Origin of the sequence: Sorangium sp. So ce406 (assembly GCF_051474675.1) — a bacterium.
Taxonomy (GTDB): Bacteria; Myxococcota_A; Polyangia; order Polyangiales; family Polyangiaceae; genus Sorangium; species Sorangium cellulosum_G.
This window is the reverse complement of the sequence record NZ_CP150340.1, coordinates 6,376,808-6,838,180: the sequence shown is the minus strand read 5'-3', so window position 1 is coordinate 6,838,180 and position 461,373 is coordinate 6,376,808. Positions and strand designations below refer to the sequence as shown.

At 72.5% G+C, this 461,373-nt stretch carries 360 protein-coding genes and 1 pseudogene (1 of these 361 running past the window's edge); 181 read left to right on the top strand and 180 right to left on the bottom strand.

All coding sequences use genetic code 11. The annotated features are described in order from the left end of the window. The 4 genes from WME96_RS25265 to WME96_RS25250 all read left to right on the top strand — a co-directional run. Positions 1-4,354, top strand: the 3' portion of a protein-coding gene (locus tag WME96_RS25265; RefSeq protein WP_437284151.1) for an SDR family NAD(P)-dependent oxidoreductase. It extends 2,462 nt beyond the left edge of the window; the window shows 4,354 of its 6,816 coding nt (coding positions 2,463-6,816); its start codon lies beyond the left edge, outside the window; its stop codon occupies positions 4,352-4,354. Continuing rightward, positions 4,351-5,085: a 4'-phosphopantetheinyl transferase superfamily protein gene (locus WME96_RS25260; protein WP_437284150.1), complete on the top strand. Its 735-nt coding sequence runs from the start codon at positions 4,351-4,353 to the stop codon at positions 5,083-5,085. The genes WME96_RS25265 and WME96_RS25260 overlap by 4 nt, the downstream gene beginning before the upstream one ends. A gap of 30 nt (positions 5,086-5,115) precedes the next feature. Further along, a complete protein-coding gene (locus WME96_RS25255; RefSeq protein WP_437284149.1) occupies positions 5,116-6,471 on the top strand; it encodes an SDR family oxidoreductase in 1,356 nt (451 codons plus the stop codon). 94 nt (positions 6,472-6,565) lie between these two features. Then, positions 6,566-8,071, top strand: a complete 1,506-nt coding sequence (locus tag WME96_RS25250) for a cytochrome P450 (protein WP_437284148.1) — start codon at positions 6,566-6,568, stop codon at positions 8,069-8,071. Between the two features lie 87 nt (positions 8,072-8,158). On the opposite strand, the gene ggt is transcribed toward WME96_RS25250, so the two are convergent. From ggt to WME96_RS25230, 4 genes are all read right to left on the bottom strand, one after another. Next, complete coding sequence (gene ggt / locus WME96_RS25245; protein ID WP_437284147.1) at positions 8,159-10,075, bottom strand: gamma-glutamyltransferase; 1,917 nt, start codon at positions 10,073-10,075, stop codon at positions 8,159-8,161. Positions 10,076-10,282: 207 nt separating this feature from the next. After that, entirely contained in the window at positions 10,283-10,735 is a 453-nt protein-coding gene (locus WME96_RS25240) for a hypothetical protein (RefSeq protein WP_437284146.1), read from the bottom strand. Between the two features lie 369 nt (positions 10,736-11,104). After that, positions 11,105-11,833, bottom strand: a complete 729-nt coding sequence (locus WME96_RS25235; protein ID WP_437284145.1) for a 2OG-Fe dioxygenase family protein — start codon at positions 11,831-11,833, stop codon at positions 11,105-11,107. Between the two features lie 67 nt (positions 11,834-11,900). Next, positions 11,901-12,182 (bottom strand): DUF427 domain-containing protein, encoded by a 282-nt coding sequence (locus WME96_RS25230; protein WP_437284144.1) that lies wholly within the window; start codon positions 12,180-12,182, stop codon positions 11,901-11,903. 226 nt (positions 12,183-12,408) lie between these two features. On the opposite strand from WME96_RS25230, the gene WME96_RS25225 reads away from it, so the two are divergent. The 3 genes from WME96_RS25225 (at position 12,409) to WME96_RS25215 (ending at position 17,107) form a co-directional block, all read left to right on the top strand. Continuing rightward, complete coding sequence (locus WME96_RS25225) at positions 12,409-13,263, top strand: hypothetical protein (protein ID WP_437284143.1); 855 nt, start codon at positions 12,409-12,411, stop codon at positions 13,261-13,263. Between the two features lie 96 nt (positions 13,264-13,359). After that, complete coding sequence (locus WME96_RS25220; RefSeq protein WP_437284142.1) at positions 13,360-15,093, top strand: hypothetical protein; 1,734 nt, start codon at positions 13,360-13,362, stop codon at positions 15,091-15,093. 169 nt (positions 15,094-15,262) lie between these two features. Further along, a complete protein-coding gene (locus WME96_RS25215) occupies positions 15,263-17,107 on the top strand; it encodes an ATP-binding protein (protein ID WP_437284141.1) in 1,845 nt (614 codons plus the stop codon). A 44-nt stretch (positions 17,108-17,151) separates the two neighbouring features. Here WME96_RS25215 and WME96_RS25210 read toward each other — a convergent pair whose 3' ends face one another. Beyond that, positions 17,152-18,699 (bottom strand): ATP-binding protein, encoded by a 1,548-nt coding sequence (locus WME96_RS25210; RefSeq protein WP_437284140.1) that lies wholly within the window; start codon positions 18,697-18,699, stop codon positions 17,152-17,154. 112 nt (positions 18,700-18,811) lie between these two features. Between WME96_RS25210 and WME96_RS25205 the strand changes: the two genes are divergently transcribed. Continuing rightward, on the top strand, positions 18,812-19,831 hold the full coding sequence (locus tag WME96_RS25205; protein ID WP_437284139.1) for a LamG-like jellyroll fold domain-containing protein: 1,020 nt from the start codon (positions 18,812-18,814) through the stop codon (positions 19,829-19,831). 110 nt (positions 19,832-19,941) lie between these two features. On the opposite strand, the gene leuA is transcribed toward WME96_RS25205, so the two are convergent. Beyond that, positions 19,942-21,633, bottom strand: a complete 1,692-nt coding sequence (gene leuA, locus WME96_RS25200; RefSeq protein WP_437284138.1) for a 2-isopropylmalate synthase — start codon at positions 21,631-21,633, stop codon at positions 19,942-19,944. Between the two features lie 591 nt (positions 21,634-22,224). Here leuA and WME96_RS25195 point away from each other — a divergent pair. Next, positions 22,225-22,842 carry a hypothetical protein gene (locus WME96_RS25195; protein WP_437284137.1) on the top strand — a complete coding sequence of 206 codons (618 nt, stop codon included), beginning with the start codon at positions 22,225-22,227 and terminating at the stop codon, positions 22,840-22,842. A gap of 284 nt (positions 22,843-23,126) precedes the next feature. On the opposite strand, the gene WME96_RS25190 is transcribed toward WME96_RS25195, so the two are convergent. Continuing rightward, positions 23,127-25,115: an RICIN domain-containing protein gene (locus tag WME96_RS25190; protein WP_437284136.1), complete on the bottom strand. Its 1,989-nt coding sequence runs from the start codon at positions 25,113-25,115 to the stop codon at positions 23,127-23,129. 1,155 nt (positions 25,116-26,270) lie between these two features. On the opposite strand from WME96_RS25190, the gene WME96_RS25185 reads away from it, so the two are divergent. Beyond that, on the top strand, positions 26,271-28,529 hold the full coding sequence (locus WME96_RS25185; protein WP_437284135.1) for a hypothetical protein: 2,259 nt from the start codon (positions 26,271-26,273) through the stop codon (positions 28,527-28,529). 293 nt (positions 28,530-28,822) lie between these two features. Here WME96_RS25185 and WME96_RS25180 read toward each other — a convergent pair whose 3' ends face one another. Continuing rightward, on the bottom strand, positions 28,823-28,966 hold the full coding sequence (locus WME96_RS25180) for a hypothetical protein (RefSeq protein ID WP_437284134.1): 144 nt from the start codon (positions 28,964-28,966) through the stop codon (positions 28,823-28,825). Between WME96_RS25180 and WME96_RS25175 the strand changes: the two genes are divergently transcribed. From WME96_RS25175 to WME96_RS25155, 5 genes are all read left to right on the top strand, one after another. Beyond that, the gene (locus WME96_RS25175) at positions 28,965-30,602 is read left to right on the top strand and encodes an IgGFc-binding protein (RefSeq protein WP_437284133.1); all 1,638 of its coding nucleotides are present in this window, start codon (positions 28,965-28,967) and stop codon (positions 30,600-30,602) included. The genes WME96_RS25180 and WME96_RS25175 overlap by 2 nt on opposite strands. Before the next feature lie 626 nt (positions 30,603-31,228). Next, complete coding sequence (locus WME96_RS25170; protein WP_437284132.1) at positions 31,229-32,452, top strand: sugar ABC transporter substrate-binding protein; 1,224 nt, start codon at positions 31,229-31,231, stop codon at positions 32,450-32,452. A 47-nt stretch (positions 32,453-32,499) separates the two neighbouring features. Continuing rightward, positions 32,500-34,080 (top strand): sugar ABC transporter ATP-binding protein, encoded by a 1,581-nt coding sequence (locus WME96_RS25165; RefSeq protein ID WP_437284131.1) that lies wholly within the window; start codon positions 32,500-32,502, stop codon positions 34,078-34,080. Continuing rightward, positions 34,077-35,132: an ABC transporter permease gene (locus tag WME96_RS25160; protein WP_437284130.1), complete on the top strand. Its 1,056-nt coding sequence runs from the start codon at positions 34,077-34,079 to the stop codon at positions 35,130-35,132. The genes WME96_RS25165 and WME96_RS25160 overlap by 4 nt, the downstream gene beginning before the upstream one ends. 5 nt (positions 35,133-35,137) lie before the next feature. Then, positions 35,138-36,106 (top strand): ABC transporter permease, encoded by a 969-nt coding sequence (locus WME96_RS25155; RefSeq protein WP_437284129.1) that lies wholly within the window; start codon positions 35,138-35,140, stop codon positions 36,104-36,106. A gap of 185 nt (positions 36,107-36,291) precedes the next feature. Here WME96_RS25155 and WME96_RS25150 read toward each other — a convergent pair whose 3' ends face one another. The 3 genes from WME96_RS25150 to WME96_RS25140 form a co-directional block, all read right to left on the bottom strand. Beyond that, on the bottom strand, positions 36,292-37,728 hold the full coding sequence (locus WME96_RS25150) for a DUF1552 domain-containing protein (RefSeq protein ID WP_437284128.1): 1,437 nt from the start codon (positions 37,726-37,728) through the stop codon (positions 36,292-36,294). Then, positions 37,725-39,356 (bottom strand): DUF1592 domain-containing protein, encoded by a 1,632-nt coding sequence (locus WME96_RS25145; protein WP_437284127.1) that lies wholly within the window; start codon positions 39,354-39,356, stop codon positions 37,725-37,727. Before WME96_RS25145 ends, WME96_RS25150 begins: the two co-directional genes overlap by 4 nt. 746 nt (positions 39,357-40,102) lie before the next feature. After that, complete coding sequence (locus WME96_RS25140) at positions 40,103-43,411, bottom strand: protein kinase domain-containing protein (protein ID WP_437284126.1); 3,309 nt, start codon at positions 43,409-43,411, stop codon at positions 40,103-40,105. A 539-nt stretch (positions 43,412-43,950) separates the two neighbouring features. On the opposite strand from WME96_RS25140, the gene WME96_RS25135 reads away from it, so the two are divergent. Genes WME96_RS25135 through WME96_RS25115 form a run of 5 tightly spaced genes read left to right on the top strand, consistent with a single transcriptional unit; the run spans position 43,951 to position 48,283 of the window. Continuing rightward, the gene (locus WME96_RS25135; protein ID WP_437284125.1) at positions 43,951-44,553 is read left to right on the top strand and encodes a hypothetical protein; all 603 of its coding nucleotides are present in this window, start codon (positions 43,951-43,953) and stop codon (positions 44,551-44,553) included. Then, the gene (locus WME96_RS25130; protein ID WP_437284124.1) at positions 44,550-45,308 is read left to right on the top strand and encodes a hypothetical protein; all 759 of its coding nucleotides are present in this window, start codon (positions 44,550-44,552) and stop codon (positions 45,306-45,308) included. The genes WME96_RS25135 and WME96_RS25130 overlap by 4 nt, the downstream gene beginning before the upstream one ends. After that, complete coding sequence (locus WME96_RS25125) at positions 45,305-45,988, top strand: hypothetical protein (protein ID WP_437284123.1); 684 nt, start codon at positions 45,305-45,307, stop codon at positions 45,986-45,988. Before WME96_RS25130 ends, WME96_RS25125 begins: the two co-directional genes overlap by 4 nt. Then, positions 45,985-46,677 carry a response regulator gene (locus WME96_RS25120; RefSeq protein WP_437284122.1) on the top strand — a complete coding sequence of 231 codons (693 nt, stop codon included), beginning with the start codon at positions 45,985-45,987 and terminating at the stop codon, positions 46,675-46,677. Before WME96_RS25125 ends, WME96_RS25120 begins: the two co-directional genes overlap by 4 nt. 52 nt (positions 46,678-46,729) lie before the next feature. Next, positions 46,730-48,283: a sensor histidine kinase gene (locus tag WME96_RS25115; RefSeq protein ID WP_437284121.1), complete on the top strand. Its 1,554-nt coding sequence runs from the start codon at positions 46,730-46,732 to the stop codon at positions 48,281-48,283. A 30-nt stretch (positions 48,284-48,313) separates the two neighbouring features. On the opposite strand, the gene WME96_RS25110 is transcribed toward WME96_RS25115, so the two are convergent. From WME96_RS25110 to WME96_RS25100, 3 genes are all read right to left on the bottom strand, one after another. Continuing rightward, positions 48,314-48,790 carry a nucleotidyltransferase domain-containing protein gene (locus tag WME96_RS25110; protein WP_437284120.1) on the bottom strand — a complete coding sequence of 159 codons (477 nt, stop codon included), beginning with the start codon at positions 48,788-48,790 and terminating at the stop codon, positions 48,314-48,316. Then, on the bottom strand, positions 48,777-48,959 hold the full coding sequence (locus tag WME96_RS25105; protein WP_437284119.1) for a hypothetical protein: 183 nt from the start codon (positions 48,957-48,959) through the stop codon (positions 48,777-48,779). The genes WME96_RS25110 and WME96_RS25105 overlap by 14 nt, the downstream gene beginning before the upstream one ends. 164 nt (positions 48,960-49,123) lie before the next feature. Then, the gene (locus WME96_RS25100; RefSeq protein WP_437284118.1) at positions 49,124-49,774 is read right to left on the bottom strand and encodes a TetR/AcrR family transcriptional regulator; all 651 of its coding nucleotides are present in this window, start codon (positions 49,772-49,774) and stop codon (positions 49,124-49,126) included. Positions 49,775-49,900: 126 nt separating this feature from the next. On the opposite strand from WME96_RS25100, the gene WME96_RS25095 reads away from it, so the two are divergent. Together WME96_RS25095 and WME96_RS25090 are read left to right on the top strand one after the other, a co-directional pair. Next, positions 49,901-51,136 (top strand): HlyD family secretion protein, encoded by a 1,236-nt coding sequence (locus WME96_RS25095; RefSeq protein WP_437284117.1) that lies wholly within the window; start codon positions 49,901-49,903, stop codon positions 51,134-51,136. A gap of 12 nt (positions 51,137-51,148) precedes the next feature. Then, positions 51,149-52,732: a DHA2 family efflux MFS transporter permease subunit gene (locus tag WME96_RS25090; protein ID WP_437284116.1), complete on the top strand. Its 1,584-nt coding sequence runs from the start codon at positions 51,149-51,151 to the stop codon at positions 52,730-52,732. Between the two features lie 117 nt (positions 52,733-52,849). Here the strand turns inward: WME96_RS25090 and WME96_RS25085 are convergent, their stop codons facing one another. Together WME96_RS25085 and WME96_RS25080 are read right to left on the bottom strand one after the other, a co-directional pair. Continuing rightward, on the bottom strand, positions 52,850-54,067 hold the full coding sequence (locus WME96_RS25085) for a cytochrome P450 (protein WP_437284115.1): 1,218 nt from the start codon (positions 54,065-54,067) through the stop codon (positions 52,850-52,852). A 66-nt stretch (positions 54,068-54,133) separates the two neighbouring features. Beyond that, entirely contained in the window at positions 54,134-55,261 is a 1,128-nt protein-coding gene (locus WME96_RS25080; RefSeq protein ID WP_437284114.1) for an aromatic ring-hydroxylating oxygenase subunit alpha, read from the bottom strand. Positions 55,262-55,558: 297 nt separating this feature from the next. Between WME96_RS25080 and WME96_RS25075 the strand changes: the two genes are divergently transcribed. Then, positions 55,559-56,029, top strand: coding sequence for a nucleoside deaminase (locus tag WME96_RS25075; protein ID WP_437284113.1), 471 nt, complete (start codon positions 55,559-55,561; stop codon positions 56,027-56,029). Positions 56,030-56,120: 91 nt separating this feature from the next. On the opposite strand, the gene WME96_RS25070 is transcribed toward WME96_RS25075, so the two are convergent. After that, entirely contained in the window at positions 56,121-56,729 is a 609-nt protein-coding gene (locus WME96_RS25070) for a DUF2267 domain-containing protein (protein ID WP_437284112.1), read from the bottom strand. 238 nt (positions 56,730-56,967) lie between these two features. Here WME96_RS25070 and WME96_RS25065 point away from each other — a divergent pair, with 238 nt between their 5' ends. Next, positions 56,968-57,804 (top strand): hypothetical protein, encoded by an 837-nt coding sequence (locus WME96_RS25065; protein WP_437284111.1) that lies wholly within the window; start codon positions 56,968-56,970, stop codon positions 57,802-57,804. A 288-nt stretch (positions 57,805-58,092) separates the two neighbouring features. On the opposite strand, the gene WME96_RS25060 is transcribed toward WME96_RS25065, so the two are convergent. Continuing rightward, positions 58,093-60,522 (bottom strand): hypothetical protein, encoded by a 2,430-nt coding sequence (locus tag WME96_RS25060; RefSeq protein WP_437284110.1) that lies wholly within the window; start codon positions 60,520-60,522, stop codon positions 58,093-58,095. Positions 60,523-60,688: 166 nt separating this feature from the next. Between WME96_RS25060 and WME96_RS25055 the strand changes: the two genes are divergently transcribed. Continuing rightward, positions 60,689-61,708: a hypothetical protein gene (locus tag WME96_RS25055; protein ID WP_437284109.1), complete on the top strand. Its 1,020-nt coding sequence runs from the start codon at positions 60,689-60,691 to the stop codon at positions 61,706-61,708. A 257-nt stretch (positions 61,709-61,965) separates the two neighbouring features. Then, complete coding sequence (locus WME96_RS25050) at positions 61,966-63,480, top strand: dockerin (RefSeq protein WP_437284108.1); 1,515 nt, start codon at positions 61,966-61,968, stop codon at positions 63,478-63,480. A gap of 43 nt (positions 63,481-63,523) precedes the next feature. Here WME96_RS25050 and WME96_RS25045 read toward each other — a convergent pair whose 3' ends face one another. Together WME96_RS25045 and WME96_RS25040 are read right to left on the bottom strand one after the other, a co-directional pair. Beyond that, positions 63,524-64,459: a DUF2935 domain-containing protein gene (locus WME96_RS25045; protein ID WP_437284107.1), complete on the bottom strand. Its 936-nt coding sequence runs from the start codon at positions 64,457-64,459 to the stop codon at positions 63,524-63,526. A gap of 531 nt (positions 64,460-64,990) precedes the next feature. Next, positions 64,991-66,328 (bottom strand): serine/threonine-protein kinase, encoded by a 1,338-nt coding sequence (locus WME96_RS25040; RefSeq protein WP_437284106.1) that lies wholly within the window; start codon positions 66,326-66,328, stop codon positions 64,991-64,993. Between the two features lie 477 nt (positions 66,329-66,805). Here WME96_RS25040 and WME96_RS25035 point away from each other — a divergent pair, with 477 nt between their 5' ends. From WME96_RS25035 to WME96_RS25025, 3 genes are all read left to right on the top strand, one after another. Next, the gene (locus tag WME96_RS25035) at positions 66,806-68,308 is read left to right on the top strand and encodes a serine hydrolase domain-containing protein (RefSeq protein ID WP_437284105.1); all 1,503 of its coding nucleotides are present in this window, start codon (positions 66,806-66,808) and stop codon (positions 68,306-68,308) included. A gap of 309 nt (positions 68,309-68,617) precedes the next feature. Beyond that, entirely contained in the window at positions 68,618-69,193 is a 576-nt protein-coding gene (locus WME96_RS25030) for a TetR/AcrR family transcriptional regulator (protein WP_433926370.1), read from the top strand. Between the two features lie 26 nt (positions 69,194-69,219). After that, the gene (locus WME96_RS25025) at positions 69,220-70,242 is read left to right on the top strand and encodes an MBL fold metallo-hydrolase (RefSeq protein ID WP_437284104.1); all 1,023 of its coding nucleotides are present in this window, start codon (positions 69,220-69,222) and stop codon (positions 70,240-70,242) included. A gap of 106 nt (positions 70,243-70,348) precedes the next feature. Here WME96_RS25025 and WME96_RS25020 read toward each other — a convergent pair whose 3' ends face one another. Further along, complete coding sequence (locus WME96_RS25020) at positions 70,349-70,729, bottom strand: hypothetical protein (protein WP_437284103.1); 381 nt, start codon at positions 70,727-70,729, stop codon at positions 70,349-70,351. Between the two features lie 240 nt (positions 70,730-70,969). Between WME96_RS25020 and WME96_RS25015 the strand changes: the two genes are divergently transcribed. The 4 genes from WME96_RS25015 to WME96_RS25000 all read left to right on the top strand — a co-directional run bounded on the left by WME96_RS25015 (position 70,970) and on the right by WME96_RS25000 (position 73,436). Further along, positions 70,970-71,452 (top strand): DUF1348 family protein, encoded by a 483-nt coding sequence (locus WME96_RS25015; protein WP_433926366.1) that lies wholly within the window; start codon positions 70,970-70,972, stop codon positions 71,450-71,452. Between the two features lie 84 nt (positions 71,453-71,536). Further along, positions 71,537-72,190 (top strand): class I SAM-dependent methyltransferase, encoded by a 654-nt coding sequence (locus WME96_RS25010; protein WP_437284102.1) that lies wholly within the window; start codon positions 71,537-71,539, stop codon positions 72,188-72,190. Between the two features lie 50 nt (positions 72,191-72,240). Beyond that, positions 72,241-72,816: a glutathione S-transferase family protein gene (locus WME96_RS25005; protein WP_437284101.1), complete on the top strand. Its 576-nt coding sequence runs from the start codon at positions 72,241-72,243 to the stop codon at positions 72,814-72,816. Positions 72,817-72,923: 107 nt separating this feature from the next. Further along, entirely contained in the window at positions 72,924-73,436 is a 513-nt protein-coding gene (locus WME96_RS25000) for a hypothetical protein (protein WP_437284100.1), read from the top strand. 18 nt (positions 73,437-73,454) lie between these two features. On the opposite strand, the gene WME96_RS24995 is transcribed toward WME96_RS25000, so the two are convergent. Beyond that, entirely contained in the window at positions 73,455-74,660 is a 1,206-nt protein-coding gene (locus WME96_RS24995; RefSeq protein ID WP_437284099.1) for an acyl-CoA dehydrogenase family protein, read from the bottom strand. A 300-nt stretch (positions 74,661-74,960) separates the two neighbouring features. On the opposite strand from WME96_RS24995, the gene WME96_RS24990 reads away from it, so the two are divergent. The 3 genes from WME96_RS24990 to WME96_RS24980 all read left to right on the top strand — a co-directional run bounded on the left by WME96_RS24990 (position 74,961) and on the right by WME96_RS24980 (position 77,241). Then, positions 74,961-75,545 carry a TetR/AcrR family transcriptional regulator gene (locus WME96_RS24990; RefSeq protein ID WP_437284098.1) on the top strand — a complete coding sequence of 195 codons (585 nt, stop codon included), beginning with the start codon at positions 74,961-74,963 and terminating at the stop codon, positions 75,543-75,545. 67 nt (positions 75,546-75,612) lie between these two features. Further along, the gene (locus WME96_RS24985; protein WP_437284097.1) at positions 75,613-76,470 is read left to right on the top strand and encodes a phosphatase PAP2 family protein; all 858 of its coding nucleotides are present in this window, start codon (positions 75,613-75,615) and stop codon (positions 76,468-76,470) included. Positions 76,471-76,746: 276 nt separating this feature from the next. Beyond that, positions 76,747-77,241 (top strand): hypothetical protein, encoded by a 495-nt coding sequence (locus WME96_RS24980; RefSeq protein ID WP_437284096.1) that lies wholly within the window; start codon positions 76,747-76,749, stop codon positions 77,239-77,241. A 63-nt stretch (positions 77,242-77,304) separates the two neighbouring features. Here the strand turns inward: WME96_RS24980 and ribA are convergent, their stop codons facing one another. Beyond that, positions 77,305-78,063 (bottom strand): GTP cyclohydrolase II, encoded by a 759-nt coding sequence (ribA, locus tag WME96_RS24975; RefSeq protein WP_433926357.1) that lies wholly within the window; start codon positions 78,061-78,063, stop codon positions 77,305-77,307. Between the two features lie 155 nt (positions 78,064-78,218). Continuing rightward, positions 78,219-79,670 carry an FAD-dependent oxidoreductase gene (locus WME96_RS24970; protein WP_437284095.1) on the bottom strand — a complete coding sequence of 484 codons (1,452 nt, stop codon included), beginning with the start codon at positions 79,668-79,670 and terminating at the stop codon, positions 78,219-78,221. Positions 79,671-80,172: 502 nt separating this feature from the next. Between WME96_RS24970 and WME96_RS24965 the strand changes: the two genes are divergently transcribed. Then, a complete protein-coding gene (locus tag WME96_RS24965; RefSeq protein ID WP_437284094.1) occupies positions 80,173-80,346 on the top strand; it encodes a hypothetical protein in 174 nt (57 codons plus the stop codon). Between the two features lie 98 nt (positions 80,347-80,444). On the opposite strand, the gene WME96_RS24960 is transcribed toward WME96_RS24965, so the two are convergent. Both WME96_RS24960 and WME96_RS24955 read right to left on the bottom strand, forming a co-directional pair. Then, on the bottom strand, positions 80,445-80,651 hold the full coding sequence (locus WME96_RS24960) for a hypothetical protein (RefSeq protein WP_437284093.1): 207 nt from the start codon (positions 80,649-80,651) through the stop codon (positions 80,445-80,447). Positions 80,652-81,075: 424 nt separating this feature from the next. Next, complete coding sequence (locus WME96_RS24955; protein ID WP_437284092.1) at positions 81,076-83,016, bottom strand: type VI secretion system contractile sheath domain-containing protein; 1,941 nt, start codon at positions 83,014-83,016, stop codon at positions 81,076-81,078. A 56-nt stretch (positions 83,017-83,072) separates the two neighbouring features. On the opposite strand from WME96_RS24955, the gene WME96_RS24950 reads away from it, so the two are divergent. The 5 genes from WME96_RS24950 to WME96_RS24930 all read left to right on the top strand — a co-directional run bounded on the left by WME96_RS24950 (position 83,073) and on the right by WME96_RS24930 (position 89,065). Beyond that, positions 83,073-84,488, top strand: a complete 1,416-nt coding sequence (locus WME96_RS24950; RefSeq protein WP_437284091.1) for a homoserine dehydrogenase — start codon at positions 83,073-83,075, stop codon at positions 84,486-84,488. Further along, entirely contained in the window at positions 84,485-85,423 is a 939-nt protein-coding gene (gene murI / locus WME96_RS24945; RefSeq protein WP_437284090.1) for a glutamate racemase, read from the top strand. The genes WME96_RS24950 and murI overlap by 4 nt, the downstream gene beginning before the upstream one ends. Positions 85,424-85,475: 52 nt before the next feature. After that, positions 85,476-86,660, top strand: coding sequence for a chorismate synthase (gene aroC, locus WME96_RS24940; RefSeq protein ID WP_437284089.1), 1,185 nt, complete (start codon positions 85,476-85,478; stop codon positions 86,658-86,660). Positions 86,661-86,665: 5 nt separating this feature from the next. Beyond that, the gene (gene aroB, locus WME96_RS24935; RefSeq protein WP_437284088.1) at positions 86,666-88,276 is read left to right on the top strand and encodes a 3-dehydroquinate synthase; all 1,611 of its coding nucleotides are present in this window, start codon (positions 86,666-86,668) and stop codon (positions 88,274-88,276) included. Positions 88,277-88,711: 435 nt separating this feature from the next. Continuing rightward, entirely contained in the window at positions 88,712-89,065 is a 354-nt protein-coding gene (locus tag WME96_RS24930; RefSeq protein ID WP_061607907.1) for a response regulator transcription factor, read from the top strand. A 124-nt stretch (positions 89,066-89,189) separates the two neighbouring features. On the opposite strand, the gene WME96_RS24925 is transcribed toward WME96_RS24930, so the two are convergent. Beyond that, positions 89,190-89,936 (bottom strand): TenA family transcriptional regulator, encoded by a 747-nt coding sequence (locus WME96_RS24925; RefSeq protein WP_437284087.1) that lies wholly within the window; start codon positions 89,934-89,936, stop codon positions 89,190-89,192. A 267-nt stretch (positions 89,937-90,203) separates the two neighbouring features. Further along, positions 90,204-90,809 (bottom strand): hypothetical protein, encoded by a 606-nt coding sequence (locus WME96_RS24920; protein ID WP_061607905.1) that lies wholly within the window; start codon positions 90,807-90,809, stop codon positions 90,204-90,206. A 494-nt stretch (positions 90,810-91,303) separates the two neighbouring features. Between WME96_RS24920 and WME96_RS24915 the strand changes: the two genes are divergently transcribed. Beyond that, positions 91,304-92,080, top strand: a complete 777-nt coding sequence (locus WME96_RS24915) for a chlorite dismutase family protein (protein ID WP_434040959.1) — start codon at positions 91,304-91,306, stop codon at positions 92,078-92,080. A gap of 9 nt (positions 92,081-92,089) precedes the next feature. Here the strand turns inward: WME96_RS24915 and WME96_RS24910 are convergent, their stop codons facing one another. From WME96_RS24910 to WME96_RS24890, 5 genes are all read right to left on the bottom strand, one after another. Next, a complete protein-coding gene (locus tag WME96_RS24910) occupies positions 92,090-93,874 on the bottom strand; it encodes a phospho-sugar mutase (RefSeq protein ID WP_437284086.1) in 1,785 nt (594 codons plus the stop codon). Positions 93,875-93,945: 71 nt separating this feature from the next. Beyond that, on the bottom strand, positions 93,946-95,346 hold the full coding sequence (locus tag WME96_RS24905) for an acetyl-CoA carboxylase biotin carboxylase subunit (protein ID WP_437284085.1): 1,401 nt from the start codon (positions 95,344-95,346) through the stop codon (positions 93,946-93,948). Between the two features lie 137 nt (positions 95,347-95,483). Then, positions 95,484-96,617 (bottom strand): 23S rRNA (adenine(2503)-C(2))-methyltransferase RlmN, encoded by a 1,134-nt coding sequence (gene rlmN, locus WME96_RS24900; RefSeq protein WP_437284084.1) that lies wholly within the window; start codon positions 96,615-96,617, stop codon positions 95,484-95,486. 137 nt (positions 96,618-96,754) lie between these two features. Then, a complete protein-coding gene (locus WME96_RS24895; RefSeq protein WP_437284083.1) occupies positions 96,755-97,906 on the bottom strand; it encodes a CgeB family protein in 1,152 nt (383 codons plus the stop codon). A gap of 876 nt (positions 97,907-98,782) precedes the next feature. Continuing rightward, the gene (locus WME96_RS24890) at positions 98,783-99,673 is read right to left on the bottom strand and encodes a serine/threonine-protein kinase (RefSeq protein WP_437292350.1); all 891 of its coding nucleotides are present in this window, start codon (positions 99,671-99,673) and stop codon (positions 98,783-98,785) included. A gap of 636 nt (positions 99,674-100,309) precedes the next feature. Between WME96_RS24890 and WME96_RS24885 the strand changes: the two genes are divergently transcribed. Both WME96_RS24885 and WME96_RS24880 read left to right on the top strand, forming a co-directional pair. Continuing rightward, positions 100,310-104,173 (top strand): serine/threonine-protein kinase, encoded by a 3,864-nt coding sequence (locus tag WME96_RS24885; protein WP_437284082.1) that lies wholly within the window; start codon positions 100,310-100,312, stop codon positions 104,171-104,173. Positions 104,174-104,497: 324 nt separating this feature from the next. After that, positions 104,498-105,175, top strand: coding sequence for a haloacid dehalogenase type II (locus WME96_RS24880; protein WP_437284081.1), 678 nt, complete (start codon positions 104,498-104,500; stop codon positions 105,173-105,175). A gap of 104 nt (positions 105,176-105,279) precedes the next feature. On the opposite strand, the gene WME96_RS24875 is transcribed toward WME96_RS24880, so the two are convergent. The 4 genes from WME96_RS24875 to WME96_RS24860 form a co-directional block, all read right to left on the bottom strand. Continuing rightward, complete coding sequence (locus WME96_RS24875; protein ID WP_437284080.1) at positions 105,280-105,561, bottom strand: pyrimidine/purine nucleoside phosphorylase; 282 nt, start codon at positions 105,559-105,561, stop codon at positions 105,280-105,282. 52 nt (positions 105,562-105,613) lie between these two features. Then, a complete protein-coding gene (locus tag WME96_RS24870; RefSeq protein ID WP_437284079.1) occupies positions 105,614-106,474 on the bottom strand; it encodes a hypothetical protein in 861 nt (286 codons plus the stop codon). A 544-nt stretch (positions 106,475-107,018) separates the two neighbouring features. Further along, positions 107,019-108,371: a sensor histidine kinase gene (locus WME96_RS24865; RefSeq protein WP_437284078.1), complete on the bottom strand. Its 1,353-nt coding sequence runs from the start codon at positions 108,369-108,371 to the stop codon at positions 107,019-107,021. After that, the gene (locus WME96_RS24860; RefSeq protein WP_437284077.1) at positions 108,368-109,102 is read right to left on the bottom strand and encodes a response regulator transcription factor; all 735 of its coding nucleotides are present in this window, start codon (positions 109,100-109,102) and stop codon (positions 108,368-108,370) included. The genes WME96_RS24865 and WME96_RS24860 overlap by 4 nt, the downstream gene beginning before the upstream one ends. 116 nt (positions 109,103-109,218) lie before the next feature. Between WME96_RS24860 and WME96_RS24855 the strand changes: the two genes are divergently transcribed. The 4 genes from WME96_RS24855 to WME96_RS24840 are packed head-to-tail and all read left to right on the top strand — an operon-like array spanning position 109,219 to position 113,903. Next, positions 109,219-110,730, top strand: a complete 1,512-nt coding sequence (locus WME96_RS24855; RefSeq protein ID WP_437284076.1) for a TolC family protein — start codon at positions 109,219-109,221, stop codon at positions 110,728-110,730. Then, positions 110,727-111,974, top strand: coding sequence for an efflux RND transporter periplasmic adaptor subunit (locus WME96_RS24850; protein ID WP_437284075.1), 1,248 nt, complete (start codon positions 110,727-110,729; stop codon positions 111,972-111,974). The genes WME96_RS24855 and WME96_RS24850 overlap by 4 nt, the downstream gene beginning before the upstream one ends. A 1-nt stretch (position 111,975) precedes the next feature. Beyond that, positions 111,976-112,707 (top strand): ABC transporter ATP-binding protein, encoded by a 732-nt coding sequence (locus WME96_RS24845; RefSeq protein WP_437284074.1) that lies wholly within the window; start codon positions 111,976-111,978, stop codon positions 112,705-112,707. Next, positions 112,701-113,903, top strand: coding sequence for an ABC transporter permease (locus tag WME96_RS24840; RefSeq protein WP_437284073.1), 1,203 nt, complete (start codon positions 112,701-112,703; stop codon positions 113,901-113,903). Before WME96_RS24845 ends, WME96_RS24840 begins: the two co-directional genes overlap by 7 nt. Before the next feature lie 46 nt (positions 113,904-113,949). On the opposite strand, the gene WME96_RS24835 is transcribed toward WME96_RS24840, so the two are convergent. Continuing rightward, entirely contained in the window at positions 113,950-114,714 is a 765-nt protein-coding gene (locus WME96_RS24835) for a hypothetical protein (protein WP_437284072.1), read from the bottom strand. Further along, the gene (locus WME96_RS24830) at positions 114,711-116,036 is read right to left on the bottom strand and encodes an AAA family ATPase (protein WP_437284071.1); all 1,326 of its coding nucleotides are present in this window, start codon (positions 116,034-116,036) and stop codon (positions 114,711-114,713) included. The genes WME96_RS24835 and WME96_RS24830 overlap by 4 nt, the downstream gene beginning before the upstream one ends. A 185-nt stretch (positions 116,037-116,221) precedes the next feature. On the opposite strand from WME96_RS24830, the gene WME96_RS24825 reads away from it, so the two are divergent. The 5 genes from WME96_RS24825 to WME96_RS24805 all read left to right on the top strand — a co-directional run bounded on the left by WME96_RS24825 (position 116,222) and on the right by WME96_RS24805 (position 121,732). Next, complete coding sequence (locus WME96_RS24825) at positions 116,222-116,704, top strand: hypothetical protein (RefSeq protein WP_437284070.1); 483 nt, start codon at positions 116,222-116,224, stop codon at positions 116,702-116,704. A 112-nt stretch (positions 116,705-116,816) separates the two neighbouring features. Then, positions 116,817-117,530, top strand: a complete 714-nt coding sequence (locus WME96_RS24820; protein WP_437284069.1) for a zf-TFIIB domain-containing protein — start codon at positions 116,817-116,819, stop codon at positions 117,528-117,530. 339 nt (positions 117,531-117,869) lie between these two features. Continuing rightward, a complete protein-coding gene (locus WME96_RS24815) occupies positions 117,870-119,444 on the top strand; it encodes a glycoside hydrolase family 26 protein (protein ID WP_437284068.1) in 1,575 nt (524 codons plus the stop codon). Between the two features lie 60 nt (positions 119,445-119,504). Next, on the top strand, positions 119,505-120,653 hold the full coding sequence (locus WME96_RS24810) for an STAS domain-containing protein (RefSeq protein WP_437284067.1): 1,149 nt from the start codon (positions 119,505-119,507) through the stop codon (positions 120,651-120,653). A gap of 29 nt (positions 120,654-120,682) precedes the next feature. Continuing rightward, on the top strand, positions 120,683-121,732 hold the full coding sequence (locus WME96_RS24805) for an iron-containing alcohol dehydrogenase family protein (RefSeq protein WP_437284066.1): 1,050 nt from the start codon (positions 120,683-120,685) through the stop codon (positions 121,730-121,732). 92 nt (positions 121,733-121,824) lie between these two features. Here WME96_RS24805 and WME96_RS24800 read toward each other — a convergent pair whose 3' ends face one another. From WME96_RS24800 to WME96_RS24790, 3 genes are read right to left on the bottom strand one after another with little or no spacing between them, the layout of a single operon-like run. Beyond that, entirely contained in the window at positions 121,825-122,643 is an 819-nt protein-coding gene (locus tag WME96_RS24800; protein WP_437284065.1) for an ABC transporter ATP-binding protein, read from the bottom strand. 2 nt (positions 122,644-122,645) lie between these two features. Continuing rightward, positions 122,646-123,440, bottom strand: a complete 795-nt coding sequence (locus tag WME96_RS24795) for an ABC transporter permease subunit (protein ID WP_437284064.1) — start codon at positions 123,438-123,440, stop codon at positions 122,646-122,648. Beyond that, positions 123,437-124,477 (bottom strand): sulfonate ABC transporter substrate-binding protein, encoded by a 1,041-nt coding sequence (locus WME96_RS24790; protein WP_437284063.1) that lies wholly within the window; start codon positions 124,475-124,477, stop codon positions 123,437-123,439. The genes WME96_RS24795 and WME96_RS24790 overlap by 4 nt, the downstream gene beginning before the upstream one ends. A gap of 275 nt (positions 124,478-124,752) precedes the next feature. Here WME96_RS24790 and WME96_RS24785 point away from each other — a divergent pair, with 275 nt between their 5' ends. The 3 genes from WME96_RS24785 to WME96_RS24775 all read left to right on the top strand — a co-directional run bounded on the left by WME96_RS24785 (position 124,753) and on the right by WME96_RS24775 (position 127,994). Further along, positions 124,753-125,460 (top strand): SDR family NAD(P)-dependent oxidoreductase, encoded by a 708-nt coding sequence (locus tag WME96_RS24785; protein ID WP_437284062.1) that lies wholly within the window; start codon positions 124,753-124,755, stop codon positions 125,458-125,460. A gap of 208 nt (positions 125,461-125,668) precedes the next feature. Then, positions 125,669-126,433: a hypothetical protein gene (locus tag WME96_RS24780; RefSeq protein WP_437284061.1), complete on the top strand. Its 765-nt coding sequence runs from the start codon at positions 125,669-125,671 to the stop codon at positions 126,431-126,433. A 328-nt stretch (positions 126,434-126,761) separates the two neighbouring features. Beyond that, a complete protein-coding gene (locus WME96_RS24775) occupies positions 126,762-127,994 on the top strand; it encodes a pectate lyase family protein (protein WP_437284060.1) in 1,233 nt (410 codons plus the stop codon). A gap of 100 nt (positions 127,995-128,094) precedes the next feature. Here the strand turns inward: WME96_RS24775 and WME96_RS24770 are convergent, their stop codons facing one another. The 3 genes from WME96_RS24770 to WME96_RS24760 all read right to left on the bottom strand — a co-directional run bounded on the left by WME96_RS24770 (position 128,095) and on the right by WME96_RS24760 (position 134,241). Then, positions 128,095-130,836 carry a glycoside hydrolase family 3 protein gene (locus WME96_RS24770; protein ID WP_437284059.1) on the bottom strand — a complete coding sequence of 914 codons (2,742 nt, stop codon included), beginning with the start codon at positions 130,834-130,836 and terminating at the stop codon, positions 128,095-128,097. A 247-nt stretch (positions 130,837-131,083) separates the two neighbouring features. Continuing rightward, positions 131,084-132,121: an NAD-dependent epimerase/dehydratase family protein gene (locus WME96_RS24765; RefSeq protein ID WP_437284058.1), complete on the bottom strand. Its 1,038-nt coding sequence runs from the start codon at positions 132,119-132,121 to the stop codon at positions 131,084-131,086. Next, complete coding sequence (locus WME96_RS24760; RefSeq protein ID WP_437284057.1) at positions 132,118-134,241, bottom strand: glycoside hydrolase family 52 protein; 2,124 nt, start codon at positions 134,239-134,241, stop codon at positions 132,118-132,120. Before WME96_RS24760 ends, WME96_RS24765 begins: the two co-directional genes overlap by 4 nt. Before the next feature lie 497 nt (positions 134,242-134,738). On the opposite strand from WME96_RS24760, the gene WME96_RS24755 reads away from it, so the two are divergent. Continuing rightward, complete coding sequence (locus tag WME96_RS24755) at positions 134,739-135,227, top strand: FHA domain-containing protein (protein WP_437284056.1); 489 nt, start codon at positions 134,739-134,741, stop codon at positions 135,225-135,227. A 54-nt stretch (positions 135,228-135,281) separates the two neighbouring features. Here WME96_RS24755 and WME96_RS24750 read toward each other — a convergent pair whose 3' ends face one another. Further along, positions 135,282-136,346: a hypothetical protein gene (locus tag WME96_RS24750; protein ID WP_437284055.1), complete on the bottom strand. Its 1,065-nt coding sequence runs from the start codon at positions 136,344-136,346 to the stop codon at positions 135,282-135,284. Positions 136,347-136,598: 252 nt separating this feature from the next. Between WME96_RS24750 and WME96_RS24745 the strand changes: the two genes are divergently transcribed. Further along, positions 136,599-137,690 carry a hypothetical protein gene (locus tag WME96_RS24745; protein ID WP_437284054.1) on the top strand — a complete coding sequence of 364 codons (1,092 nt, stop codon included), beginning with the start codon at positions 136,599-136,601 and terminating at the stop codon, positions 137,688-137,690. Beyond that, the gene (locus WME96_RS24740) at positions 137,690-139,174 is read left to right on the top strand and encodes a hypothetical protein (protein WP_437284053.1); all 1,485 of its coding nucleotides are present in this window, start codon (positions 137,690-137,692) and stop codon (positions 139,172-139,174) included. Before WME96_RS24745 ends, WME96_RS24740 begins: the two co-directional genes overlap by 1 nt. On the opposite strand, the gene WME96_RS24735 is transcribed toward WME96_RS24740, so the two are convergent. Continuing rightward, the gene (locus WME96_RS24735) at positions 139,143-140,717 is read right to left on the bottom strand and encodes a ferritin-like domain-containing protein (RefSeq protein ID WP_437284052.1); all 1,575 of its coding nucleotides are present in this window, start codon (positions 140,715-140,717) and stop codon (positions 139,143-139,145) included. The genes WME96_RS24740 and WME96_RS24735 overlap by 32 nt on opposite strands. A 522-nt stretch (positions 140,718-141,239) precedes the next feature. Here WME96_RS24735 and WME96_RS24730 point away from each other — a divergent pair. The 3 genes from WME96_RS24730 (at position 141,240) to WME96_RS24720 (ending at position 144,690) form a co-directional block, all read left to right on the top strand. Then, on the top strand, positions 141,240-142,580 hold the full coding sequence (locus WME96_RS24730; RefSeq protein WP_437284051.1) for a sigma-70 family RNA polymerase sigma factor: 1,341 nt from the start codon (positions 141,240-141,242) through the stop codon (positions 142,578-142,580). A gap of 121 nt (positions 142,581-142,701) precedes the next feature. Further along, complete coding sequence (locus WME96_RS24725) at positions 142,702-143,436, top strand: TetR/AcrR family transcriptional regulator (RefSeq protein ID WP_437284050.1); 735 nt, start codon at positions 142,702-142,704, stop codon at positions 143,434-143,436. Positions 143,437-143,442: 6 nt separating this feature from the next. Continuing rightward, positions 143,443-144,690 (top strand): cytochrome P450, encoded by a 1,248-nt coding sequence (locus WME96_RS24720; RefSeq protein ID WP_437284049.1) that lies wholly within the window; start codon positions 143,443-143,445, stop codon positions 144,688-144,690. A gap of 182 nt (positions 144,691-144,872) precedes the next feature. Here the strand turns inward: WME96_RS24720 and WME96_RS24715 are convergent, their stop codons facing one another. The 3 genes from WME96_RS24715 to WME96_RS24705 all read right to left on the bottom strand — a co-directional run bounded on the left by WME96_RS24715 (position 144,873) and on the right by WME96_RS24705 (position 147,485). Further along, positions 144,873-145,730: a 3'(2'),5'-bisphosphate nucleotidase CysQ family protein gene (locus WME96_RS24715; RefSeq protein ID WP_437284048.1), complete on the bottom strand. Its 858-nt coding sequence runs from the start codon at positions 145,728-145,730 to the stop codon at positions 144,873-144,875. Positions 145,731-145,830: 100 nt separating this feature from the next. Then, entirely contained in the window at positions 145,831-147,093 is a 1,263-nt protein-coding gene (locus WME96_RS24710; RefSeq protein ID WP_437284047.1) for an RNA polymerase sigma factor, read from the bottom strand. Continuing rightward, positions 147,090-147,485: a YciI family protein gene (locus WME96_RS24705; RefSeq protein ID WP_433926302.1), complete on the bottom strand. Its 396-nt coding sequence runs from the start codon at positions 147,483-147,485 to the stop codon at positions 147,090-147,092. The genes WME96_RS24710 and WME96_RS24705 overlap by 4 nt, the downstream gene beginning before the upstream one ends. A 282-nt stretch (positions 147,486-147,767) precedes the next feature. On the opposite strand from WME96_RS24705, the gene WME96_RS24700 reads away from it, so the two are divergent. Then, positions 147,768-148,349: a DUF3089 domain-containing protein gene (locus WME96_RS24700; RefSeq protein WP_437284046.1), complete on the top strand. Its 582-nt coding sequence runs from the start codon at positions 147,768-147,770 to the stop codon at positions 148,347-148,349. 76 nt (positions 148,350-148,425) lie between these two features. On the opposite strand, the gene WME96_RS24695 is transcribed toward WME96_RS24700, so the two are convergent. After that, positions 148,426-149,940 (bottom strand): flavin-containing monooxygenase, encoded by a 1,515-nt coding sequence (locus WME96_RS24695; RefSeq protein WP_437284045.1) that lies wholly within the window; start codon positions 149,938-149,940, stop codon positions 148,426-148,428. Positions 149,941-150,233: 293 nt separating this feature from the next. Between WME96_RS24695 and WME96_RS24690 the strand changes: the two genes are divergently transcribed. After that, positions 150,234-151,199, top strand: a complete 966-nt coding sequence (locus WME96_RS24690; RefSeq protein ID WP_437284044.1) for an AraC family transcriptional regulator — start codon at positions 150,234-150,236, stop codon at positions 151,197-151,199. Positions 151,200-151,202: 3 nt separating this feature from the next. On the opposite strand, the gene WME96_RS24685 is transcribed toward WME96_RS24690, so the two are convergent. Next, the gene (locus tag WME96_RS24685; protein WP_437292349.1) at positions 151,203-151,793 is read right to left on the bottom strand and encodes an ATP-dependent Clp protease proteolytic subunit; all 591 of its coding nucleotides are present in this window, start codon (positions 151,791-151,793) and stop codon (positions 151,203-151,205) included. 126 nt (positions 151,794-151,919) lie between these two features. On the opposite strand from WME96_RS24685, the gene WME96_RS24680 reads away from it, so the two are divergent. Together WME96_RS24680 and WME96_RS24675 are read left to right on the top strand one after the other, a co-directional pair. Then, a complete protein-coding gene (locus tag WME96_RS24680) occupies positions 151,920-152,804 on the top strand; it encodes an AraC family transcriptional regulator (protein ID WP_437284043.1) in 885 nt (294 codons plus the stop codon). A gap of 401 nt (positions 152,805-153,205) precedes the next feature. Then, positions 153,206-154,159, top strand: a complete 954-nt coding sequence (locus WME96_RS24675) for a transposase (protein ID WP_437292348.1) — start codon at positions 153,206-153,208, stop codon at positions 154,157-154,159. 511 nt (positions 154,160-154,670) lie between these two features. Here WME96_RS24675 and WME96_RS24670 read toward each other — a convergent pair. Then, positions 154,671-155,897, bottom strand: coding sequence for a hypothetical protein (locus WME96_RS24670; RefSeq protein WP_437284042.1), 1,227 nt, complete (start codon positions 155,895-155,897; stop codon positions 154,671-154,673). A 191-nt stretch (positions 155,898-156,088) separates the two neighbouring features. On the opposite strand from WME96_RS24670, the gene mazG reads away from it, so the two are divergent. After that, positions 156,089-156,943, top strand: a complete 855-nt coding sequence (mazG, locus tag WME96_RS24665; protein ID WP_437284041.1) for a nucleoside triphosphate pyrophosphohydrolase — start codon at positions 156,089-156,091, stop codon at positions 156,941-156,943. A gap of 34 nt (positions 156,944-156,977) precedes the next feature. Here mazG and WME96_RS24660 read toward each other — a convergent pair whose 3' ends face one another. After that, the gene (locus tag WME96_RS24660) at positions 156,978-157,577 is read right to left on the bottom strand and encodes a hypothetical protein (RefSeq protein ID WP_437284040.1); all 600 of its coding nucleotides are present in this window, start codon (positions 157,575-157,577) and stop codon (positions 156,978-156,980) included. After that, complete coding sequence (locus WME96_RS24655; protein WP_437284039.1) at positions 157,574-158,161, bottom strand: RNA polymerase sigma factor; 588 nt, start codon at positions 158,159-158,161, stop codon at positions 157,574-157,576. The genes WME96_RS24660 and WME96_RS24655 overlap by 4 nt, the downstream gene beginning before the upstream one ends. A 290-nt stretch (positions 158,162-158,451) precedes the next feature. Between WME96_RS24655 and WME96_RS24650 the strand changes: the two genes are divergently transcribed. The 4 genes from WME96_RS24650 to WME96_RS24635 all read left to right on the top strand — a co-directional run bounded on the left by WME96_RS24650 (position 158,452) and on the right by WME96_RS24635 (position 166,230). Then, complete coding sequence (locus WME96_RS24650; RefSeq protein WP_437284038.1) at positions 158,452-160,086, top strand: SulP family inorganic anion transporter; 1,635 nt, start codon at positions 158,452-158,454, stop codon at positions 160,084-160,086. Positions 160,087-160,191: 105 nt separating this feature from the next. Then, positions 160,192-163,263: a YbcC family protein gene (locus tag WME96_RS24645; RefSeq protein WP_437284037.1), complete on the top strand. Its 3,072-nt coding sequence runs from the start codon at positions 160,192-160,194 to the stop codon at positions 163,261-163,263. Next, on the top strand, positions 163,253-164,686 hold the full coding sequence (locus tag WME96_RS24640) for a proton-conducting transporter transmembrane domain-containing protein (protein ID WP_437284036.1): 1,434 nt from the start codon (positions 163,253-163,255) through the stop codon (positions 164,684-164,686). Before WME96_RS24645 ends, WME96_RS24640 begins: the two co-directional genes overlap by 11 nt. After that, entirely contained in the window at positions 164,683-166,230 is a 1,548-nt protein-coding gene (locus WME96_RS24635; protein WP_437284035.1) for a complex I subunit 4 family protein, read from the top strand. The genes WME96_RS24640 and WME96_RS24635 overlap by 4 nt, the downstream gene beginning before the upstream one ends. 49 nt (positions 166,231-166,279) lie before the next feature. On the opposite strand, the gene cysK is transcribed toward WME96_RS24635, so the two are convergent. Next, positions 166,280-167,278, bottom strand: a complete 999-nt coding sequence (gene cysK / locus WME96_RS24630) for a cysteine synthase A (protein ID WP_437284034.1) — start codon at positions 167,276-167,278, stop codon at positions 166,280-166,282. Between the two features lie 107 nt (positions 167,279-167,385). Further along, entirely contained in the window at positions 167,386-168,246 is an 861-nt protein-coding gene (locus WME96_RS24625; RefSeq protein WP_437284033.1) for an endonuclease/exonuclease/phosphatase family protein, read from the bottom strand. Between the two features lie 112 nt (positions 168,247-168,358). Between WME96_RS24625 and WME96_RS24620 the strand changes: the two genes are divergently transcribed. From WME96_RS24620 to WME96_RS24610, 3 genes are all read left to right on the top strand, one after another. Beyond that, entirely contained in the window at positions 168,359-168,790 is a 432-nt protein-coding gene (locus WME96_RS24620; protein ID WP_437284032.1) for a hypothetical protein, read from the top strand. A 169-nt stretch (positions 168,791-168,959) separates the two neighbouring features. Then, positions 168,960-169,958, top strand: coding sequence for an SDR family NAD(P)-dependent oxidoreductase (locus WME96_RS24615; protein WP_437284031.1), 999 nt, complete (start codon positions 168,960-168,962; stop codon positions 169,956-169,958). Between the two features lie 91 nt (positions 169,959-170,049). After that, entirely contained in the window at positions 170,050-171,195 is a 1,146-nt protein-coding gene (locus tag WME96_RS24610; RefSeq protein ID WP_437284030.1) for a DegT/DnrJ/EryC1/StrS family aminotransferase, read from the top strand. Here WME96_RS24610 and WME96_RS24605 read toward each other — a convergent pair. Then, positions 171,184-171,894, bottom strand: coding sequence for a nucleotidyltransferase family protein (locus WME96_RS24605; protein ID WP_437284029.1), 711 nt, complete (start codon positions 171,892-171,894; stop codon positions 171,184-171,186). The two genes, WME96_RS24610 and WME96_RS24605, sit on opposite strands and share 12 nt — an antisense overlap. Positions 171,895-172,088: 194 nt before the next feature. Between WME96_RS24605 and WME96_RS24600 the strand changes: the two genes are divergently transcribed. Beyond that, a complete protein-coding gene (locus tag WME96_RS24600; protein WP_437284028.1) occupies positions 172,089-172,436 on the top strand; it encodes a hypothetical protein in 348 nt (115 codons plus the stop codon). A gap of 11 nt (positions 172,437-172,447) precedes the next feature. Next, positions 172,448-172,816 carry a hypothetical protein gene (locus WME96_RS24595; RefSeq protein WP_433926283.1) on the top strand — a complete coding sequence of 123 codons (369 nt, stop codon included), beginning with the start codon at positions 172,448-172,450 and terminating at the stop codon, positions 172,814-172,816. A gap of 8 nt (positions 172,817-172,824) precedes the next feature. Here the strand turns inward: WME96_RS24595 and WME96_RS24590 are convergent, their stop codons facing one another. Further along, positions 172,825-173,568 (bottom strand): tetratricopeptide repeat protein, encoded by a 744-nt coding sequence (locus WME96_RS24590; protein WP_437284027.1) that lies wholly within the window; start codon positions 173,566-173,568, stop codon positions 172,825-172,827. Positions 173,569-173,689: 121 nt separating this feature from the next. Between WME96_RS24590 and WME96_RS24585 the strand changes: the two genes are divergently transcribed. The 3 genes from WME96_RS24585 (at position 173,690) to WME96_RS24575 (ending at position 176,297) form a co-directional block, all read left to right on the top strand. Then, entirely contained in the window at positions 173,690-174,115 is a 426-nt protein-coding gene (locus WME96_RS24585; protein ID WP_437284026.1) for a tellurite resistance TerB family protein, read from the top strand. Positions 174,116-174,275: 160 nt separating this feature from the next. After that, positions 174,276-175,133, top strand: coding sequence for a serine/threonine protein kinase (locus tag WME96_RS24580; RefSeq protein ID WP_437284025.1), 858 nt, complete (start codon positions 174,276-174,278; stop codon positions 175,131-175,133). 48 nt (positions 175,134-175,181) lie between these two features. Then, positions 175,182-176,297, top strand: a complete 1,116-nt coding sequence (locus tag WME96_RS24575) for a pyridoxal-phosphate-dependent aminotransferase family protein (protein ID WP_437284024.1) — start codon at positions 175,182-175,184, stop codon at positions 176,295-176,297. Positions 176,298-176,364: 67 nt separating this feature from the next. On the opposite strand, the gene WME96_RS24570 is transcribed toward WME96_RS24575, so the two are convergent. Further along, positions 176,365-176,997, bottom strand: a complete 633-nt coding sequence (locus tag WME96_RS24570) for an FKBP-type peptidyl-prolyl cis-trans isomerase (protein WP_437284023.1) — start codon at positions 176,995-176,997, stop codon at positions 176,365-176,367. A 121-nt stretch (positions 176,998-177,118) separates the two neighbouring features. Between WME96_RS24570 and WME96_RS24565 the strand changes: the two genes are divergently transcribed. The 9 genes from WME96_RS24565 to WME96_RS24525 all read left to right on the top strand — a co-directional run bounded on the left by WME96_RS24565 (position 177,119) and on the right by WME96_RS24525 (position 186,992). After that, positions 177,119-178,993, top strand: coding sequence for a hypothetical protein (locus WME96_RS24565; protein WP_437284022.1), 1,875 nt, complete (start codon positions 177,119-177,121; stop codon positions 178,991-178,993). 15 nt (positions 178,994-179,008) lie between these two features. After that, on the top strand, positions 179,009-179,905 hold the full coding sequence (locus WME96_RS24560; RefSeq protein ID WP_437284021.1) for a matrixin family metalloprotease: 897 nt from the start codon (positions 179,009-179,011) through the stop codon (positions 179,903-179,905). Between the two features lie 266 nt (positions 179,906-180,171). Further along, complete coding sequence (locus WME96_RS24555; protein WP_437284020.1) at positions 180,172-181,485, top strand: hypothetical protein; 1,314 nt, start codon at positions 180,172-180,174, stop codon at positions 181,483-181,485. 143 nt (positions 181,486-181,628) lie between these two features. Continuing rightward, a complete protein-coding gene (locus WME96_RS24550) occupies positions 181,629-181,970 on the top strand; it encodes a YciI family protein (RefSeq protein WP_437284019.1) in 342 nt (113 codons plus the stop codon). Continuing rightward, on the top strand, positions 181,970-183,226 hold the full coding sequence (locus WME96_RS24545; protein WP_437284018.1) for an RNA polymerase sigma factor: 1,257 nt from the start codon (positions 181,970-181,972) through the stop codon (positions 183,224-183,226). The genes WME96_RS24550 and WME96_RS24545 overlap by 1 nt, the downstream gene beginning before the upstream one ends. Before the next feature lie 312 nt (positions 183,227-183,538). Then, positions 183,539-184,012, top strand: a complete 474-nt coding sequence (locus WME96_RS24540) for a hypothetical protein (RefSeq protein ID WP_437284017.1) — start codon at positions 183,539-183,541, stop codon at positions 184,010-184,012. A 4-nt stretch (positions 184,013-184,016) separates the two neighbouring features. Continuing rightward, positions 184,017-185,300: a radical SAM protein gene (locus WME96_RS24535; protein WP_437284016.1), complete on the top strand. Its 1,284-nt coding sequence runs from the start codon at positions 184,017-184,019 to the stop codon at positions 185,298-185,300. 103 nt (positions 185,301-185,403) lie between these two features. Beyond that, positions 185,404-186,036, top strand: a complete 633-nt coding sequence (locus WME96_RS24530) for a TetR/AcrR family transcriptional regulator (RefSeq protein ID WP_437284015.1) — start codon at positions 185,404-185,406, stop codon at positions 186,034-186,036. Continuing rightward, the gene (locus WME96_RS24525; protein ID WP_437284014.1) at positions 186,033-186,992 is read left to right on the top strand and encodes an alpha/beta fold hydrolase; all 960 of its coding nucleotides are present in this window, start codon (positions 186,033-186,035) and stop codon (positions 186,990-186,992) included. The genes WME96_RS24530 and WME96_RS24525 overlap by 4 nt, the downstream gene beginning before the upstream one ends. A 43-nt stretch (positions 186,993-187,035) precedes the next feature. On the opposite strand, the gene WME96_RS24520 is transcribed toward WME96_RS24525, so the two are convergent. The 3 genes from WME96_RS24520 to WME96_RS24510 form a co-directional block, all read right to left on the bottom strand. After that, positions 187,036-187,965, bottom strand: a complete 930-nt coding sequence (locus tag WME96_RS24520) for an aldo/keto reductase (protein ID WP_437284013.1) — start codon at positions 187,963-187,965, stop codon at positions 187,036-187,038. Between the two features lie 94 nt (positions 187,966-188,059). Continuing rightward, on the bottom strand, positions 188,060-188,893 hold the full coding sequence (locus WME96_RS24515; RefSeq protein ID WP_437284012.1) for an ABC transporter permease: 834 nt from the start codon (positions 188,891-188,893) through the stop codon (positions 188,060-188,062). Then, a complete protein-coding gene (locus WME96_RS24510) occupies positions 188,886-189,755 on the bottom strand; it encodes an ABC transporter ATP-binding protein (RefSeq protein WP_437284011.1) in 870 nt (289 codons plus the stop codon). The genes WME96_RS24515 and WME96_RS24510 overlap by 8 nt, the downstream gene beginning before the upstream one ends. Positions 189,756-190,118: 363 nt before the next feature. Here WME96_RS24510 and WME96_RS24505 point away from each other — a divergent pair, with 363 nt between their 5' ends. After that, positions 190,119-191,324 carry a PAS domain S-box protein gene (locus WME96_RS24505; protein WP_437284010.1) on the top strand — a complete coding sequence of 402 codons (1,206 nt, stop codon included), beginning with the start codon at positions 190,119-190,121 and terminating at the stop codon, positions 191,322-191,324. Positions 191,325-191,380: 56 nt separating this feature from the next. Here the strand turns inward: WME96_RS24505 and WME96_RS24500 are convergent, their stop codons facing one another. Further along, on the bottom strand, positions 191,381-192,289 hold the full coding sequence (locus WME96_RS24500; RefSeq protein WP_437284009.1) for a LysR substrate-binding domain-containing protein: 909 nt from the start codon (positions 192,287-192,289) through the stop codon (positions 191,381-191,383). Positions 192,290-192,408: 119 nt separating this feature from the next. On the opposite strand from WME96_RS24500, the gene WME96_RS24495 reads away from it, so the two are divergent. Beyond that, the gene (locus WME96_RS24495; protein ID WP_437284008.1) at positions 192,409-192,612 is read left to right on the top strand and encodes a hypothetical protein; all 204 of its coding nucleotides are present in this window, start codon (positions 192,409-192,411) and stop codon (positions 192,610-192,612) included. Here the strand turns inward: WME96_RS24495 and WME96_RS24490 are convergent. The 4 genes from WME96_RS24490 to WME96_RS24475 all read right to left on the bottom strand — a co-directional run bounded on the left by WME96_RS24490 (position 192,585) and on the right by WME96_RS24475 (position 196,326). Continuing rightward, a complete protein-coding gene (locus WME96_RS24490; RefSeq protein WP_437284007.1) occupies positions 192,585-192,821 on the bottom strand; it encodes a hypothetical protein in 237 nt (78 codons plus the stop codon). The genes WME96_RS24495 and WME96_RS24490 overlap by 28 nt on opposite strands. A 28-nt stretch (positions 192,822-192,849) precedes the next feature. Then, positions 192,850-193,119 (bottom strand): hypothetical protein, encoded by a 270-nt coding sequence (locus WME96_RS24485; protein WP_155798462.1) that lies wholly within the window; start codon positions 193,117-193,119, stop codon positions 192,850-192,852. Between the two features lie 293 nt (positions 193,120-193,412). After that, on the bottom strand, positions 193,413-195,467 hold the full coding sequence (locus WME96_RS24480; RefSeq protein WP_437284006.1) for an OPT family oligopeptide transporter: 2,055 nt from the start codon (positions 195,465-195,467) through the stop codon (positions 193,413-193,415). 193 nt (positions 195,468-195,660) lie between these two features. Next, positions 195,661-196,326 carry a hypothetical protein gene (locus WME96_RS24475; RefSeq protein ID WP_437284005.1) on the bottom strand — a complete coding sequence of 222 codons (666 nt, stop codon included), beginning with the start codon at positions 196,324-196,326 and terminating at the stop codon, positions 195,661-195,663. A 323-nt stretch (positions 196,327-196,649) separates the two neighbouring features. Between WME96_RS24475 and WME96_RS24470 the strand changes: the two genes are divergently transcribed. After that, positions 196,650-198,107, top strand: coding sequence for a thioredoxin family protein (locus WME96_RS24470; RefSeq protein WP_437284004.1), 1,458 nt, complete (start codon positions 196,650-196,652; stop codon positions 198,105-198,107). 20 nt (positions 198,108-198,127) lie between these two features. Here the strand turns inward: WME96_RS24470 and WME96_RS24465 are convergent, their stop codons facing one another. From WME96_RS24465 to WME96_RS24445, 5 genes and pseudogenes are all read right to left on the bottom strand, one after another. Next, the gene (locus WME96_RS24465) at positions 198,128-198,901 is read right to left on the bottom strand and encodes a hypothetical protein (RefSeq protein ID WP_437284003.1); all 774 of its coding nucleotides are present in this window, start codon (positions 198,899-198,901) and stop codon (positions 198,128-198,130) included. Positions 198,902-199,049: 148 nt separating this feature from the next. After that, on the bottom strand, positions 199,050-199,241 hold the full coding sequence (locus tag WME96_RS24460; RefSeq protein ID WP_433937795.1) for a YgiT-type zinc finger protein: 192 nt from the start codon (positions 199,239-199,241) through the stop codon (positions 199,050-199,052). 12 nt (positions 199,242-199,253) lie between these two features. Further along, positions 199,254-199,474: pseudogene (locus WME96_RS24455) on the bottom strand (DUF4258 domain-containing protein). A 309-nt stretch (positions 199,475-199,783) separates the two neighbouring features. Further along, positions 199,784-200,629 (bottom strand): aldo/keto reductase, encoded by an 846-nt coding sequence (locus tag WME96_RS24450; protein ID WP_437284002.1) that lies wholly within the window; start codon positions 200,627-200,629, stop codon positions 199,784-199,786. A 290-nt stretch (positions 200,630-200,919) separates the two neighbouring features. Continuing rightward, entirely contained in the window at positions 200,920-201,825 is a 906-nt protein-coding gene (locus WME96_RS24445) for a PP2C family protein-serine/threonine phosphatase (RefSeq protein ID WP_437284001.1), read from the bottom strand. Between the two features lie 57 nt (positions 201,826-201,882). Between WME96_RS24445 and WME96_RS24440 the strand changes: the two genes are divergently transcribed. From WME96_RS24440 to WME96_RS24420, 5 genes are all read left to right on the top strand, one after another. Next, on the top strand, positions 201,883-202,779 hold the full coding sequence (locus WME96_RS24440) for a phosphotransferase family protein (protein ID WP_437284000.1): 897 nt from the start codon (positions 201,883-201,885) through the stop codon (positions 202,777-202,779). A 227-nt stretch (positions 202,780-203,006) separates the two neighbouring features. After that, positions 203,007-204,818 carry a protein kinase domain-containing protein gene (locus WME96_RS24435; RefSeq protein ID WP_437283999.1) on the top strand — a complete coding sequence of 604 codons (1,812 nt, stop codon included), beginning with the start codon at positions 203,007-203,009 and terminating at the stop codon, positions 204,816-204,818. Further along, a complete protein-coding gene (locus tag WME96_RS24430; protein WP_437283998.1) occupies positions 204,815-206,191 on the top strand; it encodes a sigma 54-interacting transcriptional regulator in 1,377 nt (458 codons plus the stop codon). Before WME96_RS24435 ends, WME96_RS24430 begins: the two co-directional genes overlap by 4 nt. Before the next feature lie 309 nt (positions 206,192-206,500). Then, complete coding sequence (locus WME96_RS24425; protein ID WP_437283997.1) at positions 206,501-207,367, top strand: hypothetical protein; 867 nt, start codon at positions 206,501-206,503, stop codon at positions 207,365-207,367. A gap of 228 nt (positions 207,368-207,595) precedes the next feature. Then, positions 207,596-208,567 (top strand): glycoside hydrolase family 43 protein, encoded by a 972-nt coding sequence (locus WME96_RS24420; RefSeq protein ID WP_437283996.1) that lies wholly within the window; start codon positions 207,596-207,598, stop codon positions 208,565-208,567. Between the two features lie 212 nt (positions 208,568-208,779). Here the strand turns inward: WME96_RS24420 and WME96_RS24415 are convergent, their stop codons facing one another. The 5 genes from WME96_RS24415 to WME96_RS24395 all read right to left on the bottom strand — a co-directional run bounded on the left by WME96_RS24415 (position 208,780) and on the right by WME96_RS24395 (position 212,809). Further along, entirely contained in the window at positions 208,780-209,397 is a 618-nt protein-coding gene (locus tag WME96_RS24415) for a glutathione S-transferase family protein (protein WP_437283995.1), read from the bottom strand. 138 nt (positions 209,398-209,535) lie between these two features. Then, positions 209,536-210,306 (bottom strand): YkgJ family cysteine cluster protein, encoded by a 771-nt coding sequence (locus tag WME96_RS24410; RefSeq protein ID WP_437283994.1) that lies wholly within the window; start codon positions 210,304-210,306, stop codon positions 209,536-209,538. A gap of 6 nt (positions 210,307-210,312) precedes the next feature. Then, complete coding sequence (gene ung, locus WME96_RS24405; protein ID WP_437283993.1) at positions 210,313-210,996, bottom strand: uracil-DNA glycosylase; 684 nt, start codon at positions 210,994-210,996, stop codon at positions 210,313-210,315. A 7-nt stretch (positions 210,997-211,003) separates the two neighbouring features. Further along, positions 211,004-211,636, bottom strand: a complete 633-nt coding sequence (gene nth, locus WME96_RS24400) for an endonuclease III (RefSeq protein ID WP_437283992.1) — start codon at positions 211,634-211,636, stop codon at positions 211,004-211,006. Between the two features lie 36 nt (positions 211,637-211,672). Next, entirely contained in the window at positions 211,673-212,809 is a 1,137-nt protein-coding gene (locus tag WME96_RS24395; protein WP_437283991.1) for a penicillin-binding transpeptidase domain-containing protein, read from the bottom strand. Between the two features lie 764 nt (positions 212,810-213,573). Here WME96_RS24395 and WME96_RS24390 point away from each other — a divergent pair. After that, positions 213,574-215,916, top strand: coding sequence for an SdrD B-like domain-containing protein (locus WME96_RS24390; RefSeq protein WP_437283990.1), 2,343 nt, complete (start codon positions 213,574-213,576; stop codon positions 215,914-215,916). Positions 215,917-216,060: 144 nt separating this feature from the next. After that, on the top strand, positions 216,061-216,564 hold the full coding sequence (locus WME96_RS24385) for a hypothetical protein (RefSeq protein WP_437283989.1): 504 nt from the start codon (positions 216,061-216,063) through the stop codon (positions 216,562-216,564). Between the two features lie 34 nt (positions 216,565-216,598). Here WME96_RS24385 and WME96_RS24380 read toward each other — a convergent pair whose 3' ends face one another. Next, entirely contained in the window at positions 216,599-217,144 is a 546-nt protein-coding gene (locus WME96_RS24380) for an EF-hand domain-containing protein (RefSeq protein ID WP_437283988.1), read from the bottom strand. Positions 217,145-217,361: 217 nt separating this feature from the next. Here WME96_RS24380 and WME96_RS24375 point away from each other — a divergent pair, with 217 nt between their 5' ends. Then, positions 217,362-218,345, top strand: a complete 984-nt coding sequence (locus tag WME96_RS24375) for an aldo/keto reductase (RefSeq protein ID WP_437283987.1) — start codon at positions 217,362-217,364, stop codon at positions 218,343-218,345. A 67-nt stretch (positions 218,346-218,412) separates the two neighbouring features. Here the strand turns inward: WME96_RS24375 and WME96_RS24370 are convergent, their stop codons facing one another. After that, the gene (locus WME96_RS24370) at positions 218,413-219,162 is read right to left on the bottom strand and encodes a hypothetical protein (protein WP_437283986.1); all 750 of its coding nucleotides are present in this window, start codon (positions 219,160-219,162) and stop codon (positions 218,413-218,415) included. A gap of 234 nt (positions 219,163-219,396) precedes the next feature. On the opposite strand from WME96_RS24370, the gene WME96_RS24365 reads away from it, so the two are divergent. From WME96_RS24365 to WME96_RS24350, 4 genes are all read left to right on the top strand, one after another. After that, positions 219,397-219,888, top strand: coding sequence for a hypothetical protein (locus tag WME96_RS24365; RefSeq protein WP_437283985.1), 492 nt, complete (start codon positions 219,397-219,399; stop codon positions 219,886-219,888). Between the two features lie 98 nt (positions 219,889-219,986). Beyond that, entirely contained in the window at positions 219,987-220,868 is an 882-nt protein-coding gene (locus WME96_RS24360; RefSeq protein WP_437283984.1) for a DUF2391 family protein, read from the top strand. Beyond that, positions 220,865-221,296: a hypothetical protein gene (locus WME96_RS24355; protein ID WP_437283983.1), complete on the top strand. Its 432-nt coding sequence runs from the start codon at positions 220,865-220,867 to the stop codon at positions 221,294-221,296. The genes WME96_RS24360 and WME96_RS24355 overlap by 4 nt, the downstream gene beginning before the upstream one ends. Before the next feature lie 12 nt (positions 221,297-221,308). Further along, positions 221,309-222,145, top strand: a complete 837-nt coding sequence (locus WME96_RS24350; RefSeq protein ID WP_437283982.1) for a class I SAM-dependent methyltransferase — start codon at positions 221,309-221,311, stop codon at positions 222,143-222,145. Between the two features lie 100 nt (positions 222,146-222,245). Here the strand turns inward: WME96_RS24350 and WME96_RS24345 are convergent, their stop codons facing one another. From WME96_RS24345 to WME96_RS24335, 3 genes are all read right to left on the bottom strand, one after another. Next, the gene (locus WME96_RS24345; protein WP_437283981.1) at positions 222,246-223,451 is read right to left on the bottom strand and encodes a vWA domain-containing protein; all 1,206 of its coding nucleotides are present in this window, start codon (positions 223,449-223,451) and stop codon (positions 222,246-222,248) included. A 305-nt stretch (positions 223,452-223,756) separates the two neighbouring features. After that, a complete protein-coding gene (locus WME96_RS24340) occupies positions 223,757-225,115 on the bottom strand; it encodes an AAA family ATPase (protein WP_437283980.1) in 1,359 nt (452 codons plus the stop codon). A gap of 262 nt (positions 225,116-225,377) precedes the next feature. After that, positions 225,378-225,965, bottom strand: a complete 588-nt coding sequence (locus WME96_RS24335) for a hypothetical protein (protein WP_437283979.1) — start codon at positions 225,963-225,965, stop codon at positions 225,378-225,380. A gap of 348 nt (positions 225,966-226,313) precedes the next feature. Here WME96_RS24335 and WME96_RS24330 point away from each other — a divergent pair, with 348 nt between their 5' ends. Then, positions 226,314-226,907, top strand: a complete 594-nt coding sequence (locus WME96_RS24330) for a Uma2 family endonuclease (protein ID WP_437283978.1) — start codon at positions 226,314-226,316, stop codon at positions 226,905-226,907. Between the two features lie 57 nt (positions 226,908-226,964). Here WME96_RS24330 and WME96_RS24325 read toward each other — a convergent pair whose 3' ends face one another. The 4 genes from WME96_RS24325 to WME96_RS24310 all read right to left on the bottom strand — a co-directional run bounded on the left by WME96_RS24325 (position 226,965) and on the right by WME96_RS24310 (position 231,531). After that, entirely contained in the window at positions 226,965-227,960 is a 996-nt protein-coding gene (locus WME96_RS24325) for a hypothetical protein (RefSeq protein ID WP_437283977.1), read from the bottom strand. A gap of 158 nt (positions 227,961-228,118) precedes the next feature. Then, the gene (locus WME96_RS24320; protein ID WP_437283976.1) at positions 228,119-229,162 is read right to left on the bottom strand and encodes a hypothetical protein; all 1,044 of its coding nucleotides are present in this window, start codon (positions 229,160-229,162) and stop codon (positions 228,119-228,121) included. Between the two features lie 407 nt (positions 229,163-229,569). Beyond that, entirely contained in the window at positions 229,570-230,271 is a 702-nt protein-coding gene (locus WME96_RS24315; protein ID WP_437283975.1) for a hypothetical protein, read from the bottom strand. A gap of 51 nt (positions 230,272-230,322) precedes the next feature. Beyond that, complete coding sequence (locus tag WME96_RS24310; RefSeq protein ID WP_437283974.1) at positions 230,323-231,531, bottom strand: epoxide hydrolase family protein; 1,209 nt, start codon at positions 231,529-231,531, stop codon at positions 230,323-230,325. Between the two features lie 1,004 nt (positions 231,532-232,535). Between WME96_RS24310 and WME96_RS24305 the strand changes: the two genes are divergently transcribed. Continuing rightward, on the top strand, positions 232,536-234,629 hold the full coding sequence (locus WME96_RS24305; RefSeq protein WP_437283973.1) for a TonB-dependent receptor plug domain-containing protein: 2,094 nt from the start codon (positions 232,536-232,538) through the stop codon (positions 234,627-234,629). Positions 234,630-234,650: 21 nt separating this feature from the next. Here WME96_RS24305 and WME96_RS24300 read toward each other — a convergent pair whose 3' ends face one another. The 4 genes from WME96_RS24300 to WME96_RS24285 all read right to left on the bottom strand — a co-directional run bounded on the left by WME96_RS24300 (position 234,651) and on the right by WME96_RS24285 (position 241,824). Then, positions 234,651-235,637 carry an aldo/keto reductase gene (locus tag WME96_RS24300; protein ID WP_437283972.1) on the bottom strand — a complete coding sequence of 329 codons (987 nt, stop codon included), beginning with the start codon at positions 235,635-235,637 and terminating at the stop codon, positions 234,651-234,653. A 377-nt stretch (positions 235,638-236,014) separates the two neighbouring features. After that, positions 236,015-236,647 (bottom strand): NUDIX hydrolase, encoded by a 633-nt coding sequence (locus tag WME96_RS24295; RefSeq protein ID WP_437283971.1) that lies wholly within the window; start codon positions 236,645-236,647, stop codon positions 236,015-236,017. Between the two features lie 137 nt (positions 236,648-236,784). Beyond that, positions 236,785-238,473, bottom strand: coding sequence for a carboxylesterase/lipase family protein (locus WME96_RS24290; protein ID WP_437283970.1), 1,689 nt, complete (start codon positions 238,471-238,473; stop codon positions 236,785-236,787). 282 nt (positions 238,474-238,755) lie between these two features. Continuing rightward, the gene (locus tag WME96_RS24285; RefSeq protein ID WP_437283969.1) at positions 238,756-241,824 is read right to left on the bottom strand and encodes an ATP-binding protein; all 3,069 of its coding nucleotides are present in this window, start codon (positions 241,822-241,824) and stop codon (positions 238,756-238,758) included. 341 nt (positions 241,825-242,165) lie between these two features. On the opposite strand from WME96_RS24285, the gene WME96_RS24280 reads away from it, so the two are divergent. The 3 genes from WME96_RS24280 (at position 242,166) to WME96_RS24270 (ending at position 246,393) form a co-directional block, all read left to right on the top strand. Beyond that, positions 242,166-242,573, top strand: a complete 408-nt coding sequence (locus WME96_RS24280) for a hypothetical protein (protein WP_437283968.1) — start codon at positions 242,166-242,168, stop codon at positions 242,571-242,573. A 137-nt stretch (positions 242,574-242,710) separates the two neighbouring features. Beyond that, a complete protein-coding gene (locus WME96_RS24275) occupies positions 242,711-244,069 on the top strand; it encodes a hypothetical protein (RefSeq protein ID WP_437283967.1) in 1,359 nt (452 codons plus the stop codon). Then, positions 244,006-246,393 (top strand): tetratricopeptide repeat protein, encoded by a 2,388-nt coding sequence (locus WME96_RS24270; protein ID WP_437283966.1) that lies wholly within the window; start codon positions 244,006-244,008, stop codon positions 246,391-246,393. The genes WME96_RS24275 and WME96_RS24270 overlap by 64 nt, the downstream gene beginning before the upstream one ends. A gap of 106 nt (positions 246,394-246,499) precedes the next feature. On the opposite strand, the gene WME96_RS24265 is transcribed toward WME96_RS24270, so the two are convergent. Continuing rightward, positions 246,500-246,988, bottom strand: coding sequence for a GNAT family N-acetyltransferase (locus WME96_RS24265; protein ID WP_437283965.1), 489 nt, complete (start codon positions 246,986-246,988; stop codon positions 246,500-246,502). 108 nt (positions 246,989-247,096) lie between these two features. On the opposite strand from WME96_RS24265, the gene WME96_RS24260 reads away from it, so the two are divergent. Continuing rightward, positions 247,097-248,956 carry a hypothetical protein gene (locus tag WME96_RS24260; protein WP_437283964.1) on the top strand — a complete coding sequence of 620 codons (1,860 nt, stop codon included), beginning with the start codon at positions 247,097-247,099 and terminating at the stop codon, positions 248,954-248,956. Here WME96_RS24260 and dsrP read toward each other — a convergent pair. From dsrP to WME96_RS24245, 3 genes are read right to left on the bottom strand one after another with little or no spacing between them, the layout of a single operon-like run. After that, on the bottom strand, positions 248,863-250,176 hold the full coding sequence (gene dsrP / locus WME96_RS24255; protein WP_437283963.1) for a sulfate reduction electron transfer complex DsrMKJOP subunit DsrP: 1,314 nt from the start codon (positions 250,174-250,176) through the stop codon (positions 248,863-248,865). The two genes, WME96_RS24260 and dsrP, sit on opposite strands and share 94 nt — an antisense overlap. Before the next feature lie 15 nt (positions 250,177-250,191). Beyond that, positions 250,192-251,094, bottom strand: a complete 903-nt coding sequence (locus tag WME96_RS24250) for a 4Fe-4S dicluster domain-containing protein (protein ID WP_437283962.1) — start codon at positions 251,092-251,094, stop codon at positions 250,192-250,194. Then, the gene (locus tag WME96_RS24245) at positions 251,091-251,741 is read right to left on the bottom strand and encodes a hypothetical protein (RefSeq protein WP_437283961.1); all 651 of its coding nucleotides are present in this window, start codon (positions 251,739-251,741) and stop codon (positions 251,091-251,093) included. Before WME96_RS24245 ends, WME96_RS24250 begins: the two co-directional genes overlap by 4 nt. A 203-nt stretch (positions 251,742-251,944) precedes the next feature. On the opposite strand from WME96_RS24245, the gene WME96_RS24240 reads away from it, so the two are divergent. From WME96_RS24240 to WME96_RS24220, 5 genes are read left to right on the top strand one after another with little or no spacing between them, the layout of a single operon-like run. After that, a complete protein-coding gene (locus WME96_RS24240; protein ID WP_437283960.1) occupies positions 251,945-252,187 on the top strand; it encodes a hypothetical protein in 243 nt (80 codons plus the stop codon). After that, on the top strand, positions 252,187-254,607 hold the full coding sequence (locus WME96_RS24235) for a molybdopterin-dependent oxidoreductase (RefSeq protein ID WP_437283959.1): 2,421 nt from the start codon (positions 252,187-252,189) through the stop codon (positions 254,605-254,607). Before WME96_RS24240 ends, WME96_RS24235 begins: the two co-directional genes overlap by 1 nt. Next, on the top strand, positions 254,604-255,377 hold the full coding sequence (locus WME96_RS24230) for a diheme cytochrome c precursor (RefSeq protein ID WP_437283958.1): 774 nt from the start codon (positions 254,604-254,606) through the stop codon (positions 255,375-255,377). The genes WME96_RS24235 and WME96_RS24230 overlap by 4 nt, the downstream gene beginning before the upstream one ends. Next, a complete protein-coding gene (locus WME96_RS24225; RefSeq protein ID WP_437283957.1) occupies positions 255,374-255,871 on the top strand; it encodes a 4Fe-4S dicluster domain-containing protein in 498 nt (165 codons plus the stop codon). The genes WME96_RS24230 and WME96_RS24225 overlap by 4 nt, the downstream gene beginning before the upstream one ends. Further along, positions 255,864-256,205 (top strand): hypothetical protein, encoded by a 342-nt coding sequence (locus tag WME96_RS24220; protein ID WP_437283956.1) that lies wholly within the window; start codon positions 255,864-255,866, stop codon positions 256,203-256,205. The genes WME96_RS24225 and WME96_RS24220 overlap by 8 nt, the downstream gene beginning before the upstream one ends. A gap of 172 nt (positions 256,206-256,377) precedes the next feature. Here WME96_RS24220 and manA read toward each other — a convergent pair whose 3' ends face one another. Both manA and WME96_RS24210 read right to left on the bottom strand, forming a co-directional pair. Then, entirely contained in the window at positions 256,378-257,577 is a 1,200-nt protein-coding gene (gene manA / locus WME96_RS24215; RefSeq protein WP_437283955.1) for a mannose-6-phosphate isomerase, class I, read from the bottom strand. A gap of 45 nt (positions 257,578-257,622) precedes the next feature. Beyond that, entirely contained in the window at positions 257,623-258,606 is a 984-nt protein-coding gene (locus tag WME96_RS24210) for a PAS domain-containing protein (RefSeq protein WP_437283954.1), read from the bottom strand. Between the two features lie 219 nt (positions 258,607-258,825). On the opposite strand from WME96_RS24210, the gene WME96_RS24205 reads away from it, so the two are divergent. The 5 genes from WME96_RS24205 (at position 258,826) to WME96_RS24185 (ending at position 263,582) form a co-directional block, all read left to right on the top strand. Continuing rightward, positions 258,826-258,978 carry a hypothetical protein gene (locus tag WME96_RS24205; protein ID WP_437283953.1) on the top strand — a complete coding sequence of 51 codons (153 nt, stop codon included), beginning with the start codon at positions 258,826-258,828 and terminating at the stop codon, positions 258,976-258,978. A 56-nt stretch (positions 258,979-259,034) separates the two neighbouring features. Continuing rightward, positions 259,035-259,160, top strand: coding sequence for a hypothetical protein (locus WME96_RS24200; protein ID WP_437283952.1), 126 nt, complete (start codon positions 259,035-259,037; stop codon positions 259,158-259,160). A gap of 9 nt (positions 259,161-259,169) precedes the next feature. Next, positions 259,170-260,171 carry an MmcQ/YjbR family DNA-binding protein gene (locus tag WME96_RS24195; protein ID WP_437283951.1) on the top strand — a complete coding sequence of 334 codons (1,002 nt, stop codon included), beginning with the start codon at positions 259,170-259,172 and terminating at the stop codon, positions 260,169-260,171. Positions 260,172-260,315: 144 nt separating this feature from the next. After that, on the top strand, positions 260,316-261,416 hold the full coding sequence (locus WME96_RS24190; protein WP_437283950.1) for an endonuclease/exonuclease/phosphatase family protein: 1,101 nt from the start codon (positions 260,316-260,318) through the stop codon (positions 261,414-261,416). A 720-nt stretch (positions 261,417-262,136) separates the two neighbouring features. Beyond that, positions 262,137-263,582, top strand: a complete 1,446-nt coding sequence (locus tag WME96_RS24185; protein WP_437283949.1) for a glycoside hydrolase family 5 protein — start codon at positions 262,137-262,139, stop codon at positions 263,580-263,582. A gap of 257 nt (positions 263,583-263,839) precedes the next feature. On the opposite strand, the gene WME96_RS24180 is transcribed toward WME96_RS24185, so the two are convergent. The 4 genes from WME96_RS24180 to WME96_RS24165 are packed head-to-tail and all read right to left on the bottom strand — an operon-like array spanning position 263,840 to position 268,786. Further along, entirely contained in the window at positions 263,840-265,234 is a 1,395-nt protein-coding gene (locus WME96_RS24180; protein ID WP_437283948.1) for a TolC family protein, read from the bottom strand. After that, positions 265,222-267,321 (bottom strand): HlyD family secretion protein, encoded by a 2,100-nt coding sequence (locus tag WME96_RS24175; RefSeq protein WP_437283947.1) that lies wholly within the window; start codon positions 267,319-267,321, stop codon positions 265,222-265,224. Before WME96_RS24175 ends, WME96_RS24180 begins: the two co-directional genes overlap by 13 nt. Beyond that, positions 267,321-268,013, bottom strand: a complete 693-nt coding sequence (locus WME96_RS24170; protein ID WP_437283946.1) for a DUF4956 domain-containing protein — start codon at positions 268,011-268,013, stop codon at positions 267,321-267,323. The genes WME96_RS24175 and WME96_RS24170 overlap by 1 nt, the downstream gene beginning before the upstream one ends. Next, on the bottom strand, positions 268,010-268,786 hold the full coding sequence (locus WME96_RS24165) for a VTC domain-containing protein (RefSeq protein ID WP_437283945.1): 777 nt from the start codon (positions 268,784-268,786) through the stop codon (positions 268,010-268,012). Before WME96_RS24165 ends, WME96_RS24170 begins: the two co-directional genes overlap by 4 nt. Before the next feature lie 274 nt (positions 268,787-269,060). Between WME96_RS24165 and WME96_RS24160 the strand changes: the two genes are divergently transcribed. The 3 genes from WME96_RS24160 to WME96_RS24150 all read left to right on the top strand — a co-directional run bounded on the left by WME96_RS24160 (position 269,061) and on the right by WME96_RS24150 (position 273,871). Further along, the gene (locus WME96_RS24160; protein ID WP_437283944.1) at positions 269,061-269,927 is read left to right on the top strand and encodes a hypothetical protein; all 867 of its coding nucleotides are present in this window, start codon (positions 269,061-269,063) and stop codon (positions 269,925-269,927) included. A 279-nt stretch (positions 269,928-270,206) separates the two neighbouring features. Next, positions 270,207-271,271 carry a hypothetical protein gene (locus WME96_RS24155; RefSeq protein WP_437283943.1) on the top strand — a complete coding sequence of 355 codons (1,065 nt, stop codon included), beginning with the start codon at positions 270,207-270,209 and terminating at the stop codon, positions 271,269-271,271. Positions 271,272-271,450: 179 nt separating this feature from the next. Continuing rightward, complete coding sequence (locus tag WME96_RS24150) at positions 271,451-273,871, top strand: substrate-binding domain-containing protein (RefSeq protein WP_437283942.1); 2,421 nt, start codon at positions 271,451-271,453, stop codon at positions 273,869-273,871. A 31-nt stretch (positions 273,872-273,902) separates the two neighbouring features. Here WME96_RS24150 and WME96_RS24145 read toward each other — a convergent pair whose 3' ends face one another. The 4 genes from WME96_RS24145 to WME96_RS24130 form a co-directional block, all read right to left on the bottom strand. Further along, the gene (locus WME96_RS24145) at positions 273,903-274,976 is read right to left on the bottom strand and encodes an ABC transporter permease (RefSeq protein WP_437283941.1); all 1,074 of its coding nucleotides are present in this window, start codon (positions 274,974-274,976) and stop codon (positions 273,903-273,905) included. Further along, positions 274,973-276,547 (bottom strand): sugar ABC transporter ATP-binding protein, encoded by a 1,575-nt coding sequence (locus WME96_RS24140; protein ID WP_437283940.1) that lies wholly within the window; start codon positions 276,545-276,547, stop codon positions 274,973-274,975. The genes WME96_RS24145 and WME96_RS24140 overlap by 4 nt, the downstream gene beginning before the upstream one ends. A 62-nt stretch (positions 276,548-276,609) precedes the next feature. Continuing rightward, complete coding sequence (locus WME96_RS24135) at positions 276,610-277,632, bottom strand: sugar-binding protein (protein WP_437283939.1); 1,023 nt, start codon at positions 277,630-277,632, stop codon at positions 276,610-276,612. Between the two features lie 699 nt (positions 277,633-278,331). Beyond that, positions 278,332-278,817, bottom strand: coding sequence for a hypothetical protein (locus tag WME96_RS24130; RefSeq protein WP_437283938.1), 486 nt, complete (start codon positions 278,815-278,817; stop codon positions 278,332-278,334). 381 nt (positions 278,818-279,198) lie between these two features. On the opposite strand from WME96_RS24130, the gene WME96_RS24125 reads away from it, so the two are divergent. Both WME96_RS24125 and WME96_RS24120 read left to right on the top strand, forming a co-directional pair. Continuing rightward, positions 279,199-280,233, top strand: a complete 1,035-nt coding sequence (locus tag WME96_RS24125) for a hypothetical protein (RefSeq protein ID WP_437283937.1) — start codon at positions 279,199-279,201, stop codon at positions 280,231-280,233. Positions 280,234-280,402: 169 nt separating this feature from the next. After that, positions 280,403-281,713, top strand: a complete 1,311-nt coding sequence (locus WME96_RS24120; protein WP_437283936.1) for a hypothetical protein — start codon at positions 280,403-280,405, stop codon at positions 281,711-281,713. Between the two features lie 46 nt (positions 281,714-281,759). Here WME96_RS24120 and WME96_RS24115 read toward each other — a convergent pair whose 3' ends face one another. The 4 genes from WME96_RS24115 to WME96_RS24100 all read right to left on the bottom strand — a co-directional run bounded on the left by WME96_RS24115 (position 281,760) and on the right by WME96_RS24100 (position 283,771). Then, entirely contained in the window at positions 281,760-282,380 is a 621-nt protein-coding gene (locus WME96_RS24115) for a universal stress protein (protein WP_437283935.1), read from the bottom strand. 77 nt (positions 282,381-282,457) lie between these two features. Continuing rightward, a complete protein-coding gene (locus tag WME96_RS24110) occupies positions 282,458-283,282 on the bottom strand; it encodes an SDR family oxidoreductase (protein WP_437283934.1) in 825 nt (274 codons plus the stop codon). Positions 283,283-283,364: 82 nt separating this feature from the next. Then, complete coding sequence (locus tag WME96_RS24105; RefSeq protein WP_433926183.1) at positions 283,365-283,508, bottom strand: hypothetical protein; 144 nt, start codon at positions 283,506-283,508, stop codon at positions 283,365-283,367. Then, positions 283,505-283,771, bottom strand: coding sequence for a hypothetical protein (locus tag WME96_RS24100; RefSeq protein ID WP_437283933.1), 267 nt, complete (start codon positions 283,769-283,771; stop codon positions 283,505-283,507). The genes WME96_RS24105 and WME96_RS24100 overlap by 4 nt, the downstream gene beginning before the upstream one ends. A gap of 464 nt (positions 283,772-284,235) precedes the next feature. On the opposite strand from WME96_RS24100, the gene WME96_RS24095 reads away from it, so the two are divergent. Next, positions 284,236-288,123, top strand: coding sequence for a serine/threonine-protein kinase (locus WME96_RS24095; RefSeq protein ID WP_437283932.1), 3,888 nt, complete (start codon positions 284,236-284,238; stop codon positions 288,121-288,123). Between the two features lie 139 nt (positions 288,124-288,262). On the opposite strand, the gene WME96_RS24090 is transcribed toward WME96_RS24095, so the two are convergent. Next, positions 288,263-289,204, bottom strand: coding sequence for a hypothetical protein (locus tag WME96_RS24090; protein WP_437283931.1), 942 nt, complete (start codon positions 289,202-289,204; stop codon positions 288,263-288,265). 164 nt (positions 289,205-289,368) lie between these two features. Beyond that, positions 289,369-289,875 (bottom strand): Hint domain-containing protein, encoded by a 507-nt coding sequence (locus tag WME96_RS24085; RefSeq protein ID WP_437283930.1) that lies wholly within the window; start codon positions 289,873-289,875, stop codon positions 289,369-289,371. A gap of 329 nt (positions 289,876-290,204) precedes the next feature. Here WME96_RS24085 and WME96_RS24080 point away from each other — a divergent pair, with 329 nt between their 5' ends. The 5 genes from WME96_RS24080 (at position 290,205) to WME96_RS24060 (ending at position 293,827) form a co-directional block, all read left to right on the top strand. Then, positions 290,205-290,993: an SDR family NAD(P)-dependent oxidoreductase gene (locus WME96_RS24080; RefSeq protein WP_437283929.1), complete on the top strand. Its 789-nt coding sequence runs from the start codon at positions 290,205-290,207 to the stop codon at positions 290,991-290,993. Between the two features lie 85 nt (positions 290,994-291,078). Then, positions 291,079-292,467: an MFS transporter gene (locus WME96_RS24075; protein ID WP_437283928.1), complete on the top strand. Its 1,389-nt coding sequence runs from the start codon at positions 291,079-291,081 to the stop codon at positions 292,465-292,467. A 111-nt stretch (positions 292,468-292,578) separates the two neighbouring features. Further along, positions 292,579-292,938, top strand: a complete 360-nt coding sequence (locus tag WME96_RS24070; protein ID WP_437283927.1) for a hypothetical protein — start codon at positions 292,579-292,581, stop codon at positions 292,936-292,938. A gap of 71 nt (positions 292,939-293,009) precedes the next feature. After that, positions 293,010-293,393 carry a hypothetical protein gene (locus WME96_RS24065; RefSeq protein ID WP_437283926.1) on the top strand — a complete coding sequence of 128 codons (384 nt, stop codon included), beginning with the start codon at positions 293,010-293,012 and terminating at the stop codon, positions 293,391-293,393. After that, positions 293,390-293,827, top strand: coding sequence for an HNH endonuclease (locus WME96_RS24060; RefSeq protein WP_437283925.1), 438 nt, complete (start codon positions 293,390-293,392; stop codon positions 293,825-293,827). Before WME96_RS24065 ends, WME96_RS24060 begins: the two co-directional genes overlap by 4 nt. A gap of 58 nt (positions 293,828-293,885) precedes the next feature. Here WME96_RS24060 and WME96_RS24055 read toward each other — a convergent pair whose 3' ends face one another. Further along, positions 293,886-294,650 carry a hypothetical protein gene (locus tag WME96_RS24055; RefSeq protein WP_437283924.1) on the bottom strand — a complete coding sequence of 255 codons (765 nt, stop codon included), beginning with the start codon at positions 294,648-294,650 and terminating at the stop codon, positions 293,886-293,888. 248 nt (positions 294,651-294,898) lie between these two features. Here WME96_RS24055 and WME96_RS24050 point away from each other — a divergent pair, with 248 nt between their 5' ends. Then, complete coding sequence (locus tag WME96_RS24050; protein ID WP_437283923.1) at positions 294,899-295,420, top strand: DUF2243 domain-containing protein; 522 nt, start codon at positions 294,899-294,901, stop codon at positions 295,418-295,420. A gap of 146 nt (positions 295,421-295,566) precedes the next feature. On the opposite strand, the gene WME96_RS24045 is transcribed toward WME96_RS24050, so the two are convergent. Continuing rightward, on the bottom strand, positions 295,567-296,391 hold the full coding sequence (locus WME96_RS24045; protein ID WP_437283922.1) for a hypothetical protein: 825 nt from the start codon (positions 296,389-296,391) through the stop codon (positions 295,567-295,569). A gap of 77 nt (positions 296,392-296,468) precedes the next feature. Continuing rightward, positions 296,469-296,954 (bottom strand): Cys-tRNA(Pro) deacylase, encoded by a 486-nt coding sequence (gene ybaK, locus WME96_RS24040; protein WP_437283921.1) that lies wholly within the window; start codon positions 296,952-296,954, stop codon positions 296,469-296,471. A gap of 35 nt (positions 296,955-296,989) precedes the next feature. On the opposite strand from ybaK, the gene WME96_RS24035 reads away from it, so the two are divergent. Beyond that, the gene (locus tag WME96_RS24035) at positions 296,990-298,282 is read left to right on the top strand and encodes an ABC1 kinase family protein (protein WP_437283920.1); all 1,293 of its coding nucleotides are present in this window, start codon (positions 296,990-296,992) and stop codon (positions 298,280-298,282) included. An 80-nt stretch (positions 298,283-298,362) separates the two neighbouring features. Here the strand turns inward: WME96_RS24035 and WME96_RS24030 are convergent, their stop codons facing one another. After that, positions 298,363-299,277 (bottom strand): hypothetical protein, encoded by a 915-nt coding sequence (locus WME96_RS24030; protein WP_437283919.1) that lies wholly within the window; start codon positions 299,275-299,277, stop codon positions 298,363-298,365. 476 nt (positions 299,278-299,753) lie between these two features. On the opposite strand from WME96_RS24030, the gene WME96_RS24025 reads away from it, so the two are divergent. Both WME96_RS24025 and WME96_RS24020 read left to right on the top strand, forming a co-directional pair. Beyond that, entirely contained in the window at positions 299,754-301,397 is a 1,644-nt protein-coding gene (locus WME96_RS24025) for a di-heme-cytochrome C peroxidase (RefSeq protein WP_437283918.1), read from the top strand. A 174-nt stretch (positions 301,398-301,571) separates the two neighbouring features. Further along, positions 301,572-302,096 carry a hypothetical protein gene (locus WME96_RS24020; RefSeq protein WP_437283917.1) on the top strand — a complete coding sequence of 175 codons (525 nt, stop codon included), beginning with the start codon at positions 301,572-301,574 and terminating at the stop codon, positions 302,094-302,096. A gap of 118 nt (positions 302,097-302,214) precedes the next feature. On the opposite strand, the gene WME96_RS24015 is transcribed toward WME96_RS24020, so the two are convergent. The 5 genes from WME96_RS24015 to WME96_RS23995 all read right to left on the bottom strand — a co-directional run bounded on the left by WME96_RS24015 (position 302,215) and on the right by WME96_RS23995 (position 310,590). Next, positions 302,215-302,460, bottom strand: a complete 246-nt coding sequence (locus tag WME96_RS24015; protein ID WP_437283916.1) for a hypothetical protein — start codon at positions 302,458-302,460, stop codon at positions 302,215-302,217. Between the two features lie 123 nt (positions 302,461-302,583). Further along, positions 302,584-304,455 carry a DUF885 domain-containing protein gene (locus tag WME96_RS24010; RefSeq protein ID WP_437283915.1) on the bottom strand — a complete coding sequence of 624 codons (1,872 nt, stop codon included), beginning with the start codon at positions 304,453-304,455 and terminating at the stop codon, positions 302,584-302,586. Positions 304,456-304,547: 92 nt separating this feature from the next. Beyond that, a complete protein-coding gene (locus WME96_RS24005; protein WP_437283914.1) occupies positions 304,548-305,441 on the bottom strand; it encodes an SCE4755 family polysaccharide monooxygenase-like protein in 894 nt (297 codons plus the stop codon). 308 nt (positions 305,442-305,749) lie between these two features. Beyond that, positions 305,750-306,373 carry a carbonic anhydrase gene (locus WME96_RS24000; RefSeq protein ID WP_437283913.1) on the bottom strand — a complete coding sequence of 208 codons (624 nt, stop codon included), beginning with the start codon at positions 306,371-306,373 and terminating at the stop codon, positions 305,750-305,752. Positions 306,374-306,636: 263 nt separating this feature from the next. Continuing rightward, positions 306,637-310,590, bottom strand: coding sequence for a M36 family metallopeptidase (locus WME96_RS23995; protein ID WP_437283912.1), 3,954 nt, complete (start codon positions 310,588-310,590; stop codon positions 306,637-306,639). Between the two features lie 550 nt (positions 310,591-311,140). On the opposite strand from WME96_RS23995, the gene WME96_RS23990 reads away from it, so the two are divergent. Continuing rightward, positions 311,141-312,100 carry a diacylglycerol/polyprenol kinase family protein gene (locus WME96_RS23990; protein ID WP_437283911.1) on the top strand — a complete coding sequence of 320 codons (960 nt, stop codon included), beginning with the start codon at positions 311,141-311,143 and terminating at the stop codon, positions 312,098-312,100. A gap of 101 nt (positions 312,101-312,201) precedes the next feature. Here the strand turns inward: WME96_RS23990 and WME96_RS23985 are convergent, their stop codons facing one another. The 7 genes from WME96_RS23985 to WME96_RS23955 all read right to left on the bottom strand — a co-directional run bounded on the left by WME96_RS23985 (position 312,202) and on the right by WME96_RS23955 (position 318,845). Next, a complete protein-coding gene (locus tag WME96_RS23985) occupies positions 312,202-312,621 on the bottom strand; it encodes an HNH endonuclease (RefSeq protein ID WP_437283910.1) in 420 nt (139 codons plus the stop codon). Continuing rightward, positions 312,618-312,974 carry a hypothetical protein gene (locus WME96_RS23980; RefSeq protein WP_061620903.1) on the bottom strand — a complete coding sequence of 119 codons (357 nt, stop codon included), beginning with the start codon at positions 312,972-312,974 and terminating at the stop codon, positions 312,618-312,620. The genes WME96_RS23985 and WME96_RS23980 overlap by 4 nt, the downstream gene beginning before the upstream one ends. Positions 312,975-313,287: 313 nt before the next feature. Then, positions 313,288-313,929: an HD domain-containing protein gene (locus WME96_RS23975; protein WP_437283909.1), complete on the bottom strand. Its 642-nt coding sequence runs from the start codon at positions 313,927-313,929 to the stop codon at positions 313,288-313,290. 258 nt (positions 313,930-314,187) lie between these two features. Then, a complete protein-coding gene (locus tag WME96_RS23970) occupies positions 314,188-315,000 on the bottom strand; it encodes a mechanosensitive ion channel family protein (protein ID WP_437283908.1) in 813 nt (270 codons plus the stop codon). Between the two features lie 150 nt (positions 315,001-315,150). Next, positions 315,151-316,014 (bottom strand): mechanosensitive ion channel family protein, encoded by an 864-nt coding sequence (locus tag WME96_RS23965; protein WP_437283907.1) that lies wholly within the window; start codon positions 316,012-316,014, stop codon positions 315,151-315,153. A gap of 232 nt (positions 316,015-316,246) precedes the next feature. Then, positions 316,247-318,244: a DUF4139 domain-containing protein gene (locus WME96_RS23960; RefSeq protein WP_437283906.1), complete on the bottom strand. Its 1,998-nt coding sequence runs from the start codon at positions 318,242-318,244 to the stop codon at positions 316,247-316,249. Between the two features lie 118 nt (positions 318,245-318,362). After that, complete coding sequence (locus WME96_RS23955) at positions 318,363-318,845, bottom strand: peroxiredoxin (RefSeq protein ID WP_437283905.1); 483 nt, start codon at positions 318,843-318,845, stop codon at positions 318,363-318,365. A 193-nt stretch (positions 318,846-319,038) separates the two neighbouring features. Here WME96_RS23955 and WME96_RS23950 point away from each other — a divergent pair, with 193 nt between their 5' ends. After that, positions 319,039-320,196, top strand: a complete 1,158-nt coding sequence (locus WME96_RS23950; RefSeq protein ID WP_437283904.1) for a hypothetical protein — start codon at positions 319,039-319,041, stop codon at positions 320,194-320,196. A gap of 49 nt (positions 320,197-320,245) precedes the next feature. Here the strand turns inward: WME96_RS23950 and WME96_RS23945 are convergent, their stop codons facing one another. Next, complete coding sequence (locus tag WME96_RS23945) at positions 320,246-320,899, bottom strand: TetR/AcrR family transcriptional regulator (protein ID WP_437283903.1); 654 nt, start codon at positions 320,897-320,899, stop codon at positions 320,246-320,248. 319 nt (positions 320,900-321,218) lie between these two features. Between WME96_RS23945 and WME96_RS23940 the strand changes: the two genes are divergently transcribed. Next, positions 321,219-321,824 (top strand): ABC transporter permease, encoded by a 606-nt coding sequence (locus WME96_RS23940; protein WP_437283902.1) that lies wholly within the window; start codon positions 321,219-321,221, stop codon positions 321,822-321,824. A 45-nt stretch (positions 321,825-321,869) separates the two neighbouring features. On the opposite strand, the gene WME96_RS23935 is transcribed toward WME96_RS23940, so the two are convergent. Both WME96_RS23935 and WME96_RS23930 read right to left on the bottom strand, forming a co-directional pair. Continuing rightward, positions 321,870-322,355, bottom strand: a complete 486-nt coding sequence (locus WME96_RS23935; protein WP_437283901.1) for a hypothetical protein — start codon at positions 322,353-322,355, stop codon at positions 321,870-321,872. Between the two features lie 336 nt (positions 322,356-322,691). Then, complete coding sequence (locus tag WME96_RS23930) at positions 322,692-324,335, bottom strand: serine/threonine-protein kinase (RefSeq protein WP_437283900.1); 1,644 nt, start codon at positions 324,333-324,335, stop codon at positions 322,692-322,694. A 181-nt stretch (positions 324,336-324,516) separates the two neighbouring features. Between WME96_RS23930 and WME96_RS23925 the strand changes: the two genes are divergently transcribed. The 4 genes from WME96_RS23925 (at position 324,517) to WME96_RS23910 (ending at position 332,108) form a co-directional block, all read left to right on the top strand. Next, positions 324,517-327,165, top strand: coding sequence for a protein kinase domain-containing protein (locus WME96_RS23925; RefSeq protein WP_437283899.1), 2,649 nt, complete (start codon positions 324,517-324,519; stop codon positions 327,163-327,165). Between the two features lie 88 nt (positions 327,166-327,253). Next, complete coding sequence (locus WME96_RS23920) at positions 327,254-328,441, top strand: serine/threonine-protein kinase (protein ID WP_437283898.1); 1,188 nt, start codon at positions 327,254-327,256, stop codon at positions 328,439-328,441. Positions 328,442-329,058: 617 nt separating this feature from the next. Beyond that, positions 329,059-330,726 carry a DUF1592 domain-containing protein gene (locus WME96_RS23915; protein WP_437283897.1) on the top strand — a complete coding sequence of 556 codons (1,668 nt, stop codon included), beginning with the start codon at positions 329,059-329,061 and terminating at the stop codon, positions 330,724-330,726. After that, positions 330,726-332,108: a DUF1552 domain-containing protein gene (locus WME96_RS23910; RefSeq protein ID WP_437283896.1), complete on the top strand. Its 1,383-nt coding sequence runs from the start codon at positions 330,726-330,728 to the stop codon at positions 332,106-332,108. Before WME96_RS23915 ends, WME96_RS23910 begins: the two co-directional genes overlap by 1 nt. Positions 332,109-332,278: 170 nt before the next feature. On the opposite strand, the gene WME96_RS23905 is transcribed toward WME96_RS23910, so the two are convergent. The 3 genes from WME96_RS23905 to WME96_RS23895 form a co-directional block, all read right to left on the bottom strand. Beyond that, positions 332,279-333,322 (bottom strand): SGNH/GDSL hydrolase family protein, encoded by a 1,044-nt coding sequence (locus WME96_RS23905; RefSeq protein WP_437283895.1) that lies wholly within the window; start codon positions 333,320-333,322, stop codon positions 332,279-332,281. Between the two features lie 531 nt (positions 333,323-333,853). Beyond that, the gene (locus WME96_RS23900) at positions 333,854-335,173 is read right to left on the bottom strand and encodes a PAS domain-containing protein (RefSeq protein ID WP_437283894.1); all 1,320 of its coding nucleotides are present in this window, start codon (positions 335,171-335,173) and stop codon (positions 333,854-333,856) included. Between the two features lie 956 nt (positions 335,174-336,129). Then, positions 336,130-336,528, bottom strand: a complete 399-nt coding sequence (locus WME96_RS23895; protein WP_437283893.1) for a hypothetical protein — start codon at positions 336,526-336,528, stop codon at positions 336,130-336,132. On the opposite strand from WME96_RS23895, the gene WME96_RS23890 reads away from it, so the two are divergent. Continuing rightward, on the top strand, positions 336,521-337,342 hold the full coding sequence (locus tag WME96_RS23890; protein WP_437283892.1) for an endo-1,4-beta-xylanase: 822 nt from the start codon (positions 336,521-336,523) through the stop codon (positions 337,340-337,342). The two genes, WME96_RS23895 and WME96_RS23890, sit on opposite strands and share 8 nt — an antisense overlap. Before the next feature lie 351 nt (positions 337,343-337,693). On the opposite strand, the gene WME96_RS23885 is transcribed toward WME96_RS23890, so the two are convergent. Continuing rightward, positions 337,694-338,470, bottom strand: a complete 777-nt coding sequence (locus WME96_RS23885) for a hypothetical protein (RefSeq protein WP_437283891.1) — start codon at positions 338,468-338,470, stop codon at positions 337,694-337,696. Positions 338,471-339,327: 857 nt separating this feature from the next. Here WME96_RS23885 and WME96_RS23880 point away from each other — a divergent pair. Further along, positions 339,328-341,052, top strand: a complete 1,725-nt coding sequence (locus WME96_RS23880; RefSeq protein ID WP_437283890.1) for a glycoside hydrolase family 43 protein — start codon at positions 339,328-339,330, stop codon at positions 341,050-341,052. 175 nt (positions 341,053-341,227) lie between these two features. Further along, complete coding sequence (locus tag WME96_RS23875; protein WP_437283889.1) at positions 341,228-342,370, top strand: family 16 glycosylhydrolase; 1,143 nt, start codon at positions 341,228-341,230, stop codon at positions 342,368-342,370. An 82-nt stretch (positions 342,371-342,452) separates the two neighbouring features. Here WME96_RS23875 and WME96_RS23870 read toward each other — a convergent pair whose 3' ends face one another. Beyond that, on the bottom strand, positions 342,453-343,493 hold the full coding sequence (locus WME96_RS23870; protein ID WP_437283888.1) for a Gfo/Idh/MocA family protein: 1,041 nt from the start codon (positions 343,491-343,493) through the stop codon (positions 342,453-342,455). A 44-nt stretch (positions 343,494-343,537) separates the two neighbouring features. Then, complete coding sequence (locus WME96_RS23865; RefSeq protein WP_437283887.1) at positions 343,538-343,741, bottom strand: hypothetical protein; 204 nt, start codon at positions 343,739-343,741, stop codon at positions 343,538-343,540. Between the two features lie 702 nt (positions 343,742-344,443). Here WME96_RS23865 and WME96_RS23860 point away from each other — a divergent pair. From WME96_RS23860 to WME96_RS23850, 3 genes are all read left to right on the top strand, one after another. After that, positions 344,444-345,934, top strand: a complete 1,491-nt coding sequence (locus WME96_RS23860; protein ID WP_437283886.1) for a DUF1592 domain-containing protein — start codon at positions 344,444-344,446, stop codon at positions 345,932-345,934. Positions 345,935-345,992: 58 nt separating this feature from the next. Further along, the gene (locus tag WME96_RS23855; RefSeq protein WP_437283885.1) at positions 345,993-347,327 is read left to right on the top strand and encodes a DUF1552 domain-containing protein; all 1,335 of its coding nucleotides are present in this window, start codon (positions 345,993-345,995) and stop codon (positions 347,325-347,327) included. Between the two features lie 472 nt (positions 347,328-347,799). Beyond that, on the top strand, positions 347,800-348,606 hold the full coding sequence (locus WME96_RS23850; RefSeq protein ID WP_437283884.1) for a hypothetical protein: 807 nt from the start codon (positions 347,800-347,802) through the stop codon (positions 348,604-348,606). Positions 348,607-349,064: 458 nt separating this feature from the next. On the opposite strand, the gene WME96_RS23845 is transcribed toward WME96_RS23850, so the two are convergent. Beyond that, complete coding sequence (locus tag WME96_RS23845; protein ID WP_437283883.1) at positions 349,065-350,681, bottom strand: non-reducing end alpha-L-arabinofuranosidase family hydrolase; 1,617 nt, start codon at positions 350,679-350,681, stop codon at positions 349,065-349,067. Between the two features lie 184 nt (positions 350,682-350,865). Beyond that, positions 350,866-352,365, bottom strand: a complete 1,500-nt coding sequence (locus tag WME96_RS23840) for an endo-1,4-beta-xylanase (RefSeq protein ID WP_437283882.1) — start codon at positions 352,363-352,365, stop codon at positions 350,866-350,868. 1,058 nt (positions 352,366-353,423) lie between these two features. On the opposite strand from WME96_RS23840, the gene WME96_RS23835 reads away from it, so the two are divergent. The 3 genes from WME96_RS23835 to WME96_RS23825 all read left to right on the top strand — a co-directional run bounded on the left by WME96_RS23835 (position 353,424) and on the right by WME96_RS23825 (position 357,125). Beyond that, on the top strand, positions 353,424-354,215 hold the full coding sequence (locus tag WME96_RS23835) for a hypothetical protein (RefSeq protein ID WP_437283881.1): 792 nt from the start codon (positions 353,424-353,426) through the stop codon (positions 354,213-354,215). A 133-nt stretch (positions 354,216-354,348) separates the two neighbouring features. Beyond that, positions 354,349-355,470: a hypothetical protein gene (locus WME96_RS23830; protein ID WP_437283880.1), complete on the top strand. Its 1,122-nt coding sequence runs from the start codon at positions 354,349-354,351 to the stop codon at positions 355,468-355,470. A gap of 203 nt (positions 355,471-355,673) precedes the next feature. Continuing rightward, complete coding sequence (locus WME96_RS23825; RefSeq protein ID WP_437283879.1) at positions 355,674-357,125, top strand: sigma 54-interacting transcriptional regulator; 1,452 nt, start codon at positions 355,674-355,676, stop codon at positions 357,123-357,125. A gap of 27 nt (positions 357,126-357,152) precedes the next feature. Here the strand turns inward: WME96_RS23825 and WME96_RS23820 are convergent, their stop codons facing one another. Further along, on the bottom strand, positions 357,153-358,862 hold the full coding sequence (locus WME96_RS23820) for a hypothetical protein (protein WP_437283878.1): 1,710 nt from the start codon (positions 358,860-358,862) through the stop codon (positions 357,153-357,155). A 46-nt stretch (positions 358,863-358,908) separates the two neighbouring features. After that, complete coding sequence (locus tag WME96_RS23815; RefSeq protein WP_437283877.1) at positions 358,909-362,994, bottom strand: protein kinase domain-containing protein; 4,086 nt, start codon at positions 362,992-362,994, stop codon at positions 358,909-358,911. A 29-nt stretch (positions 362,995-363,023) separates the two neighbouring features. Between WME96_RS23815 and WME96_RS23810 the strand changes: the two genes are divergently transcribed. Further along, on the top strand, positions 363,024-364,454 hold the full coding sequence (locus WME96_RS23810) for a serine/threonine-protein kinase (RefSeq protein ID WP_437283876.1): 1,431 nt from the start codon (positions 363,024-363,026) through the stop codon (positions 364,452-364,454). On the opposite strand, the gene WME96_RS23805 is transcribed toward WME96_RS23810, so the two are convergent. After that, complete coding sequence (locus WME96_RS23805; RefSeq protein ID WP_437283875.1) at positions 364,446-364,811, bottom strand: helix-turn-helix domain-containing protein; 366 nt, start codon at positions 364,809-364,811, stop codon at positions 364,446-364,448. The two genes, WME96_RS23810 and WME96_RS23805, sit on opposite strands and share 9 nt — an antisense overlap. Before the next feature lie 300 nt (positions 364,812-365,111). Here WME96_RS23805 and WME96_RS23800 point away from each other — a divergent pair, with 300 nt between their 5' ends. The 3 genes from WME96_RS23800 (at position 365,112) to WME96_RS23790 (ending at position 369,102) form a co-directional block, all read left to right on the top strand. Further along, complete coding sequence (locus WME96_RS23800; protein WP_437283874.1) at positions 365,112-366,797, top strand: glycoside hydrolase family 43 protein; 1,686 nt, start codon at positions 365,112-365,114, stop codon at positions 366,795-366,797. A gap of 194 nt (positions 366,798-366,991) precedes the next feature. Then, complete coding sequence (locus WME96_RS23795) at positions 366,992-367,936, top strand: hypothetical protein (RefSeq protein WP_437283873.1); 945 nt, start codon at positions 366,992-366,994, stop codon at positions 367,934-367,936. 497 nt (positions 367,937-368,433) lie between these two features. After that, on the top strand, positions 368,434-369,102 hold the full coding sequence (locus tag WME96_RS23790) for a hypothetical protein (protein WP_437283872.1): 669 nt from the start codon (positions 368,434-368,436) through the stop codon (positions 369,100-369,102). A gap of 61 nt (positions 369,103-369,163) precedes the next feature. Here the strand turns inward: WME96_RS23790 and WME96_RS23785 are convergent, their stop codons facing one another. Further along, on the bottom strand, positions 369,164-370,255 hold the full coding sequence (locus WME96_RS23785; RefSeq protein ID WP_437283871.1) for a serine/threonine-protein kinase: 1,092 nt from the start codon (positions 370,253-370,255) through the stop codon (positions 369,164-369,166). Positions 370,256-370,846: 591 nt separating this feature from the next. Here WME96_RS23785 and WME96_RS23780 point away from each other — a divergent pair. Together WME96_RS23780 and WME96_RS23775 are read left to right on the top strand one after the other, a co-directional pair. Next, positions 370,847-371,872 (top strand): zinc-dependent alcohol dehydrogenase family protein, encoded by a 1,026-nt coding sequence (locus tag WME96_RS23780; RefSeq protein WP_437283870.1) that lies wholly within the window; start codon positions 370,847-370,849, stop codon positions 371,870-371,872. A gap of 140 nt (positions 371,873-372,012) precedes the next feature. Next, on the top strand, positions 372,013-375,624 hold the full coding sequence (locus WME96_RS23775) for an SNF2-related protein (RefSeq protein WP_437283869.1): 3,612 nt from the start codon (positions 372,013-372,015) through the stop codon (positions 375,622-375,624). 5 nt (positions 375,625-375,629) lie between these two features. Here WME96_RS23775 and WME96_RS23770 read toward each other — a convergent pair whose 3' ends face one another. After that, on the bottom strand, positions 375,630-376,220 hold the full coding sequence (locus WME96_RS23770) for a Uma2 family endonuclease (protein ID WP_437283868.1): 591 nt from the start codon (positions 376,218-376,220) through the stop codon (positions 375,630-375,632). A gap of 132 nt (positions 376,221-376,352) precedes the next feature. Then, on the bottom strand, positions 376,353-377,783 hold the full coding sequence (locus WME96_RS23765) for an MATE family efflux transporter (RefSeq protein WP_437283867.1): 1,431 nt from the start codon (positions 377,781-377,783) through the stop codon (positions 376,353-376,355). A 166-nt stretch (positions 377,784-377,949) separates the two neighbouring features. Between WME96_RS23765 and WME96_RS23760 the strand changes: the two genes are divergently transcribed. Then, positions 377,950-378,828, top strand: coding sequence for a hypothetical protein (locus WME96_RS23760; protein ID WP_437283866.1), 879 nt, complete (start codon positions 377,950-377,952; stop codon positions 378,826-378,828). Positions 378,829-379,099: 271 nt separating this feature from the next. Here WME96_RS23760 and WME96_RS23755 read toward each other — a convergent pair whose 3' ends face one another. Beyond that, entirely contained in the window at positions 379,100-380,353 is a 1,254-nt protein-coding gene (locus WME96_RS23755; protein WP_437283865.1) for an MFS transporter, read from the bottom strand. A 231-nt stretch (positions 380,354-380,584) separates the two neighbouring features. Here WME96_RS23755 and WME96_RS23750 point away from each other — a divergent pair, with 231 nt between their 5' ends. Both WME96_RS23750 and WME96_RS23745 read left to right on the top strand, forming a co-directional pair. Then, positions 380,585-382,975 (top strand): hypothetical protein, encoded by a 2,391-nt coding sequence (locus tag WME96_RS23750; protein WP_437283864.1) that lies wholly within the window; start codon positions 380,585-380,587, stop codon positions 382,973-382,975. A 47-nt stretch (positions 382,976-383,022) separates the two neighbouring features. Then, on the top strand, positions 383,023-385,224 hold the full coding sequence (locus WME96_RS23745) for a hybrid sensor histidine kinase/response regulator (RefSeq protein WP_437292347.1): 2,202 nt from the start codon (positions 383,023-383,025) through the stop codon (positions 385,222-385,224). A 9-nt stretch (positions 385,225-385,233) separates the two neighbouring features. Here the strand turns inward: WME96_RS23745 and WME96_RS23740 are convergent, their stop codons facing one another. From WME96_RS23740 to hisS, 3 genes are read right to left on the bottom strand one after another with little or no spacing between them, the layout of a single operon-like run. Continuing rightward, positions 385,234-385,866: a COMM domain-containing protein gene (locus WME96_RS23740; protein ID WP_437283863.1), complete on the bottom strand. Its 633-nt coding sequence runs from the start codon at positions 385,864-385,866 to the stop codon at positions 385,234-385,236. Positions 385,867-385,890: 24 nt separating this feature from the next. Continuing rightward, the gene (locus tag WME96_RS23735) at positions 385,891-387,648 is read right to left on the bottom strand and encodes a hypothetical protein (protein ID WP_437283862.1); all 1,758 of its coding nucleotides are present in this window, start codon (positions 387,646-387,648) and stop codon (positions 385,891-385,893) included. A gap of 53 nt (positions 387,649-387,701) precedes the next feature. Beyond that, entirely contained in the window at positions 387,702-388,991 is a 1,290-nt protein-coding gene (gene hisS / locus WME96_RS23730; RefSeq protein ID WP_437283861.1) for a histidine--tRNA ligase, read from the bottom strand. 112 nt (positions 388,992-389,103) lie between these two features. Here hisS and ruvX point away from each other — a divergent pair, with 112 nt between their 5' ends. After that, the gene (ruvX, locus tag WME96_RS23725) at positions 389,104-389,532 is read left to right on the top strand and encodes a Holliday junction resolvase RuvX (RefSeq protein ID WP_437283860.1); all 429 of its coding nucleotides are present in this window, start codon (positions 389,104-389,106) and stop codon (positions 389,530-389,532) included. Positions 389,533-389,546: 14 nt separating this feature from the next. Here the strand turns inward: ruvX and WME96_RS23720 are convergent, their stop codons facing one another. After that, the gene (locus WME96_RS23720) at positions 389,547-391,109 is read right to left on the bottom strand and encodes a serine/threonine-protein kinase (RefSeq protein ID WP_437283859.1); all 1,563 of its coding nucleotides are present in this window, start codon (positions 391,107-391,109) and stop codon (positions 389,547-389,549) included. Positions 391,110-391,460: 351 nt separating this feature from the next. On the opposite strand from WME96_RS23720, the gene rpsO reads away from it, so the two are divergent. The 5 genes from rpsO (at position 391,461) to WME96_RS23695 (ending at position 399,270) form a co-directional block, all read left to right on the top strand. After that, positions 391,461-391,727, top strand: a complete 267-nt coding sequence (gene rpsO, locus WME96_RS23715; protein WP_061619654.1) for a 30S ribosomal protein S15 — start codon at positions 391,461-391,463, stop codon at positions 391,725-391,727. Between the two features lie 491 nt (positions 391,728-392,218). Further along, positions 392,219-394,483: a polyribonucleotide nucleotidyltransferase gene (gene pnp / locus WME96_RS23710; RefSeq protein WP_437283858.1), complete on the top strand. Its 2,265-nt coding sequence runs from the start codon at positions 392,219-392,221 to the stop codon at positions 394,481-394,483. A 296-nt stretch (positions 394,484-394,779) separates the two neighbouring features. Further along, positions 394,780-396,207: a pyruvate kinase gene (gene pyk, locus WME96_RS23705; protein WP_061617973.1), complete on the top strand. Its 1,428-nt coding sequence runs from the start codon at positions 394,780-394,782 to the stop codon at positions 396,205-396,207. Next, positions 396,204-398,114 (top strand): protein kinase domain-containing protein, encoded by a 1,911-nt coding sequence (locus WME96_RS23700; RefSeq protein WP_437283857.1) that lies wholly within the window; start codon positions 396,204-396,206, stop codon positions 398,112-398,114. The genes pyk and WME96_RS23700 overlap by 4 nt, the downstream gene beginning before the upstream one ends. 94 nt (positions 398,115-398,208) lie before the next feature. Further along, the gene (locus tag WME96_RS23695) at positions 398,209-399,270 is read left to right on the top strand and encodes a hypothetical protein (protein WP_437283856.1); all 1,062 of its coding nucleotides are present in this window, start codon (positions 398,209-398,211) and stop codon (positions 399,268-399,270) included. 25 nt (positions 399,271-399,295) lie between these two features. Here WME96_RS23695 and WME96_RS23690 read toward each other — a convergent pair whose 3' ends face one another. After that, complete coding sequence (locus tag WME96_RS23690; protein ID WP_061618469.1) at positions 399,296-400,054, bottom strand: class I SAM-dependent methyltransferase; 759 nt, start codon at positions 400,052-400,054, stop codon at positions 399,296-399,298. Positions 400,055-400,132: 78 nt separating this feature from the next. Here WME96_RS23690 and WME96_RS23685 point away from each other — a divergent pair, with 78 nt between their 5' ends. Further along, positions 400,133-400,633 carry a hypothetical protein gene (locus tag WME96_RS23685; protein WP_437283855.1) on the top strand — a complete coding sequence of 167 codons (501 nt, stop codon included), beginning with the start codon at positions 400,133-400,135 and terminating at the stop codon, positions 400,631-400,633. On the opposite strand, the gene WME96_RS23680 is transcribed toward WME96_RS23685, so the two are convergent. Then, on the bottom strand, positions 400,627-405,699 hold the full coding sequence (locus WME96_RS23680; protein WP_437283854.1) for a translocation/assembly module TamB domain-containing protein: 5,073 nt from the start codon (positions 405,697-405,699) through the stop codon (positions 400,627-400,629). The genes WME96_RS23685 and WME96_RS23680 overlap by 7 nt on opposite strands. Positions 405,700-405,927: 228 nt before the next feature. Next, a complete protein-coding gene (locus WME96_RS23675; protein ID WP_437283853.1) occupies positions 405,928-407,634 on the bottom strand; it encodes a protein kinase domain-containing protein in 1,707 nt (568 codons plus the stop codon). Positions 407,635-407,874: 240 nt separating this feature from the next. Between WME96_RS23675 and WME96_RS23670 the strand changes: the two genes are divergently transcribed. Continuing rightward, the gene (locus WME96_RS23670; protein WP_437283852.1) at positions 407,875-409,365 is read left to right on the top strand and encodes an FAD-dependent oxidoreductase; all 1,491 of its coding nucleotides are present in this window, start codon (positions 407,875-407,877) and stop codon (positions 409,363-409,365) included. A gap of 16 nt (positions 409,366-409,381) precedes the next feature. On the opposite strand, the gene WME96_RS23665 is transcribed toward WME96_RS23670, so the two are convergent. Both WME96_RS23665 and WME96_RS23660 read right to left on the bottom strand, forming a co-directional pair. Continuing rightward, positions 409,382-410,653 carry a hypothetical protein gene (locus tag WME96_RS23665; RefSeq protein WP_437283851.1) on the bottom strand — a complete coding sequence of 424 codons (1,272 nt, stop codon included), beginning with the start codon at positions 410,651-410,653 and terminating at the stop codon, positions 409,382-409,384. A 494-nt stretch (positions 410,654-411,147) separates the two neighbouring features. Then, positions 411,148-411,741: a hypothetical protein gene (locus WME96_RS23660; RefSeq protein WP_061615524.1), complete on the bottom strand. Its 594-nt coding sequence runs from the start codon at positions 411,739-411,741 to the stop codon at positions 411,148-411,150. 526 nt (positions 411,742-412,267) lie between these two features. Between WME96_RS23660 and WME96_RS23655 the strand changes: the two genes are divergently transcribed. The 3 genes from WME96_RS23655 (at position 412,268) to WME96_RS23645 (ending at position 414,572) form a co-directional block, all read left to right on the top strand. Continuing rightward, complete coding sequence (locus WME96_RS23655) at positions 412,268-412,777, top strand: GNAT family N-acetyltransferase (RefSeq protein ID WP_437283850.1); 510 nt, start codon at positions 412,268-412,270, stop codon at positions 412,775-412,777. 91 nt (positions 412,778-412,868) lie between these two features. Continuing rightward, on the top strand, positions 412,869-413,477 hold the full coding sequence (locus tag WME96_RS23650; protein WP_437283849.1) for a TetR family transcriptional regulator: 609 nt from the start codon (positions 412,869-412,871) through the stop codon (positions 413,475-413,477). Between the two features lie 87 nt (positions 413,478-413,564). Beyond that, positions 413,565-414,572 (top strand): Rieske 2Fe-2S domain-containing protein, encoded by a 1,008-nt coding sequence (locus tag WME96_RS23645; RefSeq protein ID WP_437283848.1) that lies wholly within the window; start codon positions 413,565-413,567, stop codon positions 414,570-414,572. Positions 414,573-414,593: 21 nt separating this feature from the next. Here the strand turns inward: WME96_RS23645 and WME96_RS23640 are convergent, their stop codons facing one another. From WME96_RS23640 to WME96_RS23560, 17 genes are all read right to left on the bottom strand, one after another. Next, positions 414,594-415,388 (bottom strand): ferritin-like domain-containing protein, encoded by a 795-nt coding sequence (locus tag WME96_RS23640; RefSeq protein WP_437283847.1) that lies wholly within the window; start codon positions 415,386-415,388, stop codon positions 414,594-414,596. A 64-nt stretch (positions 415,389-415,452) separates the two neighbouring features. Next, a complete protein-coding gene (locus tag WME96_RS23635) occupies positions 415,453-416,397 on the bottom strand; it encodes a hypothetical protein (protein WP_437283846.1) in 945 nt (314 codons plus the stop codon). A 117-nt stretch (positions 416,398-416,514) separates the two neighbouring features. Further along, positions 416,515-417,222, bottom strand: a complete 708-nt coding sequence (locus WME96_RS23630; protein ID WP_437283845.1) for a hypothetical protein — start codon at positions 417,220-417,222, stop codon at positions 416,515-416,517. A gap of 239 nt (positions 417,223-417,461) precedes the next feature. Continuing rightward, entirely contained in the window at positions 417,462-417,800 is a 339-nt protein-coding gene (locus WME96_RS23625; protein ID WP_437283844.1) for a cytochrome C oxidase subunit IV family protein, read from the bottom strand. Positions 417,801-417,815: 15 nt separating this feature from the next. Beyond that, positions 417,816-418,496 (bottom strand): cytochrome c oxidase subunit 3 family protein, encoded by a 681-nt coding sequence (locus WME96_RS23620; RefSeq protein WP_437283843.1) that lies wholly within the window; start codon positions 418,494-418,496, stop codon positions 417,816-417,818. Continuing rightward, positions 418,468-420,129: a cytochrome c oxidase subunit I gene (locus WME96_RS23615; RefSeq protein WP_437283842.1), complete on the bottom strand. Its 1,662-nt coding sequence runs from the start codon at positions 420,127-420,129 to the stop codon at positions 418,468-418,470. The genes WME96_RS23620 and WME96_RS23615 overlap by 29 nt, the downstream gene beginning before the upstream one ends. Further along, a complete protein-coding gene (gene coxB, locus WME96_RS23610; RefSeq protein ID WP_437283841.1) occupies positions 420,126-421,217 on the bottom strand; it encodes a cytochrome c oxidase subunit II in 1,092 nt (363 codons plus the stop codon). The genes WME96_RS23615 and coxB overlap by 4 nt, the downstream gene beginning before the upstream one ends. Further along, positions 421,214-422,050, bottom strand: coding sequence for an SCO family protein (locus WME96_RS23605; protein WP_437283840.1), 837 nt, complete (start codon positions 422,048-422,050; stop codon positions 421,214-421,216). Before WME96_RS23605 ends, coxB begins: the two co-directional genes overlap by 4 nt. After that, positions 422,047-422,439, bottom strand: coding sequence for a hypothetical protein (locus WME96_RS23600; RefSeq protein WP_437283839.1), 393 nt, complete (start codon positions 422,437-422,439; stop codon positions 422,047-422,049). Before WME96_RS23600 ends, WME96_RS23605 begins: the two co-directional genes overlap by 4 nt. Beyond that, on the bottom strand, positions 422,436-423,632 hold the full coding sequence (locus WME96_RS23595; RefSeq protein WP_437283838.1) for a hypothetical protein: 1,197 nt from the start codon (positions 423,630-423,632) through the stop codon (positions 422,436-422,438). Before WME96_RS23595 ends, WME96_RS23600 begins: the two co-directional genes overlap by 4 nt. After that, the gene (locus WME96_RS23590) at positions 423,629-424,270 is read right to left on the bottom strand and encodes a c-type cytochrome (RefSeq protein ID WP_437283837.1); all 642 of its coding nucleotides are present in this window, start codon (positions 424,268-424,270) and stop codon (positions 423,629-423,631) included. Before WME96_RS23590 ends, WME96_RS23595 begins: the two co-directional genes overlap by 4 nt. Further along, positions 424,267-424,800, bottom strand: a complete 534-nt coding sequence (locus WME96_RS23585; protein ID WP_437283836.1) for a DUF3341 domain-containing protein — start codon at positions 424,798-424,800, stop codon at positions 424,267-424,269. Before WME96_RS23585 ends, WME96_RS23590 begins: the two co-directional genes overlap by 4 nt. Before the next feature lies 1 nt (position 424,801). Continuing rightward, on the bottom strand, positions 424,802-426,145 hold the full coding sequence (gene nrfD, locus WME96_RS23580) for an NrfD/PsrC family molybdoenzyme membrane anchor subunit (protein ID WP_437283835.1): 1,344 nt from the start codon (positions 426,143-426,145) through the stop codon (positions 424,802-424,804). Beyond that, the gene (locus tag WME96_RS23575) at positions 426,142-429,177 is read right to left on the bottom strand and encodes a TAT-variant-translocated molybdopterin oxidoreductase (protein ID WP_437283834.1); all 3,036 of its coding nucleotides are present in this window, start codon (positions 429,175-429,177) and stop codon (positions 426,142-426,144) included. Before WME96_RS23575 ends, nrfD begins: the two co-directional genes overlap by 4 nt. Before the next feature lie 91 nt (positions 429,178-429,268). Then, positions 429,269-429,919 (bottom strand): cytochrome c3 family protein, encoded by a 651-nt coding sequence (locus WME96_RS23570; RefSeq protein ID WP_437283833.1) that lies wholly within the window; start codon positions 429,917-429,919, stop codon positions 429,269-429,271. A gap of 434 nt (positions 429,920-430,353) precedes the next feature. Further along, entirely contained in the window at positions 430,354-431,427 is a 1,074-nt protein-coding gene (locus WME96_RS23565) for a hypothetical protein (protein ID WP_437283832.1), read from the bottom strand. Positions 431,428-431,438: 11 nt separating this feature from the next. Beyond that, the gene (locus tag WME96_RS23560; RefSeq protein ID WP_437283831.1) at positions 431,439-432,995 is read right to left on the bottom strand and encodes a serine/threonine-protein kinase; all 1,557 of its coding nucleotides are present in this window, start codon (positions 432,993-432,995) and stop codon (positions 431,439-431,441) included. Positions 432,996-433,227: 232 nt separating this feature from the next. Here WME96_RS23560 and WME96_RS23555 point away from each other — a divergent pair, with 232 nt between their 5' ends. The 3 genes from WME96_RS23555 to WME96_RS23545 all read left to right on the top strand — a co-directional run bounded on the left by WME96_RS23555 (position 433,228) and on the right by WME96_RS23545 (position 440,558). Continuing rightward, on the top strand, positions 433,228-433,848 hold the full coding sequence (locus tag WME96_RS23555; RefSeq protein WP_437283830.1) for a TetR/AcrR family transcriptional regulator: 621 nt from the start codon (positions 433,228-433,230) through the stop codon (positions 433,846-433,848). A 357-nt stretch (positions 433,849-434,205) separates the two neighbouring features. Next, on the top strand, positions 434,206-439,560 hold the full coding sequence (locus tag WME96_RS23550) for an AAA family ATPase (RefSeq protein WP_437283829.1): 5,355 nt from the start codon (positions 434,206-434,208) through the stop codon (positions 439,558-439,560). Positions 439,561-439,652: 92 nt separating this feature from the next. Then, positions 439,653-440,558, top strand: coding sequence for a response regulator (locus tag WME96_RS23545; protein WP_437283828.1), 906 nt, complete (start codon positions 439,653-439,655; stop codon positions 440,556-440,558). 197 nt (positions 440,559-440,755) lie between these two features. On the opposite strand, the gene WME96_RS23540 is transcribed toward WME96_RS23545, so the two are convergent. Beyond that, positions 440,756-441,259: a hypothetical protein gene (locus WME96_RS23540; protein ID WP_437283827.1), complete on the bottom strand. Its 504-nt coding sequence runs from the start codon at positions 441,257-441,259 to the stop codon at positions 440,756-440,758. Positions 441,260-441,648: 389 nt separating this feature from the next. On the opposite strand from WME96_RS23540, the gene WME96_RS23535 reads away from it, so the two are divergent. The 5 genes from WME96_RS23535 to WME96_RS23515 all read left to right on the top strand — a co-directional run bounded on the left by WME96_RS23535 (position 441,649) and on the right by WME96_RS23515 (position 449,195). Beyond that, entirely contained in the window at positions 441,649-442,356 is a 708-nt protein-coding gene (locus WME96_RS23535; protein ID WP_433926070.1) for an RNA polymerase sigma factor, read from the top strand. Continuing rightward, on the top strand, positions 442,353-443,222 hold the full coding sequence (locus WME96_RS23530) for a tetratricopeptide repeat protein (protein WP_437283826.1): 870 nt from the start codon (positions 442,353-442,355) through the stop codon (positions 443,220-443,222). Before WME96_RS23535 ends, WME96_RS23530 begins: the two co-directional genes overlap by 4 nt. Before the next feature lie 55 nt (positions 443,223-443,277). Further along, entirely contained in the window at positions 443,278-445,047 is a 1,770-nt protein-coding gene (locus WME96_RS23525; RefSeq protein WP_437283825.1) for an LA_2272 family surface repeat-containing protein, read from the top strand. A 266-nt stretch (positions 445,048-445,313) separates the two neighbouring features. Beyond that, positions 445,314-447,710 (top strand): endopeptidase La, encoded by a 2,397-nt coding sequence (lon, locus tag WME96_RS23520; RefSeq protein ID WP_437283824.1) that lies wholly within the window; start codon positions 445,314-445,316, stop codon positions 447,708-447,710. Positions 447,711-448,193: 483 nt separating this feature from the next. Next, positions 448,194-449,195 (top strand): DUF2167 domain-containing protein, encoded by a 1,002-nt coding sequence (locus tag WME96_RS23515; RefSeq protein ID WP_437283823.1) that lies wholly within the window; start codon positions 448,194-448,196, stop codon positions 449,193-449,195. A 165-nt stretch (positions 449,196-449,360) separates the two neighbouring features. Here WME96_RS23515 and WME96_RS23510 read toward each other — a convergent pair whose 3' ends face one another. Next, positions 449,361-449,564 (bottom strand): hypothetical protein, encoded by a 204-nt coding sequence (locus WME96_RS23510; RefSeq protein ID WP_437283822.1) that lies wholly within the window; start codon positions 449,562-449,564, stop codon positions 449,361-449,363. A gap of 125 nt (positions 449,565-449,689) precedes the next feature. Further along, positions 449,690-451,270: an aldehyde dehydrogenase family protein gene (locus WME96_RS23505; protein ID WP_437283821.1), complete on the bottom strand. Its 1,581-nt coding sequence runs from the start codon at positions 451,268-451,270 to the stop codon at positions 449,690-449,692. A gap of 315 nt (positions 451,271-451,585) precedes the next feature. Between WME96_RS23505 and glgB the strand changes: the two genes are divergently transcribed. Next, positions 451,586-453,826, top strand: a complete 2,241-nt coding sequence (gene glgB, locus WME96_RS23500; RefSeq protein ID WP_437283820.1) for a 1,4-alpha-glucan branching protein GlgB — start codon at positions 451,586-451,588, stop codon at positions 453,824-453,826. 507 nt (positions 453,827-454,333) lie between these two features. Beyond that, positions 454,334-454,954 carry a response regulator transcription factor gene (locus WME96_RS23495; protein ID WP_437283819.1) on the top strand — a complete coding sequence of 207 codons (621 nt, stop codon included), beginning with the start codon at positions 454,334-454,336 and terminating at the stop codon, positions 454,952-454,954. Positions 454,955-455,098: 144 nt separating this feature from the next. On the opposite strand, the gene WME96_RS23490 is transcribed toward WME96_RS23495, so the two are convergent. The 6 genes from WME96_RS23490 to WME96_RS23465 all read right to left on the bottom strand — a co-directional run bounded on the left by WME96_RS23490 (position 455,099) and on the right by WME96_RS23465 (position 461,300). Beyond that, positions 455,099-455,722 (bottom strand): hypothetical protein, encoded by a 624-nt coding sequence (locus tag WME96_RS23490; RefSeq protein WP_437283818.1) that lies wholly within the window; start codon positions 455,720-455,722, stop codon positions 455,099-455,101. After that, the gene (locus WME96_RS23485; RefSeq protein WP_437283817.1) at positions 455,719-456,276 is read right to left on the bottom strand and encodes an FMN-binding protein; all 558 of its coding nucleotides are present in this window, start codon (positions 456,274-456,276) and stop codon (positions 455,719-455,721) included. Before WME96_RS23485 ends, WME96_RS23490 begins: the two co-directional genes overlap by 4 nt. Positions 456,277-456,363: 87 nt before the next feature. After that, positions 456,364-457,731, bottom strand: a complete 1,368-nt coding sequence (locus tag WME96_RS23480) for a protoporphyrinogen/coproporphyrinogen oxidase (RefSeq protein ID WP_437283816.1) — start codon at positions 457,729-457,731, stop codon at positions 456,364-456,366. A gap of 22 nt (positions 457,732-457,753) precedes the next feature. After that, complete coding sequence (locus WME96_RS23475; RefSeq protein ID WP_437283815.1) at positions 457,754-458,818, bottom strand: hypothetical protein; 1,065 nt, start codon at positions 458,816-458,818, stop codon at positions 457,754-457,756. Positions 458,819-459,384: 566 nt separating this feature from the next. Further along, the gene (locus tag WME96_RS23470) at positions 459,385-461,031 is read right to left on the bottom strand and encodes a hypothetical protein (RefSeq protein WP_437283814.1); all 1,647 of its coding nucleotides are present in this window, start codon (positions 461,029-461,031) and stop codon (positions 459,385-459,387) included. After that, positions 461,028-461,300: a hypothetical protein gene (locus tag WME96_RS23465; RefSeq protein WP_437283813.1), complete on the bottom strand. Its 273-nt coding sequence runs from the start codon at positions 461,298-461,300 to the stop codon at positions 461,028-461,030. The genes WME96_RS23470 and WME96_RS23465 overlap by 4 nt, the downstream gene beginning before the upstream one ends. Positions 461,301-461,373: the final 73 nt, after the last annotated feature.

The window sequence follows — 461,373 nt, the reverse complement described above, 5'->3', positions numbered from 1 at the left end:
GCCGACGAACGCGTGCCAGTTCTCGCAGTTCGGCGGCCTCTCCGCGACCGGCAGCCGCCCGTTCGACGCCTCCGCCGACGGCGTCGTGTTCGGCGAGGGCGCCGCCGTCGTCGTCCTCGAGCGGCTCGACGACGCTGCGGCGCGCGGCGACCGGATCGACGCCGTGCTCCTCGGCAGCGGCCTGTCGAGCGACGGCCCGAGCCCGTCGGTCACGGTGCCGCAGAGCCGCGGACAGAGCCTCGCGATGCGCCGCGCCTACGCGCGGGCGGGCGTCGCGCCGCGCTCGGTGCAGTACGTCGAGGCGCACGCCACGGCGACGCCGGTCGGCGACGCCACCGAGTTCAAGGCGCTCGCCGAGGTGTTCGCCGGCGACGCGGGCGCGCCGCGCATCGCCCTCGGCAGCGTCAAGTCGCTGCTCGGCCACACCGGCTGGACCGCCGGCGTCGCGTCGCTCATCAAGGTCGTGCTCGCGATGCGGGAGCGCACGCTCTTCCCGCAGCACGGGTTCCAGGCGTCGAGCGCGCGCATCGACCTCGAGGGCTCGCCGTTCGCCATCGCCACGGCGGCCGCGCCGTGGACGACGGAGGGGACCGCCGGGGAGGGCGCCCCCCTGCGCGCCGCGCTCGACAGCTTCGGCTTCGGCGGCACCAACGCCCACCTCATCGTCGGGGAGCACCGGCCCGGGCACGCCGCCCAGCGATCTCCGGCGCGCTCCGCCGCGCGCCGCGCGCTGTGCGTCGTCGGGCTCGGGGCCGTGTTCCCCGGCGCGGGCGGCGCGCCCGCGGACGCGCCCTCGGAGGTCCTCGCGTTCGACGAGCGCGCGCTGCGGCTCCCGGCCGGGGCGCGGGTGCTGCCGGACGCCCTCGAGGCCATGGACCCGGCGCAGCTCCTCGCGGTGATGGCCGCCGAGAAGGCGCTCGCGGCGCTGCCCGCGCGCGACCTGGCCGAGCGCGTCGGCGTCGTCGTCGGCCACGAGGGCAAGACCCGCCGCGGCGCGCGCGCGAACGAGCGGATCTTCGGCGACCGCGTGGCCCGGGCGCTCCGCGCGCGCGGCGTGAGCCCGGCGCTCGCGGGCCGCGTTGTGGAGGCGCTCCGCGCGGGCTCGCCCGCGACCGGGCCGTACACGCAGCCGGGCAACATGCCCAACATCATCTCCGGGCGCGTCGCGAACGTCTTCGGCCTGCGCGGGCCGAACTTCGTGGTCGACACCTCCGCGACCTCGCTGCTCGACGCGCTCGCGGCCGCGGATCTCGTGCTCGACGACGACTGCGAGGTCGTGCTCGCGGGGGCCGTCAACGCGTTCAGCGACGACGTCGCGCGCGGCGCGTCCGCGACCGACGACCCGCGGCCGGTGGGCGAGGCGGCGTTGCTCGTCGCGCTCTGCACCGAGGACACCGCCGCGCGCCACGCCTGGCCGGTCCTCGCGCGTCTCCAGGTCGCCGCCGATGCGGCCGAGGGCGGCCTCCCGGGCCGCGCGCTCGCGGCCGGCGGCGCGCTGCGCCCGGGCGCGCGGCTGCGCGGGGCCGAGGGCGTGGTCGAGCTCCACGCGGCGATCCAGGGCGCGCGCGCGCACGGCGCCGCGGTCGTGCGCTGGCCGTCGGACGCCCGCGCGGTCGAGGTCGCGCCTCCGGGCGACGTCCGGGTCTCGCCTTCGAGCGACGTCCAGGCGGCGCCGCCCCGCGAGACCCCCGCCGCGCCCCCCGCGGCCGCTCCGTTCGCGCCGGCGGCCGCGCCCGCGGGCTTCACGACGGGCACGCCCATCCAGGTCTTCGTCCCCCGGATCGCGCCCGCGCCGGCGGCCGGGCCCGCGGCGCGCGTCCCGTCGCGCGTCGTCCACGTCTGCACCGACGCGGCCCTCGCGGCGGACGTGCGGCGCGCCGCGCCCGCCGGATCGCGCGTCCTCGCGCTCGCCGTCGAGGAGGCCCCGGCGGCCGGGCCCGACGGCGCCGGGATCCCGTCGCTCGACGGCCGCGACGAGGCGCGGCTCGGCGCGTCGTTCGCGGCCCTCTCCCCGGACGACGTCGACGCGGTCGTCGTGGTCACCCGCGCCGCGGACGCGCGCGCGTTCGTCGACGGCGCGCCCGGCGCGTACCGGCCTGCCCTGCGCGCGCTGTTCGGCGCGGCGCGCCGCTACCACGACGCCATCGCGCGCGGCGAGGTGTCCTTCGCCGCCGTCGTCGTCGGGGCCGTGGACGCGGCCGCGCGGCTCGCGCCGCTCACCGGCGCGGTCGGCGGCTTCGTGAAGTCGCTGGCGCGCGAGCTGCCGGGCGGCGACGTGCGGGTCGTCCACACCGACGCGCGGGACGCCGCCGCGGCGCTCCGCGCGCTCTCCGACGAGTGGCGGCGCGCCCGGCCGGCCGTGCCCGAGGAGGTGGTCGATCTCGGCGGCGCGCGGCACTCGGTCCAGCTCGCCCGCGCCTCGTCGGCGTCTCCCGCCGCGACGCCCCCCGAGCGCGCGCTCCCGCCTCTCGGCGCCGATTCGGTCGCGCTCGTGACGGGCGGCGCGCGCGGGATCACGGCGCAGTTCGTCGAGGGCCTGCTCGAGCGCTTCGGCTGCCGCGCCGTGCTCCTCGGCCGCTCGCGGCTCGAGGACGCCCCGCCGCGCACGCTCGCGATGACCGACGCCGAGTTCGACGCGTACGAGCGGGATTTCTACGCCGAGTCGCTGCGCGCCGAGCGGGGCGTGAAGATGGCCGCGCTGCGCGAGCGCTACGGGCGCATCCGGGCGGCGCGCGAGGCGCACCGCGTCCTCTCGCACCTGCGCGGGCGGGGCGGGAGCGTGGACTACCACGCCGTCGACGTGACGCGCGGCGAGGACGTGGACCGCGCCGTCGCCGCCGTCGCGGCGGCGTACGGCCGGGTCGACCTGGTCGTGCACGGCGCCGGCATCCAGGTGTCGAGCCGGCTCACGTCGAAGTCGCTCGAGCTGTTCGAGCGGATCGTCGACACGAAGCTCGCCGGCCTCTCCCACCTCCGCCGCGCCCTCGCGCGCCACCTGCCCGACGCCCGCCCGCACGTCCACCTCGTCACGTCGGCGTTCAGCGCGCTCGGCAACGACGGGCAGCCCGACTACGGCGCCGCCAACGAGGCGATGAACCGCGCCGCCGCGTGCCTCGCGGCCGAGCCGGACGCCGGCCCGTGGTCCACCATCGCGTGGCTCGGCTGGAACGGCGTCGGCATGACCGCCGGATCCGAGTACAGCGCGCTCGGCGCGGCGCGCGGGCTCCGGGGCATCGAGGCGGAGGAGGGCCGGCGCCTCTTCCTCGAGCTCGCGGCCGAGCGCCCCGTGGGCGCGGCCCAGGTCCTGCTCACCGACAGCGAGATCGAGCGCTTCGCCCCGCGCATCGCGGCGGCGGGCGCCGCGGTCATCGCCCCGGCGGGCGCGCCCCCGCGCACCGCGGCGGCGAGCGCCGCGACGGGCTCGCCCGAGGTCGCGCCGAGCCGCACGTGGACGCTCGATCCGCGCGTCGACCCGTGGCTCTCCGACCACCGGGCGCGCTCGAGCGCGGTCGCGGCCGGCGCCTTCCTCGTCGAGCTGGCCGTCCGGCACGCGCTCGCGACGGCCGCGGAGGGCGCCGCGGTCGTCCGCGAGGTCCGCGACGTGCGCTTCCGCGAGTTCCTGCGCCTGCCCGACGACGCCGCGCGCGACGTGCGCACGGTGACCGCGCGCCGCGAGCGGCTCCCGGGCGGCCGCGTCGCGTGCGCCGTCGAGGTGCGCGGCGACTTCGTCCACCGGTCGGGCGTCGTCCTGCGCCCCGACATCGTCTTCGCGACCTGCGTCGTCGAGCTCGGCGCGATCCACGTCCGCCGCGACGGCCTCGCGCCGAGGCACGCCGGGCGCGTCGAGGGTCCCTCGGTCCGCGACCCGTACGCGAGCCTCGGCGCGCCGGTCCGGCACGCGGGCTGGTTCGACCACGTCGGCTCCTTCGTGCTCGGGACGGCGCTCAAGTCCGGTTGGCTCCGCCTCCCGGCCGACCGCGCCCTCGAGCGGCAGCGCGCGGCCGCGACGCCGTTCCTCCTGCTCGACGCGCTCCTGACGCTGGGCACCCTGCGCCGCGACGAGGCGGGCGCGTTCCCTGTATGCGCCGCGGCCGGCGTCGACCGGATCCGCTTCGGATCGGCCGCGAACGACCTCGCGCTCCGTGACGCGGGCGGCCCGGTCCGGCTCCTCGCCGCGGCCCCTGCGGCGGTGGACGACCGCGTCCTCGGCGCGTGGGCGCAGGCGATCGACCCGGCGGGCGGCGTGCTGCTCGACGTGGAGGGGCTCGAGGGGCGCGTCATCGGGCGCGTGGCCGCGGACGTGCGCGCGTTCGTCGACGGCGCGCCGGCCTCGCTGTCGCTGGGGGCGCCGTGACGCCGCCGCTCGCGATCGCCGTGGTGCGGGCGGACGCCGGCGCGGCGGAGCGCCTCGAGCCCTACCTGACGGCCGGCGAGCGCCGCGCGTGCGCCGCCCTGCGCGTCGCCGCCCGGCGGGCGCAGTCCGCGTGCGCGCGGGTCGCCGCGAAATGGCTCCGCCTGGAGCTCGCCGCCGGCCGGAGCGCGCCCCTCGTGGCGCTGGACGCGGCCTCGGTGGAGGCGCACCCGCGCGCGGACTACCTGGCCTGCGCGATCTCCGGCCCTGGCGGCGGTCCGCCGCGCTTCGAGGACGGGGCGCTCGCGCTGTCGCTCTCCCACGCGGGCGACCTCGCTGCGGCCGCGGTCACCGCGGCGGGCGCCGTCGGCGTGGATGTCGAGCGGGTCGAGGCGCGCGCGGCGGCGTTCGCCGACGAGCACTTCACGCCGCGCGAGCGCGAGGCCCTCGCGCGCGGCGCCGCGGCGGGTCTGGATCGCGCCGCCCTCGAGACGCTGCTCTGGAGCGCGAAGGAGGCGCTCTACAAGACGGGGGCGCTCGCGCTGCCGGCGCGGTTCTCGTTCCGGGACATCGACGTCCCGTTCCCGCCGGGGGGCGCGCGCCTCGCGCAGCCCTCGGTCCGCTCGTTCTCGCTGCGCGCGCGCGGCGGGCAGTTCTTCGGCCGGGCCGTGCTGACCGGTGCGTTCGCGCTCGTCGCGACCGTCCCGGTCCCGCCGGTCGCCGCTCTTGGATGAATGGCACTCAACGAACACGAGGTATCGACGATGCAAGCTCATGATCTTCTCGAACAGGTCCGCTCCGTCTTCGTGCGCATGACGCGCTATCCCGACGAGGTCGTCGTCGCCGACGCCGACCTGGAGCAGGACCTCGGCATCGACTCGGTGAAGCGCGGCGAGATCCTCGCGACGCTGCGCGCGGATTTCGGCCTCCCGGAGGCGCTCAAGGCGACGCCCGACGAGCTGCGCACGGTGGCCAGCGTCAGCGCCTTCCTGGCGCGAACCATCGCGGCCCGCGCGGACGTCGGCAGGCACACGAACGGCCATGCGGAGCCCGCCGGGTACGCCAATGGCCACGCGCAGCCCGCCGGGTACGCCAATGGCCACGCGCAGCCCGCCGGGTACGCCAATGGCTACGCGGAGCCCGCCGGGTACGCCAACGGCCACGCGGAGCCCGCCGGGTACGCCAACGGCCACGCGGAGCCCGCCGGGTACACCAACGGCCACGCGGAGCCCGCGAGGTACACCAACGGCCACGCGGAGCCCGCCGGGTACGCCAACGGCCACGCGGAGCCCGCGAGGTACACCAACGGCCACGCGGTCGCCCCGGCGGCGCTCGCCGTGCAGCGCCCGACGCCGGCCCCTGCGGCCGCGCTCGCGGGCAAGACGGTCCTCGTCACCGGATCGAGCCGCGGGCTGGGCCGCGCCATCGCGACGAAGCTCGGGCAGGCAGGCGCGCGGGTCGTGGTCAACAGCTTCCACTCGCGGGACGACGGCGAGGCCGTCGCCGACGAGATCCGCGGCGCCGGCGGCGACGCGGTGCACGTCTGGGGCTCGGTCGCCAACCCCGCGCACATCGACCGGCTCTTCGAGGAGATCGCGCGCGACGTGGGCGAGCTGCATCACTTCGTCAGCAACGCGTCGAACGGCCGGTTCGGCCCGCTCGAGCAGACGACCCCGGAGCACTGGGAGCTGGCGTTCCGCACGAACGTCATCGGCTACCACCTGTGCGCCCTCCGCGCGGCGCGCCTGATGGAGCGGCACGGCGGCGGGCGGATCGTCGCGCTGTCGTCGAACGGCTCGTCGCGGTACCTCGAGCACTTCGGCGCCATGGGCGCCGTGAAGGCCGCTGTCGAGTCGCTCACGCGCGCGCTCGCCGTCGAGCTCGCCCCGCGCAACGTGCAGGTCAACTGCGTCTCCGCCGGGCCGATCTACGGCCACGTGACCAGCAATTACCCGGATCACGAGCGGATCCTCCCGTACTGGGAGTCGCGCACGCCGGGCGGCCGGCTCTGCACCGAGGAGGACGTCGCCGACGCCGTCCTGCTGCTCCTGTCGGACGGCGCGCGCAGGATCACCGGCGCGACCCTCACGGTCGACGGCGGGGGCTCGCTGTGCATCTGACGGCGGCGACGGTCGGCGCCGGCGTGCGTTCGCCCTGCGCCAGCGTGGCTTCAGCTCGCGTGTGCCTGGGTCAGCTTGCGGAGAAGGAGGAATCATGAGTGCCAATGATCATCGGCAGCCCCCGGGCCCCGGCCCGCTCGCCAGCCTGCGGTACCTGGCGAATTTCAGGACCGGCGACATGCGTCATTACGAGGACCTGTTCGCGCGGTACGGCGACGTCGTGCGCCTGCGGGCGCCTGGCGCCGAGGACTTCGTCATGGCGTTTCACCCGAACGACATCGCGCACGTGCTCCGCACGAACGTCCGGAACTACCCCAAGGGCAAGCGGTATCACGAGCTCGCCCACGTGCTCGGCTGGGGCCTCGTGAACAGCGAGGGTGAGCTCTGGCGGCGCCAGCGCCGGCACGTGCAACCGCAGTTCAACCACGCCAACACGCTCAAGTTCGTCCCCATCATCGTGGACCACATGGAGGCGGTGCTGCGGCGCTGGGACGCCCAGCCGGCCGAGTTCGAGCGCGACATCAACGACGACATGATGGACGTGACGTTCGGCATCGCGGGCGAGGCGTTCTTCGGCGCTGCGCTGCAAGAGCACACGGACACCGTCCGTGAGGCGTTCAAGTATGCGCTCTCGATCGCGCTCAAGCGCATGTACTCCCTGGTCAACCCGCCCCTGTCCTGGCCGCTGCCCAGCCACGTGCGCTTTCGCCGGGCCATGGAGCGCGTGCACACCGTGATCGACGGCATCATCGACGGATACCAGCGCGGCGCGGGCGACGCGGACAACGTGCTCGTGCGCCTCATGGGCTCGGTCGACCCCGAGACCGGCGCCAGGATGGACCGCGCGCAGCTCCGGGACGAGATCAAGACCATCCTGATGGTCGGGCACGAGACGTCGAGCGTCACCGCCTCCTGGGCGCTGTACCTGATCGCGCAGCACCCCGAGGTCCATGCCCGGCTCACCGACGAGATCGACCGTGTCCTCGGCGGCCGGGCCCCGACGGCGAAGGACTTCGAGTCGATGCCTTACCTCGCCATGGTCTTCAACGAGTGCCTCCGCCTCCTGCCGTCGGTGCCGTTCATCCTCCGCAGCCCGCTGGAGGACGACGTCCTCGGCGAATACCACGTCGCCGCGGGGTCGACGGTGGCCATCGTCCCGTGGGTCACGCACCGGCACCCGGAGTTCTGGCGCGATCCGCTGCGGTTCGATCCCGAGCGCTTCGCGAATCATCGGCGGACCGCGGACGACAAGCTCGCCTTCATCCCCTTCGGCGCCGGACAGCGCATCTGCCTTGGCGAGTTCATGGGGCAGCTCGAGGGCAAGATCATGGTGGCGATGGCGCTCCAGCGGTATCAGCTCCGGCTGGTGCCTGGCTTCGACCCGCGCTGCCGCGGCTTCATCTCGCTGCAGCCGGTGAACGGGATGCGCATGATCCTGAAGCGGCGCGAGCCGGTGAGGGCGGCGCGCGCGGCGCCGGCGACGCGGGGCGAGCCCGCGGCCGCGGAGTCCGCGGCGGCGGCACCCGCGGCGCCCGTGGCGGCGGCGCCCGCGGCGGCCGCCATGAGGTCCGGCGGCTGCCCGTTCAGCGCCCGGGCCTGACGGCCGCGCTTCGGCCGCAGGACCGGAGTCCTGGTCAGGCCCTCTCGTTCTCCAGGAGGCTTCTGGGGCGCGTGCGCCCCCGGGGCTTCACTTCGCCCGCTCGACCATCGCGCTCCCACCCTGGCGGCGGACCGGCTCGGCGACCGCGGTCACGGTGCCATCGTCGTGGAAGCGCAGCGCGGTGGCCGCGCCGATCTCGCCTCCTGACGTGTTCTTGTCAGAGAAGACGTGTCCTAAGGCGGCGAGCCCCTCGGCCTCCGGCGTGCCGAGGAACGCCGTCTCTGCGTCGCTCGAGCCGCTGCCCGCGTTGCGCTGCGAGATGCGCGGCGCCGCGAGCGCCTTGTCGATCGGCAGACCCAGGTCGATATGACCGACGAGGATCTGCAGCACCGTCGTGATGATGGTGGACCCGCCAGGCGAGGCGAGCGCGAGCTCGGGCTTGCCGTCCTTCATCACGAGCGTCGGGCTCATGCTGCTGCGCGGCCGCTTGCCCGGCTCGGCCACGTTTGGGTGCGGCGCGGTCGGGTCGTCCGGGATGTTGAAGTCGGTGAGCTGGTTGTTCAGCAGGAAGCCGTGACCGGGGACGACGATGCCATTGCCGCCCTCGGCCTCGATGGTGCACGTATACGACACGATATTTCCGGCCGCGTCGCTGATCGTGATGTGCGTCGTCTCGTTGTCGTGCGCGTCGTTCGGGCCGGCGCTCCGGCCCCGCGCCCCTTGGCCACGGCCCGGCGAGGGGCTCGGGTCGGTCTGGAACGCGAACGGGTCGCCGGGCGCGGCCGCCTCGGTGGGGGCCTTGATCAGGTCGATCAGGTCCCGCCGTGCATCGGCGTAGTCCTTCGAGAGCAGCCCTGCGACGGGGGCCTCCACGAACTCGGGATCGCCGAGGAAGGCGCCCCGGTCGGCGAACGCCAGGCGCGAGGCGCCGAGGTACCGGTGCAGCACCTCGACGGGCGTGAGAAGCTCGGGATCGAACCCCTCGAGCAGGTTGAGCGCCAGCGCGAGCGTGATCCCGCCGCTGCTCGGCAGGCCCATGCCGTGGATCGTGTAGTCCCTGTACGTCGTCGAGACCGCCGGGCGGATGCGGACCTCGTAGTCTTGCAGATCGGAAGCCGCGATCACCCCGGGTCGGATGGTGAGCGTGCTCCCGGGCTCGACCGGGGGATCGCGGACCGCCGCGACGATGGCCTCGGCGACCTCGCCCTCGTAGAAGGCCTTCTCTCCTCCCCTGGCGATGAGGCGATATGTCCTCGCGAGGTCCGGGTTCTTGAAGGTGGCGCCGACCGGCCACGGCGCGCCGTCGGGCCCGAGGAAGAGCGCCTTGCTGCTCGTGATCGCCTGGAAGCGCGCCAGGTTCCGGCCTGTCTGCTCGAAGAAGGTCCTGTCGACCTCGAACCCCGTCTCGGCGACCCGGATGGCGCGCTGGAGCACGTCGTCGAGCCCGAGGGTCCCGTAGCGGCGGAGCGCCTCGCTCCATCCCCGCACCGTGCCGGGCACGCCGACCGACAGGCCGCTTGTCACGAGCTCATCGAAGTCGATCGGCGCGCCGTTCTCGTAGAAGGCGCTCGCCGCGAGCCCTGCCGGCGCCGTCTCGCGGTGATCGATCGCGACCACCTTGTTGTCGGCGGCGAGGTAGACGAGCATGAAGCCTCCGCCGCCGACGCCGCAGGAGAACGGGTCGGTCGCGCCGAGCACGCTCGCCGCGGCGACCGCGGCGTCCACGGCGTTACCGCCCTTCTTCAGGATCTCGATCGCCGCCAGGGTGCCGCGGAGATCGACCGTCGCCGCCGCGCCGCCGCGCCCGGTGGCGGTCGGCGCGATCTCCGGGAGCGTGGCGAAGAGGTCGTCGTCGTTGCCCGTCCCGCCGCCGTCCGGCTCCGCGCCCGCGTCGCCCGGAGCGGGCTCGACCTGGCTCACCGGGTCGAGCTTCTCGTTCGGGCTGCACGAGGCGCAGAGGACGAGGAGGCCGAGTAGGGGGAGGTGACGGTTGCGCTGGGCCATGGGCAAGGACGGTAGCAGCGCAACCATGAGCCGGCAGGGAGGCACCCTCTGGCAGCGCATGATTGCTGCCCAGCGCGCAGTCGCTGCGCGCTGGGCAGCGCTGCCCGCGCGAGACGACTCCGTCCGGCAGTGCCCTGCAGGCCTGCGCGCCACGCGCTCACCGCTGAGCCCGCATGCGCTCTGCAGCTCCAGGAGAGCCCGATGCGCTCAGGGGATCTCGGCATCCGCGGAGCCGATCTTCACCGGATCGTTCGGCTCGTTCATGTTGTCCCAGCGGCGGTACAGATCGACGGCGACAGTTCCCTTGCCGAGGCCCTTGATCGTCATGCCGATGTCGTAGCGGCAGTCGCATCCGGCGACGGCGCTCGGGTCCATGTCCACCGGCTGCACGAGCACGTCCACCTTGCCTCCGGACCGCCGCACGAACCCTTCCACCGCCTGCTCGCAGCGGAAATGCGCTGCGCCGTAGTCGAGGTGAACGGCCCCGCGCTCCGGCGTCGCCGCGAGCGTCTCCTTCACCGTCGCGTCGTACGCGCTCGCCGTGCACTCGCTCTGGGTGAGGCCCTCGATCGCCTCCGCGTCCTCCCAGCCCTCGGGCAGGTCCGCCCCGCCGCACCCGACCGCGAGGAGCATGCCGACTCCCACCATCATGTTCCGCATCTCGTCCCTCCAGCCAGCGCTCAACGCAACGCGCGTACCAGCGTGTGCAGTACCATCGTGTGCAGAGGAGACCTCGCGCTGCGACGGCCGGCGTGGCGCGACACCGACGTCGCGGGTGTGCCACGCCGGGCGCCCGCGATGACCGAAGGATCAGCGGCGCTGCATCCGGCGGTTTCGTCCCTCGCATCCGCCGCGCCCGTCCCTCCCCGCGGGCCTCTCCGGCTTCGGCGTCGCGCTGGGCGGCGCGACCGCCGCGGCGGGCCGGGACATCCCGGTGACCTCGACGCTCTCCCTCCGCGGCTTCGTCAGCGATGCGGTCTCTTGATCCGTTCTCCCGCGCCGCCGTCGCCCCGGAGAGAGCCCGCCGCGTCAGCCGCCCTGGAAGCCGCCCGCGCGGTACGTCAGCACCAGCGTGTCGCGATGGCCGCGCTCGCCGGCGGGCTGGATCGGCGTCGTCTCGTGGATCACGCGCTCGTCGTCCAGCAGCAGCAGGCTCCACGGCTCGGTGAGCGTGAATCGCTGGCCCGCGGGCCCGTCGGCCTGGAACACGCGCGTCTCGCCGCCCTTGATGCCTTCACGCCCGACGAGGAACACCGCCACGAGATCCACGCCGTCGCGGTGCGCGCCTTCCGGCGTGGGGCGGCCGATCCCGCCTTGCGTATCGATGCGGAACTGGTGCGCCTCGACGAACCAGGGCTGCTCGCCCTTGATGCCGGAAGCGACCTGCCCGAGCGCGCGCAGCAGGCACGCCCAGGCGGGCTGGTCCGCCACCTCTGGCACCATCGGCTCGAACCACCGGTGCATGCCGCCGTGCAGCGCGTTGTACTCGACGGGCTGCCAGTGCGCGCGGCGCGGCGCCGTTCGCACCGCGCCGCCCTCGACCACGAAGCACGCATGCCGCCGGCTGCGGTAGCGCCCGCCGTCCTTGAGGTAGCGGTCCGGCGGCAGGTCGTTCCAGGAGGGCCGCAGCGCATGCAGCTCGCGCAGGTCGCACCCCGTGAGCTCGGCGACGCCCTGCGGGCTGAGCACCGCATAGCCCTGCTGGCGCAGCAGCACGGGCACCTGCGCGGGGTAGGTGAAGGCGGGCGTGAGTTCCATCGCCTGCGAGCTTAACCCGCGGCTGGCGGCGCCGCCGTCCTGACCGCGACCAGCGCGCGCTGCGGTGTCAGTCGATGACCTTCACGCCCTTCCAGAACGCGACGCGGTCGCGCACCATCGCGGCTTCGGGCCTGGGGTCGGGGTAGTACCAGACCGCGTCGGGGTTGAGCTCACCGTCCACGAGCAGCGAATAGTAGCTGGCCGTGCCCTTCCACGAGCAGACGGTGTGATGATCGCTGGGGATCACGTGGTCGCGCGCGAGCGAGCTCGCGGGGAAGTAGTGGTTGCCCTCCACCAGCACGGTGTCGTCGCTCTCGGCGATGACCTTGTCCTTCCAGACGGCTTTCATCGGTTCCTCCTCCGGGTCCCTGCAGCCAGGCACGTTGAGCCTCGCCGCCACGTCGGTCCATGCAGGCCGCGCCCGGAAGCTGGCGCGCTGCGTGAGGCCCCGCAACCCTCGACCGCGCAAGCGGACGAGGGGGCGTGGCGTGGCGTCCAGCGCCGCGCCGGGATCCAGCTCGACGCGCAGCAGGCGCGCCCGATGGTGTATCCACGCCGCAGCCTGGAGGATGCTCATGCGGATTTTCTTCGTTGCGCTTCTCGTGCTCGTCACCGGCTGTGCGGGACAGGGCAAGACGGCGCAGCAGCGGCTCGCCGAGATCAAGACCTACCGCCGTCACCAGGAGATCGAACAGCAGAAGGCCGCCCAGCCTCCGGCGAAGGCCGCCGTCGCGCCGGCGCCGGTCGCCCCGCCCGCGGGCCCGGGGGCGCTGCAGGCCGTGGCGCCCTCGACCCCCGGCGCGCCCGCCGCGCAGCCGAGCGCCTCCGCTGCCCGGCCGAGCGCCCCCGCTGCCGCGACGGCCGCCCCGGCAGGCCGCCCTGGCGCGCCCGCCCCGACGACCGCGGCGGCCGCGCAGGAGCGGCGTGGACCTCGCGCGGGCCTCACCGGCTTCGGCGTCACGCTGGGCGGCGCGACCGCCCCGGCGGGCCGGGGCATCCCGGTGACCTCGACGCTCTCCCTCCGCGGCTTCGTCAGCGACACGGTGTCTCTGGCCGGCGTGGTCGGCGCGGGCATCGGCGTGGCGGGCGACGACACGGAGCTACGCCTGACCGTGGGCGGCGAGGTGGTCGCCTTCTTCGGCGATCTGGGCGAGAACATGCACGCCTTCTTCGTGGGCGAGGCCGCGTACAACCGCCTCTCCCTCTCCACGTCGCGCGAGGACGATGATCCGTTCACCGGCGGGACCGCCGCGAGCGACGTCTCCGCGGTGTCGCTCGGCGCCGGCGGCGGGCTGGAGTACTGGCTCGCGCCGCGGCTCTCCGTGAACGCGCGCATGATGGTGGGCGGCGTCCTCGGCGTGGAAGGGGGCCAGGGCGTCTTCTTCGGGACGTTCAGGCCCGGCCTCGGCGTGACGCTGTTCGCCAACTGAGCGAGGCTCGCCCTGCGCGCGCAGGCCGCCGCGCGCAGGGCGCCGCGCGCAGGCCGCCGCGCCCAGGTCGGCCTCGCTGCTGGTACAAGAAGCGGCGTGAGACGCCTCGCCGCCGTCGCCGCCCTCGCCTTCTCGCTGTGCGCCTGCGCGAGCAGCACCACCGCCAGCGCCCCCCGCTGCCTCACCGGGGCCACGCCGAGCGTGGGCCGGCCGGCGCCGGACGAGATGTTCGCGCTGATGCGGCGCGAGCGGGAGCGCGCCGACCGGGCGTCCTCTCCGCTCGTCCGCGCCCGGATCCTCGAGGCCCTCCCGGGGCTCTTCCCGGACGTGAGCGACCTCGCCCACGAGCCCCGCTGCCGCGACGAGCTCGCCGCCGAGAACGCCGCGGCGCTCCGCGCCGATCCGCTCGTGTTCTCGCGCCTCCTCGTCGCGCGGCTCCGCACCGTGCACGACCCGCGGCTCCTCCTGCCGCTCGCCACGCGGGCCGAGGCGCGCGTCACCGCCTACCAGCTCGGCCCGGACGAGCCCGGGCCTCCGCCCCCGAGATCGCTCGTCAGTCACCTCGCCCTGGCGAGCCTCCCGCCGTCCTGGATCGTGAACGACCCGGAGGGCCGGCGGCTCGCGCTCGACCGTCTCCGCGCGGGCGGCGACGCCCGCGAGCTCCTCGTCCTGCACGGCGCCGCGACCGCGCTGTTCCAGGAGGCGCTCCGGGGCCACCCCGAGCGCGCGCAGGGCGACGCGGGCCCGTCGCTGCTGCGCGCCTGGCTGCCCGACCTCGCGCGGCGGCTGGACGGCCCGGCGGACCGCGTCGCGCTGGAGCTCGCGATCCGCCGGCTCGCCGACGTGGGCACGTACGCCGCGCGCTTCGGCGTGGGGCCCGAGGCCCGCGCCCTCGTGGAGCGGGTCCTCGCGGCGCGGGGCGAGCTCCCCCTCACCCAGGGGATCGCCGGGGGCGCGCGGGACCTGGCCGAGGTGGCGCGCGGGGCGCTCCACGATCTCGAGGTCCCGCAGCGATCGCTCGCGGGCGCCGACCTCCCGCCGCCGCGGCGCGACCGCTTTCGCGTGTGGCGGGACTGGCTCGACGCCGAGCCCGCGGGAGGCGAGGTCCCGGCGGCCGACGCGCTCGCGCGCATCCGCGACCTCGACGCGGAGCTCGCGGCGCTGCGCTTCGATGCGCCGCGCTGCCGCGTGATCGAGGAGCTCGGGCAGTGGCTCCCGCCGGACGAGGCGTCCCGGCGCTTCGACGCGCTCGTCGCCCCCGTGTTCGACGGCGAGCGCATCCGGCCGAGCGCCGAGGCGCTCTGCCGGACGCGCGTGGCGCTCCGGCTCGCCGGCGTCGACGAGGCGCGGCGGGTGAAGCTCCTGCTCCGGCTGCTGTCCGCGACGCCCCTCGACGCGGACTCTGTCGGCACGGTCGCCGCCCGCGCGCTCGCGGAGCACCTCGGCTGGATCGACCGCCACGCGGACCTGCGCGCGTGGCTCGAGGCGCAGGCCCTCGCGCCCATCCCGCTCGACCTGGAGGCCGCCCGGCGGTGGAGCCTCCTCCAGCCAGCCTTCGAGCGCGCGCTGGCGCTGCGCGCGCCCGGGGGTCCGAGCGCGCGGCCGGAGACGGCGGCCGCGATCGTGCGCGCCTGGATGGAATCGATCCGCGCGGCCGAGGCGCAGCAGGGCGCGACCCACCTCGTCGTCGGCGAGGTGGTGAGGGCGCGCCTCCGGGCGCTCGCCGACCATGGACGGGACGCCGGCCTCGCCGAGGAGGTCGGCGCGTTCCTCGGCGAGCGCAAGGACCAGCGAGCGGCGGTGATCGCCTCCTACCTGCTGACGCTCTAGCCAGCGCTCGCCGCCGGGCCGACATGGACACGAGACGACCAGGCCACGATCCGCCTGCGCCGCGAAAAATAACCGGGCGCGTATCGATACGTTTTCCTGGGTGATCTCCACGCGATCGGCATGCTCGCGCGCCGGTCTGCGCTACGCTCGTCGGCGGCCCGGAGCCTCTATGCGATCACTCGATGGGCAGCCCACCTTTGCACGGTCCGTCTTCGAAGGGGCCGCGCCCCGTCTCGAGCGGGTGGTCGAGCGGCTCCAGCGCCTGCAGGCGATCACCGCGGCGCTCGCGGGCGCCCGCACCCTGGCCGAGATCGCGGGCACCGTCATCGATCAGGGGATGCCCGCGCTCGACGCCGAGGTGGGCGTCGTCGCGCTGCTGTCGACCGACGGCGCCACGCTCCGCAACCTCGGCTTCAAGGGGGTCCCCGTCGAGACCGAGGGGGACTGGGTCGAGTATCCGGTCGACTCGCCCGTGCCCGTCGCCGAGGCGGCGCGGCTCGGCGCGCCCGTCATCGTGCCGACGCGCGAGGAGCGCAACGCGCGCTATCCGGTCCTCGCCAGCGTCCACGGCGTGGAGCACGGGGGCGCCGTCGTCGCGTTCCCGCTCATCGTCGAGGCCCGGATCGTCGGCTCGCTCGGCTTCTGCTTCCCTGCTTCGCGCGCGTTCGACGCGGACGACCACGCGTTCGTCGTCTCCATCGCCCAGCAATGCGCGCTCGCGATCGAGCGGGTGCGCTGGCACGAGGTGGCGGAGCAGGAGATCGCGCACCGCCGGGCGTCCGAGGAGGCGCTGCGCGCCCGCGAGCGGGAGCTCACCGCGCTCGTCACCGAGCTCCATCAGACCCAGGACGCCCTGCGGGAGGCCGATCGGCGCAAGGACGAGTTCCTGGCGATGCTCGCCCACGAGCTGCGCAACCCGCTCGCGCCCCTGCTCAACGCCGTGGAGCTGCTCAGGATCGCGGGCCCGGCCACGCCGGTGGTCGAGCGCGCGCGCGCCATCATGGATCGCCAGATCGGGCACATGACCCGGCTCGTCGACGATCTGCTCGACATCTCGCGCATCTCCCGCGGCAAGATCGCGCTCTCCGCCGAGCGCCTCGACCTCGTCGAGCTCGCCCGCGCCGCGGCGCTCGACTACCGACCGCTGCTCGACGCGCGCGGCGTGCGCTTCGAGCTCGCGCTGCCGGCCGAGCCGGTTTGGCTCCGCGCGGACGCGACGCGGCTCACCCAGGCGATCGGCAACCTGCTCCAGAACGCCAGCAAGTTCACCGACGGCGGCGGCTTGGTCCGGCTCTCGGTGGTGCCCGATCGCGGCCGCGGCGTCGTCTCCGTCGAGGTCGCGGACACCGGCATCGGCATCGATCCGGCCATCCTGGAGCGCATCTTCGAGCCGTTCACGCAGGCCGACCGGAGCCTCGCCCGCAGCCGCGGCGGCCTGGGCCTCGGGCTCGCGCTGGTCAAGGGGGTCGTCGAGCTCCACGGCGGCGCCGTGCGCGCGGCGAGCGCCGGCGTCGGCCGCGGCGCGCAGATCGCGATCACGCTGCCGCTCGCCGACGTCGCCGCGCCGCGCGCCGCGGAGGCGCGGCGCCCCGGGGTCGCGGCGGCGAGCGCGGGCCGCGCGCGGCGCATCCTGATCATCGAGGACAACCACGACGCGGCCGACAGCCTGCGCATGCTGCTCGAGCGCCGCGGCCACGCCGTGTCCGTGGCCCACAGCGGCGCGGACGGCGTGGCTGCCGCGCGCGACGCGCCGCCCGACGTGATCCTCTGCGACATCGGCCTTCCGGGGGACATGAACGGCTATGGTGTGGCCCGGGCGCTGCGCGGCGAGAGCGCCACGAGGGCGACGCTGATGGTCGCGCTCACCGGCTATGGCCAGGACGACGACCGGCGGCTCGCCCACGCCGCCGGGTTCGACGCCCACCTCACCAAGCCGGTGACCCAGGCGATGCTGGAGCGGCTCCTCGCCGACATCGCCTCGCTCCCCGGGGACGCGCGGGGCGCGCGCGGCTGAGGCGCTCCGGGGCGCGCGTGGCTGAGGCGCTCCGGGGCGCGCGGTCAGGCCCGGATCACCGTCACCTGCCGCCCTCCCGGGGTCATGGCAGGCGCGGCCGAGAGGCGCTGAGCGAGCGGCGGCGCGTCCGGCCGGCGATCGAAGATCACGAGCCATCCGGTCGTGAGGCCGAGGCCGGCCAGGTAGCCGTCGATCTGCTCAAGGCCCTCCTTGAGCGGGTCCGTCTCCGCCGGTCGCCACACCTTGATCTCGATGCCCAGCGTCTCACCCCGATACCGCACGATGAGGTCCATCCGCCCGCGCCCGATGGCGTATTCGCGCTCGATGGATCCCCCGTTCACGACCCGGTGCAGGAAGGCCATGAGGACGAGGTGCGGCGCGATCTCGTGATAAGGCGCCGTGGCGAGCAGGGGTTCCCCGTGCTGCCGCCAGAAGTCGAGGAACGCGCGCAGGAGGGCCTCGCGGTCGAGGCGGCCCTCCGGCGTGAGCCATGTCGCCGGGATCTGCGGCAGGACATCGCGCGTCGAGCCGGCGAGCGCCCGCACGATGATCTCCCTGTAGATCGGGTTCGCCACCGTCAGCCCCCCGATCTCGGAGCGCCGCAGCAACCCGAGATCCACGACGAAGCGGCGATCGTCCTCCGGCACGTTGCCGGGCGTGCCGCCGGCGAGCATGGGCTCGACGATCGCGCGCACCCGCGGCTCCTGCAGCCTGTCCATGAGGCTGTCGAGGTGCGTATCCTGCCGTCGAATCAGGATCTCCTTGGCCTGCTCGACGTGCTCGGCCGTGATCGGCTGGGCCGGATCCTGCACCAGCACCTCGGTGAGCTGCTGCCCCAGCGCGTTGACGAGCCACGGCTGACCCTGCGTCAGGTGAAAGGCGCGGTCCACGGCCTCGGGGAGGAACACCTGGCCTGTCTCGCTGGTGTGCTGGCGATAGAGCTCCGCCACCTCGTCGCTCGTGAAGTTGCGCATCGTGAGCGACTCGGCCTTGATGTTGAAGGGGCTCGCCGTGCCCAGGCGCCCGGTGCCGCCGGACGCGACCTTGTAATCGCGCACGTCGCGCAGGCCGATGAGCGCGAGAGACCAGGGGAAGTGCCCGGGACGCGTGGGGTACCCGGCGCGGATCTGCCGCAGGGCCGAGATGAGCGCGTTGTCCTGGAGGGCGTCGATCTCGTCGAGGAAGACGACGAGCGGCCGGGGCGCCGTCTCGGCCCAGGCGCGCAGCGCGGCGCTGATACGGCTGCCGGGGGGCGCGTCCGGCCAGGGAGGCGGCTGGAGCTCCGGTGGGAGCCAGGCGGCCGTCCACCCCCGCCACGACTCGAGGATGGCCAGCTCCGCGGCGCCGAGATCGTCGGGGAAGGGGGCGCCCTGCTCCATCGGGAGCAGGACCGACACGTACCGGCCCTCGGCCGTCAGCTCACGCCCCAGGCTGAGCAGGGTCGTCGTCTTGCCGACCTGCCGCGGCGCGTGCAGGACGAAATATCGCTTCTTCGCGATCAGCCTCCGCACGTCCGGCAGGCGAGCCATCACGGGCAGGGTGTAGTGGTCGGCGGGATCGTTGGGGCCGGCCGTGTTGAAGGAGCGCGCCACGGGCGAAGCTTTCGGCCGGAGGGCGCGGGCGGTCAAGCCACGCCAGGGCGCGCCGCCTTCTCCAGGGTGCGTCGCCTTCTCGTGGTGAGCGCGCGACGATAGGATGAGGCAGATGACGGTGCGCCTGCTGATGATCTCGCTCCAGCTCCTCGCGGCGTGCGCCCCCGAGTTGCGGCTGGGCGAGCTCCCCGGCTCCGGCGGAGGCAGCAGCGCAGGGGGCGGTGGCGCCGGCGGCGCCGGTCCCGAGGCCGCCGGCACGTCGAGCAGCGGCGCAGGTGGCGAGACCGCCGGCTCCGACGCGGGAGCCGGCGGCGGCGGCGAGGGCAGCGCGGAGGCCAGCGGCGCCGGAGGCGCCGATTGCACCCGCGATGCCTCCTGCCTGACCGACGACGGCCTCGTCGCGCGGTATTTCCTCGACGAGGCGAGGGCCGGGAGCGCGCCGACGCAGGTCGAGGACGCCGCGGCGGCGCCGCTGCCGCTCGCGCTGACGCACGGGCCGGAGATGAGCTTCGCGGCGGACGGCGCCGGGCACACCGGGCTCTCCTGGACGACGGCCGGCGCCGACGGCCGGGCCTCCGTCCTGATCGACGGCACCAAGATCCAGAGCGCGCTGCAGGGGGCCGTCGCCGGGACGATCGAGGTCGTGGTCCGCATCGCGGAGGTCGTCGAGGGGGGCTCGCGCATCGTTCATATCGGCACGGGCGCGGAGGGGGGCCGCCTCACGCTCCGCTCGGAGGCGCCGGGTCAGATCGTCTTCTGGTGGAACGGCGATTACTGCGGCGGCGCCTGGGACGCCGAGCTCCCGGAGCGCGCGGTGGTGCACGGCGTGTTCGATTCGACCGTCCAGGAGCCCGCGGCGGATCGGCTCCGGCTCTACGTCAACGGCGCGCCGGCCCGGCGGCGCAGCTCGGTCGGCGGCTATTGCGGGATGCACCTGAGCGTGCCCCCGCTCGGCGCGACGCTGGACTTCCCTGACGGACGGCACCTCGTCCTCGGCAACCGCGAGCTCGGCGGGCGGACCTTCTCGGGCGCGATGTACTACGCGGCGCTCTATGCCAGGGCGCTCACGGCCGCGGAGATCGAGCGACACGCGGCGGCGCTGCTGGCCAGCGACGACCGCCCGGGGCCGTGAGCGGCGATCCAGCGCGGCCTCGCCCGATCGCCAGGCGGGGCCGCGCCGGCTCGCCTGGCCGCGCGCGCGAGCCAGCCGCTCGCCTCGCGGCGCCGGCGGGCCGCGCCCGGTCACTCGGGCGAGAGCGCCATCCGCGCCGGCTCGGCCGGCCGCGCGCGGTTCCACGCGGACGCGACCGCCGCGAGCGACGCCATGACGGCGCTCGGGTGCGTCCCCGCCCCGAAGCAGCGCTTGCGCCCGATCGAGAGGCCCACATACGCCACGGACTCGGCGCCTGCGGTCCGCCCTATCGTGTGCTCCGCGTGCTCCTCCACCGCGATCGCGATCCCCGCGTGGCGCGCGAGCGCGCTCGCGAACGCCTCGACGGGGCTCTGGCCGGCGGCGCTCAGCACGTGGGGTACGCCGCGTATCTGCACGTGGAACTCGTGTCGTTCCCCCGCGCCCTGGCCGGTCCTCCGGTGCTCGGTGACGCGCAGCGGCCCGCCGCGGTTCACGTACTCGCGCTCGAAGATCGCGAGGATCTCGGCCTTCTGCACCTCGCCTTCGGTCCGCTCCGCCCGGCGCTGCACGGCCTGGCTCAGCTCGATCGCGAGCCCCTTCGGCACCGCGTAGCCGTGATCGTGCTCGAGCACGTAGGCCACGCCGCTCTTGCCCGACTGGCTGTTCACGCGGATCACCGCTTCGTAGCTGCGCCCGACGTCCTGCGGATCGATGGGCAGGTACGGCACCTCCCACAGCGCGCTCCCGCCCTCGCGCAGCGCCTTGAAGCCCTTCTTGATCGCGTCCTGGTGCGAGCCCGAGAACGCGGTGTACACGAGCTCGCCGACGTAGGGGTGGCGCGGGTGGACGGGCAGGCGATTGCAGTGCTCGGCGGTCTCCTTGATCGCCTGGACGTCATGGATCTCGAGCTCCGGATCCACGCCCTGGGAGAACAGGTTGAGCGCCAGCGTCACGACATCGACGTTCCCCGTGCGCTCGCCGTTCCCGAACAGCGTGCCCTCGACGCGGTCGGCGCCGGCCATCAGGGCGAGCTCGGCCGCCGCGACCGCCGTGCCGCGGTCGTTGTGCGGGTGGACGCTCAGCACGATGCTGTCGCGCTGCTTCAGGTTCCTGTCCATCCACTCGATCTGATCCGCGTACACGTTGGGCGTGGACATCTCGACGGTGGCGGGCAGGTTCAGGATGATCTTCCGTGACGGGCTGGGCTGCCACACGTCCATCACCGCCTCGCAGATCTCCTTCGCGAAATCGAGCTCTGTCCCCGTGAAGCTCTCGGGCGAGTACTCGAGCACGACCTCGGTCTCCGGCATGCGCGCCGCGAGCTCCTTCACGAGCCTCGCCCCGCGCACGGCGATATCGACGATGCCCGCGCGATCCAGGCCGAACACCACGCGTCGCTGGAGCGTCGAGGTGGAGTTGTAGAGGTGCACGACCGCGCGGCGCGCCCCGCGGATCGCCTCGAACGTGCGCTCGATCAGCTCGGCGCGCGCCTGGGTGAGCACCTGGATGGTCACGTCGTCCGGGATGAGCCGTTCGTCGATGATCCGTCGCACGAAGTCGAAGTCGGGCTGCGACGCGCTGGGGAAGCCCACCTCGATCTCCTTGAACCCCATGCGCAGGAGCTCGTTCCACATGCGGAGCTTGCGCTCGGGCCCCATGGGCTCGACGAGGGCCTGGTTGCCGTCGCGCAGGTCCACGCTGCACCAGCGCGGCGCCCTCTCGATCACGCGGCCGGGCCAGCGCCGGTCGGACAGGTGGATGGGCTGATAAGGCTTGTATTTGTGGACAGGCATCGTGGACATGACAGGACTCCCAGAAAGCTGAGGATGGGAGCCGTCGCGACGACGACGCGAGAACCCCCACCGGGCCAAGGAACGGGCGGGGGCCGAGCTGCGAAGATGGACGTCGTCAGCAGCGCGCGGACAGCCCCCGAGGCCGTAGGCCTAGGCAGGGGCGAAGCGAGGGCGCGCAGTGGATCGACATCGGGGGTGCAATCTAGCGAACGTCCTCTGGCTTGTCCAGCGGCGCGTCGCGGGCGACGGCGGCCGGCCACGTTGCCCCCTTGCCGGCGCGGTGCTCGCGGGGGCTGCAGCCCGCCGCGAGGGCGCGGCGGCGACGCCCGGCGCGCCCGCGGCGCGGTCGAGCCGGGCGACGCATCGCCGGCGCCGGCCAGCGGCCTGCTGTCAGACATCCTCTTCGCGCCACAGGGCGATCCGCAGGTCGGAGCACGACGCCTGACATGGGGCCTTCGGCGTGCGGCGATGTCAGGGAAAAACGCGCCGGCGCTCTGCGCATCGCGCCGCGAGATGAGGGCGATGGATATACGATCGCTCGCTGGGCACTCCCGGCGCGAGGTGACGAACATGCGAGGACGCGAGCGCGAACGAGCTGACGTGGGGAATCGACGATCGCATCGACGCGGGTCGCTCGCTGTCGCGATCGGACTCCTCGTCTCCCTCTTCCTCTCCGGGCAGGCGCGCGCGGACGACGCCCCTCCGCCTGCTCCGCCGCCCGTGCAGGCGCAGCCCCTGCCAGCGCCCCCGGCTCCTCCGCCGCCGGGCTACTACGCCGCCCCCGGCGTCCCGCCCGCGGGCCCGAAGGTGCTTCCCTGGAGGGAGGGTGAGCCGGTGCCTCCCGGCTATCATCCGGAGGAGCGCGTCCGGAAGGGGCTCGTGATCAGCGGCGCGATCGTCTTCGGGACGGTCTACCTGTTCACGGCGATCGGCGGCGCTGATGCTGTGTACCGCGGCTCGTCGGGCTACGCGGCGCTGTTCGTGCCGGTCGCGGGCCCGTTCCTCACCCTGGCCACGACCCGGCAGGACGACCTCGAGACCATGGCGCTCGTCCTCGACGGGCTCGTCCAGGTCACGGGCGCCGCCTTGCTCCTGCCCGGCCTCCTCGTGCCGAAGACGGTGCTGGTCCGCGACGACGTCAGCAAGGCCTTCGTGGTCCCGGCGCCCATGTCGTTCGGTCCGAGCAGCGCCGGTCTCGGCCTCGTCGGCCGCTTCTGACCGTCGACCGACCCGTCCAGCATGCCGGGAGGTATCCCCGACAGGTCGTCGACCCGTCCAGCAGGCCGGGAGGTATCCCCGACAGGTCGCCGACCTGCCGGGGAGGCTCCGGGGGTCGCTCGAGGGGTCGCCGACCCGCCCCGGCATGCCCCAGGGCTTCCGGAAACGGGTCGGCGTGGTGTTGCGCAGGCCGATCGGCCTCTTTCCAGGGGTCGCTCACCTGCCGGACAGGCCGGGAGGCCTCCGGAACCGAGGCGTCGACCTGTCCTGCGACCCTCCGGGCGTCACCCGCCGCTCGGGCGCTCGTAGGCGCCGATGTCCGTCGCCGAGCCCTGGGGTCGCGCGACCGGGCGGAAGCAGCCCTCGATGCCGCCCACGCTGGCGATGTACGTGTAGTCGGGCGCGTACTGCCACCACGAGACCGGCTGCCCCGACTGCTGCTTCAGGCACCTCGGATCGAACCCGATGTCGTTCGTGGGGGCCGAGGCGCTCGTGCCGGCGTCGATGAGCTGCGTCGCGCCGTCGGCCACGTGGAAGTCGAGGAGGCCCGACGTGCTCGTGAAGAAGGGCGCCGCGGCCCCGCCGTTCAGGAGCAGGTTGTTCGACTGCGTGACGCCCGTCGCGCCGAAGAGGGCCTGGTTGCCGCTCGACGCGACCGCGACGTTGTTGCGCACCACGGCGCCTGTGCGCGAGCCAGCGTCCGAGAAGAAGATCTCGTGATGATACTGGACGTTTGGGTCGATGCCGTTGCCGAAGCAGGTGTTGTTCGTGATCACGGCGTTCGGGCTCCTCGTCAGGCGAATGCACGACCCGCCGTTGCGGAAGCCGATGTTGTTCTCGAACGTGGCGCCCGTGCTGTTCTCGTCCAGGATGAACCCGCTGCCGTCCGACCGGTTGCTGGAGATGTCGATGTTCTCGAACGACACGTTGCCCCGCACCACGTTGTCGAGGGCCGTCCCGCCGACCTGGAACAGGTTGACCCCGCTCGACCACGACGGGAGCTTGTTGCCGTTGTGCGCGACGATGCTGTTCTCGATGCGCACGCCGGTCGCCTTGTAGAAGGCGATGCCGTTGATGCCGTTGTTCTCCGCGATCGTGTGCCTGAGCTCGATGTTGCTGGAGGGGTGGTTCCAGCCGTTCGAGAAGCCGCTCGACGTGTAGTTGCGCGCGGCGATGCCCATCACCCGGATGTACCGGACCGCCGTGCTGACCGGCTCGAACGCCGAGCTGTCGCTGCCGCCGCCGTCGAGGATCGGGAGCTCGCCCGGATAGGCGCGGAACGTGATCCAGGCGGTCGGCGTCCCGGACTTCGTGGGGTGGATGCCGTTGTTCCACCCGGTGTAGGTGCCGCCGCGGATGTAGACGGTATCGCCCGGGTTGGCGGCGTTCACCCCCTTGCTCACGGTCTTGAACGGCCGATCGAGGGTGCCGGGGTTGCTGTCGCTCCCGTTCGTCGCGACGTAGTACTGCGCGCCGCTCGTGCTGCCCCCACCGCCCGCGCCGCCGCCTCCTCCGGCGCCGCCCGCGCCGCCGGCACCGCCCGCGCCGCCGGCACCGCCCGCGCCGCCGGCCCCTCCAGCGCCGCCTGCGCCGCCCGCGCCGCCTGCGCCGCCCGCACCGCCCGCGCCCGAGCTGCTGCTGGAGCTGCTCGTGGACGTGGTGCTGGAGCTGCTGGAGCTGCTCGCGGACGTGGTGCTGGAGCTGCTGGTCGAGCTGCCCTCCACAGCCCTGAGCGAGAACTTCTGGTTCTCGCCGTTCGCCCAGCTCCACACCTGGAGGCCGGCGCCGTCCGCCGTCGAACGCCCCATGACGTCCAGCGCCTGACCGCTGTTGTGGACGGTGATCCGCTGGACGCCGGTGGTGATGTCGGTGATCGAGAATTGCTGGCTCGCGGCGTCGCCGCAGGCAGACTGGACGATGGTGGCGCCGTTCGCTGTCGAGCCGCCGTTCGTCCCGAGGCAGAGGCCGCTGTTCACGTTCTTGAGCCGGTAGTACCCACTGTCGGCAGGCTCGGCGCGGAACTGCTGTCGCGTCTCGCCGTTGCACGCGGCGATCTGCGCGGCCGCCGAGGTCGCGGTGCTCCCGCCCCGGATCTCCACGCACTTGGCGCTCTGCGCGCCGACGATCGTGTAGACCGCGCCCGGGTCGATCGCGACGGCGCCCTCGAGCCAGCCGCCCTCCTCGCCGTCGATCGCCTCCGGGCCGACGACGCACGACACGGCGATGACGCCCGTCGCGGCGGCAAGCAGCGCGTGCTTGGATGCGAATCTCATATCGTTCTCCTCAGATAAGTAAGTGAAACGTGAATCTCTCGACGGCTCGACGGGCGCTGGCGTCGGCCACTGTCGCTCGCTGCGCGGTGACCGCTCCCGAGGGACGGCCGCGTCGGGCCACCTTCGTGCTGATCCCCCTCGAGCCCGACGTCCGCGGAGCGGATAAGTTCGTGTTGCGTGCGCCAGAATCTATGTGCGCCAGAAGACGCAGGGGGACTTCTTAGTTCCTGACCGGCATAGGTCAAGCAGATTGCTTGTCACCCAGGCTGGATCTGTCGCGTGAGGTGGGATATTCGCGCCGTCGGAGTGACAGGCGAAGAGGGCGCAGAGGTATCCGTCGTGGATGCGCTCTGCGCCCTCTTGCTCATCCCTTCATGACGTGATCGCTGCGTGACGTCATCGCAGGCCCGGCGCTCGGCGCGCCGCCGGGCTCGGGCCGCGGCCGGCCCCGTGGGGCCGTCAGCGGAGGCTCCCGGAGGGGCGGCCGCGGTGGCCATTGCCGCTGCTGATGAATTTTGAACGAGATGCGCGCGGAGCGGATAAGTTCGTTCTGTGTGTGCAAGGTAATGCGGCAAGGATGCTTATTGTTCAGAGATGGCATGTCCGTCAAGGCGATTGTTCGTCGCGCGCTGACCTGGCTCTCCTGAGCAGCACGGGATCCATCCCCTCGAATTCCCAGAAAATTCACAGGGAGGCGGGGAGGCGGGGAGAGAGAGCTCAAAAATACTCCCCGTTTCCCCGCCTCCCTGTTCAATTTTTCTGCTGAAGAACGCTGCGAATGAGGGGAATCCTTGGGATCTACCCAGCTCCGGGAGCGGTCCTGGTCAAACCAGGATCCATCCATGTCCGGGATGGGGACTGGGTCATGCGGGATCCACCTCCGCCATTGACGCGCAGCATCTCGCCGGGGTTCATGTGGGATAGGTTCGGACATCGCCCTTGGTCGAACACGCCTGGTTTCTTGAAAGCAACAAACTCGCACGCAATGCGTGATCAGGGGCGTGGCAGGCGGGCATTCATTACATCCGAGGAGGGGGCGGTTCGGCCTCCGCCAGCACTGTAGAAATCGCGTCCGCAGAGAGTACGGGCCGCACGGCGGTGACGGCCTTCGCCAACAGCCGAGAACCGCGACGAGAGTCGCCGAGAGGTTCGCCGATGCGCAACGTGGCTTATTGGATGGCGCTCACGTCGGCATTCGCGGTCGCGGGCGCGACCGGATGCGTTGCCCAGATCGGGGAGGGGAGCTCCGATTCGGGCGGAAACTCGCCCAGCACCGGCGTCCCGGGCTCGCCCTCGAACCCGAGCACGGGGACCCCCGGAAACCCCGCCAACCCCAGCAACCCGACCGACCCGAGCAACCCGACCGACCCGAGCAACCCGAGCAACCCGAGCAATCCGAGCAACCCGAGCAACCCCGGGGAGCCCGCCGAGCCCGGCGTGGTGGCGGGGTGTGAGGCCGGCTATAGCCGGCTGCCGGACGGCAAGGGCGGGTTCAACGTCGAGGCCGTCTGCATCCCGGACACGATGGGCTTCGACAAGGCGAGGTCGCTCGAGGCGTTCAAGACGACGGTCTACCCGCTCCTCACCACCAACTGCTCGGGCTGCCACAGCACGACGAGCAGGGCCCAGTCGCCCATCCACGCCGACGTCGATCCGGCGCTGGCCCACGAGTACGCGCTCACGCGCGTCAACCTCAGGAAGCCGGTGGACTCGAAGCTCGTCGTCCGCATGGGCATCGACCGGCACAACTGCTTCGGACGGGACTGCAAGGACGCGAACGCGCAGATGCTCGCCGCCGTCGAGGCGTGGGCGGCCGCGGTCGTGCCAGGCCTGCCGGAGACCCCGCGCCCCGTGCCGGCGAGCGAGAAGGTCACCGAGGCGCAGGTCAAGGCGTGGATCGCGGCGGACAAGGCGAACGTCGCCGCCGCCGACGCGGAGTTCATCAAGTACACCTCCCTGCACGAGATCCACAACGCGGGCGTCTCCGCGGAGGAGATGAACGTGGCCCGCGTGGGCCTGGCGAAGGCGCTGAACTCGACCGCGCGCTGGGCGCCCGCGATCGTCAACCCGGTGGACATCAACGGCAAGGGCATCGTCTACCGCTTCGATACCCGCGATTACTGGGGCTACAACAAGGGCGTCACCAAGCTCCACTTCGGCGGGTCGGACGACGACGTCTTCTTCGGGAGGACCAGCGTCAACTACCTGGGTGAGACGGTCGGCTCCGACGTCACCACGAAGGAGAAGTACCGGTATACCGCCGAGGTCCAGGAGGACCCGAGCTTCGCCAGGCTCGTCTGGGGGCGCATCGAGGCCGGCAACGTGGAGGGCGCCACGGACAGCAAGGTGCTGCCGCCCTACGTCGACGGCTTCAAGGACGAGTACATCGAGGGGAGCCAGCTCGTCTACACGGTGACGCGCCCGGACGTGTACAACGCCATCATGGCGATCCCCTGGTACGCCCAGGACCTCGAGAACGAGCTCGGCGTCATCAAGGACCAGGGGATGAAGTCGTACGAGTACATGGTGACCAAGCAGGCGATCACCATCGACTCCCGCATGTACTGGCGCGCCCGGACGAAGAGCGGCGGGTACTACTGGAAGACGTGGGACGTCTTCACAGGCCAGCTCGAGGGCAATGTGCAGACGATCGAGCAGGCCTACGAGCAGGGCCAGATCCGGTTCCCCTTCTGGGCGCACCCGATCCCGAAGTTCATCGCCGGGACCGGCGGCGGCGTCACGGCGGCCAGCCTCAGCTTCGTCGCGACCCTGGCCCAGCCGTTCAACTCGGAGCCCGCGGGGTGCGACGGGCAGCCGAACTACGGCGGCTCGCAGTTCCTGAACTGCCGCTACTACACGGGGACCGAGGGGCTCCAGCAATCGGCCGAGGAGGTCATCTGGGATCTGCCGAACGGCCTGCAGGGGTACTCGCTGTGGGGCGGCTTCAACCAGCGCCGCGTCGACGCGTTCGTGAACATCGTGCGCGACCCGCGCATCACCCGCGAGGACGCGGACGCCGTGATCACGAGCCGGATCGGCTTCGCCAGCACCGACCGCCGCCTGAACACCGGCAGCGCCTGCATCGGCTGCCACGCGGACGGCATGAACCGCGGGGACAACGACCTGCGCGACTGGCTCGACGAGGGAGGCGCGCGCCTCCCGAAGGGCGAGCACGGCGTCGACAGCTGGATCGACGACGAGGCGACCGTCGCCCAGGTCAAGGAGCTGTACCCGCCCTCGACCGTGATGCGCGAGCGGATGGAGAGCGACCGCAAGGTGTTCCTGGCCGCGATGGCGAAGATCAAGCGGGAGATGATCCTCGGCACGGACAAGAACGTCTACGTCGAGCCGACGATCTGGACGATCGAGTGGGCGCAGAAGTTCTACAAGTACGCGCCGACCCGGTCGAACTGAGGCGAGCCTCACGCGCCTGCGCCGCCTGTACCCGGCGCCGCGAAGGCAGGCGCGGCGCGTCGCTCCGTCGGGGACACGGACTCCGTCGAGGACACGAGAAGATGAAATTGAAGGAGCCTGACGAGGCCATCGAACACGTCACCCGATAAGAGCCGCGCGACGCTTGACAGGCCCCCCGCGACACGATGACTTCAGAGGATGAGGTCGCCCCACATCCACCCGCTTGTTGCGCTGCTGCCCTCAGCCCTCCTCGCCGCCGGCTGCTCCGCCACGTCGGACCTGAACAACGGCCCTCAAGGGAAGCCGTCCACGTCCTCGGACGCGGGCGGCGTGGGGGGCTCGCCGGGGCCGGGCAGCTCGGGGATCGGAGGCCCGGATATCGGCAGCGACAGCAGCGGCAGCGGCGGCGCGACGCCGAGCGGCTGCTCCGCGGACATGAGAGACATCGTGGACGCCGAGGGGAACGTCCTCGAGGTGTGCCCGCCCGAGCTGGGGTGTTACCAGGGGAGGTGCATCCCCGCGTGCGAGGCCGCGGAGAAGGCGGGCGGATCGATCGGCTGCGATTACCTCGCGCCGTCGCCGCCGTTCTTCGAGAACGAGCGCACCCGCTCCCGTTACAGCGGCGCGTGCCACGCGGTCTTCCTCTCGAACACCTGGGCCCGCCACGCCAAGATCCGCGTCGAGCGCGGCGGCGAGGCGCTCGACCCGACCAGGTTCGCGTACCTCCCGAGCGGCATCGGCCCGAGCACGACGTACACGCCGCTGCCCGCGGAGGGGATCCCGCCCGGGGAGGTGGCGGTGCTGTTCCTCTCTCACCTGCCGGGGACCTCGACCGCGTACGGTACCCTCGAGTGTCCGCGGCGCCCCGCCGTGCTCGATGACGTGGCGGTCCACAAGAGCGGCGTGGGCACCGCGTTCCAGGTGGCGTCGGATACGCCCGTATCCGCGTACGACATCATGCCGTACGGCGGGGCGATCAGCTTCCTCCCGAGCGCGTCGCTCCTCTTGCCGCGCAGCACGTGGGGCACCAACTACTACGCCCTGGCGCCGCACGCGCTGGGCACCGGCATGCTGTGGATGATGCTGGTCGCCGCCGAGGACGACACCACGGTGGAGCTCGTGCCCCGCGCGTCCCTGCCCGGGGGCGACGGGGTGCCGGCCGCGCCGGCCAACGTCGCCACGCAGGTCACGCTCGGCGCCGGCGAGGTCGTGCAGTGGGTGGGCGCGGACCCGAGCGGCGCGGTGCTGCAGTCGAGCAAGCCGATCGGGGTGTGGACCGGCAACACCTACCTGCAGGTGCCTTCCGACACGTCGCCGAGCGGGGGCGGGCAGGACGCCGCCCACCAGCAGATCGCGCCGATCCGGGCCCTCGGCAGCGAGTACGTCGGCGCCGGGGTGGTGTCGCGCCTGTACGATCAGCAGCCCGAGAGCGTCGTGTACCGCCTGCTCGGCGTGACCGACGGCACGACGCTCGCCTGGGATCCGGCGCCGCCCGCGGACGCGCCGACGACCCTGGACGCTGGCGAGGTCAGCGAGTTCGAGACGACATCGCTGTTCTCGGTGCGCTCGCAGGACGACGAACACCCGTTCATGCTCACGCACTACATGCCGGGCGCTCCGTCGTCCACGCGGCCGGGCTGCGTGGACGAGATCCCGCTCCCCGGGCAGTCGTGCGCGCTCGGGGACGAGGAGTGGGTCATCCAGCTCCCGCCCAAGCAGTTCCTGAAGCGCTATGCGTTCTTCACCGATCCGACCTACGGCACGACCAACCTGGTGATCACCCGGGTGAAGGGGCCGAACGGCTTCTCGGGGGTGGACCTGAGCTGCCTCGGCGAGGTGACCGGGTGGCAGCCGGTCGGGGCCGGGGGGCGGTTCGAGGTGGCGCACGTCGATCTGAGCCGCGGGTTCGTGGGAACGAAGGCGGCGTGCGAGACGAGCCAGCACGAGGCGAGCAGCGCGGGGGCGTTCGGGGTCACCGTCTGGGGGACGGACTTCTTCGCTTCGTACGGGTATCCGGCGGGCGGGAACGTGGAGAGCATCAACGACGTGGTGGCGCCGCCGATACCGCAGTAGGCCGTGGCCCTGAGTTGCTGCCTCGCGCAGCCGCTCGCGGCGGAGGAGCTCCGCCTCGTCCTCCCGCGGGCTCGAGGGGGCCCGCGCTCCCGCGGACGAGCGTTGACATCGATCGTGTGAGCGTTCACAATTGTTCCCCAGGGCGCGCGACTTCTCTACCGAGCCGAACCACGGCCAGGCGATGATGACGCCGGTCGAAGGCTACACGGACGACCTCTCGAATGGCGTCATGTACCAGGGCTGTGACGTGGCGTTTCCTGGATCAACCAGCGCGTGCAGCGTGGCTGTATGATGGGACGGCCACTTCCAGGATCTTGACTTTCGGATCGCGTTTGGATTTCCTAGCCGCCAGAAGCTCTCAAGCGGTAGGCGCCACGCGCCTCGCCGATCACGTCATTCGAATTCGACAGCGTTCGCGGAACCCGCGTGGCGCCCCGGGAATTGACGCGCGATGCCGTCGCATCGGCAGATGCTGATGGTTTGCGCCCCAGCGCTTCGACCATGAGCAACGCGGCGGCACGCGGACATAGCCCTCGTGGCTCGTGAGGGTGAGGACGTGACGACACGCGACGGGCAGTAGAGATCTCCATCCGACCATGTCTCTTTTCTCGAAAGGTAGCGGCACGATGTCGATTGGCCAGCTGAAGTCTCGTGGACCGGCGCGGCGCGCAGCGGCGGTGTTGGGCTGCGCGCTGGGGCTCTGGGGCCTCTCTGCCTGCAAAGGGAATCCCGACAGCACGCAGGCCGCGGTGGGCTCCGCCAGCCCCGCGGCAGAGCAGGCGCCGAGCGGGCAGGGGCCCAAGGTCGTGCCAGGGCCCGGCCATAGCCCCGAGTGCTTCGCGCCGTGGAAGAAGGACACCAAATTTTTGCAGTGGACCGCGCGAAAGCCGCCGTTCCGCCTCGCGCTCGTCAACGGCTACGTCGGTAACGCCTGGCGCATCCAGATGGTCAAGACGGCCAAGGCCTTCGCCAAGGACCCGGCCATCGCGCCGCTCATCAAGGAGTTCAAGGTGGTGTCGACCGGCACCGACGTCGCGGCCCAGCTCGGCGCGATCGAGGACTTCATCAACCAGGGCTTCGACGGCATCGTCACGCTCGCCGTCAGCCCCGACGGCTTCGATCGCGTGATCCGCCTCGCTGACAAGAAGGACGTCGTCCTGGTCCCGTTCGACAACGTGCTCGACACGGACAAGGTGATGCAGGTCAACGAGGACCAGCTCGCGATGGGACGCCAGTGGGGCGAGTTCCTCGACAAGCAGCTCGGCGGGAAGGGCAAGGTGCTCGAGGTCCGCGGCCTGCAGGGCAACTCCGTCGATCGCGACCGCCACGTCGGCTTCCGCGAGGTCATGGAAGCGCCGGGAAAGAGCTACACCATCGTGGAGGTGGTCGGCAGCTGGGACGACGGCAAGGCTCAGAAGGCGGTGGCGGACGCGCTGGCCGTGCACCGCCAGTTCGACGCGCTCTTCGCGCAGGGCGGCTCGACGGGCGCCGTCCGCGCGCTGCTCGACGCCGGCCACAAGCCGATCCCGGTCGCCACGGAGGCCGAGAACGGCGTGCGCAAGCTGATCGCGAAGCACCACGAGCAGGGCATGAAGGGCCTGTCGCTCGGCCAGTCGCCGGGGCTCGCGGCCATCGCGATGAAGGCGGCGCTCGAGGGCCTGCAAGGCAAGGTCATGCCGCAGATGATCTCCGTGCCGATCCCCGCCGCCGATCACAGCACGCTGAAGGACGGCGAGAACTTCTTCTCGCAGCTCTCCGACAACTTCTTCACGCCCAACGAGTTCCCGCCCTGCGGGGTCAACATCTCGGGCGTGAAGATCATGAACGAGTCGGAATCCGACGTAAAGTAGACGTAGAGTGGACCTGAAGGAGCGTCCCCCGCGGGCGCCCCAGCACCATGACCGAACCGGTGAGCCCTCCGCTTCTCGAGCTCCGGGCCGTCTCCAAGCACTACGGCGGAGTCACCGCCCTGAGCGGCGTCGACTTCGCCTGCGAGGCGGGGAAGGTGCACGCGATCCTGGGCGAGAACGGCGCTGGCAAGAGCACCCTGATCAAGATCATCGGCGGCGTGGTCAAGCCGAGCGCCGGGGAGCTCCTGGTCCGCGGCGAGCCGGTCCGGTTCGATCACCCGCTCGACGCGAACGCCGCCGGCATCGCCTGCGTCTTTCAGGAGCTGTCCCTGATGCCGACGCTGACCGTGGCCGAGAACATCGGCATCACCATGCCGACCAACCGCCTCGGGCTCTTCGATCGCAAGGCGCAGGTCCGCAGGGCCGAGGAGCTCCTGGCGCGCGTCGGCTGCGAGGGCGTGAACCCGAACGCCTGGGTGAGCGACCTGCCGCTCTCGCGCCGCCAGATGGTCGAGATCGCGAAGGCGCTCGGCCAGAACCCGCGGCTGCTGATCCTGGACGAGGCCACCTCCGCGCTGACGAGCAGCGACGTCAAGAAGGTCTACCAGCTCCTGGCCGATCTCAAGGCTCAGGGCGTCGGCATGCTCTACATCTCGCACCGCATGCACGAGATCAAGGAGCTCGCGGACGTCATGTCGGTCTTCCGCAACGGTCGGCACATCGAGACCTTCGCCAGGGGCCGGCGCAGCGACGATCAGATCGTGGAGCTCATGATCGGCCGTGACATGGGCCACGTCTTCCCGCCGAAGCCGGCGGCGCGCAGCTCCCCGGCGACGCTGCTCGAGGTGCGCGGCCTGAGCTGGGAGCGGCAGCTCGAGGACGTGTCGTTCAAGCTCGGCAAGGGCGAGATCCTCGGCATCGGCGGGCTCGACGGCCAGGGCCAGCGCGAGCTGCTGCTCGGCCTGTTCGGTGTGCTCAAGGATGTGCGCGGCGAGATCGAGATCGACGGCAAGCCCATCAAGCTGACGAGCCCGCGCCAGGCCAAGGACCGCGCGCACGGCATCGCCCTCGTGCCCGAAGACAGGAAGACCGAAGGCCTGATGCTGCCGATGGCCATCGCCGCGAACATGTCGCTGGCCTCGCTCGACAGGTTCACGAGCGGCGTGGTGATCGACCGCCAGCGCGAGGCCGCGCGCGTCGATGAGATGGTGCGCCGCATCCAGATCAAGGTCGGCTCCCTCGACCACCCGGTGTCGTCGCTGTCCGGGGGCAACCAGCAGAAGGTCGTGCTGGCCAAGTGGCTGATGACGGAGCCGCGGCTGCTGATGCTCAATGACCCCACCCGCGGCATCGACGTCGGCACGAAGCAGGAGATTTACCAGCTGCTCCGCGAGCTCGCGGACGCTGGCACATCCATCCTCTTCTACAGCACGGACTACGACGAGCTGATCGGGTGCTGTGACCGCGTGCTCGTCTTCTACCAGAACCGCGTGCAGGGCGAGCTCGTGGGGCCCGACATCACCGAGAAGAACATCCTGGACCTGGCCCTCGGTCTGCGCGGCGGGCCCGAGCGCCCGAAGCCCGAAGCCGAGCGCGCGCAATCAGAGGCACGATCAGAGGCACGATGAAGGACTGGAGGCTCCGCCTACGCCAGAACCAGGGCCTGCTCGTGGCCGTCGGTCTGTGCATCTTCTTCTACGGGCTCTACTCGCTGTCCCATCCGAAGGGGTTCAGCGCGTCGCTGGTCGGGCAGAACGCCAACGAGTCGTTCGTGCTGGTGGCGGCGGCCATGGCCCAGACGATCCCCGTGCTGACCGGCGGCCTGGATCTGTCCGTGGGCGCGGTGATCACGCTCGTCAACTGCGTGGCCTCGCACGTCCTCGCCGGCAGCGCGCTAGAGAATTTCCTTGGCATCCTGCTGTGCCTGGCCGTGGGCATGTCGGCGGGCCTGCTCAACGGCTGCCTCGTCGTGTACGGCCGCCTGCAACCGATCATCGCGACCCTGGCCTCGGGCACGATCTTCATCGGCATCGCGCTGTTCCTGAGACCGACGCCCGGCGGCCAGGTCGATGGCGATCTGGCGTTCGCGGCCACCTTCGATCTCAACGAGCTGCTGCAGGCCGCGGGCTCCACGCCCCTCGACGGCGCGCTGGGCTTCATCGGTAAGGTCCCGACGCCCGCCATCTGGATGGCGCTGCTCGCGCTGCTCTGGACCTACTACCGCCGCACCCGCTACGGCCTCGGCGCTTACGCCGTCGGCGCGTCGCAGGAGGCGGCGTACATGTCGGGCGTCCGCATCAAGCGCGTCAAGCTGGCCGCGTACACGCTGTCGGGGTTCTTCGCCAGCGTCGGCGGCCTCTACCTCGCGCTGCAGACGACGTCGGGCAACGCCGACATCCCACAGGCCGGCTCTTACACGCTGAACTCCATCGCCAGCGTCGTGATCGGGGGCACCTCGCTGTACGGGGGGATCGGCGGCGCCGTGGGATCGCTCTTCGGCGCGCTGGTGCTCCGCTCCGTCGCCTTCAACTTCCGCGTCTTCAACGAGGGCTCGGCGCTGGGCTTCCTCGCCAACCCGCTCTACCAGCCGCTGTTCGAGGGCCTCATCCTGTTAGCCGCCGTCTGCCTCGGCGCGCTCTGGGTCGTCCGCGTCAAGAACCGGCTGCACGTCTTCAGGTGAGCTCGATGCAACAGCTCCCCGCGCTCAAGCGCCGTCTCGGCGAGATCGACAGGCCGACCTGGTACGCGCTGCTGTCGATCGGCGTCGTCCTCGTGATCGGCTCGATCGGCACGCTGATCACCCAGGGCACGCTGAGCTTCCTGAGCCCGTACTACATCCTGCAACAGCTGCAGATCGCCGCCTTCCTGGGCGTGGCCGCCACGGGCATGATGATCGTGATCCTGCTCGGTCACATCGATCTCTCGCTGCCGTGGGTGCTCACCTCGAGCGCCATGCTGGCCGCAGGGCTCGGCGGCTGGGCCGCGCTGCCCTACGGCCTGGCCGTCGGCGCCGCCGCGGGTCTGGTCAACGGGCTCGGCGTCGCAACCCTGCGCGTGCCCTCGATGATCTTCACGCTGGGCACGAACACCGTGCTTCAGGGGCTGATGGTGCTCTACACCGGCGGCTTCGCGCCGCGCAGCGAGGCGCCGGCGTGGATGGAGGTCCTGGCCGTGGGCAAGACGCTCTCCATCCCGAACTCGCTGTTCGTCTGGATCCTCGTCGGCGGCGTCGCCACCTTCGTGCTGAAGAAGACCGCGCTCGGCCGCTACATCTATGCCGTGGGCAACCAGGAGCAGGCCGTTTATTTATCGGGCATCAGGACTCACCTGGTGCTGATCGGCGCCTTCGTGATGTGCGGCGTGTGCTCCGCCATCACCGGCATGCTGCTGGCGGGTTTTTCGCACAAGGCCTACCAGGCCATGGGCAACGACTACCTCATGCCGGCCATCGCCGCCGTGGTGATCGGCGGAACCAACATCATGGGCGGCCGCGGGACGTACCTCGGCACCGTCCTCGGCACGATCCTGATCGTGCTGCTCCAGAGCATGCTCAGCGTGCTGCAGATGCCCGAGGCCGGCCGCCAGATCATCTACGGCGCCGTGATCATCGCCATGCTGCTGGTCTACGGCCGACAGCACCAGGAGGGACGATGAACCCAGCCGAGCGCCGTGCCCCGAGCCGACGCTGCCGGTAGCGAGGTTCACCGCCCGCCGGTGGCGCACAGGCGCCGAGGAATCGAGAAAATTGAACAGGGAGGCGAGGAGACAGGGAGTGTTTCTTCCTCCCCGTCTCCCCGCCTCCCTGTGAATTTCTGAAGAATCTGAGCGATGCCTCAGGCTCAGGCGAGCATGCCGTCGATGGGCCCGGAGCCGTCGCCCTCACCGAAGTTCTCCGTCCACTCGGTCTTGTCCCGAACGGCGGCGGCGATGAGGCCGTTGAAGAGGCGGTTGTTCGTCACGCCTCCGGCGTCGATGTACTCCCCCTGTTTCAGGTAGCCGCCGCCGTTCCCGGCGATGATCGTCGGCACGTTGCGGAAGCTGTGCGACGGGCCGTCCGCGACGTGGTTCGTCCACATGATGATGGACTTGTCGAACAGGTCGCGCGCCTTGAACTGATCGAGCCCGTGGAGCAGCGTCTGCATGCGGAGCACGTCGATCTCGGCGTGCGCTTGCTCGGCCGTCGGGTTGTTGCCCGAGGACGCGTCCGATTGCACGCGGTGGCTGAGGTGGTGGAAGGGCCAGCCGAGCGACGCGTTCGACGGCACCGCATACTTCGTCTGATCCGTGCCGTCGCCGTGCTGCAGCGTCGCCACGCGGTTGAAGTTGCAGGCGAACGCCAGCGCCACCAGCTCGAGGTGGAGCTTCGCGACGTCCTCGATCATGCCGTCCGTCTTGAACGCGAGGCCGCCCTTGAGCGCCTCGAGCTCCGACGTCGCGAGGCCCGCCTTGGTGCAGGTCCCGCCCATCTCGCCCATCGTGACCTCGGCGTCGCGGATGGAGTCGAAATGCTGCTGGAGGCGCTGCTTGTCCGCGGAGCTCAGCGCCGACATGCGCATCAGGCTGTTCAGCTCCTCCCTCACGAAGTCGTTCGCGCTCTTGCGGCTGCGGATGAGCTCCTCCGCGACCTGCGAGCCGCTACCACCACCGCTGCTGCTGTCCGCCAGGCCGACGAGCTTGGCATAGAGCGTGTACGGGTTGTCGTCCGCCGAGCGCACCTGCCCGGAGCCACCACCCTTGAAGGAGATGCGCTCGGCGATGTACCCGTTCCTTCGGTTGCCGGCGTAGAGCGTGAGCGGCTCGGCGCCGCCCTCGTTCACCAGCTCGGCGATCACCACATCCGCGGACACCCCGGTCGAGGATGCCGTCCTGCCGCCGCCTGACGCCGGGCGCGCGGTGAGCGCCTGACACAGTCCCTGCGCGTGGCCGCAGTTGGTGGGGCCCCCCATGGGGAAGTTGATCCCGCGGATGAACAGCAGGTTCGCGGCGTGAGGCGCGAGCACGTGCGTCGCCTTCTCCGTCATGGCGCCGAGCCCGCTGGTCGTGAGCGCGCCAGTCTTCTCCGGGAAGAACTTGCTACCCACCACGCCGCACGCCGCCACGATGTAGAGGCTGAACACGGGCGCGTTGTCCGCGGCCCAGGCGGAGCGCGACGGCAGGCCCTCGAGGAACGGAAGGGCGATGGCGACGCCGCCGGCGCGCAGGAACGCGCGCCGGTTGATGCCGCGCCGGGGCGCCACGCTCGGATGATTGAGGTTCGTCACGATCTTGGAGTTCACAGCGGGCCTCCCACGCGAGTCCGGAATGCTTCGTTCTTCACGAGCTCGAGCATCATCTCCTTCACCGAGCCGCTGGCGCCGCGGCTCACCTTGGCGAGCGTCTCGACGAGCGGCAAGTCCGCCGGCACGACGTCGCGCTGAAGCGCGAAGCTCGCCAGCTTCTTGGCGTAGCAGAGGTGAGCCTGCTCGCCCTCCGCCATGTGGTGCATCAGCTCGCCGGCATCGGCGAACGGCTTCGCTCCTTCGGAGAAGGAGTAGACACCGCTGCTGTCGATCGGCAAGCCTCCGTTCTCCTCGTCCCTGTATTGCCCCATGCCGTCGAAGTGCTCGAAGGCGAAGCCGACGGGGTTGATGAGCTCGTTGTGGCACGAGCCGCCGCAGGCGGAGGTGAGCCGCGTGATGCGTTGGCGGTTCGTCTGCCCGGGCTCGAGCGGCGGGACCGGCGGAATGTTGGGGGCCGGCGCGCCGAGCGGCGTACACAGCACGTCGAGGTTGATGCTGACGCCGCGGTGGATCGAGTCCGACTCGTCGTTCAGGGCGTTCAGCGTCAGGTAAGGGAGCTGCGAGAAGAAGCCGACGCGATCGGGACCGAGGTCCCGCTCCACCATGTCGCGGCCGCTCGGCTGAAGGCCGTAGAGGCTCGCCATCCCCGGCCCCACGAAGCCCGTGGTCGACGTCAGGATCTCTTTGACACCGAGGCGCTCGGTGAAGATCTTCTCGAAGAACAGGTACGCGCTCTCCTCGTACTCCGCGTTCAACGATTCGTTGTAGCTCGGCACGCCGAGCTTGCTGATCGTGGCGTAGCGGTCGAAGTGGAGCAGCTCGCGATGGAAGTACCGCATGGACTTGGCCGCAGCGGGCTCCTCCAGCATGGACTCGGCGACCTTGGCGATCGCCTCCGGCGTCGTGAGCGTGGACGCCTTGTCGAGCAGCTCGTCGTCCGGCGCGGCGTTGCGCAGCCAGAGCGAGAGCTTCGCCGCGATCTCGTAGCCGTCGAGCGGCTTGCGAGCCTCGCCGAGCTCCGTGCGGTAGAGGAAGTGCGGCGACTGGAGCATCGTCCGGATCACGAGCTGCGCGCCCTTGGCGAAGGTGCTCTTCGTGCCGGACATCGCCGCGCCGGTCTCGAAGAGCGCCGTGTACCCGGCGACCTCGGCGTCCGTCAGCGGACGGCGGTACGCGCGGCGCCCCACGGTCTCGATGAAGCCGGCCGCGTCCGTACCCGGGTAAACGTCGGCGAGCGCCTCATCCGAGGCCGTCACCTCCTCGGCGAGCTCCTCCGCGGCCGACTGGTAGTCGCCCCACGAGCGCTGGTTGATGCTCAGCAGGTGCTCGTTGTTCGTGAAGTCCGTCGTGCCGGCGACGGGCTTCTCGAACCCGTCCGACAGCGCCGAAGGAGCGGCGAGGTTCAGCACCACCTGCACGCTGCTCGCCCACTGCGAGTTCGTGAGGCGCACGAGCCGGTGGTATTGCGGCGCGCCCGGCATGTCGATGCCGCGCGCCACGCCGCCGCTCGGCGCAGGGCTGCCGCTGTCCTCCTCCTCCTCGTGGCCCAGGGAGCCCGTGCACCCCGCGAGCAGGAGCGCCGTGACGCAGAGCCCCGCGCCGAGCGCCCGCTTGCGGCGTGTCATGCTGGTTATCGAAAAAGACGGTGGGGTCATCATTGTCTCCTGACTGACCTCTGGTGACTGGGCAGTTCCCTTCGGGTGACCTGCGCTGCAACGACCATCGTGCTCGCCGGAGCGGGGCGCGTGGTCCCCTTCGATGGCACGACGCCTTCACTCCACAGCCTGCGGTTGCCATCCGGACGCTTCTCCGGAGCATGGAGCGATCGTCCTCGGTGACCGATGGGACCGATGGGACCGATGTGACCGATGTCCGGAGCTCACGACAGACGCCGAACAGGCGAGGCCGGTCGTGTTCTCCCGCGGAAAACCCCTCTCAAGACGCCGAGTACCATCGATCGGCGATCGCTTCCGCGAGGACAGAGCGAACGCAATTGCTGCCGAAATCGTTCAGATGACGAGGGTCTCGATGGACACGACGAGACCCCGAAAGCGAAGCAGAAGGATAGCCTACGGTCCAAATGTGAGCGATCACATTTGAGGTGTCAATTCCAATCGGCCGGGCCGCGGATCTCGTCGAGCCCGCGGAAGGACTAGCTGGCGGCGGTGCGCCGCGTCAAGAGAGGCAGACGCTGGGCCCAGTCGTGTGAACGCCCACATGCTTGTCATCAGCATTGGATTTTTGAACGAGATGAGGCCTGGCGACGGAGGAGAAGAGTCAGGCCCGTTTGGGCAGCGCGGGGAGGCCGCGAGTCCTGTCCTCCTCTGTATGTCCCTATCCCGCTGGCCGTCTGTCCCGCTGGCCGGTCCGCTCAGGGCAGGCGCTGGTCCCAGCCGAGCATCACGCGCATGTGGGTCACCTGCGTCCTCGGCGGCGAGGGCGCGACGAGCAAGATCCTCCCGTCGGGCGCCACGGTGTAGCTCTGGAGATCCGGATCGGCCTGTCCGAACGGCCTGTCGTGGATCACGACAGGCGGCCCGACAGGGCGGGCGTCGACGGGGGAGACGGGCGCCGCGTACAGCTTTCCCTCGGCACGGTAATAGATTCGCGTGCCGTCGGGGGCCCAGGCGGGCTCGGTGCCCTCGCGGGGCGAGATCTGCCGCTTCACCTTGCCGTCAGGGAACGAGACAACGTACACCTGACGCACGCCGGCCTCGTCGGACGTGTACGCGAGCCAGCGGCCGTCGCGCGAGAAGCGGGGATAACGATCGTCGGACGGGCCGACGATGAGCTCACGCGGCCGCGCGGGGTCGTCGAGCGAGAAGACACGGATGTCGCGGGGGGAGCGGCCGTCGGGCGACATCGACAGGGCGACGTGCCGGCCGTCGGGGGACCAGTCGACCGCAAGGGCGAAGTTGGCCAGGCCGTCGGCGAGGCGGCGCTCCTCGCCCGTGGCGAGCGACTTCACCCACGCGCCGAAGCGCCCGTCGCGCATGCCGCTGAACGCAAGCCAGGCGCCGTCGGGCGAGATCGCGGCCGACTCGACCTCGTTGTCGAACACGACACGATCGAAGATGCCGCGGCCCTCCTCGCGCACGTAGGCCGTGTACGTGTCCTCCTTGAGGATCACCGAGAGCTTCTTGCCGTCCGCGGAGAAGCGCGGCTCGGCGAAGGGCAGGGGATCGTCGATGAACGGCGCCGCCTTCCCGTCGTCGCCCAGCCACGCGAGCTGGCTCTCCTCGTGGAAGACCGCGCCGGGCACCCAGACGAGCGTGCCCTCGTCGGAGACATCGAAGAACGAGGCGTAATCGGTGCCGTCGGTGAGCACGCCGTCCACGATGGCGTGCTCGGGGCCGGCGAGCCGCGAGGCGCCCACGTCGAACCGGGCCGCGTAGATCGTCCCCTTGCGCTCCCAGAGGAGGTGATCGCCGCGCGAGGTGCGGGCGAAGCGCGGGGTGGAGCCGCTCTGGACCACGGTGGCGCGGGCGCCTGTCGAGAGGTCGACCGCCTCGATCCGGGTGTCCTTCTTGCCGCCCCAGGAGGTGAACAGGACAGCCCGGCTGCCGGGGAGCACGCACGGGAGCACCTGCGCGAAGTCGCCGAGGTCCGGGCGAACCTCGGTGACGAACCGGACATCGCCGCCCTGCGCGGGGATGCGCGCCAGCCCGCGGCCCCACTCCGGGAAGAACGACACGGACCCGTCCGTCCCCCACGCGGCGCCCGCCGACCACGCGGCGCTGGAGAGCCGCTCGCTGTTGCCGCCGAGGAGCCGGCGCTTCCAGAGCTCGCCGCCGCGGTAGAAGGCGACCCACTCGCCGTCGGGAGAGAGGGTCGGATCCCAGCCCTCCTCGGTGCCGCGGAGCAGCGACGCGCTGCCTTCCTCGAGGTTCCGGTACCAGAGACCGAAGACGCCGTCCGCGCCCGCGGCGCCGAAGACGACGCGGCCGCCGTCGTCGGAGACGGCGAGGCGCAGCCGCGTCAGCGGCGCCTGAGGGGCCGGGTACAGGAGGTCGAACTGGCGCGCGGGCGCGGCGGGCGCGGGGGCGTCGAGGGCGCGCAGGAGCCCGGCCGAGGCCGCGGCGCCGGCGCCGACGAGCGCGGCGCCGGCCGCGGCGAGCGCGAGGCGCCTGCGGCCGGCAGCGGGCGCGGCGCGCGCGGGGGCGGGCTGGGGTGGAACCGCCGAGGGACGGCCGGCGGGCGCGGGGGCGGCGGAGGGGCGGCCGGCGGCGCGGCTGGCCGGCGGGGGCGGGACGGAGGAGGGGCGGCCGGCGGCGAGGGCGGCGGCGGCGCGGCTGGCCGGCGGGGGCGGGACCGAGGAAGGGCGGCCGGCGGGCGGGGGCGCCGCGGCAGAAGGACGGCCGGCAGGAACGGCCGGCGCGGGGGCGGCGGCGCGGGCGGCAGGGGCGCGGGTCGAGGCGGCGGGAGCGGCCGCGGCGGCGGGCGCGGGAGCCTTCGCGGCGGCGCCGGCGGGCGACGGGAGGCGCGGCGCGGCGGCGCCGGCAGGCGCGGGAGCCACCGCAGCGGCGCCGCCGGCGCGCGCGGGGTGCGCCGGCGACGACGGCAGCGTGGCGCGGGTCTGACGCAGCTCGAGCTGCGCCTCCTCGAGCTCCAGGCAGGCGTGGCCGATGTCCGGCAGCCGCCGGGCCGGATCCTTCGCGAGGCAGCGCCGCAGCAGGTCGAGGACGCGCGGGGGGACCTCGGGCGGCACGAGGGCCATGTCGGGCTCGCGCTCGAGCGTGGTCGCGAGCCGATCCGCCACGGTCTCGCCCGGGAAGGCGACCTCGCCGGTCAGGCACTCGTACAGGAGCACCCCGAACGCGAAGATGTCCGCGCGCCGATCGACGCTGCGACCCCGGATCTGCTCGGGGCTCATGTACCCCGGCGTGCCGAGGATGATGAACGGCAGCGTGAGCGTCGTGGACGACATCGGCGGTGCGGCGTCGTCGGCGTCCGGCTTCACCGCGCGCGCGATGCCGAAGTCGACCAGCTTGGCCTTGCCGTCGCGCGTGAGCAGGACGTTGCTGGGCTTGAGATCCCGGTGGATGAGCGCCGCCTCGTGCGCCGCCTCGACGCCCCGGCCGATCTGGAGCGCGAGCGACAGCGCCTCCATGGCCGGGAGCGGGCCGCGGGAGAGCCGCTCCGAGAGCGTGGAGCCGACGACGAGCTCCATGACGAGGTAGTCGGCGTCGTCCTGCTCCAGGCCGTAGACGGTCGCGATGTTGGGGTGGGAGATCGAGGCGAGCAGCTTGGCCTCGCGCCGCAGCCGCGCGCGCTGCCCGGGATCGTCCGTGACCGCCCGCGGGAGCGCCTTGATCGCGACGGGCCGCTGGAGGCGCGTGTCGCGCCCGGAGAAGACGATCCCCATGCCGCCCCGCGCGAGCAGCCCGGTGATCTCGTACGCGCCGATCCGCCGCCCCACCATGGCCGCGAGATCGGCGTCCTCCCGCGTCGGCTGGTCGAACGCGCGCCCGCGCCCCTCGGTCGCGTCGCCCTCCGCGCCCTCCAGCGGGTCCGGCGCGACAGACGTCGTGGTGCGAGGCGGCTCCGCGGCGCCCCGCGCCCCGGCGCTGACCGCCCCCGACGCATGCAGCTCGGAGCTGCCAGCGCGCTCCAGCGTTCGGCCTTGCTCTCCGCCCGGTACGCCGGCGTCGCCGACGTGCGCGTCGCTGTTGGCCTTCACACCACGTCTCCTGGGGGTGGCCCAGGATAGCTCGGGCCACGCGCGACGCGCTTTCAGAAGATCGCGCCGAGGTCGGCGCGTGGCGTGGTCCAGCTCACGCGTGCTGGGCACGTGGAGGTGTGCTGGGCAGTCGGCGGAGAGCTCGCGCGGCGCTACGCGGCCTCGTCCCCGAAGAGCGCTCCGGGCGCTGCGGGCGACCCGCCATAACTTTGCCACAACCTCTCCGCGCCTGTTCCTCGTCGAGGGCGCGGGCGCGCCTCGTGCGGGGGGTACTCCCATCGATGCCTGCGGCGGCACCCGAGAGTGCCCCGCAGCGCTCACCCCACGGAGGTCCTGTGCAGGCGCAAGCTCCCTGTCTCCTCATCCCATCCTCGCCGCAGTCCGGCATGGACTCCGGCATGCCGGATCCGTCAGAGCCTCACGGCGACGCTGCCGCGGCGCCCGCGTCTCGCCGCGACGTTCCGGCGGCGCCCGCGTCTCGCGGCGGCGCTCCGGCAGCGCCCGCGTCTCGCGGCGACGCTCCGGCGACGCGCGCGACCGTGACCGACGAGCCCGCGGCGCACGGCGGACACCCCGGCTGGACAGCCGCGCTCCTCGCCGAGCGGTCGCCCTCGCTGCTCCGCGACGACCTGACCCGGTTCGGGATCGGCGTCGGCCTCGCCTCGCTCTATGGCCTGGCGCTCGGCGCGCGGCAGGGCGGCGCGTCGCTCGTCCAGCACGCCGCCGGCGTGCCCGCCGCCGTGGTCGCCGTCGCGGGCCTCGGCGTGCCGGCGCTCCTCATCGTCCTCACGCTCTTCAACGCGCCGCTCGACCCGCCGCGCGCCCTCTCGGCCACGGCGCGCGCCGCGGCGGCGACGGGCCTCGTGCTCGGCGGCCTCGCGCCGGCCGCCGCGCTGTTCGTCGTCACGAGCGGGTCGGATCTGACCGCCGCGCTCATGGGGCTGCTCGGCCTCGCGGTGGGCGGCATCCTCGGCGTCCATGTCCTGCTGCGCGACCTCCGGGCCGCCCTCCGGGGCAACGGCAGCCTCGCCCTCCTGGCCGGGCACGGCGCCGCGCTCCTCGGGTTCGCGGGGTTCGCCGTCGCGCTCGCCCTGCGCGTCTGGTGGGCGACGCTCCCGATCCTGAAGGCAGGTGTCCTGTGAGCGCCGCCGTCATCAGCCGCCTCCTCCGGGCGCCCTCCGACATCGCCGCGAGCTGCCGCGAGGACCGGGACACCCGCGCCATCGCGCTCGCGTCGCTCGGCGCCATCGCCCTCGGCTCCGCCGTGTTCGGCGGCGTGATCGGCAGCTTCCGCGGCGGGGAGCAGATCCTCTACGCAGCCATCAAGGTGCCGCTCGCGATGCTGATCACGCTCGCGCTCAGCGCCCCCGCGCTCCACGCGCTCGCGGCCGTCCTCGGCCGCCCCCGGCCGATGCGGTCGGTCATCGCCCTCGCCCTCGCGTCGGCGGGCCGCTCCTCGCTCGTGCTGCTCGCCTTCGCGCCGGTGCTCTGGCTGCTCATCGACCTGGGGCTCGGCTACCACGCCTCCTCGGTCGTCGCCTGGCTCGCCTACGCCGTCGCGGGCCTCGCCGCGCTCGGCGTGCTCGTGCGCGGGATCGGCGCGGGTCCGGGCCGCCTGCTCACCGCGGTCGCCTTCATGGCCGTGTTCTTCGCGGTCGGCGGTCAGGCCGCGTGGATCCTCCGGCCCTACCTCGGGCGGCCGAGCGAGAAGACGGTCCCCTTCCTGCGCGCCCGCGAGGGGAGCTTCTCCGACGCGCTCGTCCGGAGCTTCCGCTCCGCGCTCGGGATCTATGACGATCACGGGCACCCGCCCGATCCGAGCGACTACCCGTACGGCTACCCTTACCCGTACGAGGACGGCGCCGCGCCCGACGGCCTGACGGAGGGCTCGCGATGAGCCTGCGCGACCTCTCGGTCCTGTACCTCATCGCGGGGCTCGCGTGCGCCGTGGCGGTCTACCGCGCGTCGCCCGGGGATCGCCGCCGCGCCGCCCTTTCCGCGGCGCTCTGCGTGCCGCTCTGGCCCATCTGGGCGCCCGTCGCGCTCACCGCGCGCCGCGCGGAGCCCGGCGGCACCCCGGGCACCTCCGCGGCCGCCGCGCGCGTGCAGGGGGCGCTGCGCGAGGGGGTCAGCGCGTGCGCGGGCACCTCGTTCGAGGCGCTCCTGTCGCGCGAGGCCGCCTCGCGCATCGAGGCCGAGGTGGCGCGCGCCGCCGCCCGCCACGCCGAGCTCGACGCGCTGCTCCGCCAGAGCGGCTTCGACGAAGCCGCCGCGGCGGCGCGCGTCGCCGAGATCGAGCGCGGCAGCGCGCCGGGGCGCGCGCTGGCGACGGCGCACCTGCACCTCGAGAACATCCGGCGCCTGCGGGCGATGCGCGACCGCGACGCTCGCGCGCTCGAGGAGCTCGCCGACCTCGTGCAGGCGCTCCGCACGCAGCTCGTCCTGGCGCGCTTCGCCGGATCCTCGGTCGAGGGCGTCGGTGGTATCGTGTCCGAGGTCTGGGCGCGCGTGGAGGGCCTCGGCGCGGCCATCGACGCGCACGGCGGCGTTTCATCCGAGGAGCCGATCGAGACGTGAGCAAGCACATCCTGGTCGTCGACGACGAGGCGCGCATCCGCGAGGTCCTGCTCTACGCCCTGCAGAAGGAGGGCTACACCGTCACGGCGGTGGCGGACGGGCGCGCCGCGATCGAGGCGGCGGCGCCCGGGAAGGTCGACCTCGTGGTGCTGGACGTGATGCTGCCCGAGCTCGACGGCCTCGAGGTGTGCCGGCGCCTGCGCGCCGGGAGCAGGACGCCGATCCTCTTCCTGTCGGCGCGCGCCGACGAGGTCGACCGCATCGTCGGCCTGGAGCTCGGCGGCGACGACTACCTCACGAAGCCGTTCTCGCCGCGCGAGCTCGTCGCGCGCGTGCGCGCGCTCTTGCGGCGGGCCGAGGCGCCGCCGCCCGCGCCGGCGGAGGCGCGCGCGGCGGTCCTCTGCCACGGGCCGATCGAGGTGGACACGGACCGCCACGAGGCGCGCTACCTCGGGCAGCCCGTGTCGCTCACCGCGACGGAGCTCGGCGTGCTCGGCGCGCTGCTCGAGCGGCCCGGGGTGGTGCTGTCGCGCGGTCAGCTCATGCAGCGCGCTTACCGGTACGACAACCTGATCACGGAGCGCACCATCGACACCCACGTTCGCCGGATTCGCGCGAAGTTCCGGGTAGTTGGCGGTGATCCGATCGCGACGGTCCACGGCGTCGGCTACAAGGTGAATGGGGCGTAGCCCGGGCCGCGGGGCGCCGGGGCGTACGATGTCGGAGCGTACGAAGCGTACGATGAGCGAGCGCCTGCGCCGGGAGCTCGGCCGGATCCGCGTCCGGCTGCTCGTCGTCAACCTGGTGGTGCTGCTCGTGCCGGTGGCGGGCCTCGAGTTCGCGCGCCTCTACGAGCGGCAGCTCCTCGGCTCGCTGGAGCGCGACATGGCGAACCAGGCGGCCCTGGTGGCGGCGATGCTCGCGTCGGGGCTCGACCGGGGCTTCGAGCTCGACGCGCCGGAGCACGGCGACGTGCTGACCCAGGCCGCGCGGCTCACGCGCACGCGCGTGCGGATCCTCGACGGGGCGGGCGCGGTCGTGGCCGACTCGCACGCGAACGGCCCGCCCGAGGGGCCCGAGCCGGCGCGCCCCGTGCTCATCCCGTCGCGCGGCTATAGCGGCCATGGTCCGAGCTCGGCCGACCTCATCGAGCTGGCCGAGCGGGTGCAGCCGATCGGCAAGGGCGCGCGCGAGGGCTGGTCCGAGATCCCGGATCGCCCGGAGGTCCGCGAGGCGCTCGCCGGGCGGCGCGGCGCGCGGACGCGCGTGCGGGAGGAGCCGCCGGCGGTCTTCCTGTTCCTGGCCGAGCCGATCCGGCGCGGCGGCGAGGTGCTCGGCGCCGTCTACGTGGTCCGCTCGACGCAGCCGGTGCTCGTGGAGCTGCACCGGATCCGTTCGGGCCTCATCCGGGTGCTCGTGGTCGCGAGCCTGTTCACGGGCCTCGTGACGCTGGCGCTCGCGTGGACGATCTCGAGGCCGCTCGGCAGGCTCTCGCGCGCGGCCAAGCGCATCGCCGCCGGCGAGCGCGACATCGAGGTGCCCGTCTCGGGGAGCGGCGAGATCCGGGAGCTCGGCGCGTCGTTCGCGGCGATGAACGAGCGGCTCGGGGCGCGGCTACGGTACATCTCGGACTTCGCGGCGGACGTGGCGCACGAGTTCAAGTCGCCGCTGACATCGATCCGGGGGGCCGCCGAGCTGCTCGACGAGGGCGCGGCGGACGATCCCGAGGCGCGGCGGCGCTTCTTGCGGAACATCGAGCTCGACGTCGAGCGGCTCGACCGGCTCGTGTCGAGGCTCCTGGAGCTCAGCCGGATCGAGGCCTCGAGCGAGGCGATGACGGTGCTCGACCTGGAGGCGCTCGCGGCGCGCGTGGTGGAGCGGTGTACGAGTCGCGAGAAGCCGGTGGTGCTGCGGTACGAGATGCCGAGGCGGCTGATGCGGGCGCGGCAGACGGACCTGGAGACGGCGCTGCTCAACCTGGTGGACAACGCGGTGAAGTTCTCGCCGGCCGGGGAGGCGGTGGTGGTGACCGTGGAGGGCGGGGAGGGCGGCGGAGGTGGGGAAGGGGGGAAGACGGCGAGGATCTCGGTGCGCGACCGGGGGCCGGGGATACCGGCGCAGCATCTGGCGCGCGTCTTCGACAGGTTCTTCACGACCGACGAGAGCCGCAACGGGACGGGGCTCGGGCTCGCGATCGTGAAGAGCGTCGTCGAGGCGCACGGCGGGGTGGTGACCGTGGAGAGCGCGCCGGGGGAGGGGGCGAGGTTCGTGGTGGAGCTGCCGGTGCGGCAGTAGGGAGGAGGCGGGCGAGCCGCTCGATGTGGGTCAGCGCGCTCGACGCTTCTCGTCGAGGGTCGCCTGGAGCACGAGGAGCATCGCCCGATCCTTGGGCCTGGTCAGCTTCGCCTTGACCTCGATCAACCGTTCCAGCGACAGAACGCGGACGAGCGCGCCGGCTATCTCGAGCACCGTCGTGTCGGGCAGAAGATCGTCATACGACGTCGACTCCTCGATCGTCGCCAGCACGTCGAGAAGTCCATGCTTCGTCTGGAGCAGCTTGTGCCCCGTTGACCGCAGATGCGATTCATTGGGGATGAGCCGTCGTGGGTCGGTGCGGAACACGGCTTCCAGGTCCGTCAGGGCCGTCATGAGTCGGCCAATGTTCTGCTCGGATCGCGAGTACACAATATCTATGTCGAGGGTATTCACCGGGGCACCCTGCAACGCTGCAGCCATGCCTCCTACAACGATGAACTCGACACCATGGTGTACCAGGGCGTGCAGGATGTCAGCGAGCGCCATCGGATGGCTCGCGCACGCTCATGATCAGATCGATCGAGCTCTGCACCTGCGCCAGCCGTTCCGTGGGGGACAGGCTGAGCATCCAGCGGACGAGGGAGCGGTCCACGCCGTTCTCATCGTAGGGGCTGTCGTCCCGATCCTCGGTGGGAGGGGCCAGAGGTTCGACCATGATCCGAGTCTAGCACGAGGCCTCGAGCGCCTCCCCAGGTGCCGCGGCAGCGCGCCGCTCTGGTCGACCTGCCGGAAGATCTGCTCGGAGACATCGACATCTGCCCGCGCGCCAGCACGAGAGCCTCTCCGGCCGCTCGCGGCGCGCGCCCGCGGGCGGCCCCGTTACGGGCGCCGTGGCGCTTCCGGCAGGCGCGCCGCCCCTGCGCGGGCGCCTGCGAGCACGGTGTCGATCGCCGCGGCGGCGTAGTCCTCGCTCACGTCCTCGCCGCGGTGGACGAGGCGCGCGTAGATCGCGCCGAAGATCAGGTCGAGGACGAGCTCCGTGTCCACGTCCGCGGGCAGCTCGCCGCGCGCGACGCCTCGCTCGACAAGCGCCCTGCGCACCTGCCGACTCCGATCGCGCAGGGCCCTCGAGATGGCCTCGACCTCCGGGTCCGCGCGCTCCGTCTGGAGCATCCGCACGATGCCCCGGCCCGTCGGCGTCTGGCTCATCCGCACGGCCCCCATCACCACGGCCAGCAGATCCCCGCGCAGCGTGCCCGTGTCCGGCGGCGCCTGCTCCTCGTTCGCCGCGCGCAGGGACGCCGCGACGAGCTCCGCCTTGGTCGGCCAGCGCCTGTAGATGGTCGTCTTCGCGACCCCCGAGCGCGCGGCGACGTCCTCCACGCGCAGCGCGCCGTAGCCCACGCGCCCGAGCTCCTCGTGCGTCGCGGACAGCACGGCCGACACCACGCGCTCCGCGCGCCCTCCGACGCGGGTGCCCTCGGTGCGGCGGCTCCGACGGGCAGACGGGGCAGTGCTCTCGCGATCCATGGGCAGACCTCTTACCGAACAAATCCCGGCGGATCTTGGCTCGCTCACCCGTAAAGGCAACTTCTCGTTGCCTCAACAGGTCCGGGTGGGTACTATGGCAAAAGTTTGTAGCCTTTAGGATCCCGCATGAGCACTGCAGCCTCTCCCTCCGATGCCACCCTCGTCGCCGAAGCCCCCGCCGCGCAGGGAAGCGCCTCCGCGAAGCGGAAGAGCAAGGCGCCCGCGCTCGTGGTCGCCCTGCTGCTCGTCGCCGTCGTGGGCGGCGGGTACTGGTGGACGCACCGCTTCCTGGAGAGCACGGACAACGCGCAGGTGGACGGCGAGGTGATCGCGGTCCCGTCGCGGGCGGGCGGGACCATCGCCGAGGTGCTCTTCACGGAGAACCAGCCGGTGAAGGCCGGCGACACGCTGGCCGTGCTCGATGACGCGAGCGCCAGGGCGAAGCTCGCGCAGGCCGAGGCCAACGTGGAGGCCGCCGAGGCGGCGGCCGAGGCGGCCGAGGCGGACGCGCGCGTGGCCGAGATCAACGCCCTCGGCAACAGGTCCATCGCCGAGGCGTCGCTGCAGACGGCGCAGGGCGGCGTGACGTCGGCGGCCGATCAGCTCAAGGAGGCGGAGGCCTCGGTCCGATCCGCGGAGACGGCGCTCAGGCAGGCCGAGACCGAGCGCGACAGGAGCCGCTCGCTGCTCGCGCAGGGCGCGCTCCCGCAGGCCTCGTTCGATCAGGCGGAGGCGAGCTTCGACGTGGCGCAGGCCAGCCTGGAGGCGGCGCGCGCGCGGCTCTCCACGCTGCGGGCGAACATCGCGGTGGCGCGAAGCCGCACGATCGAGGCCTCGGCCAAGGTGAAGCAGACGAGCAGCGTGGACGTCGTGGTGGCGCAGGCGCAGGCCCGCGCCAGGTCGGCGCGCGCGCAGGTGGCCATCGCGATGGCGGCGCGCGATCTCGCGCAGCTCGAGCTGTCGTACACGCGCGTCGTGGCCCCCGCCGACGGCGTGGCCTCCAAGAAGACCATCGCCGTCGGGCAGCAGGTCGCGGCGGGGCAGGCGATCGCGCAGCTCGTGACGCCGCTCGTGTGGGTGACGGCGAACTTCAAGGAGACCCAGGTCGCGCACATGCACCCGGGCCAGCCCGCGGACCTCGAGGTCGACGCCCTGCCCGGCGTCACCCTGCACGGCGAGATCGAGAGCCTGTCCGGCGCCACCGGCTCGCGCTTCACGCTGCTGCCGCCGGACAACGCCAGCGGCAACTTCACCAAGGTGGTGCAGCGCGTCCCCGTGCGCGTGAAGGTCCGCGACGTGCCGCACGGCGTCGTGCTGAAGCCGGGCATGAGCGTCGAGCTGTCCATCGATACGCGCGGCTAGGAGGAGGGGCTCATGGCTCACGTCGCTTCGTCGCCGGCCGCGCTCGAGCTCGACGCCGCGCCGGCCAACAAGTGGGCCGTGGCCGTCGCCGTGGCCATCGGCGCGCTGCTCGAGGTCGTCGACGCGAGCATCGTCAACGTCGCGCTCAAGGAGATGCAGACATCGCTGGGCGCGACGATGAGCCAGGCGAGCTGGATCGTCTCGAGCTACGCCGTCGCCAACGTCATCGTCCTGCCGCTCGCCGCGTGGCTCGGGCATCGGTTCGGCAAGAAGAGCTATTTCATCTTCTCGCTGGTGGGCTTCACGGCGGCCTCGGTCCTGTGCGGGCTCTCGACGACCCTGCCGATGCTGGTTGTCGCGCGCGTCCTGCAGGGGCTCACGGGCGGCGGCCTGCTGGCCAAGGCGCAGTCGATCCTCTTCGAGACGTTCCCCAAGGAGGAGCAGCCCACGGCGCAGGCGTTCTTCGGGGCCATCGTCATCGCGGGCCCCACCATCGGCCCCACGCTGGGCGGGTACATCGTCACCAACGTCGGATGGCGGTGGATCTTCTTCATCAACCTGCCGCTCGGCGTGCTCGCGGTGGTGCTCTGCCTCGCGGCGCTCCCGGCGGACGGGCCGCTCGCCGCGGCCCGGAAGGGCATCGACTGGCTCGCCATCGGCCTCCTGGCCGTGGGCCTCGGCTGCATGCAGACGTTCCTCGAGGAGGGGAACTCGCATGACTGGTTCGATGATTCGCTGATCGTCGCCCTGTTCGCCGCGTCGCTCGTGTCCCTCGTGCTCTTCGTGCGCCGCGAGCTCCGCGCGGAGGAGCCCGTCGTCGACCTGCGCGTGCTCGGCCACCGCTCTCTGTGGGCTGGCAGCATCCTCTCGGTGGTCATGGGCATGGCCCTGTACGGCGGGCTCTTCGCCGTGCCGATCTTCGCGCAGACCGTCCTGCATTACACGTCACAGCAGACCGGCCTCTTGATGCTGCCGGGCGCCCTGGCGACGGCCTTGTTGATGCCCGTCGCGGGGAGGCTGTCGCGCCGGATGGACCCGCGGCTCACGCTGGTGATGGGGGCGCTCCTGCTGGCGGCCTCGCTGACGATGCTGGCCTCGATGAACCCGCAGACGAGCGGCGACGACCTGTTCTGGCCGCTCATCGTCCGCTCCGTGGGCACGACCTTCATGTTCCTGCCGCTCTCCCTGGCCGCGCTCGGCCCGATTCCGCGCAAGGACATCGCCGCCGCGACGGGCTTCTACAACCTGACGCGGCAGCTCGGGGGCAGCATCGGCGTCGCGCTGCTCTCGACGCTGCTCGTGCGAAGGCAGGCATTCCACGAGGCCGTCCTCGCGGAGAAGCTCGTGTCGAACGACCCGATGACGATCGAGCGCGTCGACCTGCTGACGCGCGCGATGATGGCCAGCGGCGCGTCCGCGGCGGAGGCCAAGCAGCGCGCGCTCTGGCTGCTCTCCGGGTCGGTGGCGCAGCAGGGCTCGGTCATGTCATTCGCGGACACGTTCTGGCTGGCCGGCGTGATCATCGTGCTGTTCCTGCCCCTGGTGATGCTGCTGGGGAAGCCGCAGCGAGGGGCCAAGGTGGAGGCGGGGCATTAGCTCCGCCCGCGCCCTTGCGCGCTGTGCTCACGCCCCGATGGGGGAGAGGCATCGGGGCGAGCTTGCCACCTTCCCGTCGCGCTGATCCCGCCGGTCGCCGGCGGCCAGGTAGGCGCTCTAGAAGCGGACGTGGAGCGCCGTCATCCCGCGGAGCTTGGTGTTGGGCTCCCATGTCGGCTGGGGGGTCGCGAGCCCGAGCCGCGGCAGTCGGCGCAGCAGCACCGAGAAGGCGATCTCGAGCTCGGTGATGGCAAGGAAGGCGCCCATGCACGCGTGCGTCCCCCGGGCGAACACCAGGTGCGGGTTGTGCTTGCGCGTGAGGTCCAGCCGGTCGGGCTCCGGAAACACCTCGGGGTCGCGGTTGGCGGCGCCCAGCACGATGGAGAGCCGATCCCCCTTGCGGATCAGCTTGCCCCCGAGCTCGAGATCCTCCAGCGCCCAGCGCTCCATCCCTCGCTGTCCAGGCGACGCGTAGCGCAGCAGCTCCTCGACGGCGGTCTGCGTCAGCTCCGGGTGGCCTCGAAGCAGCATCAACTGATCGGGATGCGAGAGCAAGGCGTACACGCCAGCCGAGATCATCCGGGCCGTCGTCTCGAACCCGGCCTGGAGGAACAACAAGAGGTTCGACAAGAGCTCCGGAAACGCGAGCCGCTCGCCGTGGTCCTCGGCGGAGATCAGCGCGCTGATCAGATCGGCGCGTGGGCGCACCTGCCGCTCGGAGATCCATCGGCTCAGGTACTCTCGCGCGGCGTCATCGGCGGCTTCGCCCTGCTGTCGCACCGCCGGCGGTTGAGCCTGATCGAACTTCAGATGAATCCGGGTCGTCCACGCGCGAAGTTGCTCTCGCTCCAACGCCGGCAAGCCCATCAGCTCACAGAGCACGTACGTCGGCAGGGGGTACGCGTAGTCGGCCACGACGTCCATGCGCCCGTCCCCCTCGACGCGGTCCACGAGCCCGTGCGCGACCTGCTCGATCCTTGGCCGGAGGCGCTGCACCACACCGCGCGTGAACACCTTGCCGACGAGGGAACGCACCCGGTCATGCGCGGGCGGATCCTGCTCCATCATGTTCGGGGTCCACGGGCATGATCCGGAGGTGTGGCGCGGGGGAACGGCCATGACCTTTTCACGTTGTGTGGTCAGGCGCTTGTCGGCCAGGACGAGCTTCGCGTAGCAATATTTCGTGATCCACCATTCCCCTGCCGAGGCGACGAAATGGACCGGCGCTTCCGCACGGAGGCGTGCATAGAACGGGTAGGGATCCGCCACGAAGGCAGGATCCAGCGCGTCGAAGCTGTCCGCTGACCATTCCTTGTACGTGACCGCGGATGCCATCTCTTTGTCTCCTGCTCCACCGACGAACGAGCTCCGGAGCCGTCGCGCCCCGGTGAACACGCGCGTTCACCCCGCGAGGAAGTCGTCGAGCGCGCGGTGAAAACGGATAGGCCCGAGCTCGAACCGGCCGAACGTGAACACCTGGTTCGCGCCGGAACGCAGCCCGCTCTGGATCAACGACACCGACCTGAAGTCTTCTTCCAGTGTCGTCTCGAAGCTCTCTCTATCTGCTCTGGTATGGCGCACCTCGTCCTCGGTCTGAGGGGCGCGGGCGGTGCTCGCCCACGTGTGCCAGAGCGTCCGATCCAGGCTGCTCGGAAAGATGGTTTGAAGAATGGTCGGACCTTCTCGTAGCATGAGAACCGTGTTTGGAAATATCAGATAGACGACGTTGGCGACGGAGAGGAGATCCCAGTCTGCTGGATCGCGATCCAGGTACTCGTTTATCTTGTTTTTGGGGACGATGATGCGCTGGTGGGGATAGAGGTCGTCGTGTAAGGCGACGTTGTCGGGCACCCAGGGGGCGACCGTCTGCGAGTGCGTCTTCCGGAAGTGATACACCTCGAACGCCACTTCCATGAGGAGCTTCCAGTTCGCGTTCGGTGAGAAGGCGAGCTGATATGCCGGATGGAGGCGCGAGAGATTCCAGCCGGCGAGCTCTCGCGCGAGGGGACCCAGAAAGGTGTCCAGATCCGGTCCAGGATCGGTCCATACCATGCCGAATTTGACCTGGACAGGGAACGGGGTGAGCGCAGTGCGTTCGCAATGCCCCTCGGCAAAGCCGTAGGCGTGTGGGATGTGCAGCAGCTTGCCGTCGAGCCCATAGGTCCATGCATGGAAAGGGCACGTGAAGGAGCTCCGGGCGACGCTCGTCGGACCGGCCACCAGCCGCGTACCTCGGTGGCGACAGGCGTTCAAGAAACCCCGGATCTGACCCTCTTTGTCGACGGAGAGCAGGATCGGCACGCCCAGCCCGTCGTGGGTGACGCAGTCGCCCGGCCTTTGCAGGAACGCCGTGCTCGTCAGGACGATGGGGTAGCGCTGGAAGAGCTGCCCTCGCTCGCGCTCGAACCGCGCCGGTGACGTATAGATGTCCACCGGCCGCTGCTCCGGCTCTGCGACCATGTCCGTGGTCCGCCGCTTGATCAGATCGAGCGCACGCCGTAGCAACGTCACCTGCTCTCGTTGCTTCATGGGTACCTGGAGTTCCAAGACCTCCCGCTGCGCGCCGCTCAGGTCGGCAGGGTAGGGTCTCCCCCTTGAGGCTCCGTGCCCCGGAACCTTGTGCAATTTCTCGGCTAAGCAAGCTCGGAGGGGGTCGTGCTGGTGGTCCTCTGCCTGGCCCAGCGATTGCTGAATGCTGAATGCTGAAGCCGTGTCTCGCGACGAAGCGAGACCTGGGATCGGTCCGGAGACCTTGGAGAGCTGCATGTCCTCGTTCAGCCGCGAGACCATCGAGCCCTTGCTCACCGGGGCCATCGGAGACGTTTCATGACGATCCCGGAGCGCCACCTACCCGTCCTGCGCCGTTGCATCGAGCTCTCCTGGGAGGCCCGGCGACGAGGCGACGGCCCATTCGGCGCGGTGCTGGTACACGATGGACGGGTGATTCTCGAGGCGACGAACGTCTCCCGCACGCAGTCCGATCCTCTCGGACACGCGGAAATGACGCTGCTGCGCGCGGCTGTCGGCCAGGTCCCGCGCGAGGTCCTGTCGCAGGTAATTCTGTATGCCAGCACCGAGCCCTGCGTGATGTGCTCGGGGGCTCTGTATCTCGCGGGCATCCGGCACGTCGTCTATGCGGCGAGCGCCGAGGCCATCGCGCGCTTTCTGCACGACGACATCGCTCTATCCTGTCGCGAGGTGCTGCGTTCGGCCCGCGAGCCGGCCACTATCGAGGGGCCGTTTCTGGAGGAAAAGGCTCTCGAGCCCCATCGTGGATTCTGGCCCGCGGGCGAATAGATGAAGGCCGTCTTGTTCTTCACCTCGGTCTTCCGGGCTGGCTCATCCCGCCAGACCGTCCAGCTCCCCGGATCGTCTCCCCGTTCCGCCGTCAGCTCGCGCGCTTCACGGCGGGGCCATCGCCGGACGAGTCCGCCGCCGTGCGATCCGCGCCCGCGTCGCCCCGGAGCTGGTCCGGCGCCGGCGTCTCCACGCCCGCCCGCGCGGGAGGCTCTGCCTGCGACGTGTCCGCCGGCCGTGTCGCGTGGGAGCTGCCCGCGACGCGGTGGCGCCCCCAGAGGTCCTTCAGATCGGCGGGCAGCTGGCTCTCGATGTCCGTGACCTCCTTCGTGGGGATCTCGCGCTCCACGGCCGCGAAGACCGCGTGGGACACCGCCCTCGCCTGGTCGGTGTCGATGTGCAGGTGCTCCGCGAGCGTCTCCAGGAACTCTCGACGACTGAAGACCTCGGGATCCTCGTCGCGGTGCGTGGCGCACGGCTGGACGATGGCCTGGATCGTCGAGGGCAGGGCCGCGGCGAGGTCCCGCGCCTCTCCACCGCTCAGCCGGCGCGACAGCGTGCACAGCGCCGCGCCGACGGCCTCGGGCGCCCCCAGGTGCGGCGGCAGCGCGCCGCTCTGCTCGACCTGCCGGAAGATGTGTTCGGATGCATCATCGATCGACCGAGCGACCGCGGTCGTCGTGTTCACCTTGCTGCCCATTCGATTGCTCCTCTCGTGTCGTGCGGGAATCGTGCGAGACCGCGTGCACAGCCAACACAGAAGGCAAGCGCGGTGCCGCCCCGCGCGCAGCAAGAATCCAACGTCACCTCGTCTTCTATAAATCACCTCTCCCTCGAAATCTCCCTGGACTCCTCTCTTCACATCATGAATAGAGGACGCTTGCCCGTCTGGCATTCCAGCGCAATCCCGCGCTCCTGCCACGGACGAGGGTGATCTCATGAGCAAATACACCGCTTCGGAAGTGATCCAGCTCCCCCGCTTCACCGCGGTCGGGGCGATGGCGCTCGGCGAGCAGCTCCTCAGCGCGGCGAAGCCCGTGAAGAAGCAGCTCGCGAAGGGCATCGCGCGCGTGCTCGCGGCGCTGGCTTCGCGCCATAGCGAGCTCGCGTCGGCGCTGCGCGATCAGGTGTCGCTGTCCGAGGGAGGGGAGGCGAGCGAGGATGCGGTCCAGTGCGACCGCGTCCTCGACGGGTGCTGGAGCGGCCTCAACGACTTCCTGACCGCGTTCACCAAGCTGCCGCCCGGCGCGCCCGAGGTCGCGGAGGCGGCCTCGCTGAAGGCGGCCATCTTCACGGGAGGGCTCAAGTTCCTCCAGCTCACGTACGTCCTGCAATGGTCCGAGAGCGAGCTCCGGATCCAGCGCATTCGCAAGAACGGCCTCGACGCGCGCATCGAGGCGCTCGGCGGCAAGCGCTTCCTCGTCGCCCTCGAGGCCGCGCACACCGCGTACGGCAAGGCGCTCGGCGTCACGGCGCCTGCGGCCACGGCCGCGGGGGCGCCGCCGAGCGTGCGCGAGGCGCTCGACGCGTTCACCGAGGCGCTGCGCGCGTACGTGATCAAGGTGATGGGCGCGGTCGAGCCCGACGAGCCGGAGACGCAGGAGCTCGCCGACACGCTGCTCGCGCCCCTCGCGAGCTGGAGCGTAGGGCCGAGCGGCCGCGGCGCGGCCCGGAAGAACGGCAAGCCCGAGGGCGAGCCCGCAGCGCCCCCTACGCCCGGCGTGGCGCTCCCGCCCGACGTGCAGGGCACCGAGCCGGCGCCGGCCGACCTCTGAGCCCCCTCGCGTGATGCACGCCCGCTGTTAAGCTCGCGCTTCGACGCGGAATTCTGTGCCAGGGACCCCGCGAATGCCCTCGATCTTGTGCCAGATGGGGGGTCCGGACCCCTCCGGACCGCAAAGCAGAGCGCTCGCGAGGGGTCCGGGCCCCCTCCGGACCGCAAAGCAGAGCGCCTGCCGAGGCTCGGGAACGCCTCTCGGCGGATCGCGGAGCACTCGAGCGCTCGCTGCGTCCGCGTACCCGCCGGATTGCCCATGACGAGCGCGCCATGACGAGCGCGGCGCTCACGGGAACCACGCCGCGACCTGCACCACCTCGCGCGCCGCGCCGGCCAGGCCCTCGTCGCCCGCGAGCGCCGCGATGAGCGGCGCGAGCCGCACGAGGCTCACGCCGTCGCCCGCGAGCGCGGCAGAGCGGAAGTCTCCGGCCAGCGCGTCGAGCAGGAGGCCGAACGCCGCGGCGGCCCCCTCGGGCGGGAGATAGCGGGCCAGCGGGACCAGATCGAGCAGGCGATCCGGCTCATCGGCGCCGAGGCGCAGGGCCAGCGGAAGGGCTCGGCGCGCCAGCTCGGGCGCGTGCGCGGGATCGTGGCGCGCCAGAAAGCCGAGGGCGTTCAGGTGGTGGGCGTCGCTGAGCGGCGCGATCAAGGCGAGCAACGCGTCGCTCTCGCCCGCAGCGCCGAGCCAAGGGCCCACGTCGAACAGCAGCCCGTAGCGATCGAGCGGCTCGGCCCGGCGCAGCGCCGCGTCGATTCGTGCCCAGAGCGGCCCCGGCTCGGTGGCGAAGGGGAGGCTTCGGGCCAGCGCCCGCACGCGCGACGCTTCCGGCAGCACCTCGAGCAGGTCCGCAGCGGGATCGCCCAGCGCCCGGAGGCGCGGGATCAGGCCCTCGAGGAGCTCGGCGGCGCGCTCGCCGAACCGGGGAGCCAGCGCCGCGGCGCGACGGGCCTCCGGGACGGCGAGGAGCGGCACGAGCCGCGCGAGCGTCCGGTGCGCGAGCGGGTCGTAGGGGTCGGCGTGCTGCTCCACGGCGGCGAACGCGGCGCGCACGCGGTCGGGATCGCCGAGGACCTCCGCGAGCGCGGCGAGCGCTCGCGCCCGCGCGGGCCCAGGCAGCGCCTCCGCGTCGGCCCAGAGCGCCTCGGCGACCGCGCGCGGGAAGCGGTCGGCAAACAGGTCGAGATCGCCAGGATCTCCGCCGCCGTCGCGGAGGCTGGCGAGCGCCTCGCGCGCGACCGCGACCCCTTCCTCCGGAGGCAACGCCCTCGTCGCGACGAGCAGCAGCTGTGCTCGATCCTCCGCGTCCTCCACGGTCCGCAACGCAGCGAGCGCTTCGCGCGCGACCGCGTACCCCGCCTCGCCCTCGACGACTTTGGCGAGGTCAAGGAGGACGTCTCCGCGGAGCTCGGCCTCCGGGATGCGCCGTGCGGCGTCCGCGGCCCACGCGAGCACCTCGGCGCGCGCGGGCCCGGCCGCCATCGCCGCGCCGAGCGCGATGAGCGCCTTCGCCTGCTTTCGCTCGTCCGCGATCGGCGTCTCCCGATCGAGGGGCTCGACGCCGACGGGAGCATCGTCATCCTCGCGGCGGGCGCACCAGTTCATGCTCGCCTCGACAAGGGCTGCGCGCACCGCGAGCGCCGCGGCCTCGTGGCCCGACGCGAGCGCCTCGACGGCGCGACGGCGCACGCGCTCGAGGTCGGCGACGAAGCCGAGATAGCCCTCGGGCCGAGCCACCCAGCGGGCGAGGTGCTCCTCGGTGACCAGCGCGGCGAATGCCTGGAGCGGCGCGGCGGCCTGCTCGAGGTGCGCCCGCGTGTAGGCGCAGGGATAGCCGTCCGGCGCGAGCGACAGCAGGCGGCGGATCGATGTTTCCCGCGCGCTGCGGTCGAGGCGCTCCTCCACCTCGCGACGGGCCGCGTTCCAGCGGAGCGCATAGGTGCCATCGACGGCCGTGACGAGCGGCTCGATCCCCGCGAGGGCGCCCTCGATCGGGGCTCCGAGGGCGGTCGTGATCTCGTCCTCGGGAAGCCGGCCGTAGGCGACCGAGAGCAGGCCGAGGAGCCGGGCCGGCACCGCGCCGGCGGCCGCGAGGAGCTCGGCGGGATCGCCCGGCGCGGGCCAGGGCCGCGACGGCAGCGGATGGATCCGCGTGCGCGCCGGATCGAAGCCGAGGCGCGGGATCCACGCGCGGGCCGCGGCTTCGTCGCCCTCGACGGTGGCGAGCACCTTGACGCGAGGGCCAACGGCGGAGAACAGCGCTGGCCAGCCAACGAGCGGTTCCGCCTCCTCTACGTCGGTGATCGTGAGCAGCAGCGATGGATCTTCCTGCGTCGGCCCCTCGCGCAGATGCTCGTCCGCGATCTGCGCGCGTAGACGCCGAGGAGGACCGCCCCCGTAATCGGCCAGCAGCCGAGAAACCAGCAGCGCGATGAGGTCGCGCTCGAGCCTGAGATCAGGCCCGAGCGGCACGAGCTGCGCAGCGTAGGCGGTACCTTCGAGCTGTGAACGGACCAGGTGGGCGGCCACGACCGAGCGCCGGCCTGGGCGCGGGCCATGCAAGATCGCATAGGGCAGCCCTGGTTCGTCGAGCCATTGGCTGAGCGCGGCCAGCGCGGCTTGCTCCGCCGGGTCGAGCGTGGCGCTCGACGCTTCATCCCAGGCGCAGCGGCAGGCGCGCTCGACGGGCGCGGGGGCGAGGAGTCGGGGCGGGGACATCGTCATTGCGCAGGTCATGTGTCAGTGAACGGCGGCGCCGGGCCGGGCGGCGCTCCAGGGACGCCGTCGGATGACGTGGCCCGCGTCCTGTAATATGCACGATACTGGGCGTCGTGATTTCGGGCCGCGTCGGCCCTACACCCGGCCCCCTTGACACCGAGGTTTGATGCCGCCCGTCAGCGCGACCCTGTCGACGCCGCTCTCGTCCCCCGGAGAGGATCTCGTGTTCTGCGCCGCGTTCGCGCTCGCCTGGGAGAAGCTGCGCGAGAGGTTCGGCCCGATCCGCATGGACCCCCAGCCGCCCCTGGCCGACGCGCTGAACGCGGCGGCGCTCGGGGCCGAGGTGGTGGATCCGGCGTGGAGCGTGTCGGGCGCCGGGCTCGGCGGCGCTGGCGTCGTGGAGGCGCTCTGGGCCGAGCTCTCCTCGAAGTTCCCCGATGCGAAGCCGGAGTACCTGCCGCGGGCGGTGCCGGCCGACGCCCTGCTCGCATATGGCTACCTGAGCAAGACGCTGAAGTTCGAGACGACGTTCGCGGTGCGGGAAGGGACGTTCAAGGACTCGAGGGTCCGCGCCTTCGGGCTGGACGGCAACCCGTTCGGCGCGGACCCGGCGCGCCGATCGCAGGTTGTCGTGCACGACTGGGCTGCGCCGAAGGACTTCGTGATCGAGCTCGTCGCCGACGATCCGGACAGCCGCGTCCTCGTCGCGCAGATCGCGCCCGCGGAGACGCTGGCCGCGACGGTGGCCAGCGCGCTCGGCCGGCTCGATCGGCTCGGCGGGGAGGCGCGGCGGATCGCGCCGGACGAGGCGCTCGCGATCCCGCGGCTGACGCTCGATGTGGAGGGGCGTTTCGGCGAGCTCATGGGTCGACCTCTGCTCGGCGACGCATTGCGAGGGAGGCGCCTCGACGAGGCGAAGCAGCGGGTGCAGTTCCACCTGAACGAGGGCGGCGCGGGCGCGACGGCGGAGGCCGTCGTGGGCTCGTACGGTCTGCCGCCGCCCCGGTCCTTCCTGGTGACGGCGCCGTTCCTGGTGCTGCTCCAGCGGCGCGGGGCGCGCGCGCCCTACCTGGCGGCGTGGGTGGAGAGCACGGCCTGGATGGAGGTGCTCGGCCCGGTGGCGTCGCCGATGGCGCCTCCGGCAGGCTGGGGACCGCCGGCAGGTTGGGGACCGCCGCCTGGGTGAGGATCGCCGGCAGGTTGGGGACCGCCGCCGGGGTGGCACCGCCGCCTGGGTGAGGATCGCCGCGCTCCGTCCGGCACGACGCGAGGGCGCCGGCCGTCCGGGCAACGCGCGGTGGTCGCACGACGAGCACCCGCGTGCCACGCGCGGCCCAGGACGGAAGAACTGAACCGGTTCATCTTCCCCCGCGAGGGCTGATGATCCAAGCTTCGCGCCGCGGGGATCCCCGGGGTCCCCTCGTGCTTCAGCAAGGAGCCATCATGCGAAGATCATCGTTCTTGAGCTTGAGCTCATCAGGTTCTCTCGTCCTCCTCCTCATGGCGATCGGGTGCAGCTCGTCGAACGAGTCGTCCTCCGGCGCTGGCGGCGAAGGAGGCGCTGGCGGCCAGAGCGCGACCAGCAGCGCGAGCGGCACCGACCCGGCCGGCGGCACCGGCGGCACCGGCGGCGACGCGGCGGGGTCCGGCGGCGCCGGCGGCGAGGCTGCGGGCACCGGCGGCACCGGCGGCACCGGCGGCGGGGCGCCTGCGGGGCCGGGCTGGGACTGGACAGGGATCGTCGGCACGGGACAGAGCCTCTCGGTCGGCGCCGAGGGCACGCCGCCGCGCGGGACGGAGCAGCGCTTCAACAACCTCAAGCTGTCCCTCGGGGGCACCTCCGTGCCTCCGTTCGATCCGGCGAACAGCGCCCTCTCCCTCGTGCCGCTCACCGAGCCCATCCGCGGGTTCGCGACGACCTACCCCAGCGCGTACCCGAAGAACATCTACGGCGAGACGCCCCACACGGCCATGGCCGACCAGATATCGACCCTGGCGCAGGCGGCAGGCGGCGATCACATCACCGTGCACACCGTCGTCGGCGAGAGCGGTCAGCCCATGAGCGTCCTCCGGAAAGGCGCCAACGCGACGACCGATGGCGACACGTCGATGGGCCGCGCCTACGCGGCGACGCTGTTCGAGGCGGAGGCGATCGCGCGCCTCGCGAGGGACGCGGGCAAGACCTACGGTATCGGCGCCATCATCATCACGCACGGCGAGTCCGACGCCGGCAGCGCGACCTACGAGGACGATCTGGTCAAGCTCTGGTCCGACTACAACGCGGATCTCCTGCCCATCACCGGGCAGTCGCGGAGCATTCCCCTGCTGGTGTCCCAGCAGCACTCGGTGCACACCGAGGTGGGCTCGCGCTCGACGTCGACGCAGGCGCAGTGGCACGTGGGCGTGGGCCATTCGGGCGACATCGTCTGCTCGGGCCCGAAGTACCAGTATCCGTACGCGGAGGATCACATCCACCTCACCGCGCACGGATACCAGCTCCTCGGCGAGAAGTACGGCCAGGTCTACTTCGAGAAGGTCGTCCTCGGAAAGGACTGGCAGCCTCTCCAGCCGACGGGCGTCGAGCGCGCCGGCAAGGTGATCACCGTGCAGTTCCACGTCCCGGTGCCGCCGCTCGTCTGGGACAGCGCGCTGCCGTCTCCCCACCAGACGGCCTTCACGGAGTGGTCGAAGGGCCGCGGCTTCCAGGTCTGGAGCGGCAACACCCGGATCGAGATCAGCGGCGTCGAGATCTCCGGCGGTTCGGTGAAGATCACGACCGCCTCGGATCTGCCCGCGTCCGGCGTGATGGTCGGCTACGCGGCGACGACCGACGGGACCACGATGCCCGGCGGCACGACGCGGTGGGGGCAGCTCCGCGACTCCGATCCGTTCGTCGGGTCGGTCACGGGCGAGGCCCAGCCGAACTACAGCGTCGCGTTCGAGATGAGCGTCCCCTGAGCCCCCGCGCGCGCGGCCTCCCCGCGCGCGGCCTCGCCCCTGCTCACCGCGCGCGCCGGACCTCGTCGGAGAACCTCACCGCCTCGCGGAGCACGTGATCGGCGAGCGAGGGATCGATGATGCTCTTGATCTGCCCCGTCTCGATGCCCTGCTCGGCGGCCGTCTTGAAGTCGATGACATCGTCGGCCATCATCGCGAGCTGCCCGCTGCCGACGAGCTGGATGTTCGCCTGGTACATCGCGTCGGCGCGCGCGTTGGCCTGCCCGACGAGCGCGCGCTCCTGCGGGTCGAGCAGGTGCGCGATGAACTCGAGGTGCTCGGCCATGATCCGGGTCCAGAACGCCCCGACCTCGTCGCGCTGGAACCCGGCGCCGCCGCTCGCGAACAGATCGAGCCGGCCGGCGAACCGCTCGGCCTCGCGCGCGATGTGGTCGAAGAAGAGCGGCCAGACGAGGCTCTTCAGCGTGCCGGCCTCCTGCTGGCGCTGCATGCGGCGCTTGTACTCGATGAACTGAAGCACGCTCGAGCGCGTGTCGGAGAGGAGCGGATAGAGCTCGTCGTCGCGGTAGGCGCGGTCGCGGGCCGAGACGAAGTGCTGGGCGAAGAGGACCTGGAACTGCCGCGCCTCGGCCCGGGGCGCGCGGAGGGCGTCGCCCGGCATGAGCAGCGCCATGAACATCGCATGTTCCATCATGATGTCCGTCCAGAAGAGGACCTCGGAGAGGGCCTGCGCCGCGTGCCCGGCGTGCATTCCGGGCAGGTAGATCGGCTTCGTCGCGCGCTGATCGACGAGGATACCGGGCGTCTGGGGGAGCCCTTCCGGGAGGGACAGGGGCCCGACCGACTCGCAGCTCACGGCGCCCTTCTCGACCGCCAGCGCGAGGCCCGTCGGGGCGAGCAGCGAGACACCGACGGTGGCCGCCGCTCTGCCGGCGAATCGCCTGCGTCCAAATTTGCCTTGTGAAACACGCTTCTCCATCGACGCTCCTCCAGGTTTCGTACAGCCGTGAGAGACCGAGCGAAGGTGCATGTCCCGCGCCCGGTCTCACGAGAGGAGTCGAGGGGCGGTCCGCCGCTCCGCGCCTCGCCGGCTCCGCCGACCGGCGGCGTCGAGGATCGCCGCGCGAAGCGCTTCGCTCGCAGCGGCGTCGCGAGGGGCGCGCCGCGCGTCGAGCGGCCGCGGAATCCGCCCGTGATGCGCGGTCCGCCGACCGGCGGTCTGCGAAGCCCGAGCACAGGGTCGCCGGTCGGCGGGCGGCCTGCGACTGCCGAGCACATGGTCCCCCGGCGGACCACAGGAGCTCGACCCCAGGTGGACGGTGTCGGTGCAGGCGGGGCAGAGATGGGCGCGTGGGTGGGCTTGGGCGGGCTCACCCGCCCGGGCGGGGCTCGCTCTCGCAGCGGCGCTCCTCGACGCCTCGCCTGCTCGAGAGCGGCGCTCCTCGACGTCTCGCCTGCTCGAGACCGCGCCCGGGCGACGCCGTCGACGCGCTCGGCGACGACGACCTGCTCAGAAGCCGATCCGGTCCGTGCGGACGCGCGCGTTCGTCCTTGCGGTGGGCGTGGGCCTCGGCTGCTGGCGCGCGTTCGAGGCGGCTCGCGTCGCCCTGGGAGCCGCCGGCAGGGCGGGGGACGGCGAGGCCGCGCGCTGCGGGGGCGGCGTCGTCGTGGACGCCGCCGGGAGCGCGGCCGCCCGGGCCTCCTCGGCGGGCGGCGCGGGCGGCGGCTCGGGCGGCAATTCCTGGTCGGGCGCGCCGCGCGCGGCCGGGCTGTCCGCGGCGGGCGCGCCGTGCTCCGGCGGATCGCGGTGCATCCAGGGGATGCCCAGGCCGAGCGCCGCCGCCCCTGCGAGCGCGACCCCCGCGATCAGGACGCCGGCGCTGCCCCGACGGGCGCCCGCGCCCGGCATGACGAGCCCGTTGAACGTGCGCGCCTGGCCGCCGCTGTGGGGCGACCCCGCGCCGCCGGGCCCGTGCGCCGGCGCTCCCGCTCCGTCCGTCGAGCACGGCGGCGGCGGTCCTGGCCGGGGGTCGCGCGCGCTGGCCGGAAGCGTCGGCGCGTGCTCGAGGCCGAGCACCGCCTCGTCGAGCGCGCTGGCCATCTCCTTGACCGATCCGAACCGCGCCGCGGGATCGCGCTGGAGGGCCCTCGCCACCCAGGCGTCCACGCCGCGCGGCACGCCTGGCCTCACGGCGCTCGGGAGCGTGAACACGCCGGCGTTGACGGCCACGGAGAGCGCGCCCAGGGTCTCTCCGGTGAACGGCGCCCGGCCCGTCAAGGCGTAATACCCGACGACGCCGAGCGCCCACAGATCCGCGCGGAAGTCGACGTGCTTGGCGCTGAGGAGCTGCTCGGGGCTCATGTACATCGGGGTCCCGAACGAGCTGCCCGTCGACGTCATGGCCTGATCGCGGCTCACAGGCTGCTTGGCCACGCCGAAGTCCAGCACCTTGACGAAGAAGGCCTGGCCCTCGGCGTCGGCGAGGAAGATGTTGTCCGGCTTGATGTCGCGGTGGACGATGCCGAGCTGGTGCGCGCGCCCGAGCGCCCTCGCGACCTGCCGCACGACGCGCGCGAGCTCGTGCAGCGACAGGGGGCCAAGGCGGGTGATCCTGCGCTTCAGATCTTCCCCCTCGAGCAGCTCCATGAGGATGTACGGGACCCCCGCGTCAGTGATCCCGTGATCGAACACCTGGGCGACATGGGGGCTCTTGATCTGCGCCGCGGCCACCGCCTCGCGCCGGAACCGCTCGATGAACCCGGGGCACCGCGCGATCTCCGGGGCCATGAGCTTCACGGCGACCTGCGATCCGAGCGAGAGGTGGTCGGCTACCCAGACGGTCCCCATGCCTCCTTGTCCGAGCGGCCTCACCAGCCGAAGCTTGGGCGTAACCAGATGTCCGGAGTTCACGAGCCACCTCTTGGTCGGGCCACGCTCCGCGCTCGATGGTCGTCGACGGGTGGCGCAGATTACGGCGGAGCGACCGATAGTCAAGTTGTTCAGCCTGTCTGCGAATGCAGGGCAGCGCAGCGCTGCCCGCGGCAGAGCGGGCGTGATCTATGTCTTTGTTGGATCGTCGGTGTCGATTCTCGAGCTGTCGTGTCCTGCGCCGACGACCGCCGCCCGTCGCGGCATGTCTGCGCCTGAGACGTACCGGCTGTCGCGCTCGGTGATCTCGCGCGGGCGGCTGAGGCGGCTCATCGCGACTGTTGTGTCTGCCATCGACAGGTAGGAATCGACGCGGCTCGATGCTGCGCCCTTGTGCTCGCGCGCCGGTTCAGTACTGTCGCGCCCACCCACCCGGATTCTTGCCCTGGAGATCGCATGCGAACCTCGAACCGAGTCTCTCGACATCATGGCTTCCTCCTCGCCCTGCTGGCGTCGAGCGCGCTCACGCTCGGCGCTGGCTGCAACGGCGATGAGACCGTGGACTCGTCGAGCGCGTCGCCGACGACCAGCTCCGGTGGCGCGGGCGGCGAAGGCGGCGCGAACGAGGGCGGGGGCGCGAACGAGGGCGGCGGCGGCGCGGGCGGCGCGAACGAGGGCGGCGGCGGCGCGGGCGGCGGGAACGAGGGCGGCGGTGGCGCGGGCGGCGCGAACGAGGGCGGGGGCGGCGCGAACGAGGGCGGAGGCGGCGGCGCGGGCGGCGCGAACGAGGGCGGCGGTGGCGCGGGCGGCGCGAACGAGGGCGGGGGCGGCGCGAACGAGGGCGGAGGCGGCGGCGCGGGCGGCGCGAGCGAGGGCGGGGGCGGCGCAGACAGCGCCGGTACCGGCGGCGGCACGGGAGGCGAGGGGGGCGGCAGCGTGGACGCCTGCGCCGAACTCGCGGGGGCCCTTCAGGTGCGCCTCGACGGGGCGCGGGAGGCCCTCGGCACCTCGGGCGCCGTCCTCGCGGTCAGCACGCCGGGCTGCGGCATCCAGGACTTCGCGAGCGGCGAGTCCGCGCCCGGCGACCCGATGCGCGCGGATCACGTGCTCCGCATCGGCAGCGTGACCAAGACCTACGTCGCGGCCGCGGTGCTCCAGCTCGCGCGCGACGGCGCGCTCGACCTGGATGATCCGCTCTCGACGTGGATCGCGACGTTCCCCGGCGCGGACGGCATCACCGTGCGACAGCTCCTGAACCACTCGAGCGGCATCTTCGACTACACGGAGGACGAGGAGCTCGCGCCGACCGTCATCGCCGATCCGGGCCATGTCTGGAGCCCCGGGGAGATCGTCGCCATCGCCGCCGAGCACGATCCCTATTTCGCGCCCGGCGAGGGGTGGCATTACTCGAACACGAACTACATCCTCCTCGGGATGATCATCGAGGCCGCGACAGGCGAGGGCGTCGCCGAGGTGATCCGCGATCGGCTGCTCGATCCAAACGCGCTCTCGAGCACCTCGTTCGACGGAGAGGAGCCGATCGCAGGTGAGCTCGCCCGCGGCTACACCGCCGAGGGGCTCGACATCACGTCGCTCATCCACCCCTCGTTGCCGTGGTCAGCCGGCGCCCTGGTGGCGAGCGCGGGGGACCTCGCCCGCTGGGCGGTCGCGCTCTACGACGGCGCGGCGCTCGATCCGGTATCGCGGGCAGAGATGCTCGCGGATCCCGTGCCCACCGGCGTCGCGGGCCAGGGCTACGGGCTCGGGACGCTCGTCATCGGGCGCGAGGTCCTGGGAGTCCCCGCGCTCGGGCACGACGGCGGCATTCCGGGCTTCGCCACGATCGTGCTGTATTACCCCGAGCAGCAGGCCGCCGTGGCCGCCATCGTGAACACCGATGCCGCGGATCCCTCGCTCATCGCGCTCTCGGCGAGCGGGCTCCTGCTCGAATCGGATTGAGCCCTGTCGAGCCATGAAGGCGCCCCCCACCGGCGCCGCGGGCCCGCCGGGGCGCCGCCGCGTCCGCGGCGCAGGCCGCGCCCGCTGCCTCGCGGCGCCGGCGCGCTGCCCTCGCAGCATGGCGCTGTGACGACCTCCGCTGCGCTTCGACGTTGCGCTGCGACCCCCTCCTGCGCACTGCGGCGCATTGTCGTGCGCCACGATGAGAATTTTGCGTTGTGACGAGACGATAGCGTGGCCCTTGCGGGCGCGTGCTCCGGCCCGTCGTGCCCTTGACAAGACAGACCTGTCTGTCTTATTCACGAGGTAGTGAGCGACATCCGGCGCCACATCCTCGAGGTCGCGGAGCGCCTCTTCTACGCCGAGGGGTATCGCGCCGTCGGCGTCGATCGCCTGATCGCCGAGGCGGACGTCGCGAAGGCCACCTTCTACCGTCACTTCCGGACCAAGGACGACCTGCTCGTGGCGGTGCTCGACGCGCGCGACGCGCGCTTTCGCGAGTGGCTGGCCGGGCGCGTCGAGGCCCTCGCGAGCGACCCGCGGGACCGGCCGCTCGCGGTCTTCGACGCGCTCGCCGAGCGGTTCGCCGACAACGACTTTCGCGGCTGCGCGTTTCTCAACACGATGGTCGAGGTGGCGAGCCGGAGCCACCCCGCGCACGAGGCCTCGCAGCGCCACAAGCAGCGGCTCATCGACTATCTGGCGGGGCTCTTGCGCGAGGCCGGCGCGCCGGACGCCGGGGCCCTGGCGCCGCAGCTCATGCTGCTGATCGACGGCGCGACGGTGACCGCCGTCCGCGAAGGGGGACCGGGCGCCGCCGCGCGCGCGCGTTCTCTCGCCGAGCTGCTCCTCACCCCAGCGCGGCCAGGGAGGCGACGACGATGAACGAGAGCACGAGTGTCCCAGGTGGCTTGAACGGACGAGTCGAGGCGCGCCCGCTGCGCACCACGGCGGAGATCGTCCGTGCCGAGCGCGCGGCGCGCCTTCCGCGGCGGTGGTCGGCGCGAGGGCGATCGATCGCCGCTCCGCTGGTCGCGCTCCTCCTGACCAGCTGCGCGCCGGCGACGCGCGTCGAGCCCAGCGCGCCGCCGGCGGCCGCGCCTTCGACCACGCCGGCCGAGGCGTCGGGCGGGCGCCTCCAGTGGCGCGGCGGTCCGACGGCGATCCTCGAGCGGGACGGCCTCCGGCTGCTCACCGATCCCGTCCTCGGACCGCGCGGCCCTGCGGCGTTCGTCCTCCCCCGGCACCCGTCGACCGGCGTCGAGAACGCGCCGGTGGCCCGCTACACCGATCCTCCCGCGGAGCCCATCGGGCGCCTCGACCTCATCCTCCTCAGCCACAACCACGCTGACCATTTCGATGCGGTCGCGAGACAGGTGCTCCCGAAGGACATCGTCTTCGTCCTCCCTCCCGACGCGGTCGAGGCGGCGCGCGCCGCGGGGTTCACCAGGCTGACCCCGCTCGACTGGGACGGCGAGACGGTGATACCGACCCGCTCTGGCCGCCTCCGGATCCTCGCGGTGCCGGCGAACCACACCCACGATGCGGCGCTCGACGCGACGCTCGGAAAGGGCAACGGCTATGTGCTTCGCTGGGAGGGCGCGGCACCCTATTCGGTCTACTGGACCGGCGATTCGGTCTTCACCGATCGCATGCGCGCGGTGGCGGCCCGCTTCGCGCCCATCGACCTCTGGCTGCCGCACCTCGGCGCCGTCGGCGTCGACGGCGCGCGCGGCCTCCGCACCATGGACGCCGAGGAAGCGGTCGCCGCCGCGGCGCTCCTCCGCGCCCGCCACGTGATCCCGATCCACCACACCACGTTCGGCCATTACCGCGAGCCGGTCACCGCCTTCGTCCAGCGCGCCGCCGCGCAGCGCCTGCCCGCGCGCATCCACGTCCCGACGGACGGCGCGTGGGTTCCCCTGCCGCGCTGAGCCAGGCTGCTTGCCTGTCGTGCGCGGCGGCTCCGGCCGCTCGAGGTCTGTGGGCCCACGACAGGAGTAGCCCCACACCGAGGCTCTCGGCGAGTCGACGCCGCCGTCACGAGGAGCGCGCGCTCGGGCCCGCGCCGCGCGCCTGCTCCCGGGAGGTCGCGTCTGTCTCAAGGCGATCGAGGTGCTGCTCCCCTTCGCGGAGATCTGCGCGCATGGCCGCCACGTTCCTGGGGAGCTGGTCCAGCGGGGCCGGGACCTGGTCGACGGGGCCGAGCCGGCGCAGCCGCTCCTCGGTCTCGTCGAGGAAGGCGCTGGCGCGCCGGTGCGCCGCGCGCGCGGCGCCGAGGAACTGGAAGCGCCAGGGCGACGAGGCGGCGCGCTCGGCGCTGCTGAGCCACGTCTTCATCGCCGCGAGCTGGCTGGCGCCCCCGCGGATCGCCGCGAAGATCGCGTCCAGGTAGCCGGCGCCCTCCGGGTCGTCGCTCACGGCGCCGGCCCCCGCGCGCGGGAGCCGCTGCGTGGGCCCGTCGCGGGCGCGGCGCGGTTCAGACCAGCCATGGGGAGCGCGCGATTCTAACGAGCTCTCCCCGGTGGCGCGAGGGCCAAGGCTCGCCGCCGCGCCCCGCCGTCTGCGCCGCGCGGCCCCGGGAGCTCCCGCCCCGGGAGCTGCGCTCGAAAAGGGGTTGCCTGGGATGGGCGATTCGAGGAAGGTTCGCGCAGGTGCACCGTGAGCCAGGAACCCGCCGAGTCGCGCCCTCCGCTTCCGCCCTTCACCGCAGAGACCGCCGCCCGGAAAGCGCGGCTGGCGGAGGACGCCTGGAACAGCCGTGATCCCGCGCGCGTCGCCCAGGCGTACACCGTCGACAGCCGCTGGCGGAACCGGGCCGAGTTCTTTCAGGGCCGGGAGGCGATCGAGGCGTTCCTGCACCGCAAGTGGCAGCGGGAGCTGGACTACCGCCTGATCAAGGAGGTGTGGGCGTTCACCGGCGATCGCATCGCGGTGCGCTTCGCCTACGAGTGGCGCGACGACAGCGGGAACTGGTACCGTTCCCACGGCAACGAGCAGTGGGAGTTCGACGCTCATGGATTGATGCGGCGGCGCGAGGCGAGCATCAATGACGTGCGGATCGCGGCGTCGGACCGGAAGTTCCACTGGCCGCTCGGGCGGCGGCCGGACGATCATCCCGGGCTGAGCGAGCTCGGGTTGTAGAGGCGGTCCCCGCGCCGGGCGCGATCCCGCGCCGACCACGGGGCCTTCAGGTTGGCGACCGACAACACCCTTCCGGTTCGACCCATGTCCACCCCTTCGAGCAAGCCTGAGATCGCCACGGCCTACGATCGCTGGGCCGAGACGTACGACGAAGACGACAACCGGACCCGCGAGCTGGCGGCCGCGGTCCTCCGGCAGCGCGACCTGGATCTGACCGGCCGCGACGTGATCGAGATCGGGTGCGGCACCGGGCGCAACACGCCGTGGCTCGCCGAGCGCGCCGCCAGCGTGCTCGCGCTCGATTTCTCCGAGGGGATGTTGCGGCATGCGCGGGCCCGCGTGCAGTCTCCCCGCGTCCGGTTCGTGCAGCACGACATCCGCGCTGCCTGGCCGGCCGCGGACGGCTCGGCCGACGTCGTGATTGCCCTGCTCGTGCTGGAGCACATCGAGCACCTCGAGGCGCTCTTCGCCGAGGCTGCCCGGGCCTCGCGCGCGGGCGGCGAGCTCTTCCTGTGCGAGCTGCACCCGATGCGGCAGATGCGCGGCGGCCAGGCCAACTTCGTCAACCGGGCCACCGGCGAGCCCGAGCGGGTGCCCGCGTTCCTGCACGACGTCTCCGAGTACGTGAATGCGGGGCTTTCGTGCGGATACGAGCTCGTTCACCTGGGCGAGTGGCGCGACGCCGGGGCCCTCCGGAACGACCCTCCGCGGCTCCTGTCCGTGCATCTCCGGCGGTGATCTGGCATGCTCGCGGCCGTTCCGTCGGAAACCTCACACGGGAGATTGCGATGAAGCTCTACTTCAACCAGCAGAGTCGCGCTGTGATCACCAAGTGGATGCTGGACGAGTGCGGCGCCACGTACGAGCTCGTGCCCATCAGCTTCGAGAAGCGGGAGCACAAGTCGCCCGAGTTCTTGAAGATCAACCCAGCTGGCAAGCTGCCCGCGCTGGTGGACGGCGATGTCCGGCTCTTCGAGAACGCGGCGATCTGTCTGTACCTGGCGGAGAAGTTCCCCGAGGCCAGGCTGGCGCCTCCGGTCGGCGCGCCGGAGCGGGGGCGCTATCTGTCGCTGATGGTCTATTCGACGTCGCAGCTCGAGCCGGCGATGGGCGACCGCCTGCTGAAGGTCGAGACGCCACCGCAGCGGGGGTGGACGGATTTCGACACGGCCATGAACGTCGTCGAGGGCGAGCTCGGGGAGGGGCCTTATCTGTTCGGCGACTGGTTCACCGCGGCCGACGTGATGGTCGGCTCGATGTTCATCTGGATGCGCCTGTGGGCCGGCCCGACGGGCCGGCCCAGGCTGGATGCCTATGTGGACCGCCTGATGGCGCGCCCGCACGGGGTGAAGATGCAAAAGTGAGCCGCTCGCCTGATGGCGTGCCCGCCGGACGGCGGCGAGCCTTGACGCGCGCCGTCGCCGCTCGGAGCCTCGCGACGATGTGACCGAGCTCGCGTAGGATGGTTGCGATGAAGCCTTCGTCGCGCCATCGCCGCCGCGTGCTCGCGTCCTCGTTCCTCGTCACGGTGGCCGGCGGCCCGGCCGCCTGTGGCTCGACCCAGCCGCCGCCCGATCCGCCGGACGCGACGTCCAACCCGCCGCCCCCGGAGGTCCCGCCGACCGGCGCGCCCGGCGTGGGAGATGCGGCCGCCTCCGAGGCGCTCCCGGACGGCGGCGCGACGGCGGCGCAGGACGCGGCGGCGTCGGGGCCGCCGCAGGACGGCGGAGCGACGGCGCAGGGCGCAGCCACCATCGAGGCGCACCAGGTGGCCGGCGTGACGGCAGCGCAGGACGGGCCGCTGCCGCAGCCCGTGCCCGGGGGGAGGGTGGTCCGGGACGCGGACGGCACCTGCAGGGAGTTCTTGCCCAGCCCGTGCCCGCGGGCTCTTCCGTCGCAGGACGGAGGCCCTCCCGTGGTCATCATGTGCAACCCCCCGCCGCCCCGGCAGGTCGCGTGCCCGCCGGGCGGCGGCCAGCGCTGACCGCGCGGCCGCCCCGGGTCAGCGCGCGCCGCCCGCCGCCGGCCGCGGGGCGAGCATCGGGTGCAGCTCGGCGATCCCGAGCCGCGCGCGCCCCGCGAACTCGTACGCGTCGTCGGTCGCGGCGATGTGCTGCGTCGCCGCGTGGATGTCCCGGAAGCACCGCTGCAGCGGGCTCTCCGCGAACAGGGCGCCCCCGCCGCCGGCGCGGTACGCGAAGCCCGCGACCTCCGCGGCCACGTCGGTCACGTACGTCTGGACGAGCCGGATCGCGCTCCAGTCCTCGATCGAGAGCGCCTCCCCGGCGCGCGCCCGGTCCCACATCCGCCCGAGCGCGTCGAACGCGTAGGCGCGCGCCGCGGCGAGCTTCGCCTCCGCGCGCCCGAGATCCATGTGGAAGGCCGCGTGGCTGCCCAGCGCGAGCTGCGGCCAGACCTTGATGCGCCGCGGAGCGACCGCCGCGATCTCGTCGAGCGCGCGCCGCCCGACGCCGAGCGCGAAGCCGACGTGCGCCGCCGCGACCAGGGCGATGAAGGGCAGCGAATACAGCGCGCCGCCGCGCCGCTGCGGGGCCGCCGGGAACGGGCACGTCAGCGCCTCGGGCACGAACGCGCCCTCGATCCGGTAGTGCTCGCTCCCGGTGCCGCGCAGCCCGGCGACGTCCCACGTGTCCTCGACCACCACGCGCTCGCGCGGGACGGCGAGGCTGATCATCTCGGGCGGCCCCGCCGGCGGAGCCCCGCCCTCCGGCGCCACGACGGCGCAGGTGAACACCCAGGCCGCGTGCCGCACGCCGCTGCCGAACGCCCAGCGCCCCTCGACCGCGTAGCCGCCCGCGACCCGCCGCGCGAGGCCGGTCGGCACCTGGAGCCCCGCGAACGTGGGGAACGGCCCCGCGAACACCTCCCGCGCCCCCGCGTCGGGCAGCGTGCCCCCGGCGGCCGCGGCGAGCAGCGCGCTGATCATCAGCGACCACCCCGCCGAGGCGTCCGCGCGCGCCATCGCCTCGAAGACCTCGACCTGCGTCAGCGGATCGCACTCGGCGCCGCCCAGCGCGCGCGGCGCGGCCAGCGCGAAGAGGCCGCTCGATCGCAGCGCGTCGACGACCGCCGGCGCGAGCGTGCGCAGCCGCTCGGACGCCTCGGCGTGGGCAGCAGCGACGCCGCGCACGCGCTCCACGGCGGCGAGGAGGCGTTCACGATCGGGAGATCGACGGGGCTCGGACATACGGGGCTCCTTTCCTGATCCAGGGTGGGTCGGCGCGCCGGCCCCCTCCGGGCCGCCCGCGCGCCCGATGATGACAGCGGCAACATGCCGAAGTTTCCACCGTCTACATTTTCTTCGACGCCGCCCTCCCGCCCTGCGGCGCGGGGCCTTCGTGGTATCGTGCGCGCCTGCGCTGTGGCTTCCTCCCCGAGACGCCGCCGTGCGCGCGCGCGCACCCCGCCTGCCCCCGCGTCGCGCCCGCCCGCGTCGCCGCCCACATCGACCGACCGGCCCTACCACCACGGCGACCTCCGGCGCGCCGTGCTGGAGGAGGCGCTCGCCCTCATCGAGGAGCAGGGCAACGCGGGCTTCACGCTGCGCGAGGTGGCGCGGCGCATCGGCGTCTCCCACGCCGCGCCCTACCGCCACTTCCCGGACAAGCGCGCGCTGATGACGGAGCTCGCCGTCCAGGCGAGCACGGCGCTCGCCGCGCAGATCTCGGCCGCGCTCGAGGCGGCCGGGAGCGCCGGGGGCGACCTCCGGGCGCGCTTCCTGGCCGCCGGCTTCGCCTACGTCCGCTTCGCGCTGGAGCACCCGGCGCCGTTCCACGTGATGTACTCGAGCGAGGTCGACCCCGGCGACCCGCGGGTCGCTGCGGCCACGTCGAGGAGCCTGGGGCTGCTCCTCGGGTTCATCGAGGAGGCGCAGCGCGCCGGGGCGTTCCCGCCCGGCGATCCGATGGCGCTCGCGGTCCCGATCTGGGCGATGCACCACGGGGTCGCGACCCTCGCGGCGTCGGGCGCGCTGTCCAAGGCCGGCCCCGCGGAGCTCCGGCGCGTGAGCGACGACGCCCATGCGCGCCTGCTCGACGGTCTGCTCGCCGCGCCGGGGCCGCCGCGCGCCTGATCCTCGCCCGATCGCCGCCGCGCGGCGGTTCCCGTGCTCCGGCGCCCGGGCTACGCTCGCCCGCCTCGTGCGCGCCGCCCTCGTTGCGACAACGGTCTCCGCCCTCCTCCTCGCCCTCTCACCCGCCGCCGCCGCCGGGCCTTCCCCCGAGCTCACGTACGTGCCGGAGGTCGATCTGCCCGTCACCGTGGTCGGCGGGGCCGCGTGGATCGCCTCGGAGCTCGCCAAGAAGGGCCTCGCGCCCGACGCGTGCCGCTGGTGCGCGGTCGGCCCGCTCGACACCTCGGTCCGCGACGCGCTGCTCTGGAGCGGCAACCCCGGCGCCGCCCACCAGGTCAGCAACGTGACGGTCCTCGCCGTCGCGCCCGCCTCCGCGCTGGGCCTCACCGCGCTCGCCGCGTGGCAGGACGGCCGGACCGAGAACATCGCCGCCGACCTCGTGATCGTCACCGAGGCGACGGTGCTGGCGATGAACCTGAACCAGCTCACCAAGTACATCGTCGGCCGCCAGCGGCCCTATGCCCGTTTCGAGAACGCCGACGTGCTGTATTGCGAGGGCGCGGGCTGCTCGCGCCCGCTCGAGCACGACGACGATCTCTCCTTTTTTTCGGGCCACTCCACCGCGGCCTTCTCCCTCGCCGCGGCGAGCGGCACCGTGGCGTCGATGCGCGGCTATCGCGCGGCGCCGTGGGTCTGGGCCCAGGGAATGGCGATCGCCGCGCTTTCCGGATACCTGCGCATTGCCTCCGACCGCCATTACTTCTCCGACGTGCTCACGGGCGCCGCCATCGGCTCCGCGGCCGGCGTGCTGATTCCGTATCTGTTTCACGGCCCCCGCGCGCGTGTTGCGGGCCCGGACACGCGGAGTTTCCGCCTCTCGCTCGCGCCGGCTGGCGTGGGTGTAGGCGTCGCCGGCGCGTTCTGAGTGGGGCAGTCGCGGCGATAGACAAGGGGCCGCAATGCGCCGCTCGGCGTATGTAAATAGTATTGACAAAGCGGATTCCAGTTTTAGACTACGCCTGTCAGCCAGAGATGCTGGCGCCCGGGCGACCGTTGCTGGTGCCCGAGTTGACGATGTCGAACACGCCGAGCCGCCTGAGCGGCGACGGCAGCGAGCTGCGATCCGCGAAAGGGCGTGCGCGCTGAGCGAGCCCGTTTCAGCGAGGTTCCGGCGGCTCGACCATGTAAGGAGTCCGGCGACATGAACGTCGTTGTTGATCATTCGTCACACAATCGATGGATCGCGGGCGGCCTCGCCGCCGCGTTCCTCGTCCACCTCGCGGGCTGCAGCGATCAAGCGCTCGGGGCGCCGCTTCCGGGCGCCGAGCCGCAGCGCCAGGCCTCGACCGCCGCGCGCGGAGAGCGGTCCCCGGCGAGCGCCGCCCCGGCCGCGCCCCCTCCTGCGCAGGCCGCGGCGCTCGCGCGCGACGAGCTGCTCCGGGAAGCCCGGCGGCTCGCGGAGATCCGGGCGGCGCTCGCGCGATCGCCGGAGGCGTCGCTCTCGCTGCTCGACGAGCACCGGGCCGAGTTCCCGGAGGGCCGGCTCGCGCCGGAGCGGGAGATCATCGCGATCGACGCGCTGGTGCGCCGCGGGCGCGCCGACCAGGCGCGCGCCCGCGCCGAGGCGTTCCTCGCGCATTTCCCGGCGAGCCCCCACGCCGAGCGGGTACGCCGCCTGACCGGCGCCGCGCCGTGAGGCGAGCGCGGCGCCGCGGCCTGAGGCGAGCGCAACGCCGCCGCGCGGCGCCGCGCGCTCGCCTCAGCTCGCGGGCGTCCGATCGGACTCGGGGGGCGCCATCCCGTCGACCACGACCGGATCGCTCTGCTCGACGAGGTGCGGCTTGCCCCACGTGTCGATGAAATGGCCCGATCGCTTCGCCTTGGTCTCCAGGTAAAAGCGGTTGTGCTCGTTCGGCGGAATCACGTGCGGAATGCGCCCTGCCACGGACACCCCATATTGCGTGAGCTGCTGGACCTTGTTCGGATTGTTGGTGATGAGCTTCACCGACTTCACGTTGAGGCTATGCAGCATGTGCGCCGCGACGGCGTAATCGCGCTCGTCGTCCCGGAAGCCGAGCGCGAGGTTCGCCTCGACCGTGTCGAGCCCCTGATCTTGCAGCGCGTACGCCCGGATCTTGTTGATGAGCCCGATCCCGCGGCCCTCCTGGCGCAGATAGAGCAGGATGCCGCGCTCCATGCTCTTGATCTTCTTCAGCCCTTCGAGGAGCTGATCGCGGCAGTCGCAGCGCAGCGAGCCCATGACATCGCCGGTCAGGCACTCGGAGTGCAGCCTCGTCGGCACGTTGGAGGCGCCGACGACATCGCCGTGCACCATCGCGATGTGCTCCTTGGCGTCGCGGTTGTTCCAGAACGCGACGATGCGGAAGTGGCCGGCGCGCGTCGGCAGCTCGGCGACGCCGACCACTCGCACACACACGTTCTCGTGGCCATACCCCTCGCAGTCGTGCTCTTGATCGCGAGCGACGAGCTCCAGCAGCGGATTCATCGGGTCGGTCATCGTCCTGTCTCCGCGAGGAGCCGCCTCGCGCGCCCTTCTTACCAGAACACGACCGGCAGGCAACAACGTGTCAGTCGTCGCCTCGATGAACAACGTGGCAATCGCGGCCGTGAGCGGCGCGGCCCTGCGCCGATCGCCGCCCCGCCCGGGGCCGCTCAGGTGTCGGCGGGCTGGCGCGCGTAGGCCGGGCCGGCCGCGTTCATCCGGGGGAGCGACGCCGAGAGCCCGGCGCGCAGCGCGCGCAGGAGCAGGCGCGGGCTCACGAGCGCCTCGCGCCCATCGAGCATGTGCAGCGCGCGCACGAAGCGCACGTAGACCTCGCGGTCGACCTGCGCGGCGCGGTGCAGCACGCCGGTGTACCAGCGCAGCACCGGCTGGAGGAGGGGCCGCTTCCCCTCGGTCTCGGGGTAGGCGAGGTCTTCCCCCGTCGACATCTGCCACGGCAGGTCGACCGCCCTCGCCGCGGCCGCGTGGTAGCGGCGGGTGAGCCCCGCGATCGCGCCCTGGCCCGCGCGGCGGCGCTGCTCGGCGAGCGCGGCGTCGAGGGCGAGCGCCTGGAGGCAGGCCGACGTCATCCCCTGCCCGTAGACCGGGTTGAAGCTCGCGAGCGCGTCGCCCAGCACCGCGAGCCCCTCGGGCATGCGCGCCATGCGCTCGTAGTGCCGCCGGAGGTGCGCCGGGAACTTGTAGACGGCGATCTCCGTCTCGGGCTCGGCCCCGAGCAGCGCCCGGTACAGCGCGTCGTGCGGCAGGCCCCGCGCGAACTCGAGGAAGCCCTCGGGGTCGACGGGCGGGTGCTCGCCGAACAGGCCCGCGAGCACGACCATCCAGCGCCCGCCCTCGACGGGCACGATACAGCCGAGCCGCCGGCTGTCGGACGGCGAGCCGAGGATGTACAGCGAGGTCCACGGCACCTGCGCCGGATCGCGCGGCCGGTACTGCCGGCTCGCGTACCCGACGCGCACCTTGATCGTCGACTCGAGGGGGCGCGGGTACCCGAGCGCCTCGAGCCACGCCGGCGCGCGGGAGCCGCGCCCGCTGGCGTCCACCACGAGCTCCGCCGGCAGCGCCTCGACCTGGCCCGGCGCGTCGCGCCGCCGGACCACGACGCCCGTGAGCCGGGAGCGGTCGGGCGACGCCGAGAGCTCGACCACCTCGCGCCCGTCCAGACGCCGCACCCCGGGCAGCGCGAAGGTCCGGCGGCGCACGTGCGCCTCGAGCAGCGGCCGGGTCATGCACAGGGTCTGCACCCCCGTCGCGCAGCGCGGCTTCCACGCGCCGAGGTGGTGCCAGGCGAGGCCGAGCCCGAAGTCGTACGCGACCGCCCCGTCCTGGATCAGGTCCTCGGTGAAGCCGGGGAAGAGATCGTTCAGGATGCGCTCTCCCCGGGCGAGCAGGCCGTGGACCTGGCGCGCCTGCGGCACGCCCCTGCGGGGCTCGCGGAGATCGTCCGGGATACCGTCGCGCTCGATGACGGCCACCTCGTCGAAGTGATCGGCGAGCACCCGGGCCGCGACGAGGCCGGCGATGCTCCCGCCGATCACCACGGCCCTGCGGCCGCCGAACCGGTGATCGGGGCGGAGGTTCTGCTGGGTGGAGCGGTTCATGGAGCCGCGGAGACTGCAAACCACGGGCCGATCCTGATGGAGGCAAGGCGGACGCATCAGGCGCCGTCCCGATGCGACGGTATTCCCGCGCCGCGCCGGGCGCGCGAGCCGCGTGACGCCGCTCACCCGCGCGATTGCGTAGCTACGCAATCGGCTGCTCTCCGTCGCCATGAAACAGGCCATCAGGCGCGCGCTTTCGTCGTCACCGAAGAGCGGCCCTGGCCGAGGCCGGCGCGGAGCGGGCGTGTCGGGAATTTGACGCCTGACGCCTGACGGCCGGCGGCGCGGTGCATGGGAGATCGCGGAGTGCGCCGCCTTCATCCGAGCTCCTGCGAGGTGGATTGAACGATCTCGGACCGTCCGGGAACCCATGACAGGAAATCAGGTCTGCTCGGGCAGCGTGGAGCGCGGGGACGCGCTTCGCGCATGTCTGTGCGCGACTCGTGCGCGCTCTTGCGCTTCCTGCGCCGAGCCCGACCAGAAAGGCTGGAGGTCCCACGTCATGCGTAGCTTCGTCCTCACCGCTCTGCTCTGCGCCCCGCTCTTCGCCGGGTGCTCCTCCGAAGAGTCCGGCGCTCCGGGGTCCGACAGCGCCTCTCTCGAGCCCCCTGCGGCCGGGGACGGCCTCCAGTACCGCATGGTCTCCACCGTGGCGCCAGGGCAGGAGATCGAGTGATGCAAGCTCTTCGTCGCGCCCCCCGAGGGGCTCACCATCCGCGGCGACGAGGTCCGGTTCTCGCCCGGGAGCCACCATGTCGTGCTCTACAAGACGGCCTACAAGGAGATCCCGGCGGAGACGCGCGACGGCGTCCGCGTGGACGCGGCCGAGGTCCACGACTGCAACCGCGGCGCGACCGCCGCGTGGGAGATCACCGGCGTGGTCGCCGGCTCGCAGTCCTTCGGCGGCGACTCGTTCCTCGGCGACCTGCCGGACGGGGTGGCCCTCAAGGTCGAGCCGGGCACCGTGCTCGTGATGAACACCCATTACCTGAACGCCACACCGGAGCCGATCGTCGCGGACGCGCGCGTGAACCTCTCGAGGCGCTGCGCTGCCAGCTCACCGCGGGCCGCGGCGCCTGCGAGGGAGCGTGCGGCGCGGACGGCGACAGCTGCGCCGCGTGCCTGGACGAGGCGTGCGCGGCGGACGTCACGGCCTGCGAGGCCGCCGCCTGCGGCGGCGAGTAGCGCCCGCGAAGCGCCGCCTCAGCGGCGCGGCCCGGAAGACGGGCGCGGCGGCCGCGGCTACTTCTTGCGGCAGCCGCACGAGGCCGCCGGCGCTTGCGGGGCCGGCCGCTGGCACGTGGTCACCAGGGTGCTCAGGACACAGAGGAGGATCGCGACGCGGAGCCGCATGGCGGCCATTCTTCCCTCGCGCGACGGGCGGCGTCAATCGTACCGAGCGGGCTCAGCCGAGCGGCACCTCGAGCGACACCTCGTCGAGCCCGACGCCGAGGAAGCGGCGCGGGCGCACCGCGACGGCGACCAGGGCCCCGCCCTCGGCGCGGGCCGCCTTCACCGAGAGCTCGATGGTGGCGGGCGGCGCGTTCTCGAACAGCGTCCACAGCGCCCCCTCGACGACGGGCTGGACCTCCGCCGGGTCGCTGTCCGGGGGCAGCTTCGCGCAGAGGGCGCGCAGGAACTGGACGACGCGCGCCACGAAGAGCTGATCGACCAGCGAGACCCGGTCGAGGCGCGCGTCCGGCTCGGCGGTGGCGCTGTCGTACGTGAGCTTCTCCGGCGGGACGTAGGCCGTCGGCGCGGTGAGGACGTACACCGCGTCGCTGTTCGGGGCCGACGCGAGCAGGAGCACGCCGCTCTTCGCGAGATCGCGCTGGGTGTCCGTCGACACGAACGCCTCGGTCGGGATCGCGACGCCCTCGTCCCCCTCGTACGCGCCCTTCACCTCTTGCACCGGCAGGTCCCCGATCACGCCGCCGCCCTTCGCGCCCGCGATGCGGCACGGCCACGCCGTCTCGCGGAAGCTCGCCGCGATCAGCGCGCCGACCAGGTACGCCGGCGGGATCCAGACCCGGCCGCCCTCGTCGCCCGGCTGCTCGACGATCGCCGCCTCCCGGACGCGCGAGGTCGACCTGTCGTAGGGCATCCGGCCGAGCGCGCGGTTCATGGCGATCGCGACCCAGCGCATGCAGTGCCGCGCCGCGGCGGAGCGCCACGGCGCCCGGTGCGGCGCCTGGAACAGCGCGGCCTTGTTGTCGAGGCGCTCGACGCCGCCGAGGTCGTCGACCCCGAGCAGCCCCGCGGCGCCGTTCACCACGGCGGGCAGCGCGTGCGCCTCGGCGACGCGCGCGATCTCCTCGAGCCGCGCGAGCGAGGCGGCGGTGCCGTCGATCGCGACGTCCACGATCGCGACCGACGCCGGCGGCTCGGTGCTCGCCGTCTGCGCGAGCACCCGCGCGAGCGCGCCGGCCGCCTCGTCCGGCCGCGCGCTGACGACCTCGATCCGGACGCCCTCGGCCGCCTTCACGCGGTCGACGAGCAGGCTCAGCCCCCGCCACGCCTCCTCGAGGCGCCGCACCTCCGGGTGCTGCAGGATCGCGCCGAGCTGCGCGCCGATCGCGCGCTCGAGCTGCGCGATCGCCTCGGCCGGGCGGGCGGGCTGCCCCGCGCGCGGGCGCGCGCTCGCCGCCACGGTCGCGATGAGCTCCGAGAACCGCCCCCCGTCCGAGGGCTTCGGGCCGGCGTTGTCCGGCGTCGCCGGCGCCGCGGCGGCCTCCCCGCCGCCGCCCCCGCCGAGATCGACCATCGAGAGCAGCGCGTCGATGTCGCCGCCCGCCGCGGGCGCGGGCGCGGGCGCGGCGGGCCGCTCTGCCGCGGGCGCCGCCGGCCGCGCGGCCGAGGCGCCTCCGCGCTCCGGGAGCAGCCCGAGGATGTCGCGCCCGAGCGGGGCGCCGCCCCAGAGCCGATCGAGCTCGGCGCGCGCCTGATCGAGCGTGGTCGAGCCGTCGCGCAGCCGCTCGAGGACGCGCCGGGCGTCGAGCAGCGACCGCAGGAGCGGCACCTCGGCGCAGAGGGCGTCGGGCCGGAAGCTCTTCAGGCCGGTGGGTGACAGGTCGACGCGCGCCGTCCGGCCCTCCGCGAGCACGCTCGGCACCTCGATCGCGATCCGCGGCCGGAGCATCGCGAAGAGGTTATCGAACCGGCCCGCGTCGACCCGGATCGCGCCCGCGGGCGGGCTCGCCCCGGCGTTGTGCGGATCGCGGGGGACGAGATCGGCGACGACGAGCACGCGCAGCGGGAGCAGCGGCCCTCGCGCCGCGACGCCCCCGTCCTCGCCCACGTGGAACCTGAACTCCTCGCCCAGAACGCCCTTGATCGTTTCCGCCATGGCCCGCGCAGCATAGGCGTCACCTCTCGGCGCGAGAAGCGCTAAGCTCCGCGCGCATGAAGACGGAAGGCGGTTCGCCCTTGAACTTCAACCCTGAACCCCACGCCGCCAGCGATCGCAGGCGCCTGCGCGGCGGCGCCCCGATCCAGATCGGGCTCCTCGGCTGCGGGACGGTCGGCGGCGGCGTCCTCCGCCTGCTCGCCGAGAACTCCGGCTACCTCGCGGAGCGCGCCGGCGTGCCCCTCGTGGTCAAGCGCGTGGCCGTGCGCGATCTCGAGAAGGAGCGCGTCTCGGCCCTGGATCGCGGCCTGCTCACCACGAACGCGGAGGAGGTGGTCGACGACCCCACGATCGACCTGGTCGTCGAGGTGATGGGCGGCGAGACGCCCGCCCGCGCGCTGATCGAGCGCGCCATCGACCGCGGCAAGGGCGTGGTCACCGCGAACAAGCTGCTGCTCGCCGCCCACGGCCCCGCGCTCCTCGCGCGGGCCGCGGCGCGCCAGGTCGACCTCGCGTTCGAGGGGGCGGTCGGCGGCGGCATCCCGATCATCCGCACGCTCCGGGACGCCTTCGCGAGCGACTGGGTCGAGCGCGTCACCGCGATCGTGAACGGCACCTGCAACTACATCCTCACGCGCATGCGCGACACGGGCGCGTCGTTCGAGGCCGCGCTGCGCGAGGCGCAGGATCTAGGCTACGCCGAGAAGCCCGATCCGTCGCTCGACGTCGACGGCCATGACGCCGCGCACAAGCTGATCGTGCTCGCGATGCTCGCCTTCGGGGCGCAGGTCGACAGCAACGACGTCCACACCTCCGGCATCCGCACCATCGAGGAGGCCGACCACCGCTACGCCGACCGCTTCGGCTACACGATCAAGCACCTCGCGATCGGCCGCGATCTCGGCGACTCCATCGAGCTGCGCGTCCACCCCACGCTGATCCCGAAGCAGAGCGTGCTCGCCAACGTCTCCGGCGTGCTCAACGCCGTGCTCCTCGAGGGGCGCGCCGTCGGGCCGTCGCTGGTCTACGGCCGCGGCGCCGGCGACCTGCCGACCGCGGTCAGCGTCGTCTCCGACGTCCTCGACGTCGCGCGCTCGATCGCCTCGGGCGTCGCGGGCATGCAGGGCCGCGGCATGTCGATCAAGCCCCGCCGGGTCCGCCCGCTCAGCGACATCGTCTCGCGGTACTACCTGCGCTTCGCGGTCGAGGACCGCCCGGGCGTCATGGGGCGGCTCGCCGGCGCGCTCGGCGACGCGGGCGTGAGCATCGAGCAGATCGTGCAGCAGGGGCCGAGCAAGGCGAGCCCGGGCTCGGCGCCCGCGGGCGCCGCGGCGGCCCGCGAGCCCGGCGTGGACGTGGTGCTCATCACGCACGACGCGCGCGAGGGGCTCGTGCGGAGCGCGCTCGACGCGATCGCGCGCGAGCAGTTCCTGCGCGAGCCGCCGCACCTGTTCCGCATCGAGGAGCCGTGACGTCGCACGGGGACGCGCCGCTCGGGGTGTTCGACTCGGGCCTCGGCGGCCTCACGGTCGTGCGCGCGCTGCGCAGGCGCTGCCCGGCCGAGGACATCGTCTACCTGGGCGACACCGCGCGCGTCCCGTACGGCACCCGGTCTCCGGAGACGGTGGTCCGCTACGCGCTCGGCTGCGCGCGCGTGCTGATCGAGCGCGGGGTCAAGGCGATCGTCGTCGCGTGCAACACGGTGAGCGCCGTCGCGCTCGACATGCTCCGCGTCGAGCTCGACCTGCCCGTACTCGGGGTCATCCTGCCGGGCGCGCGCGCCGCGGTGGCCGCGTCGCGCGGCGCGACGATCGGCGTGCTCGGGACGGCGGGGACGATCGCGTCCGGCGCCTACCCCCGCGCCGTGGCGTCGCTCAGCACCCGCACCGAGGTCGCCGGCCAGGCGGCCCCGCTGCTCGTCTCGCTGGCGGAGGAGGGGTGGGTCGAGGGCGAGGTCCCGCGCCTCGTCGCGCGGCGCTACCTGGAGCCGCTCATCGGCGCGGGCGCCCGCTCGATCGTGCTCGGTTGCACGCATTTCCCGCTGCTCCGCGCCGCGATCGAGGCCGAGACGGCGGCGCTCGCCGGCGGCCCCCTCCCGATCGTGGACAGCGCGTCCGCGACCGCGGAGGAGGTGGCGTCGTTCCTCGCCGAGCGGGGGCTCGCGACGTCCCGGAGCGCGCCGGGCAGCCTCGCGCTGCTCGTCACCGATCTGCCGAAGAGCTTCGCCTCGGTGGCGGCCCGGTTCCTCGGGGAGCCGGTCGTCGGAGGGGACGGCGCCAGCCGATCCCCGACCCATGTCGCGGACGGCGCAGGGAACGGCGCAGGGCGGCCCCCGATCCGCCCCGAGACGGACGGCGCCGGCCGATCCGGGGCCCAGGGCGTCGACGTCGAGCAGATCGACCTGTAATAGGCAGCAAGCTTGGCCCGGAGCCCCGGGCGCAGAGGAGGTTTTCCAGACGATGACGCAGCTCAGGTGGCTTTCGGCCGGCGAGTCGCACGGGCCGGAGCTCGTGGCGACCGTCGAGGGTATTCCGGCGGGCATGCCGCTCCTCGCGGAGGACATCGACGAGGATCTGGCGCGGCGCCAGCGCGGCTACGGGCGCGGCGGGCGGATGAAGATCGAGACCGATCGCGTCCGCCTCGTCGCCGGCGTGCGCGGCGGCGAGACGCTCGGCGGCCCCATCGCCATGGTGATCGAGAACCGCGATCACGCGAGCTGGGCCGGGCGCATGGGCCCGGAGCCGTTCCCCGAGCCGCCCGAGGCGCTCACCCGCCCGCGCCCCGGCCACGCGGATCTCGCCGGCGGCCTGAAGTACGCCCGGCGGGACCTGCGCGACGTGCTCGAGCGGGCGAGCGCGCGCGAGACCGCGGCGCGCGTCGCGGTGGGCGGCGTCTGCCGCAAGCTCCTCCGGTCGGTCGGCGTCGAGGTCTTCGCCCACGTCCTCTCGATCGGCCCGGTGCAGTCGCAGATCTCCGCGGCCTCGGGCCTCGGCGACCTCCCGCTCACCGAGCTCCGCGAGCGCGCCCGCGCCTCCGACCTCGCGTGCGTCGACGCCGCCGCGGCGCAGGCGATGCGCGACGCCATCCGCGAGGCCGCGCACCGGGGCGACACGCTCGGCGGCGTCTTCGAGGTGATCGCCACCGGCCTGCCGCCCGGGCTCGGCAGCCACGTGCAGTGGGACCGCAAGCTCGACGGCCGGCTCGCGCAGGCGCTGATGAGCATCCAGGCGATCAAGGGCGTCGAGATCGGCATCGGCTTCGAGGCCGCGCGCATCTCGGGCTCCGCGGTGCACGACCCGATCGGGTACGACCCGGCGTCGAGCGCCTTCACCCGCCCGTCGAACCGCGCCGGCGGCCTCGAGGGCGGCATCACCAACGGCATGCCGCTCATCTGCCGCGCCGCCATGAAGCCGATAGCGACGCTGAAGCGCGCGCTCCCCTCGGTCGACGTGCGCACCAAGGAGCAGTTCGACGCCGCCTTCGAGCGGAGCGACGTCTGCGCCGTCGCGGCCGCCTCCGTCGTCGGCGAGGCGATGGTGGCGATCTCGCTCGCCGCTGCCCTGCTCGAGAAGTTCGGCGGCGACAGCCTCACCGAGCTCTCGCGCAACGTCGACACGTACCTCCAGCAGGTCCGCTCTTACTGAACGCCATGCAACTCCTCCCCGACGCACCTCCGCTCCTGCTCACCGGCTTCATGGGGGCCGGAAAGACGACCGTGGGCCGCATCGCCGCCGCGCGCGCCGGCCTCCCGTTCATCGACCTCGACGACGCCATCACGTCGGAGGCCGGCGAGAGCGTCCCGTCGCTCTTCGCCTCGCGCGGCGAGGCCGGCTTCCGCGCGCTGGAGGCGGCGACCCTGCGCCGGCTCCTCGCGACGCGCGGCCCGCGCGTCATCGCCCTCGGCGGCGGCGCCCTGGTCGACCCCGCGCTCCGCGCCGAGGCGCTCGAGCGCGGCTGCGTCGTCGCGCTCAGCGCGAGCCCGCGCACGATCGCCGCGCGCACGCCGAGCGGCGCGCGCCCGCTCCTCGACGGCGCGCCGGACCGGGAGGCGCGCATCCGCGAGCTCCTGGCCGCGCGCGCGCCCGTGTACGCCGAGGCCCACGCGCGCGTCGTGACCGACGGCGTCGCGCCCGAGGAGGTCGCCGCGCGGGTCCTGCGCGCCTACGCGGATCGCCCCCTCTTCGTGCCGATCGGCGACAAGAGCTACGCTGTGCGCATCGCCTCCGACGCGGCGGCGTCCGCGGCCGACGCCGTCGTCGCGCTCGCGCCGTCGTCGGTCTTCGTGGTCACCGACGAGAACGTGAGCCGCCTCTGGGGCGCGCCGCTGCTCGACGCGCTCGCGGCGCGGGGCAAGCCGGCCGCCGCGGTCACGGTGCTCCGGCCCGGCGAGGAGCACAAGCGGCTCTCGGCCGTCGAGGCGGCGCTCTCCGCGATGATCGAGGCGGGCGCCGATCGCGACGCGGTGGTGCTGGCGCACGGCGGGGGCGTGGTGACCGACATCGGCGGCTTCGCCGCCTCGACGCTCCTGCGCGGCGTCCGCTGGGTCGGGGCGCCGACCACGCTCCTCTCGATGGTCGACGCGTCGGTCGGCGGCAAGACCGGGGTCGACCTCGGCCCCGCGAAGAACGCCGTCGGCACCTTCCACCAGCCGTCCGCGGTCATCGCGAGCCCGGCGGCGATCGCGACCGAGACCGACCGCGCCTACCGGAGCGGGCTCGCCGAGGTGGTGAAGACGGCCTGCATCGGCGACCCGGATCTGCACGTGCTGCTCGAGCGCGAGGCCGATCGCGTCCTCGCGCGCGATCCCGGCCTGCTCGCCGAGATCATCCGGCGCTCGATCGCCGTGAAGGCGGCCATCGTGGCCCGCGACGAGCGCGAGTCGGGCGACCGCGCCCTGCTCAACTTCGGCCACACGCTCGGGCACGCCCTCGAGGCGGAGGGCGGGTTCGTCCGGCTGGCGCACGGCGAGGCGGTGTCGCTCGGCATGGTGGCGATGCTCCGGGTCGGGTGCTCGCTCGGCGTGACCGACCGCGCGTCGGCCGACCGGGTGATCCGCCTGCTCGCCCGGCTCGAGCTGCCCACCCGGATCGAGGACGAGCCGGTCTCCGCGGCGCTGCGCTTCCTGTCGCTCGACAAGAAGCGGCGCGGCTCGACGGTCCGCACGGTGCTGATGCGCGACATCGGCAGCACGTTCGTCGAGCCCATGCAGCTCGACCGCCTCGCGTCGCTGCTCGAGCGCGCCGCGTCCGGCGCCGCCTGAGCCGTCCGGCTCGGTCCATCTCCGAAGAGGTGATTGCGCTCACGCCCGGGCGCTCTCGGCCCGGTGCGGCCGGCGCCTGGGTGAGCGCGCTCCGAGCGGGCAGAGCCGGTCTTTGCCCCGTTTTCCCGCGAGCGGCTCGGGAGATGGCGAATGCCGCCGGCGCGGCGGGCTCACAAGGCATCGCGCGGTGTGCCTGAGACAGCCCTGCTCCGCGCGGGGGCGCCGCGTTTCACGCGACGCGCGCCGTCGTTGTTGTCGGCTCGCCAGCTCGCCGGCTCGCCGTCCTCCGGTGGAAGCGGTCGATTGCGGTGAGGGTGAAGAAAATCAGCGCGGTTCCAACATCCTCGAAAAAGTGCCCCGCGCGCGGCCCGCGTCGTTCGCTTCGCGCTATCCTTCCGGGCGCAGATGGTGACCCTGACAAAAAAGAGAGTTCTGGTGGTCGAGGACGAGGAGGACACGGCGGCGATGATTGCCCGGTTCCTCAGCGACGAGTTCGACACCGTGGTCGCCACGAACGGGGTCGAGGGTCTGGCGCTGGCGCAGCAGGAGCCGCATCCGGATCTCGTTATCGTGGACATCATGATGCCGAAGCTCGACGGGGTGAGCATGACGAAGCGACTCCGCGAGAACGACCAGATGCGCCGGGTGCCCGTCATCTTCCTGACCGCCAAGTCGGATCCGATGGACGTCATCGCCGGCATCCAGGCCGGCGCACGTCACTACATCACGAAGCCTTTCGTCCTCGACGACCTCAAGAAGAAGGTCCGTAAAGCCGTCTACGGCCGCTAGCGTCCTGCGCTGAAGGATGGGTGAAACGTCGAGGACATCAGAAGACGGAAGAGGGGCAATCAGAGCGCCTGGCGCGCTTGGTGTCTTCGATGTTTCGTCGTGGGGGGCGCGGCGCGAGGGGGCTTTAGCTGCGGCTGCGGGGCGCGTTGCTGCAGGCCTTGAAGGCGCGCTCGAAGAGCTCGAGGGAACGCCCGATGCTCGAATGCACCCGGCGGATCTCCTCGGCGGAGGTGGTCGCGAGCTTCACGATCTCCAGCGCCTCGCGCGGGTGGGCGTCATCGTAGTTCGCGTGGGCAGCGAGCCACGTCAGCGCCTTGCTCCCCTCGCCGTAGTGCTTCGTGAAGGCCGGTAGCACCACGCGCGACCACTCGCCGGTGACGCCCTCGATCGCATAGTTGACCGCGCCGACCGCCTCGGCCAGAGAGCCGCGGTACGATACCGACCAGAGCCAGTCGAAGAGCGAGGCGACCTCCGTGGTCGGACGATGGCTCGTGATCTCCGAGGCGCTGATGCCGTGCCCCGCCGCCCAGTCGAGGTACCAGCGCACATGCAGCGCCTCGACCCGGATGTTGCCGATGAGCCAGTCGCGCACCAGGAAGTCGCGCGGCGTCTGGCCGTACGTCGTCTTCGCCAGGCTGAGCCCCATGTACTTCGGGAACGCCTCGACGACGCAGAAGAACTCCCGGATCATCAGGCCCCAGGTCTCCTGATCGATCGGCTCCGTCATCGTCCGCGCGATCGGCGGCGTGTAGACCGCGGCCTTCCACTGGTCGGCCAGGGATTCGAGCATGTCCTCGACCCAGACCGGATGCGGCGTCGCCTTGAGGCTGTCCTTGACTTCCTTGTGCCGCTGCGAGCGAGGTGACAGCATGAATTTACCTGGTGGGTTGCTGGGTCAATCTCCCTCGTGCCTGCCCGCCGGTCTCCGCTCCACCAAACCCCTCAGGCTGACCGGCCTGCGGTCGTCAGGAGACAATGCGCGGCGCGGGCACGATGCTGACCCCCAGACGCTGAGGATGAAAGGGCCAGCACGATGACCTCACCATGAGAGGCTTCGCGTACATGTGTCCCGCCTGCATCCAGTTTGGATCGGGGCGAAGGAACAAGTCAACAAGCAAATGGCTGGTCGTTCAGCCGCTCACCATACGACCTCGGAGAGGCACTCGGTCGCGCCGCGGAACCGGCACCGCTGGTGGGTCACCTTGGGGGTCGACGCGCCGCACAGGAGCAGCGCCTGCTCCACCCACCCGCATACGCCATCGCCGCAGTTCATCGCGGACGGCCCCTCGTCGTCCCCGGTCGGGCCGGTGATGGTCAGCACCCACTCCCGTGGCTTCACCATCCGCGGGAAGACCTTCCCGGAATCGAAGTAGCGCGACCAGAACATTCCAGTGCGGGCCACGATCGTGTCGGGCATCGCGATCGAGAGCGCGAACTTCATCACCGTATTGAGGTCGCGATCCGCGACGTAACGGGCAAATCGCTTGATCTCCGCGGCCTGGTCGCTCGCAGAGCGCACGTGCGTTCGCAACGCCCGGTTCCAGACGCCGATCGGATACCAGCTGCTCGGCAGCAGCGGCTGATACAGTACGTCCCGGTCTGACTTGGGGAGCGAGGTCACCAGCCGCTCCCAGGCCCCGGCGTCGCGGTTCGTCGTGACGAACGACCGGAGGTTGACCAGCAACGTTCCTTTGCATCGACCGGCGGGGATCGAGGATTTGCTCTTCGTTTCGTGCGTCTTCATCGCGGCGAACCTACGGCGGGAACGCCCTGACGACGCCGGCCCAGGTCGTGGGCGCAGCGGGGGCGGTCTCGGGCGGGAAGCCCTGCTCGAGAGCACATCGTCGGGGTGACTCCAGGAGTCGTGGTTGTACCTTGCAGGGGAGCGTGAGTTTGCCTGGATGGCAAGAGATGATTACGCGAGAGCAGGCGCGCGACATGGAATGAAGCGGCGCTGGAAGAGCCTTCGCCGGTTGTCCAGCTCTCGTTTCGACCCGATGGCGAGATCGCACGAAGGCAACATCGACCCCGACGCGGGGTGGTTGTGTAACCGCCATTACCCATCTCCGTGGTTGGGCGGATGACGCGGAGCGCGACGCGCTGCGGGCGGCGCGCGGTCAGGCGGGCGGAGCGCGGGCCAGGGGGCGCCCGGCGCGGTAGGCCGGCGAACGGCGGCGGCCCGCGGCGGTGCGGCGCCTCGCTGTTGCCCTCCTGCGCGAACCTCGGTACCCCTACGCCATGAGCGAATCCACCACGGGCCGGCCGGCCGCCGGCCACGCGGAGCCCGAGCTGCCGCACATCGATGTGGCCGAGCGGGGGGCGCCGCGCGACGGGCGACCGCAGGTCATCGACCGCAGGCTGTTCATGCAGCTCCTCGTCTTCCGCTGTCCGAGCGCCGGCGATCCGGCGGAGCTGACCCGCGCGGTGGGCCAGGCCCTGGAGGCCCAGCGCGTCGGCGCGGTCGTCTACGAGGACGTCAGTGATCCGCGCGGGATCGCGGTGCTCACCTGGGCGGAAGACCCGGCCCTCTTCGTCGAGAAGGTCCGGCCCGCGCTCAACCGGGGCGACCTCCGGGGGCTGGAGCTCCGCCCCGACTTCACCATGCTGGGGCGCACCTACTCGACAGGCTACGAGCAGGACCTCGAGTACTGGATGCTCCGGCGCCCGGCCGAGACCGTGCTCAACCCCGCCTGGTCGTGGGCGGTGTGGTACCCGCTCCGCCGCAGCGGCGCCTTCTCCAAGCTCGAGCCGCGCGAGCAGGGGAGCATCCTGCGCGAGCACGGCACCATCGGCCGGGCGTACGGCGCGCAGGACCTCGCGCACGACATCCGCCTCGCGTCCCACGGGCTCGACGCCCGCGACAACGAGTTCGTGATCGGGCTGGTCGGCAAGGAGCTCCACCCGCTCTCGCACATCGTCCAGTCGATGCGGAAGACCCGCCAGACATCGGAGTTCATCAGCCAGATGGGCCCGTTCTTCGTCGGCCGCGCCGCCTTCCGCAGCGCCGGCGGCTGAAGCGGCCCGTCAGCCGATGCCGGCCAGGGCCGAGAACGCCCTGGCCAGCGCGTCGAGCCGCGCCGCCGCGCGGGCCTCGGCGTCGGCCAGCGGCTCGTCCTCGGTGACCTGCTCGCGCACGTCGAAGTAGAACTTGATCTTCGGCTCGGTGCCGCTCGGGCGCGCGATGATCCGGCTGCCGCCGTCGAGCTCGTACACGAGCACGTTGCTCGGGGGCAGGACGAGCGGCTCGGTCGTGCCGTCGCTCGATGTGCGCGTGCGCGCCTCGAAGTCGCGCCACGCCACCACCGGGACGCCGCCGATCTCCGCCGGCGGGCTCTTTCGCAACGCGGACATGATGGCGGCGATCTTCTCGACGCCGTCCACGCCGCGCAGGGTGTAGGAGCGCTGCCCGCTCATGTAGAGGCCGTAGGTGCGGGTGAGCGCCTGGAGCGCGTCGAGCAGCGTCTTGCCCTCGGCCCTGCGCACCGCGGCGAGCTCGGCGAGCACCACCGCGGCGCCGATGCCGTCCTTGTCGCGCACGACCGGGCCGATCGTGTAGCCGAGCGCCTCCTCGAAGCCGAACACGAAGCGGGCGCCGGTCGAGCGCTCGATGTCCATCGCCCGGTTGGCGATCCACTTGAACCCGGTCAGGGTCTCCTCGTAATGCACCCCGAGCGCTGCGGCGATCGCGCCGAGCATCGGGGACGAGACGCAGGAGGCCAGCACGAGGCGGCGCTCGGTCGCGCTGCCGCCGCTCGCGGCGCGCCCCTCGGTGAGCAGGTAGTGGCCGAGGAGCACGCCGACCTGGTTGCCCGTGAGCTGCGCATACTCGCCGTCCGGGCGCCGCACCGCCACGGCGAGCCGGTCGACGTCCGGATCGTTGGCGAGGACGATATCGGCGCCCTCCTTCTTGGCGAGGGCGAACGCCAGGTCCATGGCGCCCTTCTCCTCGGGGTTCGGGAACGCGACCGTGGGGAACGCGCCGTCCGGCTCGGCCTGCTCGGGCACGCTCGTCACGCGCGTGAAGCCGGCCTGCGCGAGCGCCTCGCGGACGAGGCGGTTGCCCACGCCGTGCAGCGGCGTGTAGACGATGCGCAGGCCGCGATCGCCGTCGCTCCGCACGGCGAGGCCGCGGATCGCGCGGAGGTACGCCGGCTCGAGATCCGCGGGGAAGTCGCGCACGAGGCCCCGCTGCCGCGCCTCGTCGAGGGGGACGCGGGGGACCTGATCCGCCGGCGGCGAGGCGTCGATCGCCGTCGCGATGCCGGTGTCGTGCGGCGGGACGATCTGCGCGGCGTTGTCCCAGTAGACCTTGTAGCCGTTGTACTCGGGCGGGTTGTGGCTCGCCGTGACCATCACGCCCGCGGCCGCGGTGAGGTGGCCGACCGCGAACGCGGCGATCGGGGTGGGGCAGGGGCCCGGCGAGAGGTGACTCGGGATGCCCGCGGCGGCGAGGGCGCACGCGGCGTCCTCCGCGAACTCGCGGCTCATCCGGCGGGCGTCGTGGCCGACGACGACCCCGGCGCTGCGCGCCTTGTCGCCGAGCGTGGCGAGGAGGTAGCGGGCGAGGCCGGCGGTCGTGCGGAGGATGACGGCGCGGTTCATCCGGCTCTCGCCGGCGCCGAGCACGCCGCGGATGCCGGCGGTGCCGAACTCGAGGGGGCCGGCGAAGCGCTCGGCGAGCTCGGCGCGGACGCCCTCCTCGCCCGCACGGGCCGCGTCGATGAGCCCGCGCAGCTCGCTCTGGGTCTCCGGATCGGGGTCGTGGGCAAGCCAGCGTTCGGCAGGCTCGAGGACGAAGTCGTGGCTCACGACTCCATCTTTAGTTCAAGCTGGCCGCCGTGTGCAGCAGGCGCACGCGCGATTCCGCGCGGACGGGCGGGCTAGCCGGCCTTCTTGCCGGCGGCGAGCGCCTCGGCGAAGCGCGTGTCGTACTGGCCGCGCCGGAAGTCGTCGTCCGCCAGGATCTGGCGCAGGAACGCGAGGTTCGTCGCGGCGGGACCGGCCGGGCCGGCGAGCTCGATCGTCGTCTCGGCGAGCGCCCGGTCGAGGCGGGCGATCGCCTCGTCGCGCGTCGGCCCGTGGGCGACGATCTTGGCGAGCAGCGGATCGTAGAACGGCGTCACCTCGAGCCCCTCGGCGACGCCTGTCTCGATCCGCAGGTCGTCGCCCGCGGCGGGCCAGCGGAGCGCGGCGATGCGGCCGGGCTGCGGGGCGAACTTCTTCGCCGGATCCTCGGCGTAGAGGCGCGCCTCGATGGAATGGCCGCGGTAGGCGTGGTCGCGGACCTCCGGCGCGAGCGGCTCGCCCGAGGCGATGCGGATCTGGTGCTCGACCAGGTCGAGCCCGGTGCACATCTCGGTGACGCAGTGCTCGACCTGGAGCCGCGCGTTGACCTCGAGGAAGAAGAGCTCGCCGCTCTCCGCCGCGACGAACTCGACCGTGCCGGCCCCGACGTAGCCGGCGCCGGTCACGACCCGGAGGGCGCTCTCGTGCAGCGTCCTCCGGCGGGACTCGCCCGCGTCTCCCTGGAAGAACGCGGCGGGCGACGGGCTCTCCTCGATGATCTTCTGGTGCCTGCGCTGCGCGCTGCACTCGCGCTCGCCGATCGCGACGGCGCCGCCCTGGCCGTCGCAGAGCACCTGCACCTCGATGTGGCGCGGGCGCTCGATGTACCGCTCCATGTAGACGCGCGGGTCGCCGAACGCGGAGCGGCCGCGGTCGGAGCACGCGGTGAGGGCCCGCGCGAGCTTGACCGGCTCGGTGACGACCTGCATGCCGATGCCGCCGCCGCCGCCCGCGGCCTTGACGAGCAGCGGGAAGCCGATGCTCTCGGCGGCGCGCTGGGCGGCCTCGAGGTCGGCGGGGTCGACAGGGCCGCCCGTGCCCGGCGGCGGGAAGACGTCGGCCGCGCGCGCGTGGTCGCGCGCGAGGATCTTGTCGCCGAAGGCGTGGAGCACCGCGGGAGGCGGGCCGATGAACGTGACGCCGGCCGCGAGGACGGCCTCGGCGAAGGCCTCGTTCTCGCTGAGGAGGCCATACCCCGGGTGGATGCCGTCGGCGCCCGTCGCCCGGGCCGCCTCCACGATCGCGTGGATGACGAGGTAGCTGTCCCGGACCGGCGGCGGACCGATGCGCACGGCCTCGTCGGCCATCGCGACGTGGGGCGCGCCCGCGTCGGCGTCCGAGTAGACGGCGACCGTGGCGATCCCGAGCCGTTTGCAGGTCCGGAGGACGCGGCAGGCGATCTCTCCACGGTTGGCGACGAGGATCTTTTTCAGCACGGTTGACAGCTACGCCCCCGCGCGGCGGGGCGTCAAGGCGGTCCGGCGCGCTCGGAGCGCCCGCGGACAGGCCTCATCGGGCGGCCTCCGGTGCAGCGCTCTCGCCTGCCCAGCGGGCTGAGCCGCGCCGGTCGGGCTCAGCCCACCGCGCGCCGCACCTTGGGCTTGGCCCCGAGCAGCACGAGCTGCCCGCACGCCGCCGAGACGTCGTCCCCGCGCCGGCGCCGCACGAAGCACGAATATCCAGCCTGGGTGAGCACCTCCTGGAACGCGGCCACGCGCTCCAGGCCGGGCGGACCCAGCGAGGACGCCTCGATCGGGTTCATCGGGATGAGGTTGATCTTCACCGGGAGCCCCCTCAGGAGCTTCACCAGCCGGCGCGCCTCGGCCGGATCGTCGTTCTGCCCGGCCACGAGCGTGTACTCGATGGTGATGCGCCGGCGCCGCGGCAGCGGGTAGGCGCGCAGCGCCGCGAGCAGCTCGTCGAGCGGGTACTTTCGGTTGATCGGCATCAGCGCCGAGCGGGTCGCGTCGTCCGCGGCGTGCAGCGAGATCGCCAGCGCGATCTGCCCGCCGAAATCCGCGCCGAGCCGCGCGATCTCCGGGACGAGGCCCGACGTCGACACCGTGACCCGCCGCGTCGAGAGGTTGATCCCCTCCGGGTGCGTGAGCAGGCGCAGCGAGCGCGCGGTGGCCTCGTAGTTGTGGAGCGGCTCGCCCATGCCCATGTAAACGACGTTGCGGAGCTCCTCGCCCTCCTCGAGCATCGCCCGCCCGAGGAGCACCTGGCCCGCGATCTCCTCGGCACCGAGGTGGCGCTTGAGCCCGGCCACGCCGCTCGCGCAGAAGCCGCACCCCATGGCGCAGCCGACCTGCGTGGAGATGCACTGGGTGACGCGGACGCGCGGCGCCGAGCCCGCGTCCGAGCCAGCGTCGTCGTCGTCCTCGTCGTCGCCCGCGGCCGCGTCGGCGTCGAGCTGCGCTTGCGAGCCGGGGCCCGACACCGACGGGAGCAGGACCGTCTCGATGGTCGCGCCGTCGCGCAGGCGGAGGAGCAGCTTGCGCGTGCCGTCCTCGGATCGATGAACCCGCTCGGGCGTCATCACCTCACCGAGCCCCTCTGCGGTGAGGTGCTCGCGCAGCCGCGCCGGGAGGTTCGTCATCGCCGCTGGATCCAGGACGCCGCGGCGGTGGATCCAGTGGAATACCTGCTTCGCCGTGAACGACCGCTCTCCGCGGGCGGCCAGCGAGGCCGACCACTCTTCAGGCAAGCGAGCGACAGGGTGAAGCGGGGTGGAGCGCACCTCCGTGGCGTACTGCGCGCCGACCCGAGCGGCAAGGGAGCAGGAGCGCGGCGCGGCCGCCCGCGCCCGGCCGATGCGTCGGCCGCGCTGGCGCTCCCGGGTCGTCAGCCGCTCTGGGTCTCGATGTGCGCCGCGGGGATCTGCCCGTCGCGGTCGCGGCGCGCCCGCGCGCGGCTCCCGGCGTCGAGCACCTCGCGGGTGTAGCGCTCGAACGCCTCGGCCCGGTGCATCGCCGTGTGCTCGGCGAACACGCGCTGCCGCGCCCGCTGGCCCACGGTGAGGCGCTTGTCCTCCTTCATCTCCCTGAGCTTCCGGAGCACGTCCTCCGGCGTGCGGACGAGGAGGATCTCGTCGCCGGGCTGGAAGAACGTCTCGATCCCCGGCCAGGTGTCGCTCAGGACCGGGGTCCCGCATGCGGCCGCCTCGAACAGGCGCGCGCTCGGCGACCACCCGGACTCGACCATCGCCCGGCGGGTCAGGTTCAGCGTGAAGCGCTGGGAATTGTAGAAGATGCGGTGCTCGTCCGGCGGGAGGTGCTCCGTGCGGCTGATGTTGTCGGGCCACACGAGCGACGCCGGGTACTGCGCGCCCGCCACCGCGAAGCGCCCGCGGCGCATGCGCCGCGCCGGCTCGAGCAGGAGCCGCTCGACCGCCGCCTGCCGGTCGTCGCTGTACGTGCCGAGGTAGCCCAGATCCCAGCGCATCGGCGCCGGCTGGGGATGGTAGACGTCGGTGTCGGCCGAGCAGTAGAGCGCCCGCGCGCGCACCGCCCCGTGGCTGCGCTCGAGCCGCTCCAGCGTCGGGCCCCCCGTCGCCGACAGATAGAGGTCGTAGCGCGGGATCAGCGCCGGCGTGAGGTACGCGTGATCCCCGTGCGCCAGCCGGCCCAGCGTCACCGGCGTGTCGAGATCGTAGAACGCGGTCTTGCCGCGTGCCTCCTCGGTGATCCACGCCCCGACGGTGGCTCCCTCCGGGACGAAGGAGCCGACGATCACGAGATCGGCTTCGCGCACCGCGCGTGAGAATCGATCACGGAGCTCGGGAATGCTCGAGTACTGCTCGGTGGTGCCGTAAGGCGGGTTGGGCAGGTCGCGGTGCTGGTCATAGATGGAGAGGTTCCGCTCCAGAAAGAGCACGTGGTGGCCGCGCGACGCGAGCGCCCGGAGGAGCGCTCTGTACGTCGTGGCGTGGCCGTTGCCCCACGACGACGTGATGGAGAGTCCCAGGAAGACATAACGGTAGGTAGATGTCGTCATAACGTGGTGGCAGCAAGGGTTGAGAGATCCAAGGAGACGTGCCGGCCCGGAATGAGCCGGTCCCGAGGTGCACCTCGGCGACGACGGAGACGCTGAGAGCGCCCTCGCGCGCGGCCAGGCAGGCGGACAGACAGGGGAGCTGCACGTCGCTCCGGTTGCCCTGGCGCCGCGCAAGAGGGCGCGGCGACGAGCGAACGACCCCGGATTAACATGCGTGCTCACGCTCTGCAATCCTGCGAGAGGCGGTTTCTGGACTGAAGATGCGTATTCGTCGTCAGGACCCCAGGTGATTAGGCCCGGACTGATCTCGTGATCAAGAAGGGAGCAGGATCGTAACTCGCTATGGAACAGGGCGGGCCGTTGGCGCAAAGCACCCCATCGCGCCCGCCGCCGCGCCATCGAGCCGACCGGCCTGCGCGGCGACGAAGGATGGCAGCGTCGATGAGAAAATAAGAGGCGATGTCGTAATGGTCAGGCACGGGCGCCGATCGAACGGAGTCGCGGCGGCGGAGCCCGACGAGGAACGCCGGGGCAACGCTCGTCAGACGCCGCGGACCGGGCTCGTCAGGAACGCGGGAGCGGGCGGCGGCGCGGAGCTGCGGCGCTGGCGGGGCCTCGCGCGAGGCGCCCTCGCGCGCGGCTCCCGCTGGCATTCCGGTGTCCCGTCACGATCGCCGGTTCGACCGCGGCCTCCAGCCGATCGCGGGCCTCTCTTGTTGACGAGAAAACGAGCGGGGAGTCAGCAAGACACGGAGAGCGGGAGAGGACGGCGCGCCGGCGCCGCCTTCCTGTCCGCGCGGGCGCGTTGCCGTGAGGCGGGGGCCCTGGGTGTCCACCCTTCAGCGGCGGGGCGCCGCGCGAGGGCGGCCGCGACGTTCAGGGGGCGGGTCGCAGCGCCCGCCAGCCGTCGATCACCTCGGCGATGTTCGCGAAGCGGCGGTCCGGGCTGTGGGCGAGACCGCGGTTGACGAACACCTCGAGTTGCCGGTCGACCGGCGGGGGCATCATGTTCCCGAGGCGCCGCGGCGCCGTCCTCGTCTTGAGATCGGCGAGCATCATCAGGTTGCGCGCGGCGTAGGGGAGCTCGCCGGTGAGCGCCTGAAAGACCACCGTCATCGCCGCATAGATGTCGGCCCGGTGATCCACCGTCTTGCCCTTGGTGAGCTGCTCCGGGGGCGCGTACCTGGGATCGCCGAGGCACCGCCCCGCCACGGTCGTCTCCTCGTCGCAGAGCGCGGGCGGGAGCTTGCACGAGCCGAGATCGAGGAGCGCCAGCCGGTCGCCGTCAGGGCCGCGATCGAGGAGCACGTTCGCGGAGCTGATGTCGCGGTGGATGATGCCAATCTCGTGGAGCTCGGCGATCGCCAGCCAGAGCTGCTCGATGAGCGGGTGGAGGGCGTCGAACGGGAGCGCCCCGCTCCGGGCGATGCGCTCGGCGAGGAGCTCCCCCTCGCGCAGCTCGAAGACGATGAGCGGGCCGTGCTTCGGGTCCGCGCCGCCGCCGATCGACGGGAGCGTGTGCGGGCCCCGCAGCCGCTCGCACGCCGCGGCCTCGCGCCGGAAGCGCGCCTCGGCCTCGGCCAGGGGCATGCGCTCCGGCGCGCTGAACACGCTCCCCGGATCCACGCGCGACGGAGGCTCGCCGAGCACCTTCACCGCGACGCGGCGGCCGGTGCTCGCGTCCTCGGCGCTGAACACTTCGCCGAGGCCCTCGCGGCGGAGGTGACGCACGACGCCGTAGCGCTGGAGCAGGACGGTTCCGGGCACGATTGACAAGAGCGGCCTCCTTCGCTTGACAAAAAGGGGTCGAGCGCGTTCCGGTCGCCTCCCCCCAGTCCCCAGACAAGCTCATTTATCACGCGGGCGCGACAGCGGAAGCGCCGCGCGCCCGTCGACGCGAAGAAGGGGCCGCCGCCTACACCGGCCACGCCGCGTCGGCCGGCCGCTCCACGCTCGAGGTCGTCTGGACGAAAAGCGGCCCGGCGCCGCGATCGAAAGCGCGACGAGCGCGCCGTCGAGGCCCGCGGCGCCGGTGGGACCAGCACCGGAGCGCCGCGGCGGCTGCTCCGGTATCGCGCGCGCGGGGCTCCGGGCGCGCCGGAAAGGCCGCTCGGCGCACGCTGGACGACAGCGGAGGAGAACCGACACGACCCGCGGCCGGACGTGACGGCAGGGGCCGCGCCGGCGCTTCGTCGCTCTGGAGTTGCCCCGGACCGCGCTCTCTGGTGACGATGCGGACCGAAGCGCGGTAATCGGCGGTGATTGTACGAGGGGACGCGGAGGCCTCGCGGCGCCGCGCCCGGTGACACGCCTGCTACCCCGAACCGCTGGCCATCCACATGAACTTCGCATGCTCCCACACAGAGGACGGACGTCGGTCTGCGGGGAGCGGCGGCTAGGGCAATGCGCGCGGGAAACGTCATCGACGGCCGGTTCGAGATCGTGGAGCTCGCGGGCGCCGGCGGCATGGGCCATGTCTTTCGCGCGCACGACCTCACGACGGGCGACACCGTCGCCCTGAAGGTCCTCCAGAACGCCGCCTCCCAGGACTCCAGCCGCCTCTCGCGCGAGGCGCAGGCGCTCGCCAGCCTGCGCGTGCCGGGGGTGGTCCGGTACATCGCGCACGGCCTCACGGACACCGGGCACCCCTACCTCGCCATGGAGTGGCTCACCGGCGAGACCCTCTCCCAGCGCCTCGCCCGGCAGTCGTTCACCCTGGACGAGAGCCTCAAGCTCGCCCGGCGCGTCGCGATCACCCTCGGGTCCGTGCACCGGCTCGGCGTCGTCCACCGCGACCTCAAGCCGAGCAACCTGCTCCTCGTCGACGGCGCCATCGACCGCATCACGCTCATCGACTTCGGCGTGGTCCGCATGTCCGGCATCGACCAGCAGCTCACCATGCCGGGCGCCATCCTCGGCACCCCCGGCTACATGGCCCCCGAGCAGGCCCGCGGCGAGGCGCAGGTCGACGCGCGCGCCGACGTCTTCGCGCTCGGCTGCCTGCTCTACAAGTGCGTCTCGGGGCGCGCGCCCTTCCGCGGCGCGCGCGGGCTCGCCGTGCTGGTCAAGGTGCTCATCGAGGAGCCGCCGTCGCTCCGGTGGCTCCGCGACGACGTGCCCGAGGCGCTCGACGACCTGGTCACGCGGATGCTGTCGAAGTCGCCCGAGGGGCGGCCGAGCGACGGCAACGCGGTCGCGGTCGAGCTCGCCGCGCTCATGGATCCCGCGGCGCTCTCCGTGCGTCCGCCGGCGCCGTCCATGCGCCCGCCGGAGCTGACGACCGGCGAGCGCAAGGTGATGTGCCTCGTCCTCGCGCGCGACGGGCTCGCGACCGCCGCGGCCGATCCGGCCGCGCCCGAGGCCGACGAGCAGGCGCGCGCGCACGCGCTCTCGGCCACGGCGGCGCGCTACCGGGGCCAGCTCGAGCTCGTCGAGGCGCGGCTGCCGCTGGTCGTGCTCTCCGGCGCCGGCGCGACGACCGACCTCGCGGCCCGGGCGGCGCGCTGCGCGCTCGCCGTGCAGGCCCTCCTCGGCGGGGCGCCGGTCGCGCTCGTCACGGGCCGGGCCGAGATCGCCTCGCGCATGCCGATCGGCGATCTCATCGATCGCGTGGTCCAGCTCCTCCCCGAGAGCGGCGCCCCGTCGCGCGCGCCGGCGATCCGCATCGACGAGGTGACGGCGGGGCTGCTCGGGCCGCGGTTCGAGATCTCCGGCGACGAGGCGGACCGCTGGCTCCACGGCGCGCGCGAGGAGCCGGACGCGGCGCCCCACCTGCTCGGCAAGGTGACGTCGTGCGTCGGGCGCGAGCGCGAGCTGGCGCTGATCCGCGACGAGCTCGCGCGCTGCGTCGAGGAGTCGACCCCGAGCGTCGTGCTCGTGACGGGGCCGGCGGGCATCGGCAAGTCGCGGCTCCGCCACGAGATCGTCCGCGGCCTCGGGGAGGAAGGCGCGCCGGTCGAGGTGTGGCTCGGGCAGGTGGACGCCATGAGCGCCGGCTCGGCGTTCGGCCTGCTCGCGCACGCGCTCCGGCGGGCGATCGGCCTGTCGGACGCCGACTCCATCGAGGAGCGGCGGCGCAAGGTGCGGGCGCGGGTCGAGCGGCACGCGGCGCTCGACGCGGCGCGCGTGGCGACGTTCCTCGGCGAGCTGGTCGGCGCGCCGTTCCCGGACGACGACGTCCAGCTCCGGGCGGCGCGGCGGAACCCGATGCTCATGGGCGACCAGCTCCGCCTCGCGTGGGAGGACTTCCTGCGCGCCGAGTGCGCGGAGCACCCGGTGCTGCTCGTGCTCGAGGACCTGCACTGGGGCGACCTGCCCACGGTCACGATGGTCGACGCCGCGCTCCGGAACCTGAAGGACCGGCCGTTCATGGTGATGGCGCTCGGCCGCCCCGAGGTGCACGAGCTCTTCCCGAAGCTGTGGGACGAGCGGCGCGGGCACAAGCTCCGGCTCGCGGGGATCTCGCGCCGGTCGAGCGAGCGGCTCGTGCGCCAGGTGCTCGGCGAGGGCGAGAGCCAGGCGCTCGTGGCGACGCTCGTGGAGCGCGCGGACGGCAACGCCTTCTATCTGGAGGAGCAGATCCGCGCGGCGGCGGCCGGCAAGGGGGCCGACCTGCCGGAGACGGTGCTGGCGATGGTGCAGGCGGAGCTCGACGCGCTCGACGTCGGGGCGCGCCGCGTGCTGCGCGCCGGGGCGATCTTCGGCGAGCGCTTCCCGCGGGGCGGGGTCGCCGCGCTGGTCGGCCGGGCGGAGGTCGACCCGCTGCTCGCCGAGCTCGAGGCGCGGGAGCTCGTCGTGCGGTGCGCGGCGGAGGGCGCGTCGGAGGCGGTCGAGTACCGGTTCCGGCACGCGCTCGTGCGCGAGGCGGCGTACGGGATGCTGACCGATCACGACCGCCGCCTCGGCCACCGGCTCGCGGGCGAGTGGCTGGAGCGCGCGGGAGCGGCGGAGCCGATGGCGCTGGCCGAGCACTTCGAGCGCGGCGGCGAGCCGGCGCGGGCGGCGACGTGGACGCTGCGCGCGGCCGAGCAGGCGCTGCTCGGGAGCGATCTCGCCGCGGCGATCGAGCGCGTGGAGCGCGGCATCGCGCGCGGGGCCTCGAAGACGACGGCCGGGGCGCTGCGGCTCTGCCAGGCGGAGGCGCACCTCTGGCGCGGCGAGTTCGCGCTGGCGGAGCGCCGGGGGATGGAGGCGCTGGAGCGGCTCTCGCCCGGGTCGGCGTCGTGGTTCTCGGCGCTCACGCAGATGATCCTGGCGGCCTCGAAGCGGGGCAACCACGACCAGGTCGAGCGCCTCGTGGGCGTGGCGCAGAGCACCGAGCCGCGGCGGTCGGCGCGGCCCGCGCGCAGCGTCTGCCTGTGCGCGGGGGCCGGGCGCCTCGTCTTCGGCGGGCGGTACCGGCTCGCTGACGAGCTGCTCGACGCGATCGAGCAGGACGCCGAGGAGACGCAGCAGGAGGTCGAGGTGCTGGCGCGGCTGCACGAGGCGCGCGCGTACCGGGCGATGGCTGACGGCGACCCCGGCGCGAGCCTCGCGGGCTTCGAGGCGGCGCTCGCGGCGTTCGAGCAGGCCGGGGATCGGCGCAACGCCTGCTGGGCGCGGAACAACCTGGGCTCCTGCACCGCGGAGCTCGGCGAGTTCGAGGGCGCCGAGGCGGCGCTGCGCGCGTCGCTGGCGGACGCCGAGCGGATGGGGCTCCTGGACGCGCGGCTCGGGGCGCTGCTCAACCTGGGTCCGGTGCTCGCGCGGCAGGGCCTCATCGAGGAGGCGCGGCGGACGGAGGAGGAGGCGATCGCGACGTCGCAGCGCCTCGGCGACGTGCGCATGGAGGGCGCGGCGCGGACCTGCCTCGCGAGGATCCTGATCCTGTCGGGCGACCTCGCGGGCGCCGAGCGCGAGGCGCGCGCCGCGGTCGCGATCCTGTACGGCGCGCCGCCGCTCCGCGCCTTCGCCTACGCGGTCCTCGGGCGGACGCTGCTCGACGCGGGGCAGGCGGTGGACGCGCTCGCCGCGACGACCGAGGCGTACTGCCTGCTCGAGTCGGTGGGCGCCGAGATGGGCGAGTCGCTGGTGCGCCTCGCGCACGCCGAGGCGCTCTCCGCGTGCGGCCACCGGCGGGAGGCGACCATGGCGATCGCCTCGGCGCGGGAGCGCCTGCTCGACCGGGCGAGGAAGATCGGCGACCCGGTGTGGCGCGGGAAGTTCCTTGGCAACGTGCCGGACAACGTGGCGACGCTCGAGCTCGAGCGGCGGTGGCTGGGAGCCTAGGCCGGCGCCCGGCGCGGCGGGACCGGAGCGGCGGGATCGGGCATGCTAGTACCGCGGGGCAGAGACCCTGCCAGGGCGCTGCCTCGCGAGCGGAGGGAGAGCTCAACGCAAAGGCGCAAAGGCGCAAAGGCGCAAAGACGCAAAAATGCAAGAGTGCAGGAATGCACAACGTTGTTCTTTTCTTTTTTTTTTTGCGCCTTTGCGCCTTTGCGCCTTTGCGTTGAACTCTCTCTCTGCGCCTTTGCGTTGAACTCTCTCTGTGGATCTCTGGCGGTTCTCGCTTTCTCCTGACACCGTTCCAGAAGCCAGGAAGGTCACCAGGACATGTCGGACATCCGAGCCGCCATCTTCGACGCCTATGGCACGTTGCTCGACGTGCACGCCCCCGTCATGGCGCAGTCCGAGCGCATCGGTCCGCACTGGCGCCGGTTCTCGGTGGACTGGCGGGCGAAGCAGCTCGAGTACACCTGGGTGCGCAGCCTGACGGGGCCTCCCCATCACCGCGACTTCTGGCGGTGCACGGAGGACGCGCTCGACTGGGTCTCTGCGAGGCACGGCCTCTCCGATCTCGGCCTCCGCGCGGCGCTGCTCGACGCGTACCGGGTCTGCCCCGCGTATGGGGAGGTGCCGGCCGTGCTGGGCGCGCTGCGCGCCCGCGGCCTCGCGACCGCGATCCTGTCCAACGGCGAGCCCGGCATGCTGGCAGCCGCGGTCGCCGCCGCGGGCATCGCGGATCTGCTCGACGACGTGCTGAGCGTGGAGGCGATCGGCGTCTTCAAGCCGCACCCGCTCGTCTACCGCTTGCCCGAGCGCCGGTTCGGGTACGCCGCTGCTTCGATGGCCTTCATCTCCGCCAACGCGTGGGATACGCAGGGAGCGCTCGCCTGCGGATACCGCGCCATCCGCGTGAACCGTGCGGGCGATCCGGACGAGTACGGGCTGCGAGGCCGCGCGCCGGAGCTCGACGACCTCGCGAAGCTACCTGCGCTGTTGATCGGGTGATGCAGGCCGCCTGGAGCCGTCAGGGCGCGAGGCGGGGGGAGGGCGGGGCGCCGGGGAGGCGGATAGAAGCGCCGCGGGAGGCGCGCGGCGCCGCGCGGGCCGGCTCAGAGGAACTCGCAGAAATACCCGGCAGGCTGCGTGGCCTTGACGTCGAAGCCGCTCTTGCCCGCCACCTCGAACGACGTCCCCGCCGGGTAGACGCGCCACTCCTGCGTGCCGTCGAAGCGGATCGCGAGCTCGCCTGCGACGACGGTCATCCGCTCCGGCGATTCGGTCGAGAAGTGGAACTCGCCGGTGTCGATGACACCCATCGTCTGCCGGCGCCCGTGGCGCTCGAAGCCGAGGCTCTGGACGCCGCCGTTGAAGTAGCTGTTGTGCTTGAGCATGGCGCCCTCCTACCGCGGTTCGCCCCGCGAGGCCAGGGTTCCGGGGAGGCGCTCAGGACACGTCGGTCTCGTCGTCCTCCTCGCTGGGCTCGGCTTCACCCGGCCCGGAAGCGGGGCTGTCCGCCTCTTCCTCCGGCGTATCCTCCTCTGCCGGAGCCTCCTCGGGCTTGCTGCTCACGTAGCGCTTGCCCGCGCGACCCGAGGCGCGGAGCACGGGCCCGCGGATGATCTCGACGTCGCGCGCCGGGGCGCGGGACATCTCGAGGTTGGAGAGCACGAGCGACACGATCTTGAACCACTGGCTGCGCGCGGACTGGATGGTTGTCTTGCTGACGGGCGTGGTTGTCTCGGTCGCCTCGAGCTCCGTGCGGGCCCGCTCGATCGCCTGGAGCTCCCGGCCCGTGGTGAGCCACCGCTTCACGACGTCGAGCAGCGACGCCTTGCCGCGGGCGGGGACGGATCGGAGAAAGCCGGCGATCTCGGGCTCCTCCTCGAGGAGGCGCGCGATGCGCGTGGTGTTGCCCGCCTCGGCGAGCGGCGAGGCGTTGAGGATGGAGAGGCCGCCCGGGAAGAGCTTCTTCTGGACGAGCTCGCACCGCGCGGCGCCGGCGGCGTCCGCCGGCTCCTCGGCGAGGCAGAGCTCGCGGTGCGCGTCGATACCGTACGAGACGGCCCGGGCGAGGTGATCGTGACACCGGTCGACCTCGTTGCTCTTGGCGATGAGCGCGCGCATCTTCGACGATGCCCCGCCGCTGCTCGGCTGAACCGCGAGCACCGCCTCATGGGCCTCCACGACCCTCGGGTGGAGCGCCGCGATCTCATGGATCGACAGGAATACCTTGCGCTGCTTCGGATCCTCGACCCACGGGGAGAGGAGCGCGACCATCTCGTCGAGATTCAGATGCTTCAACATGAGAGACACCTCCGGATGGGGTGATGCGGGCAATGCCAGAGGAGGCATTGCGGGTGAGCGGGTAAGGGAAGTCCTGTTTTGCTTTGCGTCAACCCTGGTGCGGTGTGGGTTTCGTGCGGCACCGGCGCGTGAGTTGAACTCTTGCAGGCGTGGTGGAGCGTTCATGAACAGCGGCGTCGGTGTCGAGGGCGGGCACGGAGAGGTCGTGACGTGCCGGAACGGCCTCGGGAGGGGGTGCAGGTCGATCCGAGATCGAGACGGGCGGCCTGGAGGCTGGCGCGGCGAGGTCCCGACGTGGCGGAGCTGCCTCGGGAAGGGGGCGGGATGGATCAGGGACCGAGGAGGGCGACCTCGAGAGGGGGCACGGAGAGGTCGCGACGTGACGGGGGCGGCCCGGGAGGGGGGCGGGGCGATGCGGGACCGAGATGTGCGGCCTCGAGAGGCGGCGCGGAGAGGTCGCGACGTGGCGGAGACGGCCCGGGAGGGGGGCGGGTCGATTGGAGATCGAGACCGACGGCCTCGGAACGGAAGCCCCGCGTTCGGCTCAGCCCCCCGCCACCACCGGCAGCTTCAGCGCCACGACGAGCCCGCCGTCCTCCGCGTTCCTCGCCTCGATCTCGCCGCCGTGCAGCAGCACCGCGCGCTGCGTGATCGCCAGCCCGATCCCCGTGCCGCCGGCGCCGCGCGCCCGGTGGTCGTCGACCCGGTAGAACGGCCTGAAGATGTCCCCGAGCGCCGCCTCCGGGACGCCCGGCCCGCGGTCGCGCACGCGCAGCTCGGCGAGGCCGCCGGCGCACTCGAGGTCGACCCGGACCGCGGTGCCCGCCTCGGTGAACCGCACCGCGTTGCGCACCACGTTCTCGATCGCGCGCCGGAGCAGCTCGCCGTTGCCGTCCAGCGAGCACGCGTCGCGCGCGCCCAGCTCGACCGAGCACCCCTGCCGCTCGGCCTCGAACGCGGCGTCCTCCACGAGCTGCTCCACCAGCGCCGTCAGGTCGACCCGCTCGGTGCGCTCCATGCCCCGGCCCGACTCCAGCCGGCTCAGCGTGAGCAGCTCGCCGATCATGCCGTTGAGCCGCTCCGTCTCGCGCTCGATCCGGTCGAACGCCGGCTCCACGTCCGGCGGCGAGCGGCGGCGGACGAGCTCGAGCGCGATGTTGAGCCGCGCGAGCGGCGACCGGAGCTCGTGCGAGACGTCGCGGAGCAGCCGGCGCTGCGTCTCGAGCAGCTCGTCGATGCGCTCCGCCATCCGGTCCATGTCGCGACCGAGCGCCACCGTCTCGCCGTCGGCGCCCGCGAGCTGCTGCGAGACCCGGACCGAGAGATCGCCCGCCGCCATCCGCTGCGTGGCGCCCCGCAGGACGCGGACCGGCCGCGACAGGTACCGCGCGAGGACCACCGCGACGAGCCCGGTGACGACGACGATCGCGAGCAGCCGGAGCGGCAACGTCTCCGGCACGATGAAGAACATCCACGGCGACCGGACCGGGCCCGTCGCGACGGCGACGAGCGCCGGGTCGCGGCGCAGCACGACAGCGACGAGCTCCCGGTCGTCGATCTCGACGGCGATGCCCTCGGCCGAGCGCCGCGCCCGCTCCTCGACGCCCGCCGCGCCCTCGACCGGCTCGCCGGCCACGAGCGCGCCGGAGCGGTAGACCGCGACGCGCGGATCGCGCGGATCGAGCGGCGCGAGGCGCTGCTCGCAGCCGGGGAGCCCGTCCCGCGCGCAGACGATCGCGCTCTCGGCCCGGAGCTCGATCGAGCGCGTGCTCAGGCGGCGGCGCAGCGAGCTCGACTCGGCGGAGAACGCCCAGCCATGGATCACCGCGAACAGGCCGACGAGGAGCGCCATCGCGATCCACAGCGAGACAAGCAGCCGCAGGAAGAGGCTCTTCACGCGCGCTCCCGGGCCAGGATGTAGCCCGCGTTGCGGACCGTCTTGATGCGCTCGACGCCGCCCGGGCCGGGGCCGAGCTTGCGCCGGAGGTTCGAGACGTGCATGTCGATGCCGCGGTCGTACGCCGCGAGGCGGCGGCCGAGGACCCGCCGCGCGAGCTCCTCGCGCGAGACCACCGTCCCCGCCTGCCGGACCAGGACCTCGAGCAGGTCGTACTCGGCCGTCGTGAGCTTGATCTCCTCGCCGCGGACGCGGACGCGCCGCGCCGCAGGCGCCACCTCGAGGTCGTCGACCGTGAGGAGCTGCTGCGCCTCCGCGGGGCCCGGCGCCGCCGCGCCCGGCGCGCCAGCGTGGCCCACGTGGGATGCCCGCCGGTGGAGCGCGCGCACCCGGGCGACGAGCTCGCGCGGGTTGAACGGCTTCGGCAGGTAGTCGTCGGCCCCCATCTCGAGGCCGACGATGCGGTCGACGTCCTCGCCCCGCGCGGTGAGCATCAGCACAGGGACCCTGGAGCTCTGCCGCAGGCGCGTGAGGACCTCGAAGCCGTTGAGCCCGGGCAGCATCACGTCGAGCACCACCAGCGTGAACGCCTTCTCCTGCGCGCGCGCTAGGCCGGAGATCGCGTCGCGCGCGCTCTCGACCGAATAGCCCTCCTGACCGAGGAGCTCGGCCAGGAGCTCGCAGAGCTCAGCGTCGTCGTCGATGACCAGGATCTGGGGCGGATCGGCCATGTCGGGGACTGTAGCGCGGCCCGCGCGGCGCCGTGTAAGGCCTGGTCAAAAGGCTCTTGACGAATCTTTACACGAACCGGACACCTCTTGAGACACTGGCCTCTAGCTTTCGGCGCATGACGCTCTCTCGCTCCGTTCCCCGGCCGTGGCTGGCGTCCCTCGCCGTGATCGCCGCGTGCTCGCTGAGCAGCGCGGCGCGCGCCGAGACGCTCACCGCCGAACAGGCGGTCGGCCGCGCGGCCTCCCAGAACCCGAGCCTCCGCGCGGCCCTGCTCGAGGCCACCGCCGCGCGCCAGGCCGTGGCCGCCGAGCAAGGCGCCCGCAGGCCCACGCTCTCCGCCTCGGTGACAGGACAGTACACCGAGGCCTTCCGGGGCGGCGGCGCCGGCCTCGCGCGCTCGGACAGCACGTCCGTCGCGGCGAACGCGGCGCTCCGGTACACGACCGACATCGGCACGGGCCTCGAGGTGGGCGCGTCGGCGGACTCGGGGTGGCAGAGCGACGACAGGAGGGCGCTCGACGGCGCGATCGCCGGGCCGACCTACAGGGCGGAGGCGTACGTGTCCGCGCGGCAGCCGCTCCTCCGCGGCGCCGGGACCGACGCCGTCCTCGCGCCGATCGTGCAGGCGGAGGCGTCGGCGGTCGCCGTGGAGCGGGAGCGCGAGCTCGCGGCGAGCCAGACGGCGCTCGACGTGCTCGATGCGTACTGGGAGCTCTGGTACGCGGAGCAGGCGATCGGCGTGCAGGAGCAGGCGCTCGCCGCCGCGCAGCGGCAGCTCGCCGACGCGAGGGCCCGCGCCGAGACGCTCGGCACCGGCACGCGCGTCGACGTCCTGCAGTTCTCGACGTCGGCCGGGTCGATCGCCGACGCGCTGTCGCAGGCCCGCGCGGCGCGCTCGGCGCGGGCGATCGCGCTCGGGCGCGCGCTCGGCATGGATCCGGCGCGCGCGGCGTCGCTCGCCGCGACCGGCGCGCCGCCGTCGCTCGGGGCGCTCCCGCCCGCCGCCGCGCTCGTGAAGGCGGCCAGCGAGCGGTCCCAGGAGCTCGCCGCGATGCGCGCCGACCTCGAGGCGCTGCGCGCGCGCGTGGGCGCCGCGGAGGACGCGGACCAGGTCCGCCTCGACGTGTTCACGACCGCGTCGGTGGGCACCCTGTGGGCCGACGACGGCCTGTCGGGGCTCGCGCTCCCGGGCGGGCGGCCGGCGTTCAGCGTGCTGGGCGGGCTCGACCTCGAGCTGCCGTTCGGCGGGGGGCGGGCGTCGGCCGACGCGGCGCGCGCGCGCACGCAGCTCGCCGCCGCGGAGGCCCGCTACAGGGCGCGCGCCGACGCGATCACGGCCGAGATCACCTCGCTGCGGGTGAGCCTCGAGGCCGCCGCCGATCAGGTCGCGATCGCGACGGAGACGGCCCGCCTCGCCAACGAGCTGGCCGAGGCGGAGCGGCAGCGGCTCAAGCTCGGGACGTCGACGTCGGCGGACGTGGTGAAGGCGGAGCAGACGCTGCGCGAGGCGGAGCTCCGCAAGCTGCGGGCCGCGGTGACAGAGCTCACGTCGCGGTTCCAGCTCGAGCACGCCACGGGCGCGCTCCTCGATCGCTTCGCTTCGGTGCTCTCCAGGAGGTCGTCATGAACAGGAACAAGAAGCGCTACCTGATGTCCGGCGTGGCCGCGGCGGCCATCGCGACGTTCGCGATCGGCGGGTATGCCTGGTACCAGACCCCCTCGCAGGCGCCGGCCGGCCCCACCGTCGAGATCCGCAAGGGGAGCCTGACCGAGACCGCCGCGGCGTCCGGGAAGATCGAGCCCGACGTCCAGGTCGAGGTGAAGTCGCGCGCCGCGGGCCAGGTCATCGAGGTGCTCGTGAAGGAGGGCGACCACGTCGAGGTCGGCCAGCTCCTCGTCAAGCTCGACCCGACGGACGCGGAGCGCGACCTCTCCGCGGCGCGCGTGGCGCGCGACCGCGTGAAGGCCGACCTCGCCGCGGCGCAGGCGTCGCTCGCGGTCGCCGATCTCGAGCGCAAGAACAACGAGGTGAGCCAGGGGATCGCCGAGAAGAGCGCCGAGATGGGCCTCGGGTCGACCGACGCCGCCCGCTCGGCGGCGCACTCGACGAAGGTCGCGGGCGCGAACATGACGCTGCGGCGCGCGCAGGTGAACGCGGCCCAGGCGCAGCTCAAGACGGCCGAGATCGCGGTGCAGGACGCCGAGACGCGCCTGAAGGAGATGCAGATCTACGCGCCGATCGCCGGCACGGTGCTCGACGTGGCCGTGGAGGTGGGGACGCTCGTCTCGTCGGCGCTCACGAACGTGAGCGGCGGCAGCGCCGTGATGACGCTCGCCGATCTGTCGAACCTGCGCATCGTCGGCGCGATCGACGAGGCGCAGATCGGCCGCGTGGCCCCGGGGCAGCGCGTCGAGATCCGCGTCGACGCCTACGGGGACCGGGTGTTCCAGGGCGTCGTCGACCGCGTGAGCCCGCTCGGCAAGGAGACCTCGAGCGTGGTGACGTTCGACGTCGAGATCGTCGTCAACGACAAGGAGGCGTCGCTGCTCCGGTCGGGGATGAGCGCGGACGTGGAGATCGTGACAGCGGAGCAGAAGGACGTGCTGCTGGTGCCGCTCCTGGCCGTGCAGTCGGCGGGCAAGCGGCGGTTCGTGCGGCTCGCGAACGGCGAGGAGCGGCCGATCAAGACCGGGGCGACGGACGGCACGCAGATGGTCGTCGTCGAGGGGCTGAGCGAGGGCGACGACGTCCTCGCGAGCGCGCCCGCCGCGGCCCCCCCGCAGGGGCAGGGGCAGGGGCAGCGGCAGGGCGGCGGGCAGAACCCGATGCGCGGGATGGGCATGGGCATGGGCCGCTCGGGAGGCCGTTGAGATGGACGTCCCGGTCTTCGTCGAGGGTCTCTCCAAGGTGTACCACGCCGACCGCGCGGACCTCGCGGTGCGGGCGGTCGACCGGATCGGCTTCGCGGTGCGCCGCGGCGAGTCGGTGGCGATCATCGGGCCGTCGGGGTGCGGGAAGTCGAGCCTCCTGAACATCCTCGGCTGCCTCGATCGGCCGACGGAGGGCACGTACCGGCTCGGGGGGCGCGACGTCGCGGAGCTCGACGACGACGAGCTCGCGGGGCTCAGGAACAAGCACATCGGGTTCGTGTTCCAGAGCTTCAACCTGCTGCCGCGGATGACGGCGGCGGAGAACGTCGAGCTGCCGCTCCTCTACGGGGCGGTGAAGGACAGCCGCGCCCTGGCCGAGAGCGCGCTCGCGCGCGTGGGGCTCGCGGCGCGCGCGCGGCACCTGCCGTCCGAGCTCTCGGGCGGGCAGCGGCAGCGCGTCGCGATCGCGCGGGCGATCGTGACGCGGCCGTCGATCCTCCTGTGCGACGAGCCCACGGGCGCGCTCGACAGCCGGACGGGGCGCGACGTGCTGGAGCTGCTGCTGTCGCTGAACGCGGACGGGACGACGCTCGTGATGGTGACCCACGATCTCGGCGTGGCGCGGTCGCTCGCGCGCGCCATCCACATGAAGGACGGGCGCATCGTGGCCGACGGCCCGGCGGGCGCCGTTGTGGCGGCGTTCCACGCGAGCGAGATGGAGGGCGCATGCTGATCAAGGAGACCGCGAAGAGCGCGTGGCGCTCGCTCGCCTCGAACCGACTGCGCACGCTGCTCACGATGCTCGGGATGATCATCGGGACGGCCGCGGTCGTCGCGGTGCTCGGCATCGGGGAGGGCGCGCGCAGCAGCGTCGAGGGGCGGATCCGGTCGCTCGGCGCGAACCTGCTGATGGTGCGCCCGGGATCGGCGTCGGCGAGCGGGGTCCGCTCCGGCACCGTCAAGACGCTGACCGAGGACGACGCCGAGGCGCTGCGGGGGCTCGACGGCGTGGCCGCCGTCGCGCCGGAGCGGAGCGGCAGCGCGCAGCTCCGGTACATGGCGAGCAACCTGAACGCCTCGGTCACCGGGATCACGCCGGCGTACCTGGAGGTCCGCTCGCTCGCGATGGGGAGCGGCGTCCCGTTCTCCGACCTCGACGAGCAGCAGCGCTCGCGCGTGGTCATCCTCGGCGCGAACGTCGCGCGGCAGCTCTACCCCGGCGCCTCGCCGCTCGGCACGCGGCTCCAGATCAACGGGAGCGCGTTCCGGGTGGTCGGGGTGCTCGCGGAGAAGGGCTCCGGCATGGGCTCGCCGGACGACGGGGTGTTCGTGCCGCTGTCGACGCACCGGTCGGTGCTGTTCGGGCAGGACCACCTGTCGACGATCTCGCTCCAGCTCGCGAGCGAGGATCGGTCCGACGTGGTGATCGCGCAGCTCGAGCAGCTCCTGCGCCTGCGGCACCGGCTGCGGCCGGATCAGGCGAGCGACTTCGAGGTGCGGTCTCAGGCCGAGATGCTCGCGACGATGGGGCAGATCACGGGCACCTTCACGACGCTGCTCGGCAGCGTGGCGGCGGTGTCGCTGATCGTCGGTGGCATCGGGATCATGAACATCATGCTGGTGTCGGTCCGGGAGCGAACCCGCGAGATCGGCGTGCGCATGGCGGTGGGGGCGCGCCGCCGGGACATCCTGCGGCAGTTCCTTGTCGAGGCCGTGGTCGTGTCGCTCGCGGGCGGCGTGGCCGGCGTGGGCCTCGGGTATGGGGCGGCGGTGCTGCTGTCGCGGTTCGGGGAGTGGGCGACCATCGTGCCGCCGTACGCCGTCGGGCTGGCGCTCGGGGTGTCGATCCTCATCGGGATCACGTTCGGCGTGGGCCCGGCGCGGCGCGCGGCGCGGCTCGATCCGGTGGAGGCGCTGCGGTTCGAGTGAGGTGGGCGGCCCGGGGGGCCGGGGGGGCCGGGGGCGCGCGGCCGCGTCAGGCTGGCGGGCGGGTGGCGGCGAGGGCGGCGAGGAGCGCGGCGTTCTGGTGGAGCGACTCCACCGCGTGGTGGAGGGATTTTCCGGCGTAGTAGACGGCCTCAACGTCGAGGCCCTCGGCGAGCTGGCGGTTGTGGCTGCCCTTGAAGCAGACCTGGTTCTTGGGCTTCACGACCTCATCCAGCGCTCCTCGGTCGTTCGCCCACGCCTGGAACAGGGGGACGTGCTTGCCCCGGCACGCCGCGTTCTCCGCGCAGAACCGAGCTCCGGCGCGCGTGTTCTGGAAGAGCCAGGCTTCGATGCTGTAGTAGGGCACGAGGAGGAGGAGCTGCGACAGCGCCAGTTCGCCGGCTGAGGCGCGACCGCCCTGTAGGCGACGATGCTCGACGAACTGGCGCACATCGGTCTCGATGAAGCTGCGGAACTTCGCGACGTTCTCGCTCGCCTCGCGCTCCGTCCAGGGGCGGTCGCCGTCGATGTGGTAGAGCACGAAGGCGCGGTCGCCCTCGAGGAGCTTCGTGGCGATGTACCCGATCAAATCGAGGCGAGCGCGGTAGTCCCGCGGCTCCCGGCTCTTCCAGAGATTACCGCGGAGGGCCTTGCGCACGCCCTCGCCCTCGGGTGGCTCGAATCGGACCCGTTGCCAGTCGTAGCTGCTGTCGACGAGGCGGAAGATGTTCTTCGCCAGCGCGACCAGCGTCTCGTGCGCGCCCTCGGCTGAATCCTCGCTGAGCACCAGGAGCGAGCACCGGGCGACGCTCACCAGAGCCCTCGCGTCCGCAGGATCTCGCCGACGTGTTCAATGCCGACCTGGTAGGCGCGGTAGAACATGTCGGCCTCGTCGTCGGTCATGTTCCGCCAGATCATCCGCTCGCGGTCGCCATCGGCTTGGTTGCGGCAGAGGATGAAGCTCTCCTTGACCTGCTCGGCGGACTCGAAGGACAGATAGTCGAGCAGGAGCGGGTTCTGGCTGGTGAGGAACGCCTGTCGATCGCCGATGGCGTTCATGCACTCCTCGATCCACGCATGGTGGAGGCCGTTCACGAGCTCGTCGGCGATGACGAAGCTGGGGTTCGCGTCGAGGTAGTAGAGGAACGCGAGCAGGCGCTTCTGGCCGTAGCTCAGCTGCTGGTCCTGGAAGATCGATCCGTCGCGGCGGGTGAACCAGAACTTGAGGTTGCCAAAGTCGAAGTGCTCTGCCGGCGGGTCTCCTCCTGCCACGACCTTGTCGATGAGCTCGATTTTTGCGATGGCGGAACGCAGGCCGAGTAGGCGTACCACCTCCGAGAGAAAAGTGATGTCGTTGTCATCCATGGAATAGTCGGTTGCTCCCTCGGGCAATCCGAGCTTCATGATGTCTAGGATTCCTTTCGGGACGATTCCATGGTCAGGGTTGATGGCTGAAATTGGTGCGGATTGTAGTCTGTCTCTGAATCGATAGAGGCGAATGCGCGGCCGAAGGCCATCCTTCGAGATGTCGGCGTCATCTGATCTTGCTGTGAGTGCGCGAAACGTATCTAGCGATTCGTCAAAGCGGCAGGCGCTCCTGAGGTCGGCCCAAAGGTTGATGTGGACGCGCATCTTGGATGCCACGGTCACAAGGGTCGAAATTGTGTGGAGAAGTCCCATGGGGCCTTCTGCAACGCGTACCGGCCATTCTTTGTCAAGATCTGCCCCCTCGATAGCAATCTGATCTTTCAAGCGGCGGATCGATACTGTCGTCTGAAGGTCCGATATATACAGATCAAGATGAAAATCCGGTATCTCGAGGGCTGCATACGCCCCCTCGCGTCCCGCGCGAGCCATCGGCGGCAGCTGCAAGAGCTCCGCCGGCCTGGCCTCTGGCTCCCGGCTCGCGATCGTCCCGCTCAGCGATCCCTGCGGGAACGTCAGCTCGAGCTCGATCGAGAACGGGTCGCCAGGGTCGGTCAGGCTCGTCCGGAGGATCTTCGAGATCAGCGAGAGCAGCGTCGTCTTGCCCGCGCCGTTCGGGCCGAGCAGGACGTTACGGCGGTCGCTAAAGATGAGCTCGCATGGCTCCACATTGCGGTAGCGGTGGATCTTGAGGCGCTTCAGCTTGACCACGGTGTGGCAGCGTAGTCCCCGACACCGCCGGCGGGCAACGAGAACGCCTCGCAGCCGGCTATCGGCCCGTCGGGGATCGCCGGGGGCCGCTCCGGTCACTCCCGACGCGACAACGCCGCCACGTCTTCGAAATCGCAGCGCTTTTCAGTGCCAGCTCGCCGCCGGCTCGCTATCCTGTTCTGGGCATGTCGGTCCTGCTTCAGAACGAGCACCTGACGGTCATCCTGCAGGAGGACCTCGCGCTCGTCCGGAGCACGCGTTCCGAGGTCCCGTATCCGTCGCCCGACGATTTCATCCGGGTCCACACCGAGGCGCTCACGATCTACGAGTCGCTCGACCGCGCGAGCCTCGGCCACCTGATCGACCTCCGCCAGCCCCCGATGAACAACGACCCGGCCTTCGAGGCCGCGACGATGCGCACCCGCAGCATGCTCGTCCAGGAGTTCGCCTGCGTCGCCATCCTGGTGCGGACCGCTGTCGGCGCCCTGCAGGTGAACCGGCTCCTGCGTGAGGAGAACAACGACAACGTGTTCGTGTTCCACGACGAGGAGGTCGCGATGGGCTATCTCCGCGGCGAGCTGCGCAAGCTCGGGCGCCGCTCCAGCACGCCGCCGGCCGTCCGCCCCCGGAGCTCCAACCCCGCGGCGCGCCCCGCGCGAGTGCGCTGACGCTGCGCTGACGCCGCGCCGCGCCAACGACCCGAAGGCCACGCCGGCGCCCTGCCCGAGCGCGCCCGCCGCGCCGCTTCTCGGACGCGCGGCGTTCTTCTAGAATCACGGGATGGACGCCGGCCGCACCACGTGTCCGCGCTGCGGTCTCTTCGTCGACGCGCAGGGGCGCTGTTATCCCGGGTGCGCTGGCCCGCTCGCCACCCTGCGCTGCGGCGGCTGCTACCAGCTCAACGTGCCTGACGCGGAGCGCTGCGACGGCTGCGGGCACGAGCTCGGCCTGGAGCCGATCGCGGAGCCCGACGCGCTCCGCTGCTCCAGCTGCGATGAGCCCTTTTCAGCCTTCCACGCCGCGACTGGCCTGCTGCGCGACTGCGGCCGATGCGGCGGCCAGCTCGTCGACCACGCGCTCCTGCGCGACCTCCTGGAGCGACGTGAGAGCTACGGCAGCAGCGCGCCGAGGCCGCCGCGGCGCCCGGAGCACGTCGACGTCCGCGTGCGCTACGTCCGCTGCCCGGCCTGCCGCCAGCCGATGAACCGCAAGAACTTCGCCGGCAAGAGCGGCATCATCGTCGACATCTGCAGGGAACACGGCACCTGGTTCGACCGGGGCGAGCTCCCGCAGCTCCTCTCCTTCGTCGCGTCGGGCGGCGCCGCGAGGGCGCGACAGCAGCAGACCGAGGAGGCGGAGCGCGCGCGCCGCCAGGCAGAGCTCACAAGGGACGCGGCGAGGCGCGCGAGCGCCGTGGCGCCCGCGTCGACCTGGGAGAACCGGCGCCTCGTCGTGGAAGAGCTGCTCGAGCTGCTCTGGCAGATCACCCGCTGATCGGGCGATCACGACGCCCGGCGACGGACCGCGGGCGGTGGGCGAGGAGAGGCCCTGTGCGCCCGCCGGGGGCAGGCGGCGGCGCGTTACAACTCTTCTCCAGGACATCACATTACTTAACAGTCCAGTGCGCGTGTTGCGCGGCGCGCTCCGTGGAATCCCCGGTTTGCGCGGCGGATGCGCGGTGATCGACGCTGAACGCGACGTCTCACAAGGTGTCATGTCGAGGCGCGCGCGTGCAGCGTCGCTGAAGAAGCTGCGAAATTCGCTCAATATCTTGATCTTCGATTCACACGTGCTTTTTATCATCCCATGATGACTTCTCGTTCTCGCTTCACCTTGACCGGTCAACGAATCCTCCTGTGCGCCGTCCCCGTGCTTCTCGCCGCCTGCGGCTCCGGAGAGCTCGCCGGCTCGGAACCGATGGATCAGCAGGCGTCCGCCGCCGCGGCCGCGGTGAGCCTGAAGCCGACGAGCGACGTCGCGCTCACGAAGATCTGGGGTGGCGGCGGCACGGCGCCCATCTACGCGCTGGTCGACGACGGCACCTCGTTCGTGGAGAGCGACGGCGGCAGCACGTTCGCGCGGAGCTCACCCGGGTCCGCGAAGGCGTCGCTGACGCTCGGCTACTCGGGCGCTCCGGCGGGCGGCACGACCCAGGTCGTCGTCAACTACCAGGCCTGGACGATCGACGGCGGCGCCGGGACCGTGCGCGTCAACCTCTACGACGGCGATACCCTGGTCGGCTCCGGCCCGGCGCGCGCGCTCCGCGCGATGCAGCAGAACCTGAGGGACACGTTCAGCGGCCTCAAGGTGAGGAACGGCGACCAGCTCCGGACCGAGCTCGTCTTCGAGAACTCGGCAGGCCAGGGGTCGCTCGTGTCCTCCATCGTGTGGATCGACGTCACGCCCGCGGACGCCGGCACGATCGCGGACGGCGGCACGCCGACCGCGGACGGCGGCTCATCCACCGACGGCGAGCCCGTCGTGTCAGACAAGCTCGTGCCTCGGAACGGCGCCTGGTGGGGCGCGTACAACTCGGCGAAGAACTACGGCTGGGACTGGGGCGCCGCGATCAAGGACTTCGAGGGAAAGGCCGGCCGCAAGCTCGACATCGTGTACCGCTACCACGACTGGGGCACCGCCGATAACGGCGTCTTCCCGGACAGGTACGAGACGGCGCAGATGAGGGAAGGATACATCCTCCACCTGTCGTGGGAGTCGCGCCGCTACTCGGGGGGCACGAACGTCACGTGGACCGAGATCGCGAACGGCTCGCAAGACGCCGTGATCCGGGCGGCCGCGGAGCGCGCCAGGAACGCGCCCGGCAAGCTCATGATCTCGTTCGATCACGAGATGGACAACGTCGATGTCCACGCGGCGGACGGCCCGGACGCCGACTACGTCCGCGCCTACCGGCGCATCGTCGACATGTTCCGCGAGGCGGGCGCGACCAACGTCGTGTGGGTATGGACCCCGATGGGCTGGAGCGGCACGCGCGCCCGGCTCCCCGCCCTCTACCCCGGAGACAGCTACATCGACTGGCTCGGATACGACCCCTACAATTTCTACGTATGCAACGGCGGGGGATGGAAGGACCCCGCGACCACCTTCGGGAGTCACTACGCGTGGATGCACGAGCCCGCGCAGCGGGCATGGCACGGCGAAAAACCGTACATCATCAGCGAGTTCTCCAGCCACGAGGACCCGGCAGACCCGGACCGCAAGGGCGCGTGGATGCGCGGCGTCGTCGACGCCCTGAAGCAGTATCCCGACATCAAGGCGGTGCAGTTCTACAACTCGAACGTGACCCTCAGGAGCGCTTGCAAGCTGGCCGTCGACTCGAGCCCCGAGTCCGTGGCGGGCTACGCGGAGGCGGGGAGCGACCCCTACGTGAACCAGCCGCACCAGTGACGCAGCGCAGATAGTTGCGTGCAGGGCGGTCGAGGGCGTCGTATGACGTGCCGCTCCGAAATGACGTCCCTCGACCAGCGCCTGTCGGCCCTCGAGCTGTCGATCCTGCCGACCTGGGTCTACGACCACGACCGCTACCGCTTCCCCTGGGCCAACGCCAAGGCCGTCCCGTTCTGGCGCGCGACGGAGCGCGCCGAGCTGCTCGCCCGCGACCTCTCGGACCTGTCCCCGGCCGTCCGCGCGCGGCTCGACGGCTACGTCCGCGTGCTCGCGGACGGCGGCACGGTCGTGGAGGACTGGACCCTCTACCCGCGCGGGACGCCCGAGACCGTCACCCTCCACGGCCAGGGGATCCGCCTCGACGACGGGCGGCTCGCCATCCTGTTCCAGGCGCTCCCGCGGCGGCCCGGCGCCGACGCCTCGATGGTGCGCGGCGTGGAGGCGGTCCGCCACTCGACGGTGCTGGTCAGCGTCGTCGATCGCGAAGGCACGGTGCTCTTCCACAACCCCGCGGCCCTGCGCGCCCTCGGCGACGCGCCGCAGATCGACGCGGCGTTCCCGGACGAGGGCGTGGGCGCCGCCATCCGCGGCGCGATCGACGCCGACGCGCCCTGGGCAGGGGAGGTGCGGGTCCTGACGACCGACGGCGAGCGGTGGCACCAGGTGGAGGCGCGCCGCACGACCGACCCCGTGACCGGCGCGCCCGCGGTGCTCATCCAGCAGCTCGACGTCACCGCGCAGCGCCGCGCCGAGGGGCAGATCGAGGAGCAGGGCCGGCTAATCGACCAGCTCAACCGCTCGCTCGCCCTCGTGGAGGAGCAGCGGCGGCAGATCCTGAAGCTCTCGGCGCCGATCCTCGACGTCGGCCGGGGCACGCTCGCCGTGCCGCTCATCGGGCGCCTCGACGCCGAGCGCGGCGGCGAGCTCGGCGAGCGGCTCCTGCCCGCCATCGTCGCGCAGCGGGCGTCCCACGTCGTCCTCGACGTGACCGGCGCGGACGCGCTCGATCCGGACGGCGCCGCCGCCCTGGAGCAGCTCGCGCGCGCGATCCAGCTCCTCGGCTCCCGGCCGATCCTCACCGGCGTCCGCCCCGAGGTCGCCCCCGCGCTTGTCGACGTCGACCTCGGCGAGGACCTGCTCGTCCTGCGCAGCCTGGGCCGCGGCCTGGAGGTCAGCCGGAGGCGGGCCGCGGCGCGGCGGCGGGTGTGATCCGGTGTGATCCAGCGTAAGAACACCGCATGCTCGGCCCGACCCAGGTAGGCATCCCCACGCTGGTGCGCATCAAGCCCGGGGCGCTCGCGCGCAGCGGGCTCTACCTCGCGCGCGCGGCGCGCCGGCACGTCCTGCTGCTCTCCAGCGCGGGCATACCCGCGGCCATCGAGGCGGCGATGCTCGAGGGCCTCGCGGGGCAGGCGATCGAGGTCGTGGCGCGGCGCGAGGTCGCCACGGCCAGCTTCGAGGAGGCCGCCGCGCTGCTGCCCACGCTGCCCGCGCGCTGCGACGCCATCGTCGGGCTCGGCGGCGGCCGCGCCCTCGACACGGCGAAGTACCTCGCGTTCCTCGCCCGGCTGCCGTTCCTGGCCGTGCCCACGTCGCTCTCGAACGACGGCTTCTGCAGCCCGGGGGCCAGCCTGACGGTCAGCGGCAGGCGCCGCTCGCTCCCGTGCGCGATCCCGTTCGGCGTGGTCGTGGACACCGAGGTCTGCCTGCGCGCGCCCGAGGTCCTGTGGCTCTCCGGCGTGGGCGATCTCGTGGCCAAGGTGACGGCGGTGCACGACTGGAAGCTCGCGTTCCACGCGCGCGGCGAGCCGGTCAACGACTTCGCCGCCCTGCTCTCGGACGCGACCGTGTTCCAGTTCATGGCCCGCCCCGAGCGCGACCTCGAGGGCATGCGCCTGCTCGCGACGGCGCTGATGCTGAACGGCATCGCCATGGAGATCGCGGGCTCGTCCCGGCCGGCGAGCGGCAGCGAGCACCTCCTCTCGCACGCGCTCGACCTGACCTCCGCGCGGCCGCGGCTCCACGGCCTGCAGGTCGGCACGGCCGCGTACGTCGTGAGCCGGCTCCAGGGGCGAGACACGGACCCCATCGCCGCCGTCCTCGACGCGACGCGCTTCTGGGACGCGATCCGCGCGGACCCGTTCTCGCTCGGCGAGTGGCGCGAGGCGGTCCGCGTCGCGCCGGAGATCAAGCCCGGCTACTACACGGTGCTCTCCGCGCGCGACTGCGCGCCGGAGGTCGAGGCGATCCTCCGGACCGATCCGCGCCTCGAGGGGTGCTTCGTCTGAAGCCGCGGGCCGCGCTGTCGCGAGCGGACCGGAGCGATCACGCGGACGCGCGACGGAAGGCTGGAGACGAGGGGCGGGGAGGAGGCTTCAGCTCACTCCGCGCCGGCCAGGAGGGGCTCCGCCAGCCGCGGAGGGAGGCTCGCGCGCGACGGGGGCGGCGTCGGCGGGCCGTCGCCGGACGCGAGGATCGTCCGCAGCAAGGCGCCGGTGAGGCGACCGACCTCCGGGAGCTCCCGCGCGCGAGGCCGCGGCAGATCCACCGTGACGCTCTCCACGATGCGCCCCTCGTCGAACACGAGCACGCGATCGCCGAGGAGGACCGCCTCCTCCACGTCGTGCGTCACCAGGATGGCCGTGAAGCCGTGCTGGACCCACAGCGACTCGACGAGGCGCTGCGCTCCGATGCGGGTGAGGGCGTCGAGGGCGCCGAACGGCTCGTCCAGGAGCAGGACCTTGGGGTCGTGGACGAGCGCGCGCGCGAGGGCGACCCGCTGCCGCTGGCCGCCCGAGAGCACGCCGGGGTAGTCGTCCTGGCGGTCGAGCAGGCCGACCCGGGCGAGGACGTCGCGCGCGCGCTCGCGGCGCTCCTTCGGCAGCCCGATGCAGACGTTCTGGAGGACCGTGCGCCACGGCATCAGCCGGGGCTCCTGGAAGACGACGCGCACGGCGGCGCCGCCCGTGACGCCCTCGCGCGTCACGACGCGCGCCGCGCCGCCCGTGGGCTCCTCGAGGCCGCACAGGATGCGGAGCAGGGTGCTCTTGCCCGATCCGCTCCGCCCGACGATGGTGAGGAGCTCGCCAGGGCGGACGTCGAGCTCGATGCCCGAGAGGACAGGCTTGTCGCCGAACCGCTTCTCGAGCCGATCGAGGAGGACCCGTGCGCCGCGGCGAGGAGTGACCGGCACGCTCATGTTCACCCCGCGTCCATTCGCTGCAATCGAGGCTGCCAGGGCAGGAGCTGGCGCTCGGCCCACCGCGCCAGCGAGTCGGCCAGCTTGCCGAGGATCGCCCAGAGCACGATCGTGAGCACGAGCAGGTCCATCTGCATGAACTCCCGCGCGTTCATCGCGACGTAGCCGAGGCCCTGCGTGGCGCCGATCGTCTCGGCGACGATCAGCACGAGCCACGAGAGCCCGAGCGCGAAGCGGAGGCCGACCAGGATCGACGGGAGGGCGCCGGGGAGGATGACCTCGCGGTAGAGCGCGAGCCCGCGGACGTCGTAGACGCGCGCCATCTCGATGATGTGCGGGTCGACGCTGCGCACGCCGTGGAAGGTGTTCAGGTAGACGGGGAAGAGCACCGTCACCGCGACGATGAAGAGCTTGGCCGTCTCGCCCAGCCCGAACCACAGGATGACGAGCGGCACGAGCGCCAGCGCGGGGATGGCGCGGAGCATCTGGAGGGGCCCGTCCACGACGAGCTGGAGCGGGCGCGAGAGGCCGGTGGCGAGGCCGAGCACGAGCCCGATGCCGGCGCCGATCGCGAGCCCACCGAGCGCGCGCAGCGCGCTGACGCCGAGGTGCGCCGGCAGGTCGCCGCGCGTCGTGGCGTGGACCGCGGCCAGCACCACCTCCGAGGGCGACGGGAGCAGGGTCTTCGGGAGGATCTGCAGGCGGGACAGGGCCTCCCAGACGAGCACCAGCGCGAGCGGGGCGACCCACGGGGCGAGGCTCCGGCCGAGCGCGCCGGGCGCGCGGCCGGCCGTCATCGGACGCCCCCGTACGCGGCCGCCGACAGGAAGGCGTCCTCGACGCGGACGTCGCGCGGGATGATCGCGAGCTCGTGGAGCGTGTCGGCGATGTCCTGCTGCTTCTTCAGGATCTCGGGCGTGATCGGCAGGAGGCCGAACGCGCGCCGGCGGTAGGACGTGAGGAACGCCTCGTAGGCGACGCCCGACGACCTCGCGAGGATCTGCGAGGTCTCCTCCGTGTGCTCGCGCTCCCAGCCGCTGAGGGTCTGGTACTCGTCGAGCACCGTCCGCAGGAGCTCCGGGTGCTGCTCGGCGAACTCGCGCCGGGCGACGTAGAAGAGGTGGTTGTCGACCAGCCCCTCGCCGCTCTGGAGGACGCGCGCACCGGCGAGCTCCGCCGCGGCCAGGAACGGGTCCCAGATCACCCAGGCGTCGACCTTGCCGCTCTCGAACGCGCTCCGCGCGTCCGCCGGCGCGAGGAACGAGATCTGGAGATCGTCGAGCGTCAGCTTCGCGCTCTCGACGGCCCGGATCAGCAGGTAATGCACGTTGGAGCCGCGGTTGACGGCGACGCGCTTGCCCTTCAGGTCCGCGACGCTGGTGATCGGCGAGCCCTTCGGCACGATGATCGCCTCGGCCTTCGGGGCCGGAGGATCGGTGGCGACGTAGACGAACGGCACGCCGCCCGCCTGCGCGAAGACAGGGGGCGTCTCGCCGACGTGGCCGACGTCCACGGCGCCGGCGCGCATCGCCTCGAGCAGCGGAGGCCCGGCGGGGAACTCGACCCACTCGGCGCGGGCGTTCCTCGCCTCGAGCGCCTTCTTGAGGTTGTCCGCGCGGTCCTTGAGCAGGTAGGGCGTGCCGATCTTCTGGTAGCCGAGGCGCACGACCGCCGCCTCGCGCGTGTCCTGCGCCCGCGCCGGAGCGCGTGCGTCGCTCCCGGCCGCGGCGCCCGGCTCACCGCCGCCGCGATCGCAGCCGAGCAGGGCGCACGCCAGCGCGGCGCATGCAAGCAGCCCGGAACGGATGGTCGCGAAGGAGGTGTGCCTGATCATGGGGTTCTTCTGGATGCCTTCCGGCTCGCCAAGGACGGTACGGGTAGATTCCAGTTGCATGCGATCCGGCGAGACGATCGCACCTGGATGCAAACGCGGGCATCAGGCAGCCGCCGTGCCACGCAGGAACCCTGAGATTTCGAGCGGTTGCCGGGGCGTCCCCCGGCGGAGCCCGGGGCGCGCTGCTGCTCCAGCAGCACCCGAACAGCAATCGGTGCTGCTGGGGAGGCTTTCAGGTGCCAGCGGGGACGGACATCTGTCATAACGGCGCTGCCATGACGGTGGAAATCCAAGGGAAATGGGCGCTGGTCACCGGCGCGAGCCGGGGTATCGGGACGCAGATCGCGCGCGGCCTCGCGGGGCTCGGCTGCAATGTCGTCCTGCACAGCCGCGACGCGGCGCACACGCGGGAGCTCGAGCGGGAGCTCGCCGGCAAGGGCGTCCGGGTGAGCGCCGTCTCGGGCGAGCTGTCGGACCAGGGGGCTGTCGATCGCCTGGTGGACGACGCCATCGCCGCGTCGGGCGGGATCGACATCCTGTACAACAACGCCGCGCTCATGACGCCGTTCCGCGACACCTACACGGAGACGCCGGCGGAGGACTACCGGCTGAGCTTCGAGGTGAACGTGATCAGCCCGATCCGGATCACGTACCGGCTGCTGCCGACGATGCTGAAGCGCGGCTGGGGGCGCATCGTCCAGGTGACGTCCGGGATCCAGGACCAGCCCGAGCTGATGGCGTATGCGGCGTCGAAGGCGGCGCTCGACAAGTTCGTTCGCGACACCGTCCCTTCGCTGCGCGGCACCGGGGTGCTCATGAACCTGCTCGACCCGGGCTGGCTGCGGACCGACCTCGGCGGGCCGAAGGCGCCGAACGACGTCGAGTCCGTCCTGCCGGGCGCGCTGGTGCCGGCGCTTGTCGACGGCGAGGTCCACGGGGTGTTCTTCCGCGCGCAGGACTACGCGCGTCCCGCGGCGCGCTGAAGCTCCCGGTCGGCGCGGCGCCGCCGGGGCGCCGCTCGGGTGGCAATTCCGAGCGGACTGCGGGGGAGCCGTGTCGACCTATTGTATCGCGGCGGTGGTCCGCGGGTTGCTATGATGGCGGGAGGTGAAAGCGATCTCGGGACCCGGGGCGGAGACGCGATGTCGCGCGGCAGGCGGTGCAGGGCGAGCCTCCCCGGAGCGCGCGACCGTGGTTGACGCGCGCCCGCCGCGGCGGGCGCGCTGGGGGGCGTTGCTGCCCCTCCTGGCCTGTGCCGCCTGCTCGCTCGAGGGGCTGTCCACGGCGTGGGACACGTCGTCGGCCTCCGCGGGGGGGGAAGGGGCGACGAGCGGCGGAGGCGGGGGCGTGTCCAGCGGCGGAGGCGGGGGCGTGTCCAGCGGCGGAGGCGGGGACGCGTCCGGCGGCGGAGGCGGGGACGCGTCCGGCGGCGGAGGCGGGGACGCGTCCGGCGGCGGAGGCGGGGGCGCGTCCGGCGGCGGAGGCGGGGGCGCGTCCGGCGGCGGAGGCGGGGGCGCGTCCGGCGGCGGAGGTGACATGCGAGAGGCCGAGGGGTGCCTCCTCTACGGCAGGTTCACGCGGACGGCCCACCCGGAGGCGAGCGGCGGGCGCTACGTGGTCGTCCCCGAGGACGCGGGTTGCAATGCCGACCGGGTCGACTGCTCGTTCGAGGTGAGCGAGGCCGGCACATACCAGATCACGGCCACGGTCGCCGAGGGACCCGACGACGGCAAGGACAACTCGTTCCTGGTCCGCATGGATTACGAGCCGACGCTGGGCTACCAGTACGACTTCACCGGCGCCGAGTTCCACGACGACATCGTCAGCGACGCGAAGGCGACCGACACAGCGCTGCTCACCTTCGCGCTCGATCCCGGGAAGCACATCGTCTCGTTCGAGTGCCGCGAGGACGGGTCCATGCTCGACCGGGTCGGGCTCGTACGCATCGGCCCTTGAGCCTCGCCGCGGTTCGCGGCGGTGAGCCCGGCGACACCGGGGTTGGAAACACCGCAGCAGGTTGAGCGGGCGAGGCCGCGCTGCGGTGACTGCGCGTGTCCACCGTGTCAACCCCGGGTTGACGCCGCGCGGCCGTCACGGCGGGAGATGCCGTGAGCGATGCGCGGATCCGGGCGGCCCCTGTCCGTTCGGAGCTTCTGGCATGTGCGTTGCTGATTCAAGGGCGCGTGCGTCGCCATGGAGTCGCCGGGAACGGCCCGCGCGCTGTCCGGCTCCTCTCTCTGCGCCGCGCGATCCGCTTGGCTCATCACGGAAAGGTCGCTTGCTCATGAAGTGCGAAACTCAGGTTGTCCTCGCTGCGCTGTTCGCGATCGGGTTCTCGACGGTCGGCTGCGGCACGGAAGCGTCAGGGCCGTCAGACGACGACGAGGGCCAGCCGACCAGCAGCGCGAGCGTCAGCTCCAGCAGCAGCGCTGGCACGGGCGGGAGCATCGCGGGCAGCAGCGGCTCCGGGAGCGCGACCGCCGGCACCGGCGGCGGCGGTGAAGGCGGCGGCGCCAGCGGCACGGGCGGCAGCACGGGCGGCACCGGCGGCGGCGGCGACGGCGGCTCGGACAGCTCCGGCGGCATCGGCGGCGGCAGCCCCGGCGGCGCGGACTTCCGGCTCTACGGCTATGCCACGACCGGCGACGGCACCACCGGCGGCAAGGGCGGCGAGGTCGTGTCCGTGAGCTCGCTCGACGACCTGAGGGAAGAGGCCGCGAGGCCGGGCGCCCGGATCATCCAGATCACCGGCAAGATCAGCGGCAGCGGCGACGACGTGGACGTCGCCTCGGACAAGACCATCGTGGGGGTCGGGACGAGCGGAGAGCTCGAGGGGATCGGGCTCAACCTGAGGAGGTCGTCCAACATCATCGTTCGCAACCTGAAGATCCATCACGTGCTCGCCAGCAGCGGCAACGGCGACGGCATCCACATGGACGAGAGCCACAACGTCTGGATCGACCACTGCGAGCTCTGGGCCGACTCTCCCGCCGTGAACTCCGACAAGGACAAGTACGACGGCCTCATCGACGCCACCCACGAGTCCTCGGACATCACGATCTCGTGGACCTACCTGCACGACCACTACAAAGGCATGCTGGTCGGCTCGTCGGACAACGACGACAGCGATCGCCGCATCACCTTCCATCACAACCGCATCAACAACGTGAACTCGCGCCTCCCGAGCTACCGCGGCGGCAACGGCCACGTCTTCAACAACTACTTCGAGAACGTCCCCACGTCGGGGGTGAACTCGCGCGTCGGCGCCTGCCTCCGGGTCGAGGGGAACCACTTCTTCAAGGTCAAGAACCCGATCACCACGCTCGACAGCCCGGCCGGCGGCACGCACCGCATCGACAACTTGTTCGAGGAGACCAGCGGGACGCAGGAGTCCGGCGAGGACTGCACCTGGACCGCCCCGTACGACTACCCGCTCGACAGCTCGGCGGCCGTCAAGGCGCTCGTGCTGGAGCACGCGGGCGTGGGCAAGACCGATCCTCTCGAGAACCTGCCCTGATCGCGCGCTCTGCCGAGCTCGCCGGCGCGCGGTGATCGCGTGCCGGCGCGTCGCTGGAGCTCGCGATGGACCTGCCCCTCGATATCAGGGATCCAGAGGCTCAGAACGTGCAGGTCGGCGTGGGGCCGGCGGTGAAGGGCTCCCAGCGGACGTCCTCGATCGCCACGTCCATCGGCGAATCCGAGTAGATGAGGAAGGGCGTGTTGACGTTGGTGATGTCGAGCCCGCTGTCCGTCAGGCACTTCAGCGGGACGGAGACCTCGTGCCACTGCCCGTCCGCGATGGAGGTCAGCGTACCGGCGATGTTGATGTCGCCGGAGCAGGGATACTCGCAGTGGGCCGCCAGCGTGACCAGCGTGCCCTCGGGCGGAGCATCGACGCGCGCCCGGAAGACGATCGAGGTCTCCGAGTTGTAGTAGGGCGACAGGTCGACCCCGGGCGCCCCCGCCGAGACCTGCGCGTAGATCTGGCCCGTCGCGCTCCAGGTCACCTGCATGGCGCTGCCCTGGATCTCGCCGTCGACCGTGCTCACGCTGACCTCGCCGTCGGGCAGGGTGGCCCCCATGCCCACCTCCATGCCGCCCCAGTTCGAGGGGCCGCCGATGCGCAGCACGTAATCGCCCTTCTCGTCGCCATCCACGAAGATCTCGAGCGGCTCGTTCGTGGTGCCCGCCATCCCCGGGTCCGGGGCCGCGCAGCCGTGGCCGGTGGAGACCTCGGGCAGGTCGTCGCCGAGCACGTCGGCGTCGGTGGTCGTGAGGCCAAATCCATACGGGAAGAGCGGCTCTTCGCCGTCTCCCTTGTTGATGGGCGTCTGGCAGTCGGCCGAGGGCCACGAGAACGACAGCTTGCCCTGGAACTCGTGATCGCCGAAGAGCACGTCGGCGACGCCGCCGCCCTCGCTGCCCGGCAGCCAGGCCGCCACGAACGCGTCCGAACGGTTGATCTCCTTGTTGGTGTGGAGCGGGCGGCCCGACACGAACACCGTGACGATGGGCACACCCGGCGCCTGGGCGCGGATGGTGTCGATGACGGCGAGGTCCTCGGGGTGGACATTGGCGTGCTCGAGCGTCTCGAACTTGCCAATGTCGCCCTGGCCCTCGGCGTAGGGCGTCTCGCCGATGACCACGATCGCGGCGTCGAAGGTGTCGGCCGCGGCGGTGCCGTCGGGGCTCAGGGTCGCGGTGCCGTTCATCCCGGCGCCCGTGATCGCCTCGTCGATGCCGGCGTAGATGGACTGCGCGTTCGGGAAATCGGCGTTGGTGTTGCCGGTGCCCTGCCAGGTCAGCGTCCAGCCGCCGGACTGGTTCTGGATGTTGTCCGCGGTCTTGCCGGCCACGAGGACGTTCATCGACTTGCTGAGCGGCAGGACGCCGCCCTTGTTCTTGAGCAGGACGAGCGACTTGCGCACGGCCTCGCGCGCGACGGCCCGGTGCTCCGGCGCGGCGAGGAGCGTGGCGTCGCCGGCGGCCGGCCGGGTCGAGGGCGCGCCCTTGCTCGCCCTGGGGCCGAGGAGGCCGGCCCGCATCTTCACGCGCAGGATCCGGGTCACCGCGTCGTCGATGCGGGCCGTCGGGATCTCGCCGCTCTGCACCTGGGCGATGGTGTTCTCGATGAACGCCATCCAGTCGTTGGGCACCATGATCATGTCCACCCCGGCGTTGATCGCCGCGGCGCACTGCGAGTTGTTGCAACCCGGGAGCTGGCCGTGCCCGTTCCAGTCGCCGACGACGAAGCCGGTGAAGCCGAGCTGGCCCTTGAGGATGTCGGTGAGCAGGTACTGATGGCCGTGCATCTTGTCGCCGTTCCAGCTGCTGAACGACGCCATCACGGTCTGCGCGCCCGCCGCGAGCGCGGAGAAGTAGCCCTGGGCGTGGATGTCGCGCAGATCCTCCTCGGAGCAGACGGTGTTGCCCTGGTCCTTGCCCTGCTCGGTCCCGCCGTCGCCCATGAAGTGCTTGGCGGTCGCGACCACGCGCGTGCCGCTGAACAGGTCCGCGCTGTCCGCCGGCCGGCCCTGCAGGCCCCGGATCATCCGGCCCGCGTAGCTCTTCACGATCTCCGGATCCTCGGAGTAGCCCTCGTAGGAGCGGCCCCACCGGTCGTCCCGCACCACGGCGAGCGTGGGGGCGAAGGCCCAGTCGAGCCCGGTGACGGCGACCTCGGTGGCGGTGATGGCGCCGATCTCCTCGATGAGATCGGGATCGTTCATGGCGCCGAGCCCGATGTTCTGCGGGAACAGCGTCGCGCCGATCACGTTGTTGTGGCCGTGCACCGCGTCCACGCCCCAGAGGACGGGGATGCCGAGGTGCTCGCCGGGCGCGCCGGTCGTGTCGGTGGAGGCCGCGTGATAGGCGTCCGCGAGGGCGACCCAGTCGGCCACGGTCGCGTGCTTGGAGCCGCCCGGCCAGGAGCCGCCGCCGTTCAGCACCGAACCGATGTGGTACTCGCGGACCTGGTCCGGCGTGATCGCCTGGATCTCGGCCTGGACCATCTGACCGACCTTCTGCGCCACGCTCATCTGCGCGAGCAGCTCGGTGACGGCGTCCTCGATCTCGGGGTCGAGCGGGATCTCGCTCGTCACCATCGGCCATTCGACCGACGCTGTCTCGCCGCCCGCGCCGCCGCCACCGCCGGTGCCGGTGCCGGTGCCGCTGGTCGTGCCCGCGCCGGAGCCGCCCGCGCCGCCGCCGCCGCCGGTCCCGGTCGTGGCGCCGCCGGCCGACCCGCCCGACCCTGTCGGGTCAGCCGGGGGATCTGTGGAGTCGTCCCCGCAGGCGGGGACAGGGATGGTCAGGGCCGCGAGCAGCAGCCAGTTGGCGTATCGGTTCCAATGCTTCATGCGAGGGCCGGAGCATCGTCCCGGCGCCGTGGGGCGTCAACCTATAGCCCCGCAGGCTGCGGGGTGAAGGCGGCCCCTTTCATGCATGGATGACGGGAGTCGGCAGCGCACCTGGTAAAGATTCAACTCACCCAGGTGCATCCCGGGGGGGCGCCGGCGAGGGTGGTTGGCGGAAGGTTCTCGTGGGGAGGCGTCGAGAGATGGTGAAGCCACCCCGCTCATCCCCTGATCCGCGCGGCGGCGCGGATCAGGACTCGGGCTCGTTGCCCCAGGGATTGTAATCGTGCACCTGCCCCGGCGCGGGCTTCTTGCCCTTCGTGAACGCGTCGATCAGGGCATCCTGAAGGGGCTCTTCCTCGGCGCGCCGGTAGGTCCCGGCGCGCTCCGACCAGGCGATCTGGCGGCGGAAGGTCTCGACCAGCGGCACGGTGGTCCGGAAGTCGAGATCGCGCGCCGCCTTGCTGTTGTCGAAGATCGACCCGTATTGATAGATGAACTTGACGCCGACCATGCGGCGCGGGGCGACGTCGTAGAGCCAGTCGGTCGGGATCGGAACCACGGGGGATTTGCCGCCGGCGGCCTCTTGCAGCGCGGCGAAGATGCCGCCCCAGGTGGTGTGCTCGTCGCTCGTGAGGTGGTAGGCCTGCCCGTAGGCCTTCTCGTTGCCGAGCGCGTTCACGAACCCCCGGGCCACATCGGAGACGTGCGCGATGGCCCACGGCGTCGCGCCGTCGTCGTGGACGACGAGCGGGAGGCCGCGGCGCGCGCGGTCGGCCATCGAGTCGTCGAAGTAGAGCGCGCCGAGGGCGGTGTGCCCCTCACCGGTCGTGAACGACGGCCGCAGGATCGTTGTCTTCAACCCGCCCTGGCCGTTCGCCGCGAGCAGCGTCGACTCGATGCGCGACTTGTTGTGGCCATACTTCGTCACGGGGCGGTGCGGCTCGTCGTCGGTCGCCGGCGAGCGCGTGAGGGGACCGCCGTAGACGCACACCGTCGAGCAGACGACGAGGTGGCCGGCGCGGCCCGAGAACGCCCTCAGCAGCGAGTCGGCGTTCTCCGGCCCGAAGGCGACCATGTCGATCACGGCGTCGAACGTGCGCTGCTGCATCTCGCGCTCGAACTCGGCGTACTTCCAGCGATCACCGACGATGACGTCGACGTCGCCCTCGAACCGCCGCGCCGTCACGCCCCGGTTGAAGAGCGTGACCCGATCGCCCCGCGCGAGGAGCTGCTCCACGATGGCCGTCGAGATGAGCCCCGTCCCGCCGATGACGAGGACCCTCATGAACGCACCTGCTTCTGCCCCGAGGGGGCCTCGTCGAGCCAGAGGATGGCAGTCACGCCGCGGGGGTAGTAGCGGCTGCCCACGGGCACGCCGCGCTGCATCTGGTCGGAGTAGGCCCAGTAGCCGGAGCCCTCGATCTGCCAGCGGACGTGGGCCTCCTCGTGGCGGTCGGGGTCGGGGAGGTCGACCTTCAGCACCGCGCGCGCGATGTGCTGGCAGAGGGCGATCTTGCTCGCCCACGAGTTGTCGCTGCTGCTCGAGAGCTTCCAGCCGCCCTCGGGGAACAGGCACAGCCCGGGCTTGAGCACCGCGTTCAGGTGACGGCGGAGCACCTGGACGAGCTCGCCGTGCTCGCCGGCGGCGGCGCGCTCGTCGAGCAGGCCCATGACGTGCGGGTAGAGCAGCCCCTCGATCGCGGGGATGATCGCGCTCGGCGAGCCCCCGTCGAGCAGCGCGGGGATGTAGCCCGATCGCTCGTCGAAGGCCGCCGCGATCGCGCGCGCCGCCTTGCGGGCCGCCGCCTTCGCCTCCGCGGCGCGCTGGGCGTCGCCGCGGCGCTCGAGCAGGTGCGCGAGGATCACGTACGACGCCCACCCCTTGCCGGCGAGGTAGAGGTTGCCGCGCGCGCGCCCGAGCGAGTGGTCGAGCGAGTCGTAGGTCGTGATCTCGGCGCCGGTCCCGCAGCGATCGCTGTCGAGCGCCATCACGCCGGTGCGCGCGCCGGGCTCCGGCGCGTCGCGGTGGAGCAGGCTCGCGAGCAGCTCGGCGAAGAGGCCCCCGTGGCGCTCGAGGAACTGCTCGTCGCCGGTGCGCGCGACGTACACGCCGGCGCAGCAGATCCAGTTCGTGAGCTGCTCATACGTCATGTAGCTGAAGCAGGCGGCGTCGAGGTTCGGCCGCTCGTAGCTGGAGTTGCCCGCGGGCGAGAAATGGTTGCTCATGCCCATGTCGTGCGTGAACGACACGCCGCCGGGCAGGAGCTCGCCGGCCGCGCCGGGGCGCTTCACCCTGTCGCGGTAGCTGTAGCGGTCGACGTAGAGGTCGAGGACATTGCGCACGGCCCAGGGCGCGTAGCGCAGCTCGAAGAAGAGGTGATCGATCGTGAGATCGAAGGTGTTCATCATCTCGTACTCGCCCTCGTTCACGACCCACAGCGGCGCGGGCGGCGAGGCGTCGTCGAGCGCGGTGTCCAGCCACTCGGTCGAGCCGAAGTAGCCGTGCGTCGCCTGGGCGAGCAGCCACTTCTGGGCGGGGCTGAGCGCCGCGCGCGAGAGCTCCTCGTCCCGCTGCGCCGCCTCGGCGACGAGCGCCTCGCGGCGGTCGAGGGCGAAGGAGAGGACGTCCTCGAGCCCCTTGAAGTAGCGGGTGTAGGCGTAGCGCGCCTCGATGCCGGTCGTGATCGCGCCGGCGTCGTGGAACCCGAGGGCGATCCAGACCTCGCGCTTCTGGCCCGGGGGGACCTCGATGAGCAGGCCGCCGGTCTTGCCGAGGCGGAACAGGCGATCGGCGCTGCCGTCGAACGCGTGCTCGGGCGAGAAGGCCTGGAAGGCGCGGACGCCGGCCTCGGGGCGGACCGCGAAGCCCCAGCGCCGGCCGTGGGCGACCCCGACGAGGCGGCCGTCGCTCGCCGTCTCGAGGTCGCGCAGGCTCGGCGCCTCGAGCGCGAACACGCCCGTCAGCGGCTCGGAGCGGCCGGTGTTGTCGAGCTCGATGCGCGCGATGAGCGCCGGGCAGGACCGCGCGGCGACCTCGGCGGGCGGCGCCGTGCGCGGGTCGGGGATCGGGCCGAACGGCGAGTAGATGGCGAGCGTGAGCCTGCCGGCGCGGATCGTGTCGCTGGCCCAGCCGAGCTCGCGGCGGATGTCCTGCTCGCCGAAGACGCGGCGCATGTGCGTGTCGCGCGACAACGTGACGCCGAACGGGACGTCCGGGCCGCGGGTCGTCTCGAAGTAGGGGAGGAGGAAGAGATCCCCGTCGCCCTCGCGGTAGCCGATGTAGAGGTTCGAGTCTCCCGGGCGGCCCACCTGGGAGGCGAAGCCGCCCCGGCGGTCGAAGCTGCCGAGCGTGAAGGAGGCAAAGGCGCCGACCGGCGCGTGCTGGACATTGTAGGAGGAGGTCACCGCGGCAACATACCGTGATCGCCCCGCGAAGCGATCCCGCGAGTCGCCGCGGGGGCGTGATTTCAATCCGCTCTTCCGGCCTCTCTCCTCGCTCCCATCCGGGCGTGGAGTGCGTCGTCCGGGGCCGCGCGTCCGGCGGCGTTGCAGCCGGCCCTCGCCCCGTGGAGGTACCTGGGAGTGCACGTGGGTGCGCCGCGCGTGACCTCCACGTGGGCCGCATGGGCGTCGCGCGTGTCAGGCCTGTGAGCCGCGCGTCAGCCGGGTATGGCGAGTACCGACTTGTGGTCCGCGCGGCGCATGATTTTCGAGCCCAGGGCGCGGCGTGGCCCCCGGTGATCCCGTCGTGGACTGATGTATAAGGGCCTTATCAGGCCCTGCCGGACCGGCCGCGCGCCGCCCGGGCGGGCCCCGTCGCTCGAACAGCACGGAACCTGGGGGAAGATCCGCTCATGTTGACCTTCGCGACCCTTTGTGCCCAGAGCCGCGCGCTCTCACGGATGGCCTTCGATCGAAGGTACCCTCACGCCTGGTTGCTCCGGGAGCTCGGCCCCGAGGACCAGCCTCCCCCGTCGTTCAAGACCCTCTTCGCCGGCACCTCGCCCGGCTCGGCCGGCCAACCGGCGCTGTGCCGCCACCGGATCTCGTCGGGCATGTCGGTGGCGTCCCACGGCTGCGAGCTCCTCGCCGTGACCAAGCGGCCGGAGAGCCCCTGGCAGGATCGCATCCTCATCGGGCGCGCCTTGAACAGCGATATCGTGCTCCGCGACCAGTCGGTCTCCAAGGTCCACGCGCACATCTCGGTCCTTGTCGCAGACACCCCGCTGCTCCACGCGAGGAAGAGCACCAACGGGACCTACCTGAACGACCGGCTCCTCGCGCCGGCCGGCGACGGCGTGCCCCTCCGGAGCGGCGACATCCTCCAGTTCGGCAACGTCATCTGCGAGTTCATCCTGAACGCCGATCTCTACCGGCTCATGAACCGCTGAGTCGACGCCCGCCGCTCGCCCGCCGCTCGCCCGCCGCGCGCGCCCGCCGTCGGATCAGCGCCGCGCCGGGTGCGGCGCGCCGAACAGCACCTCCACCGGGCCCGCCTGCGTCTCCACCACGAAGGTCGCGTCCACCGGGGCGCCGCCGCGGAACGCCCTCAGGACCTCCTTGCGCCGCTTCATCAGCTCGGCCAGGCCGAGCGCGAGCGCCTCGGAGGCGGTGAGCTCCTTGGGCGTCGGCTTGCGGCCGATGAGATCCTCGTCGACCATCGCGAGCATCGGATACGCGTCGGGATCGGCGAGCTCCCAGCGCTGCTCGGCGACCTCGGCGCGCAGCGCCGGGTGCAGGTCGCCGGCGCGGTCGAAGCTCAGCGAGAAGAAGCTCGCCGGCAGCGAGGCGGGCGGCGCGTCCGGGAGCTTCGCGGTCTCGGCGAGGTAGAGCTCGAACCCCTGCGCGCTCTCGAAGAGCAGCACGCCGTGGCTCTGGCCGGCCTGCCCGACGACGCACAGCGCGAGGTCGCGCGCGCCGAGCGACGGGATCGACAGCGCCATGATGTCGGCGTCGCTGGGCACGGCCTTCCAGGGCGCCGCGCGGTAGAGCGCGGCCGCCGCGCGGAAGAACGACGCCATCGCCGGCGCCTCGATGCCGCCCCCGAGGAAGCTCGGCGCCAGCCGGCCGTCGCGCGCGCCGAGGTGCTCCTCCAGGTCCTCGGCGACGACGTCGATCTCCGGCGTCGGCGCGACGCGGACCTCGACCGTCGCGCCGAGCCGCGCGCGCAGCGCGTCCGCGAGCGCGGGCGACGCCACGCGCACGCGCGCGGGCAGGCGCGCCTCGCCGTCCAGCGGCTCCCTGGCGGCGGCCTCGAAGCTGTCGACCGCGCCCGCCACGACGTCGCCGGGGCGCAGCGCGGCGCAGCTCAGCACGAGGCCGCGCTCGGTCATCCAGACGACCGCCTCGGGGCGGTACGCCTCGTCGCCCTCGTGCACGAACGCGCGCAGGGAGAAGAAGCCGCCGATCCACGCCTCGTCGCGGCGAGGCAGCGGGGCCGCGGTCTTCTTCGCGGCCTTCTTGACGATCTTCTTGGGCCGCTTCTTCTTCGGGGCTGGCACGGAGGACATCAGGGCACCTGTTCGCGAGAGCGCTCCAGCCGGTACGCTCGATGACGGGGGACGAGGGCGGGACCGGAAGCGGACGCGCAACGCTAGCGCAATGGCCGCGCGCCCGACCAGGGTACCGGCGGGCGGGGCGCCCAGGGCGCCTTTCGTCCTGGCGCTCCTCGCGGTGCCCTGTTATCGGTCGTCGCGGTCCAGCGCGCCGCTCCGGAGCGGGTGCTGCGCGCCGACCTTCCTGGGGACTCGATGCCTGAAGAGATGTGCAGAAGGTCCCGCCGCCGGGCGCGTGGCGCAGCGGGCGGCGCGCGTCGCGCGGCGCGGGGGGGCCTCGGCCGCCTCGCGATCGGGCTCGCCGTGGCGCTGGCCGCCGCGGCGCCGGCGGCCCCGGCCGGCGCCGAGCCGACGACGATCGGAGAGCGCGCGCGGGCCGACCAGCTCCGCCGGGAGGCTGGGGAGCTCATGGCGAGCGGCCGGCCCGAGTCGGCCTGTCCGAAGCTCGAGGAGAGCGACCGGCTGAGCCCGTCGGCCGGGACGAAGCTCGAGCTCGCGAGGTGCCATGAGGCCACGGGGCGCCTCGCGAGCGCGTGGGCCCTCTACACCGAGGTCGCGGCGGCGCCGGAGGGAGCGGGCGGCGACCCGCGGCAGGCGGCGGAGGCCCGCGGGCGCGCGGCGGCGGTGGAGCAGCGGCTCCCGAAGCTCGCGATCGTCGCATCGCCCGAGGTGCAGGCGCTGCCGGGGCTCGTGGTGAGGCTCGACGGCGTGGACGCGCGCGGCCTGGTCGGCGCGGCCCGCCCCGTCGAGCCGGGCAAGCACCGGGTGACCGCGATCGCGCCGGGCACGCAGTCCTTCTCGCGCGAGGTCGAGGCGAGCCAGCCAGGACAGCTCGTCGAGGTCCAGATCCCGGCGCTCGAGCCCGAGCTCGCGGCAGAGGACGCGCCGCCCGCGCCCCGCGTGATCGAGCGGCGCGCGCAGGCGCCGTACGGCGCGCGGCCCGATCCGATCCACCGGAACCTGATGTGGGTGACTGGCGGGCTCGCGCTGGCGGGCATCGCGCTCGGAAGCACGTTTGGCGCTCTCGCGATCTCCACGTGGGACAAGGTCGAGAACGCCGCCGGGACGGCGTGCAGGGATCCGGCGCGTTACCGGGACTGTGCGCAGCCGGTGCCCGATCTGTCGAGCAGGGCGATGTCGTACGCGACCGTCTCCGATTTCTCGTTCATCGCCGCGGGCGCGGCGCTCGCCGGCACGGCCGTCCTCTGGTGGACGCTGCCCCCGGACGGCCCGCGCGCGAGCGCCCGCGTGCACATCGCGCCCGGCGTCCTCGGCGGCGCCGTCGTCGGGGTGTTCTGATGACGAGGGCGCTCGAACGGCGCGCCCTGCTCTGGCTGGCGAGCGCCCTCTTCGCGGCGAACGCCGCGGGGTGCGCGGATATCGCGGGCATCGAGCGCATCGGCGAGCAGGGCGTCGGGGGAGGCACGTCCAGCGAGCCCGGGTACACGTGCCAGTGGGCGATGCCCTTCGGCGACGCCGACACGACGCTCGGCGGGATCGCGGCCGACAGGGACGGCACCTTGTGGGTCGCGGGCGGCTTCCAGGGGACCCTCGCTGTCGCGGGCGGCGCGGCGCTCCGGGCCGGCAGCGGGGGCAAGGACGTCTTCGTGGCGCACCTCGCGGCGGACGGGAACCACCTCTGGAGCGGGCGCTTCGGGAACGCGGAGAACGACGTCGCGACCAGCGTCCATCAGGCGACCGCGATCGCCCTCGGCGACGGCGGCGTCTACGTGGCGGGCGACTTCACCGGCAGCCTCGCGTTCGGCGCGGACTGCGCGCTCCCGGAGGGCGCGGGCGACGGCGACGTGTTCGTGGCGCGGCTCGACAAGGGCGATCCAGGCGGGCCCGCGGCCTGCGCGACCCACGGCTCCAGCCGCCTCGACGAGGCGAAGGCGGTCGCCGTGGACGGCGATCGCGTCCTCGTCCTGACGTCGCTCAACGGCGGGGCGGACATGGGCTTCGCCAGCCACGACGGACAGACGCTCTCGAGCGCGTGCAACGGCGTCTTCTCGGGCCGCGAGGGGGCGAGCTACCGGCCCCGCGCGCTCCGCGTGGACGCCGGCGAGGCGTTCGTGGTCGCCGATTTCGAGGGCCGCGTGAACCTCGGCTTTCCCGGCGCCGAGCGCGGGCTGCCGTCCGCCGACGAGGCCGCCGACGGCGTCGACGCCCTGCTCGCGTCGTTCCCCACGGCGTGGATCTGCGACCCGCCGAGCGCCGGCGCCGCGGGCCTCTGGTACCGGCATTACTCGTCGCGCCCCGGCGATCAGCGCGCCAGCGCCGTCGCGGTGCACAAGGAGGGCGTCGTCCTGGCCGGCTCGTTCACGGGGGGGATCGACCTCGCCGGCGAGCCTGACGGCGGGTTCGTCTCCACCGACGAGGACGGCTTCGTCGCGCACCTCGATCGGCGCGGCGTCTCCCGGTGGGCCAAGCACCTCGGGGGCAGCCTGGCCCAGTCGGCGCAGGCGGTCGGGACCGACACGTCCGGGAAGATCGTCGTGGCCGGGCATTTCCAGCAGCAGATGAAGACCGACGACGCGGAGGTCACCGGCGACGGCGTCGAGGGCGACATCTTCCTCGCGCGGCTCAACGCCACGACCGGCGAGGTCGAGTGGAGCGGCGCGCTCGCCGGCGCCGGGATCCAGCAGATCCAGGCGCTCGCCGTCTCCGGGACGGACATCTTCCTGGCGGGCACCTTCAGCGACGACTTCAGGCTCCTGAACTGCGCGCCCGAGGTCGCGGACGGTCAGCTCTTCATCGCGAAGCTCTCGGTCTCCTCGCGCTGAGCGCCGGCCGTGGCGCGCGGCGCTCGTCGCGCCCGCGCGCGAGCAGCGCCTGCGCGCAGGGCGCGATGACCTGCGCGAGCGCGCGCTCCCGGATCGCGCGCCGGTGCTGCGCCGAGAGCACGCCGAAGCCGAGCAGCGGCCCGCCGCCGTCGGCCTCGCGCGGGGCGGGGGGCTCCGCGCGCGCGGCGGCGAGCTCGTCGAGGACGGCGCTCGCCAGGGAGGGGTCGCGCTCGAGGGCCCAGGCGGTGAACCGGAAGGCGAGCTCGGCGTGCCGCGTCTCGTCCTCGGCGATCTTCTCGAGCGCGCGCCGGATCGCGGGGTCCGTCGCGTGGAGGGCGGCCTCGGCTGCCTCGATGGCGGCGACGGTCTCGCCGACGCACCCCTCGCGGAAGGTGGTCACCAGGATCTCGCGGGCGCCGTCGCCGCCGAGGGCGCCGTCGATGGCGAGGGGCCCCGGGCCGACGCCGCGCCCGGCGAAGGCGCTCGCGAGCTCGAAGCACATGCGCGCGTGCTCGGCCTCGTCGCCCATGGCCGCCTGCGCCGCGTGGACGAGCTCGGGCGGCGCGCCGAGCGAGAGGAGCTGCAGCGAGAAGCGCGCGAACGCCGCGATCGACGCGTGCTCGAGCAGGGCGGAGCGGGTCCAGTGCGCGGCGAGCGCCGCCTGCTGCTCGGGCGAGAGCGCCTCGCGGCGGGGCGGCGCTCCCGGGGCTGCGGCCCGCCAGTCGTCGCGCGCGGCGGGGTCGGCGGTGCGCGCGACCCCCTCGACGAGGAACGGCCGGCCGATCACGCAGATCTGCGGCGTGCAGGCGTGGCGCCCGGCCTCGAGAGAGCACTGTTCTTCCCCGACGCAGTCGTCGTCGCCGGCGCACTCGTCGGCGGACGTCTGGCAGGCGAAGCCGGTCCCGCCGCAGCCGGGGTTCAGGACGTAGGTGGAGCAGAGCAGGCCGCCGCAGTCGTCGTCGCTCGTGCACTGTGCGAGCACGCACTGCCCGACCGGATCGCCACAGAGGCAGATCTGCCCATCGCCGCAGTCGGCGTCGGTCGTGCACCCATAGTTGCAGTAGCACCCTGGCAGCACGTCGCCTCCGGTCGCGGCGTTGCAGTAGCCGTGCGGCTGGTCGGTGCAGTCAGCGTCGGTCTTGCAGCTCCCCGCGGCGCCGCTCGGGTCCGAGCACGCCTCCTCGCGCGGGAGCGCGCTGGGGCAGGCGACGACCTTGGCGCGGTGCATCCAGCCGCCGGCGCAGCGCACGTACCCGGTGTCCACGCCCGCGACGACGACGGGCTCGGGATCGTCGCACGCGAACGGCGGACCTTCCGGCGTCACGCTCCCCGTGCTCCCGGCGGGGCCATCGACCGAGCTCCCGCCCGAGCCCACGGCCGGGCTCCCGCCGGAGCCCGCGGCCGGGCTTCCGCCCGAGCCTTCCGCCGAGCTCCCGCCCGAGCCTCCTCCGGTCGTGACGCCACCGCAGCTCAGGGCGGGCGCGATCGCCAGCACCGAGAGCAACCTCGCACCCCACGAGTCGATAGAGACGAGCAATCGCATGGAATTTCCCTCTTGCGAGGAGTTTACCCGGGCGCTGCGCCGCCGTCGTCACGAGCTCGCGGCGGCCTGCCCGGCGGGGTGATGGCCAGTTCTCGACATCCCGGGGGGAGACCCTCGGTGAACGCCGCACAGCCACGGAGCTCAGCCGGCATGACCGGAGAGTCGGGCGCTCTCCGCGTCGAGCACGCCGGTCGCCCCCGGTCGAGCGCGCCCGGCCCGCGCGGGCTCGACCGGCCGCGCAACGGGCTGAGCCGACGCCGCCGATCCCGGAGGACGCCCTCCGGCGCGCGCTCCTCCGCGCCGAGAACCCCGCGCGCGCGCCGGCGCCGCCGGGGAGATGCAACGACGCGCGCGGAGCGGTGGAACAACCACGAAAAATGCCGTAAAAGGGCGGCAGTAGGCTAGCCCTTCGATTTTCTGTTTACGTCCATAGCGGATAGAGTATCGAGGCGCCTCGCTGCTCGTATCTCCCTGCACCTCCGGGGGCAGGCACGACGCAGCGGCAACACTGGAGCGCACTGAATGAGGTTCCGTCCCTCGCTCTCTGCGAGCGAGCCCGAATCGAGTCGTCCCGTTGTCATCGATTCCGCGGAGGAGCAGGCGGGCGAGCGCGCCCCTGCGCGCCGCGGCCGGGCTGCGGCCGGGCACGTCGCGCCGGGCGCGACCGAGCTCTACTTCCGCTCGCTCGCCGGCAGCCAGCCGCTGACGCGCGAGGGTGAGGTCGCGATCGGCCGCCGCATCGAGGCGGGCGCGCTCGCGTGCGTCGAGGCCTGGGTCCGCTCGCCGATCGCCCTGCGCGAGCTCGCCTGGACGGCGGAGGACGTGCATGTGGGGGCGCTCGGCATCCGGGATCTGCTGTGCGAGTCCGACGCCAGCGATGTCGACGCGGAAGCGTGCCTGAAGCGGCTCGCGGGGCTGCTCGATCTGGCGCGCTCGCTCCATGCCGGGGAGCGGAGCGGCGAGGACCAGGAGATCGCGCTCGCGGGCCTCGCCGCGGGCCTCGCGGAGCTGCGCCTCGATCCCGCCTTCGAGGAGCGCATCGAGCGGAGCCTGCGCACGGCGGCGGCCGAGGCGACGGGGGCCGAGCGCGCGCCGATCCAGGCCACGATCGCGGCGATCGCCCGGGCGCGCCGCGCCGTGGCCCAGGCGAAGTCCGAGCTCGTCCAGGCGAACCTGCGCCTCGCGGTCGCGATCGCGCGGGAGCACCAGCGCTTCGGCGTCCCGCTGCTCGACCTCGTGCAGGAGGGGAACCTCGGCCTGATCCGCGCCGCCGACAAGTTCGAGTACCGCCGCGGCCACCGGTTCGGCACCTACGCCGCGTGGTGGATCAAGCAGGCGATCAAGCGGGCGGTCCTCAACCAGGGCAAGGCCGTGCGCATGCCGGTGCACCTCACCGCGATCCGGAGCCAGGTGGTGCGCGCTCGGCGGGATCTGGTGCAGGAGCGCGGCCGCGAGCCCTCGGTCGAGGAGGTCGCGGAGCGCAGCGGCCTCTCGGTGGAGAAGGTGCGCATGATCGGCGAGCTCGCGCTCGACCCGCTCAGCCTCGACGCCCCCATCGGCGAGGAGGGGGACACCCGGTACGGCGATCTGCTGGCCGGCGAGGAGCCCACGCCCGCCGACATGCTGGCCCGGCGCCGCCTGATCGAGCAGACGCGCGAGCTGCTCGACTCGCTGCAGCCGCGCGAGCGCGAGCTCCTGCGGCGCCGCTTCGGCCTCGACGGCAACGAGGACGAGACGCTCGAGGAGATCGGGCAGTCCTTCTCGCTGACGCGCGAGCGCATCCGCCAGATCGAGGCGAAGCTGCTCGAGAAGCTCCGGATGCGCTCGCGGCAGCGAGAGCTCGGCTCCTACCTCGAAGGCTGACGGCGCCCCCTGCGGCGAGCGGCGCCCGCCGGGTTGACCCGCCCGGAGGGAGCGCTACATTGACGTCGCGACGTTTGACCAATTTAGAAAATTGGTCAAACGTCCACGATGGAGCAGGCGCTTGATTGAAGGGGAGATCTCGAAGCACCGGCAGCGGGCCGAGCGGATTCTGGATGCTGCGGCGGAGCTGGTGCTCCGCTGGGGGTACAAGCGCGTCACGATCGATGAGGTCGCCAAGCGGGCTGGTATCGGCAAGGGGACGGTCTACCTGCACTGGAGGACGCGAGAGGCGCTCTTCCTCGCCGTGCTCGCGCGCGACTCGGTGAAGCTGTATGCCGGCCTCATCGAGGCGATCCGCGAGGATCCCGCGGAGATCCTGCTGCACCGCCTGCTGCGGAGGACGCTCCTTTTGCTGAAGGAGTTTCCGCTGCTGCAAGCGATGTTCACCGGGGACACGGAGGTGCTCGGTGGCCTTCTCGAGGAGAGCACGGTGCGGCCGCTCCGGGGCCGCAAGTTCGCGTCGTTTCGCGGCCACTTCGCGCTCCTCCGGTCGCACGGCCTGCTGCGCACCGACATGGCCGCGGACGACCAGTTCTATGCGATCAACGCCTCGATGTTCGGTTTCTACCTGCTCGATCCCATGTTGCCGCCCGAGGAGCGGCGGTCGCTGGACGAGAGGGCCGAGATCGTCGCGGCGATGGTGCGCAACGCCTTCGAGCCCCCGGATCCCCCCGATCCCGAGGTCCTCCGCGCGCTCGCGCCCGGGATCATCGACATGTTCGTGCGGTTGCGCGCTGATTACGTGCAGTTCGTACAAGGGAATTCGACCTCAACGCGGGAGAGCCCCGAGGAGTGATCCACCATGAGCACGACCGACGCGATCGCCCATCCGAACCAGCCCGCGCTGGACCCGCTCCTGGCCTGGCTGCGCCATGCGCGGGAGTCCAGCCCGATACATCATGACGAGACGCAGCGGATCTGGCAGCTCTTCGGTCACGCGGACATCTTCCGCGTGCTGTCCGATCCGGCGACGTTCTCGTCGGACATGTCCAGGTTCATCCCGCCGCAGGCGGACTTCGAGCTGTTCTCCCGGGGGAATTTCGTCCGGATGGACCCTCCGATGCACCGGAAGCTCCGCGATCTGGTGAGCCAGGCGTTCACGCCGCGCATGGTGTCCGGGCTCGCGCCGCGGATCGCGGCGCTCACGAGCGAGCTGCTCGACGGCGTCGGCGACGCCGAGCGCTTCGATCTGGTGGGGTCCCTGGCGTATCCGCTGCCGGTGATCGTGATCGCCGAGCTGCTCGGGATCCCGGTCGCCGACCGGGAGTCGTTCCGGCGGTGGGCCGACTCGCTGCTGTCGAGGGAGGACACGGGCGCCCTGCCGGACGAGGCGATGATGAACCGGATGGCCCCGACGCTGCGGGAGATGAACGACTACCTGCTTTCGCACATCAGGCAGCGTCGCGCCCGGCCGACCGACGATCTGATCGGCAAGCTGGTGTGCGCCGAGGTCGACGGCCACCGCCTCGAGGACGAGGAGATCGTCGGCTTCGTCGGCCTGCTGCTGATCGCCGGGCACATCACGACGACAGCGCTCGTCGGCAATGCGATCCTGTGCCTCGACGAGAACCCCGCCGCCGCGGACGAGCTCCGGGCCGACCCCTCGGCGATCCCGGCGGCCATCGAGGAGGTGCTCCGCTATCGCCCGCCGTTCCCGCGGCTCGCCCGGCGGACCACCACCGAGGTGGAGCTCGGTGGGAAGCGGATCCCGGCGGATCAGATCCTGATTCTGTGGCTCGTCTCGGCCAACCGCGACAGCGCGCAGTTCGAGGACCCCGACCGGTTCAATATCCACCGCAAGCCCAACCCGCACCTGAGCTTCGGGTACAGCATCCATTTCTGTCTCGGCGCCCCGCTGGCCAGGCTGGAGGCGAAGATCGCGCTGGAGATCCTGCTCGATCGGTACAAGGCCATCGCGGTGGCGCGCGACGATCAGCGCGAGTTCTTCAGCCCGACGGCGATGCTCAGCGCCAGGCGACTGCCGGTGGACGTGCAGGCCGCGCGGCCGAAGGCGAAGGGGGAGGTGCGGCGGGGGCTGGTGTCCGCGTAGCGCCGCCTGGCGTTTCTGGCAGTTCATCTGCTCTCCTCGCCGTCTGCGCCTGAGAGCGGCGCTCCAGCGCGCTCTCGCACCCGCGTTGTTCACCGCGCGGATGCAGGCGATGAGCGCGCGCTCCAGCGGCGCTCTGCGTGGAAGGCGGTCTACAGGCGTGCGCCATGCGGTCCTCGCGGACCTCACGGCTCCTGGGCGAGGGCCGAGAGGAGCTGCTCGTGAAGGACGGGAGATCGGCTGATGAGCAGCCCGTCATCGAGGCGCGGCGTGGGCCGGTTGTAGCGGAGCGGGTTGCCGGCGAGGTCGGTGGCGGCGCCGCCCGCCTCCCGGACGATCAGGTCGACCGCGGCGATGTCCCATTCCCAGGCGCCGAGGCGGCGACCGGCGGGGACCCCGGCGATCGCGTCGACCGAGCCCTCGCCCGGCAGCAGCGCGCGGGCGCAGAGGCTCCGCGTCGTCTCGACGACGTCCGCAGCCCCCAGCCGCCGCGCGACGCGCTGCAGGCGAGGGAGGTTGTCCGGAGCGCCGAGCCAGCCCTTGGTGGCGATCGCGGGTCGCCCGCCGCCGAAGGAGAGGCGGAGCGGCCGGCGCGCTTCGCCGGGGCGCTCGATCCAGGCGCCGCTCCCGGCGACGGCGCTCAGGAGGAGCCCGGTCGTTGGCTGATACGACAGCGCGACGACCGGCGCGCCATGGACGACAAGCGCGATGAACACGTCGAAATCGCCCGTGCGCGCGACGAACTGCGCTGTCCCGTCGATCGGGTCGACGATCCAGCAACGGTCTCTGGCGAGCCGCGCAGCGTCGTCCGCTCCTTCCTCGGTCAGGAGGGCGTCGCCGGGGAACGCCGACGAGAGCGCGGCGCGGATCGCGGCATCCGAGGCGTGGTCTGCCTCTGTCACCACGGACCCGTCGGGCTTCTCCGAGACCGCGGCGCGCCCGTAGAGCGCCAGGATCACCTCGCCGGCGGCCCGCGCGGCGGCCGTCGCGACCTCGATCTCCCGGGCGTAGCGCGCCATGGACGCGTCGCTTGCGCTGGACATGGGCGACCGGTTAGGCGCGCGCGTCGTCCGGGTCAACGGTCGCTCCTCGACAGCGAAGCCGGTCGGGTCGGTCGCGGTGACGCGCGCCGGCGCATGCCGCTCACCTCCGGGCGTCGCTCAGCCGCGCCGCCTGCGTCGCCAGGTACGCCTGCTCCGGGAGGCTCGTCGTGCGGCTGGCCGCTCGTCTGTAGTGCGCGATCGCGGCCTCGTGATCGCCGGCGCGCTCCAGCAGGTGCGCGCGGACGGCGTCGAGGCGGTAATGCCCCGTGAGCCGCGGGTCGGCGTCGAGGGCGTTCAGCAGAGCGAGCCCCGCGCGAGGGCCGTGCACCATGGCCGTCGCGACCGCGTGGCTGAGCGCGACCATCGGATTGTCGGACATCCGCATCAGCACGCCATAGAGCGCCAGGATCTGCGGCCAGTCGGTGTCCTCGGCGCGCGCCGCCTCGTCGTGCACCGCCGCGATGGCGGCCTGCAGCGGATAGGCGCCGATGGCTCCCCTCGACAGCGCCGCGGTGACGAGCGCGACGCCCTCGGCGATGGCGCGCTGATCCCACAGGCTCCGATCCTGCTCGTGGAGGGGGATCAGCTCGCCCGCCGGCCCGGTGCGCGCCGCGCGACGCGCGTCGGTCAGCAGCATCAGCGCGAGCAGGCCCGCGACCTCGCCGTCGTCCGGGAGGAGCGCGTGCACGGCGCGCATCAGCCGGATCGCCTCGCTCGACAGGTCGGTGCGGTGCAGCTCGGGGCCGGAGCTCGTGGTGTAGCCCTCGTTGAAGATCAGGTAGAGCACGTGCAGCACGGCGCCGAGGCGCTGCGCGCGCTCCTCGGGCGTGGGCATCTGGAACGGCACGCCGGAGGCCTTGATGCTCTGCTTGGCCCGGCTGATCCGTTGCGCCATGGTGGCCTCGGGGACGAGGAAGGCCCTGGCGATCTCGGCGGTGGTCAGGCCGCCGACGGCGCGGAGCGTGAGCGCGATGGCGGAGGACGGCGACAGGGCGGGGTGACAGCACATGAAGAGCAGGGCGAGCGTGTCGTCCTGCTCGGAGGTCTCGTCGCTGTCGGGGGCGAGGGCGATCTGCTGCTCCGGCGGCACGAGGCTGATCACGAACGCCTCGCGGCGGCGGCGGGCGGCCTCGCTCCGGACGTGATCGGTGATCCGGCGCGACGCCACCTGGATGAGCCAGGCGCGCGGCTCGTCGGGCACGCCGTCGCGCGGCCACTGGGTGGCCGCGGCGAGCAACGCTTCCTGGACGGCGTCCTCGGAGGCGGCGAAGTCGCGGAATCGCCGGAGGACGGCGCCGAGCACCTGCGGCGCGAGGTCGCGCAGCAGGCGCTCGGCCCGGGCGTCGCGTGACGGAGGGGTCACAGCAGATCGTTGGGGGGCGCGCTCATCACCTCGCGGACCTCGATCCCCATGTTGAGCGGCGCGCCGCCGGGGCCGGGCGCGGCGGAGGCCTCGGCGGCGATCTGGTAGGCGCGCTCGGGGGTGTCGACCTCGACGATCCAGTACCCGGCGAGGAACTCCTTGGTCTCCGGGAACACGCCGTCGGTGATCGGCTTGCCGTCGTTGCCGGCGCGCACGAGCCTGGCCTGGTCGGGCCCGGAGAGGCCTTCGGCGGCCACGAGCTCGCCCGAGTCGCTGAGCTTCTTGTGGAAGCTCTTCATGAAGGCGATGTGCGCGTGGAGGTCCTTCTGCGGCCAGCTTGCAACCTGGTACGGGCCGCCGTGCGGGGTGTTCATCATCAGCATGTATTTCATGGTGGGCTCCCTCTCATCGCTGACGCCCCGGGCGCGGGGCGCGTTCACAGGCAGGTCGGAGCTGCGGGCGGAGTCTCGACATGCCGGGTGCCGAATGGCGAAGAAATTTGATGGGCGATGTGAGGTAATGTGGGTGTAGGTGTGTGGTGATTGCCAGGGGGAGAGGGAGCCAAGCCGACCGGGGTTGGGGAGCTGGGCCAAGCCGACCGAGGTTGGGGGGCAACCCGACCCAGGTTGAGCCCGGCAACCCGACCCAGGTTGAGCCCGGCAACCCGACCCAGGTTGGGCAATCCGACGCACGGGCTGATCCAGGGGACGGTCATGGCGGAGCGGCTGCTGTACGACGCGATCTCGGGCACCCCGTTCCGGGACCAGCTCGTGGCGGCGTACCTGATCGGCAGCGCGATCACCGTCGATGGGCTGCGCGAGCGCGCGCCCGACATCCCGGCGTGTCGAGTGCCTGATGACCTTCACTGTGTGGTTGCGTGGAACGCGCGCGGAACGCTGTATGCGCCGAGCGATTTCGAGATGCACCGGTCGGACCCGCGCGAGCGGATCTGCACCAACCCCCTGTCCTGGCGGACGGACGGAGCCCTCGCTCCCGCGGCCCTGAACCTCGGCGCTGTGTTCCTCGAGAGCGACGACAGGGCGCCGCGCCGCGGGCTCGTGGGCGACGCCCAGTGCGTGGACGGCACGCTCGTCCTCCACCACGTGGGCGCGGTTCCCAGGGATCTACCGAGCCGCATCCTCGATCGCGTGCTCGGCGACGGGAATGATCACGCGATCGAGTACCAGATCTTCTTCATGAACATTCGAGAGAACGCCGATGCGCGGTTAGCCGCGCTCCTCTCGTCATCGAGGTGAGCGACCCGGGGCGGGGGTGCGTTGTCGCGGAGCGATCCCGGCCCCGTGATCGGACGGAGCGCGCCTCCCGTGTGCTTCAGGTCTCCGCGTGCGGAGGACGCGCTGCGCTGGCGACATCGCGGCGCGTCGGCTGACCGCCTCTGGAAAAGACCATGGTCCCGTCGTCCACCGGACCGAGCTTCATGGCGAGCAAATCGAGCACGTAGTTCTGGCGGAAGGACCACGGCGCCTTCGAGCCCTGCTTGGGCAGGTGGTCCACGGCGCGCTGCACGTAGCCCGATGTCAGGCCGAGCAGCGGACGACCCTCGAGGATGGACTCGTCGGGGCGCGGCAGGCATTGCCGGTAGCCGTGGCGATCCATGTGGTTGAGCAGCCGACAGACGTACGTCGACGCCAGCTCCGCGCGGAGCGTCCACGAGGCGTTGGTGTATCCGAGGCAGAGCGCGAAGTTCGGGACGCCGCCCAGCATCAAACCCTTGTAGACGAAGGTCCTGCCGGGCTCGAGGACGCCACCGTCGACGGCGATGCGAATGCCGCCGCAGAGCAGGAGCTGAAGGCCAGTCGCCGTCACGATGATGTCCGCCTGGAGCTCCTTGCCCGACTCGAGCAGGATGCCGTCCTTCGTGAAGGTCCGGATCCGGTCGGTGACCACCGAGGCGCGCCCCGCCTTGACCGCGCGGAAAAGATCGGCGTCGGGAACGAGGCAGAGGCGCTGATCCCACGGGTCGTAGCGCGGGTTGAAGTGCGTATCGACGTCGAAGTCGGGCGGCAGACGCCGCGCGACGCCGCTGCGGAGCAGCCGCCTCGCCAGCGCCGGCGCGCGCTGACAGATCTGGTAGACAAGAAGGCTGATCCCGACGTTCTTCCAGCGGGCGACGCGGTGGGCGATCCGCTCCGGCAAGCGCGCGCGGAGCGCGTTCGCGATCGGGTCCTCGGCGGGCAACGAGGCGATGTACGACGGCGAGCGCTGGAGCATCGTCACGTGCGCCGCGTCAGCGGCCATCGCAGGCACCAGCGTCACCGCCGTGGCGCCGCTGCCGATGATCACGACGCGCCTGCCCCGGTAGTCGAGATCTTGAGGCCAGTCCTGAGGGTGCACCAGCCGACCCTGGAAGTCCTCGCGGCCCGGGAAGCTCGGTGTATAGCCGCTCTCGTAACTGTAGTAGCCGCTGCAGACGTACAGGAAGCTGCAGGAGATGCGGACGCGCTCCTCGCTCGGGCCGACGTCCACCTCGACGGTCCAGCGCGAGTGCTCGGAGGACCACGATACGGACCGGACCCGGTGATTGAACCGGATGTGCCGGTCGATGCCGAACTCCCGGGCTGTATCGCGCACGTAGTCGCGGATCGACGGTCCGTCGGCGATCGCCTTGGCCTCCTTCCAGGGGCGGAACGAGTAACCGAGCGTGAACATGTCGGAGTCCGAGCGGATCCCGGGGTAGCGGAACAGGTCCCACGTCCCGCCGATGGCGCTGCGTGCCTCGAGGATCGCGTACCGCTTGCCGGGGCAGCGCGCCTGGAGGTGGTAGCCGGCCCCGATGCCGGAGAGGCCGGCGCCGATGATCAGGACGTCGAAGTGCTCGATGGACATGCTGGGCTCCTCGGGGGCGAGCGCCATGGCGCTCCACGGCCGAGGATAGCGTGGTGGGCCGCGCCCGCGCTCGCGACCAGCGAATTTCGTGGCTGTGGGGGCTGACGGGGTTGAGGCGCGTCGGTGGCCTGGCCGAGATCGAGGCCTGTGCCGCTGGCGTCGGGGGCGATGCGGACGGGCTGGCGCGGCGGCCGCCGGCGCCGGGGGGCGAGGGCGGGGGGCCTGGAAGCGGCGCGCGGTGCCGTGGCCCGTTCGGCCCGGCCGGCGCAGCCCCGATCAGCTAACCTGCGCGCGTGGCGAGCAGCGACAGGAGCCGAGCCGAGTACCAGAAGCGGGTCAACCGCGTGATCGACTACGTCCAGGCCCACCGCGCGGAGGAGCTGTCCCTCGAGACGCTGGCGGCGGTGGCGGCGTTCTCGCCGTTTCACTTCCATCGCGTGTTCAAGTCGATGACCGGCGAGAACCTGCGCGAGTTCATCCAGCGGACGCGCCTCGAGAACGCCGCCAGCCACCTGACGCAGCGGCCGCGCGCCGACATCCTCGAGATCGCGCTCGAGAACGGCTTCAGCTCGGCGAGCGCCTTCGCGCGCGCGTTCAAGGAGCGCTTCGGCATGAGCGCTTCGGCCTGGCGCAGCGGCGGGGCCGCGGAGGCATGCAAGGCGCGTCAAGCGGAGAGCAAGCCGGGTGAAGTCGTGCGCAATCCTGGCAAAGCAGCGGCGCGCGCGGCCGACCAAGATGGCTCCTCGTCGGGCGCTGAAGCCCGCAAGGACGAGGAGATGATCATGAACGTGACGGTGAAGACGCTGCCGAGCTACCGCGTGGCCTATATCCGGAACATCGGCCCGTACGGCCCGGAAGGCGGCGTCCGCGAGACCTGGCAGCGCCTCGCGCGCTGGGCGGCGGCGCGCGACCTGTGGACCGCGGACCGCCTCTGCCTCGGCATCGCGCACGACAATCCCAAGGTGACAGCGCCGGCCAGGTGCCGCCACGATGCGGCGATCGTGATCCCGGATGGCCTCAAGGCCGATGGCGACGTCAACGTGACCGACGTGGCCGGCGGCAAGTACGCCGCGGGCCTGTTCGTCGGCGGCGGCAGCGAGATCGGCGCCGCCTGGGACCACCTCTTTGGGCGGTGGCTCCCGGAGAGCGGTTATCAGCCCGACCACCGGCCCTGCTTCGAGCTCTACCAGGGCGAGTTCCACGATCCCAAGACGAACACGTTCCGCTGCGAGCTCTGCTTGCCGGTGCGGCCGCTCTAGCGATTAGACCTCCAGCGCGCTCTCGATCACGCGGTGCACGAGGCCGTATTCCTTGGCCTCGCGCGCCGTCATCCACAGGTTGCGCTCGGTCTCCTGCGCGATCTTCGCGGGCTCCTGGCCGGTCGCCTCGGCGAAGATGCGGTTGAGCCGCGCGCGCACGGCCATGATCTGGGCCGCCTCGATCTCGATCTCCGACGCGGGGCCGCGCACGCCGCCGAGCGGCTGGTGCAGGAGGAAGCGCGTGTTGGGGAGCGCGAACCGGTTCTCCCTCCGCGCGGCAACGTAGATGAGGGCGCCCGCGCTGGCGACCCATCCGGAGCCGATCATCTTGACCTCGGGCCGGATGAAGCGGAGCACGTCGTGGATCGTGTCCCCCGACTCGACGTGCCCTCCCGGCGAGTGGATGAGGACCCGGATCGGCTCCTCGCTCTCGCTCGCGAGCGCGAGGAGCTGCGCGGTCGTGGTCTGCGCCAGCTCGCTCGTGATCTCCCCGAAGATCAGGACTGTCCGGTTCCTGAGGAGCCTGTGGCGGATCTCCTCAGGCAGCGCGCGGGGGAGCGGCTGCTCCTCGCTGGGGGGCGCCTCGAAACGCATCATGGGAAGGATGTTGCGGCCGCTCCCGCCCGCGCGCCATGACCGGGAAGCGCGGAGTCATGCCCGCGCGTCTCGACCTGCGAACGAGCGCTGGACGAGCGGGCTCGGGGCGGGCAACCATGCGCCATGGCGGACGAGATGGAGCGGCAGCTTCCTCGCGGCGTGGTGGTCTCGCGGCGCCATGGGGCGCCGCCGTGGGGCGTGAGCGCGGGCGAGCCGCCGAGCCTTCACGTCGTCGTGCAAGGCTCGTTTTTCCTCGCGCAGGACGGGGCGCGCGTCGTCGGGCTCGAGCCCGGCGACGTCGTGCTCCTCGGGGCCGGCCAGCGTGGCGCCGCGCCTCGTGAGCACAGCCTCCGCTGCGTCGCGCCGCCGTCGGGCGCTGTGGGCGCGCCGGCGGAGCTGCTCTCGGCGACGTACGCGGCCGAGCCCGACGGGGCGCTCGCCGGCCTCGCGCCGGTGGTGCACCTGCCCGCAGGCGAGGTGCGGCGCGCGCAGGGGCTCTCGGCCGTCGTGAGCCTGCTGCGCGCCGCGCTCGCGGAGCCGTCCGTGGAGCAGGAGCGGCTGGCGCGCTCGCTCCTCGATCCGCTGCTCGCCTACACGCTGCACTGCCACGGGCGCGCGCGCGACGGGAGCGCGGCGCGCGCGTTCGATCGGCGCGTCGCGCGCGCCCTCCAGCTCATCCAGGAGAAGCCGGCGGCGCGGTGGACCATCGAGGCGCTCGCGAGGGCGGCGGGCCTCTCCCGGGCGGCATTCGCGCGGCGCTTCGTCGCCGAGCTCGGCGTCCCGCCGCTCCGCTACGTCGCGGAGCTCCGTATGCAGCGCGCGGCCGAGCTGCTCGCCGAGGGCGACCGCTCGCTGGCTTCGGTCGCGGCGGAGGTCGGGTACGACTCGGAGTTCGCGTTCAGCCGCGCGTTCAAGCGTCACACCGGAGAGGCGCCGGGCGCGTTCCGCCGGCGCAGCCGCTCTCAGGGCGCGCCGTCCCGCGTGCCGCCGGTTCGCGCGGTGGCATGAGCGCCTCTCGCGGGGGGCGACCCGACCCAGGTTGGGCGACCCGACCCAGGTTGGGCGACCCGACCCAGGTTGGGCGACCCGACCCAGGTTGGGCGACCCGACCCAGGTTGGGCGACCCGACCCAGGTTGGGCGACCCGACCCAGGTTGGGCGACCCGACCCAGGTTGAGCAACCCGGAGCAACCCGACCGTAGCAACCCGTTGAGCGACCTGACCGAGATCGAAGCGACCCGGTGACCGACCTCGGGCTCGCATAACCTGGGGCGCAGCAGCCCAGGTTGGGCCAGGAGCCAGCAGCACAGGGTGGCGGACCGCCAGGCGGCCGCCACCTACGGCAATCCGCAAGTCATTGAATTCATTGACCGCGATCCCCGGCACGGCATTTGTCAATGTACGCCAGCCATGAGCCAGCCCCGTGAGATCGCTGCCGGCGCCACCTACCTGATCACCCGTCGTGTCCTGCGACGCCACCTTCTCCTCCGCCCCGACGCGGCCATCACCCAGCTCCTGGTCTACGCCCTCGCAGTTTCGAGCCGCCGCTACGGCATTGAGGTTCACGCGTTCTGCGCAATGTCATCGCATGTGCATCTCGTCGTGACCGATACGGAGGGCGTCCTGCCGCGTTTCTTGCAATTCTTCCACCGCATCGTCGCGCTCGGCACGAAGGTGCTGCGCAAGTGGGAAGGACCCGTCTGGGACCACGAGGCGACGAGCGTGGTGCGGCTGCTGACGCGCGCGGCGGTGGTGGAGAAGATCGCCTACGTCCTCGCGAATCCTGTTGCCGCTGGCCTGGTCCGGCATGCGCACGAGTGGCCGGGCGCCAACGTGGATGTGGGCGAGCTCGGCCGCGGCGTGCTACGCGCGGCGCGTCCCGCTGCGTATCTCGATCCACAGAATCCGCAGTGGCCGGATGAAGTAACGCTCCCGCTCGCGCTGCCGTCCGTCATCGAGCAGGACGGCGCAGAGGGCTTTCGCTGCCAGGTAGCGGCCGAGATCGAGCGACAGGAGGCGCAGGCTCATGCGGAGCTGCAGAAGCAAGGGCTCCGCTTTCTGGGCGCCGATCGCGTCACCAGGATCTCCCCTTACGAGCGAGCCACGAGCTTCGAGGTTCTGCGAGAGCGCAACCCGACATTCGCAGTCGGCCGCGAGCAGGGGGGCGCATGGCAAGCCGCAGCTGCTGCGGTGCGGGCATTTCGTGCATCGTATCGCGCGGCGCTCGAACGGTGGCGTGAAGGTGTACGCAGCGCTGTATTCCCGGCGGGGACCTGGTGGATGCGCATCTTTCACGGCGCCAGCGTCACCGGGATGCGCGGGTTTCATGACGGCATTCTGAACGACGTCGTGCTCCCGGCATAGGCACTGAGCGAGTGCGCCACCGCACATGGGCAAGAACGGGCCGTGGTTTGACGCCTCATCGTGATTGCGTACGCCTGGGCAGACGAACAGAGCGGCTGAAAGTTCGCGCGCTGGAGGGCACGGATGCATATGTGATGTACCGCCTTGCGTGCGAACGCAGCGGCTTCAGGGCCGGCTTGGTACAGGCTCGGCTTGAGCGCTTCTGCTCGTGCCCGTAGACGTGTCCAGGCCGATCTGGGTCAACTCACCCGACCGGGGTCACCCACCCTCAACCACCCCAACCTGGACCACCCCAACCTGGGTCGGGCCGTGAACCCGCACTCACTCACCCCAACCTCGGTTGGTCAACCACCCCAACCTGGGTCGGGCCGTGAACCCGCACTCACTCACCCCAACCTTGGTCGGTCCGAGAGCCCGCCAACCTTGGTCGGTCCGAGAGCCCGCCAACCTTGGTCGGTCCGAGAGCCCGGGTCGGATCATCCCGGATCGGGTCACCCCGTCGCGGGTCGTGTCATCGGGCCAACCCGGGTCCGTCACTCCCCGCCTGGCCTTTGCCCGTCGCGAGCCCCGCAAAGGCTACCGCGAAGCGCCGCCGGTACTCCGCATCTTCGATCAGCTTGTCGCGCAGCGTCCGCGACATCTCGACATGGTAGAACGGCGCGCCCATCTGCCGCGACCAGCGTGCCTGCACGTTCGTGGCGCCGCCGAGCTTGTTGATATCGGCGGGGTAGGCGAGGACCTTCCCGTCGCTCACGACCGCCCGCAGCGGGGCGAGCAGCCGCTCCAGGTCGGCGCCGGGCCCCACGGCGCTGGCGATGGCGGCGGCGTCTGCCGCCGAGCTATCCTGAAAACCGTGTAGCTGTACCGCCGGAATGCCGGGGAAGCTCTGGAGCAGCGCCCGGTGCGCCGACAGGAAGAACGACCGCTCGGCGTGCGCCACATCCGCGAAGGCGAGCGACGCAACCAGCCGCTCGCGGGCGGCGCGTTTCTCCCCCCGGGCGCCGCCGCCCGCCCCCAGATCGCCGCCGCCCCCGCCGTGGTCCCGCCCGCCGGCCGTCCTGGCGCCGCCGCCCGTCGTCTCGCCGCCCGCGCCCTCCTCTCCGGCGCCCTCGCCGCCGGCGCCCTCTCCTTCCGCGCCCTCGTCGTCCCCGGCGGCGTCACCCGGCTTGGGGCCCCCGCCGTACCGGTGCGACGTGTTGACGACCAGCGCCCGCGCCCGTTGCGCGTCGAACACGGCGAGCGCGACGGGCAGCGTCCCTCGGTCGAAGAAGGTGTGTGGCGCCTCGACGATCAGCGGCGCCGCCGCCCCTGTGCGCAGCACGACCGCGGCCGCGCCCCGGCGGCGCTTCTTTTCCTTCGGCTCCTCGGAGAGCACCCAGAGGTCGCGCCCCGGGACCGCCCGCAGCGCGAACCCCGGTGGGGCTGCCGGCGGCGGCAGCTTGTTCTGCGCGGCGAGCCCCGCGGCCGCGACCCACGCCACATACGCCGTGTCCTCCGCGTCGTCCGGCGGCTCCGCGATGAGCCGGCGCCCCCCCTTGCGCAGCGGGGCGATCTGCTCCCCCAGGGCCTCCTGCTCGCCGCTGTCCGGCTGGGCCGCGATCACGGGCTCCGCCGCGGAGTGACCCGGGTTGGGTGCAACGGGGTTCGGCGCCGCGCCCGGCGCGCTCCCGATGCTCCGACACACCCCCTGCGAGCACCCGGCGATCGTGAACAGCACCACATAGACTGCGCTCTTCATGGGCGTCCTCGCCGCCGGACTCCGACCACCTCTGCACTTTTCGCATGCCACGGCCCGTGAATCCAGGCTGACCGCTCGGCGGCCGGACCTCCCGTCCCTGCGGCCGCCCCGCCCCCGGCCGGCTCGCCCGTCCCCCTCGGCTGGGCCGCCTCGCCTCCTCAGCGGGGACGGTTTGCGCTAGTAGCTTCCGCATGCCGCGTCCCTTCGAGCCCGTGGAGGCGCCGCCGCTCGCTGAGCAGGCGGGCCGCACGTTCCCGCGCCTGATCGAGCTGATGCAGCGTCTCCTGGCGCCCGACGGGTGTCCGTGGGACCGCGAGCAGAGCTTCGCGACGCTCCGGCGCTACGTCCTCGAGGAGGCCTGCGAGGTCATCGACGCGATCGACGGCGGCGACCGCAAGGAGCTGTGCGCCGAGCTCGGTGACCTCCTGCTCCAGGTCGTCTTCCAGGCCGAGCTCGCCCGGGCCGAGGGGGCGTTCGGCCCGGACGATGTGGTCGCGGCCATCTGCGAGAAGCTCGTGCGGCGCCACCCCCACGTGTTCGCCGACGAGAGCGCCGAGAACGCCGACGAGGTGCTCCAGAACTGGGAGCGCATCAAGGCCGCGGAGCGGGCCCGCCAGGGCAAGGACCGCGGCGTGCTCGGCGGCGTTCCCCGCAGCCTGCCGGCGCTCACGCGGGCGCAGCGGGTGGGCGAGAAGGTCGCGCGCGTCGGCTTCGACTGGCCGGACGCGCGGGGCTCGCGCGCGAAGGTGGAAGAGGAGCTCGGGGAGCTCGACCGGGCGTTCGAGAGCGGCGATGCCGGCGCGATCGAGGAGGAGCTCGGCGACGTGCTCTTCGCGCTCGGGAACCTGGCGCGCCACGCCGGCGTCGACGCCGAGGGGGCGCTGCGCCGGACGACCGACAAGTTCACCCGGCGCTTCGAGCACGTCGAGCGGCGGGTCGTCGAGCGCCACGGCGGCTGGCCCGCCAGGGCGTCGGACGACACGCTCACGCTGGAGGAGCTCGACGGCTACTGGGACGAGGCCAAGCGCGGCGAGCAGCGGACCTGACCGCCGCGCGCAGGTCCCCCGGGCGCGCTCCCGCTCAGTCGCGCACCGCGGTCAGCACGAAGCGCTCGCGCACGCGCGCCTCGTTCGACTCGTGACGCACGTGGATCTCGTAGCGGCCCGGCTGGGCGACCGCCACGCTGAGCGGGGCCTCGCCGCGGTAGCGCGTCAGCCTGTGCGAGCAGCGCTCCTGCTGACAGTGCCGCTCCAGCGCGCCGCCCTCGCCGTCCGGCAGCCGCACGCGCACGTCCTCGGGCACCTCGAGGTGAACCACCGCCGGCTCGTCGGCGTGGCGATCCGTCCACAGATCGAGGTGCATCCACGCTTGCCCGTCGTCAGGCAAGGCGAGGGCGCGCTCCTCGGAGCGCTCGATCGGCGGCGAGCTCACGCTCCCGTGCACCGCCACGACGATCCCGAGCGCGATGGCGGCGAGCGCCGGCGCTGCGATGAGCGCGCTCCACCCCCATCGGCCGCTCGCCCGCTGGGGGGCCGGCGCGACAGGGCGCTCCGGCGGCTCGGGGAGCCTGCTCAGCGCGCGCTCGACGAGCGCCTCCGACGGGCTCACCGAGCGCAGCGCTCGCATGCTCGCCGTCAGATCCGGCGGAATCGGAGGCAGATCCTGGTCGTGTTCGCTCACGTCGAGCCCTCCCGCACCGCGACGACCCGTTGCGCCGCCAGACGCTCGTAGGCGTCGCGTAGCCGCGCGCGCCCGCGGGCATGGCGGCTCTTCACCGTCCCCTTGGGGATCCCGAGCACCTCGGCCACGTTGTCATAGCCAAGATCCTCGATATCGCACAGCACCACCACGGTGCGAAACTCCTCCGGTATCTCTTGAAGGCAGGCGAGGAGCACCCCCGTGTCCTGGCTCAGGATCGCGATCTCCTCGGGGCTCTGGACCTCGGCGTGGGGCACCACGCCGAGCACCTCGGTGCACGCCTCGATGAGCCGATCGAGCAGGCCGCGGCGCCGCGCCTCGGTCCGGTACGCCTCCAGGTACTCGTGACGCGCGATCCCGCACAGCCAGACCCCGAGGTCGGCGCGCCCCTCGAACGACGCCGCGTTCAGGTAGGCCTTGAGCAGCGCGTTCTGGAATAGATCGTCCGCCTGATCCCGAGCCCCGCACAGCGAGATGCAGAATCGATAGAGGCGCGGGAGCGCCGGGCGCACCGCCGACTCGAACTGCGCGCGCGATTCACCGAGGAGGGGTCGCGATTCGGTCATGAGGGCCGTTCGAGCATCGGGAGCGTCGACGGCCTGGACTCTAGCGTGGAATGGACGGCGGGGTAGCGCTCGCTTGTCGCGCCGCGGCGGCGTGACGAGCGGCGCCTCGATCGGGGCAGCGCTGTGCATCGGCGCTCCTGGGACGGAACGGACCCGCGGGGAGGTTCCGACGCATTGCGCGAAATTTCGTCACCCGAGCGGGAACCTCGGACCGGGTGGTCCCGTCCTGGGGCGTGTCCTGACGAACAGCGGGCCCACACCATCCCCGTAACTCCGAGGCCGAGCACCGCATGCCTACGTCGAGCATCTCGAGCACACCTGTGTCTTCAACCTGGAAGGACGACCTGGTCTCCGGGTTCCTCGTCTTTCTGATCGCCCTGCCGCTCTGCCTCGGCATCGCGATGGCGAGCGGATTTCCCCCCATCGCAGGCGTGTTGACCGCCGTCGTGGGCGGCATGGTCGCCACCTGGCTCGGCAGCGCGCCGCTGACCATCAAGGGGCCGGCCGCGGGCCTCATCGTCATCGCGCTGGGCGCCGTCCAGGAGCTCGGCGGCGGGGACAACGCGGTCGGCTACCGCCGCGCGCTCGCCTGCATCGTCGTCGCCGCGGTCACGCAGATCGCCTTCGCGCTCGCGCGCGCCGGCAAGCTGGGCGACTTCTTCCCTTCCTCGGTGGTGCACGGGATGCTCGCGGCCATCGGGATCATCATCTGCTCGAAGCAGATCCACACGCTCCTCGGCGTCACGCCCGCGGCGAAGTCGCCGGTGGGCCTGCTCCTGGAGATCCCGCGCAGCGTGGCCCGGCTGAACCCCGAGATCGCCGCGATCGGCGTCCTCTCGCTCCTCCTCCTGTTCGGCTATCCGCTGGTGGCCGGGAAGGCGCGGTGGGCCCAGAAGATCCCCGCGCCGATGCTGGTGCTGGCGATCTCCGTGCCGCTCGCCTACGCGTTCGATCTCGAGCACGAGCATACGTACACGCTCGCGGCGACCCACACGACGTACGCGATCGGGCCGAGCTTCCTGGTCAACCTGCCGGGCAACCTGCTCCAGGCGGTCGTGTTCCCGGACTTCAGCCACGTCGGCACGCCCGCGTCGATCAAGTACATCATCATGTTCTCGCTGGTGGGGAGCATCGAGTCGTTGCTCTCCGCCAAGGCCGTCGATTCGCTCGATCCCGAGAAGCGCCGCTCCGACCTCGACAAGGATCTGCTCGCCACGGGCGCCGGCAACCTCATCGCGGGCCTGCTCGGCGGACTGCCGATGATCTCCGAGATCGTCCGCAGCTCCGCGAACATCGGGTACGGCGCGAAGAGCCGCCTGTCGAACTTCTTCCACGGCGCCTTCCTCCTGCTCTTCGTCGCCTTCGCGCCGGGGCTCATCCACCGGATCCCCCTCGCCGCGCTCGCCGCCATGCTCACCTTCACGGGCGTCCGCCTCGGCTCCCCGAAAGAGTTCGTGAAGACGCTCCGGATCGGCAAGGAGCAGCTCGTCATCTTCGCCACCACGGCCGCGCTGTGCATCGCCGCGGATCTGCTCGTCGGGGTCGCGGCCGGCATCCTCGTGAAGATGCTCATCCACCTGATCAACGGCGCCCCGCTGCGGATCCTCTTCCGGCCCGACGTGGAGGAGCGCGTCGAGGGAGGGCGGGTCGTGCTGCGCGTCAAGCACGCGGCGGTGTTCAGCAACTACCTCGGCATCCGGCGGAGGCTCGCGAAATACGCGGACGCCTCGAGCATCGAGATCAATTTCGCGGACGCCCGCCTGGTCGATCACACGACCATGTCCAACCTCCATGAGCTGGAGAGCTCGATGGCGCGCCAGGGCCGGACGTTGACCCTCGCGGGCCTCGGCGATCATTTCCAGATGTCGTCACACCCGCTCTCCGCGCGGAAGAGGGTCCTTGTCAGCCCCGTCGCGGGGCGCTGAGTCGAGGCGCCGCCCGACGTCGACCGCCGCGAGAGGGGCGCACACGGGCGAGGCTCTCCAGGAACACCCCTCCTCCGGCATGAACAACCCTCCTCCGGGAACGCCATGAGCAGCGAGCTTTCTCACGATCTCCCCGCGAGCGCCGCCCGCGAGGAGCGCCTGTGCGCCGCGGTGGATCGCGCGGGGCACTTCCTGCCAGCGCAGGGGCCCATCGGCGTGTTCGTCCACCACAACACGCTGCACGCGTTCCAGCACCTGCCGTTCCACGACGCGCTGGCCGCGGCGAGCGCCGTCTTCGACGCCGAGCCGTACCTCCCCGAGGCGGAGTACCGCGCCCACATCGCGGCAGGCCGCATCGACGACGAGGACCTCGAGGCGGCGCTCGCCGAGCGCTTCGCCGCGCACCCGGACGAGCGGTCTCCGGAATGTAAAATGCCGTTGTCACGGCACGAGATCGAGCGGATCGCCTTGCGCCACCCGATCGAGGAGGAGAGCGCGGCGGGCCTGCTGTGGCGCATCTCCGAGGCGGGGGAGACGCGCAGGCTCCGGGCCGACGTCCCGTCCGATCGATGCCGGCGCATCCTCCAGCGCACGGAGCGCTGGCTCGAGGAGCACCCCGAGATCGCGGCGGGCCTCCTCGACCGAGGCGCTCGCGATCCGGAGTCGCGCGCCGCCCTCGCGCTCTGGGACGCGTGCCGCGCGGCGCCGCTGCCGCCCGCCCCGCTCACGGAGCCGCCGCTGGTCGATCGCGTGGGCGTCGACAGGTCGCACCGCGATCTGCTGCTCGCGCTCGCGGGCGAGGACCCGGCCGACCTCGTCGATCCGCTCCTGATCCGGTTCCTCTGCGCCTACCTCGACGAGGGCGTCGCGCACTGGACCATGCCCGATCGGGCGCAGGGGCTCTGGCGCTGCTTCCGCGGCATGGTGCTGGAGGGCTCGCGACCCGCCGCCCCGGCCTTCGCGGGGCTCGACGCGGAGCTCCGCCGCCTCGACGCGGAGGGCCTGTCGCCGCCGGCCATCGCCGCCCGTGCCCTCGACGAGCTCGGCGTCGCCGAGGAGCGCTGGGAGGGCTACGCGACGCGCGTGCTGCTCGAGCTGCCGGGCTGGGCCGGGATGATCCACCGCCTGGAGCACACCCCGAGCGATCGGCCCGCGGGCGCGCCGCCCGCGTCGCTGATCGAGTACCTCGCCGTGCGCCTGACCCTCGCCAGGCACGCGCTGCGCGACGTCGCGCGCCGGCGGCTCGGGTACGAGGGGCCCCTCGCCGGGCTCGTCGAGCACGCCCGGCGCGCCGCGCGGCCGCCAGCGCCGCCGCCGCGCTCGCCCGACCACGCGCGGCCGTTCCGCCTGTTCCAGCTCGCCCAGCTCGCCGGCCTCTCGGCCGCCGAGATCGAGCCGCTCTCGACGGCGGAGCGCGTCTGGGCGCTCGAGGCGCTCGAGGCCTTCGACGAGGTCGCGCGGCGGCGCGCGCTGCACGAGGCCTACGAGCGGCACCACCGGGTCGAGGTGCTGCACGGGATCGCGGCGAACCTCCGCCGCCCGGAGGAGGACCGCGCCGTGGCGGAGCCCCGCTTCCAGGTCGCCTTCTGCATCGACGACCGCTGCGAGGGCCTCCGGCGGCACTTCGAGGAGCTCTCGCCGCGGCACGAGACCTTCGGCGTCGCCGGGTTCTTCGGCGTGCCGATCCGCTACCGCGGGCTCGACGACGCCGGACACGTGAGCCTCTGCCCCGTCGGCGTGGAGCCGGCGCACGAGATCGTCGAGCGACCCCACGAGGAGGAGGCGGCGCTCCGCCGAAAGGCCCGCCGAAAGCGCTGGGCGCGGCTCCTGCACGCGCTGGGGCGCGGCAGCCGCACCCTGACGCGCGGGATGCTGCTCACGCCGACCCTGGGCCTGCTCTCCACCGTCCCGCTGGTCGGGCGCATCCTCTTCCCGCGGGCGGCGGCGCGGCTGCGCCGCGCGCTCGAGCGGCGCCTGCTCCCGGCCGTGCCGACGCGGCTCCACAGCCCGCGCGACGAGGGCTCCCCCGCGGCCGGCGAGGGGCGGCCGTTCACGGCCGCGGACAGGGCGGCCCGGGTGGCGGCCACGCTCGAGAACATGGGGCTCACCCGCGGGTTCGCGCCGATCGTGGCCGTGCTCGGCCACGGCTCGACCAGCGTGAACAACCCGCACCAGTCGGCGTACGACTGCGGCGCCTGCGGCGGCCGCCACGGCGGCCCGAACGCGCGGCTGTTCGCGGCCCTCGCGAACGACCCCGAGGTGCGCGCGCTGCTCGCCGCGCGCGGCATCGACATCCCGGACGGGACCTTCTTCGTCGGCGGCATGAACAACACGACGACCGACGAGATCGTCCTCTACGACGAGCACCTCACGCCGGCGTCGCACCGCGGCGAGCTCGCGGCGCTGCGGGCCGCCCTGGACGCGGCGCGCGAGCTGCACGCGCACGAGCGCTGCCGCAGGTTCGCGTCGGCGCCGCGCGAGGGCGACCCCGCGCGGGCGCTCGCGCACGTCGAGGCGCGCGCCGCGGACCTCAGCGAGGCCCGGCCCGAGCTCGGGCACGTGACCAACGCCGTTTGCGTGGTCGGCCGCCGCGCGCTCACCCGCGGGCTGTTCCTCGACCGCCGGGCGTTCCTCGTCTCGTACGACCCGACGCAGGATCCGACCGGCGCGATCCTCGAGCGCATCCTGCTCGCGGTCGGGCCGGTCGGGGCGGGGATCAACCTCGAGTACTACTTCTCCTGCGTCGACAACCGCCGCTACGGCGCCGGCACCAAGCTCCCGCACAACCTGGCCTCGCTGCTCGGGGTCATGGAAGGGTCGCTGAGCGACCTGCGCACCGGGCTGCCGAAGCAGATGATCGAGATCCACGAGCCGGTGCGCCTGCTCGTCGTCGTCGAGGCGAGCACCGAGCTCGCCGCCGCGCTCTGCGCGCGGCAGCCGGCCCTGCGCGAGCTCATCTGCAACGGCTGGATCCAGCTCGCCTGCGTCGATCCGGCGACGCGCAGGATCGCGCGGTTCACGGGCGACGGCTTCGCGCCGTTCGCTCCCCCGGATCACCCCTTGCCGGCGGTCCAGCGCTCCGCCGACTGGTACGCCGGGAGGTCCGGCTTCGTCCCGCCTGCGCTCGTCCGCGCCGCGTCCACGCGGCCCCCCGAGGTCCTCCGCCATGCCATCTGATCTGCTGCTCGGCCAGCTCGCCGCGCTCGCCGTGCTCTCCCCGGCGGCGGCGTTCGCCGCGCTCGGCTCCTACCTGCTGCTGCTGCGCGCGCCGAGCGAGCGCGTCGTGTCGCGCGTCGTGCTGTCGGCGCTCTCGATCTCGCTCGCGGCCTCGCTGGCGATCTGGGGCTCGGCCGTCGCGGCGCCGTACGCCTTCATGCCGGTGGCGCTCGGCCGCTGGTTCGAGACCGGCAGCTACGCGTTCGAGATCGTCGTGCTCGTCGACCGGCTCTCGGCGACGATGATGGTGCTCGTCTCGCTGATTGCGCTCCTCGTCGGCCGGTTCTCGGTGGCGTACCTCCACCGGGAGGCGGGGTTCGCGCGGTTCTTCCTGCTCCTCGCGCTGTTCTCGACGGGCATGCTGGCGCTCGTGTCGGCGGGCACCATCGATCTGCTGTTCGCCGGCTGGGAGCTCGTCGGCGCGACGAGCGTGCTGCTCGTGGCGTTCTTCCACGAGCGCGCGGCGCCGCCGCGGGCCGCGCTGCGCGTCTACGTCACGTACCGGCTCTGCGACGTCGGGCTGCTCGGGGGCGCGGTGCTCATGCACGACGTCGCCGGCTCCGCGCAGTGGGGCGAGGCCTTCGGCGCCGCTGCCTGGCCCGGGACGGCCGCGCCGCTCGGCCCGGGGGCGGCCACGGCGCTCGCGCTGTGCCTGCTGCTCGCCGCCATGGGCAAGAGCGCGCAGTTCCCGCTGGGCAGCTGGCTGCCGCGCGCCATGGAGGGGCCGACGCCCTCGAGCGCGCTCTTCTACGGCGCGATCTCGGTGCACGCGGGCGTGTACCTGATGCTGCGCGCGGCCCCGCTGCTCCAGCGCACGCCCGCCGCCAGCGCGGTGATCGCCTGCGTCGGGGCGGCGACGGCCCTCTACGGCACCCTGGTGGGGCGCGCGCAGGCCGACGTGAAGAGCGCGCTCGCGCACGCGACCATGACGCAGGTGGGGCTCATGTTCGTGGAGATCGGCCTCGGCCTCTACTGGCTCGCGCTCGTCCACCTGTTCGCGCACGCGTGCCTGCGCTGCCTCCAGATGCTGCGCGCCCCCTCGGCGCTCCGCGACGCGCAGGAGATCCGGGCCGCGCACGCGGGCGAGCCGCTGCTGCCCCTCGGGGTGGCCGGCCGGCTCCTGCCCGCGGCGCTCGTGCGGCGCGTGTACTGGCTGTCCCTGGAGCGATTTCACCTCGAGGCGCTGCAGGAGCGGCTCATCGCGGCGCCGCTGATGCGCCTCGGGCGCCTGCTCGACCAGAGCGAGCGCCGCTGGGTGGCGGCGCTGAGCGGCTGGCCCGAGCGGGCCGCCGTCGATCCCGGGGAAGAGGGCGCGCCCGGCGTCCCCGAGCGCGCGATGGCCTTCGACCCCCCCGCGCGCAGCGCGAAGCGGGCTCGCTCGTGAGCGCCTTCCCGCTCCTCGCGGCGCTCATCCTCGCGCCCGCGGCCGCGGCGCTGCTCGCCGCCCGGGCGCGCAGCGACGAGGGCGCGCGCCGCGCGGCCCTCGTCGGCGCGGCGCTCACCCTGCTCCTCTCGCTCGCGCCGCTCGCGCTCTCCCTCGCCGGCGTCACGCTCGAAGCCGGAGGTCCCGCCCTGCCGCTCCTCGGCGCGCGCCTCTGGCTCCGCCTCGACGGCTACACCGTCGCGCTGCTCCCGCTGCTCGGAGTCGTCCTGCTCGCCCTCGTCGCCGCGGGCCCGCGCGCCGCGCTCGATCGGCCCACCGCCGCGGCGCTGCTCGCCACCGCGAGCGCCGCCCTCTGCGTGCTCTGCGCGCTCGACCTCGCGCTGCTCGCCGCGGCGTGGGTCGCCGCGCTCGTGCCCGTGGAGCGCCTGGTCGCCAGGAAGGGCGCCGAGGACGCGCTCCTCCGGCGCACCTGCCGCATCTTCCTGCTGGGCGGCACCGCGCCGCTCGTCCTGGCGATCGGCGCGATGGCCGCGCTCGCCGCGCGCCGCGGGGCTGCCCTGCCGTTCGACGTCGAGGAGATCGCCCGCGCCGGGATCCCCGAGGCGTGGCAGTCGCCGCTGTTCGCGCTCGTCGGGATCGCCGTGCTGATGCGCATGGCCGCCGTGCCGTTCCACGGCTGGCTGCCCGTGCTGCTGGAGCGCGGGCCGCTCGGCGTGACCGTCCTGCTCGCCGAGGCCCAGGTCGGCGTCTGCGTGCTCCTGCGCGTCGGGGTGAAGCTCCTGCCGGCGGCCTGCGCCGAGGACATGCCGATCCTCGCCGTCATCGGCCTGATCAGCGCGCTGCACGGCGCGGTGCTCGCGCTCGCCCAGACCGATCTGCGCCGGATGCTCGGCTACCTGGTCTCGAGCCAGAAGGGGCTCGTGCTCCTCGGGATCGCCACGCTGAACGCGGAGAGCGTGAGCGGCGCGCTCCTGCAGAGCGTCGCGTCGACGATCGCGATGACCGGGCTCGCGATGGTCATCGGCGCCCTCGAGGCGCGCACCGGCACGACGGACACGCGGGAGCTCGGCGGCCTCGTGGCCCGGACGCCGCGCATGGCGGCCTTCTTCTTCCTGCTCGCGTGCGCGGCGATCGGGACGCCGGGGGCGCTCTCATTCGTGAGCGAGGATCTGCTCCTGCATGGAATTTTACACGTCCACCCCGTGCTGGCGGTGCTCGCCCTGGCGGCGGCGGCGATCAACGGGATCACGCTGTTCCGCGCGTTCCAGCGCGCCTTCCTGGGCCCGCCCGCGCGTCGCCGGCCGGGCGCCGCGGTGGAGGCGCTCGTGCTTCGCGAGCGCGCGTTCCTGCTGGCCTTCGTGGCGCTCACCGTGATCCTCGGCGTGGCCCCGACGCGGCTGCTCGCGCTGCACGAGCCGGTGGTCGAGCGGGCCCTCCACGACGTCGCCCGCGACGCGCGGGGCGCGCGCCGGGGAGGCGAGGAGAGGACGTCCCTCGACGAGGCCCGCCGGGTTCGTCGTCCGGGCGGCTCTCCGTCGCGCTGAGGCCGCGCGCCGCGGCCCCGCGCGGCTCAGCCGCGTGGCCCCGCGCGGCTCAGAGCAGGTAGCGCTCCCCCGAGTCGGGCAGCACCGTCACGATCGTCCCCTGGACCCTGCGCGCGATCTCCACGGCCGCGTGGACGTTGGCGCCGGAGCTCGGCCCGACGAGGAGCCCCTCTTCGCGCGCGAGCCGGCGCACCATGCGGGACGCGCCCGCCTCGGTCACCGTGAGGATCTCGTCGATGAGCGAGCGCTCGAGGATCGCCGGCACGAAGCCGGGGCCTAGGCCCTGGATGCCGTGGGGGCCGGCGCCTCGCCCCGAGAGCACGGCGCTCTTCGTGGGCTCGACGGCGCAGATGCGGACCGCGCCGCCGAGCCGATCCCTGAGCACGCGCCCGCAGCCGGTCAGCGTGCCGCCGGTGCCCACGCCGGCGACGAAGGCCGCGATGTCGCCGCCGGTCTGCGCCAGGATCTCGAGGCCGGTTGCGCGCGCGTGGGCGCCGGGGTTCGCCGGGTTCTGGAACTGCCGGCTCATCCAGGCGCCCGGGGTCGCCTCGCAGATCTCGATCGCGCGGGCGACGGCGCCCGCCATGCCCTGGCCCTCGGGCGTGAGGACGATCTCGGCGCCGTACGCGCGGAGGATGTGCCGGCGCTCGACGCTCATGTCCTCGGGCATGACCACGACGCACCGGTAGCCGCGCACGGCGGCGATCATCGCGAGGCTGATCCCCGTGTTGCCGCTCGTCGCCTCGACGATGGTCGCCCCTTTCCTGAGGGCCCCCTCGCGCTCGGCGCAGAGCACCATGCCGAGCGCCGCCCTGTCCTTGACGCTGCCGCCCGGGTTCATCGACTCGAGCTTGCCGTAGATGACGCCGCCCCCCTCGGGCGAGACGCGGGCGAGGCGGACGAGCGGCGTGCCGCCGATGAGCGACAGCGCGTCGGGGACCACCGGGCCGACGCGCACGGCGGGCGAGGGAGCTGAGCGCTCGTCGGGCGCGTCGGGCGCGTCGGGCGGGCTCGGCGGGCCGCCGCCCGGGGCTCGAGGAGACGACATGCAGCCAGTGTACACGTGAACAGGGCGCCCTCGAGAAAGCCGGGGAGGGCGACCCGGAAGCCCGGCAAGGTCGACGGCGACCGCGGACGAGCCCGCCGGGCAGGCTCCTACATCGAGATCTCCGACAGCACCCCGTAGTGATCCGAGGCGGCGACGCCGTCCTCCAGCTCCTCGAAGACGACCCGCGACGCGAGCGGCTTGCCCCGCCCCTGCTTGTCCGGGCCGCGCACGAAGATGTAGTCGATGCGGCGCGGGTACTCGTTCGTGACCGCCGCGAACGGGTTCCGCACGGGATCGAACGTGAACCCCGGGCCCGTGCCCGTCTGGTCGAACGTGTCGGCGAAATACACGCTCTTCTGGTTCAGGGCGTGCAGCCCCTTCATGAACCGGATCTCCGTGGCCTCGGGCTGCGCGTTGAAGTCGCCGACGACCACGGGCGGCAGCCCCTCCATCGGCGCCTCGCGCAGGACGATCTCGGCCACGGCGGCGACCTGCGCCTCGCGCACGGCGCCGTGGTGGAACTTCCAGTTCAGGTGGGTGACGAAGAACGGGAGCACGCCGTGCGGCGACACGAGCTCCGCGAGCAGGATCGCGCGCTTCTCGTCGGTCTCGCCCGTGGGCAGCGGGAACGCCTGGCTCCGCGCGACCGGCCAGCGCGACAGCACGGCGTTGCCGAAGAGCACGCCGCCGCCGAGCTCGTGCGCGGGGCCGAAGGCGACCTCGTAGCCGAGCCCCTCGGCGATGTCGTCGGCCAGCGACCGGCCCTCGTAGGACATCACCTCCTGGAGCCCGACGATGTCGGGCGCGAGCTCGCGGACGCCCTTCCGGATGAGGCCGAGGCGCGCCTCCCACGGATCGTGGCGGTTCCAGATGTTCAGCGTGAGCACGCGCAGGGAATTGCGGGCAGCGACGCCGGCGCGGCCGTTTCCGGAGCCGCCGGCCCCGGAGCCTTCTCGCGGACCTTCCATGCCGACGGGCTACGCCAGATGCGCGTCCGAATCCAGCCGTGATACGAAGGGGCCCGGCGCAAGCCGCCGCCCTTCCGGCGCGGAAGGGCGACCTTGACCGGGAGAACCCTGAATGATCGCGTGTGCTCCTCGACGGGGGCGGCCTGGAACGGCCTCCTCCCGATCTCGAACCCCGTTCCGCCTCGCCGGAGGCCTCGTCCTGCTCGCGCTGCTCGCCGGCTGTGACAGCAAGATGGAGCCCAAGGAGTGCGACAAGCTCCGCGGCGACGCCTTCGAGATGGTGAACAAGGCGCAGCACTGCAACACGGACGCCGACTGCCGCCAGAGCGAGTGGCCGGGCTGCGCGAAGCCCATCAGCAACGCGACCTTCGACAAGATCAAGCCCATCGCGGAGAGCTACAAGACGGGCAAGTGCGAGGAGCCCAAGGTCGACTGCAAGAGCCCGCCGCAGTCCTACTGCAAGCAGGGGCTCTGCGTGCACCGCGAGCTCGGCGCGCCCGAGGGGGCGGGGAACACGCCCACCGACCAGATCCAGATCCAGTGATCGCGGCCACGCCGCCCGGCCGTGCGCCGCGCCGCCCGGCCGCGCCGCGGTCCGGCCTGCGCTGCGGTCCGGGCGGCGCCGCGCGTCGGCCGGCGCCGCCGGGCGCAAACCTGCGCGCCGCGTCGCTACGCGCTTGACGCGCGAACCGGCAGGGGCCACGCACGCGGCCGTGAGCGAAGGCTTTTATCGCGGCAAGAGCGTCGTGGTGACCGGCGCCGGCGGGTTCATCGGCAGCCACCTCGTCGAGGCGCTGGTCCGGGAAGGCGCGCGCGTGCGGGCGCTCGTCCGGTACACCTCGGGCTCGCGGCGCGGGCACCTCGACCGGCTCCCCGAGGACGCCCTCGCGGGCGTGGAGGTCGTCCCCGGCAACGTGGAGGACGCGGGCGCGGTCCGGTCGCTCGTGCGCGGCGCCGACGTCGTCTTCCACCTCGCGGCCCTCATCGGGATCCCCTACTCGTACGTGGCCCCGCAGCAGTACGTCGCGACGAACGTGCAGGGCACGCTGAACGTCCTCGAGGCGGCGCGCGAGCACGGCGCGCGCGTGGTCCACACCTCGACCAGCGAGACCTACGGCACCGCGCGCTACACGCCGATCGACGAGGCCCACCCGCTGACCGGGCAGTCCCCGTACTCGGCCACCAAGATCGGCGCCGACAAGCTCGCCGAGAGCTACCACCTCTCGTTCGGGCTCGAGGTCGCGACGATCAGGCCGTTCAACACCTACGGCCCGCGGCAGTCGTCGCGCGCGATCATCCCGAGCGTGATGCAGCAGCTCGCCGCCGGCAGCGCCGCGCTCCGGATCGGGAGCACCGCGCCGGTGCGGGATCTCAACTTCGTGGCCGACACCGTCGCGGGCTTCCTGCTCGTCGGATCGAGCGCCCGGGCCGTGGGGCAGACGCTCAACGTCGGGAGCGGGCGCGCCATCTCCATCGGCGATCTGGTCCGGCTCATCTTCGAGGTGACCGGCAAGCGCGCGGAGCTCGTGACGGACGAGGCCCGGGTGCGCCCCGACGCCAGCGAGGTGATGGTGCTGCTCGCCGACTTCCGCCGCGCCGCGGAGCTCGTCGGCTACGCGCCCCGCGTGTCGCTCGAGGAGGGGCTCGCGCGCACGTACGCCTATGTCGAGCGCCACCTCGCCGACTACCGTCCCCGCGAGTACGCAATCTGACGCCGCCGTCGGCGCGACCCGCGCCGCGCCGACCCGCGCGCGGCGTCGACCGACCGACCGACCGGCCAGCCGGCTGGATGGATGAAACACCATGTGGAAGATACCTCTCAGCGATCTCTCGTTCGGGCCTGAGGAGGCCGAGGCAGCGCGGCAGGTCGTCGCGTCGGGCTGGCTGACCATGGGGGAGCGCACGGCGCAGTTCGAGCAGAAGCTCGGCGAGGCGCTCGGCACCCCGCGGGTGCTCGCGGTGACGAACTGCACCGCCGCGCTGCACCTCGCGTACACGGCGCTCTCGGTGGGCCCCGGCGACGAGGTGATCTGCCCGAGCCTCACGTTCGTGGCGACCGCCAACGCCGCGCTCCTCTGCGGCGCCAGCGTGGTGCTCGCCGACATCGTGGGCGAGGGCGACCTCGGCATCGACCCCGCCGACGTCGCCCGCAAGATCACGCCGAGGACGAAGGCCATCGCGGTCGTCCACTACGCCGGCTACCCGTGCGACATGGACGCGATCTGCGCGATCGCGGCCGAGCGCGGGATCGCGGTGGTCGAGGACGCGGCGCACGCGCCGCTCGCGACCTTCCGGGGCAGGGCGCTCGGCACGATCGGGGACATCGGGTGCCTGAGCTTCTTCTCGAACAAGAACCTCGCGGTCGGCGAGGGGGGCGCCGTGATCGCGCGGGACGACGCGCTCCACGCGCGCATGCGGCTCCTCCGCGCGCACGGGATGACGACGATGACCCTCGACCGGCACAAGGGGCACGCGTTCACGTACGACGTCGTGGACGCGGGCATGAACTACCGCATCGACGAGATCCGCAGCGCCATCGGCCTCGTGCAGCTCGGCCGGCTCGCGGACGGCAACGCGCGGCGCCGGGCGCTCGTTGCGCGCTACCACGAGCGCCTCGCCGGGGTGCGCGGCCTCGGGCTCCCGTACCGCGATTTCTACGCGCGCGGGGTGGGGGAGAGCGCGCACCACCTGATGGCGGTGCTCCTGCCCGAGGGCGCCTCGCGCGAGGCCGTGATGGAGGCGATGAAGGCGCGCGGCGTCCAGACGAGCGTGCACTACCCGCCGATCCACCGCTTCTCGCACCACGGCGCCTCGGACCGGGTGCGCAAGGAGGGCCTCGCGCGCACGGACGCGATCGCGGGCCGCCAGCTCACGCTCCCGCTGCACCCGCGCATGCAGGACGCCGACGTCGACGCCGTGTGCGAGGCGCTCGCCGCGTCAGTCCGGTAGGTAGCGCTGCCGGTTCTTCTCGAACTCGTCCTGCGCCTCGGCGAAGTCGTCGCTCCTGCCGATGTCGAGCCAGTGGCCCCGGAAGGGGAAGGTGGCCACCTGCTCGCCCGCGTCGAGCAGCGCGTGCATGAGGTTGTCGAACCCGAACGGCCGGTCCTCCGGGATGAAGCGCAGCACGCTGCGGCTCATCGCGTAGATGCCCATGCTGACCCAGAACGTGTACGTCGGCTTCTCGCGGAAGCCGACGACGCGCCCCTCGGGGCCGAGGTCGAGCACGCCGAGGTCGATCTTCGACGCGCGCTCGCACACGGCGACGGTGAGCGGCGCGCCGGCCGCCTCGCCCGTGCGGTGGAGCGCCGCGAAGTCGACGTCGCTCAGGATATCGCCGTTCATCACGAGGAAGCGCTCGGGCAGGTCGCGCTCGATGACGCGGAGCGGGCCCACGGTCCCGAGCGGCGTCTCCTCGCGCTGGTACGAGATGCGCAGCCCGTACCGGCTCCCCTCGCCGACGACGGCCTCGATGAGGGCGGCCTGGTGGCCGACGCACATCACCACGTCGGTGACCCCGGCGCGCGCGAGTTGCCGGAGGAGGATCTCGACGATCGTGTGATCGCCGATCGGCATCAGCGGCTTCGGGATAAGGGCGGTGTAGGGGCGGAGCCGGGAGCCTTTGCCGCCGGCGAGCACGACTGCCTTCATGCGGTGACCTATACCCACGCGCTGCTCGGACGGGGGACGATTCCGCAGAAATTCTCGCTCTCCCGGTCCGCCCCGTCCTCTCCGATTGACTCTCTTCCGGCTGCTCTTTAGTAATCGGAGAGCGTTCCGCGGCAGGCCAGCCCCCGCGAGGAGCAACTCCACTCTTGCAGGCGACTTGGGCAGCAATCATGACGATGGTACCCCCCTCCCGTACCCCCGCCAGGAAGCGCCGGAAGCTCGGATATCGAGGCAGCGGCACCTTCGCCATGTGCAGCCCCGGCCCGCTCCCGGGCGGCCCGCTCTTCCGCCAGCTCTGCACGCTCGCCGATCGCTTCTCCGCGTCCGACGATCCGGCCGCGGCGCAGATCGGGAGCGTGCTCTCGCTGCTCGCGTTCCACGCGACCAGGCCGAACGACAGGGATTTCCGGCTGCCGCTCGGCTCCTTCCTCATGGACCTCGCCCTCGATGAGGAGGCGCGCGCGCAAGCTCAGGCGCCGCGCTCCGCGCCCATCCCGTACGGGCGCCGGCTCATGGCTCGCTGATCGGGGCTGCGATGAGCTCGCGAGAACTCCCGACGCGCCCTGCGGGGCGGAGCAAGCGGACGGCATCGGCCTCGGTCGTGCTGATCGTGAGCGCGAGCGAGCAGCTCGCCGAGCGTTGCCGCCGGCTGGTCTTCGTCGAGGGCGCCGACCTGCTCGCCTGCGATCTCGTGTCGCTGCGCGGGAGCGCCGCCTGGCTCAACCCGCTCGCCATCGTGATGACCCAGGACGTCCGGGCGTTCGATCCCGAGGGGTTCACGGAGCTGTCGCGGCGCATCGGCGCCGAGCTCGTGGTGCTCCCGAGCGAGAGCGTCTCGGACACGCAGCTCACCGCGATGATCACGGCGGCGCTGGACATCGCCCAGCGCCGCCGGACCGACTGACGGCCGCGTCAGTCGCGCGGCGGCAGGACGTCGCCGGACCGGCTCGCCAGCAGGCATCCCTCGTCCAGGCCGAGCTTGCACGCCTTCGTGAACAGCTCGACCGCCTTCGCGCCGTCGCGCTCCACGCCCTCGCCCTTCGCGTGGAGGTGCCCGAGCTCGACGCAGGCCGGAGCGTTGCCGCGCTCGCAGACGCGCCGGAACAGCGCCGCCGCGCGCCCCGGGTCGGCGCTGGCGCCCTGGCCCTGGAGGTAGGCCCTGCCGGCCGCGAGGCAGCCGAGGTTCGCGCCCGCGTGGCACGCGCGCACGTGCCAGTAGAGCGCCGCCTCGTCCGCCCCGCCCGCGCCCTCCGCCCCGCCCGACGCGTCCGCGCGCGCGAGCCGATCGTGGTACGCGTCGCCGAGCCGCAGGCACCCGCGCGCGCTCCCCTCGACGCACGCCTCCTTGAACAGCCCCACCGCGCGCTCCACGTCCATCGAGACGATCGCGCCGCCCAGGTACATCGAGCCCAGCGTCACGCAGTCCTCGATCTGGTGATCGGCGCAGCCGTTCGTGCAGCCGACGAGATCGTCGCCCTCGCACGGCAGCCGCAGCGGCGGCGGGGCTGGTTCGGCCGGCGCCTCCGCGCGCGGCGCCGCGGCGGGGGCAGGCCGGGCGCCCGCCGCGGCGTGGCGCGGCGCGGGCGCGGCCGCGCCGCCGCAGCCGCCGAGGAAGAGCGCGACGAGGAGCGCCTGGGCGAGTTCGCGCACGTGCATGCTCGAACTCATGACACACCGGCCGCGCTCTCCCAATGCCCGCCCCGGGACGCGTCCGCCCGCGGCGCCCGAGCCCGCTCCGGGGCTGGTCCCGCGCCGGGCCCCGGTGTAGACGGATCCGATGCCCCAGATGAGCCCTCCTCCGCTCAAGACGCTCGACGAGCCCAACCTCGAGGCGCTGATCGAGCTGATGTTCCTCGCGGCCTTCGCCGACGGCGAGTTCAGCCAGGAGGAGAAGCTGCATTTCTTCCGGAGCGTGGAGTCGCTCACGGACCGCCGGATCCCCCAGAGCACGATGGACGAGCTCATCCAGACGGTCGTGACGCAGCTCCAGAAGGAGGGCCGCGCCGCCCGGCTCGCGTCGCTCAAGGAGCGGCTCCCCAGCCCGCAGGCCCGGAAGGTCGCCTTCTCCCTGGCCGCCCAGGTCGTCGTCGCCGACGGGATCGTCAGGACCAGCGAGCGCGAGCTCCTGCTCGACGTCGCCGCCGCGCTCGAGCTCGACCAGACCGAGGCCGCGGAGGTCGTGCGGAGGCTCGCCGCTTCATGAGCGTCCGGCCGCCCCCGGCGCGTCGCGCCCGGGGCGCTCGTGTGACTCGGCCCAGGGGCACAGCGCGCGCCGCGCGGGCGGCTCTGGTCGCGCCCCGCGTCCCGGCCCGCGCGCCGCGGGGTGAACGGCCGCGGACGTTTTCGGTTACGATGGCCCTGCCGTGACCTGGTCCTCCACTGGCAGCTTCCTGATCCCGTTTCCGATTCCGGGCTCAGCGCTGACCTCCACCCGGGGGACGTACGTCATCGGGGCGCTCATCGGCGACGGCCAGTACGGCTCGGTCTACGAGTGCAGCGGGCCGTTCGATCAGGTGTACGCCCTGAAGATGCTGCGGCCGGCCAACAAGCCCTACCAGGTCGTCAAGGAGGAGTGGTCGCGCGAGATGCTCCGCCTGGAGAGCTTCCGCCACCCGAACATCGTCTACATCCACGACGCCTTCGAGGTGAACTACCTCTTCTACCTGGCGCTCGAGCGGTGCGACACGAGCCTCCGAGCGCTGCTCGGCACCCCGTTCCAGCCGCCGCTGCTCCTCGAGCTCGCGCGCCAGCTCTTGATGACGCTGCAGTACCTGCACGACAACGGCGTCGTGCACGCCGACCTGCACGCGGGCAACGTCCTCATCTCCCAGCTCGACCACAAGCCGATCGTCAAGCTCACCGACTTCGGCGTCGCCCACCAGCTCGACGGCGTGACCCGCTGGTTCCGCCCGCAGGTCGCGAACCCGAAGATCCTCGTGCCCGAGCTCGTGACGGCCGGCTACACGACGACGCAGAGCGACCTCTACCAGCTCGGGCTGCTCATGTACCAGATGCACACCGGCCAGCCGGCCATCGACGTGAACGCCTCGTACGAGGAGATCACGCGCCAGATCGCCGAGGGCACGCCGCGGCAGAAGGCCGAGGCGCTCGGCACGCCGCTCAGCCAGGTGATCGCCAAGCTGCTGCGCCGCCGCGACGCCTACCGCTACTACTGCGCGCGCGACGTCTGGGACGACCTGCGGCAGGTCCGCTGGGCGTAGCGCGATCGGCGCTGCGCCGCGCGCGCGTTCCGGGCTACACCTCGCGGCATGGTCGCCTCCGTCACGCCACGCGTCGTCTCGCTCACGCCGGCGGTGTTCCACCTGCCCGACGCGGTGAACCAGGTCTCGCGCACCTACGGACAGAGCCCGATCGTGCCGCGCGGCCCCCGGCTCCGGCCGCTGCTCGACCGGGCCCGGCGCGGCATCGTCGAGGCCCTCGACGCGCCCGGCTACGAGGCGATCCTCCTCACGGGCTCGGGCTCTACCGCCATGGCCGCCGTGCTCGGCTCCTGCCTGCGCCGCGACGAGCGGCTCCTCGTCGTCCGGAACGGCGCCTACGGCGACCGGATCTTCGAGTACGCCGCGACGCTCGGCCAGCCCGTGGTCGACATGTGCCTGCCTTACGGCGAGCGACCGGACCTCGCGCGGATCGAGGCGGTCCTCGCCGCGGACGAGGCCGACGCGGTGGCGATCGTCCACGGGGGCACCTCGACGTGCACGCTGAACCCCGTGCCCGAGGTCGGCGCGCTCGCCCGCAAGTACGGCAAGAAGCTCCTCGTCGACGGGATCAGCGCGCTCTTCGTCGAGCCCATGGCGCTCGAGGGCTCCGGCATCGCGGCCGTCATGGGCTCCTGCAACAAGGGCCTCCACAGCCACCCGAACCTGACCATGGCGCTCGTCCGCAAGGACCTGCTCGCCGAGATGGAGCGGATCCCCGCCCGCGTCCCGAGCCTGGAGCTCTACAAGACCTGGCGCGCCCAGCAGGGCGGCGCGCACCCGTATACGATCGATCCGATGAGCCTGTGCCAGGTGATCGCGGCGCTCGACCACCTCGCCGCGACCGGCGGCGTCGCCGGGCGCCACGCCGTGTACCAGGCGCGCTGCGCGATCCTGCGGCCGGGCTACGAGCGGCTCGGGCTCACGATCGCGCGCTGGGAGAACATGCCGCTCCAGTCGATCGGGACGGCGCTGCACATCCCTGAGCGCAGGACGTATGACGAGATGGCGGCCCGGCTCGCCAGCGACCCCGTCGACGGCCACGTGTTCGAGATCTACGCGGCCCAGGGGAAGCTCTCCGGCCAGCTCTTCCGGATCTTCCACATGGGCGAGTACCCGCTCGAGGTCTACGAGATCTTCCTCGAGGCGCTCGCGCGCGTCGTCTGAGCGCGGCGCCCTCCCGCGCGGCCCCGTCGGGCGCGGCGCCGTCCGGCGGGACCGGCGCCGCGGCGGCTCACTTCGCCTCCGCCGGCGCCTCCTTCTTCTCGGCCGGCGCGGCGGCGGGCTTGGCCGCCTTGGCCGCTTCCGGCTTGGCCGCCTTGTCGGCCGCGGGCTTGGCCGCCTTGTCGGTCGCGGCCTTCCCGCCCTTGTCGGCCGCGGCGGCCTCGCCGTTCGCCGAGTCGAGGATGCCGAGCAGCTCGATGTCGAAGACGAGCGTCGCCTTGCCCGGGATCTTCGGCGGGCTGCCCGACTCGCCGTAGGCGAGGCGCGACGGGATCGTCAGCTTGCGCTTGCCGCCCACCTTCATCCCGACGACGCCCTCGTCCCAGCCCTTGATGACCTCCGTGTTGCCGAGCCTGAACTCGAACGGCTCCCGGCCGACGGACGAGTCGAACTCGGCGTTGTTCTTCAGGAGGCGCCCCGTGTAGTGGACGCGGACCCTGTCGCCGTCCTTCGCCTCCGGGCCGGTGCCCACGACGAGGTCTTCCTTGATCATGTCGGCCGGCTCCGGCTCGGCCGGCTTCACCACCGGGATGGCGCTGCCCGGCGGCAGGTCCGGCTCGGGGACCTTGTCCTCGCAGCCCGCGACCGGGCCGAGGACGACAGCGCAGGAGAGGGCGAGGAGGACGTTTCGAAGAGGCTTCATGGCGCCACGTCTTACGCACCCCGCGCGGGGCGATCAACGGTCACCCGCCGCGTCCGGCTCCTCCGGCGGGGCCGGGTTTCCGTTGCAGCGCTCCGGCCCGCGCGGTTAGGGTGCGCCCACCTTGGCTCGCGCGTTCTCCGTCGCCGCCCTGGCGATCGCCGAGGGCGGCGCCAATGCCGTCGGTGCGGTGCGCTTCACCTGCGCCGAGACGGAGCTCGAGGTGGAGCTGGTGCGCGTCGCCGGCTACGCCGAGGGGTTCGCCCTGGGCGCCGTGGCCGCGCCGGTCCGGTTCGGGGTGCCGTACACCGCCGTCCGCGGGCTCTTCCGGCGCGGCAAGGCCCTCTGCGTCGCCCTCGACCCGTCCGCGTGCTCGCCGCACAACTGCTTCGTCCTGGCGCGCTTCGAGGGCGATCTCCCCGGCGTGCCCGGCGTGTTCTCGCCGGCGGCGATGGAGGCGATGGAGAGCGCGTACCGCGCGCGCCTCCGCGCCCGCCTGGCGAGCTGGATCGCGCCGGCGCCGGTCGGCGTGCTCGCGGCGGCCCTGTCGCCGGACTACCTCGCGAGCGGCCCGCTCGGCACCGCGTCGCTCGCGCTGCTCGTCGCGCTCGCGACCTGGCTCGGGCTGCGCTTCGCCGCGCGGCTCGCGACCTGGGGAGGGCCGCCCTCGGACCGCCTGCGCGACGCGCTCGTCGCGGAGCTGTCTCGCCGCATGGGCTTCGCGGCCGACCGGCTCGCCGCCTCGGACCCCGGCGCGCCAGCCGCGGCCGTGTTCGCGCCCCGGCCGACGCCGCTCGGCGCGCCGCCCGCGCCGCCGCGCGGCGCCGAGGAGGGCCTCGACGCGCTCCCGCTCCGGGCCCGCGTGCTCGTGCCCGCGGTGCTCGCGGTGGTCGGCATCGTGGCGACGATGGCGTTCGTGCAGCGGTTCGCGGCGCCCCGGGACCTCCCCCCGGCGGAGCGGCGGGCGGCGCGCGGCGTCGGGCAGGCGGCCCGCGGGGCCACCGCCGCGGTGCTCGCGAGCGAGGCCCGCGAGCGCGCCGAGCCGGAGTTCCCGCACTGCCTGTGCGACCGCGCCGACTCGCCGCTCTGGCGGGACGGGGTGCCGATCCTCAGCGTGCTCGGGTCGACCGGCCCGGACGACGGCGCGGGGGTGATCGCGCCGATCCTCGTGCGGGACCGCGAGGGCGACGGGGACGACGAGCCCCGCCCGAGGCGGCGCGCGCGGCGGCGCGCCGCCGACGCGGACGACGCCGAGCGCGGCGACGCCGGCGAGGGGCCCGCCGACGCCGGCGCGGCGCCGGCCGACGCCGGCACGCCCAGGCCGCGGCCGGCGCGCGGTCGCTACGACTTCGAGCTCGCGGTCGTCAACAACAGCGGCGCGTCCGTCAGCGACTTCCGCGTGTTGCTCACGTTCGCGCGGCGCGATCACCGCGGCGAGCGCGCCGGGATCACCGAGCGCGGGCTGTTCTGGGAGGGCGCGCTCCTGCCGGGGCGCGCGGTGAAGTGGCACGTCGAGGCGCCCGGCACGGAGGTGAAGATCGAGCCCGGCGTGACGGGCATGCTCGACGGCGAGACCGGGGTGGCCTCGCCCGACGCCTTCTTCCAGCTCACGCGCGCGCGTTACCGCGTCGTGCGCATCCACGCCGCGATGATGCTCGCCTGGCTCCGCGACCCGCGCGCCCGCGACGCGCTCGTGTCGCTCCTGCCCGCCCCGCCCCTGGAGCAGGCGAAGCTCGAGCGGATCCGGCGCGCGACGGCCGACGTCATCCCGTGCTCGGTGACGGCGGAGGAGGGGCGGCTGCGCGCGTGCCTCTTCAACGGCGGCGTCACCCCGGTGCGCGGCGTCACGCTGCGCGAGGCCGCCGCCGGCGAGGGTCGGACGCCGCGCGCCTGGCCGATCCCGGCGTCCCTGCCGGTCCACGAGGGGGTGGAGGTGAGCGTGCCCCTCGAGGGGGGCGAGGCCCCCGAGGAGCTCGAGGTGGTGCCGCAGGGCCGATGAGCCGATGATGGGGGGATGAAGCGACGCACCAGGGCCGCGATCGCCCGCGTCGCGGCGCTCGCCGTGCTGGCGCTGCTCGCCGGGGCCCGCGAGGCCGCCGCGTGGGCGCCGCTCGACCTCGAGGCCGTCCCGCGCTGGGGCGAGCTGCCGGTCCGCTATCTCATCCACCAGAAATCGATCCCGGGGCCGCTGTCCGGCTTCGCGGCGGCCGGCATCGAGGCCGGGTTCGCGGCGTGGTCGAGCCCCGCGTGCACGGCGTGGCAGACCGAGCTCCTCGGCGACACGGACGACGGCCGCGCCTTCGACGACGGCAAGAACGTGTTCCTCTGGATCAGCGACGTCTGGCCGGACGAGCTCGGGGCCGCCGACTCGATCCTCGCGATCACGATGCCGGTCTGGGATGCCGACGGCGTCATCGACGACGCCGACATGGTGTTCAACAACGTGGGTTTCTGCTGGAACGACACGGGCGAGGGCGGCTGCATCGACGTGCGGTCGATCGCCACCCACGAAGAGGGGCACTTCCTCGGCCTCGGCCACACGAACGTGCGCGGCGCGACGATGCTGGGGTTCTACCCGGGCGGCACGTCGGCGCGCACGCTCGAGGACGACGACATCGAGGGGGTCTGCGCGCTGTACCCGATCGGCGGGACCGCCGTCGCGAGCTCGGGCGCCGGCGCTGGCGGCGCGGGCGGCGCCGTGCCGGGGAGCGAGGACGGGCCGCAGAGCGGCGCTGGCGCTGGCGGCCTGGAGGACGCCGGCAGCGACGCCGGCTGCTCCTGCTCGGGCGGCGGCGGCTCGCCGGGCGGCCGGGGTGCGCTGCCGCTCGCCGCGCTCGGCGCGCTGCTGTCGCGCCGGCTCCGGCGCCGAGGGGCGCCCAGGCGCCGCCAGAGCGCTCGTAACGCGGGGTAGAAATCCGTCAGCGCTCTGCCTCGCGAGCGGAATAGAGAGCTCAACGCAAAGGCGCAAAGACGCAAAAAAGCATGAAATCATTGTCTTTTTGCGCCTTTGCGCCTTTGCGCCTTTGCGCCTTTGCGTTGAAATCCCTCTCGGGATCCCCTGCCGGACTCCTGCGGGTGGGACCTGGCAGGGCCTTCAGGCCGGACAGCGAGGGCCCGGCGTTGGCTCGCGGACGGGGCCGCTTTACAACCCAGCGCAGCCGGGGCAAACGTGCCGCCATGCCCGCGCCGAGCACCGCAGCGTTCGACGCGGAGGTCGCGCGCGCCCTCCGCTCCCTTGGGGCCGACAGCTCCGCTCCGGCCCTCGATCCGCTCGGCGATCCGGCCGGCGCGGCGCGCGCCCTCTCGGCAGAGGGCGACGCTCCGCTGCTCCTCCGCGTGGCCCCCGAGCTCGGCGCGGCGCAGCGCGACAAGGAGGCGGCCTTCGGGCCGCCCCCGCGCGACCCCGTCTGGCTCCGGTTCGAGCGCGGCGCGAGCGTCCTCCGGGTGGCGCCCCTGCGGCTCGCGGACGCCGGCCAGCCGCGGTCCGGTGCTGGCAGCGCGGACGGCGCGGGCGGGGCAGGGGAGCCTGCGGCCGAGCCGCGCGACGCCGTGCGCGTCGAGGTCACCTCGGAGCAGCGCCCGTGCTGCGGCGCCCCCACGTGTACGCGCGAGCGGACGCACGTCGCCGCCTGGCTCGCGCTCGCGCCCGCGCCCGCTGGAGCGGGCCGCGCCGCCGCGGCGCAGCGCCTGCTCATCGCCGAGGCGCGGGACCTCGAGGCCGCGCGGGCCGAGGCGCTCGTCGAGGCGGTGGCGGCGCCGCTCGCGGCCGCGCTGCGCGTGCCGCTCCAGACGGCGCGCGGCACCGAGCCGCCGGACGCCGTCGCGCCGCGCCCCCTCCCGGAGCCCGCGCCCGCGCCCGCCCTCGCGGCCGCCGCGCTGGCGCGGTTCGCGATCCGGAGCGAGGGCGAGCTCTTCGTCCTGCGCGACCACGCGAGCCACGGCCCGCGCGGCTCCGCGACCCGCAACGCCCTCATCGGCGGCGCCCTGCTGCTCCTCGCGCTCGCGCTGTGGATCCAGGTCATGCGGAGCGTCGCCGCGGGCGATAGCGGCATCGCGATCGGCGTCGGCAGCGCCGCCGCGCTGCTCTCGCTCGCGGGCTACGCGTTCCTCGGCGTCGCCCGGTTCTCGTCCCGGTACGCGGCGCGCTCCTCCCCGGTCGCGTCGTTCGGCGCGGGCCGCTTCGTCGTCGCGCCCTGGGTGAGCCGCACCGGCGCGATCGACCTGCGCCCCGAGGGGCGGCTCGGGGCCGCCATCTCCGCGGGCGAGGTCCACGCCGTCCAGGTGCAGCCCCGCGGCGACGGCTTCGCCGTCGAGATCGACACCGACCACGGCCCCATCGACGCCCTCCTGACCGACCGCGAGGACGTCGCCCGCTACTGGCGCGACGCGATGGACCGCGCCGTCGCGTCCGTCCGCCACCCCGGCGGCCCCTCCGCCAGGCAGCGCCTCCGCGCGCGCGCCCAGTCGCAGCAGGCCGCCACGGCGGGCTGACGGCGCTTCTTCTTCCCCGGTCTTGCCCCGGCGCCCGGCCTCCCTCCGCGGCGTCTGCCGATCGCTCGCGAGCAGAAGAAAAGTGTCCGGCGCGGCGCCCCTCGAACGTCGGAGGGGCGAAGCACCTGACAAGGAGACAGATCATGAGCGAGTTCGTTTTCCTGTACCGCGGCAAAGACTGGACGACCTCCCCGGCGGAGATGCAGCAGCGCATGCAGAAATGGTCCGCGTGGATGAAGGAGCTCGGCGAGAAGGGGCACCTCAAGAACCCCGGCCACCCCCTCGAGCGCACCGGCAAGTTCGTGGAGGGCAAGCAGAGGGCGGTCGTCGACGGGCCGTTCGCCGAGGCCAAGGACGTGATCGGCGGCTACACGATCGTCGAGGCCGAGGACCTCGCGCATGCGGTCGAGCTCTCGAAGGGCTGCCCCATCCTCGACGCCGGAGGCGCCGTCGAGGTGCGCCCGATCATGAAGCTCACCCTGTAGTGGAGCCCGTCGAGCCGATCTTCCGGCGCGAGGCCGGCCGCATGCTGGCCACGCTGACGCGCGTCTTCGGGGTCCACAACCTCGCGCTGGCAGAGGACGTCGTGCAGGACGCCCTCTGCCGCGCGCTCGAGGTGTGGAAGTTCCAGGGCGCGCCGGAGAACCCCGCCGCGTGGCTCATGGCCACGGCGAAGCACCGCGCGCTCGACGCCCTGCGGCGGGAGCGGACCGCGCGCACCTTCGCGCCCGAGCTCACCCGGCTCTTCGAGGACGAGCGCCCGCTCGCCCCCGCGGTCGACGAGCTCTTCGGCGCGGCCGCGATCCGCGACGATCAGCTCCGGATGATGTTCTCGTGCTGCCACCCCCGGCTGCCCGAGGAGGCGCAGGTCGCGCTCGTGCTCCACGTCCTCTGCGGCTTCAGCGCGAGCGAGGTCGCGGCCGCGTTCCTCTGCACCGAGGCGGCGATCGAGAAGCGCATCTCGCGGGCGAAGAAGGTGCTCGCGGGCTCGGCGCGGCTGTTCGAGCTCACGGACGACGAGTTCTCCGCCCGCCTCTCGGCCGTCCAGCGCGCGCTCTACCTGCTCTTCAACGAGGGCTACCACGGCGCGTGCGCCCGGGAGGCGGTGCGGGCGGAGCTCTGCCGCGAGGCGATGCACCTCGCGGCGCTCCTCGTCCAGCACCCCCTCTCGTCGACGCCCGCCACGCACGCCCTCGCCGCGCTGATGTGCCTGCACGCGGCGCGCCTCCCGGCGCGCGTCGACGCCTCCGGCCACCTGAGCTCGCTGTTCCACCAGGACCGCTCGCGCTGGGACCGCGCGCTCGCGGCCGAGGGCCAGCGGCTCCTCGACCTCTCGGCCACGGGCCCCGAGCTGACGGAGTACCACGTCGAGGCCGCCATCGCGTCGGTCCACGCCAGCGCGGCGCGCGCGGAGGACACGAGCTGGGAGACCATCGTCACGCTCTACGACACGCTGATGGCGATCCGTCCTTCCCCGGTCGTCGCCCTCAACCGCGCCATCGCCGTCGCGCAGCACGAGGGCCCGGAGCGCGGTCTCCAGGAGATCGGCGCGATCGAGGGCAGGGCGCGGCTCTCCGCGTATCCTTTCTATTTCGCCGCGCTCGGCGAGCTCGAGCTCCGTCGCGGCGAGCGCGAGGTCGCGGCCCAGCACTTCCGGTCAGCGCTCTCGCTCGCGCGCAACGCGATGGAACGACGCTTCTTCGAGCAGCGCCTGGAGGCGTGTGGCGACGGGGCTCCCTGACGCATGCATCCAGCGATGCGTCGTCCCCGGGCACCGGATCGCGGGTATGCCGACCTGCGCCGAGCGCATGCCGGGTTGTGCCAGGCGGCTCCCTCGGGTGGAGCGCTGACCTGGCAAATTTTGTCATGATTTCGCGTGGTTCCGTGTCGTGGCGAGGAGGGCTCGCGAATTGCTTGGCGCGGGAGCGAGGCGCCAGCCTCGACGCGAAAGGACTTCCCCGTGCCTGTCCCCTTTCCCACGCTCGTCCCTTGTAGCTCCTGCGGTTGCCACGCGCGCCCGAACGAGAGCGAGTGCCCGCACTGCGGCGCGGCCATGCGCACGGCGGACGGCGCCGTCCCGCGCACGAACGTCGCCGTGCTCATGGGCCTGACGGCCGCCTTGCTCCAGCCGCTTGCCTGCACCGCCGAGGTCATCGACCAGCGAGACCAAGGCAGCTCCAGCAGCTCGAGCTGGGGTGGCGACATCAACGTCGGTGGGGCCTACGGAGGCGGCCCTTCGGTCAGCACGACCGGGACAGGGGGCTTCGGCGGCGACATCAACGTCGGTGCGGCGTACGGAGGCGGCCCCTCGGTCACCGCGACAGGGACGGGGGGCTTCGGCGGCGACATCAACATCGGTTCGGCGTACGGAGGCGGCCCCTCGGTCACCGCGACCGGGACGGGGGGCTTCGGCGGCTCCGGCGGCGCGGGCGGGGCTGGCGGCGAGGACCCGTCGGTCGGCGGCTCCGGCGGCGCGGGCGGGGCTGGCGGCGGCCCCGCGGCCGGCGGGGGGAGCGCGGGGGAGTGAGCCGATGATCGAGCCGACCGAGATCCCCGTCCGCGCGCTCATGCCCGCGGACCTCCTGGAGGCGAAGCCGATCTACGCGGTCTGGGAGCTCACGATGAGGTGCGACCAGCCGTGCCAGCACTGCGGGTCGCGCGCCGGCGCCGCGCGCGACGCGGAGCTCTCGACCGAGGAGGTGCTCGAGGTCGCCGCGAGCCTCGTGCGGCTGGGCTGCCGCGAGATCGCGCTCATCGGCGGCGAGGCGTACCTGCGCGACGATCTCGCCGAGATCATCGCGTGCTTCGCGCGCAGCGGCATCCGCGTCATCATGCAGACGGGCGGGCGAGCCTTCACGATCGAGCGGGCGAACGCGCTCCGCGCCGCGGGGCTCACCGGGCTCGGGGTGTCGATCGACGGGCCGGCGCACGTCCACGACGAGCTGCGCGGCAACGTCGGCAGCCACGCGGCCGCCATCCGGGCGCTCGACAACGGCCGCGCCGCCGGGCTGATCACGACCGCCAACACGCAGATCAACCGCCTCAACGCGCACCTCTTGCGCGAGACGTGCGCCGAGCTGCGCGCGCACGGCATCCAGACCTGGCAGGTGCAGCTCACCGTGCCGATGGGGCGCGCGGCCGACCATCCCGAGTGGATCCTCGAGCCGTGGCGCGTCGTCGAGGTCATCGACACCCTCGCCGCCATCCAGCGGGAGGCGCTCGAGACGCACGTGTCGGGCGTCCCGTTCAACGTGTTCGCGAACAACAACATCGGCTACTTCGGCCCGCACGAGCAGCTCCTGCGCTCGAGGCCTGGCGGCGGGGAAGCCCACTGGCGCGGCTGTCGCGGCGGCATCAACGCGATCGGCATCGAGTCCGACGGCACCGTGAAGGCGTGCCCCTCGCTCCCGACCGCGCCCTATGCCGGCGGCAACGTGCGCGAGCTCGGCCTCGAGCACATCTGGGAGCGCTCGGAGGCGGTCCGGTTCGCGCGCGATCGCGACGCGAGCGAGCTCTGGGGTCACTGCGCCACGTGCTACTACGCGGACGCCTGCCGCGCGGGGTGCTCGTGGACCGCGCACTGCACGCTCGGCAAGCGCGGCAACAACCCCTTCTGCTACCACCGCGTGACGCAGCTCAAGCGGCGGGGCCTCCGCGAGCGGCTCGTCATGAACCAGCGCGCGCCGCACGTGCCGTACGACCACGGCCTCTTCGAGCTCGTGGAGGAGCCCTGGGACGCGCCGGCCCCGCCGCCGCCCGAGCCGGTGGTGCCGAGGAACGCGCGCCGACGACTCCCTGTCGCTCCGACGTCGTAGCGCTGCACCGACTGGCGGGCGCCGGGCGGCTCAACCCCGTTGCGGGCGCCTCAACCCCGTTGCGCCTTGCGCTCCGCCGTCGCCCGTGCAATGAACACGTTCAGTGAACTCGTTCACCCAGAAGCCCGGCCGCCGCGACGCCCAGAAAGACGCGACGCGCGCCCGGATCCTCGAGGCCGCGCGCGACCACTTCGAGCGCCACGGCTTCGAGGCCGCGAACGTCCGCGCCATCGCCGCCGACGCCGGCGTCGCCGCCGGCACCGTCCTCCTCCACTTCGCCGACAAGCGCGACCTGCTCCACGCCGCGCTGTTCGACGACCTCGCCGCCACCGCCGCCGAGGCCGTCCGCGACGAGCAGCCCGGCCCGCTCGAGCAGCGCCTCCACCGGCTCGCCGCCGCGTTCTTCGCGCACTACGCCCGCAGGCCAGCCCTCTCGAAGACGCTGCTCCGCGAGTCGCTGTTCGCCGACCCGCCGTGGCAGGCGCGCTTCGCCGAGCAGGTCGGCGCCGCGCACGGCCGCGTCGTCGAGCTGTTCGACGCCGCCCGCGCGGCGGGGGAGGTCGCCGACGACGCCGACGCCGCGCTCTTCGGCGTCGCCTTCTTCTCCTTCTACTACTTCGCGCTGATCGCGTGGGTCCAGGGCGCGCACCCGTCGCCCGTCGCCCTCGTCGATCGGCTCGTCGCTCAGCACCTCTGCGGCCTCCGCCCCGCAGCCAACGTCAGGAGGGCTCGATGACGTCATCCATCATGTTCCGCAGTCCCGAGGCGCGCGCGCGCATCGCAGCGTGGTTCGACAGGTTCCACGAGAGGCTCCCGGCCGCGACCCGATCGCGCGAGGTCTCGACCCGCTTCGGCGCCACGCACGTCCTCGTCGCCGGCCCCGAGGACGGCCCGCCGCTCGTCTGCCTGCACGGCGCGCTCGCGAGCTCCGCGCACCTCCTCGGCGAGCTCGGCCCGCTCCTCGCGCGCTACCGCGTCCACGCGGTCGACGTCATCGGCCAGTCGGTCAAGAGCGCCGACGTCCGCCTGCCGATCGACGGGCCCGCCTACGCCGAGTGGCTCACCGACGTCCTCGACGCGCTCGGCCTCGCGCGCGCCCACCTCCTCGGCGTGAGCTGGGGCGGCTTCGCGGCCCTGCGCATGGCCCAGGCGGCGCCCGCCCGGATCGACCGGCTCGTCCTGATCGTGCCGGCGGCCGTCGTGTCGGGCTCGCCGTGGCAAGGCCTCACGCGCATCGCGATCCCGATGGCCCTCTACCGCGCCTTCCCCTCGGAAGAGCGCCTCGCGCGCCTCGTCTCCGGGCTGTTCACCACGCAGGACGACCTGTGGTGCTCCTACTTCGGCGACGCCGTGCGCAGCTACCGGCTCGATTTCCGGCCGCCGCCGCTCGCCACGCCCGGGTCCCTCGCCGGGTTCACGCGGCCCGCGCTCGTGTTCGGCGCCGACGACGACGTGAGCTTCCCCGGCGCCAGGCTGCTCGCCCGCGCGAAGGAGCTGCTGCCGCGCGCCGAGACCGAGCTGCTCGAGGGGTGCCGCCACTCGCCCCCCACCGACGACGCCTTCCGCGCGCGGCTCTGCGGGCGGATCGCGCGCTTCCTCGGGAGCGACGCCGCAACGGAGGTGGGCGACGCCGACGTCGCCCACGTCGCGTCGCCCCCCCCGTCGCCCGGGCTCGCCGCCCCGGTCGCGTGATCCTCCGCCGCGTTTCGGTCGGCGAGCGCCGGCGAGCGCCCCCTCAGTGACCCGACACGTCGTCGACCTCGGCGAACGCCTCGACGAGGCGCGCGCGGGCCCGCTCCGAGAGCGGCGGGCCCTCGATCGAGCGAACGTTCTCTAGCAGGTGCTCCACGCTGCTCGTCCCCGACAGGATCACGTGCGCGCCCGGCTCGTCCCGGCAGAAGCGGTACGCCACGTCCGGGATCGACGGGGCGTCCTCCCCCTCCAGCAGGCCGTCCAGCCCCTCGTCCGCGAGCCGGCGCGGCACCTTGCCCCGCGCCGCGAGGTCGGCGAGCAGCTCCTTGAGCCGCTCCGGCCGGCTCAGCGCGCGCCGGACCGCGAACATGATCAGCGTGCCGACGTTCCTCGCCCGCGTCAGCGGGAACACCTTCGCCCGCGCCGACTGGTTCAGCAGGTTGAAGCCGACCATCACCACGTCCCAGAGGTCGTCGCGGAGCGCCTGCTCGAGCGTCGCGTGCGACGGGTCGGCGGCGAACGCCTCCGTGATGCCGAGGAAGCGGATCTTGCCCTGCTCGCGCAGCCGCAGGAGCACGGGGACGATCCGCTCGCGCAGGTCGGCGTAGTGCTGCGGGAGCACGCCGTGCAGGTGATAGACGTCGACGTGATCCGTGCCGAGCCGCTCGAGGCTCGCGTGCAGCGACGACACCACGTCTTCCGGCCTCACGGGCGCGTCGAGGCGCGTCGTCTTCTTCGTCGAGATCACCACGCTGTCGCGCGGCACCTCGCGGAGCGCCTTGCCGATGAGCGCCTCGGTCCCGTACGCCTCCGCCGTGTCGACGAAGTTCACGCCGCGCTCGATGGCCGCGCGCACGAGCCGGAGCGAGTCGGCCTCGGCGATGCGCCCGGCGCCGAGCCGGCTGTCGCCGCCCGCGCCCAGGCCGAGCACGCTGACCTCCAGGCCGGTGCGGCCCAGGATGATGCGATTCACGTGGTCCTCTCTCTTTCTCTCTGGCCAAGGCAGCGTGCGCCGCGGCGCCCCGCCCCGGAGGCGCGCCCGCGCGCTCCTCTCGAGGGCGCGCGGGCTACTCCTTCGGAGCGACCTTCCACGCGGTGAAGCGACGCTCGAGGCGCATGAGCAGGGTATTGAACGTCAGCCCCAGCGTCGTGATCGTCAGGATGCCGACATACATGCTCGGGATCTGGAAGTTGTATTGCGCGTAGATGATGAGGTATCCGAGCCCCGCCTTGGCCCCGATCATCTCCGCCGCCACGAGGACGAGCAGCGAGTAAGCCCCCGCCAGGCGGATGCCCACGAAGATCGTCGGGATCGCCGCCGGCAGGATCACCTTGCGGAAGAGCTGGAGGGGCGACAGGCCCATCGTCCGCGCCGACTTGATGAGCAGCGGATCGACGCCGCGCACCCCGCTGATCGTGTTGAGCAGGATCGGCCAGGTGCACGAGTAGATCACGAGCGCCACCTTCGAGGCCTCGCCGATCCCGAGCAGCAGCAGGAACACCGGCAGGAGCGCGAGCGCCGCGGTGTTGCGCAGCACCTCGAGCAGCGGGTTGATCGCGTCCGCGACGCCCTTGTACCACCCGATCGCGAGCCCGAGCGGCACGCCCATCAGGATCGCCAGCGAGAAGCCGAGCAGGGAGCGGGACAGGCTCGCCTTGATGTGGCTCAGGAGCTGCCCGTTCTGGAGGAGCTGCCACCCCGTCGCCAGCACCTCGGAGAGCGGCGGCAGGAACGCCGCCTCCACGAGCCCGACCCGCGGCGCGGTCTCCCAGATCGCGGCCACGAGCAGCAATATCCCGGAGCGCGCCGCGGCGCGGCCGAGCCACCTCCCCACCTCGGCGACGAGCTGCGGCTGCTGCGGCTGCTCGTGCAGCTCGATCGACTGCTCCAGGCTAGCCATTGACCGCCACCACGCCCGCCACGGGGCGGCTCTCCGCCGCGCGCTTCTGCTTCTTGATCCGCTCCTGCTCCTCTGCCTTGAGCACCTCGTCGCGCAGGAGCGACCAGATCTCGTGCCGGAGCCGGCCGAACTCGGGCGTCGACCGCGCGTCCTCGTAGCCCCGGATCTCCGGCGGGATCTCGATGACGTGCTTCACGCGGCCGGGCCGCGACGTCATGATCGCGACCCGCTGCCCGAGGAACACCGCCTCGTCGATGCTGTGCGTGATGAAGAGGATCGTCGTCCGCGACTTCTCCCAGATGCGGAGCAGCTCGGCTTGCAGCGACTCGCGCGTCTGCGCGTCGAGCGCCGCGAACGGCTCGTCCATCATCAGCACCTCCGGGCTGTAGGCCAGGCTGCGGGCGATGGCCACGCGCTGCTTCATGCCGCCCGACAGCTCGTGCGGATACCGATCCTCGAAGCCGGAGAGGCTGACCAGCTCGAGGTAGCTCTGCGCGATCTCCCGGCGCTGCGCCTCCGGGATGCCCTTGGCCTCGAGGCCGAACTCGACGTTCTCGCGCGCGGTCCGCCACGGGAACAGCGCGTATTGCTGGAACACGATGCCCCGGTCGAGGGCCGGGCCCGTGATCGGCTTGCCGTCCAGCAAGAGCCGCCCCGTCGACGGCTTCGACAGCCCGCCGAGCAGATCGATGAGCGTCGATTTGCCGCAACCGCTCGGCCCGACGAGGACCATCAGCTCGCCGGCCCTCACGTCGAGGCAGAGGTTCTCGATGGCCGTGAACCGCGCGTTCTCCTTCGCCCCCGCCGGCCCCTTGATGGCGAACGTCTTGCTCACGTTCTGGAACTGGATCTTGTTGCTCATCGCTCCTCCTGCTGCCCATCCTCGACAAGGGCCCGGCCCGCTCCATCCCGCATGAAACGACCGCACATCCCGCAACCCGGCGCGCACCGTCGCCCGGCGCTGCGCTCCTCCGAGCGTGCCTGCGGGGGCTCCTTCTCGAGCACGCCGGGGGCGTTGAGCACGCCGCGTACCAACGGCGCGCCGCCTCACAGGACGCAAATCCGCTATAGCAGACGGCGGCCTGCTGCTGGCGCAGCAGGCGCTGCTCGATGGGTGTTGCTGTGGCAGCAGGTGATCGACGCGCCCGGGGCGTGAGCGCGACGGCAACCCGTGGCAGCGAGCCCTCTCGACGGCGGGCAAACGCTCAGGATAAATCTTGCGACCATGACCGTCTCCACTGCGTCACCGGAGGGAGTCGAGGCCGATGCGGCCAGACGCGCGCTCCTCCTCCAGCGGGCGCCGCTCGCGATCCTCGAGCTCAGCAGCGATCTCACCGTCCAGGACTGGAACGGCGCGGCCGAGCGCCTGTTCGGCCATGCGCGGCGCGAGGCGGTCGGCCGCCGCGTGGACGAGCTGCTGCCGGTGTCCGGCGACCCTGGCGCGTGGCGGAGGCTCCTCGAGGAGGACGGCCCGGCGCCTCGGGTGTGGCGTCACGTCAAGAAGGACGGCGCCGAGGTGTGCTTCGAGTGGCTCCACGAGCGCCTCGTCGACGAGCGCGGGAAGGTCCTCGGCGTCGGGGTGTTCGGGCAGGACGTGACGGAGCGCGCCGAGCAGCTCCGTCGTTACCAGCAGAAGGAGCTGATCCTGCGGACGGTCACGCAGACGCTGCCGATCGTCGTCTGGGCGATCGACCGCGAGGGGATCTTCACGTTCCACGAGGGCAAGGGGGTCGAGAGCGCGGGGCTCCGGCAGGGGGAGCTCATCGGAAAGAACGTGTTCCATTACTACGCGGACAGCGACGGGAAAGCCGACCTGGAGCGGGCGCTCGCGGGCGAGGAGACCCATTCGGTGAACACGACGCACGGGGTGTCCTGGGAGAACTGGGAGATCCCGATCCGCGACGAGCAGGGCGAGGTGTACGCGGTCGTCGGCTTCACGCTCGACATCAGCCAGGCGAAGAACACGGAGCAGGAGCTCCGGAGCAAGCTGGAGCTCATCGAGCGGCAACAGCAGGTCATCCGCGACCTGTCGACGCCCATCATCCAGGTCTGGGACGGCGTGCTGACGCTGCCGATGATCGGCGTGGTCGACAGCCAGCGGACCGCGGAGATCATGGACACGCTGCTCGACGCGATCGTCCGCATGGGCGCGCGCTACGCGATCCTCGACCTCACCGGCGTCGAGATGGTGGACACGAAGACGGCGAGCTACCTCCTCGAGCTCGTCCGCGCCATCCGGCTGCTCGGCGCCGAGGGCATCGTCACGGGCATCCGATCGAACGTCGCGCAGACGATCGTCAGCCTGGGGCTCGACCTGTCCAGCATCACGACGCTCGGCAACCTCCGCGCGGCGCTCCAGCACTGCATCCGCCAGATGGCCAAGGAGCGCGCGGCGTCCGGCGCGCAGCAGGCCGCGCCCGCGCTGCGGTGACGACGGTCTCCGCTCCTGCGGATACCGCTCCTGGCGGTCAACTCCTCATCTTCTGATCACGGCGCCGCCGCTCCCGGGCTCCCCATCGCCCTGGCGAGCGCCTCGACGAACACGCGGACCGCGGCGCGCGCGGGCGCGGCGTAGACCGCGAAGCTGGCGCGCTTCGATTCGCCGTACTCCGGCAGCACGCGCCGCAGCGCGCCGCTCGCGAGCTGGTCCTGAACGACGTAGTCGGGGAGGTTGGCCAGGCCGAGGCCGGCGACGGCGGCGTCGCGCAGCGTCATCGTGTCGCTGGAGCGGAAGGTGCCGCTCACCGGGATGACGCGCTCCCCCTCGGGGCCCACGAGCGTCCACCGGGCGACGGGTTCCATGTTGAGCGTCAGGCAGTCGTGATCGGCCAGGTCCTCTAGGCGCCGCGGCGCGCCGTGGCGGCGCAGGTACCGCGGGCTCGCGCAGAGCACGCGCAGGTCGCCGGCGAGCCGCCGCGCGACCAGCGAGGCCGGAGAGATCTCGGCGGCCAGGCGCACCGCCACGTCGACGCGCTCGGCCACCAGATCGACGAGGCGGTCGGTGAGGTCGAGATCGATGCGGAGCTCCGGGTACTTCGCGCGGCAGGCCAGCGCGGCGGGCGCGACGCGGATCGTGCCGAGGACCGTGGGCGCCGAGATGCGCAGCGTCCCGCGCGGCGTCCCGTCGAGATCCGCGACCGAGCGCTGCGCCTCCTCGATGTCCGAGAGGATCCGGCCGGCGCGCTCGGCGTAGAGGTTCCCCGCCTCGGTGAGGCTCACGCGGCGCGTGGTGCGCTGGAGGAGCTTCACGCGGAGCCGCTCCTCGAGCCGCGCGACCTGCTTGCTGACCGACGACGACGTGAGCCCCAGCGCCTTCGCCGCCGCCGAGAAGCTCTGCCGCCGCGCGACCTCGAGGAACGCCCTCATCTCGCCCAGGTGACCGCTCGCCGGATCCATCGCATTCTTTCCCTCCGCGACGCAATCCTCGTCGCCGGACCAGGATTATCACGCGTGGGCTCCAGAGCTACATTCCTGGAGAGCGAGGCGACCACGGCCCCGCTGTGAAGGAGGGTTCCATGCTCACGCAGGCTCGCGGTCGCACGGGCGTCTCGCTGCTGTTCTTCATCCTCGTGGCGGCGCTTGCCGCAGATCACCTCGCGGCGCTCCCCCTGGCGCAGGGCGGGGAGACGGCGCTGCGCGAGCCGCCCGGCGTCGAGCAGGCGGGCCGGCTCCCGCCGGGCGCGCGCGGCGCTCACGCCACGCGATCGATCGCGCCCTGAACGCCCTTCTGCTTGGAGCAGTGAGCACAGCAGTAGAACGCCCCGCCGGCCTCGATGCCGTGACCCACGATGCGGCAGGCGCAGTGGGCGCACACGGGCGCGAGCTTGTGAATCGCGCACTCGAAGCAATCGAAGGTGTAGGTCGTGCCGCCCACCATGAGCTGGAAGGCCTTGTCGTAGCTGTTGCCGCAGCAATCACACGTGTTCATGGAGACCTCTCGACGGTTAGGGACGTCGTCACACCGCAAGGCCAACACGGCCGGCGCTCGCGATCACGCCAGGGTCCTTCGGCGGCTGCCCCGGCGCCGGAGGGTCCTTGATCTCCGGAGAGGGCTCCCCGGGCTCGGGAGGAGGGGGCGGGGGATCCCGACGCGCCGGCTCGTCCGGCTCCGGATCGCCCCGCGGGGGCTCGCTCGGCTTCGGATCCCGCATCGGCGGATCCTGCTCGGGATCGCCGACCGGCGCGGGGCTGGGCGTTCCTCGGGACGGGGGCGCGTTCACTGACATCGATGCTCCTCTCCTCGCGCGTCCTCTCCTGCGGTCGTGTTGACGCGGCGCAGACAGGGCTGCACGAAGCGCGCCACGGCGCTCGCGAACAGGGCGGCTCGGCCGGGCGACGCGCCGCGGCCCTCGGCCGCGCGCCGCGGCCCTCGGCGGCGCGCATTCCTGTCACACTGGGGCGGTAAGTCCCTGGGAGGGCCGGTGGGAGGGCCGGTGGGAGGGCCGGTGGGAGGGCCGGTGGGAGGGCCGGTGGGAGGGCCGGTGGGAGGGCCGGAGAGGCCCGCCCGGCCGGCGTCGCTTCACTTCGGCAGGAAGCTAAGGACCTTCCCGAGCGCCCGGGTGAGGCTCTCGGCCTCGAGGACGTCGGGCAGCACGAGCACGCCGAGCACGCTCAGGCCGATGCCCATCAGCGAGCCTCCGGCGATCACGCCGGCGCAGATGGCCTCGGTGTTCTCCGCGGCCAGGGCGTACCAGGGCCGCTTGACCGGCGCGGGCGGCGCCTCCGGGGCCCCGCCGGGCCCCGTCGTGCTCATCCGCGACTCCTGCTCGCGCTTGCGGTGCCACCCGGCGGCGCGCCGCTCGAGCAGCCAGAAGAGGAACGAGCCGAGGAACATCGACCAGATGTCGGTGAAGTTCAGGATGAACGCGAGCCCGAGGGCGACCGCGGAGAGGGGGAATCGGTTCCTCGTGAGCTGCTTCGTGACCTCGACGAGGATGCCGATGATCGCGCCGATCAGCACCGCGGCCTTGGCCGTCGGGTGGAGGAAGTCGAGCCCCTTCATCAGCACCTCGGCGACCGCCTTCCACGTGAGCGCGCTCGGGACGGGGAGCTGCTCGGTCCCGTAACGGCCGATGTCTCCCTGGATGAGCACGAGGTACCAGACGGGCACCGAGAGCACGAGCCCCGCGATCGTGCCGAGCACGTGCCCCAGGGCCTGGTGGCGCGGCTTGCCGCCGAGCATGTAGCCCGGCTTGATATCCATGAGCAGGTTCGCGGTGTTGCTCGCGACCTCCGCCGTGATCCCGGCGGTCATCAGGTTCGTCGTGATGTTCTTCGGCGCGAGGACGCCGTAGGTGAGCTGCGTCAGCTTGCCGAGCGCCCCGGTCGGGGTGATCGCCGTGATGGCCGTCGAGTTGACGGCGATGAGCGAGAAGACGAAGACGAGCGGGATGGCGAGGACCCCGAGCCACCACTCGATGCCGAACCAGACCTTCCCGAGCACGACGACGACCGCGCCGACGAGGGGCACGCCGATGATCGACAGCTTCACCGGAAGCTCGATGTCCGCGAGCACGTCCCTCGCCCCGCCCTTCCTGGAGAGGCCCTTGAACGCGTCGAGGATCACCTTGGGCTTGGAGAAGAAGGCGTAGAGCGAGGAGGTCGTCATGCACGCGACGCCGCCCCACAGCGCCCAGATCGTGATCTGCCCGAACCCGTAGTGCCCGTTCCTCGGCAGGATGATCCCGTGCTGGATCAGCAGGGGGGCCAGGATCCAGTAGTTGAGCACCCCGCCGAGCAGGAGCGACACGCCGGTCCGGATGCCCATCAGGCCGCCCGTGGCGACGAAGATGAGGCTCGTGTCGAAGCGGATCGTGAGCTCGTTGAAGGGGATCCCCCGGAGGCCCGGGGAGATGCCCCACCGCTTGAGCAGGTCCGCGAGGCGACCGTGATAGAGGATCTCGTCGTAGTGGTGGGGGATGCTCTTCAGCGCGAAGAGCGCGCGCATCACCTTGTCGTCGCGCAGGAGCTCGAGGGCGGCGCTCACGAGGCCGCCGCCGATGAGGAGCTTCGCCTTGAAGAGGCCCTCCTTCTCGTCGCTCTCGTGCAGCGCGTCCATGACGACGCCCGCGGCCATGCCCTCGGGGAAGGGGAGCTGCTCGTCGTTGATGAAGCGCTTCTTCATCGGGAAGGCGAAGAGCACGCCGAGGATGGCGAGGACGAACATCCAGATCATCGCCCGTCCCATGGGGATGATCGTGGTCGTGACCATCGAGTACGCCGCGAGGCTCGTGAAGAGCGGCGCGTTGATGTACCCGGCCGACGTCGCGATCGACTGCATCGCGTTGTTCTCGAGCACGGTCATATCCCTGCCGAGGCCCATCCTTGAGAGGACCTTGAACAGGCCGAAGGCCAGGATCACGCTCGTGATCCCGACCCCGAGAGACCAGCCGGTGCGCGCCCCGATGTACACGTTGGTGAGCGACAGGAAGGCGCCGAGGAGCATGCCCGTGATGCCCGAGCGCAACGTGAGCTGGGGCATGTCGCCGCGGTAGATGTTCTTCAGCCACCATGTGTCCTTCTCCTCGAGGGACATGGCGTGAACCTGCTCCGGCGTGAGCTGCTTGATGGCCATTGCTCGGCGACCTCCGCGCACCTTGTACCATGGTGGGCGACGCCCCGTGCAGCCCTTCGGCGCGCCCTGGAGGCGGCGCGCGCCGGCGCAGCGCCCTCACGCGGCAGCGCCGGCGCGCGCGCTTGCGTCGCGCGGAATTCGCGGTGTCGACGGAATTGCTGGGCTCGTGTCGCGGGGCTCGCGCGGGGCGCGATCAGTCGCTGTCTCGGCCGCTGCCGGCAAAGCCGTCTTCTCGCCGGGCGAAGAGGACGTTGAACGTGGTGAGGGTGCCGTAACAGCCGGTGATGTACGCCTGGAGCTGGACCTTCTCTGCGTCGCTCAGCCCCTCGTGCGCGTTGATCTTCTGCTCCAGCACGCGGAGCTTGTCGCGGAGCATGACGATCTTGTGGAAGAACACGTCGAGCGGGATGCGCTTCTCGGCCGTGCCCTCCTTTCCCGGGCGGAGGACGATCTCCCCGCCTTCCCAGCGGCCGCCCATCTCCGCGCGGCCGACGCCGAGCTCCTCGGACAGCACCTCGCGCAGCACACGACGGAACTCGTCGATATCCATGTCGATGTCGATCTCCCTTGGCAGCGTCGAACGGAACGGCTGCGGCCCCGCGCCGGGCCGGCGCTCCGGCGCCGGGGCCCGCTCGGGCGCCCGCGGCCTGCCGCCCGAGCCGCGCGGCTGGCCTGCGGCCCGGGGGGGCGGCGGCGGCGGCGGCGCGCCCTTCGCGCGGTAGCGGGCGCACGTCGCGGTCGCCTTGACCGGCGGCGGGTACACCTCGAGGGCGCACTCACCGACGCGGCCGCGCGCGGGATCCTCGTGCACCCGGGTGTATGCTGCGCAGCTTCCGCACCGGCCCGCGTAGTCGTTCACCGGGGCGCCACTCTACCAGCTTTGCGGGCCGCGGGGGGCGCGTTCCGCGCGCGGTCGAGCCAGCCGGGGGGCGGCGCCTCTCGGGCGGCCTCATCTTGCACGATCCCGACCGCGCCGCCGTCGCGCCGCGGGCGAGGACGGCGCCTGGCCAGAGTGGCCATCCACGCGGAGCGCCGGCGGCACGTCGACATGACATCTGTCTCCTGCTCGCCTCCCGCTTCACGCACCGCGCGAGCTGCGGAGTCGGCCCTGGCGCCTCGTCGCGCGGCCAGCGCCCGTGTCGCAGAGGGGCGACGCCGCCGCGACTGCGCTACCATGGCGGCGTGCGTCCCCCGGCCTCTCTCTCGCTCTCCGCCCTCGCCGCCGCGCTCGCCCTCGCCGCCTGCGCGGCCGAGCCGCCGCCGCGCTCGCCCGCGACGACCCCGGCCGCCGGGGCGCCCTCGACCGCCCCGGCGCCGCCGCCCGCCGTCAGGCCGGAGCCGGCCGCGGCGCGGCCGCCGCTCGAGTTCATCCATGACGACGTGCCGCGGGCGCTCGAGAAGGCCCGGGCCGAGGGCAAGGCGCTGTTCGTCGATGCGTGGGCGCCGTGGTGCCACACCTGCCTGAGCATGAAGCACGTCGTGCTGACCGATCCGTCGCTGCGCCCGTTCGCCGATCGGGTGGTGTTCGCCGACATCGACACGGATCGACCGGAGAACGCGCCTTTCCTCGAGCGACACGAGGTGACGGTGTGGCCGACGTTCTTCGTGCTCGAGCCGGCGCACGGCGAGGTGGTCGGGCTCTGGCGGGGCGCGGCCTCGGTGCAGGAGGTGCGCGAGCTGCTCCGCGAGGCGCTGGCCGCCATGGACGCGCAGGCGGCCGCGGCGCTGCCGGCGGACGATCCCGGCCGCCTGCTGGTCGAGGCGAAGCGGGCCCACAGCGCCGGCGATCACGCCGCGGCGGCGACCGCCTACCAGCGCGCCCTGGCGAAGGCCGGGAAGGACTGGCCGCGGCGCAGCGAGGCGCTGCTCGGCCTCGTGGCGGCGCTCCGCAAGAAGGACGCCGCGGCGTGCGCGGAGGTCGGCAGGGCGCACGTGGCCGAGGTGAGGGGCGCGGCGTTGCCGGCCGATTTCGCGAGCGTCCTGCTCTCCTGCGCGGCGGCGCTCCCCGACCGCAACGCGCAGCGGGCCGCGCGCGAGGCGGCGGTCGCCCGGCTGCGCGCCATCGTCGCGAGCCCGCCCGCGGACTCGAGCGCGGACGACCGGGCCGACGCCTGGGGAATCCTCGCGGACGGCCTCCAGGCGCTCGGCGACGCCGGCGGGGCCCGCGCGGCGAACGAGTCGAAGCTCGCCGTGCTGGAGCAGGCGGCGCGGGAGGCGAAGGCGCCCGAGGGGGCCGCCGCGCACGACTACGGGCGCGCCATGGCGTACCTCGCGCTCGGCCGCGGCGAGGAGGCGGTCGCGATGCTGAAGGAGCGCGAGGCGCAGATGCCCGGCTCGTACGAGCCGCCCGCGCGGCTCGCGCAGGTGCTCCACGCGATGGGCCGCGAGGACGAGGCGCTCTCCGCGGTGGAGCGCGCGATCGGCCGCGCGTACGGCCCGCGCCGCCTGCGCTTCCTGAAGCTCCGCGCCGAGATCCAGGAGAAGCTCGGCCGGCGCGCGGAGCAGGTCGCGACGCTGCGCGAGGAGGTGGCCGGCTACGAGGCGCTCCCGAAGGGCCACGCCAGCCAGGCGTCCCTGGACGACGCGCGCCGGCGGCTCGCCGAGGCCGAGAGGGCGCAGCGCGGCGCGAAGAAGCGCTGACGGAGGCGGCGGGCCCGCCGCTACAGGCAGCCGCCTGCCACGTCGACGCCGGCGGCGCGCAGGACCTCGGGCGCGGGCTCGCCCGGAAACGTGACCGTGACGTCGATATCGAGGATGCACGGGATGATCGATCCCGTCGCGAGCTCCCACGACAGCGTCCCGGCGGCGCCCGTGGCGCCCACGGGCTCGCCGGCGGGGTTCAGGGTCTCCGGCGTGCAATCGGCCGCCCCGTCGGTCAGCTCGACGCGCGACACGGCCCAGGTGTCCGGGAGCTTGACGTCGAAGCCCTGCGGCCCGCCCTCGACCGGCGCGTCGGCGTACAGCCTCACGCACCGGTCCGCCTCCTTGTCGGCCTTGTAGACGATGATGTGATCGAGCCCGCCAGGCCAGTAGGATGCAGCGTAGTCGGTGCCCTCGGCCTTGAGGCACGAGGTGCTCTCCGAGACATCCACCCCGGCCATCTGCGCCGCGCACGCATTGCAATAGAACTGGCCGTCGCACCCGCAGACGCCCGGGCAGTCCGCGGTGCAGACCTCGGGCCGGTCGGCGCACTGGCCCACGGTGTCGAAGGTTCCGCAGGAGTCGTCGGGGAAGTCGCAGTACTCCTCCGCGCCGCAGGTCCCGCCGCTGCGCGCCCCGCAGGCGACCGGCGTCCCGCCGCCGCCCGAGGTCGAGCTCGTGGCGCCGCCAGCGCCGCCCGCTCCATCGGCGCCACCTGCGCCACCTGCGCCGCCGCTGCCAGGCGGGGTGTCGACGGAGCCGTCGCAGGCGGCGAGGAGAAGCCCGAAAAGCATGGATCCAAGAAGCGCGTGGTTCATGCGCGCAGTATGCCATGGCGGGCCGAGAGGGGCCCTGCCGTCGGAGAGACAAAGCGAGAACCGCGGGGCTGTCGATGACGGGCCGAGGCCAGGCGCGGCACGACGGGGCCCCACGCGCCGCCGATCACGCTGCCTCGATCTCGCGATCGAGCGCTTCGAGGGCGCGTTGAATGCGTGCGACCTCGGTCGATTCGAAGTAGGGCTCGCCGCATTGCTCGCACACCCATGCGGGCACCGCGTCCCAGCGCACGTGATAGCCGTTGCGGTCCACGCTGAACGGAGCATGGGCGCGCCTCATCTCGCCTCTGCAGTGCATGCATTGCATGGATCACTTCCTCTTTTTGAAGTCCGCGGACCACTGATCGGGATGAGGGATGTAAGCGGTGATGATCGCCAGGTAATCCGGCTTCGGTGCGCAGACGACGTGGATGGGACGGCCGCTATCCCCATATCCCAGGATCAGGCAGCTATGCCGCGCACGTCTTCTGGGTAGTCCTCGACCAGCTCGCCGGCCGTGATCGCGACCTCGATCTCGGCAGGCGAGATCATCCGACCGGGGCGGCTCATCTGGCGCACCGCGTGAGGCAGGAAGAGGATCTTCTTCGCCGCCGCCGCCCGTACTTGGTCGAGAACGCTTGCTTCCATCGGTCTGGGCCGCTTCTTCTGGCAGTATGCCCGAAACGCAGGTGAAGCTCCATGCCCGGGGAGTTCGACGCCTCCACGCTGCACATGGGCGGCGTTTCGGATGCCTGCGGGGACGGCGGCACCTGATGGATGGTGGGCGGGCTCGAACGCAACCGGGGAGCTCGGCACAGATGGAGGTCCACCGACCCAACTTGGGTCAGGTCACGCCGCCGCCTACAGCGTCGGCAGCACGCCGCGGTCGCGGCCGAGCGGGAACGCCGTGTCGAGGCGCGCGAGGTCCTCGCTGGTGAGGCGCAGGTCGCCAGCGGCCGCGTTGTCGAGCGCGTGGGCGGCGCTCGCGGCCTTGGGGATCACGAAGACCGGCTGGCGGCGGAGCAGGTAGCGCAGCGCGACCTGCCGCGGCGTGACGCCGCGGGCGGCGGCGATCGACCCGAGCACCTTGCCCGCCGTGCTGTTCGGGTCCGGGAACCGGCCCGAGCCGAACGGGCTGTAAGCCACGACCGCGATGCCGTGCCGCTCGCAGAGCGGCAGCACCCGGCGCTCGATCGCGCGCTCCAGCAGGTGATAGAGCACCTGGTTGCAGGCGATCTCGTTCGGCCCGGCGATCGCGATCGCCTTCGAGAGCTCGGCCTGATCGAAGTTGCTGACGCCGAAATGGCGGATCTTGCCCTGCGCCCTCAGGTCCTTGAAGGCGCGAATGGTCTCCTCGAGCGGGTGCGATCCGGGCCAGTGGAGGAGATAGAGGTCGAGCCTGTCGGTGCGGAGCCGCTTCAGGCTGCGCTCGCAGGCCTCGATCGCGCCGGCGTAGCTCGCGTTGCCGGGCAGCACCTTGGAGGCGAGGAACACCTCGTCTCGGCGCCCAGCGATCGCCTTGCCGACGAGCGACTCGACCGCACCCGAGCCGTACATCTCCGCCGTGTCGATGTGCGTCATGCCCGCGTCGATGCCCCGCTGGATGGTGTCGATGCAGGCCGCCTCATCGTCGGTCTCCATCTGCCAGGTGCCCTGTCCGACGACCGGGATCTTGACCCCCGTGAACCCGAATGCGCGATGCTCCATGGAACGATGACCTCCCCTCCGTCCCGAAACGCCAGCATGCGGCTCCCTCCCTCGTCCGAGGCGAGCCTCCACCCGGGTGGAATCGCCGAGATCATCGCGAAAAGCAAGCCCGAGCGCCGCATTCCGGGGCCGAGGCCGGCTGTCGGCGGCGCCGGTCGCTCGCGCCCTGTCGTGGAAAATTCCTCGCGCGATGACGTCGCCGACAGGCCATGAGCGCCTATGTAGATCTCGCCCCTCGACCACCGCTGAAGGAGCGAGATTCCAGCCGCTCGATCCGCGGCGCCGCGCGCTCAGGGGCGGCGGGGTGGCCCTTCAGAATAGCGGGCGATCTCGACGACTTCCGGCGCATCGTCGCGGTCCGGCGGGGCGAGCCAGGGGCCGTCGAACCGCGCGACGAGCGCGGTCACGTTGTCGCGGCCGCCGGCCGCGAGCGCGGCGTCGATCAGCGCGCCGGAGGCCGCCGCCGGGTCGGGGTGGGCGTCGAGCGTCGCGGCGATGTGCCGGTCGTCGAGGAGGTCGCTCAGCCCGTCCGTGCAGAGCAGCAGCGTGTCCTCGCGGCGGAGCTCCACGGCGGAGAGCGCGATCTGGAGCTGCTCCCGGAGCCCGAGCGCCTGGAGCATCACGCCCCGGTGCTCGAACGTGGCCGCCTCCTCGGGCCTCAGCTTGCCGGTCTCCAGCAGCGACTGGACGAGGGTCTGGTCGCGCGTGATCTGCGCGAGGGCCCCGCCGCGCAGGAGATACGCGCGGCTGTCGCCGACCTGCGCGACCAGCAGGCGCTCGTCGCAGAGCGCGGCCACGGTGGCCGTGGTGCCGCTGTTCCGGTGCTGCGGGCTCCGGCGGGCGTTGTCGCGGACGGCGCGCCCCGCCACGGCGATCGCCTCGAGCAGCGCCCGCTCCAGCGCGTCGCTCGATCGCGGCGCGGCGCGGCCGAGGACGGCGTGGACCGTGCGCGCCGCGAGCCGGCTGGCCGCGTCCGGCGACGACGCGCCGCCGGAGCCGTCGTAGACGCCGAGCGACAGGGTGAGGGGCGGCTCCGCGGACAGCTGGGCGGCCGGCGCCCCGTGGGCGAGCCCGCGCGCGAGGTCGCTGATCAGGAAGGCGTCCTCGTTGTGCTCGCGGCTGAGCCCCACGTCGGTCGAGGCCGCCACGACGACCGACGCGGCGTGCTCGGCGGCGGACGAGCGGTACACGGGCATGCGCCCATCGTACTCCGGAGGCGTGCCCGGCGCCGCGCCTCGTGCATGATGCGGCGCATGAGGCTGCTTCCCAACCCCGAGCGCGCGTGGGAGCGCGCCGCGCACGTCGAGCTGCTGGATCGCGCCGGGATCGAGCGGCGCGTCGGGCCGTTCACCGGCGAGCCGGAGTTGCTCTCCGGCGGTCGCGCCAACGTGAACATGCGCCTCGGCGCCGGGCGCGTGCTGCGGGTGTACCGGCGCGATCCGGGCGCGGCGCCGAAGGAAGCCCGCCTGCTCGAGCGCGGCTGGCGGTCGTTCCGCGTCCCCGCAGTCCTGTCGGCGGGGGAGGACTTCCTCGTCCTCGAGTACGTCCCCCACGGCCCGCTCCAGGACACCGCCGCGTGCGGGGCCGCGGCCGGGCGCGCGCTCGCGGAGATCCATCGCGTCCGCTTCGACAGCGCGGGCTTCCTGGGGCCGGATCTCGCCGTCGCCGCGCCGTTCGGCGACTGCATGGGCGCGCTCCGGGCGTACGTCGACGCGGTCCTCGACAGGCTGGCTCCTGCCCTCCGCGGCGCGCTGGGCGAGCGCGTCGGCGCCTTCCTCGACGCGAACGCGGGGGCGCTCCGCGCGCTGGCGTCGGTCCCGGTGCTCCTCCATGGCGACTACAAGGCGTCGAACCTGCACTGGCTGGCGTCGGGCGAGCTGCTCGTGCTCGACTGGGAGTTCGCGTATGCGGGGCCGGCCCTGATGGACGTCGGCCAGCTCCTGCGCTGGAGTCCTGGGCCCGAGTTCGTCGCGGCGTTCGCGGGCGCTTACCGCGCGAGCGCGCCGCTCCCCGATGGATTCGAGCGCTGGGCCGCGGCGTTCGACCTGTTCAACCTGGTGGGGCTGCTCGAGGGGGCCGAGCCCGGCTCGCGGAGGGCGAGCGATGTCCTCGGCCGGATGCTCGCGACCCTCGAGGAGGACTCCTTGTGACCGCAACGGAAGCAATGGAGGAAGCGAAGCGCATTGGCCCCTGCCGTCTCCCCTCGTAGGTCGCGGGTCGCTGAGCGAGGGCGCGCAGGGGAGGCGACGTCTCGCGTGATGTGCGCAGGGTGGATTCCACGAGGAACGCGCCGGAAGCTCACGTCTGCGGGGGGCGCCGCTGCCGCCCCTGGATCACCCCTTCTGTTGGCCAGACCGCTGCGGTAACTATGGACTCCGTGCAGCTCCACCCCGGCGTGCGCGTCGACCGCTACACCCTGATCGAGCCCCTTGGCCACGGAGGGCAGGGGGCCGTCTGGAAGGTCCACGACCCGCTCGATGGCAGCCTGCGGGCCCTCAAGCTGTTCTTCCTCGGCGGCCTGGAGACGGGCGCTGCGGAGCGCGCCCGGCGCGAGGCAAGAGCCGTCGCCGGCGCCGTACATCCGGCCCTTATCCCCTGCCGCGCCCTCTTCGAATCGCCTGCGGACGGCGTTGTGGGGCTGGTCTTCGATTTCGTGCGAGGCCAGTCGCTCACAGATGTGGCGACGCGGATGTCGCTCGCTCAGCGCGGCGCCGTGCTGGCCCAGATCGCGGCCGCGCTGGCCCATGTACATGGTCTGGGCCTCTTGCATCGCGATCTGAAGCCGGCCAACGTGCTCGTCACGGACGCGTTCTGGGGCGCCGCGGATGCACCCGGCAGCGTGCGGCTCATCGACTTCGGGATCGCCGCGCCCGCGGGGAACCCGCGGCCGCTGACGGCCACAGGCGCGGTCATCGGCACCGTGCCGTACCTGCCGCCCGAGCTGCTCGCGCCGGGGCGCTGGCTCCCCCTGCGCGAAGGGTTCACCCGCGACGTGTTCGCGTTCGGGGTGCTCGCGGTCGAGCTGCTCTGCGGAGCCCATCCGACCGGGCTCTCCCCGGACGCGCCGGTGGAGGCGTTCGTCGACGCCTATGTCGCGGCGGAGCAAGGACATCGCCCCTGGCCCCCCCGGGTGCCCGACGCCCTCTGGGCCGAGGTGATCCGCGCGTGCCTCGAGATCCAGCCGCGGCGTCGGCCAACGCACGGCGCCGCGCTCCTGGAGAGGCTCGACGCAGCGGCGGCGGCGAACCCCGGGGTTCCGCGCTTCGCGGCGCTGCGCGCGAGCGCGACGGATCCTCACCTCGGCCCGACCGAGCTCCAGGTGCATCCTGGACGAGCCTCCTGGTCCGGACCGCGATCGAGCGATCCACCGCGCACCACGCCGATGCCGTCGCCGCCCTCCGCGGCGCTGCGCCCCTCTGCCCCGACGCTCTCGCCGGCGCCCCCCACGGCCGGGCCGCGGTGGTCTGCGGCGACCCCGGTCCCCGCACCGAGCGTGCGCGTGGAGGCGCCCGTCACGCCCGGAAAGGCCGGTCAGTCGGCGCTCCTCCTGGCAGCGGGGTTGGCGCTCGGGGTCGCTGTCTCCACGGGCGCAGCCATGCTCGCCGGCCGCGCGGAGCCGGAGCCCGAGGAGCAAGTGGCCATGACAGCGCCCGTTGCGCCGGGCGTCGTGTCGGTGCGGCCCGAGCCGATCCAGGTCGCGCCGCCGGAGACACCAGAGGTCACGCCCTGCTGCAGAAAGGCGGGAGACTGCCTCTCCAGGGGGATGGCTTGTCAGTCCGCGCCGTGCGAGGACGCCCCCTTGCCGGATCGTTCCTGGCTGTTGCGGCTCATCGGGGTAGGCCGGCGGCCGGACGTCGAGAGCGGGTTCAGCGAGGACATGTCCAGGACCCACCCGGCCGCTGAAGCCTGCGTGCACCGAAGGTCGACGGGCGAGGAGATCTGTGTCCCGTTCACGCGGGAACCGGGAGCACCGAGCGAGCCCGATCGACTGCCGATCACGACGGCCGAGCTGGTGCGCGGCGACGTCGTCGTCCGGGTGACGGAGGCAGGCGTGCCGCTCTCGCAGGGGGCCGTCGCGTCCAACCACGACTGGCTGAAGAGCGGCGTGCTGTGCCAGGGCCTGTGGCTCTACGTGGGAGAGAAGGCTAGCGCGTCGGTCCGGGTCGCGGTCGCGCTGGACACGGAATGAGGGACGCGCGGCCGGATCGCAAGGGTGCCACCCCCGCCGGTGTTACCGAGGACGGCGCGAGGACCACGCGCCCGCCGCGCGACGTGCCCACGGACGAGCACCGGCCCCCGACCGGCACGCTCGGGGACAGGGGAGCTCCTGCGCTGCTCGCCGCGTTCCCGGCCAACGTCGTCGTGCCCCTGCCGTCCGCCGGGGTCGCCGTGGGGCGGGCGTGGCTCGCGGCGGCGGGCCTCAACGACACGAAGGTCTCGACCAACCACCTTCGTCTCACGCGGGCGGGAGGGCGGCTCCAGGTGGAAGACGTGGGCTCGCGCAACGGGACATGGCTCGACGGCCACCGCCTCCCGGCGCGCGAGCCGGTGCCGCTCGAGGATGGGTCCGTCCTGCGCGTCGGCGAGACCCTCCTCGTCTATCGCGAGACCTACGCCGGGCGAGCCGCGCCGGAGCCGGCGATCGGCGGACTCGCGGGGCCGTGGGGGCTGCGCGCGGCGCGCGAGGAGCTCGACCGGCTCGCCAGGCGGCCCGTGCGCAACGTGCTCATCACGGGGGAGAGCGGGACCGGCAAAGAGATGCTCGCCGAGGCGGTCGTGCAGGCGCTCGGGCGCACGAGGGGGCCTTTCACGCGCGTGAACGTGGCGGGCATCGTCGCGAGCGTGTTCGAGGGGCAGCTCTTCGGCTGGGAGCGCGGCGCGTTCTCGGGGAGCGCCGCGAGCAACCCCGGGCTGCTGCGGGCGAGCGCCGGGGGCGCGGTGTTCCTCGACGAGATCGGGGAGCTGCCGGTCGAGCTGCAACCCAAGCTGCTGCGGGTCCTCGAGAACCAGGAGGTGCTCGCGGTGGGCGCGACGCAGCCGGCGCGCGTGGATATCGCGGTCGTCGCGGCGACCAACCGCCCGCTGGAGGAGGCGGTTCAGCAGGGCAGGTTCCGCCTCGACCTGCTGGCGCGGTTTCCGGTGCGCATCGCGCTGCCGCCGCTGCGGGAGCGACCCGAGGACGTGTTCGCGATCCTGCGGGCGCTCTGGGAGCGCTCGTACGGGCCGCTGGATCTGGCGCGCGTGCGCGTGGACGTCGAGGCGGTGGAGCTCATGATGCTGCACGACTGGCCCGCGAACGCGCGGGGCGTGGATCGGCTGGTCGCGGCGGCAAATCCGGCCACGGGGCTCAAGCTTTCCATCGTGGAGCAGGTGCTCGGCGTGCGCGCGGCGGCCGCTGCAGCGCCGCCGCCGACGCGGGAGGCGATCCTGGAGGCGCTCGAGGCCTGCGGCAACAACCAGGTCCAGGCGGCGAAGCGACTCGGGCTCTCCCGAGCGCAGCTCGTGCGGCGGCTCAGGGCCTTCAGAAACGAGGCCGGCGAGCGGCCATCGCGGAATCGGTGAGCCGCGCGCTGCGTTCCGGTTCGCAGCCCCCACCCGCGAAGCCGGCGCACGGTGCATCGAGCTGCCTCGCGGCTGATCGCGATCACCCGGGCGGCCGCGCGCGCTGAGCGCGATCACCTCGCGGCGCAGGAGCCTGGCTCGGACAGGCCGCCGTCATCGCGCGACCTCGGGCGCCGACCGGATGCCCGCATACCGATGCTCTCCGTGAGACGGTGGCCAGCGACTTGCATTGTCGGCCGGAAGCACATGATAACCCCCACCTCGCGTGCTTCCGCGTCGTCTTCTTTCGTATCGAGCAACTGGCAAGCTGTGCTCGCGGCGATCGCCCTCGCGGTCCTGTCGCTCCTGATCGCGGCGCCGCTCGCGCTCCTCCTCCTGGTCCTCTGGGCTACTGTCCTGGTCGTCGCCAGCGCAGGTCTCCTCGAGGCCACGGGGGGCATGGATCCGCGGGCCTTCCATGCCGTCCTCGATCTCACGGGCGTGGTGATCGCCTTCGCGTCCGGGATGGCCTTTGCAGGCAAGATCGTCGAGATCGGGCAACGCCGATCGAGCGCTGTCGCGAGGACCTCGGCGCCGTGTGCTCCGTGGCTGTTCCGGCACCCATTTGCGGGGCTAGGCTGCGCGCTGCTGATCGTCGATCTCGTCCTCTTGCCGCTCGCCTACGCGGGCGTCATCACGGCGCCGAGCTCGATCCGTGGCGCAGGCGTCATCGGGGGAGCAGCGCTGCTGCTGATCCTCGCGGCTTGCGCGCTCTTCGGGGCATGGTGGAGGGCGACGCGCGCGCTCTGGGCCGGCGCGCGACGATCCCCGTTCTTCGCGGGCGCCGTGACGGCGTGCGGCCTCGTCGCCGTCGTCAGCGCTTACTTCCTCGCGAGCGCTGCTCTCGGCCTCTCCTCTGCTCTCGAGCGTGAAGGCTCGTCGCCCGGATCTGCGTCTCTGGCAGGCTTGCGGCTCGTCGAGGCTTGCCCCGCGGGTGAACCACGAGCTCCGGCTGGCGGCGCTCGACGTCCACCGAGGCATGCGCAGCGTGCGCAGGCTCTTGCGGCAGCTCACCAGGACGGTGGTCCAGCCGACCGGTGTGCTCCGCGCTCGCTGGAGACGGCCGCCACCTGGTCGCGCGCTGCCACGACCTTCCACGGGGTGATCCCAGACCCAGCGGCGCAGACGTGTTCCTGACGGACGACGTGGAGCACGCCCCCGCACCTCATCGGCGTACCCCTCGAACGGCGGTGGCCCCTGCTACCAGGTTGGATTAGAGTCGCGCCCCGATGCACCCCCGAGCCGCCCCCGAGCCGCCGCGGCACCCGCGGCGCCGGCGCGGCGGCCGCGCATCGCGCTGGCTCCTCGCCGCCGGCACGTGACCGGCGCCTGTGATCTGATCAACGCACCACCCCACGGAACACCATGTCGCGACCGAAGCCCCTGGTCTCCCATATCTTCACCGCGGACCCGCGCGCCCACGTCTTCGAGGGCCGCGTGTTCATCTACCCGTCGCACGATGTCGAGTCGGGCGTCCCCGAGAACGACAACGGGGACCACTTCGACATGCGGGACTACCACGTCCTCTCCATGGGGAGCATCCCCGGCGAGGTGACGGACCACGGGGTGGCGCTCGACGTCAAGGACATCCCCTGGGCGGGGCGGCAGCTCTGGTCCGGTGACGCGGCGTACAAGAACGGCACCTACTATCTCTACTTCCCGCTCAAGGACCGGAACGACGTCTTCCGCACCGGGGTCGCCACCAGCAAGCGGCCCGAGGGGCCCTTCAAGCCGGAGCCCGAGCCCATGAGGGGCAGCTACAGCATCGACTGCTCCACCTTCCAGGACGACGACGGCGCGCACTACATGTACTTCGGCGGCATCTGGGGCGGGCAGCTGCAACGCTGGCGGCGCGGGGAGTACGACCCCACCGTGCCGCCCGAGCCCACGGAGCCGAAGCCCGCCATCGGCCCGCGCGTCGCGCGCCTGAGCGACGACATGCTCCAGTACGGCGAGACGCCGCGCGAGATTCGCATCCTGGACGAGAACGGCGAGCCCATCCTGCAGACGGACCACGAGCGCCGCTTCTTCGAGGCGCCGTGGATGCACAAGCACAACGGCAAGTACTACCTGTCGTACTCCACCGGCGACACCCACCTGCTTGTCTACGCCACGGGCGATAACCCGTACGGCCCCTTCACGTACCAGGGCGTCGTGCTCACCCCCGTGCTCGGGTGGACGACGCACCACTCCATCGTGGAGTTCGAGGGCAAGTGGTGGCTCTTCTATCACGACTGCGAGCTCTCCGGCGGCAAGACGCACCTGCGCAACATCAAGGTCACGGAGCTCAGCCACCGGCCCGACGGCTCCATCGTGACGATCGACGGCAGCGTGTGAGTCGTCCGGCAGGGGCGGCCAGCCGCGGTGCTCGCCGGTGACGCGGTGGCTCCCGGCTGGCCCTCTGCCTTCGTTGCCGCTCCCGGCGCCGGAGACGCGCGCGCGTCCCCGGCGCCGCGGGCTACCTGGCTCGCCGGCGCCGCGAGCTACCTGGCTCGCCGGCGCCGAGGGCTACCTGGCTCGCCGGCCTGAACGAGCCAGGGCGACGGCGATCAGGACGAGACCTTCTGCCACGACGGCCGCGCGCTGATGCGCTTCCACCAGGCCGCGACGTTCGGCCGATCGGTGATGAGCTCACCGACCTTCGAGACCACGAGGCACTGGAGGTACGGCATCCACGCGATGTCGGCCAGCGAGAAGCTCGATCCGGCGAGGTACTCCTGGCCGGCGAGCGCCCTGTCGGCCACGTCGAGCGCGCGCGCGATCTCGCCGCTGGACGCCTGGACGACCGACTCGTCGCTCTGCTGGCCGCGCATCGGGTGGATGAAGCGCTGGAAGAGGATCTTCACCGCAGGCGTGGAGATATACGACTGCTCCACGCTGAGCCACTGATCCATGAGCGCCCTGGCCCTGAGCTCGGTCGGCGTCAGCGACGCGCCCGGGAGCTTCTGGTCCAGGTAACGCATGATCGCCCGCGACTCGTACAACGTGAAGTCCTCGTCCTCGAGCGCCGGGATCACGCCGAAGGGGTTGCGCGCGAGGTGCTCGGGCGTCTTCTGCTCGCCCTTCATCAGGTCGACGAGCACGAACTGCGCCTCATGGCCCTTCTCGGCGAGCACCGTCATCACCTTGCGCGTACACGTGCTCATGGGATGTCCGTAGAGCTTCATGCGAGACTCCTTTCGTAGGTCGTTGTCGAGGGTTGCTTCGTGAGACGCCGACCGGCGGCGATCTCTGCGGCGCGCCAGAGTAAACGGATTTGCCGGCCCGCCAACGCCAGATCGCGTCCGCCGGGCCGCGGCGCGCGATCACGCCTCGCGCCGCCGGTCCTCCTGCCACTCGGCGTCGCGGGCCGCGGCGAAGACAGGGAGGCGCGCGAGCCACCGCTCGCCGGCGTTCGGGCGCTCGAGCGCGATGCGCAGCGCCGCGATGAGCTCGAGCGGGGCGGCGTCGAGGCCCTGCTCCTTCGCGGCCCAGCCCAGCCCGGCGAGGACGGCGTTCGCGACCTCGTAGCTCGGGCGGTGCATGGGCGCCGTGGGGACGGCCGCGGGCGCGGCGAAGTGGCGCTCGCACGCGGCCGCGTCCAGGGAGTTCCAGCCCGCGCACACGATCGGTCGTACGGCGTGGATCGAGCAGGCGCCGCGCTCGTCGAGGAGCGGGCAGGGGACCCGCGCCTCGGCGCGCTCGAGGCGGGTGAGGCCGCGCGTCGCGGCGTCGGCGGCGCGGACGCGCTCCTCCAGCGCGGCGAGCTCCGCCGCGGGCCGCGTGGCGCGCAGGTGCGCGGCGATGCGGAGCACCTCCGGCGCCAGCACGAGCACCTTGCTCACGCAGCAGGTCGCGCACCCGGCCCGGCACGCGATCGGCCGCCCGGGCGGCTCGGCGGCCACCGCGGCCTCCTCGAGCGCCTCGGCGCGCGCGAGCGCCGCGCCCGCGGCCGCCACGGCGCCCGCGCAGCCGCCCGCGCGCCGGCCGAGCGAGAGCCCGAGCGCCGCGCGCTCGCCGTCGGCGATGCCCTCGAGGACGGCCGGGGTGTACCGCGTCGGCGGGGCGAGCGGCAGGGCGCGCTTCTGCCGGCGCACCGCGCGCTACCCGAGCTCCGGGAGCCGCCAGTCGATCTCGTCCGCCCCGCGGGCGCGGAGCGCGGCGTTGATCGACGAGAACGGCTTGCTGCCGAAGAAGCCGCTCCTCGCCGACAGCGGCGAGGGGTGCGCCGCCTTGATGATCGTGTGGCGGCGCGCGTCGATGAGCTTCGCCTTCTTCTGCGCGTGGCCGCCCCAGAGCACGAACACCACCCCGTCGGGCCGGTCGTTGACCTTCCTGATCACGGCGTCAGTGAACGTCTCCCAGCCCTGGTTCTTGTGCGAGTTCGGCGTGTGCGCGCGGACGGTGAGCACGGTGTTCAGCAGCAGCACGCCCTGGCTGGCCCACGCGGTGAGGCAGCCGTGGCCCGGGATCGTGAAGCCCGGGACGTCGACGAGCGCCTCCTTGTACATGTTGGCGAGCGACGGCGGCGGCGGGACGCCCGGGCGCACCGAGAAGCACAGCCCGTGGGCCTGCCCCTCGTCGTGGTACGGGTCCTGGCCGAGCAGCAGCACGCGGACGCGCTCGTACGGCGTGAGCCGGAACGCGGCGAAGACGTCCTCCTCGGCCGGGAAGACCCGGTGCGCCTTGCGCTCTTCCTCGAGGAAGCGCGTGAGCCGCTGGAAATAGGGCTGATCGAGCTCTCCGGCGAGCTCGGCGTGCCACGAGGCGGGCAGATCGTTCGTCATCGCGCGCTCACACTCCTTCCTTCGGGCAGAGCGCGCTCATGCGGCACTCCGCGCATTTCGGCTTCCGGGCGACGCAGGTGTAGCGGCCGTGCAGGACCATGGCCGGGCCGAAGAAGGTCCATTGCTCCCTGGGCACGATCCGCATCAGGTCCTCCTCGATCTGCTCGGGCTTCTCGCGCTTCGAGAGGCCCATGCGCCCGCTGAGGCGCGCGACGTGCGTGTCGACGATGATCCCCGAGGGGAGGTCGAACGCCGTGTTGAGCACGACGTTCGCCGTCTTCCTGGCCACGCCCGGCAGCGACGTGAGCTCGTCCATGGTCCGGGGCACCTCGCCGCCGAAGCGCTCGACGAGCGCCTGACAGGCGGCCTTCACGGTCTTCGTCTTCTGGCGGTAGAAGCCGGTGGGCTTGAGCTCCTCTTCGAGCACCTCGGTCGGGGCGTCGGCGTACGCCTGCGCCGACGGGTACTTCTTGAAGAGCGTGGCGGTCACCCGGTTGACGCGCTCGTCCGTGCACTGCGCGGCCAGGATGGTCGCGACGAGCAGGTCGAGCGGCGTCTCCCAGTCGAGCTCGTAGCGGGCGTCGGGGTACTCCTCGCGCAGGTGCTGGAGGATGCGGGGGATGCGGTCTCGGGCGCTCATGCGGTCGCCCAGGGTAGCCCAGGCCGGCGCCGCCCGTCACCGCCGCCGGGCGACGGGCCCCGGCCGCCTGCGGCCGAAGTAGGTCTCGAGGAGCTCGCGGCCGACGAGGTTCGCCTTGGTGCGCCAGGTGATGTCGTTGGCCAGCATGACGGAGACGGCGATCTCGGGGCGATTGGACGGCGCGAACGACGCGAACCAGGAGAACATGCGCGACGGGCTCCCGCCGACCAGCGTGCCGGTCTTGGCGGCGACGGGCATCGACCCGAGGGCGCGGGTGCCGTCCGGCTTGCGGAACGCCTTGGCGCACGTGCCCCGGCGCGTCGTGACCTCGAGCATCGACCGGAGGGTGCGCGCGACGTCGGCCCGCAGGCCGCGGCCGTCGGTGCTGCGCGTCGCGGACGCGGCCTCGCGGGCCTGCGCGCCCGGCGGCGCGAGCAGCGAGAAGCGGACGCGCTCGCCGTCGTTGGCGATGGTCTGCATCGCGAACAGGGCGCCGAGCGGGCTGAGCTTGCCGCTCCAGAAGCCCGCGGCGGCGCGGGCGAGGCCGAGGGAGTCGGCCGGGACCTGGGCGGCGCTCGGCGCGACGGGGATGTCGATGGGGACCTCGCCGTCGAAGCCGAGGTCGCGGGCCGTCTGGCGCAGGTCGGCGGGCGTGAGGTGCTGGCCGGCGAGGCGGGCGAACACGCCGTTGATGCTGCGGCCGAGCGCCTCGCCGAAGACGGTGCAGGTGTCGCCGCGCCCCTGGAGGTCTTGCGCGCGGATCGCGCTCATGCCGCCCGTGTAGCAGACGGGCGTCGCGACGTTGACCTTGCGGCCCTCGAGGAGCGCCGCTGCGGTGACGATCTTGAAGAGGCTCGCGCTCGGGGCGACGGGCGTCGCGACGTAGTCCCGGTCGCCGCGGCTCGCCCAGACGAGGATGCGGCCGGTGCGGACGTCGGAGGCCACGATGGCGCCCTCGGGCGCGCCGGAGCGGGCGAGGAGGCGCTCGGCGGCGCGCTGGAGCTCGGGGTCGAGCGTGAGGCGCACCTGCTTGCCCGCCGCGCCGACGGTGGCGTGGACCGCGCCGCCCTCGACGTGGAGCTTTCGGACGCCCGGCGGGGCCGGAGATGCTGCCGCCGGCGCGAGCCACACGGCGGCCGCGGCGGCGAGCGCGAGGTGGAGACGCGAACGCACCCGGGGCTGATGCCAGGGCGGGCGCGCGTGGGCCAAGTTCCGCGCAGCGCCGGGGTCGACGCGAACGCCACGCGCAGGATCGAGGACCACGCGGCGCCCCGGTGTCCGTCCTTGATGGGACATACCGTCGAATTTTACAAGATGGGTAGGGCAGCAATGCACGTGTCCTGGACCAGCGCGTGTCCACCCAACTGCCTTGGTCGTCTGCATCCCGCGCAAGAAAAAGATCTGGACATTCGAAGTGCGGATTCATTATCTTGAAAAATGGTCCTGTGCGCATTCAGCATCAAATTGGGGCCAACCTCGTTGTACTCGATCTGGTTCTGTTGAGCTCCGAGCGACGCTGACCGCTGCCGCGTGCAGCGGTCGGTGCTGAGTGCGCCGTGATCCCGCTCGGCCACAGCGCTCCTTTCCATGGAGCGTGAAGGCCCGAGGCGAGGTACCCAGAAACGTCAACGCGTCACCACGTGGCCACGTGGCCGCGAATCGTCCGTGGCGCGATGTCTGTTTCTGGGGGTGTCCCTCGCAAATGTCTGGACAGTTCCGTAATCGTGTTGTTAGTTGGATACTGGACCTGTGCGCATCCGCTCTCCGATCTGAGCTGACGCCTCGCGCACCTGATTGGAACGTGATCAGTCCGCGGGGCGCGGTCCGACCGGAGCCCATGAAACCGACCTTCGCCTGACCCGCGTGTCATGGCGCATTCGGCTCGGATGACGCTCCATCGTGGTTCGATCCCAGCAAGGACCTCAAAGGAGCCACCCATGAAGCAGATAACCGTCGCCTCCTCCGCCGCTCTCGCCACGCTGCTCATCAGCGCATCTGCCCTCGCCACCACCGCCGCGCCGACGCCCACGTGCACCGTGATCCAGCGGGGCGTCCTCGGGGACGTCTACAACGCCGAGATCTGGAGCCTCGCCCCGAGCTATCACGTCCCGACCCCCTTCGAGGTGAACACGGGGTACTCCAGCACGGTCGGCGAGAAACGAGCCCTGTTCGGCTTCGAGCTCGGCGCCATCCCCGCGAGCTCGCTCATCACCTCGGCCAGGTTCTATGTCCTGACCTACAGCAGCACGACGCAGATCGTCCGCGCCCACCGGGTGCTCGCCCCCTGGACCGAGGACGACGTCACCTGGAACAACCTGGGCGGCATCGATCCGACGTCCTTCACGTCGTTCCAGTCCGGCGGCTCGGCCTGGCGCGAGCTCGATCTCACCGAGCTGGTCCAGGAGTGGGTGAGCGGCGTCTCGCCCGCTCACGGGATCCTCCTCGAGGAGGACGAGTACGGCAAGACCTCGTACAGGGGCAGCGCGCACACGGACATGTCCCAGCGCCCTTTCCTCGAGGTCTGCTACACGACGCCGAAGGGCTCGATCGGCGACAAGGTGTGGTTCGACGCGAACGCCGACGGCCTCGAGGACGCCTCCGAGCTCGGCATCTCCGGCGTCGTCGTCGACCTCTTCGTCGATGGGAACTGCGACGGATCCGCCGATGGATCCCCGATCGGGACGACAGCGACCGACGCCAACGGGTTCTATCGTTTCGGCGAGCTCGAGGCGGGCTGTTACGCCGTCGCCGTCGATGACGCGACGCTGCCGCTCGGGCACCTCCTGACCACCGACGACGAGCCGATCGCCGTGTCGCTCGACGCGGGGGAGAACGTGACCGACGCCGACTTCGGCTACGTGACGTACTCGTCGATCGGCGACACGGTCTGGCTCGACAGCGACGCCGACGGGCTCTACGAGCCCGAAACCGGCGAGCTCGGCGTCAACGGCGTCCTCGTCGAGCTGTACCACGACGGCGTCCTCCTCGACTCCACCGTCACCGGCGACAGCCCCTACAGCGGCCAGCCCGGTTTCTACCTCTTCGACTCGCTCCCCGCGGGCGCCTACTCGGTGGTCATCACCGCCGACAACTTCATGGAGAGCGGTCCGCTCGCCGGACAGGAGCCGTCGGCCGATCCCGACGGCGGGCTCGACAACACGGGCAACGTCTCGCTCGGCTGGGCCCAGGACCTGCTCGACGCGGACTTCGGTTACCAGCTCTCCTGCGGCAACGGCGTCTGCGGCGGCGACGAGAGCTGCTCGACCTGCGCCGTCGACTGCGGCGTCTGCCCGCCGCTCTGCGGCAACGGCGCCTGCGAGATCGGCGAGGACTGCGGGAGCTGCAGCGCCGATTGCGACGTCTGCGCGCCCGTCTGCGGCGACGGCACCTGCGACCCGAGCGAGAGCTGCGGGAGCTGCAGCGCCGACTGCGGCGCCTGCCCGCCCGTGTGCGGCGACGGCGCCTGCGAGGCCGGTGAGGACTGCGGCACCTGCTCGGACGACTGCGGCGCTTGCCCCGCGGTCTGCGGCAACAACGCCTGCGAGAACGGCGAGGACTGCGCGAACTGCGCCGGCGACTGCGGCGCTTGCCCCGCGGCCTGCGGCAACGACGTCTGCGAGGCCGGCGAGAACTGCCTCGAGTGCCCGAGCGACTGCGGCATCTGCCCGCCGGTCTGCGGCAGCGGCGTCTGCGAGGTCGGCGAGACCTGCGGGAGCTGCGCGGCCGACTGCGGCGCGTGCCCGCCGGTCTGCGGCGACGGCGTCTGCAAGGCGGGCGTCGAGGACTGCTCGAGCTGCGCGGCCGACTGCGGCGCTTGCCAGTGCGCGTCCCCCGGCACCGGCACCCCCGGCTACTGGAAGAACCACCCGAACGCGTGGAAGGTCTCGAAGCTGACCATCGGCGGCAAGACGTACACGAAGGCTCAGCTCCTCGACATCATCAGCCGTCCGACCCGGGGCGACGTCACGTACATCCTCGCGAAGCACCTCATCGTCGCCAAGCTCAACGTCGGTATCGGCAACCAGTCGAGCTGCATCGAGCGCACCATCGCCGCGGCGGATGAGTGGCTCCGGCGCAACCGCCTTGGCAGCAACGTCAGGGACAGCCGCTGCAACTCGCCGTGGACGACCGGGGAGCCGCTCGCCGAGAAGCTCGACGCGTACAACAACGGTCGACTCTGCGCGCCCCACCGCGATGACGTCGATTGTGGCGGCGGCGACCACGGCGGTCACCACGGCCACAACGGCCACCACCACGACCACAGCTGCCGCGGTCGGTAAGACCCCGCGCCGCCTCGCCGCCGGGGTCTCCCCCCGGCGGCGGGGTCCTTCGCCCGGACCGGGACGACGCGTTCGTCGTCCGCGCTGCGCCCGTGCGCGCTATGGTGTCGACTCCCGGCCGGGGCCGGGGGTCCCCTGTTGCCCATGCCGCCGACCCGCCTGCTGCGCAGCGCCGAGATCCCCCAGGCCGACAACCTCGCGAACGTGCGGCGCGTGCTCGACGCGCTCGCGGCAGGGGTGGCCGCGAAGGAGCAGATCGCGGAGCAGACGGGCATCTCCCTGCGCCACGTCGGCTATGCGCTCGCGGCCGCGCGCGTGCTCGGGTGGCTCGGCGACGACGACGCCTCGATCACGCCCGCCGGGCGCGCGTTGCTCGCCGCCCCGGCCGGCACCCCCGACGAGCGGGCGCACCTGCGGCGCGCGATCTTCGCGTGCGACGTCGTGAAGGAGGTCGCGCCCGATCTCTTCGAGCCGGCGGCGCCCACCCCCTCCGCGCTCGCGCGGCGCATCTTCCGCTTCACCGCGGGCATCGGCAAGGAGACGGCGCGCCGGCGCGCGCAGACGCTGCTCGCCTGGCGGAAGCAGGTGCTGGAGCAGCAACTGCCCCTCTTCCCCGGGCGCTCGCGGAAGCGCGGCGTGAGCGGCTGATCTCGCCGGCCCGCGCCGCGCGTCCGCCCGGGGGCTACCGCGCCGCCGGCTGCTTGCGCGGCTGCTTGTGGGCGCCGCGCGCCGCGCGCAGCTCGTCCGCGGTCAGCTTGTTGTCGCGGTTCGCGTCCGCCGCCTTGATCCGCTCCCAGCGCTCCTCGCCCACCTCGTCCCGGGTGAGGAAGCCGTCGCGGTTCTTGTCCTTCCGGGCGAAGCGCTCCTTCTGCTTCGCCTCGCGCGCCTTCTTGTGCTGCTCGGCGTGCGCCTTGAGCTCCTCGGCCGACAGCGCGCCGTCCTTGTTCGTGTCCGCCGTGGCCAGCCGCTTCTGCGCCTTCTCCGGCAGCTCCGAGACGGCCAGCTTGCCGTCCCCGTTCTTGTCGAAGCGCTTGATCATGCGGGCCGGATCCCTGGGGCGGTGCTCGCGGCGCGCGTCCTTGTCGTGGCGCGGCGCCGCCGTGCCCTCCGCGCCGCCCGCGGCGTAGGCCGCTCCGCCGCCGGCGAGCACGGCCGCCGAGAGGAAGGTGCCGAGGACGAGGCGACGGATCGCGCTGCGGGCGGTGTTCGAGAAGAGGGGGCGGTTCATCTTGGTCGTGCTCCTTGGTGCAAGGGCCAGCCTGTTCTTGCCGGCTTCTGGTGGTGAGACGCGCCCCGGCCGGCCCTCCCTACGCGCCTCTCGAATTTTTTCTGGAGCGGGCGCCCCGCTGCTCTGCCCGCCCCCTTGCTTCGAGCGCGCTCCGACTCTTACGGTGGCCCGCGTCGAAGCGCCGCCGCCCCTCGCTGCGGCGCCCAGGAGGCACACCATGCACACGCGCAAGCTCGGTCCTCTCCAGGTCTCCGCCCTCGGTCTCGGCTGCATGGGCATGAGCGATTTCTACGGCGACCGCGACGAGGCCGAGTCGATCGCGACGATCCATCGCGCGATCGAGCTCGGCGTCACGCTGCTCGACACCGCGGACATGTACGGGCCCTTCACGAACGAGGAGCTCGTCGGCCGCGCCATCGAGGGCCGGCTCGATCGCGTCGTCCTCGCCACCAAGTGCGGCGTCGTCCGCGATCCCAGCGACCCCAACGTCCGCGGCATCAATGGCTCGCCGGAGTACATCCGCAAGGCCTGCGACGCGAGCTTGCGGCGCCTGCGCGTCGACGTGATCGACCTGTACCAGCTCCACCGCGTCGACGCGAAGACGCCGATCGAGGACAGCGTCGGCGCGATGGCGGACCTCGTGAAGGCCGGCAAGGTGCGCGCGATCGGCCTCTCGGAGGCGGGCTCGGCGACGCTCCGGCGCGCCCACGCGGTGCACCCGCTCGCGTCGGTGCAGACCGAGTACTCGCTCTGGACGCGCGACCCCGAGGACGACGTGCTCGCCACGTGCCGCGAGCTCGGCATCGGCTTCCTCGCCTACAGCCCCCTCGGCCGCGGCTTCCTCACGGGGCAGATCAAGCGGTTCGAGGACCTCGCGCCGGACGACTACCGCCGCATCTCGCCGCGCTTCCAGGGCGAGAACTTCCAGCGGAACCTCGATCTCGTCGCGAAGGTGGAGGACATCGCGCGCGAGAAGGGCGTGAAGGCGTCGCAGCTCGCGCTCGCGTGGGTGCTCGCGCAGGGGGAGTTCATCGTCCCGATCCCCGGCACGAAGCGGCGCAGCTACCTCGAGGAGAACGTCGCCGCGGCGTCGATCGCGCTCACCCAGGGCGACCTGCGGCGCCTCGACGAGGTGATGCCGAAGGGCGCGGCCGCCGGCCTCCGGTATCCGGAGCCCGGCATGACGCTCGTGAACCGGTGATCGCCGCGCCCTGACGAGCGCCCGCGCCCTGAAGAGCGCCCGCGCCCTGAAGAGCGCCCGCGGCCCGTCATGCCACCGCCGCTTCCGGCACCCCCGGCTGCCGGAGGACGCGCAGGGGGCCCTCGGACGAGACAAGGCCCGCGAGCGCCGGGTCGGTCATGATCTCCAGGATGTCGCGCTCGGCGCCGTCCACCGTGCACCGCCGGCGCACGAGCCGGACGACCTGCGAGTAGTCCACGTGATCCAGGTCGTGCGCGAGCCCGGGCGGCTGCCACAGCGCGTGCTGGCCGTGCCGGTGGGCGGCCTTCGGATCGTACCAGCCGTAGTTCGCGGCCCGGTCGCGGCTCCCGGCGAGGCGGTTCGTGAGCACCCAGTGCTTGCCGACGTTCTCGATGAGCCCGGCGCGCCCGGCGACCCGCTCCTCGACGCGGCGGTGGTGCTCCAGCATGCGTGACGTGTTCGCCATCGTCGGGTCCGGGGCGCCGATGCACGGCGGGATCCGCACGCTGGCCTGCTCCCAGACGAGGTCGCAGAGGCGCGTCGTCAGCATCGCGCACTCGAGCAGATCCGCGAGGCGCTGCGTCGTCCGCGCGGAGGCGTTGATCCGGACGGAGTCCTCCGCGTCGCCCACGCGGAGCGCGTCCGCGCTCACGAGGAAGGTCGCGCGGTGCTCGCCGTGCTCGCTGTGCACCGGCGCCCAGCAGATGGGCGCCAGCAGGCCGCCCTGCGCCGCCTCGAGGACGGCGTCCTCGCGCGCCGCGCAGGCGCGCTCGGGGAGGCGTGCGACCCAGTCCGTGCCTCGTACGACCTCTGCCATGCTGCCCCCGGCGAGCGCGCCCCGGTCGGCCGCGGTCGTCGCGGCGCTGTCCGATGGGCGTCGTGAGCTGATCGGCTCGCCCGTTCATTGTGTGGAGGGCGCCGGATCGCCGCAAGTCGCGCGGCGCAGGGCTGTCGCGGGCGCGGTGACGTCGCTCGCGCCGCGCGGCCGTCGCCCTCGCCCGCACCTCGGCTCCGCTTTGCGCAGCTCGGTCGCCAGCCCTAAGCTCCGCCCATGTCGCCCCTGGAGAGCCGGTCCTCGTCGCGTCACCCCAGGCCGTTCCGGGCTTTCCGCCTCCTCCTCGTCGCTTGCGCCGCCCTGGCCGCGCCGGCCGCCGGCTGCGGCTCCGGCGGCGCGCAGGGCTCCGGCGGGGCCGCCGCCGAGATCGCCTCGATCGACGCGCGCCTGCGCGGCACGTTCCGGCTCGTCCGCTTCGACCCCGAGGTGCCGCTCGAGCCGATGCTCGCGTCGATGCTCGAGTTCCAGTACGCGCACCTGGTCATCCGCTTCGACGGCCAGCGCATCCTCGGCGACTCGCCCGGCCTCCACGTCGACCGCGCCTACGAGATCCGCGAGCCCGCGTGGAACCGGTTCAAGATCATCTCCTACGACGAGGCGGGGCTCGCTTACGAGGCGGTGTGCGAGTTCTCCGGCGAGAAGGAGCTCATCGTCTACGCGCAGACGCCGCCCTGGAAGGGCGTGGCCACGCTTCGACGGGCGCAGTAGCGGCGCGTGCGCCGTAGCGGGCGAGCCGCCGCGCCCGCGTCGCCCGCGTCGCGCGGCCGACCGGCTGGCCGGAGATGGTGTACAAGGGGCGGCGCGACGTGGCCGAACCGAGACCGCAGCAGGAGAGCGATCCGCACGGGTGGCGCCGGGAGGCGAAGGACCTCACCGGGGCGATCGCCGGCGGGGCGATCGTGGGGATGCCCCTGCTGTACACGATGGAGATGTGGTTCCACGGGATGATGCTCCCGGCGTGGCACCTCGGGGGGATCCTTGCGTTGACGCTCGTCGTGACCTTCCTGTGCTCGCTCGAGTCCGGCTTCCGGAACGAGGACACGCTCTTCGGCACCGCCATGGAAACCGTGACGTCGGTCGGGATCGGGATCGCCCTCTCGGCCGCGATCCTGGCGCTCATCGGCGAGATCACCCTCGACCGCGCGCCGCGCGAGATCGTCGGCAAGATCATCCTGCAGGCGGCCGCGGTGAGCCTCGGGGTGGCGTTCGCGAACGCGCAGGTCCGGGACAAGTCTCGCACCGGGGATGATGAGGAAGCGGAGAAGCCCCCGGCGGGAGATCCGGAGGCGCTGCAGCTCAGGGCGGATCTGCGGGACTTTTCGGCCGCGGCCGCGGGCTCGCTGCTGTTCACGCTGAACATCGCCTCGACGGAGGAGGTCGTGCTGATCGCGTCGCGGCTCTCGCCCTGGCGGCAGCTCGCGATCCTCGGGGTGAGCGTGGTGCTGTGCTACGTCATCCTGTTCGCCTCGGGGTTCGAGCGGCACGAGGTGTACGTCAAGAGCCTGTTTCAGAGCCGGGGGTTCGAGACGCTGATGACGTGCGCCGTGTCGCTGCTGGTCGCGCTGGCGCTGCTCGGCCTGGTCGGGGAGCGCGAGGCGACGAGCGATCTGCCCACGCTGGTGGCCAGCGTGGTCACCCTCGGCCTGCCGGCGATCGTCGGCGGCGCGGCGGGGAGGCTGGTGGTGTGAGCGAGGCGCGAGGGCAGGGGAAGGGCGCCGGCGAGGGCCGGCGGGTCGGAAGGCGCCTGGCCGAGTGGGTCTCCGTCGCGGTCAGCGCGGCGTTGATCCTCGGCCTGGTCGTGTTCCTTGTGTACGAGGGGCTGACGGGCTCCCGGGGCTCGGTCGTGCCGGAGGTCCGGGCGCTGCCCGATCGGGCCGAGCAGCACGGCGACGTGTGGGTCTTGCCGGTCCGGGTGAAGAACCAGGGCAGGCAGATGCTGGGCGACCTCGGCGTGGAGCTCCGGTACACGCCGCCGGGAGCCCCGCAGCCGGAGCGCGTCGAGGCGACGATCGACTACCTCGGCAAGCGATCCGAGCAGGAGGTGTACTTCTATGTGCCGGGCGATCCGCGCGGCATGTCCATCGAAGCGCGGGCGCTGCACTTCCAGGTGAAGTGAAGGGATCGCGCCATGGATGCCGCCGCCCTCTCGCCGAACGAGCGCTTCCTGCTCGATTTTCACCGGTCCCATGCCGGGGCGACCTCCGAGTTCTTCGGCCCCGCTCGGACGCCTGAAGGCGGCGACTCGTACGACCGGCTCGCCGCCGTCGTCCCCGAGGGGGACGAAGCCGTCGTGCTCGACCTGGGCTGCGGCGATGGCCTGCTGCTCGAACGGATCCGCCAGCGCCGCGGATCGTGTGCGAGGCTGATCGGGCTCGACATGTCCGCAGACGAGCTGGCCGCCGCTGCGCGACGGCTCGGGCCGGAGCTCCGGCTGCTCAACGAGCGCGCCCAGGCGATCCCGCTCCCACCTGCGTCCGTCGACGTGGTGCTCAGCCACATGGCGCTGATGCTCATGGGCGATCCGGCGAGCGTGATCGCCGAGATCCACCGCGTGCTGCGGCCGGGGGGCGTCTTCTCGGCGATCGTGGACGGAGGACCCGCGCCGACCGAAGGCTTTGCGTGCTTCGTCGAGGCGTTGCGCCGGACCTATCGCGCGACGGGTCGACAGCCGCTCCAGCTCGTCCATCCCGCCTTCGCGTCGCAGCAGGCATTGCTGGCCCATCTCGGCGAGGCCGCGGGGTTCTCGGACGCGCGCGTGGAGGAGCTGGCCGTGTCCCGACGGGAGCCTCCAGCGCGGCTCTGGGAGCTGATGCTCCTGACCTACGACATGGTCTATCTCTCCCCCGGAGAGGTCGAGCGCGTGCGTCGTGATTTCCTGGACGCCGTCGAGGCGCTCCGGGACGCCGAGGGCCTGGTCGGGTGCTCCATCGGCCTGCGCCAGTTCACGGCCCGGAAGCGCGGATGAGCTGTCTCCGGGCGAAGCGTGCCCGGAGGGTCGAGAAGAGGCGTCGTCCGAGGCGATCCGGGCCAGCGCGTGTGAATGCCGCGCCTCGATCTGCCTCGCCCTACCGCCGCGGCTTCCGCTCCAGCCACGCGCGCTCGCCCCACGGGCACGCGAACTCGAGCGGCTTCGTCAGGATCCAGAGCACCGGCAGCGGCGGCGGGGCCGGCGGCGTGGGCCCCGCGCCGTCCGTGAAATAGATCACGCCGGAGACCCTCCGCGCCGCCAGGAACTCCGGCGCGAACACAGGCCGCAGGTCGGTCCCGCCGCGGCCGGCCACGTCGCCGAGCCGCCCCTCGAAGGCGTACACGCGCGCCACCTCCGTGTCGCACTCGGCCACGGTGATGCGCGCGACCTCGCTCATCGCCTGGAGCTGCCGGGCGATCTCCTCCAGCTCCTCGCGGCGCATGCTCATCGACGTGTCGATCGCCACGAGCACCGACGGCTTCGCGATCGCCCGGGGCGCGTACGTCCTGCCGGGCACCTCGCCCACGCGGCCCGGGAAGCGCCGGTTGGGCCTCGCGTACGTGTGCACCGGCGCGCGCTCCCTCGCCACGAACATCCGCAGCGCGGTCTTCCAGTCGAGGGGGTGCGCGCGCGGGCCGAGCACGTCGGTGAGCTCCTCGATGAGCCGGCCCGGCGTCTTGCCCGCGAGCAGCAGGCCGGGCAGGTCCACGGGGTCGCCGTCGCCAGCGAGCTCGCTCGCCTCCTCGGCGGCGCGCAGCAGGAGCTGCCGCGTCTGCTCCACCGCCCCCGGCTCGCGCGACGGGCGGCGGAGCACGCGGTGGTCGTCGACCGCCTCGCCGCCCCGCTGCGGGAGTTTGCCTTCCCGCGCGGCGCCAACGAGCAGGTCGTAGCGCTCGAGCGTGCTCTGGCCGCCGCGCAGGCCGATCGCGGCGTACGGCTGCCAGCGGATCGGGTCGGGCAGCGGCTCCTCGATGTACTCGTTGGCCGACATCTCGAGGGCGAGGTCCATCAGCTCGGGCTCGTCCGCGCCCGCGAACTTCGGGTGGCAGAGGTGCCCGAGCGCCACGTGATGCACCTCGTGCAGGAGCACGCCCCGCAGGAACACGGGCTCGCTCATGAACGACTCCACGTTGACGTGGAGGAAGAAGCGGCCCTCGAACATCGAGACCGCCATGCGCTTCACCGACGGATCCGCGACCGGCGCGAGCCGCGCGAGGATCGCCGCGTAGCAGGGGTACCGCTCCAGGAACCCCGGATCGCGCACGAAGGCGTCGAGCCACGCCGCGAGCGCGTCCTCGGCCACCTCGCCGCGCCCCGCGGTCTCAGGCGCCGGTTTCGCCGTTCCCGGGCCGGGATCGCCGCCCCCCCGCGCCGGTTTCGCCGTTCCCGGCCCCGGATCGCCGCCCCCCCGCGCCGGTTTCGCCATTCCCGGCCCCGGATCGCCGCCCCCCCGCGCCGGTTTCGCCATTCCGGGGCCGGGATCGCCGCCCCCTCGCGCCGGTTTCGCCATTCCCGGGCCGGGATCGCCGCCCCCCCGCGCCGGTTTCGCCGTTCCCGGGCGCGGATCGTCGCCTCCCGCCGGCTTCGCGGCGTCCCTGCCGCTGCCCCTCATTGCGGCCGGATCGGCGTGACGCCGTGCTTCTTCAGCGCCCCCGCCAGCCGCAGCGCCCAGCGCTCGGGGAGCTGCGCAAGGAGCTGCCCGAGGCACGCCCGCGCCACGTTGCTCCGCCGCACCTCCACGAGCTTCGCCTGCTGCGCGAGGTGCGCCGACAGCGCCGTCACCACGAGGCCGATCCGGTGCTGCCGCAGCGGGTCGGCGCGCCACGCGAGCACCTTCTGCTCGGCGGCGCTGCCCGCGTAGTTCTGGAGCAGCTCCTCGGGCCGGACGTCCACGAGCTGCGTCGCCGTCGCGTTGCCGCCGAGCGCCTCCTGCAGGCGCTCGCGGTGGTCGCCCGGCAGGTCCCCGAGCAGCGCCTCGAAGGCGGCCAGCGACAGCTTCCGCTGCGCCGCCAGCACGCCGACCTCGGGCCCCTCGAGCAGCGGCGCGAGCCGCGTTGTCACCTCGTCGAAGCGGTCGGTCTCCCCGCGCTCCCGCGCCGCGCGCAGCGTCTTCCCCGCCGGTGAGGTCGGGCCATAGTCGGCGAGCAGCGCGCGCAGATCGAACGGCAGCTTCGTCGACCAGGACTCCTTCGACGCGAGCAGGAGCTCGACCCAGCTCGGGGGCAGGTAGCCGCCGAGCGCGTCGCGCAGCAGCACGCCGTCCGCGAGCTCCTCGGGGCGGAGCGCGCCGAGCACGTGCGACGCGTACGTCCACGTGCGCGGCGGCACGTCCTCCAGGATGCGCTCGTGCGCCTGCGCCAGCGCGACAACGCCCGGGTGGATCCCGTTCTCCTGCGCCCAGGCGAGCCACGACGCGCGGTCCGCGCGCACGCTCAGGTTGAGGAACCTCGCCCGGAGCGCGCGATCGAGCGGCGTCACCTGGTAGTCGGCGGACTCGGGGTTCACGGCGGCGAAGCACACCCAGCCCGCGGGCAGCTCGTACTCGTGCAGCCGCCGCGCGCTGAGGAGCTGGAGCGCCGGCTGCTGGATGTACCGCTCCGCGCGGTTGAGCTCCTCGAGCATCAGGATGCCGGCGCCGTCCTGGGGCAGCACCGAGGGCGCCGCGTACGCGGTCCGGTTGTCCCGGATGACGGGCAGGCCCACGAGGTCGGGCGGCTCGAGGAGGCTCAGGTCGAGCACGACGGTGGCGATGCCGAGCCGCTCGGCGAGCTGCCGGACGAGCTCGCTCTTGCCGATCCCCGTGGGCCCCTCGAGCAGCACCGCGCGCCGGGCGCGGTAGGCGAGCTCGAGCACGGCCTCGAGCCGCGGTCCGACCGGGATGGGCGCGGATCGCCCTTCGAGGAGGCTGGGTGAAGTCGCCGCGGCCGGCCTGCCCGGCGCGTTGCCATCGGTTCTGGGCTTCGTCACGTGGCGTCGGTAGGGGAGGTGCGGCGCGGGAGGCGCGAAGAAAAAACGCCGCGGCCCGGGGCCGAGCGGTGCTCGGCGTTCCGTGCCCGGCGGGCCTTCGGCGTTCTTGCTGCCGGGTTGACCCGAGCTCTAGCAGCCGGTGCGCGGCCTGTCATTCGCCGGCGGCGAGATAGGCGGCTGCGCGCTCCGGCGTCGAGGACGCGGCTCGAGCGCCGAGGACGCGCGCAGGCGCCGAGGACGCGCGCAGGCGCCGAGGATACGCTCAGGCGCCGAGGAGCAGCCCCAGGGTGGTCGCGAGCGCGGCGTCGCTCCACGACGACAGCCCGCGGGGCAGCAGGACGGTCACCTGGTGAGGCTGGCCTCCGCAGCTCCGCGCCCCCTCGTAGTACCGTCCCGATCGGGTGAGCTCGTAGCTGCAGCGCCCGATCACGCCGGTGAGCTGTCGCTCGTCCAGCCGGTAGTCGGAGAGGGCGCCGGCCACGAGGCCGCGCGCGCGGAGCCCCGTCTCTGCCCGGGTCACCGAGAGCTCCAGCGGCATGCCGCCCACGACGCCGGTCGCGCCCTGGCCGGTCGCGGTGACGCTCACCGCCTGGTTGAACGCGACGCCCCGGACTGCCAGCCCGCCGCGCCCGCTGTCCGGTGGGTACACACCCACGTTGACGTCCGGCCCGAGGACGCGCCCCGGCTCGAACTCCGCGCTGACGAGCTCGCCCGTGGCGGTGAGCAGGATGAACTCGCCCGGCCCCGCCGCCCCGAAGATGTCCTCGCGAGCAGGGGAGTCGGCGGCCGGCGCCGGCCCGCACGCGGCGCCGAGCGAGAGCGAGAGACAGAGCACAGGGAGCAGCCTCATCCGCATCGCAACACCTCCGCGCCGCGCCAACGCTCCCAACATGACACCTGCGGCGCCAGCGCGGTAGATGCGTGCGATCAGCTTGGAAGCCCGGAAATCAACGCAAAGGCGCAAAGACGCAAAGACGCAAAAAAGAGATCTTTTCTTTGCGTCTTTGCGTCTTTGCGCCTTTGCGTTAAATTCTCGCTCTCTCTTCGCCTTTTTCGATCCGGTTGTCGCTCTGGAGCAGAGCTGAGGAGAGGAGGGGAGCGATGGACCACGTTGTCCCGGAGGCGCTGTCGCGCGGCGCCGACGTCGCCGGGCAGGGCCCGGTTTCGCGTGGGGTCCCGCCGTGGTACCCTGCAGCGCATGTCGACCTCCGCGGGCCGGGTCCCTCCGCGTGCGAGCGCCGCGGACCTGCTCGCCATCCCGGAGGACCAGCGCTACCACGAGATCATCGGCGGCGAGCTGGTCCGGAAGGCCACCCCGACCGGTGAGCACGGCGGGACCCAGGCGGCCCTCACCGGCGTCCTCTTCGACCCCTTCAACCGCCGCCCCGGCGGTCGCCGCCCCGGCGGCTGGTGGTTGCTCACCGAGGTGGAGATCGAGCTGGAGCCCGCGGAGGTCTACCGCCCGGACATCCTCGGCTTTCGCCGCGAGCGCGTCCCGGAGCGCCCGAGGGGCAACCCGTTGCGCGTGCGACCCGACTGGATCTGCGAGGTGCTGTCGTCCACCAACGCGCGCAACGACACCGTGAAGAAGATGCGCGTCTACCACCGCTGCGAGATCCCGCATTACTGGATCCTCGATCCCAGGGAGGAGACGCTGAGCGTCTATCGATGGACCCGCGATGGCTACTTGACCGCGCTGCTCGCGGAGCGCGGGGAGCGCGTCCGGGCGGAGCCGTTCGACGCCCTCGAGCTCTCGGTCGGCGTGCTCTTCGGCGACGACGCCGAGGACTGACGCGCTCGTCCCTGGCAGGCCGATCGGCGCGCGCGGCCGGAGCCGCGCGGCCGGCCCTCAGCGCGGCTGCTCGATCGGGGCGCAGGTCGACACGCCCGCTCCGACGATGCGGAAGCCGATGTTGGTCATGTAGGCCGTGTCGATCGACCCGTCGGAGGGGCGATAGCGGCTCACGTTCGTCGTCCGCGACGCGGACTGCGGGGCGGTGTAGAAATAGAAGTCGCCGCCCCAGAACGAGAACGCCCACGCGCTCGGGGTCTCGATGCCTGGCAGGGGCGTCGCCTCGATGATGTCGCCGGTCTCCTTGTCGATCTCGGCGAGCTGGACCGGCGAGGTGGTGAAGAAGCCGAAGAGGCGCCCGTCGCCGGTGCCGGTGAGCTCCGCCGACTGGCCGCGCAGCGAGCCGCTGAACTCGCCGACCGGCGTCACCGACGTGCCGTCGATCCTCCCGAGCCCGATCCCCGGCATGCTCGTGGTGCCGGCCACGAAGAGCTGCTCCGCCTCCGGGCGCGAGAGGTCGCTCGAGAAGCCCATGCCGAGCCGGGACCAGCTGCGCGAGAGCGAGGCCCCGGTGGGCTCGCAGCTCGCGTCCTCGGTGCTGACCTTGAACAGCGTCCCGGCGCTGTCGTCGCCATAGACGTAGTTGACCCACGCCACCGCGTCGCGGTCCACCGCCATCGAGTTCGGATCCATGTCGGTCTGACAACCCAGGACACCGATCCTCGTGAACTCCTTGCGATCGGGCCTGAAGCTGTAGAGCTCGTTGTCCTGTGAGAGCACGTACACGAGCTCCGCCCGCTCGATGCACCCGCTCTCGCCTTCCCCGCTCTCCCCGCTCCCGCTGCCCGCGCCGGCCCCGCCGGTCCCGGCGCCGCTGCCGAACACGTCGCCCTCGCCGCCCGCGCCGCCCCCGGGCTCGCCGCTCGCGCCGCTCCCGGTGTCGCTCCCGCCCCCCGGGCGCGGGCGGTTGTCCGTGGCGGACGAGCCACCGTCGGACGCGCTGCAGCCGCTCGCCGCGAGCGCCATCCAGAAGCACCATCGTGCGATTCGCATATCCGCTCTCCCTTTCGCGTGATTCGGTCTTATAGCGCGCGAAGCGCGCGCCCGGGTACCCGAAGTCACGCCTTTCTTCGGACGGTCGCCGCGCGCTCTGCGAGGGACGCAGGCGCACGCCCGTGTCACGCGATGAGCCTCCGCGGCGGGCGGAGTCATCAGGGCACAGCGATGACCTCGTCCGACTGGCAGCAGAAAAACGACGCTCCCTCCGGCGTCACCTCCCCGATGGCGACTCCGCCCGTCGGAGCGCATGAGCCCGGCTCGTCCTTGATCCACACGGCATCCATGCTCTCGATCCGCAGGTCCGGCCCCGCGACGCACTTCGGCCCCGCCAGCGTCACCGTCTCTGCGCCGAGGAGCTGTCCGCACGACGCGTCCTCGTGGACCGACACGAGCGCCGTGCAGGCGCTGTCTTCGAGCGGTCCGCACCCGCACGGCGTGCAGCTCCGCGTGTCGTCGAAGCCCTGGTAGAGCTCGCGCAGATCCGGGTACTCCTCAGGGCACCTGGGCGCGCCGGAGCGGAGATAGCGAATGCACATCGCGAAGCCCGTCGGCAACGGCATGGGCGCCGCCACGCACATCTTGCCGGGCTCTCTGCACGTGTACTTGTCCGCGGAGCCCGCGCAGCCGCGCGCCCGGACGCTCCACGGCGCGGGCAGCTCGGGCAGCGCCCCTGCGGGATCGAGCGCCGGCGCGCAGCCGCTCACCGTCGGCGCCTCGATGCGCAGCGAGCCGAGCTCGCCCGAGCTCACCGCCGCCGGCGCCGTGCACGCGCCGCTCCACCCCTCGGGCGCGTCGAACGACGTGGGCGCCGTCCCGTCGCACGCCGCCGAGGCGCTCCCCGTCAGCCCCCGCGGCAGCTCGCACGAGGGGTCGGTGCACCGGCACGTCGGGCAGACGTGCTCGGCGCCGAAGCCGCCGTACCCGTCGAACACGAGGAATGGCGCCTCCGCCGGGCACTCCGGCACAGGCGCCTCCTCGGCCGCGTCGCTCGTCCAGAGCACGATGGGATCGTCGAACCCGAGGGGCGGCAGGGGCAGACAGCCGCCCTCGCACACGGCGCACGGGTCGTCGCACTCGTAGAGATCCAGCCCGTAGCACGGGTCGTCGCACGAATAGAGCTGGATGACGCCGCCGCTCCAGCAGCCCGCGAAGCTCCCGGCGACGGCGAGCGCGATCACGATCGGGTACCTCTTCATGGTCATGGCCTTCTCTGGAGTTGTCTCGGTCCGGCTCTCCGACACGGTGTCGCCGCGCCGCCCTGATCTCCCGGCGCCGCCTCCCGGACCTCTCCCCGTGCTCCGCCGCGCCGGCGCGGCGACCCGACCAGAGCGCGCGACGCCAGCGTCGATCCGGAGCCAGGGAGAGACCGCACACCGGACTCCATACTTGGACCAGCGAACGCAGGAAAGCCCGATCTCGAGCGCAAACTCGATAAGTCGTGCGCATTCCGGTCACGTCGACGGGATTATCAATTCTCGTGCGTGATGCGCAGTGAGCGAGATTCTCGCGCTGGTCGACGGAATGATCCGTTGACGGGGCCGAGGCCTCCGCGCAGCGCTTGTGCGTCCGCGGCGGAGATCCATCCCGCGCGGCCGGGAGGCGGCTATGCCTGCGATCGCTCGAGCGCGTCCACGGCGTCCAGCGCCGGCTGGATCTGCGCGCGCTCCTCGTCGGAGAGCGGCGCCTCGCCGATCGCGGCGCGCAGGGCGCGGGCGCGCTCCGCTTCGCCCAGGACGACGGCGAGCTCGAGCCGGGCCGCGAGGGCGCGCGCGCGCTCGAGCGGGGCGGCCGGCGCTTCCCTGGCGAGCGCCACGTCGAGCACCTTGGCGGCCGCGGCGTCGTCGTTCCTGAAGTCGCGCAGCCGCGCCGCCGCGCGCAGCGCCTTGCCGAGGTGGGAATCGGACCGCGACCCGGCGGCGCCCTCATCGTAGTCGTCCGGCGCGCCCTGCTTGATGAAGATGACCGAGTTGCCGGCCACGTCGACCACCGTGAAGCGACTCTGCCCCTTCTTCATCCGCGAGATCCGGGGCAGCCCGGCGACAGGCAGCTTGCCGTACGCCTTCCGCAGCCCCTCCGCGAAGGTCTCGTGGAGGGGCTCGACCTCGGGGACGAGCACCAGGCACGTGGTGTACGCCTGCCTGGGGTCCAGCTTCTTGATCCCCATGAAGTGCAGGTGGATATCGCCGCGGCGCGTGGCCGCGTACACGTTCGGCGCCGTCTGCTGGTGGGTGACCTCGAACCCGAGGGCGCCATAGAAGGCCAGGGTCTCGGGCAGCGACACGCAGGGAAGCACGGGAATCGTCATCTCGCCGCTCATGAGAACAACACCCCTTTCGGTCGGGCTTGCGGTCTCTGGTCAATCCGGGCGCGCCTGGCCGCGGAAGCGGCGGAAGAACGAGCGCACGTCGCCGATGAACAGGTCGGGCTCCTCCATGGCCGCGAAGGTGCCGCCGCGCTCGAGCTCCGACCAGTGCACGATGTTGTTGTCGCGGGCGGCGAACCTGCGAATGGGCGCGATGATGTCCCGCGGGAACACCGCGACGCCGGTCGGCACGGTCGCGGGCCTCACGTCGACGGCGAGATCGGCCTCGTCCGGCGTGTCCGGCGTCTCCACGAACGAGCGGGCCGACGAGGCGGCGGTGTTGGTGAGCCAGTACAGCATCACGTTGGTGAGGAGGCGATCGCGGTCGATGGCGTCCTCGGGGGTGTCCTTGCAGTCGGTCCACTCCTTGAGCACCCCGACGATCCAGGCGAGCTGGCCGATCGGCGAATCCGAGAGGCCGTACGCCAGCGTCTGGGGCCGGGTCGACTGGATCTTCTTGTAGCCGTAGAGCTCCCGCATGTAGTAGTCGGCCTTCCCGAGCCGGGCCTGCTCGATGTCCGTGAGCCCGACGAGCTCTTCGGGGTCTCCGGACGGCCACGAGACAAGCCCGTTCGTGTGCACGCCGATCACGCGGTCTGGGGCGACGATCCCGACCTCGCGCGAGATCCACGTGCCCCAGTCGCCGCCCTGGGCGCCGAAACGTGGGTAGTCGAGCCGGCGCATGAGCTCGGCCCAGGCGACGGCGATCCGGCGCGCGCCCCACCCGGCCTCGCGGGTCGGCCCGGAGAGGCCGTATCCGGGGAGCGAGGGGATGACCAGGTGGAACGCGTCCGCCGGATCGCCGCCGTGGGCGCGAGGATCGGTGAGCGGGCCGATGACGTCGAGGTACTCCACCACGGAGCTCGGCCAGCCGTGCGTCACGATCAGCGGCAGCGCGCCGGGCTCGCGCGAGCGCACGTGGAGGAAATGGATGTTCTGGCCGTCGATCGTCGTCGTGAACTGCGGGAGCTCGTTCAGCCGCGCCTCGTGCCGGCGCCAGTCGTAGGCGGTGCGCCAGTGGTCGGCGAGGTCCTTCAGGTACGCGAGCGGGACGCCGTACGACCAGTCCGTCGACGGCAGCGAGGGCAGCGCGTCGGGCCAGCGCGTGCGGGCGAGGCGGTCGCGCAGGTCGTCGAGCGCGGCCTGCGGCGTGTCGATGCGGAACGGCCGGATGTCGCTGTCGAGGGGGACGGGCAGGTTCATCCGTACGAAGTAACGTACGATGTACGGTTTGTCAACCGCGGGGTCGGATGACGCGAGGAGGTCGTGGCGGGGAGCGCAGGGGAAGCGCGGGCCGCGCGCGGTAGGGCGCCGCCGTGGACGGCGACGGAGCGCTCGCCTGGAGGGGCGAGCACGTCGCCGCCTCGGGCGCGCTGTCGCCTGTCAGACCTGCAACCAGAAATCTCAGGATCGAAAGGCGTCGGGGGCAACCTTAGGGCTAACCCCATGAAGTGAGCCGGGCTGGACCTTGGCCCGTCTCCTGCTAATCAGGGTGGACAGAGCGCCTGTGACGGCTTCCCCCCCCGCCGTCGAACGGGCGCTCTGTTTTTTTGTGCCCTTCGGGCGCGGTGCGCCGCGCGGAGGCGCTCCGGCACGGGCCAGTACCTCGGGTGAGAAATCCTGCCAGGGCTCTCTCCGCGCGCGGAGAGAGAATTCAACGCAAAGACGCCAAGGCGCAAAGACGCAAAAAGGCAAAAGGGCAAAAAGGCACCTATCCCCTCTCCTTTGCGCCTTTGCGCCTTTGCGCCTTTGCGCCTTTGCGCCTTTGCGCCTTTGCGCCTTTGCGCCTTTGCGCCTTTGCGCCTTTGCGCCTTTGCGCCTTTGCGCCTTTGCGCCTTTGCGCCTTTGCGCCTTTGCGCCTTTGCGCCTTTGCGCCTTTGCGCCTTTGCGCCTTTGCGCCTTTGCGTTGAAATCTCTCCGCGGATCGCTGGCCGGACTCCTGGTGCGTGGAACCAGCCGTGAGCGCGTGGTCTCGCGCCGCGCCCGGATGGCCTCGGTATACAGGCGCGCGCGCCCGTGCGGACGTTCGCGGCAGGCGAGCGTCTCGCGCCGCCGCGCGGGCGATCTCGGCGCGGCCACGCGGATGTCCTCGGCGGCACCACGGGCGCGCCGCGTCGCCCTGGCTTTCGCCGGGCGGTCGGATTTGCTAACTCCGGGGCGCCCGTGCGTCCGTTCCTCGTCCCCGGCGGCGCATCAGCGACATCCGCGTGAGATCCCCCAGCGCACCCCTCGCCATCGCGCTCGCCATCGTCGCCAGCCTCCGCGCGGGCGAGGCGCGCTCCCAGCCTGCACCCCGCCCGACCGACGCGGCGCCGTCGTCGCCTGACGCCGCCCCGCCGTCGCCGGCCGCGCCCCCCGGCGACCCGCCCCCGGCCGAGCCACCGGCGCCCGCTGTCCCCGCCGAGGCGCCCGCGGCGCCGGCCGGGATCGAGGTGACCGTCGAGGGCAACCGGGCCCCGGCGGGGTCCGTCTCGCTCTCGCGGCGCGACATCCGCGAGCTGCCCGGCGCGCTCGGCGACCCCTACCGCGCCATCGAGGTGCAGCCGGGCGTGACCACCATCGCGAGCGGCATGCCGTACTACTACATCCGCGGCGCGCCCCCGGGGAACATCGGCTACTTCTTCAACGGCATCCAGGTCCCGCTCCTGTTCCACGTGGGCGCCGGCCCGAGCGTCATCCCCGCCTCCATGGTCCAGCGCGTCGAGATGCACCTCGGCCCGTACCCCGCGGACATCGGGCGGCTCGCGGGCGCGGCGATCGAGGCCGAGAGCGCGCCGCCGTCCGACGTCTGGCGCGGGGAGGGGAGCCTCCGGTTCGTCGACCTCGGCGGCGTCGTGGAAGGCCCCATGGACAGGGACACCCACGTCCTCGTCGGCGGCCACTACGCCGCCGGCGCCGCGCTCGCCTCCGCGCTCGTGCCGAGCGTCGACGTGGGCTACGCCGACTACCAGGCCCGCATCGTCAACCGGCTCGGGCCCGAGGAGCGCTTCACCGTCCTCGCGTTCGGCGCGTACGACTACCTCGCCAGCATCGACGAGGACGCCGGCGACGAGGGGCGGAACGTCCTCCTCGACAGCGACTTCCACCGCCTCGACCTGCGCTACGACCGCGACGAAGCCGCCTCCGGCGCGCGCGTGCGCGCCGCGCTCACCTTCGGCCTCGACCAGTCGCGCGGGGTCGGCGTGGAGAGCGCGCGGGCCTGGAAGCTCAACGCGCGGCTGAGCCTGGCCAGGCCCCTCCTCGGCGGGCGCGCGCTCCTGCGCGCCGGCATCGACGCCGCCGTCGACCGCTACGACGTGACGCCGCGCCCGAGCGCGGCGGACGGCGAGCCCGACGGGGCGGACGGCGAGCCCGACGACGTCCCCGCCGAGGGGACGGCCCAGCTCGACGAGAGCTTCCCCGAGCTCTTCCGCAGCCGGCTCGACCTCGCGCTCGGCGCGTGGGCCGACGCGCTCCTCGTGCTCGACGAGCGGTCGACCATCACGCCCGGCGTGCGCGTCGACCACTACACCTCCCTCGGCGCGACAGCGGTCGCCGTGGACCCGAGGATCGTGGGCCGGTTCGGGATCGGCGAGCACGTGCGGCTCATCCCGGCGTTCGGGCTCGCCTCGCAGCTCCCCGGCCTCGCCCCGCTGCCGGCGCTCCAGATCGGCGGCATCCCGGGCGGCCTCCAGCGCAGCCTGCAGTCGAGCTTCGGCGTCGAGGCGAACGCCGGTCCTGTCAATTTCAGCGCCACGGTATTCCGACAGGTGACGATCGGCCTGAGCGACCCGATCGGCACCGGCCGCGGCACGAACCTCAGCACGGAGCGCTTCCTCGCGCGCAGCCTCGGCGACACCTACGGCCTCGAGCTCGGCGCGCGCGGCGCGCTCCGCCGCGACATGTTCTTCCTCGCGTCGTACACGCTGTCGCGCTCCACGCGCACGCGGGAGCAGCGGACGATCCCCTCCGCCTACGACAGGACGCACGTCGCGCACGTCGCGCTGCTCTACGACCTCGGCAAGGGCTGGCGCGGCGGCATCCGCCACGTCTTCTACACCGGCTTCCCGGCCGACGAGATCACCCCGGGCCGGCCCGCGCGCGAGCACCCGGACCGCATCCAGCCGTTCTACCGGCTCGACATGCGCCTGTCGAAGCGCTGGGCCCTGAGCGAGCGCAGCTACCTCGGCCTCGTGTTCGACCTGCAGAACGCGACGCTCACGAAGGAGGTGTTCGACGTGAGCTGCGACGACCGCGGGTGCACCCCGCAGACGATCGGGCCCGTCACGATGCCGGGGCTCGCGATCGAGGGCGGGTTCTGAGGCGGGGCGCCGCGCGGCTCGTCAGCCGTGCGCCTCGCTCAGCCGCTGCATCTGCTCCTCGCCGAGGACGAGATCGAGCGAGCCCAGGTTCTCTTTCATCTGCTCGGTCGTGCTGGCGGCGATGATCGACGCCATCGCGGGCTTTCCCTGGCGCAGCCACGCCAGGACGACCTGGTTGCGCGTGCTGCCCGTCTCCCGCGCGACGGTGTCCAGGGCGCGCAGGCGCGCGTCCGTGTCGGCGCCGACGAACTTCTCGGGGAGGGGGCGATCCGCGCGGGTGTAGGCGCCGAGGAGCAGTGGAGAGAACGCCACGACCGTGAAATCCTGGTTCATGGCGCAGTAGTCGAGGAGCTCGTCGTTCACGTTGACCTGGAACGTGAAGCCGGCCTCCGGGACCTCGATCCCACCGGTGCCTGGCCGCGGCCGCAGGTAGGAGTGCCACTGCTGCACGCAGCGGTACGGCGACCACCCGTTGATCCGGCTGAGGGTCCTGGCCTCGGCGATGCGCCAGGCCGTCATGTTGCTGCAGCCGATGTGCCGGACCTTGCCCTGTCTCACGAGCCGATCCAGCGCCTCCAGCGTCTCTTCGAGCGGCACGGTCCGCTGATCGACGTGCGCGTAGTACAGATCGATGACGTCCGTGCCGAGGCGGGACAGGCTGTCTTCCACCCCGCGGGCGATGACCTTCGCCGTCAGTCCTTCGGCGGACGCGAGCCCTGCTCCGGGGACGGTCGGCCTGGCGCCGACCTTCGTGGCGAGGAAGATCTCGCCGCGGTTTCTGCGCTCCTTCATCCAGCGCCCGAGGAGGGATTCGCTCTCCCCGCCGAGCCCGCCGCTCACCCAGAAAGCATAGTTGTTGGACGTGTCCAGGAAGCGGCCGCCTCGCTCGTAATACTGGTCGAGGAGCGCGTACGAGGTCTCCTGGTCCGTCTTCGTCCCGAAATACATGCAGCCCAGACAGAGCGCGCTGACCCGCGTGCCGATGCCTGCAAAGTCGATGGTCTGCATCTCCCGAAACCTCCCGAGCTTCAGTCCGTGTCGCGCGGCGACGCCGCGGCGCATCCTAGCCCGACAAGGCCAACGTCGGTCCCGAGAACGGCGACGCCGCGCCGAGCCAGGACCGGCCGACCCAAGGGACGGCCGCCGCGGGGTTGATGTCCCGACGCGGGCACGACGCTGAGGAGCAGGGGAGGCGTTGCATGAGGATGCGGATGGAGGGGTGGGAGCTGGGCTTGCCGTTCGCGCTGGTGGGCGCCGCCGCGCACGGGAATCGTCCCCGCACGGGCGAGCGCCGGCCGAATCTCCTCTGATCGACCGAGGGGCGCGGCGCCTCTCGCGTCCCCTCGGGCCCGCGCCGGCGCCGGGCGAGCGCCCGGGCCGGCGGCTCACCGGTGGAGCACCTCGAAGAGCTGCTCCAGCATGCGGTAGGTCAGCCCCCAGACGACCCGCTCGTCCACGCGCAGGCAGGGCAGGTGGACGACGTTCCCCTCGTGCGTGTACGCGTAGGTCGACGCGCACTCGCCGCGCGCCAGCGGCCCGAGCGGCGTCCAGAGCGCCTCGGCGACCTCGTCGCTCAGGGTGAGCTCCGGCGTGGAGCCCAGCGCGAAGACGAACGGGGAGATGACCAGCCCGACGCGCCGCCCGCGCACGACCGCGGGGAGATCCGGCAGGCGGGCGAGCAGGGCGCCGTGCGCCGCAAGGTCGATCCCGACCTCCTCGCGCGTCTCGCGGATCGCCGTGTCGAGCAGGCTCGAGTCCGCCGCGTCGCGCCGCCCGCCCGGGAGCGCCATGTGGCCCGACCACGGGTCGCGCGGGTGCTCGGCCCGGCGGATCAGGAGGAGCTCGGCCTCGCCGGGATCCCGGTCGCCCATGGGCTCCCGCGCCGTCCCCGGCGCCCCGGCCGGCGCCCGCAGGATCGCGGCGACGGCGGCCTGGCGCTCCTGCGTGAGCGCGTCGAGCGCGGCCTCGCGCCCGGCGAGCCGGGCCACGATCGCGGCGAGGTCGTAAGAGGGGAGCACGGCGTCGAGGATAGCATAGGAGCTACCGGCACTTACGTGCCGAGCTCTGCGGGCGGGGGGCCTCCGGCGATGGGCGCGGGAGGAGGCGGACGGCGCGCGACGCGCGCGGTAGGTGACGGGCGACGGTCGACGAGGCGCTACCGCTGGCGCTGCTCCGCGGCGACGCTGTCCCACAGGTCGCAGAGGTCCTTCCTCAGCCCGGATTGCACGGAGATGGTCATGTCGAGGACGAGGTGCTCGTCCGCCTCCGCGTCGTATTTCGGCCACGCCACGGCGTCGCCGCCGTTCGGATCGCCGCTCTCCGCGTGGCGCGACCAGTACCCCCCGATCGCGCGCGACAGCTCGAGCTCCTCCTCCGTGAGCGGGGCGGGCAGGAGCGTCCCCGGGGTGCCGAACACATACCGGATCTCGGCCGAATGGAAGGCCCCGAGGTCGCCGAACAGCGAGTCCTCGGGCGCGTGGGTGAAGTGGTAAAGGTACGTGTCCACGCCGGCCTCCGCGATCGCGCGCGCCGCCCGCCGCGTCGGGCACACGAAGAAATAGTCGCCCAGGGCCGCGGTCGCCGCCGCCAGCGGCGAGCCAAACGTGTCGCTCGGGTAGCCGGCCACCACATCCTCGCCGCGGCCGGGGGCGAGGTGCTCGGCGAACGCCAGGAAGGCGGCGTCGTCGTCGATCGTCGTGCCGCCCGCCGCGACGAACACGGTGCCCTCGTCGGCGTTGCTGCCGAGGATCGTCGGCACCTTCTCGAAGCTCCCCGCCTCGAGGAGCTTGCCCGGCGTGTCAGGGAGGTTCCAGCCGTCGATGACCGGGAACCAGCGCGGGCCCTCGCCGAGGAGGATGTCGGCGGCCGGCGGCAGCGCGGTCGTGACCTCCTCGGCCGACTTCTCGCGCAGGCAGTCGAGCACGGCGGGCGCGTCGCTGCAGCCGAGCGCCTCGACGAGCGTCTCCCCCTGCGCGACGGCCGTCCCCTCGTCCAGGAGGACATCGCACGGCCCGCTCTCGATGATCGCCCGCTGGAACAGGCCCTCGCTCTCCGGCGACACCAGGTGTGCGCAGATGCTGATGCCGCCGGCGGACTCGCCGAAGACGGTGACCTTGCCCGGATCGCCGCTGAACGCGCCGATGTTGGCCTTGACCCACTCGAGCGCGGCGCGCTGGTCCTCGAGGCCGTAGTTGCCCGTCGAGGGGTGATCGGGCTCCTCCGCTTTGAGCTCCGAGAGGGCCAGGAACCCGAGCGGGCCGAGGCGGTAATTGAAGGTGACCACCACCGAGCCGGTGGTCTCGGACAGGCGCTGGCCGTCGTACTCGGGCAGGCCGCCGCTCCCGACCTCGAAGGCGCCGCCGTAGATCCACACGAGGACGGGCAGGGACGAGGACGCCGGGCGCTCGGGCGTCCAGACGTTCACGGTGAGGCAATCCTCGCTCGAGTTCGGGTCGAAGTCCGGCGTGAGCATCATCGACTGCGCGCACGCGGGGCCGAGCTCGGTCGCCTCCAGCGTCTCGGTCCACCCCTCGTGCGGCGCGGGCGGCTTCCAGCGCAGCTCCCCGACCGGCGGCGCAGCGAACGGGATGCCGAGGAAGGTGCGCGTCGAGCCGACGAGCGCGCCCTCCACAGGACCCTTGTCGGTCTGGACGAGCAGGGAAGCAGCCTCGTCGCTGCCGCCGGCGCCGCCGCCACCGCCGTCACCGCCGCCACCGCCGTCACCGACGGCGCCGCCGCTGCCGCCGGCGCCGCCGCTGCCGGCCGGGGCGAGCTCCTCCGAGCCGCAGGCCGCGGCGAGCAGGCCAAGAAGAAGGGTGCACGACAGCGAGAATCGAATAGGCATGATCGTCTCCGTGAGATTCAAGTCGAGGGTGCGGGATTCCGGGGTGGCCAGCGGAGCGTCGACCCGGGCGAGCACGGCGCGCTCGCTGCGGATCCAGCGAGCGCGGCGCCGGGGAGCGCGGCAGCGAGGACGCGAGATGGGGTAGAGGGCGCCGCCGGCCGGCGGCGTGGTGCGCCGTGCATCCGCCGATTGAACCACGGAGCGCGCGGTGAATAGCACCGGATTTCTTCGCGAGGACGGGAGCGCGGGGCGGCGCCGAGCGACGCGCGACGCGCGCCAGGGTCAGCCGCCCTGCAGGCGCTTCGCGGCGGCCTGCGCGACGCTCGCGACGAGGCGCCGCAGCTCGGCCGCGTCCACGGGCTTGGTCAGGTGGTGGTCGAACCCCGCCTCCCGGGCCTGCCGCCGGTCGTCCTCGGTCCCCCAGCCGGTGAGCGCCACGAGGACGAGCCCGGCGAAGCCCGGCTCCGCCCGCAGCCGCCGGGCCACCTCGTACCCGCTCATGCCCGGCAGGCCGATGTCCAGGAACACGACGTCCGCGCCGAGCTCCCGCGCCGCCGTCAGCGCCTCGGGGCCGGTGTGCACCGCCCGGGTGCGATGCCCGGACATCCGGAGGAGCATGGCCAGGCTCTCCGCCCCGTCGACGTTGTCGTCCACGACGAGGATCCGGAGCGCGGTCGCGGCGTCGCGCCCCGCCGGCCCCGGCGACGAGCGCCTCGACGCGGGCTCCTCGGCCGCGGCGAGCGGGAGCCGGACGGCGAACGTCGACCCGCGACCAGGACCGTCGCTCTCGGCGTCGACCGTCCCGCCGTGCAGCTCGACCAGCCGCCGGACCAGGGTCAGCCCGATCCCAAGGCCGCCCTGGGCCCTGTCGATCGACCGGACCACCTGGGTGAACATGTCGAACACCTTCGGCAGCATGTCGGCCGGGATGCCGACCCCGTTGTCCGCCACCCGGACGACAACGCCGGCCCCCTCGCGCTGGGCGGCGAGCCGGATGACGCCGGCCCGGGGCGTGTACTTGGCCGCGTTGTTGAGCAGGTTCGCGAACACCTGGGCGAGCCGGGTCGGATCCGCGTCCAGCAGCAGCGGCTCCGCCGGGAGCCGGACAGCGAGCTCGTGCGCGGCCGCCTCGATCAGCGGCCGGCTCGTCTCCAGGGCGCTGTTCAGGACCGACCGGAGATCGACCCGCTCCCGCCGCAGCTCGACCTTGCCGCGGGTGATCCGGGACACGTCGAGCAGGTCGTCGACCATCCGGACCATGTGCCCGACCTGCCGCTCCATCATGTCGAGGATCTTCCGGGCCTGCTCCCCGCTCCCGGCGACCTGGAGGATCTCGAGGCCCGTCCGGATGGGGGCGAGCGGATTGCGCAGCTCGTGGGCGAGGGTCGCGAGGAACTCGTCCTTCCGCCGGTCCTGGTCGCGCAGCTGGTCGTACAGCCGCGCGTTCTCGATCGCGACGGACGCGATGTGGGCGAGCTGGACGAGGATCGCCTCGTCGCTCTCGGTGAACTCCCCGTCGTGCTTGTCGGTGAGCTGGATGAGGCCGAGGTTCTCCCCGCTCCGGCCGATGAACGGCGCGGCCAGCGAGCCCCGCACCGGCCCCGACGTCGATGCGGCGCTCGGCGCCTGCGGCCCGTCGTCCCCGGAGGCAAGGCTGGCGGTCGCCTGGCGGGCGCCGATGAGGCTTCGGGCCTGCTCCGTGATCCCCTGGAGCACGCTGTCCAGGGACCCGGACGCGTGGATGGTGAGCGCGGCGTCGGCCACCCGCCGGAGGAGCCGGCCCTGCTCCCGCTCCCGATCGAGCAGCTTCGCGAGCCGCTCTTCATCGCGCTTGCGGTCGGTGACGTCGACCGTCACCCCGTCGAACCGGCGAGGCGCGCCGTCCGGCGCGTAGGCGGTCCCGCCCAGGGCCCGGATCCACTTGAGCGCCCCGGTGGCCGGATCGACCGTCCGGTAGTCCACGTCGTACGGGATCCGCTCGCGGATCGACGTCTCGATGGCCCGCCGCGTCGGCTCCCTGTCGTCGGGGTGCAGGCGGTTGTAAAATGTATGTATGCTTACATTGATACTGCTGGGGAGCCAGAAATGGTCCTTCACCCGGTCGTCCCAGATCAGCGTGTCGAACGGCAGGTCGCAGTACCAGAAGCCGACCCCGGACAGCCGGACCGCGTAGTCGAGCCGCTCGTCGCGCTCCCGCACCGCGCGGGCCACGCGGGCGCGCTCGATGGCCTCCCAGCAGCGGCCCACGACGAGCCGGACGAGCGCCACCTCGTCGGGCGTCCAGCGCCGCGGCGTCTTCTGGTGGACGGCCATCGCGGCGGTGAACTTGCCGGACTTGTGCAGCGGGACGCAGATGACCGCCTGGATCCTCGTCGCGCGGTAGGCCGTGAGGTCCTGTCCGGCCCGCGGGTCGGCGTCGACGTCGTCCATCACGTACGCGTCGTTCGCGAACATGCACCGGACCAGCTCGGGCCCGAAATCGGCGACCGTCCACCGGCCGACGATGCTCGGGACGCCCCGCGTGTAGTCGCCCGTGATGACGTAGACGCGCTCGTCCTCGACCTCGGCGTAGGCGCACCGGTCCGCCCCGAGGTGCTCGGCGAGCATGCGCGCCGCGACGGCCATGACCTCGTCGGGGTCGGAGAGCGGCTGGGTGGCGGCGGCGAGGTTGGCCAGGAACCGATGCCGGCCCTCGCTCTCGCGGAGCGCCTCGGCCGCGCGCCACCCGTCCCGCGCCCGGGCGAGGGCCTGGACGGCGCTGGAGGCGAACCGCGACAGGCTGGAGATGAGCCGGGCGTCCTCGGCGTCGAACTTCCGCTCCTCGTTGTGGGCGAGGACCCAGACCGTGCCGATCGGCGTGTCGTTGTCGTGGAACGGGACGGTCAGCGCCTCGACGACCGCCGGCTCGACGTCGTCGTCCGACAGGAAGTGGCGGGCGGGGCGATGAAAGAGGAGCGCCGTGTTGCGGTCGAGGACGGTGCCGCAGAGGCTCGGGCTCCGTGGCATCACGCCGCCGAGGTGGTGCGCCAACGCCCCGGCGATGGCGCGCCACCGGAACACCTGCCCGCCCTCCCCGTCGTCCTCGAGCACGCTGATGCCCGCCGAGCCGGCGCGGCAGAGATCGAGGAGCAGCGACGCCAGCCTCGGGAGGACGTCCTCGAGGGGCCCGGCCATCGCCGTGGCGAGGGCGAGCAGGGCCCGGTTCTCGGCCGCGTGGTCGGGCAGCCGGGGCGGGCGGCGCGCCAGCTCCTCGGTCCGCAGCACCCCCTCCAGTCCGACCGCTTCCGGCTCGGCCGCCTCCCCTGCGGGTGATCGATCCCGGAGGTCGAAGGGGGGCGGCTGCGCGTGCATACCTCGTCGGAACCTTGCGGACTCGAAGGGGGCCCAGGGTACTGGACCCGTCGGCCCAGCGCAAAGCGCGGCCTGAATCTGTGTGGGCAAGTGTGGGGGCGCTCGGGGGACGGGCCGTATCGTCCAGGGATGACAGGGGCTCTTCGCTCGGCGCGGCTCGACTGTCCAGCCGGTGTTCTTCGCCTTGTCGCTCGCGCGTGTTGCGCGCTCGACTCGAGCGGATGTCGCATCCCGAAGCCCGCATGCACGCCAGCGGCAGGAGGAGGCAGACTCGACAGCGCAGAGAGAAGGGGAGCGCGGCTCCACGCGACAGGCGGTTGGGATAGACTACGTGGGTCGCCATGCTGGAGATCCTGCGCAATGCTCATTACGTCGTCATCGTCAACCCGGCGATGAAGCTCGCGAGGATCACGCGCAGCGCGGTGCCGTCCGAGTCTGTTGCGCAGTTCGAGGAGGGGTGGATGGAGGTGAGCCGCGCGCTCGACCGGGTCGGCCGCGACGGGCTGTCCCTGCTCGTGGACCTGCGCTCGGCGGTGGGGAGGAACGATCCCGCGTTCGAGGCGGCGATGCAGCGGTTCCGGCCCATCGTGATGAGGGGATTCCGGCGCGTCGCCATCCTCGTGCGGACGCCCGCGGGGGCATTGCAGATCCACCGCCATTTCCGGGAAGACGGGGTCGATCGGATGATCGGCAGCGACGAGGCGCGGCTGCTCGAGTACCTCTCCGAGGCGCCGCCGCGCAGCCGCTGAGGGGATCGAGGTGGCGGGAGGCCGGTGCTCCGCGCGCAGCGGCGCAGGCGGCGCCACCCTGCGGCTCGGGGCGCGAGGATGCTGTTCAGCCTGTCAGGCGCGCGCCGCGCGACGCGGGCCTGTGCTAGCTTCGCGCCGTGGCAAGGCGAGACGTCTGGGAGGAGATCTACCGCCGCTTCGACCCTGTCGAGCCCGTGAAGGACCCTGCCTGGCGCGCGCCCCGGCCCCATACGCCGGTCGACCGCATCGTTCGGCGCCTCGACCTGCCTTTCGCTGACCCGCGCATCCTCCTGGCCGGTACGGTGGGTACGGGCAAGTCGACCGAGCTGCTTCGCCTCAGGGAGGCGCGGGAGAGCAAGGAGTTCGTCCTCCTGCTCGATCTGCACCGGCACTTCGCGTGGATGGGGGACGGCGAGGCGATCCAGCGCGTCGCGTCCTGGGAGGTCATCTTCCTCGTGGGGTTGTCCGTGCTCGGCGCGGCGCGGGAGATCCTGCCGTACGAGGTGCCGCCGCAGCACATCGAGGACCTCAAGCAGGCCTGGGAGCAGGTCGCCGAGGCCACCGACACGCCGAGGACGACCGAGATCGACCTGGGGAAGGTGGCCTCGGGCATGATCACCGCTGCGGGCTCGGTGCTGGTGCCGGCGCTCGGGTTGACGGGCGGCGCCGCGGCGGGCGTGGCAGCCGGGGTGGGTGCGACCAAGGCGATCGCGGAGGGCATCCGCCGCATGGTGCCCATCGGACGCAGCGGACGTACGCTGCCCGATCAGGACGAGGCCATGCAGACGCTGCTCGGGGCGGTCAACGTCCTCGTCGGCCACATGCAGCAGCACCACCGGCGCGTCTTGTTGCTCATCGACGGCCTCGACCGCATCCGCGATGAGGAACGCGCGCTCGGCCTCTTCCTGCGTTCCGAGCTGCTCAGCCAGATCGCCTGTCCCACCATCATCTGTGCTCCCTTCGCGCTGCGGAGCGCGCCTGTCGGCGCGGCGATCCCGCGCTTCGATACGGTCGTGCTCGCGAACGAGCCCGTGCTGGACAAGGCCCATCCGGAGCGTCTGGGCCCGGGAGTGCCCTTCTTCGTCGAGATGTACCGCCGGAGGACACAGGATCTGCCGGCGCCCGAAGCGATCGGGCAGGACTCGCTGGAGCGCCTGGCCTACGTGTCGGGCGGCCGCGCGCGGGACTTCGTCAAGCTGGTGCGCGGCGTGGCCGAGCGCGCCTGGACAGCCGACATCACCACGGCCACCACGGAGGTCGTGGAGGACGCCGTGGACGAGGCGCGGCGCGACCGTGAGCGCGGTCTGGACGTGGGTCACCTCGGCGTGCTGCGCGCGGTGATGGCCGATGCGCAGCGGCAACTCCCCGACGATGCCCGCGCACGACAGCTCCTCGATTGGGGGCATCTGCTTCCGTATCCCAACGAGTCCGAATGGTACTACCCGCATCCGCTGCTCACGCTGCACCTCCTGCGGGCGCCTGGCTCGCCCGGCTGAGCCTCATCCTGCGCCTCGCGGGGCGCGGGGTGATCGTGCTCATGGATCGAGCGCGCCCCGAGCGGCTGGGCGAGCTCGTGCGCCATTTGATCCGTGAGCGGCCGGACGTCGATGTCCTGACCGAGGCGCCGGCGCTCGCATCGGTGCCGGAGGAGAGCACCGTCGTCCTCTGCGTGCGCGCGGCGGACGCCGCGTGGCTCAACCAGGAGCGGCCCGTGGTGCAGCAGCGGGCGCTGCGCCTCGTGCTGTTCAGCGATGAGCAGACGACGCTGCATCTCTCGCGCTGTGCGGTGGACTTCTACGACTGGATATCGCATCGCATCGACTGTCCGGAAGGGCCGCCTGCCTTCGCCGTGCGCGCCCTGCGGCGCGCGGCGTGCGCGCGGGAGCCGGCCGTCGGGTGGTATGGGGGAGACATCGAGGAGAGCTTCGCGCGGGCCCTGCCGGGCCGGAGGATCGTGCGGGTCTCGGCCGCGCAGCCGTACGCCGCGCTGGTCGAGGCGCTCCGGCCGAAGCCGAGGACGTGGGTGGCGGTGGAGGATCTCGAGACATCCGGTCGGCTACGGCGCGCGCGCTGGGCCGCGGCGGAAGCCGGGCGCAGGGGGCGGCTCTTGCTGATCGAACCGGCGCATCGCCCTTCAGCGCTGCCGCGCGTGGAGGCACGGGCGCTCGCCCTGGAAGACGGTGCGGCACGCCTGCGCGCGGCGGGCGTTGAGCGCTGCGTGTGGCTGGCGGCGCTGCTCGAGCTGGCGCCGGATGCTATCGACGATGCTGCGAAGCTGGCGCGCGCGGGCATGTCTGAGGCAGAGCTCGTTTCGACCGCACTCCGAGAAGATGACCCTGGTGGCGCACTCGCGCGTCGCGCGTGCGAGGCAGGGGTAGAGGGCGTACCTGCAACGGGCACTGGCCGCGACGAACACGGCCGAGAAGGCGAGCGACGTCTTCAATTGCCTGACTGGGCCGGACGGATCGAGCTGGCGCACCAGCATGCCGATTCGGAAGTCGCTGCTCACTGGGCTGCGGGCTGGATGGCGGCGACGGGCGGTAGCTCGAGGGCGACAGCCGCCCTGGCTCGCATGTGCGTGTTTTCGGACGAGCTCAGCAAGGCCCGCGCGCTGCTTGATCAAGCTCGCGCGCGAACGGAAGCCGGCACCGACGACGAGACGCGCTTCGAGCTGTTGCGGGCGGAGGGGCTCATCCTATCCTACGAAGGGCATTCCGGCGTGGCGATACGGGTACTGCTTGATGCCTTGAAACTGGGGCGGCAGCTCGGACGTTCGCTCGGGGAGCTGGGCGAGCTCTACGATGCCTCAGTGCGGGCCTTTATTGAAGCGGGACGTCTCAAGGACGCGCAACGACTGCTTGATGAGTGGACAGGGCTGCTACGGCGTGCGTACGTCGATGTCCCACTGGATATATTGCTGGTTCGGTCAACCGCAGAGCTCCTGCTGGCGAGAGGCGACACCCACGGCGCGTCCAAGGTCCTGGAATCGGTGCTAGGGCGGCTGCCCGATCACGAACACCCCAGCGTTGGTGTGTTCGAGCAGAGCCTCGCTCAGGCATGGATCGAGCAGCGACGCTTCCGCGAGGCGGAGCGTCTTCTGCGCAGAGCGATCGAACGCCTCCAGCGTCTTGGTCGTCCGACCCTTTTCCTTCGTCATGAGCACGGCCGCACGCTCCTGGAGCTGGGCCGCTTTCAAGAAGCCGAGCAGGTGCTCCGCAGAGCGCTTTCGGAAGTTCCCGAGACAAAGCTGGCAGCTCCGATGCGTCATGAGCTCGCGCGCTGCATCGAGGCGCAGGGCCGGTTTGCCGAAGCCGAGGCGCTGCTCGATGAGACCCTGGCCGAGCTGCGACGGGACGGCGCCGCGCACGGCGCGCAGTACGCTGCATCTCTCTACGAGAAGGCGCGTATCCGTCGGCTCCTAGGTGACCTCGTAACAGCCGAATCACTGCTGCGTGAGGTGCTTCGCGTCGAGGAACGCGCCTTCGGTCGTACGCACCCGGCGCTCCTGTCGACGCTCTCGGAGCTTGGCGGGGCGCTGATCGAGCTCGGGAAGCCGCGCGAGGCGGAGCCGCTGCTTCGCCGTGCCATGCATCTGGCCGAGCAGAGGGGTGATCGAGCGGCCCTTTCAGCAGAGCTAGCGCAGCTCGCCCGCGCTCAGGCCGCTCGGGGGTTCGCCCATGCTCGCGATACGGCCCGCCGCGCCCTTGACGTGTTGAGCACAGCGGACGCCGAACTCGCACCGGCGCTCCTTCGCGAGGTGGAACTGATCGCGTCGGGCGCGCTGCCACACACGCCGAGCCGCTCGCGTCCGAGTCGATAGCCGGAGACAATGGGCGGAATTTTGCAAGTGCATTTGTCGGCCGAGGAAAGCTCGCGGCCCGCCGGGGACTCGAGATCGAAGGTCGCTCACCCGCAACAAGCGTGCGCTACGGGTCTTCCTTGCCGGGCCCAGGCGCGAGCCACTTCGTCATGAGCCGGCGCTCGTGGTCAGCGAAGCCGCGGCGGCGGTACCACGCGTACGTCTCTGCCTTGTCCGGCTCGACCTCCAGGTGGAGGGCGCGCACGCCCGCCTCGCGACAGCCCTGCTCCGCGCGGTCGAGCAGCCGCGCCGCGTGGCCGCGCCCGCGCGCCTCGGGCCGGACGTACAGCTCGTCGACGAACGCGTCCCGCCCGTGGAACTCGAGCGAGAAGCCGAATCCGACGGCGCAATAGCCGGCCACCTCGCCCCCGGCGACCACGACCCACACGCCCCCGAGCGAACGATCCGCGACGAGGGCGCTCAGCGCCGCGAGCGCGCGATCCGGGGAGAAGGGGTATTCGTCCTCGGCGTAGTAGGCCCGCATGAGCGCGTGGACCTCGGCGACGTCGGCGCCCGCGGCGCGACGGATCTCGATGGACGTGGGGGAGAATCGCATGGCCGCCTCCTGCGCAGCGCCGCGCGCTCGTCCCTCCCGCGGGCCCGCGCTGCGCCTTCACGGACTCCGCTCTTCACGGGCGCCGTTCGATGATAGCCTCTCGCCGGGATGCGCGCTCTCTCCCGGCCTCTCCTGGCGCTGCTCTCGGTCCTCTCCGCCGCCGGCTGCGCGGCGTCGCAGCGGCCGGCGCCGCGCGCAGAGCCGCCGCCCCCGCCTCCGCTGACAATGACCGACGTGCGCGCCCTCTTCGGCGAGGTCTCCGCGGCGCGCGGCCTCCCGGAGCGGGCGCTCGTGCCGGTCGCGCTGCTCGACGCGCCGAGCTTCGCCGCGGCCCTGCAGCGCCGCATCACCGGAGCGCCCTCGCAGGAGGAGATCGAGCGGCGCGCCGGCTTCCTGCTCGCCTTCAACCTCGTCCAGCAGGTCGGCCCCGGCGCGCGGCGCCCGAGCTCGATGCGCGAGGTCCTCGAGGAGCAGGTCTCCGCGTTTTACGACGGCGATATCGGCCATATCGTCGTGCGCGCCGCGCCCGCGCGCACCGCGCAGGACGCGCGAGAGCAGCGGGCCGTGCTGGCCCACGAGTTCCAGCACGCGCTCCAGGCGCAGAACTTCGGGCTGCCCGACCTCGGCGCCCTCCCCGGCGAGGAGCGCCGCCTCGCGCAGCTCGCCGTGATCGAGGGGGACGCGACGCTCACCATGATGGCCTACCTGTCCGCCGACGCCGGCGCCCCGCTCGGCCGGACGCTGCGCCGGGCCGCGGAGCTCTCGCGCCAGCTCTCCCTGGACGCGCTGCCCCACCGCGAGGGCAACGCGGCCCTGCGCGCCGCGCTGCCGATCGCCCGGGAGCGGCTGCTGTTCCCGTACGCCGCCGGCGCGGCCTTCGTCGCCGACATCTACCGCGCGGGCGGGTTTCCGCTGGTCAACCACCTCTACGCGCGCCCGCCGGCGTCGACAGAGCAGGTGCTCCACCCGCAGAAATACCTCGACGGGGAGCCGATCGTGCCGGTGCGCGCGCCCGAGGCGCCGCCCGGCTACCGGACGCTCGGGAGCGAACCGCTGGGCGAGCTGCAGACCCGGGTGGTCCTGGAGCGCTGCGCGCCGGCGGCCGAGGCGCGGATCGCCTCGGAGGGGTGGGGCGGCGACGCGTTCAGCGTGATCGGCGACGGGGCGCAGGGCGTCGCGCTCCTGTGGAGCACGGCGTGGGACACCGAGCGCGACGCCGAGGAGTTCGAGGCCGCGCTCCGCAAGGATCCGGGCTGCTGGCGCGGCCTCCGCCTGGGCGAGGGGCCGAGCGCGCGCGCGGTGGACGGCGCGTTCGTGGTGCTGCGCGAAGGAGCGCGGGTCGCCTTCGTCCGCGGGCTCCCGGAGCCGCTCGCGACCGCGACAGCGCGGAGCCTCCTCACGCTCCCCGGCGCGCCCCCGCCGCCGTCGCCCGTGGGCGCGTTCCAGGTCCCGCCGAGGTCCCCGCCGCCCGCGCCGTGGCGGGGCTTCGTGCAGGGCGCCCAGTACCGGAGCGACTGGCTGGGCGTCTGGGCGCTCCTCCCCGCCGGCGTCCCCGCCACGACGACCGACGAGGATCTGGAGCTCCGGCTCGGCCGCACGGACATCCTCGTGCGGAGCGGGCTCGTCGTGTCCGACCGCGTGGCGACCCCCAGGCTCGTCGAGAAGCTGTTTCGCGACGTCGCGACCGGCTTCGCCAAAGCCGCCGGCGAGCGCCCGCTCGTGGCGGTGAGCGGCGGGAGCGTGGCGCACCCGCTCGGGCCGGCGATCGAGCGCACGTGGGAGGTCGCCGGGACCAGGGTCGCGCTCCGCGCGGTCGTGGTGCCCGTGTGCGGCGGGACCGGCTCGTATGTCTTTCTCCAGACCTGGGCAGACCCTTATGCCCGCTCGGTGCTCGACGGGTGGCTCCACTCGTTCCGGTGGCTGTCGCCGGGGAGACCGCCTGTGTGCGAGGCGCTGGATCCGCGCTGATCGGCCGACAGCTCGCCGGTGAGCACCGTCAGCGCGACCTTGATCGCGATCGTGAGCACCATGAACCCGGCGGCCCAGATGCCGGCCGTGATCTTCCACTCGGCCATGGAGGGCACGTACTCGACGAGCTCGTGCAGCGTGCTCGGCACGAAGCCGGGGATGATGAGCCCCATGCCCTTCTCGATCCAGACGCCGGCGAACGCGGCGACGCAGGCGACGTCGAGCCAGGCCCTGCTCCTGCGGCTCGCCGGCAGGTGCAGGATCACCGCGGAGGCCACGTTGAGCGCCACGGCCGACCAGATCCAGGGCACGAGCGCGCGCTTGCCGTGCAGGCCGAAGAACAGGTAGCTCACCGCGGCGCCGTGCGTGCCGCCGGTGTAGAGCGACGTGAAGAGCTCCGAGCCCAGCATGAACAGGTTGAGCAGCACGGTCACGCGGAGCACCGAGGTGAGCGTGCGGATCGGCCCGTCGCCCACGCGGAACCGGGTCAGCCGGGCGACGAGCTGGAGCAGCAGGATCACGAAGGCGGGGCCCGTGATGAAGGCCGAGGCGATGAAGCGGGGGGCGAGCAGCGCCGAGTTCCAGAACGGCCGGCCGCCGAGGCCCGAGTAGAGGAACGCCGTCACCGTGTGGATCGAGACAGCCCAGCCGATCGACAGGAACACGAACGGCAGATACCACTTCTTGTCCGGCTTCTTGCCGAGGTACCGCGTGTAGATGAGGTAACCCGAGATGTGCAGGTTGATGAACAGGTAGCCGTTGAGGACGATGACGTCCCACGTCAGCATCGAGATGGGCCAGTTGAACCGCCCGATCCCGGGCAGGATGTGCCAGAACCTGTCGGGCCGCCCCATGTCGGCCACGATGAACAGGAGACAGACCACGATGGCGGCGATCGCGAGCAGCTCGCCCAGGATCACGACGTCGTGCATCTCGTGGTCGTCGTAGAGGTACGCCGGGATCACCATCATCACGGCGCCCGCCGCGAGCCCCACGCCGAAGGTGAAGTTCGCGATGTAAAGGCCCCACGAGACGTGGTCGCTCATGCCGGTGACCTGCATGCCCTCGGCGAGCTGGTGCGCCCAGGCGTTCGCGCCGACGAGCGCGATCGCCGTGAGCACGGTCATCCAGAGGTAGAAGCGCCACGAGCCCTCGAAGCTCTGGCCGATGACCCGGAGCAGGAAGCGCGGGTAGGTGATGGCGTGCGTGTCCTTGCGCATCGTGGCTCCGCTCGCTCAGACGTCGAAGAAGTAGAAGAAGCGCGGCCGCGTGCCGAGCTCCTCCTTGAGGACGAAGATGCGCTTGTTCTCGAGCACCCAGCGGATCTCGCTGTTCGGATCCAGGAGGTTGCCGAAGACGCGCGCGCCCGTGGGGCAGGCCTCGAGACACGCGGGCATCCGGCCCTCGCGCGTCCGGTGGAGGCAGAAGGTGCACTTTTCCACCACGCCTTGCGGTCGGATTCGGTTCGACAGGTAGCCCTGGTCCGGGTTGATCTCGTCGGCCGGTATCTCGGGTTTCGTCCAGTTGAAGCGCCGCGCGTGGTAGGGGCAGGCGGCCTCGCAGTAGCGGCAGCCGATGCACCAGTTGTAATCGACGGCGACGATGCCGTCGGGCTCCTTCCATGTCGCCTGGACGGGGCAGACCTTCACGCACGGCGGGTTGTCGCACTGCTGGCACTGCACCGGGAGGTAGTACTTGCCCTTCGCGGGGACGGCGTGCTCGTACGTCGCGTTTCCCTTCTCCATGTCGAAGCTGCCCTGCTCCATCTCGAGCACGCGGATGTAGGAGTTGTTCGTGCGCCGATCGTGGTTGTTCTCCACGTGGCACGCCTCGGCGCACTTGCGGCAGCCGATGCACACGCTCAGGCTGAGCGCGTAGCCGAACTGCACCCCTTCCTGCGGGCGGACGTCGCGGATGGTGACCTCGCGGCCATACTCCTCCTGCGTCTGCTGCTCGAGGCGACGGATGACGTCGCCGAGCTCGTCCCGGGTGAGCTCCTTGTAATGGCGCTGAAGGAAGTCATCGAGCGAGAGATCCTTGCTCCACGCGCGCAGCGGCTCCATCGCGTACGCGAACGCGGAGGCGCCGAGCGTGCCTCCGAGCACCTTGAGCGCGACGCGCCTCGACGGCTGGGTCATCGGTGGGCTCCTTCTCCGGTTCCGGTGGCGTGGTCCCCCACGAAGCGGTCGCGCGGGGGGAGGACGGGCGTCGAGGGCTGGAATGCCGGCACGTGAGGATCGTGGCAGTCGACGCAGTGGTTGCGCATCCGCGCGCCGCCCGCGTAGCTGCCGCTCATGCCGCCGTGCGCCCCCTTCGCGTAATCGCGGAGCTGCGGGCCATGGCATTGCGCGCAGAGCTGCATGGCGTCGCGCATCGGGAGGATCGTGCCGTCGGCCTTGCGCAGCGTGTCCTGGTCGCCGATCACATGGCACGAGGCGCAGCTCAGCCCGCCGTGCTCGAACCTCAGCCCGACGTGGAACTCGTCGAGCTCCGACGTCGAGGCCGGCAGCGCCTCCGGCCGGCGCAGCGAGTGGCACGTGACGCACGCCGCGCGGATCGGCCGTCCGAGGGAGTCCCGCTTGTCGCTGGGGACGCCGGAGAGCTTGTCAGGAAGGTGGATGGCCGCGGAGGCGACCGGCGTCGCGTCGAGCGCGGGGCGCAGCTCCAGCGGCTGGTCGCGATCCTTGCAGCCGGCCACGTGGGCCAGACACAGGAGGCCCAGAATCGCGGCGGCCCCGGGTCGATGAAGAGAGGAGTGCACGTCGCCGCCCGCATCGCACGCCACGTGCCACCGCGCGAGTCCAGGGCGGCGCCGCGACCATCGTCCCGGGCGGAGTGCAGGGCGCGCGCGGGGACGCACGGTTTGCGCGTGGCGCGTTCTCCGGGCGCCGGCGGATCTCCGGTGAGCCGCGGCGCGCAGGTCGCAATCCGCCGGCGTCCCAGGGGCGCTCCGCGTGGCCCGGGCCTTGCGAACGCGGACGGAGCGCCATGCCCATCAGTGCTCTCGTCATCACCCTTGCCGACGAACCCAGCGCGCGTGAGCGCGCGTGTCGCTCGCTCGCCGGAGAGGCCGCGCTCTCGCTCGGGCCTCCGTCCGGCTCCCGGCTGCCCGCGGTCGCCGAGACGGAGTCGCTGCTCGAGGGGGCAGAGCTCCTGGAGCGGGTGCTCCTCATCGATGGAGTGGACTTCGTCGATCTCGTGTCGGTCGACTTCTCGGATCAGGAGGCGTGATGGAGCGCCGTGACGTGCTGAAGTACGCCGCGATGGGCGCGGCGACCGTGGCCGCGAGCCGGCTCGCGCTGGGCAAGGACGGGGTCGCCGCCGCCGAGGCGGCGCCCGCGGCGCGCGTCGCCTCCGACGTGGTGTGGGACAAGGCGCCGTGCAGGTTCTGCGGCACCGGCTGTCACGTGCAGGTGGGCGTGAAGGGGGGCCGGGTGGTCGCTGTCGCGGGCGACCAGAGCGCCGACGTCAACAAGGGCCTGCTCTGCGTGAAGGGGTACCACGTCGGCCTCGCCCTCTACGGCAAGGACCGCCTCACGCGGCCGCTCCTCCGCAAGAACGGCAAGCTCGAGCCGATCGGCTGGGACGAGGCGATCGAGATCATCGCCAGGCGCGCGATGCAGAACCCGGCCGGCTTCGCGCTGTACGGCAGCGGCCAGTGGACGATCCCCGAGGGGTATGCCGCGAACAAGCTCGTGAAGGCGGGGATCGGGAACAACCAGATCGACCCGAACGCGCGCCTCTGCATGTCGTCGGCGGTGACGGGCTTCCTCTCGACCTACGGCGTGGACGAGCCGGCCGGCTGCTACGAGGACCTGGACAGGTGCGATGTCCTGATCATGTGGGGCAACAACCCCGCCGAGATGCACCCCGTGCTCTTCTCGCGCGTCGTCGACCGGCGCTCGCGCGGCGAGCAGGTGCTCCTCATCGATCTCACGACGCGGCGCACGCGCACCTCGGCGTTCTGCCAGCACACGCTCTATTTCAAGCCGAACACCGATCTTGCGATCGCGAACGGCATCGCGCACCTGCTCGTCGAGCGCGGGACGTTCGACCGGACGTTCGTCGAGAAATTCTGCAACTTCCGCCAGCGGACCGAGCCGGCGACCCTCGACGGGCGGCCGATGAGCTTCGAGGAGTACAGGAAGGCGCTCGCCGAGTACACGCCGGAGCGGGTGGAGGCGATCTCGGGGGTCGCCGCGAAGGACATCCGGATGCTGGCGGATCTCTTCGGGCGCCGCGACCTGCGGATCACGAGCCTCTGGTGCATGGGGATGAACCAGCACACCCGCGGCACGGCGATCAACGATCTGGTGCACGGCGTTCACCTGCTCAGCGGCCATTTCGGCAAGCCCGGCGACGCTCCGACCAGCCTGACCGGCCAGCCGTCGGCCTGCGGCACGGTGCGCGAGGTCGGCACCCTCGCCCACGGGCTCCCTGGCGGCCTCGTCGTCACGAACGGCGAGCACCGGCAGAAGGCGGAGCACCTCTGGAACCTGCCCGAGGGGCGGATCAACCCGAAGCCCGGCTACCACACGGTCGACCTGTGGAAGCGCTTCTCGACGCCGAAGGAGCAGGGAGGCGACATCGACACCATCTGGGTGATGGTGACCAATCCAGGCCAGTCGCTGCCGAACACGAACGAGCTCTTCGACGCGAGCCGCAAGATCCCCGGCAAGTTCCTCATCGTGTCCGACGTCTACCCGACGGCCACGGTGCGCGCCGCGGATCTCGTCCTGCCCTCGGCCATGTGGGTCGAGAAGAACGGGATGTTCGGCAACTCCGAGCGGCGCACACAGCAGTGGTTCAAGATGGTCGATCCGCCCGGCGAGGCGCGGGCCGATGGATGGCAGATCATCGCCGTGGCGCGCAAGCTCCACGACATGGGCTTCGCCGGGATGAAGGACAGGGACGGGCGTTTCCTGTTCGACATCCGGAAGGACGGCAAGGAGGTGCCGGTCTGGGACTACAGGCACTATCACGACGTCAACGTCGACGAGCACCTCTTCGAGGAGTACCGCAAGTTCACCCGCTACAAGCACAAGGATCTCGCGCCGTACCGCGAGTACGTGAAGGCGCGGGGCCTGCGCTGGCCCGTGGTCGAGCTGCCCGACGGCTCGTGGCGGGAGACGCGGTTTCGCTTCTCGCGGTTCGACGATCCCTATGCCACGAAGGACGAGATCCAGTTCTATCACTCGGTGACCAGGGACGACCGGGCGCTCATCTGGTTTCACCCCTACGAGCCGCCGCCCGAGTCGCCCGACGCCGACTATCCCTTCTGGCTGTGCACGGGCCGCGTGCTCGAGCACTGGCACACGGGCTCGCTCACCATGAGGATACCCCAGCTCCAGCGGGCGATGCCGCAGTCGTACCTGGAGATGAACCGCGAGGACGCGCGGAAGCTCGGGGTCGGCGACGGCGACGTCGTGATCCTGGAGAGCCGGCGCGGCGCGCTCGAGCTGCCGGTCTGGATCGAGGGGCGTGGCGCGCCCCCGCCCGGCACGGTGTTCGTACCCTTCTTCGATGAGACGGTCATGGTGAACCGCGCGACGCTGGAGGCGCACGATCCGCTCTCGAAGCAGCCGGACTACAAGAAGTGCGCGGTCCGGATCCGGCGCAAGCCGCAGGGCAGGAAGGGAGAGGCGCGATGACGAGCGCCCGCAGCCTGCACGTCGGCCTGGCGGCCGTCGTCGCCGTGACGGCGGTGGGCTTCTTCTCGGGGGTCCGCGGCACGGATCAGGGGGTGGCGGCGCTGCGCGGCGATTCGCCGCCGCCCGCCGCGAGCGTCGAGGCGCGCAGCTATGCCGACATGCGGGAGCGCGCGCACGGCCCGAACGCGGGCATGTACGAGGGCGCCTTCGCCCGGCTGGAGGCGGCGCACGACGGCCTTTACGCGCCGGTGGAGCAGTCGGAGGCCGACCGCGACGCGGCGCTCGATCGGCGCGCCACCCGCCGCGCCTATGATGGCGCGCCGCCGACGATACCGCATCGCATCGAGCAGCTCGGCGCCCCGGATTGCCTGTCGTGCCACGAGAGCGGGCTGCGCGTCGCGAACCTCACCGCGCCCAGGATGAGCCACCGGCGGTACGAGAGCTGCACGCAGTGCCATGTGGTCGGCGATGACCCGAGGCCGCTCGCGGCGACGCCGCCGGCGCCCGACAACAGCTTCGCGGGCCTGGCCTCGCCGCGGCGAGGCGCGCGCGCCTACGAGGGCGCGCCGCCGACGATCCCGCACCCGACGCTGATGCGCTCGGAGTGCGCGAGCTGCCACGGTGTCCACGGCGCGCTCGGCATGCGCTCGACCCACCCCTACCGGCAGAGCTGCACGCAGTGCCATGCTCCCTCGGCCGAGCTGGATCAGCGCGCGCCGACGCCTCTCTCGGCGTGGCCTCCGCCGAGCGCGGGAGCGGACAGGCCATGATCGCCGAGCGGCCGAGGATGCGCCGGCGGGATCTGTTCCGGATCTTCTCGCCGAGCGCCGAGGCGCCGCCGACGGCGGCCGTTGCGCCGGCGGCGGCCGTTGCGTCGGCGGCGGCCTTCTCGCTCGACGCGTTCTATGCGCAGCGGGCGGGCTCCGGGGCGATCACCGGGGAGACGATTCCCACCTTCGGGATCACCGCGCCCGCCGACGCGCCCGCGCCGTCGTCACGACGGGGAGGGGCGGGGTGCGCGCTGCCGCCCGCCGCTGTCCCGCGGCTCTTGCCGCACGCCTGCATCGCGCTCGAGTCGTTCTGCGCGGTGTGCGTGGAGCGCTGTCCGGCCGAGGGCGCGCTGGTGATGGAGCTCGGGCGACCGAGGCTCGATGAGGAGAGGTGCACCGGCTGCGGCCGCTGCGTCGAGGTCTGTCCCGCGCCGGTGCGCGCCTTCTCCGTCGTTCCGCGCGCCTTACCGCAGGGAGCTATGCGCCATGCTTGAGACGGAGATCGGTCCCGAGATCCCGCTGCCGCCCTTGCAGGAGGCGGTGCTCGATGAGGCGACCCTCGATCAGCTCTTCCTCGACATCGCGGCGGCCGCGGAGCGCGTCTCGGTGTCGCTCAAGGCGGGCGCGACGGCCAGGGCCGGAGACCTCCCGCGGGCCGGGAGCGGGGGCGACGAGCTCGCCGTCGCTCGTCGGGCGCTCGGCGACGGGACGGCGCTCGGCGTGCAGATACGCTATCGCTTCGCGGGCTCGGCGTGGTGCGACACGCTGCTCCGGCTGCCCTCCGGCGTGCGCCTCGTGCGCGTCCGGATCGAGGACGCCCTCGGGTAGTGCGTTGCGACGGCGCGGCTCCGTGGGGTGAGAAGAGGAAGAGAATCAACCACAGAGGCACAGAGGGCACAGAGGGGAGAAGAGAAAGAGGGATGGAACTGCGCTCTGTGATGGTCTGTTCTCATGGGCAGAGGCAGGGAAACGTGTCCTGCGGGCGTCGCGCGGCTCCGCCTCAGAGGCCCACGGCGGCGCGGAAGAACTGGCCCTCTCCCTCGATGGCGTAGCTCCCCGAGGCGAACGGGACGAAGATGGATCCGCCCTGGCGGAGATCGCGGGCGACGCCGCGCGCGTCGGTCAGCGACGCCCGTCCGCGGGTGCACAGCACGATCTCCGGGCCGCGCCGGTCGACGGCCCTCCAGGTCGACGCGGCGTCGAGCTCGATGCGGGAGAGCAGGAACTCCGGCGCGGGGGTGTCGTAGAACAGCTCTGCGCCGACCCGGCGCGGCGCGACGGGCTCGACGCGCCACGGAGAGAAGTCGAGGACGCGCACGAGCTCGTCGACGTCGACGTGCTTCGGCGTGAGCCCGCCGCGGAGCACGTTGTCGGAGCTCGCCATGATCTCGATGCCGACCCCGTGCACATAGGCGTGCAGCCGGCGCGGCGGCAGGTACAGCGCCTCGCCCGGCTCGAGGTGAACGTCGTTGAGCAGGAGCGCGATCACGACGCCGATGTCGCCCGGGTAGAGCTCGTGCAGGCGGAGCGCCCAGCCGCAGGCCCGCGCGAGCCAGCCGCTCGCCTGCGCGCGCGCCCGGCACGCCTCGACGACCGACGAGACGACCTCCCGCCGCGCCGCCGGGCCGAGGGCGAGGAGGCCCTGGAACAGCCGCGCGACGGCGGCCGCGTCGACCGGCGCGGCGCCGCGCGGGACGAGCGCGTCGGCCGGACCTCCGGAGAGGAGCGCGAAGACCTCCGGCAGGGCGGCGGCCGGACGGAAGCCGCAGAGCGCGTCGAACGGGGTGAGCGCGCAGATGAGCTCGGGCTTGTGATGCGGGTCGCGGTAGGTGCGCTCGGGGGCGTCGATGGGAATGGCGGCCGCGTTCTCCGCGTCGAACCCGCGCCGCGCCTGCGCCTCGTCCGGGTGCGCCTGCAGCGACAGGGGCTGGTCGGCCGCGAGCACCTTGAGCAGGAAGGGGAGCCGCGCGCCGAAGCGATCGACCGTGGGCCCGCCCAGAAAGGCGTCCGCGCTGCGGGCGATGGCGTCGATGAGGCGCTCTCGGTTGCCGTCGAGCTCGATGCTCGACGAGGCCGCCGGGTGGGCTCCCATCCAGAGCTCCGCTTGCGGCTTATCGGAGGGGCCCTGTCCGAGCAGCGTCGCGATGGCCTCTCGCGAGCCCCAGGCGTACTCCTGAACACGGTTCTCGAGCGGAAACATGGGCGGCTCCTGTGAGGGCCACCCTACAGGATGGCTCCGGGAAAGTCAGCGATCGAGCACGTGAGCGATGCCGCTCTCCAGCGTCGCCCGCGTGACGATGCTGGAGAGATCGGCGCCGAGGTCGACCAGCGTCTGGGCGATCTTCGGCTGGATGCCCGTGAGGATCACGGTCGCGCCGAGCAGCTTCACCGCCTGGGCCGTCCTGAGCAGCGCGTTCGCGACCTCGGTGTCCACGACGGGCACGCCGGTGATGTCGAGGATCACCTTCCCTGCCTCATGGGTGACGATGCCGGTGAGCAGCGTCTCCAGGACGCGCTGCGCGCGGCGCTGGTCGACGTTGCCGATCAGCGGCATGACGATGACGCCCTTCGCGATCGGCATGAGCGGCGTGGAGAGGGCGCGCAGGCTCATCTCCTGGGCGCGGATGATCTCGGCCTGGAGCAGCCGGTTCTCCTCCTCGGCTCGCCTGGAGCTGCTGATGTCGGTCGAGATGCCGCAGATGCCCTGGAGCTCCCCGTTCGCGTCCCTGATCGCGAACTTGATCACGGCGAAGTGGCGGAGCTGCCCGTCAGGCAGGGCGGCGCTCTCCTCCCACTCGATCGTGCGGCCCGTGGTCAAGGCCTCGGAATCGGAGGCGAGGAACGCATCCGCGCGCTCTCTCGGGAAGAGCTCGTGATCCGCCTTCCCGGCGACCTGGTCCCACGTGAGGCCTGTCCAGCGCAGGAAGTACCCGTTGGCCAGGATGTAGCGTCCCTCGGTGTCCTTGACGAAGAACATCATGGGCGCGGCCTCGACGACCGCGCGGAGCAGGTCGACGGCCTGGCGCATCGCGTGCTCCCGGCGCTGCTCCCCGTCGGCGTCGGGGCACGCGGCGCGCTGCGGCGATCCAGGCAGCGAGCTGGGATCAGGCTCACGCCGCGCGAGCGCCTGCCGCAGCTCGGCGAGCTCGCGGCGGAGCTGCTCGTTCTGCGCTCTCAGGGTCTCGTTGTCGCGCTGCAGAACGTCCCGGGGTGTATCGTCCTCAGCCATGCTCAGCTCGCCTCGCATCGTATGCTCCGCTGGCCGCTTCGGCCTCCTTCCGGAACGGGCGGGCGAATCGACACGCACGTAAGCGCGTCGTGCAGATACTGTCAAGGCTGTTCCCTCCGCGGCAGCCGGGCGGGTTGCGCGCGGTCGAGCGATGCGCGCGACGGTGAAGCGGCAGAGGCTGCGGCGCTGGAGAACGCACGGACGGCGTAGTTGGCCACGATGGATCGGCTGTCCGCCGTGCTCCGCGACGCGGGCGCGCGGGGGACGATATTCGTTCTTCCCGCCTCACGCTGGGTGAGTATTCCAGGGAGCACCGCACCTGCCGAGGTGGCGGGCCTCGGGATCGTGGAGCCGCTCCGGATCCACGAGTGACGAGATGCGGTCCCTTCGCGCGGACCTCAGGGGCGGCGGCTGGAAGGGGATGATCGGTGAGGACGTCCTGGTGGGGGAAGCAGCGGGGCTCGGCGGACGTGAAGGAGACGTTCGGGATCGAGCCGCTCGGCGTCCGAGGCGGCGCGCGGCTCCGGCTTTACGGGATCCGGCGAGCGCTCTAGGCTCGCCGCATGACGACGACGAAGGACGACGCGAGGTTCACGCCCATCCTTGCGAGGCTGCGCAACGCCGTGCTGGCCTACCCCGAGGCGGTGGAGGAGTTTCCCTGGGGCGACCGCGTCGCCAAGGTGCGCGGGAAGATCTTCGTCTTCCTCAACACCCACGAGGGGAAGCTCACGGTGACCGCCAAGCTCCCCGAGTCGGGCGAGGCCGCGCTCATGCTGCCGTTCGCGGAGCCGACCGGGTACAACCTCGGCAAGAGCGGGTGGGTGACAGCGCGCTTCGGCCCGAAGGACAAGGTACCCGAGGGGATGCTGCTCGAGTGGATCGAGGAGAGCTATCGCGCGGTGGCGCCGAAGCGAGCGCTGCAGTCGCTGGGCGGCGCGGCCGCGGGGGCGGGGAAGAAGGCCTCGGCGGCGGAGAAGACAGGCGCGGCGAAGGCGGCGGCTGGGAAGAAGGGGGCGAAGGCGGCAGCTGGGAAGAAGGGGGCGGCGAAGGCGGCGGCTGGGAAGAAGGGGGCGGCGAAGGCGGCGGCTGGGAAGAAGGGGGCGGCGAAGGCGGCGGCTGGGAAGAAAGGCGCGGCGAAGGTCGCGGCGGTGGAGAAGAAAGGCGCGGCGAAGGTCGCGGCGGTGGAGAAGAAAGGCGCGGCGAAGGTCGCGGCGGTGGAGAAGAAAGGCGCGGCGAAGGTCGCGGCGGTGGAGAAGAAAGGCGCGGCGAAGGTCGCGGCGGTGGAGAAGAAAGGCGCGGCGAAGGTCGCGGCGGTGGAGAAGAAAGGCGCGGCGAAGGCCGCGACGGCGGGGAAGAAGGGCGCGGCAAATGGCGTGGCGGCGAAGGCCGCGGCGGCGGGGAAGAAGGGCGCGGCCAAGCGCGCCGAGGTGAGCAAGGGAGGAGTGAGGGCCGCGGCGGAGAAGAAGGGGACGGCCGTCAAGAAGGCGCCGCTGGTGAAGCCCGCAGCACCGGGGAAGAAGGCAGCGCCGGTGCAGCGAACCCAGCCCACCCGGAAGCGGGGTTAGCGGAGCGCTCTCGCGCGCTCACGTCTGCTCGCGCACGGAACGACATCGATGCGGCAAAGCGACCAATCCAGGGAAGCGTCATCCGCTTCGCGAGGGCCTGCTGTCGGGCGCCCGGCGCCGCGCTGGCGCCGGCTGCGGGCCGTCGTGCTCGCGAGCGCCGCGCTCTACCTCCTCGGGGTCGCCGCGGTCTGGCTCGCCCTGCCCCGCCTGGGTGACCGGTGGTGGCCAGCGACGCTCTTCCTGTTCGGCCCGCGCCAGGTCATCGCGCTGCCTCTGCTCGTGATCGTGCCCGCCGCGCTGCTCGTGCAGCGCCGCGCGCTCGTCCTGGCGGCCCTGGCGTCCGCGATCGTGGTCTGGCCCATCCTGGGGTTCACGGTCTCGCTCCGGGCCCTCGTCGGCGGGGCGGAGCGCGGTGACCTGCGGGTCGCCTCGTTCAACACGGCGAGCCGCCCCCTGACCATGGATCGACTCAAGGGCTTCGTGGCCGAGACCCGGCCCGATGTGCTCGCGCTGCAGGAGTGCGCGACGCCCGAGCCGGAGCTGACAGCGGCCTTTCCGGGGTGGTTCGTCCACGTCGACCGTGGGATGTGCCTGGTGAGCCGGCATCGACTTCTCGAGGTAGAATCCCGGGATCGGCGCGATGTGTGGAATGCAGGAGGCCACGGCGCCATCCTCCGTTATACGATCGCGCTGCCGGACCGCGCGGCCGCTGCCGCGCCGGTCGGCTCGCCCGGTCCGGGCGCCGCCGCAGCCCCGGGCGCGCAGGATGCGCCGCAGCGAGCCGAGCACACGCCCCCCGGGACGCGCGCCTTCAGCCTGCTCAACCTGCACCTGGAGACGCCCCGCGACGCGATCGAGGCGCTGATCCACGGCCTGTGGAAGCAAGCCGCGGAGCACGACCGGGTGATCGCGCTGCGCGCGTGGGAGTCCGAGCTGGCGAGGCAATGGGTCGACGAGGCGCCTCATCCGGTCATCATCGTCGGCGATCTCAACATGCCTGTCGACAGCGCCATTTACCGCCGCTTCTGGGCGGGCTTCGAGAACGCGTTCTCGCGCGCCGGGCTCGGGTTCGGCGCGACGAAGCGGACGCGCTGGTTCGGCATTCGCATCGACCACGTGCTCGCCGGTCCGGGCTGGACGACCGAGCGCGCGTGGATCGGCCCGGAGCTCGGCTCGGATCACCTCCCCATCCTCGCCGACCTGCGCTGGACCGGTGGCGGGCCCGGGGGAGACGCCCAGCGCTAGAGTCCATCTATAAATTTTCAATCCTGCCATCGCGGCCGCTGGCGGCCGCGCGACCTGACGGCGGAGCCGCCTTGTCGCGCTCAGGAGTGACCCCGCCCACATCAAGCGTGGAGTCGCGACGCCAACGGACCCACCCAGCGAGGTCGACTCCGATTTGTGAGCCGTGGCGCCGCGCGAGAGGCACTGTTGCGCGGAGGGCTGCTCCACGGTGCGAGCGCTCGCTCCACAGGGAGGAGCCGCGCGCCGCCATGGCGCGATCCGGCAAAGGGCAACGAGCCAGGAGCAAGGCGTAACAAGCAGAAGCGTCTGTCCCGCGTCGCGCCTGACGCGATGTAGGAGCACCAGGGGCCTCCGTGGGGCGCTGCCTGACGTCCGAGATGCCCAGAGAAAAGTTCACCTCGATCGCACATCATGGGGAGTTGAAAATCATGTTTCGAGACCTGACAGGAGTGTGTTACTAGTTCCATATGCTTCTTTCCCCGCTCCCGGAGGGCGTCTCCGGGGTTGCGGGTGTTGTCGGCGTTACTTGGCCAGGAACTGGTCGCGAGTCGGTACCTTACGATCGGCTCCCGCGATGCTCGCCACCTGCGGCCTCACCGGCCCGTTGACTGGTCCCGGGCGTCCGGGCCTGCTCGGCCCCGTGGAGGCCAGAAGAGCGTAGCGCGAGGGACTGTCTTGCTCCGACTCACCAGATCTCCTGGCGTTCCCTGGGAGGACGAGATGAAGAGCTTGCTTTGGGGGATGGTTGCGGATTCAGGCTTCCGGTTCGGGCTGTGCGTCGCCGCGGTGCAGGCGGCCATGCTGTGCAGCTGCGTGGCATCGTCGGAGGACGCGGGGCAGGGCGAGGTGGTCGAGAGCGAGCTCACGGACGAGGAGGCGTTCGCGGCGAGCACGAGGCCGGTGGACGCGCACGGCCGGCTCCAGATCGTGGGCAAAGAGCTGAGGAACCAGCACAACGTACCGGTCCAGCTCAAGGGCATGAGCCTGTTCTGGAGCCAGTGGGGCGGCGCGTTCTACAACGCGAGCGTCGTCAACTCGATCGCTGACAACTGGGGCGCGACCGTCGTGCGCGCCGCGATGGGCGTCGAGTCGGGCGGGTACCTCACGAACCCGACGGCCGAGAAGAACAGGGTGAAGGCCGTCGTCGACGCGGCGATCGCCAGGGGCATCTACGTGATCATCGACTGGCACGATCACAGCGCCCAGGATCACAAGGCGCAGGCCCAGGACTTCTTCCGGGAAATGGCGACGACCTATGGGAGCCAGCCCAACGTCCTGTTCGAGATCTACAACGAGCCGGACGGCGAGCCCTGGAGCACGATCAAGCCCTACGCGACCGACGTGATCCGCACGATCCGCGGCGCGGGCTCGAACAACGTGATCATCGTCGGCACGCCGACCTGGTCGCAGGACGTGGACATCGCCGCCAACGACCCGATCACCGGGTTCACGAACATCGCGTACACGCTGCACTTCTACGCCAACACGCACAAGGAGAGCCTGCGCGCCAAGGCGAGGACGGCGATGGACAAGGGCCTGGCCCTGTTCGTGACCGAGTTCGGCACCTGCGACGCCTCGGGGAACACCGGGCTCAACCTCGCCGAGTCTCAGACCTGGATGAACTTCCTGAACGCGAACAAGATCAGCTGGGCCAACTGGTCGCTGTTCGACAAGAACGAGACCGCCTCCGCGCTCGTCCCCGGCGCCAGCACCACCGGTAGCTGGCCGGACTCGCAGCTCACCGAGTCGGGCAAGTGGGTCAAGGCGAGGATGCTGGAAGGCAGCGGCGGCGCGGGCGGCGGCAGCAGCACGAGCAGCAGCAGCAGCACGAGCAGCAGCAGCAGCGGGACGGGCGGCAGCGGCGGCGCGGGCGGCGGCGGCGGCGCGGGCGGCGGCGGCGGCGGCACGACCTCGGGCTTCCAGTTCACCGTGTCCCCGAGCATCAACCGGTGGTGGATCCAGGTGAAGGTCGTCGAGCCGGGGTACAGCATCACCCGCGTTACCGCACGGGTGAAGGACACCACATACACCCTCGAGCCCAAGCCAGACTGGGGCGTGGGCGAGTTCGCCATCAGCAAGGAGGTCCCCTCCGGCACGGAGGTGGTCTTCACGGCCACCGACAATCGAGGCGTCTCCGCGACCTTCAAGTCCAAGCCCTGGCCGTGAAGCCCCGCGCGCAGCCCAGGTAGCCTCGGTAGCTCAGTAGGCCCCGCTCGGGACCTCCCTCGTTACCAGCTCAGTCCCTCGAACGACGGTAGGCCCCCGGAGAGGGTGTTCGCGGCGCGGGGTGGGGGATGGGCCGATGTCTGAGCCTTCGACATGAGTCATCCGGCTTGCCGGATGACTCATGTCGAAGGCGAGTTCGGCGGGGCCCCCACCCCGCGCCGCGAACACCCTCTCCGGGGGCCGGGCCCATCGGAAGCTCAGCGCCGGGCGGCCGGCCCGGACGCGGAAATGGGCCCGCCCACCGCGGTGCGGAGCTCGGCCAGCGCCGTCCGGTAGTCGCGCACGAGGCGAAGGAGCTTGACGCGCGCGGCGTCACGGCGCTCTTCGAGGCTCAACGCCTCCAGCACATCGATCTTCCGGCTGTCGAGCGCGCGCGCGACCTCGACCCCGGCGCGCTCGGCGGCCGGGAGCGCGCGGGCCCTGAACTCCTCGACCAGCGCCCCCGCCGCGCGCGCCTCCCGGAGCCGATCACGCACCTCCCGCGCGACCCGCTGGACCTCCGCGGCGAGCGTGCGCTCGGCCGCGACCGCGTCCGCGTCCGCGGCCTCGATCGCGCTCGAGTGCGTGTCGAAGAGCGGCAGCTCGATCCCGGCCTCGAACGTCCAGCCGAGCGGGTCGCGCGTGGCGGGCGTGAACTCGTAGCCGACCTCGATGTACGAGAGCCACGGCCAGCGCTGCGCGCGCGCGACCGAGCCCTGCGCGTCCGCGGCGTCGACCTCGGCGGCCGCGAGCGCGATCTCAGGGCGGCTCCGTAGCGCCGCCTCGATCAGCGCGTCCTCGGGCAGGAGCGCGACGGGCGGCGCCGACCCGAGCGGCTCGCCCACGAGGCGCACCGGCGCGTCGGGGTCGAGCCCGACGCGCTCGAGCAGCGCCCCGAGCGCGGCCCGGCGGCGCGCGCGCGGCTCGGCGCTGTCCTCCGTGGCCACCGCGGCCGCCAGCGCCGCCATCGCCTCGTCGACGGCCGTCCCGTGCGCGGCGCCGACCAGCGCTCGCTGCTCGTCCGCGAGCTTCCGGCGCGTCGCGGCGGCCGCGTCGAGCGCCTCGATCTCGGCGTCGATCAGCAGCACGTCGTCGAACAGCCAGCGGACCTCGGCCTCGAGCTCGAGCTCCGCGGTCCGCGTCTCTGCGCGCGCGACGGCCACCTCCGCGCGCGCGGCGTCCGCGGTCGCCCCGGCCTCGCCGGGCCTGGGCGGGCGCACGCGGACGCCAGCGCTGATGCGCGGCACGCGGTCGAGATACTGATCGAGGCGGATCTGCGAGATGCGGATCTCCGGGTTCCGGTAGGTGCCCGCCGACTCGGCGTCGACGCGCGCCCGGGCCGCGACCTCGCGCGCGCTCATCGCCGCGATCGTCCCGCTCCGCTGCTTCGCCATCGCCACCGCGTCGTCCGCGGTGAGCTCGCGCGGCGCGGCCCCGCGCGCCGCCGCGCGACCCGCGCCCTCGCGCGCGCTCGCCTCCGCCTTCCCCGCGCGGTACAGCGCGACCGCGCGGTCGCCCGCCTCGAGGTGCGCCGGCGCAGCGCAGGCCGCGAGCGAGAGGCACGCGAGGGTCGACAGCGCGGACAGCGCCCGAGCGCCGCTCAGCCCTGCCACGGCAGCTCCAGGAACGAGGGCACCTCGGCGCCGGTGTCGAACACGACGATCAGGTTGCCGGACGACAGCGACAGCGAGACCCCCTCCGGCTTCAGGCCCGGGAAGCGCCGCACGAGCAGGGGCGAGAGGACGCCGGCCTGGGGGCGCGGGACGCGGAAGAGCGCCCCCGCGTCGCCGTCGGCGGTGGACGGCGTCGACGTGATCGCGAGCGAGCCGTCCGGGAGGAAGCACAGATCGGAGATCCCGCCCGGCGTGGGCGCGCCGCCGAGCTCGACGTCGACGCGCGCGCGCGCCCACAGCGAGAGCCCGGCGCCCTCGAGCCGCTTCGCCTCGAAGAGCGCGCGCGGCGCGTCGAGCTTCCAGACGAGCGCGTTGCCCTGCGCGTCGAGCGGCGACTTGAGCCCGAAGTAGAGCGCGCCGTCCCGGTAGGCCATGCCTTCGATCTCGAGCGGGCGCGTGCCGCCCGGCAGCCCGAGCCCCGCGAGGACCGCGGGGCCCGCCGCGTCGAGCAGCTCCGCGAGGTGCACCTCGCCGTCGACGCGGAAGCCCCGGCCGTCCGGCTTCAGCCGGAGCAGCGCGGTGCGCGCCGTCTTGCGCTTGCCCTTCGCGCTGTAGCCCTGGGACGAGAGCAGGTACACGTCGCCGCCGTCGCCCGCCGTGATCGACTCGATGTCGACGAGCTGCTTCACGCCGGTCACCGGCACCGGATCCGGGGCGACGGCGCCGGCGGCGGACATCGCGAACAGCCAGGGCGCGCCCTCGTCGTCCTCGTCCTTGTGGCCCGTGTCGTCGCTGACGAGCAGGTACCGCCCCTCAGCGGGGCGGGGCAGGACGCCGGACGGCTCGAAGCGCGTCCGCTGCCGCAGCGCGGCCGGGACCGCCATGCGGAGCGCCTCGGCGCCGGCGCGCTGCGCCGTCGCGGGCACGACCGGCGACCCCGACGCCGCGGGGGCGCCCTGCGCGGCCTGCGCGGCGGGCACGGCGGGCAAGCCCGGCGCGTCGGGCAAGCCCGGGCCGCCGGGCGCCGTCGAGCGCTCGAAGGTGACCTCGAACGCCTGGCCGGCGAGCAGATCGACCGGGTGATCGAGCGCGATCTGGACGTCGCGGCCCCACGCCGGGAGGTTCAGCGAGGCCCAGCAGCGCGTCGGCAGCTCGAGCACCACCGGGCCGACCGTGACGGCCCTGCCGGTGAGCGGCGCCCCGCTCCGGCCGCGCACCCAGGCCTTCGCGACGTCGCCCGCCTGGACGTCGAGCGCCGCGCGCTCCGGGACGCAGGCGACGAGCCGGCCCCGCGAGCTGACGATCTCGACGATCGGATCGCCCGGCACGGCCACGTCGCCCGGCCGCTTGCGGATCGCGGCGACGCGCCCGGCGTGCGCCGCGCGCAGCACGGTCTGGGAGCGCAGCATCTCGAGCTGCTCGATCTCCCGCCTCGCCACCGCGAGATCCGCCTCGATCTTCGCCGTCTGCGGGCCCGCCTGCTCGCGGAGCTTCCTCCGGCGATCCTCGGCCGCCGCGATCTGCGAGCGCAGGAGCTGGATGGTGCGGGGCTTCTCGCGCGCGACCGCCGCGACGCCCGCGCGCTGCACGTCGAGCGAGCCGAGGTCGTCGATGCTCGCCTGCCGGTCCTCGACCATCCGCTTCACCCGGGAGATCTCGCCGGCCAGCACCTCGCCCTCGGCGCTCGCGCGGCGCTGCTCTTCGACCTCCCGCGCGAGATCGCGCTGCAGCCCCTCGACGTTCGTCGCGATCTCCTCCTCGAGCCGCGCGAGCTCCGCGGGGATCATCGCCTGGAGGCGCGCCTCCTCGGCGCGCGCCAGCGCGAGCTCCGCGTCGACCGAGCCGCTGTCGAGCGCGACGATCACCTGACCCGGCGTCACCTCGGCCCCGATCTCGACGTCGATCGACCTCACGCGCCCGACCTCGACCGCGGCGATCGCCTCGATGTCGGACTGCGCGAAGGCGAGGATGCCGTCGCTCGGCCCCGCGGAGAAGTAGAGCCAGGCCGCGAGGCCGAGGGTGCCCGCCATCGTCAGCGCGGGGACGGCGGAGGAGATCGCGGATCGAGTTCGCCCGGAGATGTTCATCAGAGGTCCAGCGTCGGTTCCTGGAGCATCAAGCTCACGTCCTCCACCCCGGGCACGCCCTGCAGGCTGGTCACGAGGCGGACGCGCAGGTCGGGGTGGTGCACGCTGATCTGGTAGGCGTGCTCCATGACGGTGCCCTGCGCGGCCTCGCGCAGGGTCACGAGGGAGAAGCTGCGGCAGTGATCGCGGAGGATGGTCGTGATCGCGCTGGAGATGTCCGCGCCCGCCTGCCCGGCCGGCGCGACGAACCGGAGCAGCCCATCCGGCTGCTTGCGCGATCCGTAGCCGGTCACGTGGAGCAGCAGCGACGCGCCGGCGAACATCCCCGCCCCCGCGATCGCCGCGCCGTAGGCCTGCGCGCCGCTCGCCATGCCGATCGCGAGCGACGCGAAGACGAACACGACGTCGCGCGGATCGCGCATCGTGGTGCGGAAACGGATCGCCGTGACGCCCCCCGCGATCCCGATGCCCGCCGCGATGTTGTTGCCGACGGCGAGCATCAGCGTGCACGTGATGATGCTGCCCATGGCCATGCTCTGGACGACGGTCCGCGAGTACGAGAGGCCGCGGAACGTGAGCATGTACACGCCGGCGATGCCCTGCGTGAGCCCGAAGGCGACCAGGAGGGAGATGAGCGCCTTGCGCCACTCGACGGCCCCGCCGTGCGAGAGCGTCGCCAGCAAGTCCGTCACAGCTGAAGACCTCCCTCGAGCCGGGCCGAGCGCACCTCGGGGAGCGTGAGCTGCGCGGTGACGCCGTAGCAGTACTTGGAGAACGAGCGCCGCACGAGCTCGAGGCGCCGCACGAGCGCCGCCATCCACGCGGGCGGCCTGCGCTCGAACTTGAGCTCGAGGACGCAGACCGGCTCGTACGTCGATGTCTGCACGGGGTGGTCGACGGGGCGCCACCCCCCGCGGAGGGGCACATCGAGATCCAGCTTCTCCCGGCGCTGGCACACGATCTTCCGGTCGAACGTCACGCGCGCGTAGCGGTCGATCGTGCTCTCGTAGGCCTCGCGCTCGTAGTCGACGAGCAGCCTGGGCTTCAGGTCGTGGCGGTGGACCGCGGTGATGAACTTCTCCGCGCCCTTCCGCACGTGAGGCGGCAGCTTGTCGAGCACGGCGGGGCTGCCGCTCGTGAGCAGCTCTTGCCAGCCGTCCGCCGACACCGACGCGCGCGACTTGACGATCACATCCTGGACGCGGCGCTTCACCTCGAGGAAGACCGGGCTGCTCTTCCCGGGGTAGGAGCGAACCCGCACCTTGAAGCGATCCCGCTGCTCGCGGTCGTTGGCCCAGTAAAGATCGAACCCGGTCGTGTCGAGGTAGAGCGACCGGATGCGGTACACGCCGCGCTCGTCCGCGTACCGGTCCCGCCGGCCGACCGCGCAGGCCGTCGCGCGGATCTCCGGGACGAGCCGCTCGGGCACCAGGTACTTGAACTCGTATCGTTCGATGAGGTCCAAGAACGCCGCCCTCCTCGAGCGTGAAGGCGAGGCCCGCGGCGGCGCGGGCCTCGAGGATCAAAAGGCAATGCTCGCGTCATCGCCGCGAGCGTCACAAAATTGTTACTGTACAACAGTGATAATGACACAAATAACGCCGAGCGCCGCAAGCGGAATCCATCGCAAGACCCCGAGATCCCCGCGCTTTCCCCGCGGATTTCATTCGACGCGCACAGTTACAGCGCCAGCGCTGGCGCGGCGCTCAGCGGGGCTCGGCCTTACGCTGGCGTTGCTCGTGTCGGGCTGCCAGGGCTCGGGTTCGCCGGCGCCCCTGCGGACCTCCGGCTGCCCTCGTTGCGGCGCGGTCGCGCGGGTCGGCGACCTGCCGAAGGGCGATCTCGACGAGTGCTCGGGCCTGGTCGCGGGCGGGGCGCACCCGGACGCCCTTTATCTCCACAACGACTCCGGCGACGGCCCTCGCTTCTTCGCTATCGGGCTCGACGGCGCGCTGCGCGCGGAGATCGAGGTGGCCGGCGCGGCGGCGGTCGACTGGGAGGACGCCGCGCGGGGCCCGTGCAGCGCCGGCGGGGGGAGCTGTCTGTTCTTCGGCGATATCGGGGACAACGACCGCGAGCGCGATCGCTATGCGCTCTACGAGGTGAGGGAGCCCGACGCGCTCGAGGGAGCGCCGCGCTCGCTGACCGCGGAGGTGATCCCGTTCGCGTATCCCGACGGGAGCGACAACTCGGAGACGCTGCTCGTCCACCCCATCACCGGGGCGTTCACCGTGGTGACGAAGGTCAAGAAGAAGGGCACGGCGGGCGTCTACGAGCTGACGGCGAGGCCCGCCGCGGGCGCCACCGCGACGCTCGTCCGGGCGGGCTCGGTCGAGGCGCCGACGGGGGACCCGAGCTTCACGGGAGGCGCCGTGCACCCGGACGGCACCGGCGTGCTGCTCCGCACCTATACGCACGTGTTCTTCTATCCGATGACACCGGACCAGACGGTGGCGGAGGCGCTGGAGGGAATGCCGTGCGACATGCCGGTGGCCGACGAGGAGCAGGGCGAAGCGATCGCGTGGCTGCCCGGCGGATGGGACTACGTGACGATCGGCGAGGGGGGCGAGGCGCCGATCCACCGCGTCTCCTGCGAGGCGCCCTGAGCGCCGCGCGCCGGGCGCGGAGCCGCGGGCGGTCGCCGGAAGCGGGCGCGCGCGCGAAGCACGTGAGTTCCTCCCGCCATAGCGCGCAGTCGGCCGACTCGGTCCCTCCGACATGGTTCGCGCTCATCTCGTTGAACTCGAATCGTCCGTTGATCCCGATGCCGCTGACGTGGGCACAGGACACACGCCGTCCGCGCCGTCGCCGGTGAGCATGGTAAGGATCCGGCTGTTGTGGTAATATTTGCCATGATTGTAATCTATGCCTCACGTCGCGCGCGCATGGTGTTGCTGAGCCTGGCGCTCCTTGGTTGCGGCGACAGCGAGGACGACGGCAAGAGCAGCGGAGACCCCGGCGCCACGAGCAGCGGCGCCGGCGGGGGAGCGGGGAGCGGGGGTGACGGCGGGAGCGGCGGCGGCCCAGCCGCGCTCGATCCGCGCGTCGAGGCCTGTTTGCGGATCAACGCATGTGACGCGGACGGCGGGACGCCGGTGGGACTCCATGCTTGCCTGGGTCACGCGCTCGACGAGCGGTGGGCGTGGGCGACCCTCGGTCCGAGGCGGCTCGGCCTCGCGGCCATGCAATGCAAGCTCGCGGCGACCGACTGCGCCGGCGTCCGCGCGTGCACGCCGGCGGCCGGGAGCTTCGCCGCGGCGTGCAGCGAGAAGGCCGGCTCCGACCTGTGCGAGGGCGATACGTGGGTGTTCTGCGACGACCTGGGCGCGCCGATCGCCGCGATGGACTGCGCGGCGGCCGGGCTCTCCTGCATGTCCGACTTCGTCGCCGGATGCGGGGCCGAGCCGTGCGACTACGCCACCACGCCGTCGGCGTGCGATCCCGAGGACAAGGACGTGCTCATCGAGTGCAGCGCCGCCGGCTTCCTGACCCGGGTCCACTGTCCGAGCCAGTACAACCTGGTGCGGGTGAACGGCCGTGAGGGGGACGAGGTCTTCACGATCGCGGGGGAGACCTGCGGCCACGACGAGCAGCGCGGCGCGCTCGGCTGCGTGGGCACGGGCGAGGCGTGCGGCTTCTTCTCCCAGCGGTGCGACGGCGCGGTGCTCGAGACCTGCGCGGGCGGCAAGCTGGGGCGCCGCGACTGCGCCGCCGAGCAGCCGGAAGGCCAGGGCTGCGGCTTCATCCAGAGCGGGCAGCTCGCCGGCGCGGCCTCCTGCGGCCTCGTCGGCGGCGCGTGCGATCTCGGCAGCGACGAGGCGTGCGACGGCGCGGTCCTCCGGTTCTGCGACGGGGGGACGCCGGCGGCGATCGACTGCCGGGCCGCGGGCTACACCGGCTGCGCCGCGACCGAGCAGGGTGGGCGCACGGTCGCTTACTGCACGCCGTGACCCGGGCCGCGGAGGTGCGTGATCGCGCATCTCGGATTTCCTGAAGAGCGACGGGAGCGCTGTGCGATGGTGGCTCCGCTCGCCGTCCGTGCGAAGGGAACAGCCCTGATGACGGAGCGGTGCTGTACGCTCTCGCGACCCATCTTCACGCCTGGTAGTGGCCGCTCGGAACGAACCGCATGCTCAAGGTGCCCGATCTCCTCGCCGTCCTCCACCAGATCGTGCGACGGGCCATGGCCATCTCTCCTCGCGCGCCGCGCGGCAGCCTGCTGATCCGCGAGGGCCGCCGCTTCGTCGTCAGGGCGCTCATCGGGGCTGACCGCCCGCGTGACCCTGCGCCGTACATGCCCGCCGCCGCGGCGCTCACCGACGACGCGGCGCTCGTCCCCGAGGCGGCGCCCGAGGCGGCGCGCGGGATCTGCGTCGTCGCCGCGCGCGCGTGGTACCGGGCGTTCCTGCCCGCGCCGATCGAGACGCGCGGCGCCGTCCCAGAGGGCGCCGGCGTGCTGGTCGCGCCCGTCCACGCGTGCGGCGCGCCGGTGGGGTACCTCGCGGTCGAGCAGCCGACCCTGGCGTCCCCGGACGACGAGCGCCGCGCCATGATCGAGGTCATCGCGGACGCCGCCGGAGACGCGCTGGAGCGCAACAGGCTCTACGACGACAAGGCGAGATCGGCGCAGGAGATCCGCCTGTTCGAGCGGCTGATGAGCGCGGTGGGGACGACGGTCGAGCTGCACGACCTCATCGAGACCATCGCCCACGGCATCAAGAGCGTGCAGCTCGATCCGGAATGGAAGGCGGTGGAGCTCTGGGCGCTCGAGGAGGACAGCATCCGGGACGGCGCGGCGCCGGCGCGCGGCGATCGCCGCGCCCGCGTGTACCGGGCGCCGTCGTCGGAGCCGACGACCTACTGGCAGAACATCCGCGCCGGCGCCGTCAGCGCCGGGCGCCCCCTGGGCATCACCGTGGACTTCCGGACCGGCCACGGCGGCGGCGGCGAGGGCTCCCAGCGCGCCCTGCTCGACGAGGCGATCCGCCGGCGCGTGTCCGGCATCCTCATCGCGCCCGGCAACCCCGAGAACGCGGAGGAGGCGTTTCGACAGGCGGCGGAGGCGTCCATCCCGGTCGTCGTGATCGACACGCCGCCGATCCAGGGCAGCCGGGCGCAGCTCTACATCGGGACGGACAACGTGGCGTCGGGCAGGCTCGCGGGCGAGATGATGAAGCGGCTGCTCCCGGACGGCGGCGTCGTCGCGGCCCTCGGCGCCGTGGACCTCGCGCGGAACGTCCACGAGCGCGTGGAGGGCTTCCGCGCCGCGATGCTCGGGTCGAGCATCACGGTGCTGCCGACGATCGGGTGCGACTGGGACCTCGCGGCCGGGACGCGGCTCGCCACGGCGGCGCTGGAGGCGCGGCCCGACATCGCCGGCGCGTTCGGGGCCGCCGCGGACAACGGGCCGTCCTGGGGCTTCTCCGCGGGGGCCCTCGGCAGGAGCGGGGATCTCAAGATCGTCGGGTTCGATCTCATGGCCAGCACGGTCGCCCTGCTCCGGCAGGGCGCGATCCACGCGACGATCGTCCAGCGCGAGTACGACATGGGCTTCCTGGGCGTCGAGGTGCTCCACCGGATGATCTCGCGGGGGATCGCGCCCACCGCCGCGGAGCTGCCGCCGTCGCGCGTCGTGCACACCGGCGTCGATTGCGTCACCCTCGAGCAGACGCCGTGGTCCACGACGCTGAGCGACTACCTCACGCGCGAGGCGTCCCGCCGCGTCGACAACGAGCTGGCCGGCCGGAGCGCGTCCGGCGGTGATCCGACCGAGGTCATGCTGATCGGGTTCCCGCCGCCGTCGCGCGCCGTCATCGAGGCCGAGGTCACGGTCCCGGCGCGCTCGCTGGTGGGCCGCGCGCTCGAGGCGGGGAGCCCGCTCGTGATCGACCCGGACGAGGGCGACGCGGGCGCGGAGGCGGCGCTGCCCGCGGTCCACGCCGGCGCGCGCACGGTCGTGGCGCTGCCGCTCCAGGCCCGGGGCAGCGTGCTCGGCGCCCTCGTCCTGAGCAGCGACCGCGCGGGAGCGTGCGGGCGGGACGACGTGTCGTTCCTGGTCCGCGTCGCCGGCACGGTGGCGGTCGGCGTCGAGAACGCGCGGCTCTTCCGCCGGATCTCCGAGCGGAGCGCGGAGCTCGAGCGCGCCAACGAGCAGCAGGCGGCGATGCTCGAGACGATCCGCGAGCTCTCGAGCCCCGTCGTGCCGATCGCGGACGGCATCCTGGTGATGCCCCTGGTGGGCGTCATGGATGCCGAGCGCTCCAGCCACTTCATCGCGTCGATGCTCCGCGAGATCGACGCGAAGAGGGCGCGGGTCGTGCTGATCGACGTCACCGGGATGGCGATCGTGGACGCGGCGGCGGCGTCGCAGCTCGCCCGGGCGGCGCAGGCGGCCGCGCTGCTCGGCGCCGAGGCGGTGCTCGTCGGCCTGCGGCCGGGCGCTGCGCAGATGATGGTCGCTGAGGGGCTCGACATCGGCGCGATGGTGACGCGCAGCAACCTGGCGCACGGCTTCCGGTACGCGCTGGCGCGGACGCGCGGGCGCGGCTGAACGTGGCTGAGCGCGGCGGGCCGCGACCGCGTCACCCCGTGTCGGCGGTGGGCGGCGCGTCGATCGGGCGCGGCGCCGCGGCGCGCGCGTCGTCGGCGCGCCGCGCGCGCCGCTGCGCCTGGACGATGTGCACCACCTGGTCGAAGACGACCGCCACGAGGATGACCGTGCCGATGATGATGAACGTCCAGTTCGGGTCGAGGCGCCAGATGCGCCGCACGCCGCCGTCGACGTAGCGGACCTGGAACATGTTGATGCCGTTGTCGATGACCCGCATGATCGCCGAGCCGATGAGGATCCCGAGCGCGCTGCCCTCGCCGCCGCGCAGCGAGCAGCCCCCGAGCACGGCGCCGGCGATCGCGTAGAGCTCGTAGCCCATGCCGACCAGCTGCGACATCTGGCCGATGTACGACGCGTAGCAGACGCCGGCGATGCCGCCGGTCGCGGACGAGATCACGTAGGTCAGGACCTCCACCTTGCCCACGTCGATGCCCGAGTACTCGGCGGCCTCGCGGTTGCCGCCGAGCGCGTACATGTAGCGCCCGAGCACGGTGAAATGCAGCACGTACGCGCCGGCGGCGAGGACCGCGAGGAAGATGACGAGCGGGTACGGGATCAGCGCGTCGCCGCCGACGCGCAGGAGCCCGCCGTTCGCGAGGTCGAGGAACGGCGAGTCGCCGAAGCTCAGCGTGCCGCCCTCCGCCACCGTCTGCGAGACGCCGCGCACGAGGAGCATGCCGCCGAGCGTGACGACGAACGGCTGCAGCTTGAGCCGCGTGATCAAGAGCCCCTGCGCGAGCCCCACCAGCACCGCGGCGGAGAGCGCCGCCGGGATGCCGACCCAGAGCGGGTAGCCCAGGCACCCCATGCCGGTCGACGAGATCTTCGCGATGAGGACGCCCGTGAGGCCGATGACCGAGCCGATCGACAGATCGATGCCGCCGCTGATGATGACGAACCCCATGCCCATGGCGAAGATGCCGAGCATCGAGATCTGCCGCGCGGTGTTGACGACGTTCGACTGGCCGAGGAAATCGGGGTTGGAGATGTAGAGCCCCGCGCACATCAGGACGAGCACGAGGCTCATGCCCAGCTCACGTCTCATGCCGTCACGTCTCCTTCCGCGCCTTCCGCTGCGGCGTCTTCCGCTCTCCCGGTCATCAGCGAGGCGAGGCGCTGCTCGGTGAGCCGCTCGCGCGGGAGCACGCCCGTGATCCGCCGCTCGTGCATGACGACCACGCGATCGCTCATGCCGAGCACCTCCTCCATGTCGGAGCTGACCATGAGCAGGGTGATCCCCTCGTCGGCCAGCGCGGCCATGTGGCGGTAGATCTCGGCCTTGGCGCCCACGTCGATGCCGCGGGTCGGCTCGTCGAGGATGAGGACGCGGGGGCTCATCGACAGCCATTTCCCGAGGACGACCTTCTGCTGGTTGCCGCCGGAGAGGTTCACCGCGCGCTGATCGAGCGTCGGCGTCCTGACGCGGAGGCGATCGACCTCGGCGCGCGCCGCGCGGCGCTCGGCCTCTCGGAGGAGCCGTCCCCATCGGCTGTAGCGCGCGAGGTTCGGCAGCGACGTGTTCTCGACGAGGGTCATCGGGAGGACGAGCCCGTGCCGCTTGCGATCCTCGGGGGCGAGGCACACACCGCGGTCGATGGCCTCGCGCGTCGTCCGCGGCAGGTAGGGGGCTCCTTCGAGCGTCATCGCGCCGCCGAGCGCGCGGGTCGCCCCGAAGATCGCCTGCATCAGCTCGGTGCGGCCCGAGCCGACCAGCCCCGCGAACCCGAGGATCTCCCCGCGCAGCGCGGTGAAGCTCACGCCCGCGGGCGCGCCGGGTACGACGAGATCGCGCACGACGAGCACCGGCTCGCGCGGCGGGCGCGCGCGCTTCTCGGGGAAGTAGCGGCCGCTGAGCTCCCGCCCGACCATCATGGCGACGATCTTGTCGTGCGTCGCCGCGGCTCGCGGCAGGTCGCCGACGTGGCGGCCGTCGCGCAGCACGGCGATCCGGTCGGCGAGGCTCATCACTTCCTCCATGCGGTGAGAGATGTAGATGATGCCGATCCCCTCGGCGCGGAGCTTCCGGACGATCGCGAAGAGCTCCGTCGACTCGCCCGCGGTGAGCGACGACGTCGGCTCGTCCATGACGATGATCCGCGCGCGCTCCGCGAGCGCCTTCGCGATCTCGACCATCTGCATCTGCCCCGCGGTGAGCGCCGAGACGGGCGTGGTCGGCGGCAGCGGGAGCCCGACGCGCTTCATCAGCGCCGCGGCCCGCGCGTTCAGCGCGTCGCGCTTCACCGGGGCCAGGAGGCCGCGCGACCCCTCGTTGCCGAGGAAGACGTTCGCGGCGATGTCGAGGTTCGGCGCGAGCATCAGCTCCTGGTGGATCAGCGCGACGCCGAGCCGCTTGGCCTCGCGCACCCCGCGCAGCGCGACCGGCGCGCCGTCGATGAGGATCTTCCCCTCGTCGGGGGCGAGCGCCCCGCCGAGGATCTTCATGAGCGTGCTCTTGCCTGCGCCGTTCTCGCCGACGAGCGCGAGCACCTCCCCGGCGCGGAGGGAGAGCGACACCCCGGCGAGCGCGGTGACCCCGGGGAAGCGCTTGACGATCCCGCTCATCGCGAGCAGCGGGGGAGCGTCCTCGTGGGGGGCAGGGTCGGCGGTGAGCGTCATCCAGAGGGGTGGGGCGGCCCGGGCGAGGGGAGGGCCTCGCGCGAGCCGCCCGCAGGAACGGGCTACTTCTTCAGCTCGGCGAGCCTGGCCTTGAACGCCGCGACGTTCTCCTTGTCGATCACGTCGACGCCCGTATCGACCATCTTGCTCGGGGGGATGGCGGCCATGGCTGCGTCCCCCTTGGTCGCGAGGTCGTGCATCCACTTGCTCGCCAGGTAGCCGAACTGAAACGGCTTCTGGACGACGGTGCAGGCCACGGTGCCGTTCTCGATGCCGCTGAGCGTCGCGTCCTCTTCATCGAACACGGCGGGGACGACCTTGCCCTTCTTCCCGAGCGCCTCGACGGCGGAGATGATGGCCGGCCCGTTGTACGACCAGAGGCCGGTGGCGACGTCGAGGTCCGGGTGGGCGTTGATGATGTCCTCCACGTTGGCGCGCGCCTTGGCGCGATCGGCGTTGTCCTCGCGCTTGTCGACGATCTGGATGTTGTGGGCGGTGACCACGTCCTGGATGCCCTTGAGGCGCTGGGTCGCGTTGTCGACCGCGAACATCCCGACGAAGACCGCCATCTTCCCGCCGTTCGGCAGCAGCTTCACGATCTCGTTGCCGAGCACCTTGCCGGCCTCGTAGTTGTTGGTCCCGATGTAGAGCAGGCGGTTCGACTTCGGAGCGTCGGAGTCGAACGTGATGAGCTTGACCTTCTCGGCGACCTTGTTGAGCACGGTCACCTGGTCGTTCGGGGCGAGGACGGTCACGGCGACGGCGTCGTAGCCCTGGCTGGCGAGGCTCTCGAGGATCTGGTTCTGCTCCTCTGGCGTGCCGTTCGGCGGCGCCTTGATGTCAACTTGAATCTTGGCCTCTTGCTCGTACTTGTGGACGCCGGCCCCCGCGATCTTCCAGAATTCGCTGGTGCCGCTCGTCACGAAGGCGAGCTTGGCGACCTTGGCCGTGGCGTCGTTGCTCTTGCCTTCACCTTTGCTGCCGACCTCGCCCCCGCCCCCTTGATCGCAGCCTGCGATGAGCGCCATCGACAGCATGGCGAACGCCGCACACGCGAGCTTCCAGAGACCCTTCTGTTGATTCATGGCAGTCCTCCCCGCTTCGTCCGAGCCAGGCGTGCGTCGAGACGATGCCCCCAGACCGCGACACCGCCATGCCCCGAGGCGATGCTAGCGACTCACCCCGACGATGTCGCGCCTCGTCTGAGCGCCTCAGGCGCAATTCCAACCTGGACCGGCAGACGCGCGCCTGGATGTCAGGAGAGCCGGGCGTGGGCGCGTCACGTACACCGGGACGTGGGTCGTTCATGGGCCCACCTGCTCCGGCGAGCGCATCGAGAGACCTTCATGGCCGGGCGACGGCCCTGATCATGGGCGGGGGGCGCCCTGCTCAGCGAACTGGCGACGTCGCCAGGGGGCGCGCGCTGGATCGCGCTCGAGGCAGCGCACGATGGCCCGCGCGACGTCGAGGAGGACCTCCTCCTGCTCGTTGTACCCCATCGCGCTCAGCTCCGCGCTGATGAGCAATATGATAATGTCGATCTCTTCGTGGTTGCTCGAGATGCGGAACGGCCGTAGCTCACCGGACCGCAGCTCACCGGTGGACCAGGCGGCGGGCTGAGCGCTCCGGGCGGGCGGCGGTGGTGAGCCGCCCGCCCGGAGGCTCCGATTGCTGCAGATCCATCGTGGCTGAGCAGCCGCGCCGCAGCGCTCACGCTCCCTCTGGGAGGGGCGGGGCTCCGCGCGATGAGCCCTTCTCGCGCCGCCGCGGCGGTCACCGACGCGCTAGCAAGGATTCACGAAGCAGGTCACCGGGCGGGAATACGCCCGGTAGATCAGGTTCCATTGCGTGGTGAAGCCGACGCTGGGGTGCAGCGTGTAGGTCAGCCGAGGGATCGCCGTCCAGGAGACGTACGGCGTGTACGAGGGGACGAGCTCGGGCCGATAACACGTGCTGAAGGCCATGCCGCAGGCATGAAGTGCCTGCGAGCTCTCCGCCACCGCCTCTCCGTCGGCCGGCGCGGCGTCTTGCGTCGCCTCGACCGCGTCGCTCGTCGTATCCGCTTGCTCTGTTTGCGCGGATCCTTCGTCCAGGGTCTCGTCATCGCCCGCCATGCATCCAGTCACGAGCGCGGAAGACGCCGAGAGGAGAAGAATCGATGCAAGGTTTGTCAGACGGTCCATGGTCGTTCCTCCTGATGTCACACATCCATGCGCTGAAGCCCAGAAGCGGACTTCCGTCTGGCCGGCCTCGATATCGAGCACCGCCACGCTCTATCTGTGCAGGACGCAGCCCCGTGTCGATGCCCTTCACAGAAGAATGCCTGCGTGCTCTGCGCAACAGCGCAGGACGGCCCACAGGCTGGCTCGAACGGAAAAAACGCCGAGACGGCGGCACGACTGGAGCGGCGACATTTCACCGGTTGTCGAGCATCTCCTTCTCCCCCGCGGTGCGGTGTGACGAGCGTGGCTGGCGGTCTGAGCGCGCTCGCGCTGGGCGCGGCGCACGGTCGTTCCTCCGCGCCGCGGCAGCGGGTGACATCCGGAGCGCCCTGCGTTAGCATCGCCTCACCGGCGAGCAGCCCCCACGCCTCGCCTCGCACACCGCCGCGAGGTGGCGCGCGCGACGGAGCCTACATCAAGGAGAACCAGGTGCGACACGGTGCGATCTTGGGCGCGGCGTGGAAGCTGATCTGCATCGCGGTCGCGGGCGCTGCTTGCGATCCCGTGGTCAGGTCGTTCGACGGCGAGGGCGCCTCCACGGGCGGTCCTGCCGAGCCCGAAGGCGAGTGCGGTGACGGCCGGGTCGATCCGGGTGAGGTCTGCGAGGACGGCAACACCAGAGACGGCGACGGCTGCGACAGCAACTGCACGCCGACGGGCTGCGGTAACGGCGTGGTCAGCGAGGCCGAGGCGTGCGACGACGGCAACACCAGAGACGGCGACGGCTGCGACAGCAACTGCACGCCCACCGGGTGCGGCAACGGCGTCGTCACGCGCGGTGAGACCTGCGACGACGGCGACCCGACCGACGGCGACGGCTGCGACAGCAACTGCACGCCGACGGGGTGCGGCAACGGCGTCATCACCAAGGCCGAGGCGTGCGACGACGACAACCGCGAGGACGACGACGGCTGCGACAGCAACTGCACGCCGACGGGCTGCGGTAACGGCATCGTCACGACCGGCGAGCTGTGCGACGGTGAGGAGCGCTGTCGCGAGGACTGCAAGGCGCTCATCTACCTCCCGACCGACGTCCGCGGCATTCGCAAGTTCGCCGGCGGTGAGCCGTTCCTCCTCGGCTTCCTGGCGATCAAATCGGGCACGGAAGACCGCACCGTGGCGGAGTTCAGCCTTCACGATCTCCCGCCGACGAGCACCTCCGTGCAGCTCTCGATCGATCTGCAGAACATCGATGCGGGGGGGACCGAGGGGTCGATCGACGTCTATTGGTACTCCGCAGACGGCGTCGTCAACCCGGACGATTTCGATGCGGGCGAGCACTACAGCAGGCTGCCGGCCAGCGCGTCTTTCCAGACGGTCTCCGTGGACGTGAGCTCCCTGGTGGCGACCCTGCGCATGGGGTTCTCGTCCCTCGGCGTCCGTCTCTCGACGGCGACGGCCGACCGTTACAACCTCGATCAGCAAGGCGCGCAGCCGCCGCGCCTCGAGGTGCTCTCGAGATAGAGCAGGCGTCAGCTGCTCGCGGCGGCGGACAGGCCGCTCCGGGATCTCGCGCGCTACCGCCCTGACAGAGCCGCTTTTTGTCATCGACCGCCGTCGTGCCGGCTCGCGCCCTCTGGTAGACTGGAGCCGAGATCGATCCTTTGCCCATCTCCTTGGCTTCGGAGGTTCCATGTCCTCTCGTTCACGCGCGCTCCCGCCCGCGCTCGCTGCCCTCGGCGTCGCCGCCCTCGTCTCGCTCCCCGGGCAGGCGCGCGCCGACGAGCCCTACGCCATCTCCGGCGGGGTCTTCATGTCGCTCTCGTTCGGCCAGCAGCTCGCGTTCGGCCTGGGCGCGGATCTCCGCGCGACGGCCCTCCTGAACACCGGCAGACCGTACGGCGCCGGGAACATGGGACTCGGTCCGTTCGCGCAGGCGACATGGCTCAACTTCTCTGCCGGCCGCTTCGCGGCCGGCATCCACGGCGGGAGCGATCTCTCCGACGACTTCGTCGATGTCGACCACAGCATCGACGGCGAGCTCGGATGGACGTACCGCACCCGCATCAGCGACGAGCTCCCGGGGCAGCACGGCTTCCACCTCGGTGTCGTGAACACCCTGTTCAACCCGGTGTGCCTCGATATCTCGGCGCGCGCGGTGATCCCGCTCTCGGGTGAGCCGTTCGCCCCCGAAGGGACGTTTGGCGTGGGTCTCCGCTTCTTTTCGCCCTTCGGGTTCCAGTCCAGGCCCATCGACGGCCGGCCGCTGCGCACGGCGGAGGGGGTCGTGCTCCCGCCGGCGCTCGCGCTGGGCCCCGCGGCCATGCGCCCGGCGCGCCTCGATCGAGCGACCCGGGCCGCGCTCGCGGGCGCGTGGCTGGACAGCGCGCGGGCCGAGTGCGGCTCGATCCCGGCGTTCCTCGCGCTGGCGCGGGATCTCGCGGCCGTCGGCGCGCCCGCGTCGCTCGTGGCGCGGGCGCTCGCCGCGCTCGGCGATGAGGTCCGCCACGCGGCGCGGTGCAGCGAGATCGCGAGCTCGCTCGCGGGGTGGCGCCTCAGGCCGGCGCTGCTCCCGCCCCCGCCCGCGCGCGACGCGGACCGGCGCGCGGCGCTCGTGCGGATGGCGCTCGAGGCGTGGCACGACGGCTGTCTCGGCGAGGGCGCGGCGGCGGCCCGGGCGCGGCGGTCGCTCGCGGGGGCGTCCGACGCGGGCGTGCGGGCGGCGCTCGGCGAGGTCGCGCGCGACGAGGCGCAGCACGCCGAGCTCGGATGGCGCGTGCTCGCCTACTGCCTGGCCGAGGGCGGGCGCGAGGTGCGGGAGGCGGTCGGCGACGCGATGGCCGGGCCGGCCCCCGCGCCGCCCGGGGATCACGTGGAGGTCGAGGGCGAGCGGAAGGAGACGCAGGCCTTCGGCCAGCTCCGGCGCGCGCAGGCCGACGCCGCCTGGGACGAGACCTGGGCGGCGGCGCGGCGCGACGGGGAGCGGATGCTCGTCGCGGCGTGAGCCGGGGCGGCGCGCGCGAGAGAGGACCCGTCCCGTGATGGCGAGCTCAGGGCGAGAACCCCCAGGGCACCACCGCCCGGCGAACCGTCCTCGTCGTCTCGGCGCCGGAATAAACATGCGTGTGGACATGGCTCTGGTGCCGCTCGCACCAGAGGGTCGCCCCGCCGCTCTGGTTGCGCGCTGCGAGGCAATCCGGGCAGGGCGGCTCGATCTCGGGCACACGCCAGGACTCGTCGTGGTGCTTGTCCCGCACGACGCAGACGGGACACCCCGCGGTCCGCACGACGTGCTCGGCCACCGAGCCGAGCACGAGCCGCTGTACGCCCGTGCGCCCGCGCGTGCCCATCACGATCAGATCCGCGTCGATGTGCGCCGCGAGCCAGACGATCTCGCGCGCCGGATCGCCCGTGAGGTGGTGCGTGACCACGCGCTGGACGTGCGCGGGCCGCGACGGCACGGCGAACTCCTTGACGGCGCTGGTCGCGAGCTCCTGGAGCCGCGCCGCGGCGTCCCTGTCCCCCACCGTCACCACATGAACCTCGCCGCCCGTCTCCTCCGCGTTCGCCAGCCACAGCGCGCGGAGGAGCACGCCGCGGCTCGTCGGCGAGAGATCGATCGCCGCCAGGACGTTGAACGGTCGCGCATCGCTCGAAGATCTCGACTCCATCGGTTCCTCCCTTGGAATGTCCTCGTCTCGAATCCGCGAGCACGCAACGTCCATGCCCCGCGCGGCCGCCCCTGCGCTCAGCCCGCCGCCGGACCGGCCTTCCGCTGCGCGCTGTCGCAGACCCAGCGGACCACGCCCGGGAGCACGCCCTGCGCGATCGCGCTCACGCGCGAGCCGACGTCGGGGTAGATCTCGAATCGACCGCGGGCCATGCCGTCGGCCATGCTGCGCGCCACCGCGTCCGGCTCCAGCGTCTTCACGTTGCCCGCGATCGCCTTCGTCTCCGCGGGCTTGTACTGGTTCTCGAACGCGAGCTGCGGCGTGTCGGTGTCGGGCGGCATGCACACGCTCACCCGGACGCCGTGCGGCCACATCTCCGCGCGCAGCGCCTGCGAGAAGCCGATCAGGGCGAACTTGCTCGCCGCGTAGGGCGTGTAGCCGTAGATGCCGATCACCCCCGCCAGCGAGGAGACGTTGAGCACGTGGCCGCTGCCGCGCGCCACCATCGCCGGCAACACCGCCTTGCAGAGGTGGACGGCGCCGAAGAAATTCACGTCCATCATGCTCCGGAACTCGTCGATCGGCAGCTCGAGGAAGCGCCCCGGCATCACGGCCCCCGCGTTGTTCACGAGGTGATCGATCGGCCGCTCGGCGAGCCGCGACTCCATCGCCCGCGCGACGTCCTCCGCCCGGCTGATGTCGAGCTCGAGGACGTCGACCCGCGCCGACGGGTGCTCGCGCCGGATGCCCACGGCCGCCTCCTCGAGGAGGGCGCGGCGGCGCGCGACCAGCGTCACCGCGGCGCCGTAACCCGCGACGAGCCGCGCGAACGACAGGCCGATGCCGCTCGAACCGCCGGTGACGAGAACGCTCTTGCCCTGGAAGTAAGTTCGGGTGTCCATGCGGGGCGGAACCTACTCCAGGACAGCGCCCGACGCGAGGCGCTCGAGCGGCGCGCGGAAGCACGTCGATGCCTAGGGCAGCTCAGCGCTCGCGCCGCCGCTTCTTCAGCGCGTCCTTCAGCAGCCTGCCGGCCGCGGCGCCGATCGTGTCGACCGCGATCATCGCGGCCGCCGTCGACACCGCCTTGACCGCCCTTCGAAGGGCACGACGGGTCTTCTTCTTCATGACGACTGGACGAGCTCGACCTCCGGGTGAGCTCTCCCCGAGACGCCATTGGCCAGCTTCGACACGCCCAGCGAGCTCGCCCAGCCCTTCACCTTGCTGGCCACGGTCGTGCCAGCGCTGGACAGATAGCCTCTCGCCTTGCCGCTGTACAATCCGGCCGCGAACACCGCAGCGAGGCTCGTCACCGAGGCCACGGGCTTGAGGACCTTCCGACCGAGCTTGCTGAGCTTCCTCTTTTGCTTCTTGGACAGCTTCGTCTTCATGCTCATCAGTCCAGCACGCCACATGCCATTGCATTGGAACTCGAAATGCTGTGACAGCGCGACGAGCTATCGTGACGACCGCCCATGACCAGGGCGTTATGCCTCACTGTGGTGAAAATGCGCTGCCTCCGGATCGCGCCCTCATCGAGGGGCCCGCCCGCCGGGACGCGCGGCGCCTGCCACCCGCGCCCACCCGGGCGGCCGGGCGAGCCGGGCGAGCGTCGACCACGCGCTCCGCTCCACCTGGGCCCACGCCACCGCAGCGCGCGCCCGCTCCGCGCCGCCGCGCGCGGGCGTCGTGTTGTGCAGCTCACATCATCTGGCCGTGCTCCGGTCCCGGCCGCGCCGCCGCGTCGCTCACGCGCTGCCGCTCCGGGCGGAGCCGCTGGCGATCGGCGGCGAGTTCGTTTACTCACCGTTGTAAGCAGGCTCATGCGAGGTCTCAGGTAAGACGGGGCGCGGAGATGCGCGTGGGAGATGTCATCGACCGTCGCTTCCAGATCGAGCGCCTCGCCAGCTCGGGGGGGATGGGCGACGTCTACCGCGCCGTCGATCTGACCACGAACGAGACGGTGGCGCTCAAGCTCCTGCAGCGCCGGGGGCTCCAGGAGGCGGTCCGGTTCGCGCGCGAGGCCGAGGCGCTCGAGGCGCTCACCGCGCTGCGGCACCCGGGCATCGTGCGCTACATCGCGCACGGCGCGACCGACGCGGGGCAGCCGTTCCTCGCGATGCAGTGGCTCGCGGGCGAGACGCTGACCGAGCGCCTCGCGCGCAAGCCGCTCACGATGAGCGAGAGCGTCGCGCTCGCCTCGACGGTCGCCTCCACGCTCGGCGTCATCCACCGCGCGGGCCTCGTCCACCGCGACCTCAAGCCGAGCAACCTGCTGCTCGTCGGCGGCGCGGTCGAGGCGGTCACCCTCATCGACTTCGGCGTGGTGCGCCTCGGCGCCATCGACCGGCACCTCACCATGCCCGGCACGATGCTCGGCACCCCGGGCTACATGGCGCCGGAGCAGGCCCGCAGCGAGCCGGTCATCGACGCCCGCGCCGACGTCTTCTCGCTCGGCTGCGTGCTCTTCAAGTGCCTCACCGGGCGCTCGGCGTTCCAGGGCGCCGACGGGCTCTCGGTGCTCATCAAGGTCATCCTCGAGGACCCGCCGCGCCTCCGGGAGCTGCGCGGCGACATCCCCGAGGCGCTCGACGACCTCGTCGCGCGCATGCTCGCGAAGGCGCCCCAGGCGCGGCCTCGCGACGGCGACGCGGTGGCGGCGGAGCTCCTCGCGCTCGACGAGCTCGGCGCGGGCGCCGTGAGCAGCCGCCCCATGAACACGGTGCGCGGCAGCGAGATCACGACGAACGAGCGCAAGATGATGTGCATCGTGCTCGCGCGCGACGTGACCGGCGACGCCGAGGCGACGCGCTCCCAGGAGGAGGACCTGGAGCGCAGCAAGGCGCTCATCGCCGTCGCCGAGCGGTACCAGGGCGAGCTCGAGATCCTGGAGTCCCGCTCGCCGCTCATCGTGCTCACCGCGGGCGGCGCGCCGACCGACCTCGCGGCGCAGGCCGCGCGCTGCGCCCTCGCGCTGAACGCGCTGCTCGGCTGCGTGCCGGTCGCGCTCGTCACGGGCCGCGCGGAGATCTCGTCGCGGCTGCCGGTCGGCGAGCTCATCGACCGCGCGGTCCACCTGCTCCCGCCCGCGCACGCGCCCGCGGGCGCGGACGCGGTCCGCATGGACGAGGTGACCGCGGGGCTGCTCGGCTCGCGGTTCGACGTCACGCGCGACAAGGGCGGCCTCCGCCTCCACGGTGAGCGCGAGGCGCTCGCGACCACGCCGCCCCTGCTCGGCAGGCCGACGCCGTGCGTCGGGCGCGACCGCGAGCTCGCGCTCCTCGAGGCCGCGTTCTCGCACTGCGTCGAGGAGGCGACGCCGAGCGCCGTGCTCGTCACCGCGCCCGCGGGCGCCGGCAAGTCGCGCCTGCGCACCGAGCTCCTGCGGCGGCTGCGCGACCGCGGCGAGGAGATCGAGGTGTGGTTCGGGCGCGGCGATCCGATCAGCGCCGGCTCGGCGTTCGCGCTGCTCGCCCCGGCGCTCCGGCGCGCGATCGGCCTGTTCGACGGCGAGCCGCTCGAGGCGCGGCAGCACAAGATCCGCGCGCGCGTCGAGCGGTACGGCCGCGGCGACTCCGCGCGCACCGCGGCGTTCCTCGGCGAGCTCATCGGCGTGCCGTTCCCTGACGGCGACAGCGTGCAGCTCATGGCGGCGCGGCGCAGCCCGGTGCTGATGAGCGACCAGATCCGCCTCGCCTGGGAGGAGCTGGTGCGGGCGGAGTGCTCGGCGAGGCCGGTGCTGCTCGTGCTCGAGGACCTGCACTGGGGCGATCTGCCGAGCGTGATGCTGGTCGACTCGGCGCTGCGCAACCTCGGCGACCAGCGGCTCATGGTGCTCGCGCTCGGCCGGCCCGAGGTGCACGAGCTGTTCCCGAAGCTCTGGGCGGGGCGCGGGGTGCACGAGGTGCAGCTCTCGGGGCTGCCGCGCCGCGCGAGCGAGCGGCTCGTGCGGCAGGTGCTCGGCGAGGACGTGGCGCCGGAGCTGCTCGCGATGATCGTCGACCGCGCCGACGGCAACGCGTTCTACCTGGAAGAGCAGCTCCGCGCGGTCGCCGACGGCAAGGGCGCCGACCTGCCCGAGACGGTGCTGGCGATGGTGCAGGCGCGCATCGAGGCGCTCGACATCGAGGCGCGGCGCGCGCTGCGCGCGGCGAGCATCTTCGGCCAGACGTTCTGGCAGGGCGGCGTCTCGGCGCTCGTGGGCGGGGCGCAGGTGGCGTCGAAGCTGGTCGAGCTCGAGCAGCGCGAGGTGATCGCCCGGCGCGGCGAGGGGAGCCTGCCCGGCGAGGTCGAGTACAGCTTCCAGCACGCGATCGTCCGGGAGGCGGCCTACGGGATGCTGACCGAGGGCGACAGGCGGCTCGGGCACCGCCTCGCCGGCGACTGGCTCTCGCGCGCGGGGGCGGCGGACGCGATGGCGCTGGCGGAGCACTTCGAGCGCGGCGGCGAGCTGTCGCGGGCGGCGTCCGCGTACTGCCGCGCGGCCGAGCAGGCGCTCCGCGCGCAGGACCTGGCGGCGGCGATCGAGCGGGCCGAGCGCGGGATCGCGTGCGGCCCCACGCCGCACACGCTGGGCGCGCTGCGCCTCGTCGAGGCCGAGGCGCACGTGTGGCGCGGGGAGCTCGCGCTCGCGGAGCAGCGCGGGATCGAGGCGGTGGATCGGCTCCAGGCCGGGTCGGCGGCGTGGTTCTCGGCGATCAAGCAGGTGGCGGTCGCCGCGGGCAAGCTGGGCGGCTTCGAGCGGGTGGAGCGCTGGATGGGCGTGGCGCAGGCCGCCGAGGCGGCGGCGGAGGGCGCGCTCGTGGCGAAGCACATGTGCCTCGGCGAGGGCGCGCTGCTGCTCGTGTTCGGCGGGCGCTACGGGTTCGCGGACGCGCTGATCGAGGCGGTCGAGGGTGACGGGACCGACCTCGCGGAGCGGGAGGTCGAGGTGGCGGCGCGGCTGCACGAGGCGCGGTCGGTGCGGGCCCTGGTGAACGGCGATCCGGGCGCGTGCCTGGCGGGGCTCCGGGCGGCGCTCGCGGCGTTCGAGCGCGCCGGCGACCGCGGCAACGCCTGCGCGGTCCGCATGAACGTGGGCTACATGCACGCGGAGCTCGGCGATTTCACGGGCGCGGAGGAGGTGCTGCGCAGCGCGCTGGCGAGCGCCGAGGGGATGGGGCTGCACGAGCTCGTGGCGGCGACGCTGAGCAACCTGGGGCACGTCCTCGGCTACCAGGGTCGGATCGACGAGGCGCAGCGGACCGAGCGGGAGGCGATCGCGCTGTCGCAGCGGCTCGGGGATCCGCGCCAGGAGGGGAGCGCGCGCACGTACCTCGCGCGGATCGCGCTGATCGCGCGCGATTACGAGGGGGCGGAGCGGGAGGCCCGGACGGCGGCGGAGGTGCTGCAGAGCGCGCCGCCGCTGCGCGCGGCGGCGGTGGCGGAGCGCGCGCGGGCGCTGCTCGGGATGGGGCGGTTCGACGAGGGGCTATCGGCGGCGGGGGAGGCGTTCTCGATGCTGACGGCGATCGGGGCGATCGAGGAGGGGGAGTCGTCGGTGCGGCTCGTGTACGCGGAGGCGCTGGCGGCGAACGGGATGGAGGCGGACTGCGCGGCGGCGATCGCGGCGGCGAGGGAGCGGCTGCTGGAGAGGGCGGGGAAGATCAGCGATCCGGTGTGGAGGGAGCGGTTTTTGACGCTCCCGGACAACCGGAAGACGCTCGCGATGGCGGAGCGGTGGCTGGAGCACCGGCCGGCGTGAGGGGCCGGGGAAGAGAGAGAGATTTGAACCACAGAGGCACAGAGGGCACACAGGACAGAGGGGCGAGAGAGGAGAATTTTTTTCTCTCCTCTCCCCTCTGTGCCCTCTGTGCCTCTGTGGTTCGTCTCTCTGCCGTTGATCAGTCGTCGCCCGGCTCGGCGGGGAGGCCGGCGTTCTTGCGGAGGGTGGCGCGGAGGGCGTTGAACGCGTCGCGGTAGGTCTTCTGGGCGGCGGCGATGCGCTCGTCCATCGTCTCGTCGATCTGCTTCGCCTGGGTCGCGGAGGAGTCGAGCATCGCCTTGCTGCGGCCGAGCTCCGCGATGCGCGCGTCCGAGGCCTTCTTCTCCTCGTCGGTGCGCTTGCCGGACGACTGGAACGCGCGCTCCGCCGCGACGGCCTCGTCGATCGACGCCTTGATCGACTCGATCTCCTCGAGCATCCGGCGGAGCCGCAGCTTGTGCTCGACCATGTCGATGTGCACGAGGTAGCTCGTGAAGCTCACGGCGTCGGCCTGCTTCTCGAGCGCCGCGGCGTTCTCCTTGCCGAGCGAGGCGCGGTGGCGATCGATGCGGCGGTGCGCCTCGTTGCGGTCACGGACGTACTTCTCGAGCTGGCGCTCGACGCCCTCCGCGAGCGCATGGGAGGTGGCGCCGGTGACGTCGACGTCGCAGCCCTTCTGCTTGACGACATACTGCGCGGCGCCGCTCACCTTGCGGGTGAGGTCCTCCTTGTTGTCGTTGAAGAACGCCACGGCGCCGTCCACGGCGCGCACGCGCTCCACGTAGTCGTAGCTCCGGCCAGCAGCGTCCGCCTGCTCGATGACGTCGACCGCCACCTTCCAGTCCGGCTCCTTGAGCTGGTCCGGGTAGCCCTGGAACTGGTCGGCGGTGCGCTTCGCGATGTCCTCGCGATCGCTGAACGACGTGGCCGTGGCCTGCAGCTCGGCCGGATAGCGCTCCGCGTAGCCGCTCTGCGAGGCCGAGGAGGCGATCTCGGGCTCCGGCCTGGGAGCGCTGCAACCGAGCGCAAAGAGGTGGCCGGCCAGGAAGAGCGCGCCGGCGACGAGGCGGGGTCGGGTCATAAGCGCACGCCTATACTCCAACTCCACCCGGCCGGTCGAGCGCGCGCGCCGACCCCGGAGCGCCGTCGAGGAGACCTTGTATCCGGAGGGACCGATCGGGAGATCGCGCTCGCCCCGGGAGCGGCGGACAGCGCACGTGGGGCGCGCGCCGCGAAAGGCGGCGATCACGCCTCGGATCGGTCGTGGACCAGCAGGCCTTCGGCGAGATAGTTCCGCTCGGGGCCGTCTATCGTCAGGTTGAAAATATCCACCCTGCCTGCGGAAGGCGCGGGGCGATGCGCCGTGACGGAGAGCTCGCGGACATCGGCGGAGCCGAGCCACGCCAGGAGCCGACTCCCCTCGCGGAGCGCGCTCGCAGCGACCCACGCGCCGCGCTCGGCGTCATGGAAGGGATGCTCGGCCGTCACGCCGGCGACGATCAGCTCCCCCGCGGCGACGTGGAGGACATCGGTCGCCCGCGCGCGGAGCACCCGCGCCACCCTGCGCACGACCGGCGCGCGCCGCGCGAGATCCAGGCTGAAGACCTCATCGCCCGCGTCGAGATCCTCGATGCGCCGGAAGCCCCGCGGCGTCACGACCCGCGTGCCGCGCACGAAGCAGCTCGCCGAGCCGCCCTTCGCCCCCACCCCGCCCAGCTCGACTGCGCCGGTACGCTGCCACGTCGCTCTCATCCGCGTCCCTCCTTGAACAGGACGGCGCGAACATACCCGCCGTCCACCGGGGAGACGAGACCCAAAGCAGAGGTCATGTGACTCACACCAGCGCAGCGCCACGAACGCAAATTGCCATGAATCGACACGGACGCGGGGCGGCGCGCGCTGACGACGCGGAGAGCACCGGAATCGCTTCCCTTTTCGTCGCGCCCTTGGCATCGTCACGGCCCTGTCCGGCGCGGCAGGTCGCCGCTCGAGACGCGGGAGGACGGTTGTTCGATCTCGGCATCTCGGGCGCCGGAGCCGGTCACGGCGGCGTTGAATCCCTTCGCGAGAGGATGTGCGGCATGGGAGCTTTGAAAGACAAGGTCGTCATCGTCACCGGCGCGAGCTCGGGCATCGGCAGGGAGACGGCCGTCGCGCTCGCCGCCGAGGGCGCCAGGGTCGTCGCGACCGCGCGGCGCGAGGCGCAGGGGCGCGCGCTCGTCGCCGAGGTCAAGGACCGCGGCGGAGAGATCACCTGGGTCACCGCCGACATGCGGGTCGAGCGCGATGTCCAGGCGCTCGTGGACGCCGCGCTCTCCACCTATGGCCGCCTCGACGGCAGCTTCAACAACGCGGGCTGCGGCAGCTTTGCGCTGCTCACCGAGACGACCAACGACGACTACGACCTCGTGATGGACACCAACCTTCGCGGCACCTTCTGGTGCATGAAGCACCAGCTCAAGGCCATGCTCGCGGGCGGCGGGGGCTCCATCGTCAACTGCGCCTCGGTGGCCGTGTCGCGCTTCTACCCCGGGCTCTCCGCCTACAGCGCCGCCAAGGCGGGTATCGTCGCGATGACGCGCACCGCCGCGGTCGAGTACGCGCAGAAGGGCATCCGCGTGAACGTGGTGAGCCCCGGCGTCATCGAGTCGGAGCTATCCATCGCGAACTTCCACCTCGACCAGCCCGCGGGCCGCGCCTTCGCCTCGTCGCTCCACGCGATGAACCGCGTCGGCAAGGTCGAGGAGGTGGCCGCGACCGTCGCGTTCCTCCTCAGCGACAAGGCGTCGTTCATCACCGGCCAGGACCTCGCCATCGACGGCGGCAGCCTCTCGGCGGCGTGGCCCGTGAACTACGCGGGCGCCGGCTGAGCCGCGCGCCACCGCAGAGCCCGGCCCCACCGCGGCCCGAGGCTCGGGGCATAGCGACGCGCGCCGGGCGCACCATACTGCGGCCATGCGTCAGCCTGAACCTGAACCGGCGCCGCTCCCCGCGGCCGCCGATCGCGGGCGGCCGGCGGCCTCCCGCCCGGCGCTGCTGCGCGCGCTCCGCCACCGGAACTACCAGCTCTTCTTCTCCGGGCAGCTCGTCTCGCTGGTCGGCACCTGGATGCAGTCGGTGGCGCAGTCGTGGCTCGTCTACCGCCTCACGGGCTCGTCGCTGCTGCTCGGCACCGTCGGGTTCGCCTCGCAGATCCCGGTGTTCGTGCTCGCCCCGATCGGGGGCGCGGTGGCCGACCGGCGGAGCCGCCACCGCATCCTCGTCGCGACGCAGTCGGCCGCGATGGTGCTCGCGCTCGGGCTCGCCGCGCTCACGATGAGCGGGCGCGTCGAGGTCGCGCACATCCTCGGGTTCAGCGTGCTCCTCGGCGTGGTGAACGCCTTCGACATCCCGACGCGGCAGGCGTTCGTGGTCGAGATGGTGGGCCGGGAGGACCTCGCGAACGCGATCGCGCTGAACTCGTCGATGTTCAACGGCGCGCGGATCCTCGGGCCGGCGGTGGCGGGCATCCTGGTCGGCGCGATCGGCGAGGCGTGGTGCTTCCTCGCGAACGGGCTGAGCTTCCTCGCGGTCATCGGGAGCCTGCTGGCGATGCGCGTCCCGCCCCGGCCGCCCGTCGCGGCGCGCGCCTCGGCGCTCGCGGGGACGGCGGAGGGCTTCCGGTTCGTGGCGCGCACGCGGGCGGTCCGCGCGCTCCTGCTGCTGCTCGGCGTCGTGAGCGTCACCGCGATGCCGTACGCGGTGCTGATGCCGATCTTCGCCGACCGGATCCTCCGCGGCGGGGCGCAGGGGCTCGGCATCCTGATGGGCGCGTCGGGCGTGGGCGCGCTGCTCGGCGCGCTGGCCCTCGCGAGCCGCAGGCGGCTGCGGGGCCTGGGCCACTGGGTCGCCGGGGCGTGCGCGGGGTTCGGGGTGGCGCTCGGGCTGTTCGCGCTGTCGCGCTCGTTCTGGCTGTCGGCGGCGCTGCTCGTGCCCGTGGGCTTCTCGATGATGGTGCAGATGGCGGGGTCGAACACGCTCGTGCAGGCGATGGTGCCAGACGCGCTGCGCGGCCGCGTCATGGCGGTCTACGCGATGATGTTCATGGGGATGGCCCCGCTCGGCGCGCTGCTCGCGGGCTGGCTCGCGGACCGGATCGGCGCGCCCGCGACGGTCGCCTCCGGCGGCGCCTGCTGCGTGGTCGCGGCGGCGGTGTTCGCGACGAGGCTCCCCGGGCTGCGGCAGGAGGCGCGGGAGCTCATCATCGCGCAGCAGATGGCCGCCGGGACGCCGTCGGAGCAGCTCACGCAGGCGGTCGCGGTGCAGGCCCCGACGGGCGGGCCGGACGCGGCGCGGCCGGCGTGAGCGCGGGCGGCGGACGGGGGCGGCGCGCGCCGGCACCTCGCGTGCACGCAGCGAACCGCAGCGCGCGTGTGCGGGAGATGCACGGCGCGCGTCGGCCGAGGGAGGGAAACCATGGGGCGCGATGACAAGGCGCGGTCCGAACCGCAGGCGCAGGGCAAGGGGCGAGTCGACGAGGTCGATCAGTCGAAGGGGATCTTCCGGCTCGACGGGCCGCATCCGAAGGACGCCGAGCTGCGCGCGCCGGGCACGCTCGGCGGCGGTCCCTACGAGGAGTCGGGGCGCGGAGGCCCTGCCGGCTCGCTCGAGCCGCGCGACCCCAGCGTCACGACCGCGGGCGCGGCGGCTCCGCAGGAGGAGCCGCCGGAGCCGGAGGGCGGCGCGGCTGAAGCGGAAGAGGCGCAGCCGGTGGGGGCGCTGCCGCAGCACGTGGAGCGGAGCCCGGAGGAGCGCAGGCCCGCGGGGCAGGGGTAGAGAGGGGGCGCGGAGCTGCCTCCTGGCCTCCTGGGGGTCGCCCGGGGCGGGGGGCGTGGTAGCATGCACCCATGAGCGTGCTGGACCCTTCGGAGCTGGAGACGATCCTCGCCGCAGCGCGACGTCTGCCCCGGAAGGCGCAGGCCGAGCTCGCCGAGACGCTCCTGCGCGAGGCCGGGGCGCCCGCCGTCGAGCCGTCCGGCCAGCCGGGGCTCGAGGCGTTGCGAGGGATGAGCGAGACGGAGCTCGGCGCGCTGTCCAGCTCCGTTGTCGCTCCCGGGCGCCAGCGACGGATGAAGGCGCTCCTGCGAAGAAATTCTCGGGGTGAGCTCGACGAGGGCGAGCGGCAGGAGCTCGACGCGCTGCTGGACGAGGCCGACCGCATCGCCCTGTTGAAGGCCAGGGCGGCGTTCACGCTCGCCCAGGTCGGACGCCGCCGCACGGCCGCGGCGTGACCGCGGGCCGGATCGCCCTCCGGCTACGCAAGCTGATCCTCGCCCGCGATGCTGGCCGGTGCGCGTTCTGCCGCTGCGCCGAGAGCCTGATGGGCGTCACGTTCGAGATCGATCATGTCGTGCCCCGATCCGCGGGCGGCACGACGTCGCTCGACAACCTCTGCCTTTGTTGCCCGACGTGCAGCCGCCACAAGGCAGCGCGCACGCACGCCGTCGACCCGACCACCGGAGAGAGCGCTCCGCTGTTTCATCCCATCCACGACACATGGCAGGAGCACTTCCGGTGGCGGGAGGGGGCGACGCTCCTCGCCGGATGCACGGCGGCCGGACGCACGACGGTGGCGGCTCTCCACATGAATCGACCCGTGATGGTCGAGCTTCGTCGTTACTGGGCAGCGACCGGTCTCCATCCACCGCCGGAACGCGCCGTGTAGAGTTCCCAGGCTCTCCGGCACCCCGGGTCCGGCAGTATCGCGCCGGCGCCTCGCGCGCTCACCGCCGCGGGGCTGCGGCGCTGGCGACGCCGAGGGCGACGTACTTGCTGAAGGTGCCGAGCACGCCCATCTTGTGATGGAAGTTCCTCATGAGCCGGTCGGGCAAGACCAGCTCGTCGAGCAGGAAGCCGCTGAACGCGGACAGCGCGCCCGTGAGCGCGTCGCTGCGTCTGCCCGCCGCGTCGAGCGCCTTCTCGTAGCCGATGCCCCACGCGAGCAGACCCCCGGCGAGCGCCGCGATGCCGACAGGGGTGACCACCGGATCGAACCGGTCGCTCACGCGGCGCCCCCCGACCCCGACCGCCGTCGCCATCGCGTTCATGGACGCCCACGGCGAGCCGCGCTTGAGGGTGGACGCTGCCATCATCGTGCACATCGTCGCCGCCGTCATCACGGCGCCGGTCCGCAGCCCGCGCGTGACGATCTCGCGCATCGGGGTCCCCTGCCGAGGGCGCTGCTCCGGTGCGGGAGCCGTCGGCCGCGGCGCCCGGGGCATCGCCTCGGGCGGCAGGGCGGTCGCCTCGGGCGGCAGGGCGGTCGCCTCGGGCGGCAGGGCGGTCGCTTCCGGCGGCATGGCCGCCGTCTGGACACGCGACGACGTCCCCTGGGAGGGAGGGATCAGCGCCTCCGGCTGGTCCGTTTCCGTGCCTCCCTGGCGGCCGACATGGAGGTAGTCCTCGCGGCCATCGTGGTACGTGTAGGGGACCGGCCTGGGACCCTGGTGCTCCGGCTCCGACGTGCCTGCAGCGTGTTCCGGGTTCATTCGATTATCCATCTGACACCTTTCAGCATTTCTTCGAAACGGTTGAGCCGGGGCATGTGCCAACGCCGTGCCAGTCCCGATCTGGCCAGTCGAGAGGGGCGCGATCGCGCTGAAACGACCGTCGGCAGCACCACCGCAAGGCCATCGGCTGGAAGCTGGAAGGCCGGCGTTCGGCCGGCCAGATCATCCGTCCGCACCGGCCAGGTGCCGTGGTTTGGCGCTCGCATGACGGCGCTGCGGAGGATCCCATGAGCACAGCCCGCCCGTTCGCGACCGATTTCCCCGCGAGGACACCGCGCGCCGTGAAGACGGCGGGGGTGCTCTTCGGCATGGGCGCGGGCGGCCTCATCGATGGCATCCTGTTTCATCAGCTCCTCCAGTGGCACCACTTGATCTGCTTCAGCTGCCACCCGGGAGCGACGATCGACGATGTGAGGAGAAACATCTTCGCCGACGGGCTATTCAGCGTCGTTGCATTCGGTCTCACCGTGGCAGGAGTCACCAGGCTCTGGAGCGCGCTGCGCTCGGGCGGGGAGCTCCTGCCAGGAAGGGCGTTTCCGGGCGCCGCCGCCGTGGGCTGGGGGGTGTTCAACCTCGTCGAGGGGGTGATTGACCACCACCTTCTCCAGATTCATCACGTCCGTCCAGGGCCGGATCAGACGGCCTGGGACCTGGCGTTTCTCGCGTTCGGCGGCCTGCTCGTGCTCGGCGGCCTGCGCCTGATGCGCGAGGCGCCCCGCGGCGCGCCGGTCCGGCCGTCAGCGCGATGATCGGGCGCGGCGCGTGGCGGGCGCCGGCGCGCCGCGAGAACGTCTCCGGTACCCGGAGTGAACGCCGGGATCACCCGGACACGCGCGCTCGTGTCACCGCGCAAGCGCCGTGTCGAGCTCCCCGCCTGCCGGCTGCGCCTCTGGCCTTATCCGACGGACGGGCCGCTCTCGCCCTCTTCCCATGCCATATGGGCGAGGCGGCGCAGCACGGACAGCGAGGGCGCCCGCGGGGCCGCCCCCAGCGACGGGAACGCGCAGGTGAGCTGCACCGCGGCGAACGGCGCCCTCCTGGCGACGAGCAGCTCGCAGTGGCCGCCGAACACCGCCGGGTTCCGGGGCGCCGTGTGGGGGGCCAGCGAGAGCCCCTCCGGCAGCTCAGCGAGCGCCCGCTGGAGGTCGTCGAGCTCCTCGGGCGCGAGGCGCCGCGCGCGGGGCTCTCCGGTGCAGCCCCCGCCGGCCCGGACGAGCGCGTGGCCCGCGGCCTGCGCGCGGAACGGGGCCGCCGAGGACGGCGGCAGCGAGAGCTCGACCTTGACCCAGCGGCGCCCCCCGCCGGCCGGCGCGATGCCCTCGAGCACGAGCAGCCAGTCCGGCGCCGGCGGCCGCGCCATCGCGCGCGCTGCCCACCGCCGCAGCGCCCGGGGCCCCACCCAGGGCGAGACGCCGGCGTGCCAGTCGCGGAACGCGAGCTCCTCCCGGAGCGCCGCGCCCGGCAGCCACCCCCTGGCCGCCCCGAGCGACTCCCAGACCACGAGCCCCGCCGCGAACGCCGGGCCCACGCTGATGCACTGGACCAGCCCCGGAATGCAGGCCGCGGCCGCCGCGAGCACGGCGCCCCCCGCGGCGGTCGACGCGACGAGCTGGACCGCGCCGAGCCCGAGCTCCCACGGGCGGCTGCTCCGGCACTGCTGCCGCAGCTCCGCGGTGCTCAGCTCGATGGGATCGCGCACGTCGCAGGCCGCTCTGGTCATATCCTTGGTCGCCGCCGCCGCGCTCGGGCCGCGCGGCCGAGCCTCGCGAGCATACCGCGATCCGGCGGCGGGCGCCGTCACTCCGGCTCGCCGCCGGGCCCGGCGATGGCGCCGACCGTGGCCCTGGTCGCGCGCAGGTAGTCGCCCGGGGACACGAGGATCTGCGTGCCGCGCACGCCGGCCGAGACGGAGACGACATCGAAGAGCTCGATCGTCTCGTCCGCGTAGACGGGATAGGCCTTCTTCGCGCCGAGCGCCGTGACCCCGCCGCGCACGTATCCCGTGAGCGGCTGGACCTCCTTCAAGGGCACGGTGTCGACCTTCCGGTCGCCCGTGAGCCGCGCCATCGCCTTCAGGTCGAGCTGGGCGTTGCCCGGCACCACCGCGAAGCAGACGCCGTGGCGATCGCCGCGCGCCACGAGCGTCTTCCACACCTGCTCCGGCGGCAGGCCGATCTTCCTCGCCACCGTGCTCGCGGTGAGGTCGCTCGGGTCGACCTCGTAGGTGCGCAGCTCGTACTGGATACCGAGGCTGTCGAGGATGCGCGCCGCGTTCGTCTTCATGGGGCCGGGCCATGCTATACGACCCGGCTGCGCCGATGACGACAGAGAAGAAGGTCCCCGAGGGCCGGCTGAACCGCTTCGTCCGCCTCGCGGGCCTCGGCGCCCGCGCGGGGGCGGCGCACCTGCTCTCGAGGCGAGTCGACGCCGCCGCGAACGCCGCGGCGCAGGTCGCCGAGGTGCTCGGCACGATGCGCGGGCTCGCCGCCAAGGTCGGCCAGATGGCGAGCTACGTCGACGGCTTCGTCCCCGAGCCCCAGCGCGAGGCCTACGAGGCCGCGCTGCGCTCGCTCCGGGCCGCCGCGCCCACGTCGTCGCCGGCGGCCATCCGCGCGATCGTCGAGGAGGACCTCGGGGCGCCGCTGGGCGAGCTGTTCGCGGCCTGGGACGACGCGCCGTTCGCGAGCGCCTCCATCGGCCAGGTGCACCGCGCTGCGCTCGCGGACGGGCGCGAGGTCGCCGTGAAGGTCCAGCACCCCGGCATCGACCGGGCGCTCGCGAGCGACCTCGAGAACGCCGGCGTGATCCAGGCGGTGGTCGGCGCCGTGGCGCCCAGGGAGCTCGACTCGAGGCGCGTGCTCGAGGAGGTGAAGGCGCGCTTCCTCGAGGAGCTCGACTACGCGCTCGAGGCGGAGCGGCAGCGCACTTTCGCGGGCGTGCACCGGGGCGATCCGGCGATCCACATCCCCGAGGTCATCGCGTCCCGCTCGGCGCGCCGGGTGCTCACCACCGAGCTCGCGCGCGGCGCCACCCTGGAAGAGGCGGCGACGCGCGACGAGCGCACCCGGCGCGCGTACGCCGAGGCGCTCTGGCGGTTCGTGTTCAAGGGCAACCTCGTGGGCGGGATGTTCAACGCGGATCCGCACCCGGGCAACTACCTCTTTCACCCGGACGGCCGGGTCACCTTCCTCGATTTCGGCTGCGTGGAGCCGCTCGACGGCGCGCGGCTCGAGCACGGGCGCGGGATGCACCTCGCCGCGCTCCGCAAGGACGAGGCGGCGTTCGCGCGGCACGCCGCGCGCATCCTCGGGACGCGCGGCGGGCGGTTCGAGGAGCTCTCGCTTTCGTACACGCGGCGCTGCTTCGAGCCGCTGTTCAGCGCGCCGTTCCGCGTCTCGCGGGCCTACGTGGCGAGCCTCGTCGAGGGCGTGAAGGCGATCAAGGAGCAGATCCTGGTGAAGGACAGCGGGTTCGTGCAGCTCCCGCCGGGCATGGTGTTCATGAACCGGCTCCAGTTCGGGTTCTACTCGGTCCTCGCGCGGCTCGACGTGGAGGCCGACTACGCGGCGATCGAGGGGGCGTTCCTGCGGGAGGCGGGGCTGCTCGGGTAGGCGCTCAGGCAGGACCGGTCGTTCCGTCGAGGTGCGTGTCCCATGGGGCAAGGCGACGGGTCGGCGCGGGGAGGGCGCGTTCAGCGCGGGCGGCGGTCGTGGAAGAGGAGCATCTCGATCGTGCCGGCCTCGCGGAGCCAGGGCTGGTCGTGCGGGCCCGGCAGGACGCGGAGTGCGTGCGGGATCGAGCGCTTCGCGAGCTGCGCGGCGAGGGCGGCGTTCGCGTCGTGGAACGGGTCGCCCTTGCTGGTGAGCAGGTGGAGGTCGCGCGCACCGACCGCGGCGACGGCCCTGGCGAGCCGGTCAGCATAGGCGGGGGCGCGGTGGGCGCTGATGGCGGACTGCACGCCGCCCCAGGCGCCGAAGAGCTCGGGCCGGCGGAGGAACACCTCGATCCCGACGAAGCCGCCGAGCGAGCAGCCGTCGAGCGAGGTGCGGGCCGCGTCCTGGAACACGGGCGCCTCGGCGCGGGCGCGCGGCAGGACCACCTCTGCGAGCCAGCGCGCGTAGCCGTCGAGCGCCGCGGCGGAGTTCGGCGCCTTGTGGACGTTGGGCGTGAACGGACACGCGACCGCGAGTCCGCGGAACGGCTGCGCGGCGAGCGCGGCGTTCACCTCGGCGAGCCGCGCGTCGGTCCAGTCCTTCCGGCGCGCGGTGCGGCCCAGCGGCGGGCGGCGGAGCCGCTCGTAGGCGGAGCCGAGGCCGTAGCGCTCGAGCCACGCGAAGGCGCCGAGGCGCTCGTCGCCGGTCTCGCCGAGGCCGTGGAGGAGCACGAGCAGCGGCACGCGCTCGCCCGGGGCGAGGTGCTTCGGGACGAGCAGCGTGAACCGCCGGCCGAGGGCGCGGTCGCCGGGGACCTGGAGGTCGCGCACCTCGAAGGGGGGCGCGGCAGGGGCGGGAGAGGGCGGCGGGGGGCCGGCGGGGTCGGCGAGGGCGGCGCGCGGGGCCAGGGCGGCGGCGCAGAGCGCGAGGAAGGGGCGCCGGGGGAGGAGCATGCGGGGGAGTGTCGCAAGCTCCGCGGCGCCCGGCCAGCGATCGCGGTCCGGCCGCGGCGCGCGGCGGCGTCGGCGGGGTCGGCGGCACCGTGGCCGCGGCGCGCTGTCGCGATCTCCGGCTCCTCACCGATGACCGACAGCCCGAGAGTCTCCGGCTCCTCATCGATGACCGAGATCCCGAGAGGCGGATAGCGCAACGCACGTCCCCAACATCGGAGCACCGGAGTCGAGCCCTGCGCCCGTCGCGCGCTTGACTGGGCTTTGTAGGGTCGTACGCTCCCTGGTAGGTGTCGCGCCGCTGCGCTCTGTTCGGGGGGGCTCCGCGGCGGCGCGCGGATGAAGCCTTGTCGCGCTCGAGAGAGCCGATCGGGAAAAAGCGCCGTTCGCGGATTCCGACATGCGGTGTCGGCGACCGGCGCGCGCGTTCGGCGGAGCTCACGCCGATCCGGGTGAGCCTGGCAATTCGGGGGGCGGTCATGTGGAGAATCCAGATCGGCGCCATCGCGCTCGCGGTGATCTCGGCGTCTGCCTGCGCGCACTCCAAGGGCGGCGGGCGCGCGGGCGACGTCGTGTACCTCGACCAGGGATGGGGCGCCGAGGAGCGCCAGATCTTCTACCGCGCCTCCCAGGGGACCAGGCTCTTGCCGCTCCGGTGGTTCCTCGCCCTGGAGCGTGAGGACAGCGCGGAGCGGTTCGCCGCGAGCGATGCGATGGCGCGCTATCGATTCATCGAGGATCCAGGCTCGAAGGACAACCCGGAGCGCCTCCCCGTGGGGTTCGCCAGGGACGTCGACGCCGCGACCGGCGAGGAGTACGTCGGGTTCACGTGCGGGACGTGCCATACCCGCGAGATCTCCTACCGTGGAACGAAGATCCGGATCGACGGCGGGCCCGCGGCGATCGATGTCGTCGCGTTCACGGACGCCGTCTTCAACGCGCTCGACCATACCCTGAAGACGCCCGACAAGCTGGATCGCTTCGCCAGGGCGGTCCTCGAGGAACAGGTGGATGATGCCTCCGTGCGCGCCCTGCGAGGGCAGATGGAGAAGGCGCTGGAGGTGGTCCGGCTGCAGTCGGTCAGCGCGGGCGTGGGCGGGCCCCACGCCACGGTGGCGGGCTTCGGCCGGCTGGACGCGCTCGGGCGCGCTGGCAACCTGCTGTTCGGGCAGCTCGACCCCAGGAACCTCCGCGCGACGAACGCGCCGGCCGACTATCCGCATCTCTGGGATGCGACGACATACGACTGGGTGCAATGGAACGGATCCATCATGCAGCCCATGGCGCGCAACATCGCGGAGGCGCTGGGCGTCGGCACGCACACGCAGCTCATCCCGGACGCGCAGGGGACGAGGATGGAAGTCCGGTCGAGCATCCGTGTGGACAACCTGCACCTCATCGAGCAACAGATCGAGAAGCTCCGCGCCCCGCGCTGGCCGGAGCACCTGTTCGGCCGCATCGACCAGGAGCAGGCGGCCCGCGGCAGGCGCCTCTTCCGGAGGCACTGCGCGAGCTGCCATGATCCCGGGCTGACGCGCCCGAACGAGCACGGAAAGCGCTTCCGGAGAGCGACGATGTCGCCGCTCGACCTGATCGGCACCGATCCGGCGCACGCCGTCAGCTTCAACGAGCGCACGGCGGATCTGGGGGCGCTCGGGCTCGGCACGCTGGGGATGGCGCAGGCGCTGGAGATCGGCACGTGGGCGATCCGAGAGACGAAGTACGAGGCGTACGGCCTGTCGCCGGAGCAGCGGCGCGCGTGGGACGGATACCGCCCGAACCGGTGGCGCGCGCCGCTCGCGTACAGGGCGCGCGAGCTGAACGGGATCTGGGCGACGGCGCCGTACCTCCACAACGGCTCTGTCCCGAACCTGTACGAGCTCCTCCTCCCGGCGGAGCGGCGCTCGAAGCGCTTCTACCTCGGGAGCACGGAGTTCGATCCGAAGCGCGTCGGCCCGCGGGTCGAGCCGTTCCAGGGCGGGTTCGAGCTCGTGACGGACAGGCCCGGCAACTCGAACGCCGGGCATGAGTACCGCGACGGGCCGCGCGGGAAGGGCGTGATCGGGCCGGCGCTGACCGATGCGGAGCGGTGGGAGATCATCGAGTACCTGAAGACGCTGTGACGAGGGCTCCGTGGTCGCCTCGCCGGGGCGCGGGCACCTGCGCGGGGGCGGGGGCGCTCGCGCGCCGGGCGGCCTGTCCGGACGCCCGGAGCCGCCGGGGGCTGACAGGAAACGACCGAGGCGCGCCGGACGGGGTGGACGAGGCGCGCGCCCAGCGGCTACACCGGGGCGCCCATGGACACGACGAACGACGCGACGGACGAGACGCAGGACGAGGCAGGGGAGGCGCGGTCGATCCGTCCCGAGGACCAGGATCCGAAGCTGTGGAGGGGCAACGGGTGGACGGCGCGGGTCATCAAGAACGAGGACGATGACGGGTGGGCCGTCGAGATGACGTGCGACGGCCAGAGCGAGCCCTCGCTGGTGGGGCCGTGGACGATGGGGCGCGACAAGAAGAACCCGAAGCCCCTCGACGCGAGCGCCTTCGCCACGCTCGTGAAGACGGCGAACGAGGTGCTGGCGCGGCACGTCCAGCAGCGCCGGGCGCTGCTCCACCGGAGCGTGACCACGGCGGCCGAGGGCGGCGCGCGGGTGCGGGTGGACCTCGACGTGGTCCCTGACGAGGACGATCCCCACGCGATCCTCACCGTGCATGACGCAGCGGGGGAGGTCGTTGCGCGGTCGAGGGTGCCCGCGGACTTCAAGCTCACCACCGAGAGCGCGCGCAGGTGGCTCCAGGAGAACGCTCCGGAGCCGTGATCGGCGCGCACCGCCGGCGGACGCGCTCGGCGGTGTCGCGATGTGTCAGCCGGAGCGCGGGCCGTGCCTCTCGACGACTCCGCGACTCACGAGCGGTGAATGCGGCTGGCCCCGCCGCTCAGCACGGCCAGCCCGGCGCCCAGAACGGGGGGTCGCTCGCCGGAAACGACAGCTCCGAAGCCTCGTCGACCGGCTCTCGCGGCGCATCCGACGTCTCGCGAGGCCATAGCGCGCCGCCGCGGTCGACCGGTGTCTCCGGCACCCGCTGCGCGCGCGCCTCGCTCGCCTCGTTCTCGGGCCAGGCCGCCGCCCTGCCAGGCGCTCCCGGCTGCCGCGTCACCGCCGCCATGCCGCTCGTCTCCATGTGTTCTCCTCCGGCCTCCGCGTGCCCTCCACGGCAACTGGAGCCGGCGGGGGGAGCCGCAAGGGGATCCCGCGCTGGATCGCGGCGTGTCGCGCGCTTCTCCTCGCTTCCCCGCTTCCCCGCTCAGAGCGCCGGCTGCGCCGCCACGAACCGCTCGATCACCGCCTTGCGCAGCAGCTTCGGCGGCAAGATCCCCTGGGCGAGCACGAAATCGTGAAACCGCTGCGCGTCGAAGCGCGGTCCCATCCGGGACTCGGCCTCTGCCCGGATCTCCATCAGCCGGGTGAAGCCGTAGAAGTACGAGGTCGCCTGTCCCGGCGCGCGGAACGTGTAGCGCTCCACCTCGGACTGCGCGAACGGGGTCGACAGCACCACCTCCTTCTCCAGGAAGGCGCGCGCCGCCGCAGGCGTGATCTTGCCGGCCTGGAGCTCCGGATCCAGGAAGGCGCGCGCCGCCCGCAACAGGCGGTATTGCAGCGACACGAGCTGCCCCTCGGGCGGCATGAACGGGAGCACGATGGCCTCCGCGTAAAGGCCCCACCCCTCCACGTTGGCGCTGTTCATCGCGAAGATGGCCCGCGCGATCGACACGCCGCGCTCGACGATCGACGCGAACTGCAGCTCGTGCCCGGGGCGCGCCTCGTGGGCGGTGAGCGTCCACGACGCCGCCGCATGGGTGAAGTCGTCGACCTTCCGTAGCTCCTCCGGCGATCCAGGGGGCCCGGGGAGGCTGAGCGGCAGCACGAACTCCCCCGCTTCCCCCTGGTTGTCGAGCAGCCGCGGCGGCCGCATGTGCGGCGCGGGCACCTCGGCGCTCTCGGCGGCGGTGCCGAGCCGGATGCGCGCGGGCCGCTCGGGCAGCGTGACGAGGCGCTCCTTCCTGATGATCTGCTCGATCTGGGCGAGCCGCTCCTTGTAATGCGGCAAGATCGCCTCGCCCACGAGCTGCTCCTTCTTCAATGCGCGGATCACCTCGCGGTAGTCCGCGCTCGGCAGCTTGCGCGCCCTGGCGATCGGCACAGAGAGCTTCTGCATCTGCGCCTTCAGATCGTCGAAGGCGGCGTGGGCCAGCGGCACGAGCTCGGCGGGCGGGAGATCGACGCCATACCGCTCCAGCGCGTGCGCGTAGAGCGGCGGCGGCAATGCGAAGTCGGTCCGCGCCCTGGGGAGCACCTCCGCGCGCAGCGTCGCGTCGTACGCCTCGAGCTGGCGATTCAGCGCCGCGAGCGGCTCTTCATGGCCGCTGATAGCGTATTTCCGGAACAGCTCACCGATTCCCTCGCGCACGCGCGCGTTCGTGGCGAGGTGCCGCTCGATCTCCATCTTCGAGGGGGCGACCAGCCCGGGCTTACCGAGCTCCTGGAGGAGCCTCGCTCTGGCCCGCTCGGCGATCGGCGCATGGCCGCTCTCCATGCCGGCGTATTTCCGGAGCCGCGTGAGGGCCGCCGCGCGCCGCGACGGCGGCACCCGGTCGTCGAGCAGGGCCGAGATGCCCTCGAACACGAGCCCCGTGACGTGCACGTAGGTGACCCGGTATTTCTCCTCCAGCTCGGAGCCGCGGACGGCCCGGTCCGCGTCGTCCAGCATGATCTGCAGATCTTCGGCGACGGCCGGGTCCTTCTCGGACTCCCGCCGCTTCTGGAGCTCCACGATCGCCTCGCGGTAGGCGGCGCGCTCCCGCGCGTCGACCCCCGGCGAGAGATCGGTGATCTCCTGATCCGCGCGCTCGATCCCCAGCGATCCTGCGTGCTCCGGCGAGAACCTGGCGACAACGTCGAGCAGGACCTGCGCGTGCTCGTTGCTGCGCTCCACCCAGGCGGGGAGCCGCGGGGCCGCCGCGGGCGAGCCGGGCGCAGCAGGCGCGGCGCTCGCGGCCACCGGGGTCGCCGGCGCGGGCGGCGGAGCCGGCGCGGCCGCGGGGGGCGGCGCCTCGCGGGCACAGGCGGCCACGAGCAGGGGAACGAGGGAGAGCTTGCGGAGCGCGCGCAGGGCCATGGGCCACGTCTTGCACAGGCGCCGCCGCGAGCCAACCGCTGCCCGGTCGACGTGGAGCGCGCGATGCGGTCGCCGCGCGCGCCCACGCAGGCTCAGCGGCGTCGTCGCCAGCGAAGCAGCCCGAGCGCAAGCAGGCCCGCGATGCCGGCCATGGTGGGGCTCTCGGCGGCGCCGACACGGCATCCGCAACCGGACGAATCGGAGGGGTCGGACGCGTCCGTCCCGGCGCTCCCGCCATCGCCGGCGGGCGCGGCGCCGCCGTCGCCTGCGCTGCCGCCGGCGGACGCGGTGCTGCCCTCGCCGGAGCCGCTGCTGCTGCTCACGCTGCTCGATGCAGCGCTGCCGCCGCCTCCTGCGCCGCCGCCTGCGCCGCCGGACCCCGCGCCTCCGCCCTCACGCGGGACGATCGTGACCGTCGCGCAGTGGTGGTAAAAGCAGCCGCCTGGGTTGTTGAGCGCGTGGTTCGACATGAACTCACTGACCTGCAGGGTGCAGTTATCGCAGGTCAGATCGTCGGGGAGCTTGATCTCGACAGATTGCTCGCCCGTGAACGCCTCGGTGTGGACCAGCAGGCCGTCTGCCACGAGGGGTAGCTTCGGGTCGGTCTCGATCACGGTGGAGCCGCACGGCGTGGAGCCGGGGGTCACCGCCGGATCCGGGGGGAGGGACTCGGGATCGGGCGCGATCGAGACGCGGTAGTGGCCCGGGTGAAATATGGGCTCCGTGAGCCTCAGGGTGATCGTCTGACCCTGGACATAGGTGGTCACGGCGCCTGTCGGCTCCGCCGGCATCCCGGGATCCGCCTGGCCGCAGGGCGCGCTCTTCTGCGGGTTGCCGAGACGGTCCTGCTCCGTGGCGCAAGCCGGCTCGAGCAGGGAAAAGTGGGCGTGCGCCACGGCCGGGGCGATCGCAGAGACGGCCGCCGCGGCCAGCGCCGCCGCGGGCGCGCGCCACAACGCCTTGGTTCTCGTTCGTGATGTTCGCATCGTATTTTTCTATCTCGGGAGGTGGTCTCGGGTCCGCGCCCGTGTGGACTCGCTGGTTCGTGTCCCAGGACGGCGCGGGGCCTACTCTCCACCACCGTTTGCCCGCCGCCAAGCCCGAACGGGCGCGCGGCGACGACACCCACACTCGAACTTGCCGCGGCGACGACACCCACACTCGAACTTGCCGCGGCGACGACACTCGATCTCGCCGCAGGCAAGCATCCAACTCCGGGGCTATCGCGCGCGGCCGTGATGAACCGCGCGGCGCGGTGCGCGCCGGCGTCCCGCCGACGCGCCGCGAGCGGGCCTCACGCGCGGTCGAAGAACGTCACCTGGCCGGTCTCGAGCGCGTATTCTGCGCCGACGATCGCCATGCCCTCCTCGGCGCAGAGCCGCTCCAGCAGGCGGCTGCCGTGCCGGAGGTGATCGCACGAGTTGCGCACGTTGGCGCGCATCGCCTCGCGCAGCAGGAAGTCCCTCGGCGCGTCGCGGCCGGCGGCGCTCAGCACCGTCTCCACCGGGGTCCGGCAGCGCTCGACGATATCGCGGATGTTGTCGGTGAGCAGGCCGCCGTTCTCCTCCTGGAGCAGCTCGCGCACCGTGGCGTCGATGGCGCCGCAGCGCGAGTGGCCCATCACCACCGCGAGGCGGGTCCCGAAGGCGGCGGCGGCGAACTCCACGCTGCCGACCAGCGAGGGCGCGACCACGTTGCCCGCCACCCGGATGACGAAGAGCTCGCCGAGCCCCTGATCGAAGATGAGCTCCGCCGGCGCCCGGGAGTCCGAGCAGCAGAGGATGATGGCGAAGGGCCGCTGCCCACCCACGAGCGCGGCCCGCGCCCGCTTGCCCAGGACGACCTCCTCGCTGCGGATGTCGTCCACGAAGCGCTGGTTGCCCTCGATCAGCCGTTGCAGCGCGTGTTCGGCGGACATGACGGGCAGGGAGGGCGGATTGTTACTGATTGCCATGGTTCTCGGCCACCCTGGTGGAGCCCACAGCAGGCGTCAACGGGCAGGATGTCTGTCATGGACGGCCCTCGTTCAGGCCCTCCGTTCTCGGCCACCGCCCGGGCTGCCCGCGCGCTGCCGTCGTGACCTGCCGTCGTGACCCGGGTTGGGCGATCCCGGGTTCCGGCGTAAGGACGGGCCGCACGGCTGCCCCGCGCGGCCGACCCCGCTCGCTCGCTACCTGCGCTTCACGCGCCCCTCCGCCGCCGCCTCGCGAGCGTCGCGACGGCCGCCACCGCGCCGAGCGCCGCGAGCGCCCCGCGCGGCGCGCCGCGCCCGGGAACCGTGCACCCGCACGCGTCGTCGGCAGGCTCGGCCGACAGCTCCTTCGCCGGATCGACCACCACGCTCACCTGGTCGGTCGCCTCCAGCACCCCGTCGCTGACCTTCACCTCGAACGCGAAGGTCGTCGCCGCCGCCACCTCGGGCGCCACGAAGGTCGCGCGCGCGCCGTCGCCGGTCAGCTCGACCGCCGGCCCCGCCGTCTGCGTCCAGGAGAACGTCAGCGCGTCCTCCTCGGGATCCGAGCTCCCCGACGCGTCGAGCGTCACCAGCTCTCCGACCGCGACCGTCTGGTCCGCGCCGGCGTCCGCCGCCGGCCCTCCCTGGCACGACGCCGTGTCGGGGACGATCGTCGCGAACGGCTTGTTGGTCACGCCCGCGAACCCGATGTCGTCCAGCTCCCAGCCGGTGTCGCCCGCGGCCTCGTCCGTGCCCACCCGGAACCGTACCCGCACCGTCTTGCCGGCGAACGCCGTCCCCAGGTCGACAGCCACCCGGTCGAGGTCGGGCCACGAGGGGCTCTCGCCGACATACCCCCTCCGCCGGCCCAGCGGATTGCCCGATTCATGGGTGATCCTCCCGCTGTAGCCCGGGTCCGCGTACCGCCCGAGGTCCTCCCACGTCTCGCCGCCGTCGGCGCTGATCTCGATCACCGCGCCGTCCCAGAACAGCCCGTCGCTCGCCTCGAACTGGTGGCGGTGCGCGAAGGTCAGCACGAAGCGCTCGGTCTCGCTCACCTCCAGGGCGGGCGACACAAGCGTCGCGTCGGACAGGCTCCCGAGGTCGACCCCGCGCCACACGCGGTTCGACGCGGCGCCCTCGGCGCGCGACCAGACGAGGTCGCTGGAGAGACCCTCGACGGTCCACGTCGTGCTCTGCGTCTCCACGCCGTCGACCGCCGACGACGCCGGGACCTCGTCGTAGTTCACGCGCCGCACCAGCGCCTCCACCCGCGTCGGCGTGCACGCCTCGGCGCTCTTCAGCGTCAGGCGGAGCTTCAGGTCCTCGGACGGCGCGACGGTCCGGTCGAGCTTCACCGCCACCTTCGCCGTCCCGGTCGCGAACGGCGCGACGTCGCCGAACGACACGCGCCCGCCGTCCGGGAACGTCACCCCGTCGCCCGGCCCCTCGACCGTGGCCACCGCCCCGGTCAGCGGCGCCGTGCCGCGGTTGACGATCTCGATCGTGACGGTGCCAGACTCCTCGGCGTCGAGCAGCCCGTCGCGGTCGCAGGAGCCTGCGCTGTCGTCGAGCTCCGCGCGGACCAGCGAGATCTCCGGCTGCACCTTGAAGCTCTCGACCACGCCGGAGAGGTCGTACGCGTCGGCGCGCGGCGACGCGGCGCACGTGCCGGCGCCCCGCCGCGCGAACGCCTCGGCCAGCGCGAGGAAGTCGCCGTGATCGCTGGCGAGCGCCGCGGCGAGGATCGCGTCGCGCTGCTCGGTGAACGTCGGGTTCGCCGGGGCGACCTTCATGCCCGCCACGACGTAGTCGCTCATCCGCCGCCGGGTCTGCTCGAACGCCCGCGGCGGGGTCAGGTCGCCGCCGTGCCGGATCAGCGCGACGTACGCCTCGAACAGCATGCTCGCCCAGACCTCGCCGGCGTTGTGCACCTCGGAGTTCTCGGGCGCCGTGACGCTGAGCGGGTGGTCGGGGAGGCGCGCGTCATCGGAGATGTGCCTGAACGTCAGCCCGTTCCTCGAGAAATCGACGGAGTAGGGCGCGCGGCGGATGCCGAAGTAGATGTCGCCCATCGCCGCGCTCCCGTAGCCCGAGATCGGGTAGACGCCGTCGAGGTCGTCGCCGTCGCGGATCATCATGTGCAGCGCGATGAAGTCGCCCCACCCCTCGCTCTGCGCGCCGCACATCTGCGTGCCGCACGGGACCAGGCGGAGGTGGATGTAGTGGCCCCACTCGTGCGCCACGATGGTGTTGTCGATCGTGCCGTCGCGCTCCACGCTGACCTCGCGGGTCATCGTGACCGTGAGCGGCTCGCCCCCGCCGGCGAGCGCCGCCCGGAGCGCGCGGCCGTCCTCCAGCGAGATGCTCTGGGCCGGCGTCGTCACGTCCGGCGCCTCGCCGGCCAGCCGCGGGGCCCCGTCGCTCTCGCGGTTGTTGGCGATGAGCAGGCCGACGGCGCCCGCCGCCTGCGCGTTCTGCGCCTTCTCGGCGAAGGTGCACCCGCCCCGGTCGACCAGGGCGATCTTGCCAGCCACGTCGCTCGTGAGCGGCCCGCACGCGTCGCCCCGGGGCGCGGTGTCGTCCTCGCCGAGGGCGAGCTCGCCGGTCACCTCGTACTGCTGGGGCCCGAACATGGCCGTGTTCGAGGCGTAGCTGGCGTTCTGCGGCGTGACGCTCAGCGACCGCTGGTCCGGCCCCGACCACAGGTACATCTGCATGCGCGGCGGCGCGCCGTCGTACGTCGCGTCCATGTTCGCGTTGTCGCGGCTGCCGCCGGGCGCGTCGTCCTGGGCCTCGGCGAGGAGCGGGTCGCCGTCGAGGCCGCCCCGGCCGAGGTTGTCGCGCTGCGCGTTGCCGGCGGCCTCGTTGAAGCCGGAGTCGTAGTACCAGTCGTGGAGCCAGTTCGTGACGTAGAAGACCTGGGTGACCGCCGCCATGATCTGCTCGGGATCGGCGAGCGGCTCGGCCGACGGGTCGTAGACGTGGTCGAACGCGCGCGGCCCCGTGAGCGTCGCGCGCGTGTCGCCGCTGGAGAACCCGTCGGGCGCGCTGTGGTCCGCGTAAGCATCGACGTTGTTGCCGCGGGTCGAGGTCGCGTCGTCCGGCAGCCACGGGTCGGCGCCGCCGTCCGGGCTCGTGTTGAAGCCCTCGATCGAGATGAGGCTCGGCGCGATGAACCGCGGGGTGAAGCCGTTCGGCTGCCCGGTCGGGTGCGGCGAGAAATCCGCGAGCGGCCCGTCGAGCGGGACGTGCTTGCCCCCCTCCTCGGCCCAGACCCGGTAATCGAACGCGGCGGCGTGGGAGAGGTTCTCCCGGTAGAGATACCGCCCGTCGTCGGCCCCGAACACCCACGCATACGCCTCGGAGCTCGTGCTCGTGGCGTCCCCGGAGATGAGCTCGACGAAGTGGCCGGGCACGAGGCGGTCGGGCAGCGGAAAGAGGACCTTCTTGACGCGCGCCGGCTGGGTGAAGCGCAGGCTCCCGAGGCGCGAGCGCGCGTGCCCGGTGTCCGCGAGTTCGAACATCCGATACCCGCCCTTCGCCCCGGGCAGCTCGCGGAGGTCGACCGTCTTGATGTCGACGCCGTGCGCGTCGCGCACCGCGCGGACGACCGCCTGGGCCGGCGCGCGCGAGAACGCGCGGCTGCGCTTCGAGCCGGCCCGCAGCGAGCCGGCGCCGGGCGGCAGCGCGACGGCGGACGCGTGCAGGTTGCCCGCGAGGGCGACCAGCGCGAGGTCGCGCTTCATGAGCACCTTGAGCTCGCTGCGGAAGACGGGGACTCCGTCGACGTCCTGGCCGAGCGTCACGACGATTCCGCCGCGCCCGGTGTCGTGCACGTGCCGCACCACGGCGGTGTCGAGCGCGGCCTGCGGCAGGTTGTAGAGGCGCGCGTACCGCTGCACGTACCAGCGGGCGGCGGCCTCGGCCGAGCTGTGCGTCGCGGCGGGCGGGCGGTGCTCCGGGGAGGTCGCCCACACGAAGGTGGGCACGCCGCGCTGCGGATCGGTCGAGGCGACGACGGCGCCCGGCACATCGTCCTGCGCGACGCGGGCCACGCCGGCGGGCAGCGCCGCCGGTTCCTTGTAATAGGCGTCGTGGTTCGGGCGCTCCCGCGCGTGGGCGAGTGGGCCGGCGAGCAGCGCGAACGAAAGCGCGGTGTACCGAACTGAAACCTTCATGTTCCTCGATTCTCCGACTCCGAGGGAACGACGCCTGGCCGGACGCGCGCGAGACAGAGGTGGCCGCGCGCAGCGTCCCCGGGGCGCCTCGCGCCCACCCGTCGAATCCGCGACGCCAGGCACCCTAGCCACAGTGTGCGTGCAAGGGAAGCTCGGCGTCTCGCGCTCTGACACGCCCCGTAAGGCGCCTCTCATGCGGTCTCGTCGGCTCTGCGCCACGCTGCAAATCGGGCGGAAGCGAGCTCATGATGGAAATCGCAAGGAGGCCTCGTGGCGCGCCCCATGAATCCATGAATGTCATGTTGAGCCCGTCGCCTTCACGTGATCGCGCGGGGCGGACCGACCCGTCGCGCGATGGCGGTCGCGTCACCGGGTTGGTGGCGGGGGCGGCTGTCGCGCGCGGGCTCGTCCGGGGGTCGGTCTGGCCTCATGCGGTGCGTCGCGGCGCGCGCTTTGTGGGGTCGCGAGCCAGCTCACCGGCTGGGCAGCGGGTATGACGAAGCGCTGACACGCGGAACGAGCTCCGGGAACTATCCTCACAAAACCGAACGTGATCCACACCTTGCACCTCGAGACCAAGCTCGTCTCCGAAGAGCTCTGCGATCTTTTGCGTCAGGTTGATCCCGCGGTCTTCGCCTTCCGCGACGAGCCCGAGGTCCGCGCCCGGGTCGATCGGGTGGCGTCCCGGCTCCGGGAGCTCGTCGTCGCGGCCGAGCGCGACGACGCGGCTGGCGCGCTCGAGCGGCTCCGCGAGCGCCTTCGCGCGCTGCTCGCCGCGGTGGAGCGAGCGACCCCGACCAGGACGCCCTCGCCCAAGGCGGCGTGGATCGCGTTTCAGCGGGAGGTGCAGCCCGCCTACGAGTCGCTGGTGCTGACGCTGCGCGGCGTGGTCGTCGCGCCGCCGAGCGTCAGGCCGACGAACCACGCGCGCAGCCTGTGGCATGTTGCCTCGGGGCTCTCGGTGCTCGGGCTGATCCAGCTCTTGCCCGAGCGTGGCTGGCTCGTCGCGGTGAGCGGCGCGTTCGCGGCGGCGGCGTGGTCGATGGAGATCGCCCGTCGGGTGAGCGAGCGGGTGAACGATCGGCTGATGGGGTTCTTCCGGCTCGTGGCTCACCCGCACGAGCGCTATCGGGTGAACTCGTCGACGTGGTATGTGACCGCGCTCCTGCTGCTGGCGCTGTTCGGCAACCGGCTGAGCCAGTCGCTCGCGGTGGTGGTGCTCGCCGTGGCCGACCCGGCGGCGGCCCTCATCGGCCGTCGGTTTGGCCGGACGCGGTTGCTCGACAATCGCTCGCTGGAGGGGACGCTCGCGTTCTTCGCCGCGGGCGTGCTGAGCTCCTTGCTCGTGATGTGGGCGCTCGGCCCGGCGTCGCTCTCCTCGCGCCTCCTCCTGGCCGCCGTCGCCGGCCTTGCGGGGGCGGCCACCGAGCTGTTCTCGTCGCGGATGGATGACAACTTCACCATCCCTGTCGCCGTGGCGGCCGCCGTGACCATTGCCGGCGCGGGCTGAGTTCGAGTCGCCTGGCCCGGAAGCGAGCTCAGCTTTATCATCGCCCGCAGCATGATGCGGTGTGCTGCCGGGAGTCCTCTGAGCTCTCGCGCCGCGCCGAGCTAACGATCCGGTACAGAGATGAGTCCGGCCGCGATCAGGATCGTGCGCTCGGCGAGCCGGCTCGGATGGTTTAGCTGCAACAGACGAACTGTCGCCCGAGCCACCGGCGTCAGACCAGCGATGGAGCTCCCAGCAATCTGGAAGTGATCGCGCCAGCGCTGGCGGCGTGGATGGAAAACGGCTGCGAGCTCCCCGGTCTCCGGATCGAACGAGGCGAGATCGCTCCCCTTGTACTTGTTGCAGAGCGCACACGAAAGCGCCAGATTGGCCTCCGTCGTCTCGCCGCCGTGCTTCTGCGCCACGATGTGATCGATCTCGTGCGCCGTGAACGCCAGCGACTCGGGGTACAGGCAGTACTCGCACGCGCCTCCGGCTCGCTCATGAACGAGCCGTCGCAGCGCCGTCGGGATATGCCTCATCGCTGCTGCAGCTTCAGCGCCGCTTTGGCTTTCGCGAGCCGTACCAGGTGCTCGACGGCCTGATAGCGCTGCCATTCCTCCTCTTCCACGGACGAGAGTCCCACGGCCCGGTTCTTTTCGAGCAGCTCGCTCGTCCGTGCCTGGAGTTGAGGCGTCGGGCGGAGCGCCAGGACCTCCTCCGGGGTGGGCAGGCCGGCGAGGAACTCCAGGATGTCCGAAGCGCCCGAGAACGAAGTCACGGACGAGGCATCCAGCTCGCGGAGGCCCAGCTCCAGGATGTTGGGCAGACGGTCAGAGAGCGGCCGCAGCCGGTCCGCGAGCTCGTCTGGAAGGTCGAGGGTGATGGCGGCCATGTGGGCGTACTCTCCAGGAGACGACAGATCTAGCACGTGACGTGCGTACCGGCATGAGGACGCGAGGGCCGTCCACGTCGTGAGGCGCTGCCCGGCCTCTCGCCCCGCCTGTAGCCGGAGCGCCGGGGCCTTCGGAGTTGCCAGCGCTCAGCCGGCGGCGCTCGCCACGCGACTGGTGCTGGCGGTCGCCGGCCTGGCCGGGGCCGCCACCGCGCTGTTGTCGTCGCGGGCTGTTCTCGTCGCGGATGGATGACAACTTCACCATCCCTGTCGCCGTGGCGGCCGCCGTGACCATCGCCGGCGCGGGCTGATCTCAGGGGATCTCGCCGCCGATCTCGATCGCGAGGCGATCGAGATACTGTCTCATGAACTCCGCCCGTCGCACGCCCTCGCGGCGCCCGGCGGCGGTCTTGAGGCTCTCGGCGGTCTTGAACAGCTTCACATGGAAGTGATCGATCGCGTTCTCGCGATCGTTCCACGGTCTTCGCTCGGCGAACGGGTCCTGCGGGTCGTAGAACCGCACGCCCATCAGGCCGCCCACGGCGAAGCAGCGCGCGATCCCGATCGCCCCCAGGCCATCGAGGCGATCTGCGTCCTGAACCACCTCGGCCTCGAGCGTCCTCGGCTCGATTCCGGCGCTGTAGCTGTGGGCCTCGATGGCGTGGGCGATGTCCGGGAGAAGGCCCTCGGGATATTCGATGCTCCGGAGGAAGACCAGCGCCTCTTCCGCGGAGAGCCGCGAGGCCTGGGAGCGCCTGGGATCGTTCTTGGGGACGTTCACGAGATCGTGCAGCCACGCCGCGGGGACGACGACGTCGAGCCTGGCCCCCTCGTCCGCCGCGAGGGCCTTGGCCGTGGCGACCACCCGCGTGAAGTGCGCCAGATCGTGGGCGGGGTCATCGCCGAGGTCGGTCGCCTCGAGCTTCTTCACGAAGAGCGGTTCCCAGTGCTTCATCCCCGCCTCTTACTCCGCGGACACGGACACGCGCAACGTGGACAGGACGGGTGAACGCATTCCAGCAGGGAAAACAACCCCTCTCGGCCGAACCCGGATGTGACGATGTACGCCTGCGGGATCCGGCTCCCCAGAACCAACGCTCTCGTCTTCTTTCCCAGCACGTCGATCTCGTCCTTGAAACGGTGGTGATGCGGGCTTCACCTGGACAGCCCACGTTGTTTCCCTCGGCGTCCATCGCGCGCGCAAGGCGCGGTATCAGGACGGCATCTTGCTCCGCTGGTGGAGGATGAGCTGCGTCCGGTTCATCAGCTTGATGCCCGCCCCCTCGAGCTCCTCCAGGACGGCGACGCGGAGGTTGTGCATGCTCCCGTCCTCTTCCACCGCGCGGTACCAGGCGGTGAGCGTCAGGTCGAGCGACCCATCCTCCATGTCGGTCAAGAACACCGTCGGCGCCGGCTCCTGCGCCACCCCGCCGGCCCGCTTGCCCGCGCGCACCAGGGCCTCGATCGCCGGCCCGAGCTCGCGCAGCCGGCCCTCCACGGTGACCGTCACGGCGCCGCGCAGCAGCCCTCGATCCGAGTAGTTCACGATCGGGCCGTTGGTCACCGAGGCGTTCGGGATCACGATCTTCTCGTTGTCCGTCGACACCAGCGTGGTGTTGAAGAGCCCGATGTCCTCGACGACGCCCGTGTGGTCCCCGATGGCGATCTTGTCGCCGAGCTGGAAGTGCTTGAAGAAGAGGATGAGCACGCCGCTCGCGAAGTTGCTCAAGCTCCCTTGCAGCGCCAGCCCGACCGCCAGCCCGGCCGAGGCGACCACGGCCACGAGGCTGGTCGTGTGGATGCCCACGGTCTCCATCGACGCGATGAACGTCGCCGCGAGCACGACGTAGCGGAGCATCGACGCCAGGAACCGCGTCAGCGCTTGATCCAGGTGAGTCCTGGCCAGCGCCTTGACGGCGAGCCGGTACGCCCACTTGCTCCCGAGCCAGCCTGCGATGAGGAGGGCGACCGCAGTGGCCATCGCCTTGAGCGTGGCGAACGAAGGTACCAGTTCCTGCAGGTCCATGGGCGACGGCCGCGCGGGCGCCGCCCGGGCCTCCCGGGCGTAGAGGATCTGCCCCCCGGCCTCAAGGCCCGTCGATGAGCCAGCCCGCGCGATGCGCCGCGGAAGGGCGCAGCGGACCGGCCGTCGCTCGCCGGATTTCCGGCGAGCGAGCTAGGCCGCCGGGTGCGCCTCGCCGTTCCCGTTGCGCAGGGGAGGCGTCGCCGCGAGCTGCTGGATGTGCACGTGCTGGCCCGGGACGGGCAACCCCATCTTGCCGAGCTCCTCGCGGATGACCTTGGTGGTCGCGAAGTACACATCCCAGTAGTGATCGGTATGGCAGAAGGGCCGGACGGCCAGCACGGGCCCGGCGAGGTTGAACTCCAGGATCTCGACGGTCGGCGCCGGCTCCTTCGCCACGTTGGGGATGAGCGCAAGACGCGCCCTGAGCCGCGTGATCGCCGCCTCGTGATCCGCGCCGTGCGCGAGCTGCGCGGTGCAGTCGACGCGGCGGAACGGGTTCGTGCTGTAGTTGTGGATGGTGTCGCTGAAGATCTTGCTGTTGCCCACGATGGTGCGGACGTTGTCCGGCGTGTCGAGGGCGGTCGCGAAGAGGCCGATGGAGTGGATCGTGCCGGTCACGCCCCCGGCCGTCACGTAGTCGCCCACCTTGAAGGGGCGCAGGAGGATCATGAAGATACCCGCCGCGAGGTTCGACAGGAGGCCCGACCACGCCATGCCGACGGCGATGCCGACCGCGGCGAGGAGGCTCGCGAACGTGGTCGTCTCCACGCCGAACACGCTGAGCACCGCGATGACGAGCAGGATGTTCAGCAGCACGGACGTCGCCGACTCCAGGTAGTGAGCCAGCGTCACGTCGAGCTTCTTCAGCGGCCCGCTCCGCTGCATCAGCGACAGGATTCCCCGGATGATCACGCGGCCGATGACCCAGACCAGGATCGCGCCCACGATCTTCCCGCCGACGTTGACCCCGAGCGCTACCCCCATATCAACGTACCGCTGAACTCTCTCGTCCATCTCGAGCCTCCTGGCGGCGTCCTCGCCGCTCGCGGGGGGCCCAGTGCAAGGTGCGTGCGCGCCTCGCATTGCGATATCCCCCCGACCGGCAGCTCTATCACACCGCAATGTCGCCCCGCGAGAGGGCATCAGAGATCTTCGAGCATCAGCCCTGAGGCCTGCGCACCTCAGGTGACCACGGGCAGCCCGGCAAGCCGCCGGGCAGCCCGGCAAGACCGCCCGCCCCCCGCAACTACGGCGCGAGCGACAACCCGCGAACGTACTCCGCGAGCGCCCGCTCCGCGCTCGCCACCGCCTCCTGCGCCCCCGAGAGCTTCGCCGACACCGCCGCGATCCGGTCCTCCTGCTCGCTCAGCGCCTTCAGATAACGCTCCTGGAGCGCGCTCCCCGCGGGCACGACCTTGAGGTTCTGGCGCACGCGCTCCTGCTCGTCGCGCAGCCTCGCGATCTCGGACTCCAGCGCCGAGAGCGCGCGCTGCCTGTCGGCGACCGCGGCCCTGAGCTCCGCGAGCCGCGCGAACGCCGCGCGCACCGCCTCGGGGATCTCGCGCGAGGACAGGTACACCTGGATCTGCTCGCTCGACAGGCTCGTGAGCGCGACCGTGTGCGAGATGGGCTGCTCCAGCGCCACCGTGAGCCGCGCCGTCTCCCCCGCCGCGACCTCCCGCCGGATCCGGTAGCGATCGCGGCTCGTCTCCACGCCCTCCCTGGGCTCGGCCAGCTCCCATCCGGCGAGGCGCGGGTGCTCGATGACCACGACGCGCGGCTCGCGCGCGGCGCCCACGATCGTGTACTCCGTCACCCTGCGCGCCGTCCTGACGATCTCCAGCATGCCGCCCTCGATCCGGGCGCGCGACAGCACCTCCTCGCTCCGCTCCTCGCGGTCGATACGCACCTTCCGGTCCACGGCGAAGCTCACGAGCCGCGATTCCCCCGGCGGCAGCGGCGCGAGGCGCGCGTCGCCGACATAGGTGACGACCCCCTGGTCGGAGCGCTCGTAGACCGTCATCGCCCCTGGGGGCAGGCTCGCGTCGCCGTCGTTGCGCAGCCGCACCGACGCGAGCGGGCTGCGCGCGCTCGCCTCCGGCTGAACCAGCCAGAGCCGCTCCGCCGGGATCTGCCGCTCGATGATCGGCAGGAGCGCCGTCTTCCCGCTCTCGAGCGTGAGCGGCACCGGGAAATGGAACACGACCTGCGTCGCCGCCTCCTCGCGCGCCGGCACCGGCGTCGGGGCGGGCCCGGCGGGCGCTGTGGCCTCCTCGCGGGCCGCGCTCATGCGGTAGCGCGGGGGCCCCGCCGCCCTGGCCGCGAGCGCCGAGGCGCCCTCGTCGAGCCGCGGCAGCACCCGCTCGGCCACGTCGACGGGCACCTCCGGGCGGTTCACATAATAGATCTCGTAGAGCGCCTGACGGAACGTCACCGGGTCGCCCGACACAAGAGTGAAGTCGATGTCCTTCCAGTCCCCGCCGCTCTGGTTCTCCACGATGGCCCACCCCGAGAGCGCGGCGGTCTTCGCGCGTCCATCCGCCGGGACGGTGAGCCGATATGACGTCTTCCAGAGCGGCACCTCGACGACGTACGCCACCCGCACGATCCGCTCGCCCTCGCCGGCCGCGCGCACGACGAGCGCGCGGCGGTTCCGCGCGCGCTGGCTCGCGAGCCCGACGAGCGCCGCGCCGACCTGCCGCCGGAGCCGCTCCTCGACGAGCTCCACGCCCTCGAGCTCCTCCAGGACGACCTGCTTCAGCGCGCCGTCCGACATCAGCGCGAGCCGGTGCCGCCCCTCGGTGCCGCCGCCCGGCACGCCGACCTGCACCGCCGTCACCGCGACGATCCGCCCGGCGATGGCGCCCTGCGCCGCGCGAGTCCGCACCTCGGCGCCGCGCAGGGCGTTCAGCAGGGCGGCCTCGGACTCGAGCGCGCCCTCGTCGAACGGGAGCTCGCGGAACAGATCGCGCAGCGGCTCCTTCCCGGGAAGCGTGATCTTCCCGGCCGCGCCGCGTTCGTCGTAGACGACGATGCTCTTCAGCACGTCGTCCACCTGGTCGAGCCGCACCTCGAGCGTGAGCTCCGCGTCGCCGCGCACGCGCGCCTCGTGCTCGAAATACCCGACGCCGCCCGTGGAGAGCACCACGCGGCGGAGCGGGAGCGCGTCGGCCGCGGCCCCCGGCCGGGCAAGATCCATCGTGTCGGCCGCCAGCGTCGCTGTCGTCCACGCCCCGTGATTCATCGTTGCCTCCCCCCGGCGGAGGCGCGCGACGGCCTCGCCTCGTCGGTTCATAACGCCCCTCCGGGGGGCGTCAACGACGGGGGTCACGGCGGGAGTTCGCGCGCCGCTCCGGCGCGCGTCAACCGCGGCGGGAGGCCTCGAGCCGCTTCACCACGGCGAGCGCCTCGTCGACGTGCCGGGTCGCGCGGATCTGGGAGGAAAAGACATGTCGAATCACGCCGTCTCGGTCGATGACGAACGTCACGCGGCCCGGGAGGAGCCCGAGGAACGACTTGACGCCATAGCGCGCGGCGGTGTGCCCGCCGGGGTCGCTGAGCAGCGTCATGGGCAGCCGGTGCTTCTGCGCGAACTGCTCGTGAGAGCCCTCCGAGTCGGCGCTCACGCCGATCACCTCGGCGCCGGCCTCCGCGAACACGTCGTGCTGGTCGCGGAACGCGCACGACTCCGCGGTGCATCCCGGGGTGTCGTCCTTGGGATAGAAGAAGAGGACGACCGTCTTCTTGCCGCGAAAGTCGGACAGCTTCACCTCCTCCCGCTTCTGCGATTGCAGGGTGAACTCGGGGGCGGTCTCACCGACGGACAGGGTGGATTGGCCGAACATGGCGTCGTCTCTACCCGATGCGCCGCGGCGCGTCCAAGCCCGCGCGGCGTCGCGCGCCTGGACGCGCCTGCCTTCCCGTTGTCCGCGTAGCCCGCCCCGGATCCGGGAGAAGCGTGAGCGAGCGGCGGTGAAGGCGCCCGGAGCGCGTCGGACGCGCGCCGCGGGCCGGCGATCGGGCTACCCTGGGCGCCCCATGGCCACCACGTTCGCTGCGCTGATCTTTCGACCCGCCGAGATCCCGGACCGCGCGCTGTCCCAGGGCTTTGCCGTGGCGCTCGGCGGCTGGGATGTCGCCTCGCCGCGCCTGTTCGTCGCGCCGCTCCCGGGCGTGCCCGGCTTCTGCGCCGCCTACTACGCCAGCGGCGACCCGGCCGTCGCCGGCGGCGACGAGCTCGACCACCTCTCCGAGCTCTTCGAGGACGAGCTCTCGCCGCCCGTCGCCGTGCTCGACGCCGCCGCCGAGCTGGGCCACCCGGGCGCGACGGTCTTCGCGCTCGTGTTCTCGGAGGAGATCGTCCACGACGACGGCTGGCGGTTCGAGGCGAGCGGCTACGTCCGCCATTTCGTGAGGGAAGGGGAGGAGGGCATCGAGGCCGGCGTGGAGACGCCCGACCGGAGCGACCTCGTCGCCGTCGAGGTCGAGCTTCCGGACGACGCGACCGAGCAGCAGGAGCGCGAGGCGATGGACAGGGCAATCCGGCCGCACCGCGGCTCGACGTACCTCTCGGCCGAGCTGGGCGCCCCGGTGCTGGGCGCGCTCATGGGGGGCCTCTTCGCGCCCGAGCGCCGCGTCGACGTGCGCCTCGTCGCGCCGGGGCCGGCGTCGATCGCGGGCGAGGTGAGCCGCCTGAACCGGGTGCTCCGGCGCGAGGACGGCCGCGGCGCGCCCGCGTCCCTGCCGCCGGTGCGCGGCGTCGCTGCGCCGTCGACGTACGAGGCGTTCGCGCGCGCGTACGACTGGGCCGACCCGGCGGATCCGGAGGATCTCTACCGCGAGCTCGCGATCGGCGCCGTCGAGGGCACGCTGCGGTTCCTGCGCGAGGACGAGCTCCGCGGCCACGAGCGGGAGCCCGGCTGGGAGGCGGCGGCGGCGCGGCAGCTCTACCCGATCGCGCGGCTCTCGGGCTCGGCGCTCGGCGGCGGCGCGGCGCAGCGGGCCGTCGTCGCGCTCGGGCCCGACGGTGAGCAGCTCTGGATCGTGCGCGGCGGCACGAGCGCCGCGCCTGCCGGACCCACGTTCGGCGAGCTGCTGCGTTACCTCTCGCTGGGGTGGTCGCGCCGGAGCGACGCGGAGGAAGACCTCATCGGGGCGCTGATGCTGCGCGCGCGCCTCAGGTCCCTGGCGGGTTGACCCTGAGAAACCCCCTCATTCCTGCTGGCGCATGCCCGCCCGCGAGGAATCAGGTGGCGAGGCGTGCAAGTGCGGTGATGATGCGTTCGGGGATGTCGGCGGGCCAGGGAAAGACGCGGCTCACGGCACGTTGGTGCGCGAACCCGTGCAGGCCGAGCCACAGCGCGATCGCGTCGGCGACGGGGTCGGTGCTGGTGGAGTACCCGGCGGTGACGCAGCCGCCGAGGGTGTCGGTGAGGATTTGCAGGGCCTCCCGGCCGAGCGTGGTCAGGTCCCGCTCCGTCACGGAACTGTCGCCCAGGGTGGGCATCCAGAGGCCGCCGAACATGGTGCGGTAGCGCTCTGGATGGCTCCGGGAGAATTCCAGATAGGCATTGCAAGCGGCGTACAGCCGCTTTCGTGGATCGTCGCCGGCCTCCTCCACGGCGCAGCGCAGCTTGCTCTCCAGTTCGGTGAAGGCCTGCTGCACGACGGCCAGCATGATGGCCGGCTGGTCGGGGAAGTGGGGGTAGATCGAGGGGGCGGCGATCCCGACCCGGCGGGCTACCGATCGCAGCGTGATGGCGCGTTCGTCGCCGGCCTCGTCCAGCAGCTCGACCGCCGCGGCGACGATGTCGGCGCGCAGGCGGGCGCCCTCTCCGCGGCGGTTGCGATCACGCGTCGGTTTCGGTGCGGCCGACGCCGCGGTTCTGCTGTCTCCCACGGTGTGACCTTACCCCCAAAAACTTATCGCCGTTAGCTTCTGCAAGCTCAGTGTAATGTAATAAAAATTACATTTTTAGCAGTTGCCGACCAGCTCTCACGGCGTGCGGTGGAACGCCGTCGCCACCGACGGCCACGGCACCGCCGACGTCCTGCCCCTCGCCCAGCAGTCCCGGGATGCCTTTCTCATCGGCGTAGGTTGACAACCGTTAGGTGACGATAATAAGGTTACGTGTGTAACGTGACGTCGACAAGGTCACCTGCATTCTTCAACCCCTCGCCGTTCTCGGCTCGCACCCATTGACCAGGAGGTTCCCGCCATGTTCAGCGCCCGCACCGATGCCGCCACTGCACGTCCCTCGAGCGAGATCGACAACCGCTCGACCTACATCAGCTTCGGGCTCGCCTATGTTCTCGGCCACGGCGCCGCCGCGATCTCCAGGGGAGCCAGCCCCTTGCTCGTCTTGCCCGCCTGGCTGCCCACGACGCTCCTGGGAACGGGGCTCGCGGTCGGCACCGTCTACGCCACCCTTGCCGCCCTCCGCGCCCAGCGCGGCGCGAGCGAGCCCGACGTCCTGTCCGGCAAGTTGATCGGCGCTTCCTGGATCAGCGCCTTCGCCGCGCTGTTCCTCGCCATCACCGGCCTGGCGTACACCCTCGACATGCCTGACCTGCAGTCCATGCTCTGGCCCACCGGCTCCGGTCTCGTCGTCGGCCTGATTTACCTCGGCGAAGGCGCCGTCCGCCGCAACCTGCTGCACTACGGCCTCGGCACCTGGCTCGCCCTGATCTCCACCGCAGCGCTCTTCCTCGGCACTCCCGGCATCTTCTGGGTCCTCGCCATCGCCGGCGGCGGCGCCTACGCCGTCGCCTCGGTCCTCGAGCCCCGTCGCCTGACCGCGCGCGCGAAGCACGCGCAGAGCTGACACCCCGCGTCCCGGAGGCGGAGCGCCTCGCCGAGCGACGGTCGATCAGAGATGGATGCGGTACGCATCGCGTTCGGTGGCGGCTGCGCGGACGGCGTAGATGCCGGGGTCGTCGAGGACCAGGTGGAGCACGCCCGCGTCCCGTTCGTTGTGGGCGAATACGCTCACGAGGATCCCGCCCTGCTTGACGCCCCGCTCGTAGCGCTCCGCCCAGTGCTTCGGGACATCGGCAGAGATGAGGATCTCGCGCAGGCCACCGGTGAGCCCGGCGCCGACCGCGCTCGCCACCACGGCCGCCAGCGGGCCGGCCACCACGAACCCGAGGTCGGGGATCACGGCGCTCATCGCGACGGCGGCGCCGAACGTGTGCGCCGGCGGCGTTCCGTCCGGAACCCTGAAGCACCTGTGGCGCGTCGCGTCGGTCATCAGCAGGCTGACGTCCTGTCGCGTGTAGCCGCAGTCGATGATGCGTTCCGCCGCCGCTTCCGCCTCGTCACGCGTCTGCACCAGACCAATTACGAGCTTCGCCATGAGAGACCTCCTTCGCGTGAGCGCGTCCCCGCTCCGGGCCCCCACGCCGGATACCGCACGAGCCATGCCAGTTTGAAAATTCTCATGCATCCATGGGACGCGCCGAGTTTCGCCGCGGCTCCATCCAGGGCGAGTGAGGCGGGATGTCGCACTGCGCCCGCTGTGCCTCGCCTTCTGATGCCAACTTTCGCCTGTACAGCGCGATATTCCGTGTTTTGCAGCGCGCACGGCGCAAGAACGCCCTGACAGGAGGTCTCGTCCGGCCGGTACGGCCGCATCCGCGCGCACGGGACGCGTGGGGCGGCCGGGCACGAGCATGGCGGCGCGAACGCCGCCTCAGAAGCCGATCGTGTCCTCGATCGGCGGGGGCGTCGGCTTCGTCGCTGTCGCGCGCCCGGTCGTCGCCTCGCGCGGCGTGGTCCGGCCGCGGCCGTCCGTGGTGCCGCGCGGCGCGGTGGTCGCGCCGGGCTTCCCTGCCGCCGGCGCGACCGTCCGGGCTCCCGGCGCGCCCGCCTGGGCCGCCTGGGCGCCTGTCGCGCCCGCCCGGGCCGCCTGGGTACCCGTCGAGCCCGTCTGGGCCCCCTGGGGACCTGCCGCGGCGTCCGCCGTGGCCGCCTTCGCAGGCTCATCCTCGATGGCCGCCCCGGGCTCCACAGGCGCAATCTGCCCCGGCGCCGCGGCGCCGCCCTGCGCAGACGGCCCGGCCGGCTGCGCTGCGCCCGGCGCCCCCTGCCGGGCCGCCAGGTCGTCCGACGAAGGTGTCACGTCGACCTTGTGCGACCCTTTCGCCGCCAGGAACACCACCACCGCCACGAGCGCCCCGAGGGCGAGCGCCGCCGCCAGGATCGCCGGCGCCCACCGGCGGGATCCATCCGACCCCGACGTCGCCATGCCGGCGAGCGTCCGCCCCGGCGTGCCGGTCATCGAGAGCCGCGCGCCCCGCGCCGACGGCGCGCCGCTCCCCGGCCCGGAATCCGGCTGGCCGGTCGTCGAGAGCCGCGCGCCCTGCGACGCCGGCACCGGCGTCGGCGGCCCGAACAACACCGGCTGCGACGCGACCCGGGCCGCGCCCGCGTGGCTGGTCCGGTCGCCCCCGGACGAGGGGTCGTTCGTGAACGCCGTGCGCGCGATCCCGAGCGCCGCGTGCTCCAGCGCCTCGGCCATCTGCCGCGCCGACCCGAAGCGCGCCGCGGGATCAAGCGCCAGCGCCCTCTTCATCCAGGCGTCGATCGCCGGCGAGAGCTCCGGCCGCAGCGCGCTCGGCGGCGTGAAGATCCCGGTGTGGAGCACCACCGACAGCGCGCCCAGCGTCTCGCCCGTGAACGGCACCTGCCCGGTGAGCGCGTGGTAGGCGACGACCGCGAGCCCCCAGAGATCCGCGCGGAAATCGACGTGCTTCGCGCTGAGGAGCTGCTCGGGGCTCATGTAGAGGGGCGTGCCCAGCACGTGCCCTGTCGACGTCACGCCGAGCTCGCCCTGCGGCGCGCCCTGGACCCGCTTGGCCACCCCGAAGTCGACCACCTTCACGAACAGCTCGCCCTCGACGTCGAGCAGGAAGATGTTGTCCGGCTTGACGTCGCGGTGGACGATCCCGAGCTGGTGCGCCCGCCCGAGCGCCTTCGCCGTCTGCGACACGATCGTCGTCACCTCGAGGGGCGGCAGCGCGCCGAGCCGCTGGATGCGGCTCTTCAGGTCCTCGCCCTCGAGCAGCTCCATCACGATGTACGGCGCGCCCTCTTGCGTGACGCCGTGATCGAAGACCTGCGCGACGTGCGGGCTCTTGATCTGCGCGGCCGCCATCGCCTCGCGCCGGAAGCGCTCGACGAAGCCGCTCTGCTCCGCGTAGGCCGGCGACATGAACTTCACCGCCACCTGCGTGCCCAGCGTGAGGTGATCGGCCACCCACACGCTCCCCATCGCCCCCTTCCCGAGCTGGCGCGCCAGCCGGAGCGTGCTCGTCACGTGCTGTCCGGGGTTCATCGGGGGTCGTTCTCCATCAGCCGAGCTTCATCAGCCGAGCCGCCGACCCGAGGAGGTGTCCTGTGCGCGAAGCGCGGTCCTCCGGGCGTCTGCGCGCACAGCGTACAACAAACACCCCGGACCGTCACCAGCGAGCGCGCGGACCGCGCACGTCGCAGGGGCTCTCGGATAAGCTTGCGCCATGCGCGAGGGCACGCTGGTCGCAGGCCGGTTCGAGGTGCACCGCCTTGCCGGCGCCGGCGGGATGGGCACGGTGTACCGGGCGACCGATCAGCTCACCGGCCGCCCCGTGGCGCTCAAGGTCGCACCCCCGGAGCTCGCGCCCCGCTTCCGCCGCGAGGCGCGCCTGCTCGAGGCCGTGCAGCACCCGCTCATCGTCCAGCACATCGCGCACGGCACGAGCGACGACGGCGCCCTGTGGCTCGCGATGGAGTGGCTCGACGGGGTCACGCTCGGCGCGCGCCTCGAGCAGGGCGCGCTCCCCGTCGTCGACGCGCTGCTCGTCGCGCACCAGATCGCCGAGGCGCTCGCCGCCGTGCACGCGCTCGGGATCACGCACCGCGACCTCAAGCCGGGCAATGTGCTGCTCCGCGACGGCCGCGTCGACGGCGTGGTGCTGCTCGACTTCGGCGTCGCGCGCGCGGCCGCGTCGACCACGCTCGTCACCGAGGCGAGCTCGCTCGTCGGCTCGCTCGGCTACGTCGCGCCCGAGCAGGCGCGCGGCGACGCCGACGTCGACGCGCGCGCGGACGTCTTCGCGCTCGGCGTGCTGCTCTTCGAGAGCGTCGCGGGGCAGCGCCCGTTCGCCGCCGACGACCCGCTCGCCGAGATGTGCCGCATCCTCCTCGAGGAGGCGCCGCGCCTCGCCGATCGCCGCCCGGACGTCCCGCCCCCCATCGACGACCTCGTCGCGCGCCTGCTCGCGAAGGACCCGGCCGCGCGCCCCGCCGACGGGCGCGCCGCGGCCGCCGCGCTCGCGGAGACGCGCGCCCTGCTCGCGCGCTCGCCCGGCGAGGGCGCGGGCGGCGCGCCCGCCTCGGTGACGGGCGACGAGCGGCGGCTCATCAGCGTCGTCCTCGTCGACCTCGGCGCCGCGGACCCCGAGCCGGCGAGCGATCGCGGCGCCGAGCGCGTCGTCGCCGAGGTCGCGGAGGCGTTCGGCGGCGAGCGCGTGCGGCTCGCGGGCGGCACGCGCATGGTGCTCCTGACCTGGCAGGGCGACGAGGCGCTCACCGGCCGCGGCGGCGCCGGCACCATGGTCGCGTTCGACCTTGCCGCGCGCGCCGCGCAGTGCGCGCTCGCGATGAAGGCGCGCCTGCCCGGGCGCCCGGTCGCGCTCGCCACGGGCCGGGCGCAGGTGGGCGAGCGCCTGCCCTCGGGCGACGTGATCGATCGCGCGGTCGCGCGCCTGCGCGAGGCCGAGGGCGACGTGCGCATCGACGAGGTCACGGCGGGGCTCGCCGCCCCGCGCTTCGAGGTGACCGGCGACGGCCCCTCGTTCCTGCTGAAGGGCGAGCGCGACGGCTCGGAGCCCGAGGGCACGCTGCTCGGGCGCGTCACCGCGTTCGTCGGGCGCGATCGCGAGCTCGCGATGCTCCGCGGCCTCTTCGAGCAGAGCGCCGACGAGCCCGTGGCGCGCGCCGCGCTGGTGCTCGGCGAGGCCGGCATCGGCAAGACGCGCCTCCGCTGCGAGCTCGTCCGCGCCGTGCGCGACGGCGACGCGCGCGCGTCGGTCTACGTGGCGCGCGGCGAGCCGATCGCCGCGGGGGCGCCGTTCGGCATGCTCGGCGAGATCGTCCTCGCGGCCGCCGGCTGCCTGCCCGGCGAGCCGATCGAGGCGCGGCGCGGCAAGATCCGCGACCACGTGGCGCGCGTCCTCCCCGCGCCTGCCGGCGACGCGCGGCGCGTCGCGTGGTTCCTCGGCGAGATCGCGGGCACGCCGTTCGACGATCCGGATCCGGAGCTCGACGCCGCCCGGGCGGACGCCGTCCTCCTCGGCGATCAGGCCCGCCGGGCCGTGCTCGACTGGCTCGCCGCGCGGTGCGATGCGGGGCCGGTCGTGGTGGCGCTCGACGACATGCACTGGAGCGATCACGCCTCGGTCGCGGTGCTGGACGAGGCGCTCCAGGCGCTCTCGGATCGCCCGCTGCTCGTGCTCGGCTTCGCGCGCCATAGCGTGACCGAGACGTTCCCCGGGCTGTGGGGGCAGCGCGGGGTGCAGCACATCAAGCTCGGCCCGCTCAGCCCGCGGGCGTCCGAGCGGCTCGTCCGCAGCGTGTTCGGCGACGAGCTCGCGCGGTCCGAGGTGGCGCGGCTGGTCGAGCACGCGGACGGCCACCCGTTCTTCCTGGAGGAGCTCATGCGCGCGCGCGCCGAGGGCCGCAGCGACCTGCCGCCCACGGTCGTGGCGCTGATGCACACGCGCATCGAGGCGCTGCCGGCCGAGGCGCGGCGCACCCTGCGGGCGGCGAGCCTGTTCGGCGGCAGCTTCTGGCCCGAGGGGGTGCGGCAGCTCCTCGGCGCCGGCACGCCGATCGAGTCGGTCGACCGCTGGCTGAAGGGCCTGCTCGAGGAGGAGCTCATCACCCGGCGCAGCGGCTCGCGCTACCCGGGCCACGACGAGCTCACGTTCCGCCACGCGCTGGTGCGCGACGCCGCCTACGGGATGCTGACGGACGGCGATCGCCGGGCCGGCCATCAGGCCGCGGCGCGCTGGTTGCGCTCGGTGGGCGAGCGCGACGAGCGCGTGCTGGCCGAGCACGCCGAGCGGGGCGTCGAGGCCGAGCGCGCGGGCGGCGTCGTGTCGCTCGCAGCGCGCCGGCCTGCGTAGGCGGCGCGCGCGATTACGACAACACGGAAATGGGGCGAGGTTGATGAATTTACATTGACGTGATAACTCGCCGCCCAGAGTATCGAGCATGGATTCGTCTGGACTGGGCGCTGTCGGTCCCTACGAGTTGCTGTTGCAGCTCGCCACGGGCGGCATGGCCGAGGTCTTCATCGCCCGGCGCGCCCGGGCGTCCAGCCCGGAGGGGGCGGGCGCCGCGGCCGAGGCGGGTGGCACGGCGGGGGCGGCCGGGGCGGCGACGGTAGGGACGGCCGGCGCGGCCGAGGCGGCGGGTGCGGCAGGCGCGGATCCCGGGCGCGAGCCGCTCGTCGCGCTCAAGCGGATCCGCGCCGACCTGCGGTACGAATCCGGCTATGCGGCGATGCTCTTCGACGAGGCGGGCATCGCGTCGCGCGTCGCGAGCCCGAACTTCGTGCCGATCCTCGATTACGGCCTCGACGAGGCGGGCGCGCCGTACATCGTGATGGAGCTCGTCGTCGGGGTGACGCTCAAGCACCTCACGCGGCCTCCGGAGATGCTCGATGTCGGCGACGCGCTCGATCTCATCGCGCAATCGGCCGACGGGCTGCACGCGGCGCACGAGGCGCGCGACAGCTCGGGGGAGCTGCTCCAGGTGATCCACCGGGACATGTCGCCGTCGAACATCCTCGTCGGCGTCGACGGGCGGGCGAGCATCTGCGATCTCGGGCTCGCGTACGCCCTGCGCCGCACGACACGGACGAAGACGGGAACGGTGAAGGGGAAGCTGAGCTATCTCTCCCCGGAGCAGGCGCACGCCCGTCCGCTGGACCGGCGCTCGGACGTGTTCTCTCTCGGGGTCGTGGCGTGGGAGGCGGTGGCCGGCAGGCGGCTGTTCATCGGCAGCAGCATGCTGTCGATCCTCCACGCCGTGCTCGAGCGGGAGGTGCCGCCGCTCTCGAGCGAGCGCGAGGGCGTGGGGGAGGCGGTCACCGCCGCTGTCGCGCGGGCGCTCGAGCGCGACCGCGACGCGCGCTGGCCGACCGCGGCCGATTTCGCGCAGGCGCTCCGCGCCGCGGCCGACCGCGAGGGGCACGCGCCGTCGCGCGGGCGCGTCGGCGCGCGCGTCGACGCGACCCTCCCGGAGCCGCTGAAGCCGCTGGCGTCTTCCTATGCCCCCGGCGGCCCGCTCGTCACGCCGGAGATCGTCGCCGCCCTGCGGTCGATGCACGCGGCGGGGGTGGTGGGCGAGGGGGACTCCAGCGGGATGCTGGCGCCGCGGCGGCCCTCGCACGGCTGACCGCCAGCTCACCGTCCGGTAAGAAAAATGTGATCGTTCACATGTTCGAGCTCAAACGAGCTGACCGCCCGCGGCCGTCCTCGATCCCGGCTCTGCCTGCGCGCCGCCGGAGCGCGCTCCAGGCGCCGCACACAGCAGGCGACAGCTCTCGACACGCCGGTCGCCCCTCCTGACGCGGCGCTCCGGAGCCGCTCGAACGGCCTCTCCTCTCCCGGGCTCGAGCACGCGCGGAAGCCGGCCGATTTCAAGTTGACACCGAAAATGTGATCGTTCACATTGCGGTCAGGGGCATCCTTTCGCTTCGCTCTTCGAGCGGGGCGTCACGCGCGCTGCGACCTTCGTCATCGGGTCGATCGTGGCACCGATTCCGTTCGATCGGTCGTCACGGAAGCGCAGCGTCCAGCAATGCAGTGGCTGATGGGGTCCCCTCGGCGCGTCGTCGAGGGAGCTTCAGGCCGAGGTGGCAACGATCGATCGCGACACGGGCGAGGGGGAACACCATGTCCCGCCCACACTCCACTTAGCGTGCCCACTGCGGGCGAAGAGAGAGAACCATGTCCAGGTCCTCAGAACATGAGCGGGCGCGTCCTCTCAGGGGCTGTCGGTCGGCTGTCTCGATGGCGTTGATCCTGGCCAGCGGCTGCACCGGTAGCCTGGGCGGCGACACGCGCACCAACGATTCCACGGACGATCCCACCTCGCCCACCGGCGGGAACCCCACCACGGTCGACCCGAGCGCCTGCGAGGATGGCGCGATTCACCCCGGCCGGGCGCCGCTGCGGCGGCTGACACGGTTCGAGTACAACAAGACGGTTCGCGACCTCTTCGGCGACACGACCGAGCCAGCCTTCTCGCTGCCGAGCGAGGATGTCGGAAACGGCTTTGGCAACGACGCCGACGCCCTGTCGGTCTCGAGCCTGCTGGCCGAGCAGCTCGGCACCGTCGCGGAGGGCGTCGCCCGGCGCGCGACAGCCACGAAGGAGGCGCTCGCGAAGCTCGCCCCGTGCGCGAGCAGCGTGACGAGGGAGAACGAGGAAGCGTGCGCGCGCACGATCATCGAGCGGATCGCGCCGCTCGCCTACCGAAGGCCGCTCGCCGCCGGCGAGGCGGACGAGCTCCTCGCGCTCTACACCGTCGGACGGACGGATGCGACGTTCGACGTCGGCGTCGCCACGGTGATCGAGGCGCTGCTTCAATCGCCCGATTTCCTCTACCGCATCGAATGGGGCACACCCGACCCGGAGCGCCCCGAGCTCCGCCGGCCCACGGGCGACGAGATGGCGACGCGGCTCTCGTACCTGCTCTGGGGCACGATGCCCGACGACGAGCTGCGCAGGGCGGCGCAGGCAGGCGAGCTCTCGACGAAGGAGGGCGTGCGGGCGCATGCCGAGCGCATGATCGAGGACCCTCGGTTCCGGACCACGGTCCGGTTCTTCTTCGACAACCTGCTCCCCATCAGCAACCTCGCGGACCTCGAGCGAAACGCGGAGATGTTCCCGACCTTCTCGCGCACGCTCGGCTCGTTCATGCGCGAAGAGACGCAGCGGTTCCTCGAGCACGAGATCTTCGAGGGGACCGGCACCTGGCCGGCCATCTTGACGGCCCCGTACTCGTTCATGAACGGTCCTCTCGCGAAGTTCTACGGCGTCGAGGGCGTGACGGGCGACGAGTTCCAGCAGGTGCAGCTCGACACGACCCAGCGCCTCGGGCTCCTCACCCAGGCGGGCGTGATGGCCGGGACGACGCACTCGAACACGACCAACCCCGTGATCCGCGGCTCGTTCGTGATCCAGAAGCTGATGTGCCAGAAGATCCCGCTCCCCACCGGCGACATCCTGGAGCGGGTGAAGCCGCCGGATCCGTACACAGGCGCGACGGCGCGGGATCGCTTCAGCCAGCACAGCCAGGATCCTGTCTGCGCGGGGTGCCACCAGTTCCTGGATCCGGCCGGGTTTCCGTTCGAGAACTACGACGCTGTCGGCCAGTTCCGCACGACGGAGAACGACGTGCAGATCGACGCGAGCGGCGGGGTCCCGGGCACGGACGTCACGGTGAGCGGGCCGATCGAGCTGGTGCGGGAGCTCGCCGAGAACGAGGACGTGCTGAGCTGCTTCGCCTCGCGCTGGGCCGAGTACGGCTATGGCCTCACGCTGCGCTCCGAGGACGTTTGCACCAAGACGGACGTCACGGCCGCCTTCAAGGCGTCCGGGTACAACGTGAAGCAGCTCCTGATCGAGCTCACGCAGACGGACGCTTTCCACTACATGGCTGCCCGAGAGGAGTGATGGTGATGTCGAACTTTCGCTTGAGCCGACGTGCCGTGCTGCGCGGTGCTGGCGCCATCGCCATCGCGCTCCCCTGGCTGGAGATCATGGGCCCCGAGCGCACGGCGCGCGCGGCCCCGGCTCCCGCCAAGCGCTTCCTCTCGGTCTACACGCCGGGCGGGACCGTCATCAACCGCTGGAGGCCGACAGGCAGCGAGACGAGCTTCACCCTGGGCCCCATCCTGTCGCCGCTCGCGCCGGTGCAGGACCGGCTGCTCGTCGTCGACGGCCTCGACCTGAAGAGCGCGCGCGGTGAGCAGCACCAGAGCGGGATCATCGCCTGGCTCACGGGCACGGCTCAGGAGGGCTCCTCGAACGGCGGTTACGGCAACGGACCCTCCATCGATCAGGTGATCGCCTCCCGGATCTCCGCCGGTCAGAAGGCGAAGGCGAGCATCGAGATCGCGGTGCGCTGGGCGACGGGCAAGTCCCACGGCCTGGTGTCGCCGATGAACGCCGCGAATTTCGAGACCACCGCGCCGTTCAAGCCGATCCCGCCGCGCCTCGATCCGGTGGAGATCTTCACCGAGCTCTTCGGCACGCTGGATCCCACCGCCGGCAACGATGCCGCCCGTCGCCTCGCGCGAAAGCGATCGATCCTCGACTTCCTCGACGGGCGCTACTCCGCCCTGTCCTCGCGGCTCGGCGCGGCCGACAAGCAGAAGATCGACCAGCACCTGACGAAGATCCGTGAGATCGAGATGAGCCTCAACAACGTGCCGGTCGAGACGAGCGCGTGCAAGGCGCCGGAGCGGGTCGACACGTCCGACTACAATCCGCGCACGGGGCTCAACTCCTCGGACAACGGCTCGATCAAGGACACCTCGACCGACGCGGCGATCCCCAAGGTCGGCAAGCTCATGATGGACATGCTGGTGATGTCGCTCGCCTGCGACATCACCGCGGTCGGCACGCTGCAGTGGAGCGACACCGAGGCGAAGCACACCTTCCCCTGGCTCAACCTGACCGAGCACCACCATTACTACCAGCACGACGGCGGCTTCAAGCCGGACGAGTGCGAGCGCATCTGCAACTGGTACTCGAAGCAGCACCTCTATCTCCTGCAGGAGATGGAGAAGGTCGACATGGGCGGGCACTCGCTGCTCGACGAGAGCGTCGTCTTCTTCGGCTCCGAGCTCTCGGATCCGCCGAGCCACAACAAGACGAACATGCCGTTCCTGCTGGCCGGCGGCGGCGGCGGCCTGCGCACCGGACGCTGGGTCCGGTACCCGAACCTCCCGCACAACAACCTGCTCGTCTCGATCTTGAACCTGTTCGGCGACACCCGGGACACGTTCGGCGACCCGCGGTACTGCACCGGGCCGCTCACGAACCTGACGTAGCCATCTCGAGCCGGAACACCGCTGGCGCGAAAGCGACGGCGGTGTCCGGCGCTCGTCGAGGTCCCCTGGCAGGACGACCTCTGCCACCCCGGTGCGCTCGCGGGGAGCGGTCGTGCCCTGGGCCTCTGCTCAGGGCATGACAGGAATCAAGGCGCGAGCGCCACGTCGCCTCACCGCAGCAAGTCCTCGATCGCCGCGTACCAGAGGTTCGCCATGCGCGCGTAGCCGGCCTCGTTCGGGTGTATCCGGTCCGGGAGCTCCGCGGCCGGAAACCCTGTGTGCAGGTCCGCCAGCACCACGTGCTGCCCGGCGGCTGCCCGCGTCTCCACGATGTCCACCAGCGCGTTGTTGTAGGTGACCACCGTGGGATCGGCGAAGGTGATCGGGATGATCTGCGCCACGACCACGAGCGTCTCCGGGGACGAGGCGAAGATCTTGTCCAGGACTGCGCCCACGCGCTGCGGCGCCATGGGGATGTTATCGTTCTGGGTCAGATCGTTGGTCCCCGCGTGGAGCAGCACGATGTGCGGTTGATCCGCGAGCGCCGGTGTCGGCACCAGCCCGGCGATCTGATTGATCCTCCAGCCGCTGTGCCCTTCATGATTCCGCGGGAACGCAGCACCGTCGACCATCGACGGCCCGTTCACCAGAGACCCGACGAACGTGATGTTCTTGCCCGCGGCCCGCGCCTTCTTGAACAGCTCGATCCGGTAACCGCCGCCGCCCTGCACCCCGATCCCGTCCGTGATGGAGTCGCCGAGCGGCAGGATCTTGCAAGGCTCCCCGGTCGTCGGGCACGGCGTGTACCCGCCCGCGCTACCCGCGCCGCCACCGCCCTCACCAGCGGCGCCGCCGCCGCCCTGGCCACCCGCGCCGCCACCTCCCTCGCCCCCGGTGCTGGTGCTGGTCGCGCCGCCGCCGTCGCCGCCGCCCGAGCCTGCCGGGCCGCCCGTGGTGACGCCGCCTCCACCGCTCCCGCTGGTCACGCCGGCGCTCGTCACACTCCCGCTGGTCACACCCGACGCAGCGCCCCCGCCGGTCCCGGAGCTGGTCGACGCCGCTCCGCCCGGCTCATCGGAGCACCCGCTGAACAGCGCCACCAGCGCGGCAGCCCCCGCCAGCGCGACCCACCTCGAGCGGCGCGGCCTCCGGAGCTCCGCATCGCTCCGCGCGCCCGACCCACACCGCCCATCCATCGTTCGAACCACGCTCATCGCATTCCTCCTTGACCACGTACGCCGAAGCGGAGATCCGCGGAGCTCGGCATGCGCGCTCCGCGGCGCCATCGGGATGATCGACCCGGCGTCTCGGAGGAGACGCGCAGGTCGGTGACTTGATGAACTCGACTCAGGACAACGAGCTGAAGAGTCGCGGCTGGCGGCAGGCGAGACGTCAGGCGGAAGATGGTCTCCATTCCACTCGCACCAGACGACGGTGTATCCATCGTCGCAGCCTCGATACTCCACGCATGGCCCGTGGGGACATGTACCGGCCCCGCCGTCAGCGATCTCGATTGTCCGGCTGGAAGATTCGCGAGCCCGAGGGAGGAACAGCGTTACCGGCGCACGGATCGATCCCCGTCCCGGGGGACCCGGATATGCACGACGGCCTCCAGCACACAAAGTGGGAAGGTATCCGGAGCGGGAGTGTGAACGCTCACATGTCGTGTGTCAATCGAAATGGATGGGGGCGCGGCCGTCCTCGGTCCCGACGGATCGCAGGCGCCTCGACCGTCGGGGCGCGCTTTACCGGGCGACGCGCTGGCGCTCCGTGGGCCGGAGCGCGTGGGCGATGCCGCTCTGCAAGGTGCCCAGCGTGATGATGCCGGAGAGGTCCGCGCCGAGCTCGAGCAGGGCCCTCGCCACCTCCGGGCGGATGCCCGTGAGCACCACGCGCGCGCCGAGCATCTGGGCGGCGCGCGCGGTCCGCGTCAGCGCGTCGGCGACGAGCGCGTCGACGGCGCGCACGCCGGTGACGTCCAGGATCGCGGTGTGGGCGCGCTGGCTGCTGATCCCGGTGAGCAGCGTCTCCATGATCCGCCCCGCGCGCGCGCCGTCCATCGTCCCGACGATCGGCATGGCCAGGACGCCGTCGGCGAGCGGGATGAGCGGCGTCGACAGCTCCACGAGCGCCTCCTCCTGCGCGGCGATGATCTGCTCCTGCAGCGCGGCCCGCTCCGCCTCCGCGCGCCTCAGGTCGGTGTCCTCTCTCACGACACCGCCGACGCCGACCAGCTCGCCGCCCTCGTTGCGGACCGGGAACTTGACCGTGAAGAAATAGTAATTCTGGCTGCCGTAGTCGAGTACCTCCTGGTACTGCAACGATCGGCCGCTCGCGAGCACCTCCCGCTCCTTCGCCACGATCATGTCGGCGACGCCGGGCGGCGTGGCGCCGAACTCATGCTCGTCCTTGCCGAGGAACTCGATGACGTGCCGCCCGAGGGCGCGCGCGTAATGGCGGTTGAGGAACACGTAGCGCCCCTCCGCGTCCTTGATGAACATGACGTTCGGCGAGTTGTCCACGAGCTGCAGGAGCATCTGATAGCGCTCGTGCAGCACGCGCTCTCTTCGCCGCGGATCGTCGCCTTCATCCACGATGGCCGCGATCTCTCGGACGTCGCCTCGCTCGTCGCGCAGCACGGCGTACGTCCACCGGCAGGTGATCGCGTTCCCCTCTCTCGTCGTCGCCGCGCTCGTGGTCGTCGCGAACAGGCTCTCGCCAGGGTCGTGGTTGAACGCCTGCACCTCCTCGGGCGACACCGGGTCCGCGGCCACGAGGTCGGAGAGCCGGCGGCCCACGGCCTCGGCCTCGCTCCAGCCGAAGAGGCACCCGGCGGCGTCGTTCCAGCGCGTCACGGTGCCATCCACGCGCCAGTGGATCAGCGCCGGCACCTGCGTGGCGCCCCGCACGAACGGCGCGTCCAGGTACGCCGCCGGCGCGCTGACCAACCCCCTCTCGCGCGCGCTCTCGCCGCGCCGACTGGTCAGCTCCTGCTCCAGCTCCGCCACGCGCGCGCGCAGCGCCTGGCACTCTGCCTTGTAATCAGTCTGACCATCGATGTGCATGGACACCCCACCCGGCGCGGAGAGCCCGTCGAGCTGGCGATGCCGGTCCGCCGTGCTCTCTGCCTCCGATCCGTGATCCCCTGGAGATGCCCCGTCTGCGTCCGCGCCCCCGCCCGGTCCGGCTGTCCGCTCGCTCCTGTCGCGGCTCATGCTCGCTCCTCTTCGCGCTATTTCAGAAGCGCGTCGCCCGCAGTGTAACGGCTTTGCAAGTCGAGGTCTCGCCAGAAATCTGACCAGGCCCGCCGCCAACGCGCGCTTGCCGCCGGCCGCGGTGGATCGGTCTGACCGCGCTGGGCTCATCGCCGAGCCGCCGGATCGTGTCAAGAGGCGTGTCGCCGATCACGCTTGACATTCGCTGTGTGAGCGCCCACAAGCCGCCCGGCACATCGTTCAGGCTTTGCCCATGGATGCATCCGCGCTGTCGGTGCTGAGCCATGTGGGCCACCTTGCTTTTCAGTGGCTGGCCGCAGCTATCGGAGAATTTTCTCGCATGAAGAGCATGCTTCGATGTTCTCTCGGGCTCGCGCTCTCGCTCATCAGCGCTCTTGCGTGACGCGAATTCGACGTCCTGGGTGGAGCGCCCGGGCCGGCGAGCACCGGCAGGGCTGACGCGACGGCCGGACCGAATGGAGTTGACACCGACATTGTGAGCGCTCACAATACTCCGGAGCCACATTCTCTTGCTTCATCCGGGGTGGGTCTTCTGAGCGCCGAGACCTCCGTCCTTCGATGGTTCTCGGCGCCGGTCCAGCTCGCTCGTCGGCGTGCGCCGCGGGCGGCGGATCGGTGCGCCGCAGGTCGCCCGCTGTCGTACCGACGTCCGCTCGACAGCCTCGGCGACGAGAGCCTCGAAGACGGGCTCATCGACTCGATCATCGCCTGAGGGACCAGGGAACCCAATCGTTTCGGAGCTCGAGCCGCCGCCTGTCGGATCGCCGCTCCAGGCATCACCAACCTCAATCGTCCAACTCGCGGAAATCCAATATGAACAAGAAACTTTCTTCCAGATGGCTGTGCGGCACGACCGGGATCGCGCTCGGCGTCGCGACCCTCTTTGGATGCTCCGACGGGGGCGACGGCGGTGAGGGTGGCGCGGGGGGAGCGGACAGCACCACCACCTCCTCCTCCACCACGTCCGCCACCACGACCAGCGCCAGCGCTGGTACGACGGCGAGCAGCGCGACGACCACCAGCGGCACCGGAGACTCGGGGGCGACGAGCTCCTCGACGGCCAGCGGATCGGGCGAAGGCGGCGCCGGATCTGTCGGCGCGACCACCGGAACCGGCGGGAGCGGCGGTTCCCCCAGCTCCGAGAAGTTCGTCGGCAACATCACGACGAACGGCGCAGTGCGCAACGGCTTCGCGAACTACTGGAACCAGATCACGCCCGAGAACGAGGGCAAGTGGGGCTCCGTCGAGAGGAGCCGCGGCAATCGAAACTGGTCCTCGCTCGACGCGATCTACAAGTACGCGAAGGACAACAACATCATCTTCAAGCACCACGTCTTCGTGTGGGGTGCTCAGCAACCCGACTGGATCGCGGGCCTCTCCGGGTCGGATCAGCAGGCGTCCGTGAGGGACTGGATGAAGTCGTTCTGCGAGCGCTACCCCGACACGAAGTACATCGACGTCGTCAACGAGCCGCCGCCCCACACCACGCCCTCCTACAAGAACGGCATCGGCGGCGACGGCGCGAGCGGCTGGGACTGGATCGTCAACTCCTTCAAGTGGGCTCGCGAGTTCTGCCCGCGCGCGGTCCTGATCCTCAACGACTACAACAACATCGAGTACCCGAACGACCACAACAACTTCATGAGGATCGCGAAGGCGGTGATCGACGCGGGCGCCCCTGTCGACGCCCTCGGCGCGCAGGCCCACGACGCGTACAAGATCAACACCAACACCGTGAAGGACTACATCGACAAGATGGCCGCTCTCGGCAAGCCGGTCTACATCACGGAGTACGACATCGGCATCGCGGACGACAACCAGCAGAAGCGGGTGATGGAGGAGCAGTTCACGATGTTCTGGAATCACCCCGCGGTCCCGGGCATCACGCTCTGGGGTTACGTCGTCGGCGCCACCTGGCGGGACAACACCGGCCTCCAGCACCCGGACGGCAGGCTGCGGCCGGCCATGCAGTGGCTGATGGACTTCCTGGATCGGTGATCGACACCGCGCTCAAGCGGTGATCCCGAGCGAGCTCCCTCCGCGGAGGGAGCTCATGAGCGGCTGCGTGGGACGCGCGGCGCAGCGTCGTCCACGACGCGGACGACACGTCGAACAGCATCGAGAGCAACCATGCCGAGCGCGATCGCCCGCTCGAGCTGAATCGCTGCGACGCGGGAGCCCCGCCGGCGCAGGAGGACCCCGCGCCTCGCGCTCGCGCCCAGCCGGTCACGACGACAACCATCCTTGGCAGTTGACCCTCGCTTCCTCAGGGCAGGGGCCGGAGCGCTCCCGGCCGGGGTCGACGCCGCCCGAGATCGCCGCGGCGCGCGCGAGCGCCGCGGCGCCCGGTCACGGCTGCGCCACCTCGACGGATTGCACGTCGAGCTGGATGAACTGACCGACGAAGGGCTCGGGCGCCGGGGGGACGCCGTCCACGACCAGGTGCTTGAAGTTGGCGATCATCACACGATTGGGATCGTCGCCCAGGAAGGACACGGTGGCTCCGCCCCGGACCGGGATGGTCTTCGTATGGTCGATGATGAACACGTCGTGGCCCACGGTGGGGCTATCGTTGAGGTAGTAGACCTCGGGCGGGTCGGAGACAGAGAAGCTGTAGACGTTGTACGTCGCGTTGTCGGGTGAGCCGCCCACGCGAAAGTGCATGCCGTCGGGCGTGCCGCCCTTGTACGTCTCCGGCTCGACCACGCCGCGGAGCCGGACGGTCACCTGGTAGATCGTGTCGGGCGAGCCGCCGAACGTCCGCTTCTCGTCGACCCGCTTGGACGTCGCGCACTCGTCGCGGTTGCCCGGGTCCTGGTCGCACGGGATCTCCCAGCGGAAGCCGTCGATGCTGGCGGCCGCCGCGAGCAGGTCTTCGGCGCCGCTGCCGCCGGCCCCGCCGCTGCCGCCGGCCTCGCCCATGCCGCCGGCCTCGCCGCTGCCGCCGGCCCCGCCGGAGCCCGCGCTGCTCGAGGCGCTCGTGCTGGCGCCCGTCGTCGCGCCTCCGCCCGAACCCACGGCGCTGGTCGAGCTGGAGGTCGCCTGGCCGTCCGGAGGCGGGTCGTCCTCCGAGCCGCAGGCGAGAAGGAACATGATTGCAGGGACCACGAACAGAGAGATTCTCATTTCACACCCGTCCGGCGAGAGCGCCGGCCTGGAAGCTGGTAGAGCCGAACTTCGTCTCGTTGACATCAAGTCTCGTTCGAATGGCCATGTCAGGTCCGTGAGCGGCCCTGTGCAGCACCGCAGGTCGCCTCATGACCGTTGCCGCGGGATCTTTGCGTCACGATCCACCTGACGTCGTCGGTTCCGCCTGACGTCGTCGGCGCGGGTCAGCTCGCCGGGGGCAGGGGAGTCGAGCGGATGCTCGCAAACCCCTCCGGAGCGCAGCAAGAGGATGCCCGCAGGCCCAAATGTGAACGATCACAATTTCTGTGTCAATCCAGATCCCGACCGATCGGCCCGCGGTCTCCTCGGGCTCGAGGGGGACGCGGCGGGGCTCCCCCTCGACCCGGGCAGGGGGACGTTCTGGGATGCCCGGGCCGGTCGATCAGGGTTGACACCGAATTTGTGATCGCTCACATTGTTCCCGAAACGTATTCTTTTGCTTCGCTCTGGATGGGACGTCCTGCGCGCCGAGACCTTCGTCCTTCGATCGGCCTCGGAGCCAGGCAACGCTCAGGTTCGCTCGGTCGTCTTCGGAACATCCGCGACCCTCATGGTCGTGATGGGGGCCACACACGCGCGGTCGAGCACCGCGCCGCTCCGCGCGCCCCGCCGGAGAGTCGCCGAGATCGAGCGTTCGAACGTCGTCTGCCGCCGCTCCTTTCTTTATCCCGTGGAAGACAATCACCGCCAGCTCGCCCCGCGGGCTGCCCTGGCGGCGAATCACCCGAACGAGAAGCAGCAGAGTCGCGACCCGGGCGACCTACGACATCTGGCAACACCTGACGAAGTTTCAGGAGAGCCGCAAGGATCCAGGAATGGCAATGATCACGGCATCGCTCCAACGTAAGCTCCTCACGGCGGCATGGTTGATCTGCGGCGTGACAGCGCTTCCGTCCGGCGCCCTGGCAGACAATCCCATCGTACAGACCGTCTATACCCCCGATCCTGCGCCCATGGTCCACGGCGACACGGTATATCTCTATACCGGACACGACGAGGACAGCGCGACGGACTGGTTCGGGATGAACGAATGGAGGGTGTACTCCTCCAAGGACATGGTGAACTGGACGGATCACGGCTCACCGCTGAGCTATCGCGATTTCAGCTGGGCAAAGGGGGACGCGTGGGCAGGCCAGGCGATACACAGGAACGGAAAGTTCTACTACTACGTTCCTGTGACGAGCACCTCGCTCAACAGGATGACCATCGGCGTGGCCGTGTCGGACAGCCCCACCGGTCCCTTCAAAGACGCCCTGGGTAAGCCGTTGATCACCGCCAACTGCGGCGACATCGACCCGACGGTGTTCATCGACGACGACGGCCAGGCCTATCTGTACTGGGGAAACCCCAGCGTGTGCTACGTGAAGCTGAACGAGGACATGATCTCGTACCAGGGAGACGTCGTACGCGTGCCGATGACGGCGGCGAGCTTCGGGCAGCGCACCGGGAACGATGATGGTCGCCACACGACCAAGTACGAAGAAGGCCCGTGGCTCTACAAGCGCGACGGCCTGTACTACCTGGTGTACGCGGCTGGCCCCATCTCCGAGTACATCGCCTACTCCACGAGCAGCAGCCCCACCGGCCCGTGGACGTACCGGGGGGTCATCATGCCCACCGAGGGCACCAGCTTCACCAACCACGCGGGCGTCATCGACTTCAAGGGGAACTCCTACTTCTTCTATCACAACGGCGCCTTGCCGGGCGGCGGAGGCTTTCACCGGTCCACGGCCGTCGAGCAGTTCACGTTCAACGCCGACGGTACATTCCCGACGATCAAGATGACCCAGGCGGGCGCGCCCGGCGTCGGTACCCTGAATCCGTATGTCATGACGGAGGCGGAGACCATCGCCTGGGAATCCGGCGTCGAGACCGAGCCGTGCAGCGAGGGAGGGATGGACGTCGGGATGATTGAAAACGGGGACTACATCAAGGTGAAGGGCGTCGATTTCGGCACCGGCGCGGTGTCCTTCGACGCGAGGGTGGCCTCGGCGACCAGCGGCGGGAACATCGAGCTGCGCCTCGACAGCGCGACCGGCACGCTGGTGGGAACCTGCACGGTCCAGGGGACCGGGGGCTTCCAGACCTGGGTCACCACGTCCTGCGCTGTCGACGGTGCGACAGGGGTCCACGATCTGTACCTCAAGTTCACCGGTGGAAACGGGTTTCTGTTCAACGTCAACTGGTGGAAATTCACTCCGATCGACGCCCCGGATCCGGATCCGGATCCGACCGGCGGCGGGGGCGCTCCGGGCGTGGGTGGAGGGGGAGCGACGGGCAGCAGCGGCTCGGGCGGGGGGGCGAGCGTCAGCAGCGCCGCGACGACCGGCACCGGTGCGACGGCGGGCAGCGGCTCGGGCGGCGCTGGCGCCGCCCCCGCGGACGACGCCGGCGACGACGCGGGCGGCTGCGCCTTCCGGGCCACCTCGGGGCCCAGCTCCCCCGCTGGCGCCCTCGCCGCCATGATCGCGCTGGGCGCGGCCGCCGCGCGGCGGCGCCGTGCCCGAGGAGCCGGCCAGGGCGGGGCCGACGCGAGCTGACGGTCGGGTGCAATGACCGCGGCGCTCGCAGAGAGCTGCGCCCGAGGCGCCGCGGAGCGCTGACCCGGCGTCGCCCGGGTCAGCGTCTCCTCGCTGCCGCCGGCCCAGGCGGCGCGGGACGAAGATCTATCCCACGGACACTGACTGTATTCACGTTCTCACTGGAGGTTCCATCATGTTCACGACAATCCGCGCAGGTCTGATGCTCTCCGCTGCCTCGCTGGCGCTCGCGGTGAGCTCGACCGCGGTCGCGAAGCCTTACAAGGGGGCAGAGGTCTACACGCCCCAGGGCTATCTTCATGGTCGCGTCGAGGTGCGCATGCGCATGGCGCGCGGGAGCGGCATCCTGTCGACCTTCTTCACCTACAAGGACGGCTCCGAGATGTCCGGCGCATTCTGGGAGGAGATCGACATCGAGGTCTTCGGGAAGGACAACGCCCGGAGCTGGCAAACCAACATCATCACCGGGATGGGCACGCGGGTGACGTCGGAGCAGGTGCACACGGCGGACGCCTCCCTCGCGGACGGCTATCACACCTACACGCTGGAGTGGACGCCGGAGTACGTCGCCTGGAGCATCGACGGGAGGGAGGTCAGGCGGACGACGGGCGCGCAGGTGGGCACCCTGAGGAGCCCCCAGGGCCTGCGCATGAACTTGTGGTCCTCCGATGTCGTCGAGTGGGTCGGAGCGTTCGACGATTCCGTCCTCCCGCAGCACCAGTTCGTCAACTGGATCAAGTACTATCGCTACAACAACGGCGCCTTCGAGCTCGATTGGCAGGACAATTTCGACTCCCTGGACAGCGCGCGATGGGGCAAGGCGGACTGGACGTTCGACGGGAACCGCGTGGACTTCGACCCGCAGAACGTGACGGTGAAAGATGGCACGCTGGTGCTGTCGCTGACGCGGGAGGGGCAGACCGGATTCAACGGGGCCGTGCCCCGCGATGAGGACACCGGGCCAGGCACCGGCGCCGGCGGGGCGGGGGCGACGACCACCTCGTCCGCGAGCGGCGCGGGCGGGGAGGGGGCGGCGACCACCTCGTCCGCGAGCGGCGCGGGCGGGGAGGGGGCGGCGACGACCACCTCGTCCGCGAGCGGCGCGGGCGGGGCGGGGACGGCGACCTCCTCCTCCGCGGGCGGCGACGCGCCGGGCGAGGGAGGTGGGCTCGACGGCGTCCTGCCGGACGAGGACGTCCTCAAAGGAGATTGCGGGTGCGTCGCCGCCGGAGCCAGCGCCCCGGCGAGCTCGTGGGCCGCGGCGCTCGCCCTGGGGCTCTCCGCCCTGGCGATGCGACGGCGCCGGACCCGTCGTTGACCTTGCAGGACGCTCGCAGGCGCCGCGGGCGGGGGCGTTCTCGCCGTCGCGGCCATGACGACGCCGGGCGCCGCGGGCGCCGCTAGATCCTCTCCCAGCGCCCGCTCTCGGCGGAGCGGAAGAGCGCGTCGATGACGCGCATGTTGCCGACCGCGACCTCGATCGGGTTCTCGACGGGGCCTCCCGTGCGGATGGCGCGCGAGAACGCCTCGCTCTGGAGGTTGTACTGGTCGGCGACGGCAGCCGAGGCGACCTTGGCCGAGCTGCAGTTCAGCGTCGAGCCGTCATCGAGGAAGAGCTTGCACGGCTGGTCGGCGGGGGCGTTGAACGGGATCTCGATCTCGATGCGCCCCCTGGTGCCGAGCGCGTTCACGCGCTGGTAGGGCACGGCCTGCGTGCTGCACGTGAACGTCAGGTGCGCGCCGCGGTAGTCCAGCAGGCCCGAGGTCAGGCGATCGGTGCCGAACTCGGGATCGCGCTCGACGAGCGCCATCGCCCGCACGGGCTCGCGTCCGAACAGAAAGCGCGACGTGTTCACCGCGTAGCAGCCGATGTCGTAGAGCGCGCCGCCCCCGACTTCCATCCTGTTGCGGATGTTGGTGGCGTCGCGGTTGAAATACGAGAACGCCATCTGGACGCTGACCAGCTCGCCGATCCGGCCGCTCCGCACCCAGTCCCTGGCCTGCTGCCACTGCGGGTGGTGGCGGATCATGAACGCTTCGGCGATCCGCTTGCCCGTCTCGTGCTGGACATCGACGAGCGCCGCGGCGTCCTTGGCGCTGAGCGCGATCGGCTTCTCGCACAGGACGTGCTTGCCGGCGCGGGCCGCGCGCGCCGTCCACTTCACGTGGAGGTGGTTGGGCAGCGGGTTGTAGATGGCGTCGATCTCCGGATCGTCGAGCAGCTCATCGTAGCTGCCGTACGCCTTCGGGATCCCGAGCGACTGCGCGGCGGCGCGCGCCTTGCCGATGTCGCGCGACGCCAGCGCGGCGAGCTCGGTCAGGGGCCCCCGCCTCATGCTGGGCAGGCTGACCTTCAACGCGAAGTTGCTCGCCCCGAGGACGCCCCAGCGCACGGGGGTGAGGTGCTCGCTCGACTTCCGATCCTGGGTAGATGTGGACATGGGCACCTCGCAGCGCGCGACGCTGGTCGCCGACGGCGCGTCTCTCAACGCTCGACGTGAATCGACGGACAGGCTCTCTGTCCTTTTGCGCCGCAGCCGAAATTCTTCGCCTCGGCGCCCGATGCGGGGACGTGCGCCGTCCCGTCGCCGGCCCACGCTGCGCCCGCAAAGCCGAGCGCAAAGCCGGCGGCAAAGCCAAGGCTGAGGCTCATCGTCACGGCCCCCATCAGCTTCATGCGCATCGACATCCGACGTCTCCTGATCCGGTGAAGGGCAAGCTCAGCCACCCCATCGCAGCCCTCCAAATGTGAACGCTCACATTTCGAACGTCAATCCAAATCGACCGCCGTGGGGCCTGCATTACCGTGACGCGGCGCTCCGGAGGAGCCCGCCGGCGTTGTCCGCCCCTCGCGCTCGAAGATCCCCATCAGGCCGGTCGATTCGGTTTGACATCACAAATGTGATCGTTCACATGTCGCAAGGGGTATCCTTTGGCTTCGCCCTGGGTGGGTCGTCCTGCGTGCCGAGGCCTTCGTCGTCTGACCGGTTTCGGCACGGGTTCCGTTCGGTTGTAGCGAAAGCGGTTGCCGATGAGCGTGCCTGGCATGGATCCACCGGGGATCACGGGCAGGCGCTCTATGTTCCGTCACGCCGGGCGAGATGGGTTTCACAGCGCGAGCAGTTGCTCTCAGGCATTGTCGCCAGATGTGGGTACCCGTGCGTCGTCACCCCTCGCATTATCGGAGAGCAAGATGAAGAAGCCGTCCTGGCACGAGCTCCGTTCCTCAAGAGAAGCTGCCGCCATTTGTGCGCTCGCATTCGCGGCCGCGTGCACGGGTACGGTGGGCGATCCGGCGGATGACGCCGGGGGATCCTCCGGCGGGAGCGATGGACCATCGACGGGCTCGGCCCCTCCGCCGTTCGAACCCGCGGCCGGGATGCTGCGTCGTTTGACGAGAACGCAATTTCGCAATGCCGTGCGCGACGTGTTCGGGGTGGAGGTCAACATCAATGAGCTCGACGCCGACAGCTGGAATGGAAACTTCGCGGTCATCGGCGCTGCGACCGTGGTGACCTCGGAGCGAGGCGTCGAGCAGTACCACACGGCCATCGAGAGCGCCGTGGACGCGGTGTTCGCGGATTCCGCGAAGCGGGACCAGTTCATCGGCTGCACGCCCAGCGGCGCGCAGGACGACGCGTGCGTGCGCGGCTTCATCCAGGCGCTGGGGCTTCGAGCGTGGCGCCGCCCGCTCGAGACAGCGGAGGTCGACAGGCTCGCGGCGGTCGCCAGCAAGGCCGCGACCGAGCTCGGCAGCCCCGTCGAGGGGGCCCGCTGGGCGACGGTGGCGCTCTTCACGTCGCCGAACTTCCTGTATCGGCCGGAGCTCGGCGCCTCGAGCGCCGATGGGTCGCTTCGCTTGACGGGCTACGAGATGGCGTCCCGGCTCGCGTTCCTCGTGTGGAACAGCCTGCCGGACAAGACGCTGCTCGACGAGGCCGCGAGCGGGACGCTCGACACGGTGGAGGGGGTTCGCGCCGCGGCGACGCGGATGCTCGACGCGCCCGCCGGACGCGAGGCCGTCGGCGCCTTCGCCGAGGAGTACATGCGGCTCGATCGGATCGGCACGCAGGCGAAAGACACGGAGCTGTTTCCGGAGTACGACGCCGCGCTGCGAGCGGCGATGGTCCGCGACATGCGAGCCACGTGGGAGGTCCTCGCGTTCGACGATCAGGCGAGCGCGCTCGACCTGTTCTCGACAACGAAGGTCGTCGTCAACACGGAGCTCGCCCAGCTCTACGGCCTCGACACGACCGGCCTGAGCTCGAGCACCTTCGAGGTCCGCTCGTTGCCCGCGGACGGCCCGCGCGTCGGGATCCTCGGCAAGGCCGGCTTCCTCTCGCAGTTCGCCAACCAGAAAGAGGGCTCACCCACGCTGCGCGGCAAGTTCATGCGGGACGCCCTCATGTGCACGCCCGTCCCGCCGCCCCCCGGCGACATCGCCCTCGAGCTCCCGGAGCCGCCGGCGGACAGGCCGCTCACGAAGCGTCAGCGGCTCGAGGCGCACCGGACGGCTCCCGCCTGCGCCGGCTGCCATGGGTTCATGGACCCGCTCGGCCTGCCGCTCGAGACGTTCGACGCGATCGGCCGGTACCGCACGACCGATCACGGTCTGCCGATCGACCCCAGCGGCGACTTCAACGGCGAGGCGGTCGCCGACGCGCGCGAGCTCGGCATGACCGTCAGCGAGAGCGACGCTGTCGCTCGGTGCCTCGTCCGCAAGTACTACGCGTATGCAGCAGGCCACGAGGAGCGCAAGGTGGACGGCAGCGTGCTGGACACGCTGGCCGCTTCGTTCGAGGCGTCGGGGTTCCAGCTGCGCGAGCTCGTCCTCGACGTCGTGACGAACGAAGCCTTTTCCTCCGTCGCCCCCCAACCCTGAACGCACGGTGCCCACCATGACCAAGAAAGCTTTGGACCGACGAACCGTACTCCGGGGCATGCTGGCGACGGGCGCCGCCGTCACCATCCCGCTGCCGCTGCTGGAGATCATGCTGAACGAGAGCGGCACGGCGCTCGCCCAGCCGAAGACGCCGGTCTCGCCGCTCTACGTGACGTGGTTCTTCGGCAACGGCACGCTGCCCGGCCGCTGGAAGCCGGCGCGCACGGGCTCCGGCTCGGCGTGGGAGCTCAGCCCCCAGCTCCAGCCGCTCGCGGAGCACAAGTCTCATCTCACGGTGATCAGCGGCCTCGAGAACAAGCTCGTCGTCTCCGGCTTCGAGCACCCCACCGGGTCGGCGGGGGCCACGACCGGCGCGCCGCTCAACGGGAACGCCGTGCGGGCGCCATCCATCGACCAGGTCGTCGCGAACCTCATCTCCGAGGGGGCGCCGTACCGCTCTCTCGAGGTGGGATTGACGCCGGCGACGCCTGGCGGCCCTCAGGACTCGCTGCACACGGTCTCACACAAGGGACCGAACTCGCGCAACAACCCGGAGTTCGATCCGAGGGCCGTGTTCAATCGGCTGTTCATGGGCGGCGCGCCGGAGCCGAGCGACGACGGGGCGGAGCAGGCCGCGAAGCTCGCGAACGTCCGGAAGAGCGTGCTCGACTCGGTCCTGCAAGACGGCGCGAGCCTGCAGCAGCGGCTCGGGGCGGCCGACAGGCAGCGCGTGGAGCAGCACCTCGAGTCGATCCGCGCCATCGAGCGGCGCCTCGAGGCGACGACCCCCGGCGGCGGCACGCCGTCCGCATGCAGCAGCCCGACGGCCCCGACCGCGGGCAAGGACTCGCAGAGCGAAGCGCCCCCGCAGGTGAACACCGCCATGGTCGAGCTCTCGGCGCTCGCGCTCGCCTGCGAGAGGACCCGCGTGCTCTCGTTCATGTTCTCGCTGCCCGCCGCGCACGTCTACTACCGGCACCTCGCGCAGGACATGAACGACGATTTCCACGACACCATCTGCCACGGGGATGCCGGAGATCAATCGAGTCAGCCCCGGGTCGACAAGGGCGTGATCTACACGATGCGCTGCCTGAACGAGTTCTTGACGAAGCTCAAGAGCACGCCACACGGCAGCTCGAACCTGCTCGACAACACGCTCGTGTTCGTCACGTCCGACACCGCCTGGGGCAAGGTGCACACGAAGGCGGAGTGGCCGGTGCTCCTCGCGGGGAAAGCCGGAGGACGGCTGCGCGGCGACGAGCATCACAACTTCCCCGGCGACAACCTGAGCAAGGCGCTCCTGACCATCGCCCAGATCATGGGCTCGAAGGCGACGGAGCTCGGCATCGACGCGGGGCGGGTCACGTCGCCCCTCGCGGGCGTCCAGATCTGAGCGCGGCACCGCGAGGGCCTCTGGAAGAGGCCCTCCGAAGGCGCCCGCCCACCTGCCGGCGCCATCGTCCCCGGATCGAGGACAACCCACCTCGCGATCGAGCGGCCCGCTTCCGCGACACACGCCGATCGGCGTCAGCTTCCGGCTTCCCGCTGCAAAGGGGCATGCTTCGCTGCCGCTTCAGCGACCAAGGTGCTGGAGTAGACGGTCCGACCAGCGGCTGCGCTCGACGCTGCGCCCGGCCGCGTAGCGGGGCTGGACGGCTGGGCGATCTCCGACTGTTCGCAAGTCGTTGTGCCATCGATTGAATCATGTCCTACCTTCTCTTGCAGGCGCGTCTCAAACGTAGGACACTGGCTCTATGAACTCGAGTCCTTCGTCCGCTACACCGCGGCTCGTCTGCGCGAGCCGCACCGTCATCGATCACCCCGATCCCGGTCCCGATACCGCAGGTATGCGGAGCAGCTGCGCGATGCCGGCGATGGCTCTGCTTGCGCTGCTGCTTGCGGTCGCCGGATGCAGCAGCACCGAGACGGGCGACCCGGGGGGGACCGGGGGAACCGCGGGAGCAGCGCCGGGCGATACCGGTACGCAGGACGCCGCGTCGGGCCCGGGTGGCGGCGGCGGCTCGGGTGGCGGCGGCGGCTCGGGTGGCGGCGGTGGTGCGGGTGGCGGCGGCGGCTCGGGTGGCGGCGGCGGCTCGGGTGGTGGCGGCGGCGACGCCGCTCCCGATCTGGCAAGCTATGCGAGCGGGTTGGACAAGCTGTTTGTCGATGCCCCGTGCGACCCGTCGACGCCCTTGCCGCTGGCCCGCATGGCGACGTGCAATCATCCGCCCGGTACCCAGCGCATCGAGAAGCAGGTGACCTTCGGCGGCGACCCGGGCACGACGTACTCGGTCAAGCTGCGGGTGCGCGGGATCTGGGAGCCGACGGACATCGTGGGGGGGGAGATGCCCATGAAGCCGTTCATGATCGGCGGCAGCATTGGCCCCGGCGACGCCATCAATTACCAGCAATATTCGATCGAGGTGAGCGAGCCGCGCCAGACGTACTGGCTGAACAATTACCAGTACCGCGCTCACGACATTCACAAGGAGGACTACGAGGCGACGATCCAGGTCAACGGGGGCGCCGTGGTCAAGGTGGTGATGAACGACGGCAACGAACGCCAGATCGCCAACTGGACCAAGGACTATTTCGAGGGGCTGCCACCGTACGACACGGCGCCGACCATCGGCCAGATGCTGCGCCTGGACGTTGTGTCGGTGAGCGAGTAGGGCGTATCGGCAAACCGGCTGCGCGCCCCGAATCGCCGCTCGCCTTCCCTCGAATCGCTGAGGATTACTGGGTCGTGCTCGCTAGCTTCGGGGCGCCCGCGACGGCTTGCCGACATGCCCGAGAGCGCTTTTTGCTTGGGTTTCAGGCAGACGTCTTCCGTCTTCCGTCTGCCTTCCCCGTGCTCGTCCCTCGTGCGCGTGCGCGATTCACCGGAGTCAGCGCGCACGCGCACGAAGGACGAGCACGGAAGGCGGAAGATGGAAGACGGTGTACCAATTCCGGCTGAAAACCGCTCTGGAGCGGTGCTCGGTCGCGTCTGATACACGAGACACAGAGCGGCGGTCACCCGCACAGGAGACGGGCCCAGATCGGCGTTTTCGGCGCGGAAGCGCACTCCAGTGCGCTGAGCACCGAAAACGTCGAGGTGGGCCCGTATCCGAAGCGGGTGCCCGCCGCTCTAGCGAACGGCCTGCAGCAGGCCGAGGCGATACGGGAGCTGCGAGTACTCGCCGCCCGAGCTCGGATTGCGTCCCTGGTACAGGAACTGCAGGTTGCAGGTGTCGATCGTCGCGGTCTCGTCGTTGCCATCGCGCACCAGCTCGCCATGGCTGACGTCGTCGCTCCAGTCAGCCACGCCCGGCGCGTAGGTGACGTTGTTCTGACCTGCGAACGGCGCGTTCCACGTATGCGCGAGCGGGGTCCAGGTGCCGTCGAGGCGGTCCGCGGTGAAGGAGCGGTAGAACCTGGCGCCCGTCGGACCGATGGCCTCGATCAACGTCAAGTACTTGTTCATGCCCTTGATCTTGTACGTGGAGCTCCCCTCGAACAGATTGTTGCGATTCGAATCCTGAAGGGCGATCGAGATCGGGCCAAACCCGTTCGGGAAGTTCTGCACGGTGGTCTGGCTGCGGTACATCTTGCCGTCGTCGCCGGTGAAGAAGAGGTAACAGTTGTTGCTGTCGCAGATCACCCAGTAATCGATGGGCAGGCTGGGCATGCCAGCGGGCGTGGACGCGAAGAAGTTCTGCGGTCTGGTCCAGGTCTCCGGGCGGCTCGGGTCGGTGGTCGTGGAGAACTGCGGCGGCTGCGCTTGATAGATGAGGTACCACTTGTTCTGAGGCCTGAAGAAGAACATCTGCGGCGCGCACCGATAGCCGCTGAAGCCGGGCGTGCGATCCATGTAGTACTGCGACGCGGACGCGGCCTGGGACCAGTCGGTGAAGTTCAGGTACGTCATCTGCCAGTTCCCGGCGGTGTTCGCCGTGGTGGCGTAGATGTGCCATCGGTCGTTGAAGAACGAGACCGTCGGATCCTTGATGGACACGATGTTGTGCGTCGCGTCGGACTTCGGGCTCACCAGCATGCCGCTCGACTGCCAGCGGAAGCTGGTGGGCAGGCCGCAGCTCTCGCCGCCCCCGCCGGCCCCGCCGCCTCCGCCGGCCCCGCCGCTGCCGCCGCTGCCGCCGGCCCCGCCGCTGCCGCCGGCCCCGCCGCTGCCGCCCGCGCCGGTCGTGCCCGAGCCGACGGGCGTGAGCCGGAACTGCTGGTTGGTCCCGCCGCTCCACGTCCACTGGATCACGGCGGTGCCGTCCGCGGTGCCGCGGCCGTAGACGTCCAGGGACTTGCCGCTGTTGCGCGCGGTGAGGCGCACGCCGCCGCCGGCGACGTCCGCGAACGACCACTGCTGGTTTTCCCCGCTCCAGCAGGAGTATTGCTGGATGCGGGCGCCGTCGCTGGTGGAGGCGCCCGAGACGTCCATGCAACGGTTGCTGTTGACGTTGCGGATGCGATAGTAGCCGCCGCCCGCCGATTCCATGCGGAACTGTTGCCGCGTCGAGCCGTTGCAGGTCGCGATCTGCAAGGCCGCGGCGTCAGCGGTGCTGCCACCGGCCACCTCGACGCATTTTCCACTCTGAGCGCCGACGATCGTGTAGGTCGCCGCTGTGTCGATGGTGACGCTCTCCGATGACTCGTCGAACTCGTAGCCGCCTTCATCGAGCTGCTCGGCGGAGACGCACGCAGCCGTGGCGGCGAACGTCGTGGCCAGGGACCATAGTCTAAATCGAATTCTCATCATTATCCCCTCTGTTCAAAGGCATACGAAGCGGGAAGCAAGACACATTGGACGGCGCCCGGGAACGGCTGCGCGAGCTCTGGCCGTACGGGTCGACTCTGCCCACCTGCGACGAGGCGGACGAGCGCGCGCAGCGATCCCGGGCGCGCGGATCTCGGTGAACCGCGCGCCAGCGCGCTCGGCGTCAGCGCCCCAGGTAGTTCATCAGCCAGGACATGGCGGGCCGCATCTGGCCGCTGCTGCTCATGAGCCCTGAGTTGGCCACCCACGTCTGGCCGCTGACGTACCCCCACAGCGTGATGCCCTTCACGCTCGGATGTTCGTAGAACATGGGGAACTGGCTCTGCATCACGTTGAGCTGCTGCGTGTCGTTTGCCAGGTTGATATCGTACTCGGTGATGTAGACAGGTAGACCGGTGGCGGCGAGCCGGTCGAGGAAGCCTTTCACGGTGCTCGTCGACATCGAGAACGCGGCGTGGGCCTGAGCTCCGATGCCATCGATGGGGGCCCCTGCCGCCCGGATCCGATTCACGATGTTGATCGTGTTCTGATTGTCACTGCTGTACTCGATGTTGTTGTAGTCGTTGAGCAGCAACGTGGCGTTCGGGCAGTACTGCCGCGCCCATTTGAACGCCTGCACGATCCAGTCGTAGCCGCTCGAGCCCGCGCCGCCGAGGGCGTTCATGTACACCGGGGTGGTGTGCGGGGGCGGCTCGTTCACGACGTCGATGATGGCGACGTCCGGGTAGCGCTGACAGAACGCCTGGATCCACTCTTCTACCTCTGCGCGTTGCTCGCTCTGCGACAGACCGGCAAGCCAGCCCGGCTGCTGGGCACCCCAGATCAGGGTGTGGCCCTTGTAGGGAATGCCCTTCTCACGAGCGTAGTTCCGGACTCGGTCCATGCCGGACCAGTTCATGACGTCCCGCGTGCCTTCGATGGAGCCCCACTTGCCCTCGTTCTCCGGGGAGAGCTGGTTCCAGTAGCGGGACAGATCCGCGCGCACCTGCCCGCCGGTGGTGATGTTGCCGACGAACTTGCCGCCGCCACCGCTGCCGCCGCTGCCGCCGCCGCCGCCGGCCCCGCCGCTGCCACCGCTGCCGCCGCTGCCGCCCGCGCCGGTCGTGCCCGAGCCGACGGGCGTGAGCCGGAATTGCTGATTCGTCCCGCCGTTCCACGACCACTGGATCACGGCGGTGCCATCCGCGGTGCCGCGGCCGTAGACGTCCAGGGACTTGCCGCTGTTGCGTGCGGTGAGGCGCACGCTGCCGCCGGCGACGTCCGTGAACGACCACTGCTGGTTCTCGCCGCTCCAGCAGGAGTATTGCTGGATGCGGGCGCCGTCGCTGGTGGAGGCGTCCGCGACGTCCATGCAACGGTTGCTGTTGACGTTGCGGATGCGATAGTAGCCGCCGCCCGCCGATTCCATGCGGAACTGTTGCCGCGTCGAGCCGTTGCAGGTCGCGATCTGCAAGGCCGCTGCGTCAGCGGTGCTGCCACCGGCCACCTCGACGCATTTTCCACTCTGAGCGCCGACGATCGTGTAGGTCGCCGCGGTGTCGATGGTGACGCTTTCGGCTGATTCGTCGAACTCGTAGCCGTCTTCATCGACCTGCTCGGCGGCGACGCACGCGCTGAGCGCGAGCGTCGTCAGCAGGGGCCATCGTGCGAATCGCAGTCTCATGAGGTTCTCCTGTACCCAGGGGGGCGTGTCGTAGGCTGTGGCGTGAAAGCGGCCCCTTCGACGCATGGATCAACGCTGGTTGTTGATACAGCGTCGCTTTGCCATGGGGCCGGATCACGCGGAACGATGTTCTGTCAACCCAGGGCAGCTCCCGCAGTTGGGGCTTGACGTCTCCGAAGCGTTTGGACCCGAGGCATCCCCTCGGACTCTTCGGAAAATTGAACAGGGAGGCGGGGAGACGGGGAGGAAAGCTTCGAAATGCTCCCGGTCTCCCCGCCTTCCTGTTCAGTTTTCCCGCCAGGAGGCTCGCCGCTACTCGCGTCCGTGACGACCGGGCGAACGGGGCCTTTGACGAGATCGAGCGGTCGAGGGAGGTCTCGGTGCGCATGACCGCCCCTCCGATGCGAAGCAAAAGGATACCAACGAGTCGCAATGTGAACGCTCACATAGCCGATGTCAACTCCTGATGGCTGTCGAGTGAAGGTGACCCCCTTCGATGCATGGATGAGTTGTTGATTCGGTGTCTCTTTTCCAGGGAGGCCGGATCGCATGGAGAGGTGTGCTGTCAATCCTTGGCGGGCTCCGCAGTTGGGACTTGACGCCTCGGGAACGTTTGAACCTCTCCCTCTCTACATCAGACTTCCTTTTCCCACATCGGGCGCGCGCCCGCGGCGGTCACGGCTGCGAGGTGTCACCCCTCGCCACACCTGACACCTGCCACACCCGGTCGGTGTGGCAGGGCTCCGGGCGTCGCGTGACAGGCGCGCACGATCCTGGGAAAGCACCCTCCGGAGCGCGGGACGGGAGAAAGAGCGCCCTTCGTGAATCCCGGGTGAAGCCGGCGACCGCTCGCAGGCCGACATCGCCTCTGGCCCCGACCTTGCTCATGCGCTCGACGCGAAGGCGAACGCCTCGCACGACGCGCTGTCGAGCCCACGGTCTCGCGGATAGGACCGCGGACACGCCGCGAGCGTCGCACAGCGGGGTCGTGCCGCGCGCTGGCCGGACACGCGGGCAGACGTCCGCACATGACCCATGAACGACCGAGGAGAATGACAATGATCATCGATTCAATGCTTCGCGACCTCTCGATGGCTCGCTCCACCCGCCGCGCCGCGGCCCTCGCCCTGGGGCTCTCTGCCCTCGGCGGCTGCGCCGTGGAGCAGGCGCCGGGGGACGAGGCCGTGGAGGAGGGGCTCGCCCCGATCACGAGCCTCCGCCTCGAGGACGGCGCCGAGATCCGCTTCTTCGAGCCGGAGGAGGGGAGCGTGATCATCGTGAGCACCGGCGAGGTCCTCGAGGCCTTGAAGGGGCAACCCCCCGTCGCGCTCTACGAGGCGCTCTCGGGGCAGGCCGCCCCGCCGGCGCTGATCGCGGCGCAGGCGCGCGTGGACGAGGCCCGGCTCGCCGCCGGCCCGCGCCGCGCCCCGGTGCAGCCCGAGGTGGAGATCGAGGAGGCACCTCCGGCGCCGCAGGCGCGCGCCGCCGAGGGGCTCGGGACCGCCGCGCAGGCCCTCGACGCAGCCGGTTTCCAGACGTCTTACTGCAACAGCAGCAGCTACGACTTCAACTACTGCTGGACCGACAGCTCCGTCGGCCGCACCGTGACGATCAACAGCGTCGCGACCTTCCACGCCCACGCGGACGCCACCGTGGGCTCGATCCAGATGGTGGTGTCCCGCAAGAAGGGGCTGGGCAGCTGGAAGACGCTGTTCAATCAGACCGTCTCCACGGCCGGAGCCCTGGACGTGACCGGGTACACCGACACCGACAACGGCAAATACGAGGTGGTCATCTCCAGCGTGTCCGCCTCCGACGTCTACCACCTCGCGGTCCACGGCGACCTGTAGGCCGCGGCCGGTCGAGCCTGGTCCGCTCACCGGGGCGCGGGGGCGTCGGGCGCGCGATCGCGGCCGGCGCGCCGGTGACCGGGCGCCTTCCGCCTGGCCGCGCCCCTGGCGGGGAGGCTAGGATGTGCCGAGGATGGAGCCCCTCTTCGTCCTGATGATCGTCTCGGGGATCGCCGGCCTCGCGCGGTGCTTCGCGCAGGCGCGCCAGGATGCCAGGCGGGCCGCCGAGGCCCGCTGGCGGATCGCCCGGCCCGTGTGGCAGCGCGCCGCGGCCCTGGTCGGGGGCGAGTTCAAGTCAGGGCCGGGCCAGTGGGGAGACCCCCGCATGCAGATCTCGGTCGTGTGCGAGAACGTCGCGCTCGTCGTCGACCACGACATCGACCACGGCGACGCGCCCGTCGTTCGGTACAACACCCGCATCACCGGCACCGCGCGGAACCCGTCGGGCCTCCGGCTCCGCGTCCACGAGCAGCGGCTCCGCCAGGCGAGCGACGGGGCCTTCCGGGCGCGGCAGGTCGACGTCGGCGACCCGGCGCTCGACGGCGCCTTCGTCGTCAAGGCGAGCAGCCCGACCCTCGCGCGCTGGTGGCTCACGCCGCCGCTGCGCGAGGCGCTCCGCGCGGCCGCCGAGTACCAGCTCACGCTCGAGTCGCACCGGCTGACCGCCGTCCGCGCCGGGCTGGAGGACGACGCCGACAAGCTCGCGAGCGCCATCCGCGCCGCCGCGCTGGTCGCGGGCCGCGGCCGCGCGCTCGCGAGGGAGCTGCGGGCGCTCTCGCAGGAGCTCGGCGGGCGCATCGTCTCCGGCGCGGGCGCCTCCCTGGCCGAGGGCGAGACGATCATCGAGCTGGAGCACCGCGGCAGGCTCCTCACCGTGGAGTTCGGCCGGGACGCGAGGAAGGGCCCGTTCGGCACGCAGGTGCGCGTGGCCCGCGCCGCGTCCCCCTCGGAGCGGTTCGCCCTGCGGCGGCGGCCCAGGCGCGGCCCGGCGCGGGCGGCGGCAGCCCGGTCCGGCGACGACGCGCTGTCCCGGGCCTACGAGCTGCGCGCGGAGGCGCCGGACCGGGTGGCGCAGCGCCTCGGCGACGAGCTGCGGCGCGAGATCGCCGCGCTCCGCCCGGCGGCGATCGTGGGCGACGAGGCCGCGGTCACGCTCGCGTTCGGCCACCTCGAGACGGGGCGCGAGGGGATCGAGCGCGCGATCGCGATCGTCTCCGCGCTCGCGGCCCCCGAGCCGCGCGGGCCCTATCGCTGACCGCGCGCCGCGCGGCCGTCTGCACGGGATCACGGCGACGCCGCGGCGCGATCGCCGCCAGGCGACGCCGAAGTCTCCCAGGCGCGCCGCGTGAGGCGCTACAGCGGGGCCAGGCGTGGTAGATCGTACGCCCGCAGCATGCAGGCCCACGTGGAACCCACGGCTCCTCCGCGCGCGTCCTCCCGGGGGCGGAGAGGGGCAGGATGAGCGAGGCGCGCGACGAGCCGACGACGCTGGTCCGCACCCAGCGACGCGCCGGCCCGTGCGCAGAGCCGCGTCCGTTCCTGTTCCTCGTCCTGCAATGCCAGCGGCCGCTGGATCCGTCCGCGCGGCTGTCGCTCGACGGGGTCGACGAGGTGCGCTTCGGGCGGGGCCCGGTGCGCTCGATCGAGCGGCGGACCGAGGGAGGCCGGGCGCTGCTCGACGTGCGCCTCGAGGACGGCTGGGTGTCGTCGCGGCACGCGCGCATCACGCGCGACGGCGGCCGGCTCCGCCTGGAGGATCTCGGCTCGAGGAACGGCACCTTCGTGAACGGCGTGCCGCGGCAGAGCGCGCAGCTCGCCGAGGGGGACGTGATCGAGCTCGGACACACGTTCTTCCTGTTCCGCGAGGTCGCCGCGCCGGACGAGGACGCGGGCGACGCGGCGCCGGGTCAGCCGCTCGGCCTCGCCACCTTCGCGCCCGCGCTGGCCGATCGCTTCGCGGCGCTGCGCGCGATCGCGCCCGCGAACATCCCCGTCGTCCTCCAGGGCGAGAGCGGCACCGGCAAGGAGGTCATCGCGCGCGCGCTCCACGCGCTCTCGGGGCGGCCCGGGCCGTTCGTCGCGATCAACTGCGGCGCGCTGCCCGACAGCCTCATCGAGTCCGAGCTGTTCGGCCACAGGAAGGGCGCCTTCTCCGGCGCGGCCGAGGACCGGCCCGGCCTCATCCGCGCCGCGGACAGGGGCACGCTCTTCCTCGACGAGATCGGCGACCTGCCCGCGACGTCGCAGACCGCGTTCCTGCGCGTGCTGCAGGAGTCGGAGGTCGTCGCGGTGGGCGCGACGCGGCCGGTGAAGGTCGACCTCCGCGTCGTGGTGGCCACGCACCGCGACCTGCCGGCGATGGTGGATCGCGGCGATTTCCGGGGCGATCTCTTCGCGCGCCTGTCGGGCTTCGTGCTCGAGCTGCCGCCCCTGCGGAGGCGCCGGGAGGACCTCGGCCTGCTCATCGCGTCCCTGCTCCGCCGCGCCGCCCCGGACCGGGCGGCGGAGATCGCCCTGAGCTGCGAGGCGGCGCGCGCGCTCCTCCTGCGCGAGTGGCGGCTCAACGTCCGCGAGCTGGAGAAGTGCCTGGCGACCGCGATCGTGCTGGCGGGGAGCGGCAGGGTGGAGCTCGATCACCTGCCGCCGCCCGCCGGGATGACGCGCACCCCGACCGAGCTCCCGAGGCTCGACGCCCAGCCCGGCGAGCCGCAGCGGCCCGCGGCGGAGGACCAGGCGCGGCGCGAGGCGCTGGTCCGCCTCTTCCGCGAGCACCGGGGGAACATCAGCGCCGTGGCGAGGGCGATGGGGAAGGGGCGGACGCAGATCCACCGATGGATCGCGCGCTACGGGATCGAGCCGGCCGATTACCGGGAAGGCGGGGGAGGCGGAGAGGGCGGGGGCGAAGGCTGAGCGCCCCCGCGGCGGGGTCGACGCCGATCAAGGGCAGAGCGATGGCGCGGGCGACTTCAAGGGCTCTCCGGGGGTGAGCGGCCCCGGAGGGGGGACCAAGGGGCGCCGGACGACGGCCACCGGATCGTTGAGAAAGGACGTGATCGGGTGGAGCCATGTGCCGCCATCGCCCGCACAGTCCTGGAAATCCCCGTCACCCTCCACGAGCCCGCCGTCCTCGAGGTCGCATTGATGAAGCGGCGGGCAATTCGTGATGTTGTACGAATCGCCGCAGGCGCCCACCGAGTGCGCGACGCAGTCCTCGTCTTCGTCGCCGCCGGCGCAGAGGCGGTCTTTCTGATAGGCGATCTCGTCGTCCCAGAGCTCGCCCGTGCAGGCGAACGCGTGTCGAAACACGACCGCCCCGGAGCGCGGAGCGGGATCGAGGTTTCCTTCCTCGTCCACCTCGTTCATCTCCGGCGTGAACTTGTGGTGAAGCGGGTTCTCCTCGGTCCAGAAATTCCCGTAGAACGCGCCCTCGCGCCAGCCAAAGATGTCCGCCTCCTGCGCCGGATACACAGCGGGTTGAAGCGCCGGCGGATCGCTCGAGACGCTGAAGCTGGCGATCGTCCGACGCGCCGGGGCTCCCCCGGGCGCGCCGCTGGCGCGGCGGGACAATCGCGGGCCGCTCATGACGCTGAAGTAACCGCTGCTCGGGCACTCGAAGCGGAGCGCGGGCTCGCGGCGACCGCTGCAGCGCACCTCGCTCTGGGCGACGTGAGCGGGCGAGCCGGCGTTGCAGCCGTGGATGCCGTCGCAGACGCGGAGGACCGTGTCGCCGTCGGACTGCGCGAGGGCGACCGAGGGGCCGTCGTCACATTTATCAAGGGGCTCGCCGCCAGGGCCGAGGGTCACTGTCGAGCCCACGCTGCACGTACCGATGTGCTCCGCCGTCCAGCCGCAGTTGCGCGACAGTCCCCGCGAATCGGTCCTGCACGGCCCGAAGCTCGGGATGGCGGCATCGTCCTCGTTGGCCGTCCTCACGCGCACGGAGGGCCCCGGCGAGAGGAGCCCCGGCCGATGCTCCGGGAACGCCTGCCCGCGCAGCGAGAGCGTGATGCTGCGGCCGGTGGGGTTCACGAGCGCGAGCAGGCATGCCGTGATGAGCTGCCGGCACTTCGCGCCCGCGGGGCCCTGATGCACCCCCTGCCAGTTCCAGTGGGGGCAGATCCCGATCTCGCCGCGAAACGTGTAGGTCTTGTCCGTCCGGGTGTCGGTGTACGAGACGCTCTGGCTCGGAGCGAGGGCGCAGGAGACGAGATAGTCCATCACCTCGCGCGTGTCCTCGTGGCGGAGCCTGTAGCGGAGCAACTCGGGGTCGAGGTGCCACTCGTGCTCGAGGAGCTCCTCGTGCGTGCTGTCGTCGGCGTAGGTCTCGGTCGCGAGCGGTAGCATCACCATGGCGCGGTTGGCGCGCAGGTTCGTGATCAGCGCATTGCGGGTGAGCGCCTCGGCGGAGAGGCCGTTGGTGTACACGCCCTCCAGCACCTCGGCGCCCGGCCCCAGCACGTCGCTGTCCGACAAGTGGATGTCCGACCAGTCGCCGCCCAGCGTGCCGGTGACCGTCCCGCCCCCCTGCGTGGCGCGCGGCGGCCCGCCGAGCGAGGGCGCGTCGTCGCCTGCGACGGCGCAGCCCGCGCCGGCGCTCGTGAGCCCGAGACAGAACGCAAGCAACCCAGAGATCCGGTAGATCAGCACGTGGTCGGATTCCTTTCTTGTCGTCCCGGCGAGCCGTGGGGCCGGTTCACGCTGCGCCGGTCGCTCCCGGCGCGAGGAGCGCGCGCTCGATCTCGTCGAACCGCTGCTCCCAGAAGCCCGCCGAGATCGCCCTGGCCTCCCCCAGGAACACGCGCGCCTCGCGGGAGGCGCCGGCCCGGAGGGCCGAGAGGAGCGCGCCGTGCAGCGCCTCGGCGTGCTCGTGGAGGATCGCGGTGTGCCGCGCCTCGTCCACGAGCGCGCGCCACGCCGCAGCGTCGAACCGACCGGCTGCCCGGTCGTCCAGGGCCTGTTGCACCAGGCGTGCCAGCGTCCGGGCGCAGGGGGTGAAGTCGGGCTCGGGCACGCTCGCGCGGGCCTCGGCGAGGTGGTGGGCCGCCTCGTCGTGCTCGTCGCGGGCGAGATGAATGCGGGCGAGGAGCAGGGCGTCGTCCGGCGAGGGGCGCTGGTTGAAGAAGCGCCGCTGGAGGTCGAGGCTGCGGCGCGCGAGGGAGAGGGCCTCGTCCAGCGCGCCCATCCAGCAGCGCATCTCGGCGAGGTTCAGCGTCGCCATGCGCTCGAGCTGGGCGTGGCCGAGCTCGCGGGCGAGGCGGACGGCCTCCCGCTGGTCCGCGAGCGCCCGGTCGTCGGCGTGGCGCTTCACCCACATGAACACGCGGTTGATGTAGGCGCCGCACAGGTGGAAGGCGTCGCCGGCGCGCAGGCAGGCCTCGACGACGGCGTCGCCGTGGCGCTCGGCCTCGTCGAGGCGGCCGGCCACCGAGAGCGAGCCGACGAGGAAGCTCCGGGCGATGACGTGCGCCTCGTGGTCGCCGAGGGCGAGCGCGTCCCGGGCGGCCTGCTCCACCTTGGGGATCCCCGCGTCGACGCGCTGGCTGCGGCAGTCCGACCGGCCGCTCGCGAACAGGCAGCGCGCGTCGAGGCGCGCGTCGCCGAGGCCCGCGCCGAGCTCCGCGGCGCGCGCGGAGGCCGCGGCGGAGGCGGGAAAGTCCTCGAGCCAGTCGAGCGCTGTCGCCTCCTCGAGCAGGAGCTCGGCCGCGCGGCCCCGGTCGTCGGCGGCCTCGGCGAGCGCCCGGGCGGCGCGCAGGTCGACGAGCGACTCGTCGAGCCGCTGCAGGCGGTAGCGCGCCCGCCCGCGGCCCGCGAGCGCGCGGCCGCGGGCCGCGGCGTCTGCGCCGTCGAGGAGGCGCAGGGCCGCGGTGAAGCGCTGCTCGGCCTCGACGACGTCGTGCCGGGCGAGCGCCTCCTCCGCGAGCTCGGCGTGCGCGCGCGCGGCGGCCGCGGCGTCGCCCGCTGCGGCGGCGTGGCGGGCGATCCGGGCGCGCGATCCCGCGGCGGGCGGCGAGGCCAGGAGGCGCAGCAGGACCGCGCTGTGCAGCGCGCGTCGGCGGGCGGGCGGGATGCGCGCCTCCACCGCGTCGCGCAGGAGCGGGTGGCGGAACGCGTAGCGCTCGGGCGCGGTGGCCAGCGCGACGAGCACGCCGGCCCGCGCGAGGCGCGCGAGGCCGACGCCGGGGTCGAGCGCGCCGGCGGGCGGCGGCGCGCCCGGGGCGTCGAGGGCGGCCTCGAGGTCGGCCGGGGAGAGGTCGTCGCCGACGATCGCCGCGCGCTCGAGCAGGTCGACGAGCGGCGGCGGCAGGGCCGCGGCCGCGCGGGCGGCGAGGCGCTCGCCGAGCGGCGCGGCGGAGAGGGAGAGCAGCTCGTCCGGCGCGAGGGCCCAGCCGTCGCCGCCCGGGGCGCGCCGGATCGCGCCGGCGACGCGCAGGGCGCAGGCGATCTCCACGAGGTCGCGCGGGACGCCGCGCCCCAGCGCGCGCAGGTGATCGAGCACGGGGCGGGGGATGAACTCCACCGGGCGCAGGTGGTCCTGGAGCAGCGCGCCCGCGGCGCCTTCGTCGAGCGGGTCGAGGTCGAGCGCGAGGCGGCGGGCGGCGCGCTCGCCGAGGCGCGGGCGGAGCGACGCGATCGACGGCCGGGCCGCGAGCACGATCGCGAGGCGCGCCGGGCTGCCCTCGGCGGTGGCCAGCTCGAGCGCGTCGAGCGCGGCCGCGTCCGCGCGGTCGGCGTCGTCGAGCAGCAGCGCGAGCGGCGCGGCGGCGGCGAGGGCGGCCGCGAGCGCCCGGGCCTCGGCGAGGCGGCGCGCGCCCGCCGCCTCCAGCAGGGGCGCGGCCGCGGGGTCCCGGCCGGCCAGCCGGCCGAGGGCGAGCCCCACGGCCGGCCACGCGCGGGCGGCCTCCGGCGGGCCCAGGCGGCGCGCGAGCGCCGTGTCGGCGGTGGCGTCGAGCGCGCCGCTGGCCGGCAGATCCAGGGCCGCCCGCAGGAGGGCGACGAGGGTCGCGCCGCGTTCGGCGGCCTCCGGCCCGGGCGCGGCCGCGGCGTGCACGGCGGCGCCGCCCGCACGGAGGGCCGCGGCGAGCGCGCCGAGGAAGCGGGTCTTTCCGTGGCCCTCGGCGCCGAGGACGGTGACGAGCGCCGGCCCGCCGCCGGCGAGCGCCTCCTTCACGGCGGCGAGGGCCTCGGCGAGCGCGGCGTCGCGGCCGCGCAGGGCGGCCTCGCCGGGCGCGACGGGGGGCGCTTCCCGCGGGGCGGAGGGCGTGTCGTGGGGCGGGGGCGCGTCGTGCGGAGCAAGGGGCGCGTCGTGCGGACCTTCGGCGAGCGCGCGCTGCGCTTCGGCCGTGAGGATCGCCGGCGGCGGCGCGCCGGGGTGCTCCGGGCCGGCGCTGTCCAGGCAGGCGCCCCACGCCTCCGCGGTCTCCAGCGCGGTGCCCGCGAGGGTGACGCCGTGCGCGCCCTCGCGCACCCGGAGGGGCGCCAGGTGGACGACGAGGGGCGGCGCCGCGAGGCCGGCGGCGACGAGGCGCCGGGCCGACCGCGCCGCCGCGCGCACCCCGTCGCCCGGCGCCGCGGCGGCGGGGAAGGCGAGCACCGTGTGCTCCCCGCGGAAGCGCGCCAGGAGGCCGCCCTCCGCGCGCGCGACGTCGACGATAAGCGCCCCGGTGGGCTCGCGCGTGCGCAGGGCCAGCAGCGCCACGGGTCGGCGCTGGACGGGGGAGGGGGCGCGCGCGTCGGAGCTGGCAGCGCGCGCGTCGGAGCTGCTGGTCGCGTCGGAGCCGGCAGCGCGCGCGTCCGACCGGACATCGCGCCCGCCGGACGAGCCAGCGCGCGCCTCCAGCGCCGCCGTGAGCGCGCGCGCCACGTCGCCGGCGCGGGCCGGGCGGGCCCCGGGGTCCTTCGCCAGGCAGCGCAGGACGGCCTCGTCGACGGCCGCCGGCAGCCTCGCGAACGACGACGGCGGGTCGGGGCGGCGCGCCACGTGCGCCTGCCGCACCTCCGCCGCCTCGCCCACGAACGGCGGTCGGCCGGTGAGCAGCTCGAAGATCACCGCGCCGAGCGCGTATACGTCCGCCCGCGGGTCCACATCGCGCGCGCCGAGGCACTGCTCCGGCGCCATGTACGCCGCCGTCCCGAGGACGGCGCCGGTGCGCGTCAGGTCGGGGCCGAGCGCGCCCTGCGCCTCGCCGGCGTCGCGCCCGCCCCGCGCGAGGGCCGCGAGGCCGAAGTCGATCAGCGCGACCTCTCCCCCGGGCCGCAGCCACACGTTCTCGGGCTTGAGATCGCGGTGCACGAGGCCCGCGTCGTGCACCGCGTCGAGCGCCGCCGCGATCCCGCGCGCGAGCGCCGCCGCCTCGTCGAGCGGCGCCGCGCCCGCGCCCGGCAGGCCCGCGAGGCGCGCCGCGAGCGAGCTGCCCGCGAGCCGCTCCAGCGCGAGGAACGGGCGCAGATCGGCGGCCCGGCCGCGGCCGAGCAGCGCGGGCGCCCGCGGGGGCGCGAGGCGGGCGAGCGCCGCGGCCTCGCGCGCGATCCGGCCGTCGTCCTGCCGCCGCGCCACCTTGAGCGCCACGGGGCGGCCGTCCCCCTCGCGCGTCGCCGCGTAGACGCGCGCGAACCCGCCCTGCCCGAGCATCTGTTCGACGCGGAACCCGGCGATGTGCGGGGGCGGCTCAGGATCGACCACCTCGGCGGCCGCGCGCGCCGGCGGCGCCGCGCGCGGGTGTTCCGGGCACGCGGCGCCGGGCTGTCCGGGGAGGCGGCGATGGCACTCGGAGCAGCGCATGGGGCGCGAGTATACTGGGGTAGGTCGCCATGCTGCCGCCTGCCGAGCCTGCCTCCGAACCCGAAGCGACCGCCGTCATCTCGGGTCGCCCGCACGAGCTGCAGACGACCGCCGCCGACGCGCTCCCCGCCGGCGCGGTGGTCGGCGGGTACCTGCTCGACGAGGTGCGCCTCGGGGGGGGCTTCGGCGTTGTGCACCGCGCCTGGCCGATCGGGGGCGGCGCGGCGGTCGCGCTGAAGGTGCTCCGCCGCGAGCTGTCGCTGCTGCCGGCGATGCTCCGGCGCTTCCACCAGGAGGCGGAGGTGCTCGCGCGGCTCAGGCACCCGGCGATCGTCGAGGTCCGCGGCGTCGGCGCGCTCGACGACGGCCGGCCCTACATCGCGATGGAGTGGGTCGAGGGCCGGACCCTCGCGGCCGAGCTGCGCGCGCGGGGCGCCCTCTCGCCGGCCGAGGCGGTCGCGCTGCTCGAGGAGGTTGGCGGCGCGCTCGCGGCCGCGCACGCGATCGGCGTCGTGCACCGCGACGTGAAGGCCCAGAACGTCATGATCCGCCCCGCCGCCGGCGGGGGCGGCGCGCGCGGCGTCAAGCTCGTCGATTTCGGCATCGCCAAGCTCCTCCACGCGCCGGGGTGCGGCGCGCGCGGGGGCGGGCGCGGCGAGAAGACCAGCAGCCTGATCGTCGGCACGCCGCTCACGATGGCGCCGGAGCAGATCCTCGGCGGCGCGGTGGACGCGCGCACGGACATCTATGCGGTCGGCCTGCTCGCGTACCAGCTCGTGACGGCCGTGCTGCCGTTCCAGGGCGCGAACGCGGTCGAGACCGAGGAGATGCACCTGCGCGCGCCGCCGCCCAGCCCGAGCGAGCGCGCGCCGGTGTCGGCCGCGTTCGACGCCGTGGTGCGCCGCTGCCTCGCGAAGGACCCGGCCGGCCGGTACGCGAGCGTCCCCGAGCTGCTCGCGGCCCTGCGACGGGCCGTCGCCGCGCCGGGCGCCGCGGGCGCGGCGGCGTCGCCCGGCGGCGTGGACGAGCCGCTCGGGCCGAGCACCGCGCTGCTCGTCGAGGCCCGGCTGGCGGCGCCGGACGACGCCGGCGACGAGGCGCTCGCCGACGTGGAGCGCCTGCTGCAGGCGGCCAGGTCGGCGCTCTTCCGGATCGGGGCGACGCTCGTGGTCGAGAGCGCCGACGCGCTGCTGGCGACGCTGCCCGCGCCGTACGAGCGCGCGCCGGAGCGGGCGCTCGGGTGGGTCCTCGAGCTCTGGGCGGAGCTCGGCGCGCGGGCCGGCGCGAGCCCCGAGGTCCTCCCGCGCCTTGCGCTGCACGCGGCCGTGCCCGAGGCGCTGCGCCGCTGGGCGCCCGATCCGACCGAGGCGGGGGTGTTCGTGACCGGCGCGTTCGCCGCGGAGCTCGAGCGCGCGCCGCACCCCGCTGCGGGAGGCGCGCTGCGCCGGGTATCACCCTGAGCGGTGTCGCGTTGTGAGCGGTGTCGCCCTGGTACGGGCGCGCGCTGCCACGTCCGCTGTCACAGGCGGTGTGACAGGGGACGTGGCAGCGGCGATGTGACAGGGGGACAGCCGGCGTGTGGCAGGGGGCTCGGTCGGCGCGAGGCTCCGGGTCGTGCGCCGGAAGAGCGTCACGCCGAGCCTGCGCACGAGACGCGCGGCGCTCCGGCTCGTCGCCTGCGGCGTGACGGCGAGCAGGCGCGCGGCGCGCGTGAAGCTCCCCGTCTCGTACGTGCGGCAGCACGCCTCGATGTTCCGGCGGCAGAAGTGATTGTCGCTGATCTGCAGGCACAGCGGGCAGAGGCGCAAGCTCCGCACACGGCCTGGGCTGCTGCGCTGCGCGGCTCGGCGGCCTCGGCGTCACGAGCGCCCGCCGTGACGAGCGAGGCGCGAACACGCTGTGGTCGATTGGAATTGACACCGACAATGTGAACGCTCACAGTGGGCGCAAACGGTGCCGTTTTGCTGTAAACGTTCACTTGTTGGATCGGCAAATGCAATGATTACGCGTGCTTGCGCGAAGCGCCCTGACGAGGAGCGCCGGAGAGTCATCGCCTGAGCGATCCACGACATCTGGCGACACCTGACGATTCTTCAGGAGAGCAGCGAGGTCCAGGAATGGCCACGATCACAAAATCCCCTCAGAACAAGCTCCTCATTGCGGCGTTGTCGCTCTGTGGCACAGCCGTGTTTCCGTCTGAATCCATGGCGGACAACCCCATCGTGCAGACCCTCTACACCGCCGATCCGGCGCCCATGGTCCACGACGGGACGCTGTACCTCTATACCAGCCATGACGAAGACTCCGCCACGACGTTCTTCGGGATGAATGACTGGCGAGTCTATTCGACCACGGACATGGTGAACTGGACGGACCGCGGATCGCCGCTGAAATACAAGGATTTCAGCTGGTCGAAGGCAGATGCCTGGGCAGGTCAGGTCATTCACAGGAACGGGAAGTTCTATTTCTACGTCCCCACGACGAGCAGGGCGCTCAGCAGGATGGTCCTCGGCGTCGCCGTGTCGGACAGCCCTGTCGGTCCGTTCGAGGACGCCCTGGGGAAGCCGTTGATCACCGCCAATTGCGGCGACATCGATCCGACGGTGTTCATCGACGACGACGGCCAGGCCTATCTCTACTGGGGCAATCCCAACCTGTGTTACGTGAAGCTGAAGGAGGACATGATCTCCTACGAGGGGAGCGTCGTACGCGTGCCCATGACGGCGGAGAGCTTCGGAGAGCGCACCGGGAGCGCCGAGCGGCCGACCCTGTACGAGGAAGGGCCGTGGCTCTACAAGCGCAATGACATGTACTACCTGGCGTATCCGGCCGGCGGCCTCCCCGAGTACATCGCCTATTCCACGAGCAGCAGCCCCACCGGCCCGTGGACTTACCGGGGGGTCATCATGCCCACGGAAGGCGGCAGCTTCACCAATCACCCGGCCATCATCGACTACAAGGACAGCTCGTACTTCTTCTACCACAACGCCGCTTTGCCGGGCGGAGACGGTTATCACCGCTCGGTCGCCGTCGAGCGATTCACCTACAACGCCGACGGCACCATCCCGACGATCACGATGACCGAAGAGGGCTCGCCTGGCGTCGGCACCCTCGACCCGTACGTCATGACGGAGGCTGAGACCATCGCCTGGGGATCCGGTGTCGAGACCGAGGCATGCAGCGAGGGCGGGATGAATGTCACGTCGATCGACGACGGGGACTACATCAAGGTGAAGGGCGTCGATTTCGGTCCCGGCGCGGGGGCCTTCGAGGCAAGGGTGGCCTCGGCGACAAGGGGCGGCAGCATCGAGCTGCGCCTCGACAGCGCGACCGGCACGCTGGTGGGGACCTGCGTGGTCGAGGGGACCGGCGACGCCCAGACCTGGGTTACCACGTCCTGCGAGGTCGACGGTGCGACAGGGATCCATGATCTGTATCTGAAGTTCACCGGTGGGAACGGTCCCCTGTTCAATTTCAACTGGTGGAAGTTCACGCCGCTCGACGCCACGGATCCGACGGGCAGCGGGGGTGGTCCGGACATGGGTGAAGGGGGAGCGACGGGCGGCGGCGGCTCGGGTGAGGCTGGGAGCGTCAGCAGCGCAGCGACGACCGGCAGCGGCACGGGCGGCGCCGGCGCCGCTTCACCTGGCGGCGAGGGCGAGGACGAGGGCGGGTGTGGGTGCCGGGTCCAATCGGCGCCCAGCTCCCCGGCGGGCGTGCTCGCCGCCTTGACCGCGCTGGGCGCGATCGTCGCGCGGCGTCGTCCGCGAAAAGCCGGGCGGATCGGGGCTGCTGCGAGCTGACGGTGCCGGTGCCGGGAGCGCTGACCCAGCGGGCGCGCTCCCGGCACGTGGTGAGAATGCCGGGGTCTTACAGGGGCGCTGCCGGCGCGGCTGGCTCTCAGAGCGCTGGGACAAAGGGGAGCGGGCACGGCGAACGCCGGCCCGAACCGCGCGCCATCGGGTGGGACAATAGAGTAGAGCGTGGAGAGGATGCCATGAGATCAGTTTTTGCTTTGGCGATGTGCGGCTTGCTGGCTGGCTCGTTCGTCACGATGGGTTGCGGCGATGACGACGGCGGGGGCGGGTCCGGTGGCGACGGCGGGGCCGGTGGAGGCACCACGACGAGCAGCTCGAGCGGCTCTTCGACGAGCAGTACCGGGAGCGCGGGCGGCGAGGGCGGGGCAGGCGGCGAGGGCGGGGCAGGTGGCGAGGGCGGGGCAGGTGGCGACGGCGGGGTAGGCGGCGCGGGTGGCGCGGGCGGGGCGGGCGGCGCGGGCGGCGTCGAAGAAGTGGACATCGGTCCCGGTCCGGACGAGAGCTGCTCGGGCTGCGCCCGGCTGGCCGTGCCGCTCACCGAGGAAGACACAGGGACGCTGTTCCAGTTCGACTATCCGGAGCTGGTCGACCTGACCGGCGCCACCGTCACGTTCCGTGTGAAGGTGTACGCCGGCACCGGCGGTGGCGTGCAGACGTTCGTGCAGAATGGAGGTGCGCAGGCCTGGATAGGCCTCCCCTGGGCGTGGACGGACCTCAGCAGCCTGAAAGAGTGGACAGAGCTCACGATCGACGTCGACGCCACCGCCGCTGCGGATGAGTCCATGACGTTCGACGAGACCCAGGTGAGGCGCATCGGCCTGAGGGTCGACGCAGGTATCTCGGGACCCTGGTCCAGCCCGACCGTGGTCTACGTCGACTCCATCACGGTCACGAGGCCCGGCGGCACGGGCGGCGACGGCGGCACGGGCGGCGACGGCGGCACGGGCGGCGACGGCGGCACGGGCGGCGACGGTGGCGCGAGCGGTGACGGCGGCGCCGGTGGCGCGAGCGGCGACGTGATTCACGTGCTGGGTCCGTTCGAGTTCACGAGCGATCTGCAGGGGTTGGCGGTCGGTGACTACAGGATGGTGCCAGGATCGAGGCTGGATCTCCTGGTCGAGTGAACCAGGTTGTCTGCGGCGCTCGCTCTCGCGCTGCTGCGCGGAGCGAGCGCCCGCGCTCGCCTCATCGTTCATCGAGGAAGCGCGGGTTTCGGTGTGCTCCTAGGCTGGAGCGCCGAGCAGCCTGAAACACCCAGGAATGAAGAGATTTGAACCACAGAGGCACAGAGGGCACAGAGGAAGAATAGAAATAAACCATCTTTCTTTTCTCTTCCTCTGTGCCCTCTGTGCCTCTGTGGTTCGTTTTTCTCGGGGTTTTAACCCGTTTGTCGCTCTAGGCTAGCTTGACCCGACCCCCCGCTTTCCAGGGAACGACGCCCCTGCTGCCGGCGTCCGTCACGACGTCGGCTTGCGAGCCGCCGGGCCCCGCAGGCTGGATGTGAGAGGCGGCGCTATCTTTCCTCGTCGGCGTCGTGCACCATGCCGCGAGGGTGCCCCGGGGAAGAGCCGAGATCCCGCGGCGGCATCGGGCAGATGACCTGGCCGGATGACATGAGCCCATGACGACCCCCCTGCGCCCCGAGGATGCGCTCGCGGCCCTGCGTCGCGCCGGGCTCGCGACCCGGATCGACGTCGCGACCTTCGCGGCCGCCTGCGACGCGGAGCGCGACGGCGCGCCGCTCGACGCCGAGGTCGCCCTCTCGGCCCTGGCGTCGCTCTACGGCGCGCGCGGTCCCTCGGAGGTGAGCGACGCCGACAGCGCGTTCGCGGTGGACGAGCACGCCGCTTCCGACCCGAAGGTCCTCGCGGCCGTCTGGCTCGCCCTCGAGCGGTGGCTCGAACATCCCATCCCCGTCGCCGTGGCGACCGACCTCGACGAGCTCGTCTCGTACGCGGGCGACATGTGCTTTCTTCGCCAGCACGCGGACGCGACGGGGGAGGCGCCCTGTCTCTTTTCGATCGACGGGTGGCGCCCGCACGACGATGCGTCCTTCTCGATCTATGCGCTGCGGCGCGACGGCGAGCCGCTCCATGCGCTCGGCCTGCCGGTCCAGTTCCACGTGCACCCCAACACGGAGGCCGCGGCCGCGGGCATCTTCCGCCTGGACGGCCTCACCGACAGCTACCGCGAGCACGCCCCGACGTGCGCCGCGTGCCGGGACAACCTCCGGCGCGCCGCCGACGCGGGCGTCCTGCCCGACGAGTTCCAGCCGCTCCTCGGCGCATGAGCGGACGCCGGCGAGGGCCGGCGCGATCGCGATCGGTGGATCGAACGACGGCGGGGCGCCGTCAGGGATCGGCGCCCCGCCGCCCCAGGAGCCGCGCCGTCACGCCCTGCGCGGCGTGGACCGCGCGGCCGGCCGCGCGCGTCGCCTCGCGGAGCGCCTCGTCCGCGCCGCGCGCGCCGGCGCCCCCGGACGGCCTCCAGAGCAGGTAGGCGGCGAGCGCCACCCCGAGCGCCACGGCGATGCCCGCCGCCGCGCGGCGCAGGCGCCGCGGTCCGCGCCGCGCCCGCGCGCCGGACGGCGCCGCGGCCGGCGTGCCCGCCGCGGCCTCGAAGGCCGCCACCATCGCGCCGACGCTCGGGAAGCGCTCCGACGGGCTGATCGCGAAGGCGCGCGCGAACCACGCCTCCAGCGCGGGCGGCGCCCCCGGGCACACCGTGGTCAGCGGCGGTCGCGCGCCGACGAGGATGGAAGCGAGCACCGCGGCCAGGTTGCGGCCCGGGAACGGCTGCTGGCCGGTGAGCGCCTCGTGCGCGAGGACCGCGAGCGACCACATGTCGAGCTGCGGGCCCGCCTGCCCCTCGCACGTGTGCTCCGGGCTCAGGTAGGCCGGCGTGCCCAGCACCACGCCGTCCGCGGTCCGGCGGCGGAAGTCGGCCGGCCGATCCTCACCGACCCACTTGGCGATCCCGAAGTCGGTGATCTTGGCGCGCACGTGCCCGTCGCTCCCCTCGACGAGCAGGATGTTCGACGGCTTGATGTCGCGGTGCACGACGCCGAGCCCGTGCGCCACGGACAGCGCCTCTCCGAGCTGCCGGAGGAGCGGCGCGAGCTCGGCCGCCAGCACCGGGCCTCGCTCCTGCAGCCATTGCCGCAGCGACCGGCCGCGCACGTACTCCATGACGAGGTACGGGCCCGCCGCCGGATCCTCGCCGGCGTCGTACACGGCGACGACGCCGGCCGTCTTCTGCCCGAGCTGCGCCGCGACCCGGGCCTCGAGGCGGAACCGCTCGATCGCCTCGAGGTGCCGGCCGTTGCGCGCCACCACGAGGAACTTGAGCGCGACGTCGACATGCCGGACGGTGTCGCGCGCGCGCCAGACCTCGCCCATCGCGCCGCGCCCGAGCGGCTGCTCGAGCTGATAACGGCCGTGCACGACGCGGCCCCGCTGCGGCCTCGCGCGGGCCTCGCTCCGCCCTGCGCGGCGCGAGGACGCAGGGCGGGAGTCTGCCGCTCGCTCAGCGAGCGCGGCCGCGGCGAGCATCGCGGCGCGGACGCTGTCTTTTCTCTGGGATTCAGGCTGTGGATCGAACGAGGATGGCTGGAACACGATCGAACACCTCCGTGCCGCCTCTGTGTTCCCGACGTGTCGACGTACGTTTCGCACGGCGCGCTGGGACCAGGGACCGGGGCATGTCTGGAGCGTATCGCGAACGCGGGGATTCGGGGAATCCACGACAGCGCGTCTTCTTCGGAGAGCTCCTCGCGGATCCGCGCTCACAAGGTCGTACGACGGCCCTGAACGTCGCTGTCCGTGCCACGTACGCTCCGCTCGGCGACGGGCTCGCCCGTGCTCGGCAGGATCCAGCGAGCTCATGACCGGCGCGGCGACGCGGAGCGGCGGCCGCTCCATGCCGACCCTCTCGAGCCAGCTCTATACTCGCGGCGTCGCCGCGCCCGACCTCGCGTTCAGCGGCGCTGGATCGCGCCCTTGGGCGGCATTCGACGGCCAGGAGAGGGTGAGCACATGAAGGCATACGAGCTGCGAAAAACCGCGGAAACCGGGGGAGCAGACGCGTGGGTGCAGGTGGAGAGGGACGCGCCGAAGGCGGGACCCGGGCAGGCGCTCGTGCGGATACGGGCCGTGTCGTTGAACTACCGTGATCTGCTGATCGCGAAGGGCGGCTACCTTCAGCCGGTGACGCGGCCGGTGATCCCGGTCTCGGATGGGGCTGGCGAGGTCGTGGCGGTCGGGGAGGGGGTGACGCGGGTCAAGGTGGGGGACCGGGTGACGCCGACGTTCTTCCAGACGTGGACCGACGGCGAGGCGACGCGGGCGCAGCTCGGGGACAGGGCGCTGGGGGCCGGGAGCACGGATGGGGTGCTGGCGGAGCTCGCGGCGCTCGACGCCGAGGGGCTCGTACCGCTGCCCGAGCACATGAGCTTCGAGGAGGGGGCGACGCTGCCGTGCGCGGCGGTGACGGCCTGGCACGCGCTGGTGCCGCAGGGAAAGCTGCAGGCGGGCCAATCGGTGCTGGTGCAGGGCACGGGCGGGGTATCCATCTTCGCGCTGCAGCTCGCGCATGCGCTGGGAGCGCGGGTGATCGTCACGTCGAGCAAGGACGAGAAGCTGGCGCGGGCGCGCGAGCTCGGCGCGGAGGAAGGAATCAATTACCGGAAGCACCCTGACTGGGAAGAGAAGGTGCTGGAGGTGACCGGAGGGCAGGGGGCGGACCACGTGATGGAGGTGGGCGGGAAGGAGACGCTGCCGAGGTCGATCCGGGCGACGCGAGAAGGGGGGCACATCGCGCTGATCGGGCTCCTGAGCGGGGCGTGGGGGACGCCGGAGCCGAAGGCGATCGAGCAGAAGAGACTTCAGGTGCTGCCGGTGTTCGTCGGGAGCCGGGTGATGTTCGAGGAGATGAACCGGGTGCTCGTGGCGCACCGGATCAAGCCGGTGATCGATCGGGTGTTCGGGTTCGACGAGGCGCGGCAGGCGATGAGGTACCTGGAGTCGGGGGCGCACTTCGGGAAGGTGGTGATCCGCGTCTGAACGGCCCGCAGCGGGCCGGCGCCGAGCGCTCGCCCCCCGGGGATACGGCGCGCAGCTCGCCGAGGTCGTCGTCGCGGTCGACGCCCGGGCCGAATGCCCTTGAACCGGACCCGCGCCCCCACAAGGTTACGCGGCCCGACATGGCAGACGACGTCCACGCCGTCACCCCCGCCGCGCCGGCGGCGCCCTTCGAGACCCGGGAGGCCCTCGTCGCCTGGCTCGCGCGCCACGGCGTCGCGCACCTCGCGCGGCTGAACCTCGAGGCGGTGGCCCCGCGCGTCGATCCCGCCCTCTGGCCCGAGCTGCGGGTCCTCGGCGCTCGCCGGCGCCTCATCGACCTCGCGAGCGCCGACGAGCTCTCGCGCGCGTCCGAGTGGCTGCCGTCCCCGCGCCTGCGCGACGCGCTGCCGCCCGCGGTCTGGCGCTTCCTCGAGGACGAGCGCGCCGACGCGGCGCGGGCGCGCGCCGCGGTCCCGTCGCTGCTGCGGCCGCCCGACGAGCCGCGGGCCCTGCCGGCGCACGAGCGGCTGTGCGCCCTGCGCGCCCGCGTGCCGGACGCCGTCGCCCCGCGTCTCGAGCGGGCGCTCCAGCTCGGCGCGCTGCGCTTCGACGCGGCGCTGCCCGGCTTCCGCTTCGAGGACCCGCTGCCGTTCGAGTCGCAGCGCGTGGGCGCCGGCTTCGTCCGGCCCGAGGCCCGGATCACCCTCGCGCCCGGGGCGCTCCGCGCCGAGTGCACCTGCGGCGCGGGCGACTGCGTCCACGTGCTCGCGGCGATCGACGCGGCGCTGCTCTGGCTCCGCCAGCCCCCGGGCGACGCCTTCCTCCAGGCGCTCGACGAGCTCGGGCGCCCCGCCTGGGAGCGCACCTTGCTGGCGCTCGACCGCGCCCTCGACGAGGGCCCGGGCGGGCGCGCCGGCGTCGAGATCACCTACCGTCTGCAGGTCGTCGAGGACGTCGGCGTCTCGGTCGCGGCCTGGGTCCACCGGCTCGGCAAGAAGGGCCAGCGCAGCGCCGGCACGCGCGCCGGCCGCAAGCGCCTCCTCCAGGAGCACGGCGCGCGGCTCTCCTCCGAGGACGCCCGCGTCGCGGCGCTCCTGCCCGAGGGCGACGGCTTCGCGCCGCGGGCGCTGATCGAGGCGCTCATCGGCCACCCGCGCGTCTTCCTCGACGAGGCCCCCCACGTCGCGGTGCGCGTCGAGCGCGCGCCGGTGGGGCTCGTGGCGGAGGAGCGCCAGGGCGTCGTGCGCGTGAGCGCCGGCGTCGACGGGACGGCGCTGCCCCCGGCGTTGCTCGAGCGCGTGCGCCGGGCCCGGCCAGAGGACGCGCTGTTCCTGTGGGACTGGGACCAGGGCGCGCGGCGGCTCACGCTGCTCGACGTCAAGACCGAGCTCCGGACGCTGCTCGACGTGCTCCTGCGCGAGGGCAACCTCTTCCCGCCCGAGAGCCACGGCGCCCTGCTCGCCGCGCTCGCGCGGTGGGCGCTGCGCGTGCCCGTGGCCATGCCGCGCAGCGTGATGGGCGAGTCGGTCCCCGCGCTGCTGCTCCCCGTGCTGCGCCTCTCGCCGCAGCCGAACGGCGCGGTCGAGGTCGAGCTGCGCGTGCGGCCGCTCGTCGACAGCCCCGCCCTCGCGCCGGGCGCGGGCGCGCGCGACGTGCACGTGCGGCGCGGGGACAGGGCGCTGCACGCCGTGCGCGACCTGCGCCGGGAAGAGGACTTCGCCCGCGCCCTCTGCGCCGAGCTCCCGCTCTCCGGCGCCGAGCTGCTGGAGGAGGGGCGTCCGTTCCACTACCGCTTCGCCAGCGCGCAGGGGGCGCTCGACCTGCTCGCGGCGTGCGCGCGGCGCGAGCCGCCCCCGGAGCTCGAGTGGGTGGGCGCGCCCCTGCGCGCGCTGAGCGGCGGCGGCCCGCAGGCGCTCAAGGTCGTCCTCGAGAAGAGGCGCGCGTGGTTCGGCCTCCTCGGCGGCCTGAGCGTCGAGGGCGAGCGGGTGGAGCTGGCCCGGCTGCTCGACGCGGCGCGCCGCAAGGACCGCTACGTGCAGGTCGAGGCCCGCACCTACGTGGAGCTGAGCGAGGCGCTGCGCGCGCACCTCGATCGCCTGTCGGATCACGTGCACGCGTCCGGCCACGGCCTCGCGGTGGGCCCGTCGGCCGCCGGGGTGCTGCGCGAGCTCGAGGCGGCCGGCGCCGCGCTCGAGGCGGACGGCGCCTTCCGGCAGATCGTCGACCGCGTCGCGGCGGCCGGCGAGCTCTGCCCCGCCGTCCCCGCGGCGCTCCGCGCCGAGCTCCGGCCTTACCAGCTCGACGGCTTCCGCTGGCTCTCGCGGCTCGCGGCCTGGGGCGCGGGCGGCGTCCTCGCCGACGACATGGGCCTCGGCAAGACGGTGCAGGCGCTGGCCGTGCTGCTCGATCGCGGCGCGCTCGGGCCCGCGCTCGTCGTCGCCCCTACCTCGGTGGCGTTCAACTGGAAGGACGAGACGGAGCGCTTCGCGCCCTCGCTGCGCCTCACGCAGTACGCGGACGCGGCCGACCGCGATGACGCGCTCGCGTGGCTCGGCCCGGGCGACGTGCTGGTGGTCAGCTACGGCCTGCTCGCGCGCGACGCCGCGCGCCTCGCCGCACGGCGCTTCGTCACGGTCGTCTTCGACGAGGCCCAGAGCCTGAAGAACGCGACCACGCAGCGCTCCCGCGCCGCGAGGGCGCTGCAGGCGGACTTCAAGTTCGCGCTCTCGGGCACGCCGATCGAGAACCACCTCGGCGAGCTCTGGAGCCTCTTCACCGTCGTGTTCCCCGGCCTCTTCGGCGGCTGGGAGTCGTTCCGTGGCCGTTACGCCGCGCCGATCGAGCGGCAGAGCGACCCTGCCGCGGCGCCCGCGCTGGCGCGCGTGCTCGCCCCCTTCCTGCTCCGGCGGACGAAGGCGCAGGTCGAGGCCGAGCTGCCGGCGCGCACCGAGGTGCGCGTGCCGGTCGTGCTCTCGGGCGCCGAGTGGCAGCTCTACGAGGACGCGCGCCTCGCGGCGCTGTCCGAGCTCGAGACGCGGCGGTCGGTCCTGCGGGAGCAGGAGCGCCGCGTCGAGGTGCTCGCGGCGCTCACGCGGCTGCGGCTGCTCGCGTCGCACCCGCGCCTGTACGACGAGCGCTCCGAGCTCGTCTCGTCCAAGCTCGAGCGCTTCCTGGAGCTCGTCGACGAGCTGCGCGCCGAGGGCCAGCGCGCGCTGGTCTTCAGCCAGTTCACGTCGCACCTCGCGCTGGTGCGCGAGGCCCTCGTGGAGCGCGGGATCGCGTTCGTCTACCTCGACGGCGAGACCCCCCGGAAGGCGCGCGGCGACCGGGTGAGCGAGTTCCAGGAGGGCACGGCGCCGCTGTTCCTCATCTCGCTCAAGGCGGGCGGCTTCGGCCTGAACCTGACGGCGGCCACCAACGTGATTCACCTCGATCCCTGGTGGAATCCGGCGGTCGAGGACCAGGCCTCGGATCGCGCGCACCGCCTGGGCCAGCGGCGGCCGGTCACCATCTACCGCCTGGTGGCGCTGGGGACGATCGAGGAGCAGATGCTGTCGCTGCACGAGCAGAAGCGCTCGCTCGTCGCCCAGGTCCTCGGCGGCAAGGACGAGGCGGGCAAGCTCACGACGCAGGAGCTCCTGGGCCTGCTCTCGGGGCGGCCCCGCGGGCCGGCCGGCGCGGATGGCGGGGAGGACGGGAGGGCGCTGGCGCTCGACGGCGGCGACGGCGTCGAGGTGGAGGCGCCCGACTGAGGGCGCTACGTCGCCCAGAGCAAGCGGAGCTCGATCTCGATCGCCTCGAAGGGCGCAACGCGGACGCGCGCGGCGTCGCGGTGGGTGGCGACCGGCGTCCAGCCGCGTCCCGGGGCGAGCGAGAAGACCTCCAGGGTTCGCTGGATCGGGTCGACCAGCCAGGCGTGCTGCACGCCCTCGCGCGCGTAGATCGGCATCTTCTCCTTGCGGTCGACCTGCTCGGTCGACGGGCTGAGGACCTCGCAGATCCAGTCCGGAGCGAGCGAGAAGTAGGACGTATCCGGGAGCGCTGGCATGCGCTCGCGGCGCCAACCGGCGATGTCCGGTACGAGGACCTCCACATCGCGCGGCGAAGCCGGGTCGGGGAAGTGGAGCTCGGGCTCGTCGAGGATCCACCAGCCGCCCGGGCCGTTCTTGCCGTGGTCGAAGGGGCCGCCGAGCTCGACCCCCAAGCTCGAGGCAGCACGCGCATGCCGCGGCGCCGGCCGCGGGAAGACGTGCAGCACGCCGCGGACGAGCTCCGCCACCTTGTTCGGCGGCACGGCCTCGAGGTCAGCGTACGTGGCGCGGCGGGGCTTCTCGGCGGGCTGGCCCATGCGCTCAGCCTGCCCGCAGGGTCGCGGCAAGGCAAGCCGCCGGGGGAGCGCTCAACCTGGGTGAGCTCCTCGGGGTGAGCTCCTCGGTGCCGGTTCGCCCAGCCCGGGTGAGCTCTCAGCCCATCACCCTCCTCACGCCTCGCCGACCTCGTTCGCGAAGGCCCCGGCGGGGTCGGCCTCTCTCGTCGGGTCGGCCGCAGGGGCCTTCTGGACGAGGGTGCGCTTCCAGCGCCCCGAGGCGTAGTACGCCAGGCTGGCGATCAGCGACACGACGAAGCTCACCGCGATGGCGTACCAGACGCCCTCCACGCTGCGCATCTCGCGAGAGAGCCAGTAGGCGAGCGGGGCGCGGATCACCCAGAGGCTGAGCAGGGAGATCACCGTCGTGACCACCGTCGCTCCGGCGCCGTTGATGATGCCGTTGCTCACGAACGACAGCCCGAAGAGGACGTAGCAAGCGCCGACGATGTGCAGGTACGAGACGCCGAGATCGATGACGACCGGATCGTTGATGAACACCCGGAGCAGCGCCTCGGGGAAGACGAGGGCCGCCGCCGAGATCACGAGCGTGATCCCGCCGCTGAACACGCAGCCCCACGTGAACACCTCGCGCACGCGGCCGTGGTGCCCCGCGCCCAGGTTCTGCCCGGCGAGCGTCGAGATCGCCATCCCCATGTTGATCGCGGGCAGGAACGCGATCTGGTCGATGCGCGACGCCGCGCCGAACGCCGCGGTCGCGACCTCTCCGAACCCGTTCACGATCCCCGTGACCACCACCATCCCGAGCGAGACCACCGACTGCTGGATCGACGCCGGCACGCCGATCCTGCACGTCCTCCGGATCGTCGGGCCGAGCTGGCCGAAGCGGGGCCACCTCGGCGCGATCGGCGACTTCTTGACGTGGAGGTACACGTTGAGCGCGACGAGCGAGATGACCTGGGAGACGATCGTGGCCCACGCCGTCCCGTTCAGGCCGAGCTCCGGCAGGCCCAGCCGCCCGAAGATGAGGAGCGGGTCGAGCACCGTCGTGAGCAGGACGGAGCCGAGCTGAAAATAGAGGGGTGTCTTCGAGTCTCCGGTCCCCTGGAGCATGCTCCGGAGCGCGAACATGCCGAAGCTGAAGGGCAGCGAGAGCAGGAAGACGCGGAGGTAGCTCACCGACGGCGCGAAGACGTCGGCCGGCGTGTCCATCGCCCGGAGGATCTCGGGCGTGAAGATCTCCCCGACGATGGTCAGCAGGACGCCGAGGCCGTAGATGAGCGCCGTGGAGCCGTCGACCACGCGCCGCAGCTCGTCGAAGCGCCTGGCGCCGAAGCTCTGCGAGACGAGGATGTTCGTCGCCAGGGTCATGCCCATCCCGACGCCGAAGATCGTGAAGATGACAGGGAAGCTCACCGTGACGGCCGCCAGGGCCCCGGTGCCCAGGAACTGACCGACCCAGATGGCGTTGATGAAGCTGTAGGTCGTCTGAAGAAAGCCCCCGAGGAGCATCGGGAGCGAGAACGTCACGAGGTGCCTGGGGATGCTGCCGGTCGTCAGATCGGTTCCGAACCTGGGTTTCATCGGGCTCCTCGCCCGAGAGCGGGCGGAACGTGGCGGCGTGGGGGGCGGGTCGCGCGCGTAACGTAGCGAACGCGCTGCGAGATTCCACTGCCCCTGGCGTGCAGCTTGCAGTCGGCGGCCGCGGCTGAGCGCGCATCTGCCATCACGCGCCAGCGAGGAGAACGACATGGCGAAAGCAAAGTCTGCGAGCGCCTCCAGGCATCCGGGAGCGCAGGCAGCGAGCGCCGGGCCGTCCGAGGCGTCCTTACCGCTCGTGCCCACCGCGGCCGACCAACATCTCCTGGGCCGCGCCCTCAAGCTCCTGGTCAACGTCCAGGCCGCGCCGTTCATCGCGCGCGCCCGCCGCGAGGGGTACACGCCCGCCGAGCACCGCGAGGGGTGGCGGCTGCTCAGGGTCGCCTCGGGCGAGCAGCGCCCGCTCGAGCACCTGTTCGTCGAGGCGTCGGGCGGCGGCGCCGTCGAGGGCGCCGAGCGGCTGCGGCTGCTCCAGGAGGTCGACGCGTTCGAGGGCACGTGGTTCCCGCGCACCCGCGCGATCATCCGCCGCGTCGTCCCGCGCGAGCGCCGCGACGGCTTCGAGGCGGCGTTCTTCAAGAACCTCGAGCAGCAGCCGCTGGGGCCGGCGGCGACCATGGCGGTCGCGACCTTCCTTCGCCGCGTCGAGGGGCTCGCCAGGAACAGCGACGAGGACGCGAGGAAGGTCCAGAGGACGCTCGCGGCGCGCGGGCTGACCGAGGCCAGGATGCAGCAGGCGCGCGAGCTGCTCGGCAAGCTCGAGGCCGGCGCGCCCGCGCCGTCGCCCCGGATCCCGGCGGCCGAGCTGGAGAGGGCGTGGCGGGAGCAGCGAGAGGCGCTCGAGGGCCTGCGCGGCTGGTTCAACGACTGGGCGACGACGCTCCGGCAGGTCTTCCCGCTCGAGGCGCAGATCCAGCTCGGCCTCACCGCCGTGCGGCGCGCGGCGGCCGCCCCTGGAGAGGTCGACGAGGACGCGCTGCTCGACGAGGACGATGCCGGGCTCGCCGGCGCGGAGCCGCTGCGCGGCTGACGCGGCCGGAGGCGCGTCCGGGCGTCCCCGGACCACGGGTTCCCGTGTGCAGGCGCACCGACGGTCGGTGGGCGACGCGCTGCCTCGCGGCGCTGGCGCCAGCGGGGTTCCGCAACCGGTTGCTTCCTTCCGCAATGGGTTGCGTCATCCGACAAAGGTTCGCGCCGCCGCGGCCCGGGACGTCACGTCCCCACGGCACTGCGCCTGAGCGTCCTCCAAGACCTACCTCGGACAGCGCTGCCTCGCCGCGCGGCCGCGCCCGGCGCGGCGTTCAGCCCGCGCGCAGCCTCCACACCGCGGGTCGCAGCAGCAGGAGCGGCGCGGCGAGGCCTGCGAGCACGCCGGCCCACACCGTCGCTTCCACGCCGATGCGGCCCGCGAGCCAGCCGGCAGCCAGGGTACCCGCGGGCAACAGCGCGCCCGTGATCACGTGGAGCGTGGCGTTGACGCGGCCGAGCACCGTCAGGGGCAGCATCGATTGCCGGGCGCTCACCGCGTGGATCATGAACGCGACGAGGAACGCGTCCCCGACGAGCTGGTGCAGCACCAGCGCGGGGACGGCGAGGTCGCCGAGCTGCGCGGCGAGCGGGATGAGCAAGGCGCCCGCCTGGCCCACGGTGAGGCTGAGGATCATCGCCGGACCGGCGCCGAGGCGGCGGCCCAGCCAGCCCGCGATGACGCTGCCGCCGAGCGCGCCAATCCCGCCCACGCTGATGATCAGGCCGACCGCGGCGGGGTCCAGCCGCAGGTGCTCCAGGAGGTAGAGCATGTACAGCGCGGAGAAGGCCCCGCCGCTGAGGAGCGCCTGCGCGCCCAGGGCCATGAACGTCGCCCCGACCACGGGGTGGCCGAGGCCGTGGCGCAGCCCCACCCGGAGATCCTCGCGGAGCGAGGCGCCGCTCCCGGCCGCATCGCCTTCAGGGGCGGCCGGCGCCTCCGCCGCCCGGATGCGCCCGAGCAGCGCCGCCGACCCGAGGTAGGACAGCGCGTCCACCACCATCGTCACCGGCGCGGTGAGCGCCTGGATCAGGAGGCCCGCCGCGCCGGGGCCGGCGATCTCCGCGGCGGCCTCGGTCCCCTCCAGCCGCGCGTTCGCCTCGACGAGGCGGTCCTGCCCGACGAGCGCCGGCAGGTACGCGTTGTCGGCGATCTGGAACAGGGACGTGGCCATGCCGACCAGCGCGGCCACCGCGGAGAGGTGGACGAGGGTGAGCGCGCCGGCCCATGCCGCGATCGGGACCGAGAGGATCAGCGCCGCGCGCGCGAGATCCGCGCCGATGAGCAGCGGCCGCTTGCGCGAGCGATCCACGAGCCCGCCCGCGAAGAGCCCCACCAGGACGCCCGGCGCGGTGGCCAGCGCCGAGAGCACCGCCACGCCCACCGCGTCGGCCCCGAGGCTCACGATCGCGATCACGGGCAGCGCCGTCCGGCTGACGCGCCCGCCCAGCGCGCTCACCGCCTGCGCCGCCCAGAGGCGCAGGAAATCGGGGTTGCGAGAGAGGCCGTCGCGGGAAGGGGAGGGCATGGAGAGCGCGAGCAGAGCAGGAAAGCGGAAGGAGGGGGAGCGGCGTCTGCCGCCGCATCCGCGCGCCTCGATCGACGGGATCGCGGTGGCCGCGCGGAGGCGTGGCAAGCCAGAGGCACTCCGGACAGATGCGCGATGCTCACGTCCCGCATCGGACTCACGGCGCCCGCATCTCGCTCGCCTCGGAGGGCCGGCGCGGCTACTAAGGCTTCCCCGGAGCCACACGCGCCCATGCCCACGCTCCTGCGTTCACCGGCCACCAGGATCGGCGCAGCGCTCGTCGCGATCGCGATGGCGCTCGTCGGCTTCCTGCCCCTCTTCGACGGCCCCGGCTACGAGAGCGCGCTCGCCGCGGGCCTCCTCGTGCCGGGCGCCGCCGCGATCGCGACCGCGCTCGACGTCGCCGCCCACCGCCCCCCGCCGATCGAGGCGTTCCGGCGCGGCGTCGCGAACGGCGCCCTCTTCGCCCTCGTCGCGTACGCCAGCACGCTCGCGCACGGCCTCCGCGCCGGCTTCTGCGACGTGCTCGGCGGCTCCGCGCACTTCGCCCTCGGGCCCGGGCTCGGCGCCGCGCTCGGCGGCGCGTGGGGCGCCGTCGCGGGCGAGCTCGCCGCGGGCAGCCGGCGCGACGACGCCGCGCCCCCGCCGCCGGCGTGGCGCCGCCGCCTCGCCGCCGTCATCGCCGCGCTCGCCGCCCCGCTCGGCTCGGCCGGCGTGAGCGTCGTCCGCTTCTACACGAGCCCGATCGTCTTCGCCTACGACCCCTTCGCCGGCTTCTTCAGCGGCACCCTCTACGACACGGTCGTCGACGCCTCGGGGCTGCTCACGTACCGCGCCGGCACCCTCGCCACCCTGTTCGCCGCGTCCGCGCTCGCGCAGCACCTCGTCCACGACGCGAGCGGCCGCGTGACATTCCAGCCGCAGGGCCGCCCCGGCCTGCTCCTGCTCGGCGCGGCGAGCGCCGCGGTGAGCGCCGGGACGCTCCTCGAGGGCGCGCGCCTCGGCCACTTCCAGACCTCCGAGAGCATCGCGGCCGAGCTCGGCGCGCTCTCGCAGGGCCAGCGCTGCGAGGTCGTCTACCCGCGCGGCATGCGCGAGGCCGACGTCCAGCGCTTCGTGCGCGAGTGCGACGCGCACATCGAGGCCGGCGAGCGCTGGCTCGGCGCGCCCGTCGAGGTCGACGGCGAGCCGCTCCGCGTCCGCGCCTACCTGTTCGAGAGCGCCGCGCAGAAGGGCGCGCTCATGGGCGCCTCGCGCACGTACGTCGCGAAGCCGTGGCGCCGCGAGGTGTACCTGCAGGCCGCCGGCTACCCGCACCCCGTCCTGGGGCACGAGATCATGCACGTGCTCGCCGGCGCCTTCGCCCGCGGCCCGTTCAAGGTGGCCGGGCGGCTCGGCGGGTGGCTCCCCGACCCGGGCCTCATCGAGGGGATCGCCGTCGCCGGCTCGCCCAAGGAGGGCGAGGACCTGAGCCCGCGCGGGTGGGCCAAGGCCATGAAAGATCTCGGGATCTTGCCGCCGCTCTCGCGCCTGTTCGCGCTCGGCTTCCTCGCCGAGAACTCGTCGGCGGCCTACACCGTGAGCGGCGCCTTCGTCGGCTACGTGCGCGCGACGTACGGCGCCGCCGCGGTGCGCGCGTGGTACGGCGGGCAGCCGCTGCCGGAGATCACCGGGGCGCCGTGGGCGGCGATGGAGCGCGCCTGGCACGCCGACCTCGACGCGCTCGCGCTCCCCGACGCCGCCAGGGCGCAGGCGAAGGCGCGCTTCGACCGGCCCGCCGTCTTCGAGCGGCGCTGCCCGCACGTGGTCGACGCGTGCACGCAGAAGGCCGAGCAGCTCCGCGCGCGCGGCGATCACGAGGGCGCGATCGCCGAGTACCGGCGCGTCCTCTCGCTCGACCAGAGCCCCGCGACCCGCGTCGCGATCGCCGACACGCGGCTCGCCAGCGACGCGCCCAGCAGCAGGAGCGAGGGCGTCCGCGAGCTCGAGGCGATCGCCGGCGACGGGTCGATCCCGCGCCACCTGCGCGACCGCGCCGCGGAGCGGCTCGGCGACGTCGCGCTCGCGGCGGGCGACCGGGAGCGCGCCGTGACCTGGTACCGCGAGGTCGCCGGCCGGCTCGTGGACGAGGACCGGCTCCGGACGCTCGACGTCAAGATCGCCGCGGCGAGCGACGAGCGCGCGCGCGCGGCCATCGTCGAGCTGCTGATCGGCACCCGCGGCGGCGCGCCGGACAGGCTCCGGGCGGCGGAGCTGCTCGGCGCCTGGGCCGCGCAGGCGCCCGGCGACGGCCTGCCGAGCTACCTGCTCGGGCGCCATTACCTGAACGACGGCCGCTTCGACGAGGCCGCCGATCGCCTGGAGCGGGCGCTCGCGGCCCACCTGCCCATCCAGCGCGTCTGGATCGAGGCCGAGCGGCTGCGGCTCGTCGTGGCGTGCGGCCTCGACGACGCCGAGACCGCCCGCCGCATGTTCGCCCAGTATGCCGCCCACGACGGGGCGGCCGGCGCCGGGCCCGTCGTGAGCGAGGAGCGCCGGGACGCCGCCCTCCGCCTGCTCGAGCGCTGCGCCCAGCCTACGTCCCCGGCAGCCTCTTCCGGGCCGCCGGCGGGACAAAAGTGAAGAATGCCTCTCGTTCCTGCGCGCCGCCGTGGTGAGATGTCGTGGAAATGCTCGATGCGCCCGCGAGCGAGAGGTCCCGCCGCCTCGTCGCGCTGAACGCTGTCCTCACCGTCGTCGCTCGCCACTCGAACCTGCTGCTGCCGAGGCCGTTCGAGGAGCTCGCCGGCGCCGTCTGCCGGTTCGCCCCGTTCCACCTGCTCGCGGTGGTGTTCCCCGAGCCCGAGGGGGCGCTGCTCGCGTACGCGACCTTCCGCGGCGAGACGCTCTCCGCGGCGCCGTTCGCCGCGCGGCTCCCGGCGCCCGCGGCGCTCTTCCGGCGGGTCTTCGGCGAGGGGAAGACGTTCTCCTGCGAGAGCACCCGCGCGGGCGACGCGCTCGACAAGATGGGGGCCGCCGAGGGGTGCCTCTCGTACGTCGCGCTCCCGGTGCGGAGCGCGCCGCCCGGCGCCGAGCCCGGCCAGCCGGCGGCGCGGTCCTCGTCGCCCGCGAGCGCGGGCGGCGGCCCCGTCATCGCGGCGCTCGTGCTCGGCTACGCGGAGGCCGCCGCCGCAGCGGCGGCGCCTGTCGCCCTCCTGGAAGAGCTCGCCGAGGCGCTCGGCGCCGGCCTCGATCGCTCGCTCCGCGTCGTCGCCGGCGAGCGCGAGGCCGCCGAGCGGCTGCTGCGCATCCGCGAGCTCGAGGAGCAGCACCGGAACCTGCTCGACAACGCGCCGCTCATCATCTTCCGCCTCGATCCCGAGAGCGGCGAGCTCTCGTTCCTGAACCGCCACGCCGAGCGGCTCCTCGGCGTGCCGGTGGCCGAGGCGCTCAGGACGCCGGGCTTCCTCGCGGAGGCGCACGCCGACCCGGAGGGCGTGATGTGCTTCGAGGACGCGGTCGCCCGGGCCAAGCTCGGCGCGCCGTCGGCCTCCTACGAGGCGCGCCTGCGCCGGCGGGGCGGCGACGCGATCACGGCCCGCGGCACGGTGTACCCGCTCGTGTCCGATCGCGGCCGCGTGGTGGCGATCGAGGGCGTCCTCGCGGACGTGAGCACCGAGCACGCGGCGCGCACGCGGCTCATCCAGGTCGATCGGCTGTCGACGCTCGGCACGCTGGCGGCCGGCGTGGCCCACGAGATCAACAACCCCGCGGCGTTCATCCTGCTCGGCCTCGACATGCTCGACCGGCTCCTGCGCGGCCCGAACGTGCGCATGGAGGGCGCCGCTGCCTCGAGCGCGTCGGAGCTGCTCCAGGAGCTGCGCGACTCCATCAAGCGCATCGTCGACATCGTCCGCGATCTCAAGCTGTTCGCGAGCCCGCCGCAGCCCGAGGGCTCGCGGCGCACGCTGACGGACGCGAACCGCACGGTAGAGTCCGCGCTGAGCCTCACGCGCGGCCAGATCATCGAGCGGGCGCAGATCGTGAAGAACCTGTCGGAGGTGCCGCCGGTCCTCATGGAGGACGGCCGGCTCGGGCAGGTCATCGTGAACCTGCTCGTCAACGCGGCGCAGGCGATCCCGAAGCCGAGCTCGAAGCTCGAGGCCCGCGAGCAGACGGTGACGGTCGAGACGCGGAGCGACGGGCAGACGGTCGAGATCGTGGTGACCGACACCGGCGCCGGCATCGCGGAGGAGAACCTGCCGCGGATCTGGGCGCCGTTCTTCACGACGAAGGGGCCGGAGGTCGGCACCGGGCTCGGCCTGTCGATCAGCCGGGAGATCATCGAGCGCGCGGGCGGCCAGATCACGGCCGAGAGCCCGGTCCCCGGGGCCGATCCGCCGGGCGGCGCGCGCTTCATCATCTCGCTGCCCGCGGCGGGGCGCACGGAGGAGGCGACCCCGAGCGTGTCGCCGGTGCCGCGGCTCGTCTCGAAGCGGGCGCGGGTGCTCGTGGTGGAGGACGAGGCGTCGCTCGCGCGCGCGCTGTCCGAGCAGCTCGGCCGCGTGCACCAGGTGTCGCTCGCGCCGAGCGCCGACGCCGCGATGGGGATGCTCGCGGGCGGCCAGCGCTTCGACGTGGTGCTCTGCGACCTGCGGATGCCCGGCATGTCGGGCGACGTCTTCTACACGCGCGTCCGCGAGAGCGACCCGGCGCTGGCGCAGGGGTTCATCTTCATGACCGGCGTGGGCTTCGGCGCGGACGTCGAGCGGTTCCTCGCCTCGTCGGGCCGCCCGCTCCTCGAGAAGCCGTTCTCCGCCGAGGACGCGCTGTCCGCGATCGCCGAGGTCGTCTCGGCGAACAGCGCGAGCGCGCGGGGTAGCGGCGCGTAGCGCGCGCGATCAGCCCAGGATCTGCGCGCAGGCGCGCTGGAGCTCCCGCAGCACGTCGGGGGTGGCCTGGAGCGTGATGCGCGAGCGCGCGTCGCCCTCCTGGTAGCTCAGCGTGAGCACGACGACGGGCGCCGCGATCTTCGCCCCGCGGCTCGCGGCCGCGATCGTGTCGATGCGCCAGTCGACGCCGGTGAGCAGCTTGCCGTGGTCGAGCAGCGCGCCGCGCACGATCTCCCGCCGCACGACCGCCCTGGCCTGGTCGTAACCGGCGAGCAGGATCGCCTGGAGCTCCTCGGCCTCCTCGACGGGCACGAGCACCGCGAGGTCGGTCGAGAGGGCGGCGCGGTCGAGATCGCGCTTGCTCGCCTCGCGGACCAGGAAGCGGCAGGCCTTGAGCACCCGCGCGAGCGCCTCGGACCCGACCTCGTGCCGGCGGCAGAACTCGTCGAGGTGCCGCTCCACGGCCGCGGGCACCGGCTCGCCGAGGCTCGGCCCGAGCGCCTCCCAGAGGCGCCGGCGCGCGCCCTCGGGCAGCTCCAGGAGCCGGCGCAGGTCGGCGGCGAGCTCCGGGGGCGGCGGCTGCCCGCCCAGGCTGCGGAGCCCGGCGCGGGGGGAGGGCGCCTCGTGCGCCGGCGTGCTCATCGCGACCTCGTCAGCACGCGCGGCTCAGTCGCTGAGCTGGATGGGGACGTAGAGGGCGCGCATCTTCGACATCGTTCCCTGGCGCGTGTACCCGGCGAGCCCGTAGAGGAGGTTCCACCAGTGCCCGTCCGGCGTCTCGCCGTACGAGAACACGGGGAAGAAGTGGAACTCCCACTCCTTGCCTCGCCGCACCCGCTGCTCCTTGTAGAACGTGTTGAGCGCGAGCTGCGTCACCGAGTTCTGGTCCGCGAACCGGAAGAAGAGCGGCAGGACCACCGTGGTGCGCGAGCTCGGCGACGCGAAGTCCCAGAGGAACGGCGCGACGACGAGGTGCGTCGAGTTGCGATCGCGCCCCGAGTAGAAGAACGGGTAGATGTCCGTCTCCCAGCCGGTGAGATCCTTCGTGTGCCGGATGAACGGCGTGAGCCACGTCGTGTCGCTCAGCCCGTGGCGCTTGAAGCGGCCGTAGAGCGGGAACAGCGCGAGATCGTCGCTGCGCGGCGAGGTGTTCCGGTAATAGAACGGCAGCAGCATCGTCCGCTCGAGATCGATGTCGGGATCGCGGTACTGCCAGAAGAGCGGCGTGATCATGTCGAGCTCCGTCCGCCCTCGATAGCGAGCGTAGCCCCAGGTCGCGAAGGTGCTCTCCCCCTCCTCGCCGCGCGCCTTCACGAAGAGCGGCGTGATGAGCAGGTTCGAGTTGCCCTCGACGCCGTAGTGGAAGAACGGGAACAGCGTCGTGCGGTCGTGGTTCTTGCCCCAGCTATGCCAGTAAAACGGCATGACGTTGAACACGTCGCCCTTGCGCGAGTGCTGCCAGAGCAGCGGCCCCCACAGGTTCGTCGAGCGGTCTCCGACGTCGCTGTAGTGGTAGTAGTGAAGGAGCGGCGGGATCACCTCGTACTCGCTGCTCTCGTCGCGGCCGTAGAAGTAGAGCGGCGCCAGGCCGAGATCGATCTTGTCGGCGGAGCGCGCGTCGCACGCGGGGCCGCCTCTCCAGCTACAGAAGAGGGGCCCGACCATGTTGAAGCCGCTTCGCGCGGTGTGGTGCGTGAACGTGAGCAGGGGAGGGATGTGGAAGTAGCCGCTCCCGTCGTCGCTCTTGCCCTCGAAGAAGAGCGGCGCGAGCCAGTTGTCGTGCCGGCCCGGCTCCGCCTTGCGCCCGGGGCTCGCCGGGCGACCCTCGGACTCGCGGTGCATGAACGGGCCGACGATCGTCGTGTGGGTGTTCTGGTCCCGCAGCTTCCAGAAGAACGGGAAGAGCACGTCGGCGTCGACGTCCTTGCTCCGCCGGTTGTAGTAGAACGGCGTCACCATCGTGGCGCGATCGCCGGGCATCTTGCGCTCGGCCCAGAAGGGCACGACCGTCCGGAACTGGTAGTCGCCGCTCCGCTCGCCGTAATAGAGCCCGTACCAGTCGCGCTGGATCTCCTCGGCGCGCCCGCGCTCCCACTCGCCGGGGTCGTTCGTGCCGATCTGCTTCTTGGCCGACGGCGGCACCGCGAGCGGATCCTCCGGCAGCGTCGGCTCCTGCGTCTGGATCGGGCTCTCCTCGGAGGTCGGCGCCGCGTGTGTCTCCGGCGTCCCGGGCGGCGGCTGCTGGGGCGAGCTCGTCGGGGGCGGCCCCATGCCGGGCTGACCGAAGCCGACCTGCGCCGCCGCGACCGACGGCGCGGCGAGCACCGCCAGCGCGGCCGCGAGCGAGAGCGCCGGCGCCGAGCATCGCCGCCGCCCCCGGCTCCTCGCCTCGTCCGGCCGCGCACCGCGCACCGGTTCGCTCACCGGAGCGCCGCGCGCCTCCCGCGAGCAGCCCTGCTCTCCCATCGCCTCGTAGGTCAACGCGCTCCCCGCTGGCCGCCGCCCGGTGAAGACTCGAGGGCCCGATCCGCGAGCACGCGCGCCGCGCCGTCGAGCGGGATCTCCTCCTGCACGTGCGCCGCGAGGTCCTTGATCTGGAGGACGCCGCGCTCGATCTCCGCGTCGCCCAGGATCACGCAGAGCCGCGCGCCGAGGGCGTCCGCGCGCCGGAGCATCGCCTTGAGCCGCCCGCCGCGCCCGTCGAGCTCGACCGAGACGCCGAGCGCGCGGAGCTGCTTCGCGAGCACCAGCGCGCGGTCCGAGCCCACCTGGCCGAGCGGGGCGAGGAAGCAGCCGGGCCTCCGGCGCGACGTGTCGCCCGGCATCAGCGTGAGCAGCCGCTCCATCCCCATCGCGAAGCCGATCGCCGGCACGCTCGGCCCGCCGAGCCCCGCGATCATGTTGTCGTAGCGGCCGCCGCCCCCGAGCGTGCTCTGCGACCCGAGATCGCCCGAGGTCGCCTTCACCTCGAAGAGCGTGCGCGTGTAGTAGTCGAGCCCGCGCACGAGCGACGGGTCGACGACGTAGTTCACGCCGAGCACGTCGAGGCAGCGGAGCACGCCGTCCCAGTGCGCTCGGTCCGCGTCGTCGAGCAGGTCGAGGATCGACGGCGCGTCGCGCGACACCTCGTGGTCGCGCGGATCCTTCGAGTCGAGGATGCGCAGCGGGTTCTTCTCGAGGCGGCGCTGCGAGTCCTCGCTGAGCCTGTCCTTGCGCGGCGTGTAGTGGGCGAGCAGCGCCTCGCGGTAGCGCTCGCGCGTGCCGGCGCTGCCGAGCGAGTTCACGTGGACGACGAAGTCGCCGATGCCGATGCGCTCCAGGAAGCCCGCGATGAGATCGATCGTCTCGGCGTCGCAGAGCGGCCCCGGATCGCCGAAGAGCTCGCAGCCGGCCTGGTAGAACTGGCGGTAGCGCCCCTTCGCCGGCCGCTCGCCGCGGAACATCGGCCCGAGGTAGTACCAGCGGGTGATCGGCTCCTTGGCGTGGACCGCGTGCTCGACGTACGCGCGCGCGGCGCCCGCGGTGCCTTCGGGCCTCACCGTGAGCTCATCGCCGTGGCGCTCGAAGGAGTACATCTCCTTCTCGACCACGTCCGTCGTCTCCCCCATCTGGTGGCGGAAGAGCTCCGTCGGCTCGAGCAGCGGCGTGCGCACCTCGGCATAGCCGTGGAGCTCCGCGTGGAGGCGGAAGGCCCCCTCGAGCTTGTGCCAGCGCTCCACCTCTTCGGGGAGGATGTCGTTCATCCCCCGGACCGCGCGCAGTTCCATCGCGCGGCGCTTATGGTCGGTGCTGGCGAGCGGGTCAAGCCGGTCGGATGCTTCCCTGTACGTTGGGTCTCGCCGGCTCACCGTCCGAGGGCTATGTGCTCTGCCCAGAGGCATGGCGAAGGCGAAGACGCGCGCTGCGGCGATCGATCTTGGGAAGGCCCGCGTGGGCGTGGCCGTCACCGACGAGCTCGGGCTCTACGCCCACCCGCGGCCGCTGCTCGACGGGCGGAACCGGAAGGCGCTGCTGGAGGCCCTCGCGGCGCTCGCCCGGGACGAAGGCCTCACGCGGTTCCTGGTCGGGCTGCCGCTCGAGATGAACGGGGACGAGGGGCCGGCCGCGCGGCGGGCGGTCGCCTTCGCCCAGGCGCTGGCCGACGCGACCGGCGTGGAGGTGGAGCTCATCGACGAGCGGCTGACCACGGTCGAGGCGGCACGGCGGCTGCGCGACGGAGGCATCTCGGCGCGCAAGAGCAAGGAGCGCGTCGACGGGGCGGCGGCGGCGCTCTTGCTCCAGGCGTGGCTGGACGGGCGGCGCAGCTAGCGGGGGGCGCGGCCCTAGCGGCTCTCGCTGCGGAGCAGCAGGTACGCGCCGGCGGCGCCGATCGCGCCGATCCCGAACAGCACCACGTCCCACATGGGCCACGCGACGCCGGCGGCGCGCCGGAGGACGACGGCCTCGATGACCCGCACGAGCAGCGACGCGAAGCCGTACGCGCACAGCCCGACGACGATCGGCCGCCGCAGGTTGTCGGACAGATCGACGGCCTTCATGCTGTTGTTCCACACGTTCCGGCGCACGTGGCGCGCGCCGATCAGCGCGGGGGTGATCAGCGCGAAGCCGATCCCGGACGCGAGCAGGACCGCCTCGAGGCCCGTCAGGTTGTCGGTGACCCCGCCGCCGCGCGAGAGGCGGATGATCGCGGTCACCAGCGTGATCAGGCTGCCGGCGACCCAGAACACGCCCAGCGTCGAGAGCAGCAGGATGAGCGGCCTCGCCATGCTCACCTGCTGCGCCTGGCGGAGCTGCATCGTCGGCGCGGCGCGCGGCGCCGACGGCAGCGACGTGCGGGGCCCGGGCAGGGCGGGGGAGGTCGGCTCCCTCGGCTCGGGCTCGCTCGAGTCGTAGAGCGCGAGCTCCGCGTCGAACTCCTCCATCGTCTGGTAACGGTGGTGGGGCTCCTTCGCCATGGCCCGCTGGATGATCATCTCCAGCGGCTCGGGGATGCTCGGCTCGAGCGAGCGCGGGCGCGGCGGGTCCTCGGTGAGCACCGCGGTGAGCGTCGCGGTCGGGTCGTTGCGATCGAACGGGCGGCTGCCGGTGAGCGCGCAGTAGAGGATCGCGCCGACGGCGTAGATGTCCGCCCGGTGATCGACGCGCTCGCCGCGCGCCTGCTCCGGCGCCATGTACGACGGCGTGCCCATGATCATGCCGGTCTGCGTGAGCGCGGCGCCCGGCGCGTCGTCGACCTTCGAGATGCCGAAGTCGATCACCTTGGCCGTGGGCATCGTGAGGTCGCCGGTGAGGAAGACGTTCTCCGGCTTCATGTCGCGGTGCACCACGCCCTTCGCGTGCGCCGCCGCGAGCGCCTTGCAGATCTGCCGCACGATGCGCACGGCGGGCCCGATCTTCATCTTGCCGACCTCGTTGAGGTAGTCGGCGAGCTCCTTGCCCTCGAGGAACTCGTTGACGAGGAACGGCCGCCCCTCCGCGGTGCGGTGGACGTCGAAGACGGTGACGACGTACGGGCTCTGCACCGCGGCCGCCGCCTCTGCCTCGCGCTGGAACCGCGAGATCACCTGCGGCTGCCGCGCGAACTCCGGGTGGAGCATCTTGATGGCGAACCGCTTGCTCGAGATCCGCGTGTGGCGCGCCTCGTACACGCGGCCCATGCCGCCCTCGCCGACGACGCGCACGACCGTGTAGGTCTCGTTGAGCGTCTTGCCGACGAGATCGTCGCGCAGCGAGTCGTCGACCGAGTCGTCGAGCGTCGCGGCGTCGCGGGGGCACACCCTGAACTCGGCCGGGTACCGGACCCCGCAGGTGGGGCAAACCTTGGGCGTCGCGTTGTCGCTTCCCGGGGTCGGGAGCGAGGTGGCCGAGGTGGAGAGGCTCGTCATCGCGTTCGCGATATGCAGATCCGACTGCGAGCCGCGTGCGTCCGACTGCGGTCGGGACTGCGGTCGAGATGCTTCGTCAGGGGGCCGGATGGTGCCGGGCATCGCCGACCGAGGGTAGCCAATCGGCGTTTCTGGGGGTGACAAATCGCGCGACCATGTCGACCGCGTTGACGGACCGAGGCGCCTGCGTATACTCGCGCGCTCCTCTGCTCACTGGCCTGAACCTCGTGGGCTCCCGCCGCTCCGGGCGGGGGGCTCGCCTTCAGGCGTCGCTTGGCCAGTCGCCGGCGTTACCAACGCACCGGCCCGGACGCTCGGCAGCGCACCGGACAAGGCCATGGAGAGCCAGCCATGCTGCATTCTGTTCAGAAGACGGACATCATCCAGAAGTACGCGATCCACGAGGGGGACACCGGGTCGCCCGAGGTCCAGATCGCCCTCCTCAGCGAGCGGATCAACCAGCTCCAGGAGCACTTCCGCACGCACCAGAAGGACCACCACTCCCGCCGGGGCCTGCTGAAGCTGGTCAGCCAGCGCCGCCGTCAGCTCGACTACCTGAAGCGCGTCGACATCGAGCGCTACCGCAACCTCATCAACCGCCTCAACCTCCGCAAGTAGCGGAATCCTCAGGCAGATCGCGCCGCTCTCGCCGGCGCGACGCCCTCCTGCCGCGCGCCGCCCCCATGCGGCAGCGCGGCAGGCGACGCACTTCGCCGTGGGCTCGTCCGGGCTCGCTCGTCCGTCCCACGGCTCCGCGCGGCGGAGCGCCGCCCCGCCTCATTCCGTTCCAGGATCTCTCCAGTGCCGGCGTTTCGCTGGCCGTTCGCGCTCCTTCCGTTCGGGAAGTTCGCGGTGCGCACCCCTGAACGTCTGCTTTTTGCGCTGGCGAGAGCGGAGCGGACGCTTTAAGGAGGTCATTCACTGACCATGGAACAGCGGGGTGACCGGCCTCGCCGTTCCCGAGCGCGGGCTCCGCGCGTCTTCGTCTTCGCTTCGTGCGCAGCAGCGCGGCTCCTGCGCAGGGACCGAGGAAGAAGAGCAGCCCCTCGCGCTCGGCGTAGCGCCGCACGCAGCGGCCCTCGCGATCGCGAGAGAGAGCTGAAAATCCAATGTTTGTTCGTGAATCCGTCATGGTGGGCGGCCGTGCCCTCACCCTCGAGACCGGCCGCCTGGCCAAGCAGGCGCACGGCGCCGTGCTCGTCACCTACGGCGACACCATGGTGCTCGTCACCGTCGTCTCGCAGGACGAGCGGCCGGGCCTCGACTTCTTCCCGCTCACCTGCGAGTTCGTCGAGAAGACGTACGCCGCCGGCAAGATCCCCGGCGGCTTCTTCAAGCGCGAGGCGCGCCAGCGCGAGGAGGAGATCCTCACGTGCCGCCTCATGGACCGCCCGCTCCGCCCGCTCTTCCCCGAGGGCTTCAAGCGCGACACGCAGATCATCGCGACCGTCCTCTCCAGCGACAAGCAGAACAAGGCCGACGTCCTGGCGCTGACGGGCGCGAGCGCCGCGCTGCACATCTCGGAGATCCCCTGGCACGGCCCGGTCGTGGGCGTGCGCGTCGGCCGGCTCGACGGCGAGTTCGTCGCGTACCCGACGGTCGCCGACATCGAGCGCTGCGACATCGATCTCGTCGTCGCCTGCTCGCGCGACGCGATCGTGATGGTCGAGGGCGGCGCCGCCGAGGCGACCGAGGCGGAGATCATCGACGCGCTGATGTTCGCGCACGAGACGGCGCAGCCGGTCATCGACCTCATCGAGAAGATGCGCGCCGCGGTGGGCAAGCAGAAGCGCGAGTTCGTCGCCCCGGCGCTGCCGGACGACGTGAAGCAGCGCGTCGCCCAGATCGTCGACGCGGACCTCAAGGCCGCGACGCGGGTGACCGACAAGAAGGCGCGCTACGACGGCTACAGCACGCTCAAGAAGAAGCTGACCGAGACGCTGAGCGCCGAGCTCGGCGCCGAGAAGTTCCTGCCGCTCCAGGGGCTCGTGAAGGCCGAGTTCGAGGAGCGCAAGGCGCACGTCGTCCGCACCTACGTGATCGACGAGGGCCGGCGCATCGACGGCCGCGACGGCAAGAGCATCCGGCCGATTATGTGCGAGGTGGGCCTGCTCCCGCGCGTCCACGGCAGCGCGCTGTTCCAGCGCGGCGAGACGCAGGCGATCGTCACGACGACGCTCGGCACCTCGACCGACGAGCAGAAGATCGACGGCCTGATGGGGGAGACGTGGAAGCGCTTCTACCTCCACTACAACTTCCCTCCCTTCTCGACCGGCGAGACGAAGCCGATGCGCGGCCCCGGCCGCCGCGAGATCGGCCACGGCGCGCTCGCCGAGCGCGCGCTCTCCCGGATGATCCCGCCGCCGGATCAGTTCCCCTACACGATCCGCATCGTGTCGGAGACGCTGGAGTCGAACGGATCGTCATCGATGGCGGCGGTCTGCGGCGGGTGCCTGTCGCTCATGGACGCGGGCGTGCCGATCAAGTCGCCCGTCGCCGGCATCGCGATGGGGCTCATCATGGAGGGCCAGCGCTACGCGGTGCTCTCGGACATCCTCGGCGACGAGGATCACCTCGGCGACATGGACTTCAAGGTCTGCGGCACGGCGCGCGGCGTGACCGCGATCCAGATGGACATCAAGATCGCCGGCCTGAGCCGGGTGATCCTGATGCAGGCGCTGGATCAGGCGCGCGAGGGGCGGCTCCACATCCTGAACAAGATGCTGGAGACGCTGCCGACCACGCGGCCCGAGCTCAGCCAGTACGCGCCGCGGATCACCACGGTGCGCGTGAAGCCCGACCAGATCCGGCTCATCATCGGCCCCGGCGGCAAGACCATCAAGGGCATCGTCGACCAGACCGGCGTCGCGATCGACGTCGAGGACGACGGCACCGTGAACGTCGCGTCGGCGGACTCGGACGCGGTGCGGAGGGCGCTCGACATCATCAAGGGCCTGACCGCCGAGCCCGAGGTCGGGGCGACGTACAAGGGCACGGTCAAGCGCCTCACCGACTTCGGCGCGTTCGTCGAGATCCTGCCGAACACCGACGGCCTGCTGCACATCTCCGAGATGGCGCACACGCGCGTCGAGCGCGTCGAGGACGTCCTCAAGGAGGGCGACTCGCTCGACGTGAAGGTGCTGAGCGTCGACCGCGACGGGAAGATCCGGCTGAGCCGACGCGAGCTGCTCCCGCTCCCGGAGGGCGAGGAGGGCGATCGGGCGCGCGAGCGCATGGCGCAGGCGCGCGACGCCGGCCCGCCGCCGCGGCGCGACGGCCCCGGCGGTGGCCGCGGCGGCGATCGCGGACCGCGTCCCGGCATGGACCGCGATCGCGGCGGGCCGCCGCGCGAGCGCCGCGAGCGCCGCTCCTAGTCGATCGCCCCCGAGGACGGGGACGCCATGCCGCGCTGCGGCGCGCCGCTGGGCCTCCCCCGTCGCTCACTCCCCATCACGAAGTACGTCTGATCTGCGGCGATCCGCGGCTCTGCGCGGCGATCGCTGCCTGCCAGCGGGCCGGCGCGCCCGGCTGCTGCGTTGACGCGCGCGGCCGCGGCGCGCGCCACGCCTGGAGCAGGCATCGCGCTGCTTTGTTGGAATCTGATGAACTCCGCATGGCCCCTTCACAATCAGGGTAGTGTCGAGACCCCTGCTCGTGGCATGCTCCGCCCGTGCTCGTACGCAGAGCGAAAATCGTCTGTACCATTGGCCCTTCGTGTGACTCTCAAACGACGCTGGAGCAGCTCATCCGCGCCGGTATGGATGTCGCTCGACTCAACTTCTCTCACGGCTCGCATGAGGATCATGGCAAAGCTATCGCCACGGTCCGTGCGGCTGCGGAGGCCTGCGGGAAGCCTGTGGCGATCCTGCAAGACCTCTGCGGCCCGAAGATCCGAGCCGGTCGCTTCCCCGGCAACACCTTCGAGGTGGCTGACGGGGCTTCGGTCACCCTGATTGAGGCGAACAGGGACAGCCCTGTTGCCACGCCCGGCGAGATCCCGATCCTCTACGAGGGGCTCGCGTCCGACCTGCAGCCGGGCGACGTCGTCCTGATGGACGACGGCCGTGTCGTGGTCACCGTCACCAAGGTGGACGGGGAGCGCGTCCACGCCGGCGTGACGCAGGGCGGACGCCTGCGCGATCGCGTCGGCGTGCACCTGCCCGCGAGGCGCGTGCGCATCTCGGCCCTCACCGAGAAGGACAAGGCCGACCTGAGCTTCGGCCTCGCGCAGGGGGTCGATTACGTCGCCCTCTCGTTCGTGCGCAACGCGGACGAGGTCCGGCACGTGCGCGACATCTGCGAGGCCTGGGGTCGCCCGACGCCGATCGTCTCGAAGATCGAGACGCCAGGCGCCATCGACAACCTCGAGGCGATCATCCTCGCCTCGGACGGCGTCATGGTGGCGCGCGGCGACCTTGGCGTGGAGTTCAACCCGGAGCGGGTGCCGATCATCCAGCGCGAGATCCTCGGCCTCGCGCGCGTGCACCAGAAGCCGGTCATCGTCGCGACCGAGATGCTCCAGTCGATGGTGACCGCGACGCGCCCGACGCGCGCCGAGGCGAGCGACGTGGCGACGGCCGTCTTCGACGGCACCGACGCGGTCATGCTCTCGCAGGAGACCGCGACCGGCGCGCACCCGCCGCTCGTCGTGCGGATGATGGCCCGCATCGTCACCGAGGCCGAGCAGAGCTCGTTCTACCGCTACCTCTCGAGCGAGCAGCCCGGCCAGCGCGCCAACGTCCCGGAGGCGACCGCGCGCGCCGCGTGCGACATCGCGAAGGACATCGGCGCGAAGCTCATCATCGCGTTCACCGAGAGCGGCCTCACCGCGCGGTACGCGTCGAAGGCGCGCCCCGTGGTGCCGATCGTCGCCTTCTCGCCGAACGACACGACGCGCCGGCGGCTCGCGCTGCTCTGGGGCGTGGTGCCGTTCCCCGTCGACGCGCTCCGGAACTCGGACGAGATGGTCGAGCGCGCCACCGGGCAGCTCCTCGCGAGCGGCCTGGTCTCGCCCGGCGACAAGCTCGTCACCATCTTCGGAGCCCCCGTCGGCGTCTCGGGGTCGACCAACACGATTCGGGTGAAGGTTGTTGAATGAGCCTGCCCGCCCCCGATAGGGGCTCGACGGGCGAGCAGGACTCCCTCTCCAGACACGCGGGCGCGGAAGGCCTCCCGAGGCTCGACAAGTACGAGCTGATCGAGGAGCTCGGCCATGGCGGCATGGCCACGGTCTACCGCGCCCGCGACCCGCGCCTCCGCCGCGAGGTCGCGGTCAAGATCATCCACAGACACCTGCGGGAGAATGCCGAGGTCGGCACCCGCTTCGTCGCCGAGGCGCGCGCGGCGGCGAAGCTGCGCCACCCCGGCATCGTCGAGGTGTTCGACGTCTCCAGCGAGCAGGACCGCGAGCGCTACCTCGTGGTCGAGCTGCTCCGCGGCTCCACGCTGCGCAAGATCCTGAGCGCCCACCGCGACATGCCGGCCGAGGTCGGCGCCGCCGTGGTGCTCGAGCTCTGCGACGCGCTGGAGCACGCGCACGCGGCCGGGATCATCCACCGCGACGTGAAGCCGGAGAACGTGCTGGTCGAGCTGCCGTCCGACCGCGATGGCGCGAGCTGGGACGGCGCGGGCGTGCTCATCAAGCTGACCGACTTCGGCATCGCCAAGGTCCTCGACGCCCAGGGGGTCACCTCGACCGGGCAGGTGCTCGGCTCGCCGGCGCACATGGCGCCGGAGCAGATCGAGGGGGGCGAGGTCGACGCGCGCACCGACGTGTTCGCGCTCGGGGTGCTCTTCTACGAGTGCCTCGTCGGGCACCTGCCGTTCGAGGGCAAGAACCCGGCGCAGGTGCTCCGCAAGGTGCTCGAGGGGGCCTACCCGGAGGCGGAGCGCGAGCGGCCCGCCGTGGGCGCGCGGTGGAGCCGGATCGTGGCGGGGGCCCTCGCGCACGACATCGCGGCCCGCACGGCGAGCCCCCGGGCGCTCGCCGATCTGATCCGGGCCGAGCTCACGGAGCTCGGCGTGGTGGAGCCGCGCGCCGAGCTCGCCGCCTACTTCGCGGACCCGGCGGGCTACACCGAGCGCCACGTGACGCGGCTCGTCCCGCGGCTCGTGGCGCGCGCGGAGGCCGCCCGCAAGCGCGGCGACGTGCCGGGCGCGGCCGCCGACTACAACCGGGCGCTCGCCCTCACGCCGAACGACCTCTCCATCCTCAAGCGGCTCGCGCGGCTCAACGCGAGCCGCAACCGACGGAAGCTCGCGCAGCGCGCGCTCGCCGTGGCGCTCGGGTCGGTGGCGCTCGGCGTCGGCGCGTTCGCGATCGCCCGCGCCCTCCGCGAGCCCCCGCCGCCGGACGGAGGCGCGCTCGCGCCGCCCGAGCCGCAGCCGTCGGCGCCCATGGACGCCCTGGTACCGCGGCCGAACCTGCGCGCGGTCGCGCCCCGCGCCACGGAGGTGCCCAGCGCCATGGACGTGGCGGCCGCGCCGCGCCCCCGCGCGCGGCCGCAGCCCCCGCCGACCGCGCCGCAAGAGGAGGTCCCGTCCGTTCGCGACGTCGTCTTCCAGATCGTCCCGAGCGGCGCGAAGCTCGTGCTCGACGGCGTCGAGATCAACTGGTTCGGCGCGAACAAGGTCACGCCGCTCAAGATCGGCGCCCACAGCGTCCACATCAGCGTGCCGAACTCGCGGTGCTGCAAGCCGTACTCGGGCGTCATCTCGGTCGTCGCGCCCAAGCCGGGCGTCACCGCGCCGCAGCGGATCATCCACAAGCTGGAGATCCTGCCCAGCACGGTCGTCCTGAGCGGCGCGCCGCCCAACGCGCAGTACGCGTGCCCGCAGATCGGCCTCATCGGCTACGCGGGCAGCCCGCAGACCGTGACCCTCAGCGACGTGTTCTGGAGCGGGCGCTGTCGGTTCACGCCTGCTGCGTCGGACGCCGCGCCGCTCGTCGGCAACGTGACGCTCGTGGCCGGCGAGTCGAACACCGTTTTCTGGCCGTCCGGTTGAAGGGATCGCCGTCGTTCCCCGTCATTCCCGCGTCGGCACCTGAAATCTCAGCATCTCCGGCGAAACTCCGCTACATCACGGCGAACTCCTCCGCATGGCTGCGCGAACTCCAGGCGGGAAATCTCCCGGCGCTCGCTTCCCATCGGTCGGGAGCCGCCGCACCCTGCCGGCGCCGCGGCGCCTCGCGGCGGCGGCGGTGGGCGCGCTCGCGCTGTGCTCCGCGGCGCTCGCGCGGGCCGACGACATGCAGCAGTTCGAGGTCGCGAAGACGCGCTTCGACGCCGGGAGCTACGAGGAGGCGGTGAGCCGCTTCGCGGCGATGCTCGACCCCGCGAACCCTCCCTGCGAGCGCGGCCCGACCGACGCCGCGAGCACGCCGTGCAGGATCTCCGAGCCCGATCTGATCGAGCGGGCGCGCGGCCTCGCCGCCGCGGCGCTGGTGGCGCTGCGGCGCACGGGCGAGGCGGACGCGTACATCGAGCAGATCCTCCTCGCCAACCCGGGCTACGCGCCGAACCCGGCGGTGTTCCAGCCCGAGGTCATCGATCGGTTCTCCGCGGTCCGGGCGCGGATCCGGGCGCGGATCGAGGAGGTGACGCAGCAGCGGGCCGAGGCGCAGCGCGCGGCGCGGCTGCGGATCGAGCAGCGCCGCCAGGACGAGCGCCGGTGGGTCGCCGAGCTCCAGCGCCTGGCCGGGCGCGAGCGGGTCGTGGATCAGAACTCCCGCTGGATCGCGATGCTGCCGTTCGGGGTGGGGCAGTTCCAGAACGGCGACGAGGGGTTCGGCTGGTTCTTCCTGGTCAGCCAGGCCGTCGCCGGCGGGACGTCGATCGTCTCGGCGCTGGCGCTCGCGAGCTACCAGAACGTCGACGTCACGGCGAGGCCCCCGCCGCCGGGCGGCGGCCCCGTGCAGAGCGTCGACATCGACGCGCTGAACCGCCGGATCGGCACCGCGGCCGCGGTGAACCGCGTGGCCTTCGGGGCCTTCGCGACGCTCGTCGCGGCCGGGATCGCCCACGCGCAGATCACGTTCGTCCCGCAGACGGTCGCCTTCCGCCCGCGCCCCGTGCCGCCGCCGCCCCCGAGCTTCTCCGCCGCGCCGACGATCTCCGTGCTCCCCGGCGGCCTGTACGCGGGGGTCGCCGGCCGGTTCTGACCGGGCCCGCCCCGCGCGGCGCGGCTCACGCCTTCTGCGCGGCGGCGATCCAGAAGCCGCCGAGCTGCGCGAGCGGCGAGTCGCACAGCGCCCACTCCGCCCGGTGCAGGAGCCTTCCGAGGCCCGGCACGCGCATCGCGGCCGCGAACGGGGTCACGATGCGCACGCCCCGCGACGCGACGACGCGCATGCCCGCCGGCATCAGGGCGGCGGCGGCGCGCGGCGCGTCGAAGCGCGTGTAGACGGCGCTCTCCCGGGTCCTGTCGCTGATGGCGCCCGCCGGGCCGAGCTTCTTCACGAGCCCGCGCAGGCTGTAGGGGTTGTAGAACTCGGCGATCACGTGCCCGCCGGGCCGCACCACGCGCGCCATCTCCGACAGCGCGCGGCGCACGTCCTCGACGTGGGCCAGCACCTTGAACGAGCAGGCGACGTCGAAGCTCCCGTCGGCGAACGGCAGCGCGGTGGCGCTGCCCTCCACGACGTCGAGGCCGCGCTCGCGGGCGCGCTCGAGCATGCCGGGCGAGAGGTCGACCCCGCGCGCGGCGCGCGCGAACTCGCGGATGCGCGCGAGCAGGAGCCCGGTCCCGCACCCCACCTCGAGCACGTCGCGGCCCTCGCCGAAGCGCCGCACGAAGTCGACCTCGAGCGCGTCGACGAGGTCGTGGTAGCCCCCCCGATCCCGGCCCCCGCGCCGGGCCTCGTAGCGCGCCGAGAACTCGTCGTAGTACGCCCGCGTGGCGCGCAGGTGCTCGTCCGCGGTGGCCTCTTCCGTCTGGGATCGCATGGGCTCGCTATAGTACTCCCCGGCGCGCGCGGCTTGCGCCGGGGCGCAGAGGGGCGCATCTCTCCTGCGAGGTGACCCATGAAGCCCGGCGACCATCCTGATTTCTTCCGGTTCGCGCCGCCCCCCGGGACCTCGCGCGAGAGCTCGATCCGGCTCGATCGCGAGGGCCGCTTCTGGCACGACGGCGCCCGCGTCGACCATCCGGCGCTCGAGCGCGGGCTCCGGTCGTGGATCGCGCGGCACCCGGACGACGGCCGTCCGATCCTCACGAACGGCTACGACTGGTGCTACTTCCAGGTCGAGGCCGCCCCGCTCTTCGTCGACGCGCTCCGGATCGACGACGGCGGCGTGACGCTGGTCCTGTTCGACGGGACCGAGGAGCCGCTCGATCCGGCGACGCTCTCCGTCGGCGACGACGGCGTCGTGTACGCTCGGGCCCGGGGCGGCGCCCTGGAGGCGCGCTTCACGCGCCACGCGCAGTCGCAGCTCGCCCCGCTGCTCGTCGAGGCCGAGCCGCCCACCCTCCGCGTCGGCGGGCGTGAGGTCCGGCTGCCGCCGCGGGCCGCCGCCGCTCAGTAGCGGTACTGCCAGAGCAGATCGAGCACGCCCGAGGTCGCCTGGCGCTCGTCGACGCCCACGGTGCCGCGGAGCGTCCAGTGCTTGTCGATGCGCCAGTCGACGGTGACCTCGGTCCGCGTGCCGCGCTCGTTCGCCGTGCCGCCGGGGGTCGGCCCGCCGGCGCTCTGCGTGGTGCTGCCCTGGACCGCGCCCTCCTGGAAGGTGGCCAGCGCCGTGATCTCGTCGTTCAGCCGGTAGACGAGGCTCGTCCGCAGCGAGCCCTCCGAGGTCGTCCCGAACCGCGTCGACAGCCCGCGCAGCGGCGCGATGCCGCTCAGCAGGGCGTTGAACTGGGCGGCCGCGAGCTCGCCGCCCACCGACGCGGCGACGCTGCCCGCGGCCTGCCAGGCGGGCGTCTCGGCGCCCGCCGCCTGCGCCCCCTCGGAGAAGTCGGCGCCGAACAGGAGCCGCGCGAGGATGTCCTGCTGCGAGCTCGGCGGGTTCGAGGTGAAGCGGAGCTTCTCGTTCGTGATGGGCCGGAGCGTGCCGTTGTAGGTGGCGTAGATGCGCGTGCCGTCGGGCGCGTCCCAGTGCGCCATGACGTTGAGGTGCGGGTTCGACGGCTCCTCCTCGCGCAGGCGCACGTGCCCGCGCACGATCTCGAACACCTTGCCGTAGATCTCGAGCTCGCCGCGCTGGAGCACGATGTTCCCCGACACCTCCGCGTCCTCGGCCAGCACCACCCGGGGCGGCGAGTCGTTGTCGCTCGTCACGCGGAGCCTCAGCCCCGCGCCCGTGACCTGCGCGTCGTCCACGTAGAACGTCATCGCGTAGCGGAGCGCGTCTGCCGCGCGCTTCTGCTTCTCCGGCCCGAGCGGCTGGCGGACGGAGATGTCGGGGTTGTCGTCGAGCGGCTGCACGTTCCGGCTGCTCGTCGCCGGCAGCGTCACGCGGAGCGTGGGGATCGTGGCGTACAGCGCGAGCTCGCCGGGCTTCTTCTCCGCGATGAACGACAGCGCCCCCGAGGCCGTGCCGAGCGGCACGCCCTCGAGCGTCAGCGGCAGCGCCTGGCCCTCGGCGATGGTCAGCGCCCCTGCGCCGTCGCGCAGCGCGAGCCCGTCGAGCCGGAACAGCGCCCAGCCCTGCGCCAGCCCGGTCATGCCCGCCGCGCGGAAGCCCTCGATCCGGACGACGCCGTCGTCGGCCGTGATGCGGGCGGCCACGTCGCGCAGGTCCTGGCCGAACTCCGGGATGTGCACGACGCCCTCGCTGATCTCGAGCTGGGCGCGCAGGCTGCCCCCCTCGGCGCCGGCGAGCTCGACGCGGAGGTCGCCGTCCAGGATGCCGTCGATCTTGCTCACGAGCTGGCCCACGAGGGGCTGCAGCGCCGCGAGCCGGAAGCGCTCGGCGGAGAGGGCGAGATCCGTGCGCTCGCCGTCGGGGACCGGGATGAGCCCGTCGCGGAAGCGGACGCTGGCGTAAGCGTTCGCGCGGAGCTTGCCGCCGCTCGGGCCCTCGAGCGCGAGCTCGGTGACGCGGAGGTCCCCGCGCTCGCCGCCGGGCCTGGGATCGATCCGCATCGAGAGCACGCCGCGCGTGAAGGCGAGGTCGCCCCCGAGCGAGAGGTCCGGCAGCGTGAGGTGCGCCGTGAGCTTCGGCGCGATGTTGAGGCCGCGCATCTCGATCTCGCCGCTGACGTGCCCGTCGATGCCGCTGTCGCCGAGCAGCGGGATCTCGCCGAGCGGCACGTCGCGCAGGGTCGCGCTGAGGGCGCCGGTCCACGCCGGGGGCGGGCGCGCGCCCCTCAGCGCGCGCGGGGAGGGGGTCGCGAGCAGGCGGTCGAGGGGCGCGATCAGCTGGCCGCGCACCGCCGCGATCTCGCGCGCGCCGCGCGTGACGTGCGCGTCGAGCGTGGCCTGCTCGCTGTCGTACGTGACCCACGCGTCGAGGTCGGTGGGGAACAGCAGATCCGTCACCCTCGGGGCGTCCTTCGGCGCGACCATGAAGCCCCAGACGAGCGTGCGCGCCGTCACGACCGGGCGCGCGACGGTGCCGCTCGCGTAGGCGTCGATCCGCAGCTCGCCGCCGAGCGGCGGGAGCGCCTCGCGCACGAACGAGGGCAGGGTGGTGAGATCGTCCAGGGAGCGCCGCGGGATGGAGACGTTCGCGGTGATGGGCGCGCGCAGGAGCGACGCCCACCGGCCCGCGGGCGGCCCTGCGAGCGCGGCGAGGTCGAGGTCGATCGCGCCGGACGCGTCGGCGAGGATGCCGCCGTCGTACAAGGTCATCGCGGCCTCCGCCCTGCCGGTCGCGCCACTCAGCGAGCCCCTGATGTGGCCGTCGATGAAGCGCGACTCCCAGGCCGGGCGCTCGGCGCCCAGGCGGTGCGGCCCGGCGAGCGCGAGGCCCTGCGTGCGCACGAGCACGTCGTGGAGCGACGGGAACGGCTCGCCGGCCGCGCGCGACACCCGGAAGCGCGTCGTGAGCTTGCCGCGTACCTCGCTCACAATGTGCCCGATCGGCATGAGCTGCGCGAGGCACCCGAGGTCCCAGTCGTCGGCCGCGACCTCGGCTTCGCCGACGAGGGCGGCCCACGTATCGGCGCGCAGGAGCGGCCCCTTCAGCGTGCCCTCCGCGCCGGAGACGCGCACGCTCGCGAGGCGGCCGGCGCAACGCGGCGCGGCGCCCTCCCACGGCTGCCCTGCGGCCGCCGGCGCCTTGCCGTCGATGCGCACGAGCGCCTCGGCCTTGAGCTGGTCGCGCTCGAAGGTCGCCGCGAGCTCCGCCGAGACGCCGGACAGGAACGCGACCTCGCCCCCCGCGAGCTCGAGCCGCACGTGGCCCGAGCGGCCCGCCGCGCGATCGTGCTCGAGCGCGACGTCGACCTTGGCGCGGCCGCGCACGCGGAGCGGGATACCGAGCAGGCGCGCGATGCGGCCGAGGTCGATGCCCTCGCCCCGGAGGTTCCCGGTGACGTCGTCGCCCCGCACCGCGAGCCGCCCCCTCACCGAGCCGAGCTGCGCGGAGGTGAGCTCGAGCCCCTCGACGGCGACCCCGCCGGCCGAGGGGGTGATCGCCGTCATCTTCCCCGCGACCTCGGCGCCCTCGCGCCGGAGCTGGAGGTCGACGTCGCGGAGCGCGCCGGTGGCGGAGCTCAGCCGGGCCGAGGCGCTCAGGGCGTCGTCGCCGTCGGTCACCGTCGCGCTGAGCCGCGGCGAGGCGAGGGGGCCGGAGATCCGCGCGGTGACCTCGTCGTACGTGTGGCCGCCGGCGAGCGCCTCCTGGCCGGAGAGCGAGGCGTCGAGCGCGAGCGCGTCGAGCGGCCCGGAGACCCGCCCGGCGACACGCGCGCGGGCGAGGCCGACGTCAGGGCCGACGCGGACCCCGGCGAGCGCGCCCTCGAACCGCGCGTCGAGCGCGCCGTCGCGCAGGGTGCCCTCGACGCTCACGCGGCCGCCGCCGTCGACGGCCCCGGCGAGGCGCGGCGCGGCGGCGATCGCCGGGACGTCGGCCGTCGCCGCGAAGCGGACGCCCTGGCCGCCCGGCAGGAGCGAGATCTCGGCGTCGATCGGCGCGCCCGGCTCGTGGAGGTGCGCGCGCGCGTGGAGCTCGCCGCGATCGAGGACGAGGTGGACGTCCGCCGCCGGCACGCGCTCGCCGAGCAACGCGGTGGGCTCGGTCCGCGCTTCGACGGCGAGCCGGAGCTCGTCGCCGAGCTCGACGCGCACCCGACCCTCGGCGGTGATCAACGGCGCCGGGTCCCCGTCGCTCGCCGGCGCGGTGCTCGCGCCGGCCGCGCCCGTTCGCGCCGGCGCGGCGCCCGTTCGCGCCGGCGCGGCGCCGGTCCGGGCAGGTGGCGGGCCTCTTCGAGCTGGCGCGACGCCGGCTCGCGTGGGGGAGGCCCCGGTTCGAGCCGGGGCAGCGCCGCTCTGCGCCGGCGCCGTGCCCGCCTGCGCCGGCGAGACGCCTGACGCGGAGAGCTGCACGCCGAAGAGCCGCAGATCGACGTCGCGCGCCTGCGCGTGGGCGTCGAGCCGGACGGGGCCCGTCACGTCGAGCCGCCCCGTGACCGCGACGTTGCCCCCCGCGGGGTCGGCAGGGTCCGCCGAGACCGAGGCCACGACGTCGAGCTGCGGGAGATATCCGTTCACGGCCACGCGCGCGGAGACCGGCTCGGTGAGGGGGTGATCCGGGAGCAGGCTCCGGAGCTGCTCCGGCGTGGCGCGCGGGACGCTCGCGTGCGCCTCGAGGTGCTCCTCGTCGAGCACCGCCCGCGCGGTGATCTCGACGTCGGCGAGCCGGCCGGCGAAGCTGCTCCACATCCGGACCTTGTCGCCCGCGCGGAGGTGGTAGTTCGCGGTGCCCGCCGTCGTGGCGGGCAGGAACGCGCGATCGACGAGGCCGGTCTGGTCGATGTCGAGCGCGACGCCCTCCGGGCCGACGTGCACCGACCCGACGAGCCGGCTGACGTCGGCGTCCAGCGCGCGGGGCGGCGCGAGCTGCCCGTGGACCCAGCCGCGGCCGATCTCGATGCGCGACAGGGCGATGACGACGTCGCGCGGCGGCGCCTCGGGCGCGGCCGAGGGGGGGCGGGTCGGCGGCAGCGGCGCGAACGTGTCGCCGAGGGTGACGCCCCCCGCGCCGCTGCTCTGCACCAGCACGTCGGCCTGCTCGACCCGGATGTACGGGACCTCGATGCGCAGCGCGCCCTTCCCGAAGAGCGCGCTCCGGAGCATCGGGAGCACGTCTGCCCGCGCCTCGATGCCGCGCGCGTAGATCACCTTGTTCCCCTGCGGATCGAGCGCGACCGCGGCGCGGATCCGCACGCCGTCGAGGCCGAGCGCGTCGATCTCGTCGGCGACGATCTTCCCCTCGAAGAGGGAGCCGAGCAGCCGGTTCGTTGCGTCGCGGGCGACCCGGCGCGCGGCCGGCATGTCGAGGTGGAGCGCGACGCCCACGGCCGTGGCGCCGGCGAACGTCAGCGTGAGCCCGATCGCCGCCGCCGCTGCCGACGCGGCGCGGCGCATGCGTCCAGGCGCGCGCGGCGCTCGGGCGGGCCGCGGCTCTGGTGCGGGGGCGGGCGTCACGGCAGCTAGCTTAGTACGCGCGGGCCGCGGCGACCTTGCTGCCGCGCCACGCAGGACGGCGGGTTGCGCCCGGGGCCCCGCGGCGCGCGCCGGGACGCCCGCGCCGCGCCCAGCGGCGTGCGCGCCGGGACGCCCGCGCCCCGCCCGGCGGCGTGCGCGCCGGGACGCCCGCGCCCCGCCCGGCGGCGTGCGCGCCGGGGACGCACGCCTCTCGCCGGCGCCGCCCGCTCAGCCGGCGAGCCGCTCCAGCTCCACGAACAGCGTGCCGAGCTCCGGCTTCGACCGGAGCGGCGCGCAGAAGCGGCTGGCCAGGTGGAGCAGCTCCGCGTCGAGCTGGTCCGCCCTGCGCCCCATCTCGGCGATGCGCTCCTGGGACTCCCGCCGCCGCGCCTCGAGCTGCCGGTCGAGCTCCTCGAGCCGCTCGCGCAGCTTCTTGATCTGCGCGTCCACCTCGGCCACCTCGTGCTCGCGGGCGATCGCCTCGCTCTCCGCCTCGTAATCCGCCTTGCGCGACGCGTACCAGCCCTCGACCAGCTCGGCGAGCTTCCGGTAGCTGGCGGCGAGCTCGAGGTAGGGCTCGGCGAACCCGCTCCGGCCCTCCCAGCGCACGGCCTCCTTGTGCGCGGTCAGCACCGCGGGGATGAACGCCTGCGTCGCCGCGGTGAGCGGCGCCACCCGGGCGCGGAAGGAGCGGGCCTCCTCGCGCGTGAGCGAGGCGTCCACCGTGAGCGCATCCATCGCCCGCCCGATCTGCAGGCGGCCGTCGCGCCACTCCTCGGCGACGCCCTCCAGGCGCCGCTGCTCGTCGAGCGCCCTGGACCGGAGCTCGGCGTGCTCGCGCACGAGGCCGCGCAGCCCCTCGAGCTGCCGCTGGATGTCCGCCGGCGCCGCCGGGCCGAACGCGCGGGCGGTCATGCGCTCGAACAGATCGAGCCGGCTGACCCAGGGGTCGCGCCCCGCGCCCCTCGACCGCACCGCCGAGTCGCGCGGCATCGCCTCCGGCGGCGGCGGGAGCGCGATCCGGCTCTCGGCCGCGATCTCCTCGAGCTCCGCGAGCACGCGGTACGCGTCCACGGGGCGGTCCGAGGGCTCCTTCGCCATGAGGGCGCTGACCAGCCGGTCGAGCGCCTCCGGCATCTCCGGGGCGAGCTCCCGGAGGCGCGGGGGCTGCTCGTTCATGTGCTTCAGGATCCAGCTCGCCGGATCGGGCGCGTCGAACGGCAGCCGCTGCGTGACCATCTCGAACATGATGACCCCGAGCGAGTAGAGGTCGGCCGGGGGGCCCGCGTCGATGGTCGTGCTGCGCTCGGGCGCCATGTACTGCGGCGTGCCGAAGATCTCGCCGAGGTTCGTGAGCCGCGCGTCCTGCGCGCACCGGGCGATGCCGAAGTCGAGGAGCTTCACCCAGTCGCCCTTCAGCAGGAACACGTTCTCGGGCTTGAGATCGCGGTGCACGACGTCGAAGTCGTGCGCGCGGCCGAGGGCGCGCGCCATCTGCACCCAGATGGGCAGCGCCCGCGCGAGCGGCACCCGGCTGCGCTCCACCACGTCGGCGAGGCTCGTCCCCTGGAGCAGCTCCATCACGAGGAAGGGCAGCCCGTCGTCGGTGTCGCCCTGATCGAAGATCTCGATGATGTTCGGGTGCGCGAGCCGCTGCGCGTGCCGCGCCTCGCGCCGGAAGCGCTCGCGCGTGGTCGTGTCCTGCGCGAACTCCCGGTTCAGGATCTTGATGGCGCACGGCGTGCCGATCAGCTTGTTGTACGCCCGGTAGACCGTGGCCATCCCGCCGATCCCGAGCCCCTGCTCGATGACGTAGCGGCCCGCGATCGACATCCCGATGCGGGGGTCCTTCTCGGAGACGAGCGACGAGCCGTCGATGAAGCAGAAGGCGCTGTCGGCCGGATAACGCTGGTGGCACTGCGGGCAGGTCTTCATGGCGGGCACGTCGGCTGCAAGGTTACACTCTACGGGGGGCCGCTCTGGAGGGTCAACGCTCGGCGCGCGGCGCGGCGCTTTGTTCGAGCGGCGGTGGTTCACGTGGCGCGCGACGCGCGCCGTCTCGCGGATCGTCGACGCGGGCTTGCGCGACGTTGCGCACGTTGCGCACGTTGCGCATACGATGGGCGACGTCGCGCGACGCCTGCGGAGCTCGCCGCGTTATGTTGTGGGGACGTCATGGACGAGGTCCCCTTGCGCGCGGTGGTGATCGGCTCGGGCGTCGGCGGCGCCGCCGCGGCGCTGCTCCTGGCGCGCGCCGGCATCCCGACCGTCCTCGTGGAGAAGGAGCGCCGGCTGGGCGGCTCGGCTGCGGCGTACGAGCGGGACGGCTTCCGTGTCGATACAGACACGCACATGCTCTGCCGCGGCGAGGACGGCCCCCTCGGCGACGTGCTCCGTCGCGTCGGCCAGGGCGACGCGATCACCTTCCGTCAGAGCAGCGAGCCCGCCGCGCTCTGCCTGGCGGGCGCGGGCCGCGTCGTCGTCCAGGCCGAGCTCCGGCGGCTGGCCGGGTCCGCCCGGGAGCTCGCGCGCGGCCTCGAGCTCACGGCCCTGGAGGCCGCGCGCGCCGCGCGCCTGCTCGCCCACGCGACGGCGATGCGCGACGTGGACCTGGCCGCGTGCGACGAGATCACGGCCGAGGCGTACGCGGCCCGCTTTCTCCCGCGCGCCGCGGCCGCCGCCCGGCTCGGCGGGCTGCTGGCGTTGCCGCTGCTGCTGCCCGGCGCCGAGGCCTCGGCGGGCGAGGCGCTCCTCGCCTGGCGCCGGCTCGCCCGCGCCGGCCAGCAGCGCTACCCCGAGGGCGGCGCGGCGCGGGTACCCGACGTCTTCTGCCGCCTGGCCCGGGAGCTCGGCGCCGCCGTGTTGACGGGCGCGGCCGTGCGCCGCGTGGTGGTGCGCGATCGGCGCGTGCGCGGCGTGGAGCTCGAGGACGGGACGGCGCTGCCCGCGCGCATCGTGGTGAGCACCGCCGGCCTGCTGCCCACCGTCTCGGGCCTCGTGGGCGAGCCGCACTTCCCGGAGGCGTACGTGGCGCGCGCCCGCGCGCTCACGCCGCAGCCGGGGCAGATCCAGGTGAAGATCGCGCTGCGCAGGCGGCGCGTCGCGGCGGGCGCGCTCGCCGGCCTCGCGGGCGGCGGCGCGCCGTCGCTGCCGTTCTACTGCCTCGTGCCGACGCGCTTCGACCCGTCGCTCGCGCCGCCCGGGCATGAGCTGCTCTGCGCGGTCGCCGTGTCCGGCGCGCGCGGCGGCGCTCCCGCCGCGTCCGTCGACGGGCTCCTGCGCGCGCTCGACGGCGCGGCGCCCGGTCTGCTCTCCGACGCGATCTTCGTCGACGGCTCGCCCGACGACCGGCGCGGGGACGCCGGCGCTGCGGGGGACGCGCCCGCGGCGGGGACGGCGCAGACGCCGGGCCAGGTCGGCCGCGCGCGCCCCGCGGTGCACACGCCGGTCCGGGGGCTCTACCTCGCGGGGCGCGCCGCCGGCGGCCGCGGCGCGGGGATGGAGCTCGCGGCCGCGAGCGCGATGGAGTGCGTCGATCGCATCCTCGTCGATCTGGGCCGCGATCTCGGCGCGCCCGCGCCCCCGGCGCTGCGCGACATCGCCGGCGCGCTGCTCGGGCGAGCCGCCGCTTCCACCGTGTCCTGGGTCACGCGCCCCCGCGGCTAGGCGCTCTCGAGGGCGCTCAGCGCGGGGTCGAGGAGCCGCGGCTGGCGCGCGCGAGCGCGTCGAACGGGAGGTTCTGATCCTCGAACACGGCGTCGAGCTCCTCGCTGCCCCGCTCCCGCACGCCCGAGCGCGGGGACAGCTCGGGGCGCACCGACGAGGGCGGGGCCAGGCGCGCCGACAGCGGCGCCATGGTCCTGATCGAGGTCGGCCCCTCGGCGCCCGAGGGCGCGCCGGGCGGGACGGAACGCACCGAGGTGGGCGCGTTCGACATCGAGCGCAGGGACGGCGGGCTCGGCAGGCGCGTGGAGGAAGGCGGCCCGGCCTGCGAGCTCGACGGCGGCATCGGCGTCGGCCGGTGCGACGGCGCCGGCGGCGCCGGGAGCGCGCGCGACGAGGCCGGCGTGCCGCCCGGCAAGCGCGACGACGGCGGCGGCGGCAAGCGCGACGACGGCGGCGGCGGCGCGCTCGGGTGCGCGCGCATCGAAGGAGGCGGGCTCGACAGGATCCCGCGCGCCGGCGCGCCGCGCACCGAGGGGGGCGGGGTCGAGAGGGGGGCGCTGGCGGTCGGCTGCACCGACGGGAGGCCCGGGAGCGCGCGCGTGGAGGGCGGCGGCACCGAGCGGGGCACGCCTGGCGGGGCGTACGGGCTCGGCTGCGCGGTGCGCACCGACGGCGGGGCACGGAACGACGGCGGCGCGCTGGACGGAGGCACGGGGGTGAGCGTGTGGCTCGTCAGGGGCGTCCGGACCGAGGGCGGGGAGCCGGCGCGCGACGAGGGCGGCGGCATGGTGCTCTCGCTCGCCGCCGCGTCGCCGCGCCGGTGCGCGAGCCGCGGATCGGCGCCCGGGCCCTGCCGCTGCGCCGCGCGCGGATCCACGCCCGCGGCCCCCTTGGCGCCGACGGTCTCGCTGCGCTGCGCGCCGATCAGCGTGTAACGCCCGCTGCCCTCGTCGCGCCGCCCCTCGTCGCGCCGCCCCGCGTCGCGCTCGCGCTGCGCGCTCATCTCGCGCGTGTCGCGCAGCGCGCCTTTCAGCATCGCCTCGAGCTCGCGCTCGCAGACCTCCTCGTCGAGCCGCACCAGCGTCGAGCGGACGTCCCGGGCGAGCGCCTCGAACTCGGCCGGATCCGTCGCGTAGACGCCGTTGGAGAGGATGATCGCGAGCGGCCGCCGCTCGGCGGCGATCGTCGCTGCGGTCGCCGCGTCGCAGCGGTGCAGGAGCACCCCGCAGCCCGGCGCCACCGTGAGGCACAGGCTGAAGAGCGCCGGCCACGCCGGATCAAGGACCACAAGAATGCTGGGTACATGAAGCGGGGTTGCGGTGATCTGCGCGCGACGGTCCATGGCAGATCGAGGATAACTGAAACGAACCGGTTGATCGTAGTTCTCTTTCTCTAGCTCGGTCATTTTCGCTCTGCTTGCGCGTGCTGCAATGTGGCCAGCGGCGCAGATCTCCTACAGCTTGATTGTCTGTGTGCCGCGCGGCGCGAATTGCGCGCCGTCGCCGCGCGCCCCCGCCGCTGTCGTCACCGCCTGTCATCGCCGCGCGCGCCGCCAACCCGCGCGCGGAGCGCCGCCCTCTCTCCTCTCGCGTCCGACCGGCGCGCGGCGCCCTCGCGCTGGGCTCGGCGCGAGCGGAGCGACGCGCGCCCTCCGCCGGGATGAGCGGCGGAGGGCGCGCGTCGCCGAAACGCCGGTATCGCGGTGGGCGCCGTGTCTCCGGTGGACGCCGGGCGATGACGTGGTGCGATGCCCGCGCCGTCGCCTCGCCGGGCGGCCGAGGATCACAGCCCGGTGTAGATGGTCGCGAACGAGGCCGCCTCGCCGCGGAGCAGCAGGTTGAGCCGCGGGTTCGGGACCTTGAAGGTGTGAATCTTGGCGTTCCGCACGTCGAGCACCGCGAAGGCGCCGCCCGGCGTGCTCTCCGCGAGGCCGTTCATCAGCAGGTTCAGCACGACCGAGACGCGCTTCGACGAGAGGGGCTCCCCGCGGAAATACATCTTGATCACGTGGGGCGTCCCGTCGATGACGAGCCCGAGCTCCGGGTTGACGTTGATCTCGAGATCACCGAGGCGGTACGTCGACGCCGGCGGCTCGAACCACGTCATCTTCGCCGAGGCGAGGAACTTGCGGTATCCGTTCACCACCGACGGGTAAATCCGGCGGCGCCGCTCGTCGTGCTGGGCGGCCAGGAAGCCGTCGAGCACGCTGATGGGCTTTCCGCTCCTGTGCATGTCGACGATCGCCTCGCGCACCTGCCTGTAAAAGTCCGTGTGGAGCTCGTCCTTCCGCTCCTTGAACTCCCTGACGCCGGTCAGCTTCGGCGTCCCGGCCTTGAGAACGAAGTCGACAAAGTACGTGAGCGAGATCTTTTCCATGAAGAAGTCTCCTCCAAAACGAAGCGTTCAGGCGCGCCATTTACAAGCGTCGTGCGAGAGACACGCCGTCGCGCCGCGTTCTTGATGTCTACCATGGATAGCCATCTTGGACCCGTCCGGAAAGGGATCGATCGGACGGACATTGTCCCAACCTGTCAGGGGCGGACGGCCGGGGCGTTGCGCGTGAAAAGTTGTGCAATATCAAATAGTTGCATGGGTCGGAAGAGCTCTTCGCACCGGTCCGCGCCGGGTTCCTGTAGGCTCTGTCGGACCCTGAAGAGAGGAGGCGCGCCGCGATGAGGATCGACAGATACCGACTGTTGTCCGGGGGTATCCTGTGGATAACAGGGATTGGCAGGGCGACTCGATGCGTCGACGCGGTCGGACGTGGTCTGTCACAGCCTGGGGCTCGACAGCGCTTGACGCCGACCGCGCGCGCGGGACGGCGCCGGGCGACGGCAGCGCGGGGTGACGGGGGCGCGGCGGAGGCACGGCGGCGGCGCGGCGGGCGAGAGGAGCGTGGGTGATGAACATCAGGTCTGAGCGCGCGGGCGACGAGGCAGGGATCCGCGCTGTCCACCTCGCGGCGTTCCCCTCGGCGATGGAGGCCGTGCTCGTCGACAGGCTGCGGGCCGCGGGGCGCGCGGTGGTCTCGCTCGTCGCGGAGGTCGACGGCGCCATCGTCGGACATGTCCTGTTCAGCCCGGTGGCGATCGCCGGCCCCGGCCCGACCGGCCGAGGGCTCGGCCTCGCGCCGCTCGCGGTCTCGCCTGCCTTCCAGGGCCGCGGCGTCGGAGCCGCGCTGGCGCGCGAGGGCATCGAGGCGTGCAGGGGCGCTGGCTGCGCCTTCGCCGTCGTCCTCGGAGCACCGGAGTACTACGCCCGGTTCGGGTTCAAGAAGGCCAGTCTGTTCGGCCTGGGCAACGAGTACGCGGCGGACGAGGAGTTCATGGCGATGGAGCTCGCCCCGGGCGCGCTGAAGGACGCCCGAGGCGTCGCGACCTACAGCCCCGAGTTCGGCGTCTTCGCGGCCTGATCTGCTGCCGCGCCCCGCCAGGCCACCGCCCGGCGGCGGCGCCCCGGCGGCCGGGGTTGCATACATACATCCGCGAATGTATATTCCTGGCGTGCGACGGACGAAGGAGGAGGCGGCGGCGACCCGCGAGCAGATCCTCGACGCGGCGCTGCTCGTCTTCAGCCGCAAGGGGTACTCGGCGGCGACGCTCCAGGACGTCGCCGCCGAGGCCGGGCTGACGCGGGGCGCGGTCTACTGGCACTTCAAGGGCAAGGCGGAGCTCTACGCGGCGCTCGTGGGCGAGCGCTTCGCGAAGGCGAGCGAGGTCCTCGCCGAGGCGCTTTCCCCGCGGTACTCGCCGCTCGAGTCGATCGAGCGCCTGCTCACGCGGTCGCTCGAATACCTGGAGGAAGACGCGGAGTACCGCGCGGTCCTCTCGATAACGCTGTTCAAGACCGAGCTCACGCCCGAGCTCGAGCCCGGGTTCCAGCAGAAGATCGCGAGCCAGCGCCGCCTCGTCGACAGGGTCGCCGACCTCGTCCGCAAGGGGATCGCGGCCGGCGAGATCGACCGGGCCACCGACCCGAAGGCCGCGGCGCTCGCGGCCGTCAGCCTCGTGAACGGCGCGACCGCGCTGCACCTCATGGACCCGAGGATGCTGGATTCCAGGGCCGCCGTGCGCCGCATGGTCGCGACGTTCGTCCGCGGGCTCCGGCGCTGAGACAGCCGCTCTCGCGCGCCTCGTTGTCCGCTGTCGATACGCATGTCCTTTTACATACATTCGTGAATGTTTGCGGGAGGTGAAGCCATGTTCCTCAGGCAGTACTGGTATGTTGCCTGCGCGTCGTCGCAGCTCGGGGCAGCGCCGCGCGCGGTCCGGATCCTCGATCAGGATCTCGTCGTGTTCCGCGGCGACGGCCGCCGCCCCCGCGCGCTCGCCGATCGCTGCTGCCACCGCGGCGTCAAGCTGTCGCTCGGGCGCGTGACCGGCGGGGAGATCGCGTGCGGATACCACGGCTGGCGGTTCGGCGGCGGCGGCGACTGCGTGCATATCCCGTCGCTCGCCCCGGGCAGGCGCATCCCGGAGAGGTGCGGTGTCCCGGCGTTCCCCTGCGTGGAGCAGGACGGGTACGTGTGGGCCTGGCTCGGCGGCGACGGCGGGGGCGCGCCGCCGCCCCCGCCATCGATAGATGGCTTCGCGGCGCACCGCTGGGACCAGGGCTCGGTGGAGCTCGGGTGCGCGGCGCTCAAGGGGCTGGAGAATAACCTCGACTGGTGTCATCCGGTGTTCGCGCACCCGTGGACGCACGGGCAGTTCTACATCGCGCTGGTCCGCGGCCTGCGCGAGCAGCTCCTGGAGATGCGGACGACGCCGGACGGGATGACGCTGCGCGGGCCGGTCCGCGAGGACGGCGGCGCGCCCGGGCGGCGAGCGGCGCAGACGCTGCTCTCGTTCAAGCTCCCCGACCGCGTCGAGGTCCGCTCGCTGGGCGGGCCGTCGCGCCGGATCGTCCTGCACTTCGTGCCGACCGCCCCCGATCGGTGCCGCATGGAGTGGCTCATCGCGCGGGCGATGCCGTTCGGGCCGCGCGCGCGCTTCCGCCGGGAAGAGCCGGCGATCCTCCGGCAGGACCGGATCCTCCTGGAGAGCGCCGAGCGGGCCGCCGCGGATCAGGGTGCCTTCCGCGAGCACCACGTCGAGGCGGACGCGCCCACGCTGCTCCTGCGCCGCATCGTCGCGTGGGCCGCGCGCGGCGAGTGGGAGCAGCGGCGCGCGAGCCTGCCAGAGCGGCGGGTCATCCGGGTGATGTCGTAGCGGCGCCCGCGCCCGCCTGGGTCAGGCCGCCGACCGGCGCCACGCGGCGCGCGCGTCGACGCCGTGCTCGGCGAAGCGGGGCACGTAGTCCCGCTCCACGGCGCGCTCGAGGATCTCGCCGTAACGGGCGACCGGCATGAGGCCCCAGGCGCGGTCGTCGTCGGAGATCGCCGCGCGACGGGCGCCGCCGGCGGGCATGTAGCTCTTGCGCATCCGGGCGAACATGGCGGGGAGCTCGCGCTCGACGAGCAGGCGCACGGCGGGCGCGCACGGCAGCTCGAGCAGGTAGCGGAGCAGCGTCCAGCCGAAGTCGCGGTGCCGCACCTCGTCGCGCAGGATGCGGTCGAGCGCCCGGCGCGCGGCAGGGACGATGCACCCCTCGCGGAGCACCTTGAAGAGCGGGACAGCGACCGTCTCCCCGAGGCAGAAGATCTCGACGCCCGCCCGCGCGACGGCCAGCTCGAGCGGCTCGTCTTCCTTGCCCTTGAGCCCCAGCGTCTCGCGGCGGAGCGGCGCCAGGGCCCCGCCGCCCGCGAGGACGTGGACGCGATGGCTGAGGCGCGCGTGCGCGAGCTCGTCCTTGACGATGCGCAGGCCGTCGTCGATGAGATCCGGCGACGCGCCCATCTGGATGAGCCAGAGCGTGAGGTGCTGCGTGATCGCCGCCGAGCGGTACTCGGCCTCGATGCGCCGCCCCCACTCGCCGCGCACCGCGTCGCTGGCGGGAGGGAGCGGGGCCCGCGGCGCGTCGTCGGCGTCCGCGGCGCCGTCCCGCTCCGCCTCGCCGTCCTGCTCTGCGTCGGGGGCGTCCGTCATGGGGTCACGCTATGCGCTGGGTCCCTGGGCGGCAAGACGGGCGACGGGAGCGCTCCGGCCGCGGTCACTCCGTGGCGGTCGCCGCGGAGGGCGGCAGGCAGACGCTCTTGGTCAGCCCGCAGGCGCTGCAGGTCGCGCCGTCTGGAGACGCGGCAACGCAGGGGTTGACGACGACCTCCTGACAGCGCGTCCCGGCCGGACACGCCGCGTCGACCTCGCCGCACGGCAGGCTCGGGAAGCAGCCCACCGCGGCGAGCGCCGGGGTTCCCGTGCCCTCGGCGCAGCCTGGCACAAGCCACTGACATGCTGGCCCCAGGCTCGCGCATTCGTCCCCGGTGGCGGCCGTGAGACAGTCCCCCGGGGGCGGCGGGGGCGGTGGGGGCGGTGGGTTGCAGGAGACCGCGATCGTCACGGACCACGTGCCGTCGGCGCCGCAGGTCACCACGGTCGGCTCGGGGCAATCGGGGGGGCCGGCATAGGAGCAGCTCTCCCCGAGCAGCTCGCACGCGCTGCCGGTCGTCGGCAACGACTCGGGGCACGCCGGCGGCGGCGGGTTGCAGGAAATCTCGCTCTCCACGCGCCACGCCCCCTCCGCGCACCTGTAGCCGATGGGGTTGTCGCAACCATCGATGTAGCTGCAGGACAGGTCGTCCGCGTCGCAGCTCGACCCGCGCTTCGGCATCGCTTCTGGGCACGCCGGCGGCGGGGGCGGCGGGTTGCAGGAGATCTCGCGCTCCACGCGCCACGCCCAGTCCACACACGCGTAGTCGATGGGGTTATCGCAACCGTCGATGTAGCTGCACCACGCGTCGCGCTCGTCGCAGGGCGATCCGGGAGCCGGCATCTCGTCGGGGCACACCGCCGGCGGCGGGTTACAGGCCATCCCCTCGGGACAGCCGTCGTCCACGGTGGGGTCGCACCCCGGCAGCGCCACGGCGCCTGCAAACGAGGCCGCCGCGGCGACCGTCACGAGGAAGGGGGCCCGGAGCACCTTGCGCTTCTTCTGCATCGTCATGACCTGCTACACCCTTTCTGTGGCACAACGTGGCGCAAGGCTCGTGCTTGCACCCTTCGAGGGCCACGTCGAGCAAGCAAGGTGCCACGACGGTCGACGGCAGCGACGCCGCTACCGGCACGCGCTGATCCGCACGTCGTCGATGTTCCAGCCCGACATGGGCGCGCCGCCAAAGGCGATGACGGCGCTGTAGCCGAACCGCACCCGTAGATCCGGGTTCCTGTACGGCGTGAGATCGTACGTGACGTCCCTCCAGGCGGACTCGGTGACATCGTCGAGCGGAGACTCGTAGACGATCCTCCAGCGCGATCCGTCGAAGACCTCGACCCGGGCCTTGTTGCGGTAGCTCGTGTTCAGCCAGCGCCAGAACGACAGCGTGACCCGCCCGCGCACCGCCGCGTCGACCGCGGGGCTCGTCAGGTAGCGCTGCGGGTGCGGCGCGGTGATGCTCGGGCCGCCGCCGAGGAGCACGCCCGCGATGCCGTTGTCGCCGGCCCTCGTGTGATCGCTCGCCGGATCCGGGAACCCCGCGCGCTGGCCGCCGGACGCGCGCGCCGGGCCGATCTCCCAGCCGGGCGCGAGGCTCCATCGGGCCGCGTTGTCCGAGAAATCCTCCGCGAAGAGGACCTCTGCCGAGCACGGCGCGCCCGGGCCGTCGCTCCCGGGCGCGCCGCGGAGCGCCGCCGGCGCGGACGCCGCCCAGTCCAGCGCCAGAGAGCCGTCTCCCTCCGCGATCCACGGCTCGCCCGTCGGGCCGGCGGTGCACCCCGCCGCGGCGAGACCGCACGAGACCGCGGCCCGTCCAATCCACGTCTTCATGGTCGCTCCTGCGAACGTGCAATGCCCCCGACGCCAGCACCATTCCGCATGGCCGTCGCGCAGCGCCGAGAGCACGTGTTTGTAGGACCGAACCGGGGCGGTGGACAGCCCAGGTGAGCGGCGCCCGATGCGGTGAGATCGGCGTCATGCGCCCTCTGACACGGCGATTCCGCCATCGCCCTGGGCGACCTGAGCCGCGCCCGCGCCCGCGCCGGCGGGGCGATCACGCGACGGGCGGATCAGCGGGGCGCGGCCGCGGCTTCGGGCGGCGGGGCCGGCGGGATCGGCGCGCGCGAGACCGTCTCGCGCGTCGTGACGTCGCTGATCATCAGCGTGAGCAGGAGGCCGAGGAGGAGCGCCGACACGATCATGGGGAGCGCGTTCGCGAAGCGCTGCTCGATGAGGTGCATGAAGAAGAGCAGCACGAGCACCGTCTTCACCGTGGCGATGAGCAGCGCCGCGACGACGTCGCCCCGGCCGAGGTGGGCGAGCGAGAGGAGGTACGAGGCCAGCGTGAGCGCCATCAGGGCGAGCCAGACGATCACGTAGGTCCGCGAGGAGAGGTGCTTGACGGTCATGGGTGCAACGTGCCGTTAGCGGTGCATCAGGTAGAGCATCGGCCAGAGGAATATCCAGATCACGTCGACGAGGTGCCAGTAGAGCCCGCCGAGCTCGACGTGCGTCTCGTTGCCCGCGCCGTACCGGCGCCGGAAGCACCCCCACGCGAGCCAGCCGAGGACCACGAGCCCCGCCGTGACGTGGACGGCGTGGAGGCCTGTCGAGACATAGTACAGCGTGAAGAACAGCCGCGCGCCGGCCTGCGGGAGCTCCTCGAAGCGGTAGCCGGCGCCGGGGAAGATCCCCTCGCGGAAGTGCGCCGCGTACTCGATGCCCTTCAGCGTGAGGAAGGCGGCCCCGAGCGCGATGGCGCCGAGCAGGAGGCGGCCGGCCCGCGCCGGCCGATCCAGGCGCACGGCGTAGACGCTCAGCGCGACGAGCAGGCTGCTCGTCAGGAGGATCGCCGTGTTCGCCGTGCCGATCGGGGCGCTGTTGTGCGCGATGCCGGCGGCGAACTCGGCGCCGTACATCGCGCGGTAGCCGGCGTACAGGCCGAAGAGGCCGCCGAAGAGGAGGACCTCGCTGGCGAGGAAGATCCACATGCCGAAGTGCGCGGCGTGGGTCTGCTTCTCGAGATCCTCGAACTGCATGGCGAGCCGCGCCGGGGCGAGCGGCTGCGGCTGCGCTTCAATGAGCGGCGGCTGAGATTCGAGCATGGGCCTCCTCCTCGGTCAGGTGGTAGTCGTACGGGCCGCGCTCGACGATCGGGGTCACCGGGAAGTTGTGCTTCGACGGGATGGGCGGCGTGATCCACTCGTAGCTGCGCGACCTCCACGGGTTGGCGGGGGCGCGCGCCCCCCAGCGCAGGGCGATGAGCAGGTTCACCAGCGAGAGCACGAGCGCGGCCCCGAGCAGGTAGGCGCCCCCGGTCGAGAGCACGTTGAGCCACTGGTACTGCTCCGGGTAGCTGTAGTAGCGGCGGGGCATCCCGGCGTTGCCCAGGAGGAACTGGGGGAGGAACGTGAGGATGAACCCGAGGAACGCCCCGAAGGACGTGAGCAGCCCCATCGGCTCGGAGTACATGCGGCCGAACATCTTCGGGAACCAGTAGTGCGCGGCCGCGAGGAACGCGGTGAGAGTGCCGCCGACCATGATGAAATGGAAGTGTGCGACGACGAAGTACGTGTCGTGCCAGTGCACGTCGAGCGACTGCGTCGCGACGGCGATGCCCGTCATGCCCCCGAAGACGAAGAGGAACAGGAACCAGAGGAAATAGAGCATCGGCGTGTTGAGATGGATCGACCCCTTCTGCAGGGTCGCCACCCAGGTGAAGACCTTGATGGCGGAGAAGATCCCGATGAACATCGAGAACGCGCCGAAGATGCCGGCGTCGACCTCGCTCATCCCGGCCACGAACATGTGGTGCCCCCACCCGGCGAACCCGATGAGCGCGATGCCGAGCGACGAGACGGCGATCGCCCAGTACGACGCCGGCTGCCGCTGCGAGAAGGTGCAGACCACCTCGCTGATGACCCCGAGCGCCGGGAGCACCATGATGTAGACGGCAGGGTGGGAGTAGAACCAGAACAGGTGCTGGAACAGCACGGGATCGCCGCCCAGCGCAGGGTCGAAGAGGCCGAAGTGATAGACGTGATCCGCCCCGACGAGCAGGATCGTGAGGCCGAGGACGGGGGTCGCGAGCAGGATGATGATGCTCGTGCTGTAGATCGCCCACACGAAGAGCGGCAGTCGGCCCCAGCCGAGCCCGCGGGCGCGCATCGTGTGCGTGGTCGCGATGAAGTTCACCGCGGTCATGATCGACGAGATGCCGAGGATGAAGATGCCGATCACGACGGGAATGACCGCCGTGGGCGTGGTCGTGCTGTAGGGCGGGTAGAACGTCCACCCGGTGTCGGCGCCCCCGCCCACGGCTGCCCCGAGCGTGATCACGGCGCCGATGGCATAGACGTAGAGGCTCGCCAGGTTGAGGCGCGGGAACGCGAGATCCTTGGCCCCGATCATGAGCGGGAGGGCGAAGTTCCCGAAGATGTTCGGGATCGATGGGATCATGAAGAGCCACACCATGACCACGCCGTGGAGCGTGAACATGCGGTTGTAGGTCGACGCGCTGATCACGGTGGGCCCCGGCGTCAGGAGCTCCGTCCGGAGGACGAGCGCGAAGACGCCGCCGAGCAGGAGCATCGGTATGATGAGCGCGTAGAACATGATCCCGATGCGCTTGTGATCGGTCGTGAGCAGCCACGAGCGCACGCCCGCGTCGGCTCGCAGATAATCGGCCTCGTGCGCGCCGTGCCCCGGCGCTACCCCCTCGATCTCGTGTGCGATCATGGCGTCGTCCCTCCCGGCGCGGCGGCGCCGCTCCCGCCCACGCCGCCGTCCCACGGCACGACGGGGCCGCGGGGCACGTCGCGGATCGATTTGATGAGCTCGATCATCGCGGCGATGTCCGGCGGCGTGACCTGCCCCAGATACGACGGCATGACCGGCTGGAACCCGCGGTGCAGCGCGGCGAGCGGGTCCATGATCGACTCGGTGATGTACGCCTCGTCGGCGATGCGCTCGCCGCCGCCCTCGAGCGGCACGACGGCGCGGTACAGGCCTGCCCAGGTGGGGCCGATGTGCGGCGTGCCGTCGAGGGTGTGGCACCGGAGGCAGTTGTGGCGGGCGGCGGCGCGCTCGCCGCGGCTCGGCATCGTGGGCTCGGCCTCCGCGCGCTCCTGCTCCGCCTGCGCGGCGGCCTCCTGCGCGAACGCCGGCGTGCTCGCGGCGCCGCCGGCGAGCCAGCGCTCGTAATCGGCGGGCTCGAGCGCGATCACCTGGCCGCGCATCTCCGAGTGGCTCGTGCCGCAGTACTCCGTGCAGAGGATGGGATACGCGCCGGGCTCGCTCGCCTCGAACCAGGCCGTGGTGTAGCGGCCCGGGAGGACGTCCTGCTTGATGCGGAACGCGGGGACGAAGAAGCTGTGGATGACGTCGCGCGACGTCATGATGAGCTTGATCGGCCTGCGCGCGGGGACGTAGAGCACCGAGATCATGCTCTCTCCCTCGGGGTAGGCGAACTTCCACATCCACTGCTTCCCGGTGACGTAGACGTCGAGCGTGTCGTCGGGCGGCGTGCGCAGGTCGACGAACTGGCGCGTGCCGACGTTCCAGAACGCGAGGAACAGGACGCCGAGGCCGAGGAGCGTCACCGTCTCCAGGGCGAGCGCCGGCTTCGCGAGCGTCCCCGCGTGCGGCCGCGCGGTGTCCTGGAGGCGCCGTCGATAGCGGATGAGGAAATAGCCGCCGATCAGCGTGATCAGGACAGCGCCGCCCATCGTCACGGAGACGACGATGTAATGGAGCCCGTCGATCTCGCGGGCCAGCGAGGAGCGCTGTTCGGGCAAGAAGAGGATCTGGCGCAACAGCTCGTTCATCGCGCGCCCTCCCGCCGCCGGCGCTGCCAGCCTCGCCAGCCGAAGAAGGCGACCAGCGTGACGACCCAGGCCAGGATGCCGGCCGCGCCGAGCCGCAGGAAGCCGGCCACCTGGGGGCCGTAGCGGCGGCTCGCCGGGTCGTAGCGATAACACGTCATGAGGACCCGATCGAGGGTGGTGCCGACCTGCCCGCGGCTCGCCTCGAGGAGCGCGAGCCGGAGGTCGAGCGCGGGGAACTCGATGCCATAGAGATAGCGAGAGATGCGGCCCTCCGGCGTCAGCACGAAGACCGCCGCGGGGTGCGCGTACTGGTCGGTCTGCGGGTCGTGCGCGAACCGGAACCCGAGATCGCCCGCGAGCGCGCGGATCTCGGGGACATCGCCGGTGAGGAACGGCCAGAGATCCGGCGCCGGCGCGGCCGCCATGCCCAGCGCCGCGAGGGTGGCTGTCCGCTTCCGCGCCGCGGACTCCGGGGTGTCCCGGGGATCGAAGCTCACCGTGAGCGCGCGGTAGTGCTCGCCGAGCCGGTAGTCGAGCTTCCCCATGCCGGAGACGAGCCCGCGCAGCACGAGGCCGCACAGCGTCGGGCAGCGGTAATAGGCGAGGACGAGCAGGACCGGGCGCCTGCCGTCGAGGTGCGCGGCGAGCGGCGCGGCGCGCCCTTCCATGTCGGTGAACGACAGCGCCGTGTCGATGGGGCTGCCGAGGCGCTCCTCGATGTCGGCCTCGCGCGCGGCCGGCGGGAGCGCCGGCGGGTCGGCGGCGGCCGCGAGCGGCGCGCGCGAGAGCGAGACGGCGAGGAGCGCCGCGGCGGAGAGGTGCGCCGTCCTCATCGGCTCTCCTCGGCGACGAGGCCCATCGCGTCCTCGATCGGGATCTGCACGATCCCGCGCCCCCGGTCGGCCCAGCCAAAGCGGCCGAGCTCCTCGCGCTTCCTGCGATTGAGCACCTTGCCGAGGCCCTCCTCGCCGGTTGCCTGGCGTCGGAAGATGCGCTGATCGACCCCGGCCACCACGCCGCGCGGCAGGAAGCCCTCGCGCGCGTGCTCGATGGTCCTGCCGCCGGCGCGGAGCGCTGCCTCGCGGCCGCGCAGGATCATCCAGGACCAGGCGGCCAGGGTGATGAAGATGACGATGGCCGCGAACGCGATGGCGAGGATCCTCCGCCAGGGGAGGTGATCCTCTTCCTGGCGCACGTCGGGACGGCGGTACTGGGAGGTCATACGCTCTCGTAACGGAGTGCGGCCGGCAGCGCCGGGTCGTTGACGGGGACGAGCGGCTTGCCGCGCTGACGGAGCGCGGCGAACGCGACGCACGGGCCGACCACGGCGAGGAGCGCCGCGAGATCGAGCCAGTGGTACGGCGCGCGAACGCCGGAGGCCTCGGGCACGACGAGCCAGTGCATGTCGAGGTAGTGCGCGACGAGGACCCAGGCGGCGACCGCCGACAGCCACGCCGGCCGCCGCTTGATCCCGTAATTGAGCAGGATCAAGAAGGGGATCACGAAGCGCGCGAGCACGAGGACGAGGGTCGCTGTCCCCCACGGGCCGTGGTAGCGGCGCAGGTAGAACTCCGCCTCTTCGGGCTTGTCCGCGATCCAGATCAGCATGAACTGGAAGAAGGCGGCGTACGCCCAGAAGATGGTGAACGCGAGGAGCAGCCGGCCCAGCGCGTAGTAGTGCGAGCTGCTCAGCCCGGGCAGGAGCCCGGCGCGCTCCGAGGTGAACGTCAGCCCCGTGAGCAGCGCTATCGCCGCGACGAAGCCGCCGGCGAAGACGTAGACGGGGAACATCGTCGACACCCACGTCGGCGCGAGCGACATGAGCCAGTCGAACGAGGCAAAGGAGAGCGCCAGCGCGACGAGCGGCAGGCCGCCGACGCTGAGCGCGCGGAGCCGCCCGCCGCCCGCGAGCGCCGGGCTCGCGTCGCCCCGGAGCGAGCCGCGGCGCAGGAGGGCGCCCAGGGCGAGCCAGATGGCGAAGTAGATACCCGTCCTCACGAGGAAGAAGGGGAGGTTCAGGTAGGGCGTCTTGTGGAGCACGATCGCCCGGACGTGCTCGTCGTGGATCGACTCGGGATGGAGCCAGTCCCCGTAGAGCGCGTCCATCCCGAGCAGGAGCGGGAGGAACAGCGCGGCGAGGGGCGGCAGCGCCGAGAGGATCGCCTCCGCGAGGCGGCGGACGGCCACGGGCCATGTCGCGCCCATCGCGTGGCAGATCATGAGGAAGATGAGCGCGCCGACCGCGGTGGTGACGGCGTAGGCGTAGGCCGCGAGGTACGCGTAGAAGACGCGCTCGCGGTCCACGAACGCGCCGACGACGAGCAGGACGGCACCGAGGAGCGCGAGGCCGAGCGACCGCGCGACGAGCGCGCGGCCGCCCCGGAAGATGGGGATGCGAGGGACTCGTCCGTTCACGGGAGCTCCTTCAGGGCGCGCTCGCGCAGGGGCGGGGGGAGCGCGTCGAGCGCGGCGGCGCGGCTCCGCCCGAGCGCCTTCACATAGGCCACGATCGCCCAGCGCTCCCGGAGCGGGATGTTCGGCTCGTACGAGCGCATGAGGCCGTAGCCCTCGACGATGACCTGGTAGATGCGGCCGGGCGGGAACGCCTGCACGCGCGCGTCGACGAGCGACGGCGGGCGCCGCTGCGTCATGTTCCGCGCGACCTCCGACTCGCCGTCTCCGGCGATCCCGTGGCAGGCGCCGCAGAAGATCTCGTAACGGCCCTGGCCGTACCGGATCAGCTCCAGCGTGACCGGGACCGGGATGCGGTCGACGTACGCGCCGCCCGCGACGCCCCGCGTGAGCCCGGGATCGCCGGTCACCCGGTCGTTCGGCACGGTGCCCTCGGGCGGGCGGCGCATGACGGCGCCGTCGTCGAACATCTCCGCCGGCTCGTAGGGCGCGTAGCGCTTCTGGCGGATCATGCGCTCGAGGTCCAGCTCGTCGGCCTCGCCGCGCTCGTCCTGGGCCGGGGTCGCCGGGGTGCACGCGACGCAGAGCGCCGCGGCGAGGCCGGCGAGCGCGCCGAGGACGACGGAGCGCCCGCGCCTCACGGCCGCTCCTTTCCGGCCCAGGCGACGGTGAGCGCGCCCAGATCGGTGAGATCGCGCTCGGCGATGGGCCGGATGAGCGCCGGGTCGCGGGCGTCGATGCCGATCCAGAACCGATCGATGGTGGCGCGCTCGAACCCTGGCACGTCGAACACCGGATTCCAGAGCTCGGGCAGCTTCGTGAGCGCGAGCAGCACCACGAACCCGACGAGGGAGGTCGTGAGCACCATCATCTCGAAGGTGATCGGCACGAACGCCGGGGCCGCGTGCTGCGGCCGCCCGCCGACGTTGAGCGGGTAGTCGTAGGCGTTGTTGTACCACTGGACGAGGTAGCCCCCCGCGGCGCCCGCGAGCGCGAAGGGGAAGACGATCCACGTGAGCGGCGATCGACCGAGTCCGAGCGCCGCCTCGGCGCCGTGGACCGGGTACGGCGTGAACGCGTCGAGCCGCCGGTATCCGCGGCTCCGGAGCTCCGCGAGCGCGCGGAGCATCGCCTCGGGCGTCTCGAACTCGGCGAGCAGTCCTCTCTTCATGTCAGTGCTCCTCCTTACCGAGCTCGTGGTTCAGCTCCTTGACCTCGGCCACGGGGATGAACGGGAAGAGGCGCAGGAAGATCAGGAAGAGCAGCAGGAAGAAGCTGATCGTCCCGGCGAACATCGAGATATCGACCCACGTCGGCCGGTAGGCGTGCCACCCCGACGGGATGAACTCGCGCTGCAGCGACATGACGATGATCACGAACCGCTCGGCCCACATCCCGACGTTCACGAGGATGGAGATGATCCAGAGCAGGACCATGTTCCTCCGGACCCTCGAGGACCAGAGGAGCTGCGGGACGAGCACGTTGCAGAACATCTGCGCCCAGAACACGGCGGCGTTCGGGCCGGCGGGGCGCGCGACGAAGAACTGGTAGATCTCGAACTCCGACGCGCTGTACCAGGCGGCGAAGAACTCGATGATGTACGCGTAGATGACGATCCAGGCGGTGACGAGCGCGAGCTTGCTCAGGTTGTCGATGTGCCGCTGGGTGACGACGCTCCCGAGGTGGAAGATGCGGCGCGCGGGGATGAGCAGCGTCAGCACCATCGCGAAGCCGGAGAAGATGGCCCCGGCGACGAAGAACGGGGGGAAGATGGTCGAGTGCCACCCCGGGACGAGCGCGGTCGCGAAGTCGCTGCTCACGATCGAGTGGACCGAGACCACGAGCGGCGTCGCGAGCCCGGCGAGCAGCCCATAGAGGATCCGGTAGTGGCGGAAGGCGCGCGCGGAGCCGCGCCAGCCGAGCGACAGGATCCCGTAGACGATCCGCCGGCCGCGGTCCGGGGCCCGGTCGCGCAGGGACGCGAAGTCCGGGATGAGCCCGAGGTACCAGAAGACGAGCGAGACCGTGAAGTACGTGAAGATGGCCGCGGCGTCCCACGGGAGCGCGCTCTTGAACTGGGGCCAGACCGCGAGCGTGGAGGGGTAGGGGACGAGCCAGTAGGCGAACCAGGGCCGCCCGAGGTGCAGGAGCGGATAGAGGCCCGCCTGGATGACGGCGAAGAGCGTCATCGCCTCGGCGAACCGGTTGATGCTCGTGCGCCAGCGTTGCTCGAGCAGGAGCAGGATCGCGGAGATGAACGTCCCCGCGTGGCCGATGCCGACCCAGAACACGAAGTTGATGATCCCGAACGCCCAGCCGACCGGGATGTTGTTGCCCCAGACCCCGATCCCGGTCGTGACGGTATAGGTGATGGTGATCGCGAGCAGGGCCGTCCCGGCCCCGGTGAGGGCGAACGCCGCCCACCACAGCCTGGATCGCGGCTTCCACACGACCGACAGGAGATCTTCCGAGAGCGCCTCGTCGGTGGGCCGCCCGATCAGGAGGGGCTGGGTCACGGCTTGACGAGCTCCGGGTTCTCGTTGTTGATGCGCGCGAGGTACATGGTCCTCGGCCGGGTGCCCTGGTCGTGGAGCACCGCGTAGCTCCGCGCCTCGCCGCGCCACGCGACCATCTCCGTCTCCTGATGAGAGAGCGAGCCGAACTGGATTGCCCGCGTCGGACAGGCCTGCTGGCAGGCGGTGACGACCTCCCCCGGGCGGATCTCGCGCTGCTCGACGCGCGCCGCGATCTCCGCGCGGCGGATCCGCTGGACGCAGTACGTGCACTTCTCCATCACGCCGCGCTCCCGCACGGTCACGTCGGGGTTGCGCTGGAGCCGCGCGAGCCCGTCGTTGTAGGCGTGGAGCTCGGTAAAATCGAACCAGTTGAACCGGCGGACCTTGTAGGGGCAGTTGTTCGAGCAGAACCGCGTCCCCACGCAGCGGTTGTAGGTCATCTCGTTGAGCCCGTCGGGGCTGTGCGTGGTCGCGTTCACCGGGCACACGTATTCACACGGCGCCTTCTCGCAGTGCTGGCACAGCATGGGCTGGTGGACGACGCCCGGGTCGCGCGGGTCGCCGGAGTAATACGTGTCGATCCGGAGCCAGTGCATCTCGCGGCTGTTCAGGACCTCGTCTTTGCCCACCACGAGCACGTTGTTCTCGGCCTGACACGCGACGACGCACGCGCTGCACCCGGTGCAGATCGTGAGATCGATCGTCATGGCCCATTGCCCGAGCGGCACCCCGGGGGCCGTCACCGCGGGCAGGAGCGACGGCTGCGGCCCCTTGAACGCCTCCGTGAAGTCGGGGTGCTCGCGGTAGACGGCGAGGGGGACCGAGAGCGCGATGGGGCGCCCGTGAAGGCTCCAGTGCGCCTGCGTGAGCGCGAGCGGGTGCTTCTCGCCCGGCCGCTTCCGCACCGAGGCGCCCGCCGCGAAGAACGGCGCGTCCGTGGTGCGGAGCCGGTACGCGTCGACCCCCACGCCGGCGGCGATCGACTCGGCGCCGCTCCGGCCATAGCCGAGCTGGAGCGACAGCGTCCCGTCGGCGTGCCCCGGGGCGACGAGCACCGGTATCGAGATCGTCCGCCCCCCGAGCTCGACATCGACCACGTCCTCGCTCTCGACGCCGAGCGCCCTGGCGGTCTCCGGGCCGAGCAGCGCGGCGTTGTCCCAGGTGAGCTTGGTGATCGGGTCGGGCAGCTCGAGCAGCCACGGGTTGTTGGCGAACCGGCCGTCATACACGTTGGCGTCGGTCGAGAACGCGATCTCGAGGGTGCCCGCGGGCGCCGGCGCCGCCGCGGCGAGCTGCCCGAGCGCCGCGGCCGCGGCGGCGATCCCATCGGGCCGGAGCGCGGCGTTCTCGCGCGGGGCCGCGGTGCCCTCGACGAGCCCGCGCCGGAGCGCCTCCTCCCAGAACGCGTCGGAATCGGCGCCGCCCCGGCGCGCCCTCCACGCCTCGCGGAGCAGCTCGCGCGCGCTCCGGCGCGGCTCGCCCGCGAACACCGTGAGCACCTCGGAGGCCGTCCTGCCCTGGAAGAGCGGCTCGATGAGCGGCTGGATCAGCGAGATCGTGCCGTCGTAGGCGCGCGCGTCCCCCCAGGCCTCGAGGTCGTGCGCGGCCGGCACGAACCAGTCGCAGCCGGCCGCGGTCTCGTCCTCGTAGAGCCCGAGGTAGACGCGGCTCCGGACGGCGCGGAGCAGCCTGGCAAACTCGATGTCTGCCGGCGCCGTGTAAGCCACGTTGTTCTCGAGGATCACGAGCGTGTCGACGGCGCCGCGCCGGATCTCCTCGGCGAGCGCGGCGAGCTCCTGCTCCGCGCCGCCCGCCGTGATCAGCGTCCCCGCGGTGGCCCACGCCGCGCGGTCGTTGCGGAGCGCCGCGTTCATGAGGTGCGCGATCGCGTGGACCGGCGGCGGCTGCCGCTCCCCGACCACGACGACGCTCGCCGCCCCGCCTCGCGCGAGGTCGCGCGCGAGCGCCTGCACGAACGGCCTGTCCTCCGCGCGCACCCGCGCCCGGGCCGGCTCGAGCGCGCCGAGCGCGTCCGCGGGGATGGCTCCGGGGCGCGCGCCCTCCGCGAGGAGCAGCTCCGCCGCGATCGCCGCGGCGAGCGCCGGCACCTCGCTCGGACGCCCGCGCAGCCGGTGATCGGCGATGCTCCCGGTCGGGCTCAGCCCGGTCTCGACGACGTAGAGCCGGCTCATGGTGCCCGTCGGCGACCCGACGCGCCTGCGCTCCGCGAACTGGCGCGCGTACCGCACGCTGAACGGCATCGACGCCAGGAAATCCGCGTCGAGCGCGAGGATGACGTCCGCCGTCCGGAAGTCGTACTGCGCCTGGAGCGGCGCGCCGAACGCGAGCTCGGCCCCGCGCGCCGCGTCGCGCGACCGGGCGGGCGCGTGGAACGTGAAGCGGGCCGCCGGGTGGCGCTCCTGGACGCGACCGATGAGGGCCTGCGTGAGCGGCGAGCCGGTGGGCCTCAGGACGAAGCGGAGCCCGGCGCCGCGATCGTCCCGCGCGCCGCCGAACTGCTCGACGAACGCCTCCCACGCGGCCGGCGCCGCGCCGCGCCGCGCCGCGCGCGCGCGGTGCCGGTCGTAGAGGCCGAGCACCGACGCCTGCTCGTACACGCCGGTCGATCCGAGGCTCGCCGGGTGCTCCGGGTTGCCCTCGACCTTCGTCGGCCGCCCCTCGTGGTTCTCGACGAGGATGCCCGTGGCGAATCCGTCGAGCTCCAGGCTCGTCGCGTAATACCGGAGGATCCCCGGGGTCACCTCCGGCGGCGTCGTCACATAAGGGACGATCTTGTCCGCGGGCCTCGCGTTGCACCCGGACACGCCGGCGAGCGCCATGCTCGCGCCGAGCAGCTTGAGCCAGGTCCGCCGGCTCACCGCGCCGGCGTCGCCCTCGCCGCCGGGGAGCGCCTGCGCGGCGGCCTCGCGGAGCTCCGGTGTCTCGAGGAGCTCCGCCAGGCTGCGCCAGTATGCTTTGCCCGTCTTGCCGTCGAGCGCGGAGCTCCATGGGATCTGTCTTCGATCAGCCATCGTCCCTCTTCAGGTCATCGGTGGATCGGCGCCTCCGCCGTTGCCAAGGTCCCCTGTTCGCCGGGCGATCGTCCTCCTCGCGCCCGCGCGCTCACCGGTGGCACGTCGAGCAGTGCGTGAGCCGCCGCACGCCGAGCTCCTGCGCGATCTGCCGGCCGATCCGCGCCGCGTCGGGGCCGGCGTCCCAGTCCATGTCCGCGACCGCGGAGGGCGGGCGGAGGTGCCGCTCCGGCGCCCTGTGGCAGTCGAGGCACCAGCCCATCGACATCGGAGACACCTTGTAGACGTCGGGCATCTGGTCCACGCGGCCGTGGCACGTCACGCAGCCGACCCCCTTGTTCACGTGGATCGCGTGGTTGAAATAGACGAAGTCGGGGACGTCGTTGACGCGGTTCCAGGGGATCGGCGTGCCCGAGAAATAGCTGCTGCGGACGAGCTGGAGCTTCGGGCTCTGATTCCAGATCTGGCCATGGCACCCCATGCAGAGCGCCGTCGACGGCATCCCCGCGGTGCCTGTCCGCTCGACCGTGTAATGGCAGAACCGGCAGTCGATGGCGTCGTCCTGCACATGGTGCCTGTGGTCGAACTGCACCGGCTGCTGCACGGGCAGGTTCTGCCCGGTGTTCCAGTCGCTGCGCACGTAGATCATCGGCGCTGCCACGGCCGCCGCGCCGCCGAGGAACACGGCGGCGATCGCGATCCGGAGAGCGGTGTTGCTCCAGCGTGGAAATACGGATGCCATGAGCTCGCGTGGACCGCCGCGCTCACCCTGCGTCAACGCGGCCGTCTCCATCGATGCGAGGATCGCCGGGGCCGTTTCGCGGGCTCGCCGCCTCTCGCGCGCCGGGGCCGGCGCGCTCGGGCGATCCCGGAGGCGCGCCGTCCGGCGTGCGTCTATCGCGCGCGCGTCAGAGCGTGTGAAGGCGCGCGATCTGCGCGCGGGCGATCTCTAGGACACCGACGATGAGGCAGCCCTGAGAGAGCGAACCACAGAGGGCACAGAGGGCACAGAGGGCACAGAGGGCACAGAGGGCACAGAGTTTTGTCTGCTGTTCCTCTGTGCCCTCTGTGCCTCTGTGGTTCGAATCTCTTCTTCCCTGGGTGTTTCGAGCTGATCGGCGCTCTGGATCGCCGACGTCCGACGACCGAGCGCGGCGCGTCCCGCCGCGCCGGCGCTCACATCGACCAGCGAAGCCCGGCGTAGCGCGGCCCGAGGACGAGCTCGGTCGAGGACGCTGGCGCGGCGGCCTTCTTCTTCTCGGGCTCGACGGGCACCAGGCGGCCGCCGACGATCGCGAGCGGGATGCCGACGCCGGCGAAGATGAGCCCGCCGACGACGAGCGCGGCCCCGGCGCCTCCTTCGTCCTCGCCGTACGTCTCGCACTCCGGGTCGGAGCACTCCGAGGCGAGCGCCAGGCCCCCGCCGAGGAGGGCGATGGTGCCGAGGCTCGTCAGGACGATGCCCGTGACCATCATCCCCTTGCTACGGCGCCGCATCAGCGGCCGGGCCGGCGGCGTCGGGGCGCCTCCGGCGACCGGCGCGAGCGCGGCGCCGGTCGTCGGAGGCGCGGCGCCGCTCGCCGGCGGGGCCGCGCCGCTGGTCGGCCGCGCGGCGCCGGTCGCGCCGGTCGTCGGCTGCGCTGCGGCGCGCGCCGGCGCGCCCGCGGGCAGCGGCGGGATGGCCACCGTCTCCGAGGCGCCCGCCCTGGTGACCTCGACGGTCTTCGCGAACGGCGCTCTGTCGGCCGCGGAGGCCTCGATCGTGTGCTTCCCGGGATCCACGGGCACCGGGATGCCCCACTGCGCGCGCCCCACGGGGGCGCCGTCGCGCTTCACCTGGAGGTCGGCCGGGGCGTCCGCGGGCGCCGTGATCGTCAGCCGGACGAGCCGCGGCTCCAGCGCCGTCGCGCGCTGCCGCGCGACCTTCTCGCGCTCGACCTGGCCCGCGGCCTTCGCCGCGCCGGCCACCTCGAGGAACGTCGACCAGGCGCTCGCCGTCCGGCCGAGCTGCTCGTAGCAGGTCGCCAGGTTGAACTGCGTCCCGATCCCCGGGTCGAGCCGCTGGCTCTCCTCGAGCTTCGGGCACGCATCGGCGTACTTGCCCTGGGCCATGAGCTGCCTGGCCGCGTCGAACAGCGCCTGTGCTGCCGCCGTATCGGCCCTCGCGTCGCGGCCGCCGCCCACGAGGGCGGCGAGGAACATCGCGAGCGCCAGCAGGCGCCCGAGGTGCTGCAGGGGCAGGCTCGTCATGCGTGGTGTCCTCACTTGCGATCGTCGAACAGGTTGCCGTTGGCCGGCGCCGCGGCCGGCGGGGCCGGGGCCACGGGCGGGCGGGCGGGCCGGGGCGGCGGGGAGGCGGCGGCGCCGGCGGCGCGCGGCGCGGCGCTCGCCGGGCGCGGCGCCGCCTTGACGCTGGCGGACGCCGCGGAGGTGGCCCCGGCCGGGCCCGGCGCTGCCGCGGGGCCGTCGTCCACCGGCGCGGGCGCGTCCACGCCGCCGGGCGTGACGGCCGGCGCGAGCGCCGCGGACGCCGCCGGAAGCGCCGCGGACACGGCCGGAAGCGCCGCGGACACGGCCGGAAGCGCCGCGGACACGGCCGGCAGCGCCGCGGACACGGCCGGCAGCGCCGCGGCGTCGGACAGCGTCGGCGCCGCCGAGGCGCTCGCGGACGGCTCGGCCGGCGCGTCGCCGGGCCGCGCGCGGCCGGTGAGGAAGGCGAAGGCCCCGACCGCGGCGACCAGCGACAGGCCGACGCCCAGCGCGACGGCGAGCCCGACGTGCCGCTTCCGCGTCACCACCGTCCCGCTCCACGTCGGCGACGTGCTCGCCAGGGTCGGGGAGGTCGCCACGCCGCCCGACGCGGTCGCCGGCCGCGGGGGCCCAGAGCTCCGCGCGATCCCGCTGATCCGCTCGACCGAGAGCCGCGCCCGCCCGCTCGCGAACGGCGCGAGCGCCGCGGCCAGCTCCCCGACGTCGCGGAAGCGCCGCTCCGGCGTCTTCTCCAGGCACCGCAGGATCACGGCCTCGAGCCCCGGGGGCACGTCGACGCGGAGCGCGGCGAGCGGGCGGGGGACGCCCTGCATGATCGCCACGCAGAGCTGCGGCATGGTCGCGCCGTCGAACGGCGGCTCGCCGGCGAGCAGCTCGAACAGGATGACCCCGAGCGACCAGACGTCGGTGCGCGCGTCGACGTCGCGGGACGATCTGAGCTGCTCCGGCGACATGTAGAGCGGCGAGCCCATCACCGCCGTCGTGTCGGTGATCCGCGGGTCGGAGCCGCTCGGCGCCACCTTCGAGATCCCGAAGTCGAGCACCTTCACGCACGGCGAGCCGTCCGCGCGCCGCGTGAGGAACAGGTTCGCCGGCTTGAGGTCGCGGTGGACGATGCCCGCGGCGTGCGCCTCGGCGAGCGCCTCGCAGGCCTGGAGCACGTACTCCACCGCGGCCTGCGGGGGAATCCGCCCGCCGGCGCGCAGCGCGTCGGCGAGGTCGCTGCCCGACAGGTACTCCATCACCATGTACGGCGTGCCCGACTCGAGCGTCCCGACGTCGGTCACGCGCGCCACGTGCTCGCTCTTGACCTTCACCGCGGCGCGCGCCTCGCGCACGAAGCGCTCGGACAGCGTGCGCGAGCGCGCCGCCGCCGGCAGCAGCAGCTTGATCGCGACCCGCTCCTCGAGCTGGAGGTGCGTCGCCGCGACGACGACGCCCATCCCGCCGGCGCCGATCACCCGCTCGACGCGGTATTTTCCCGCGATCACCTGCCCCTCTCGAACCAGCCCGTCGGCTTCGTCGTGTGTCGGCGCGGTGCTCGTCATGGATCGGTCCCTTCGGCGCGCCGGACCGAGGCGCGTGTGGACGCGCGATCTTCATGGAAAACCCGGCGCAAAGCCAGCCCACGATAGCCGCCGGGCGGACGGCAATCAATCGCGTGGCTGCGCTCCGTCGCGCCGCCCGCGCCCCGCCCCGCCGCGTGCCCCGCCCCGGCGCCTCCCGGCCGCCCCGGGGCGCTTCCCCCGCGCGTGAATCCGGGAGATCATCGCGCGCGTCATGGAGCACGGCCCCCCCGGCAGCGCCAGCGAGCGGCGCCAGCGGATCCTCGAGGCGACGGAGCGGCTCCTGCGCCGGTACGGGCCGGCCAAGACGACCGTCGCCGACATCGCGCGCGAGGCCGAGATCGCGGTCGGCGCCGTGTACCTGGAGTTCGCCTCGAAGGACGCCATCGTCGAGGAGCTCTCCAGCGGGCAGCACCGCGCCGTCATGGCCGCCATGCGCGCCGCGGCCGCCGAGGACCTGCCCTTCTGCGACCGGCTGCGCGCGGTGTTCGACGCCCGCGCGCGCGCCTTCCTGGAGCTCGCCGGCTCCGGCGCGCACGCGTGCGATCTCGTGCACTGCCAGAGCCGCGCCGTGAAGGCGGCCCACGCCCGCTTCCTCGACGAGGAGCGCGCGCTCCTCCGCGATCTCATCGAGCGCGGCGCCCGCTCGGGCGAGCTCGACGCCGCCGACCCCGAGCTCGCCGCGCGCGCGCTCCTCACGGCCTACGCGAGCTTCTCTCCTCCATGGCTGTTCCAGATCTCCCGCGAGGAGGTGGCGGCGGTGCTGTCCGCGGTCCACCAGATCGTCCTTTACGGCCTCGCCGGCCGCGATCCCGCGCGCAAGCCGCCGCGCTGACCCGCTCGCCGGCGCGACCCCACCTGCGCGGCCGGGCCGCCTGTCGCCGAGCGCCGCGCACGGCGCCCGACATCCCCCCTCGCCGCCAGCGGCCGATCGCGCCGGCGAGGCGCTCTGACGAGCTGCGTTGAGCGCCGACATGGCACGATCGCGCCTCCTGTCGTCCAGGCCTCAACCGCGCACGGCCCGCGCGCCGAGAGGCGTGTTGCGCGCGATCGTCTCGTTGGATGATCTCGATCGCACAGACGCTGATCCGCCCGGACTCCCGACAATTTCTGTGACACGGACGGATCGCTCGCTTACGATGCGTCGCCTTACCGGGGGCCACTCGGCGCCTCGCCAGAACGGAGCAGAGCCTTGCAAGTAGCGGTGGGCTATCGCAGCGAAGAGGTGCTGCAAACGACGAACGACCGCTGGAGCATCGTGCGCGCCGTGCGCGAGAGCGACGCGCGGCGCGTGCTGCTCAAGGCTCACCTCGACTCACCTCGTCACACGACTGCTCCGGCCGCGGGCGCGCTGCTCAACGAGTTCGAGATCACCCGCTCTCTCGACGCCGCGCAGGTGCTGAGCCCCACGCTGATGGAGCTCTCCGGCGAGGCGCCGGTCCTCGTCTTCGAGGACGAGGATCTCGTGCCCCTCGACTGGCTCCTCGCGCGCTCGCCGCTCCCGATCGACCAGCTCCTCGCGTGGGCCGCGGGCATGGCCGACGCGCTCGCCGAGGTGCACCGCCGCGGCGTCATTCACAAGCACATCCAGCCGCAGAGCTTCTTCGTCGACCCGGCGGCGGGCGCCGTCCGGCTGACCCATTTCATGTTCTCGACGCGGCTCCGGAAGGAGCACCCGCAGGTGCAGAGCACGGTCGAGGAGGGCAGGTTGCCCTACATGTCTCCGGAGCAGACCGGCCGGATGAACCGCGCCCTCGACTGGCGCACAGACCTCTACTCGCTCGGGGTCGTGCTCTACGTGATGCTCGCGGGGCGACTGCCGTTCGACGCCTCGGGGCCGCTCGAGTGGATGCACTCCCACCTCGCCCGACCCCCCGCGCCCCTGCCGGAAGACTCCGTGCCTCCCGCCGTATCCGCGATCGTCATGAAGCTCCTCGCGAAGGACGCGGAGGAGCGCTACCAGAGCGCAGAAGGTTTGTCGAAAGACCTCCTCAGGTGTCGACGAGCCCTCCTCGAGACAGGGCGAATCGATCCGTTCCCGCTCGGCGAGCACGACGTCTCCGGGCAGTTCCGCATCCCGCACCGCCTCTACGGGCGCGAGGGGGAGGCGCACCAGTACCTGTCGATCTTCGAGCGCGTGCTCGCCGGCAGCCGCGAGATGATCCTGGTCACGGGGTATTCCGGGATCGGCAAGACGTCGCTCGTGCACGAGATCTACAAGCCGCTCACCCGGGAGCACGGCCATTTCATCTCGGGCAAGTTCGACCGGCTCCACCGCGGGATCCCGTACTCCGCCGTGATCCAGGCGCTCCGCGGCCTGCTCCAGCAGGTGCTGGCGGAGAGCGCGGAGCGCGTCGAGGAGGCGCGGCGCTCGCTGCAGAAGCAGCTCGGCAGGAACGCGTCGCTCCTCGTCGACGTGCTGCCCGAGATCGGGATCGTCCTTGGCGCGGGCAACATCCCGCCCGCGCCGCCGGAGCTCGGCCCGGCCGAGGCGCAGCACCGCCTCCTGCTCGCCTTCCGCGGCGTCCTCCGGGCGTTCTGCGGCAGCGAGCGGCCGCTCGTCCTCTTCCTCGACGACCTGCAGTGGGCCGACGCGGGCACGCTCTGGCTCATCGAGGGGCTCCTCGCGGCCGAGGATCTCGGGCCCTTCCTCCTCGTCGGCGCCTACCGCGACAACGAGGTGGACGAGAGCCACCCCCTGCTCATGACGCTGCGGTCGGCGCAGGCGAGCGCCGTGAAGGTGACCACCATCCAGCTCTTCCCGCTCGCGTTCGCGTCGCTGATCCGGCTGGTGGCCGACACCCTGCGGCAGGACCCGTACGCGGTGGAGCCGCTCGCGCGGCTCGTCATGCACAAGACCGAGGGGAACCCGTTCTTCGCGCGGCAGTTCCTCCAGGCGCTCGACGCCGACGGGCTCGTCTACTTCTCCCCGGAGGAGCGCCGCTTCCGCTGGGACCTCGACCGGATCGAGGCGCGCGGGTTCACCGAGAACGTCGTCGAGCTGATGAGCGGCCGCGTGCGCAGCCTCGACGCCGCGACGGTCGAGCTCCTGACGCTGGCCGCGTGCATCGGGAGCACCTTCGATCTGGAGACGCTCGCGGTCATCGCCGGCCTCGACAGGATCGAGGCCGCGCGCCGCCTCGAGCCGGCGATCCGCGACGAGTACGTCCTCGCGAGCGCGGGCGCGCTCGCGGGCGCGCCCGGCGAGGCGGCCGCCGCGACCCGCTTCCGCTTCCTCCACGACCGCGTGCAGCAGGCGGTCTACGGCCTCATCGACGGGCCCCAGCGCGAGGCGGTCCACCTCCGCATCGGCCGCCGGCTCCTCGCGGGCGCGACGCCCGAGGAGCGCGCCGAGCGCGTCTTCGAGATCGTCGAGCAGCTCGATCAGGGGCTCGGCCTCGTGCGCGACGGCGACGAGCGGCTCGCGATCGCGGAGCTCAACCTAGAGGCGGCCGTCCGGGCGAAGCACGCGACCGCCTACGCCGCCGCCCGGCGCTACCTCGAGGCGGGCCGCCGCCTGCTCCCGGCCGGCGCGTTCGCGTCGCGCTACGCGCTCGCGTTCCCGCTGCTCCGGCAGCTGGCCGAGGTGGAGTACCTGCTCGGCGCGATGGACGCCGCCGAGGCGCTCGTCACAGAGGCGCTCGGCCACGCGAGGACCCCGGTCGAGAAGGCCGACCTCCTGAAGCTCCGGATGGTGCAGTACACCATGCGCGGCCGCTTCACCGACACGGTGGAGGCCGGGCGGGAGGCGCTCGCGCTGATCGGCGTCGCGCTGCCTTCCCGCGCGGGCGAGGCGGAGCTCGCGGCGCTCGTCGAGGCCGAGGCCGCGCGCGTGCAGCAGCTCCTCGCGGGCCGGGCGCCAGCCTCGCTGATCGACGCGCCGGAGATCGCCGACGAGGGCCAGCGGCTCGCCGTCGGCGTGCTCAACGAGCTGATGGCGCCGCTCTACATGCTCAAGCTCGAGAAGCTGAACTTCTTCGCGTGCTGCAGCATCGTGCGGATCTCGCTCGAGCACGGCCTCACCCCCGAGGCGTCCTACGGCTTCGCCATGTACGGCGGCCTGATCGGCCACTTCCACGGCGACTACCGCCAGGGCTACGCGTTCGGGCGGCTGGCCGCCGACATCGGCCTCCGGTTCCGCATGCAGGGCGACTTCTGCCGCGCCTGTTACATCCTCGGCAACAACATCCAGTCGTGGGTGCGGCCGCTCTCCGAGACGGACGCGCTGTTCCGGGACGGCTACCGCGCCGGTCTCGACGCGGGCGATCTCCAGTTCGCGGGCTACTTCCTCATCTACCTGCTCCTCAACCCGCTCTTCCGCGGCGAGAGCGCGCGCGGGCTGCTCGACGAGCTGCCTGGCTCCCTCCGCTTCGCCAAGCGGACCCGGCACACCGTCGCCACGCACAGCCTCCTCGGCCTCCTGCTCGCGCTGCGGGACCTCACCGGCGACGGCGCGGCGGTGCCCGAGGAGTCGCTGACGGAGGAGCAGTTCCTGAAGGACTGCGAGGCGCACCAGACGCGCTACGCGCTCTGCCACTACCAGATCCTCAAGGCGATGTGCCTGTACCTGCACGGCCTCCCCGCGGACGCGCTGCGGGTCGCCGACGAGGCCGAGGAGAACCTCGGCTTCCTGGCCGGGAAGTTCCAGACCGCGGCGCTCCGGTTCTACCGCGCGCTCGCGATCGCCGCGCTCCTGCCCGGCGCGGAGGAGGGCGAGCGGGCGCGGCTGCGGGCCGATCTCGACGCGTGCCGCGAGCGGCTGCGCGGCTGGACCGAGGGCTGCCCGGAGAACTTCTCTCACAAGCACCAGCTCGTCGAGGCGGAGGCGGCGCGCCTCGACGGGCGGCTCGACGACGCGGCCAGGGCCTACGAGGAGGCGATCGCGCTCGCGCGCCAGCACGCCTTCCCCAACATCGAGGCCATCGCGTGCGAGCTCGCGGGCCGCTTCTGGATGTCGCGCGGCAGGACGCGCGTCGCGCTCGATTTCCTCACGGACGCGGTCCAGGCCTACAGCCGCTGGGGCGTGGACCGCAAGATCGCGCGGCTCACCGAGGAGTTCCCGCTCATCCGGCCGGGGCGCGACCGGCCCGCGCCGGGGGTTGTGCGGGCGGACGCCTTCGACGTGGAGACGCTGCTCAAGGCGGCGCGCGTCCTCTCCCAGGAGCTCGTCGTCGAGCGGCTGCTCGGCAGCATGGTGCAGGTGCTCGTCGAGAACGCCGGCGCCGAGCGGGGGACGCTGCTCCTCGTCCGCGGCGACGGCCTCGTGCTCGTCGCGCAGGGCGCGGCGCACCCGCCCGAGCCGCGCGCGCTGCCCTCGATCCCGCTCGGCGACGAGAGTGACGAGGTCTGCGCCTCCGTGGTGCGGCTCGCCGTGCGCACATGCCAGAGCGTGATCTACGCGGACGCGTCCCGGGATCCCGCCCTGCGGGACGACCCCTACGTGAGCTCCCGCAAGGTCCGGTCGATGCTCTGCGCGCCGCTCTTGCTCAAGGGGCAGGTGCTCGGCGCCATCTACCTCGAGAACAACCTGTTCGAGGGGCTCTTCGGGCCCGAGCGCCTCGAGATCCTGCACCTGCTCGCCGCGCAGGCGGCCGTCTCGTTCAACAACGCGCTCGTCTACGAGAACCTCGAGCGCATGGTGGAGGAGCGCACGCACGAGCTCCGGAGCACGCAGCAGAAGCTCGTGGACGCCGCGCGCAGGGCGGGGATGGCCGAGGTCGCGGACAGCGCCATGCACAACGTGGGCAACGCGCTGAACAGCGTCATGGTGCTGCGGATGCAGCTCTCGGAGCGGGTCGCGGGCTCGCGCGTCTCGCGGCTCGCCCAGGTGGCGCAGCTCCTCGAGGCGCACCGGGGCGACCTCGGCGCGTTCCTCACGAGCGACCCGCGGGGCCAGCGGCTCATCGAGTACATCGGCGAGCTCGCGCGGCACCTCGCCGCCGAGCAGGAGACCGCGGCCTCCGAGCTCCTGGAGCTCGGCGAGTGCGTGAGCCGCATCCGCGACATCGTCTCCGATCAGCTCCGGAACGCCGGGATGAGGGTCATCGTCGAGCCGGTCTCGGTCGCCTCCGTGATCGAGGACGCCCTGCGCGTCGGGCTGAACCGCGCCGAGCGCGCGCACCACGGCATCGACGTGGTCTGCGAGCTCTCGGACGAGGCGCGGGTCGAGACGGACCGGCACCGGCTGCTCCAGATCGTCACCAACCTCATCACCAACGCGCGGCGCGCGGTGTGCCACGCGGTGGGCCCGGATCGCCGCGTCGTCGTCCGCTGCGCGCCGCTCGAGGCCGGCGGCTGCTCCGTGGAGATCGAGGACACCGGCGTGGGCATCGCCTCGGAGCACCTGGCGCGGCTGTTCCAGCAGGGGTTCACGACGTGGCCCGAGGGCACGGGGCTCGGGCTGCACTCGAGCGTGCTGGAGGCCCGCGTCCTTGGCGCGGCGCTCCGCGCGGAGAGCAAGGGCCCGGGCCAGGGCGCGAAGTTCACGCTCGAGCTCCCGGCCGCGGCGCCCCGCAGCGGGCGGATCCGCCGCGCGGCGGTCGACTGAGGGCGGTCCGGCCGCGGCGGAGCCGTGCTCTGTGCCGTGCGTTGCAGCCCTGGCCCGCCCAGAGGATAGGAGCGGCGCTGGCCGAGGGTGAGATGAGCAACGCGAGCGCGCTCCACAAGGCGAGGATCCTGGTCGTCGACGACAACGCCTCGATCCACAGTGATTTCCAGAGGATCCTGAGGGCCGCTCCCGCCAGGACCTCGCTCGATGAGCACGAGGCCGAGCTCTTCGGCGACATCGACGTGCCGAGGACCGCCCCGGCGGTGGAGCTCGACGTGGAGCTCACGCTGGCGCACCAGGGCGAAGAGGGGATCGAGCTCGTGCGGCAGGCGCGGGCGCGCGGGGAGCCGTACGCCGTGGCGTTCGTCGACTTCCGGATGCCTCCCGGGATCGACGGGGTGGAGACGATCCACCGGATCTTCGCCGAGGATCCCGACGTTCAGGCCGTTTTCTGCACCGCGTACACCGACCTGTCGTGGAAGGAGATCGCGAACCGGCTCTCGCACGTGGACCGGTACCTGATCCTGAAGAAGCCGTTCGAGCCGATGGAGGTGCGGCAGATGGCGGCGGCGCTGAGCGCGAAATGGCGGCACGAGCGGGAGCGCGCGCGGGCGCACGCCGCGCTGCTCGAGCGCGAGGCGCACCTCCGGGCGCTCCTCGACGTCTGGCCGCAGGAGCTCGTGCGGGTCGATCGGCACGGGCGGTGCCACCGGGTCCGGCCCCCGCAGGGCATCGCCGCCGGCGCGGTCCCGTCCTCGCTCGAGGAGCTCGTGCCGCCGGTCGAGGTGGCGCGGGCGCTCGATCTGGTGCGGCGCTCGATCGACCAGGGGGCGTCGCAGCGGATGGCGTTCTCCGTGGACGGCGCCGAGGGGCGCCGGCACGTCGACGTTCGCATCACGGCCCTGGGCGGCGAGTACCCCGAGGCGATCGTCTCGCTGACAGACGTCACCGAGCTCCGGCAGCGCCACGAGGACGAGGGGCTGCTGCGGGAGCGGTAGATCGCGCTGCAGGTAGTCCTGCGTCCCGGAGGTTCCGGCTCCGTGATGGAGAAGAATTGGAACCACAGAGGGCACAGAGGGCACAGAGGGAGAGAGAAGAGATGATTTTTTTTCTCTCTCTCTCTCCCTCTGTGCCCTCTGTGCCTCTGTGGTTCCTTCTCTCTGTGACTCCTTATCTCATGAACCAGGCAGGCGGCTCAGGTGCAGGCGCCTTCCACGCACGCGCTGCCGCTCGGGCAGTCGCAGTCCACCTCGCAGGAGATGGCCGGCTCGGGCGGCGGCTCGCAATACCCGCCCTCGCACGACTCGCCCTCTGCGCAGTCGCAAGAGGCCGCGCAGGGCACCTTGCAGGCGCCTTCCACGCACGCGCTGCCGCTCGGGCAGTCGCAGTCCGCCTCGCACGCGGCCGTCTCCCCCCCCGCGCCGGTGCTGCTGTCGCCGCCGTCGCCGTCGTCGTTGCGGTCAGGGCGCCCGATATCGGGCGCGTCGGGCGCGTCGGGCGCGTCGGGCGCGTCGGGCGCGTCGGGCGCATCCGGCGCATCCGGCGCGTCGGGCGCGTCGTGCCCGTCGTCCCAGAAACACTCCTCGTCGTCGTCCCAGTCGCAGTCTCGGTCGGTCTCGATGTAGCAGCCGACCATCGTGGTGGAGAAGACGCACAGAGAGAGGCCAAGGGCCCATTCGAAGGCCGTACGCGTATTCATGTTCATCGCTCCTGATCCGGGAGGTGGACTCATGGCAGCGGCGCCGACCGTCACCGCGGCGCCCTCTGCCCACCCGATGCTGCGTGCCCGGGGCCACGCGGTCCGTTCAACCGCCCGCGCGCCTCCGCACGATCCCGACGCTCGCCCGTCTCGCACCCCCCGCCGGCGGCCGGATCGACCCCCGCCTGTCGGTCCCGTCCGATTTCTCCCTCCGACGTTGAACGTTCCCGGCCCCCCCGGGCACGAATCGGACGCGCAGCCATGAACGACCCCTTCCATGCCGGGCACGAACCCGCGTGCCTCCCGTCGCCCTGGGCCCTCCGGCGCTCGCTCACCGCAAACGAGCCGCGCCGCGGGGCGCGTTCGGATGTAACCATGGTGACGCAGGAATGGACCGAGACGGGACAGAGCAGGCCGCGGGCTTCCCGCGGGGCGAGCCGGAGGGCGCCGTCGATCCGCCGCGCGCGCCGCACGTCGAGGAGCGGAGGGGGCCGATGAGGGCCATCGCGCTCGTCATGCCGTTCCTCTTCTCCCGCGGCGCCGAGCGCGCGCAGGACCCGGAGGAGGCCCTCGTCGAGCGGCTCCGGCGCGGGGAGGCCGCGGCGATCGGCGAGGCGTACGACAGGCACTACGACGCGGTGCGCGGGTTCGCCCGGCGCCTCACCGGCGACGACGCCGCCGCCGAGGACCTGGCGCACGACGTCTTCGTCAGCCTGCCGCAGGCCGCGCAGCGCTTCCGCGGCGGCTCGTCGCTGAAGACGTTCCTCATCGCGATCGCGGTCAACCACGCCCGCCACCACCTCCGCGCCGCGGCGCGCCGCCGCGCGGCCATGGAGCGCCTCGCCCTCGAGCCGGACGACGACAAGCCGGATAACCCCGAGCGGGAGGCCGGCCGCGCCGACCTCGCCCAGGCCCTGAACCGCGCCCTCGACGCGCTCCCGGACGCGCAGCGCGCGACGTTCGTGCTCTGCGAGGTCGAGGAGCGGAGCGCGCGCGAGGTGTCCGAGATCCTCGGCGTGCCCGAGGCGACGGTGCGCACGCGGCTGTTCCACGCCAAACAGAAGCTCCGCACGCTGCTGGAAGGGAGGACCCCATGAAGGACGACGTGCTCCGCGAGGCCGCGCGCGCGCTGCGCGAGGAGGCCGACGCGTCGCGCGCCCGCCGCGACGAGACGCGCGCCCGCGTGATGAGGAGCCTCAAGGCGCAGCGCGCCCGCCGGCTCACCACGGTCCGCGTCGCCGTCCCGCTGGCCGCCGTGCTCGTCGGCTCGGCCGCGTGGGCCTCGGCCGCGCGCTGGTTCCCGGACGCGTGGAACGACATCGCCTCCCAGCTCGGCCTGAGCGTGGCCGATCCGCCCGACGCGCCGCCCGCGCCGCCCACGTCGCGCGCGCTCCGCTCGCCGCGCCGCGCGTCCGACGCCGACGCGCCCGCGCCCGAGGTCGACCCGGCCGCGCCACCGCAGCCCGAGCCCAGCCTCGCCGAGCTCGCCCCGCAGCCGCCGCTCCCCGCGCCCTCGCTGGCCCCCACCGCGCCTCCCGAGCTCGCTCTTGCCCCGCCGCGCGCGCCGGTCGTGGCGGTCGCGCCGCCCGCGCGGCCGGCCGTCGCGCCGAGCGCCGCGAGCTCCACGAAGGCCTCGCGCCCGCCGGCGGACGATCCGCAGGCCGTCCAGCGCCCGCCCGCCGGGCCCGACGCCGACGCGCTCTACCAGGCCGCGCACCGCGCGCACTTCGTCGATCGCAGCCCCGCCGCGGCGCTCGCCGCCTGGAACGACTACCTCGCCGCCGCGCCGCGCGGCCGCTTCGCGGTCGAGGCGCAGTACAACCGCGCCCTCTGCCTGGTGCGCCTCGGCCGCACCGACGAGGCGCGGCGCGCGCTCGAGCCGTTCGCGCAGGGCGCCTTCGGCGGCTACCGTCAGACCGAGTCGCGCTCGTTGCTCGATGCGATGAGCAGCGCGAGCGAGTGATCGTCTCGCTCAGCGCGCGTGAACGAACGCGCCTCGAGCGGGCACTGCACGGTCGATGAACACACCCGACACCGCTCCTCACCTCGCATCTCGGGGCGGCCTCCCGCGCGCCCTTCGGAAGGCCTCCAAGCGCGGCGCCGTCCTCGGCGCGGGCGTCGTCCTGCTGCGCGCGCTCGCGGCCGCGGGCGTGTTCGCCGCGGCCACCGCGCTCCCCGCGGGCGCCCTCGCCGCCGCGCCGAGCGCCGCCGGCGTCGATCTCGTCGTCGACGGCGCCGGGTGGACGCTCGATCCCGAGGCGGTGCGCGCGGCGCTCGGGCGCGAGCTCGGCGGCCCCGTCACGGTGGTCGACGCGGCGGCCGCCGCGCGCCCCACGCTGGTCCTCCGCGGCGAGGCCGACGGCCGCGTCACGCTGACGTACAGCGCCGGCGACGGCCGCCACATCGGGCGCACGATCGACGTCCCCGAGGATCCCGATCGCGCCGCCGAGGCGATCGCGCTGCTCGCGGGCAACCTCGTCCGCGACGAGGCCGCGGAGCTCGCCGCCGCGCTGGGCAAGCGCCCGTCCGACGAGCCGGCCGCGGCGCCGCCGGCGCCCCCCGCGGCGCCTGCCGCGGGCAACGCGAGCCCGCCGTCGCGGCCGGCGCGCCCCGCGCCGGAGCCTCCTCCCTGCGCCCTCCCCGGCGCGGAGACCGTCCTCCTCGGCGGCGACGTCGTCCCCTTTGTCGGCTCCTCCACGGTCACCGGCACCGACGTCGTCCGCCGCTACTCGCTGAACTTCGTCGGCGGGTACACGGCGGGCGTCACGGGCGTGGAGCTCGGCGCTGGCGTCAACATCCTCTCGTCCTTCCTGTGCGGCGTGCAGCTCTCCACCGCCGCCAATGTCGTGCTCGGCCCCGCGCGCGGCGTGCAGATCACCGGCGGTCTCAACCTCGCCACGTCGCTCCGCGGCGCGCAGATCGGCTCGTTCAACCTCGCCACCGGTCCGGTCACGGGCGTGCAGGCCGGCGTGCTGAGCGTCGCCCTCGGCGCCGTGGACGGCGCGCAGCTCGGCGTGGCCAACGCCGCCGTGGGCGAGTCGACCGACGTGCAGGTCGGCCTGGCCAACCTCGCCGTGAGCCCGTCGACCGACGTGCAGGTCGGCCTGGCCAACGTCGCCGTGGGCGAGACGACCGACGTCCAGATCGGCCTCGCCGACGTCGCCGCGGGCAAGACGAGCGACCTCCAGATCAGCCTCGCCAACCTCGCCACCGGCGAGTCGACCGGCGTGCAGATCGGGATCCTCAACGTGTCCACCGGCAAGGTGCGCGGCGCGCAGATCGGCCTCGTCAACTACGCCGACGACTCGCCGTTCTCGCTCGGGCTCCTCGGCATTGTCCGCAACGGCCGCCTCCACATCGACGCCTGGGGCACCGAGTCCGGCCTCGCGATGGCCGGCATCAAGCACGGCAGCGAGCACTTCCACAACATCTACGGCATCGGCGTCCGCCTCTCCGGCGACCGCCCCCTCCTCGCGTACTCGCTCGGCCTGGGCGGCCGCATCACCCTCGGCAAGCGCACGTACCTCGACGTGGACGTGCTCGGGTACTCGCTCCACGAGCCCACGGCGCTCAAGCCCACGGCCGTGCTGACGCAGGCGCGCGCGCTCCTCGGCCTCCGTCTCCTCCCCGGGTTCGCGGTCTTCGGCGGCCCCAGCTACAACGTCGCGTTCGGCGAGACCCCCGAGGACGCCGGCCTGAGCCCCTACGGCAGCATCCCGCTCCGCATCGACGACTCCTTTGCCCAGCGCGGCTGGCCCGGCGTCGTGCTCGGCGTGCAGGCGCTCTGACCCGGGCCCCGCGCCTTCCGTGCCGGCGCCCCGGCCCAGCGCACCGTGCTCGTCGGTGGCGGGTTGACGGGCGCATGAACGAATTTACTTTTCGTTCATCGATTCATGGAGCTCGCCCGAGCGGTCGCTCGCGGCGGTCTACGTGAGCCTCCCATCCGCGCGCCGCGCGCCGCCCTGATCGGCGGAGGCGCGGCGCACCTCATCCACCAACCGTCCATCGATTCCGGCAGGGATGGCGCGAGCCGACCGCTGCCACAGGAGTCTGCATGAGCCAGCTTCGCAGCGGCGCCAGCGCGCCTCGCTCTCCATTTCCCCTGCTCCCGCTCCGCACGGGCGTGCTCTTCCCCGGCACCGTGCTCACGCTCCCGGTGGGCCGCGCCCGCTCGGTGGCGCTGCTCAACGGCGTGCACGCCGGCGACGTGATCGGCGTCATCGCGCAGCGCGACCCGAAGCGCGAGGATCCCCGGCGCGAGGACCTCCACGACATCGGCACGTTCGCCCGGGTCGTCGACGTCACGCGCGTCTCGAACGGCTTTCGCCTGGTGATCGAGGGGCTCGATCGCTTCGCGCTCACCGCCCTGGTCGACACCGAGCCCACCTGGCGGGCCGAGGGCGCCGTCGCGCCCGAGTTCCTCGGCGACGCCGAGGAGGCGCGCCTGCTCGCCGCGTCGCTGCGCGAGCGCGCCCGCGAGATCGGCCCGAAGCTCGCGACCAACCTCGCCGAGATCGCCGCCACGAGCCGCGCCGAGCCGGGCCTGCTCGCCGATCAGATCGCCGGCGCGCTCGGCCTCCCGACCGACAAGGAGATGGAGGTGCTCGCCGAGCTCCGCGTCGTCCCGCGGCTCCAGAAGGTCGCCGCCCTGCTCTCCGAGGCGGCCGCCCTCGCCGATCTGAAGAAGAAGATCGACAGCGACGTGCGGCGCGAGCTCGGCAAGGGGCAGCGCGAGGCGATCCTCCGCGAGCAGCTCCGCGCCATCCAGAAGGAGCTCGCCGGCGGCGAGGAGGGCGAGGACGAGCTGTCGATCCTCCGCCGGCGCCTCGACGAGGCCGGCCTCCCCGAGGAGGCGCGCGCGGTCGCCGATCGGGAGCTCCGCCGGCTCGAGTCGGTCGGCCCGCAGAGCGCGGAGCACAACGTGATCCGCACCTACCTCGAGTGGATCGCCGACCTGCCGTGGAGCGCGCGGGCGGCGGTGAAGGACGACCTCGACGCCGTGCAGGCGAAGCTCGACGAGGATCACCGCGGCCTCGACGACGTGAAGCGCCGCATCCTGGAGCACATGGCGGTGCTCAAGCTGACCGGCCAGCCCCGCGCGACGATCCTCTGCTTCGCGGGTCCTCCCGGCGTGGGCAAGACGTCGCTCGGCCAGTCGATCGCCGACGCCACCGGCCGCCCGTTCGTGCGCATCTCGCTCGGCGGCGTGCACGACGAGGCGGAGCTGCGCGGCCACCGGAGGACGTACGTCGGCGCGCTGCCCGGGCGCATCGTGCACGCGCTGAAGAAGGCGAAGGTGAAGAACCCGGTCGTGCTCCTCGACGAGGTCGACAAGCTCGGCGCCGGGTGGCGCGGCTCGCCCGAGGCGGCGCTCCTGGAGGTGCTCGATCCCGAGCAGAACCGGACGTTCGTCGACCACTACATGGAGCTCCCGTTCGACTTGTCCGAGGTCGTCTTCCTCTGCACGGTGAACGATCTCGGCGCGCTCTCCGCGCCGCTGCGGGACCGGCTCGAGGTCATCGAGCTGTCCGGCTACACGCCGGACGAGAAGATCGCGATCGCGCGGTCGCACCTCGTCCCGAAGCAGCTCAGGGAGCACGCGATCGATCCGGCGCTGCTCACGGTCACGGACGACGCGCTCGCCGCGATCGTGCGCGACTACACGCGCGAGGCCGGGGTGCGGCAGCTCGGCCGCGAGATCAAGAAGCTGTGCCGGGCGGTCGCGCTCGAGGTCGCCCGCGCCGCGGACGGCAAGGCCACGCGCCTGGTCGTCGAGGCGCACGATCTCGGCAAGTACCTCGGCAAGGTCCGGTTCTTCAGCGACGTCGCCGAGCGCACGAGCGTGCCTGGCGTCGCGACGGGGCTGGCCTGGACGCCGGTGGGCGGGGACATCCTGTTCATCGAGACCTCGCGGATGCCGGGGAAGGGGAGGGTCGAGATCACGGGTCAGCTCGGCGACGTGATGAAGGAGTCGGCGAGGGCGGCGCTCTCCTACGTGCGGAGCCACGCCGGCGAGCTCGGCGTCGACACGGCGAAGCTCGAGGCGGAGGACCTGCACATCCACGTCCCGGCGGGCGGCGTGCCCAAGGACGGGCCTTCCGCGGGCGTGACGATGTTCACGGCGCTGACGTCGCTCCTCTCCGGGCGGCGGGTGCGGTCCGACACGGCGATGACGGGCGAGTGCACGCTGCGCGGCCGGGTGCTCCCTGTCGGCGGCATCAAGTCCAAGGTGCTCGCGGCGCACCGCGCCGGCATCACGCGGGTCGTGCTGCCGCAGAAGAACGCGCGCGACGCCGAGGAGATCCCGAAGGAGGTGCGCGCCGAGCTCGAGCTCATCTTCGTCGAGGACATGAGCCAGGTCCTCGCGGCTGCGCTGGAGGAGGCGCCGATCGAGGCCACGGGCGCGAGCGGCGCGGGCGTCCCTGCGGCCGAGCCGGCGGCCGCCGCGTAGGCCGAGCCGGTTGCCGCCGCGCATGGGGAGGGGGGACATGCCGAGGCGGCCGCGCCGGCGGGGGGCTGTGCGCGGCGGCGCGCGGGCGGGCGCTCGGCCATCCGCCAAGACAGGGGCCGGGGAGCTTGCGCATGCAACACCACCCGGCATGTCTCCCTTCGGGCCATGCCACCTGAAACGTCTCGTTGCGCGCCACACAAGGCGCGCCTGAGATGTAAAGCCCCCTGAGACCTCATGGCACCTCGGTCGGTGCTCGCCGCGCCCGCCCGCGCGCCGCCGCGCACAGCCCCCGCCGGCGCTCACGTCGTCTTGTCGGAGCGGTCCGAGCGGTTTGTCGGAGCGGTCCAAGCGGTCGCGCGGAGATCCGCGGCCGGCCATCTCCACCCTGCGGGAACCCTGCGCTGCGCTTGTGTGCTTCGGGACATTCTGTTCCAATGCTCCGAATTTTTTGAAGGCGGCAGGGTGTTCCGCCAGGAGGGGACAATGTCACATCGTCGACTTGCTTCGATCGCTTCGGTGGCCCTGGTGCTCGGCGCCAGCACGCTCGCCGCGGCCGGGGACCCGAGCCCGGCCGCGCCCGCGGCGCCCGCAGCGCGAGCGGCTGGCGCCGCGCCCGAGGGGGCCGCGCAGCCGGCTGCGGCGGAGCCGTCCGGCGACCGGGAGCCGACGGCGGAGGAGATCGCCGCGGCGATGCAGAAGTTCGATGCCGGGCTGAACCTCCAGAGCGGGAAGGTCACGGTCGGTGACAACCTTGCCGAGCTCGACGTCCCGGAGGCGTTCCGCTTCACGGGCCCGGAAGGCGCCAGGAAGGTGCTCAAGGCCTGGGGCAATCCCCCGGGGTCGGAGGCGCTCGGCATGCTGTTCCCGGCCGGCGTGAGCCCGATCGCGGACGACTCGTGGGGTGTCGTGATCAGCTACGTGGAGGAGGGCCACGTCGACGACGACGACGCGAAGGACATCGATTTCGGTGAGCTCCTGGCCGACATGCAGAAGGATACCAGCGAGAACAACCAGGAGCGCCAGAAGGCGGGCTTCCCCGCCGTGCGCCTGATCGGCTGGGCCGAGCCGCCTCACTACGATCCCGAGTCGAAGAAGCTCTACTGGGCGAAGACGCTCGAGTTCGACGGCAACAAGGACCGCACGCTCAACTACTCGATCCGCGTGCTCGGGCGCAAAGGCGTGCTCGAGCTGAACGCCGTCTCGGGCATGAACCAGCTCGCGACCGTGCGGAGCGAGATGCAGAGCGTGCTGAAGTTCGTCGAGTTCAAGCCCGGCAATCGTTACGAGGACTTCGACGAGAACATCGACCAGGTGGCCGCGTACGGCATCGGCGCCCTGGTCGCGGGCAAGGTGGCGGCCAAGGCGGGGCTGTTCAAGGGATTGCTCGCCGCGCTGCTCGCCAGCAAGAAGCTCATCGTCGCCGGCCTGGTGGCTGTCGCGGGCGGCGCCAAGGTGTTCTGGGACCGGGTCCGCGGGCGCGCCTGACCAGGCGGTCATCCCCGCCCGGGGTAAGAAGAGTGAATATCGGCCCGAGCAAGCTTTGCTTCGTGGCCTGTTCGTCACCCTTGACGTGCTCTTCCATGAAGGCCGAGTGCATCGGCAGGCTGTAAAACGTTGTCAGGGCGGGGAAGTTCCAGACGACGCGGAAGCTCATCCGTCCTGCTCGCGGGCCAGCTCCTCCAGGGCCTGCGGGAGCTCCTCGTGCGCGACGAGGCGCGCTCGGCCCGCCGCGATGTCAGCGAGGTCTTGCTCGAGCTCGGCACGCTGCTCTGGCGTGAGCCTCTGCACCTGCGGCGCGCGGTCGATCGCCGCGAAGACGGCGGCGCTCGGCGAGGTATCGGGGTGGGTGGGCATGAATGCAGCGTGAATAGGAAGGGGGCAGAGGAGCAAGGGCACGCGTCGGGGACGACGTCAAAGCGCCGCCGTCCCCCACCGGGCGGCCGTCCTGCCTGGCCCCCGGCCGGCCCCGCGTTCGCGCTCTAGAAGAACTCGCCGATGCGCCGGAGCCAGCTCCCGCTCGAATAGAGCGCGCGCAGCCCGCGCTTGAACCAGCCGTACGACGCCTCGGTATACGGGAACCAGATCGGGTCCTTCGACCCCAGCGAGACGCGGTCCGCGTTGATGTGCTTGACGTCGCACATCTGCCGGAGCCCGTCCTCGCCCATCACCCGGCCGAAGCCGCTCTGCTTCACGCCGCCGAACGGCGCGTCGGGGAGGGCGCCGTTCATGAGCACGTCGTTCACCAGCACGCTGCCCGCCTGCAGGCGCTCGGCAAGCCGGCGCGCGTGGTCGGTGTCCTCCGAGAAGACGTACGCGTTCAGGCCGAGGTGCGACTCGTTCGCGAGGCGGATCGCCTCCTCCTCGGTGGCGACCTGCATGAACGGCACGACCGGCCCGAAGATCTCCTCCTTCATCACCGTCATCGCGTGGTCGCAGCCCGCGAGGATCGTCGGCTCGAAGAACTGGCCCTGCCCCTGCGCCCGCTTGCCGCCCACCTTCACGCTGGCGCCCTTCTCGACCGCGTCCTTGATGTGCCGCTCGGCCACCTCGATCTGCGGCGCGAAGATGATCGCCCCCACGTCGACGAACTCCTTGCCCGGATCGCCCTGGTTCAGCCCCCGCGTGATCTCGACGGTGCGCTCGAGCAGCTTGTCGTGGATCTCGCGGTGCGCGTAGACCCGCTCCACCGAGAGGCAGACCTGGCCCGCGTTCGCGAACCCGCCGAACACGATCGCCTGCGCCGTGCGCTCGACGTCGGCGTCCGCGCAGGCGATGAGCGGCGCCTTGCCGCCGAGCTCCATCACGCACGGGATGAGGCGCTCCCCGCAGGCCGCGGCGACCCGCTTGCCGGTGCTGACGCTGCCCGTGAACACGAGCATCTGGATCCCGCTGTCGATCAGCGCCGCGCCGGTCGGCCCGTAGCCGGTGACGACCTGGAAGAGATCCTCCGGCATGCCCGCGCCGTCCCAGATCTCCTTCTGCTTGAGGGCGATGAGCGGCGTCACCTCGCTCGGCTTGAGCACGGCGGCGTTGCCGGTCACGATCGCCGCGAGCACGTCGCGCAGCGCGAGCTGGAACGGGAAGTTCCACGGCGAGATCACGCCGACCACGCCGCGCGGGGCGTAGTGGACCCAGCTGCGCCGGTGCTTGAAGAGGTGGAGCTTGATCTCGCGCGGCTCGAGCGCCTTCGGCGCGATGTCCGCGAAGTACGTCGCCATGTCCGCCGCGACCAGCACCTCGTGGAGGAGCGCCTCGTGGCGCGGCTTGCCGCACTCGCGCGAGAGCAGGTCGACGATCTCGTCGGCGCGATCGACGATGGCGTCGCGGAAGCGGAGGACGCGCTGGCAGCGCTCCTCGACGGGCAGCGCGCCCCAGGCCTCCTGCGCGCGCCGCGCCCGGGCGACCGCGGCCCGCACGTCCTCGGCGCTCGTGTTCGGGACCTCGCCGAGGAGCTCCCCGGTCGCCGGCGCGTAGCTGCGGATCGCCTCGCCCCCGTGCCCGTTCACCCCCGGACCGCTGCCGTTGCCCCCGATCGCGCGTTCGCTCACCACCTGACCCATGTTCGATCCCTCCGCCTTTCGAGCCCCGCGTTCTTGCCGGACGGCCCCCGCGGCTCGCTGCTCGGCGCCGGGACCCTACCCCTCTTGCGAAGGTACAGCAAATGAGCATTCGCCCTGTTTCTCGGCCGCTCTGCGCCCGATCGGCCCCCGACGTCCGATGTTGCACCGCGGACAAATGGTGAGCACACCGCGGCCGCGCCAGGGGGGACCTGCGGGCCGGGGCGATGGCGGTGCGTCGGGGCGAGCCTGGTTGGCGTCTCGGGCGGACTCTCGACATGACGTCGGCGAGAGGAGCCGGTATAGGCAGACCCCGACATGTTGGAACAACGAGAAGTCGATCTCATCGCCGCTGTAGAGCACCCGGATCCGCACCATGTGCTCGGCCCGCACGAAGAGGAAGACGACCTGGTGGTCCGCGTCTTTCGTCCGGACGCCACCGAGATCACGGTGCTCCCGGCCGATCCGTCGCTGCCGAAGCTGCCGATGGAGCGCGTGCACCCCGCGGGCCTGTTCGAGGCGCGCTTCCCCGGCGTGTCCTACCCGAAGGAGGGCCGCTTCCTTTACCAGCTCGACCTGCGCTATCCGGACGGGAACGCCTCGGTGGAGCTCGATCCGTACGCCATGCGGCCCACGCTCGGCGACATCGATCTTCACCTCCTCGCGGAGGGCAGGCACTGGGAGCTCTACCGCGTCCTCGGCGCGCACGTGCGCGAGGTCGACGGCGTCTCCGGGACGGCGTTCGCGGTCTGGGCCCCGAACGCGCGGCGCGTCAGCGTCATCGGCGACTTCAACTGCTGGGACGGCCGCCGCCACGCCATGCGCCGGATGGGCGAGGGCTTCTGGGAGATCTTCGTCCCCGGCCTCGGCGACGGCGCGCTCTACAAGTACGAGATCAAGACCCCGGCGGGGCACATCACGGTGAAGAGCGACCCGCTCGGGCAGGCGATGGAGCTCAGGCCCGCCACCGCCTCGCGGGTCACCACGAGCCGCTACACGTTCCAGGACGGCGCGTGGATGCGGGAGCGCGGCCGGCTCGACTCTCGCAAGAAGCCGATCGCGATCTACGAGGTCCACCCCGGCTCCTGGCGGCGCGTGCCGGGCGAGGGCCCGCCGTACGAGCACGGGATGCGCTGGATGACCTACCGCGAGCTCGCCGACCACCTCGTCGAGTACGTCGCCGAGCTCGGCTTCACGCACATCGAGCTGATGCCGGTCATGGAGCACCCCTTCGACGGCTCGTGGGGCTACCAGGTGGCGGGCTACTACGCCCCGACCAGCCGCTACGGCGACCCCGACGACTTCCGCTACTTCGTCGACCGGTGTCACCAGAAGGGCATCGGCGTGATCCTCGACTGGACCCCGGCGCATTTCCCGAAGGACGCGTGGGCGCTCGGCCGGTTCGACGGCACGGCGCTCTACGAGCACCTCGACCCGCGGCTCGGCGAGCACCGCGAGTGGAACACCTACATCTTCAACTACGGCCGGCACGAGGTGCGGAACTTCCTTGTCGCCAACGCCCTCTACTGGCTCGACGAGTTCCACGTCGACGGCCTGCGCGTCGACGCGGTCGCCTCGATGCTCTACCTCGACTACGCCGCGCAGGGCGGGGACTGGGTGCCGAACCGGTACGGCGGCCGCGAGAACATCGAGGCCATCGACTTCATCCGCGAGCTGTCGAACCGCGTGCACGAGCGCTGCCCGGGCGCGATCCTGTGCGCCGAGGAGTCCACCGCCTGGCCGTCGGTGACGCACGCGACGTACGTCGGCGGGCTCGGGTTCGACTTCAAGTGGAACATGGGGTGGATGCACGACACGCTCGACTTCTTCAAGCACGAGCCCATCCACCGCGCGTTCCACTATCACCAGCTCACGTTCGGGCTCATCTACGCCTTCTCCGAGAAGTTCCTCCTGCCGCTGAGCCACGACGAGGTCGTCCACCTCAAGAAGGCGCTGCTCTCGAAGATGCCGGGGGATTACTGGCAGATGCTCGCGAACCTTCGCGCGCTCTACGGTTACATGTGGGCGCACCCGGGCAAGAAGCTGCTCTTCATGGGCGGCGAGTTCGGCCAGTTCGCCGAGTGGAGCGAGAAGACGGAGCTCGACTGGGGCCTGCTCAACGTCCCGCAGCACGCCGGGCTGAAGAAGCTGCTCACGGACATCAACGCGCTCTACAAGAAGTACCCGGCGATGTACGAGCTCGACGACGAGCACCACGGCTTCCGGTGGATCGACTGCACCGACAACATGCAGACCGTGATCTCGTTCGTCCGCTACGGGGACGGCGCGGGAGATCAGATGTCGCCCTCGGGCGTGCACGTGGTGTTCATCGGCAATCTCACGCCGGTGCCGCGCCACCACTACCGCATCGGCGTCCCGCGCCGCGGCGCCTACCTCGAAGTGCTCAACACCGACGCGGCCGAGTACGGCGGCAGCGGCGTGGGCAACATGGGCCGTGTCGAGGTCGAGGACGTCCCCTGTCACGGGTTCCCGCAGTCCATCGTCCTGACGCTCCCGCCCCTCGCGGTGCTCTGGCTCGCCCCCGAGCGCGACGCGTAGCCCTGAGCCCCGGTCCAGCGCGCCGAGGAGCGCGGCGCGGCGAGGAAGCGCCGCGCCGCGCTCCTCGGCCAGCCACCCTGCCGGGCGCCCGTTCATCCCACCTCCTCAGACCTGCTCGCCGTCGCGGCGACGAGGTGCGCCCTGATCCGTTCGGGTCGGAGTGCTCATCTCTCGGTCCAGATCGCAGCGCCGTGTTTCCGTTCAAGTCGAAGAATCACGCCCGCTGATACACCGCGCGTCGCCTCCTTGTTCAATTGTTCAACATGGCACCACGCGTGCTCGGGGCTTCATGCGTCCGGCCGACTGGAGCGTTCGAAACATACTTGCTTTGAAATAAAAAGTTCTTTACTAAAAGGGTTCTTCTCGATGGCTTTGGCGCTGTCGCTCGTCGGAGGGGCTGCGTTCTGAAGGGGGGTGGGACTTGTCCAGGCGGCGCCGTTTCACTGTCTGCGATCGGGACGCGAGCGATCCGGAGTCCGCCGTTGCGTCCGGGGCCACGACATCCTGATGAGCAGCCACGACAAGCTCCTCGGTCAGATGAAGGCGATGGTCACCCGGGGGGGCTCGTCGCGCTTCCTGTCACCGCCGCCACCCGCCCCCTGGACGGGACCCGACTCCACGCAAGGAAGCGATGTCCGCAGGGTCCTTGTCATCGACGACAACCCGGCCATTCATCGTGACTTCCAGAAGCTCCTCTGTCCGGACTCCGGGGCGGCGTCGGACCTCGACGCGCTCGACGCGGCGATCTTCGGGGCGCCGGCGCCCGTCGCGAGGACCACGTTCCTGGTGGACGGCGCTTGCCAGGGCCAGGAGGGCTTCGAGAAGGCCAGGCGGATGCAGCGGAGCGGCCGCCCTTATGCGCTGATGTTCGTGGACATGCGGATGCCGCCGGGCTGGGACGGCGTCGAGACGATCGAGCGGATCTGGTGCGAATGTCCGGACATCGAGGCCGTGATCTGCAGCGCTTACTCGGACTATTCGTGGCACGACGTGATCCGGCGCCTCAGGCGGCCCGAGCTGCGGCTCCTGCGCAAGCCGTTCGAGAGCAAGGACGCGCTGGAGCTCGCCTGGTCGCTCACGTCCCGCTGGCTCAAGCGGAGCGTGCGGCGGTGGAAACCACCCAGCTGACGCCCTGCTCAACCTGCTTTGCGGACCCTCCCTGGAGCACGGCAAGCGCGATGTCGCGGGTGCTCGAGCGCGCGTGCTCGACGCCGCCTGGCGCTGGCCAGCCCAGGCGGCGACTCCCCGGGCCTCGTAGGCGCGGGGCGCGCTCTACTCTGCGTCCGCGGACGGCGCCGCCTCGCCCCGCCGCGACCGCCTCGGCAGCCACATGTCCACGGTCGAGACGACGGCCATCGCGCCGAGCGACAGCAGCATCGCCACGCCGGAGACCGGCATCAGCGCCGCCGCGCCGGGCGCGCTCCGGATGAGCCACGGCGCCGCCATGTGCAGCCCGCTCGCGACGACCGCGGCCACGACGCCCGCGGTGTGCAGCCACGACGGCAGCCTCGCGAGCAGCCAGAGGTGCGCCAGGATCAGCACGTAGACGGGCACGGAGAAGAGGTGGAAGTGGGTCACCTCGAGCAGCTTCCGCTCGGAGATCTGCTCCACCAGGACCCGCGGCGTCTCCGGCGTCGCGGGGAGATCGAGCTCCGGGCCGAGGTCGAGCGCCGGCCCCTCGGCCGGCGCGGCTGTCTGCGTGGGGGCGGGCGCAGGCGCGACCACCGCCGCGCCTGCATAGTACCCGGCGGCCCCTGCGTCCTGGACCATCGCCCCGTAGAGGCGCCACGACACGAGCAGGCCGATGACGGACGCGACGGTGAATGCCGTGTACAGGAGCTTCGCGCCCAGCGAGAGCGACCTGAGCCGCCCCGCTGCCGCGGCGAAGTCCCTCACAGCCCGCCGCGCTTCAGCGCGAGCTGGAGGACGAGCGTGTCGCGCTTGACGCCGAGCGCCACGGAGCGGGACGAGATCGATGCGCCCGACACGATGTCGATGTCCTTGCCCGCGGTGATCGGGTCGTTCGCTGTCTTGCCGTGGAACTGGGCGCGAAAGCGATCGCCGCGGACCTCGTCGCCGTAGGCCTCGCGGTACTCCAGGATCTCGATCCGCTCCACCGCGCCGGCCGTCGAGAACTTCACGGCGAAGTCGATCGGCTCGTGCATCCCCTTCTCTTCGTCCTTCATCGCGTAGCCGTCGGTCTTGCCGTCCGACTCCGCGACGTACACCACCCACTCGCGCTTGACCGGCGCCCCGAGCTTCTTGCCAAGCTCCTGCGCCTCGGCGTCGCTCAGGACGACCTTGCGGTACCCGACCTTCTTCGAGCTCGCGAAGAAGCTCTTCAGGACGGCCGGGACCGTCCAGTACGTCGCGCCGTGGGCGGGGAGCGCCGCGAGCAGGAGCGCGAACGCCGCTGCGGCGGTGAAGTGGCCAGTACGGGAAGGACGCATCAAAGCTCTGACGAACCTGTCACTCGTGAAAGTCAAAGTCAACAGCGTTCGGGCGGTGAATCCCGTGGTTTCCGCGGCCTGGGCGCCTCAATCGCGCACCTGCACGTCGAGGTAGCGCTCCGCGTTCAACACCCACGCTTCCGGGCTCTGGCCGGCCTCGACGTGCGCCACCGCGTCGGCCGCAATGGCGGCGCAGTGGTCCAGGTTGCAGTGCAGGAACAGCGCCTGCCGCCCGAACGGGAGCGCGCCGAGCGCGGCGGCGCGGCGCATCGCCGCGCGCCAGTCCTGAAGCCAGCCGCGCCGGTAGAGCGGGTACACGTTCGGCACGAAGCGCTGCCGGGCCTCGATCGGCGCGACCCCGCGCGGGGCGATGCCCGCGCGCACGAGCTGGTCGAGCAGCGCCTCCAGCGGCCGGCCCGCGGAGAAGTCGCGCCCGCGCCCCCAGGCCCCCTCGGGGATCTCCACGCACAGCACCGTCTCGCCGGGGCGGCGCAGATCGGGCGCGTAGTTCTGCAGCTCGGAGACGCGGCCGAACCAGAAGCGCGGGTCGGGGCAGTAGTACGTCTCCGGAGCGCCTACCCGCGCGCGCGGGTAGGCGAGGTAGACGAGGTAGAGCCCGCGGTGCTCGAGGCGCGCGTCGGGCACGAGGTCCGCGAGGTCGCCCGCGAAGAGGACCGGCGCCGCGCCCGCGCCCAGCGCGGCGACGTCGAAGGCGGCGCCGCACTCGGCCCGGACGCCGGCCTCCGCGAGCCGCGCCTCGAGATACGCGATGATCGACGAGATGCCGCCCGGCGGGTAGACGAACCGCGCGAGGTCCGCCGCGGCGCCGCCGCGCGCGCGGGCGAGCTCCTTGAAGAGCGCGAGCGGGGTGGTCGTGCTGATCCGCTTCTTCGCGACCGTCTGGGAGAGCTCGGCCGGCGGGATGCCCCAGACCTTCTCGGCGTAGGGCCTGTAGAACGACGCGTACGCCGCCGCCCCGACGCGATCGCGCACGAACCGTTCGAAGCCGACGTCCTCGCCCGCGATCGCGCGGTCGTGCTCCCACCGGGCGAAGGCCGCGCGGCGGCCGCGCTGCGCCACGAAGCCGAGGCCCATCGCGGCGCCGGCGCGGAGGCCGAGCGCGCGGAGCATCGAGGGCGCGCTCGGAGGGTAGGGGACGTGGCGCTCGCCGAGCACGAGCACCCCGCGCCGCGGGCGCGTGAGGAACGGCGCGCGCGCGTGCACCTCGCGGAAGAGCGGCTGCTCGAGCGCGGCCGGGTGGAGCCGGTGCGAGCCGAGATCGCACGGCAGCCCGCGGAACACCTCGGCGCCCGCGAGCCCGCCGGGGCGCGCCGCGCGCTCCAGGAGGCGCACGCGTCGGCCGGCGCGCGCGAGCAGCAGCGCGGCGTACAGGCCGGAGATGCCGGCGCCGACGACGAGGCGCTCGGGCCCCGCGTCGTCTGGGCGGAGTGACATGGCGTGCCCTCGGCCCGTGCGCTCAGTACATGAACCCGAGCCCGACGTTGAGCTGCGTCTGGTCGAACCCCAGCGTGCGGTCGCGCAGCTGGTAGTCGGCCTTCAGCACGACGCCCTGGGTCGGCCGGTACGAGGCGCCGAGCGTGAGCTCGCGGACGCCGTACGACGCGTTCGCCGCGAAGCCCTCGGGCACCGCGGACTGCGTGTCGTACGCCTCGAGGCGCGCGAACGGCAGCAGCTCGTGGCCGAGGCCGAGCGGGCGGAGCACGTCGTAGGCGGCCTCGACGTAGCCGCCGCGGATCCGGCTGCCGATGGGGCTCGTGGGGTCGATGAAGTTGGGCGCGCCGCTCGCGTTGAACGAGACCATGAGGGCGCGCGCCTCGGGGACGTGCCACTGGGCGAACAGCGCCCGCGCCTCGATGCCGCTCCTGCGCCAGCGCGCGTCGAGCGACCAGCCGATGACCGGGATCGTGAGGTCGACCGGTGTGCCGTCACGAAGGAAGAATTTGCCGTCGCCGTTCGGTCCCGCGTCGCTCGCGTACACGGAGGCGCCGGCGATCACGCCGAGCAGCGGCTCGGCCTCGACGCGGGCGACGCCTGCCCACGCGTTGGCGCGGGCGAGCCCGCCGCTCTGCCGCCCGCCAGCGAGGCCGCCGGCGCGGAAGCCGAGCGGATCGAGGCCGGTCATCGCGTACGCCTCGAAGCGCAGCCAGTCGAGCGGCTGGCCGAAGGCGCCGATCGCGATCTCGCGCCACGTCGAGGGGATGACGACGGTCTCCACCTTGGGCCGGACCACGCCGTGGAACACGGGCGGCTCGTGCCACTGGTTGATGATCCCCATCGGGACGAGCACGAGGCCGGCGCGCAGCCCGAGGGTGCGGCCGGCGACGTTCCACTCGAGGTAGGCCTGCTCGAGCTCCGCGGCGCCGGGGCAGCTCGCGCAGGACAGCGAGTGCTCCACCTCGAGCTCGACGTAGGACCGGATGTCGCTCGTGAACTCGTGCGCCACGAAGAGCACGAGCCGGGGGATGTCGGCGACCCACGCGCGCTCCCCCTCGCGGCCCGTCGTGGTGCCGCGGACCTGCACCTCGCCGTAGCCGCCGATGGACGTGCTGCTGGTGCTCGCCGCGGCGCTCCGGAACCGCTGCTCGGTCAGGCCGCGCGCGAGCTCGTGCTCCGGCGCCCGTCCGGCGCCCAGGCCGACGGCGGGCTTCGACGCCTCCTCGGGCGGCGGCGTGGCGTGCTCGGGGGGGAGATCGAGGACCGGGCCATCCGCAGCGGGCTGAGGGGCTGTCGCGGGCTGAGGTGCCGCGGGTTCCGGAGCCGCCGCGGCTTGCGGGGTCGCCGCGGGCTGAGGTGCCGCCGCGGGCTGAGGTGCCGCCGCGGGCTGAGGTGCCGCCGCAGGCTGAGGTGCCGCCGCAGGCTGAGGGGCTGTTGCGGGCTGAGGTGCCGCCGCAGGCTGAGGTGCCGCCGCAGGCTGCGCGGCGGCTGGCGTGGCGGCGGCAAGGGACAGCAGCAGCGCGCTGAGGGCGACACCCGCAGGGCGAGGCCGCAAGGACGAGGTCGCTTTCATGGACGAAGACCGGTCGCTCGATGAGGCGCTCGGCAGGGCGCGAGTCTTCGCGCCCCTGAAAACGGAGGTCAACCTCGTTCTCAGCGCGCGGTCGCGTCGCGCGGCGGGCGCGGCTGCGCCTGATCGGCCGGAGGCGCCGAGGGCGCCGCCTCGAGCAGGGCGAGATCGCTCCAGAGCGCGTCGACGTAGCGCGAGCGCGGGCGCGCGAAGCGGATCGAGATCGCGTAGCCGCGGCCGGCGAGCGCGTCACGCGCCTCCCGGGAGAGCGCCTCGCTGGTGATGAGCGCGCCGGCGGGGCCGGCTTGCTCGACGGCACGGACCAGCGCGGCGTCGCTGCGGACGCGCACCGGCCGCCGGCCCGGCGCGCCCTCCAGGATCATCCGGTCGAGGTCGCGCGTGAGCACGGGCCGCTGCTCGGCGTCGGCGTCGCGCAGGAAGCCCACGATCGCGGCCGCCGGTGAGGGCGCCTGGTGCTGGCGCGCGAGGGAGAGCCCGTCCGCGAACCACTGCGCCGCGACCGCCGCGACGAGGACGGCGGGCGCAGCGGCGCGGATCGCGAGCAGGCGCGCCGCGCGCGCCGCGGCCGGGGCGGCAGGCACGAGCGACGCCGCGCCGGCGGCGAGGGCGACGAGGAGGAGCGGGACGAGCGGCAGCCAGTGCCGCGGCTTGTAGGCGATGTTCTGCCCGAGGAGCGCCCACACGAAGTAGGCGAGCGCGGAGGCCCAGAGCTCGGGCTGATCGCGCGCCGCGCGCGCCGCGCGGCCGAGGGGCGCGGCGCGGCACGCCGCGGCGATGAGGAGCGCGATCAGGAGCGGCGCGCCGAGCCACCGCGCCGCCGGGGCGTCCGGCCACGCTCCGCCGAGGCCGTTGGCCCAGAGGCCCCAGACCACGCCGTGGAGGCGATCGAGCGGCGACGAGACGGTGATCGCCGTGCCTCCCCAGCGGGTGAAGTGCCCGAGCCCCTGGACCCACGTCGTCGCGACGAGGTCGCGCGGCGTCGCGATCAGCACGAGCGGCACGAGCCACAGGAGCACGCCGGTCGCGAGGTCGCGGCCGCGCGCGAGCCACGCGGCGCGGCCGCCCTCGGCGCGGGCGATGGCGGCGAGGCAGGCGAGCGCGAACGGGAAGTACGAGAGCCGCACGCCGAGCCCCACGCCGAGCAGCACGAGGGCGCCCGTGCGCAGACGCGCGGCGCGCGCGTCGAGCGGATCGGCCTCGGGCTGCGCGTCGGGCGGATCGGCCCCGGGCCGCGCGGCGGACGTGGCGCCCGCTGTGCGGCCGAGGCGCCGGGCGCGCGCGCACAGCCAGAGCGCCGCGGTCGTCACCGCGGCGCCGGTCATGTCGCTGAGGAGCTTCTCGGAAGAGAGCCACAGGAACGGCGAGGCGAGCGCGAGCACGCCGGCGAACACCGCGGCGCGCCGCCCGGCGACGGCGCGCGCGAGCAGCGCCGTGAAGGCGACGGTGGCCGCGCCCGACACGGCGCTGACGAGGCTCAGCGCGGCGCGCGGCGTCGCGCCGAGCAGCGCGGCCCCCTTCGCCGCCGCGATGAACGCGGGGTAGTACGGCGCGTGCGGGCGGAGCTCGGCCACGTCGAAGCGCTCCACGCCGAGCGCGAACCGCAGCGCGTCGATGTCCTCGTCGTGGTCGATGCGGAACAGCAGGCGGGAGGCGAGCGCGGCGGCGGTGAGCGCGGCGAGGGCGACCGCGTCGCGCCGCTCCTCCCTCACGAGCCCGAGCCGGAGCCCGATCCGGGCGCGTGCGTCGGCGCGCCGCAGTCCGGTTGATCCGCGCCGGGCGCGCCTGCGTCGACGATCGCGCCCGACCCGGATCCCGAGCCGGGCAGCGGCGCCGCGGGCGTGTCGCACTGATCGAACAGCTCCTCGCCCGCGTAGTCGAGGCACGCGGTCGCGAGCGACACGAACACGAACGTGACGCCCGCCACCACGAAGGCGGTGCGCGCGGTGCGAAGCGATGCCCAGGACCCCAGGTCGGCCACGCAAGCACCGTGCCGCCAGCGCAAATGACTGTCAAGCACCCGCGCTCCACGGGCCGCGGCCGCGTCGCGGCGC

Bases quoted from the DNA above. Each gene is read 5' to 3' on its own strand.
- WME96_RS25255 (WP_437284149.1), top strand. From the start codon at position 5,116: ATGCAAGCTCATGATCTTCTCGAACAGGTCCGCTCCGTCTTCGTGCGC.
- WME96_RS25250 (WP_437284148.1), top strand. From the start codon at position 6,566: ATGAGTGCCAATGATCATCGGCAGCCCCCGGGCCCCGGCCCGCTCGCC.
- ggt (WP_437284147.1), bottom strand. From the start codon at position 10,075: ATGGCCCAGCGCAACCGTCACCTCCCCCTACTCGGCCTCCTCGTCCTC.
- WME96_RS25240 (WP_437284146.1), bottom strand. From the start codon at position 10,735: ATGCGGAACATGATGGTGGGAGTCGGCATGCTCCTCGCGGTCGGGTGC.
- WME96_RS25235 (WP_437284145.1), bottom strand. From the start codon at position 11,833: ATGGAACTCACGCCCGCCTTCACCTACCCCGCGCAGGTGCCCGTGCTG.
- WME96_RS25230 (WP_437284144.1), bottom strand. From the start codon at position 12,182: ATGAAAGCCGTCTGGAAGGACAAGGTCATCGCCGAGAGCGACGACACC.
- WME96_RS25225 (WP_437284143.1), top strand. From the start codon at position 12,409: ATGCGGATTTTCTTCGTTGCGCTTCTCGTGCTCGTCACCGGCTGTGCG.
- WME96_RS25215 (WP_437284141.1), top strand. From the start codon at position 15,263: ATGCGATCACTCGATGGGCAGCCCACCTTTGCACGGTCCGTCTTCGAA.
- WME96_RS25205 (WP_437284139.1), top strand. From the start codon at position 18,812: ATGACGGTGCGCCTGCTGATGATCTCGCTCCAGCTCCTCGCGGCGTGC.
- leuA (WP_437284138.1), bottom strand. From the start codon at position 21,633: ATGTCCACGATGCCTGTCCACAAATACAAGCCTTATCAGCCCATCCAC.
- WME96_RS25190 (WP_437284136.1), bottom strand. From the start codon at position 25,115: ATGAGATTCGCATCCAAGCACGCGCTGCTTGCCGCCGCGACGGGCGTC.
- WME96_RS25185 (WP_437284135.1), top strand. From the start codon at position 26,271: ATGCGCAACGTGGCTTATTGGATGGCGCTCACGTCGGCATTCGCGGTC.
- WME96_RS25175 (WP_437284133.1), top strand. From the start codon at position 28,965: ATGAGAGACATCGTGGACGCCGAGGGGAACGTCCTCGAGGTGTGCCCG.
- WME96_RS25180 (WP_437284134.1), bottom strand. From the start codon at position 28,966: ATGTCCGCGGAGCAGCCGCTCGGCGTCGCGCCGCCGCTGCCGCTGCTG.
- WME96_RS25170 (WP_437284132.1), top strand. From the start codon at position 31,229: ATGTCGATTGGCCAGCTGAAGTCTCGTGGACCGGCGCGGCGCGCAGCG.
- WME96_RS25165 (WP_437284131.1), top strand. From the start codon at position 32,500: ATGACCGAACCGGTGAGCCCTCCGCTTCTCGAGCTCCGGGCCGTCTCC.
- WME96_RS25160 (WP_437284130.1), top strand. From the start codon at position 34,077: ATGAAGGACTGGAGGCTCCGCCTACGCCAGAACCAGGGCCTGCTCGTG.
- WME96_RS25155 (WP_437284129.1), top strand. From the start codon at position 35,138: ATGCAACAGCTCCCCGCGCTCAAGCGCCGTCTCGGCGAGATCGACAGG.
- WME96_RS25145 (WP_437284127.1), bottom strand. From the start codon at position 39,356: ATGACACGCCGCAAGCGGGCGCTCGGCGCGGGGCTCTGCGTCACGGCG.
- WME96_RS25125 (WP_437284123.1), top strand. From the start codon at position 45,305: ATGAGCCTGCGCGACCTCTCGGTCCTGTACCTCATCGCGGGGCTCGCG.
- WME96_RS25115 (WP_437284121.1), top strand. From the start codon at position 46,730: ATGAGCGAGCGCCTGCGCCGGGAGCTCGGCCGGATCCGCGTCCGGCTG.
- WME96_RS25110 (WP_437284120.1), bottom strand. From the start codon at position 48,790: ATGGCGCTCGCTGACATCCTGCACGCCCTGGTACACCATGGTGTCGAG.
- WME96_RS25105 (WP_437284119.1), bottom strand. From the start codon at position 48,959: ATGGTCGAACCTCTGGCCCCTCCCACCGAGGATCGGGACGACAGCCCC.
- WME96_RS25100 (WP_437284118.1), bottom strand. From the start codon at position 49,774: ATGGATCGCGAGAGCACTGCCCCGTCTGCCCGTCGGAGCCGCCGCACC.
- WME96_RS25095 (WP_437284117.1), top strand. From the start codon at position 49,901: ATGAGCACTGCAGCCTCTCCCTCCGATGCCACCCTCGTCGCCGAAGCC.
- WME96_RS25090 (WP_437284116.1), top strand. From the start codon at position 51,149: ATGGCTCACGTCGCTTCGTCGCCGGCCGCGCTCGAGCTCGACGCCGCG.
- WME96_RS25085 (WP_437284115.1), bottom strand. From the start codon at position 54,067: ATGGCATCCGCGGTCACGTACAAGGAATGGTCAGCGGACAGCTTCGAC.
- WME96_RS25080 (WP_437284114.1), bottom strand. From the start codon at position 55,261: ATGAAGCAACGAGAGCAGGTGACGTTGCTACGGCGTGCGCTCGATCTG.
- WME96_RS25075 (WP_437284113.1), top strand. From the start codon at position 55,559: ATGACGATCCCGGAGCGCCACCTACCCGTCCTGCGCCGTTGCATCGAG.
- WME96_RS25070 (WP_437284112.1), bottom strand. From the start codon at position 56,729: ATGGGCAGCAAGGTGAACACGACGACCGCGGTCGCTCGGTCGATCGAT.
- WME96_RS25065 (WP_437284111.1), top strand. From the start codon at position 56,968: ATGAGCAAATACACCGCTTCGGAAGTGATCCAGCTCCCCCGCTTCACC.
- WME96_RS25060 (WP_437284110.1), bottom strand. From the start codon at position 60,522: ATGTCCCCGCCCCGACTCCTCGCCCCCGCGCCCGTCGAGCGCGCCTGC.
- WME96_RS25055 (WP_437284109.1), top strand. From the start codon at position 60,689: ATGCCGCCCGTCAGCGCGACCCTGTCGACGCCGCTCTCGTCCCCCGGA.
- WME96_RS25050 (WP_437284108.1), top strand. From the start codon at position 61,966: ATGCGAAGATCATCGTTCTTGAGCTTGAGCTCATCAGGTTCTCTCGTC.
- WME96_RS25045 (WP_437284107.1), bottom strand. From the start codon at position 64,459: ATGGAGAAGCGTGTTTCACAAGGCAAATTTGGACGCAGGCGATTCGCC.
- WME96_RS25040 (WP_437284106.1), bottom strand. From the start codon at position 66,328: ATGGGGACCGTCTGGGTAGCCGACCACCTCTCGCTCGGATCGCAGGTC.
- WME96_RS25035 (WP_437284105.1), top strand. From the start codon at position 66,806: ATGCGAACCTCGAACCGAGTCTCTCGACATCATGGCTTCCTCCTCGCC.
- WME96_RS25010 (WP_437284102.1), top strand. From the start codon at position 71,537: ATGTCCACCCCTTCGAGCAAGCCTGAGATCGCCACGGCCTACGATCGC.
- WME96_RS25005 (WP_437284101.1), top strand. From the start codon at position 72,241: ATGAAGCTCTACTTCAACCAGCAGAGTCGCGCTGTGATCACCAAGTGG.
- WME96_RS25000 (WP_437284100.1), top strand. From the start codon at position 72,924: ATGAAGCCTTCGTCGCGCCATCGCCGCCGCGTGCTCGCGTCCTCGTTC.
- WME96_RS24995 (WP_437284099.1), bottom strand. From the start codon at position 74,660: ATGTCCGAGCCCCGTCGATCTCCCGATCGTGAACGCCTCCTCGCCGCC.
- WME96_RS24980 (WP_437284096.1), top strand. From the start codon at position 76,747: ATGAACGTCGTTGTTGATCATTCGTCACACAATCGATGGATCGCGGGC.
- ribA (WP_433926357.1), bottom strand. From the start codon at position 78,063: ATGACCGACCCGATGAATCCGCTGCTGGAGCTCGTCGCTCGCGATCAA.
- WME96_RS24970 (WP_437284095.1), bottom strand. From the start codon at position 79,670: ATGAACCGCTCCACCCAGCAGAACCTCCGCCCCGATCACCGGTTCGGC.
- WME96_RS24965 (WP_437284094.1), top strand. From the start codon at position 80,173: ATGCGTAGCTTCGTCCTCACCGCTCTGCTCTGCGCCCCGCTCTTCGCC.
- WME96_RS24955 (WP_437284092.1), bottom strand. From the start codon at position 83,016: ATGGCGGAAACGATCAAGGGCGTTCTGGGCGAGGAGTTCAGGTTCCAC.
- WME96_RS24950 (WP_437284091.1), top strand. From the start codon at position 83,073: ATGAAGACGGAAGGCGGTTCGCCCTTGAACTTCAACCCTGAACCCCAC.
- aroC (WP_437284089.1), top strand. From the start codon at position 85,476: ATGACGCAGCTCAGGTGGCTTTCGGCCGGCGAGTCGCACGGGCCGGAG.
- aroB (WP_437284088.1), top strand. From the start codon at position 86,666: ATGCAACTCCTCCCCGACGCACCTCCGCTCCTGCTCACCGGCTTCATG.
- WME96_RS24925 (WP_437284087.1), bottom strand. From the start codon at position 89,936: ATGCTGTCACCTCGCTCGCAGCGGCACAAGGAAGTCAAGGACAGCCTC.
- WME96_RS24920 (WP_061607905.1), bottom strand. From the start codon at position 90,809: ATGAAGACGCACGAAACGAAGAGCAAATCCTCGATCCCCGCCGGTCGA.
- WME96_RS24915 (WP_434040959.1), top strand. From the start codon at position 91,304: ATGAGCGAATCCACCACGGGCCGGCCGGCCGCCGGCCACGCGGAGCCC.
- WME96_RS24895 (WP_437284083.1), bottom strand. From the start codon at position 97,906: ATGACGACATCTACCTACCGTTATGTCTTCCTGGGACTCTCCATCACG.
- WME96_RS24885 (WP_437284082.1), top strand. From the start codon at position 100,310: ATGCGCGCGGGAAACGTCATCGACGGCCGGTTCGAGATCGTGGAGCTC.
- WME96_RS24880 (WP_437284081.1), top strand. From the start codon at position 104,498: ATGTCGGACATCCGAGCCGCCATCTTCGACGCCTATGGCACGTTGCTC.
- WME96_RS24875 (WP_437284080.1), bottom strand. From the start codon at position 105,561: ATGCTCAAGCACAACAGCTACTTCAACGGCGGCGTCCAGAGCCTCGGC.
- WME96_RS24870 (WP_437284079.1), bottom strand. From the start codon at position 106,474: ATGTTGAAGCATCTGAATCTCGACGAGATGGTCGCGCTCCTCTCCCCG.
- WME96_RS24860 (WP_437284077.1), bottom strand. From the start codon at position 109,102: ATGGCCGATCCGCCCCAGATCCTGGTCATCGACGACGACGCTGAGCTC.
- WME96_RS24855 (WP_437284076.1), top strand. From the start codon at position 109,219: ATGACGCTCTCTCGCTCCGTTCCCCGGCCGTGGCTGGCGTCCCTCGCC.
- WME96_RS24850 (WP_437284075.1), top strand. From the start codon at position 110,727: ATGAACAGGAACAAGAAGCGCTACCTGATGTCCGGCGTGGCCGCGGCG.
- WME96_RS24845 (WP_437284074.1), top strand. From the start codon at position 111,976: ATGGACGTCCCGGTCTTCGTCGAGGGTCTCTCCAAGGTGTACCACGCC.
- WME96_RS24840 (WP_437284073.1), top strand. From the start codon at position 112,701: ATGCTGATCAAGGAGACCGCGAAGAGCGCGTGGCGCTCGCTCGCCTCG.
- WME96_RS24825 (WP_437284070.1), top strand. From the start codon at position 116,222: ATGTCGGTCCTGCTTCAGAACGAGCACCTGACGGTCATCCTGCAGGAG.
- WME96_RS24820 (WP_437284069.1), top strand. From the start codon at position 116,817: ATGGACGCCGGCCGCACCACGTGTCCGCGCTGCGGTCTCTTCGTCGAC.
- WME96_RS24810 (WP_437284067.1), top strand. From the start codon at position 119,505: ATGACGTCCCTCGACCAGCGCCTGTCGGCCCTCGAGCTGTCGATCCTG.
- WME96_RS24805 (WP_437284066.1), top strand. From the start codon at position 120,683: ATGCTCGGCCCGACCCAGGTAGGCATCCCCACGCTGGTGCGCATCAAG.
- WME96_RS24800 (WP_437284065.1), bottom strand. From the start codon at position 122,643: ATGAGCGTGCCGGTCACTCCTCGCCGCGGCGCACGGGTCCTCCTCGAT.
- WME96_RS24795 (WP_437284064.1), bottom strand. From the start codon at position 123,440: ATGACGGCCGGCCGCGCGCCCGGCGCGCTCGGCCGGAGCCTCGCCCCG.
- WME96_RS24790 (WP_437284063.1), bottom strand. From the start codon at position 124,477: ATGATCAGGCACACCTCCTTCGCGACCATCCGTTCCGGGCTGCTTGCA.
- WME96_RS24785 (WP_437284062.1), top strand. From the start codon at position 124,753: ATGACGGTGGAAATCCAAGGGAAATGGGCGCTGGTCACCGGCGCGAGC.
- WME96_RS24775 (WP_437284060.1), top strand. From the start codon at position 126,762: ATGAAGTGCGAAACTCAGGTTGTCCTCGCTGCGCTGTTCGCGATCGGG.
- WME96_RS24770 (WP_437284059.1), bottom strand. From the start codon at position 130,836: ATGAAGCATTGGAACCGATACGCCAACTGGCTGCTGCTCGCGGCCCTG.
- WME96_RS24765 (WP_437284058.1), bottom strand. From the start codon at position 132,121: ATGAGGGTCCTCGTCATCGGCGGGACGGGGCTCATCTCGACGGCCATC.
- WME96_RS24755 (WP_437284056.1), top strand. From the start codon at position 134,739: ATGGCCTTCGATCGAAGGTACCCTCACGCCTGGTTGCTCCGGGAGCTC.
- WME96_RS24750 (WP_437284055.1), bottom strand. From the start codon at position 136,346: ATGTCCTCCGTGCCAGCCCCGAAGAAGAAGCGGCCCAAGAAGATCGTC.
- WME96_RS24745 (WP_437284054.1), top strand. From the start codon at position 136,599: ATGTGCAGAAGGTCCCGCCGCCGGGCGCGTGGCGCAGCGGGCGGCGCG.
- WME96_RS24740 (WP_437284053.1), top strand. From the start codon at position 137,690: ATGACGAGGGCGCTCGAACGGCGCGCCCTGCTCTGGCTGGCGAGCGCC.
- WME96_RS24735 (WP_437284052.1), bottom strand. From the start codon at position 140,717: ATGCGATTGCTCGTCTCTATCGACTCGTGGGGTGCGAGGTTGCTCTCG.
- WME96_RS24730 (WP_437284051.1), top strand. From the start codon at position 141,240: ATGAGGTTCCGTCCCTCGCTCTCTGCGAGCGAGCCCGAATCGAGTCGT.
- WME96_RS24720 (WP_437284049.1), top strand. From the start codon at position 143,443: ATGAGCACGACCGACGCGATCGCCCATCCGAACCAGCCCGCGCTGGAC.
- WME96_RS24715 (WP_437284048.1), bottom strand. From the start codon at position 145,730: ATGTCCAGCGCAAGCGACGCGTCCATGGCGCGCTACGCCCGGGAGATC.
- WME96_RS24705 (WP_433926302.1), bottom strand. From the start codon at position 147,485: ATGAAATACATGCTGATGATGAACACCCCGCACGGCGGCCCGTACCAG.
- WME96_RS24695 (WP_437284045.1), bottom strand. From the start codon at position 149,940: ATGTCCATCGAGCACTTCGACGTCCTGATCATCGGCGCCGGCCTCTCC.
- WME96_RS24685 (WP_437292349.1), bottom strand. From the start codon at position 151,793: ATGCGTTTCGAGGCGCCCCCCAGCGAGGAGCAGCCGCTCCCCCGCGCG.
- WME96_RS24680 (WP_437284043.1), top strand. From the start codon at position 151,920: ATGGCGGACGAGATGGAGCGGCAGCTTCCTCGCGGCGTGGTGGTCTCG.
- WME96_RS24675 (WP_437292348.1), top strand. From the start codon at position 153,206: ATGAGCCAGCCCCGTGAGATCGCTGCCGGCGCCACCTACCTGATCACC.
- WME96_RS24670 (WP_437284042.1), bottom strand. From the start codon at position 155,897: ATGAAGAGCGCAGTCTATGTGGTGCTGTTCACGATCGCCGGGTGCTCG.
- mazG (WP_437284041.1), top strand. From the start codon at position 156,089: ATGCCGCGTCCCTTCGAGCCCGTGGAGGCGCCGCCGCTCGCTGAGCAG.
- WME96_RS24655 (WP_437284039.1), bottom strand. From the start codon at position 158,161: ATGACCGAATCGCGACCCCTCCTCGGTGAATCGCGCGCGCAGTTCGAG.
- WME96_RS24650 (WP_437284038.1), top strand. From the start codon at position 158,452: ATGCCTACGTCGAGCATCTCGAGCACACCTGTGTCTTCAACCTGGAAG.
- WME96_RS24645 (WP_437284037.1), top strand. From the start codon at position 160,192: ATGAGCAGCGAGCTTTCTCACGATCTCCCCGCGAGCGCCGCCCGCGAG.
- WME96_RS24640 (WP_437284036.1), top strand. From the start codon at position 163,253: ATGCCATCTGATCTGCTGCTCGGCCAGCTCGCCGCGCTCGCCGTGCTC.
- cysK (WP_437284034.1), bottom strand. From the start codon at position 167,278: ATGTCGTCTCCTCGAGCCCCGGGCGGCGGCCCGCCGAGCCCGCCCGAC.
- WME96_RS24625 (WP_437284033.1), bottom strand. From the start codon at position 168,246: ATGGAAGGTCCGCGAGAAGGCTCCGGGGCCGGCGGCTCCGGAAACGGC.
- WME96_RS24620 (WP_437284032.1), top strand. From the start codon at position 168,359: ATGATCGCGTGTGCTCCTCGACGGGGGCGGCCTGGAACGGCCTCCTCC.
- WME96_RS24610 (WP_437284030.1), top strand. From the start codon at position 170,050: ATGTGGAAGATACCTCTCAGCGATCTCTCGTTCGGGCCTGAGGAGGCC.
- WME96_RS24605 (WP_437284029.1), bottom strand. From the start codon at position 171,894: ATGAAGGCAGTCGTGCTCGCCGGCGGCAAAGGCTCCCGGCTCCGCCCC.
- WME96_RS24600 (WP_437284028.1), top strand. From the start codon at position 172,089: ATGGTACCCCCCTCCCGTACCCCCGCCAGGAAGCGCCGGAAGCTCGGA.
- WME96_RS24595 (WP_433926283.1), top strand. From the start codon at position 172,448: ATGAGCTCGCGAGAACTCCCGACGCGCCCTGCGGGGCGGAGCAAGCGG.
- WME96_RS24590 (WP_437284027.1), bottom strand. From the start codon at position 173,568: ATGCACGTGCGCGAACTCGCCCAGGCGCTCCTCGTCGCGCTCTTCCTC.
- WME96_RS24585 (WP_437284026.1), top strand. From the start codon at position 173,690: ATGCCCCAGATGAGCCCTCCTCCGCTCAAGACGCTCGACGAGCCCAAC.
- WME96_RS24575 (WP_437284024.1), top strand. From the start codon at position 175,182: ATGGTCGCCTCCGTCACGCCACGCGTCGTCTCGCTCACGCCGGCGGTG.
- WME96_RS24570 (WP_437284023.1), bottom strand. From the start codon at position 176,997: ATGAAGCCTCTTCGAAACGTCCTCCTCGCCCTCTCCTGCGCTGTCGTC.
- WME96_RS24560 (WP_437284021.1), top strand. From the start codon at position 179,009: ATGAAGCGACGCACCAGGGCCGCGATCGCCCGCGTCGCGGCGCTCGCC.
- WME96_RS24555 (WP_437284020.1), top strand. From the start codon at position 180,172: ATGCCCGCGCCGAGCACCGCAGCGTTCGACGCGGAGGTCGCGCGCGCC.
- WME96_RS24550 (WP_437284019.1), top strand. From the start codon at position 181,629: ATGAGCGAGTTCGTTTTCCTGTACCGCGGCAAAGACTGGACGACCTCC.
- WME96_RS24540 (WP_437284017.1), top strand. From the start codon at position 183,539: ATGCGCACGGCGGACGGCGCCGTCCCGCGCACGAACGTCGCCGTGCTC.
- WME96_RS24535 (WP_437284016.1), top strand. From the start codon at position 184,017: ATGATCGAGCCGACCGAGATCCCCGTCCGCGCGCTCATGCCCGCGGAC.
- WME96_RS24525 (WP_437284014.1), top strand. From the start codon at position 186,033: ATGACGTCATCCATCATGTTCCGCAGTCCCGAGGCGCGCGCGCGCATC.
- WME96_RS24515 (WP_437284012.1), bottom strand. From the start codon at position 188,893: ATGGCTAGCCTGGAGCAGTCGATCGAGCTGCACGAGCAGCCGCAGCAG.
- WME96_RS24510 (WP_437284011.1), bottom strand. From the start codon at position 189,755: ATGAGCAACAAGATCCAGTTCCAGAACGTGAGCAAGACGTTCGCCATC.
- WME96_RS24505 (WP_437284010.1), top strand. From the start codon at position 190,119: ATGACCGTCTCCACTGCGTCACCGGAGGGAGTCGAGGCCGATGCGGCC.
- WME96_RS24500 (WP_437284009.1), bottom strand. From the start codon at position 192,289: ATGGATCCGGCGAGCGGTCACCTGGGCGAGATGAGGGCGTTCCTCGAG.
- WME96_RS24495 (WP_437284008.1), top strand. From the start codon at position 192,409: ATGCTCACGCAGGCTCGCGGTCGCACGGGCGTCTCGCTGCTGTTCTTC.
- WME96_RS24490 (WP_437284007.1), bottom strand. From the start codon at position 192,821: ATGAACACGTGTGATTGCTGCGGCAACAGCTACGACAAGGCCTTCCAG.
- WME96_RS24485 (WP_155798462.1), bottom strand. From the start codon at position 193,119: ATGTCAGTGAACGCGCCCCCGTCCCGAGGAACGCCCAGCCCCGCGCCG.
- WME96_RS24480 (WP_437284006.1), bottom strand. From the start codon at position 195,467: ATGGCCATCAAGCAGCTCACGCCGGAGCAGGTTCACGCCATGTCCCTC.
- WME96_RS24465 (WP_437284003.1), bottom strand. From the start codon at position 198,901: ATGCTTTTCGGGCTTCTCCTCGCCGCCTGCGACGGCTCCGTCGACACC.
- WME96_RS24460 (WP_433937795.1), bottom strand. From the start codon at position 199,241: ATGCACTGCAGAGGCGAGATGAGGCGCGCCCATGCTCCGTTCAGCGTG.
- WME96_RS24450 (WP_437284002.1), bottom strand. From the start codon at position 200,629: ATGGAGCATCGCGCATTCGGGTTCACGGGGGTCAAGATCCCGGTCGTC.
- WME96_RS24445 (WP_437284001.1), bottom strand. From the start codon at position 201,825: ATGCCCGTGTACCGCTCGTCCGCCGCCGAGCACGCCGCGTCGGTCGTC.
- WME96_RS24440 (WP_437284000.1), top strand. From the start codon at position 201,883: ATGAGGCTGCTTCCCAACCCCGAGCGCGCGTGGGAGCGCGCCGCGCAC.
- WME96_RS24430 (WP_437283998.1), top strand. From the start codon at position 204,815: ATGAGGGACGCGCGGCCGGATCGCAAGGGTGCCACCCCCGCCGGTGTT.
- WME96_RS24420 (WP_437283996.1), top strand. From the start codon at position 207,596: ATGTCGCGACCGAAGCCCCTGGTCTCCCATATCTTCACCGCGGACCCG.
- WME96_RS24415 (WP_437283995.1), bottom strand. From the start codon at position 209,397: ATGAAGCTCTACGGACATCCCATGAGCACGTGTACGCGCAAGGTGATG.
- ung (WP_437283993.1), bottom strand. From the start codon at position 210,996: ATGACGAACGATCTGCCCGCCTCGTGGCACGCCGAGCTCGCCGGAGAG.
- nth (WP_437283992.1), bottom strand. From the start codon at position 211,636: ATGAGCGCCCGAGACCGCATCCCCCGCATCCTCCAGCACCTGCGCGAG.
- WME96_RS24390 (WP_437283990.1), top strand. From the start codon at position 213,574: ATGAAGCAGATAACCGTCGCCTCCTCCGCCGCTCTCGCCACGCTGCTC.
- WME96_RS24385 (WP_437283989.1), top strand. From the start codon at position 216,061: ATGCCGCCGACCCGCCTGCTGCGCAGCGCCGAGATCCCCCAGGCCGAC.
- WME96_RS24380 (WP_437283988.1), bottom strand. From the start codon at position 217,144: ATGAACCGCCCCCTCTTCTCGAACACCGCCCGCAGCGCGATCCGTCGC.
- WME96_RS24375 (WP_437283987.1), top strand. From the start codon at position 217,362: ATGCACACGCGCAAGCTCGGTCCTCTCCAGGTCTCCGCCCTCGGTCTC.
- WME96_RS24370 (WP_437283986.1), bottom strand. From the start codon at position 219,162: ATGGCAGAGGTCGTACGAGGCACGGACTGGGTCGCACGCCTCCCCGAG.
- WME96_RS24365 (WP_437283985.1), top strand. From the start codon at position 219,397: ATGTCGCCCCTGGAGAGCCGGTCCTCGTCGCGTCACCCCAGGCCGTTC.
- WME96_RS24350 (WP_437283982.1), top strand. From the start codon at position 221,309: ATGGATGCCGCCGCCCTCTCGCCGAACGAGCGCTTCCTGCTCGATTTT.
- WME96_RS24335 (WP_437283979.1), bottom strand. From the start codon at position 225,965: ATGAGGCTGCTCCCTGTGCTCTGTCTCTCGCTCTCGCTCGGCGCCGCG.
- WME96_RS24330 (WP_437283978.1), top strand. From the start codon at position 226,314: ATGTCGACCTCCGCGGGCCGGGTCCCTCCGCGTGCGAGCGCCGCGGAC.
- WME96_RS24325 (WP_437283977.1), bottom strand. From the start codon at position 227,960: ATGCGAATCGCACGATGGTGCTTCTGGATGGCGCTCGCGGCGAGCGGC.
- WME96_RS24320 (WP_437283976.1), bottom strand. From the start codon at position 229,162: ATGAAGAGGTACCCGATCGTGATCGCGCTCGCCGTCGCCGGGAGCTTC.
- WME96_RS24315 (WP_437283975.1), bottom strand. From the start codon at position 230,271: ATGACGATTCCCGTGCTTCCCTGCGTGTCGCTGCCCGAGACCCTGGCC.
- WME96_RS24310 (WP_437283974.1), bottom strand. From the start codon at position 231,531: ATGAACCTGCCCGTCCCCCTCGACAGCGACATCCGGCCGTTCCGCATC.
- WME96_RS24300 (WP_437283972.1), bottom strand. From the start codon at position 235,637: ATGCAGACCATCGACTTTGCAGGCATCGGCACGCGGGTCAGCGCGCTC.
- WME96_RS24290 (WP_437283970.1), bottom strand. From the start codon at position 238,473: ATGCCTATTCGATTCTCGCTGTCGTGCACCCTTCTTCTTGGCCTGCTC.
- WME96_RS24285 (WP_437283969.1), bottom strand. From the start codon at position 241,824: ATGCACGCGCAGCCGCCCCCCTTCGACCTCCGGGATCGATCACCCGCA.
- WME96_RS24280 (WP_437283968.1), top strand. From the start codon at position 242,166: ATGCTGGAGATCCTGCGCAATGCTCATTACGTCGTCATCGTCAACCCG.
- WME96_RS24270 (WP_437283966.1), top strand. From the start codon at position 244,006: ATGGTACTACCCGCATCCGCTGCTCACGCTGCACCTCCTGCGGGCGCC.
- WME96_RS24265 (WP_437283965.1), bottom strand. From the start codon at position 246,988: ATGCGATTCTCCCCCACGTCCATCGAGATCCGTCGCGCCGCGGGCGCC.
- WME96_RS24260 (WP_437283964.1), top strand. From the start codon at position 247,097: ATGCGCGCTCTCTCCCGGCCTCTCCTGGCGCTGCTCTCGGTCCTCTCC.
- dsrP (WP_437283963.1), bottom strand. From the start codon at position 250,176: ATGCGCAAGGACACGCACGCCATCACCTACCCGCGCTTCCTGCTCCGG.
- WME96_RS24250 (WP_437283962.1), bottom strand. From the start codon at position 251,094: ATGACCCAGCCGTCGAGGCGCGTCGCGCTCAAGGTGCTCGGAGGCACG.
- WME96_RS24240 (WP_437283960.1), top strand. From the start codon at position 251,945: ATGCCCATCAGTGCTCTCGTCATCACCCTTGCCGACGAACCCAGCGCG.
- WME96_RS24235 (WP_437283959.1), top strand. From the start codon at position 252,187: ATGGAGCGCCGTGACGTGCTGAAGTACGCCGCGATGGGCGCGGCGACC.
- WME96_RS24230 (WP_437283958.1), top strand. From the start codon at position 254,604: ATGACGAGCGCCCGCAGCCTGCACGTCGGCCTGGCGGCCGTCGTCGCC.
- WME96_RS24225 (WP_437283957.1), top strand. From the start codon at position 255,374: ATGATCGCCGAGCGGCCGAGGATGCGCCGGCGGGATCTGTTCCGGATC.
- WME96_RS24220 (WP_437283956.1), top strand. From the start codon at position 255,864: ATGCTTGAGACGGAGATCGGTCCCGAGATCCCGCTGCCGCCCTTGCAG.
- manA (WP_437283955.1), bottom strand. From the start codon at position 257,577: ATGTTTCCGCTCGAGAACCGTGTTCAGGAGTACGCCTGGGGCTCGCGA.
- WME96_RS24210 (WP_437283954.1), bottom strand. From the start codon at position 258,606: ATGGCTGAGGACGATACACCCCGGGACGTTCTGCAGCGCGACAACGAG.
- WME96_RS24205 (WP_437283953.1), top strand. From the start codon at position 258,826: ATGGATCGGCTGTCCGCCGTGCTCCGCGACGCGGGCGCGCGGGGGACG.
- WME96_RS24195 (WP_437283951.1), top strand. From the start codon at position 259,170: ATGACGACGACGAAGGACGACGCGAGGTTCACGCCCATCCTTGCGAGG.
- WME96_RS24185 (WP_437283949.1), top strand. From the start codon at position 262,137: ATGAAGAGCTTGCTTTGGGGGATGGTTGCGGATTCAGGCTTCCGGTTC.
- WME96_RS24175 (WP_437283947.1), bottom strand. From the start codon at position 267,321: ATGAACATCTCCGGGCGAACTCGATCCGCGATCTCCTCCGCCGTCCCC.
- WME96_RS24155 (WP_437283943.1), top strand. From the start codon at position 270,207: ATGGTGTTGCTGAGCCTGGCGCTCCTTGGTTGCGGCGACAGCGAGGAC.
- WME96_RS24150 (WP_437283942.1), top strand. From the start codon at position 271,451: ATGCTCAAGGTGCCCGATCTCCTCGCCGTCCTCCACCAGATCGTGCGA.
- WME96_RS24145 (WP_437283941.1), bottom strand. From the start codon at position 274,976: ATGAGACGTGAGCTGGGCATGAGCCTCGTGCTCGTCCTGATGTGCGCG.
- WME96_RS24140 (WP_437283940.1), bottom strand. From the start codon at position 276,547: ATGACGCTCACCGCCGACCCTGCCCCCCACGAGGACGCTCCCCCGCTG.
- WME96_RS24135 (WP_437283939.1), bottom strand. From the start codon at position 277,632: ATGAATCAACAGAAGGGTCTCTGGAAGCTCGCGTGTGCGGCGTTCGCC.
- WME96_RS24120 (WP_437283936.1), top strand. From the start codon at position 280,403: ATGTCCTCTCGTTCACGCGCGCTCCCGCCCGCGCTCGCTGCCCTCGGC.
- WME96_RS24115 (WP_437283935.1), bottom strand. From the start codon at position 282,380: ATGGAGTCGAGATCTTCGAGCGATGCGCGACCGTTCAACGTCCTGGCG.
- WME96_RS24110 (WP_437283934.1), bottom strand. From the start codon at position 283,282: ATGGACACCCGAACTTACTTCCAGGGCAAGAGCGTTCTCGTCACCGGC.
- WME96_RS24105 (WP_433926183.1), bottom strand. From the start codon at position 283,508: ATGAAGAAGAAGACCCGTCGTGCCCTTCGAAGGGCGGTCAAGGCGGTG.
- WME96_RS24100 (WP_437283933.1), bottom strand. From the start codon at position 283,771: ATGAAGACGAAGCTGTCCAAGAAGCAAAAGAGGAAGCTCAGCAAGCTC.
- WME96_RS24095 (WP_437283932.1), top strand. From the start codon at position 284,236: ATGCGCGTGGGAGATGTCATCGACCGTCGCTTCCAGATCGAGCGCCTC.
- WME96_RS24090 (WP_437283931.1), bottom strand. From the start codon at position 289,204: ATGACCCGACCCCGCCTCGTCGCCGGCGCGCTCTTCCTGGCCGGCCAC.
- WME96_RS24085 (WP_437283930.1), bottom strand. From the start codon at position 289,875: ATGAGAGCGACGTGGCAGCGTACCGGCGCAGTCGAGCTGGGCGGGGTG.
- WME96_RS24080 (WP_437283929.1), top strand. From the start codon at position 290,205: ATGGGAGCTTTGAAAGACAAGGTCGTCATCGTCACCGGCGCGAGCTCG.
- WME96_RS24075 (WP_437283928.1), top strand. From the start codon at position 291,079: ATGCGTCAGCCTGAACCTGAACCGGCGCCGCTCCCCGCGGCCGCCGAT.
- WME96_RS24070 (WP_437283927.1), top strand. From the start codon at position 292,579: ATGGGGCGCGATGACAAGGCGCGGTCCGAACCGCAGGCGCAGGGCAAG.
- WME96_RS24065 (WP_437283926.1), top strand. From the start codon at position 293,010: ATGAGCGTGCTGGACCCTTCGGAGCTGGAGACGATCCTCGCCGCAGCG.
- WME96_RS24055 (WP_437283924.1), bottom strand. From the start codon at position 294,650: ATGAACCCGGAACACGCTGCAGGCACGTCGGAGCCGGAGCACCAGGGT.
- WME96_RS24050 (WP_437283923.1), top strand. From the start codon at position 294,899: ATGAGCACAGCCCGCCCGTTCGCGACCGATTTCCCCGCGAGGACACCG.
- WME96_RS24045 (WP_437283922.1), bottom strand. From the start codon at position 296,391: ATGACCAGAGCGGCCTGCGACGTGCGCGATCCCATCGAGCTGAGCACC.
- ybaK (WP_437283921.1), bottom strand. From the start codon at position 296,954: ATGAAGACGAACGCGGCGCGCATCCTCGACAGCCTCGGTATCCAGTAC.
- WME96_RS24035 (WP_437283920.1), top strand. From the start codon at position 296,990: ATGACGACAGAGAAGAAGGTCCCCGAGGGCCGGCTGAACCGCTTCGTC.
- WME96_RS24030 (WP_437283919.1), bottom strand. From the start codon at position 299,277: ATGCTCCTCCCCCGGCGCCCCTTCCTCGCGCTCTGCGCCGCCGCCCTG.
- WME96_RS24025 (WP_437283918.1), top strand. From the start codon at position 299,754: ATGTGGAGAATCCAGATCGGCGCCATCGCGCTCGCGGTGATCTCGGCG.
- WME96_RS24020 (WP_437283917.1), top strand. From the start codon at position 301,572: ATGGACACGACGAACGACGCGACGGACGAGACGCAGGACGAGGCAGGG.
- WME96_RS24015 (WP_437283916.1), bottom strand. From the start codon at position 302,460: ATGGAGACGAGCGGCATGGCGGCGGTGACGCGGCAGCCGGGAGCGCCT.
- WME96_RS24010 (WP_437283915.1), bottom strand. From the start codon at position 304,455: ATGGCCCTGCGCGCGCTCCGCAAGCTCTCCCTCGTTCCCCTGCTCGTG.
- WME96_RS24005 (WP_437283914.1), bottom strand. From the start codon at position 305,441: ATGCGAACATCACGAACGAGAACCAAGGCGTTGTGGCGCGCGCCCGCG.
- WME96_RS24000 (WP_437283913.1), bottom strand. From the start codon at position 306,373: ATGTCCGCCGAACACGCGCTGCAACGGCTGATCGAGGGCAACCAGCGC.
- WME96_RS23995 (WP_437283912.1), bottom strand. From the start codon at position 310,590: ATGAAGGTTTCAGTTCGGTACACCGCGCTTTCGTTCGCGCTGCTCGCC.
- WME96_RS23985 (WP_437283910.1), bottom strand. From the start codon at position 312,621: ATGAGGCATATCCCGACGGCGCTGCGACGGCTCGTTCATGAGCGAGCC.
- WME96_RS23980 (WP_061620903.1), bottom strand. From the start codon at position 312,974: ATGGCCGCCATCACCCTCGACCTTCCAGACGAGCTCGCGGACCGGCTG.
- WME96_RS23975 (WP_437283909.1), bottom strand. From the start codon at position 313,929: ATGAAGCACTGGGAACCGCTCTTCGTGAAGAAGCTCGAGGCGACCGAC.
- WME96_RS23970 (WP_437283908.1), bottom strand. From the start codon at position 315,000: ATGGACCTGCAGGAACTGGTACCTTCGTTCGCCACGCTCAAGGCGATG.
- WME96_RS23965 (WP_437283907.1), bottom strand. From the start codon at position 316,014: ATGGACGAGAGAGTTCAGCGGTACGTTGATATGGGGGTAGCGCTCGGG.
- WME96_RS23960 (WP_437283906.1), bottom strand. From the start codon at position 318,244: ATGAATCACGGGGCGTGGACGACAGCGACGCTGGCGGCCGACACGATG.
- WME96_RS23955 (WP_437283905.1), bottom strand. From the start codon at position 318,845: ATGTTCGGCCAATCCACCCTGTCCGTCGGTGAGACCGCCCCCGAGTTC.
- WME96_RS23950 (WP_437283904.1), top strand. From the start codon at position 319,039: ATGGCCACCACGTTCGCTGCGCTGATCTTTCGACCCGCCGAGATCCCG.
- WME96_RS23940 (WP_437283902.1), top strand. From the start codon at position 321,219: ATGTTCAGCGCCCGCACCGATGCCGCCACTGCACGTCCCTCGAGCGAG.
- WME96_RS23935 (WP_437283901.1), bottom strand. From the start codon at position 322,355: ATGGCGAAGCTCGTAATTGGTCTGGTGCAGACGCGTGACGAGGCGGAA.
- WME96_RS23930 (WP_437283900.1), bottom strand. From the start codon at position 324,335: ATGAACCCCGGACAGCACGTGACGAGCACGCTCCGGCTGGCGCGCCAG.
- WME96_RS23925 (WP_437283899.1), top strand. From the start codon at position 324,517: ATGCGCGAGGGCACGCTGGTCGCAGGCCGGTTCGAGGTGCACCGCCTT.
- WME96_RS23920 (WP_437283898.1), top strand. From the start codon at position 327,254: ATGGATTCGTCTGGACTGGGCGCTGTCGGTCCCTACGAGTTGCTGTTG.
- WME96_RS23915 (WP_437283897.1), top strand. From the start codon at position 329,059: ATGGCGTTGATCCTGGCCAGCGGCTGCACCGGTAGCCTGGGCGGCGAC.
- WME96_RS23910 (WP_437283896.1), top strand. From the start codon at position 330,726: ATGGTGATGTCGAACTTTCGCTTGAGCCGACGTGCCGTGCTGCGCGGT.
- WME96_RS23905 (WP_437283895.1), bottom strand. From the start codon at position 333,322: ATGAGCGTGGTTCGAACGATGGATGGGCGGTGTGGGTCGGGCGCGCGG.
- WME96_RS23900 (WP_437283894.1), bottom strand. From the start codon at position 335,173: ATGCACATCGATGGTCAGACTGATTACAAGGCAGAGTGCCAGGCGCTG.
- WME96_RS23885 (WP_437283891.1), bottom strand. From the start codon at position 338,470: ATGAGAATCTCTCTGTTCGTGGTCCCTGCAATCATGTTCCTTCTCGCC.
- WME96_RS23880 (WP_437283890.1), top strand. From the start codon at position 339,328: ATGGCAATGATCACGGCATCGCTCCAACGTAAGCTCCTCACGGCGGCA.
- WME96_RS23875 (WP_437283889.1), top strand. From the start codon at position 341,228: ATGTTCACGACAATCCGCGCAGGTCTGATGCTCTCCGCTGCCTCGCTG.
- WME96_RS23870 (WP_437283888.1), bottom strand. From the start codon at position 343,493: ATGTCCACATCTACCCAGGATCGGAAGTCGAGCGAGCACCTCACCCCC.
- WME96_RS23865 (WP_437283887.1), bottom strand. From the start codon at position 343,741: ATGTCGATGCGCATGAAGCTGATGGGGGCCGTGACGATGAGCCTCAGC.
- WME96_RS23855 (WP_437283885.1), top strand. From the start codon at position 345,993: ATGCTGGCGACGGGCGCCGCCGTCACCATCCCGCTGCCGCTGCTGGAG.
- WME96_RS23850 (WP_437283884.1), top strand. From the start codon at position 347,800: ATGCCGGCGATGGCTCTGCTTGCGCTGCTGCTTGCGGTCGCCGGATGC.
- WME96_RS23845 (WP_437283883.1), bottom strand. From the start codon at position 350,681: ATGAGAATTCGATTTAGACTATGGTCCCTGGCCACGACGTTCGCCGCC.
- WME96_RS23840 (WP_437283882.1), bottom strand. From the start codon at position 352,365: ATGAGACTGCGATTCGCACGATGGCCCCTGCTGACGACGCTCGCGCTC.
- WME96_RS23835 (WP_437283881.1), top strand. From the start codon at position 353,424: ATGATCATCGATTCAATGCTTCGCGACCTCTCGATGGCTCGCTCCACC.
- WME96_RS23830 (WP_437283880.1), top strand. From the start codon at position 354,349: ATGGAGCCCCTCTTCGTCCTGATGATCGTCTCGGGGATCGCCGGCCTC.
- WME96_RS23825 (WP_437283879.1), top strand. From the start codon at position 355,674: ATGAGCGAGGCGCGCGACGAGCCGACGACGCTGGTCCGCACCCAGCGA.
- WME96_RS23815 (WP_437283877.1), bottom strand. From the start codon at position 362,994: ATGCGCTGCTCCGAGTGCCATCGCCGCCTCCCCGGACAGCCCGGCGCC.
- WME96_RS23810 (WP_437283876.1), top strand. From the start codon at position 363,024: ATGCTGCCGCCTGCCGAGCCTGCCTCCGAACCCGAAGCGACCGCCGTC.
- WME96_RS23800 (WP_437283874.1), top strand. From the start codon at position 365,112: ATGGCCACGATCACAAAATCCCCTCAGAACAAGCTCCTCATTGCGGCG.
- WME96_RS23795 (WP_437283873.1), top strand. From the start codon at position 366,992: ATGAGATCAGTTTTTGCTTTGGCGATGTGCGGCTTGCTGGCTGGCTCG.
- WME96_RS23790 (WP_437283872.1), top strand. From the start codon at position 368,434: ATGACGACCCCCCTGCGCCCCGAGGATGCGCTCGCGGCCCTGCGTCGC.
- WME96_RS23780 (WP_437283870.1), top strand. From the start codon at position 370,847: ATGAAGGCATACGAGCTGCGAAAAACCGCGGAAACCGGGGGAGCAGAC.
- WME96_RS23775 (WP_437283869.1), top strand. From the start codon at position 372,013: ATGGCAGACGACGTCCACGCCGTCACCCCCGCCGCGCCGGCGGCGCCC.
- WME96_RS23770 (WP_437283868.1), bottom strand. From the start codon at position 376,220: ATGGGCCAGCCCGCCGAGAAGCCCCGCCGCGCCACGTACGCTGACCTC.
- WME96_RS23765 (WP_437283867.1), bottom strand. From the start codon at position 377,783: ATGAAACCCAGGTTCGGAACCGATCTGACGACCGGCAGCATCCCCAGG.
- WME96_RS23760 (WP_437283866.1), top strand. From the start codon at position 377,950: ATGGCGAAAGCAAAGTCTGCGAGCGCCTCCAGGCATCCGGGAGCGCAG.
- WME96_RS23755 (WP_437283865.1), bottom strand. From the start codon at position 380,353: ATGCCCTCCCCTTCCCGCGACGGCCTCTCTCGCAACCCCGATTTCCTG.
- WME96_RS23750 (WP_437283864.1), top strand. From the start codon at position 380,585: ATGCCCACGCTCCTGCGTTCACCGGCCACCAGGATCGGCGCAGCGCTC.
- WME96_RS23745 (WP_437292347.1), top strand. From the start codon at position 383,023: ATGCTCGATGCGCCCGCGAGCGAGAGGTCCCGCCGCCTCGTCGCGCTG.
- WME96_RS23740 (WP_437283863.1), bottom strand. From the start codon at position 385,866: ATGAGCACGCCGGCGCACGAGGCGCCCTCCCCCCGCGCCGGGCTCCGC.
- hisS (WP_437283861.1), bottom strand. From the start codon at position 388,991: ATGGAACTGCGCGCGGTCCGGGGGATGAACGACATCCTCCCCGAAGAG.
- ruvX (WP_437283860.1), top strand. From the start codon at position 389,104: ATGGCGAAGGCGAAGACGCGCGCTGCGGCGATCGATCTTGGGAAGGCC.
- WME96_RS23720 (WP_437283859.1), bottom strand. From the start codon at position 391,109: ATGACGAGCCTCTCCACCTCGGCCACCTCGCTCCCGACCCCGGGAAGC.
- rpsO (WP_061619654.1), top strand. From the start codon at position 391,461: ATGCTGCATTCTGTTCAGAAGACGGACATCATCCAGAAGTACGCGATC.
- pnp (WP_437283858.1), top strand. From the start codon at position 392,219: ATGTTTGTTCGTGAATCCGTCATGGTGGGCGGCCGTGCCCTCACCCTC.
- WME96_RS23700 (WP_437283857.1), top strand. From the start codon at position 396,204: ATGAGCCTGCCCGCCCCCGATAGGGGCTCGACGGGCGAGCAGGACTCC.
- WME96_RS23695 (WP_437283856.1), top strand. From the start codon at position 398,209: ATGGCTGCGCGAACTCCAGGCGGGAAATCTCCCGGCGCTCGCTTCCCA.
- WME96_RS23690 (WP_061618469.1), bottom strand. From the start codon at position 400,054: ATGCGATCCCAGACGGAAGAGGCCACCGCGGACGAGCACCTGCGCGCC.
- WME96_RS23685 (WP_437283855.1), top strand. From the start codon at position 400,133: ATGAAGCCCGGCGACCATCCTGATTTCTTCCGGTTCGCGCCGCCCCCC.
- WME96_RS23675 (WP_437283853.1), bottom strand. From the start codon at position 407,634: ATGAAGACCTGCCCGCAGTGCCACCAGCGTTATCCGGCCGACAGCGCC.
- WME96_RS23670 (WP_437283852.1), top strand. From the start codon at position 407,875: ATGGACGAGGTCCCCTTGCGCGCGGTGGTGATCGGCTCGGGCGTCGGC.
- WME96_RS23660 (WP_061615524.1), bottom strand. From the start codon at position 411,741: ATGGAAAAGATCTCGCTCACGTACTTTGTCGACTTCGTTCTCAAGGCC.
- WME96_RS23655 (WP_437283850.1), top strand. From the start codon at position 412,268: ATGAACATCAGGTCTGAGCGCGCGGGCGACGAGGCAGGGATCCGCGCT.
- WME96_RS23645 (WP_437283848.1), top strand. From the start codon at position 413,565: ATGTTCCTCAGGCAGTACTGGTATGTTGCCTGCGCGTCGTCGCAGCTC.
- WME96_RS23640 (WP_437283847.1), bottom strand. From the start codon at position 415,388: ATGACGGACGCCCCCGACGCAGAGCAGGACGGCGAGGCGGAGCGGGAC.
- WME96_RS23635 (WP_437283846.1), bottom strand. From the start codon at position 416,397: ATGCAGAAGAAGCGCAAGGTGCTCCGGGCCCCCTTCCTCGTGACGGTC.
- WME96_RS23630 (WP_437283845.1), bottom strand. From the start codon at position 417,222: ATGAAGACGTGGATTGGACGGGCCGCGGTCTCGTGCGGTCTCGCCGCG.
- WME96_RS23625 (WP_437283844.1), bottom strand. From the start codon at position 417,800: ATGACCGTCAAGCACCTCTCCTCGCGGACCTACGTGATCGTCTGGCTC.
- WME96_RS23620 (WP_437283843.1), bottom strand. From the start codon at position 418,496: ATGCTCGAATCTCAGCCGCCGCTCATTGAAGCGCAGCCGCAGCCGCTC.
- WME96_RS23615 (WP_437283842.1), bottom strand. From the start codon at position 420,129: ATGATCGCACACGAGATCGAGGGGGTAGCGCCGGGGCACGGCGCGCAC.
- coxB (WP_437283841.1), bottom strand. From the start codon at position 421,217: ATGAACGAGCTGTTGCGCCAGATCCTCTTCTTGCCCGAACAGCGCTCC.
- WME96_RS23605 (WP_437283840.1), bottom strand. From the start codon at position 422,050: ATGAGGACGGCGCACCTCTCCGCCGCGGCGCTCCTCGCCGTCTCGCTC.
- WME96_RS23600 (WP_437283839.1), bottom strand. From the start codon at position 422,439: ATGACCTCCCAGTACCGCCGTCCCGACGTGCGCCAGGAAGAGGATCAC.
- WME96_RS23585 (WP_437283836.1), bottom strand. From the start codon at position 424,800: ATGAAGAGAGGACTGCTCGCCGAGTTCGAGACGCCCGAGGCGATGCTC.
- WME96_RS23575 (WP_437283834.1), bottom strand. From the start codon at position 429,177: ATGGCTGATCGAAGACAGATCCCATGGAGCTCCGCGCTCGACGGCAAG.
- WME96_RS23570 (WP_437283833.1), bottom strand. From the start codon at position 429,919: ATGGCATCCGTATTTCCACGCTGGAGCAACACCGCTCTCCGGATCGCG.
- WME96_RS23565 (WP_437283832.1), bottom strand. From the start codon at position 431,427: ATGACGAGCCTGCCCCTGCAGCACCTCGGGCGCCTGCTGGCGCTCGCG.
- WME96_RS23560 (WP_437283831.1), bottom strand. From the start codon at position 432,995: ATGACGAGCACCGCGCCGACACACGACGAAGCCGACGGGCTGGTTCGA.
- WME96_RS23555 (WP_437283830.1), top strand. From the start codon at position 433,228: ATGGAGCACGGCCCCCCCGGCAGCGCCAGCGAGCGGCGCCAGCGGATC.
- WME96_RS23545 (WP_437283828.1), top strand. From the start codon at position 439,653: ATGAGCAACGCGAGCGCGCTCCACAAGGCGAGGATCCTGGTCGTCGAC.
- WME96_RS23540 (WP_437283827.1), bottom strand. From the start codon at position 441,259: ATGAATACGCGTACGGCCTTCGAATGGGCCCTTGGCCTCTCTCTGTGC.
- WME96_RS23535 (WP_433926070.1), top strand. From the start codon at position 441,649: ATGGACCGAGACGGGACAGAGCAGGCCGCGGGCTTCCCGCGGGGCGAG.
- WME96_RS23530 (WP_437283826.1), top strand. From the start codon at position 442,353: ATGAAGGACGACGTGCTCCGCGAGGCCGCGCGCGCGCTGCGCGAGGAG.
- WME96_RS23525 (WP_437283825.1), top strand. From the start codon at position 443,278: ATGAACACACCCGACACCGCTCCTCACCTCGCATCTCGGGGCGGCCTC.
- lon (WP_437283824.1), top strand. From the start codon at position 445,314: ATGAGCCAGCTTCGCAGCGGCGCCAGCGCGCCTCGCTCTCCATTTCCC.
- WME96_RS23515 (WP_437283823.1), top strand. From the start codon at position 448,194: ATGTCACATCGTCGACTTGCTTCGATCGCTTCGGTGGCCCTGGTGCTC.
- WME96_RS23510 (WP_437283822.1), bottom strand. From the start codon at position 449,564: ATGCCCACCCACCCCGATACCTCGCCGAGCGCCGCCGTCTTCGCGGCG.
- WME96_RS23505 (WP_437283821.1), bottom strand. From the start codon at position 451,270: ATGGGTCAGGTGGTGAGCGAACGCGCGATCGGGGGCAACGGCAGCGGT.
- glgB (WP_437283820.1), top strand. From the start codon at position 451,586: ATGTTGGAACAACGAGAAGTCGATCTCATCGCCGCTGTAGAGCACCCG.
- WME96_RS23495 (WP_437283819.1), top strand. From the start codon at position 454,334: ATGAGCAGCCACGACAAGCTCCTCGGTCAGATGAAGGCGATGGTCACC.
- WME96_RS23485 (WP_437283817.1), bottom strand. From the start codon at position 456,276: ATGCGTCCTTCCCGTACTGGCCACTTCACCGCCGCAGCGGCGTTCGCG.
- WME96_RS23480 (WP_437283816.1), bottom strand. From the start codon at position 457,731: ATGTCACTCCGCCCAGACGACGCGGGGCCCGAGCGCCTCGTCGTCGGC.